Raw genomic sequence first — 461,373 nt, 5'->3', positions numbered from 1 at the left:
TTTTCGTGAGAAAGCAAGGAAACGCAGGTCAGGCAAAGTAATACCCATGGCTTGCGCCAGTTCCGTTTCATTGGAAAAAACAGGGAGTTGGTGCTTTTGTAAAGCAGCTACGTTGGCCTCGATATTATTTAAACCGACAGATACGTCTTCACCAAGGTAAATGATCTCTGTGGTCTTTCGTTTTTTCCAGGCCTCGGCTTTCTCCAGCCGTTGCAGTTCCCGCTTCTTCTTATTGGCTTCGCGTTTGGCTTTGGCATCGGCCATGCGCTTCATGCGCATTTCCTTCAGCACGGCTTCCTTATTCTGGTACCGGCGCTGCTGGTTGAGCAGTTGGTTAAACTCCTTATTGAGATCAGCTTCCTGTTTGATCAGCAATTCAGGTACAGAGGGAGATTGCTCCTCTTTGGGCCAGAAGCCAAGACGTTTCATTTCTTCCAGCACTACGGCATCTTTGGTGCTTTCGCGAATGCGATCATACAGTTGCTGGCGGGTGAGTTGCTTATCGGCCATGATGAGTGAAATGGAAATCATGTTCTGACAGAGGGAAATAATGCTGCCTTCGTGCAAGCCGGTGACCAGATTAATCAACGCAAGGCATACCGGGTACTAATTGCTTTTAGGGCACACCGGGCCTGTACTGCTAAAAGCAATTAGTACCCGGTATGCCATAGTAAAGATTACATTTGGTGATGCATGAGTAGTTCATGTTGCATGGACGACGAAACATCGCCCTTTCCTTTCGGAAGCAAGGTGCATATCTTTTTTCCCTCTGTCAAAGAACACGAAAAGCGGTTAACAAATATAGGTTGCTGTTACTTATTTTAATGATTATCCTTGTTATTATTTCAGGCCATTACCTGCAATTCTCGTTTTATTGAATGCCTGTCGTATGGTCAGCATATGCTCACAAGGTCCTTTATATAGTTTGTTCTCGATATAATAACTGCAGTCGCAATGGGCCGACCTGATCTTTTCATCCTGATCAATCACCAGTTTCGGGTTGAACGTCTTCCGGGCGCTCTTCACTGTTCCCGTCAGTTCAAGATAATTCTCCGGCAAGATGATTTTTGAACTCACTTTTACCTCCTGTGAGGCGAGTAATTGGGCTGCCAGTTCTTCGCGCGGGTTGTCAAAGCGCAGTTTGTCGAAAGGCAGAGGCTCCCGGCTCAGTTCCCGCAGGCGGTATACGTCACTGTTGAGATCATAGATCACACGTCCTGCCTGCGTATAGGCACTTAAAGCACCGGATACTTTCGCGGTATCGATGTTGAGTTTCTGCGCTATCTGTGCCGAAGTGGCCAGCCATTCCTTTTGCAGCGCAGCAAACACCTGTTGCTTGACGGCGTCCTCAACAGAGAGGCGTGGCGCCAGCAGATCGAAGTTGCCGGCATGGCTCCAGTCGTTGCTTGTCCAGCCGCTAAGGCCAAGTGTAAAGTTCATATCGCCCAGGTCGGCAATATAAAAAGCAGGCAAACCGGTACCCAGCAGGTGTACGGTAAACTTCTTCGCAACCGGTATCAACCTTTCCAGGATCAGCAGCCTTCTTCTGCCCCAGGTCCTGATCTCCTGGCTTACTGCACCGGTATATATACTGCGCGCGCAGATGATCTCTTTGCCCCAGGGTTCAAATACTACCTTCACCGGGTGACCGGGCTCCAATACATAGCGCAGTGAGCGTGGACCTCGTTTTTCTTTGAAGCGGCGCAGCACCGAGCAGATGCTGTAAATATCCATCGGGTGCAGCTCCAGCTGAATAGTGGGCATCGTCATGGCGCTGCTCACCTGCAAAAAGCCACGTACCCAGCTATCAGGCAGATCGATTTTTTTCTCTTTGAAAGATTCCTCATGTGTGGTTTGTACTGTAAAACCAGTAGGGTCTACCTTCAGTTCAGTCTCCTTATAATCCCGTATCTTCTGAAACTCTTCATACAACCCGGTGGAATAATCAACATTGGTAGTGCCACACTTGTAATCGTTCACTTCTTTGAACACATTATAGTTACAACCCAGCTTACCATAAGTGGATTCATCCTCACTGAAGCATTCAAAGAACAGTTCATCGGGGTGAATGGTGATCACCGGGTCCAGCACATACCAGGCTTCCCGGTTCTTTTCGTACAGATAACTGTAATATTTACTTCTTGCCTTGTAAAAAGGTGAGAGTAGTCTGTCCTTTTGTTTTACGATAGCTGCCAGTTCAGTTTTGATCTCCGCCATCCGGTTATTGACAGCCTGTGCATCGTAGCTCGCCATGAATTCCGCCAGGAGCATGGCTTCATTTTGCGCTGCCCACTCTTTATAATCAGTCTTGTCCCTGGGTTTGAAGCGGAGATCGCTGACCACTACATCATGCAGGGCAGAAATAGCTTCGCGGAAAGCCAGCTTTTTATGCAGCTTGCCTACAAACCACGCGCTTTCCCGCAACGTATCCGGCGCAAACGACAACCCTGTCATATGCGAAGTACTGGTTACGGTACTACTGCCTGCGAAACGGTAATTGAATAACATGCTGTCGGTTTATGATAACGGATTGGTTGTGTCGGTCACCATCCTTGTTTCGGTTGGCTTCACCTTTAATGGGGTTTCTACTTCATACAATGACCTCAGCTGCAGCAACACATCGATACATTTTGCCTTGTCGCCAATAGCGGCGGTAGCAGAGATGTCGGTGAGTATAGCACTCACTGTTCGTGCCGCAGCTTCCGATTTGCGCCCTTCCGTTAACAGGAAGTGGAATATCCTGTTCTTCGCGATCCGGCTTTTGTTTACACGGGTCAATACTGAACGGAAATAAAATTCCAGCGACTGTATCTTTTCGATATCATTAGCTGCGAAACGCTCGAGGTAATTAGTGGCAAACAACTGCATTTTTTCACTGGGATGCTGGCTCAGCTGCAGGAGGTATTGAACGCCGTTCTCACTTTCGAAGAACCGGGTGATCAACTCCCTGCCATATGCTTCTACATCCGGCTTCACGGAGTCGGCCAGTGTGATCAATGCTTCCGGCGACCAGTCGGCAGCCGTAAAATGTTCCCGGAAGAACTGCATGGCGAATTTGCGGGAGTCTTCCCATTTGCTTTCCAATAGCTTCACCGCTGCTTCCTTCTCATATTTGATGCGCGGAACCTGCTCGCTGTAAAACTTCCAGCTCCAGGTACGCACGGTAAGATTTTCATGACTGCCGAGCGCTACTACTTGCGGGATGGTTAACTGATCGGGATTGGTATACTTTTCCAATATCACCACACCCAGGTTCTGCCCCGCTTTGTAATTGCCGTATAGCAGGTTGAGCGCAGTTTCTTTATTCACGTTCTGCAGGTAACCACTTAATTCATTACACAGCAGCAAGCTAAGATCATCGTGCAAACCTTCGCTGGATTCTTTCCGCATCAGCCAGGGCATTAACAGCGTTGCTGCTTTATAACCAAATGCCTGATCATGCTGCGCCATGCGGGCGATAACAGGTCGCATACCTTGCCGTACATTCTGATAAACAGATAAACACGCAGCGATCATTTCATCCTGGTGCTTTAGCAATGTATCCGCATCCATATCAGCCAGCAGGCCCGTACCCGCTTCGCGTACCGGCGCATAAGGATGTTGCAATAGCGCAACCAGCAATGATTTGCTCAGCATGTCGGGCGTTATCTGCCGGCTGTTGGCTTTCAGCAGCCGCAGGCCAAATACCAGCACAGGCGGTGCAGGGTGTTGCAGCAGATCGGCTATGGCTGCGAAGGGAACTTCCTGCAATTCAGGTCCGAATAATTCAAACAGCGTATCGCTGGCTCCTTTGATGAGGGCTTCAGTGGAAGTATCGATCACCGTAAAGCCCATCATCGTGGCAATGGCTTTGCCTGCTACTGCTTTTTTAAGATCAGCACTCAGTTGGCTGTTCCGTATCAAGGTGGCGCCCCATTGCCTGATGTCCGCCTCACGGGCAAACAACAGTTCTTTAATAAAATCACTTTGCCCGAAGTAAGTAAATTGATTAGTAGTAGCCCACTCTTTGCCTTTTTCACGGGCCGGTGCATGAGAAGAGTTGAGCATAGCGATCACCAGGTCCCATTCCGGTTGTTGCAGCAGGTATTTGTCCTGCACCAGCTTGTAACCAAATTGGGCAGGTATGGGAAAGCGTGAGGTGAGCAATCCTTTATAAACAGGTACATCCAGTTTTTCTTTGATCTCGGCCCAGGAAGGATGAGCAGGCAGCGCTTCGGCTGCAAACTCATGTATCTCCTCCAGCTCTGCTTCTATCAGCAGTTGTATATACGATTGAGGAAGCCGGTTCCACAAATGCAGAAAAGGCGTACCATTCTCATTCTTTTTGGGGGCTGCAGGCTGTGCAGGTGCCGGCGTCGGGGTGCTGGCGGGTGTATAAGCCGGCTTCTTTTTACTAAACAAGCCAAGCAGTTTTTTCATGAAACCTCCGCCACCACTGCGGGCGCGCTCGATGGCTTCGCGTGCCTGCGCGGCAGCGCGGGCTGCAGCAGGCGTGAGCAGTTTCCAGAGCTGACCATTTACCAGTTGTAGTTCCGGATGCTCGCCGCTCAATATCTGGTGCATAAATACAGCATGGGCATTTTGCGGAAAGCGCGTTTCTACCTGTGCATAACGACCTCCTTGCAATGCATAGGAAGTAGTTGAATAAGGCTCTTTAAAATCTTTCTCTTTGCTGTAGGAGATCAATAAGCCGGTGGCCAGCTTCACGTAATCGGTATTGTCTGCATTGCCCAGCATTTGCAGGCGACGGCGCACGCGGCGGTGCAGGTACCAGCGCGTCCTTTGGGAATAAGCAAGGCGGCTGTTCTTTTTCAGCAACTCTTTGTGCGGACTTATATATTCATCTGCTTCGGGTATAAATACTTTTCGTTCCCTATTGCTGGAAGGAACATGGTGTTCGTACATTTCTTCCTCACGCTCGATGCGGATGGTCAGCAGACCCGTTATCTCGAAGTCGTCCAGCAACTCCGCCATCTTGAAAATGGCGCGCAGATGCTTGAAATGATTGGGCTTGAAAGGCACCTGTAGCAGCAATCGCTTTACCAATGGTCGTAACCATCTTTGCTCTGTCGATACCAGGTACAGGCTTTCCAGCCAGGCATATTGAGGTTGTAATTGAGTGCTTCTTTCTGTCAGTAAAGATTCCAACGCAACAGTGTTGTGTGCTGCAATCTCTGTTTGAATGGCTTCCGGCAACGTTTTCAGATAATGGGCCACATGCTGTTCACGGGCTTCGCCAGTGAGTATTTGCAGCAGACCAGCCCCTGCGATGCGGCTTACTATGGAGGAAGAATGGTCTTTATAAATGGCCTGCAGTGCTTCGGCGGCTGATCCGTCGCCGGTACGCACCAGTGCCCAGGTACAAACGTACTGATGTAGCGTATCGCCCTGCGTAAATAATTGCAGTATGAATGGAACGGTTTCTTTGATCCTGTACTCGCCTGCTTTCCAGATGACGCGGCTCAGCTTCCAGGGCTTTTGGCGGGGAGCTGCGCTGCCCTGGACTGCTTGTTGCAAGCGTTTCAGTATGGCTTTGTTGCGCCCTTCGGGCATCGATGACAAGTCGATGGCAGGTGCTGTAGCGGCGGTAGGGAGCGCAAAACTGCTGCGCCTGGGTGGGGCAGGGGCCTGTCCACTTTCGGAAGTAGTATATCCCTTGCTTATTTTTTCGTCGGCCAGCGCATCATAGATCTTTTCCGCCTCTTGCAGTGATACGGGCACGGGTGTTTTGCTACCCTCTTTCAGGGTGCCGCCCCGGCGTCCGTAACGAAAGTTCACCACATATTTATCATTGCCAACGTCGCACAGGTCTATTTCATAGACCTTATCGGAATTTCCTTCTTTAAAATAGAGAAAACATTGTTTTATCAGGCGCATGAATCAACCAGTAATTAGGGGAAGGGAAGGTAGAGAAAAAAGGTGTAAATTGGTTCTGTAGTTGAATAATAATCAATAATGTTACGCCACAAAGCAGCAGCACATCAATTCGTATAATTCGCCTGAAATTCGTGTTATCTTTACCTTAGTGTATTAATTACACAATAAGTCCTTATCTTTCCGCTGCCAAAATAAAATAACGATTGCTATGGAGCCTATCACCCCCCTCACGCTGGAAACGGAAGAAGCTATCAATGTCAAGCCCCGCGTCAACTTCTGGCAGATCTGGAACATGTGTTTCGGATTCTTCGGCATCCAGTTTGGCTGGACCCTCCAGATGAACAATATGAGCGCCATTTATGAGTACCTGGGCGCCAGTCCGGAAGCCATTCCCGGCCTGTGGCTGGCAGCTCCCATGACGGGCCTCATCGTTCAGCCTATCATTGGTTATTTAAGCGACCGTACCTGGCATCCCCGTTGGGGCCGCCGCCGGCCCTATTTCCTGGTAGGGGCCATCCTTAGTTCCCTGGCCCTGTTCATCATGCCCAATTCTCCCACGGTCTGGATTGCCGCGGGTACGCTCTGGATACTGGATTCCTGTATCAACATCAGCATGGAGCCCTTCCGCGCCTTTGTAGCCGACAACCTCAATGATAAGCAACGCGCTTTTGGCTATGCTATGCAAAGCATGTTCATTGGTGCGGCCTCCTGTATTGCCGGTTTTCTGCCGGGTGTACTGGCCAACTGGTTTGGCATTAGCCGCGATAAAGTAGCTGGTGGCATTCCGCAAAACATCATGTGGTCATTCTACATTGGCGGCATCATGTTTTTGGGTGCTGTATTATATACGGTGTTGCGCAGCCGGGAATACCCGCCGCGCGATCCTGATTGGAAAAAGAAACTCGATGCGCAGCATGGTAGTGGCCTTGGTGGCGCTGTGAAGGAGATCACACATTCTATCATGAACATGCCGCAGCAAATGAAAAGGCTGGCGCTGGTACAGTTCCTCACTTGGCCGGGCCTGTTCCTGATGTGGTTTTATTATGGACCTACTGTTGGACAAATCTTCTTCAAAGGCGATCCGCAGGCCGCTAATGGATCACCCGAGTTTAAATTATATACTCAGGGTATAGAACATGCAGGCGCTACTTCCGCGGTGTTGAACCTGGTTACTTGCCTCTTTTCCTTTTCCCTGCCTTTCTGGGTGGGCAAGTTTGGCCGTAAGATGACGCATACTTTTTGTCTGCTCATTGGCGGTGTAGGACTTGTCTCTGTCAGTTTTGTTTCCGATCCTGCTATGCTGTACCTGTCTATGAGTATGGTGGGCATTGCCTGGGCTTCCATCCTGTCTATGCCATATTCTATGCTGGCCGGTCACCTGCCCGAAAATAAGATCGGCATCTACATGGGTATCTTCAACTTCTTCATTGTATTGCCGGAGATCATTGCTTCTTTGTTCTTTGGCAAGATCATGGAAAACTACCTCGGTAATGATCGCCTGCTGGCTGTGCAAATAGGTGGCTGGCTGCTGATCCTGGCCGGCTTTATCTGTGCGGTGATTGTAAGGGATAAGATGAAAGAAGACCTGTTGTAGGCAACGAGTGAAAACAGATTACACGAATTGTAACGAATTACACGAATGATACGGATTTCAGTATTAACTATTGTATGCTGCCTGTTATTGGCTGTTGGTGTTCTTGCTCAAAACGAAGTGAAAGTATATCCTACGCATTGGTGGACGGGTATGAAAGAGGAGAAACTGCAATTGCTGATACATGCAAAAAATATCAGGAGAGGTACCAGGGTATCTATGAAATTGTATCCGGGTGTAAAACTATTGGAGACACATGGGTTTCGAAATCGGAACTACCTTGCGATTGATCTGCAGATCAGCCAAACCGCCAGACCGGGTAAACTACACCTTAAGTTTATGGATGTGGATATGCAGCTAAATGAGCTGGTGTACGAACTCAAAGCTCGCAGTACAGAGAATGGTAAAACAAGAATAAAAGGGATTACCAGCGAAGACCTGATCTATCTCATCATGCCTGATCGTTTCAGCAATGGCGATCTTTCCAATGATCGTGTTGCTGGCCTGAAAGACCAAAGCCTCAACCGCCAGGAAATATTCGACCGCCATGGTGGTGACCTGAAAGGCATAGAGAATCATCTGGATTACTTGCAAGACCTCGGTGTCACAGCGCTTTGGCTGAACCCCGTATTGCTGAATGACATGCCGCAGCGTACGGAGCATGGTTATGCTGCTACTGATCACTATACTATTGAACCGCGCATTGGCGGAGCGGCTGCTTATCATTCATTGAGCAATGCCCTGCACAAGCGTGGTATGAAGCTGATACAGGATGCTGTCTATAATCATGTAGGCATTGAACATTTCCTGTTTCGCGACCTGCCTGATAGCAGTTGGTTCCACTTCTGGCCCTCTTATACCAACACTACTTACAAGGACCAGGTATTGATGGACCCGTATGCCGCGGCAATCGATAAAAAGAAAATGAGTGATGGCTGGTTTGTACCCTCTATGCCTGATCTTAACCAGCACAATCCTTTTGTGGCCAACTTCCTCATCCAACATGCGATCTGGTGCACGGAAGAGTTTGGCCTCGACGGCTGGCGCATCGATACATATGCTTACAATGACCTCGCCTTCATGAACCGTTGCAACAAAGCCTTGCTGGATGAATATCCGCAGTTGCACATCTTCGGCGAGACCTGGGTGCATGGCGTTCCCAATCAAAGCTTCTTTACGCAAAACGTTTATCAGATACCATATAGCAGTAACCTGCCTGCCATCACCGACTTCCAGTTGAACCTCTATGGCATTGTGCCAGCGCTCAATCAGTCATTCGGCTGGACGGAAGGGGTGAACCGTCTTTACCTCACCGCTTCCAATGACTTTGTATATAAAGACCCGATGAAGCAGGTGATCTTCCTGGACAACCACGATCTTAGCCGGTTCCTGTCGGTAGTAGGAGAGGATGTACAGAAGTTGAAGATAGGACTGGCCTGGCTGCTTACTTTCCGGGGCGTGCCGCAATTGTATTATGGTACGGAAGTGATGATGAAAAATTTTGCTGATCCCGATGGTAAAGTACGGCTTGATTTTCCCGGCGGATGGGCAGGCGATAGCGCCAATAAGTTCACGGCTGCAGGCCGCACGCCACAGGAGGATAGCTTATTCAATTATACCCGTGCACTGGCGAAGTTTCGTAAAGGTTCATCGGCCATTAAGACCGGTAAAATGATGCAGTATGTGCCGGAAGATGGCGTGTATGTGTATTTCCGCTATGATGCGAAGCAAACCGTGATGTGCATCATGAACCCGGAGGATAAAGAAAAAGAAATTACCACCGCCCGCTTCGAAGAAAGGTTGAAAGGGTTTACCAAAGCAAAAGACGTGGTCACGGGACAAAGCGCTACAATAGGAGATAAAATGAAAATATCCGCTAAAACGCAACTGGTCCTTCTACTACAATAAGCAACAATAGACTGAACACAATTTTCTACCTCCCAACCTACGTTTTTTGATTATATTTGTAGTATGTCGCATTTGTCAGAAGTAAAATTTGCACTGCAAAGGTTAAAACCTTTCCTGGCTAACAAATACCATGTTAGCTCACTGGGATTGTTTGGCTCCATTGTGCGCGACGATTATTCCCCCACTTCAAGTGATATTGATATCATTGTAGACTTCAACCAACCGATAGGTATTGAGTTCATCGATCTTGCTGAATTAATTGAAAAAGAACTAAAGAAGAAAGTAGACCTTGTTTCTAAAAAAGGTATAAAAAGTAAATATCTTTCTCAAATAGAACCGGAAATCATCTATGTCTAAAAGACAACCCAATCTCCTGATTGAGGATATTATAGATAGCGGCCAAAAAATACTCACCTATACCGCTGATTTATCATTTGATGAGTTTGTTGCAGATTCTAAAACGATCGACGCTGTAGTAAGGAACTTTGAAATAATAGGAGAGGCGGCAAACAGACTACCTGAAGAAATCAAGGAAAAATACCCTGATATAGATTGGCATCGTATCAGAGGATTCAGAAACCGGATCGTGCATGATTACTTCGGTATTGATTATAATATCGTTTGGCAAATCAAAGAAACATTTCTGCCAGTATTATTGGATAAGCTGAAAAAGATTCTATTAGACTTGTAAACAAGTCATTAATCTTTCAGTCTGCTAAGTGGCATAAAAGCGACGAGCCGCAAGTTGTACAACTCGCGGCTCGCCGTTCAAAGCTCATAGCTTCTACAACAATATCTGCGGTATCAATCTTTTTCCTTCATCGCCCCAGTCCTTCATGATCTCTCTCAACTGCGTCTGAAAGGCGGTTGAAGTATACTTCTTACCTTTTTTAGGCGCCTGTATTTCTTTGTCAGGAATGTCGATCAGTTCCAACTTGGTAGCATACCAGGTGGTGTGCAGGCGGGGAATAGCGATGCCAAGGATCATGCCGGGCAGGCCACTGAATGATTCAGGACCACCGGAAGCCATGATCTCATCGGTATAAAAAGCGATCACAATGATGGAGTCCATGATCTTGCCTACGGCTTTGCGGCAGTCGAAATTGGCGATCTTGCGGATCTCTGTGCCGATCTTCCAATCGATCTTGCGCAGCGAATCGTTGATCAGGTACAGGTCGTTTTGTATATCCTTCAGGGTGATGGAGGTGTTGCTGTCGAGATTGGTTTGAATGGTATTCTCTGCTACAAACACGTTCCAAACTTTATTCTGGCGAACCTCTGACTCCCGGCCATTCTTGTACAGGGAGACGTTGCCTTTGAAGTACAGGTCATAATAAGAAGTGTAGAACTTCGGTGTGTTTTTCTTCATCATGTCATTCCAGATGCTCCCTTCTTCCAGCATGGAATGTTGGTTTACTTTCCGCTCAAATTCAATCTTTCCATGAGTGATGAACTGCTGCGCGCTGGAAAGAAGTGTGCTTGCCACCAGTAAAGCTGTTATTAAAAATGATTTAGATCGCATATAATAAGTTTAATAATTCGTCAATATTAATTTGTTCTTTATAACTCTGCACTCATCCTACCATCCCATTGGTTTCGCGCCGTTCTTGCTGAAGTTCCAGATTGCAGACAACATAAAGTAACGGCGGAAAGTGTCATAGGTCCGCTCATTGATAAAGTTGGTCTGCACGTTCCGGTTGAAACCGATATTTTGATCGAGGATATCGAAAGCTGAGAAACGGATACGGGCTGCATCTCCTTTCAATATCTTTCTTTCAATATTGGCATTCCAGCGGATAGAGTTCGTATTCCTGTCGAAGGCGCTTGTCTTCTGACGGAAGTTGAAACTGCAATCCGTGTTGATGTCGATCTTCCAGGGCAGGGATAAGTTGGCCCATACTTCATGGCTTTGTGTCCAGTATTTGGTTACCACATCCGGGCGCAGAGAGGATTTGGATTTAACGTAGCTGATGTCTGGACGGAGCGTAATAGAGAACTTCTTTTCTATTTCGTACCGGATACTCATGCCACCGCCTATGCTCTGGTTGTTGTTAGTGTTCTCCAGGGCGTCGATGAAGTTTACGTTGCGGCTGATGTTGAAGTTCACACTGGGTCCTACGTACAGCCTGATCTTTTTGAGGAGCTTCCGGTTGTAATCGAACCAGCCATTCATGTTGTAGTTGCCGTTTACGTTTACAGGCTTTGTGGTTCGTATCGCGTCTTTGATTGTAGTGATCGAACTGAAGTCATTTTGTACGGTAGAGAAACTAACGCTTGCCCAGATACCACTTTCAGATAATATCTTATAGCTATTGTAGCCCAGGTTGAAACGGCTCCGGAAGGCCTGTTTCAGGTCGGGATTACCGACGCGGAAATTCGATTGGTCAGAGTTATCGTTTACCGGCTGTATCTGGTCGATAGTAGGCGCCTGAGTACTGCCGAAATAACCAAAGCGTAAGTTGCCGCCCTGGCCCACTGTCCAGTTGATATTTGCCTGCGGGAAGAAGTTGGTAAAGCTATAACGGGTGTCTGCACCTGTCTTCAGGTCTTTGCGGGTAAAGTCGGCACGCGATACATTGGCGCCAAAGGAGAAGTTCATCTTCTTCGGCTTGGCATAACGATAGTTGATACCGCCTGAGTTGTTCAATACGTTGAAAGCATAATCGTTCGACAGAGAGTCCACTATTTGATCATACTTGCCTGGCGCAGTAGGATTTAATGTTGTCCTGCGCGACTGGCGGTGGCTATTGCTGAGGCTATAGTTGATTTCCAGCACCGCTCTTTTGGATAATGGCTCGGTATAAGATAAGCGGCCATTGACATTGGCGGTGATATTGTCGTTGATCTTCTTCTGGTCTACGAGCACATGTGTACTGCTACCGCTTTTGAAAAACTCGTTATCGGCATACAGGAATCCATCCGACGTGGTTTCGCGGTAATCCTGGTTGAAAGTAGCAGAGAGCGTTCTGCCGGGCTTTTTGAATTTCTTGCGATAGGCGAGGCTGGTCGTCAGCGCCTGGTTCTCGCCAATGGAAGTGGTACGTTGGTCGATCGTGCGCACCGGGTTGCCGTCTTCATCCAGCCACTCGGATTTATTTACATTGTAGTTGTTGGTTTTGCCTTTCCAGCCGCTGGCAGTGACCTTCAGGGTGGAAGAGGAGTCGAGCGTTATATCATAAATACCATCGATGCGGTGACGTTCTTTGCTGCTGTAGTTATTGCCATTCTCATTTACATAATATAAAGAGTCGGGTAATATATACTGGCTGGTAGTACTGCCGCTCGCTTCAGTATTGATCTTATTAAATTTATAGTTGCCGTTCAGGTGCAGCCTGTCGCCATTCCATTTATTGGAGTAATGCAGACCGCCGGCCCATCCTTTGGGGAAACCCTCGCCCCAGAAGTTGCCGCCACCAAATCCATCATCACCGCTGCCGCCCATTGATATATACATACCGCCGTCATCTGTCATGCCCATGTCCATGCCGCCGCCTGTGCCGCCATAGTTCATGTTCTCCTGGAAGTCGAGACCCGTTTTGCCGGTGCTGCTCATGATGCCAAAGGCAGAGAATTTACGTTTGCCTTTGAAAGCGTTCAGCATCGCATTGTTGTTCCAGTATTTATCGCCGTTGCTGCCCAGCTCCAGTTTACCGAAGTAGCCCTTTTTCTTATCTTCCTTTAATTTCAGGTCGATCGTTTTGATCTTTTGACCGTCGTCGATGCCGGTAAAGGCGGCCTGGTCACTCTTTTTGTCAAACACCTGCACTTTGTCTACCGCATCGGATAAAAGGCCGCGCGTGGCAATGGTGGGGTCATCACTAAAAAACTCTTCGCCATCTACCAACACCTTCTGCACGGCTTCGCCCTGGGCCGTAATTTTACCATTTCTGTCTACGGTAATACCGGGTAATACTTTCAACAGGTCTTCCACGCTGCTGCCCGCCTTCATATAAAAGCTGTCGGCTTTATATTCCGTCGTATCTCCTTTAATGCGGATAGCACCCAGCTTATGCGATACAACGACTTCCTGTAGTAATTGACTTTTCAGGATCATGGCTACCTTTCCCAGGTCTACAGGCGAAGCGTCCTTCACGTCCACTTCATCCATGTAATCTGCATAAGCCGGGTGGGTGATCAACATTACATATTTGCCTGGCACGAACTTGTTGAGTGTAAATTGTCCGGTTTTATCGGTACGTCCAAAGGTGACGAGAACGGAATCCGATTTACGGAGTAATGCGACGACACTATTGGTAAGATTTTTCTTCTCACTGGTATCAATTACTGTACCTTTAAGAGTAGCTTGTTGCGCAAATAGAGAAGAGGCTGATAAGATCAGGAACAAAAGGGTAAACGTTAGTTTTTGCATCGGTTCTTTGCTGGGTTAATAATGTTTTGGCTTAGTTTTCTTTCAGGTTAACTAATTATTATCTCTATACGCTGAAATCTTTGCAAAGCTACATGCAGGGGCACTGGGATCAAATCTTCATCTGCGAATCGGGGACGTACATCTGCAAACAAGTGAAGCAACTCAATAAAGACGTAACGCGCTGGGCAAAAGGTTGGAAAAAACCTAAAACCTCAGTTCTTAATCTTTGTGGTCGCAAAAGTCCGGATAATCAGGTTTAATACGATTAGGTTAAATTCGTTTTAACATTTTCAATTGATCACCGGTCAAACGAATGTTTCAACGGAATGAGTATGATGCAAGTCGTTAAAGATTCCATAAATAAGCTATAAAAAATATTACTGCGTGGCACAAGAGAAGAAGTATGAAGACATTCATTTTGTAGACAGTACCCGTCCTGTATGGAATTATTCACTGTTTACCGGAGAGGATATTGACAATTTTCAAAATGGAACCAATTACCGTCTGTATGAATTGTTCGGCTCCCGCGAAATAACAGTGCTGGATAAGACGGGATATTATTTTGCCGTGTGGGCGCCCAATGCCACCTGGGTTTCTGTGACCGGCAATTTTAATCACTGGAATACCCAGTCACATCCATTGTATGTGCGGTTAGATAATTCCGGTATCTGGGAAGGTTTCATCCCTCACATGCCTAAAGGAGAAGTTTACAAATATCATATACATGGTTTCCGGGGACGTAAGATGGACAAGGGCGATCCTTATGCTAATTTCTGGGAACGCCGTCCCGATACTGCTTCTATTACCTGGGATCTTGGGTTTAACTGGAACGACGGAAAGTGGATGAAGGAGCGTGCGTCGCACAACAGCACCAAAGCGCCCTATAGTGTTTATGAAGTGCACCTTGCCAGCTGGATGCGGCCCGATGCCAATGATGAAGAGCGCTATAACACCTATGATTTCTTCCGCGAGCGACTTGTAAATTATGTAAACGAGATGGGATTTACACATGTGGAGTTGATGCCAGTCAATGAACATCCCTTCGATGGAAGCTGGGGTTATCAGGGAACTGGGTATTTTGCTCCTACATCCCGTTATGGTGATCCGCAAGGGTTCATGGCGTTGGTAGATGCTTTTCACCAGGCGGGCATTGGAGTTATTCTCGACTGGGTGCCCTCTCATTTCCCGTATGACGCGCACGGTCTTTTTATGTTTGATGGTACCCATACGTATGAATATGCCGACATGCGCAAAGGTTTTCATCCGGATTGGAATAGTTACATTTTCAATTATAAGCGCGGAGAAGTAAAGTCTTTCCTCATCAGCAGCGCCCGCTTCTGGCTCGATAAATTCCACATCGATGGCCTGCGGGTAGATGCGGTAAGCTCTATGCTCAAGCTCAACTATTCGCGCGAAGAAGGGGAGTGGGAACCCAATGAACATGGTGGCGATGGTAATCTTGAAGCGATTGCTTTTATCAAAGATCTTAATGAAACCATTTACCGCGACTTCCCCGATACACAAACCATCGCTGAAGAGGCAACGGATTGGCCGGGTGTTTCCCGCCCAACTTATATGGACGGTCTCGGCTTTGGGATGAAGTGGATGATGGGATGGATGCACGATACGCTCGATTATTTCAAACTCGATCCTATCGAGCGGCAGTATCATCAAAATAAGTTTACGTTCAGCATGATGTACTATTATGATGAGAACTTCATGCTGCCACTGAGTCATGATGAAGTAGTACATGGCAAAAGCCCAATGTTGTATAAAATGCCGGGTGACGACTGGCAGAAGTTTGCCAACCTGCGCGCTTTATATGGGTACATGTTTACCCACCCGGGTGGTAAGTTGTTGTTCATGGGCAATGAGTTTGGCGCCAATACCGAATGGAATTACAAATCAGAATTGCCTTGGTTTCTGCTGAAATATGAAAGCCATAGGGGGCTGAAGGATTGTGTGCGTGATCTGAACTTCCTGCTGCGCAATGAACCGGCATTATATGAGAACCAGTTTAATGCGTATGGATTTGAGTGGATAGACCTGTCTCACCGTCCGGAATGCGTAATAGTATATCGCCGCAAAGGGAAAGATCCTGCCAACGACCTGCTGGTGATCCTGAACCTGACGCCTATGGTGCGGCGCGACTGGAAACTGTATGCCAACGGCAAGGAATCTTGGAAAGAAGTGTTCAATACTGACCTCGCAAAATATGGCGGAACAGGGGATGTTTACAACCCCGAAATTTTAACCTCTCTTGTGGATAAAAAGGAAAACCGCTATGAAATAAATATTCATTTGCCTCCGTTGGGATGTATAGTGCTCAAATAAGCTTCGTAAATTGTAAAGGGCCGGTTTAAGTAGCATAGACCGGCATCGAAACCTATATAATCCTTTTTTATGCGAACCACCCCATTGGTATGGCTCCTGGTTGCCTGTACATCTTCCACTGCTTTCGGTCAAAATGCCGATAGTGCCACTTTCTATCACGAGAAAGGAATGGTCGAGCAACAAGCCCGCCGCTTCCGCGAAGCAGAAAAACACTTTGCCAAATCAAACCAGTTTAGTGCCGATAATTCAGCAACCCTCATAGAGTGGGGGAATGCCCTGGTGGCTCAGAACCGTTATGCGGAAGCCCGCGAGAAGTTTGCGAAGGCAGAGGTCAAGGAGCCCAGCAATCCTGTGGTGGTGGAAAACCTGGCCACGCTGAACCTGAATCTAAGAAAGTGGGCCGATGCGATCAAGTATGCGCAGAAAATGCAGCAGATGAAGATCGGTACCAAGCCCATGAACTTCACCATCGCTAAAAGCTACTATGAGCTGGAGAATTATGGCGAAGCCCTCAAATACTGTGAAAAAGCCTGGCGTGATGACTCTACCAAGGGAGAGGTGCCTTATATCGCCGCTCGCTGTTTTGTGGAAATGAGTAATTATAAGAGAGCTGAAGGCTGCTTCCAGCAAGCCATCGCCCGCGAGCCCAATAATGCCAACTGGATGTTCGAAGCCGGCATGGTGGCCTACGCCATTCCGGATGATAAAAAAGCTGTGTACTGGTTTGAAATGGCGGGCGAAAAAGGCTACAAGCGCACGGACGTGTATCTCGAAAACCTGGCCAATGCCTACCTCAACCTGAAGGATTATGAAAAGGGATTACCCTTGTTGACGGCGGTGCTGGAACACCGGCCGCAGGATGGGGAGTTGCTATACAACGTTGGGGATGCGTATTACCGCAGCGGCAAATACCAGGAAGCCATCGATACCTGGGACCGGATCCTGGTGGTTGATAAAAAGAACGCCAACGCGCTCTATATGATCGGGATGGCCTATCAAAAGAAAGGAGATAAGGCTAAAGGCGAACAGCTTTGTAACCAGGCCATTGCGATGGACCCCTCGCTGCAAAGCCTGAAACAGGAGAAGAAAATGCCTGGCGGAAGGTAAGCCAGCAGCTTACATTGCCTAACTAAAATGACTATACAGCCCCCTTAAGGGGGCTTTTTCGTGCTTATAACCTTGTATACCTTTCATATCTCTCCCATATTCCCCCTATACCTCTCCCGTATCTCCTTCATAGCACTCCCATAGCTCCCCCATAGATACGCCATAGTAAAAGCAAGGTAATAGTAAGCCAATAGTAAGGCAATAGTAAGGGAATAGTAAGACAACAGGGCTCAAATGCAGGCGGGACGCTGAAATATGTTTTTGTCAGTTGGCAAACCCGCTACCATGGCGCGTTTGGACGAAAAACAGGTTATAAGATATTTATTCCCAAAAATGGAAATTAAAAAAGTAAGGCCCATACTGTAATATACGAAAAAAAGCAGGAAAGAGTGCTCAGACCTGTTCCGGTAAAGCAACAGGGAATATTTTCTTTTCCAATCAATTAACAGTCAAAATCTAAATTTCCACGCTGTAGAAAAATTCCGGTTTACCCCTTATCTTTGCCCCCGCCTTTTCCTTCCGGCTGTACCCGGGGCGAGGAAACGTTTTTGGGCAGATAACCTCAAATCAAGTTATAGTGGCCGCAACCAAATTCAGTAAAGAGACTTATTTGTACTGGTACGAACTGATGCAGTTGATCCGTCAGTTTGAGCTAATGGCAGAAGAAAAGTATAAAATGGACGGTAAGATCCGGGGCTTTTTCCACGCCTATATAGGGCAGGAAGCCATTGCCGCTGGTTGTATGACCGCCACCCGCCTCGAAGATCCTTTTGTAACGGCTTACCGCGACCACGGTCTGGCCCTCGCAAAAGGTGTTTCTCCCGACTCCTGTATGGCCGAACTGTACGGTAAGGTTACCGGTTGTGCAAAGGGTAAAGGTGGTTCTATGCACTTCTTTGGTAAAGACGTTTTCTTCTTCGGTGGTCACGGTATCGTAGGTGCTCAGATCGGCACCGGCGCCGGATTGGCCTTCGCTGAAAAATATAAAGGCACTGATAACGTAGCCCTCACTTTCTTTGGTGATGGCGCTGCCCGCCAGGGTATGCTCCATGAGACTTTCAACATGGCAATGACCTGGAAGCTCCCTGTTATCTTCATTTGCGAGAACAACAATTACGCGATGGGTACTTCTGTAGAGCGTACCAGTAACGTAACTGATATCTATAAACTGGCTGACGCATATGAAATGCCCGGCGACACAGTCGACGGTATGAGCGCTGAAGCTGTTCACGAAGCGATTTCCCGCGCCGTGAAGAGAGCCCGTGAAGGCGATGGTCCAACCCTGTTGGAAATCAAGACCTACCGTTACAAAGGTCACTCTATTTCTGATCCTCAGAAATACCGCACCAAGGAAGAAGTGGAAGAGTACAAACAACGTGACCCCATTCAACTGGTATTGAATACCATTCTGAAGAATAAATACGCTACAAAAGACGAGATCGCAGCTATCGACAAGCGTGTAAACGATGCGGTAGTAGCTTCTGTGAAATTCGCTGAAGAATCTCCCTGGCCTTCTGATGATGAAGTGCTGAAGGATGTTGCTATGGATGCGAATTATCCGTTCATTGTAGACTAAGCAATAACCCTAACAATCCAACATTAAAAACTAAACGACAACATGGCTACTGAGATTAAGCCAACCGGGACAGCTCCCGTGCAAACGAGTTCTGAAGAAAGAGTGGTGGCGGGCGCCCAACAATTCTGGAGCAAAAACAGCAAGTCTATATTGATTGTACTGGCTGTTGTGGTATTGGGTGTAGGTGGTTTCTTCGCCTATAACTATTTCGTTAAAGGGCCTGAAGAGTTGAAAGCTTCTGAAGCTGTATGGAAAGCTGAAGAATATTTCAGGAACGATTCTGCCAAGCTGGCGCTGAACGGCGACGGCATCAACCAGGGTTTCCTGAAAGTGATCTCCAAATACGGCGGTACTAAAACCGGCAACAGGGCTAAGTTCTATGCTGGTGCGTGCTACCTGCAACTGGGTGACTTCAACAACGCCATCAAATACCTGAAAGATTTCTCTTCTGATGAAGTGGTAGCAGAAATGCGCGCCAATGGTTTGTTGGGAGATGCTTACTCCGAATTGGGTAAGAAAGAAGATGCTATTTCTTATTATAAGAAAGCCGGTGCTGCTTTCCCTGAAGACGAGATCAACTCTCCCGAGTACCTGTTCCGTGCAGCCCTGCTGTTGGCGGATGCCGGTAAAACACAGGATGCAGTTGCATTGGCTCGTCAGATCAAGGATAAATATCCCCGTAGCGTAATGCCTGAAATGCAAGGTGGTCAGGACATCGACAAGTACCTGGGCAAGTGGGGTGATACAAAATAAGCTTCGAGCCGCGAGCTACGAGCATTCGTGAACTGGTTGTGCAGGCTTTGATTGAGATTAGAATTGTAAATGAATTATGGCTGAAGTAAGCAATAGTAAATTATTAGAAATCAATACAGGCATCCTTAAGAAGGATGCCTGTATCGTTATTGTGCGTACCGAGTGGAACGCAAGTATTATAGATGAACTGGAGAAAGGCTGCATCAAGGTATTGAAACAACAGGAGGTGAAACACATTCATGTAGTTAATGTGCCTGGCGCTTTTGAAATACCCTTTGGCGTAAAAAGCTATTGGGATGCCAACAAATACAGAGACGATCGTCCCGATGCTTTTATCGCCCTCGGCTGCGTGCTGCGTGGCGATACCCCGCATTTTGAATATGTATGCCAGGGCGTAACCCAGGGCATAACACAATTGAACTTAACCCTTCCTGTACCTACCATCTTTGGTATACTTACTGTAGATAATCAACAACAAGCCGATGAACGTATTGGCGGCAAACATGGCCACAAAGGTGAAGAAGCTGCCATCACTGCCATCAAGATGATTGCATTAGCTAACTCTTTTCATAAAAAGTAGTCTGGCCTCTGCGTCGCAAGCCGGTAGGTATATATGAACGTACAACTTTTTATACCTTGTTTTATTGATCAGCTGTATCCGCAAACCGCTTTCAACATGGTGAAGGTGTTGGAGAAAGTGGGCTGCACGGTAAATTATAATGCAGAGCAGACCTGCTGTGGCCAACCGGCTTTCAATGCCGGCTTTCAACGCGAAGCCAAAGAGGTGTGCACCAAATTCCTGCGCGATTTCAGTGGTCCCGATTATGTGGTAGCGCCGAGTGCTTCCTGCACAGGTTTTGTCCGTAATTATTATCCCCAGTTGTTCGACAACTCCTCACATCATAATGAAGTAAAAGAATTGCAGAAGCGGACGTTTGAATTTGCTGAATTTCTCGTCAATGTGATGAAGGTGGAAGATGTGGGCGCCTCCCTGCATACCAAAGCCACTTACCATGATTCTTGCGCTGCTTTGCGCGAATGTAAAATTAAAGCTGAGCCACGAGCGTTATTGTCGCACGTAAAAGGACTTGAGCTGACAGAGATGAATGATGTGGAAACCTGCTGTGGTTTTGGTGGCACCTTTGCCGTGAAGTTTGAGCCTATCTCGATCGGTATGGCCGATCAGAAGGTAACCAATGCAAAACAGACCGGTGCAGAATGCATCATCTCTACCGATCATTCCTGTCTCATGCACCTCGACGGCTACATACGCCATAAAGGCCTGCCTTTGCAAACCATGCACCTCGCTGATGTGCTGGCGAGTGGATGGTAAGGAAATGTGAGCCGTAAAAAAGCATTGCCAGGCAAAGGTCCTTTCAACTTATTAACCTATTAACCTTTCAACTACTCATGCGCGATCTTACCTGGAAAACCCTCAAATCGGAGTACTTATTCAAAGATCTTTGGTTCACTGTGCGGCAGGATACCTGCGAACGCCCCGATGGCAAAATAGTTACGCCTTATTATGTGTATGAATTCCCTACCTGGGTAACGGCGCTGGCACTGACAGAGGATGGGAAAGTGATCCTTGAACGGCAATACCGTCATGGCCTGGGTGAGTCACACCTGGAAATCCCCGGCGGTTGTGTGGATGACACAGATGCTAATTATGAAGAAGCCATTGCCCGTGAGCTGCTGGAAGAAACCGGTTATACTTTCGCCAAATATGAATACCTCGGTAAAACGAGTGCCAACCCTTCTACGAACAACAACCTCATGCACATGTTCCTGGCTACCGGTGGTAAACTGGTAAAGGAGCAATCGCTGGATGATAACGAGGACATCGAAATCCACCTCTGCACCATAGAGGAGCTGAAGCAGATGCTCGACAACAACGAGATCATTCAGGCCATGCACGTAACGGCCATTTATTATGGACTGAAGAAGCTGGGAGCTTTATAAATTCACTTCTCCTACAACAAACACACTGCCACACACAATGATCAGATCATCTTTGTGTGCCTTGTGTAGCGCTGCTTTGAGGGCGGTGTTCACATCGGGATAAGCATGGCCATACAAGTCGAGGGCGCCTGCCTTTGCTGCCAACTCTTCTTCCGGTAAGGCCCGTGGTATTTGTGCTTTGGTGAAGTAGTAATCTGCTTCTTTGGGCAGCTGCTGTAATACTTTATCTATTTCTTTATCCTTCACCATGCCGATCACGATGTGCAGGTGCTGGTGATTGGTCAATTCTATTTGTGATAATATCTGGCGTATACCATCTTCATTGTGGCCTACGTCCAGCACCACCGCAGGATTGCGGTGTATCACATCCCAGCGTCCGTGTAAGCCGGTAAGTTGCTTTACCTTTTGGACAGCCTTTTGCACTGCCTCCAGCGGAAGGCTCCAGCCTTTTTGCTGCAGTTGGTGTACTGACTCAAGTACGGTGATGAGATTCTTGGTCTGGTAATAGCCTGGCAGGTCGAGGTGATAAGGAATACGTTCATCATGTCCATTACGGGTTACCTGCACCATCAGTTCATGGTGTTCATATTTCCAGTCGGCCACATAGCGAAGCTGATCTGCAAAGAACAGTGGCGCCTGCTTTTCGGTGGCGACTTGTTCAAATACCTTTCTGGTGGCTACGGCGGTTTCGCCTACAACGACGGGTATACCTTGTTTGATGATGCCTGCTTTTTCAAAAGCGATCTTCTCCAATGTATCGCCCAGCAGGTTCATGTGGTCCCATCCAATATTGGTGATGATGGATAATTCGGGAGTAATAATATTGGTGCTGTCGAGTCTTCCGCCAAGGCCGGTTTCTATAACTGCTATATCGACGTTGTGTTGCGCAAAATAATCGAAGGCCATGGCTACTGTGATCTCGAAGAAGGAAGGCTCTATCTTGTCGATGGCTGGTTCTATGCGCCGGGTGAAGTCGATCACAAAGTCTTGTTCGATCATAGCGCCATCGATACGGAACCGCTCCCTGAAGTCGCGCAGGTGTGGAGAAGTATACAGGCCGGTTTTATAGCCGGCTGTTTGCAGGATAGCAGCAAGCATATGGCTGGTAGAGCCTTTGCCATTGGTCCCGGCAATATGGATCGTCTTGAACCGGTGTTGTGGATTACCTATGTAATCGCAAAGCGCTATCGTATTGGTAAGGTCTTTCTTATAGGCGGCTGCACCAATGCGGCTGAACACGGGCAGGCGTGTAAGCAGGTAATGGAGTGTTTCTTCGTAGTTCATCATCGTTGTTGGAGGGACAAAGCTATAAAAGCAACGCCACGGTTCCAAAACCGTGGCGTTGCATATATCCATGGATTAGTAAGTCGCTATTAATTGGTCAGTTTGAAGACCATGTTAAATACAACAATCTGCTCTTCTGCTGCATTGGGATCAGCATTGATGGTGATTTGGCGGGCCTTACGCAAGGCTATATCTTTTAATTGAGCACTGCTGGTGGTACTTCCTCTTACTACAACACTTACATCAATTGGCCGGCCATTGTTGCCAAACTTCACCGACACTACAACTGTACCTGCTTCGTCGAAATCATCGGTAAACTTGGGTAGACCAGTGATCTTACGATTTCCCAATCCGGACCTTACCGATATACCACCATTGCCTTTTCCACCACCGGTATAATTATCGGAGTTGGGATTACCACCAGGTCTTCCCTGATCGCCTTGTCCACCGGCAATACCCTGGTTGCCACCTTTCTTGTAAGTATCGGCTTCATTGCCGCCGGTACCGGTTCCGTTCACGCCTTTGAATACAGCTTTGGGCTTATTGACAGGAGGCGCTGGTGGAGCTTCTACTGGTTTCTTGACTGGTTTGCTTTTCACCACGTCTTTCTCCGGGATCTTGGTTGCTTCCGGTTTAGTTACTGTTGGCTTCTTGATCTCGGGCGCATCCGGTTCGTTATCATCTGGCGTTTCTTTAGCTGGTTCTTCCTGCACCGGTGTGGGAGCCGGGGGAGTATACGCTTGCTGCTCGGCGGGAGCAGGAGGACCGGGTTCAAATGGCTGGTCGGTACCAAAGCCTGCATCGCTGCTGCCAAGGTTCACTTCAATACCCTCTTCCAAAGGAGGTTCGGGTAAAGCAGGTAATGACCAACGTACAAAAAAGAAAATGATTAGCAACAGGCCACATACCAGTGCGGTATATCCACCTGCTTGCGCATTCTTCTTTGATTCGAAATTGTCTTGCATATCAAGCGTTTCTATTACACGAATTTACCAATTGTTATGGTAAAACGTAACAAAGAATATGCTAATTGCGGATGTAACTGTATTCAAACTGTTAAAATGCGCCGATAGGATGCTTAGCAGGGTTGTGCTTCGATTGGTTCGTGGCGCAAGCGCTCATTCCTGAATAGCAGGATGGCCATTACATAGTTGAGTATGACAACCAGGCCGCCGATAACGATAAAATTGACAGCACGTGTGGTATAGGCAGTGAGCTTTGCCAGGTCGCTTGCATAAGCCAATGTAAGATACAGGGCCAATACGAACATAATGACACCCAATATAAGATCGACGTGCCTGAAGGAGAAAATAAGTTGTACAGCAAAAGGTACTGCCAGTATCAGCATTTTAAGATCACCGATGCTGGCTGTTTCTTTGTCTGTCTGTACAAAGAACATGGCTACAGAAAGCGCTATGTAATATAAGTAGGGAAGAAATGGAATGAGATTGGATAAGTGAAAAGGGGCTTTGTTCATAACGGTTGTTTGTACTACCAATATACGAAAATCTCCTCAGTCGCCAGCGTCTCGCTGGTGACGGGTATTGGCAAGCCTCTGGCTTGCAGACTCATTTGAAAAAGATGTCATACGCAAAGCGCAGAATAGTACCGCATACTACTACCAGGAACAATATACGAATGAACGCATTGCCTTTCAGGATGGCGAGCCGGGCGCCACAGAAGCCACCCAGTGCATTGCAGGCCGCCATGGGTAGGGCAATTTTGTAAATGATCTTACCGCTGAGGGCAAAGAAAATGATCGACCCAAGGTTGGTAGCGAGGTTCACGAACTTGGCATGCGCACTGGCCTTCAGAAAGTCGAATCCCAATATGGCCACAAAGGCCAGTATTAGAAAACTCCCTGCACCCGGGCCAATGAAGCCGTCATAAAAACCGATCACGAGGCTGATGCCTGCCGCATACCACCATTGCTGTTTATCGCTGTGTGTTTTTTCTGTATGGGCGCCAAAGTTCTTTTTGGTGTAAGTGTATATGGCTACACCTATCAGGATCACCAATAGCAACGGCTTCATAAAGCTGCTGCTTACCAGCGTGAGTAGTTTGGAGCCGGTAAAGGCTGCACAGAAAGCGATGGTCGTCATAGCTGCCAGCCGCTTATAATCCAATTTTACGGTACGGGCATATTGTATGGCGGCAAAGCTGGTGCCACTAAAGGCGGGTATTTTCAGGGTGCCCAGCACCGTAGCTACGGGATATTGCGGAAGTAATACAAGTCCTACAGGTGTTTGGATCAATCCACCGCCACCAACGATCGCATCGATGAATCCGGCCAGAAAAGCTGCTATGCAAAGGAATATTAGTTCAGTTGTCATGTTTATTTCTTCAGGTTGGCAATGATCACGCCTGTAATTACGAGTATCCCACTGATCACATGTACCATCGTCATTTGTTCGTCCAGCAGCCATACTGCTTCCAGGATGCTGAATATCGGTATCAGGTTTCCGAACAGCGCAGTGCGCGCTGCACCCAGACGCGCTATGGCCAGGTTCCAGCAGAGGAAGGCGATCACGGAAGCGCCTGCGCCGAGGTACAGGATGATGAACACAAGGTTCATATTCCAGACGATGGGTTCGGTATAAGCCATTTCCAATATAAAGAATGGCAACAGGAGTAAAGTGCCTGTGAGGAATACGGTAAATAAAAAATTAAGTGGATGGATGCCTTCCGGCTTGCGACGTACCATAATGTTATAGATCGCAAATGCCAGGGCGCCCAGCAATACCCATCCATCGCCGGCTGAGAAGCGGAATGCTTTTAATTGTTCCCAACTGCCGCGCGACAATAAATACACAATGCCCGCGAGACAGAGCAGCAATCCTGCAATGCGCCAGGGTTTAATGGGCTCCCGCAAAAAGATGGCGGCAAGTATGATCGCAAACACAGGGGAGGAGGTGGTGCCGATGAGCGCAAGGTTGATGGCAGGGGAGTGATGGCCTGCGATGTACACCAACGTATTGAATAGCGAGACACCAGTAAGTCCCGTCCACAGAAAATAATTACAATGCTTGAAGTTGATGTGCTTTTCGCGCTGGAAATGTTTCCAGGCCAGGGGCAGCATGATGAGCGAAGCGGCGGCCCAGCGGTAGAAGGCCAGGCTGATGGGAGGGATCTGTTTGATGACACCCCTTGCCACCACAAAATTGCCCGACCAGATAATGGTGGCCAATACTGCCAGTCCGATCCCTATATACAGTTCCTTTTTGGTTATGCTCATTGAATAACGATGCGCAAAAGTAGTCCTTTCTGTTTAACCTCACCGTTCACCGATTGACCGGCGACAGGCCAATATTCCCAATAATGGCCCGATGGCCAACGTAGAGAATACAAGGGTTTGCGGGTATAGAGTAAAGAGATAGCTGATGATTTGTATGCTGATGATGGAGATGGTGAAGCCGATGCACACAACAGCTGTTACGGCGGTGCCTTTGTATGCGGGTGGAGCCGCAAGTGCTGTGAGGCTGGAGAACTGTGGAGAGTCGGGCGTCACGGTGATGCCCCATATGATGAGGTAGGGCAGGAAGATCCAGGGAGGCGTATTAATAAAGAAGAAAGAGCTGGCGGCGCAAATGCCCGAGCCAACCAATGCATACAGTGCTACCCGTGCACTGCCGATCTTTTGCGAGAGGTAGCCGCCTGCCATGCAGCTGATGCCGCCAATGCCAATGATGATGAATGACCAGAGCGGAACATTGTGTGTGATGCCGTATCGTTTCGCATTCATGGTCAGCATGACCGGCACAAACGCCCACAACGTATACAGTTCCCACATATGTCCGAAGTAGCCAAAGCTGGCTGCTCTGAATTCCTTTGAACGGAATACCTGTCCCAATATGCCGGGATGAAATCCGCTGCCTTGTTTTTTGAATGGCCCGTCAGATACAAAGGTGAGTATCAGCAAACCGCCGGTGAGGGCAAAGACAGAAGTAAACAGTACCACCTGCTGCCAGGAAAAATGCACAGATACACCTTTCAGGAAATGCGGGAAGGCAGTACCGAGTACCAGGGCGCCTACCAGGTAACCCAGTGCTTTACCCAGCCCTTTATCAAACCAGTCGGCAGCTATCTTCATGCCTACCGGGTAAATACCAGCCAGCATGAAACCGGTGAGGAAACGGAACAGCAGCATATAGCCATAATTATCCGCCACCCACAGCGTGCAGGTATTGAAGCCGGCAGCCAGCAGGGATGACACGAAGAATACTTTCACCGGAGAAAATCGATCGGCAATGGTGAGGATGGCAAAGACCAGGGTGCCGACAATAAAACCAATCTGGACGGCGGAGGTCATTTGTCCGATGGCATGGGGGCGTGTGGCGAGTGCCGGTATATCGGCCATGATGGCGTTGCCTGCAAACCAGAGGGAAGTGCCTGCGAACTGGGCCAGGACGATCAATGGCAAAATATGACGGGGCCGCTGAACGGTCAGCGTGAGCGTTGATTGCATCGGTTACTCAGTAAAAAGAACTGCGGGCCATGCCCGCAGTGTAATGATATCAATGTGCGAAATCTACTTCATAATTCCCCTTGATGCGTTCCATCGGAGGGTTGAAATAGCCGAACTTTACTTTTGGAAATTCATCTTTAATCAACTCTTGTAATTGTTTGACTCCCAATAATTCACCTGCGTCGTATAAATTCAATTTTCCGAGATACCAGTCGGGGTCGATGTTGAAATTCCGCCACTGGATCATGGTCAGGTCGGTGTCCAGGATCAGTTTGCGGAGGGCTTCATATTCGGCCTCGCTGTCGGTAACGCCGGGGAATACGAAGTAGTTGATACTGGCCCAGCCACCATGCCGGCGCATCACTTTCAGGCTTTCTACGATGTCCTCAAACTCGTAGTTGTTGGGGCGGTAGTAGGCCTCGTAAATATGTTTTTGGGCTGAGTTAGTACTCACCCGTATGGAATTCAGTCCCACCTTGCAGAGTGCTTCCACCGCTGCCGGCTTGGAACCGTTTGTATTGATGTTGATACTTCCTTTCGAGGTATGCTTGCGCATCTCGATGATCGATTGCCGGATGGTTTCCCACATCAACAACGGCTCACCTTCGCAACCCTGTCCAAAGCTTACGATGGGGAAAGGAGCTGATTCGAGGTGTGGCACGGTAAACTCTACGATCTCTTCCGCTGTAGGCTTGAAGGTGAGGCGGTCCTGTGTGGACACGATCTCTTCGTCGGCCGGTTGGAAGGAAATGCAACCAATACAGTTGGCATTGCAGGCCGGAGAGCTTGGTATGGGACATTCCCAACGGCCCATAAAGTAGTTGCGGGCGGCAGGGCAATGATAAGTAAGGGCGCAATTATTAGCCAGGTGCTTTACCAGCCGGTTGTGGGGATAGGCTTCCAGGAACTGCTCAACGCCGCCCTGTACTTTATCCTGGTCAAAGCCGGCACATTCCTGCCGTATATCCTGTTCGATGCGAACGGCAGGCACGTAAAACTGTTCGTTGTACCAGCCAGCGGCTGTATAACAAAACAGGGGCAGGGTGGGTGCGTCGTGGCCGGTTTCGTAAGCAGCCAGGTACAGCCCGGTATGGGCAGGAGGAATGAAGGCGGCTACGGCCCAGCCTTTTTCGCAAAGGCGCATTTCGCCGGTCTTTACATCTATTCCGATCCCGCGGCGGCCAGGCAGCTCATAAAGGTTGCCCCCATCGGGAAGCATGATCCACTCCTCTACAGGTACTTCAAAGGCGTCCCAGCCTGCACGCCCTGCGGCATACAGGGTAGTGTCTTCGAATATGTTTCCTTTCCCGTCAGAATAGAGAATGTACGGCGATTGCTTTAATACAGACATGTGTTCAATAATTCACGTTTCTTGTTTCGTTAAAAAGTTTAGTTGACCAGTTTAAATTACTGATAATCAATTTTTATTAATTATCAATAAGCCTCTTGATTTGGAAGCTGTATTAACCTTTTCAACCTGTTAACTTATTAACTTATCAACTTAGTTCCCCAAATAATGCCTGCAAAATTCGTGAATTTGATCGAGTTCTTCGAATGCAAGATTTTTACGGAGGTCGAACTGGTAACTTTTCTGGGTGGAGGTATTGATGGTAATGCAGTCGTAATGGGCATCTACTCCGTTAATATGTGTCCACAGGAAGAATTTACTTTCCGGCAGGGAAGGGATGCTGATGCCGGTATGGTGGATGGCAATTACTTCTTCTGAATTAATCTTTTTTTCGCAGTAAAATAGGTAACTGTATACGATACAAAGCGTTAGGTGCAGAATGCCCATGAGCCATTTAAGCTCTACGCAGAGCATGATGCCGATGCCGAGGAAGAAAAGGATCTCAGTAAGCCGGAAAAACAGGTTTACCTTGGGCATGTCGACCAGGATATTTTTGCCGGCCAGTACCAGGATAAAAATATCCAGCGCCATCAAAAGAAGGCATCCAAGGTAGATGGGGCTGCTTTGGGGTTGGTTGAAATGGGAGATCGCATGCGCCAGTATCAGGCCCCCTGCTGTTAAGTGCAGCAAACGGCCGGCATGTTTCAGTTTTTGGAAAGAGGGGTGTACGACGGGTAATGATAAGGAATTCATGCCGCAGTAGTTTTAGAGATAGATGCAGGGTCATGATAATTCCATAAACGTAAATAGAAAAATGTTGCCGGTAGTTTTATATTTTTACCGGCTATAATATGATGAAGATCTTATTGATCAAAACAGGGGCCGCTGGTGATGTGGTACGCACCACCACCTTGCTGCGGGTATTGAAAGGCGATATTACCTGGGTTATCGACAACCGGTACCGGGAAATTCTGCCCGATGGCCATCCGACATTGCAGCGTATCCTGGCGCTTGACGAGGCTTACGACATACTGAAAAACGAATCATTTGACCTTACTGTTTCATTGGAGGAAGATATAGCCTGTGCTCAACTGGCCAGCGCTATTCCTACCGGCCGGCTGGTAGGCATTTATTGGGCAGAAGAGGCCATCCGGTATACCGGTGAAGGGACTGGCTGGTTCGATATGAGCCTCATCTCCAAACTGGGCAAGAAAGCTGCCAATGCGATGAAGGCAGCCAATACGCACACTTTTCAGTACTGGCTTTTCCGGATGCTGGACCTTCCTTTTCAGGGCGAGCCGTACTGCATTTACCACAACGATACCATTATACGGGAAAAGGGATTGGTAGGTATTGAAACAAGAAGTGGCAACCGATGGCCCAATAAATCATGGACGGGTTATCAGGACCTGATCGATCAATTAACGGCCAATGGCTATCGTTGCCAGGTATTGACACAGCGGGAAAAGCTCCGTGATTACCTTGATGATATTGCCCGTTGTTCTTACCTCGTTTCGGGCGATACGCTGGCCATGCATGTAGCGCTGGCTTATCAGGTACCCGGTCTTGCGATCTTCAATTGTACCAGTCCCGTTGAGATCTATGATTACAACCTGTTGCAAAAAATAGTAAGCCCACTGCTGCAGCAATCTTATTACAGTCGTGCTTTTTCGCCCGAAGTGGTGGCATCTGTTTCTCCTCAATCGGTGCATGAGCTGATGGTAGCTCATATGGCTTCTATGAAGGAAGGGCAAAAAGTGTAGGATTCCTCGAACGTACTTTCTCTATCGTGTATTCTTTTGAATTGTTGAGTGCCTGTTGCTGCAAGGCTTCATAGCGGGCAGGCTCCTGCTGCAGTGTTTGCAGGAAAGGGATGATCTCGGTTACTGTCTCGTAGGTAATGCTACTGCTGGTTAATGAGGCCGGCACTTGCAGGGTTTGCGGGATGATGAATGGCTTGGCATGCTTGATCACATCGAAAATATTGCCCGATGATTTGGTTAGGCCGTATACTTCTGGTATGTCGTGACAGATAGCTGTATTGACTACCGAGGGTATAAATATAAAGTGTGCTTCGTTGAGCTGGCGGTCAAATTCTGCCTGGTCTACAACCCGGGTATTATAAAACTGGATACGGGTATAATAGGTAGGGAAGTGGTCGGCCTCTTTGATAATGTTCCTGCCATATTCATCCGAGTAGCCTCCCAGGATGGTGAGGTGGAGGGGAAATTGTTTTCTTTCTGCCTCCTGCACCAGGGCCCATAGCTGGGTGTAATCACGGCGTTTTTTGTCGATGGTGCCGGGAACAACAAGATGGACGTACTGGGTATTGGTGGCTGCCTGCTGCAGACCATCGAACACAGCGCCGGGCACATTGTGGATATGGGTGTGGCCACCGGATTGTTGAGACAGGTAAGGCACCATAGTGTCAGACACTACGTTGAACTCTTTCACCCAGCGGATCAACAGCCGCTTGCCGATGTGGTGGACCATCTTGCGGATGTTTGACGATGGGGTAGAGTGGAACAGGCAGTTGATGTCGTGCACGGTGATGACGATCCGTGATGATCGCAGCAGGCGGATCACTAGGGCAAACAGGATATGGTTGGAGCTGATGGTATTGATGTATAGAATATCCGGTTGCAGTTTTTTAGCGTGCCGGTAGAATTGCCAGAAGAAGGAGAGTCGTGAGATGCCTTTGCGTAGTACGACCCATTGAAAGCGGGAAGCGGCGGTGCCAAAGAGGTCGGCAAAGCGTTTGTGGGTAGGCGGGTCTGTATATACATAGATTTCGTTATCGGGGGTGTCGAATAGTTTGATAACAGGGTAGGCGCCTTCAAAATGTTCTGTCTCGAAAATTCCTATTTTCATGAATGTGTGTTGTGTGCTATGTTTGCAACCTGTGCTACGGCTTAAAAAGCACCCTTATTGGCAAACTTAAAGAAAAATCTGGCTTATAATTTCCTGCTGTCTATCAGCCAGGTGCTCATTCCCTTCGTTTCTATTCCTTATATCGCCCGGGTGCTGGACCCTGAAGGTATTGGCCGGGTCAGCTTTATCGATTCGTTCACTTATTACTTTCTCATTATTGCCGAGTTTGGTATTGTGGTGTATGGCGTCCGGGAAGTGGCGCGCACGCAGCACGACGCTTTGCAGCTGCGCAAAACGGTATCGGAGTTGCTGGCGCTGCACCTCATCAGTTCTTCGGGTGCGCTCTTATTGTATGGCATCACGGTATATGTGTGCTGGCAAAATATCAATGATGTAAGGTTGTTGTTGTTCTCTCTTTCTTTCCTGCTGGTCAACTTCTTTGCCTGTGAGTGGTACTTCTGGGGGCGGGAGCGGTTCAGGTATATCACTATCCGGTCATTGATCACCCGGTTGCTGGGGCTGGCTTCCATCTTTGTATTGATAAAGCAGCCGGATGACTATTACCTGTATTATGGCATTATGGTGGGCGCGGCTATTGCTAACCTGCTCTGGAATATGTATACTTTATTCCGGGAAGTACCGGTGAGTTTTAAAGGGCTGAACTGGAAACAACATGTACGTTTTAGCAGTGTGATCTTTATACTTAGCCTGTTTTCCGGCATCACGTTGCTGCTCGATAATGTGTTGCTGGGGCTGGTAAGCACAACGGCTGCTGTGGGACTATATGCCTATTCCATCAAGTTCGTGCGCATCGGGTCGGCGCTGCTTACAGATATGTTCCTCGTATTGTATCCGCGTACGGTGGCGTTGATGCAACAGCAGGATAAGGCTGCGGTGCAACGGGCGGTGCTAAAATCAGTACAGCTGGTCACGCTGCTGGCCATTCCTGCCGGCATGGGTATGTTTCTGCTGGCCGATCCGCTGGTGCAGTTGTTCCTGGGTGATAAATTTCTGGCAGTACGGGAGAATCTGAAGATCATAGCACTGCTACCATTTATAAAAGCTTACAGCGTGTTGCTCAGCAAGCAGGTGCTTATTGCCAATGACCGGGAAAAGCTTTTCCTGCGCAGTGTCATTGTGGGCGGGGTATTGTTTATAGTACTTACGCTGCTGCTGTCTTATTTTTATCAGGATAAAGGGGCTTGCATTGCTATTATGATAGCCGAAGGGGTGATCATGGGGTTCAATTATTATTATGCAAGGCAAACGGCGCCTTTCCTGTCGTTGTTTCACTGGCGCACTGCCGGTGAAGCGCTTACCGGTTCGCTCCTGTTTATTCCCATCGTATGGTTGGTTGAAAGGATCCATGCATCGCCTGCTGTAGTTTTAGGTGTTGCCGTTGCCAGCTGTATTACTGTATATTTTCTGTTTCTGTTGTTTATATTGCGCAATGCCTTCGTGCGATCGGTCGTCATGACAACACGCCGCCAATCAATCTATTTTCTGCAAGAGCATTTGCACAGGCAAGTGGTCCATGGTGGCATTGGCAATATCGATGCGGAAAAAGTATTGCTTTCCAAAGGTTACCAGCCGTTGAGTTTTCCCTGTATAGATGATTTCTCGCTGCTGGCGAAGTGGAAACGTTGTTGGTTTTTACTGGTCACCTGGCTCACGCTGCCTGCGGGTGCCTCAGTAGTATTTCAATTGCCATTGTACCCGCGCATGTCTCAATGGCTCCTTCGCTTACTGGCCCGCCGTAAAAGTATTAAGCTCATTGGTTTTGTTGCCGATATAGATGGCCTGAAAGATGGTGATGAAGGTGTACTGCAAAGCGAAAAGAAATTATTGCGCTTATGCTCTGCGTTCATCGTGCACAACCAGGCGATGGAAGATTGGTTAAAAAGTTTTATCCCTGGCAAAATGATCGAACAGATTGAATTTTTTGATTTCCTCGCTACGCCGGTTCGCAGGGATCGGCACAGTGAATATGAAGTAGTCTTTGCCGGTAATCTTGCCAAAAGCAAGTTTCTGTTACAGTTAGGGGAACTGCAAAACCAACAGCCGCCGGTACGTTTTGTATTGTATGGTGCAGGCATGGAGCAGGTGACGCATTGGCCCTCAAACGTTGTATACAAGGGTGTGTACGATCCTTATCAATTGCCGCATGCACTGGAAGGTACGTATGGATTGGTGTGGGATGGCGACAGTATCGATGGTTGTGCGGGAAGCCTGGGACATTATATGGCTTATATCAGTCACCATAAATTGTCATTGTACCTTGTAGCGGGCTTGCCCGTCATTACTGCTAAAAAAGCAGCATCGGCAGCCCTGGTAGAAAAATATGGGATCGGGTATGCAGTCGATAACCTGCATGAAATAGCAACGTTGATCAGCCAAACCGATGCAGCCACGTATCAACGTATGGCTCAAAATAGCCGCGCGCTGGCTGCGAAAATAACACAGGGAAAATGTCTCGGTGAGGCTTTAGATAAACTGGAAAGTCGTATGTCTCATAAGCAGTAGGACCTTCATTACCTTTTCAACCTATCAACCTATTAACTTTTCAACTTTCCTATCAGATCGATATAATCCTGCATGGCAGCTTCTTTGGTCTTGCCTTTCAGTCCTGACCATGCTTCGTATTTGGCTTTCGATACAAAATCAAATGGATTAGCAGGTGGGTCTACATTTACGTCGCCTTCTGTGGCTTGTTTGTACAGGGAGTACAGTTGCAGCAGTGTGTCGTTGCTTGGGCGATCGGATAAAGATTTACTTTCCTCAGCAGCTTGTTCAAAAAGGGTTTTCAGGTCCATATTCACATTATGTTTATCGCGAATGTAAGGAAAAGTTGTTAGGCAACATGATCAGTTTTTGACCAATATTTCGGTGTATTGTTTTTGGCCATCTGTCAACGTTGCCAGATAGGTGCCTTTGGGCAACTGGTATATATTAAAGGCTGTTTGCATACTTCCTCTTGCCGGCTTTTGTTGCAGCATCACCATGCCTTGCATACTGCGAATAGTCAGTTGCTCATTGCCGGTGGCCCGCTCATGTTTGATCGTGACGTGCTGACTGGCCGGATTAGGGTAGGCTTTTATATCCACGGTTTCATTGCTGCTTGTATTACGACCACTGGAAGGAGCAAGCGCAAGGGTAGATGCTACGTTAAAGGTTTTGTTGTTATAAGCTACAAAGGCAACATCGCTTTCCCCGCTCAACCGTATCCTGAAATACACCACACGGTTGATGTTGGAGGCATTGATGCCAAATGCGCTAAAGTCGGCGGCCCATAAGCGGAGATCTCTGTCTGTTGCTGTAAATCCACTGACGAGTGTCATGGGTGTTGTGCTGGCATCGTAAAAGTCAGCTGTCCATTTTCCCAACACAGGGAGTGTGTTTAAGTTGATGTCTACTTTATTGCCTACGCGGTTGCCGTTGGCATCTGTAAACTCATAACTGTCCTGGGCACTTGATGGGTCGGCAATCTGTGTGATCAGCAGGTCGGGTATACCATCACCGATCAATTGTGTTTGCATGTTGGTAACGGCAAACATGATCTCACCGGCTGGCAAGTTGGCTACGCCTGTTCCGAGGTTTAGTCCTTTGATGCCATCGGTGAGGTATAAAGGAATGTTATTGGCCGGCTTCGGGTTACTGGCGCCATTGGGTACGCCGTCATACGATGCGGCCAGGCCAATCTTCGTATTGGTGTTGGGAGCAGCAACACTGTGCACAGGCAATGCTTTGTAATCTCCTGCCACGAATGCATCACCACGTGAGGTGAGCAGCGCATCGTTTACACCAGTAGAATAACGCGTGCCATTGTATTTGAAAGCAACCAGGTTGTGGCTGTTCTGTGGCTTCACGGCATTGTTAGCCGAATGTTCACTTTTCCAGTAACCATTGTAGTCGGTCACGAGCTCTGTTACAGTTTGTGCAGTTAAGCTGTTGAATAAAGCAGTTAATGAAAGCAAAAGCATGGCGAGCAGTACGCGCCTGTACAGGAATTGTTCCTGGTAGGCGATACTCACAGTTTTCACGATCACACGTTTTTTGGTACGGAAGGGATTCATAAAGGGTACAAATTGTTCTGGCACTCCTTTTTCAATTGGCATACCTGTTTTATACGGCCTGATTTAAAGGTGGTTACATGATCGTGTTGGATGTAATGTTTCCCAAAAGCTATACGCTTTTCCCGTACCGGGACAAACGCCGGTGCAAAAATGGCTATAAACGGGCTAAAATTTAATTACCAATGGCGTAACAATTATTCCTTACCTTTCTTGTCATTAACACACTCAAAACCAGGTTTATGAAAAGCAGATTCGCAGCCATTGTAATGGGCGGTATTGCTATTATCGCTACCGCTGCTACTATTATCGTCAATGCAGATTTTAAAGGTGAATGGGCCTTTAATGAAGGCAAGAGCAAATTGAGCGAAGGCCGTTTCCGTATGAATGCACAAAAGATCAAGGTATCGGCTGATGGCGATGCACTCGTGATCGAGCGTACTTCCAACACTCCCAATGGTGAATCCATGACCAGTTCAGAGAAGATCACTACTGATGGCAAGCAAACAGAGAGCACAGTATTCGGCTCTGCCAAGAAGTTGTCTACAGCTGCCTGGAGCACCAGCGGTGAAGAGCTGACAATTACTTCCAACACTAAGTTCGAGCGTGATGGCAACGTGTTTGAGATCAAATCTGTAGAGATCTGGAAACTGCTTGATGGTGGCAAAGCTTTGTCACTCGACGTAACTACTACTTCTCAGCGTGGCGAAACGAAGAATACCTTCGTTTACGACAAGAAATAACGCATTCCGCAAGCAAGATAATCAGCAGTCTCCCCGCCCTGGCGTGGGGAGACTTTTTTATGCTTAGACTCCCCAAAATCAACTACTTTTGCACCTCCTAAACAGAGGAAGCAACGTACATGAAGAATATCCGCAATTTTTGTATTATCGCCCATATCGACCACGGCAAAAGTACCCTGGCAGACAGACTGTTACAAGCTACCAATACCATCAGTGAGCGTGAAATGATGGACCAGGTACTGGACGACATGGACCTGGAACGTGAGAAGGGAATTACCATCAAGAGCCACGCTATTCAGATCAATTACAAGCACAAAGACGGTCAGGAGTACATCCTGAACCTGATCGATACCCCCGGTCACGTTGACTTCAGCTATGAAGTGAGCCGTGCCCTTGCCGCCTGCGAAGGCGCCCTGCTGCTCGTTGATGCAACCCAGGGCATCCAGGCACAAACTATCAGCAACTTGTACCTCGCTATAGATAATGACCTGGAAATCATACCTGTTATCAATAAAATTGATATGGACGGGGCTATGATCGAAGAGGTAAAGGACCAGATCATTGAACTGATCGGCTGTAAACCCGAAGATATCCTGCTGGCCAGCGGCCGCACCGGTATTGGGGTAGACGGCATCCTGGAAGCTATCGTAGGGCGTATTCCTGCCCCTAAGGGCAATCCCACAGAGCCCTTGCAGGCCCTGATCTTCGACAGCGTTTTCAATAGTTTCCGCGGTATCATCGTATACTTCCGGGTATTGAATGGCACCATCCGCAAAGGTGATATTGTAAAATTCGTTTCTACCGACCAGGATTACGAAGCCTCTGAAGTAGGCATCCTGAAACTGAAGATGACGGAGAAGAAAGAAGTTGGAGCAGGTGATGTAGGCTATCTGATCACCGGTATCAAGAATGCGAAAGAGGTGAAAGTGGGTGATACCATCACTACGGCTGCTAATCCTACGCAGGAAATGATCAAAGGTTTCCAGGAAGTGAAGCCGATGGTATTTGCCGGTATCTTCCCGGTGAATACGGATGAGTTTGAAGAGTTGCGTGATTGTATGGACAAGCTGCAGCTGAATGATGCTTCGCTGACGTATGAGCTGGAAACCTCCCAGGCCCTTGGCTTCGGTTTCCGTTGCGGATTCCTCGGTATGCTGCACATGGAGATCATCCAGGAACGTCTCGAAAGAGAGTTCGACCAAACGGTGATCACGACAGTTCCCAACGTGAGCTTTATTGCCTACACCACCAAAGGTGAAAAGGTAATTGTAAATAACCCTACCGAGTTTCCCGATCCTGTAAAGACCGACCGGATCGAAGAGCCTTTTATCAAAGCACAGATCATTACCAAGCCTGAATACATTGGTAATATCATGACGCTTTGTCTTGGCAAACGTGGTATCCTCATCAACCAGAGTTACCTCACTACTACACGTGTGGAGCTGGTGTTTGAAATGCCTTTGACTGAGATCGTATTTGACTTCTATGATAAATTGAAGAGCCAGACCCGTGGCTATGCTTCTTTCGATTATCATCCTATCGGCTATCGCGATAGTGATATCGTAAAGATGGACATTCTCCTCAACAATGATAAAGTGGACGCTCTTAGCGCCCTCATTCACCGTGGCCGTGCACAGGATTTTGGCCGCAAGCTGTGTGAAAAGCTGAAAGAGTTGTTGCCTCGTCAACAATTCCAGATCGCTATCCAGGCAGCGGTAGGCGCCAAGATCATTGCCCGCGAAAATATCTCTGCGATGCGCAAGGACGTTACTGCCAAGTGTTATGGTGGTGACATCAGCCGTAAGCGTAAGCTGCTCGAAAAGCAGAAAGAGGGTAAAAAGCGGATGCGCCAGATCGGTAACGTAGAGGTGCCTCAGGAAGCTTTCCTGGCTGTACTGAAACTGGATGATTAATTTCCGGATTTAACATGGTGGATTCAGGATTAGGATGCTGCGTTTTACGGCTGGTTTCCTATATTGCTGTATGCTCAGAACGTTATTGCTGCTGATAACAGGTTTTTTACCATTCCATGTACTGTTAGCTCAGACTACCCGGGATATCCGGTTCAGGGATGAGCCTCCCGGCCAACGTATACAGCATTATTATGTCAATTCCGTTAAGGATGAGCGTACGGATACTTCCAATATCGGTGTGTTGAAGGCCGGTGTATTCAACAAGAAGGAAATTGCCGTGAACCTGGAACATGGTGCAGCAGCTGCTATCAGTTCGTATATTCAAAAAAACTTTCAGCAGGATACTACAGCTTCGGCTGCAGACCTTCGTATTACGGATTTGCAGGTCAAACAATTGCCTGGTGGCATCAGATCTAAAACTGAGCTCTCTCTTACGATTGCTTTTTTCATCAATGGCACAAAGCTGACTGAATACAAGGGGAGGGGAGAAATACAAACGATGGGAGATATGTTTAAGCATATCGAAGATCTGGCTCGTCAGAGCTTGCAGAACAGTTTACAGGAATTCGATACCTGGTGGGGGGCGAACAAGCTTTTATATGCAGCCGATGCTCCCGTAACCCTTAAGGTAGAGATCGATCCTGCTCCCAAAGACCCTAACCAGCTTGGTTATTCCAAAGCCCGACCATTGACGGCTAACGATTTTTTAGGTAAGCCCGATGATATGTCACGTGCGGCTGCAGCCACTGCCGGCGCCATCGGCGTTAAATATGCTTCTATTATTGAAAACGGACGGATTACGGTTCAAGTGGTGATCACTCCTTTTTTTGATAAGCTGAAATCCTGGTACCTGGATAAGCACCGTGATAATGCAAAAGTGCTGGCACATGAGCAACGGCACTTCGATATTGCTGCTATCAAAGCCTGTGAACTGGCGGAAACGATGCGTTTACAGAAGCTTACTAAAAGTAATTACTTCGGCGAGCTGGAATTGATCGCTGCGAAGAAACAACAAGAGACGAATGATCTGCAGTCGCAGTATGATGCAGAAACACGTCATGGCATGAATTCGGCTGCGCAGGAAAAATGGAATAAGCTGTTGCTGGATATGCTGGCGAAGTTGACGTGCTATCAATAAATGATTACATTTAATACCTAAATAATCTCCATGCGTACTCCCTTGCAGAAAGAAGAAAAGATCTTACTCGTCACCCACAGGAGTTGGTTGCAGCTGATCGTTCCAGTGCTGTTGATGCTTGTTGGTTTTGTGGCTTCTTATTTTATTGGCTTTATTCAATACTGGGGATGGATAGCTGCAGTGGCTGGTATCGTTTACTTTCTGTTTGCTTACTGGAGCTGGAAAGTAGATATCTGGGTGGTGACTAATTTCCGCGTGATCGATGAAACCGGACTGCTCAATCACTACGCCAAGGAAAGCCCGCTGGAGAAGATCAACAACGTTTCCTACGATCAGACTATATGGGGCCGCATCTTCAACTATGGCCATGTGGAAATCCAGACTGCTGCAGAAATTGGCGCTACGGATTATTATAATGTTCATCATCCCAAACGGCTGAAAGACACGATCACGCTTGCTCAATCTGAATACAAGAATCTGCAATTGTCCAGCCAGGCACGGCAAATGGCTGCTGCCATGGGCTGGCAATCTACGGCTACTGCCAGTAATGCTACCAGTGGGCATACACCGGGTCAGAACATTGCTTCTGAACTGGAAAAGCTGTTCCAACTCAAGCAGCAAGGTATTATAAGTGAAGATGAATATAATAAAGCCAAGAGTAAATTGCTGGGGTAAGATTAGTTATTGGGTTTCTTCTTAGGTGGTTTTGCAGGTTCGGGCTTTTTGTTGCCCTTCTCCAGGTTACGCCTGGATTGTTCTTCCAGCTGGCGTTCGTTTACGTTGCCGGCATCATCCATAATAATGGCGTCTTTGGGGAAATCACCATCTTTCAACATTTGATTGAATAACTTATCGACATGCACCCACTGGCCATTCTGCCATTTGAAGGCTTCATAGTCTCCATCGGGCACTAAGGTCCATCTCTTTTCGGGCTCGTCGCTTTCTGAAACGAGGTGATCCACCAGTATCACGTCCATTTCAGGATCGTAATTCAGGAAGGTCTTTGCTTCTTTTTTATACTCGATGCTGAACCTTGTTTGCACAGCTTTCTTCACCGAATCATTCTTGTAGGAGAAGAACGGGCCGCCAAATACAGGCTCACCGTTTTGATTAAAGGTCAATACCTCCATCCACTTCTTGTTGCTGTTCACACTGAAATCATCGAAGCCCAGCAGGGTGTAGTACTTCTTTCCATTGTATTCTTTCATAATGATACGGTAATAGAGTGCACCGATCCAGTTGCGAATGTTGCGAACGGAGTCCATCGGATTTTTGGTGAACATAGAGGCATCGAACAAGGGAAACAATTTCAATGATCCATCTTTGGTAGGCACCTGTATGGCTCCTTTTTGATGGTAGACATACTCGTCTTTCTTCATTTGCCAGGTGAAGATGCGGAAGCTGCTGTCCGGCGCGTATAGCCGGGATATATTCAAAGAATCGAATGGATAGTAAAAGGAGTTTTTGGTAACCAATGCCCGTACGAAGGTGCGCACAAACTGGCTATCGCTGCGGAAGCGGTTGGCTGTGATGGAGTCGAACACCATGCGGGCAGAGAATTCCTTCAAGGAATCTTCTTTCTTCTGCAGGATGGCCCTGTCGGCAGCGCTTATTTTTTGGGCCTGCAAGCTGCGGGGGCTTGCCAGGACGGCCAGTATCAGCAGGCTGGCAGACAGATATTTTATTATCCGGTTATTCATAATTATAGTACAATCAACGTGATAAGGAGTGTGGCAAAGGTATGCCAGTACCCCTCAAGGAACGCAAAAGCCGGGCTAAAATTTTATACCAACTGCAAAGCTTTTGCAAAATCGGCTAAATCCAAGACGGCCAAATCGATGGTGGGGTTGGGTAGTGGCTGGTTGGGGTGGGTAGTTTTTACAAATACGGTACGCATGCCGGCATTGCGGCCAAACTCCATATCGCTGATGTTGTTGCCAACGATGAGCGATTTGCGCAGGTCTATTTCGGGGTAATCTTTGGCTGCTTCCAGGGCCATGCCGGGGTTGGGTTTGCGGCAAGCTGCGTCATCGTTCAGCGCCGGGCAGTAATAGATCTTATCGATGCGCCCACCGGCAGCCTGTATGTCCTGGGTCATACGGTCGTGAATATCTTGCAGATCGGCATCTGTCATTAAGCCTTTTCCTATGCCTTTTTGGTTGGTAACAATGATAATAAGACCAAAGCGGCTGGCCAGTATTTTCAAGGCTTCGGGAATGCCATCGTAGAATTTGAACTCCTCATAGTTGTACACGTAGTCTTTGTGCTTCTCGTGATTGATGACGCCATCCCGGTCGAGGAATAATGTCCAGCTGTTGTCGATTTGTGTAAGATCAAGCATAATTAAAAACTCATGGTTCTGAACTCCTGGTTGGCTTTCTCATAGTCGGCTGGTATGCCGATGTCTATGAAGTAGGCGTCTTGTGCCAGGCCATACATGTTGCGTTGAGCGTATAGCTTTTCGAGATAATCTTTTTCAAAGGAGAACTTTGCGGGCAGTGTCTCCTGTAAAAAGGACGCCACGTTCAGGGCATATACGCCACCGTTGATATAGCCGGATTCGTAATATTGTTTTTCCCGGAAGTCGCTGATCCTGTGATCTGCTGCCAGTTCTACAACGCCATACCGGTCGAATTGCTGCATAGGCTTTAGTGAAAGCGTGCAATCAGCTGCATGGTTGTTGTGAAAGGTAGCTAATTGATCAAGTTGAATGGTGAAGATCGTATCTCCATTTAGTACCAATACTTCTTGCTGTTGGGCTTTGCTGCAGGCCAGTTTAATAGCGCCGCCGGTACCCAGGGGTTCTTCCTCAATGGTTGTTTGTATATCGAGGTGTGGGTATTGTTCCTGCAGGAATGCTTCTATCGCTTCATGCATGTAGCCCAGTGAAAAAATGAATCGTTCTATCCCTTGTCTGTGGAAATAATCGATCACGTAAGCCAGGAAAGGTTTACCGGCTACCGGAGCCATACATTTAGGCAGATCAGGCACAGCGCTCCGTAAGCGGGTACCTAATCCCCCGGCCAGTATGATACACTCTTTCATTATGCTCCGAAGTATTGTTCTTCTACCAGTTCACAAATGATATGGCCAAGCATGATGTGGCTTTCCTGGATACGGGGCGTATTTTTGGAAGGCACATTGATGAGGTAATCACTGAGGTCTTTCATCTTACCGCCAGTCTCTCCGGTAAATCCCACCGTAACGATGCCTTTTTCACGGGCCACTTCAAATGCTTTCATGATGTTGACAGAGTTGCCGGAAGTGGAAAGGCCTACCAGGAAATCCCCTTTTTTACCAATGCCTTTTATCAGGCGGGCAAAGATCACATCATAGCTGTAATCATTGGCCACGGCTGTCATATAGGATGTGTTACAGTGCAGGGCTTCTGCCGGCAATGCTTCCCGGTCTTTATAGAAACGACCGGAGAATTCAGCCGCGAGGTGTTGTGCATCGGCTGCGCTGCCGCCATTACCACAGAAGTAAATGTGGTTGCCATTTTTCAGAGCAGCTACCATCGCTGTTACCACTGCTTCTGTTGTTTTCAATAACGCTTCATTCTGCAGTACGCTGGTTTTAACAGCTATGGATTCGCTTACGATCTTTTTTATTCTGTCTTGCATATTTATAATGATAAAGGATTTACTATTAAATAGTCCAGGAGGTCATTCCATGTTGGATGAACTGGTAATGTTTTACTGCTCCCCCGAATTTGGACAAAGTTTCGATCACTGCATATTTTGTATTGCCGGGACAATAAAAGGTCATGAAGCCCCCGCCTCCGGCGCCTGATATCTTGCCCCCGGTGGCGCCTGCTTTTTTAGCCGACTCGTAAATGTCATCGATCAGGGTGTTGGAAATGCCTTCAGCCATTTGTTTCTTCTGGCGGAAACCAAAGTCGAGGATGTCCCCGATCTCATGTACTTTGCCTTTCAACAGGGCTTCTTTCATCAGCTGTGCCTGGTGTTTGAGCTGGTGCATGGCTTCGATACTCTTCTCCTGTTTGTTTACCACATTCAGGCTCTGCTTTTCAATGATCTTCGCAGACTCACGGCTGGTGGAGGTATAGTACAATACCAGGTTGTTTTCCAGTTCAAACAGGTATTGTTGTTTGATGCGCAAAGGGTTTACGATCACTTTATCATCGGCGTAGAACTCCATGTAGTTCACGCCGCCGAATGTGCAGGCATATTGGTCCTGCCGGCCACCTGCCATGTTCAGGTCTTTTCTTTCTATTTCATATGCCAGGTGAGCTACATCGTATTCACCGAGGGGTAAACGCAGCATCTCGGCAAAAGCGCCAAGAATAGCCACCACAAGGGTAGAGGAGGTGCCCAGGCCCGATCCTGCAGGCGCATCTACAAAGGTAGACAGCCTGAAACCGGTAAGCGGAAATGTATATTGTTCCTGCAGCCTGTTGTAAACTCCCTTCAGCAGGTCCAGCTTGCCATCGAGTGGCAGACGGTTGGTAAGCTCAAAACGTTGTTCTTCCTGCCTGTCCATCGCTTGCAGGATAATCACGTTTTCGCTCAGCGGTTCGATATTGGCATACGCATAGAGTGATATGGTGGCGTTGAGGATGGCCCCGCCATAAAGGTCGCAATAGGGGCTTACATCGGTACCGCCGCCAGCTAATCCAATTCTTAAAGGTGCTTTGCTCCTGTACATTGGTTTACTCCTGTTTTTTCCGCTGCGAAGATGCGAATAAAATGTATAATTCTGTCATGCCGGCGTTTTTGTTGCCGCCAGCCCGAGGATGGTCTCTACAAGGTTGTGCCAGGAGTATTTTTCTTTTTCCTGCTTCAGCTGTGGAATGAAGTGTTGTTCGCCTATTTCAAAATAACGTATGATGGCGGCAGCAAGTGATGCCGGCTCAGGCTCACATACAAGCCCTACCTGTTCATGCGGCACCAGCGCAGGCAATGCGCCTACATTGGTTACGATCATGGGCTTCTCGAAATGATAGGCCAGTGGCGTTACGCCGCTTTGGGTGGCGTTGCGGTATGGCTGTACGACGCAGTCGGCCGAGCACATATAATATTTTACTTCGCTATCAGCAATGAAATCTGTGCGCTGGATAAGCATATCCCCGATGCCCAGTTGCTTTATCTGTTCGTGGTAAGCTTTTGCATCGTCGTAAAACTCTCCGGCTATCAGAAGTTTGATGTTTGAAGTGGGCGCTTTTTCCTTCACGATCTTCATGGCATCCAGCAGCAGGTCGAGCCCCTTGTATTTGCGGATGAAACCAAAGAACAATAGTATTTTATCTTCCTGCGGCAGGCCAAGGTGCTGCCGTGCAGCTGCTTTGGGTACTGCTTCGCCAAAGTTGTCGTACAATGGATGGTTGACGAGCTGGGCGGGTTTGGTTTGTTCAAACTGACGCAGGTCTTTCATCACTTTTTCGCTCATGGTGATGAAGGCGTCGCAGGTCTTCAGGAAATAACGGGTGAAGGGAGTATCACCGGGCCGCTTTTCATGCGGAATGATGTTGTCTGTTAGTGCTATGACGCGGGTATGCTTGTTTTTTTTCACTTGGCGCAGAATGGTGCCAAGGGCTGGCCCCATCAACGGCAACCAATAGCGCACGAGTATAACGTCCGGCTTGATCTTTTTGAGGGTATTGCCTACCTGCCACCAATTGAACGGATGAATGGAATTGATGACTGAGTAGATCTCTATACCTGCAGGCGCCGGCTCAGATGAATATTGCGTGGTGCCCGGAAACATGAACGAAGGGTATTGCAGGGAGAAGGAGTAGATGGAACAGGTATGCCCTTCGTCTATGAACTGTTTACATAAACGCTGGTTGAAGGTGGCTAAGCCTCCCCGCAGGGGATGGCCGGGACCAATAATGACTACTTTTTTGTGCGCCATGCAATTATTCTATTCCTAATTTCTTTTCGATCAGGTAAGCATTCCGGCCAGGTGCATTCCGGGCGATCAGCTCACCCAAAAAGCCTGCCATGAATAGCTGTGTACCTATTACCATGCTGGTTAATGATATGTAGAAAGGTGGGCGATTGGTAAGGCCTTTCGTCGAGTCGACAATCTTGCCAATGACTAATATCGCAATCATGGCAAAACCGATGAGGAAGAAGATTGTTCCTATCAATCCGAAGAAGTGCATGGGGCGTTTACCATATTTGCTGACAAACATGATGGAGGCAAGATCGAGGAAGCCATTCACAAAACGCTCCCAGCCAAATTTGGTAGTACCGTATTTACGTTTGCGGTGCTCTACTACCTTTTCTCCTATTTTCCGGAAGCCAGCCCATTTGGCCAGTACGGGAATATACCGGTGCATCTCGCCATATACTTCGATGCTCTTGATCACCTTACGCCTGTAAGATTTAAGGCCACAGTTAAAGTCGTGCAAGTGTATTTTGGATATGCGGCGTGTGCTCCAGTTAAAGAAGCGGGAAGGGATATTCTTGGTCAGGGTATTGTCGTATCGCTTTTTCTTCCAGCCGCTGATCATATCGTATCCGTCTTCTACGATGAGGCGACGGAGCTCGGGTATTTCATCGGGGCTGTCCTGAAGATCAGCATCCATGGTGATCACCACATCGCCCAGCGCAGCTTTGAAGCCTTCGTTGAGCGCAGCTGATTTCCCATAGTTGCGTTGGAAACGGATGCCTTTGATATTGGGATTGCTGGTACGCAAAGATTCTATTACGTCCCAGGACTCATCCGTACTACCATCATCTATCAATATTACCTCATACGAAAGGTTATGTTCCTTCACCACCCTGTCTATCCAGGCACACAGTTCCGGCAGTGATTCTGCCTCGTTCAATAAGGGTACGACAATGGTGAGATCCATATTATTGGTTAAAGGAATTTTCGAATGGTGGCCTCTTTTTGGTAACTGCTGCGCCAATAAGGGCTGCGATAGCTCCGGAAATAACATACCAAAAGAGGAGAATGAATATCATGAACATGGTAAAGTTCTTTTCAAACCATTGTATGCCCTGTTCTATCTGATTGGGGTCTGCATTAGGGTTTTTGACCGCTTCGATCCTGGCTTGTTCAACGAACTTTTCTTTTATATCGGGGAATAAAAAGCCTTGAAGAATCGTATACCCAACCATCAAAACAGTGATAACGGCTACTATTTTAAATCCATATCCGAAAAGCCCTCCAAAGGTGGCCTGGTATCCGGTTTCTTTTCCATGGTTGAGGATACCCCAGATAATAGCACCTCCAAAAATGGCTATGCTAACGTATTGGATCCATCTTTCGGTATATAGATTGGCAAAGTATATAACTAATGCCAGCACAATGAGTACCAATGAGGCGAGTAGACCTATTGTAACTGCAGATGTAGTTTTCTTTTCCATATCAGGTTTGTTTTATTGGGTTAAATGTACGCGATCTCCATTAACAATACCCCTTACTGCTCCGGTTAATGTTTTACCGATGAATGCAGAGTTCTTAGACTTCGACTGGAAACGTTTTGCATCTACTGTAATTGTCCCGGCGGGATCATAAAGCGTGATAGTTGCTTTGGCACCCTTTTGTATGGAAGCTGCTTCAAGCCCAAATATTTTACGGGGATTGAGGCTGAGTAATTCCACCCACTTGCTTTCCGGTACTTCGGGCATCGCCGTTTTCAGGACAGCATAAGTGGTTTCCAGACCTATCATCCCATTTTTTGCATATTCAAACTCCAATACCTTGCTGTCGAACTCATGTGGCATGTGGTGTGTAGCAATACAATCGATGGTGCCATCGAGCACTGCTTTTTTCAATGCACTCACTTCTGTTGCTGTGCGCAAGGGCGGATATACTTTCAGGTTGGTATCGTATTGCAGTAGGTCGGCATCTGTAAAGAACAGGTGGTAGGGTGTTACGGAACAGGTAACGGCCAAACCGCCTTCTTTAGCTCTCCGGATATAATCGAGCGAACGGGGAGAGGTGACTCCTGTAAAATGCAGTTTGGAGTCGGCATAGCGGGCCAGTTTGATGTCTCTGGCCACCAGCAGTTCTTCTGCCATCATGGGTTTGCCGGGCAAGCCCAGTTGGGTAGATATGATGCCTTCGTGCACCAGTCCGTTGGCGCCTACGCTTTTGTCGTCGGGTATCTGGATCACTACACCGTCGAACGCTTTTACGTATTGCAGTGCTTTCACCAGTAGCCCGGCGCTTTGGATGGGATGGAGGCCATCGCTGAAGGCTATGGCTCCGCTGGCACGCATATCATACATTTCAGCCAGGTCTTTTCCTTCGGCTCCCCTGGATACGGCTCCGATGGGGTGCACGTTGACCGGCAGGCTCTTTGACTTTTGTTTGATGTATTCGGTCTGAGACTTGTTGTCTACTACCGGCTTGGTATTGGGTATCACCAACACGTCGGTATAGCCTCCGGCAGCCGCGGCGGCAGCGCCTGTTTCGAGGGTCTCTTTGTATTCGTATCCCGGGTCAGCAAACTGGGCAAAAATATCTACCCAGCCCGGCGACAGGGTCAGGCCCTGACCAGCAATTACCTGGTCCGCCTTTGCCTCTATGCGGGGTTGAATATCTTTAATAATGCCGGACTCAATAAGTATATCCTGCCTGGTTTCGTGAAAAGGAGAGGATGGATCGTTAATGTAAGCCTGTTGAATGAGCAACACCATTGTTCAAAAAATTGAGCGAAGTTAAGGTATTACTGCTAATGGGTTGGGTAGCGTTGAAAAAATGTTGATTATCAAGCCTAAGAAGCCAATTTCGCCCTTCTGCCTTATTCTTCTTCTTTTTGGGCTGAGGTAGGGCTTTTCTTAAAAATAGGTCCTTGCACATGGTTAAACACATTTTTCTATTCGTTATACCATACGGAGGACTAAGTCCAATTTAAGGAATACAAACCAGTACAGAGCGACAATTCCTCGCTCATGCAAGGAGGCAACTATTTTCAACGGAGGACGAGTAATCGTTCTCCGTTTCTCAAATCGGTTTAAAGCCCCGTCATTTATTCAATAGTGCCGAGAGGACTCCAGGGTTCTTATTTGTCATTTTTTCTTCATTTTGATTTTTGCTGCCGGGACAAACTGAACAACTGTTCGTTTGTTGTAATAGGGACATTATCCTGTTTCAACCAACTGCTGTTATGAGCAAAAACAACCTTCATCCTGTACAAGGGCCTAACGACCAATGGCTCATCGATATCTACAACGAAGAATTTACCAGCCTGAAAGGCTTCGCATTGAAACTTACCGGCGATGAACTGGAAGCCGAAGAAATTGTAGGCCATAGCTTAGCTAAGCTTGCCGAGAAAATAAATGATGCACCGGGCCATATTACCAGTTATACCCACGCTAAAGCTTACCTCGCCACCATCGTCCGCAATGCCTGTTATGATTATCTCGCAAAAAGGGGCAAGGTTACCCAGCTCGAAGCAGCGGAAGCCATTCCCGATGAAACTTTATTGTTGGAGCTCGAAAAACGGGATTTCCGGGAGCATCTGCTGACCCTCATCGAACAACTTCCCGACCAGCTGCGTGAGGTAATCAACCTGTTTTTTAGGGAAGGCTGTACGATCGAAGAAGTAGAGGAACGCCTGGGGCTCTCCAAAAGCGTCATTTATGTATATAAGACGAGAGCCATCAAACGGTTACGCGAAATAATGGATGGCCCACCCTCACCACCTTCCGATCCGCCTATTCCACCTGTTGCACCAACTTCTCCTGCATCGCCTGCCGGCGATCTGCTTCCTCCCTCTACTGGTGGGGTGTCTGCCCGATTCAGATCCCTGTTCAGTCACTCTGGAAAAAATATTTTGAGCAGCTTGTTAAGAAAGTGTTTCATGCGGAGTATTACCTATAAGAGCATCACGATCATTAAAACCTTATGATGAAAAACCTTCAGCCAAACCTGTTCTTGATTTACTATAAGCGTAAAGACAGCATGCCGCTCATGCAGGATGAGCAGCATGCCTGGGAACAGTATCGACTGGAACATCCGCAAGATAACACGATAGATGAAGAGGCTATAGAACGACAGGCGCGTGATGAGCAAAAAAAACTACCTGCGGAGCAATACTTAGCAAAATATAAAGTTCAACCGTTAAGCCTTCCTTTTCCTAAGCAGAAGCAAGATGCTACTGTCCTCGTACGCAACTTACGTCGCATGGCAGTAGCCGCTTCTTTTGCAGCAGCCCTCGTGGGCGCCTGGTGGTTCTCGCCCCTCCACAAAAGTGGAAGGGGTATTGAACCTGGTTTTGCACAGGCAACCCTGCAATTGGCCGATGGCAACACCCTCGCGCTGGACACTGTTACACAGGGACTGCTGGCACATCAGGGTAATGTCGATGCCCTCAATGAACAACCTGGCATACTACATTATCAATACATTCCCGGCAACACACAACCGGCAGCAGGCTGGAACCGTCTCGAAGCTCCGAAGGGAGGAGAATACCAACTGGTGCTGGCCGATGGCACTAAAGTGTGGCTCAACGCTGCTACAGTGCTCCGTTATCCCACTACCTTTGGTGCAGGAGCCAGGGAAGTCGTACTCGAAGAAGGAGAAGCCTTTTTTGAGGTCACCAAAAAAGCCGGTCAACCATTTGTCGTTATTATAAGCTCAGCGTCCCCCATCCCCCGTTCCTCCCTACCGGGAGGAAACGGCGGGAGCAATAACCCCCGCATTGAAGTATTGGGCACGCAATTCAATGTAAAAGCCTATAAAGCAGAAGCCATCACGACCTCCCTGGTGGAAGGATCTGTGCGGATAATGCAAGGCAATCAACAACAGGTACTCACACCCGGGCAGCAGGCGATCATCGATAACCAGGGAACGCTACGCATAGCGAATGCCAACCTCAAAGACGTGACTGCCTGGAAAAATAAATACTTCTCCTATACCAATACAAGGCTTTCGGAGATCATGGCGGCTGTGCAACGGTGGTATAATGTAGAGGTATCCTATAGTGATCCTTTAAGTGACGATCGTTTTTATGTTGATGATTTTCCGCGTAGTAAACCAGTCGATCAACTACTGGATAACCTCGCGGCATCACGTTTGGTCCATTTCGAAATTAAAGGTCGCAAGATCTATATCAGCAAAAAATCCAATGTCCCATAATCAAATTCAAGTAGTAACCATTATGGGAAATAGCTGAAAACTGGTTAAAGCTCATACACCGTTACCGGGTTCCTTAGCCCATCTTATTCTGCCAGTTGCAACGGTGGTTGTTTCCCCACATACCTGCATTAATGCCTGCAAAGGTGGCAACCGGTTATTTTATCTGGTTGCCTGTTAAACTTTATCCTTCGATGTGAATTGTATTACTATTGTACCATGTGCACAGGTAAGCGTACAGGCTTACCTGGCACACATGGTGATTGTTGACCTCTAAACTGCTTAGTGATGCTGAAAAAGCAACGTGTAATTGGGTGTTGTCTCATTGTATTGTTTTGCGGGCTGCTGACCAACCAATCACAGGCGCAATTGGATACTATGAAAACACTTTCTCCTCATTGGGAGGCTGCGCCCATTGATTCCTTAATCCGGTATGTAAGGCGACATGCTGGTTTTCGTTTCATCATTAGCTCGGAGGTAATACAAGGTCTTGGTTCCATTACCTACTACGGGCAAAACGTACCGCTCTACAAACTGCTCGATACTCATTAGGCAGGCTGGGCCTGGGACATTCCTTTGACAGCAGCCTGACCTATATCCGTTTGCATAAAGATGTGAGCCAATTACTCCTTTATAATCGGGCTGATACCCTGGTCGGCAGGATCACCGATGAAAATAATAAGCCACTGGATGGGGTATCTGTAAGAAATGCTGCGAGTAACAGTTTCGTTATCACTTCCTACGAAGGTATCTTTAAACTTCCCTGGCCACCAGGCAGTAAAGAGGTGGAATTTACCTATGTCTCCTACGAAAAAAAGTCGCTTCGTGTAACTGATCCAAATGCTTTTCTGGGTGTAACACTGAAACCTGCCTTTGGCGCCCAGGAGGAAGTCGTTACCATGTCCTATTACCAGGTTACACGGCGGGATAATACAGGATCCAATTTTAGGGTACGCGGGCAGGAGCTTACCAATGGTAGCAATAATCCGTTCAGTGAGCTATCAGGCAGAGTGCCAGGACTCACCAGCACACTGTCTGGTGGTGCACCCGGCGCAGCTTCCCGCTTACAGATCAGAGGAAGGCAAAGTATAGGTACTGTGCCGGGCAACGACAACCAACCTTACAATGATCCCCTTGTGGTGATCAATAAGATACCTTTCGCTGGCAGCAAACCTGTTTCTCTACTGCCTTCTGCAGCAGGCGATCCGCAGGGTGGTGGGCTTTCAGGAGGAGGCATTAGTGCACAGGCGGCCATCAATCCGGCAGATATTGAGACCGTCGATGTTTTGAAAGACGCCGATGCTACCGCTCTGTATGGTTCGGGAGGCGCCCATGGCGCCTTACTCATCGCTACCAGGATGGGCAGGATAAGCAAGCCGACACTTCGATTCAATATACAAAAAGGCGCTGTTGCCAGTACGTATGTACCCGAGTTGCTCGATAACCGGGAATATACCGCTATGCGCAAAGAAGCCCTCGCGGCAGCCAATCTGCCGATTAACCAGTCTACTGCGCCTGACCTGCTCCGGTTGGATACCAACAACTATATCAACATTCCACAATTGCTTGCAGGCAATACAGGACAGCTGATCAATGTAAATGCTTCTTTGCAGGGAGGAGACACTCTTTTGCGTTATTACCTGAATGCTGGTTATTACCGCGAATCTTCGGTTATGTCTAAATCCTTGCCACAACAGCGTTTTACCAGCCATGCCAATATCAGGTACATGTCGCCCGGGCGTCGCTTGCAGGTAGATGTTTCTTTGCTCTACAGTCATCTTAATTATAATTCGATCGCATCTGATCCGATACTATATGCAGGCAAGTTGGTGCCGTTGTTGCCGTCCCTGCGGGACGAAAATGGCCAACTCGTATGGATGTACAACAGCTTTGATTTCAGGAATCCATTGGGCCAGTTTGAAAACAGCAGCGATACCCGCATCAATACTTTCTCGGTCGGTTTGCAGGGGAGCTACCAGTTGGGAAAAGGCCTGTATTTTCGAACTACTTTGGGTTACCAGTCTTTGCCTGTAAAAGAAGAATTAACACTACGTATGGCAGCAGGCTACCCGAATAGTGAAAGAGCTGTTGCAAGCAACAAGTTGCAGAGTATCATTGCCGAGCCACGCTTGGAGTATGAGCATAAAACCGGCAGTTATTTTCAATGGGGAGGCTTGCTCGGCGGCACGGTTCAAAATGAGATCAGGAAGTGGATGGTAACGCGATATGATGGATATGCCAACGATTCCATGTTGGGTCTGCCCGGCATCCCGCCGTCCGAAAGAAGCTGGGGTGATAATACCTACCGGTTCCGCGCCCTGTATAGCCGCTGGCATGCAGATTGGGACAAACGCTATTTTATCAATGCCACCGGCCGCCTCGATGCTTCGTCCCGCTTAGGACCAAAGCGAAAGACGGCTTTGTTTTGGGCTCTTGGCGGGGCCTGGGTATTTTCTGATGAAAAATGGTTTCGTTCCTTCGAGCGGCTCGATTACGGTAAGCTCAGGGCGAGCTACGGCATTGCGGGCAACGATAACTACGCTAATTATGGTTTCGAAACCAGGGCTTATTGGTTGTCCCGTCAGCAGGATCCTGATAGTGTTGTAATGCTTTCCCCTTTTCAACAAGGCAAACCCCAACTTGAATGGGAAAAGAATTATAAACTGGAAGTAGCCCTTGAGCTGGCAGCTTTCCGGTCCTTGCAGTTCAATGTGGCCTGGTATCGCAATGTGACTTCCAATCAGTTGTTGACTATCCAACAGTCAGATACTCCTGCTATCGTTAACTGGCCCGCCAGGGTGTTGAATACCGGCTGGGAATTCTATTTGCGTTACAACATTGGTCAGGGCAAAAAAATAAGTTACACCAGTACATTGATGCTTACCCTTCCGCGCAACCGCTTACTATCTTTCCCTGGACTTGATACCAGCGGTTATAGGAACTCACTTATTGTGGGACAGCCATTGAGTGTACAACGTGGCTTTCAGTTCGAGGGAGTAAATCCCGCTACCGGTTTATTCATCGTGCCGGCGAATCCCGATACCATCATCACAGGTCATTGGGAGCCGCAAGCCTATGCCAGCTGGTCGCAGGAGTGGCGGTTAGGCCGGTTCTCTATTGGCTTGTTCATCGAGGCCAGAAAGCAGCAGACACTGCATCCGCTGTATTATGTGTATTCAAGTGGTGGCGGCCCCGGGCGATGGTCTGCGGCGCAACAACAGCAAACCAATCAACCCCGTACGGTATTACAACGTTGGCAGAAACCAGGTGATATGGCGCTCTTGCAGCGCTTTACGGCATCCAATAGTCCGGACGTACAAGCGGCCATCAAGTTTTTCCGGCAATCCTCCATGATGATGGCTGATGCCTCCTTTTGGCGCATCAGGAATTTATATTGTGCGTGGGAGTTACCAGAAAAATGGTTGAAGGCGGCGAAGCTTTGCGAAGGACGTATATACCTGCAAGGGCAAAATCTCTTTACAGGCACACATTTCCGGGATGGCGATCCCACGATTCAGTTTTCAGGGAGGCTATCGGCACAGCGGGTCATTACTGCAGGTGTGCAGGTCGCTTTCCAATAGCCTCCTGAAAACATGAGCGTTAACAATTAGGGCAGGTCACTGTAGATGATGGCGATCGGGAAAAACAGGAAAAAGCCATACTCGTACTCGTGGAGTCCCCAGGCCGGAGTGGCACTGAAGGTGTAGCCTGGGTGGGCATTGCGCAGGCGTTGCATTTCTCCGTTTACAGTGTTCGTGGTACCTACGGGATAATACGCATCGTAATCGTAGTACCAGGTGTAAATAAATAGGACTTTGGAAGTGGCTGGTGCGGCGGGTTGTGGGGTGGCGGTCATGGATTGGCCTGGACATAGCGCCAGCAGCAGGGTAATGATACCCAGGGAGAGTGCTTTTTTCATAATAAGGAGGTTTAATGAATGAATAATCCTCCATCATTGCGCTGTATACAATTTAAATCATTTATTTGGTGTATTCGGGGTAAAAAACATTGATAGAAGTCAAAAACCTAATACTTAATAGCCTGTTAATCTCGCCTGACGCTTTGCTTCTTTCTGTGCGGGGCTGAGGTTGCGCTCGTAATCGTACAGGGCGTTTTCCCATTCGCCGTAGATGGCATTGGGCAATACGATGAACTTGCGACCCCATTCGTCTTTTATCTTGTCTGCTTCTTCTCTTCTGATGTCGATCGATTTCTTTTCAAATGCTGTAGTAAAATCGGTGAGGTTGTCGCCTAATAGCATCACGATCTCATATTCCTCCATTACTTTCTGCCGCCTTGCTTCTTTGGATGAGGTGTTAAGGAGAAACAGCATGTGGGCGGTATCGGCGTCGGGTAATTGTAGTTGTTGAAGATTCAGTAAGGTGCTGGTAATCTCACTGGTGTCGCGGTTGCTGATGTAAAAGATGCTGAGACCTTTTTGTTTGGCCGCTTGCAAAAAAGCTACGGCACCCGGAAGGGCAGTAGCTGCAGAGCGGCTGGTCCATTGTTTCCATGCCTGGCTGCTGTATTCTTTTCCTTGTTTGATGAGCTGGGCTTCGCTGTAGCTGTTGTCGAGAATGGTTTCGTCGAGGTCGGTAACGATGGCCAGTTTCTTTTTGCGGAGTTTTCGTTTGGGTATTTCCTGCAGGCGCAGGTGTGCCAGGTTGAATGCCTGGTAGCATAAGGCCCTGTATTCGGCGGCTGTTTGCTGGAACAGCACAGGATATGACTTGATGCTGGTAGCCGGCACGGTGGTTTCCTGTGCAGACAATGCCTGAACGACTATCAGGCCAAATAGGAGTGGCACGAGTTGTTTCATAGCCCAAATGTAACTTGTTTGGACTATTGGAGGGGATGTAAAAAGAAACGGGGCACCTGATAACAAGTGCCCGTTTATTTATTCTACGGTAATAGGGAATACGCTTTTAAAAGGCTGCCTTATGCGTTTTCTCACTGAACACAGTGAGGAATATGATCTTGATGTCGAGTACAGGCGTCCAGTTCTCCACATACCAAAGGTCGTGAGCAGTACGGTTGTTCTTTTGCTCTTCCGTATCAGTGGGGCCTCTCCATCCATTTACCTGCGCCCATCCTGTAATGCCGGGCTTAAGATAATGACGGATCATATAATTGTCCACCTCGCGCTGCATCACTTCATTGAGGAAGATACGATGGGGGCGGGGACCTACCACGCTCATATCACCGATCAATACGTTGATGAATTGCGGCAATTCGTCAAGGCTGTATTTACGTATCACACGACCGATCTTCGTTACGCGGGGATCACCTTTTGTGGTAGATGCTTTTCCGGCAACAGCTGCATCGTTCTGATACATGCTCCTGAACTTATAGAGTTTGAACTGACGGCCACCTTGTCCCAAACGGATGGGGCAATAGAATACAGGGCCGGCAGATTCCCATTTGATAAGGATAGCCAATACCAGGAACAAAGGCGCCAGCATGATCAATGCCATGAATGAGAAGATCACATCACAAACACGCTTCAGTGTCGCGAACCGGAATCTGTCGAGTGATATCTCACGGATATTGATAATAGGCATATCGCCAAAACTGGTCGTCTTATAGTTGCGGCCTAAGAGACGAAAGTAGTCGGGAACAAGGCGTACCCGTATACCATGATAGTCGGCTTTGTCGGCTACAAATTGAATTTTCTCATCGAGGTGAGTAGGTAATGCAATGATCACTTCATCCACCTTTTTCTCTTTTAATACCTTGTCCATGTCCGATATGCGGCCAATGATCTGGTATTGGAGATCTGAGTCTTCAGGATTGTCATCGAGAAAGCCGATGATGCGGTATCCGAAATCTGGGTTCTGGTGAAAATAGTTTTCAATGTGTGCACCAACACGTCCAGCTCCTACTACCAATGCCTTGCGCACATTGCGTCCATCGATGCGCATGCTGCGAACGATGGTAAATAGTAAGTAGTTGACGATCATGTTAACTGCAGGGAAGCCCAACAGGAATGTCATGAACTGTGTTTTGGTATATCCTTGCGGTATACCCAGCACGAGGTATAACAAACAGAGCACCGCTATCAATTCGAAGTGTGTCTTCAAATGATTTTTAAAGCGATACCTCAAGCCATTATGCAAGTGTAAATAATAGACCTTGTTCTTGGAGGTAATAAATATCCAGGTAAAGATCAAGGTAATGAGGTACAGGTAATTCTGTTCACTCATTCCATGTCCGTAGAACATGTTGATGCCCGCAAAACATCCTATAAGGGTTAGAAAGTCTCCGGCACCATATAGCAACGTAAGTCGCCTGTCTGAACGAATCATAAAAGGATATGGGTTAAGTTTTCTAAAGGATAATTGATTAACCAGCTAAACTGATCACGTAGATTAGCCAATTAAGAAACGCAAAACTATAAGTTATATGATGCAGGTGAAAGTGGTGCGACATAATTTATTTGTATGTATATATAAGTAGAAGATGATTATCAGTGTGGGAATTATTTTCCAAAAGAGGGAAAGTTGAGAATCATCAAAGAGCTAATTATCACTATTGTATACAATAATAATGGCTGTTCTATTGCGTTAAAGAAAAGCGGTTTCTATATTGTGCCGCAATTGTAATTGTTCAAAACTCGTATCTTATGATGGCATCCCTACGCTCCCGTATCTATGGGCTTATTCTATTGTCGTGTATATCACTTCCTGGTTTTTCTCAGTGGAGTGACGGACCTTTTCTGAGTCTTGGTATACAAGGCGGTTTTCCTTTAAATAAACAAGTGAAAGCTTATTCATGGGCTTTCGGTGGCTTGGGTAAGTTCTCCCTTCCACTGGGCACCAATGATTATTTCACTTTTTCATTAAATGCTTTAAGTATTAATGGAAAGGGTAAGGGAGCTGTGCAGGAGACTGATAAAGGCTTGAAAGAACATGATATTCTTTCAGGATTTGTAGGTTACCGGTATGATTTCCGGAAGGAAGACGCTACTAACTATTTCTTTATGGAGCCTCAGATCGGTTGGACTGCCTCCGGTACTGACTATAATACTTTCTCTGTGTTGCCCATGGTCGGTTACTCGCTGAATGCAAAGATCGATTTTGGTCTCTGGTATCATGCGTCTACTACTACACAGCGCTTCTCGAAGATTGGAGTGCTAGGCGTTTTGGTGGCGTATAACTTCCACTTTGCGAGCAGGAATTCTGAGTAAGCAACAGACAACTCACTCAAACAACAACATAAAAAAAGCCAGGGTATAGCTACCGCTGGTTTTTTTATTATACTCCATTCTCTTTTGTCATTTCGAACGGAGCCATCAGGAATCTAAAAGTGTACGAGGTAACGGCGAAGTGAGAAATCTGTTAACGAAGCAAACGCGCACCTGCTTATTTAGTCGGTGCATGCGCTTTCATACGAAAGAGCAGCTTCAGGAAGAAGGCACTGTTCTGTACAAGAAAGCGAATGGTGGCATAGTATTTTGGCCATAGTCTTTTAGGCTCTTTGGCCAACCGGTATACCCATCTTAATCCCATCTTCTTAATCCATTCCGGACTTTTCAATGTTTCATCGGCCAGGTAGAGGAATACGCCTCCTACACCCATCATTAATGACTTATCCAACTGCTGATGGAAGTGGTGCATCAGGTAGTCTTGTTTGGGACTACTGATACCGATCCATACGATGTCGGGCTTAAGTGCATTGATAGCTGCTATATCAGCTGTCATAGCTGCATTGCCTGCAATAGCGGAAGCTGCCACAAAAGGCGGCGCTTTATAGCCAAGTATTTTTGCCTGGGGATATTGTTGTTGCAGGTTCTTCTGCAGGTTCACCAGCAATTCATCTGTGCCACCGTAGAAGTAATGCGTAAGTTCTGTTTGCAATAATGCTTTGCACAGGTGAAAGCCAGAAACAGTGCTTACTGATTTATTACCACGCAACCTGGCTACCAATTGTGATGGCTTACCATCGGGCATGGTAAGGTAGGCATTGTTCAATATGCTCAACAGTTGAGGGTCGCCATTCGCTTCTTTTACTACCGACGCATCCGGAAAACAAATGTAGGCCGGAGCATTAAACGGATAGCTGCGGACCTTTTTGATCGCTTCTTCAGGATTGATGACCGATATATGCACGCCTAAGAAATCAAACCGGCTGTTGTTCATCTTTTTTAAGTTTTTTGATAAAGCGGGCCGGGTTGCCTGCCCATATTTCATTGGGTGGTATATTACCTGATACTACACTGCCTGCTCCCACCACTGAATTATCGCCAATGGTAACACCTTTCAATATAATAGAAGCGCCGCCAATGAACACATTGTTACCAATATGGATCGCTGCTGTTCTGTAATTATCGTTGGGGGTAGCCAGACGTACATCTGGGTCGATGGGGTGGAAGTCGGAATCCCAGATCTTACAACTTCCGCCGATCATTACATTGTTGCCTAGGGTGATGGATTGGGCACAATAGATGGCAGAGTTGCTCATCCGCAGGTTCGTACCGATGGTCAATAACGCACCGGGCTTCACCACGATCGAGCTTCTCGTATCTCCTCCGATAGGATTTTTGTATTTACCCGAGTTGATCCTCGCATGATCGCCAATGGTCATCCTTCCCCGGTTGATGATCAATAAGGGACCGAAGATGGTGATCTTTCCATGTTTCACTTTGAACAGCCACAATTTGAACAGGTTCAAAGGCAGGAAAAGGAGCTGATATATCTTTTTAAAGATTCCCATATTTATCTAACTGCATTAGCCAGCAGACTATTGTATACTGAGCTCAATGATTTCATATAATAATCTGATGAGTATTCTTTTTCGATGGTAGCCCGGGCCTTTTTACCCACCTCAGCCTGCTTGGCAGGATTGGTAAGTACGGTGGAGAGGGAACGAGCCAGGTCTTCTGATGAACGCTGCTGCGCCAGGAAGCCATTCTCATTGTCTACGACCACTTTTTTGAAGGCGTCCACATCCGATACCACGACTGATTTTCCAAGTGCCATCGCCTCCAGGAGTGCCATGGGCATTCCTTCGCCATGGGAGGGCAGCAGGAAGATGTCGGAGTCGTTGAGTGAATGCCATTTCTGGGCGCCCCATACCACACCTTTGTATTCAAATGAGTTGCCGAGGTTATCAGCGAGTGCTTTCAGAAACCATTCCTGATCGGGACCGGAACCGTATACATCCAGTTTGAAAGGCACCTGCTGTGCTTTGATGGTTTTAAGTGCTTCCACGATTTCCTTCAATCCTTTGGGCATATGCAAACGACCAAAGTAGATGATCCTGTTATAGGTCGGCGCCTGGTTGTCGAGGGCCGGGATCTCATTCATGTCGATACAGTTTCGCAGGATCAATACTTTTTCCGGTGACACATTGTACAGGCGCTGGATAGATTCCTTTTCATCTTCATTGAGCACGATGAGCTGGCTGGCTGCTTTCAATATCCACTTTACCAGTGGCGAATTGCTTTTCTGATAAGCCAGCACGCCGCCGTGAAAATGTACGATGAGTGGTATATTCTTTTTCTTCGCGAGGTACAGGAACATGAAATCCCTGATCACCGATTTGTTATCGAATGAAAAATGAAAGTGTATAAGATCGTAGGTATTGTTCTTCAGGGTGCGCTTGAACTCTTTTATTTTCCGGAGATAAGTGCTCGTTTTGTTCTTGGTGCCAAGGTCCCTGTTGAAGAAATCTGTTGTATGCGGGGCGTTGTTCAGGATCATGTTGATCACTGTAACGATACCACCCAGTGATTGGGCTGGATCATTGTTGGGACCGGTCATCAGGATTTTCATCTGGTATTGGTTTTTCTGTGTTGCTTGGTTTCTGTCACTATCTATGGAACATTACTGAAATCAGTTATCACCTTTCCATACAGGCTCGTCTCATGTTTTATCAATTCGTCTTTGCTGCCTCTGTAACGGATATGTTTTGCAGGCACGCCGCCTGAGATGGAGTAGGGCATCACGTCTTTGTTGACTACTGCTCCTGCTGCAACGATGGCGCCGCGGCCAACGGTAACACCTTTAAGCAGCGTAGCGCCGGCGCCTATCCATACGTCCGATTCTATCTTTACCGGCATGTCTTCATGCGGTTGCTTTTCCCGGATATCGGCTATGTAACGACCGCGCAGGTCAACGGGGTGCTCACCGGTGATGATGGTAACGTTGGGTCCCATGATCACTTTGTCGGCTATTTCTATATGCGCCACGCCACAGATGAAACAGGCAAAGGGGCCAATGTATACATCGCTACCTACCTGCATGTTCCAATAATGTATATCTGAGTTGAAGGGAAAGAACCGCACGTTCTTGCCTGCTTTGGCAAAAAGGCGCGTGTAGAAGGCGCGGCCGGTATAGTTGGCTGCCTTCTTTCCGTATTGTCCTATTTTGAATAATGCTTTGATCATGGTGTCCTGTTTATGCTGCTATGCCGTCCCTTTCTCTTTCTCTTTGTTCCGCAGCCCTGGCGGCAGTGCCCGGCCTGTTGTATTGACCAAAGAAATCATTGATCTTCTTTTCCAGTACTTCCCAGGAAAAATTGTTGACCACGAAGTCATAGTTGGCTTGGCCCATGGCCTGGCGTTTTTCAGGCGAGGCCATCAGGGTGGTGATACCTTTCGTCAGTTCTTCTATGATCTTCTCTTCAGATTGTATGTTGATCTTGATAGCGCCTTCATCGGGAACCATGTATTTAGGGCCGCCGTTGTTGATGGTAAGCATGGGCAATCCATAAAGGCTGGCTTCCAGCAGCACGTTGCCGCTTGCCTCTGTTAAGGAAGGGAAACAGAAAATGTCGGCCTTCTGGTAATGCTCGAAAATATCAGTCCTTTGCATGTTGCCATGGAAGATGACCATATTCTCCAGACCGTTCTGTGCCACTATATTTTTGAGGTTATCTCTTTCGCCGCCATCACCAATAACGTTCAGCACCAAGTTGGCCTTTCCTTTCAGCGGTATAAGTGATTTGATAAGCAACTCTGCTCCTTTGTATCTCACCAGCTTACCTACATATAGTAAGTTGAGCTTGTCGTTTTGTTTAGGCGCCACAGCTATTTTCCGGTCGCCGATGTTGATGCCGGTGTCCAGTATGGTGATCATTTTGTGCACGTACTGCTGTGGTAACACCTCGCGCAGGTAGTCGAGCGTGATCAGCAATTTATGGCTGCTTTTCAGTTGTTTACTGAAAGGTGGAAAACGGAGTATCCAGCGATCAAGTACGCGCAGTTTATTGAGCTTGGGTTCTTTCTTGAAGTATGATTTGAGCTCCTTAGGTATTTGCAATCCGCCACCGATAGGGCCAACTACTAAAGGCTTGTTCAGCTTGTAGAGGGAAGTGTAATAGCGGAAGCTGGAAGGCGTTTTCTTCAGTATCACATCTGTCCAATCGAGTAGCTCCTTGTTTTGTTTTACGTATTTATAGCTTTTGCTATCGAAGCTGAAGTAGCCGGGGTACAACTGCATTTTCCTTTTCTTCTCCAACCAATTAGGAATATCAAAGCCAATAACCTCCAGGTTGTGGGGCATTGGGTTGAAGTATGATTCCAACGCTTCAGCGCAACTACGGTTAGTGAGCAATTTTACATTGTGCTCTTTCAATAACACTTCCAGCCATTTAACGGCCGTGTAGGATTCGGAACTTTCAAAAGGGTTACAGAAGTAAGCTGAGTATAAAATATTGGCCATGGTTGGGGAGATTATTATAGTTTGTTCAGGAAGTCGTTGGTCAACTGCCCGTAAGTGGTATAGTTAAAAGTTGTTTCGCCTAATTTTCTTCCTTCCAGGCCTACGTTGTTGGCCAGTTGTTTGTCGTTGGCTGCGAGGCTCATCAGGTCGGCATAGGCTGCTTCAGTATATTCTGTTGCTATAAGCGCATTCTTCTTGTGTTCGAAGTAGTGCTCTATTTCCCCGATGTTGCCGGTAATGATGGGCCTGCCGCTGGACAGGTATTCACCGATCTTATGAGAGAAGCGGGCTTTGTCCTGCTTGTCGGGACGCAACGGAATGAGCAGCGCCAGTGCGTACTGGTATCCTTCGAGCAGTTTTGCAAATGGCAGTTTCTGCTCGATGACCACTTTACCTTGCAATCCTTCCTGTGTAATAAGGTCCTCTACTTTCTGGATCATATGAGCCGATCCGCTCAATACGAGCTTCAGCTTTTGTTTATGGCCTCTGGCCGTAAAGATGGAAAAGCTTTTGATGATGAATTGTATTACGGTAAAGTAACCGGCGGTACCGCAATACATGAAGTATTCTGCACTTTCATCTTTAATATCATAATTCACCGGCTTCAGCATTTCGAAGTCGGCAAGGATGGGCACTTTAAGAACGGGTTTTTTGAAGCGTGCTACTTTTTCTTCGAGGAGCGTACTGATAGGGAAGATCCCCTTTACGAAGTAGCCAAAGGTATAATCGAAAACAAAGAAGTCGAACCGCTTCACCGGCGTTATCTCCGGGAAATATAAATGCCATTCGGTAATGGTAACTACAGTTTTATAATTCAGCCTTTTGGCGAAGAATACATAGAGCAGGAAGAAAGGGTAGTAGCTGTGCTCCATGATCAGCACGTTTTGCTGTGCCTTGCTCCGTTTTTCTTTCAGTAGTTTATAAATAGACTTGATATTCTTTATCAGGGACAGTTTGCCATTCTTGGGAAAGATATGGTACTCGATGCCTTCTCTGGTGCCCGTTTGGCCTGTTGCCGGCAGGCCCGACAAACCAAAAGGTGAATTAATGATCGACACTTTGTCTGTATGATTGAGCAATCCTCTTGCGATCAATTCATTTTTTGAATTGGTGGCGGTGAATTTTGCCGGATAGTTATCTGTTGCCCCTAAAAAGATTACGTTGCTACTCATTGTTACCTCTTTTACTGTTCTCTTATAGTTCCCGGATTACTTTACATGGGTTGCCGGCCGCAATAACATTGGCCGGTATGCTTTTGGTGACTACGCTATTAGCGCCGATAACGGTATTGGCGCCAATGGTAACCCCTTTCAATACTACACTGTTAACACCTAACCACACGTTGTCTTCTATCACTACTGCCGCCGGAGCGCCGCTCCTGGGATCATCGAGGTGCCAGTCGGAATCGGTGATCAGGGTATTGGCGCCACAGCGCACGTTGTTACCGAGTGTAATGCTTTTAAAAGCGCCGATCACGGTGCCGCTGAACCCGCAGCCATCGCCAATGCGTATGGCCGCTTTCTCTTCGCTTCCCAACGTGGATACCATGCAAGGGCGATTGATACCAATGAGGTTGGATGTGGGTGTAGAAAAGAAGGTGCAATTATTTCCTATAGAAATGCTTGTTCCCGGATAGCGCCTGAAATGACACTTGCCCTGAAACGCTGCATTGCTTCCTAATTGTATGCCCCACCACTGTGCACGCACATTGTTCCATTTCCCCGCCAGCTGTGCAAGGCGGATGCTGAAAACTTGAGTCGTATGGGCCAGGCTTCTAAACTTCATATTGTGGTACGGTTAATGGCGTCTCCGGTTCTTCTTCTTTTGTTTGTACTACTTTATACTGCTCGTAATATTTGTTATAGGCCAGGCATATCAATAGACCCGGTATATTCATATTCAGGTGTACAAGCGTAAGGTTGGCTACAAAGAATCCCATCATGCCCCAGTAGGGTCCCCAGTAGTCGAGTCTCTTGGCTGTGTTGTGCAATTTCTTCATGAGGCACCATACGAAGAAGATGAAGGGCAGTGTGCCCAGCATGCCATACCAGTAAAAGAGCGACAGGTAGCCTACGTGTATCTGTGAAGAACGGCCTTTGAGCAGGGCAGTGAGTTCTTTATCGCCAGTGGCGCCTTCTCCCCAGCTCAGGTTGCCTTTGCCCAACACTGGATTGTCGGGGTACACTTTCCCGAATATCTCGAATGCGAGGAGGCGGGTAGAGGCAGCTCCCTCTTTTAATCCACCGTGCTTGGTTTCCAGCAGCCTTTCAGCTACCAGCTCGTCGATGTTAAAGCCAAAATAACTTAGTACCCAGGATGTTGCAAAGCTCACTACAACGATCATCACTACGAGTCTGAATATCTGTACGAGGCTGGTTTTCCGCAGTGTAAATTTTGTAAATAAGGTAATGAACAAGTTGATAAGTATCCATCGTGATTTATTGATCAATGAAAAGATAGCGCCCGCTACATAATACACCATAGCTGGTTTGTTCCGCTTGATGTTTTCGGCGATGATAATGCTGAGTATCGGCACCACCGTAAGCCCTGCATAGATAGTACCGCCGAGGTAGGAATAGATGGAACTGAACCTGCGTTCCATCTCTTCGGTGGCTTCCACTTCTTCAAGCGAGTGGGGATTAAGCAGGAAGTTGTAATCGATCGTTTGTTGTATCAATATGACCACTACAGAAAGCCAGAACAGTATTTTGAGGTAGCTGGTCAGTTTTTTCATGTAGGGCTTGGAAAACCAGGTGTTCTCGATAACGAGTGCGGCCAGGAACCCAAACAGGATCTGGTTTTTGAAGAGATAAGTAAACGTGAAGCTTTTATTGGCTAAGAACAGATCGGAAAAGATGGTGTATAGTGCGAAAAGACCGAGGTAACGCAGATAGAACGGGAAGCGCAGTCCGCCGTTCTTGTGTGCTTCCAACATCAATACCAGCACCGTGGCGGCTATGAGCATGTTGAACACATAAGTGCCGCTTTTCACGGAGGTAAAGGTTACGATAAAGTAACTCAACAAGGGTGAAAATGCGATCGCCATCAACAGCAGCAGGTTGATGCTGTTGGCGGGTGTTTTTTTCAACGTGGTGGTATAGTATTGACGGGCTATCACGGGTGGTGCTTGATGATTTCGTGATAGATCGATACCAGGTCATTGGTGATATTGCCGGGATCATGCCGGTCGAGTGAACGCCGGCGGGCTTGCTCTCCGTATTGTTTTGACTGATGGAAGGTGCCTGCAACTTCCGTGATAGCGCCTGCGAGGGAGTAAGGATCGCCATCCTGTACCAGCACGCCTTCTTTACCGTTCTCCAGCAGGGAAGCGGTGCCGCCTGCATAACTGGCCACAACAGGCATGCCCATCAGTAATGCTTCGCACAGGCTATTAGGGCTATTCTCGATATGGCTTACCTGACAATAGACATCAGCTTCAGCCAGTAATTGTGCTATTTCTTTTTCTCCTTTCGATCCCAGCAACTGCAGGTGCAGTTGTGAGTAATCAGCCTTCAGCCATTGGCCGGCTGTTTTTACGATGATGCTTTGTGTATTCAGGCCTACCACCTGCCACTCGAAATGGATGACGCCTGCTTCGGTCAGCAGACGGGCGGTATTGACGATCGTCTCGAAACCTTTATACAAAGAATCGCTGGAGATGGTAACGATCTTCAGGGTGTCGGAGAACTGGTTTTTCGTCCAGGCTTTTTTATAGAAAGTATCTCTTAGTATCTCGTTGTTCTTGTAGTAGGCGCTTTGGGGAGCCAGCACGCGCGTAATGCGCCTGTCCCAATCCGTACGGCCGATGATGTGGCGGGCACGACGCAGTATTTTTTGTTCCCTGGCTGCCCTTGTGCGCATGTCTTTGTATTGACGGCCGGCAGAACGCAGCTTGATCTTCTCTTTAATGCCTTCGTACTTTTTAGCTACATCGAGTGGGATGCCTGCGAAATATTTTTCACTGTAGGGCAGGAGAGCACCTTGTATGGATATGACAACAGGGATATTGGTATGGTATTGCAGCAGGCCAAAGTTCTCTTCTGTGCCATGTATATGGATCAGGTCGGGCTGCACGGTTTGTATTACCTGCATTAGCTGCGACAGCTCCTGTTCGTCGTTGACGGGTTTGTTCAGCAGCTTATTGAAGTACCGGGTCGATTTGGAACCGGTGTTTTTTCTATGTAAAGGGTAGTAGTTCGTCTTGTTATGTACAAAAGGCGCCATCGGCTGGCCGGTATAGAATGCGATATGTAACTCTACACCTCCACGGTTGTGCACGGCATTCTCGAGTGAAGTCAGCCATCCGCCGCGGTGGCTTTCCAGTCCCATCTTCTCGGTTGCTGAACAAGGTGTATTTGTGAACCAAAGGATCTTCATGTTCGCTCTTGTTATTTCTTTTCTTCCTGTTTTATCTTTTCTGCAATGATCTTTGTGAAATACTGCGCTCCTTCATCGTTGAGGTGGACACGGTCGGCAAACCAATCCCTGTGCTGTTGGAGCGTGGTATCCCGGCTATAGTCCCAGAAGGCCACCCCATTGTTTTGGCAAATGGAGCGGGCAAGCTCGATGGTTTGTGATCTTTTATATTGGTAGTAGATAGGCGACACCACTACGTATACTTTGCTGCCGGCTGCTTTTGCTGAGGTGATAAAGCTGGTAAAGCTTTTTACCAGTTGGCTGTCTATCTTCTCTTCGATGTTATATTCCTGTATATCTTTTTTGTGCGTGGCGGTAAGCGCTACATAACCGTTGAGGCTTGCCTTCCTGGCTTTATTCATTTCTGTATTGCCAACCGCTATTTTAAATACCAATGAGTTGAACGGATATACGCCTGATTGGAGTTTTATTTTTTCAAAGGGGCTTTTCAACTCCACGATATCCCTTATCTCTTCGTGCGTTTTGTAATAGGGCAGGAGCGATGAAAGCCGGTCGTAATTCTCAGGCGATTCGTTGAAGGTGTAAACATCCAGGTCGAGCAGGATAACCTTTGGGGTATATCTCTTAAGGATGCTTTTGAGTACTGCCGTGTTGTAAAGGATAAAATTGCCATCTCTTCCTGTGTTGTACGTACTCATGCCCAACTGTTGTTCCATCACCGTAGGATGGTAATGGTGGTTGGCGCGGGATGAACCAAAGATGAGTGCATCACTATGAGTAACCTCCATGGCGTAGGTAGTGCGGTACAGCAGGCCCGATTCCTGTTTGAAGTAAAAGTAGCGTAGTACTTTTCCCAACAGGAAGTCGCCACCAACGATGATGACGGCCAGTAATCCCAGTTTGTACAGCAGGCGCCCTGTTTTATTGTTCAATGCTTGTTGCATATGATTAGAATTGGAAGTAAATGAATTGTCCGCCATCGAACACCCCCATGAGGAGTATCAACAGTACAATGGAAGCATAGGTTACATTCCTTATTACCACATTCCGGTTATTGATCAATATGTTTTTGTTGACAAAGAATTCGTTTTGCAGATCGTAAGCAAAAAGTACTGTTATGCCAATGAGGGAGAACAGTATTTGTGATGGATCCGACAGGTATGGCTTGCCACTGGTGGTGAATATCTTTTGCATAATGAGCAGGGAGTCGTGTATGCTATTGGCCCTGAAGAATATCCAGCCAAAGCTGATGAGTATTACGGTAATAAGTGTAGCTACCACGCGCGGCAGTTGGATGCGACTGATGATGCCGCCTTTCTTACGGGCCTCATTGATCAGTCTTTCTCCCGCCAGGTACAATCCGTTGAGCGCACCCCATATAATGTAGGTCCAGCTGGCCCCGTGCCAAAGTCCGCTGATCATGAAGGTGATGAAGAGATTGAAACAACTGCGGGATATTTTTACGCGGCTACCGCCTAATGGAATATACAGGTAATCCTGGAACCAGGTGGAAAGTGATATATGCCATCTTTTCCAGAATCCCGATGGTGAGGTGGCTAAGAAAGGACGTTTGAAGTTGGTCATCAGCTCGAAGCCGATCACTTTGGCGCATCCAAGGGCAATGGTCGAGTAGCCGGCGAAGTCGCAATAGATCTGGATGCCAAACAAGAAAGTGGCCAGCATGAGGCTGGTGCCGTTGTGCTCGCCCGGGTTGTTGTACACGGCGTCCACATAAATGGAAATGCGGTCGGCTACTACCACTTTCATGAAGAAACCCCACAGCATGAGTTTACAGCCTTCTACGAATTTGGTGTAGTCGAATTTGTGGTATTCACGGAACTGGTGCAATATGTTCTGGGGCCTTTCTATAGGGCCTGCCACCAATTGCGGGTAGAACATGACATAAAGGGAGTAGATACCGAAATGCCTTTCCGCTTTCTGGTTGCCGCGGTACACCTCGATGGTATAGCTCATGGCCTGGAAGGTGTGGAACGACAGGCCGATGGGCAACAGGATCGAGAGATAAGGAATGTTATTGACTACGCCCAGTGACTGGCATAGTACGGATATGTTCTCATTGATGAAGTTGTAATATTTGAAGACGGCCAATACGCCGATGTTGGCCACCAGGCTGCATACCAGGAAGAGTTTCCTTTTACGGCCACTTGCTTTTTCGATGAAAATACCTGCATAATAATCGACTACGATGGTGAATCCAAGAATAAGTATATAGATGGGCACGAAGGCCATGTAGAAATAGCAGCTGCTTGCTAGGAGCCAGAGCCACCTGAACCGGTGGGGTAGCAGGAAGTACAGCAGTGTGACTACCGGGAAGAAGATCAGGAATTCAAAGGAATTGAACAGCATTAATTTTTGTTTTGGCCAGGGGTTAAGAGAATCAGCTTTCGTTAGATCTTTTGGTTTAATGGCTTACTTATTCCATATTCCCGTTGCTTTTTCGTCAATAATTTTATTTACCTGAATATATTGTAATACAAATGTGAACGACTTGGTAATGATTGAAGCTACTATAACGCCATAAACACCCATTACGTATTTACTGAGCACAAAAGCCAGCAATATATAGGCGGCTATCTCGAAAAAGGTAAAGTACATGGCCAGTTTGATCTTCCCCGATCCGTTGATGAACATATTGTATACGGAGATGAACACGATCTGTATAAAGTACAGCGCCATGGTGATGGTGATGGCAATGGGTATTTTCACTTTATCCCCGATCCAAAGCTCGAATACCCAGGGAGAGATGGCCGTCATGAACAGGATGCCCAGGCTCAGCACCAGGGATATCTTGTTGATCTTTTTGATGGTGTTCCTGATCCAGCTGTAATCTTTCTTTACCAGCATTTCGGTGAAGCCCGACCAAAGGGGCGTTACCACGATAGCATTGAGAATGAGGATCACCTGGAAATACTTGAATACGATGTTGTAAATGGTCACCTGGTCGGGACCAAAAAGTTTGATCAGGATGATGCTGGCGCTCGAGTTCAGGATGATGGAAGCTATCTGTATAAACAGGAATTTGAACCCCAGCGCTGTAATATGCTTTGCATGGCTGAAGTCGATGTGTTTTATACCGGGCTTGATGTGTTTGAGCCAGGTATTGTACAGGATGATAGAGCCAACGATGAATGTAAAGAGCGGTACGACGCTCAATACAACGCCCGCGGTGAGCAAGGGGGGCAGGCTGGTCCTGGACAGGAAATAAATGGTGATAAAACTGATGAGGTTCGAGATCGTAGGGAAGGCCACACTGAGTGCAGACTTCTGTATGGCAAATAATATAGGTTGTATCAGCTGCGCTACGAAGGTGAGGCAGAGGCTGGTGAACACGATCAATGTCAACACCTGCAACTCATGGTTGCCGACGAGTTTTACATTGAGGAAACCTGCCCAGTTGATGTAAAACCCAATAGCACAATAGATCAGCGCAATAGCGCTGAAGATCAGGAATACCAATACATAAGAGGTGCTGATCAGGCTTTTGGCGGTGTCGTGGTCTTTGTTTACCAACGCCTGGGTCAGTTTATTGCGGAGGCCATTGCCGATGCCAATGTCGAAAAACTGGAACCAGGACAGGAAAGAGGTGAGGGCGATCCATACGCCATACCGCTCGCTATCGAGGTAGTGGATGAGCAAAGGAACATACAGCAGGTTGATGATGATGCTCAGTCCTTTGACGAGCAGCCCGCCGAAGATGTTCTTTTTGATGTTTTCTGACAATGCGTGGCCCTTACCGGTGCCGGGTAATATTTTCTTGTACAGTTTTAGGGTGGGTAGCATTGCTCTCATCGTACGGCTACTTTTTTAGCTGTTTTTCTCTCTTTTTTTACCTCACTGTCATACACGCCGTATCCATATCCGTAGCTATAGCCATAGCCGTAGCCACGTTTTTTGAGCAGTACGTCGTTGACGATGATGTTTATCTTCGGCATTACTTTCTTGCGGTTGAACTTCTCGATCAGCGTGATCTGCTGTTTGTAAGTAAGGCGGTGACGCACTACGTACAGGGTGGCATCGGCATGGCTTGCCATGATCTCTGCATCGGTAACCAGGCCTACGGGCGGGCTGTCGATGAGAATATAGTCGTAATGTTTTTTCAGCTCTTCGAACAGTTGCTGCGTTTTGGGCAGCATCAACAATTCTGTTGGGTTGGGCGGCAGAGGACCTGATGGCAGCACCGTAAAGTTGTCATCTACACCGGATGGCTGTGTCCATTGAAGCCAGTTGTCATCGTTGGAGATGATGTAGTTGGAAAAGCCTGTTTTACGCAGGTTCAGGTTTTCAGTGATCTTGGGTTTACGTAAGTCAAGTTCCAGGAGGATCACTTTTTTGCCGGCCAGTGCGAGTGCTGCCGACAGGTTGATCGACAGGAATGATTTTCCTTCACCACTCATACTGGAAGTAACAAGGATTGTTTTTTCATGTTCTCCCGGCAGCAGGTATTGCAGGTTGGTGCGGAGTGAACGGAGTTGCTCGGCAATCAGCTGACGCGACCTGAGCGAGATGGTCACTACGTCTTTCTCGTTGTTGTGTCCTATTTCAGCCAGCACCGGTGCGCTGGTAAGCGCATTGATGTCTTCTATCGAATTAACACGGTTATTGAAGTAGTCCTTTCCAAAGCTGATCACCAGTGGAATTAACACACCTATGAGGAAGGCCGTCATCATGATCATGCTCTTTTTAGGCTTGAAAGGAGATGATTCAGATTTGGCCATATCGATGATCCGGGCGTTGGCAAGTGTGGATGATTTGGATATCGCTGTTTCTTCCTGTTTCTTCAGCAGGAACAGGTAAAGCTCTTGTTTGATAGCTTGTTGTCTTGAGTAGTCGAGGAAGATGCGTTCTTTAGAGGGCACTTTGCTGATCATGCCTTCCACACCATTATTACGCTTTTTAAGTTCCGATATGCTTACGTAGAATCCTTGCTTTACGGAGTTGATACTGCTCAGCAGTTCGCCGCGCATATTGATCAGTTGTTCATCCAGGCTGAGGATAGAAGGGTGCTGGGGCGTGTGGCTCAACAGCATTTTATCTCTCTCCAGCTGCATCTCATTGTACCGCTGTACGAGGGCCACAAAGCTGGGGTCTTGCATCACCAGCGATGAGGGAACAATGCGCGCGTTGTTTTGAGTGCTTTTCAGGAACTGCTCCAGTGCTTCGATCACGGAGAGTTGTACTTCCTGGGTAGTTTGCTGCTTGGAAAACTCGCTGGTATTATCGAGCAGCATGCGTGATTGTTCGGTAAGGTCGGTGAGTTTGTTTTTTGTTTTAAATCCTTCAATATCTTTCTCTATGCCCGATAGCTCCCGTGATACGAGAGAAAGCCTTTCATCGATGAACTTCATCGTGCTATCGGCAATCCTGTTCTTATCGTTCACGTTGGCCTGCAGGTAGGTATTGATAAGTGCGTTCAGTATTTTCTGTCCCTTCTCAGGCAGGGTTTCTGTAAGCGTAAGGTAGATCACGCTGACCTCATCGTTGGGAATGTCTACCGTGAGCGATCCCATGTAGAATTGAGTAGTGCCATCGATCGAGCCGATAGTGATCTCGAGCGGTTGGTCTGCCGGCCATCTTCCAAATCCTTTGGATGGGTTGATGACGGCGGCGCCTTCACTCAGGTAGAGCGTATCGCCAAAATGTCCTTTGAGCTTGGAGTGTTCGTTGCTTAAGGTGAAGTTGGTGGGGTTTGTTTTGTCAAACTCCAGTTTATAACCCAGTGATTTGCCCGGGAATGAATCTGTTGCTTTGATAATGGTCAATACTACCGGGCTTTCGGTATAGATCTCTGTATTTTGCAGTTGACCAGGTATGAAGTAATGTACGTTGAGCTGCAGGTTCCTCACTACCAGCTCCATGAGCGTACGGCTCTTGAAGATCTCTGCCTCATTATCCACATTGCTTTTACCACCCAGCAGCCCGAAGTCCTGCAGTATGCTGGCGCCTCCCAGTTCAGAACTTTTTTTATCGTCTTGTACCAGTACCGAAGCACGTATTTTATATTGACGAGGGGAGGTCTTAAAATAAAAGACGGCAATGGCCAGACTGACGGACACGGAAAGGATCAGCCAGGGCCATAGGGATAAAAGCTTTGAAATGATCTTCTGGAAAGAGATCATTTCATGCGATGCTTCTGTATCGTCGAACGGGGTGATATCTGCCGGCGCTTTCTTTTGCATGGATAATCGGTCTATATTCTTGAGAAAATCACAATTAATAAAGAGATACCTGTGGCAATCAGGCTGATGTTTCTTGTTTTAACCGCATCTGTTGAAGCGATCTTTGATTTGCCCGGTTCTACATATATCATATCACCCTGCTTCAGATAGAAGTAGGGGGAGCTGAACATATCGGCTGAGTTGAGGTTGAACCTCACGTATTGTTTTTGTCCCAATGAATCGCGTATCAGCAGCACGTTCTCTCTCTTTCCGAAGATGGTAAGATCACCAGCCATGCCAATGGCATCGAGGATGCTTACTTTTTCATTGGGTACTACATAAGAGGCCGGGCGGGCTACTTCGCCCAGTATGGTGATGCTGAAGTTGGCAAAACGAACGTTGACTACAGGGCTGTTGTAGAACTGGGAGACCTTGTTGCGGATAGAATCTTTCGCTACGGAGGTAGTTAAGCCTGCTACTTTGATCCTGCCGATCACGGGCAATTCGATGGTGCCCTGGTTATCTACCAGCAATCCCGATATGGGCGTTGGTGCCACTGGTGAGGTAGAGGAGCCAGGCTGTATGGCAAAGGAAGTAGTGTTGCCCGCTGTCAATACTGTATTGACCTGTGGGTCGAGTGTAAGGATGGAAACCTGTAAGATGTCGTTGGGCTGGATGACCGGATCACTGAAGCCGAGGCTTGGGATATTCCTGGCACCCTGATAAACTGTATCGGGGATGTTTTTGAAGTAGGTGATCTTTTTATCTGTACCGCATGAACTGGCAAAGATGATAATGCATACGAATGCAGTGATAGTAATGGATAGACTTAACCGGCTCATGGGTTTCATCTGATATTAGATTTTTAACTAATGGTTTTTTCAATGGGCCTGCTCATGTATCGACTACCCGGGCAGGCAAATGATGCTAAATAAGTTGATGGCAAGTAACCGTCCAATTCCCAAAAGGGGATATAGAATCTAAAAACGGGACAAAATGGTGTTTATTATAAACCTACCTATTTAATTTTTAATTATTTAAGACCCTGCCTGAACATATATGAATGGGGTTGTATGTGATAACGGTAAATTAATATTACGTGTGTTGTATATAGCAAAAAAAAGTGATCCCAACCAACGGTTGGGATCACATAATGGGTTAGGATAAATAGAGTAGGGATGGTTGGGTCTTCATTATAATCTTACGGCATCTGATAATCTTACCTGTACTACGTAAGTGCCTTCCATCATCACCCGGAATTCGAATCGGGGGTTGGCTGATTCTGACCTGGCAGATTTGTTGTCTACATGTACAAAATTCGCGGGTATGCGATAATAAATGAGGTATCCCCAATCAGTAGCAGGTGTCACGTATTTGGCCATGGGGAAGGGAGCCACTTCAAAATCGCAGATCATAGCAGTATCTGTAACCTGAACTTTATTGAAGCGGGCATAGTTCTCGAAAGTGGGACGGTCACCTCTGCGGATGATCTCACCTGACTTTGGATTGAAAGGTATTCCGTTCTTGTCCACTATTTTGAGGATCACCCTGGCTCCTTCTCCTGAAACACGCGTACAGGTTACCTGTGGAGCCTTCATGTCAGTAAAAGCTTCGGTGGGTGTTGCTGAGGCAGCGCCAGAGCTGATGAAGGTGAAATAATCTTCATTATAAGGGTCCAGCACCTGTATCTGTCCGATGGAAGGGAACACTTTGGTGCCGCGTACGTTTTGCATTTCCACATCGAAGTCGTACTCTCCGAGCGGCAGGCGCGTTGAACCCCTGTTGAATACGATCTGCCCGCTCTTTTCATTAAAGTTCATGGGCTTTATCTTCTGCACTTCTCTTTTTAAGTTGAGGAGCGCAATCGTGGTGTCGGTTTCCGGATTGAAAGCCAGCCCATCTTTAAAAACGAGGAGCTCATATTCGGTATCGAATTCCTTCGGGGCTGGTTTACCATCTTTGGTACGCAGGTTCACCATTTTAAAGGTGTAAGGAGGCGTGGAGCCGTCACCTTCAATGGGAGCAGATTTCACGAGTGGCATACCTCTTTTACAGAGGATAACTTTATCCTTGTAACGTACCAGGTCACTCATAAACCCTTCCTGGATCTTTTCGCAGGCTGTTAAGATCACCAACAGGGCTGCTGCTATGTATATTATCTTTTTCATGAATTATTTATTTAGTAGGATTGGCCGGTTTAGTTCAACCTTTCGGTATTAAAGAATAATCGGTGGTTGCCGGACAGTACATGGATAATACCGGTCGTCGTAATGATCCCCGATGTCTGGCAGTCGAACGGCATGTCTTTTTCTGCAGCAGGAACGGAAGCCGGGTTGGGTTGCAGGTCATCCCGCGTGCCGATCACTTTCGTAAAACGTACATAGTCCACTTTGTTGAGGTAGTCGCCGTAGTCCTGCGTCCTCCTGAGATTGATGAGGAATTGTATATTGTTGATAGGACCCAGCACGCTGTTATATAGCTGCCCTGTTACCGTCATCTGGTCACGGTTGATCTTTCCTTCAAACATGTATGTTTTAAGAGAGTCCTTCATTTCATTTACAGGCAGGCTGTCGATGGAGTAGGGCAGGTTTTCATTGCCCAGTTGCACCCCACGTTTTATTTTCCTGGCCTGAACGAAGTCAGCAACTCCGTAGTTGGTGGTAGCAAAGAAAGTAATGTTGCCATTCACTGCATCCTTCATGCCGGCGCGGTCGATGATCTTGACCAGTGAGTCGAATACAGGCTGCGACTTCAGGAAGTCGTAGGTACTCATGTTCACGAATGCATTGCTCTTGCCCCCGTCGTTCTTATAACCATCCTTTTTACAGGATGTCATACAGGCAACGGCGATTATGATGATTGTAAGATTAATATACCTGTTCATAAGTTGTTTTTTTCCTTGATTAAACTTTACCGATCCAGTACGTGGTTTGCTTCAGCAGCGGGTTGTAGCGGAAGAGCAGGGGGTCGAGCGGCAGATAAAACCCTTCTCTTTTGAACCGTACCTCATCTACTGGCAGCCAGTCTACGTTGTTCTTGTACTCCCTGGTACGCAGCAGGTCGTAGAAAATATGTCCTTCGAGGAACAGTTCTTTTCCTCTTTCGATAACATATTGTTCCATCACTTGTGCTTTGGTAAGTCCATGCGCTACAATGAGGTCTTTATCATTTGGATCAGCAGGATTTTTGATGTGTGCACCATTCCGTTTTCTGAAGAAGTTGATGATGTCTGCTGCAGCATCCGGATTGTTCTTATACAGTGCGATCTCTGCTTTCAGCAGCATCATATCTGCCAGGCGGAATATGATCATATTGTTGCTGAGGTAGGGCTCGCGTTTGTTGGGGCTTCTGTAGTATACGTTTGCATACTTGATGCAGGAAGGTCTGTCTTGTTTTACGTAATCGAAATTCTTCCTGTACCGAACATCGGTAGTGTCGGAGATCGTTTTATTTTCATCAGGCAGCCAGATCCATTGTGTGCCACTCCACCACCAATGCGCTGGAATAAATTCACCGCTGATCTTAAAGTGCCTGCTCAGATAAGCCTGGGGCACAAAGAAGCGTGGGTTGGAGCCGAAGTTGTTTACGTAATCACCACGGAGGAAGGACATGCCGATATGGCCTACTGAACCTTCGAGATTGTCTTCGCTGGCTGCCAGCTCAAAGATGCCTTCGCCGCTCTTGCCGATAAAAGTATTGTAGTAGCGGCTGGTATCGGTAAGCATATAACCGCCGAGCGTCGTGATCTTATCGATAGCGGTATCTGCGCTGTTGATATCCTGCATATTGGGCTGGTCGCTGTTCACATTACTCATCGTACCGCGCCAGAGGTAGAAGTGGGTAAGCAGGGCATAGGCCGATCCTCTGTTGGCAATAACGCCCCACTCGCTGGAGTTCTCATAGCCCCAGCTAAGCAGGCTGGCAGCCATTCTTGCATCCTTCTCTATCTGGGTGTAAACATCTGCTTTGGGATTTCTTGGCAGTTGTGGAGCAGAGATAGGGTCTTCATAGGTAGAAGTGATCAAGGGCACATCACCCCACACGCGCGTCATGGCAAAGTAAGTAAGCGCCCGCAGGAAGTAGGCTTGTCCCAGGATGCTGTTCCTGAATTTTGCCGGCTCTTCTTCATCCGTGAAGAGGTCGGGCGATACAGCTGTTGCCTTTTCGATGATGAGGTTAGACATGGCGATGGACTTGAAATGCTTGCTCCAGTTGCCAAGTGAGTTGTAGTTATAGCTACCGGTGAAGTCGCCATTCTGAATGGCTTCAAGACCATCTGCTCCGCCGCGGTCACCCTGATACTGTACGGTGAAATAGTTTTTAGCCATGGCGTCTCCGTACATATAATAATAGATCTTTCCGCCATTGTAGCTCCAGCTATCACCTGGATCGGGACCGAAAAAGGCGGCACGTACCAGTGAATAGTTTCCTGCCATGGCCGACCTGTAATCTCTGGCGTTCTTCCAGAATGCATCAGCATAAGTTGAGTTCTTAGGCTCCTGGTTGAGGAGCTTTTTGCAGGAGCTGCCCGCCAATAAACATACTGCAGCTACCAGGCATATTGTATAGATATTTATTCTCTTCATAAAATTGTCTGTTACCATTAAAAATTAACTTCAAATCCTACTGTGAACTTTTTAGGAATAGGGTACCCGGCGCCGCTGTATTCACCATAGGGGCTTACTGCTTCTGCATCCGGGAGCTTTTTAGATTGCTGTATCATGAGCAGGTTGTCGATGATACCAAAAACGCGCAATCTGCTGATGCCGATCTTTTTCACTACCGCGTCGTTCAGGTTGTAACCCATGTTCACACTTTTCACCCTGAAGTAGCCACCTTTTTCGAGGAAGAAGGTTTGTGCACTGGTGTAGTATGCTCTCCAGGAACCGATGTCGTACTTGGCATAAGTTGCTTTGTCGCCTGGTTTCTTCCAGATATCGATCTTATCGAAGTCAGGAGTAGAGTAACGGGCAAATTCACGGGCATCTGCAAAGGAGGATGTGTTGAAGATATCCGATTCAAAGAGGTTGAGCACATCCCTGTCGAAAGTGAAGGTGCAGAACACACTCAGGTTAAATCCTTTCCAGGTAAGGTTGTTGATCCAGCCGCCGGTGAATTTAGGATTGGGGTCGCCTACAGGAAATTTGTCTGGGTTTACCCAATCGTTATAGATGTCGATGAAGCTATTGCCATCGAGATCGGCCAGGTAAAATTCTCCACCCTGGTAGGCGCCATTGCCGCCGAGGCGATCGCCTGTGTAGGGGTTGCCTGGTACATCATCATCCGTGGGGAATACACCCAATGTTTTGTACAGGTAGAATGAGTTGATCGGTCTGCCTATGGAAAGAATGTGCGCTTTGTCAAAGCGGTCACCACTCATCGGCAGGTCTCTGCCGCCATTGGGCAGACTCATGATGGTATTCTTATTATAAGAGATGTTGAAAGTTGATTGCCATTTCACCGGGCTGTTCCGGGAGAGCGGATTAGCAGTGAAGGTAAGTTCCACACCTGCATTCCTTACGCCGATAGAGTTGGTCATGGCCTGATCGTAACCAGTCGTTACGGGCAATAATACGCTGAACAGTTGCAGGGAACTCTCTTTGTTATACACATCGAAGGAGGCGGCATATTTTCCGTTCATCCATTCGAGGTCTGTACCGATGTTCCACTGCATTGATTTTTCCCAGCTCAGGTTCTTCTGCGCCACGCCACTGGCAAAGTTGGGTGTCACGGCAGCTTGTCCGTTGTAAGAAGCCGAGCCTGTGTTGCCGGCAAATGCACCAGCGTTTACATTGTAAAGGCTATACTGCAGGTAGTTAGAACCTGGCAGGCTTCCTGATGTACCAAGACTACCTCTTAATTTAACGAGGGTAAATGGCAGGTTGGAAGCTTTTAAGAAGTTTTCTTCTGAGAGTATCCAGCCTACGGATGCAGAGGGGAAGAAGCCCCATTTGTTGTTCTTACCGAAACGGGAAGATCCATCTCCACGCAAGCTACCAGATAACAGGTACTTGCTGTCGAAGTCATACGACAACCTGCCGTAGAATGACAACAGCCCGAATGCCTGGTAATCGGATGAAGCTCTTATACGATTCTGCATGAAGCCCTGTACCACTTGTATCTGGTCTGATACGCCGTTGGAGCCTGATGCTGCGATCGTTTGGTTCTCGTTGAACTGCACGTCTGAACCTACTACTGCACTGATATTGTGCTTGGAAAAGGACTGCGTATAGGTCAGGAAGTTAGACGTGAGCAGGTTCACGTTGTTGCTGGAATAGGCCGATGAATAGTTACCGTTGTTGTTTTCCAGTGCATTGGTGCGCGTATAATCTCTTCTCTGCAAGTTTAGCATGTAAGAAGACTGGGAGCTCAACCGCAGGTTCTTGGTAATCTCATAGGTCAGGTTGAGGTTGAACGAGAACATGTTGCCAACGTTCTTATCCAGGTTCTTATCATATTGTCCGAGGAGGAACTCCTTTTTTTCAGGATCGATGGCGAAAAGCGAAGAGGGCATATTACCTGCACTGAGGTCAATGGGGCTGGCTGAGCTACCGCTGCCACGGGCACGATCAGTGCGGGAGTAATAGATGATGGGGTTGATATCCAGTTTGCCCTTGAGTGATTTGGCGTTCATGTTCAGGCGCATGGCATAACGCTGGAAGCCGGTGGCCTTGATGATACCTTCTTCGTCAAAGTAGCTGGTGCTGAAGCGATAGGTCATTCCACCTTCGGAGCCACCGCTCAGGCTAAGATCGGCACTTTTGATAATCCCCGTCCGGTAAAACATATCCTGCCAGTCCGTATTGCCATTGAAGGCCGGGTTCAGACTGTCTGTTAACATCATGGGCAGATTGCGCTGATTGGCATAAGTAAGCTGGCGTTGGAGAATGGCCATCTTTTGCCTTCTTTCCGAAGTGCCTAATGTAGCATCGCGCAATTCAGGCCGCTGGGTGATGCCTGCATATACTACAAGCGCAACCCGGGGGGCGCCGGTCCTTCCTTTTTTGGTGGTGATGAGGATAACGCCGTTGGCCGCTCTTGAACCATAGATGGCAGAAGCAGATGCATCTTTCAATACATCTATCGACTCGATATCATTGGGGTTAATGCCTGCAAGGTAGTTGGTACCTGTACCTGTGTTGGGGCTGGTATAAGTTTCTGAAGGTTGAGGAACGCCATCCACTACATATAATGGCTGGTTGATAACGTTGTAACCATCTGTGTCGAATTCGCGGCTCACGAGTGAGTTGCCACGTACGGATACAGTGGGTGTAGCGCCGGGCTGCCCGGAGAAGTTCTGTACGTTTACACCCGACAGACGACCTTGCAATAACTGGTCGAAACTGGCTGCCGGCAGATTCTCTATTTCCTTACCCGAAATACTGGAAATAGCCGCAGTGGTTTTTTTACGGGTGATCTTTTGATAACCGATCACCACGACACCTTCCATGCGGGAATCTGATTCTTTCAGTGTGATAGTAATGCTTAGATCGTTACCGACTTTCACTTCCTGGCTGTTGAAGCCAACAGCGCTGAGCGCAAGTACATCACCGGCCTTTGCCTGGATGTTAAATATGCCTCTTGCATCTGTTTGTGCACCTACGTTGGTGCCTTTTAACATGACAGAAACTGCTTCGACAGGCTTCCCCTTGGAATCCTGCACGACCCCTTTAATGGGAATTTGAGCAGACAATGAAAGTACTGTGCATAGAATGGACAGCAGGAGAGTAAATTTTCTCATGCAGAGAGTTTGGTTTTTGATGTAAATAAAATGTCCTTAAAGTCGTGTTAAAATTATCTTAAATGGCAGGAGGCTTATTAATGTATCTTAATCAAGATTAACCAATTTTTACCCTGATGAGGATCGTAGCAAGATTACTTTACATATGGAGTGGAGTCATGATAATTTTGAGCGAAGAGTATTGCAAAGGGTATATAAGTGTATTATAGACACGATTATGATTAATCCCAAAACCATCCAAGTACTTCTACAGAGGTTTGAATTTGCACAATTTTCAGTGTTACTATGAATAGTATTATGCTTATAAAGAAAACCCCAACATGGCTTAGCCTGATATAATTTGGCTTTTGATACTTGTCCAGTAAATCTGCAATGCCCAGTACTAACCAAACGGGGATCACCAGTGTGCATAATAAAAATAAAGGATTCGTTATCTCTGTTAAGGTCTCGAGTCCTTTTATCTCATTGGCTGCGGTTGCTTGTGGGCTTTTGCTGTGTCCGTAGTAAAATACGATCAATAGCGATACTAGGAAGTACAGCGGACTAAGGCACAAAAACCACTGTATTATATTGACTGCTTTTTTGATCGTATGGGTTGTTATTCTTATTGAAAAGTAAGTAAGTGATAAATACCGGATTGCTCCGGGCAAACCAGTAAGTGTTTCAAGGGTAAAACGTGTGGTTTTAAGATATAAGTGTACAGGTGATCGTAAAGGTTCGGGATTCGGATTTCGTATTTTTACGACAGGTGTGTAAAATCCTGAAATTTGATAATCAAGCAGTTTTCCTCTTGTGTTAAAGGATTTGTAAAACTACTTTTACACTGTTGATAAATGATACGGTTTCCGAAAAAATCCAAACATCCTGAAAGACCGCAATATCCAGGAAAAACCAAACGTCCAGAGTCCAACGTCCAAAAAGAAACCAACCGGAACAATATCATTTAAACAACCATTTAAAATTCCAGTATCGATTATCCAATTATCCCGGAAAATCTTCATGGTTAATGTTCATCTGAATCACGTCCAAAAGATTTTAAGCCCCGCACCTGCGGGGCTTTTTTATGCCCATCCCTGGAGAAATAACAACAAGCTATCACGTATAAACGGCTGTCTGTGTAGAAGAGAGGTGGGGTGGGCAAGAGGGCGTATATTTATTGAAAGTACTTAGCCATGAACTTCCTGCGCCTTTCCGGCAGTGTTGTCTGCCTGGTATTCCGTCTCTGGCGCAAGCATGCCGCCGGGCTTGGTGTGTGGGCGTGCTTGTGCCTGACAGGTTGCGGTTCTAAACTATTTCACCCGGCGTCTGAAGAAATGGGTAATGCTGGTGTCTCATTATGATGGCTCAAAATGGAGCGCCTCTGAGCCTGCACCCTTTGCTGATACTGCCTATGCGGAAGCTGATGCTGCTTTTGCGCCGGATGGCTCCGTATATTTCATTTCCAACCGGCCACGTAATGCTGCAGATACGCTTCGTGATTATGATATCTGGCGCATGCACCCGTTGAATGGTGGCTGGAGTGAGCCCGAGAATGTTGCTGTTATCAATTCCGATAGTACAGAGTATTATATCTCTTTTGCTGAAAATGGCAATCTCTATTTCGCTTCCTTTCGCGCCGGTGGTTATGGTTCGGGTGATATTTATGTAAGTAAGCTGGTCAACGGTGAATATACCACACCGGTAAACCTGGGTCCGGCGATCAATGCTGCCGGCACGGAGCATGATCCCTGCATTTCCCCTAAAGAAGATTACCTGGTCTTCACCGCTGCCGAAAGAAAAGACACCATTGGCGAGGCCGACCTGTATGGTTCCAAACTGGTAGCCGGCAAATGGTGTCCTTCCGTTAACCTCGGCAAGCGGGTAAATACACCTACTTATGAGTATTGTTCTTACTTCTCTCAGGATGGTCAATACCTGTTCTTCAGCAGTGACTTCGATGTGAAATGGGTAAAAGCGAAGTATGTGCTGGCGGATATTGATCGGAAATGCAGGTAAATGTTTTGGATAAGAGTAGTAGCTTGATTATAAATTTCGCTTGTTACTTTCAATGGTAATGAACGCTGGCAAATAATCGGGTGTACAACCTTTTGATACCATTTCATCTTTATAAAGGCCTGTTTTCTCCCCAATGGTAATACACCGGTTCCGGTATTTTTTTTCATAAACTCCAATCCAGCCCGCTGTGAAATTCATCGCCCATTGCACTGCTGGTTGTTCCTTAGCAATATTAGCTTCTATTTTAGTTAATAGTTCTGGAGTATTTGCAGGCGGTGTTTGTCCCGTCCACCTTAAACGAGCCTGGTAATACCAGAATATCCGTCTCTGAAGAGTAGAAAGACTATTTTCCCATGATTCAATCAGTGCAATCGTTTTCTTGTTTTTCATGAGTTGATTCGCCATAAACCAGTCCATTAGCTGGTTTTGCTCGTCCAAAGGATGAATCTGCATGTCGCTATCAAGCACATTAATAAAGTCCTGTGAAACGCGCTTATTGTCCATAATCAGGATGGCCAATAGCCGGGGATAAAAGCGCCCGGTAGACCATAGCTCTGTAGCCAACTCGTGATCCATCTTGATATCCTTCGCAATCTTCCGTATGTCTCCCAGCTTGGTTTGGGTGTCGATCTGACCCAAAATGTTTTCAGCTTTTGAAGAGTATTTCATGACAATCATTTTTATTTTTCTCAGGGAATATCACGTCTTTTCCACAAACTTGCGGAGAGACTGGCCAAGTATGCTGTTCCAGCCTTCGTTGAAGCTCGATTGTGCAAAATCCGGATTGTCTTTCGGGAATGTGTCCAAACCGGCATGGGTTAACTTTAAACGTGTATTGTCCTTGCCTTCGCTGAATAATTCAAAAGTTACCAATGAGTGCCCCGCATAACCTTCATAACTCCAGGTGTAAGCAAGTTTTGTTATTGGGTTAGCTTCAACAACTTTACACTTATGCACATAGATTTTCCCATTGCCCTCCGCTGAAAATTGAAATTCAAATCCAACTTCCGCTTTGAAATCAGAAACTTCAAAGTACCACTGTTTCATTTGGTCTTTGTTGGTAATCGCTTCCCAAACTGTTTCTATGGGAGCTTCGTAAGTACGTTCGATTACTACTATTTTCTTGTCCATTATTTGGATTTTTTAGTGTTCTTAAGAAATTTGCCCAATGCGTCCAGTTTGGTCTCCCAAAATTGTTTGTACTGCGTTATCCATTCATTTACCTCGCTCAGCTTTTCCAGTTTCACTTCATAAATACGTTCGCGTCCCTGTTGCTTCATCGCCAGTAACTCACATTCTACCAATATTTTCAACTGCAGGGAAATGGCCTGTTGGCTGATGTCGAACTGTTGAGCAATGGAATTTACATTGGCAGGTCCTTTGGCAACAATACCAATAATGGCCCTTCGTGTAGGGTCTGCTATCGCTTGAAAAACGTCTCTTCTGGCTTCCATAAAAGCACAAGTATTTGCTTGTAAATATAAGTACAAGCATTTACTTGTGCAATTTTTATTTTTATAACAGGCTTATTGCATAGGCCGGATTTTCTGCAACTGCATCCACACGATGGCCAGCAGCATAATAATGATCCCGGCCCATTGTAGCGGAGCGATTGGCTCGTCCAGCACAATACCGGCACATATTACAGCTACCGGTAGCTCTGCTGTCATAATGATGGCGCTGATGCCTGCGCCTATGCGGGGTATGCCCTGTGCAAAAAGTACAGGAGGGATGATGGTGCCAAAGAGTGCAAGGAACAAGGTCCATTTGATCAATCCCACATCGAAGTGATGCCCAACGGTAAGCTGGTGAAAATTCACGACCGCTATTCCGATGGTTGAGCCGGTCATGATGATGGCGCTTTTTTTCAATGCTGGTATCGTAATGCCGATCCGGCTATTGGCTACTACGTAGATGGCATACAGAAATGCTGATGCAAGTGCGTATAGTGTCCCCTTTATGAAGGCGCCATCAACTTGTAGGTGTGTCATCCCGCTGGCCAACACTGTGCCCACCAGTATCACGGCAATAGTGATCAGCTGTATGGCATCCGCTTTCTTTTTGAAGATGATACGATCGAGCAATACACCCATCCAGGTAAACTGCATCAGCAGAATAATGGCCACCGATGCAGGGATGTATTTTACGGATACATAGTACACGAAAGTAGTAAGGCCAATGGCGGCACCTGTAATCAATACCGGCCAGTTGGCAGCGCCGCTGGCCTTTATTGCTGTCTTTTGTTGTTTACGTTTCAGCCAAACACACAGCCACAATACAAGCATGCCTGTGAAGGCTTGTGTAACAGATATACCGGCGGCCGTATAACCTTCACGATACGCCAGTTTTACGAACGTAGAGAGTATACCGAAGCTGCAGGCTCCGGCGAAAACCATCAATATGTATTTAGTCATTGTTTCCGGTTGTAATAATAAAAAGGCATTAATAGAGAATGCAATAACAACCGGGCTACGTGGTTACAAACCGCGAAGAATATAGAATGTTCCGGTCATTATGCAAATGCAACCGGAGGAGGAGGTGTGGAGGAAAGTATTCTGTGATTCATTTGTATCTTCAATTGTACTACAATAATAGCAAGAAATATCCAATCTCAGGCAATTCAGCATAGGGGTGTTTTCTTGCACGGGCGCCCGCCATAATACTCAGGCTGTATCTTTCCGGATCGAATTTTACCCGCATATAGGGTGGGGTACGCTTATTGGCTGCTATCAGTAGCTGAAGTCCGCTCATTCGATCCGTTCTTTTAGGTAGATAATAGACGTAATCCAGAAAAAGGTATTGCAGCAGGTACCTGTTGTAGTCGTCGAGTTGTTCATCGGCGATCATGGTGAGCAGCTTTTGCTCGAATGCAGCACGGTGTTTGGTTTCTGCAAAAGCCCTGCCCACCCTGCTGGCCGAGCTGAAGTAATGGTTTTTAGCGCCATTACTCACGTGCAGTGCTGTACCAATAAGCAGGTTGGTTACATCTATGTCAAGCTCTTCAAGTTCCCGGATATAAGTTTCGCGTTCCTGTTGGGCATAATTGGAGTTGAAACTCCGCTCCGCAAAGTCATTCATAATGTCAAGGTGTGCCCGGATAAAGACCGGCCAATCGGCTACTGCTGCCGCCATTTGTCCGATTTCCATGATGTGGCGGCGCGGTGAATTGTCTCTGCTGCACAGGCCCACCACGATCTTATTGCGTTTCATCAGGAGAGCCGCCTCTTTTGAATGGTAGGCTGTCGTAAAATACTCAAAATCTTCTCCCGTAATGTATTTCCCTTTTAATGCTTCTGCTATTGCATCGTTCAAAAGTGTTTTGAAAAACGGCCGGGTACTGAGGCTGTCCTGTATGTACCGGTGTCTTACGCTATCCCAATTATATTGGCCGGATTCCTCTTTGTGTGTACGTTGATATTTTTGCAGCACCTTACTGGTATGTTGCTTCACATATTTCATGAACCGGTCATACTTAGGACTGTTTTTACGTGGTTCTCCACCTTCATCCTCTTCGAGATAATAAAATCTCGATGATATGGCGTTTTCCAGGAACATGGTGCTGTTAGTATCTATTAGACAGTCGGTATATACAATGTTGCGAGCATAGGATTCAGGAAGGGGGTGGGTGGCAGGCGGCGTTAACAGATATATTGCGCGTATTTTTTCTTTAAAATACGTAGATGTTTCTTCAGGATCATCGTAATCGAAGATCCAATGGCCGAGCTTCCCTTTCAGCCTCTTGTGGCAGCTCTCGGTGACCCCTACGCAATTAGCAGTTACCCATAAAGGATCATCATATTCATCTGCGGTTATATTGGTGTATTCAAGCGTATTTTGTTTCCAAAAGTTTATTTCAGCACTTTCTGTGAAGAGGTTATTAGAATCGATTTTGGCAAGAGGGTATTTTTCTTTGAATGCCTGGTAAGAGATGCCATTTTGTATATCCCGGAAGGCAGCCTTTATATCACCGGTATCGAGTATTATATAGTGTCCTATGGCTTGTTTGACTGAGTAATAGGTGGTATTGAATGAACACTGCTTATACTTCAGGTTGAGCGAGTCGACGGCATACTTCAGGCGTGCCATGGTTGGCGGGTCGTATACGAGCCCGTTTTCATATACTGGCAAGTCTTTTACCTGGGCTATGCCTGTGGTAAACAGGACCATCCCTATAAGCAGGGCGTGCATTTGTTTGGCTAACATAATGTCGTGAAGGGTTATGCCTTCTCAAACGCATCGTTTACCCGGTAGCGTATAGCCATTTTCCTAAAGAAATGTAAATATGTGATAGAGCCTACCCCCGGCGGGAGCGCATGGCCCTTACGTGCTGGAGCGTTTTGTCTTTGGCCAGCTTTTTATACTCGGGTGAATCAACAGCATAGATAGCCACTTTGCCTTCGCCATCGCTATGCACACCCCAGCCATAACGTTTGGCCAGCGGAGAGGAGCGGAGGCAAGGTTGCCCTTTGGCAAAGAATTGTTCACGTGCGGCAGGTTGTTCGGTACGGCTGATCTGGTTTCTTTCGGCAAACACCTCGAACAGTACATCGTCGGATGTGTATTTGTAGGGATTGTTGGCAATGAGGTCAAACTGGCTATTGGCTACAGTTTTGTTATCTCCTTTTTGTGGAGGTACTTCTCCTATTCTCACCGGGCAATCGTCGGCTACCTCAATGAAAGTGTTTTGGTAGTTAGTGGTGTGCGTCCTGGAATCCTTCATGGCTTTCGATGTATGATAAACGGGTCAAGTGTACTCTCCCAAGTTAGCACAATTTCCGGTCAGTATGCCAGGGCTTTTGGCAGGCCTGAATGATTTTTAATTTGCCAGTTTATTGGGAATTATGACTTTTTTCTTACATTTGATGTAGCCTACTGTGATATCCTTTTTTGATTCCCCTGTTAGTCCAGGCTGCTATTTATAGCAGTGGACATTGATCCTGATACATATTTTCCTGTTTTGTTTACTGACTTATTTTTTCGAATGAAAAAGTATTTATTACCCATTTTCCTGTTGCTTGCCCTGCTGATCGCCACCGGTCTGGCATGGGCCCAGGGGATTTAATCGTTTCACATGTTTACCATCAAAGTACGCCCTAACCCGGTTGATGATGTTGTTACCGTTGCTGGCCTGGCTCCCGGAAGCCAGCTATGCCTCATCGACGCTTCAGGTAATGTTGTAGCCAATGTTGTTACCACCAAAACGACCCAGGAGATCGACATGCGAACCCTTTCCCGGGCTTCTTACATTTTGCAGGTGTTGTATGATAACAAAATGGTCAAGAGTGTTCAATTGACCAGGCAGTAGCTGGTTGCTTATTTCCACACAGGTATATCGAGGTAGCTGTTGTTGTACCATTGTACAAGCAGCGGCGCCCCGGCATTTTTAATGGTCTCGGTGCTCACGTCTTTGCCGGTACCGTAATTGATCTGCTCAAAGGGGCTTTTGTTGATGTTCACGATGGCTACTATCCTGCTTCCTTTACTAAGTTGCCTGCCGGTGATGTAGCTGTTGTCAAAAGGAATGATTTCTTTTTTCCCTGGTGTTAGCAGTTGCCTGTTGGTGTTGCTGCGCGCAAAACTCGCACGTCCCATATAGTACGATAAGTAAAAGTATCTTCCATCCGGCATTTGTTCAAACAAGGCAATGCTGTAGTCCATGTCTTTCTTATTGATGCTGGCTACGATCTCTCCCGTAAATCTTCCTGTTATTTGCAGGGGCTCTTGCAATGGAGCTGTCTTATACACCAGCCCGTTGGCAAACACGCTGTCGTAGATGATGCTATTGGCGTAGTAATAGCTGCGCCGGCTTGTGCGATCGGTAAAGTCTATCTGCTGACTTACCGCCTGTTGTTTTAACGGTCGTTGTGGACTGAGTGTATGATGGGCGCTTTTATTATCAGGGGTTAGATAAAGCCGCAGCGTATGATTACTCATTTGCTTTAGTGTGGGCACATGCTTCCATTCGTTGGCGCCCATCACCTGGAAGTTGATATAGTCTTTTAGCATAGCTGGTTTAGGACCACCCTTGAGTATATGATCGAACCATTGGTAAATGATAGCATGAATAGGAATGTTCGCTACTGGATCGATGCGATAGTTGTTGTATACCGAATCGGGATAACCTTGTGATCCGAAATGTCCATAGGGGCCAATCAATAAATAGTGTTGAGCGTTAGGGTTGTACTTGAGGTGCTCTCGGAGATAATAAGTGGCGCCTATTTGTCCGCCGTCGTAATAGCCGGTAGTAGTGAGCACAGGAATATTGATCCGCGCAAAATCCTGCTGATAAGGGATCATGCTTTGCCAATACTTATCATAGGTAGGATGATCGAGCCAGCGTTGAAAGATCGCATTGCCCGGACGTCCGGCCAGCGTGTCGAGTGCGCGGTAGGAGCGTCCTTCTTCAAACCATCGTTCGTATACATCGCCCCATTGACGACTATTATAATCTGCAGTGTCCAGCCATTTGTTATTGGTAGTATAATAGATCCACGGAAAGGGAAAGCTCATAAATACATTGTTGGTCATGGGCACATCGAGCCCTGGCGCAGCAGAAGCAGAGGGCACAATGGTTTTCAGCGCAGGGTGCAGGTGCTTGGCAGCAGCCCATTGCACAAAGCCACTATAGCTACCTCCATACATGCCTACCTTGCCATTACTCCAGGTTTGATGCGCAATCCAGTCGATGACATCGTAGGCGTCGGCGCCTTCATGTTCATAAGGCACTATCGCATCAGGACTGTATCTTTTCCCCCTTGTATAGGCTACTATCCCCACGTAGCCCTTATCCACTGCTGCTATCGCTTTTTTGATATCGGTTTTGCGTGCATAAATGGTAATGACGAGGATGGCAGGCTGTGGCATAGTAACGCCTGCTTTTCTTACTACCAATGCAGAAATATGAGCGCCATCCCTGGTTTTGATCAGTACGCTGTCGTCGATGATGTACTGTTGGTTCGTGCTGCTGTCTTTGATGGATGTTGATTGTGCAGTCAATCGAATGCTTGCTATCAGGCATAGAAGTGCCAGTGAGAAAAATGCTCTCATAATAGTGTCTTTAAAAATGAATGAGTTATTTACGCTATAGTCTGCTCTTGTTTTTGAATGCTGCCGATTGCCGGGTCGATAGAGTAAGTGCAGTACCTGTGTGCAGACTTACCTGTAGTCTTCCGTCGGGCAGCGGTTGTGCTTCCTTGATAAAGTTGGTATTGATGATGGCAGTTCTGCTGGTCCTGAAGAACGTTGCCTGGTCAAGCTGTTTTTCCAGTTGATTGAGCGATCGTTTGATGTATGCCTTTTTGTTGCCAAAGTACAGCCGGGCATAGTTACCGGTAGATTCAATGAGGTAGATGTCCTTTACCTGGATAAAGTGATATTGTTCCCCTTCTTTAATGAACAACGTATGCGTGCCGGGCAGTGTTTCAGTAGCATTGGTCCTGGCTGAGAGTTTTGTCCTGATCTTTTCTATCGCCTGTGCAAAGCGTTCTTCACGGATGGGTTTTACGAGATAATCGAGCGCGTTGGCATCGAACGCCTGTACGGCATATTGGTTGTAGGCCGTAGTGAAGATCACTTCGGGCAATTCATCGAGCGATTCCAACAGATCGAACCCGGTGCGTTCCGGCATTTGTATGTCGAGGAAGATAAGATCGGGTTGAAGCATATTGATCTGTTGCTCCGCCTCGTCGGCGTCTGCCGCTTCTGCCACCACTTCAAAATCGTTATAAGGCAGGAGGTGGCGCCTGATCTCTTCACGGGCCAGTCGTTCATCATCGATGATCACGGTGCGGTAGGGCTTCATGGGCGCGGCATTGTGATAGTGGCTAATACGGTTTCAGTAGTTGACTGTGTCAGGTGCAGACTGGCTTTGCCGCTAAACTGCAGTTGCAGGCGCTCCTGCAGGTTCTTTAATCCCAGCCCGCCATTGTGTTGCCCCTGTAATATGCCCGGGTTTTGCACGGTTGCCTGCAGGTGGCCATTGTGCTGTTCAACCTTGATGCTGATCGTTCCGCCACTTTTACGTTGAGCTATCCCATGCTTGATCGCATTTTCCACGAGGGTTTGTATGCTCAATGGTAGGATAGGAGTGTGCGCCAGCTGAACATCTATTGCTATCTCTGTATGCAATCGTTGTTCGAAGCGTAGCTTTTCCAGTTCAAGATAATCCTCCACCAATGCCATTTCCTGTTGCAGAGTAATGAGCGGCGTATCCCTGTTATATAGAGCTGTACGCAACACTTCAGAGAGCAGGTCGATGGCCCTGCGGGCTGCCTGTGGGTCTTCCATCACCAGCGCCTTTATATTGTTGAGCGAGTTGAAGAAGAAGTGCGGATTGAGCTGGGCCGCAAGATTATTGAGCTGCGCCTCTTTGGCAATGATGGCCAGCCGCGCGCTTTCTTTAGTGGCATTGATCTCGCGCTGGGCGTAATGATAACCATAATAAGCCAGCAGCCAGATGCTCATGAGGCGCATGCCGGTCATAAAGGTCGTAAGGGTTGCCGCCCGGAAGCTTTCTTCCAGTGTTCCGGTAAAACCATATTCGAACCAATACCGGATGAGGTGGTTTTTAACAACCGTCAGTATTACAAAAAGGCCTCCGAGGATCACCACGGCAGGTATGAGCCTGGTGAGAAGTTTACGTGGCGGGAGCTGATGCCATCCCTGGCGCACGGAGATCGTACGGTACAGGTGTGTCAAAGGAATATAGATAAGAAGATCACCTACAAAGTGGATAACTGCCAGCCAGGGGCTGAAATTGGTGCCTATAAACCCTATAAAGTTCCAATAAAGTGAAGCCACGGACCAGCCGGTAAGCTGACATTTCCAGTAAAGTGATAGGCTCCGTGTAGCTTTCATGGCTGTGTCGTCTGTTTGTATCGCAAACCAACAAAATCTATCCGTTATGATGAAAACAAAGTACAGGAGCGCGTTTCAGCGGGTGATGGGCGTTGTGCGATGAACCTGACTGGATAAGTTATTCAGTCTTATCAGGTTACAGGGGTTCGTAAATTTACGATTCGCTCCGTAGTTGATGCAGTTCAGAGATTGGGCAGTTTTGCTCTTGTATCCACAAGTGGGGATAAGTATTTTTGTATTGTTGATTAATTGATACGGTTTCCAAAAATCCAACGGCGCCCATGGCCAAATATCCAGAAAAACCAAGGCTCTGATAGCAACCAATATCCAAAAACCAGGAAACAATATCAGTTAACGGCCCTTCAAAATCCAATGTCGATATCCAATTATCCGGGAAAAGCTGTGTGATTTATTTTCCTGATGACCGTCCAAACGATTTAGAGGCCCTGATTTTTCAGGGCCTTATCTTTTTATGTACTTTGAAAGAAAAACCATGGAAAGCAATAACCACCCTACGTTTGGTCACGGTAAGATCTGCTATATAGAACTCCCAGCCACTGATATTGCTGTCTCTGCTTCCTTTTACGAGGCTGTTTTTGGCTGGACCATCCGCGAACGCGAAGACGGGTCTGTGTCGTTTGATGACGGCGTAAACGAGGTTAGCGGCGCCTGGGTCACCGGCCGGGAACCCGCCAACGGTTCGGGCCTGATGGTAAGCATCATGGTTACCGACATGCGGAAAACCCTCGAGGCAGTGGCTGCGCATGGCGGCACTATTACTTTACAGCCCGACTTCAATTCCTCAGCTATAGTAGCGCTATTCCGCGATCCCGGTGGTAACATACTGAGCCTTTACCAGCACTCGCGATAGATGATCCTGTCAGGATTCAAACCTGGGACCTTCGCGGCCACAGGTCGATATGCTTTACTCATTTAAGTTGCGTTTGTTTGTTAGTACGCTGTTATCACTGCGGGCATTTGATCAAAATGCTTTATTTTGATGCCTTTACTTATTCAACTGCCTGTATGTTTAAGACCCTGACGTTCTGCTCTGCCATCTTCCTCGTAATTAGTTGTTCTAATAAGCTGCATTCCGGTAAATCGCTCAGTAATGATGGCGTTGCCAATTGGTATGCTTATGTAAAAGATCATAAGTACGAAAAAGCGAGCGATGTCTATCAATTTACAGACAGCATGATCCGTCTGCATGGCGATAAGGCGGGCTACCTGATGTCTAACAAGTCCTACGGTGATTTCGAACTGACGCTGGAGTTCCGCTGGAATATGGAGCCGGCTTATCAACGGGGCAGTGGCAAGAAGAACAGCGGTGTAATGTACAATGTGCCGGATACTGCGCATGATATGTTGTGGCCTGCAGGTATCCAGTTCCAGGTAAAAGAGGGCGCTACCGGCGACTTAATATTGTTAGAGAATGTAACACTGACCGTGCGTGATACAACCCGTGCTCCCGGGAAAAGCGTAGCAGTGTCACGGCTTAGTGAGCAAGAGAAACCTTTAGGACAATGGAATACCATTCTTATCAGGAATATTCAAGGGAAATGTTCTCAATACTTAAACGGCATATTGGTCAACGAAGGCACGAATGCATCTTCTAAAACCGGCCGTATTTTACTGCAATACGAAGGCTCCCCGATTGACTTCAGGAACATTGCAGTGAAAACTTTAAAATGATACTATAAAAAAAGCCGCCATGATGATGGCGGCTCGATGTTATGTAACGATGTACATTACTGTACCCATTTAAGTTTGCTAACTACTTTATTTGCCTCTTTTAGTTTTTCAGGAAACAACACTTTCCCAGAGAGTTGGTCAAGAGACTTATCTCTCTTGAGTTTAACTCCTAATGAAGCAGCCCCCTTTAACTTTTTCTTTGCCTTCATATTACAAATTTAATTGTTTTTTCTCTTAACGACAAATCCGTAATATTCTTTACCTTTTTTAAACCCTTCTGCCCAGAAGATATTGTTGATGAGGTTTACACCATAAATCTCAAAGTCAAGGTTTAGTTCAATGTGATTGTTAGTTATGGCCATGCGATATAGCCTTGTCCGACTGGGGGTACTGCCTGTGAAGAAGATTGACTTATCAGGATAACGCGCTGAAAACTCATATACGGCTGCTGCAACAGTCGCTAAAATTTTATTTCTGTCGAGGTTGTCATTCTTAATATGATCATCAATATGTCCATCCGGTAGTTGGTTTCCAAAGGCGAGGTTATAAATTGCAGGATCATTGGTAGGTGCAAACTGTACAACTATTGATATATCTCCTTTAGGTCCTATACTATTAAACTTAAAATCAAGTGCATCTCCTGAAATCAACAGGGGCTCATATTTTTCATAGTTCATTGGCAAGCATAATTGGAGCGCAATATTATGTAATTATTTGTAATATATTGAATGCTGCGAACCTGCATATAGAACTTTCTCATAGCGAACATCGCGTGTGAACTCACTAAAGCCCGCGTCTTTATTGTCCTATACTCTTGCCCGTAATTTTACGAAATAGCCCGTAGATGGTGAAGTGATGCGAAAGGGCGGTTTTGCTCTTGTGCCCGCGGGCGCTGGATTGTAGCTTTGTATTGTTGATTAAATGATACGGTTTCCCAAGTCCAATGTATCCATGAAAAACCAGTCTTAAATAGGGATGCCAATATCCGAAAAACCAAAGGAAACAATATTATTTAATGAACAACCAAGCCTTATCCTGATCCAATATCCAGAAGAACTAAAGGTTAAGTTTTCCTGATCACGTCCAAAAGATTCTGTACAAGGGCGAGTTGTTTTTCCAAACGACTCGCCTTATTGTTTAAGCTCTTTTGTATAGCGGTTAACCTGTATACGAAGTTTATTTGGCTACCTGTAAGCAATAGGGTAAATTAGGTATCCTAAAACCTTATTGTATGAAATATTTTCTAACCTTGCTATTGGTTGTCTTTTCTGCAACCGTTTTTGCCCAATCTGCTACTGCTGAAAAGGAGGCCAAAGAAGAAATCCCCTCAACAACACCTTCCAATCAAGTAAACAAGACTATCGCCGGAACTGTAAGTGATATATGGGATAATTCCCGGATTCCTGGTGTAAATGTATTGGTATTAGGAACTACCCAGGGAACAATGACAGATAACCTGGGACATTTTTGGTTATATGTTCCTGAAGACAGCGAATTGGTATTGCTCTTTACATTTATAGGATATCAACCACAAGCTGTTCCTCTTACTTCAGCAACTGTTTATGATGTACAACTGACTCCAGACATTTTTTTATCGCTCGATGACCGCATGAAGCGATAGTATGATCAGTGCCCCGCATGATTATACTGTACATACAGTTTCTCCTCTTCAATATCCAGCAGCGACAGGTATTTACGAATGATCGCATCATCCACTTCTTTCTTCGTATTCAGGTGGTGTAATAGTTGCCTTTGTGCATTCAGTATTTCAAGGTACACCAGCCGGAAGTGCGGGTAAAAAGTGGCCGTCTCCTCGGGCAACGTAGTTGTCTGCGTCATTGTCTGCAGCATCGTCACTTCTGCTTCGAGCCGGTGCTCGAGGCTTTGCAAGAGTTTATTGGTTTGCAGCTTTTCTGCATGTTGTTGCTTCAACAACAGTAGTGCCGCCTGCGACATCTTCTTTCTCACAGCAGCATCCTGTTGTTCTTCTGGTATCGTTGCATCGGGGTCTTCCAGTTTCAGCCATTTGATCAGCAAAGGCAGTGTAAGCCCTTGCAATACCAGTGTCACGAGGATCACCGAGAAGGTGATGAAGAGTATGAGGTTACGCTCCGGGAAGTGAGCGCCATTATCGAGGTACACGGGTATCGACAAGGCAGCTGCCAGCGATACTACGCCCCGCATGCCTGCCCAGCCCAGCACCAATGGCCCTTTCCAGCCTGGTCTATTGTCGGCGGTAGTAATGTATTGACTTACCCACACGGTGAATACGGATGCGCCCAGTGTACAGAGTATACGCAACACGATAATCAATGCTGAGATCGCCAATCCATAACCAATGGCAGTGCCCAGACTTACACCACCAAGGTCTTTGATCACCACGGGCAGCTCAAGACCGATAAGCATAAATACCAGTCCGTTCAAAACAAAGCTGATCGTTTCCCACACATTCCAACCCTGTATGCGGCTGCGGTGGTCGAGGAACTGGTGACTGCGTATCGACAGGAAAAGGCCACCACTCACTACGGCCAGTACGCCGGAAAAATGAAATTCTTCCGCCACGATGTACATGGTATAGGGCGCAAGGAAGGAGAGTACAATGTTGATGGGCGGGGTGGTGGGCAACCAGCGGTGCAAAGCATAAAATACCAGTGCTATGAGTACGCCGATGAGGATACCCATGACGATAACGAGTAGGAAGTTGATGGCTGCATCCCGGAATACGAAGTTACCGGTGCCGACTGCTATAAGTGCAAACCGGAATACAATAAGGCTGGCCGCATCATTGAGCAGGCTTTCGCCCTCAACAATAGAAAGTAATCTCCTGGGGACTTTCACAGTCTGCATCACGGATGCGGCAGACACCGCATCAGGCGGGGAGATGATACCTCCCAGCAGAAAACCCAGCGCCAGCGTAAAGCCCGGAATAAGCCAATTGGAAAATACAGCTACCACGCAGGAGGTAAGGAGCACGATGAGAAAAGCAAAGCTGCCAATCACCCGCCGCCAGCGCCAGAGCTCTTTCCACGAGGTTTTCCACGCCGCTTCATATAGCAGTGGCGGCAGGAATATGACGAATATGAGCTCGGGATCTATTTCGATGGGCGGCAATCCGGGAATAAAGCTGATGGCCAATCCGGCTACTACCAGCAGGATAGGATAAGATACTTTGATCTTTTGCGCCAACATGACCAGCAACATGATAACGAGGACCAGGATGATATAGGCGATGAATGTATGGTGCATTACGCAGGTAGCTTTGTTTATTCAGGGTAAAAATAACGAAGTATTGAAGTTGTCGGATGGTGTTTAAAAAAATATGAGCTTTTTTATTGACATTTTTGGTGTTTGCGTCCATCCGCCCGGCAGAAAACCGCACCACTTTCAGTTGGTATACGCCGGGTAAAGGAAGGCGTTGAGAATGTTTCGTTTGTTAAGCCTGTGCGACCAATATATAATTTTGCCGGATGCTTCCCGAATGCCACATAACCGTATTTATTTAATTATAAATGCATGGTGTAACCGCACAATACGGCTACTTTCTGCATGCGTGTTTTCTGTAAGTTTATGGACCAACTAACAGTAGCTTCATGAGAAAAATAGTCGCATCGCTCCTGGTGGCATCCTTGTGCCTGCTGGGAACTTCTTCCTTTGCACAGCGTGATACGAGTCTTGTGGCACGCATCAATCATTTGATCGGTCAGGAAATCAATCTATCGCTAAGAGCAGACAGTGTTGCTACGCAGGCCGGTCTGTTGCAGGTTTATTTTAATACGGGCAGCACGCTGCGGAAAGGCGTCTTGTCTGAAACCGAATCTGAATTATTAACAGAGCTGTTGGTTCATCTTACTACCGAAACAAATACCAATAACGTCGTGCTGCTTGCCAGAGATGCAGCTTCTGGCAGGTGGCAATCCCTGGATTATTTTGTCGATCAGCCAGCGGTATCGAAGTTCATACCAGTGAAGAACCATGATGCGTATCCGGAAAAAGTGGGGCAGGCTCGCTCGTCCAACAGCAGGGTATTTCCTGGCGGCGGTATTCCGGGTGTCACAGGGGCACTGTCCGGAAAATCCGTTTGGTTAAGCCCGGGGCATGGCTGGCAAAATACCGGCAGCGGCTACACCACGCAGCGTGGCACCACCAACCAGGTGGTGGAGGATTTTACTACAGCTGAAACGGTAGATTATTACCTGCAACATTATCTGATGAATGCCGGCGGCAGTGTATGGAGTGTGCGCGAGCGGGATGTGAATCCGGAAGAGATTATTGTAGACAATGACCAGGGCGCGCCCGGTTATACAGAAACAGGCACCTGGGCCAATGGCACTATCGCCGGTTATAATGGTACATATCGAACCAGTTCGGCCGATGTTACAGAATCTGCTGCGGCCATTTTTACGCCGTCTGTTACGGTAAGCGGATATTATTGGGTCTCTGTGCGCTTCATCAGTGGTGTGAACCGTGCAGCTGATGTGAAGTATACTATTTTTCATGGAGGAGGTACTGCTACTTATACGGTGAACCAGGAAGTACATGGCGATACCTGGATTTACCTGGGCCAGTATTACTTTTTTGCCGGTGGTAACAACAAAGTAGTCATCAGCAATCAATCGGCAGATTTTGGACAGGCAGTGGTGGCCGATGCCGTGCGTTTGGGTGGTGGTGTTGGCATCGAGCCCGATTGTGCTACCGGTGGTGCTGCCAGTGGCAAGCCTCGCTTTGAAGAAGCGGCCCGTCAATATGCACGCTTCCAGGGGCACCCGGTATGCCGCGAAGATGTGACGGTGCGTCCAATCTATACAGAGTGGGAATTGTCGAAGGGAACACCCACTGAGATCAACAATGCAGTATATGTAGCTTTCCATACCAATGCGGGTGGCGGCACGGGTACGGAGACGTATCGTTACAATGGGTTGGGCGCTTCACAGCCAACTATTACGCCCGGCAGCACAGAGTTGCGCGATAGCATTCACCGCCAGATCATTGCCGACCTGCGCGCAGGATGGCGCAGCACCTGGACCGACCGTGGCGTAAAAGAAGCCAACTTTGGCGAGCTGCGGGAGCTGCGTACGATCCCGGGCACACTGATCGAACTGGCGTTTCATGACCTTGCGGCCGATGCTACCGACCTGCGGGCGCCTGAGTTTCGCCGCATGGCGGCAAGGGCTATTTATAAAGGCATTGTAAAGTTCTTCAATTACCGCGATGGCATTCCGCTGGTGTTCCTGCCCGAGCAACCTACAGGTGTACGTGCAAAGAATATCGGCGGTGGGCAGATCATGCTCAACTGGACGGCGCCGGTTACCGGTGGCATCTTTGGTCATGCAGCCACCAGTTATCGCGTATATGTAAGCGAAAATGGCCGTGGTTATGATAATCCGACAGAAGTATTGACGACGGATTATTCTTTTAGCGGCACAGCTGGCAATACTTATTTCTTCAAAATAACGGGAGTGAATGCCGGTGGCGAGTCATTCGCTTCAGGTGTGGTAGCTGCGCGTATTCCTTTACCAGGCGAAACGGTGAAGTTCTTGGTGGTAGATGGCTTCGACAGGCTGGATGCTTCTGCTATGTTGCTGAAGAATGAAGGGGCTGTGTTGGGCAATGTGCGCAGGATGATGCTGGATAAGATGAACAACTATCATTACATGGTGGAGCATGGCACTGGCCTCGCAAGTTGCAATCTGGCTTTTGATGGAGTACAGAATGAAGCGGTGGCAGCAGGCAGCGTGAACCTTGCTGATTACTTTGCTGTCGATTGGTTCGTAGGAGAAGAGAGTACGGCCGATAGAACGCTGGATGCTGCAGAAAAGCTCTTGCTGAAGAATTACCTCGATGGTGGCGGCCGTCTGCTGATATCGGGTGCGGAGATCGGCTGGGACCTGGGCAGGGCCGCATCTGCCAATGCAGACCTTAGCTTTTACAATAATTACCTTAAAGCACTATATGTAAGTGATGGCGCAGCCACCTATAATTTCACGGGCACGCCTGCTTTGTTGAATGGAGGTAATGGCGTGTTTGGTAATGGCGTGAATGGTTATTACAATGTCGATTTCCCCGATGTGATCAATGTGAATGGAGGTTCAGAGATTGTGTTGAACTACAGTGGTGGAACGGGCGGTGGTGCAGGCATTGGCTACAAAGGAGCCAACTTCAGGGTACTGTACCTCGGCTTTCCCATCGAAGCCATTACAGACGAAACAGTCAGGAACAATTTATTCTGTCAGTCGGCCAATTACCTGTCCGGTAGTACAACACTGCCGGTGCATGGGTTTATGCTTACCGGTCGCGCAGAGTCTGGCGCAAACAGGTTGCAGTGGACAACCCAATCCGAAATAAATACTGATCATTTTATCATAGAACGCAGTGTGGATGGCGTTCATTTCACGCCGGTGGGCAGACCGGTAAAAGCGCAGGGTTCTGTAGCTGCGGGACACACGTATTCCTGGATCGATCATGATGTGTTGCCCATGGCCCAATATCGGATCAAGGGCGTAGATGTGAATCTGTATGAAACACTTTCCAATATTGTGATCATCCGGAACACACCCGCGCGTATGTTCTATGTGTTGGAGAATCCTGCTGTATCAACCATCCGCATGCGGGTAAATCATGCCGGTGCTTTCCGGCTCCAGCTGGCCAATGCACAGGGGCAAGTGTTGTTCCGGTCAAGCCACGCAGCAACTGGTGGCGGGGAAGTGAAGGTGCCTGTCAACGGATTAAGTAAAGGCGTTTATTGGCTGTCTGTTTACCCGGATGGAGAAAATGTTCAAACGTTTAAAATAATGCTTCAATAGCTGGCAGAAGGGTAGGGACGCAATAGCCTTTTTATTAAAATGTAATAAATGTTGCGACAGGCTGTAACATTTGTTTTTCCCGGGCGTCTCTACTACATAAATCTGTTAACCAGCGCTTATGTTTAAAAGCTTTTTCAAAATAGCCTGGCGCAACTTACTGCGCAGTAAAGGATTTTCAGCCATCAATATTGCAGGTCTGGTCGTAGGCATGGCCAGTGCCATCCTCATCTTGTTGTGGATACAGAACGAGGTGAGCTATGAGCAGTTTCATGAAAAGAAAGACCGTATTTATGAAGCCTGGAACAAGGCCGAGTTTAGCGGTGAATTGAATTGCTGGAATACCACGCCCAAAGTATTGGCCAGAACATTGGAAAAAGACCTGCCCGAGGTAGAGAGTGCCGTGCGGGTAAACTGGACCAGCAGTTTCCTGTTCACCATAGGCGATAAGAAGATTAAGATACGGGGCAATATGGTGGACTCCAACTTCCTGCAGGTGTTCACTTTCCCACTGTTGAAAGGCAATCCTGCGCTGGTATTGAAAGACATGCACTCCATTGTGCTTACGGAGAAGTTGGCGAATAAACTGTTTGGCAAGGAAGACCCCATGGGCAAGGTCATTAAGATCGACAATAAAGAAAACTTTACCGTCACAGGCATTTTGAAAGACCTGCCCAATAACACACGCTTCAATTTCGAATACCTGCTGCCCTGGGCCTACAATCGTTTTATAGGCAATGATGATACACATTGGGGTAATAACAGTACCCGCACCTATGTATTGCTGAAGCCCAATGCTACGCTGGCTTCAGTAGCGCCCAAAGTAAAAGTGATGAAACAACGCTACGCCAAGGATGAACCCAAGTGGGAAATGTTCTTATATCCCATGAAAAAGTGGAGGCTGTATTCCAGCTTCACCAACGGCGTGGAAGACGGCGGTGGTCGCATCACATTCGTAAAGCTGTTTGGTATCGTGGCAGCTTTCATCCTGCTCATCGCCTGTATCAATTTCATGAACCTGAGTACCGCCCGCAGTGAGAAACGTGCCAAAGAAGTGGGTATCCGTAAAGTAGTAGGAGCGCAAAGGTTCTCATTGATAGGTCAGTTCATCAGCGAGTCGGTATTACTGGCGCTCATCGCGGGTTTCTTTGCCATCATTGTTGTGCAATGTAGCCTGGGGGGCTTCAATACCCTTACTGATAAAAGATTATATGTGCCTTATACCAACCCCTGGTTTTGGCTGATAGGGCTTGGGTTTATATTGTTCACTGGTCTGCTGGCTGGCAGCTATCCTGCCTTCTTCCTTTCTTCGTTTAAGCCGGTAAAAGTATTGAAAGGCACTTTCAAGAAAGCCCAGTCTGTAGTGACGCCGCGCAAAGTGCTGGTGGTGCTGCAATTCACCTTCGCCATTGTGCTGATCATTTGTACGATCATTGTCAAGCAACAGATCGATTACGCCCGCAGCCGCCAGACAGGCTACAACAAGGACAACCTGGTATACCATATTTTCACAGGAGATATCGAGAAGCATTTTGAGCTGATCAGAAATGAACTCGTTAGCACAGGAGTGGCCACTTCTGTTACCAAGACGAGTGCGCCCATTACAGAAAGCTGGAGCGATGGCTGGGGCCAGGAGTGGGAGGGCAAGGACCCTAACGATAAGACCGACTTCTACCGGTACAATGCTGATCAGGGCTTGGGCAAAACGGCGGGGCTGCAGTTTGTGCAGGGCCGTGACTTCGACCTGAAGAAGTTTCCTACCGATTCGACAGGTATGATCATCAATGAGTCGTCGCTGAAAGTGATGAAGTTCAAAGACCCCATCGGTAAGATTGTAAAGGATAATGGCACTGAGTGGCATATCGTGGGTGTGATCAAGGATTTTATCCTCACCGATCCTTATCAGCCTACACGGCCGATGTTGATTGCCGGCGGCAAAGCCTGGTTCAACGTGATCCTGATGCGGTTCAATGGCGATAACTCAACGGAGAAGAACCTGAAAACGGCAGAGAACATTTTCAGGAAGTTCAACCCCGAATACCCTTTCGAGTACCAGTTTGTGGATGAGGAATATGCCCGGAAGTTTGAAGATGAGAAGCGTATCGCCACCCTGGCGGGCTTGTTTGCCGGGCTCACGATCTTTATTTCCTGCCTTGGCCTGTTTGGTCTGGCGATCTATATGGCAGAAAGCCGGGTGAAAGAGATTGGCGTGCGTAAGGTGCTGGGCGCTTCAGTGACAGGATTGGCCACGCTGCTTTCAAAAGACTTCCTGAAACTGGTGTTGATCGCTTTCGCACTCGCTTCACCAGTGGCCTGGTGGGCCATGCACACCTGGCTCAAAGATTATCCCTACAGGATTTCCATTCAGTGGTGGGTGTTTGGTATGGCAGGTTTACTGTCTGTTATGATTGCGCTGGCCACAGTGAGCTACCAGGCAATCAGGGCTGCATTGGCAAACCCCGTGAAGAGCCTTAGGACGGAGTAATAATATCATTGTCAGGCTGAGCTTGTCGAAGCCTCATTCAACATGGCTATACATAGGCTCACATAAAAAGAACCACGGGTTGACCCCGGGGTTCTTTTTATGCACAGCAACAATAAATATGCTTATTTGATCATTTATAGAACAGTGGCTAAGTTGTCAATAATTTCGGCAGATTCTTTTTGATACTGGAATGGTGAGACGCCTGCAAACTCTTTAAAGGCGCGTATGAAGTGAGACTGGTCGGCATAATCGTTCTCGAAAGCAATATCAGATAGTTTTCCGTAGTCATTGTTCCTCAGTTGCTGTAAGGACGCCTGAAACCGACATATTCTTGAAAATAGTTTAGGAGAAATTCCAATATATTCTTTGAATTTACGTTCAAAGCTTCTTTCGGATAGTTGTAATTCAGTCTGTAACCCTTTCAAAGCTACATTTCCCTTAGACCTTGCTATGACAGAAATGGCGTATTGCATCATGTCATTTTTCCGGTTCTGATGCTTTTGCGCCTGCGCATTCAACCAGCCAGAGAGCAATTCTATTTTGCCCGGCATGGATGATGTATTCTGCAATTGTTCTGTAAATGATGTATTCCCTTTTATGATCAGGGTGCTCGCATCCATACAGGTATCGGTGAGTATGCCGGCATTGAGCCCGAAAACAGCTTTCAGTGCATTGGGACGAAGAAAGATACCTACAGCTGTGAGCGGCCCGGTAGAATGGATCTTAGCATGGGTGGTAGCCTGCCCATATAAGAAAAGATCAGGTAGTTGCTTATCGTTCTGGTAAAAAGAACCTTGCGCTACCTGGTGAAAGATGAGGCCCGGACAGCCGTCGGCAAATGTGCGGAATGATTGAGGTGCCTTGCTATCGGAAGGCGCTTCGAGTGTCCAGAAGCCGCGGACAAACTCCTTCAGGTGCGCTGGCGGTGGTATTTGTTCGTATTTCATGGCTGTGAAAGGCTGCTGCCTGGGATGAAGTTACTCAATTACGTTGTCATAACCTATACCCCTAAAATCAATAACTATGGACACCCTCGTTGCCATTTTCGCCAATTCACTCGTTTGTGCGCTGTTGTTTTCCCAATTGGTACGCCTCTACAAAGGAAGAAAAGCCCGCCATCTTTCCATCGGATTACTGGTACTCCTCCTGCCTGCTACACTTTGCTGGGCCGTTTTCGGTTACCTCGAAAGTAAGCAGCTGATGTTTTTATCCAGTGTTGGAACAGCTATGTTGACCGTTCTGACACTTGGTGTATATATCAGCACCTCAAGACATTTGCGCATAAACAACCACGCCAGCTAACTTGCAGCTTTGCTATTTTAAAGCCATCAGGAGCACCCTCTTCTGATGGCTTTTTTTATTTGTTCCAAGCGGTTACGATCACCTGCAGAACACCTTTCATCCCGGCACCGATCGGCACCCTTGACGTTAGTCAACAATCCGGCACTAAAAGTTTCCACTTCATATTTTGATAACAACTGAAAACAATCAATTCGGGAAATAACCTTATACTTTTGCGGTACCAGGTTATGAACCACCAGCTACCTATCCATGATGAAAAAGAAGCAGCTTTTAATAAGCTGTATCATACTTATTGGGAACTTCTGTTCAGATTGGCTTGCAAAAAAACAGGTTCCTCAGAAGATGCTTATGATATTGTACACGACCTTTTCGCAGATATCTGGAAAAACTTTCATTCCCTGCCACCGGAAGACTCCATCCGGTCCTATCTCATAGCAGCCCTCTACCATAAAGTGTTTAATTATTTCCGTTCTAAAGGATTACAGGAAAAACATTACAAAAGCTTCGAAGCTTTCCTTGCCCAGCAAACGCCGGCCAACGAATACCATATCAATGAAGAAGAAAAGCAGCGGTGGAATAATATCGATCAGGCTTTCTCTTCCGCTATTACCGGTATGCCCGGCAAGATGCGGGATATTTTTATCCGTAATGTATACAGGGAACAATCCATCGATGAAATAGCAGGCGATCTGTTATTGTCGAAGCAAACGGTTAAGAACCAGCTACATCTCGCCTCCAAGCGTTTACGGGTAGCCTTTAAGCGGGTATATATGCAACTCTTTATGTTCTTTCCTTAACATTTTGGTAATATAATTCGTCTGGTACTTTTTTTTCGCTGTGTTACTACTACTACATGCAGCCCTCCAGACAATCAATTGAAGCATTTATGCAGCGCCTTAAGAACGGCGACTGTACACAGGAAGAGATCGACCTGTTTAAAAAGTGGATCGCCACTGCCGGCTTCAATGATGTAGAAGAGGACTTGCAAGCCGAATGGCTCGAATCTGTTAAATCCCGTATGCATCGACAGCTCATGCAGGAGCTTAAAGGTGCTCCTGTTGTGCCAATAAAAAGGCATGGGTTGTTGCGGAAGTATGCCGCTGCTGCTGCTATCGTATTAACGGTTGGCGCAGGTATGCTGTTGTGGTACCTCAACCGTAAGCAGAGTGCTTCTGCACAACAAGCTGTTGCTGCCTTATCGATCATTGAGAACGATCGGAATGTGGTCCGCAAAGTAACTATGCCCGATGGTACAGTGGTGTGGCTCAACAGACATTCAAGACTGGAGTTTGACCATAAGCAGTACAACCATACACAACGGTTTGTGAAACTATCGGGTGAAGGTTTTTTTGAAGTAGCGAAAGATGCCACCAGGCCTTTCATTGTTGAAACAGGCAATATCCATACCCGTGTACTGGGTACAGCTTTCAATATCGAGGCTTACGTGCATGAGTCCGAGATCAGGGTATCACTGGTACATGGTAAAGTAGCGCTGGAAGATAAAGCAAGAGCAGTGGCTGCTGTACTGGCCCCCAACCAAACAATGCGTTATTCCAGGCAAACGAAGGATTGGCAATTGATGCCTATGGCCGTTAATAACATCAATGCGTGGACCAGCGGCGCATTGGTTTTTAATGAAGTGCCTCTTGAAGAAGCCGTTGAGCGTATTGGCGACAGGTATCATCTGTCAATTAATTACGACAAACACCTTTTAAACAATAAACGTATCACGGGCACTTTTACCGTGAACGACTGGCAATCGACCCTGCATAATATGCTGTTTGTGCATGGGCTAACCTTTACAACCAAAGAAGGAAGAGTGATGATCACTAAGTGATTTTACACGAAGCTGTTTTCCGGAAATGTAATATAAAATTCAAGGATGATTGATATGACCTCAACTAACCGTTTACGCGGCCGCGTTGTTATGCGATGGCTGTGCTGTACCCAATTAATTTTGCTATGTAGTTTTTTTGCCCATGCTCAATTGGGCGGTCTTACTGAAAAAATATCCGTTAAACTCAGAAACACCACCGCTTTAAAAGTCTTACAGGAGCTGGACCGCCAAAGCTCTTATGATTTTTCCTATGCACAAACCCAGTTAGAAAGAATTACAATCCCTGCCTTTAGTTATGAGAACATTACATTGGGTAAGGCTCTGGAAGCGTTAGGCATACAGGCCAATCTTGTTTACCAGGTAGCTGGAAAAGTTATTGCTGTTAAAGTGTCTGTACCCGTTGCCGTCCCGGCGGCAACGGGTGTAAAGCCCGGTCGGGTAACGGGGGTGATCCGTAACGAAAAAAATGAAGTAATGCCCGGCGTTAGCATTACCGTACAGGGTGTAGAAAAAGGGATTACTTCTTCGGTATCGGGTGATTATGTGGTATCACTGCCACCCGGTACCTATACTTTGCAAGTGTCTTTTATTGGATATACTACCAAACAGATAACTGATGTCATTGTGCGGGAAGGTGAGGTGACCGACTTGAGCGTAGTGCTTGATCAGGCGGATTCCAGGCAATTACAAACGGTGGTAGTGACCGGCGGCGCCCGCCGCGAGTCGGTGAAAGCACTACTAATGACCCAGAAGAACAATGCCAGCATGACCAATGGTATCAGTGCCGAACAGATCAGGGTAACGCCCGACAACAATACCGGACAGGTATTAAAACGTGTCAGTGGCATCACTGTACAGAATGATAAATTCGTAACCATCCGTGGCGTCAGCGACCGGTACAACAATGTACTGATCAATGGCGCTTCTTTGCCCAGTACAGAGCCCAACAGGAGGAACTTCAGTTTTGACATCGTTCCGAGCCAGCTGGTAGATAATATCATAGTCAATAAAACCGCTACGCCCGATCTGCCCGGTGAATTTACCGGTGGCTTGGTCCAGATAACCACAAAGGATGTACCGGTAGAGAACTTTTTAAGCGTAACGCTGGGAACCGGCTTCAACACGGCCAGTATGAACCAGGACTTGGTTTCTTACAAGCGGGATAACAATGCCTTTCTGGGGAAAGTAGATGAGAACCGTAAATATTTTGGTGATGGGAGAGTAATGGATCCCGTGCAGTACTATCATTACCGCAATGATGGCAATGCAGCTGCTATTAATGCTGTCGGGGCACAAATTCCCAACCGGTGGCAGTTCCACCGCTATGCCTACCAGCCCCAACAGAATTATCAATTGACAGGCGGGCTGAATAAGCGCTTCAATAAAAGCTCCCTTGGTTTCGTAGCCGCGCTCACTTATCTCAATGAGCAATTGGTGGAAAAAGGAGAGGCAGGTATTATCAATCAATACCAGTTCGACAGTGAGCGCTATCGTTACAATACTACCATTGGTGCTTTGTTCAATACGGCCTTCAAGACCGCCAATCATCGGATTTCTTTTAAAAATCTATACAATAAACGTTATAGCAACCAACTGGATTGGAGAACTGGTTACTACACTTCTCAGGGTTGGGACGCACGACGCACCGGAGAGGTAACACTCGACAGCCGGTTGTGCCAATCACGGCTCGAAGGAGAACATAAGCTCACCCAGGGCGGATTAAAAGCCGATTGGTTTGGAGATTATATCAGGATGCAGCGTGACCAGCCTGATACAAGATTCATCACCGCGAGGCAGGAAGCAGGGGCCGATACCGAAGGCAAATACTCTTATAACTTCAGTGATCTGTTGTTGCTGTTGGGAGGCATGTATTCTTCTTTACTGGAAGAAGACAGGAAAAATGCTGGCGCCAATATCTCCTTGCCATTTAATGTACTGGGAGAAAAACAATTGATAAAAGCAGGATATGCCTGGTCCCAACGTAAAGCTGATTTCGATGCTGCCAATTTCAGGATCATTGGTACAGCAGGGTACACGCTTGGTTTGCAGGGATCGCCTTATTACAAAATTGTTGTTCCGGAAGCATTTGCCAATGGCAGTCTGACCTATCATCCTACTTCTACAAGGGCCGAAAGTCTCGGCGATAGGTATACCGGCACCCAAACTTTACAGGCAGGCTATGTAATGCTCGATCTGAAACCTGTAAAGCAGTTACGTTTAACCGGCGGCCTCAGGTATGAAAGCAATGTAATGAATTTGTCTACGGTTTATTACGATTACAATACGGCGTTACCTTTTTTTTCAGACAGCTCCTATCATGAGAAAGACCTGCTGCCTTCTGTGAACATTATATATAGCCTGACCAACAAAATAAATCTGAGGCTGGCGTTCAGTAAAACCCTGGCACGCCCTGATTTCGTAGAACGTTCGCCCTATGTTTATTATGATTTTACAGAGCTGGCAGAGGTGATCGGACAAAAAGGATTACAGATCTCGCGTATCGACAATTATGATGTTCGTTTTGAGTATTACCCTTCCGGCGACGAGATTCTGTCTGCATCCTTTTTTCACAAGGATTTTTCCAATCCGGTAGAACGATTCTATCATATCCAAACCACTTCCAACCGCGTAGAATATCAAAACCTGTACAAGGCTACTGCCACAGGGTTCGAGATCGATATACGTAAATCCTTATCCTTTATTGACCCCGGTAGCCAATGGTTGCAGCGCTTCTACATCAGCGGCAACTACACACACCTCGAAGGAGAGATCAAATACATTGTTACGAAGAGCCCGGTTACCGAAAAGGATACGAATTATATCGCCAACGAAAAAAGACCTATCCAGGGATTGTCACCTTACATCGTCAATGCAGGCCTTAATTACCAAAGCAAAACATGGGGCTTCAATATCGGTTACAATCGCATTGGCCGCAGGATCGTGAATGGCGGTACCATTCCTTTCCTGATCCAGTGGGAGAATCCCCGGGATGTAGTAGACCTCCAACTAAGTACAAGACTCATGAAGCAAAAATTAGAGTTGAAAGTAAACTTGGCAGATATACTCAATCAACCCGTCATTATTTATTCCAATAGTGACTCCCGGGATGGAGCGTCTACCCCCTATGGAGCCAATAATGACCCGAAAGGAGATGGCTACAATGAAGAGCTGGACCGGATCAACTATAAAGTGAAAAAAGGCGCCAACATTAGTATGAGCCTCACCTGGCGCCTGTAAATGGTAAGGATAAAAATTACTTCCAGTTTAATTTGAGTAATATGAAAATTAAGTTACACTTTATTTATACTGTCTTGTTGTTAATCGTCCTGTATGCATTACAGGGCTGTTCGAAGAATGAGCAACCGATAGATGAACCTGTATTTACAGGGTTGCGTGTAAAGGTGCTGAGTGTCGACTCTTTTTTGCTGAAGATAACGGCCGATGAATCCGTATTGGCCAATGAAATAGTGGCGCCGGCCTACGATGATGTTCCCTTTTCGGTCCGTTACCTCAACCCCCGGCACAGGTTCCGGTTGTTTGACTATTACCGCAACACGGTCGTGGCAGATACCCTGATTACTTACAAACTGGGATTTATCAACCGGATCACTTTTTATCAGGCAGCGGCTGGTGCTCCGATGAAGCTGATGGGACCCCCGGCAAATGAAACACCTGCACCTGCCGGTTATGGAAAAGTTTCGATCAATTACACATTAGCATCCTTGCCAGACTCCCTGCTGGTAGTAGTAGAGAACTCACCCAATAATGATGGTAGATATGAGCCTACCGACAGCTTCGTGCTAAGAAAAGGACAGTTTTCTAAATTCTTCCAGGCAAGGACATCTGCCAATAAAGCACGGGCAAACCTGTATACAACAGACCCTGCCCGAAAACTGATGGCGCAGATCTTCGCTTTCCAGTTTGATAACATGAACCCCGATTTTACCAATTATATTTTCCGGGTGTCGATCAGTGGCGGTTTGCCTGCCAACCTGGATGGAGAGAAGCTTTACTAAACATTATAATCATTCAATACAATGCGATACGCAAAATTCTTCTTTACGCTGTTTGCAGGTTTATTGTTTTCTTATGTTTCATTTGCCCAAACAGCCACCGATGTATTCCTGCCCCAATACATGCAGGGCGTTGGTGCATTAAGTACAACACAGGAAAGACGGGTGCCCTTTGTTTGCCGGCTTACCGTTGGAGGACTTGCCGCGAATAAAACCTACCGCTATTATAATAAATTTATTAATGATCCTGCCAACACTTCACTGGCCGGTGAGGGCGGGTTTATTATTGTAACACAATCCGGCGCCTTTATTCGTACCACTGCTCCGGGATTCACGATTGCCGGCCGGTTTGGTACTTTCACTACAGATGCATCCGGTTCTTACACCGGCTGGTTCGCCGCTGAGCCCAACACGGCTACCATGTTTGCGCCAGGCAATCAGGTATATGTTCGTCTTACGCTCAACGATGGAAATGATGGAACAGTGATCGACAAATTTGTGACTTGTAACACGCCGATAACAACGGTCAACTTTGGAGCCACTGCTGCTGATGGAACTGCCTTAAGGAGCACTGCTGCAGCCCAGGGCGTCGCTAAGAACTTTGTAATGCTGTATGATAATACGGCCGGTACTGGCCGGCCCATTACCGGCACATTTGTGGAAGCAGATGGAACAGCCAATACGACGGCTGCTTTTTATGCTCCCTTTTATGCCAACGATGTAAATGAAAAAGATAAGAACTGGGGCACTATAATTCCTAATAACCTTGCCGGTGGCGTCAGGCGGATCGTACAATATGCACTATCGGATGCATCTCAGGTAGGCTTCAAGACGTCTGCAGATGGAACTTGGGCACAGAGTGGGGGAGGTACCCTCGCAACAGCCAACGCAACTGGCGGATTGACCACGGTGCTTGTATTGGATGGTGGCGTCATAGATCTCGGTCCTCCCGTACAACAGGCGCAAACGATCACTTTTAATGCTTTAACTGCCAAAATATATGGTGAGGCGGATTTCGATCCGGGCGCCACAGCCAGCTCCAACCTCACAGTCACTTATTCCAGCAATAACCACGCTGTAGCTACCATCGTAAATGGTAAGGTACATATTGTGGGAGCTGGTACTGTCGATATTACAGCCGATCAGGCTGGTAATGTCGATTATCAGGCTGCACCCTCAGTGCCTCAAACGCTCACCGTTAACAAAGCCAGCCTTACGATCACTGCCAACAATGCAGCGAAAGTACAAGGAGACCCGGTGCCAACTAATTTTGCTGTTACCTACACCGGATTTGTAAACGGGGAAAATGAATCAGTGTTTACTGCTCCGCTCACTGTTACCACTACTGCCACGCAAATATCGATTCCGGGAACTTATCCTATTACGCCCGGTGGCGCTGCAGCAGCCAACTACAACATTTCTTTTGTAGACGGTGTGTTAACCGTTACTGCTTCTAAACAAGCGCAAACCATTACTTTCGGCACATTACCGGTAAAAACATACGGCGATGCCAATTTTGCTACCGGCGCCACCATCTCCTCTAACTTAACGATCCAATATAACAGCAGTGATCCCGCAGTTGCTACCGTAGTCAATGGCTTTATCCAGATAAATGGGGTAGGTACTACTACCATCACAGCTGCTCACCCCGGCGATGCCAACTATGAAGCAGCAATAGATGTGCCCCAGGTGCTTACGGTTAACAAGGCGCCGCTTACCATCAAGGCCAACAATCAAACAAGACTTGTAGGACAGCCCAATCCTGCGCTGACAATTACCTATACCGGCTTTGTAAAAAATGAAACAAGTACGGTATTTACTACACAACCAGTAATCAGCACTACTGCTACTACGGCATCGCCTGTAGGCGACTATCCGATCAATGTTTCAGGAGCAGTTGCTGCCAATTATAACATTACTTATGTGGCGGGAACCCTTACCGTTACGCCGCTGCCTGCTCAAACGATTACTTTTGATGCATTGCCAGTTAGAAATTATGGAGATGCAGATGTACGGCCTGGTGCTACTGCCAGCTCTACGTTGAAAGTGCGCTACGTCAGCAGTAACACCAATGTAGCTACGATCGTAAATGATACCATGATACACATTGTAGGTGCCGGTACTACCGATATCACTGCTTCACAACCCGGCGACGCATCCAATGCCCCTGCGCCTAATGTAATAAGAACATTTACTGTACAAAAGGTGAACCTGGTGATTCGTGCAAAAGACACGATTAAGCTGGAAGGACAGGCAAATCCTGTTTTTGAATTGCTCTATACAGGATTTGTGAATGGCGACAATGTGAGCCGCCTTACAACACCGCCTGTTATAACCACCACTGCTACGACAGGTTCGTTGGCAGGACGCTACACGTTGAACGTTTCCGGTGCCACATCCAATAATTACAATATTGCCCAGGTGGCCGGCACGTTTAGCATATTACCTGCACAGGGCGCCAGCCAGGATAACCTGAGTACGTACGTCAGCAGTCCGGGCCAATTGCGGGTCAATATTCATGCTGTAGAAAGTGGCAAAGCCAGCATCCAGTTGTTTGACCAGTACGGTACCAGGCTCTTGCAGTTGAATGTAACCCTGGCTCAGGGAAATAATACATATCATTTACCCATAGGAAATATTACGGCCGGTGTATACCATATACGGGTAAATGGTGCTGGTTTTACACTCAAGTCAAAAGTTTCAATACGATAAAAACAACAGCAAAGATTTCATTTTAAATTCTCATACATGCAACAGTTACATATAGCCCGGAATAGTATTTTTGTTCTCCTGATCTTAATGATCAATGGAACACTGCTGGCGCAGGATGGCGGCAGCAATAAAACGATCAATATTAATACCACGGCGGTACCTTTTCTTCGTATATCGCCGGATGCACGTAGTGGTGGCATGGGAGATGTGGGCATTGCATTGTCTCCGGATGCCAATAGCAGTTTCTATAATCTTGCCAAAGTGCCTTTTGCAACTGGTAAGGCAGGACTGAGTGCCACTTATACACCTTGGCTGAAAGACATTGCAGAAGATGTATACCTGGCTACGTTGGCTGGTTACTACAAGCTGGATGAAAACCAGGCATTGTCTGCCTCGCTGCGTTACTTTAGCTTAGGCGATCTTGATCTCGTGGATTATAATGGTAATAAGCTGCAGACGAATAATCCCCGCGAAATGGCGATTGACTTTGGGTATAGCCGCAGACTGTCGGATAAGTTTGGCATAGCAGCAGCATTACGTTATATACATTCCAATTTATCTACAGGTAATATGAATGGCATTAGTTACAAGGCCGGCAATACTGTGGCAGGCGATCTTTCCTTTTACTACAATGGATTGAATGATAAACGTGCAGGATGGACAGCCGGCCTCTCTTTGTCTAATCTGGGTGGCAAGATCAGCTACGCCGACAATGCAGATGAAAAAGATTTTATACCTGCCAATCTTGGTATCGGCGCTGCCTATACGGAAGTGTGGGATGATAACAATAAGATGACGTTTGCAGCAGATATAAACAAGTTGTTGGTACCAGAATTGCCCGATAATACGGAAGGTATGAAAGAATACCGCGATCAGGGAGTTGTTGGAAGCTGGTTCGACTCCTTCGGCAACAAAGCATGGCAGTTTGGATTTGGCATGGAGTATACCTATAATGAACAGTTGCACCTGCGGCTCGGCTACAATAGCAAAACATATGCTGGCGGAAACTGGCAGAATATTACAGCAGGCGCTGGCATTCATTTCAGCTTTGCAACAGTTAACTTCTCCTACCTCGTGCCTACAGGAGATAAGATCAATAGAAATCCTTTAACCAACACGGTGCGATTCGGAATAGTTTTCGACTGGAAATAATAACGCCATTTGACCATTAAGCCATAAGAAATTACCTGTTTCATATTTTTTGTAATTGTATTGTTTTTTAATTGTTTAATTCCAAATTTCTTATCATCTATGAAAAAGAAGATTTTTCTTGGCGCAGCAGTAATAGCTGTAGCCGCAGTATCTATCGTTGCTTGTAAAAGAAGCTTCGACAACAAATTCGATGCCCGTGCCACTTCAGCCAGCGAGCGTATTCCCAGCTGCGAGGCTTGTGATAGCATAGGTACCCAAACCCTCAGTGGTGTAATTACTTCCAACACACAGTTGGATTGTAATATCGTTTACCGCATCGATGGTAAAGTATTCGTTAGCAATAATGCTACTTTGACCATTCCTGAGGGAACTGTATTGAAAGGCGTGAAATATGCCAACCCTGCTAATGCTTCTGCATTGGTGATCACCAAAGGCGCTAAGCTGGATGCCCGTGGTTCACAAACCTGCCCCATCATTTTCACTTCTGATGCAGCTAATCCTCAGCCTGGTGACTGGGGTGGTGTAGTGCTGTTGGGCGCTGCTCCTACCAACCAGCCTACTACAACGATCATCGAAGGTATCAATACACCTTCAGTTCCTGTCGGCGTGGATATCTCTTACGGTGGAAATACTGCTAACGACAATTCTGGCGTATTGACCTATGTGCGCATTGAGTATGCCGGTGCTTCTATTGCTCAGGACAATGAGCTGAATGGCTTGACCCTGGGTGGTGTAGGTAGCAATACCGTACTTGATTTTATCGAAGTATACAGAGGTAACGATGACGCTTTCGAATTTTTTGGTGGCACAGTAAATGCCAAACACCTGATCGCTTTCGAACCTGATGATGATGCTTTCGACTTTGATTTTGGTTATACAGGGTCTATTCAGTTTGCAGTATCTGTACTGTCAAACGATACTTCCCGTTACTCAGCCAACCCCAATGGTATCGAGTCTAACAATGATGCCGCTGGTGCCACTTCAGGTGGCTTGCCTATCACGCCAAGAACACACCCTTACATTTCCAATATGACGGTAGTGGGTGTTAACAGGGCCGACAGTGCTACTGCCAAAGGTTTATTGAATGGTGCTTTATTCCGTGTGAACTCAGGTTATACAGTCTATAACTCTGTTTTCTTCGGTTTCCCCACTGGCCTTCGTTTGCAGTCAACTCCTTCTATTAATGACAATGCGGAAATCAAGTATTCTGTCTTCCACGGTTATACCGATTCTCATTTACCTGTTCCTCCTGCTATTCCTTTAGCTACCTGCACAGAGTTTACCGGAGCCAATCCAAATAGCACAATATTGCTGGATGATCCGTTTAATGCAAGTGACAACGATTTCAGGCCGGTAACTGGTTCTCCACTGATCGGTACTGCCAACTTCACCGGTGCTCCTGGTGCTGCAGTATGGACTACAACTGGTATCACTTACCGTGGTGCATTTGCATCTGGTACCGGAAGCAACTGGATGTACGGCTGGGCTAAAATAACTACGCTCAATCCTTAAAAGCCTGCACGCAGGTAATGTGAAACAGGTATTTTCTTAACATACCAGGCATCCGTATTGCCGGATGCCTGGTATCATTAAAACTGCACACTGATTCAACAATTCTACCCTTTTAGCAACCGGTTCCATGGACTTTCATTACTAAAAGAAACTAAATTATGAAATCAAAAATATTCATAGTATTCCTGTTGCTGGCTTCGACCATGTCGTTTGCCCAGTCAATCTCCGAGGTATATTTCCCTAAATACATGCAAGGTGTAGGTTCTTTTGTATTTGCCGACGAGCGCAGGGTACCCTTTGCCTGCCGCCTCACCGTAAACGGTCTTTTGCCCAATGCAACCTATCGCTATTTTAATCGCTTCCTGCTCGATCCTGCCAACCCTGTCAGCATTGGAGAAGGTGGTTATATCCTGGTAAAAGATACCGGTAATTTCATACGCGTAACCTCCGCTTCATTAGGAACTCCCGGACGTTATGGCGAATTCACCACCGATACTGCTGGCTCCTATACGGGTTGGTTTATTGGTGAGCCCAGTGTCTCCACTACCTTCAAACCGGGTAACAATGTTTACTTCCGCCTTGTACTGAATAATGGCGCAGGTGATATAGTGCCTACTACCTTGATTACTGCTCCCAACCCTGTGCGCGTGATCAACTTTGGTACTACTGCCGATACCCTCAGCGGTACAGCAGTACGTGCAACACCTGTTACCGGTGCTATTCCCAAACAATTTGTGTTCCTGTACGACAATCCCCTGTCACAAGGCAGGCCCGTTGCTGGTACTTTTCTTGAAAGCGACGGTAGCAACAATAATGTGGCGGCAGGTTATGCACCTTTCTATGCCGACAGTGTAAATGCTATCAACAATGCCTGGGGAACAATCATTCCCAACGTACTACCCAATGGTATCAGGCGCATTGACCGATTTGCACTGGATGGTGATTTTAAAAAGTCTTATTACCCCATTGTTTTTGTACCCCACTTCCCCTTTATCGTTATCGACAAGTGGCCTTCTGTAAACAACACCGTGATCGATACCAAAAATCCAACCGGCGGCCTCGCCAGTGTATTGGTGATCGATGGCGCAAGATTGTTGGGTATCAGCCTGTGGTTGTCTACAGAACAAACTACCGATGACCTGATCACCCTGCAGTGGAATACTACCGACCAGGATGCGCAGGAGTTTGTAATTGAAAAATCTGTTGATGGTGGTAAAACTTTTGCTGCACTCCGCACTGTTAAGAAAGCTGGTCAGAAAGACTTGTATGAGCTGCAGGACAGCCGCACAGAAGCACCTGCTTACTACCGCGTAACTACCAGCAGCAAAGAAGGCAAGCTGGTGAGCGATGTGTTAAAAGTAGATGGTGTCATCAAGCTGGGTATTTTCCCCAACCCCGTAGCTGATCAACTGCTGGTACAACACCCGCAAGCGGAAAAAGGTGCTTCTCTGCAAGTGATCGGTGTTGACGGAAGACAACTGATGAACCAGAATGTAGCCGAAGGGGCTGTGCAAACGAAAGTGAGCGTTAAGCAGTTGGTAGCTGGTAATTATTTTGTGATCTACCAGGTAAACGGACAACGCCAAAGCAAGTTGTTTATTAAGAAATAAACCGCATAAGTAATTTGTCCTATGCATTTACTCAATTACCTGTGGAGGCAGCTTCACAGGTAATTGTCGCTTATACATGACAGCCTGGAGCTATAAGACAAAAGGGCAACCGCGAACGGTCACCCTAATGTTTTGTAATTGTTTAATTCCAGGACAAAATTACTTATCAAAAAGTAACAGAAAAATAAAAATTTCTTAAAACGGCCTGTTGTATGATAACCCTGTTTGGAAAACTTCGTCCCGGCTTTCGTGATTACAGAAAAGTCAAATGGCTGTATATCATTTTATTGGTGATAGTAACTGCGCAAAACCTCTTTTGCAGCAAGAAAACCCTGCCCTTTGAACCTACGGATGAACCGGGCATCAGTAACAAATGGGTATACGATAGCCTGAAGCGCTATTATTACTGGAGCGACCAGCTAACGGGTAAGCCTGACTATACTTTACCCACCCAGGAGTTTTTTGAACAGTTGCTGTCCCCCGAAGACCGTTTTTCCTGGATCAGTAACCGCCGGAGCATTGGTCCCGCTGGTTCAACACCTGATATCTTTGGATTTTATTATTCACTGATCGGGCATCCATTCGATGCACAGCAACTGGTGGGTGTGGTTACGCTCATCATTCCGGGCGGCGAAGCAGATAAAGCACACCTGCAAAGGTCCATGTTTTTCACCAGGGTCAATAATACAAATATCACCACTGCCAATATGAGCGATATTATTAGCATGTTGAGTGCCAGGCAGCCGGTATTGCTGCAGCTTGCAACACTCAATAATAATGGCACGGCACTGGTCGACTCTGCTCAGGTAGCTATTGCCAGTGGAAGCATCTCTTCCAAAAGCGTATATGCCACGCACGTCTTTGATAAGAATGGCACCCGCACCGGCTATCTTGCCTATTTTGAGTGTAACGAGTCGTTGGATTTTCAGCTGCTCGATGCTATGCAGAAGTTTAAAAATGCCGGCATTGCAGAATTGATACTTGACCTCCGTTTCAATCCCGGTGGCAGCGTAGCGTCCTCGGCCAAGCTGGCGGCCATGCTGATTCCTTCTTTTAACCCCGATCAGGTATATGTTACTTTTAAGGGCAACCGTTTTGGTGGCACGGTGAAACAAACATTTCGCCAAACCATTGCTTTTTCCGCCAGTAGCCCCGGTAAGAATATGCAGGACCTGCAGTCCCGCAATCCTGGTTTGCAAAGAGTGTTTATACTTACCTCTGGTGCCACCGTGTCGGCGGCAGAGATATTGTGCAATAACCTGAAACCCTATATGCAGGTAATACGCATTGGCACCAAAACAAAAGGTAAAGATGAAGCGTCATTCCGTATCGAAGACAAAAACAATCCGCGCAAAGTAGAGTGGGTGTTGATGCCTACCATTTATAAGATCTTTGACGCGAACGATAAAGGCGGATACAACAGCGGATTGCTACCCGATCATGAAGTGAATGAGTTCAGTAGCTTACCCTTGCAGCCAATGGGTTTCCCCGGCGATCAGTCTGTAGACAAAGCATTGGAGTTGATCTATGGAAGTACCATTGTCGGTATTACACCCTTGCGCAATAAAGTATTTCCCTTTCGGGATGTAAAAGAACAATACCAAAGCACAGGCGCTACAGAACGAGGCATTGAAGTGCAAAAACTGCCTTGAGCATCAGGGCACGATGGTCGTGAATAAATAAGTAGCCAGTATTACCAGCAGCACAATACCCTGCAGGATATTGGTACGCCCTGCACCAAATGAAATACTGATGGTAAACAACGACAAGATCAGCAGAAGCGTCGACTTGGTGTCGATACCCAGCGTAATATGAAAGCCGGTGAAATACCCCACGATAGCCACAGCAGGGATGGTGAGCCCAATACTGGCCAGCGCAGAGCCCAGTGCAAGGTTGAGACTGGTTTGTAAACGGTTGCGCCTCGCAGCCCTGATGGCAGCAAGCCCTTCGGGCAGCAATATCACCGTGGCGATGATGATCCCCACGAGACTTTTGGGAGCGCCCATGCTTACCACGATATTTTCAATAGCAGGAGATAAGTTTTTAGACAAGATGACTACTACTGCCAATGCCAACAGCAGAAACAACAGGCTGGTAACAGTGGTGGGGGTGGAGGGAGGTTCAGCATGCGTATCTTTTTCGCCGGTGGGCAGAAAATATTCCCGGTGACGAACGGCCTGCACAGCCACAAAGCCCAGGTACAGCACCAATGATACAATGGCAACAAATATCAACTGACTGGTAGTATACACAGGCCCCGGCGTACTGGTGGTATAATTGGGCAATACGAGGGTGAGGATAGTAATGGCGGTGAGGGCCACGAGAGAAGCGCTTACACCTTGTTTTACAAACACCTGCTCTTTGAAGCGATAACCGCCCACCAGCAGACACAAACCAATAATGCCGGTGAGGATGAGCATGATGGCAGCAAATACAGTATCCCGTGCCAGCGTAGAGCCCTGTTCCCCTTCAGTAAGCATGATGGTCACGATCAGTGATACTTCGATGATCGTGATCGCCAGCGCCAGTATCAATGTGCCATAAGGTTCACCCACTTTATGCGCCACCACCTCTGCATGATGCACAGCACTCAGCACCACGGAGATCAATACAATACCCAGCAATCCATTGACCCAGCCGCTATTTTCTTTCCCGGTCAGCAATAGCAATAGTAAACCAATCAGGGGACAGAGAATAGTCCACAGGGGCAAAGCAATCTTAAAACGCCGGAAGAGAAATCCTTTTTGCTGCATGATCATGGAATTAGCTGTTTAACAGGAGGATAAGGTGAAACGGTAAATATAAGAAAGTTGACGAAATAGCCCTTTTCACCTCTATCAGCGTGTATCGATTCTAATCATACATAAATTCTTGTTAAAAAATCCGTAACAATCCGGTAACACACGCGTGATATTAAGTTAATCTCAACACAGGACTTTTGCCGCCGAAAATACTACACAAATAATGGTTAAGGCGTTCCTCACAATGGTCATGTGTTGCATGGCCTGTTATCTTTTGGCTCAACAACCAGCTCCCGATCCGCGCTACAAGCTGGTAACCGGCGATCATATCGTACAGTATAAGAACTATTACCTGCTCACGCTCCTGAAGCAGGACAAGGAAGCACGCAAACTGGTAGAAGGAGATACAGCCTTGGCCAACATAGCGCAACGTAAACTGGCTGGCCTTGCCAATGCGCTAAAGACTTGTGGCAACAATGCTGCCTGCTATACTGAGCAGTTGAAACTGTCTGAGCAGGAAATACAAACAGTCAGCGCCCGTCTTACTGCTTTATACAATGAAAACAATGCGCTGGGTAAATTAGTAAAGCAACACCTTATACCTTCAGGCACATACATTCTCTTCCAAAAAGAAAGCGGCGCAGAACTGTTGCGCAAAGCCTGGGAGCAGGATGCTATGGGCATCAACTTTGCCATTGGTGTGTATGCCGAAGGTAAAAAAGCCAATTATCCCCTGATTGATTCCATCAGCTTCAATGTAAACAATCCCCGCTACGGCAGCATGCTCTATTCTCCTACCTATGTAGTGATGCAGGAGTGTGCCGCAAGCCGGCTCTTTTTCTTGCCTTCGCTCACCGCCTCTTTACTGTTCATTGAAATGAATGAGCGCGACCAGGCTGCTGATTATGAGCCAATGGAAACAACGGTAAACAAAGCAGCTTACGACAGAATAAAGACCCTCAAATGGACCAGCTATAAATATTCTGTGATCCTGGTGCCCGGTGCTGGCCCCGAAGATCCGGCCGTGCCCCTGAGCGCAGGCGGTATGCTCCGTTGCCGGCTGGCTGCTATACAATACCAGAAAGGACTGGCGCCATTTATAATGGTGTCTGGTGGCAAAGTACATCCCTATAAAACGAAGTACAACGAAGCGGAAGAAATGAAACGCTTCCTGATACAAAAGCTACACATTCCGGAGAACGCCGTGATCATGGAGCCTCATGCACGGCACACCACCACCAACATGCGCAACGCCGTACGCCTGATGTTCCGCTACGGAATGCCGATGGATAAGCCGGGCCTTACTTCCACCGAAAAAGGGCAGAGCACCTGGATATCCGGTACCCTGGTGGAAAGATGTAAGAAGAGCTGGATGAAGTACCCTACAAACCAGGCGAGCGCCTTTCTGAAACGGAAGTAGAATTTTATCCGTTGCTGGACGCCCTGCACATCGACCCGACAGAAATAATGGACCCTTAAGCCAGCCACGAGCTTTGAGCTATACGCTGTCGAATATAAAGTTTGGTGTTTCACATTGCCGATTGCCGACTGCCGATATTGCCGACAACTAAAACGATCTCGATGAAACTACTTACAACCTTACTTAGTTGCAGCCTCCTCGCTTTTACGTCACATCGCGCCGGCGTAGACATGCAGATCAGTCATGCCCTTTCTGTCGACTCACTGGGCGCTTGCCAGGGCGTGTCCTTTCAAAATGGCCGTCTGTTCTTATACGGAGATAGAGAAGTAGGCATGATCAGGGAATACAAACTGTCCGGCGATTCGATCGTGTACATCAATAAAGAATACAAGCTCACGCTGAACGATACCGATGTGATCAACCATCCCACCGGGCTGGCAGTACATGGTAAAATGCCGGTGTTCATTGGTAATAGTATCCGGTTGAATACGGAAGGCACTTTATGGAAAGCAGTGATCTACTCCGTGAATTGGGAAGGATTGCTGAAAACAGGTACGCTGGATGGTAACCTGCTCAACACGATAGAAGATGATGCCTGCGTACAAGGCACCCGCCCGGAGTATGTACAATATAAGAACAAATGGTACGTGGCTACTGCTGATTATGGCGGTAAGGCCAATGAAGTAAGATTATACGATCCAGCCTTACTGGCAAAAGCCAAAAAGACTTCCGAAAAAGGAGTAGTGGTGAAAAAGTTCACCTGCTCGCCCTGGGTACAAAACCTCCACTGGGTACCCGGTAAGAACATCCTGGTATTGATCCAAAACCAGATAGAAGGCCGCAAATGGCGCTTCACTTTCCTCGATTTCGAAAAGTCACTCGCTGCCGGAACGGAGCAGGTGATCAAAGTAGTAGACATTAATGAACGGCCCGATGAACTCGAAGGGTTTACGTTCCTCGATAATACCGGGAAAGGGATTGCTGTTAGTTCGTCCCGTAGAAACAACGCCAATATGATGGAGATACACTGGTAAAAGGGTGGGTCGCCCCGTGAAACGGGGCCGTCCGGCTTTGCGCCAGGCAAGGGCGGCTCACCCTGAAACAGACTGCTGTCACAGGTCTCATTTTCTTATTACAAATAATAACTAATGCAAAAGAAAGTTGCACAGGCTATTCCTTTGTCCAGGCACAAAGGAATACTACAGAAACTACTATTTCTGCTGGTGGCTGTTTGGGCCATCACTGCTTCATTACCGGTGCAGGCGCAAACGGGCACGGTAACCGGTACGGTAACTTCCGAGACAGGGGAGCCCCTGCCGGGCGCCAGTGTGGTAGCAAAGAAGTCGGGTAAAACAGTGGCTACCGACACGAAAGGACAGTTTACCATTGCTGTGGCGGCTAATGAAGTGCTCACAATAAGCTACGCTGGCTTTGCTGCACAGGAAGTAACAGTAGGGGGGAAGACAGTGATAGAGGTGAAACTGAAAGAAGATGCTAAAATGCTGGAAGAAGTATCCATCGGTTACCAGCGTTTGCGCAAGAGCGACCTCACGGGCGCTATATCGAGCGTAAAAGCAAAAGAACTGAGCCTTACCTCTCCAACCCTCAGCCAGGCGCTGGTAGGTAAAGTAGCAGGTGTACAGGTTGCGCAGGTGAGCGGTGCGCCCTATGGTGGCACCAAGATCCGTGTACGCGGCGTCGGTTCTGTGAATGCCAGCTCCGAGCCGTTGTATGTGATCGATGGCTATGCAGTGGGTGGCAACGTGAGCCAGGGGCCAGGTAACAGCACCAACGCTACCAATGGTTACAATCCCGGCACATCAGGTAATGACGTGTTCATCAACCCTGATGATATCGAGTCCATCGAGATATTGAAAGATGCTGCTTCTGCTGCTATCTATGGTTCACGTGCTGCCGCTGGTGTGATACTCATCACTACCAAGCGTGGTAAAGAAGGCAAGGGCAAGCTGAACTATGATTATATGGCAGGCATCAACCAACTGGCGAAGAAAGTCGATATGCTGGACAGCTATGAGTTTGCCCAACTGTTTGTTGATGGCCGTAACGGTGCCTATAAAGACCAGATCATCGCGAAAGGCATTACTTGGAACGATGCTTTCTTCTCGGATGACAACGCAGCACGTATTGCACGCCTGGGTTCTAACCCCGGCAATATCACCATCATCAAAGCTTTGTATGATTTTCCTACCCAAACCGTGTTGAGGCCTCAATACAATACCGATTGGCAAGATGAGCTGTACCGCAATGCCCTGATGCAACGCCACAACGTGTCTTTCACCGGCGGCAACAATACTACCCGCTACCTCATCAGCGGTGGTTACCAAAATCAGGATGGTATTCTCAAATTCACCAACCAGAAACGTATCAACCTGCGTGCTAATATCGATGCAGATATCTCTCCGAAGCTGAAGGTAAGCTCCAGCATGTTCATTACTGATATCAACAACCGTGAAGTACAGGAAGGACGTTTCAATCAGGGACCCATCCTAGGAGCATTGGTCTACATGCCCATCTTCCCGGTACGTAACCCCGATGGTTCTTATGCCTTGGGCAATGCTTCCATTCCCATCGATACTTACAACTACTCTTTCCAGGGCATTGAAAACCCGGTGGCATTTGCTGATCGTGTAAAGATCACCCGTAAAGGAACACGTGGCACCTACAATGCCAATGCTACGTATGAGTTCTTTCCCGGTTTCTCTGGCAAAGTGAACATCGGTGCGCAAACCTATAACGAGAAATACGAGTACTATTATCCCACCAACCTGAGCAGCGGTGCCAACCCTCCGGGTTCCCCAACAGCTATCAGGGCTGCCAATGCTTCCTCGCAAACCCTCTCCACGCTCGATAAGCTGGCTGAGTTTACATTGAACTATAAAAAGTCCATGGGTAAAAAAGGTGACCTGAATGTATTGGCAGGTTATTCTGCACAGGAAACAACGACCGATATCGTGAGTGTAGGCGCCAACGGTCTTTCCAATGACCTGGTACCCGAGATCACTGCACGTGGTGCAGATGCAACCAACTTTTACCTGAACGGTGGCACTGGTAAATCGGTAACCACCCTCGTATCGTACCTTGCACGCGCTATCTATAGCTATGATAACAAATACTACCTCACGGGCTCTTTCCGGGCAGATGCTTCTTCCCGCTTTGGCCCCGAAAACCGCTGGGGTAAATTCCCATCAGTGTCCGCCGGCTGGAACCTCTCCAATGAAAGTTTCTATGGCGACTGGCTGGGTGCCGGTTCTACAGTGAAGCTGCGTGCCAGCTGGGGCCTCACCGGTAACAACAACATTGGTAACTACCGCTATGAGCAAACCATGGCTGGTTCCAGTGGCGTAGTATTCGGTAACACGGTATATACTTCCACTGCTGCCGGCAACGTGGCCGATGCCAAACTGGGTTGGGAATCCACTTCTCAGTACAACTTCGGTGCAGACCTCGGTTTGCTGAACAACCGCCTGAATGTGATCGTAAACTATTACATCAGTAAGTCGTACGACCTGTTGTTCCAACAGAACATCACTGCCGGTTCAGGCTCTACCAGCATCCTCACCAACCTGCGTGATGCGGAAGTAAGGAATACCGGTATCGATGCACAGATCGATGCACGTATCGTGAATGGCAAGGACTTCACCTTCAGCGTAAGTGGCAACATTACCCACAACAACAACAAAGTAATGAGCCTGGGTGGCGCTGCGCCCATCTACTCAGTAGGTGCCGAAAGGCAATATGTAACCCACGTTACACAAGTAGGTCAGCCTATCGGTATGTTCTATGGCCTGAAAGTGAAAGGCATGGTGCGTCAGTCGGATATGGCCAATATCGCTGCTGATAATGCAGCCCTGCTGCCCAACAACACTTTCCCCGCAGGTTATAAATTACAAGGACCTCCCCGTTCTTCTTATTCTGCTACACCCCTCAATCCCGGCGACCTGTATTTTGAGGACGTCAACGGTGATGGTATCGTAAACGAGTCCGACAAACAGGTGATCGGCTCTCCCTATCCTGATTTCACATATGGTCTTAGCCTGTATGCTACTTACAAGAACCTCGACCTGTCAGCTTCTTTCAATGGTTCTAAAGGCAACGAGATACTCGACGGACAGGATTATTACATCAACAATATGGAAGGCTCTGGCAACAACTATTCCATCGTGAAGAACAGGTACCGCTCTGAAGCGGAGCCTGGCAATGGTAAGGTATACCGCGCTTCACGTGGTGGTACGCAAAGCAACAGTACCCGCCTCAGCAGCTACTACCTGCAGAATGGTTCATTCTTCCGTTGTACCAACATCACGCTGGGTTACAGCCTGAATGATCTTGCATTCGTGAAAAAAGCAGGATTGAGCAACCTGCGTTTATATGCCAGTGTAGACAACGCCTTTACCATCACCAAATACCTGGGCTATAATCCTGAAGTGGATTACAACAACGGCGCCAACACTACACCGGGTGTAGACTATGGTAAGTATCCATTGATGCGCGCCTTCAACCTCGGTGTGAAATTGCAATTCTAACTTTTATCAGGGTGGGTCTTTCTTAAAGGGCGGCTCACCCTGAGATCATAATCTAAACAATATTTTATGCGTACTATAATAGCAATGACGATCGGATTGGGTATTACGCTCACATTGGGCTCCTGCAGCAAGGAGTTCCTGGAGCAGTCTAACCCCAACTCGGTGAATGTGGACAATAACTTCCAGACAGAAAATGATATTGCCCTGGGCGTAAATGGTGTATACCAGGCGCTGCGCAGTGGCAACTGTATCGGAGAAGGAGCTTCTACCTGGACCGATGACCGCTCCGACGATGTAAACACCACCGATAACCAATCCAACAACGGCGAACCCTTCCAGTTTACGGCCTTTGCACTGGTGCCCAGCAACACCTACCTGCAAAGCCATTGGACAGCCTTGTACCTGCCTATTGCAAGAGCCAACGTGGTATTGTCGAAGATCGACAACATCACTTTCGCCAATGATGCTACCAAAAATCAGTACAAAGCCGAAGTAAAGTTCATCCGTGCGTTGATGTACTACAACCTGGTACAGGAATTTGGCGGTGTGCCCCTGATCACGGAGAGACTGACTGGCCTGGATCAGATCACCCAGAAAACATTCCGTGAAAGCAAAGAAAATGTATATGCACAGATCGTGGCCGACCTGAAGGATGCGGTGGCCAGCCAATTGCCCAACATACAGGGCGCCGACAATAAAGGCCGTGTTTCCCTGCAGGCAGCCAATGGCCTGCTGGGTCAGGTGTACCTGAAAATGGCTACCGACCTGAGCGGCGATAAAACGGCTAACCTCAACAATGCAAAGACTTCCCTGTTGGCCTGCTACAACATGCGTGGCTTTGGCAAGTTGTCTGAGATACCTTTTGCCGATGTATTCGACGTGACGAAGAAAAGCTCCAACAAAGAGATCATCTGGCAGATTGCTTACAAGCAAGGTGATGCCAACTACAGCTCACGCATTGCTGCCAACAACCAGGCCCGTGGCGAAACGATCAACTCCCTGTTTGCTTCTACCGGTGCGGGTGGCACGCTGACTGCCGACTTGCAGAAAGAATTTGAAGTAGGCGACCTGCGCACTGATTATTCTATCAAGTTTGCTAACCACGCTTCTGTACAGGCCTATTTCATTACCAAGTTCAGGGATGCGAGCGCCGGCGCCACCAACCTCGGTTATGGAGGTAATGATTGGATCGTATTGCGCTATGCGGATATCATCCTGAACCTGGCAGAAGTGCACATGCTCCTGAATGATGAAGCTTCCGCTATCCAATACCTGGACATGGTGCGTGAGCGTGCACAGCGTCCTCTGTACGCTGCGATGAAAGCTACGCCTGCTTATGCTGCCAAATACCCCACGCTGAAACTGGCCATCCTGCATGAGCGTAGAATAGAGCTGGCCTTCGAGCACCACCGCTGGCACGACCTCACTCGTTTTTTTACCAAAGAAGAGCTGGTGACCTATTTCAGGGCCAAGGCCCAGGCTGATTACAACAATTCGCCGTTGACAAACATAACAACGAAGGACATTTATTTCCCGATCCCGTTGAATGAGTATAAGCTGAACCCTGAGAAGATGCCCCAAAACCCCGGATACGAGCAGTAGTAAACAAAACCCAACCAAACCCAAACCTTTGCAAAAACAAGGTCACTCACCCCGCACCCGGCCACATAGCCGGGAGGCGGGGTGAGCCTTTTTATATTATCAGGAATATGGAAATATTCAACAGCTGCATCTTAGGCGATATTCTAACGCATGAGATATATCAACCGGGCGCTGCTTGTACACCTTATCTGTCTATCATTTCTACTGTTTTCCACAGGAGCTTTGGGACAATCCAACATATACTTCCTCAATAAGACCGGGCGTGAGATCCTGGTACAGAAAAGAACGATACTCGAGGCGGGCTTTTATCCTTACAGCCTGGACACCCTTTCCGGTAAATACCAGCACATCCCCTTTCAGATCAATACCCCCGCTATTTTAAACATTATTGCCGTACCGCCTAAAGGACCTTATGGTTCTGCTGATGGTATCTATCCTTTGCTGAAAGCGCAAGACACATTGGTAATAACCCTCGACAAAAGCAACAAACCCGTCCTTTCCCATATCAGCAATCCGGAAAGAACAGAAGAACTGAATTTTTTCCAGCGACATACAGCCAGTGTAGGCATGCCATTACCCTATAGGGCAAATCCTGCATTCCTCCGGCGGATATGGGGCTCAACAGACCTGCGGAGCAGAGACAGGTTGTTGGATAGCCTGTACCAACCCTATATCAACAGTGCTGAATCATTTTGTGCAGCGAACAAAATGGACATCAGTATCGGAAGGTTTTACCGGTACTTTTATACAGGCTTTAAGATCGCAGATAAGCTATTCGCAGACCGGGGTATCAACAATGAATTAAAAGAGTCATTGCGCGCCTTTTACAAAGACTCATTAATAAAATGGGTCCAGGAATTGAATTGTACCGATTGTAATAATATACCCTTTTATAACTATGCCCTTAGAGAAGTGATTGCACTTCGCTTGCAGCATACGCCCGAGCAGGCTTTCATGGATTCAGTAGCTGCTCTGACAAATGGCAGTAACAAAAGCTTCCTGTTGTCAAGATATATGGTGGATAGGATAGAGCTGACCAGGAACACAGAGCAGTTGCTGAAAAGGTATGATGCGCTGTGCGATGATTCATTATATGCCAACATCGTCCATCGCAATTACCAGCTCCAGCGCGACCGGTCAAAGGTTGATAGCAATGAATTGGCGATCTTGATGAAAGCGGATAAGTCGGAGATTGGGTTTAACCGTTTAATGGCGCGGCTGAAAGGGAAAGTCGTCTATGTTGATTTTTGGGCAAGCTGGTGTAAGCCCTGTGTTCAGGAGATACCTTATTCTCATACATTGAATAAGAAAGTGAAGGATAAAGACATTGTGATGATGTACATATCCATCGATACTGATTTTAATAGCTGGCTCGAAGCAAGAAGCAGGCATAAGGTCGATACAGAATATAGCTTTATCCTGACGAACCCTGCTAACAATGGGTTGAGTAAAAAGATACAATTGGGACCTATTCCAAGATATATTGTTTTCGATAAGAATGGTAAAATAGTACGATTCGATGCAGACAGGCCATCCGATCCTGGTATGTACAATACTTTACTGGATATTTTAAAACAATAGTTTGCCCATATGAACTATCTACTTCCATTGCTCTGCATATTGATCCTGGTTCAGTTTTCCTGTAACCAACCCCGTAATAACAGCAGTTGTATGGAAAACCCCGGTAAGAGTAAGTTGTTTGTATTTGTTGGTAAAAAGATATCGGTAAACTTCATGAAGTCTGAAGGCATGGATGGCGCCTACAAAGCCAGGTATAAGATCGAAGAAGTCGTTTGTGGAGATTACCAAAAAGATACGATTGAATTTATAGCATACGATCATTACGGTGACCCTGGATTTTCAGAGTATGACCATGTGCTGCTGTATGTGTCGTTATATGATGATACGTTTTACCATCAAAAATACATATTCGACCCGGTGTTTAAGACCAAAAGCGGCCGGTGGGCGGGGTATTATCGCGGTGATATTGATAGTAACCTTAAGCCTGTGCCGATAGAATTTGCAGAAGAATTATCATTCGATATCTCCAGCCTCAAATACAAAAGAAGGACATTAAAGAGTACCTATCCTGAACCCTATTTTCAAATAGTAGGCAGCAAAGCGATCGCCCGGCAGGGATATTATGTGCCGGAATTATTTGAATTGCAAAAGAGAGGAGTTTTAACGGCCAGGGGCCTATTCGGAAAATCTGATCCGGAAATAGTGACACCGGACGTGGAATTGGAGGACATTCCCGCAGAGCCTTCTTATTCATTCAGCAAGCGTGATTCGATGGCATTGATCAGGACCTGGCGTTCGTTTTTCAAGGCTATCGAAGAAAAGGATACGCAAAAAATAAGGGCTATGTCATTGGATAGTGTCATTTGCTCCATTTGTGAAGGGCTGACAGAAGACTATTATGAAAACAATATGGAAAGTATCGACGGCTTCATAGCTGGCTGCAACCGTAACTTGCCGGATACAGCTTTGTATGTAAAAATGAAGCGTAATGACTATAAGATCAGCGTTGATAGTTACCTGAACAAACAGCCCGTCGGCCTTCAAATCTATGAAGTTAGATTCTCCATAATTGTTAATGTTGGTAATTCCCGCCGGGGATACACGCACACATTTCAATTTGTGAAAATTGATAACCAGTTCCGTTTTTCTGGGGTGCATTCGTATTAAACGATCATGTTCATTAGCTACATCAAACCCAAGCTCCGGTGCCTTTCACCCAATACAGCAATGTATTTATTTTTCGCAGCAGAGCTTAAGAAGCTGCGCTTCACCAATTCAATGGAAGGCCGTATCCCCTGCATGATATCGTCCACTACGTCCGCCGCAAGGGAATGGTTAATACCTGCAAGTTCAGCGAAAGCGAGAAAGGAAGAACGCGTGTAAGTGCCAAATGCCTGGTATCCTCTTTCGTCAATGTCACCTTCATAGAGGCCATCATGTAAAGCCAGCCGGCTGTCATTGATGTGCAAAGCCGTACACAGCAAGTCATAAGCAGGAGAGAAGATAAGATCCCCTTGCGCCGTCTCCATGAGCGAGAAGTTCTTCAGGTGTGCGTCGCCATTACCGATTAAATAATTGAAAACCACAAGCCGGAAAAATTCCAGTAATGCTACCGGTGCTGCTGCCACATACCGGGGAATTAGCCGCGCAATATCGAGGTAAGAAGCATTGTACTTATAATCGTTGCCTGCTGCTTCAGGTGATTTTCCCAGCAGAGAGGCAAAGTCCTCTATCTGGTATTTACCATCACCTTCCGGTTTATAGTCGAAACGGCGGGTAATATAAGCAGGAGAACCATCGTTAAAAAAGATCATACCGCAGGCCGCTGTTTTTATGCCATATACTTGTCGGGCTATCTGCATACTCACGTGCTCATTGGCCGGCATATCAGCCACCAGTTCCAATCGCTCAGTCGATACTGGCTTCAAAATATGCGTTCCTCTTGCAGCTGTGAGCGACAGGCTATTCCTGGTCAGTAGTAAACTGTACTTCTCCTGCACCCCGCTGATGCTCATCCGCTTTCTCTTCTCATTATATTCATGCGTCAGCTCACTGCTCTTTCCGGGAGGTCCAAATGAAAGAATAGGCGACACCTTTTTGGCACGGCCGCCGAAGAGCGCCTGTTGACCAGCCCCACTGTAAGTAGTAAACCCAGGCTGCAAGGTCGAAGGGCAATATTCAAGTAGGGGAAGACTCATCGATCGCTTTAAAAGTGATGGGGCCAATGCTATCAGCCTCGGCGGTAGCAAGTAGCAAACTGAAGTAATCATTCTCATCGATACTCAACAGCCTCGTTTGCATCTGTTTATTGGAGCCCTCGCTCAACATATTAACAAAAGCCGGAAACAGGATAGCGCTATCAAAAGGCGCTTTGCGCAAAGGAAGGGTTACACTCACAGGGCGGCTGTCGGGCAAAGCCAGGTAAGATGCATCATAAACAAAGCGATAGCCATCCTTAGTTTGTGACAACACACCGGCCCGCTGACCATTATATAACACTTCAGCAGATCTCACAGCTCACTATTTTTTAAAAGATCCTTCACAACCAATTGTAGCTCCAGGCCAAGCGGGTTTGCCAACTGCAGCAAAGTATCCAGAGATGGATTACCCTTTCCCTGCTCGATAAGCTGGATAGTCCTGGTGTTGATACCGGAAAACCCCGTAAGCTGTGATTGCGACAGACCAAGCAATTCACGCCTTACCCGGATCGTTTCACCTATTTGAGCTGCGAAATTGCGCATTTTAGTTCGCTTTTGACTGTAAATATAAGTCGATAATGTCTAAAAGTCAAATAAAGCGAATTATAGTTCGTTTTTTAGATCAAGAGGCAAAAGCTCAAAAGCAATGAAATAAGCCACTGCGTCTGTCTCCTTTTATTTAGATAATAACCTCGTAAGCGTGTTAATCTACGGCCAACAGAAATGTCAGCTTGTGCATCAGTACCGCTATGCACAGGTATTACTGCTGTTGCCGGTGGATCAGCCTGCTCAACATACCGATCACTGCCGCAGGTATGCAGTATGGCAGCGTGCGCTGGCGTACCTGTGCCTGAAGTTATTACTACTTGCTCCTTCCTCGCTACTTGCACAATCTTCAATGCCCCGCCACGCAGCAGCGTAGCCTCGCCATCTTCTACTTTATAAAACACAATACCAACCGTATGAAGCATCACTTGCCCCGGTTCCGCCTGCAAGGAATGCTTCAGGCGCAGCTCAGGCATTTTTTTACTCAACGGCAGCAGTTCACTTTGAGCTATATCGGAAGCAAAACGTTGCCGGTTGAAATCCACTGCCCCCGCGCAGGAAACGATCTTGAAATGCGTAGCCGCTGCAGGAAATAGTGCTTTTTTACGTCGTACGATGCAACCCGGCACGGTCAGCTGTACAGCACCCGTCGTTGCATCCAGTGAATGTCCCAATGGCACCGGCAGCGCCATATCCACACCCAGCAAATGATTATAATCAAAACCCGCCAGCAGTTGAAGATTGCCTGCATCCGCATGGCGCGAGCCAAATTCACTCACCTTGTCCGACTTGGCTATCCTGTGCAGCACCTTGTTCATATGACTGCTCAGCCTGGCATGCTTCACAGCGCGCACCACATAGCCTAATGAATGTCTCAATAACATGGCATCTTTGGTGGCTCTGCCAAATTCGCTGGCATTTCGCCTTGTTAAATCGAAGTTTTTACCCGTCCGTACCTGTTCAGCTGTTGGACCAGGTTTACTTTGTACTATCACACCGTCCTCGGTTAAGCGGTAACACACATCGTCAACCGTGCCGCGGATTTTAAGAGGACTTATTAATTTTCCCATATAGAATTAGATTTTAATCAAACTTACAATAACACATACCCGGTTTCCAAATCTATATCACAAAAACCATTCAAAGACTTATCAAATGATATGAAATGTCTGCTCAGTTTCGGTAATACACATCGTCCGGCTATATCATTTTAAGAGCTCTCCTACATCAGTCCCATAGTTCCGCCATAGCGCTCTCAGAGCTGCTCCATAGCAGAAGCATGGCTATACTAAGCCAATAGTAAGGCAATAGTAAGAGAATAGTAAGACAGAAGGGTTCAAATGCAGCAGGGACGCGGAAATGCAGTTGCAGAGAGTGTGCAACTTATTCTGTACGAAGATAATGCGCGTGAATATGATTGATTGAAGTACATCTATGATACAATATACAAAAAAAGCAGCAAACAATTGATCTCTATATCCTCCTAATCCAATAAATCCAACAAATCAAGGTTCAGACAAAACAGGGCTGTCCTTTTTCAGAACAGCCCTGCTTCTCGATTGCCTGCCTTAAGTTTTAACCTGCCGCTGATATAATTCCGGTCCCGGAGTGCTTGCTGCTCACACGAAGCTAACCGGGGTATTTCTTGAGTGATGCTAAACGATGATTGGTAGCGTAATCGGTAATGCAACACAAAAGTAGTGCGGTAGGGCGGGAGCTTCAATAGACAAACCACGGGAGTAGTTGTATATTTTACCAGTTCTCGCATTTTGAGGAAAGAACGCTTCAAAATGGGGCTTTATTAACCTGTTTCAGCTGCAGCTCACTGGCAGTGGATTTGTGACGACAACCAAAACATTATTCACTCAAATCATTATAATATGACAATCCAGCCACAGGAATTCCCGGTGGTGATACAGGCGTATCAGCCTTCGGGCAATGATGATCTTTTTGTTGCTGAGCAGGTTGTGTACAACCAGGCTGAAGCCGATACATTTACTTCCCGGCACACCGGCCTCCTTATCAAAGCACGGAAACCCAATGCCAGCGAATTACATACAACATCCAATTATGCACCAGTCCGTCCCCGCAAAAGAGGTGTTGGCGCAGGTTTTGTAATAGTACTATTATTGATAGCCCTGATAGTAACCGGTTTTGCTACAGGGTGGATACAGAGAAATCTTGACATATCCATATAAGAACTTAGATCCATATAGCTAAACGGAAAAGCGCTGTGCGAGGCTAGCCTGCACAGCGCTTCGGTTTTATACCCATCAGCTTAATACCCGTTCAACGTGGCATTGGCGCCAATGCCATAAAAAGCAAGCGTGGCATTGTCATCTAATACCTGCCCTTTATAAGACAGATAGTTGAGCGGAAAACCAACAATACTTTCTACACTACTCTTTACATCACCAACCGTATCACCAGGGAAAGCCAGTACCCAGATGATCGTTGTTTGCCCGTTGATCTTCAGCTTCACATAAATGTTGTTGGGATGAGGTTCCGGTTCGCCGGAAATAACAGGACCGGTAAAAGAAGTGGTAGATGCCGGAGTGGCAAAGCCCGTCATCAGCAACAGGCAGGTAGCGATTAATGGAAGTAATTTTTTCATGGAAAAGATAATTTAACCATGAATATAGTTTAAAACAGGTACTACATGCCGTTATATGATACGAACTACTGTATTCGACAGCCAAACAACACATTCAGTTAGTACAAACAGGCCAGTCCTAAAGGTTACCCCTTACAGGTAGTTGACAGAGGTGGTAATATTTCCTTAATAACTTCATGATGGTTGAATGGAAATTTATTCCGATATTAGTGACCCGGTTTTTTGCCGGCACTAAAACCTTATCTAAATGAATCGAATGCTCACCAGGCATTTGCCTGTACACTATTTTCCTGTTATACAACCGCACAGGTTCTCCATCTCAACAACAAACAACTTCTCAGCAATAAGCACCTTGGTTTGCTCACCACGGGCTACATTGGCTTGCTTATAGCTGAAGGACAATAAATATACTTTGTTCAGGCGCTTCGCAATATAGCCCGGGTAATGCGACTGCAGGGGAGGAGACTGCATGCTCTTCCGCTGATATTAACATTGCAACTGTGTCGGGAAGTAACCCTGTAACTTTTTTTAGTAAGTAGTAGTAGTGTTTGAATAGTAAAGCAGCAAATGGTGCGTAGTGGGTGTACCACTGCCACCATTTGTCTTTTAAAACCCAGGCTTCGTATCTTGCGGCCTATATGGTCAAAAAGGTATTTCAGTTTTTAGCACGTTTTGGGTTAGATTGGTTTATACTTTCGCTGATAGGCGCTATTATCCTGGCCTCACAGTTTCCCGGTCCGGGTGTTGCCGATGGACCATTCTCCATATCTTCTATTGCCAACATCGGCATTTCATTTATCTTCTTTTTCTATGGATTAAAACTTAATAAGAGTAAGCTGGTAGCTGGCCTCAGCAACTGGCGGCTCCATATCCTGGTGCAGGTAAGTACCTTTATTATATTCCCGCTGCTTATTCTTGTCCTCAGGCCATGGCTGGATAAGGGAGATACGCAGGTCCTGTGGTTGGGCACCTTCTTCCTGGCGGCCTTACCTTCTACAGTTTCTTCTTCGGTAGTAATGGTGTCGATTGCCAACGGCAATATCCCGGCAGCCATTTTCAATGCCAGTATTTCCAGCCTGATGGGCATTTTCATTACGCCGGTTTGGATGAGCGTGATCACAGGTGGCAACCACAACAATATGGACATGGGCGATATTGTACAAAAACTGTTGTTGCAGATCCTCGCGCCGGTGGTACTGGGATTATTGTTGAACCCCACGAAGCTGGGACGTATCGCAGAAAAGTACAACAAGCAATTAAAATACTTCGATCAGCTTACCATCCTCGCTATTGTATATACCGCCTTTAGCGAATCGTTCGATCAACACATGTTTAGTAACCTCGGCATAGGAGAGCTATTCCTATTGGGCGCCTGTATGGCATTACTGTTCTTCGCTGCTTATTTTCTCACGGGTTATATTGCCCGGCTCCTGCATTTTAGCCGGGAAGACAGGATCACGGCCACTTTTTGCGGTTCCAAGAAATCTCTGATACACGGCACGGTCATGGCAAAAGTGATCTTTATGAACAGCCCCCTCATGGGTATCCTCCTGCTACCCATCATGCTCTACCATGCCCTCCAGTTGATAGCCGTGAGCATCATAGCGCAGCGCATGGCCAAGAAGCACCGCCAGGCGCCATAGCTTTAACATTTTGATGGCACCAGTCCGGGAAATAAAACGGTGGCCCCTCCGTTTCAGAGCCAACCCACACCGTTAACCATGCAAAAACTGCTGCCGGGCTGTATGCTCGTCCTCTTTTTCGTAACAGCCTGTAAAGACCGGCTCAATCCGGAAGCCATCAGCGCTATTAACCATTCTTTAAACAAAGCCAATGAGATCATTATTGAGGATAATGAGGTAGTCTACCGTGCCTTGGATAAGAAAGCCAAAGATCCATGTACGAAGGCAAAGATGGAGTTATGGCATCGCAAAGCGCTTTCGGTAAAAGCATTGTCAGATGAAGTGTGCCAGTACATTATAAGCCTGAAAGAACAATTGGCTGTGATAAAAAAAGATGATGAGGCAGGTGTTCGGGTATTGTTGCGGAAAGAAGGAGATAGCTTGTGCAATAAGTTGGTCAGGTATAATAGTGTTGTTGTAAGAGCTATCAATCCGGAAGAATTAAATGATAATCCCTTCTTTAAAGCACATCTGATAAAGGATGTTGAATCTTTTAAAAAGAATATAGCAAGCCGATCAGGGATACGGACTGATAGTTTAATACAGTACCCTGCTGATAATGAGCATTGGAAAGAAATTTACTTGAATACGTCCTCATTGCAGCTCGGCATGGCTGTCCTGAATAAAATACAGCATGACGTTTTAGTGACAGAAAATGAGCTGATTACTTATATGAATAACCTGGTAGGCTGTCACATCAACTCCTACGATGTATTCCAGGCTATAGCTGTACTAAACAGCAGCTACGTCAAAGCAGGCCAGCCAATTGAGGTTACTGCAGGAGTGGGAGCTTTCAGCGCTGCGAGTAAGACGAATATCACGATTAATGGATCGGTGGTGCAACTCGATGACGATGGAACCGCAACCTATAAGCTGGCAACCAATCAGAAACCTGGTAAATACCGCGTGCCTGTCCGGATAGAATACACAAAGCAAGATGGATCAACAGATGTCATTACCAAATACCTCGAATACATCATCGCTGAATAGGTTTTATTTTTTTGAATACACTACGCCTTCTTTTGTCATTTCGAACGAAGCGATAGCGAAGTGAGAAATCTGCTTCCCCAACAAGGCAGGCCCGCTTTTTGCCGTATTTCCGGCAAATAACAAGCTATGACTACACAAGAAATTGCCAACCGCCTGGTAGAAATATGCCGGTCAGGAGAATGGGAGAAAGCCCAGCGCGAATTATATGCAGAAGATGCAGTAAGCAAAGAGCCTTACGCTACTCCCGCGTTTGAAAAAGAAACCAAAGGCCTGCAAGCCATCTTCGATAAAGGCAGGAAGTTCGATTCCATGATCGATACGCTGCATAGTCTCTCCGTTTCCGATCCTATCGTAGCGGAAAATTCTTTCGCCTGCATTCTCGACATGGACATCACCATGAAACAACAGGGACGTATGCACATGAAAGAATTGTGCATTTACAAAGTAAAAGATGGTAAGATCATTGAAGAAGAGTTCGTTATGTAACGTCCTCACACTTCTTCCTTCGACAATACCCTGTTGGCCACTTTGCCAATGGTGAGCCCCTGCACGATGATAGAGAAGACCACCACAAAGTAAGTAATGGCCAGAATGGCCTGTTTGTGTGGGCCATTGTCGATCGACAACGCCAGCGCGATGGATACGCCACCGCGTAGGCCTCCCCATACCAGTATCTTAATGGTGCCGCTGCTGAACTTATTCCGGAAGGGAATAAGCTTAACGGGTATCCAGATAGAGATATAGCGGGCCAGCAATACTACCAGGATCGCTATACAGCCCATGACCCAGTAATGATTGAGGTCGGGGATCAGCAACAATTCAAAACCTATGAAGAGGAATAGGATCGCGTTCATGATCTCATCGATCAGCTCCCAGAATTTATTGAGGTAATCTTTCGTGGTGGGCGACATGGCTGTTCGTTTGCCATAATTCCCGATCACGATGCCCGCAGCCACCATGGTCAGCGGCCCCGACATATGGAGCGTATGAGCAATGAGATAACCACCCATCACGACGGACAAAGTAATCAGTACTGTTACATTATAGTCGTCGATCTTGCGAATAGCATTGGAAGCGCCCCATCCAAGCAAAGTACCCAGCATAAAACCGCCCACGGCTTCCTTCACCAATAACCAGCTTACATTGCCCAGCGAAAGATCGATCTCACTGCCCTGCGCCAGCTGCAGGATCACAGAAAAGACAACTACCGCCACGCCATCATTGAAGAGTGATTCTCCGGCTACTTTGGTTTCCAGCGACTTTCTCACATTGGCTTTCTTAAGTATGCCCAATACAGCAATAGGGTCTGTAGGTGATATAAGAGAGCCAAAGAGCAGGCAATACAGGAAAGGCAGGTCTATGTGAGAAAGATGGAAAACGTAGTACAGGATACCCCCAATAGCGAAGGTGGAGATCAGCACACTGATAGTAGAGAATACAATGATCGGCGCTTTTTGCTCATTGAGTGCGCGCAAATTGATATGGATAGCGCCCGCAAAAAGCAGGAAGTTGAGCATAGCACCCATCAGCACCTCGGTAAAGTCCACATCCATGAGCAGCGTGGAAAAGTGCGTAAAGAATTTAGGAAACAAGCTGCCACCAATTACCAACAGGATCGAAGAGATCATGGCAATGATCATGACGCCGATGGTAGAAGGCAGCTTTAACACCCGCAGGTTGATGTAAGAGAAAAAAGAAGCCAGTACGATCAATACAGAAAAGGAATAATACAGTTCCATAAGCACACACAATTAACAATTAAGGTGGGCCTTCCCGCAATACTGCGGGACCGTCTGGCGTGGTAGCGCTGGCGGGAGGCTCACCTTTAATTCAGTGAACTAAGCACACAGGGTGATAAATGCCGCAAAAGTAGCTTGCGGCATTCTAAGAGAACCTTAGAATTAGATTAGAATTGAGTTAAGGAGTCATGCCCGGAAATTCCTGCAATAACTTTTCCAGTTTGGTTACGATATCGGGATTATTGCTGGCAATGTTATGATTCTCACCGGGATCTGCTTCCATATCAAACAGCTCTGTTAATTTCTCTGCACCTGTGCCGGTAATGCGCAATTTCCACTTTCCATCCCGTACCGCCTGCGCCTGGTTATGCACATAATAAATGGGGCGATGGGAGAGATGTGCCTGCTTGCCCGATAACAAGGGCATAACAGATTGTCCGTCGAGCGTCCTGCCTGCAGGCAATGGTAAGTTCAGCCAATTGGCGAGACTGGGCAATATATCCAGTGATGAAACAGGATCAGTGATAGTTTGATTAATAGGGCTGTGGCCTTTCCAGTAGAAAATGAAAGGCACACGATGACCGCCTTCATAAGTATTGGCTTTCTGTCCCCTGAAGATACCGGTGGTGCCTACATGCCAGGGCTTGGTATAGCCATCGGCGATCATCCTGTCCGGGAAACCTATCCAGGGACCATTATCACTGGTGAAGATGAAGATCGTATTATCGGCCATACCTTTTGCTTCCAGCGCCTGCCAGATGCGTTGCAGGCTTTCATCCAGTTGCTCCACCACGTCGCCATACAATCCACCGGCTGAGTGACCTTGCCATTTGGCTGGCACAGCTAATGGCAGGTGAGGCATGTTTTGCGCGAGGTATAAAAAGAAGGGTTGTTGCTTCGATTGTGATTGGATATACTTGATGGCCTCTTGTGCATACAGGTCAGTGAGTATAGTATCTGCCGGACGTACAATCGCAGTTGTACGATTACGGAATATCTTCATCACGGTATCTGTCTTTACATAGGGATGCCTGTAATCATGACTATACAAAGTGCCGAAGAATTGATCGAAACCCTGTGCAGTAGGATGATAATACGATTTGGTGTCACCAAGGTGCCATTTGCCGATCAAAGCAGTGCGATAGCCTGCTTGCTTTAGCATTTCAGCGATGGTCATTTCTTCATCAGGCAATCCATTGGGCGCACCCGGTCCGAGTGGCACGGGGATTTTCATGCGCGTGGCATAGCGGCCGGTAAGTAAAGATGCGCGCGAAGGTGAACAGGTAGGAGAAGGGACAAGAAAGTTAGTGGCTTTGATACCCTTGGTAGCCATCTTATCGAGGAAAGGTGTTTTGATCAAAGGACTGCCAAAGCAGCTCAGGTCACTATAACCCATATCGTCGGCAAACACAAGAATAATATTGGGACGTTGTTGTGCAAACAGCATGCTTTGGAGCAACAGTAAACCTGAAACCAGGATCATTTTCATCTTCATGCCGCAATATAAAAACTTACCACGCTATGTGCAGAGAAATGTTGCCAACTTCCTGGCGGGAGAATCCTTTGAAGAGTGCAGAGGAACTTTTTTGAGTGAAGGAGATGCCGACATTGCCTTTGGAAAGCACAGCGCCAAAATCTAAACGGGTGATCACACGCTGTTTTTCCTGTTCGGCAAATTCACGTTGCACTTCATAACCATCATCCGGTAGCTTGGCGTTGTGGTTGAATACGCCTCCTTCCAGTAAGGCATTCCTGATGATAAACTCTGCTCCAGGTTGTATAGTGAAATAAAACTGCCAACGGTTGGTGTGGCTTTTATCAGTAGAGAATTGTTGAATAAAACCATTAAAGAAAGGATTCATCCTGCCGAGGCGGATGGTGGCGTAAGCAGCGGCGCCATTCAGCATAGTGCCGGCATATACTTGTCCGCTGCCAATAACCTCGGCCCATTGTCTGTGTTGCCAAAGCTGTTTGCTGATCGTCAGGTTGTAATTGAGCAACAGGTCGGCAGGCTTCTGGTAATCCCATCCCCGTGGTTGTTGAGCACCGATGATGCGGTGCATGAGTTTTTGTGTTTCCTCTCCAAGGGCAGGAGGGCCCATCACGCCCAATACCAGTTCCGATTGTAGGGACAGCTTTTTGACGGGGTTGGCTGAGTGTAAGCTACGGGTGGCAAACAAGGCGCCAACATAAGGATAATCTGCCGGGTCCGGCCGGCGGCGGACAATATTGTCGGGCGTTATCATTACCTGCATCACTCCCCAGCCGTGTGTGTTGATGCTGTTGGGGCCTGCGGCGGGTAACAACTTGCTGAGAAAAGACCTTTTTTGTTGTTGCCAGAAGAAATCGAGGCGGGTGCCGTTGGTGTAGCCTTTGTCGCTACCTATGTCGTAAAGGTTGATGGCGTCATTGTCCTCATATATGCGAATCATGTGTCTGTTGCCCCCAGGTTCCTGGGCAAAGACCGTTCTACATGGCAAGCCTATGAGGCAGACAATTAAACACCAGCAACTTCCCTTCTTCATGCTATAAACATAAGTACATTAAAAACCAGGCGTTTCGACGCTGTTTTTCAAAGGTGTAGGCTTACAACGGTTTTTAGACTGATTTTGTTTTTATATTTCTATGAAGTTCCCGGTTTTATTTGGGGTAGCCTATAAAAGACCACCTGAATTGTCATTATTGGTCAATGAAAAGGCCGCCCAGGCGGGCGGCCGTAAACCTTGGTACACCTTTCTTACTTATTTAGACAATGTCTCAAATTCTTTATCAGTCAGTACGATGTCGGCGCCATCCAGGTTTTCCTGTAAATGGTTCAGTGAACTGGTGCCGGGAATCAGCAGAATGTTGTCGGCGCGTTTCAACAACCAGGCCAGCGCTATTTGTGCGGTGGTGGCATTGTGAGCGGCAGCTATCGCATTGATCTTGCCGGCCAGCGCTTCAGGGCCTGATGCCAGTGGGTACCAGGGAATGAATGCCATATTACGCTCGATGGTGTAATCCAATACATCTTCCCATTTGCGGTTGCCCAGGTTGTACAGGTTTTGGACCGATACGATGGGAACCACTTTCTCTGCTCTTTGTATTTGTTCTACAGTTACTTCCGACAATCCCACATGGCGGATCTTGCCGGCTTTTACAGCTTCCACCACAGGCGCCAGTGTTTCTTCAACCGGTACATTGGGGTCGAAACGGTGCAGCTGCCAGAGATCGATGGTGTCCACTTTCAGCCTTTTTAAGCTGCCCTCGATGTTTTCGCGGATGAAGGCCGGGCTGCCATCAGGAACCCATTGTCCGGGGCCGGGTCGGCTAAAACCGCCCTTCGTGGCTATGACAAGTCCCTTCTTGTAGGGGTGTAATGCGTCAGCGATCAGCGATTCGTTGTACTGGGGACCATACGCCTCGGCAGTGTCGATGAAGTTCACACCGCCTGCCACGGCTGCCTGCAGCACCTTGATCGCCCCGGCGCGGTCTCTGGCGTCTCCCCAAACGCCTGTGCCTGTCAGTTGCATGCCGCCATAACCCAATCGGTTGATGGTAAGATCGCCGCCCAGTTGCCATGTCAGTGGAATGGCTTGTGTAGTATTTGCGCTCATAGTAGTATGATTTAAGTGAGAGTGTTTATAAAACAACAGCCTTTTACAGGAATATGTTCAGACGGGGGCTAACACAATTCAAAGCAATTCTTACAAAATTCAAACAATAGGTCCTGGATCGGGCTGGTCAGGGAAGGTTGTCCGGTGGCCTGCTGCTGTCACGAATGGTGACTTGCATACCATGTACGACAGCTTATTGCAGATGAGCAACAAGTCGCATATCACCCTAATCGCAGGATGATAGTTATATAAATCACGTGCAGGCACATTGGATGTTATCATGTATCAGAAATTTTATACACACGCGTAGATAAGTAATAGTTCGTGTGTTGATTTTCGTTAAATTGAATATTCGTTTTTGTTAACCTTAAATTTTTATCAGTATGAAACAAAATGAACTGAAGAGTCCATTCTTCGCTCAGTTCCTGGAGTCACAGCAAACCAAAGTGCAACAGCCAGGCGAAGCAAACCTGCTGGTATGGCCTCCTGTATCGCTGCCCATTATGGACTACGATCAAACGCACAAGTACCCTTCTGATGGTGATGATGATCTGCCAACACATTAATTGGACACAACCGGGTATAGCCGGTTAAACATTACTTCATTATTTAAACGGTACTATTATGCAACAACAAGATGCAGGAAAGAAACCATTCTTTGCGCAGTTCCTCGAAATGCAGCAACGTACACAGGAAGCTACCGGGCAGTTTGCCGGGGATAGTCCTTTTCCTGAGATCACCAAGCCTATTCTGGATATGGAGCACACGCTGAAGTATCCTTCAGATGGTGATGAGGTGTAGATTTTCCTATTATCTATTTAATTTCTTCAAAGCAAACAAGCAATAGTCATCCGGCTATTGCTTGTTTTTACTATTGCCATGGTCTTGTGCATTACCCATTCCAATGACTTTTATACCATCGATATCGTTCAGCAGCATCTTGAAAAGATGGGTGTCCCTTCTTATCGTTTAAATACTGATGAGTTTGCTACAGGCTATAAACTCCATTATTCTCTGCAGCAATATGGCTTATCGGGCAATGGACACACCATTACCGATACGCAGATATCCGCCGTATGGTACCGGAAGTTGTGGGAGATGAAAACACCTGACGATCTTGATCCGGCATATCAATCCGTCTTTATCCGTGAGTATAAAACATTCCGGGACCTCTTTCTGCATGCATTGCAACGGGTGCCGTGGATGAATCCTCTGCAGGCCGATCATGCGGTGTGCAACGATAAGCTGCAACAGTTGCGCGTGGCCTATGCGGTAGGGCTTACAGTGCCGGCCAGCATTTTTACTAATGATGCAGCTGCGATTCGTGAATTCTTCACGCACTGTAAAGGAGAGGTAGTGATGAAGCTGCACAATGCTTTATCCAAAACCATGAAAGGCGATGGTGCTTTTTTCCCTACTACACGGTTGACGGCCGGCATGCTTGAGCAGCTGGACCTGCTGGCTTATTGTCCCATGATCTTTCAGGAGTACATTCCCAAGGCATATGAGCTACGCATCGCCTATATAGACGGCGTTTGTTTTGCAGGTAAGATACCGCACACGGAAGGGACAGCGCCTACCGACTGGCGCGCCCAAACAGGTGGACCGGTACAATGGCAGTTGTATGAATTACCGGCAGCAGTACAACAGAAACTCCATCAACTAATGAAGGGATTGGGCCTTCTTTTCGGCGCCATCGACATGATCAGGCATAACAATGGCGATTATGTTTTCCTTGAAGTGAACCCGCAGGGAGAATGGGGGATGCTGCAAAAATACCTGGGTTATCCTATTGGAGAAACCATTGCTGAAAAACTGATAACACGTATTAAAAATGGCTAAACAAAAGATATTGATTGTTACACATAGTGCTGATAATACCAGCACCCAAATTGTTATTGATAATATTGTAAAAGCTGGAGGTGTGGCTGTCCGGTTCGATGTGGATCGTTATCCGCTGGAAGCCTCCCTTTCCACTTCATTTGAAAAGGGGCGCTGGCGTATTCTGCTGGATACAGGCAGTGGCATCCATGACCTCGAAGATGTGACCGCTGTCTGGTACCGCAGGAGTTATAACCTGGGTAAAGGATTGCAAACGGTGATCGACCCTGAATACCTGCCAGCCACCATTGGTGAAGTGAAGCGTACATTGATGGGCATGCTCGAAGGATTGAATTGCTTTCAGTTGGCCCGTAACAGCGTTTACCGTCGGCTCGATAGCAAAGAAGAACAACTAAAAGTGGCTGTACGCAATGGGTTACTGATTCCCGATACTTGCATCAGTAACGATCCTGCGGTAGTAGGCCGGTTTATAGAAGAGCAGGGGGGCAGTGTGATCAGTAAAATGCAAAGCTCCTTTGCTGTGTACCGCGAAGCGGAAGAACATGTGGTGTTTACAAATGCCGTCACCACCGGTCATTTGCAGGAATTGGATACGCTACGTTATTGCCCCATGGTATTTCAACAGCAGGTGGAGAAGAAGCTGGAGTTGCGGGTAACGATCGTAGGACAGGAAGTGTTTGCTTTCAGTATCGATTCACAACGCATAGATAATGCCCGGGTAGATTGGCGCAAGGAAGGCGCCAACATGGTGCACGACTGGCAGCTTTATCAATTACCAGGTGACGTAAAGGAAAATCTGTTGTCCTTCATGGATGAATATGGCCTCAATTACGGCGCCATCGACCTGATCCTTACACCAGATGATCAATATTATTTCCTCGAAGTAAATGCCGCCGGAGAGTTCTTCTGGCTCGACCGCCTCTGCGATCACGCCATTTCCCGGCAAATAGCTGCTGTGTTAATGGGAGCGGCGCCACGTAGGGAAGGTTAGCAAAGAAAAGGTTAATTTACGGTACGTTTCATTCAATAGCCACCCCAGGATGGCAGTGGCTCACGTACTTTCTTTTAACCTAAACAAACAACAATTATGAAAAAATTCTTCAAGGTCCTTGGGATAATCATTTTGGTATTGATCATTATTGTGTTGGTGGCGGGTTTGATTGCGCCCAGGAAGTATCATCTTGAAAGAGAGATTACCATCAATGCACCGCGCGAAAAAGTGTGGCCGCAGGTGAGCTCGCTGGTCAATATGAATAAATGGAGCCCTTTTGCAGAACAAGATCCCAATATAAAAGTAAGTTTTGAAGGGCAGGACGGAACAGTAGGTTCCGGCTATAAATGGGAAAGCGAAAAGGTAGGTGCCGGTGAACAAAAGATCACCAAACTCGATCAACCCAACAGGGCAGATTCCCATCTTCATTTTATTAAACCTTTCGAAGGAGAAGCCGAAGCTTTTATTGACCTGAAAGAAGCAGGTAGCGCTACTAAAGTTACCTGGGGATTCAGCACTGAATACGCTTACCCAATGAATGCCATGTTGCTGGTGATGAACATGGACAAAGTCATGGGTGAGACTTTTGACAAAGGACTGTCCAATCTTAAACGCACTGTCGAATCTAATTAATAGCAGGTAGCCCTGGCATTTATCTTGCAGCAACTGCTGAAAGCAGTATTGTTATGCAGGAAAATGATCTCTTTCCGGGTAATCCGATCATCAGGCACAAATACACAGCCGATCCTACGGTGATCACTTATCGTGATACGGTATACCTGTATACAGGTCATGATGAGGCGCCTCCCGGTGAAGAACGTTATGTGATGAATGATTGGCTTTGCTTTTCTTCTGATAATATGATTACCTGGAAGGAGCATCCTGTTTCGCTGAAAGCTACCAGCTTTGCCTGGGCCAGTGGCGATGCCTATGCTTCCAAAGTAATACATCACAACGGTCGATTTTATTGGTTTGTCGCTGTATCACACGCCACGATAAAAGGCAAGGCCATCGGGGTAGCTGTTTCTGATCATCCTACTGGTCCATTTGTTGATGCAAAAGGGAAAGCCCTGATCACTCAACACATGGTGCCCGACCCCCATATTGAAAAAGTTAATCTCGACCCTACGGTATTGATCGATGATGATGGTTCTGCACACATTTTCTGGGGTAATAGTGTTTGTTATTATGCTACATTAAAACCCAATCTGCTGGAGCTGGATTCTCCTGTACAACGTATCTCCCTGCCAGGGTTTGCAGAAGGCGCCCATATTCACAAGCGCAATGGATGGTATTACCTGTCTTATGGTTATGGTTTCCCGGAAAAGGTAGCTTATGCCATGAGCAGAAGCATTCATGGTCCCTGGACTTTTAAAGGCATCCTCAATGAAATTGCCGGTAACTGTCAAACCAACCGGCCGGCAATCCTCGACTTCAAAGGACAATCTTATTTCTTCTACCACAATGGCGCACTCAGGGAGGGCGGCAGCCACCGGCGCTCTGTATGCGTCGATCATTTATACTACAACGACGACGACACTATCAAACGCGTGATCATGACCTCGGAAGGTGCGCTTGGTGAATAGAAGGTTACCTGATCGTAGAGAAGGAGAGCGGTTTCATCATGATCGATTCCACTTTCTCCACGATCTTGCCATCTTTCTCAGAGGCGTCGCGGGCGGCTATCCACACGAGGTCAGCGCGGAAGGTTTCGAAGGACTTTTTCCCTGCCTCTTCACTTTTGTGGGCCAGTATGTAAACCAACTTAGACTGAGCAGTATCCGTTGCCACAGTGGTCCAATAAGCAATATTGGTCATGCCGTGCTTTTCAAACAGCTTTTGGGTATGGTCCCTGAACCGGGCAATCAGGTTTGGCAATTTGCCGGGCAGACAGGTATAAGTGCGTAACTCGAAGGTGCGGTCAGCGCCCTGGCGTGATGCTTTGATGATAGGGGAGATGCTGGCAGCATTCATAAACACAGAGGTGATTTTCGCAATGATCTTACCATTCTCTTCCGATTTAGCGGCCACCTGTTTCCATTCCGGGTCGTTGACAAAGTTTTTCCAGGAACTGTCGCGGGCTGCTTTGTTGGGGAAGGCCAGCACGTAATACAGGGCACTGTCGGGATTATTGATGGGCAGCCAGTAGCCGATATTGGTCATGCCATGCTTTTCAAAAATACGGGTGGTGTGATTGGTGAAGCGCTCAACCAGGGTATTTAGCTTACCCGGATTGCAGTAGTATATGCGCAATTCAAAATAACGGGTATCAGCCTGTTGGGCAAAGGATAGCTGAATGAACAGCAGCATGGGTATAAGGCAACGCAATGTTTTCATACAGATAAAGCTACAATACTGCAGGAAATTTTGTACAAGAATTATTGACATTGCCTGATCAACTCTACTACTTCCTCTCCATACGTTTCTGTAAACCCGTACCTGAGCGCCAACTGAAACTGTTCCAGCGCAAGCGGTTTGTTGCCCTGGTCCAGGTATATCCTTCCTTTGAACATGTATGCATAGGAGTTGCCTTTGTCCAACTCCAGCGATTGATCGATCAGAGTGAATGCTTCTGCTGTTTGTCCCAGCTTGTGCTTGACAAAGCCAAGGTTATCATATGGATAAGCAAAGGAAGGGTTGGCCTGAATGGCTTTTTCGTAATAAGGTACTGCTTCTGTATACCTGCCTTGACGGTAAAGATTAAATCCCATACTGTTCAGCAACTCATCGTTGTCGGGCTCTTTAGTGAGTGACTTTTGCAGGATTTCTTCCACTTTCTGGTATTCGCCAATCTCGTCATACATAAAGGATAGCCACAGGTAATTGGAAGCATGAGGATAGAATTCAATGATTTCAAGAAAGAGGTTAATAGCCTTATGGTAGTCTCTTTTCTTTAACCAACAATTGATCAGTAAAAACTTAAAACCGCTGAATCCCGGGTTTATTGCAAGGCCTGTGTGGCAGGTGGCAATGCACTCCTCATATTGTTGGTAATGGTATAAGTCATCTGCATGCTTGTGGATCTTGTTCGTCTGCTCCTGCATAGTGGGAGCCAGGTCAAAGAGCCGGGCGAGGAAGGAAGGCTTACGGAGTTGCTGCCATGGTATGGTAAGCGGCTGTTTAGGCAACCCGTCGGCAATGTCCTCATAAATAATCCCTGCTTTTTTTATCTTTTGCGATACCTCATTGTCGTAGCTGAGCATGGCCATTAACAGGTGTACGGAATCGACGGAGTGGCTTTTCCCCTGTTGCTGGGCTATATGTACTGTATGGCTTACAATCCTTTCCATGCGCAATGTCAGTGCTATGGTGTCTTCCATTGTTTTACTTCCGGTAGCCGGATATTGCTTTTGCAGCCAGTCAAGGCATTCGGCCGGGTCCAGGGCCGTCAGGCGTTTTTGGGCCAGGCAGGGGACATGGAGCATGGCCACAAAGCAGTGGTCATAATGGATGAAATCATGCTTACACCTGATAGCCAGCACTCTCGATTCAGCCCAGACCTGATTCAGGTCGGGATTATCCAGGTTGTTCATTGGTGAAAATCTGACGTTTAGGGTCTAAATTATTGAGTTACATTTGCATAAGGAACTTAAATATAATAAAGCTGCTGGAATATCCTATTAGCAGTGACTAATGAAATGGGGTGGAAAGCATCTGCCGGGTTGTCAGATAATTTTAATTGTTTTATGATTTAGGTTAGAAAAAAGGGGAGTAAAAACCTGATTATCCGGATATATTTTAAGAAATTCGCAATTCTCTTTTAAATTATACAAAATGAGTACGACGTCTGCTACGCTGTTCGACAAAGTATGGGATGCCCATGTGGTCAGGAAAATTGACGACGGCCCCGATGTGTTTTTTATCGATCGCCATTTTATTCACGAAGTGACGAGCCCGGTGGCCTTCCTCGGCCTGGAAAGCCGGGGACTGAAAGTGATCTTCCCGGAAAAGACTTTCGCTACTGCCGACCACAATACGCCTACCATCAACCAGCACCTGCCGGTGCAGGATCCGCTTTCTGCCAACCAGCTGAAAGCGCTGGAGACCAACTCCGCCAAATATGGTATTTCTCACTGGGGGCTCAACAACCCCAAGAATGGTATTGTGCACGTAGTAGGTCCGGAAAATGGTATTACCCTGCCGGGTATGACCATCGTGTGCGGTGATTCACATACTTCTACGCATGGCGCTTTTGGCGCTATCGCCTTCGGTATCGGTACGTCGGAAGTGGAAATGGTGCTTTCTTCTCAGTGCATCATGCAGCCCAAGCCTAAGAAAATGCGCCTCAATGTGCATGGTAAACTGGGCAAAGGCATTACGCCGAAAGATGTTGTGCTCTATATTATTTCCAAACTCACGGCTGCCGGCGCTACTGGCTACTTTGTAGAGTTTGCCGGTGAGGTGTTTGAGAATATGACCATGGAAGGCCGGATGACGGTTTGTAACATGAGCATCGAGATGGGCGCCCGTGGTGGTATGATCGCTCCCGACGAAACTACTTTTGCTTATATCAAGGGCCGTGAAAAGGCCCCCAAAGGTGAAGCCTGGGATAAAGCACTGGCTTACTGGAAGACGTTGAAAACTGAACCTGGTGCTACATTCGACGCAGAGCATAATTTCCAGGCCGCCGATATCGAGCCTATGATTACCTATGGTACCAACCCTGGTATGGGCATGGGTATCACCAAACATATCCCTACTGCCAAAGAAATTGGTGGCAGCAAAGCCAGCTATGATAAGTCACTCGACTATATGGGCTTCCATGAAGACGAGGCCATGCTGGGTAAAAAGGTGGATTATGTATTCATCGGCAGTTGCACCAACGGCCGTATTGAAGACTTCCGCGCTTTTGCCTCTGTAGTAAAAGGCCGTAAGAAAGCTGATCACATTACTGCGTGGATCGTGCCCGGTTCTCATATCGTAGAACAGCAGATCAAAGAAGAAGGTATCCTCGATATCCTTACTGAAGCAGGTTTCCAATTGCGTCAGCCCGGCTGCTCTGCTTGTCTGGCTATGAACGACGACAAGATCCCTGCCGGTAAATATGCCGTGAGCACCAGCAACCGCAACTTCGAAGGAAGACAAGGCCCTGGCGCAAGAACACTGCTGGCAAGTCCGCTGGTAGCTGCTGCTGCCGCCGTAACGGGCGTAGTAACAGATCCGCGGGAGTTGATTTAGGTATTGGTGTTTTGCCAACAGCTAAAGCCTAACAGCTAATAGCTTCAAAACAATTATTAATTATTACAACCATCATCTAAAAATGGCTTACGATAAATTCACGGTATTGAAGAGTTCAGCGGTTCCCATGCCCATCGAGAATGTGGACACTGACCAGATCATCCCTGCCCGTTTCTTAAAGGCTACTGAACGGAAAGGTTTCGGTGATAACCTGTTTCGCGACTGGCGCTTCAATGGCGACGATACACCCAAGCAGGATTTTGTATTGAACAACCCTATTTACTCCGGTAAGATACTGGTGGGCGGCCGCAACTTTGGTAGCGGTAGCAGCCGTGAGCACGCTGCCTGGGCTATTTACGATTACGGTTTCCGTTGTGTGGTATCCAGTTTCTTTGCAGATATCTTCAAGAACAACTCTTTGAACATCGGTATCCTCCCTGTAACCGTAAGTCCTGCCTTCCTGGACAAGATCTTTAAGGGTATCGAGGCTGATCCCAATGCGCAGCTGGAAGTGAACCTGCCTGAACAAACCATTACCATCCTCGCCACCGGCGAGAAGGAATCTTTCGATATCAATGGTTACAAGAAGCACAATATGATGAATGGGTATGATGATATTGATTATCTGCAATCCTTGAAAACCGAAATTCAATCTTTTGCTGCTAAAAGCATGTATTAAACAGCCCTAACGATTTTATGTCTTCTGCCCCGCGTTATCTCGAGATAATGGATACAACGCTCCGTGATGGTGAGCAAACCAGCGGTGTATCTTTTTCTGCTTCTGAGAAGCTGACGATTGCCCAGCTACTATTGACTGATGTAAAAGTGGACAGGATCGAGATCGCTTCTGCCCGCGTTTCCGATGGTGAATTTGCCGCGGTAAAGGCCATTACCAAATGGGCCAAAGCCAATGGCTTCCTCAATAAAGTAGAAGTGCTCACTTTTGTGGATGGCGATGTGTCTGTTCAATGGATGCAAAAAGCCGGCGCCAAAGTGATGAACCTGCTCACCAAGGGTTCGCTCAATCACCTCACACACCAGTTGAAGAAAAAGCCTGAGCAGCACTTCGCAGAAATAGCTGCGGTCATTGCGCTGGCAAAGAAGAAGGGGCTGGAATGTAATGTGTACCTCGAAGATTGGAGTAATGGTATGCGGCATTCCAGAGAGTATGTGTTCCAGTATCTTGACTTCATCACTACACAGCCCGTAAAACGGGTCATGTTGCCCGATACATTGGGGGTACTCATTCCTTCTGAAGTGTATGAGTTCATCTCCTCCATTGTAGAACGGTATCCTGATACGCATTTCGATTTCCACGCGCACAATGATTATGACCTTGGTACAGCCAACGTGCTGGAAGGTGTAAAGGCAGGCGCTCATGGCATTCACCTTACCATCAATGGTATGGGCGAGCGGGCAGGTAATGCACCGCTGGCCAGTGCTATCGCCGTGCTGAATGATTTTATGCCCGAGGTTAAAACGGCCGTAACAGAGAAGTCTTTGTATACGGTCAGTAAACTGGTGGAATCGTTTTCCGGTTTCCGCATTCCGGTGAACAAACCGGTAGTAGGGGAGAATGTGTTTACGCAAACAGCAGGCATCCATGCGGATGGCGACAAGAAAAACAAATTATACTTCAGCGACCTGATGCCTGAGCGTTTCGGTCGTCAACGTAAATATGCACTGGGCAAAACCAGTGGAAAGGCCAATATCGAGAATAACCTGCATCAGCTGGGTATTCAGTTGGCCGACCCTGACCTGAAGAAAGTAACGCAGCGCATCATCGAGCTGGGCGATCGCAAGGAAGTGGTAACGCAGGCCGACCTGCCTTATATCATTGCCGACGTGTTGAACAGCAACGCAATCGAGGAGAAAGTGATCATCGAGAACTATGTGCTGACGCACTCCAAAAACCTCAATCCTTCTGTGACGTTACGTATCTCTGTAGAAGGAGAGTTGTATGAAGAGCATGCACAGGGCGATGGTCAGTATGACGCCTTTATGAATGCACTGAAAAAAGTGTACAAGAAAAGAAAGCAGGAACTGCCTTCACTGGCCGATTACGCAGTACGCATTCCGCCGGGCGGTAAGAGTGACGCCTTGTGTGAAACCATCATTACCTGGACGCATAATAACAAAGAGTTCATCACCCGCGGGCTTGATAGTGACCAGACTGTTTCTGCGATCAAAGCAACGCAGAAAATGCTAAACCTGATTTAATAGTTCACCTCATAAATATCTCTACATGGCAAATAAGCATGTTCTCATTGTTCCGGGCGATGGAATAGGACAGGAAGTTACGGCAGTTGGTAAGCAAGTATTGGATAAGATCGCTGCTAAGTTTGGACACACGTTTACGTATGATGAAGCTTTGATCGGGCACGTGGCCATTGAAGCAACCGGCAATCCTTTACCCGATGAGTCGCTGGAAAAGATGCGTAAGTCGGATGCCGTTCTCTTTGGTGCTGTTGGTCATCCTAAATATGACAACGATCCTTCTGCCAAGGTAAGACCCGAGCAAGGATTGCTGAAGATGCGCAAGGAACTGGGCCTGTATGCCAACCTGCGTCCTATCAAATTGTTTGATGAACTGCTCGGTGCTTCCAGCATCAAGCCTGAAATATTGAAAGGTGCTGATATCCTGTTCTTCCGTGAGCTGACGGGTGACATCTATTTTGGAGAGAAGGGTAGAAAGAACAATGGTGACACGGCTTATGATATTGCCGAATACAGTCGCTTTGAAGTGGAGCGCATCGCCCGCAAGGCTTTCGATGCTGCCCGCACGCGCAGAAAGAAATTATGCTCGGTAGATAAAGCCAACGTTATTGAAACTTCCAGGCTGTGGAGAGAAGTGGTACAGAAAGTGGCATTGGAATATCCTGATGTAGAAGTAGAGCACCAGTTTGTGGATGCTGCTGCTATGTTGCTCATCAAAGATCCGCGCCGTTTCGATGTGGTAGTGACCGCCAACCTGTTTGGTGATATCCTTACGGATGAAGCTTCCCAGATCGCTGGTTCTATGGGTATGCTGGCCTCTGCCTCTATTGGTGATGGTACCGGTGTTTATGAGCCGATCCACGGTTCTGCACATGATATTACCGGTAAGGGTGTTGCCAACCCGCTGGCTTCTGTATTGTCTGCAGCCTTGTTGCTGGATATCTCTTTTGGCCTGAAGGCTGAGGCTGACCTCGTGATCAGTGCGGTTGATAAAGTGCTGAAAGCTGGTTTCCGTACAAGAGACATTGCCGATTCAACTACACCTGCCGATAAGATACTGGGCACGGAAGCAATTGGCGCTGAAGTATTGAAGCATATCTGATCTCGACTTCATTGATAAAGAGAAACGCCCTCCGTTGATCAACGGAGGGCGTTTCTCTTTATATCCTGTCGCTATGTTTATTATTGTTTTACGACGAGTATATCTCTGACATCATTGTCGGTGATGAGTTTTAGGTAATAGACCCCGCGGGGGATCGTGCCGGTGTTGTCCATGCTGATCGTTTCTGTTACTTCCCGGGTAGCTTCCCAGCGCTTATAATAGACCAAAGTACCGGTCACGGTTCTCAGGTATGCCTGCAATGGTTGTTTACGCGATAGCTGTACTTTCAGCGTGAATTGGCCTCTGTTGGGGTTGGGTGTGACGATTGCAGCGTCGAAGATGTTATGCTGTTGCTTTATTTTAAACTCCTTTTCCACGGGCAGGTTGCAACTGCCAAAGTAAGGGATCATTTTGATCTTGAAAGTCCCATCATTGTTGAACCTAAGCCTGGGTGCAAACTGGTTATTGTCTACAACGATTGCGCCGGCCGGAAATTCCCACTTTACAGAATCTGGCTGGGGCAGGCATTTCTGGGTCATTTGTACCGTATCCGATACGTTCTGATTGCCTGTTATAACAAAATCGACATAAGTATTGACGCGGTTCCTTTCGGGGACCGTTACTTTGAAAGAGTCGATGCAGGTGTTGGCGTCTTTTGTTTTTAGCGTATACGTGCCGGTGGTGAGCCCTGTAAAGCTGGTGGGTGTTTGCCAGGCAGCATCATTGTTAATATTATAAGTATAAGGCGCTACACCGCCTGCGGCTTTTAAAGCGATCTGTCCATTGGTAGCTCCTATACAGATGGTGCCCGTTTCGAAAGTTGTTTTTAAGGGCTCAGGCTGAGTGATCGTTATGGTGGAATCCCTGTAGCAGCCAAGCGAATCAGCTACACGTACTGTGTAATCGCCTGCCGCGAGGGCAGGAGCTGTTGGTGTATTGGAAGGCACGCCTGTCCATGCATAAGTATAAGGTGTTGCTCTGTTGATGCCTGTTATGGTAGTAATGTAAATGAAGCCTGTCTGACTGTTGTGGCAAATTGCATCCTGTTTTAGAAAGGCGGCAATGGTAGGACCGGTACTTTTATAGGTAAGTAGCCTGGTACTAAGCCGTGTGCAGCCGTTCGCATCCCTGGTGGTGATAATATACTGGCCCCAGGGCAGGTTGTTATAGGTATTCGAACTTTGGTAATTCTCCCATACAAGGCCGGATGAGCCGGTTCTTAATATCCTGTATTCATAGGGTGCTGTTCCGCCGGAAGCTTCAATGACCAGTCTTCCTGTACTATCGTCTCTGCAAACAACATTGGTGGCGGCAACGGTAACAGCAATAGTTGGACATTGTGCCTGAGATGGTAATCTCATGAGCATGGCCAATGACAGCAATGCTAAACAAAATATTCTTCGTACACACAGGCGTGGTAGCCTAACGTAACGCTTCATAGCAGTAGTTGGTTTTGGGGCAGCGTTTATTCAGTTACTACCTGGTGTAAACGCTGTGATGAAAAGGTAGCATTTTCCCGGAATAAATCCAACCAGTGTGTGCAGGACATATTGTGAGTTCGGGGGCATTAACCAACCGGGGATTGGCCCGCCGGGGAGGGCGGTCAGAAAATACCGTGTTTATACTGATGGTAATAGCCGGAGAATGTTATACTTTCATATCTGCAATAATCATCAATTGACTCCATATGACTAAGCCTCCTCCCTTCCGTAAGCTAAGGGGTTACGCTTTTGACCCCTCTTTGTCATTGAAAATTGATACCGCCGCGATCAATGAGATCGTCTACAAAGTTCCTTGGGAAACAGTCACGCCAGGCCCTTGTGGTGAATACGTGGAGATAATTGATTATGACCCCACTGTTCAGAAGTATTACAAGCCGGTGGACCTTGATAATCACTATATTCTTGCGCAGGATGGTATCGAGCCAGGCGAGGGCAATCCGCAATTCCACCAGCAAATGGTGTATGCGGTAGTGATGACGACCATTAATAATTTTGAAAAGGCGCTTGGGCGTCAGATATTATGGGCGCCCCAAAGAGTAAAGGATCGCGGCGTTTACGAAAAATATGTTGCTCAGCTACGGATCTACCCGCATGCCCTCAGGGAGGCCAATGCCTATTATAGCCCACTGAAAAAAGCCCTGCTGTTTGGCTATTTCTCCTCCAATCCCGCCGATGAAACGCTGCACATGCCCGATTCATTGGTGTTTACTGCATTGAGCCATGATATTGTTGCTCATGAAACCACGCATGCCATTCTCGATGGTATGCACTCCAGCTATAATGATCCTACCAATCCTGACGTGCTGGCCTTTCACGAGGCTTTTGCTGATATCGTAGCACTGTTCCAGCATTTTACTTTCCCCGATGTGCTAAAACACCAGATAGCCCGCACGAGGGGTGACCTCGCATCGCAGAACCTGTTAGGGCAACTGGCCCAGGAGTTTGGTTCTGCCATTGGTGATTATGGCAGCTTACGCGATGCGATCGGTAAGGTAAATGAAACGACAAAGAAGTGGGAAGCTGCCGTACCCAATCCTTCGGCCTACCGCACGGAAATGGAACCGCATGCCCGCGGCAGTATCCTGGTGGCGGCAGTTTTTGAAGCCTTCCTGAGTATCTATAAAAGCCGCGTGGCCGACCTGCTGCGTATTGCTTCCAATGGTTCGGGCATTCTGCCACAGGGCGACCTGCATCCCGATCTCGTCAACCGGCTGGCGGAAGAAGCATCCAAGTCGGCAGCACATGTGCTCACGATGTGTATCCGTGCCTTGGATTATTGCCCGCCTGTCGACATCACATTTGGTGATTACCTGCGAGCCATCATTACTGCCGACAGTGACCTGGTGAAGGAAGACACACGCAACTACCGGCTCGCTTTTATCGATGCTTTCCGGCGGAGGGGTATCTATCCGGAAGATATTAAAACGCTGAGTGAAGAAAGTTTACGCTACAAAGATTGGGATATAGGCTATGCTACTTATGAATCGGGCGAGGCAATGCCCTACGATAGCGAAAATGCCAGCGATATCGAAGGCAATATTGATTGGAATACCAGGTACCTGGTTGGTGTCATCAATGGCTTTTTAAGAGATTACAGCAATGCTATCAAATATGTAAAGAAGCGGGAGAAGATCTATTCCATGACCAAAGATTATATCGGAGGGAAGTTTAATCCTACAACAAAAAAATGGGATATCCAGGGATTACACAGACGTATTGGTAATAAATTTGGCGAGTCGCCTACTTTCAGTCATATCACTGGTTTGGTCTTTGTCCGTAATTTTTTGGAATTAGGTATTCGTCCTACTGATAGTTATGATGGCCCTAATTTTCAGATACAAAACCTTCGATTGGTATCCCGTGTCGGTCCTGGCAATGCTCAGGTGAACCAGGTAATATTTTCTATTCTTCAATCCAGTGCAGTAAAGATCGAAAAGGATAAAGATGAACTGGTATTTCACCGCTTCAAACCTATTCAACGTAATGCAAAAGACCAGGTCCGGGAACCTATGCCCGACGGGTTTGAGCAACTAAAAGGTGGGTGTACCCTGATCTTTGACCTGGATAGCCTGAAGTTGAGGTATGCGGTATCCAAGCCCTTGATCGATACAGATCAGTCGCGTGGTGTTACCATTAACATGGCCAGATTTAAAAGACTGCTCGACTTCAGGCAGAAGAGCGGCGAAAGTGCTTTTGCTGCCTATTTCAGTGATCCTTCTCAACGTATCATGGAACCCTTTGCATTTTTACACCAGCATTAAACTCCTGATCCATGGCAACTAAAGCTGTAAAGAAGAAAGCTGCTTCCAAATCGAAAACAGCACTAAAGAAAAAGGCAGCGCCTAAGAAAGCGGCGAAGAAGAAAGCTGCCAAAAAGAAGACGGCAGTGAAGAAAAATGCAGTCAAGAAAAAGGCGGCAAAGAAGACTGCCCCAAAGAAAGTTGCACCGAAAAAGACTGCACCTAAAAAGACTACGCCGAAAAAGTCTGTATCTAAGCAACTGCTTGACGAAGACGGTCCTGCAAATGTCAGTTGGGAACAGGAACGGGGAAAACCGGGTACTGTATCTATTCGCATGTATTGTATTGGTACCGGCGATTGCTTTGTGATCAAATTCTTCGACCGGGAGGGCAGCCCTTTCAATATCGTCATTGATTGTGGATGTTGTATGGGTGATCCGGACTGGTTCCTGCCATATGTGAAGGACCTGCGTAAATATATTGGGAATACGGTCGACTTGCTGGTGGTTACGCATGAACACCAGGATCATGTGAATGGCTTTCAAAAATGTGGCGATCTGTTCGAGCGTATGGTTATTAAGACCGCGTGGTTTGCCTGGACCGAACATCCCGATGATCCCGGTGGAGAAGCTGCTGAATTGCTCAAAAAAAGAACTGCCATGAAAGCGGCATTGGGAAGTGCCATGCAGGAGATCGAAAAACAGGAGCCTGCTATCCAGCAGGCTATTGCCGATAGCGCTTTTGCCTTTGAGTTGAAAGCTGCGCGGGAAGCATTTCTTAATGGTATGAACTCGCTGGCCGAGATCAATCTTGAAGCAACAACCGAGACCGGTGGAAAACCACTGGCCGGCATGAAGCGGATAAAAGATATTCTGAGCGATAAAAAGACCAGGGTAAAATACCTGAATCCGGGAAGTTCCATTAGCGTCGATGGGCTGGCCGGCGTAAAGTTCCATGTACTGGGGCCTCCTAAGAACCGTGATCTTATTTTTAAAGAGGGTAAGCAGGGCACGGATGTTTTCCGCAAGAATATGGCATTGAATGAGAGTGCGCTCGCCGCAAGGGCGTTTTCAAGATTTTCCAATCCCACCGACAAGCCCGACCTGCCTTTTACGGATGAATATGTAGTTGATGACCGGGTAACAGGCCCGAATACAAAAAGCAAATACACAGGTGCGAATGATAACTGGCGCCGGATCGATAGTGAATGGCTGATGAGTGCCGGTTCTCTTGCCCTACGCCTTACCAGCCATATCAATAATACCAGTCTTGCGCTGGCAATCGAGTGTGAAGCTAATGGTAAGGTTATTCTTATGCCGGGCGATGCTGAGTATGGCAGTTGGGAAAGCTGGCACCTTATTCAGTCCTGGAACAAGAAGGGACGTAATCAAAAGCACCTGGTGGAAGACCTGCTGAACCGGACTGTTTTTTACAAGGTAGGCCATCACCTCAGCTATAATGGTACGGCACTCGAAAAGGGCATCAATATGATGCCGGAGAGTAATATGGTGGCCATGGCTACCCTCGACAGGAACCGGATATCAAAGGGATGGAAGTCAACCATGCCCAACAAGCATCTGCTGGCCGAACTGATCCGGAAAACCGGTGGCCGTTTTTTCATTATGGATGAAACAGAAGTGGATGGAGCGCCTTCGTTGACACTCGATCCTGGTACGCTGGATGAAGCTGTTTATAAAGCAAAGCGGCGGGATGATGACCTCGCCGCTTTGTACAAGCAATATACTTTTGAGTTTGGGCATGTTGCCCCATAAACTATTGTTCGCAGAGGCTTAATGAAGTGGTTTCCCGGGTGCTGAACTGGATCAGTCGTACTTTATTGGCTTTGTTGTAATGTAGTACGAGTGTGCCGTAGGATGTTTGATACGCATCCCAGGTATCGTCCTTCATTTTCGGATGACCAAGGGTTTTGAATAAGCTGCCCCGTACGGCGCCGATCAACGGAACGCTCATCTTTCCTTTAAATTTTTCCCCGATCTCGATGTAGTCCCGGTTTGTAAAGAAGGTAATGTCTTTGTCTTTAAAGTAGATGGCTTCGCCACATTTGGCAGTGTCGCCGGTGATGCTGGTGTAGCAAGGGAATATGCCTTTTAATTCCCCCAAACCTGCATTGGCCTTGAATCTGTTGTTTACCCTTCCTTCAAGAATATCTATATCAAAGTCGGGACAAACGGCTTTGGCTTTCAATTGGGCCATGGAAACACTGGTCAGGGCGAGGCAGGTAATGACGAGGGCGATCTTTTTCATAAGTGATTGATTTTAAAGAGGGGCTATGCGTTAAGCGTTAGCTATGGGCTATTATGCAAATTCCTTGCTAAAAATGCTTTTTGCCGGTTTTATTGGTAAGTTCGCTGCCTATACTTTATATCTAACCTTACGATGAATAAGCATCAACCGGCTGAAAAAATATCGCTATCCAGGCTCAAAGCTATTATAGGTGGGGCTGTTGGCAATTTAGTGGAATGGTACGACTGGTATGCTTATTCGGCTTTTGCCCTGTATTTCTCCGCTTCTTTTTTCCCCGCCAGCAATGCTACTGCTCAACTGTTGAATACGGCCGGTGTTTTTGCACTTGGTTTCCTGATGCGCCCGATAGGCGGATGGCTGTTTGGATATATTGCCGACAAAACAGGGCGGAAGAAGGCAATGACCTGGTCGGTACTGCTGATGTCGTTTGGGTCTTTGCTGATCGCGTTTACACCTACGTATGCTTCTATCGGTATCATGGCGCCCATCACTTTATTGGTAGCGCGTTTATTGCAGGGGTTAAGTGTGGGTGGTGAATATGGTGTGTCGGCTACTTACCTTAGTGAGATGGCTACGCCCAACCGTCGGGGTTTTTATTCCAGTTTTCAATATGTGACGTTGATCGGTGGCCAGCTGATTGCTTTGGGCATCCAGCTGGTGTTGCAAAAGCTGTTGTTGACAGAGGCGCAACTGCATGCCTGGGGCTGGCGTATTCCTTTTGTGATCGGCGCTATCTTGTCGGTAATTGCACTTTACCTGCGCAGCACCCTGCAGGAAACACCTTCTTTTGAACAACAGCAATCAAAGCAGGAAGTAAAGAAGGGCACCATGCGTGAACTGCTCAATCATCCTAAAGCCATTCTTACGGTGGTGGGATTGACATTGGGCGGAACGCTGGCTTTTTATACGTATACCACCTACATGCAAAAGTTCCTGGTAAATACGGTCAAGCTATCAAAGGAGCAATCGACATTGTTGTCATTCGTGTCTTTGCTATTGTTTGCTTTGCTGCAACCGGTGCTGGGCGCCTTGTCCGACAGGATCGGTCGCAGGCCGCTGCTGATCGGTTTTGGTGTGTTGGGGGTGCTATGTACCGTTCCGTTACTTACGGCGCTGAGCCATACCACTTCCTTGAGTATCGCCTTTTTACTATTGATGGCTGCACTGGTAATTGTGAGCGGCTACACCAGCATCAATGCCGTGGTGAAGGCGGAGTTGTTTCCTGCCGAAGTACGGGCGCTGGGGGTAGGGTTGCCGTATGCGCTTACGGTGGCCATCTTTGGTGGCAGTGCCGAATACGTGGCGCTGTGGATGAAGAAAGCCGGTCATGAATCCTGGTTCTACTGGTATATAACCGGCTGTATCCTGGTCTCTTTGTTGGTATACCTGTTCATGAAGGATACCAAACATACTTCCCGCCTGAACGAAGAGTTGGCGAAACATTAACTATGAGCTTTCTTGCTGAATGTATATTTTAGGAGAAGCTATGAAACTAATCCCTTTCCTCTGTATGGCCATCCTTGCGGTGGCCTGTAAGTATAAACAACAACCAACAATTCCACCAACCAATAAGGATACCGCCCTTGCGGCTGTAGATACTGTCATTAATTATAATCCTTATACTGATGCTGACCGTATCAGGGATTCATTGGAAAGGAAGCACCTGCTCGATAGTTTTTATTCAATAAAGCCCTTAGCTGTTTTCAAGCCCGCCGGCAATAAAGAAGCGATTGATATGCTGGTTGCGAATTTTATCGATACCACTGGCGTCGTAAGAATACCGGTTGCGTTCTCAGATACGACTATATATAAGTATAATAAGCAGCAAGAACCTATTGCTGAAAGACAGATCTGCAGGAGCAAACGGTATGTGATAGAAATTTTCGACACATATGAAGATTATACTATTCCCAATAAACTTTTCATCAATGGGCGCGAACTAAGAGCAGGTCTTGAAATCGATACTTCTCTTTCCGGGCCATTTTACCTCCACAGCCTCACAATAGATGCTGACAAAAGCTGCGTGATGAAATTCGGGGCCAAAGAATACCTGTTTATTTCCGGATACGTTCGCGGTTGTAGCGGTCTGGCCTGCAGTGTTAGCTTTTACATCTTATATGATCCTGCTACCCGCAAAGCAACCTTGATTGAAGAGTTCCAGTCTGATTTTTTCGCAGGGTATGATAAGAAAAGCAACAGCCCTGTTTTTATTAATACTGCTAATGGGAATAACGGTCTTTTTGAATGTTATTTCTTTTCAGGAAAGGCATATTTACTTGATAAGACCAACCGGATCAAACCTTTTATCGGCAAAGATGGTAAACAGGTTGAATATGATGCGTACTCCAATGATGGTATCAATTCATTGATCCTTACAAGCGCCACTTTCCCGATGAACTAAAAAAAGTTTCTGTTCGCTTACCGGTCAGGCCGCTCCAGGCGGCCAGACTGATGGTATTTATTGCCCCGTCTTTCCTTTAAATACAGACGGTGAAATACCTTCGTGGTTCTTGAATACAGTAGAGAAATAAGCGGGAGAAGCGAACCCCGTTTGGTAAGCGACTTCTGCTACGGATACATCTTCATGCTGCAATAAGTATTTGGCGCGCTGCAGGCGTACCTGCAGGATGTATTCATTGATGTTGCAATGTAATAATGCCTTCACCTTGCGGTATAGCTGCACTTTGCTCACGCCCATCTGCCGGCATATTTCATCCACCCCGAACTGTTCATTGGCTATGTTCTGCATCACCAATGCTTTGAATTCACTGAGGAAGCGGAGGTCATTTTTGCGGGAGGCGGGTACGCGCAGATCGGCTGGAATGGGTGTTTCCACATGTTGTTTGAGTTGGCGGCGGTTGGCCAGCAGGCTGCTCACCGTAGAGTCCAGTACATCCATATCGAATGGCTTTACGATGTAGGCATCGGCTTGGTTGCGGAAGCCTTCCACCTGCTGCTCCTTGCTGGCTTTGGCCGTGAGCAGCACGACCGGGATATGGGCCGTACGTACATCAGCTTTCACCAACTTCAGGAAAGCATGGCCATCTTTTACCGGCATCATTAGGTCGCAGATCACCAGATCGGGCAGGTAGTCGAATACCAGTTGTATGCCTTGCTGGCCGTCTTCTGCTTCCAGTATATCGTAGGTGGTTTGTAAACGGCGTTTGAGGAAGCCGCGCAATTCCTGGTTATCATCTACGATCACCAGTAATGGTTTGCTGTTACGGCGGTGGTCTGTCTCGTTTTCTTTTTCCGTGTCTTCGTCCAGCGGCATCAGGTCGGCAGTATAGTAGTTACTAAACCGTTCGAGGGGCTCGTCGATGGAGATGACGGATAGTTCTTCCTCACTGAAATGTTCTTTGCCTTGCAACAGTTGCATCTCGAAGGCAGTGCCTTTGTTGATGGTACTTTTGGCATCGATGGTGCCGCGGTGCAGGTGTATCAGTTCTTTGCAAAGCGCCAGTCCCAATCCGGAGCCTTTGTGCGTGTCGATGCTTCCCTGGTAAAAGAGGTCGAAGGCGTGTGCCAGTGTTTCATCGCTCATGCCCACGCCATTGTCTTCTACCACGAGGGTAACGTGTGTGGCATTGCGGCCAACACGCACGAGGATAGAACCATGATCGGCCGTGAACTTGAAGGCGTTGGACAGCAGGTTGAACAACACTTTATCGAGCATGCCGGCATCAGCCCACACCATTACGCTTGTTTCATGTGTGATCAGCCGGCAATCGATGTGCCGTTTGCGAGCCATTTGCTGAAAGGTGGCCACCACTTCTTTGGCCAATGCTACCATGTCCAGTTCAGATGCTTTTACCTGCATCTTGTTAAACTCCAGTTTCCGGAAGTCGATCAGCTGGTTGACGAGGCGCAAAAGCCTGAAGGCGTTTTTCTTTACGAGGGTGAGTTGTTGCTTGGCGTGGTGTTGCAGGCGTGCCTGCTCCAGCATTTCTTCGATAGGAGCTATGATGAGAGTGAGGGGCGTGCGAAACTCGTGAGATATCTTGGTAAAGAAGTTGATCCGTGACTCATGAGCTGCTTCTGCGGCGGCGCTCATTTCCTGCAGTTGCTGTGTTTGCCGCGATATCTCTTCGTTCTTCAGGGCCAGCTTGTGGTTGATGCGGCGGTTGAGCTGGCGTGAGTAGAACAGCAGTCCGGCAAAGAAGATGGCAATCAGCAGGGTGATCGTTAATATATATAAGAGCGTGCGTTGGCTGTTGTAGATGCGTTTCTGTTCGGCCAGCATCTGTTGTTGTTGGCGGATGTCGCGCTGCTGGCTGCCGATCTTTTCGGCCTGCAGCTGCATGATGCGGACGTTGGAGGAATCTACTACCAATGTTTGCAGGAGCGTTTCTTTGGGCACCTGTTCTTTGTGGAGGATGGCGATAGCATTGCGGATGGCTTCGCTGCCACCGGTGGGGTAGAGCAAGGAGGCTGTGAGTTTCTTTTCGCTTACCATATCCAATCCGGCTCCGGCAGTGGGCAAAGCATCCACGCCTATTACTTTCACCTGAGCTGCGCCGGCTGTAATGGCTGTTTCCTTGGCGCCCATCGCCATTACATCGTTGTGGGCAAAGATCAGGTCGGCCTGTTGCAGGGCCGCTTCTTGCCCGTTCAATTGTTTTTTGGCTTTCTGTTTCACCCAATCGCCCTGTACTTCTTTGATCACTTCCAATGCAGGAAATGCAGCCAGGGCATCTCTGAAGCCTCGTTTGCGCTCCATGGCAGGTGAAGAGGCCGGTAAACCCGTTACCTCGATGATCGATCCTTTGCCTTTAAGCAGGTGAGCCGTGTACTGGCCGGCCATGCGGCCGATCTCATAGTTGTCTGCTCCTATATAATTGGTGTAATGCGTGGAGGCGATCTTTCTGTCAACCACGATCACCGGTATTCCTTTTTGCCAGGCTTCTTCCACCACAGGCGTGAGGGGACTGGCTTCGTTTGGAGAAATGATCAGCAGGTTGATGCCCTTGTTTAGCAGCTCGCGTACCTGTTTTATTTGAGTTTCACTGTTATCATCCGCTTGGCGGTAGAGGAAGGTGACTTCCGGATGAAAGGCCAGCTCTCTTTGCATGTCCGACAACATGCTCTTACGCCAGAGGTCGGCGTCGCCGCACTGGGAAAATCCTACTATATATTGTTGTTGCTTATCGGTGGGGTGGCAGCCAATGAGCACGACTGCTGCCAGCAGACAGGTGAGGACGAAGCAACGTGTAAGCAGCGGGTGGCGCCTTTTCATAGCAAGCATTCGGTTCGATGTTTTGTATACTGGATACAATCTCAGGGTGGGTCGCCCTCCGAGGGCGGCTCACCCTGAGATTGACATAATGCTAACTTACCAATAATGTGTTTTCTATGTACAGGATGCGTTTTCAAAGCTGGCTCTTTTGGCAATAAAAACAAAAAAACAGGATACAAATTTGAAAGTGGAGCTGGTTGCTGTGTTTTCATTAAATGCCAAGTTGTTTGATTGTCAGTGTGTTGAGATAATTAATAGACATGGAACTATTTTGAAAGGATTTGATCGGGCTGGTACAGGTGAGGATGGGGTATGCCGCCTACTTTGGCTGGAAATTGCTTGACATATGGGAAACAAGGTTCTGCTTTGGAGCATCGTTGTGGCTATCGGTGGCTTTCTTTTTGGGTTCGATACAGCTGTTATTTCTGGTGCCGAACAATCTATTCAACAATACTGGTCGCTCAATTCTTTCCAACACGGACTTACTGTTTCCATGGCGCTCATCGGTACCATCTTCGGTGCACTGATGGGCAGCATGCCGGCTGAAAAATGGGGCCGGCGACGCACACTTCAACTGATCGCTATTCTTTACCTGCTTTCTTCTATCGGTACGGCCGTGGCGCAAGAGTGGTGGATATTCCTCGTGTTCCGCTTCATTGGTGGCTGGGGGGTAGGAGCTTCTTCCGTGACGGTGCCCGTATACATTGCCGAAATATCGCCGGCCAAACGGCGCGGGCAACTGGTGGCCATGTTCCAGTTCAACATCGTTTTCGGTATTCTCGTTTCTTATTTATCCAACTACTTAATCGGTCAGGAATCCGCCAATGCCTGGCGCTGGATGCTGGGAGTGCAGGCGGCTCCTTCGCTGGTGTTTTGGGTGCTGTTGTATTTTATACCAGAGAGCCCGCGGTGGTTGTTGTTGCATACCAACCGGGTGCATGAGGCCATGGCCACGCTCCGCGTGATCAACCCCGTAGGGTATGAAGCCGATAAGGAAGCTATTCTTGCTCCACAGGTAGCCACTGGCAATACAACAGGCCATGACCGCCTCTTCAGTAAAAAGCACCGTTTCCCCATATTTCTCGCTATCAGCTTCGCGCTATTCAACCAGGTATCGGGTATCAATGCTATCATCTATTATGCGCCGCGCATTTTTGAAATGACAGGATTGGGCAAGCATGCCTCGCTGTTGTCGAGTGTTGGCATCGGCTCTGTCAATTTCCTGTTTACGTTATTAGCGTTGCAGGTGATCGACCGGTTTGGCCGGAAGACGCTCATGCTGATTGGATCTATTGGATTGATCGCTACGCTGGCGCTCGTGTCACGTGCTTTTTTCCTCAATGAGTTTGGCGGCAACACCATCACGGTATTATTGCTGATCTACATCGCTTTTTTTGCTTTCTCGCAGGGGGCGGTGATCTGGGTGTTCATTGCTGAGATATTTCCCAATACCGTGCGCGCGAAAGGACAAACGCTGGGCAGCCTCACACATTGGGTGATGGCGGCTGTGATCGCTTTTGTGTTCCCCTTGCTGGCTGAACGTATTGGCGGAGGCACCACTTTTCTCTTCTTCGCCATCATGATGGTACTCCAGTTACTTTTTGTGTGGAAGCTGATGCCGGAAACCAAAGGTAAATCGCTTGAACAGATGGATAAATCTTTCGCCATTCATTAATACGATTGTATGTCTTTATTATCGATTGCTTCTGTTGCCTGTTTTGGTGAGATCTTATGGGATGTGCTGCCAACGGGCCGCCGTCTTGGCGGTGCGCCTTTCAATGTATGTTATCACCTCGGTCGTCTTGGCGTGCGTGCAAGTATGATCTCCTGTATTGGCGCCGATGAAGCAGGCATTGCTATTCAAAAAATATTTGAGGAGCAACAGGTGGATAACGCTTTTGTGCAGGTTACTGCCAATGCTCCTACGGGCTATGTGTTTGCTACTGAGGTACGCCCCAATGAAATGGAATATGAGATCGTGGAAGATGTGGCCTGGGATGGTATTGTAACTACGCCGGACAACCTGGCGCTGGTGGCCGAAGCGCCTTTCTTCGTGTTTGGCTCATTGGCTGCGCGCGCAACTACGAGCCACGATACGTTGTTTACCTTGCTCGATAATGCCACATGCGCTGTATTCGATATCAACCTGCGTCATCCTTTTTACTCTCCCGGTCTGATCTCTTCCTTACTGGAAAAGACGCATATCCTCAAGATCAATGAAAATGAACTAGACATATTATCCGGTTGGTTTGGCTTTGCAGGCGATGTGCTGCAAAAGCTGCAGGCACTCGTTCGCCGCTTTTCGCTCAATGAGATCTTACTGACGCGTGGTGCTGATGGTGCGTTGGTATTCAAGGATGGCATGCACTGGAGCCGCGCCGGTATCGCTACTAAAGTGGCCGATACCGTGGGTAGTGGTGATGCTTTCCTCGCTGGTTATCTATATTCAAGGCTTTCCGGTGCTGCGATGGATCAGCGCATCGACTTTGCCAATCAACTGGCTGCCTGGGTCACTCAATTCTATGGAGCCTGTCCGCCTTATGATAACACCGTTCCCGAACTCATTAACCATTCTCTCACTTAAAAAACAACTCTGCCATGAGACTTTTTCTAACGGTTCTTGCTTTCATGCTGTTGTCTGTCGTACACGGTCAGCAGCAGCCCGTTACCGGTAAGGTAACGGATAAAGCCACGCAACTGCCACTGGCCGGCGTTACCGTCCAGGCACGTAATCAATCCACGCAAACCGACAGTGCTGGTGTGTTCAGTATTCTGGCAACGCCCGGCGAAATGATCCGCTTCAGTTTTGTAGGTATGGCTGTAATCAACATGCCTGCACCTTCCAATGGCCAACTCAATATTGCTATGGGGGCGCTGGAGCAAGACCTCAGCACCGTAGTGGTGACCGGCTATTCTACGCAAAAGAAAGCTGACCTCACTGGGGCTGTGTCTGTTGTAGACGTCAACGCCATTAAAGACATTCCATTGGGCAACCCTGTGAAGAGTTTGCAGGGCAGGGTGCCCGGTGTATTCATCACTACTGATGGATCACCCGGTGGTGGCGCCACCGTGCGCATCCGTGGTGTGGGCACGCTGGGTAATAATGATCCACTGTATGTGATCGATGGCATCCCCACCAAGCGTGGTTTGCAGGAGCTGAACCAGGATGATATCGAATCCATCCAGGTATTGAAAGATGCTTCTTCAGCTACGATCTATGGTTCCCGCGCGGCCAATGGGGTGATCATCGTGACCACTAAGAAGGCACGCAAAGGTTATTCACGTATCGACTTCGATGCGTCTACTTCCTTGCAGTATTATGGTTCCAAGCAAAAGACACTCGATGCTGATGGCCGTGGCCGTGCTTACTGGCAGGCTGCTGTGAATGATCGTTCTAATCCCAACAATAACCAGATATACCAGTTCGACTGGAATGGCAATTATGATAATCCTGTTCTCAATAAGATCATCTATCCTGAGTTTATCGATGCTGCCAAAACCATGCGTCCCGCCAATACGTATTGGTACGACGAGATCGGTCAAACTTCGCTGATCCAGCAATACAACCTTAGTTTCAGTAATGGCGGTGAAAAGGGTAATACGTTGTTCTCGCTGGGCTATTATGACAACAAGGGTATTGTGAAATCATCGCACAGCAGCCGGGTTACGGCACGGTTCAATTCTGATTATAATTTCTTCAATGGTAAGTTGAAAGTAGGGGAGAACCTGAATCTTACGTATATCAAGAATCGTTTGTTGCCCATTGGTGATATTCTCTTCACTTCATTGGTACAACAGCCTGTGGTGCCTGTGCATACGGTGAGTGGAGGCTGGGGTGGCCCTGCACCGGGCATGACCGATCGTCACAATCCCGTTCGCCTCATCGAGGACAACCGCCAAAACAACAATTACTTCTACCGGGTGTTCGGTAATGTATTTGCCGACCTCGCTATTATTCCCGACCTGCATTTGCGTACCAGCTTTGGTATAGATTACAACGGCAACTACCAGCGCACACTGCGCAAATCTTATGTATCCGGCTTCCTTTCTGATCCCTCCAACCAATCTTCCACCAATCAGGGTTATGATGGCAACTGGATATGGCAGAATACGCTTACCTGGAATAAATCTTTTGGCAGGCATAAGGTAGATGTGTTGCTGGGACAGGAGACGATTAAATACATGTCGCAGGGTTTCTTTGCTTCGCGCCAGGGATATGCATTGGAGAATATCGATTATGCATACCTCGATGCCGGCTCTTCCAATAAGGACAATGGCGGCGGCGGATCAGGTTATGCACTGCTGAGCTACTTCGGTAAAGTCAACTATGTGTACGATAACCGCTACCTCGCTTCCGTAACGTTGCGCCGCGATGGCTCGTCCAGGTTTGGTAGTGAATACCGCTATGGTACGTTCCCTGCTTTTTCTCTGGGCTGGCGCATCAGTGAGGAGTCTTTCATGAAAGACCAGGACATTATCTCCGACCTGAAGCTGCGTTATGGCTGGGGTAAATCCGGCAACCAGGAAATTGCCAACAATGCTACGTATGCGCTGTATGCTGCTATTTATGGTATCGATCCCACCTGGGATTTCGACCGTGGCAGTGCTTATGATATTTATGGTGCTGGCGCCGGCCAGCTGCCTTCCGGTTTTACACTTATTCAGCAGGGCAATGATTCACTGCGCTGGGAAGGCACACGTGAATCCAACTTCGGTCTCGACTTCGGATTATTCAACAACAAGATCACCGGTTCGGTGGATTACTTTGTTAAGAAAACTTCCGACATCCTCATCAGCCCGGGTTATCTCGCAGTACAAGGCGAAGGTGGTAACTATTGGTTCAACGGTGCTTCCATGGAAAATAAGGGTGTTGAAATATTGTTGAGCTATAATACCACCATTGGTAAGGATTGGGGTCTGACCGTTACCGGCAACTATTCTTCTTATAGGAACAAGGTGACGCACCTGCCTGAGCAAGTGCTTACGTCTTATCCCGGTAATGGTACCGATAAAACGATCCTTGGCCGTTCTATCAACTCTGCTTTTGGTTATATAGCTGATGGTATTTTCAAGTCGCAGCAGGAAGTGGATGCCGCCCCTGCGCAAGTGGGTAAGGGGGTTGGCCGCATCCGCTATCGCGACCTCGATGGTAATAAAGTGATCGACGACCGCGACCGTGATTTTATTGCCGATGGCAATCCTGATTTCCTGTATGGTTTGAATGTGGAAGTGAGCTACAAGAATTTTGACCTTGCTTTCTTCCTGCAAGGGGTACAGGGCATCGATGTATACAACGACTTCAAGACGTTTACTGATTTCTCTTCCCTGTGGGTAGGCAGCAACTGGGGGCAAAGAACGTTGCAGGGCTGGACACCATCCAATCCTAATTCAACGATCCCGGCGCTTACGCTCGTGAACCGCAACAACGAAGGCCGTGCCAGTACTTACTTCTACGAGAATGGCTCTTACCTGAAGTTGCGCAATATTCAGCTTGGGTATAACCTGAAGTCTTTGCTGTCGCGCTGGAAGGTGAATAGTGCGCGGGTATTCATCCAGGGCAGCAACCTGTTAACCATCAAGAGTAAAGGGTTCACGGCTGCTGACCCGGAAATTCCCAATCAGTCTTTCCCTATTCCTTCCATTACCAGTATTGGTTTCAATGTTTCCTTCTAAACGATTTACCATGAAAAAAATATTGCTTTCGATTGCTATAATATGCGCGCTGGCTTCCTGTAAAAAGGTGCTGGATGAAACGCCGCAGGGTGTCGTCTCCGATGAAGACCTCAACACGCCTGAAAACATCGAGAAGATGGCTATTGCTGCCTATTCTGCATTAGGTAATGATCATTATACTTCTCCTTACACCAGCTTGTGGCCATATGGCAGTGTGCGTGGTGGCGATACGTATAAGGGCGGCGATGGTCCCGGTGATCTCAGTGAGTTCCATTTGTTTGAAACATTCTCACTCAACCGGGTTGACAATGGGTTGACGGATCAGCTTTGGTTCCGTATTTATGTAGGTATCGGCCGGGTGAATGATGCGCTGCGCCGCCTCGATGCTGTGGAGGATAATGTATTCCCAAACAAAGCTGTGCGTATTGCTGAAATGCGTTTTCTGCGCGGGCATTTCTATTTCCTGAACAAGATACTGTTCAAGTATGTGCCTTACATCGATGAGACGATGTCGAAGACCAGTTATGCTTCGATCTCAAATCGTGTGCTGACGAATGATGCGTTGTGGGGCAAGATCGTTGATGACTTCCGGGCTGCGGCCAATGGGTTACCGCCCAATCAGAATGATAAGGGCAGGGTTACGAAGACGGCTGCTCAGTCGTACCTGGCTAAAGCCTTGTTGTACCAGGCGTATGTGCAGAATGAGCAGAATGATGTGACATCGATCGATGCTGCGAAATTGAATGAAGTGGTGGCGCTCACCGGCGACGTGATCGGTACGCATAAGTATACGTTGAATGCAGATTATGCCAATAACTTTCTTTCACAAACGGAGAACAGTGCCGAGTCGGTTTTTGCTATCCAGTATTCCAAAGATGATGGTACGCCCAAAGGTCGGCTCGATTATGGGCATGCGCTCAACTATCCCATGAACCAGGAGTTTGGTTGCTGTGGTTTTCATGTGCCCAGTCATGACCTCATCAATGCTTTCAAGACTACCACTGCAGGCTTACCGGATTTCACCAATTACAGTACGCCTGACGTGGCAGCCAGTGGCGATTATTTCACCAGTTCTTTCGATCCGCGTTTGAATCATACGGTGGCGATCCCCGGCAATCCTTATAAGTACAACAGCAAGTATATCTTTCAGCGTTCCTGGGCAAGGGCCCCGGAAGTGTATGGCGCTTTTGCCAGCCTGAAGGAGGCTGTAACACCTGATGATCCTACTTTCCAGAAGGTGCCGCCATTCATGAGCAGCTCCAAGAACTGGGATATCATCCGGTTCGACGATGTGATGTTGTTCCGTGCCGAGGCGCTGATCGAACTGGGACGGCAGGATGAGGCTTTGCCCTTGATCAATGACCTGCGTACGCGCGCTGGCAACAGTACTGCCCGTTTGAAGCAGGCCAATGGCCAGCCTTCTGCTAATTATAAAGTGTCTACTTATCAACCTGGCGTAAATTGCACCTGGACGCAGGATTATGCACGCCAGGCGTTAAGGTGGGAGCGGAGATTGGAGTTTGCTACGGAAGGATATCGCTTTTTCGACCTCGTGCGTTGGGGCGTTGCTGCCACCGCCATGAATGCTTATTTTGCTGTAGAGAAGAACAGGTCGGCGCATTTGTCCGATGCCACTTTCAAGAAGAACAGGGATGAATATTTGCCCATTCCTTTGAATCAAATCAATTATAGCCGCGATCTTTATAAACAGAATACCGGATGGTAAAAACTAATAGTATGATGAGAATACAACGATTAGCCTGTAGTGCTGCTTTGTTTATGATGGGTAGTGCCGCACTTGCCCAGGGATCTTTCAACCAGTATTTCACGCCTGATAAAAAGTTTCTTCAGTTGCCCGTGAAGAACGGAGCGCCGAAGCGCAACCTCGAGATATGGGAGGATGGCGTCAAGGTACGGTTCTTCGATATGGAGCTGGCGGAAGGTGCACCCGACTGGTATGCTTATCTCGACATCAGCGAGTGGAAGGGTAAGTCTATCGAGCTGCGGGTGGATAAGCTCGCTAAGAATGCACAGGCTTTTCATCCTATTAAGCAGAGTGATCTCGACAGCAATGCAGGTAAGCCGTATGCTGAATCGTTGCGTGGGCAGTTTCACTTTTCGCCGAAACATGGCTGGACCAATGATCCCAATGGACTTGTTTATTACAAAGGACAATATCACCTCTTTTTCCAACACAATCCTTATGGCAGAGGCTGGGGCAATATGACCTGGGGCCATGCCGTGAGCAAGGACATGATCCATTGGAAAGAAGTGGGAGATGCTATTCACCCGGACGGTTATGGACCTATGTTCAGCGGCTCGGCGGTGGTAGATAGCGCCAATACCAGCGGGTTCGGCAAGCCCGGTGATCCGGCAATGGTAATGTTCTTTACCGGCGCCACCTGTTGGTGTCAGGGACTTGCCTGGACCAACGACGGTGTTCACTTCAATAAACTCGATCGTGCAGCTGTGCCACGCATCAACCGTGATAACCGGGATCCTAAAGTGTTTTGGTATGCGCCGGGCAAACATTGGGTGATGCTGTTTTGGGTTGAGCGGGAAGGCGGCGTGCATACACAGCAGTTCCTGCGCTCGGATAACCTGAAGGACTGGACGCCTACCAGCATTGTAAAAGGTGGTACGGGTGACGACCGGTATTTATTTGAATGTCCAGACTTCTTCGAGTTGCCGGTGGATGGCAACCCGGCTAATAAAAAGTGGGTGTTGTCGGCTGCGAATACTATGTATGCGATCGGTCGTTTCGATGGCACTACATTTACGCCCGAAGCTGAACGTTTGCAAGGGCAGTTTGGCCGGGATTATTATGCTGCGCAAACCATCAACAATGAACCAACGGGCCGTCGTATCGAGATCGGCTGGTGGCGCACGCATACTGATAAAGGAGCTATGACCTTCAACCAAAGCATGAGTATTCCCCAGGAGTTGAAACTGGTAACCACCCCTGAAGGCATTCGCATGGTGAGAATCCCCGTGAAGGAATTGGAAGTGTTGCGTGGTAAGAAGCTACTTACTGGCGCGCGTTCACTGGACGATAAAGCTGCCAATCCATTACAGGGTGTGCAGGAGCAGTTGTTGGAGATACAGGCAGTGGTAGAGATTGGTAAATCAAAGGAGCTTCACTTTAATCTCAATGGGCTGGACATTATGTACGATGTGGCAGCGCAGGAGATCAGTGCCGATGGTGTGAAGGCCAAACTGCCATTAGTGAAAGGAAGCCTTCAATTGACCATCTATGTTGACAGGATTGGTGTAGAGATCTTTGCGAATAACGGGCTCGTGTTTATGCCGGTCAATAAGAACCTTGAAGGCAAGGAGTTGTCGGTTACCGCAAAGGGTGGCAAGGCGCGTTTTACGCAATTGGATGTGTATGCCTTGAAATCGGCCTGGGAGTAACCTGAAAAATAGTTGTTATCGAAAGGCAGGCTGTCGTAAGACGGCCTGCTTTTTTGTTGACACTCCTTTCATTAGGCGCAACTGACTGTTCGTAGTCTGCATACTGCTATTAAAGTGTAAATCGTTTTTCATGGCGGTGGAATAGTACATTTAAGTAGTACCAAAACTACTCAAGCCATGAAAAAGTATTCGGTGGTGATCCTGATGATCACGTTGTCTACAATAACTGCCGGTTTTATTATTCATCCTTCAGATGATGTGGTCCCTTATCCTGAAGGATACCGCAAATGGGTACACATCAGAACGGGTCTGATCGGCCCTGCTCATCCCGGTTTTCAATTCAGCGGCGGTTTCCATCATATTTATGGGAACGACAAAGCGATGGAAGGCTATGTCTCCGGGAAATTCCCCGAAGGAGCTGTTCTTGTTTTTGATGTGATAGAGGCTAGTGAAAAAGATGGAAGTACTACGGAGGGGCAAAGGAGGCATGTGGATGTGATGGTTAAAGACAGTGCACGATATCGTAGTACCGGTGGGTGGGGGTACGAGGAGTTTAAAGGAAATAGTAAAACTGAACGCGTGCTCACAGAACCTGTACGGGCGCAATGCTTTAAATGCCACACTTCACAAAAGGATTTTGTGTTCAGCGAATGGAAGGAGCAGTAATGGCTTTTTAAACAAAGTAACTTCGGCCTGCTAAACAAAGTGGCCCAGCTCACGGCGTTCTAATTTTGTCTCAACAAAAACAAATTCAAATGAGACAAAGTAATTATCAGGGCGCCTTGCAACAACCGCTTGGTTCAGGTTTTAATGCCACTTCTACTACAGACGATGTAATTAAGGGTATCGACCTTTCGGGCAAAATAGCTATCGTGACCGGTGGCTATGCCGGTATTGGTTTAGAAACGGTACGTGTGCTGGCTGCTGCCGGGGCTACTGTGATCGTTCCTGCCAGGGATATTGAAAAAGCAAAGAAGAATATCAATGGTATTCCCAATGTTGAGCTGGAACAACTGGACCTGATGGATCCCGCTTCCATCGACAGGTTTGCTGCCAAATTCATTGTTTCGGGCAGACCGCTGCATTTACTAATTAATAATGCCGGTATTATGTGGGTGCCATTGCGCCGCGACCGTCGCGGGTATGAATCTCAACTGGCTACCAATCACCTCGGTCATTTCCAACTAACTGCCCGCTTGTGGCCGATGCTTACCATTGCGCATGGCGCCAGGGTGATCAATGTATCTTCTTTTGGGCATCAAATGGCTCCTTTCAACTTCGAAGATCCTCACTTCGAGCACCGGGACTATGAAACTTTACAAGGATATGGTCAATCTAAAACGGCCAACAACTTATTTACTGTTGAGCTCGATAATCGTGGTAAGGCGAGTGGCGTACGTGCGTTCTCCCTGCATCCGGGCTCTGTAAATGGTACAGACCTGGGAAGGGAAGCGCCGATGGAGTTGTTCAAACAAATGGGTACGCACGATGCAGATGGCAATATCAAACCTGAAGTGGCCAGGACGTTGAAAACTGTTTCGCAAGGAGCTGCGACAACCGTATGGTGTGCTACCAGCCCGCTGCTCGATGATATGGGTGGTGTGTATTGTGAGAATGCCGATGTGGCGGAACTGGATCTGGGGAATATCGAACATAAATATGATGATCCGGGTTCGCTGCGTGGTGTGCAACCTTACTCTTTGGATGAAAGCAATGCCAAACGTTTGTGGCAGCTGAGTGAAAAAATGACTGGCTTTGCTTTCCACGCAAATTGATGGTGATTTTTTGCTCCTGATGATTTAATTTCCGACCCAAATTGTAGTTGCTTATGCATACTGGCAAACGGTATTCGATCAAGGAGTTTATTATGTGGAGCCGCCGGGATATTTACAAGTGTTTTTTCCTGGCGTTGGGACCCACGATCATATTCTATTTGGGCTGGACTTTTATTGGGATGTCGTGGCTGCCGGTGGCGATGTTAGGTACGGCTGTAGCTTTCATTGTGGGGTTTAAGAACAATGCCAGCTACAACCGCTTGTGGGAGGCCCGGCAGATCTATGGGAGTATTATTAATGATAGCCGGAGTTTTGGTGTGAAGGCACGTGATTTCCTGGGAGGCAAAAAAGATCCGCAGACAAGGTTGCTGTTTGATCGGCATTTTGCATGGCTTACTTTCCTGCGTTATCAACTGCGTGAGCCACGCAAATGGGAGATCATGGATGAGGTGCGCTATAAGGAATACATGTCTCATGTATACACGATCCCTGAGCGTGATGAGCCGCTGGAAAAGGCTATCGATGGTTTTCTTTCTCCGGAGGAATTAACTTATATACTAGGCAAGAAGAATCGCGCTTCACAAATGCTGGCGTTGCAATCGCAGTCCATTAATCAATTGCACAAAGAAGGTGTCATTAATGACTTTCAGCAGATGCAATTGCAAAGAAGTGTTGAAGGTTTTTATGACCATCAGGGTAGGGCTGAGCGGATCAAGAACTTTCCCTATCCCCGCAACTTTGCTTCTATTACCAAGTACTTGCTTCATCTGTTCGTGATCCTGTTGCCATTTGGTTTATTGAAAGAGTTCAATACGCTGGGCGCCGGGACTTTTCTGGAAGGATGGACCATTTTTTTCAATATACCTTTTTGTACGATCGTAGGCTGGGCTTTCGTTACGCTTGATGCGGTAGGTGAGAGCTCCATCAATCCTTTCGAGGGCAGTGCCAATGACGTGCCCATTACGCAGATCAGCAAGATGATCGAGACAGACATGAAGGAAATGCTGGATGATCCGAATCTACCTGCGGCTATGACACCGGTGAATAATATTCTAATGTAGTTGTACAGAAAGAAATGTAAAAGGGGCAGATACATGGTGTATTTGCCCCTTTTTGTATTGTTACATATTGTTGTTATTGTACAACAACCAACTGCTGTTTTTGCTTTTGTGCAAGTGCCGGCGCCTTTTTCTTCTTTTTACTTTTCTTTCCCCACCATATGTAAAACCCTGTTATGGGGAGAGAAGCTGCAATAAGCCCCGTGAAGAAAACGAGTATACGTCCGGGCAATCCGGCAATACTGCCGGTATGTATGTCATAGGTCATGCGCGTTGCTTTTTCTCCGCCATTGGCATCTGCATACAACCCCATTGCCTTGGGTTGAAAGCGCTCTGCTGTATACTGGTTGAAATACAGATTGTCTGCTTTGGCGAATTTATTAGCTGCCTGGAGGTACATGGTCACCTGGTAGAAGCCGGTATCTGTTGCCGGTAAACGGAGTTGGTAGCGTTCATAACCGGGATAGGCTGCTCTTGCAGTTTCATGTATTTTATCAAGCACATTGGTAAGCTTATTGGCGGTGTCTGCCTTTTTGGAAACGAAGGCAGGTGCCTTGGGACGTGTCTTGCCGCCGCTGAACAGCCAATACTCGGCATTCATGACGCCCTCGAAACTCCAGGCAAGCCCTGTTGCAACAATAAATATCAGCACCCAGCTTGCATAGAAGCCTAATATATTATGCAGGTCATAGTTGAGCCGTTTTGGAGAAGCGCCCCATTTGATCTTGAAGCTGTTTTTGCGGGCTGCTTTGTTGCGTGGCCACCACAGGATAATACCGCTTATGACGATAATCGTGAAGATGATCATGCAGGTGGAAACAACTACATGGCCAATCTCCTGAGGCAACCACAGATACATGTGCCCTCTGAGTATAAAACGGAAGAACTCTGTATCCATGTCCTGCACCTTCAGCACTTCGCCTGTGTAAGGGTTCAGGAAAGCAGCCCAGTAATAATCATTTTTCTTGATGAAATGGACGATTACCGACTCCTCGCGGCTTCTGAACAGCATGCGCGTTGCCTTTTTATCAGGTAGCTGCCGGGCTGCTATTGCACGCAATTGTGATGCGGGCAGATAAGGCTTACTCTCATCTTTTACCGTGATGTAGGGCTGGGTGAGTTTGGATAGCTCTGGCTGAAAGCTATAGATAGCTCCTGTGAGCCCCATGATAAAAAACACCAGCCCGGATGCTAATCCGAGCCAGAGGTGGAACCATCCCACTATTTTTTTGAAGCGTTGCTTCTTAGAGTTTGAACGAGACACTGGTGACAAAGTTTGCTCTTTTTTGAGGTGTACCATTATTGTTCCAATAGCGCTCATCGGACAGGTTGTTTCCTTTCAACGATATCCTGAATTTAGGTGCATCGTAGAAAAGCGTTCCGCTCAGTAACGTGTAACCGGGAACTTTGAATAAGTTGGCTGCGTCAAACCAGGAGTCGCCTACGTAGTTGGCGCCGGCCCCAAAGCCCAATCCTTTTGCTTTTCCTTCAGGAAGGGTATAGCTTACCCAAATGTTGCCGATATTATTAGGGCTGAACGTAACGTTTTTGTCTTTTATCGCAGGGGCTGATTTGGTATATACGTTCTCGTTGTAACCATATCCGGCGATGACGGCCATGCCTTTTACCGGGCTGGCGATCACTTCTACTTCTATACCACGACTGCGTTGTGTGCCATCCTGGAAGGTGAAATTGGCGCCATTGATCAATTCTGTTCTTGTTGAATTGGTAACGTCGATATTATAATAACTGATGCTACCATTCAGTTTCGTATTGAACAGGTCGAACTTAACACCGCCTTCCCACTGGTTGCCGTATTGAGGTTTCAGTACAAGAATAGTATTGTCGGGCTGTGTCACGGGCGCCAGGTTGACAAACCCGTTCATGTAGTTTCCGAAGACGGAGATTTGATTTTTTATCAGCTGGTAAACAAGTCCCAGTTTAGGCGACACAGATGTTTGCTCATACGCGCCTGTATATATACCTGTTGCAGGAGCGTAAGTGCCTTTTGTAGAGAAGCGGTCAACGCGCAAGCTCAGCATTGCCATCAGCTCGGAGGTGATGTTTATCACGTCTGATGCGTAGATGCTGGCATTTTTAGAAACAGTGCTGGTGGCGGAAAAGCGGGTTGCTGAGGCTGCTTCGAGGGCTGGCAGGCTCATGACCCTGGTGGGAGAGCGGCGGATGTTGATGGTGTCGAAATTGACAGTTGCCCTGTAGAGATCATTCCAGTTGTGGTTATAATCTATACCGACCACCATGCGGTTGCGTATCCCGGCAATTTTGAAATCGCCAATAAAGTTCTGTTGTACCTCGATATTGCCAAAGGTTTCGGGAGTCTGGTTTCTTACCACGCGGGCATACATCGAATCGTTGATCATGTTCAGGGCGGTCCAGTACAGGTTTTTGTAGAAGCCTACAGAATACAGGTAGTTGGTTTGCGACTTCCACTGTTCGGATATCTTGTACTCTATCTGCGCCTGGATATTGTTGATGCCGTTATTTACATCGATGCTGTTGTTGATGTAAGATTTGTTGTAATCCAGTGGCAGGTCTTTGAAATTGCGCGCGGTGATGTTGTTCAGGTTGCCGAGGGCAAAGGATACCACGGTATAGTTGCCACGTGTAGCTTCTACATCGAGGGTAAACTTCAGGCGGTCATTGATCAGGTAAGTGAATGTTGGTGCGAAAGTATAGTTCTTATTGAATCCCTGGTCCTGGAAAGTACCTTCGGATTGTCCGGCAGCATTCACGCGCAGCAACATTGTTTTCTCCTTGTTGAGCGGAGTGTTGATGTCTGCAGTGATCCTGGCAAACTCATAGCTGCCTGCCGCGAAGCTGATCTCGCCGCCAAACTTTTCATAAGGACGCTTGGTTACATAGTTGTATACACCGCCGAAAGTTACGTTGCGGTTGCTGCCAAACAAGGTGCCTGACGGGCCTTTGATCGATTCCACTCTTTCGAGGATGGCAGGGTTGAGAGGTACGATAGCGCTTGTAGCCATACCGTTGCGCATGCCGATCGTCGTAGAAAAGCCGCGCATGCTTAAGCCCATAGAGCCACCGGCTGAAAAGTTGGGCACAGCCCCCGGGATATTGCGATACAGGTCTGTGCGCTCGATGATCACCTGCTCCTGCATCAACGGCCGGCCCACGACATTATATACCTGTGGGTTTTCGAGGTTGCGCAATTGCATGCGGGCAACGTATTCGCTGGATTTGAATACAAATTTGCTTTTGGAGTTGGTAACGATCACTTCCTGCAGCTGGCTGTTGGAGATGGTGATCTGGAGGTTGACAGCCGTTGTTTTGCCGTCTTCCACTGTTACTTTCTGGCGGAGGGTCTCATAACCAATGAGGGTTACTTCCAGTTCTTGTTCGCCGGCCGGCACTTTGGTGATGTTGAAATACCCTTCTTCATCACTCACTACGTTGCGGTCTGTTCCTATTACTGTTATGGAAACAAAAGGGGCGGCTTGGTTATCGCTTGTCGTCACCTTGCCTTTGACGGTGCCTGCGGGGGCATTGTTATTGAACGCTGAACATATTAACGGAAAAATAAATGAGATCAGGTACAGGACTTTCTTCATAACAGTGCGTGAAATTTCGCGCGAAATTGGCACTAAAGAGGCGTAATCGGGGTACGGATCGGGAAAAGCCATTTACCATATCCGGAAAAAGGCTGTCCAATTAAGGAATTTTTTATATATGAAGGTGGTTGGTGATGATCAGTTGAACGACTGGCGGTATTGCAAGGGAGTGAGGTTGGTTTTGTTTTTAAAGAGTTTATTGAAAGACTGCGGAAATTCAAAGCCCAACTGAAATGCGATCTCGCCTACGGTCATATTAGTACGGGTGAGCATTTCTTTGGCTTTCTCTATGACGTATTGATGAATATGTTGTTGTGTGTTTTGTCCTGTCAGGCTTTTCAGCAGGTCACTCAAATAACTGTCTGAGAAGTTTAGCTCGCTGGCTATGTAGGATACGGTGGGCAAACCTTGGGTCAGTAATTTATCATTATTGAAATAATCCGATAGTAAGGTTTCCAGCTTTTGCAGAACATCATTACTGACCGGTTTCCTGGTAATGAATTGACGGTTGTAAAACCGCTCGGAATAGCTTAACAAGAGGTCCAGGTGGGCGATTATCACATCTTCGCTGTAAGAATCGATATTGGTGTTGAGCTCCTGGTACAGCATTTTCATGACTGAAATTACCAGCTCTTCTTCTTTTTCGGAGAGGTGGAGTGCTTCATTGACCATGTAGCTGAAAAATCCATACCCTTTTATCTTTTGGCTTAGCGGATGCCGGCGGATAAAATCGGGATGGAATACGACACACCAACCGCTCGGCCTGTGCCCTTCAGAGATATTGCTCACTACTTGCCCGGGCGCGGTAAATATCATAACTCCCTCGTCGAAGTCGTAATAGCCCTGACCATACCGGATCTTGCCGGTCAGGTTTCTTTTAAGAGATATGCAATACATGTCGAGGATAAGGGTTTCCTTGCTGAGGTCGGCGTTGTGATGATTGATATCAGCGAAGTCGAAAGCACTGACAAGAGGGTGACGCGGTTTGGGGAGCGAAAGTATACGGTGTTGTTCCGAAATGGAATGGACGATATAAGGCGCCTCCTTTTTCATATATACAAAAATACTAAAACAGGCAGACTAAGTAATTAGCCGCCTGTTTTGAATGTTATTGATTCACAAACTGCATGCCTGCCTGATCATAGCGATCGCCTGTAATAGTACCTAATGGTAGTATGGATTCCAATTGGTCCATGTCGGCTTTGGTTAACTCAATGGCGGCGGCTGCTATGTTTTCTTCGAGATACTTTCTGCGCTTGGTGCCCGGTATAGGTACGAATCCTTTTGCCAATACCCAGGCTATGGCAAGCTGTGAAGTGGTGATCTGTTTTTCCGTAGCCAGCTTTTGCATGGCTGCCAGCAGGTCCAGGTTTTTATAGAATTGCGCTCCCTGGAAACGCGGCATGCTGCGCCGGAAGTCATCTGCAGGAAGATCGTCAGGGCTTTTCAGCTCACCGGTAATAAAGCCGCGCCCCAAAGGTGAATAAGCTACGAAACCGATTCCCAGTTCTTCAAGTGTTTGCAATATACCTGCTTCTTCTGCGGTACGTTCAAACAGGGAGTATTCCGTTTGTATGGCTGTAAGCGGATGGATGGCATGTGCACGCTTAATGGTTTCTGAAGATACTTCCGATAAACCTATATAGCGCACTTTTCCTTCTTTCACAAGTTGCGCCATTGCTTCTACAGTTTCTTCAATGGGCGTTTTGGGGTCTACACGATGCAGGTAATAGAGGTCTATATGATCTGTTGCCAGGTTTTTCAGAGAGCGTTCTGCTGCTTTTTTTACATAGGCTTTACTGCCATCGAATGCCCAGGTAAGTTGACCTGCATCATCGATCTCATAGCCAAACTTGGTGGCAATGATATAGTCGTTGCGTTTGCCTTTAATCGCTTTGGCAATCAGCTGTTCGTTTACCAGCGGACCATACAGGTCGGCAGTGTCGAGGAAATTGCCGCCCAGCTCTTGTGAACGGTGAATGGTGGCAATGGCTTCTGCTTCGTTTGGCTTACCATAAATATCAAAATGTGCCAGGCCTGTCATGCCCATGCAGCCCAGTCCAAGTTGAGGGACTACTAATCCCTGACTACCTAATTTTACTTGTTTAATACTACCCATGATCTTTGTTTTTCTACTGCAAAAGTAGACCGGCGCTGGCGGCCAGGTGTATCCATATTCCGGGTAGTTGTATCCAAAAGCCGGGAAGGTTAGTTCGTAGTCAACCGGATGTTACTTATATAGGAAGCCACTTCGCTTTGGTTGGCTTTCCAATAGATGTGATTGAACCTGAGATTGGATGGAATGTTGCAGTCGATGCACTTGCCACCGTAGAGCAACAGCCAGTCTTTTGATGCGAGCATCTCCTCATTGTTGATCAATATGCGGGTGGTACCATTATTAACCTGGAGGGTGACATGTATCTTATCTTTTTTGTTAGTAAAAGCTTTTAAGGGCGTTTTACCGACAGCGCCGGGATTGTGGTGCTCTTCGTTTACTTCGGGTGCTTTGCGTAGCTTGACCCGTATCTCGCCGGAGTAGTTGCTGGTATAATCTGCTTCGTTGCCTGCATTGAGGTTGATGTCGAGAGTGGCGTAGGGAGCAACGCTTTTTTCGTTACCGCTGGGATGTAGCTGGTTGGTGGTGAGGTATAATTGTACGCCTCCACCATAGCGTCCGCTGAAATCGGCCGTGACGACATCGAATTCGAGGGTAAAGTTTTGAGGCAACGGCCTTTTGATAAGCGTAGGATAGGTGTTGTTGCTATAGCCCAGCTTCAACCATTTGCCTGCGTGATTGGGTAAGGTAACCACTTGTTGATGGTCGCCTGTTCTTCTAAAATACCAGTTCACGGGTTCTGCTCCATCGGCTGCAGTGGAGAAATCATCCTGGAAATGTACATTGGTTGCCCATCCTTTTGTGTCGGCAACAGCGTTGATGCTCTTGTTATTCTTTTGACGGTAACTATCCAGTCTTGCTTTTAACTGGCTTTCGTTGGCCGGTGCGTAGGTCTTTCCTTTTATTTTCTCCGGATCAAAGAAGTAATTGTAGATGTAGTCATAGTTCAGGTTTTGAGTCATGGCTGTATACAATTCATAATCGGCATTCCCATCGTTTTTAGTGGCATAAGGAATGGCCACTGCCAGCCAGAGCGGTTGTGGACCTTTCATTTTTTCGAGCGTGGCTGCGTCAAACTTGTATATGGGGTAATAGTTGGCATTGGGCGCTCCTTTGAAAATATCCCAACTGCCGGCACTGAAGCTGCGCCAGGTTGGCTGCATATCTACCACTTGTGCGGGCTCATCCAAACTGCTTTTGTACTTTTCTTTCAGTTGGCGGATATTATCGCGGTAGCGGTCAATCTCTTTCCGGTTGTATTCAATAGCTGTACTTGCATTCTGTACATTGCCTTGCGCGCGTTGTATTTCCTCTTTCTTCATGGTTTCGAATACGCCATCCATGGCTGCAGCTGCTTTGTCCAACAGTTCGCCCCTTGTCACGGCTTTCATGGGCAATTGGTTGTTAGGTGCCAGGTAGATGGTGACCCACTCATTGACCCACGTGATATACTTTGATACATTGGGGTCAACTTTATTTTCTATAGCCTGTCTCTTCTTTTGCTCTGTTGAGTTGGGGGAATAACCATTCGGCTGCATAGCGATGAAGTGCTCACCACTTTTATTCAGGAAGTCAATGGACCAGGTGCCAAACACTTTGTTGGCTACGAAGTAGTAGGGAACGTTCTCTTCTGGTATTGGCCGGAAATGTTTTTGTTCGTCGAGGTAATCATAGCCTACATTCCAGGTCGTCAGGTTTAGTCCAAAACCATTGTCATTGACATACCGGATGTATTCGCCCAGACTGCCCACGGGTGTGTAGCTCCGGGTAACCCATTCCACCATTTTATCGACGTAAGCCAGTTTCTGTTTGCCGGCTGGCGTTGTTTGAGGCTTCAGGTAATGATCGTACTTCTTCTTCGGGTCCCAGCCGATCACACTATCCTGTATCCGTTGTTCTTTGGTAAGCTGGCCCCGGGTACAGAGAGCACCCAAAATTAAAAATGGCAACAGTACAATAGATTTCCTCCTCATAATGGAATGGGTTTTCTATTGTAAAAGTGTTGGAAAACATTGACGGCCTGCCTCCTCTAAAAACAGGATATTACTTCCCGTACATATAGTGAGGGTATTGCCACTGCATATTCTTTACAACCTTTATAGTGTCGACTTCCTGCGTAAGCCTGTTTAAGTTTTCCGGAAATCTGAAGGGGTCATCGGTATCTTTTTGCCACTGGAAAATAGCTTTGAGCAATCGTTCCTTTATAGCAGCGTATTGAGGATTGGCCGACAGGTCATTGAATTCCCAGGGATCATTTTCAAGATCGTACAACTGGATCTTGTTGGGATAAAGCCAGTCTTTATATATCCTTTTGGCTAAAGGTGATGCGGTTGTTTCAAGCTCTTGTAATGTTGGGCTGGCAGCTAATGGGGATGTAGGGACGGCAGATAAATAACGGTAGGCAACAATGTTTTTGGGAGTATCCAGCAGAGAATAGATAAGTTTATATTTTTTGTCCCGTACAGCCCTGCGGGGATAGTACAAGTCTACCTGGTCAACATTTTTTTCGGTATACAGGTATTGCCTGAACGGCTGGGCTGGTTTTTTAAACAAGGGCATAAGGCTTTTGCCAGGCAGTTCTTTGGCTGTGGGCAAACCTGCTACATCCAATAGGGTAGGCACAATATCGATGGTTGATATCAGCGCTTCGCTTACCACACTTTTATTGATCTTGCCGGGCCAGCTTACTAAAAAAGGTACTTTGTTGCTGGCTTCATAGATATCGAATTTGCCCCTGGCCATTTCATCGCCATGATCGGATAAATAGATAACAAGCGTATTGCGTTCTTTGCCGGAATGATTGAGGCTTTGCATCAATTCGCCCACACATTCATCGAGTCGTGCTATGCAATTATACATCGCTGTTGTATAAGCTCGTATGATCTTGTTATCATGGGCCAGGTAAGGCCAGGGCTTCACCTGTTCTTCTGTGATGAGCTGTCTTGGCCGGCCATTTATCTCGTTCACAAAAGGCCAATGAGCATCGGGGAAATTGACCATGAGAAAAAACGGTTCATCGCTCTCGCTCATGAACTTGCCGGCGTCTCCGGCATAACGTTCCAACTCTTTTCTTTCATAATTGGCGCTGGGAATAGAGCGATAGTCTATTGGGAATGCCGACGCAGGGTCTACATGCAGTTTACCGATCATGCCGGTTCGGTAGCCTGCTGCTTTTAGCCGGGAGTAGATTGTATTTACCGGCACTACATAGCGGAATCCAAATACTGTCAATCCGAAATGTCCGGTTTGGTGTGGATACATGCCCGAAAGGATGGAGCTGCGTGAAGGACTGCACACTGCCTGGGTTACATAGGCGTTCTTAAACCGGAAACCATTGCTGGCAATCTGATCGAGGTTAGGCGTTTTAATTACTTCATCGTCATAACAGGATAAATGCTGACCATGATCTTCAGACACAATGAGCAGGATATTGGGCCGCTCCGTTTTTTGCTGCCCACTGGCGGTATGTAGAAGCAGGCATATGAGTAACGTCAAAAAAACCTGTAGCCAATAAATTGTCCGTTTCATCCCCGAATTTACCCGGTGAACGGACGGGATTATGGTACTTTCTTTTTGAATGCTGGTACTATCTGCTGGTAGCAACCCGGCAGATGTTATTTTTTCCGGGGCTTATACTCCATGATCAGCTTATGGAAGAGAAACGAGTAAAGCAGGCAAACGAAAATAGAAGCCAGTATATCGGAGAGAAAATGATCGTTCACCATAATCCGCGAAACACTGATCAATGTCGGTATGATCAGTAACCATTTCCATCTGGGAAACAAGATGACTACTGGGAGAATAAAACCCCAGAAGTGGGCTGTGTGTCCGGAGGGAAAAGAGCTGCCGCCTACAAAAAACATATTGTTGACTTGCTGTGCATGTAACATTTCATCTGGTCGTGGTCGGCCAAAGAGATTCTTCAGCAGACCTGTGCTAAATCGGGAAAAGAAAAAAGTGAGACCAATGAAATAAAATGGTTTGGCTAAAAAGATGTTTGTTTTGAACAGATGTACCACCAGTCCAATGCCAACAAATACAAATGCAACCAGGTATTTTGAAATAGTAAACCCGCTTAGCTTTTCTGCGATCGAAGTGACCCCATGAAAAATTTCCTCATTGTCTGCGAAATGTTTATTGACACAGACTGCTAACGGCACATCGATAAACAATATGGAAAGGATTGTCAATAAAAAAAGTGCAGACAAGGCATAAAACGTTTTCCTTAAACTCATGTTTTTTGTCTTTAAATGATAAGTTACTATATAGTCATAGTGATGCTGCATCAAATGAATGACGTCAGGATGCTTGCTATGAAAATGGAGGCTTAACCGGTATTGTATAGACTTATAAGAACCTCGGTTAAGGAAGTTGGAAAGGGTGGTTGAAGAATGGATAATACAATATAAGGAAATTGATTCAAATAGGGATAACTTTTATATCATTGCGTAAACGAGGCAAGATGCAGGAAGTATTAAGACAGCATATCGAAAAAATAGTACATCTGTCCGATGAGGAATTTGCATTCGTGCTCTCCCATTTCTCCACCCAAAGCTTTAAAAAGCGTGATTATATTATTCAGCAGGGCGAGCGTGTTCGGTATAATTACTTTGTAGTCTCGGGGCTTTTGAAGCTGGGGTATACAGATAATGAAGGCAAGGATCATGTCGTTTCTTTTGCGATGGAGGATTGGTGGGAAACAGATTATCTGGCTTATCATACGCAAACGCAGGCCACGCAATCATTGCAATGTCTTGAAGACACGGAGATGTTCTGTTTGTTGCTGGAGGATTATAAAAAGCTGTGTGCGGGCCTTCAAAAGATGGAACACTTTTTCCTTGCCAAGGCCAATGCCGGGCATATTGGATCACAGCGGCGTATTATGTCATTTCTTACTTCTAATGCCAAAGAGCGTTACGAACAACTGCTGGAGCGTTATCCTTCCTTGTTTCAGAGAGTACCCAGAACATTACTTGCTTCTTACCTCGGCGTCTCCCGCGAAACCCTTAGCCGGTTATCTTCTTAGTCCTGTTACCGCCTGTTTTGTAATTGTGATATTTGTCACACAAAAGGTCGTATGTACAGCCCACCTTTGCTTGTACAATTTTTAGTAATACTTGTGCCTGCAGCGCTACAAATTAAACTGTTAAACAAATGGAAACACGTATTGTAAATCCCTGGCAATGGCAGGATAAGCTCAGTTATGTGCAAGCAGTGGAAGTGAAACAGCCCGCAGGCACGCTCTACGTTGCCGGACAGGCAGCTGTACATGCAGACGGTACTTCAAGCACTGATGATATGAAAACCCAGTTGGTACTGGCCTTGGCAAACCTTGAAAAGGTTATTACAGAGGCAGGGTATGAACCTAAAAACATTGTCCGGCTAAGTATTTATACCACGGCAGAAGATGAGTTTATGGCCAACTTTGATATTTTCCAGGCTTGGATAGCCAAACACGGCAGTAAACAGGCAACAACTTTGATGGAAGTGAAAACCCTTTTTGAAACGTTAAAGATTGAATTTGAGGCTACAGTAGTGAAATAGGGAGCAGATAAGTTGAAGACGGATGCTATTGCAGCATCCGTTTTTCTTAAATTATTTGGGTAACTCAAAAGTTACATATACATTCGTGTAACTTAAAAGTTACTTATTATGGCAAACGTTATAAATCTTGATTTCTTCTATCCGCATCCGCCTGAGACAGTTTGGGAATACCTGACAAATCCTGAGCTGATAGAGTTATGGCTGATGAAAAATGATTTCCGCCCAATAGTGGAGGCAGACTTCCAGTTACGGACGGACGCCATACCGAGCCTCAATTTCGATGGTATTTTTTATTGTAAGGTATTGGAGATCGCGCCTTTCAGGAAGCTGGTTTACTCTATGAGCGGCGGCCCCGGCGAAGGAAAGATCACACTCGACTCTTTGGTTGTATGGACATTAGAGCCTACGGATAAAGGTACCAAACTGATCCTTGCGCATAGTGGTTTTGACAAGGAAGAGGACCTGAACTTCTTCAAAGGCTTTGCGCAGGGCTGGGTGGAGAAATTCAATAATATCGATAAACTTTTAAAAGCTGCAACGCATGGCCACGCCAACGCTTGATGTATTCCAGGTTATTGGTGATCCCAGCAGACGGAAGATGTTGATGCTGCTTTCTACGGATAGTATGACGATCAACAGCCTGGCTGATAATTTCGACATGAGCCGTCCGGCTGTTTCGAAGCATATAAAAATTCTGCAAAGTGCAGGGTTCATTTCTATCACAGATATTGGCCGGGAACGGTATTGTACATTGAAGAAGGATGGTTTTAAGGAACTGCAAGAATGGATCTCTTACTTTGACAAGTTCTGGACATCGAAACTGAAAAAGTTGGAAGCGCTGTTAAATAACAAGTTGTCTGATTAATAAATGGAGGCATTAAAAAAACTTCTTGAACATTAGATTGTACCTTCCGTGCTTAACGGAAATGAATTATGGATAAGGAGCTGTATATTATCAGACACGGGGAAACCGATTATAATAAATTGGGCATTGTACAAGGACGAGGTGTAAATACTGATCTTAATGTGCTGGGCAGGAAACAGGGAGAAGCATTTTACCAGTATTATAAGCATGTACCTTTTGATAAGGTATATACGTCTGCCCTGAAGCGTACCCACCAGACCGTAGAAAAATTTATAGAAGATAGTATTCCCTGGGAGCAATTGCCAGGGCTTGATGAATTGTCTTTTGGTATTTGGGAAGGCAAGGACAGTAAGGAAGACTGGGTGAGTGCATTCCGCGAAATGAATGATTGTTGGCAGCGCGGACAATGTGATCTGTCTTTTGAAAAAGGTGAAAGTCCAAATCAGGTTTCCAGGCGCCTGCAGGAAGCGCTGAACACTATACTTTCCCGGCCGGCAGAAAAGCGGGTGCTCATCTGTATGCACGGTCGCTCCTTGCTGGTATTATTGTGCATGCTCAATCAATTACCTATTAGTAGTATGGCAAATTTTGGCCATAGCAATACGTGCCTTTATCGCGTGTCTTTTGTTAATGGACAGTTCACTATACTCGAAGCAAATGATATCCGTCACCTGACCGATTCCGCAGGAGCATAACGGTAGCAGCAATGCTGCCTTACTGATCTTGTTGGTTGGTAATGTGTTGGCTGGCGGAGGTAAGATATCGCTCTACTGTACGAGGAGAAACACCTAAGAACTCCCCGATTTCCTGGTTGTTTTTTTGATCGCGGTGCCGCATGAAAAAAGCGGTCCGGAGTTTGGCCGGCATTTGCTGAAGGCTTTCCTGTATCCCCATTTTATCTTCTATAACCCTATCGGGGGCAGATGTTTGACTGCCATTAGCTGGTATCGCGGTGAGATGACGCGCACGTAGCCGGATATCCCGGAGCCGGTTGAGACAACGGTTCTTGATGCTTACATTCAGATAAGCGCCGGCATTGGTGTCTTCAGCCAGCTCATGCCGCTTGAGGTAAAGATTTAAAAAAACTTCCTGCACAATGTCCTTCACCACTTCTTCATCCTGCAAAACCCGGTAAGCCTGATTCGACAATACAACAACGTATCGCCGGTATAATTCGGCGAATTGCTCGTGGTCATTTAGCTTGATCCCCTGCCACAGTTGTTGGTCGCTATATTGACTCAGGTCCTGAATATGGGAGGTTTTGCACAAAGGTATTTTTTGTGCAGGTGCACTATGTTAACTTAAAATGAACTCTTCCTTATTTCTGAAAACGACTGCGGAAAATACTTCTCTGCCGTGTTAGATAACATAGAGAGATATTATGGATACAGATCGGTTGAATTATTTATTGGAGCGTCATGTGGATCATGAACTCTCGCCTGAAGAACAGGTAGAGTTGGATGCCTGGTATGAAGAGCAGCAGCAATCGGGAACAGACATGATAAGCAGCACCGCTGCGCCAAGCTATATAGAAGACATGTCGCGGGATATATTGCACCGTATTCAACAGGGACAGAAGAAAAAACGAGGGCGTCTCATCCACTGGTTGGGCTGGGTGGCTGCCGCATCAGTCGTGGGGCTTGCAACCTTGCTCTATGTATTGAACCCGGCAGAGCGCAGGCAAACATCCCAAGAACTGGCAGAAGTAAAGGTGACAACCAATGATACATATACTGTCAGTGCTGTATCGGCTGATACAAGTTTCTACCTGCCGGATAGCAGCTTTGTTACACTGTCTCCCGGAACAATGATCGCGTGGGGAGCACACTTCAACGACAGCACCAGGACGATCAGCCTGACAAAGGGCAACGGCTATTTCAAAGTGCGCAAAGACAAGTCCAGGCCTTTCATCGTCATAAGCCAGGACATATCCACCACCGCGTTGGGCACGGCTTTCACGGTATCATCGCCTGAATCAGGAAAAGTCGATATCACCCTGCATGAAGGAAAAGTGGTGGTACACACAAAAACACAGCGGTTCAAACCTGTTTACATGATGGCGGGAGAAAACCTTGCAGTGAATGTTACCACACAAATTGCAGTCAGGTCAACAGCGCAAAAGAAACCGTTGACAGTAGTTAAGAACACGAACACTATTCAATCAGCTAAAACACGGGCGCCTGAAGTACTGGAATTCCGCCAGGATACATTAAGCTATGTGTTGAACTCAATAGCAGCCTTTTACAATATCCATATCAGCTTTGATCACGAGGTGGTAGCCATGTCCGACTTTTCCGGAAAAGTCAGACGTAGCGATAAACCTTCAGTGATCCTCCGGAAGATCGCGCTGCTCTATCATCTCGAATTGGTGGAGACAAACGGAAGTTTCCAGTTTCGGAAACAATAATTGAAACATCGTCATTTTTAAAAGCCCTCAAAAAGGGACAGGCATCACCATGCCTAAAACCAACCGTATGTATCAAAGAAATCAATACCGGTATTGCCGGCAAAGGTCTGGCATCCTGCGTAGCGGATTGCTGGCAGTGATCTGCCTGTTTTTCTGCCTGCAGCTCACGGCCCAGTCAACAGCATCTGTGAAAGGGCTCGTCGAAAACCAGCAGGGCGAACCCTTGCAAGGGGTAACTGTACTGCTACAGGTAGGTAACCCGGCAAAAGAAAGCAGCACCTTTACAGATTCAGCAGGTGTATTTATATTCCCGGGCATTCCGTCAGGGCAGCCGGTCATCATCCGCATCAGTTTTGTCGGTTATGAATCACAGGTCATCCGGCGAACATCGCTGAGTGCGGGTAAAGAAGAAGCCATCATCGTTAGCCTTGTACCTAATCAGGCATCCATGCAGGGAGTAGTCGTTGTAGGGTATGGTACCCAGAAGCGGAAAGATGTAACAGGGGCGGTCAGTTCAGTGTCGCAGGACCGGCTGGAAAAAGTACCCAACCTCAACATCGGTCAGGTATTGCAGGGTTCTATCGCTGGTGTCATGGTGCAGCAGACAGGCGCCGGTGCTGCCTCTTCCGAAGAACTGATGGTACGTGGACGAAAGTCCATTCTCGCCAACAATAGTCCCCTCATAGTGGTAGATGGGATACCTTATGGAGGACAACTCAGGGATATCAATGTGAATGATGTACAGTCCATTGATGTACTGAAAGACGCTTCTGCTGCAGCCATCTATGGCTCACGCGGAGCCAATGGAGTAGTACTTATTACCACCAAAACCGGCGCCAAAGGAAAACCGGTGGTCTCCTACGATGGACGATTGTCTACCCAGAAAGCGATCAATGTACCTTACTTCATGAGCGCAGAGGAATTTTATGCCTTTAAAAATATACGCGAACCGGGAAAGATCACGGCTTCCGAACAGAAAGTGTATGATGCAGGACTCACGGAAAACTGGGCAGATCACGTCTTGCAGACGGGCATCGCGCAACAGCACGTAGTATCCGTTTCGGGAGGCTTCCAGCAAACTAAATATTTCATAGGAGGCAGCTACTTCGATGTAAAAGGCGTAACCCTCAACGATAAATACCGGCGTTTCACCACAAGGATTAATCTTGATACCAGGGTCACATCCTGGCTTACACTGGGCACAAGGACACAATTGTCTTTTGATGACCGCAGTGGAATGAGTCCCGATTGGGAAGATGTATTGCGGACCAATCCGCTCACCCGCGCTTACAATGACGCAGGAGAGTTTAATATCTATCCATGGCCGGAATACACCGATATTGGCAATCCGCTCGAACAGGTACGTTATATCAATTCTGATAAAACCAACCAGGTAATCACCAATAACTATGCACTTGTGGAAGCGCCATTCCTGAAAGGCCTGAGCTATCGTATCAACACAGGGGTGCGCAAAACTACATCGGATATCGATACTTATAGAGGACGCAACACCCGTACAGGATTGGAAGCACGTGGCGTAGCCAATACAGAGCGCACATTGCACGACAACCTCGTAATTGAGAACCTGCTGTCCTATGAGCAAAAATTCGGTATCCATCAGATAGGATTTACCGGCCTCTACAGCTATGAAAAAAATATAGGTTCATCCAACATAGTAGATGGTCGTGGTTTCCCGAACGACTTTCTTACTTACTTCGCCATGGCCCAGGCAAACCAGGTCACACCGCTGTATCTCTATAACCGTACCGACCTGATATCACAAATGGCCAGGTTGAACTATAGTTACGACAGTCGCTATCTTATAACCATCACCGGTCGTCGCGATGGTTACTCCGGATTTGGTGCCAATAATAAATGGGGACTGTTTCCATCGGTGGCTATCGGCTGGAATATTTCCGACGAACGTTTTTTCCCGCTGCGGAATGTGTTCGACCGGCTAAAACTTAGGGCATCCCTGGGCAGAAATGGTAACCAGGCCGTCACGGCTTATGAAACCATATCGCGCCTCGCAGAATTGAACATGGTCAGCCTCGATCAGTCCCTCCCTGGATATGTACCTTCCAAACTCGGACAGGATAACCTGGGTTGGGAATCCACAGCATCCGCCAACATCGGGCTCGACTTCAGCATAGCCAAAGGAAGGATAACCGGTGATTTGAATTTCTACCAAACACGTACAAGCGATCTGCTGCTGAACCGCACCATCTCGCTCGTACATGGCATTGGCTCCATAACCCAGAATATCGGCAAAACGGAAAACAAGGGGTTTGAGCTCACCCTGCATTCGGAGAATGTGGTGAAAAAAGATTTTAAGTGGAGCACCTCCGTTAATTTCTCCATGAATAAAAACAAGATCGTATCACTCTATGGGGTGAAAGGAGCAGACGGAAAAGAGATCGACGATGTTGCCAACAGCTGGTTTATAGGAAAACCCATCCTTGTCAATTATGGATATGTATTCGATGGTGTATGGCAACTATCTGAAGCCGATGCCGCCGCAGTATGGGGCTCACAGCCCGGCAATGCAAAGCTGAAAGATGTAACCGGCGATAAAGTGCTCACGGCGGAGGATCGCGAAACGCAGGGACAGCTCGATCCAAAATGGCTCTGGGGCATCACAAACACGTTCAGCTACAAAGGCTTCAACCTGCAGGTATTTCTGCATGGAGTACATGGCATCACCCGGCAAAACAGTTTGCTGCAGGATGCCTCTGCCAGTTCGGAAGTGCGCAGGAATGTATTGAAGAAGAATTGGTGGACACCGGAAAATCCAACCAACGAATTTTACCGGAATGCCGTGAATGCCGAACGAATGAGTGGTATTGCAGCAGTCATCTATGAAGATGCAAGTTTCATTCGTATTAAGGACATCTCACTGTCGTACGACTTCGGAGGCAGGATACTGACCAATGCCGGGCTCAGCCGTCTTCGCCTGTATGCAACTGCCAGAAACCTTTTTACCATCACAAAGTGGACTGCCAGCGATCCGGAGCTCAATGTTGGTCGCGGTGCATTGCCCCTCCAGCGCGAGTTGCTGTTGGGTGTTAATATCTCGCTTTAAAAAATTACAAAATGAAACTGATCAATAAGCTAACAGTCACCCTTATTACCGTTTTGCTGCTCGGCGCCGGTTGTTCTAAAAACTTACTGGAAGAGCGTCCTCCACATATTATCGCCACTGAGACTTTGTACATCAACCTGTCTGGTTTTGAAGCCGGCTTGAATGGACTGTATGCACTCGTACGCAGTGAGCGTGAAGGACTGAATGGAAGTACATCCCTCGTCTGTAACCTCTTCATGAATGGGGTCGATAATATGGTTACCAACCACACGGTAAGTGGGTTTTCGCAAATTGCAGAGAGCTGGGGTGCCATGAACAATCCGGCCAACGCATTTTACTCCGATGTATTTGCCTGGCTATACCAGGTGATCAATTCGGCCAATACGATCATCAACCAGGCCGAAACAAAAGCAGGAGTCGATTGGTCAGGTCCCGGCGGCACGCCGGCATCCAACCGGCTCCGGATCATTGCAGAGGCCAGAGCTGTCAGGGCATGGGCTTACCGCCATCTCAGCTATAGTTGGGGCGATGTTCCTTTAAGCCTCACGGAATCGCTCGGTTCCACCATCCGTACCGACTGGCAGCGCGCATCTGTGGCCGAAGTACGCCGCCAGGTGATCGACGACCTGCTGTTTGCTGAACAGCAGGTGCCGGTAGAACCATCACTCGCCGGTCGAATTACCAAAGGGGCCATCCAGCACTACCTCGCCGAAATGTATCTCGCGGTAAACAAGTCTGACAGTGCCCTCATCTGGGCCGAAAAGGCAATTGCCAATCCCGCCTATAAATTGGTTACACAACGATATGGTGTCAGAGCAGCTCAGCCCGGCGTGGCTTTCATGGATATGTTTTATGATGGCAATGCCAACCGCGAACAAGGCAATAGCGAAGCATTATGGGTGTTCCAGTTCCAGCAGGAAACCAACGGTGGTGGCGCCAATGCCATCCTTCGCCGCGACCACCACAGTCGCTACACCAACATCCGGGTTGGCACAGTGTCGCCACTGATGGTGACGGCCGGTCGCGGAGGTCAGGGATATGGAAGGATGTCGCTCACCAAATGGGCAATCGACAATTATGAACCAAACGATGAACGCGGATCACATTTCGCCATCCGGAAATTTTTTATACTCAATGATGCCGCCGCCAATGCCCCGGTGGGTGCCGACCGTTTACCAGCCGGGTATGCTTACGGAGATACGATCAAGCTGAGCTGGACCAATGATATCACCGCGGCTTCCCGCTCACGCGTCGACTGGCCATTCTCCCGCAAAGCCGATTGGGGTGATCCGCTGACGCCCGGCGGTTCACCTGCCTACAACGATCAGGTATACCTGCGGTTGGCAGAAACGTATCTGCTGAAAGCCGAAGCACAACTGAAACTGGGCCGCCCGGCTGATGCCGCCACTACCATCAATGTTTTGCGCACAAGGGCTAAAGCATCGCCTGTAACAGCTTCAAACATTACGATCGATTTTATCCTCGATGAACGTTCAAGGGAGTTGTTGCTGGAAGAACATCGCCGGTACACACTCTTGCGCACCGGTAAGTGGCTCGAACGGACAAAGCTCCACAACCGCAATGGAGGCCAGTTGATCGCGGCAAGAGATACACTGTTGCCGATACCGCAGACGGTCATCGATGCTAACCTCACCCAGGAAATGAAACAAAATCCAGGATATTAATTTACTACCCGGGACACACCGTCCCGGGTTATTAATTTCATTATGCGAAAACTTTTATACCTCTTTTTACTTTGCTCTTATTCGGCTGCCGCACAACAGGGTGCCCGGTCCGATAGTAGTTTCAGTTTTATCCTGATGTCGGATATACATATACGCCCGGACGTGGCGCCAAAATTCCGGAAGATGATCGATTCGGTCAACCGGATGAAAGATATAGAATTTGTAGTAGCCGCCGGCGATCTCGTCTTCGATGTGATGCGTGGAAACCGGAAGCAGGCAGATTCCTTGTACTCACTATTCCAATCCATGAGCCGGGAATTCAAAGTACCCGTACGACTCGCTATCGGCAATCATGAACTCTTTGGTATCTATCCCGAAAGCCCGGAAGGAACTTCAGATACGGATTATCGATACGGTATGTTCGAACGATATTTTGGCAAAACATACTATTCATTCCGGCACAAAGGCTGGCGCTTCCTCGTCCTCAATTCCATTGATGTAACCCCCGAAAAAAAATACTATGCGGTTATTGGGCAGCAGCAGGTGGATTGGATTAAAAAGGAGCTGCAGGCCATGGATACGACAGCCCCAATAGCCATAGTAACACATATTCCACTGCTGGGCACTTACCAGCAACGATATGCAGAGCCCAATGGCCCCAATGCAAAAGAACCCAATGGCGTGCTGGTATATAACCGGAAAGAAGTGCTCGACCTCTTCGACCGGTATAATCTAAGATTGGTGCTCCAGGGACATATCCACTGGATCGAAGACTTGCAGATCAATAACAAAACCCGTTTCCTCACGGCTGGTTCAGTGGCCGGAAGACCGAGTTGGCGGGGTACCAGCAATGGTAAACGCGGCTTTATGAAGATCACGATAAAAGGAGAAAAAGTTAGCAGCGAGTATATTAGTTTTGACTAAAATACCATATGCCTTCACCTTACCAAACGCTGATCCGCTCACTTTCCGGCTTATACATCTTATCGCCCGGTTGCACATTAAACGCCTTGTAGAACGGCGTAAAGTTCATCAACGGTCCGTTCACCCTCCACATAGCCGGTGAGTGTGCATTCGTATTCACATACATCCGCATGAATGCATCCGTTGTTTTAACCCGCCAGATTCGCGCAATGGAAATAAAAAAACGTTGATCCGGTGTAAATCCATCCAGCTTCGTGACATCCTTCCCCTGTTCCGTCATCTTAAAGGCGTCATAGGCAATGGCGATGCCCGCAAGATCTGCCGTATTTTCTCCCAGCGTCAGAGCGCCTTTCACATGGATGGAATCCAGTACGGTGAATAAGTTGTATTGCTCAAGCACCTGTTGGGTACGCGCCTTGAACTTTTCATAGTCTGCTTTTGTCCACCAATCCGTCACGTTCCCCAGCTTATCATACTGCGCTCCCTGGTCATCAAATGAATGCGTGATCTCATGGCCGATGACCATACCGATGCCTCCATAGTTGAGTGCATCGTCTGCATTCATGTCGAAGTAAGGAGGCTGCAATATGCCTGCCGGGAAAACGATCTCATTCAACGGGGGATTGTTGTACGCGGTAACGGTTGGCGGTGTTGTTTGCCACTCTGTCCTGTCAACCTGCTTTCCAAGCTTTGCCAGCATATACGCGTAATCATTTTTGTTGGCCGACAACCTGTTCTCAAAATAAGTATCTCGTTTTACCTCAACGTTGGAGTAGTCTCTCCATTTGTCGGGATAGCCGATTTTCTCCGTAAAAGCCTGCAGTTTCTCTCTTGCTTTTGCCTTGGTAGAATCGCTCATCCAATCGAGCCTGGTGATCCGGGCTTCAAAGGCTTTTTTCAGGTTATCTACCAGCACGCGCATCCGCTTCTTGGCCTCGTCGGGGAAATATTTCTTCACATACAATTGTGCGAGGGCATGACCCAGTGAGCGATCAACGGCCCTTGTCATTTCTTCCGCACGCGGCTTCATAACTGCCTGCCCGGTGAGCACTTTTGTATAGTTGAAGTTCACATCATTGAAAGGTTTGCTTAAAAGATCCGAATAATTGAAAAGCAGCGAGGCTTTTAAATAGAGTTTCCAATCATTGATGGGCACCGTTGACAGCATACCGTTGAGTTTGTCATAATAAGCAGGCTGGCCCATATTCACCGAGTCTACGGTAGCGCCATAATCAGCCAGTAAAGCAGGCCAGCTAAGATTCGGTTGTTTCTTTGCCAGGTCGGCAACAGCGAGCTTATTGTAGTTCGCTTTTACATCTCTCAATTCAATATTGGTCCTGTGCGCGCCGGCCAGTTGCTTTTCGATCTCATAAACGCGTGCGGCATTTTTTTCCGCCGTAGCAGCATCCGTCCCTGCCAGTTGAAAGTAGGAACTGAGTGCCGTTCGATACGCTTGCTGAATGCCGGCTGTTGAAGGATCTGATTTGAAATAATAATCCCTGTCCGGCAGGCCCAACCCGGCTTGTCCCAGTTGCACAATATTCACCGAACTCTGTTTGTCGTCGGGTCCTACATAAAAACCAATTAGGGACGCATTACCGGCTTTTTGTTCCTCCGCCACCAGCCTGAGTAAGGAAGGCAGGTCCGATATGGCGTCTATCTTTGCCAGGATAGGCTTGATGGGTTCATACCCACGTTTATCAATGGCCACGGTATCCATTCCTGCTGCATAGAAGTCCCCTATTTTCTGTTCGAGGCTGCCGGCAAGGTTGTCGGCGGTGGCTACGCTGTCCAGGATTCCCTGCAACCGGATACGCTGTGGATAGTTCAAAAAAGAATAAGACCCCACGCCCGACTGGCTGGCTGGTATGGCTGCGCTGTCATACCAGGTTTTGTTGACGTACATAAAAAAGTTGTCTCCCGGCTTTAACGCAGTATCGATACCGGTGATCACTACGTGGCCGGGCGCCTTGTCGGCTGTTTGATCACAGCTTACAGCCATTGCCACGACGAGGAACAACAAAAGCAGTCTTGTCATATAGATTGGTTTTAAGAAATGAAGGAATGGGTTAAATGTACGAAAGTGCTGAATCTTTAAGTCGTTATGCCTCACAGCTATTTTCAGAAACTATTATGAAGACTTATTATTAAACGAAAAGGCCATCTCCCTGCATTCTGCAAACACAGGAGATGGCCTCTTCGTTTTCTTATTGTGATATAAGCTACTTAAGCAGGTTCGGATTATTCTGCTCCTCCGCCTGTGGAACAGCGAAAATATACAAAGGACTGTTGGCTACGAAGTTGGTGCCATCTGCAAATTTCAGCGCTGTATGGTACCGGGCTGGCACTTGTTTCACCGTACCATCAGGAGTGGTGATGGTAACCTTGCGATCATTACCACTGCCATCTACATAAGGCTTGCGCACCACGGGCAATTGGTTGCGGATAATATCAGCCAGCGCAAAACCTTCACCCCACAATTCCTTCCGGCGTTCGATCAGAATGGCCTCGATCAGCTGCTCTTTGGTAGCGCCCACCGCGTTGAAAGCCGTGGCGCCACGGGCAGCGCGTAAGGTATTGAGTGCAGCAGCACCATCGGTGATGTTATTCTCGCGCGCATAGCCTTCCGCTTTGATCAGGTGCGCTTCGGCACTTCTCATCAGTACCAGGTCACCGGTTTGGTCGGCACGGAACTTGAACTTCTTGTATTGCAGGTGTCCTTCGCGACCGGGATTGCCATCCCAGGAGAAAAGCGTCTTGCGGATATCGCCAGCTTCAAAAAGGTCGCCAAAGAATGGATCAGCCATGAAGCTGTAATAGTAAGATGATGCGGATGACACATCGAGGAAGTGGAAGCTGTAGCTGCCATCACTCTGACTGGGAATTTCCGGATGTCCCCAGATCCACTCTGAATTATTCACGTCATTGAACCCTTTGCTGTAATCAGCAGCCGGCATCAGTGGATAATTCTTCAAAGCTTCATTGGCGGCTTCTGCAGCTTGTACCCATTTGCCTGTATGCAGGTAAGCACGGGCCAGCAAACCATTCACCACATCTAAGTTGATTTTGTATTTGGCCGGACGCTGGTAGGTGCCCAGCAAACCTTTTGCTTCCTGCAGGTCGGCAATGATCAGCGTGTAGATATCCTGCAACGTCGCTTTAGGATTACCACGTGTAGTATCGGTAGTCGGTGTGGTATAGATAGGCGCAGTTTTGGCCAGAGGATCTTTCAGGTAAGAAAACTGGTAAAAGGAGGCAATGGTGAGGTACGTGTTCGCACGCAATGCCAGGGCTTGCGCTTTCAAAACCTGTTTGGCAGTTGCATCACCGGTCACCTTGTCTACATTGGCAATGATGATATTGTTGTTGTTGATGATCCTGTACAGCTGGTTCCAGATAGCACTGAGGCGACTTTGTGTTTTGTCGTTCATTTGAGTGAACCGGTACACGGGTGCAAAACTGTACTTCGTTGTGATCAAGGCTACATCATTGCCCATGGCCTCGCTGACCAGGGTGAGGGTTTTGTAGCCCGGATTGCCAAACGTGCCGCCATAAAAATCGTCCATCATGGATGCCCAGGTACCTTCCGATAAAGCAGTAAGGTTGGCAACAGTTTTTAAAACGATGTCCTCGGGAACTGCGTTAGAAGGAGAAGTATCTAATTCCTTATTGCAGGCTGACAAACTGATCAGCAGCCCCGCAATCACTATATATAATTTATATGCTTTCATGTAATGATAATTTGAGGTGAACATTATAGGCCTACCTGCAGGCCTACTGAAATAGTTTTCATTTGTGGGTACTGATAATAAGTAGTGCCATCGATTGCCTGCTCGGGGTCCATGCCTTTGTGGCCATAGAAAGTCAGCAGATTTTCTGCAAGGCCATACACTTTGGCTGTTTTTAAACCAATCTTCGACAGCAATTCTGTAGGAAGATTATAACCTAATGACACTTGTTTCAGACGTGCATAAGTAGCGTCATACAGGAAGCGGGTAGAGGTAGAAGTCCAGGCCAGGTCATCAGTTGTGAAACGAGGCACGTTGGTATTCCTGTTGTCGGGCGTCCAGCGGTTAAGTAATTCTGTAGACCAGTTACGGCCTGGTGATACAGCGCCGGAGAGCAACTGAATGTAATCCGCGTCCAACACTTTACCGCCGAGGCTATAAGCAAATACAAATGATAATTCCACTTGTTTATAACTGAGTGAGTTCGTAACACCACCAGTTACATCGGGCAGAGCAGAGCCTGCATAATATTGTGTGCCCTGTGCATAGGTAGTGGTAGTTTCTTTTTTACCATCAGCTGTAGTGCGGTACCACATTGGGTTACCAGTAGCAGGATCAACACCGGCCCACTCGCGCAGGAAGAAGTCATAAACAGATGTGCCTACCATTAGTTTCTTGGTGCCGCTGATGATCTCCTTCTGTGGCAGAGAAGTGATCTCGTTTTTGTTGTGCGCCACATTGATGCCTACTGTCCATCTCCAATCTTTGGTGCTGACAGGCACCACGTTCAATTCCAGTTCTACGCCGGTATTGCGCAGTTCGCCGATGTTGGCGTTCACAGAAGTGAAACCGGTAGAACCTGCGAGCGGCCGGGAGTAGAGCAGGTCTTTGCTCGTTCTTCTGTAATAATTGATAGTTCCGTAGATGCGGTTCTTCAATACACCGAAGTCAACGCCTGCGTTGAAGTTCAGGTTGGTTTCCCATTTCAGCCCGGGTGTTGGCAGGCGCGAAGTGATCACACCTCCATTGCCCAGGTTGTTCTTGATGCTATACAGTGCGAGGTAAGCATAATAGCCGGAAAGGTTATCATTACCGGAAGCGCCATAGCTGGCTTTGATCGTCAATGCACTCAGCCAGTTCACTGATTTCAGGAACTCTTCTTCTGAAATGCGCCAGGAAGCACCGGTAGACCAGAACGTTCCCCAACGTGAATCAGGTGAGAAACGGGAAGAGCCATCGCGACGGGCAGACGCCGTGAAAAAGTATCTGCCGAGGTAATTGTATTGTCCCTGTCCAAAGAAGCTGAGCTTGGCATAGCTGTCAGCATTGCCGGTAAAGTCTATTAACTGCGATGCAGCTACAGGTTCATACAGATCAGGCAGCGCAAATTTTTGACGGCTACCATTTAGTCCGCTGGAGTTCAGTTTGTAAAACTCCTGGCCTGCCAGCAGGTTGATATGGTGCCCTGTACCGAAGTCGAGATCATAGGTAGCAATATTGTTGTAAGTATAAGCGATGAAGCGATTGCTGCTTTTACTTACCGTGCCACCAATGGCAGCGTCTTCTCCCACCAGCGGGTTCGTATAGTACAACGAGTTGCTGTTGATATAATCGAGGTTGAAGCTGGTTTTTACTTTCAGCGCTTTGGTAATAGCTACTTCAAGGAAAGTACGTGTAGAAAGGTTCTCATTCGTATTCCTTGATTTATTCAATGGTAAAGAGCCAATCAGGTTATAGCGTGTCAATGCAGCATTGGGTCTGTAAGCGCCATAGTCGAATTGTTTTTGGCCATTGGCATCAAGCCTGAAGCTGCCATCCGCATTGCGTTGATAGATAGGGTAGAAGCTGGGAATCGTGCGCCCAAACAATACCACATTGGTTTGCCTTGAATCCGCAGAAGTAGGATAGTCCTGCGAAGTGCTGGCGCCGCTGAGGTTGAGGCCCACTTTCAGCCAGGGCTTGGCTTGCAGTGTAAGGTTGCTTCTGAAGTTATAGCGCTTGAAACCGGATGCGAGATAAGCACCCTGGTTATTGGTGTAACCGCCTCCTATATAATAAGTAGATTTTTCACCGCCGCCAGAAAAGCTGAGTTGCGCTTGTGTGTATTTGGCATCCTGTAGCATCCCATCTTCCCAGTCGTCATTCCACAATGGCCGGGCGCCGGCAACGATCTTGCCATCTTCGCCTACCGGTCTTGGAAATGCCGTGCCATAAGGATTGATGCCCAGGTTGGCAACGATATTATTGCTGGCCGTGACGGCGGCCTGCGCAGGCGTTTGACCATTCGTGATCGCTTTGTTGCGTAAAGCTTCCCAGTATAATTCCCAATATTGATCGGTGCCGATCTTTTCGTAATCTTTCACCGCACGGCTGCTCCATCCCTGGTTGATGGTAGCGCTGATGGTTGTCTCGGTACCCTTTCTTCCCTGCTTGGTGGTGATAATGATCACGCCATTGGCAGCGCGGGAGCCGTATAAATTAGCAGCAGTGGCATCTTTCAGGATGCTGATGGTGGCAATGTCTGCGGGATCGAGCGCATTGATATCGCCTTCATAAGGTGCCCCGTCTACCACAAACAGCGGTGCGCTGGAAGCGTTGATACTTCCCACGCCACGGATGCGGATGGCGGAACTATTACCTGGTTGTCCGTTGGCCGAAGTGGTTTGAATGCCTGGTGCCAGACCTTGCAGTGCATTAGTGATATTGGGCGTAAGGCGATTGTTGACCTTATCGGCTGAGATAGAAGTAACAGCACCCGGATAGCCCGATCGTTTTACGGTGGTGTAGGCTACCGCCACCACTTCATCCAATGTATTATTGGCATTTTTGAGTAAGATGGTAATTTCTCCCTGACCTGCTTTTGCTTCTATTTCCGTTGTTTCTCTTCCAACAAAGGAAACCGTCAGCACTGCTTTATCATCTGTTAATGACAGTTCAAATCTTCCCTGGGCATTGGTGGTCGTAGAGCGGGTTGATTTGTTGATGGTAATGGTGGCTCCTTCAAGGGGTTGTTTGTTTTCCGCGGTAAGGACCACCCCGCGGACTTGTTTTGATTGTGCGAAAAGCCCGGCGCTGAATAGTAGCATCAGCGCGAGCATACTTTGTTTTTGTAGCATATACTTGTTAATTAATAAGCAATAGTTTCCCCCTTCACCATCATGACATGATCGTGAACGGCAAAGCAAATCCTGCACAGCCCATAGCAAGGACCGGCCAGCAACTTTAGTAGGTGTTAATAAGGATTGTCAACCTGTACAGCAGTAGCAAACTCACAGCACATACAAGTCTCACAGCTATCATAGGGGGTGTTATGATATAGCTGTTGTCTTTTCGTATTCGTTGAGGCGGCAAATATAATAGAAAAATAAACCCCACTAATGTAGTGGACTTAAAATGTGCAAAAGGAATGGGTAAGTGGTGGATGAAAAGGATGATTGACGTGAACTTGATAATTTTTTATCACGATTTGTGTACATGATAAGAAAGGTTGTCCGTCTCTCATGAGCGGATAACACGATAAAACTCATCACGGTATTTGTCACCGATCGGTATAACGGTATCGCCAATGAAGATGCGGCTTCTTTCTACTGCGGTTATGTGGCGTATGTTGACGATATAAGAACGGTGTACCCTGCAAAAAGCCGCAGCTGGCAACTGATCTTCGATCGATTTAAGCGTTTGCAAAGTCATCACCCGCCCATCTGCGGTTTGCAGCGATACATAATTTTGAAGACTCTCTGCGTACAATAATTCTTTTAATAAGATCCGCTGGATGCGGTGTTCCGTTTTTACAAACAGATAATCGATGGTGTCTACAGCAGGAGCCGTAGCAGCAACCTGGGCTGGCAATGATGCATGTTGAGAAAGTTTCAGCGCTTTTTCGGCCGAACGGTAAAACCTGTCAAATGAAATAGGCTTCAGCAGGTAATCTACTACATCGTGCTCATAACCTTCCAGTGCATAATCCGGATAAGCTGTAGTGAGTATGAACAGTCGCTGCTTACCGGCAATCTTCATCAGTTGCAGGCCACTTAGTTCAGGCATCTGGATATCGAGAAAAACGAGATCGATCTGCTTTTGGCGTAACATGTCAAGCCCTTCAATGGGGCTGGTAGTGCTGCCCACCAGCTCCAGGAACGACGTTTTATATACGTAGTCGGCCAGTATGTCAACAGCCAGCGGTTTATCGTCGATGATCAAACAACGCAATATCATGCAGCCAATTGAAGTGTTAAATGGATCGTATAATCTGTTCCTTCGGTGATCTGCAGTTGGTGCCTGCCGGGATATAATAGTTCGAGCCTGCGTTTTACATTAGCGAGGCCAATGCCAGGTGTCTTGTCTTTCTGGCTGTTGTTGTATTTGTTGCGTACCGTAAAGTCGATACGGTCATTCGATGCCTGCAAGTGAATGTGAATCGGGTGTGCCGGATCATTCAATATACCATGTTTAAAGGCATTTTCCACAAAAGCAACAAACAGCAATGAAGCCACCTGCTGTGAACCTACATATCCTTCGATCTCAAATTGAATATACGCATTTCCCTTGGCGCCGATCCGTTGTAACTCTACGAGGTTGTTGAGGTAGTCGATCTCGCTTTGCAGGGCAACGAAATCACCGGCTCCTTCCCGGAGCATGTAGCGTAATAATTCTGATAGCTTCAACAGGGCTTCCGGCGCCTGATCTGATTTCTGGTAAGTAAGCGCATAAATATCGTTGATGGTATTGAACAGAAAATGAGGGTTGATCTGTGAGCGCAGGAAGGCTAATTCTGTAGTCAGTTTTTCACGCTGCAGCGCTTCCTGCCGGTTGCGGTTGCGTACCCAGCTTTCGGCAAAGAAGTATACCAACCCATACACGAAATACTTGGGGAAATAATACCAGAATATATTCATGAAGTAATACGATATGGGCACCTTCCTGCCAAAGTAGTTGTCGAAACCAAACACCGGTTTGAAGATCCCATACTCCATCAGATAGCGCCAGCCAACCACTGCAACCCACAGCGATAAAAACAACAATAAGCCCTGTAAATAACGTTTCTTGATGAATAAGTAAGGCATCACCACCAGGCAGCTGCCGTAAAAACACAAAGCGCTGATGGAATAATAGCCGATAGTGATCGTCACTCGCTGAATAAAAGCGTGGAAGCTCTTGAATTCTCCTTGGGCAGAAGGGTAGGCATTCAGCCCAAAGTTGGGAAGGATATCGTTTAGGATCAGCAGCAGCCATACCGCCACATGCAGCAACACGATATATTTTCGCTTCATCCCCTAAATATATTGACTGGCAGGCTATAACCTCCATTCCTGCTGCACTTATTGACCAAATGGCTATTATCAGGGATGAATCGGTTACCCGGTTTTCGTCAATACTCTTTTCTGGTTTGTCAATCGCTTCCGGACAGTTTGTTCTTTCCCGGCCATCTTTGGTGCAAATCAAACCAGCAATGAAAAAATTAGGGCTCTTTTTATTGATCGTGATGAGTTATCGTACCCATGCACAGGTACAGGATCAGCTCAAGGTTGATGTTCATCCGGGCATCGAGTTGTTCACCATTGTACAGATACTGGCAGATAAATATCCCAAACCTTATGCGTCGGCTTATACTACCGAAGCGATGGAATATTTTGGCCGCTACAAGGATCACCCGGCAGTGAAAAAGGTGGCAACATTTGGAAATACATATACCGATCTGGTGGAGCTGGGCTGGTGTATGAGCGGCTTTCCTGATATTAAGATCTATGAGCCGGCCGCCGATCTTAACTGGTACCGGCATTACGGCAAGGAAAACGTATTGGAATACATGCGTCTTTGCCGAGACTTTTTCAATGACACGCATTTCTGGGACTTTTTCCAGCAGCATGCTGCCCGTTATGCTGCGTGGGGCGCTGCGCTGAAAGCCAAAGTGGACTCTGCCGGGCTGGTGCAAAAACTGCAAGGCTTTTATCGTTATCAGGCCGATGTGCATTGGTGGGTATGTATCGATCCGCTCAACAGCTGGGGCTCTCATGCGATCATGACTAAAAAATTGAACCCGGATTATGCAGACTGGGTGGTGTACAATACTGGCTTTTTTAATGCCAACATGGACCCCAAAAAAGACCCTTATTTCGAATTCGCCAACTTCGACAACCTCGTATTCCATGAAGGAAGTCATGTTTATATCAACGGACTGTTGAAACAGTACGAGCGGCAGATTGATGAATTGAGTTACCTGTTCAATAAAGATGATGAAGGCATGAAGCGTAATAATATTACTACCTGGCGGTATTGTTTGGATGAGAACATTGTGCGGGCTGTCACAGCAGTGCTTTACCGGAAATACCGGGATGAACGTGCATTCAAAAAACAGCTGGCGAAGGAACTGCTCAGCGATTTTATTTATGTAGAGGAACTGGAACCGTTTATTAATAAGCAGTATGTGAACAGCAAAAAGTACAAAGATTTCGGAACATTCTTCCCGGAGCTATTAAAATTCCTCAAACAGAAACACCCTAAAAAAGTGTAGCGAATGCTCAATACCTCGTTGCCTTCTTATTGCCTCGTTGCCTTGCTTCCCCAAACCAGGACGCCGGAAAGCAGAAAAAATAAAATATTGATTTTATCCTTCCTGGCTTCCCGTCTTCCCGGCACAGTCTAAACCCGGCAACGGAGTTCCTGCTGAAACGGGGCCCTGGCAAAACCACCGGGATTGCAGGAAGCATCCAGGTTGGCTGTTGTTCGGAAAGCTGTCGAAAGTTTGATACCCGCATAGGGTCACTACTTTAAAAACAACCACTGAACAACGATTGCCAGGGTAAGGGCGAGGTAGCAGTATACTGCCGTTGCCGGTGCTGCTATTGAATCATCATTATGTGAAACGATATATTGAGTTGACCGTGGCCGGAGGAAGCAACTGAAGATAAACGCCGCACATTGTTCATCACGCTTTAGATGAATTCCAGACAGGTATTGATCAGTTACCTGTTTGTAAATGCAACATCAGCGCAAATGAATCTTTTGAAAGAAAGTTGGTCATGACTTACTGTTCAAAACAAACGTACAACATCGCGATACCCGTTTCCAAATTTATTTTATCAGCTTTTGGAAGAAATGGGAATATTGGGAATTTTAGTAACTATTTTTTCCGAATCTTCCGAAAATTACCAAAATGCGAAAGAAAAATTTGGAAACCGCTATTTCAAAATCGTATACTTGTCAGGAGCTGTTAGTGACAAAAACGGACTAAGAGAGGTCAAAAAGGCAGGAAAAGGAGATTTTAGAGTGAGGATACAGGATAGATAGTCCATGGATACTCCATAGATGGACCATAGATCGACCATAGATAGTCCATACTAATAGCACAAACCCTAAAAACAGGTGCAATTTGCAAAAAAGGGCAGGGCAGAACGCGCCTGTATGGAAGGGGTTTAGTACGGATGCCGGTGAGCCCGGCGAAAAGCGTATCTTGGAAAAAACTTTCCCATGAAAAGGATAACCCCCTTGATGATCGTCCTCAGCCTCATCATCACCCAGACCAAAGCACAGACCCCGAATACCGCTGAAGCTAAAGCTGGTCGTTTGCTTGTTGAACTCGCTGAACATATCAAGCCTGAAAGTTTTATCGACACCTGGATGCTCAAACGCAAATCCTGGACAGAAACAGCTGCGAAGTCGCCCACTGCTAAGGTCCTTGCGCAAAATACTTTAGCGCTGAGTTCATACATTAGCCCGGCATCATTTAAAAACTCGTTCAGTCAAAAGGACTTTGCGAAAGCAGTGAATAAAGCCAAAACATACCCGGAAGCCTTCAAAGTTTTGCAAAGCCTCGAAGAAGGATTTAAGCCCGGCACAATGGGGCCATTATGGAGCAACCGGCGCGGGCGCTGGCTGCACGACCTGTCGGTTCTCAAATAAGTTGGCTATTGCGCACGTGCTTTCTATTTAATCGAGAATAATACTGTATTGAACGTTCGCAACAAAACTTCTTGTAAGTCCGTCGGCCCTCACATCTCTTACTATAAAAGGTGTAGCAGCAATAAATTCAAGACTTGTTTTGTTGTTGAATTGTTTGCCGACTGTAATTGTTCCGTTAAGCGTCAGCCCCTTGGAACCGTTAATACTTGCCCGCTTTCCAAACTGGTCTTCATAAGTGTCATTGCCAACGTGGTAAATTGCCAACAAACCTGGTTTTATGGTAAAACCCTTTCCGGTATTGAGGTAGTAGCCGGTACGCAACAACAGGTCAAACTTCCTTTTGAAAAAGTTGGTAGGAGCAAAGCTTTCAGCCCGTTTGTCAGAATACTCATAGGGGAAAAAGGTGTTCTTGTTGTTGTGAATTACCGGGACCTGGAGACCTGTATTAAATTCCCAATGCTTATGCAGGATATAATTGATGCCCAATATAGCATCATAAGTGCCGAGACTTGATTGATAATCGAGCGGCAATGCGCTGCCTGCATTATTTTTTTGATTGGAAGAATTGAATGGGATCTTTATTCCTGCCAATATCCGGAAGTTACTGGCGGCATTATCGTCATTTGTTTTATAAGTAACTGTGCCATAAAAATCACCGATGCCAAAGTTGTTTCCCAGGAAGCCATTAGCGTAGGTGGCAGTAACTTTACCTGAAATAGAAAAGTGCCTGCCAAGTTCCTGGGTGTATTGCAGGTAAGGATTGATGGTAAGCGTACCTTCTTCACCCGTTCCGATATTACTTCCAATATCGATCCTTCGTTTTTCTGCTGCATGTGTGTTAACACCCTTCAACGCTCCGAGGCTGCAAAAGCCGGCATCACTGCACCCTTGCGCAAAAGAATTGTCGGCAAAGACACTTAATAATAAAAGAAAAATAAGCTGCTTCATGTGCTATTTTAAAAATTTGCAAAGGATGCCTGGAGCAAAAGAGAGCTTATCGTTTGACATCTGCTCCAGGCATACCATTATTACCTTTTATTGCAGCGTTACCTTGATGATATTGGTAAGAGCAGGCAGCGTTGTATAAGGATTTGGATTAGGAACTGCAGCGATAGGCTTGCTTTCTGTAAGCGGTGTTCCTGCAAGATTGAACTGCGTAATGCCGGCTCCGGGAAACTGATCGAGCGCCGTGCCATTATCGTAGAGCCCAATGGAAGACGATACATCTCCTTTTTTCGTAGCGTCAATATCACTTCCTGAAGTAGCAAAGAACCAGTCGTTGGAGAAGCCATACATCGTTGCAATAGCGATCTTGTCGCCGGGAACTACATTGAGCAGTTGAGATACCTTGCCGCCGTTACCTTCACCGATTTTGGGAAGCAACACTGTATTCGTGGCATCTTTTAATACATATACATTCTTTACGCCCGGTTTATTTTTCAGGGCTGCAGCGAGGATATCTGCATTGCCCTTCTGTGCCAGGTCTTTCAACCCTTCTCCGCGGTCATTCTCCCCGCTTTTGAAGAATGGGTTTTGATTGCCACTATATACAACCACCAGTACGGGCGATAAGGGAGTAAAAATGCCTGTCTGTCCTGTCAGATAAGTACTCAATACAGTATTGTCGCCTGCTTCTGAAAGATTCGTAAGGCCATTAGCTGTCGGCTTACCGGATGAATAAATGGGCTCTGCCAGTAGAAGATTTCCGCCAGCGACATAGGAGATAGCCCATACGCCGGGACTGAATGGAGTCTCATTGGCCGTGCCTCCGGTGTTATTCATGATCGTAACAGTGAATGTAGAATTACCATTATAGGCAAGAGACACTTTCATCAGTTGGGAAGCTGCGAGGTAAGTATTGCCGTAATCATCCATGCCGGCAACCTCCTTGATATTTTTAGCAGTAGTTTCCGCAGTTCCCGGATGCACCACAGCCATGCCGGGCTTTTGATTCACACGCGTACCATTGTCCCATAATTTGATCTGAGCAGAAACATCTCCGGTAATGGGCGTACCGTCATCATTATATAACTTGATACCTGGGTTGGCAGGTGCAAAGAACAGGTCATTACTCCATCCGTACATGGTGGCAAAAGTGAGCCGTTGATTTTTGGCGGCAGAGAAGGAAAAAGATACAGATTGGCCGGGAAAAACAACCGGCGGTGTGCCCGACCCCTTGAAAGTGCCGGATTCTACCAGCGGTCTGCTATTCAATACATTCTCGATGGTAATGGTGTTGGGTTGCGGCATAACGTCGTTGTCCTTTTTGCAGGAGGACAGAAATAGGCCGGCAGAGATTATCGCTAACGCTTTTAAGTTGCTGTGTTTCATCTTTTTGTTTTTAGATAAGGCAAAGGAACACAGACGATATCCCAAAGCGGTCGCAGAAGTATAACAAAAGTATCACAGCGCTGACGGGATGGTTTTTTTGCTGAATTTTGAGAAAATTTCAAACCAACACGGAGATATGAATAAAGTATTGCTGTTGGAAGATGATCCGAATATTGTAGAGTTGTTGACTATCCACCTGAGTGACCTGGGTTGTGAAACAGTTCCGGTAATGAATGGGCACGATGGCCTTGCGGCTGCTACCACACAGCCATTCGACCTCATTATCCTCGATATTATGCTGCCGGGAATGAATGGCATGGACGTGTGCCGGAGGATCAGGCAAACGGACCGGCGTACTCCGATACTCATACTGTCTGCCAAATCGGAGGAGATCGATAAAGTAGTAGGATTGGAAACGGGTGCAGACGACTATCTCACCAAGCCCTTCAGCGTGCGGGAGTTTATTGCCAGGGTCAAAGTGATCTTTCGTAGAAAAGAAGACCATGTCCCCGCGCAGGATATGCCCCCCGTATCATCTGTCATTCGGTTTGCGGGATTAGAGATCGATACGGACAAACGAAAGGTGATGCTGAATGAAAATAGGGTAGACTTGTCTCCGCGCGAATTCGACCTGATAACCCTGTTGGCCTCCAACCCGGGGAAAAGCTATAGCCGCAAGCGCCTGCTCAACTTGGTATGGGGCTATGATTTCGAAGGCTACGAACATACTGTTAACTCTCACATCAACCGGCTGCGGGGAAAGATAGAACAAGACATCTCGAATCCCAAGTTCATATTAACCACCTGGGGCATTGGATACCGGTTTAATGAAGAATTATAAAGCCATTATATGTCTGTAAAAACGATAAGAGGAAACCTGCTGTTCTGGAAAATAGCTGCCGTATTTTCTATACTGTTGGTCATATTGGGAGTCGTATACATATTGATAGCTTCCAGGCTGTCCCGGTCTTATTATACAACGGCGCATCAGGAACTCTACGGAAATGTTGCTGCTCACCTGGCTAATTTTACACATCCACTCAGGAACGGACAACCTGATACGACAGTAACACATGATATCATTCACTCCATCATGGTGGCCAACCCAAGTGTGGAAGTATACCTGCTGGACACTACCGGAAAGATCACAGACTATGTAGTGCCGGATAAATCGGTGCGGCAACGACATGTAAATATTGCCACGGTAAAGCAGTGGCTGGCGGTAAAAAACGGGGAGCGGCCTTTGGGCGACAATCCCAAACAGCCCGATGAACCCAGCATCTTTTCTGCGGCGCCCGTATATGAGAACAACAGGCTGACGGGCTATGTGTATGCTGTCTTGGCCAGTGAGAAACAGCGGGAGATATTGAGTACGCTCAACAGCGACCTGTCTTTCCGGCTGGGTAAATACATTTTTCTATCCGCTTTGCTGATTGCACTTGTCGTGGGGACCATTACTTTCTTCCTGATCACTGATAGCATTTGCCAGATAGCTGGTGTTGTCCGAAGGTTTAAAGAAGGTGATTATGCAGCCCGTATAGAAGGCTATGCCAAAGGCAACCTGGGAATGCTCACATCTACCTTTAATGAAATGGCTGATGTGATCGTGGACAATTTCGATAAGATCAGTGCAACAGATAGATTTCGCCAGGAACTAATAGCCAATGTTTCTCATGACCTGCGTACACCCTTGTCTATTATGCAAGGATATGTTGAGACATTGATGATCAAAAAAGACAGCCTGACGGAACAGGAAAAAAACAAGTACCTGTCGGTGGTGCTGGAAAGCACCAAAAAACTATCAGTACTGGTAGAGCAATTATTCCAGTATGCCAAGTTGGAAGCCAACCAGGTAAGCCCCGAGAAAGAGCAGTTCCTGCTGAATGAACTTGTTTCAGATATATTGATGGCTTACCAACTGAAAGCAAAGGAAAGGAATATCACCCTTAGCCTTGATGCAACTGGTACACTGTCTCCGGTCTTTGCCGATATCGCACTTACAGAAAGAGTCTTGCAAAACCTGATTGATAATGCTTTCAAGTTTACACCCAACGGAGGCGAGATCACAATCCAGTTAAAACAAACGAACACTGGTATTCAGGTGCAGGTAGCTGATACGGGCATTGGTATTGCGCCGGAAGATCAGGCATATATTTTTGAACGATATAAACAACTGCACAAGGATGAATTACCTAAAAAAGGAATGGGCATAGGGCTGGCGATTGTGAAGAAGATCTTGGAACTGCACCAATCATCCATACAGGTCACAAGCACACCGGGAAACGGTGCGGCATTCTGGTTCGTATTGCCGGTGCTTTCACGAAGCAATTAGCATTATATTGGTTACAGGTCGCAAATAACCCTTTAAAAAGCCGTATATACCCACCGCCTCAAAAAGATCTTCTCTCCATCTTTGTGGTGTCGAAAGGAATTAAACAAACGACAACATAAAGCAAGTGGAGCAGCAACCACCTGAAAAAACGGGCGGAACCGAAAAGCCAAAAGAGTAGGGGATAAATTATAGCATATGTCAAACAATTCAGTTTCATTACACCGGGTGTTGAAAACATCACCGGAAAAAGTATTCCGCGCATTCACGGAACCAACCGCTATCGCGTCATGGTTGCCTCCTTATGGATTTCTTTGCACCGTTCACGAAATGAAAGTAGAAGTAGGGGGTATCCATAAGATGTCTTTCCAAAACTTTTCAACTGGCAATAGCCATTCATTTGGTGGAAAATACCTCGAGATCAAGCCCAACGAATTATTGAAATACACGGATCAGTTCGACGATCCAAAACTGCCGGGAGGGATGACGACCACTGTTACACTCCAAAAGAACATGGCAGGTACAGAAATAAAGATTCTGCAGGAAGGTATCCCTGCTGCTATCCCTGCAGAGTTTTGCTATTTAGGTTGGCAGGAATCATTGGAAAAGCTGGCTAAATTGGTAGAGCCCGAAATCCCAGATGCTTAATCAGATATCAATCACGATAGTGTTGCAAGGAGCCATGTAAATCAATTTTATATGGCTCCTTGTATTATTTAGTGGAATGAGTCGGTGAATAACCGAACCGCTTTTTGAAGGCAAAGGAAAAATGGGACAGGTCTTCGAAGCCCAGCTCTATATAGATATCTGACGGGCGCTGCTTCTTTTCCTCGATGAGGAAGTGGGCTTCCTCCAGCCGCCTTTGGATGAGCCAATGATTGGGCGTGTCATTGAATATTTCTTTGAAATCCCTTTTGAAAGCAGACAGACTGCGCCCGGTGAGGAAGGCAAATCGCTCCATGCTTACATTGAACTTGTAGTTCTTTTGCATAAAAGCTTCCAGGTCCAGGCGGCCCGGCACACCGAAGTCGAACAGAATGCCAGACAGCTCGGGATGTAGCTGCAGCAGGATGAGTAGCAACTCTTCGCGCTTCAGATCGGCAAAGGCAGCATTGATGCTGCCAGTACCGGTGTAGTAAGGCTCCAGCGAGAAGAGGAAGCTATTGATAAGGTTATCTTTTTTGAGCCTGATGAACGCTTCCTTAGATCGGTAGTTGTGATAAACGATGTTGTGTCTGCTCTGGAATTGTTTTAAAAATGCTTCATCAAAAAAGATGACGACCTTTTCAAATTCGTTCTGATCTCTTACTTTATTATACCGCGCCAGGCTGTTCTTGCGCACAAGACAGCTTTCGCCCGGCTTTAGGCTGCTATGCTTCTTGCCATCATAGCCATTCATAGTTCCTTTAGCTACAAACAAAAAGAAGTGCTCTGCTATGAATTGTTCAGGCGATACTGCAGGGCCTACAAAGCATGATTTGATCTCCGTTATCTTCATCGTTTTGCCTGCTGATTTACGATGCCAAATTTAAGTAAACTATTGGCAGTAGCTCCAATGGCCTCACCAGTAGTGCGTGGTTGCCAGCCCAACTGCCTGATGGCCTTCTCGCTGCTGGCTCTTTTTACCATGCCTAAATAAGGTGCCACGGCTTTGAGTTTGGGAATGAATACAGACAGTAATTTAATAAACCAGTTAGGCAATTCCTTCGTGGGCACATGAGCAGCTTTTGCTCCCAGATGTTTCTTCAGCACCTTCGCAATGTCCAACAGAGAAAGCCCTTCTCCTGACACGGCTATGAAACGTTGCCCATTGGCCTGTGGCATGGTCATGGCCTTATAATGCAGGTCTGCAACATCGCGCACATCCACGTAGCCCGATATGAGCTTGGGCAACACTTTCATATCCCCATTCAGCATCTGTTTGATATTCTGTATCGAGTGCGAGAAATCATCCGACAGTATAGGCCCTAAAACACCCGTAGGATTCACCACGGCCAGTTCCATGCCTTTACCCTCATTATTGATAAAATCCCAGGCAGCCCTTTCTGAGATGGTCTTAGAACGCTGGTAGGGATACACAGTGTCGTTCAATACCGTCCAGTCTTCCTCCGTATAAGGAGTGGTTTTTACAGTGCCGAAACCTACAGCGCCAAAAGCGGAAGTGAGCACCACTCTTTTAACGCCGGCATTTTTGGCAGCACGAAGCACAAAGAGCACTCCATTCCGGGCTGGTATCACAAAATCATCTTCGGTCTTGGCATCTGTATGCGGCGTGGGTGAAGCCACATGGATAACATACTGGCATCCTTCTACCGCCTTCACCCAGCTCGCCTCATCCTGTAGATCAGCCTCAGCAAAAGATAGGTCATCGAAAGAACGGATGCCACCTTCCTGCAGCATTTGTTTTACCAATTCGGCTTTATTTAATGAGCGAAGCGTAGCCCTTACCTTATAACCATTATTGAGCAGTGCAATGATGCAATAGGAGGCGATGAACCCCGACCCACCCGTTACCAATACTGTTGCTTTGCTTTCCATCCTGAATAATTTATGCAAAGCAACGAACGATAGTGTAAGGCGACTTTGTTGTCAGGTCCAAAGTTTTTTGTTGTGAGGTCCGGGAATGATGGGCACTTCGTTACCCAAGCTTTTTTCTCAGCCATTTGCGAACCGGCTCATCATACCATTTCAAAGTAACATACGCCAGAATAACAGACCCTATCAATATCAACAATGCATAAGGCCAGGCGTCTGCGATGGTTGTGCCTTTATGATTGCTGATCCAGGCTACATAGAAATACAACAGCGGATAATGTACGAGGTAAAGAGGGTAGGATATATCACCTAAGAATTTGCATATCCTGCGTTCTGTCTCGCTATGTACCATGCCGCTGGCGCCCAGGTAAACAATGAGCGGAAAAATAAGGATGATACATACGGACTCATAAATCCCATTCATCCAAAGATGTTCAGCACCACCTATGCGTGGCATATATAGCACGAGAGCGACCAGGAGGCTGCACCATAAAAAAGCATGCTTAATGCGGGTGGGTTTGGCTATCCGTGAAAGCAGCAGACCCGCAAAGAAGGGATACATAACGCGGGTAATACCTATGCGCATATGTTCCGCGTTGAGTGTCCAGCCGCCACTCACATCTCCATTGGGACTGGTAATGGCCAAATGCGCAAGCGTTGCGGCCGAGATCAACACCAGAATGCCCAATGCTGTTTTGGAGAGCTTCCTGATGCCGATAGCATACAGGATATTGGCAATGTATTCAAAGAACAATGACCAGGCTACACTATTGAGTGGGTGCATTTCTTGCCAGCCACGTATATCCATTGATAACGGAATAGGTAAAACAGTATAACCGATGAACAGCACCAGCAGCATTTTCCAGAGCGGAACAGAATGAATGTCCGGCCATATCGTCGAGTCGGTAAAATAGAATCCGATTGCCCCGAGCGTCATCCCCAACACGATCATCGGTTGAAGCCGTTCGATCCGCCGCTTGAAGAAAGTGCCGACGGTCATTGTATGCCAGCGATCGTCATAAGCATAGCCAATCACGTAGCCAGACAGCAGAAAGAAAAAGTCAACAGCCAGGTAGCCGTGGTTTACGAGTATATCCAGGTGCCCGGTTCCTAATGGCTCGGCCAGATGAAAGGTGACAACGATGATGGCGGCAACACCGCGTAATCCGTCCAATATGAGGTAATGCGGCTTTGTGGCAAGGCTGTTATTATTCATTCGTCTGTAGGTATGGAACCGCAAGATTAAATAAATAACTTATCCGAACCTGCATACATCGTATCAAAACATTGACGAATAGTCTCATTGTCATTCGGTACGCAACGATTTCACCGGATTAGCCATGGCCGCTCTCGTTGCCTGAAAACCTACAGTAAGCAGCGCTATGCCGATAGCCGCTGCGCCTGCTGCCACAAATAGCCAGCCGTTAAGCGCCGTCCGGTACACAAAGCCCTGTAGCCAGTCATGCAGAAAGTACCAGGCCAGTGGACTGGCAATCAGCAAAGCGATCCCGATCAGCACGACGATGTCTTTGCAAAGCATCACCACAATGCCCGACACTGTAGCACCCAATACCTTCCGGATGCCGATCTCCCTCGTTCTTTTTTGCGTTGAAAAAATGGCCAGACCGAGCAGGCCCAAACAAGAAATAAAGACAGTGATCCCCATCGCCACATTGATCAACACCCCGGTCCGCAGATCGGCCTCATACAATTGGCCTATGCTCTCGTCCAGGAAATAACGCTCAAACGGTACGCCGGGAAACACAGCCTTCCAGTCTTTCTCTATATGATCGATGAGCGCCTTCACCTCACCGGCGGTCATATTCTTCGCAGCGATCTTGAACGCAATGATGTTCTCGTCCATAGGATCATGTTTGATAATGACCGGCCAGGTCGCCTGACGAAAAGAACTCTCATAAAAATCGGCCACCACGCCAACAACAGGATAAGCCTCGCCTGGGCCAACGACCACCTCATGGCCAATGGCCTTGTTCACATCGGTAAAACCCAGCGCACGCGCACAAGTCTCGCTGATCAGCAATTCCCGGGTACTATCGCCGGGATGCATATTGCGCCCGGCCACCAGCTTCATACCATAAAAAGGAACGTAATCTGCGTCTCCACAATGAATGGATATTTCGATCGGCTTCTCATCACTGCCTTTCAACTGACCACCACCGAATCCCCAATGCATACGGCCGATTGGTGGCCTTCCTTCCTTGATCACCTGCTCTACGCCGGTCATTTGCCGGATCTGATTCATCAGTACGGCTACCTTGCCAGGCTTCCGGTCCCGCGGATGACCAAGGTTCACGATCGCATCCGTCTTGAAACCGAGGTCCGCCTGCAACGCGTACCGCAGTTGAGAGCCAACGACGAGAGACGCTATAATAAACAACAGTGAAATGGTAAACTGGAAAACGATCAACCCTCTGCGCAGCGTCCCTTTTCCCCCGCCCGGCGTTGCCGTGATCCCTTTCAGGATCACCGTGGGCTGGTAGCCCCCCAGCACCTTGGCCGGATAAAAACCCGCCAGCAGGGTAGTAGCCACGATCACCAACAACAAAAACAACAGCGTAGCACCATCCAGCCGGAAATAAACACCGGCTGGTATCAGATCACTGAACACGCTGAACAATGGCTTTATCATCAGCATGGCAAAGCCTACTGCAGCCACCGTCACCACCAGGGTTTCTATAAAAAATTGCACAATGATGGCCGACCTGCCACTTCCCAACACCTTCCGGACACCTATCTCTCTCGCTCTTCGCATGGATTGCGCCGTAGATAAATTGACAAAATTGACAATGGCCAGCAAAAGGATAAAGCCAGCCGCAGCCATGAGGGTATACAAGACCGATAGGCTGGCTTTTCTGCCTTCACCGCCATATTCAGGGTGAAAATGGATGCCCGACAGCGGTTTCAAATGGGCGGCAAACGCTGTTTTCGCACCGAAATGCCGTTCCAGAAAAGGCATGAATTGCGCATCGATCTGCGATGGCCGGACGTCCTTTGGCAGTTTGATCATCACCTGGCTGGCACGATTTATTTTGCCCCAATTGTCCAGCGTGATTCTATTCTTGAGAAAACTAACAGGGATCGTAGCAAAAGAGATCCATTGACTAAACTTAAAATCGCTGTTGCCCGTCCAATCGGCAACAACCCCTGTTACCGACACCGCCAGCGAATCCTGGTAATAGAGGGTTTGCCCAATAACCTTATCGGGATCGAGATCACCAAAGTATTCCCGGGCTTTTCCCTCAGTAAGCACCACCGAGTGAGGCATAGACAGGGCCGTGGTGGCATTGCCGCTCAACCACTGGTAGCGAAAGATGTCGAAGTATTGTGGCTCTGCAATAATAAGGCTGCCCGCATCGTCGAAGCGTTGAGCCTTTACGTCGGAACTACCTGGTATCGTCACGTTGGCGGTATAACGATGAAAGGCCGCCACGGTCTGTAAACCCGTCATTTCCTGACGCATAGCGGCCGGCATGGGGCCAGGCACGAGGTTCAAATGATTATCCTTTATCTGAAAGTCTACACAAAAGAGGCGGTCACGGTCTGGATGGAAAGTATCAAAGCTGAATTCGTGCCGGGTGATCAGGTAAATGAACAAACAGGCACTGACACCCAATGCTAAGCCCAGCACGTTGACAAGGCTATAAATTTTATTGCGGGCGAGGCTGCGCCAGGCCACGATCCAATAGGTTTTAAGCATAAGAGTAGTTTTGGGGAAAGCACCTAAGATGCCTGACAGCTAAAATAGCATAAAAAAAGAGGTCATCTTTTTGATGACCTCTCTCGGTGAAACCCGCTGGGACTATCACTGGGGCTCCAGCACCAATATTATCTTGTTGAAGTCAGCTGCGGCATTAATGATCTTCTGGAAATCGGGATATAGTGACATTGGATACAGCAGGTTACAGTACTGTTCCCTCACCGTAACCTTCAATACATTACCTTCCAGCTTATAGGAAGATTCGAATCCCATGGTTACCTGACCATTGTCCTCGACAACCTTTTTGATATTGAGGTCATCCGGGTTTTTGATCTTATAGCCTTTGGGGATCACAAATTCGATGGTCCTGTTCAGTGCGTGCGGGTAATTGACATCCATATCGAACTGCCGTGGTTTCTCCTGGTACATTTCAGCCTGGGGACCGATGATCTCACCGATCTTTACCAGGATCTTATTGCCCGCCCGGTCCACCAGCTCACTGGCATTCACCACCAGGTCCAGTACAAAAGGCTTATTATCCGGGAAGTGTTCCATTTCCTTGTTTTCGATCTTGGAGTTGATTACACGTTCAGAGTTGGTTCCAAACTTTGCCATTTCTTTGATCATCAGTCGCTGCTCGTCATCCGTGCCATAATTGAAACTGGCCCTGTAGTAGATCGATGAATAGCCGGTATAGGATTGCCGGGTGTTTACCAGCAGGCTATCGAGGCTGGCATTGAGGCTGATTTTGGCGTCGATATTATTGTTCGACCAGCTGCAATCTTCACCATTGATACGACGGATGTCGGCAATAGCGGTGGTAAAAGTGCCGATCGTCGTGCCTTTGCAGAATATGCCATTCGTGCCGATCCATTCAGGGTGAATGAGTGGATAGCGCATTTCCAGCAGCGTGGGTGCTATGAACTTCTTGAGTTTTGGAAAGTAGATCACCTGGTTGTCACAATTGTTCCAGTTCTCGAATGCCCGGTCGATCGCATAATCCTGCCTTGACCCGCAAAGCACAAATTCATGTTCTACATTCAATTGTTTGAAGATGGCGCCATACAATCGCAGGATGCCCCGGTGGTTGGAGATCTTATTCTTAATGATCATCTCGATATCCTCGGCCGATTCGTCAGTATTATTTTCTGATGTGCCAATATTCTTCTTCAGGTAGTTCTCTACAGCCGTTACAACGGCTACCTCATTGCCCGTGATCTTTTGCCATTCATTTTTCTTGACTACGTCAGCAACCCGTTTTATTTCTTTTTCCGTATAGCTGCCATAAATACTATAGGCGCGCTTCGCCAGCTCATTCCAGGTAAATACCCTTTCGGTTTTGCTACGCGAGGCATTGTAAGAAAGCTTATACTCCACTCGTTTCAGGTTGGCATTATAAGCAGCATATTTTTCTTTTTCCGCACCAACTATGTCCTGCTGCCGGATAACGATCATGCGTTTGGTAGTAAGGGCAGTGTCTACGGCTGCATTGACCTGATTATACCCCTTGGTTTCAAAGATCAGCCTTTCAGGAGATATGATAGCCACTTCTGCTTCCAGCACAGGAATGCTATTCTGAATAACCTCACGACCAAAAAACGATACATTCGTCTTATAGGTATAATAGAATTCCACATCACATCCCTTTTCAAGCCCTTCCATGGCGAAGATTTTATAATGTTGATCATCCTCCTTCAGGTCTCGGATGTTCTTGCTGTCGACGGTAATCACCTTCCCGCTGGAGAGAATGGTACGGGCCATGATATCTACGATCTCATTGTTCGAGTTGACGGGGAGGTAGACCTTATTGAATTGCTCGATACCCTTGTCGTCGATAATGTGAATACGCCTGTGTAAAGTCCTGTAAGAGGCAACCTCTTCCTTCTCATCTATGTATTCTACCCGGCGCTTGTCCAGCAGGATAACGGCCGATTCATTCTTATACTTATCACCTGGTTTTTGAACCGTAGCACTACTGGTCCATTTTTCCCGTTCGATCGCTGGAGCCGTTTGCGTAAAAGCTTTCAGCTGACCGATCACCAGGCCGAGGGTTAATACTTTCTTCAGAGGGGTCAACATGGGTTACTATATTTTTGAAATACTGATAGATTCTTTGTATTGCGGAAAGAGGTTTTCCAATACTTCATTCCATTCCTTAAACTCCGTGGGTTGCAACAACAGATGATTGTTGTAAAACTCCTGGGTCAGGATAATCGTGTTGTTTTTCTGTTCATAGTGAATAACAAATCCCCAGACATTATTCTTGAATGATTTGCCTTTGGGCAGATAAGAAACCTTATATCCCTCCGGAATGGTCAGGACCGTTACAAACCGTTTTATAAAGCGGAAATCGAATTCCATCGGAATGGTGCGCTTCGGATAATCGATCTCCTCATGCTCGTAAAGTTTGAGCAGGTTCAGGTTTATATACCACTCATCGGCCAGTTTACGGGCGTAGTTCTGGAGCTCGAATTTAGCAGTGAGCGTAACGTGCTCCTTTTCTGCTTTGCCGGCGATCTGATAATTGCCAAGTTGAAACTTATTGGAGCCCCGGGTGAAGCGGCTCTTCATATAATCCTCTTTATCCTTCTCACTATAATAATTTAAGATGTCGCGTGTATTCATCGAAAAGTAGCCGCTCATATGCTGCGTAATGGAGCCTGAAATGCCTTTGTCGGTGAATTGTAGAAAGCACGTGTCCGTCAGCATGCTGACTGATTGGGCAGGAGAAGGAACGGTTACGATCTTGTATTGATCCGGACTGAGGCCGATCATCGCCTCTTTTCCCTGAATGTGCGATGCGGGTATGCCAAAAATACAGGTGGCGTCGGTGCCATCCAGGAAAATGAACTCATCCTTTTTTAACTGGATAGCGCAGATCATATGGTTGGCAACCATCGGCAACGGCGTCTCCCGGTATGAATAGGGGAGGGTGCGGGTACCGATCCAGGTGTAGTAAGCGGGTACGCCGGCAGTATTGAGCATTACCGTAAGGATACTACTCATGTCCTTGCAATCCCCAAAACGGCGGGAGCAAACGAGGTTGGCCTCGCGGGGAATAAAACCTTCCATGCCTGCTTCAAAGGCAATATATTTGATGTGCTCCTGCACCCATTGATAGATTCGCCGCGCTTTATCCTCAGGTGAATTGATGCCGTGGGTAATCGAATCAACTACTCTTTTCAATTCCGGACTCACTTCCTTATTGATATCTTTAACAAAGCTGTAGTTGAGCTTGTACATGGTATTCGTGTCGGCCAGATAAGCTACTTCTGTACCTTGCGCGTTCTTATATTTTTCAATATAGAACACAACGTGCGGTGTATAATACGCGCTTCCGGGAGCATCCGGGTAATTTTGGAGCGGGGCCAGGTCTTTCACCTGGAACTTGTAGGTGATCTCGTTTCCGCGCTTTGACTCCGTAAAAACGATCTTATCCGTATTCAATCCCTTCAGTATATATTTTACCGACATGTCCTTAGGGAAAGTGACAGTCATTTCATTATTCACGACCGGTATTCTACGGCCGAAATAATGAGCGGGTAGCAGGTAAGGCTTATTATGGGTAATCTTCAGGTCCAGGACGCCAATCGCGCCCGGGCCAATGGCCGGAAAATCGAACATGGTTTGTTTTACATCGTCATAAAACACGCTGCCGGATTTTCCGTCACCCGTTTTGAAGTTGGTAACCTTTATCTTTTTATTGTCTGCAGTTTTCGTGTACGCCTCGTACTCTGTCACATTGTGAAAGCCACTTTGGCTAAAGCCATACCGGCTCATATAAGTGGCGGCGTTTGTTGAGAGGTACATCATCTGCTCGTTTTCCCTGCTCTCTACAGAAGGCTCACCATCCTTGAGCGTTATCTTGTATTGAGTAGTACTATTCAGCAGTACTGCTTCCTGCCCGGGATACTTGCTTATCAATTCTTCCGCCTTCTGTGCGGAAACCCAGGTTGGCAGCGCAAGCGCGGTAGCCAATATAATGGATGAAGATGCTAATTTTTTCATTTGATCTCGAGTAATTGTCCGTAATAATAAAACCTCACCTGCTTGAGTTTCCCGTTGTCATCGTAGAAGCGTTGCTCGCCATGCAGGCCGTCGTCATAATAATTGCCTTCTTGTGTCACAATTCCTTTGGCATTGTATTCCTTGTAGGGACCATGCAGATTGTCGTGTACATAGCTGTACGTATTGCGCACCTTTCCATCGGAAAAGTATTGAGTGCGGACGCCTTCGGCATCGTCATATATTTCCTGCTCGGTCACTGCTACTTTGCCATTGGGGTGATACAAGGTGTAAGTACCATGTAACGTACCATCTACATATTCCATGGTGCCAGAAGGATTGCCATTTTGGTAGAAAGCCTTGAATTTGCCATTACCCCGGATAAGCGGGATTTCAGGCACCAGTTGCCCGTTCTTGTCCAGGTAGCTGTAACCTGCCTCCAAACCCTGGTCGTAGCGGAGTTGATACATAAAGGTGCCATCTTCGGCATACCGCTTGTACAGGCCATGACGCTCGTTATCCTTGGTGTCGATTTCCGTATCGATTTTTCCATTCGGATAATAGAATATCATTTTTCCCTGCAATTTGTCAGATTTGTATTCTTCTGTAGAGTACAGTACGCCCTCGGGAGTATAGTATTTCCAGGTACCTTCTTTTGCATTCATTTTATACCTGCCGTCGATGCGCACCTTGCCTCCATAGCTATATGTGGTATAGTTGCTGTCAAGCATGCCGTGTACATAATGCTGTACAAGCATCAATGATCCATCAGGATAATAGAACTTGTGTGGCCCTTCGATCTCATTGTTCACATAATTGCATTCTATGTACAATTTACCATTGGGGTAACGTGAGGTGAATTTCCCGTTGCCATTGTTTAGCTTCACCACATTGATCACCTTGCCCGTTGTGTCGTATTCTGTGAGCGACACAATATTGTCCATTTGGTATATATAGGTGCTATGAGGCTTGCCGTTGGGCCAGAAATCAGTCTTGCTGCCGTTGCGGACGTTATTCAAATACGAGGATCTTGAAGTTAGTGCGCCATATTTATCATAGTTCAACCATTCGCCCTGCAACTGGTCTTCACCATACCAGCCTTCCTCCCGCATACCGCCGGCGGGATACCAGGATGTGTAATAGCCGTTTTTCTGATTTTCAGCATATTCCACGACGTAGCTTTTTTTACCGCTTTGGTGATAGCCAGTGGTAGCACCATTCAGATCGCCATTCTTGTAAGCTTCCAAAAGATTCTCTTTGCCCGAACCGTAGTAGTATATTTTGGTTCCATCCAGGGCGCCTTTTTCTCCATAAGGAGTGAGCGTTTGTTTGCTGCCATCCGGACTATAGGTGGTGAGGTCAAGTCTGCCTTTCTTCAATTCAGAAATGCTGATCTGTTTGCCGGTTTTATCAAAGTAACGGCCGCTTTTCAGCCTGTCATCATCAAATGTCAATGTAGAATAAAGCTTACCATCTTCAGCATAGTAGTTGATATCGCCGGAGGTTTTTCCCTTCTTATTCATATAACGATAAGCTACCTTCCCGTCTTCATGATACGACACATATTCTCCTTCCAGTACACCCTTGTCATAAGTTTCTACAGATTGAATTTTGCCATTATCATGATATCGCTTCACGGGGCCCATCAACTTTCCTTGCGTATAAGTGCCTTCTACACTCAATAGCCCATTACTGTTCCAGCCCTTAAAGACGCCACTTAATTCGTCGTCAACATAAGTGCCTTCAGTATCGGGCCGGCCATTGATATAATAGGTTTTGGCAGGTCCCTGGCGTTTGCCATTTACATAGGCCTCTTCCATTTGAAGATGACCTGACTTGTAAAATGATTTCTTTACACCACTGAGTTGGCCGTTGCTGTAAGGTTCGATGGTCTTGACGACTCCATTTGAGTAATAGGAGGTGTATGTACCGTCGGCTTGCCCATCTTTATAGGTTGAGTTGGATTCAATAGCCCCTTGCTCGGAATAGTAAATTTGCTTACCGTCCTGCTTGTTATTGCGAAAAGCTTCGTTGGCTTTAAGCTTACCAGTGAAATAGTAATAGGAAAAAGTGCCTTCCTTTTCACCTTTGTCACTGAAAAGCCCTTCCGACCTTTTATTGCCTGAAGCAAAATAGAAAGTCCAGGGGCCCGTAAGCATGTCTTTTCCTTTAACAGTGCCTTTCCCATACAGCTTTCCTTCGGAAAACTGATAACAGGGGCCATTGTAATTGCGTTTTGCATATTGCAATTCACGGGTAGCCCTGACGAGGTTGAAATATTCAACCACATCCGCTTTCAAAGCTTCAATATCCTTTTTCTTCTTTTTATTAAAATCCTGGATTACTGGCAGGTCTACACCCGCAAAGGCATAATTGACGAAATATTCGAATTTCTTATCCTCAAATATCTTCTTAAACAAGGGAACATAATACTGCATGTAGAAATCCTTGTCGCTATCGTCAAATGCGAGCTTTTCGAGGACCACCTGCATTTGCCGCGAAATGTTATCGTCGAGATCAATGATGATCTTATAGCTTTTATCCAGGGCTATCTTGGACAGCACGATTTGCTCTATCAGCCTGAAATTATCGGAAGGGTCCTCGGTGCGTTTATTGAGTACCTCCGTAATATTATCCGTGCTTTTAGATATCTCACTCAGTAGATTGATCGCGTTTTTAGAATACCTGCTGCCAGGCTCTACCGTCAGACTGGCCAGCATACACAAAAAGCCCGGTACAACCTTACCCTGGTTGATCGCACTAATACCCAGTTTATGATGTACACCGGGAGAATAGGGGCTTATGAGTGCTGCCTGCTGAAGCACTTGTTCGGCCTCCTTGTATTTTTTCTGCCGGATCAGGGTAGTGCCTTTATTGAGATATAAATTGACGAAGGCGGGATAGACACGCAGTGCCGAATCAAATACCTGCAGCGCACGGTCCTGTTCATTGTTATAGTCATACAGTGCCCCATAGAGCACCAACAGTTCCGGGTCACGCTCAGGGTCCGATCTGTCGGCAAGCCCTTTTGCGCAGTAAGCGATACCGCGGGCAAATTGGCTGTCTGCGGAACAGGTCAGTGCGCTTTCGTATAATGCTAATACATAATTGGTATCGCCCACCGGAACTTTATCAAATTCTTTCAGGGCTTCCTTGTATTTGCCTTCATCGTATAGCTTGATACCGGTTTCGATGATTTCACCGGAATTAATACGCAAGGCTTTTTGCTGGGCAACAGAAAAGAGGGAGGACGTACAGAGTACAGTCAACAGGGTTAATCGGGCAATCATTACTACAACGGTCTTTATTAGGTGAATGTTAACAGTAATTAGGATAAAAACGAAGTTGCTGCAGGTATTATTTTATGGATAAGTAGTATATATCTGTGAGGGATAAGGGCCGGGCACATAGTGAAATATCCAAAGCAACTGGCCAGGACAAAAAGAGAACAGACGCGCAATTTTTGCGAACCTGTCCGGCTTGTAATCCCGGTCGGACGTGGTAGTAGCGTTGGTTATTGGGCCAAAGATAACCGGAAGAGATATGTAGGGTAGTACAAACCGATAAGCGTGTCGAAATAGGGCATAACCGTGCAGTTTTAGGCAATAAGTGTGCAAAGGGGATAAGCCAATGCCTTGGTCCCCCATCTTGCAATTAGGTCAGGCAGCAGTTATGGCAAACGCTGTTATTCCGCTTTGGAGTAATTTATCAACCCTTTAACGAGCTGTACACCGCCAAACAGGATGGCCCCCCAGAAGATAAAGCCGATATTGGCCATCGTGGCAATAGTACCGCCAACACACCATACGGCACCCCACAAAATGTCCTTTTGTGCCTGTTGTTTTATGACGTTCGTGATCTGACCACGCAGGTCTTCCACAGTTGCCCTGGCTTGATCTTCCGGAATGCCATTGGCAACCATCGTATCAATAGCTTGCGCTGGACTCATCTGCTGCTCGACTAGCAGATTGGCAGCCTGGTTGTAAATTGTATTAGTATCCACTGGTTGCGGAGCGAGGGTATTCTCCATGTAGTAAGGGGTGTTTAGGTTACTGCGATGTTACAACAATTTTCAACGGTAACCAATAGGTATAGTTGTTACCAGGCAGATAGCAGGTCCTAAATCCAGCCCTTGCAGGCATTAATTGATATCCGTCAAACAGCCTGAGCTACCAAACAAAAAAGCAATCCTTTCGACTTGCTTTGTGAACCCGGTTAGAACAATTATCGAACACGTTTTTGGAGCAGTCTTAAAGGATTTTATAATCTTAAGGTGTTGTTGTTCAATTCATTGTTGATATTTCTTTTAACTTTTGAGTACTTCAATATGGGATCTTTAGCTAATGCCAACCTTGCTTAGCAGTAAATACCGTTAAAACACTGTATGGGACAAAATCAAAAAGCATTATTTTAATCGTTAAACGATAAATCTTTAATAATCAATGCTGCCAGAAGAACAGATCTATCCGTACAGCATATTCCTTATAGAAAAAGGTAATGTACTGTCATTGAAAACGGCCTTGAAGACAAAAATGAAAATTACTTCTAAGAAGAAAATCGCACAAAACACTTTTACATTCTTTTTTTCCGAGAAGCCACCTGATACACCCGTACACTGGATGGATATCTACAAACCATTTCTTCCTAAGTTAAAGCAGCGCTATAATCAAGTTTATTTTGGTGTCTTACTTGTTGAAGTAAAAGGAGGAAGAGCATTCGCGGTATCATTAGGCAAAGCACATTTTTACGTAGAGCCATATTGCGATACAGAATTTGGGCTAGACTTAGCTGAGAGAATCGCAGATCCAACAGAGATTAAAGAAAAAGGATCAAAACATCTTTTTAATATTAAGAACCAGTCTATAGTTAGCTATCGCAAAAGCAGTGAGGTTAGTGACTATGAATCCGGAGAATTTTATCGCCGGTTGGTAGCTTCCACTATTTCCGAAGCTCAATGGGGAAAGCGAGTAGCATTTGGAGAAAATATCCACTTCAATTTAGCAATAAAACCGATAGACCTTTCCCCTTTTTTGATATGTATACAAAAAACATTAGCAAAACGAATAAAAGTTGAAATACCTAGGGTTAAACAGATAAAAGAAGTTACTATAATTAAAAAATTAGAGAGAGCCTTAATAAAAGCTCTAAATCAATTAAGCACTAAAAAAGATGATGAAGATTTGGTATTGACATGGAAAGATAAATTTTTCAATGATGATAGTCAATTTTATGTCTATGCCAGAGGGAACAAGAAAGACAAACAAAAGCTTACAGCTTTTGATATTCAATCCTTGAAATTTTTTGCAAAGTCAAATAATATTTTAATCGGTGACGAGCTGAATAACCTGCAGATTGAAATTGTTGATGCGGATGGCTATAGTGCAGCAAGGTCTTTAAAGTTTTTTGTTGATTACACTGATGATAAAGGTAACTGCTTTCTTGACGGAAAATGGCAACACTTCAATCAGTCATATATAGACTACCTTAAAAAGTTCGTAGATTCAGTAGAGGTGGAATACAATCCAAAGCAAAATTTATCTAAGAAAAAGCTGGCTGCTTTTTTGGCTAAGAACAAAGAATTTTATGCAGAACAATATTTCAATTTGCTTAGAGAAAAAGAAGGTTATATAAATAAAGATAGGGATATAATTCTTCTTGATAAAAAGTACAGAGTAGAGTGCATGGATCTTTATAAAGGTAGATGTCTATTTTTTGTGAAAATAGGTACGCTTCAAAAATTATCCTACGTAATTGATCAAGCCAAAAACACACTTCTACTTTTTAAGTCAAAGCAGGTCAAGATTCAAGTCAAACAATCAAACATTCGGCCTAAACAAATCTGCTTGTGGCTTATTCTGGACCGTAGGACGGAGGTCGAAAAACTATCAGACCTCGATTCCTTGATCTTTCACACTAAATTGACCGAGTGGATTCATTTGTCTAAAAGCATGAATATGACCCCAATCGTAAAAGTGAATTATAAAATAGATTAATATTGAATTGCTAGATCATGTATTTAAGATGATATATAGAATTTTCCTTAGTACTAATGTCGATACCGTTTTCATCCTCTGGTTTGTCATTGTAAACAGAAACTAATTGAAGTCAAAAAACTAAATGAAATTTAAATTAGTATGATACCTTTAGAAATTACGGCAGAGGATATATTGAAAGCAATTCGCAAAATCGACTCTGATGATTATTCCCCAGATCGGAAATCAGACGACTACGATCTTTATTATGAAGGAAGGTTTTATCCGCCAAAGGTAGTTATCTCGTATGCGAATATTTTTGCAAAAGGTGAAGAATGGCCATCGGATAAATTCAGTGGTGGAGAAGAATCTAATAACTTTCTCATTCATCGTGGATTTCCAATCCTTACAAAAACTGCACGTAGTGCTGATTACCCCTTTACAAAAGAGGAAATTACCTTCTTTGATAAGTATGCTAATCAACCCTATAATAGCAAAGACCCTATTCATAAAAATGCTGGTGTATTTATCAATAAGTATATCTGGGGACGATCAAGATACTGGGCCGATCAGATTCATGAAGTTTCGCCGTACATTCGTAAGGGATCGATTCATTGGAATGAAAAGAGGAATAATAAGACAGGACAGGCATTCAAATATTACTCGTGGTATCAATTGCACCATGCCGATCACTACCATGATAAAGTATTTTTCACTGTAGGTATTGAGGGGCCTAGATCTCCTGATTATTTGAAGTCCCACCTTGTGATAAAATTAGATTGCCGGCGATCAGGTATTGATAAGAATTTAGAATCAAGGTTTGATAAATTACTGCTTGAAAATAGAATAGGATGGAAATTCATCCACATACAGGCCGATGATACAGGTGATTGGCAATACATAATAAACGATTCGCTTACCTATTTGAAGGAAACTCTTCCTATATATCTTGAAGCAATCAGATTGTTTGATAATAGATCCCTTGAAATGGCGGCCCGGATAGTATGGAACGACAACAATTGGATAAGTCCTTCGGGACGTAGCGGAAAATCTCGAAGTCATGCAAAAAGCCAAGAGAAAGAATACGGATTCACTCCGGAAGAATGGTTATTAGACTTAGACAAAACCATTGACGGTTTTCATTATGCCTGCATGGAGGCTTTGAATACGAAGGATCATGTCGGGAAATCTTATAACCTAACCCTATTTGCTAGTAACTGGGACATTCGACAATGGTATTGGGTAGGTAAGATTACCGGCGCAGAAGTGATTACGGATAATCAATCAGAACTCATTACTAAGGAGTATCTACGTCGAGGCTGGTTGAACGAGCAGATTTGGCAGCTTGGCGAGTTGGAGAATGTTAATGTACAGCGATACATTGATTGGCACAACTACAAACGTTTCAATGTTCGATTCAGGCCCGAGGATTTTCGCTCTTATGAGTTGGCGCCATTTTCGGAAAATGAGGTACCTCCTTCTGGCCATTATAATCTGCCGACATTGAAAAAGCTTCCAGGATTTCTTACAAGACAAGAGGCTGAAGGCGAAGTTGATGATCTTGTTTTCGGTAGCGAAAATGAAGAGGGCCCAAAGAAGAAAATAAAGCGAGAACATCGACCGCAGGTAAGAGAGTTAGAAAATGTGCATCGGCATGTTCAAACCGGATACGCGAACTATTTACGCCGTCATAAGTCCGATGGACACAAAATCTACACTGAAAGCTATAAAAGGAAAAGTAAGGTCCGTGTGGACATCCTTGAAGTAACTCCGACGAATGAGAAAATTTTTTTTGAAGTAAAAACCTATCCAAGCAGTAGATATTCTATACGGGCAGCACTTGGACAATTGTTCGAATATGCATACTTCCCCCTCCAGAAATTGGCTGATGAATTTGTGATCGTGTCACATTTGCCCGCCTCTGCTGATGAATTAGCATACTTACAACATCTGGGAAAGGAACTTGGTATCAAAGTGAGGTATGTTTGCTTTGATTGGAAGAAAGGCGTTGTAGTAGAAACATAGCAATTAGGTTACGGATGGAATTTCATAAGCTATACTCTCATTCCGATATTCATGGATTTCAAGTGCGATGGGGATTCGGCTTGGTGCTGCTAACTTTAAGCGAGAAATCGTTATTTCATGGTGACCTCTGTAAGAGAGGTTAGGGACATCAATCTTTTCCTGTTCAAGCTTTATAATTATATGCTTAATTTCTCCTCGCCTCGAAATTTAACTTGATCCCCATAAGTTCGGCATCAAATGATAATATTGAATTCGAACACGAAAAAGCCTTCAAAATCAATGATCTTGAAGGCTTCTGTTTTTGTAAGTGAACCCGCTGGGACTCGAACCCAGGGCCCCAACATTAAAAGTGTTGTGCTCTACCAACTGAGCTACGAGTTCTAACCTCCCTTGCTACTCAATAACTGTCTCATTTTCAGGACCGTTATATCGTTTTTGGGAGTGCAAAAATACGTAGAAATCACATCGCACCAAATTTATTTCTGATTTTATTTTCACACCCTGTGGATTGAAATCATTTGGTTTTTTGGAATTCCCGCAAACCCACGGCCAGCCTGCGATGCAGGAGTACAATTTCATAGTAGGAACTAAAAATAAATATGCAAACCAATGAGTTACAGAAATTTAAAACGACTTACAACTCGCTTTCCAACAAAACAGGGTGTAATTTAGTTATGATTACACACTATGGATTATACCAGGGAATTCAGGAAGTTTATCAGTAGTCAGTATTTGTATGCAGGTGTGCGCATCACCGCCGGCGCCATCATTCCCGCGGTAGTATTGAACCATTATGATCTCCTCACCACTATGATGGCGATCCCGCTGGGCGCCCTGGTGGTCAGCATTACCGATATGCCCGGCCCCCTCCAGCACCGCCGCAACGGAATGCTGGTGAGTATCCTGCTCAACTGTATCGTGGTGCTCATCGTAGGTTTCACCCGGCAGTTTCCCTGGATGATTGGCCTTGAGATCATTCTTTTCGGTATGCTCTTTTCCCTGGCTGGGGTCTATGGCAACCGGGCCAACTCGATCGGCCTTATCGCCTTGCTGGTATTCATTTTCAACGTCGATAGCCACCTGGCCTCCACCAATATCTGGCGCGATGCTGCCTGGTTTACAGTGGGCGGTGCCTGGTATGCCCTGTTGAGCTTCTTCCTGCACACCTTACGCCCATATAGGCCTATCCAGCAATTGTTGGGCGAAAGCCTGATGGAAATTGCCGGCTACCTCCGCGTCAAAGCAGCCTTTTATGATGTAGAGCGCGATAATGAACACCTCTATAAAGAATTGATGCGCCATCAGGTGGCCATCCACCTGCACCATGAAGAACTGCATGAAATGCTCTTCAAAGCGAGGCGGGTTATTTCCGAGTCCACCAGCAAGAGCCGCATCCTCATGATGATGTACCTCGATAGTATAGACCTGTTCGAGCGCATCATGACCACCCAACAGGAGTATGAAACCCTGCACGAAGAGTTTGACGATACAGAAATATTGAAGACATATCACCGGATGATCCTGCTGGCATCGGATGAATTACAAAAAATAGGTTTGGCGGTACAGGAAGGACTACCCTATAGAGATGACCATTCCCTCGAAGAGGTGTACAAAGAAACCAGCGATGCCTATTTTGCCCTGCGCGATAAAGAATTGGGGCCCCATACCATTGAAGGATTCATCAAGCTGCGTCATATTCTGTACAGCATTGAAGACCTGGTGGAGCGCATCGCTGTGCTGGCGCATTATTCCACCTACGATCGCAACATCAGCAAGAACAAAGAAGTAGGGGAGAAGCTCCTGAAAGAACAGGCGCCTGCCAACCAGGAATACAGCATCAAGCTGCTGGTCGATAACCTCTCACTGCAGTCGTCCCATTTTAGACATGCTGTCCGCGTCACATTGGCGATGATGATCGGATACATCATTTCGTTGCTGTATCCGTTGGGACATGGATACTGGATATTGCTTACGATCGTCACGATCCTGAAACCTGCCTACAGCATCACCCGCCAGCGTAATATTCATCGTTTGGCAGGCACATTGATCGGTGCTGCTTTTTCTTTTGGCGTGCTATTCTTTATTAAAGACAACACTGCCATTTTCGTGCTGCTGCTGGTATCCATGATCGTTTCTTATACCTACATCAAGCTCAACTACCTGGTAGGGTCGATAGGCATTACGGCCTATGTGATCCTTAGCTTCCATTTTATGAATCCCGGTGGGTTAGCTACTGTATTGCAGGATAGGATCATTGATACAGGCATTGGCTCGCTCATTGCCTATCTGGTGTCCAAATTTGTGTTGCCATTATGGGAGCATGAGCAAATCGATCCCTTCATTATTAAGTTCATTCAAACCAGCCGGCACTACTTCAATGTGGTATCCGCTGCCTTTACCAATCAGTCGACAGACAAAGCCGGTTACAGAGGAGCGCGCAAAGAAGCGTTTGTGGCCCTGGCCAATATGTCCGATCACTTCCATCGTATGCTGTCGGAGCCCAAGAACAAGCAGCCCGGTCTTTCACATTACCACCAGTTTGTAGCTACCAGCCACCTCCTGGCCTCACACATAGCTTCACTTGCCTATTATGCAGAGCGGTCAGCGCCGCAATATGCTTCCCCTGATTTTCTGCCACTGATTAAACAGGTAGACGATCAGTTTAGGGTTTCTCAAAACTTAATGGAGCATCAGGCACTTCCCTTGGTTGAGCAAAAGACCGGAGACTATCCCATTCGCGCCCGCTTGCAGCAGCTCTTTGAGCAAAGGCGACAGGAGATACAGGCAGGTCCGGGCAATGTGCAGCAATCCGTACGCAAAACACTGTCTGACCTGAAGGCCATCACCGATCAGTTCCAGTTGATCTATTCCATCACAGCCGAACACGTAAGGATATTGGGTAAGCTGAAGAAAGAAGAAAACTGATGCAGTGCTGACTGATACGTGATCTTATTATATCTTTGTCCTTCAGTTCTGCATGAAAATATACTCCGCACTACAAATCGGCGATTACCACACCAATCATTGCGAAGACTACCTGTTTATCGACAGCTTGGGCAAAAACAAATACATAGCAGCCGTTATGGATGGCTGTACCATGGGCACAGATAGTTACCTCGCTTCTACCTTGACAGGCAAGTTGCTCCGTAAAATAATCAAGAGCAGAAATTACCAGGATTTGTATACCATGACTCCGGCTTCCGATACTCCGGAAGTGGTCGTGAAATCTATATTGGCCGAACTCTTCCGTGAACTGGTGGCAGTTAAAAACCAGCTTTTGCTCAATCAGGATGAATTGCTGACTACATTAATCCTGCTCCTTGCAGATAAAGAAAAGAATGAAGGATTCGTCCTCGTTATTGGCGATGGTGTGGTCTGTATTAATGGCCAGTTAACTGTGTTCGATCACGATAATAAGCCGGATTATATTGGATTCCATCTGGGGAAAGATTTTGAAGAATGGTACGCAAGCCATTCTCAGAAACTACATTTCCATAATATTGCAGATATATCTATCGCCACGGATGGCATTGAGCTATTTACCAGAGTGACTGAACAGCAGCTGGATGTCGTTGATCCTATAGATTTTCTTGTCAGAGATACAGAAGACGCTGCAAAGGACGATATGCTGGAATCAAAATTGAAAAAGCTGGAACATCAATTCGGAATGAGACCGGGCGATGATCTGTCAGTTATTCGAATTATCAATAATATATCATGAAACAATCCTTAGCCCGCATAGCACTGGTAGTAAGCGATTATGATGAAGCCATTGCTTTCTATACACAGAAATTGCATTTTACATTAATAGAAGACACCGTATTGTCGCCCACCAAAAGATGGGTAGTCGTATCGCCTCCCGGTTCTGATGGCTGCTGTCTGCTGCTGGCCAAAGCTGCCAATGAAGAACAGCAAAGCAGGGTAGGCAACCAAACCGGCGGCCGGGTATTCCTGTTCCTGTATACCGACAACTTCGACCGCGATTATAAAAACCTGCAACAACACAACATCACTATTGTGCGCGAGCCCGTTATGGAAACCTGGGGTAAAGTAGCAGTATTTGCCGACCTGTATGGCAACCTGTGGGACCTGATCGAAGCACCCGGGCAATAGCCGATTTAACAAAATAGTAGAAAGGAGTTTTGTACATTCAAAACATAACCCCTTGCTATGCGTAAGTTGCTCCTTGCTCTATGTTGCTTTTCTGCTACAACTACTATTGCCCGTGATACCACCTATCTGAAAGTGCATTTCCTCTATGGCTCACGGCCATTGAAAGAATACAAAGACACAGAAGAAAAATGGTTTGGCGGTGTATTGGGTGGCCATGTGGGCATTGAAGCCGATAGCAACCGGATCGTCAACTTCCTTCCGCAAGGCTCCTTCCATGTATTTAAAAAAGAAAACGACCGGCACAGCACTTACGCGGTGCACAATGAAAGTGCATTCTATGGTATCCTGGGCGGTGACCCCGACAGTGTGAAGAAAGTTATTGTCTACATTCCCGTTACTGCTCGGCAAAAGCAACAGTTCGATAGCATTGCAGCTACCTACCTGGTGCAAACACCCTATGATTATGCGCTATTCGGCATGCGCTGCGGAGCAGCATCGTATGAAATATTGGGACAGTTGAACATCGTCAAAAAATACCCACGCAAAAAGACTGCTAAGAAGATATTCTACCCTAAGAAGCTGCGGAAAAGGTTGCTCAAAAAAGCAGCGCCCAATGGCTGGACCGTAGTACGGCAGGAAGGCACACCAAAAAGACGCTGGGAAAAAGATTGAGTACGTAACTTTAAGGGGGAACTAAATCCCGCTCCATGATACATTGCAAAGCCGTTAAAACAGAGCTGGAACAGATCATGACCTTCCGCCGGTTATTCCTGCAGGAGAACAACTGCCAGATCCGTTACAACGCTGTACACGAGCGAGGTTGGTCCGATTCTTACCTGCTTTTCCTGGATGAAGTAGCAGTGGGGCATGGATCAGTGAATGGACAGGACATACACGGCGTCCGCGAAACCATTTTCGAATTTTACCTGGTGCCCCATGCCCGGCATTACGCCAACCTGCTCTTCCGTGAATTACTGAATACGTCAAGGGCCACCCTGATCGAATCACAAAGCAACGTATTGCTCCTTACTTCCATGTTGCATGAGTTTTCTGGCAATATCGACGCGCCGGTGGTGCTATTTAAAGATTATGCAGTAACAGATTATACGATACCCAATGCAATCTTCAGAATATTGAAAGACGGTGAACAGGTATATACAAAAGAACCTGGTACCTATGTGTTGGAGCTGAAAGGAGAAGTCGTTGCCACGGGTGGCTTCCTGCTACATTATAATATGCCCTTTGCCGATCTATACATGGAAGTAAAAGAAGACTGCCGCAAACAAGGGTATGGCAGTTACTTGCTACAGGAAGTAAAAAAGCAATGCTACCTCGCAGGGCGTATACCCGCTGCCCGTTGCAATGTTTCCAATCCGGCATCTAAAGCCACTTTGCTGAAAGCAGGTTTACAAGTAGCCGGTCACATGCTCATAGGGAAGGTAAAATAAACTATACGACAAGGTTATAAATTGGCTATCTTCAAGGCCTAACCATTAGCCATGCTTATGCCCCTTCGTACAACCCGCATTCCTTATCTATCCATTGTTGTATTATTCCTTTTCATTGCTTGTAAAGCCACCCAATCTTCCGGAACATCCGGTACAGCAAAAGGAACAGTCACCACAACAATTCCAGCTTGCCAGCAGATAATCAGGTATTATTCACAAAAGTTCCGGGATGTGCAAAATGCCCGCGATATGACAATGAACGCAGTGATCACCATTGACCCATTGGCCAAAAACATCAATACATCCGCAGAAATGGAAGGAGGTGAGAAGGCGGGTTTTGATATGACCATCGAACATTTTGACTGCACCTTGAATGCAGACCTTACTGCAGGAGAGGCATTGTATACAGGCCATATCCGGCAACAGGACGGAAGCTCCACCAAAGCTTATCTTAAGCTCGAAGCAAAAGATGGCGGTCTGGTCATGTCCAATGGAGATCCGGAAAAAACTTCCGACATGCTGATGTATATATCCAAATGGGAAATCGTTAAGCCACAACCATGATCATCGCCCAAACAGAACGCCTGCTGATTCGTCAACTTACTGTTGATGATGCTCCCTTTATACTGAAGCTCGTCAATGAGCCGGCCTGGCTGGCTTACATTGGCGATAAAGGCGTGCGATCTGTTGAAGATGCAGTGAATTATATCCTTTCCGGGCCAATGAAAAGTTATGAGATGAATGGCTTTGGCCTTTGGCTGGTGCAGTTATTGCAGAGCAATGAGCCGATTGGTATGTGTGGACTCATTAAAAGAGATACCCTGCCGATTCCGGATATTGGCTTTGCATTTATGGCGGCGCACAACGGTAAAGGATATGCCCATGAAGCAGCAACGGCCGTACTGGACTATGCAAGAAACAAAGTGGGATTACTGCACCTGTTGGCCATCGTGAACCAGGACAATGTCCGCTCGATACACCTGTTGGAAAAGCTGGGATTCAGATTCGAGCGGTTGATCACCATGCCGGGAGAACAAAGATCCATCAACGTGATGGGGGTAAGTCTGGAACCCATATGACCCGAAGCTAATGGCTAAAAGCTAACACCTAATACCTTTCTATTCCATAATTACTTATTTTTGTTTGACTTAACCGGTTATTATGCAGGATGCGATCATAGAATTAAAGCACGTAAATATATATCAGGGCAGTAATCTCGTATTGCAGGATGTGAACCTCCGGGTGCAGAAAGGCGAGTTTGTTTACCTGGTGGGTAAAACGGGGACCGGCAAATCCAGTCTGTTGAAAACACTTTACGGCGACCTCCCAATGAAAGAAGGAGATTGCACCGTAGTAGGCTTCAACCTGCGCGAAATGGATTGGAAGAAAGTGCCCTTCCTGCGTCGCAACCTCGGCGTGGTTTTCCAGGATTTCCAATTGCTCACCGACCGCAATGTCAACGATAACCTCAAGTTTGTGCTGCGCGCTACAGGCTGGAAAGATGAAAAACTCATGGACGAGAAGATCGTCGATGTGCTGGATAAAGTGGGTCTGAAAGCCAAAGGCTTTAAAATGCCTTTTGAGTTGAGTGGTGGCGAGCAGCAACGCGTGGACATTGCCAGGGCGCTGCTTAACTCTCCCAAGCTTATCCTGGCCGATGAGCCTACCGGTAACCTCGATCCGGAGACTTCCGATGAGATCATGCAGCTGCTGTTCCATATCTCCCGCGATTATGGCACCGCCATCGTGATGGCTACCCACGACTATATCGTGATCAACAAATTCCCCGCACGTATGGTGCGCACAGAACGGGGCAGGGTCATCGACAATGCAAGCATAGACATAGTATGATCTCCATACTAATACCCGTATACAATCAGGATATAAATAATTTGGTAGCCCGGCTAAGCGCCGGGCTTTCCCATTTACAGGGGAGCGGTGAGATCATTGTGATGGACGATGGTTCAACGCAGGCATTTCGGCTGATCAATGAAGCCATTACAAAACTGCCTTTCGTTCGCTACATGCCATTAGAGAAGAACCACGGTCGTGCACGTATCCGTCAGCTATTGGCGGCCGCAGCAGCTGGAGAGTGGTTACTCTTCCTCGATGGGGACAGCGAAATACCTTCAGATAATTTCCTGGCTAACTATTACCAGGCAATAACCACAAATACTGGAGTAATAGTGGGCGGCAGGATCTACACGCACAATCCTCCACAGGATTGCAATACTGCATTACACTGGAAATACGGTACCCACCGCGAAAGCAGGCTGCCCGGCAAAAAACACCAGCCGGCATTTATGACCAACAACTTCATGATACAGGCCCGCTATTTTAAGCAATTGACATTCGATACCGGTGGAGAAGGCTACGGGCATGAAGACACCTGGATTGGCATCCAGTTGGAGCAAAACAACATACCAGTAAGCTACATTGATAATCCGGTATTACATGCTGGGCTGGAGACTAACACCATATTCATTGCCAAGTCGGAAAATGCGCTGATAAACCTGCAAAAGTTGAGTGGTATGATTCCGGAGGAGCTGCTTGTCAGGCATGTTAAACTCTTTCGTGTGTATCGTAGACTTGCAAAATGGCAAGCCCACTGGATACCAATAGTGGGCTATAAGTTAATGAAAGGATACATTCATCGCAACCTTCAATCCTGCAATCCTTCCTTAAGACTCTTCGATCTTTACAGATTACAATACTTTATACGCTTGCAGGAGCACTATCCCATATCAAAGAAGTAAGCTGCTTGGTCAATTGGCCATGATTCAGGAAAGGAGCCAATATCTCTTTGCGCAGCAACAACTCGTGCTCATCGAAAGGCTGGTGATACAATTGAATGATGATAGATTGAAAAGCTTCTGCAGTGGTAGCCACATGACAGGCCGTGTCGAGACCTGAAGCCGCTACCATCGTAGGATTCACTACGCAATGCCTGCCGGAGAACAAGGCATTCAATAATTTTACTGAACGGCTTTTGCGGCAGAAAGAAGGCAGTACATTGATCTGCGCCTTCCTGATCAGGTCATGCATTTGCTCCTGTGGAGGATTGGATACAAGACACGCATGGCCATGCAGGTTTACTTCACGTTCGAGGCGGGCAGTAGGATTCTTACCCGCTATAATGAAAGGAACATCGATCTTGTTGAAAATATTATTCAGTAGCCAGATAGCAGCCTCTTCATTTTCCTCTACCGAAAGATTACCATGATACAGACAAAAACAACCGATACCTGTTTCCGATTCCACGGCTGTATAAGGCAGGAGGGGAGGCACGGTCACCACCTGCTTGGCATGCAGCTTTTGCCGGTACACAGCAGCGTCTTGCTCAGACAGCGCAAGAAACAGCGCTTTGTCGGCAATGGTCTTTTCATAATTCTTCAGCAGCCTGCTCTCATGATGATAATAGATCTTTTTCAGCGGCTGCAACACAGTAGTGGTTTTGCACAACTGCTCATAATACTCATGCTCCACATTCATCAACCGCACAAGTATCTTTCGGTTGTCGAAACGTTCATCATTGAGCAGGTAAGTGCAATGAATACCTTGTAATAATATTGGATGATCGTCTTTCAATAATCTTTCCCGTAATTGATTACAGGAGCGTGAAGCAACTATATAAGGAAGCTTGGGAGTAATACATTTGTGGCCGGTCAACTTTTGATAATAATGTAACTCCGTACAATACTGAGCCAGTTCAGGTTGAGGACCACGTCCATCGTCGAAGCAGTGCAGATGCACCTTAACGCCTGCATTATGAAGATTCTTAATAGTGCAAAAGACATCGATTACACCACCATAATCTACCGGAAATGGAATGTCCGACGAAACAATATGTAAATGCTTTTCCAAAATGCTGAGCTCAGGTATTCTTTGAATAAGTTGAATAAAAAGCAACCAGTTTCTTTTCTTCCTGTTGCCAGTTAAAGATCGTTCTCGCGGTTAGACAGTTTTGTTGTAATTCCCGGTACAATTGTTCATCATTTAACAATCTATTAAGCTGAGCAGCAATGCTGTCAGCACTCAGGTCGTTAATAAGAACAGCAATTGGACACTGATTGTTTATTTCCCGGTAAACCGGATAATCCACACCCAGTTGTGGAATACCTGCCTGCATATAATCGAAAAAACGATTTGCAAGCGAATAATAGTTACTTAGACCCTTATTTTCAAATAAAGTAACCCCAATCCACGCATTAACGGTATAATTACGTAATTCGTGTGGTAATATCCTGCCTTTGAATATTACCTTTTCTTCCAGCCCATGATCGGTTACCAGTTGCCGGGCCTGCTCCATAAAATTACCATCGCCACATATGATCAAGGGAGCCGACACCTGTTTCATGGCAGGGATCAGCGTTTCAAAACTGCGCCCTTCATTCACTGTCCCCTGATATAAGATATAGCGCTCCTTTTTTTCAGGGATATTGAGCGTTAGAAGCACTGGCACATTGCGGACCACGCCATAATCCACGCCATACATCTCCTTAAACGCATCAGCGATCGGCTGGTTCACTGTATAACCAGTTTTAAACCGCGGCACGGCGAAACGTTCGATACGCTTCCAGAAACGGTAAATAGCCGGCCGCGTAACGACCTCCTTCATCTCACAAAACAGTTCATGCGCATCGTAGATCCGGGGAATACGCCTGATCACCGAAACCCCATAGCAGGGTAGGATAGTATCCAGGTCGATGGCGCAAATAACGTCTATCCTGTTGAATATCAGGTAAAAAAATAGCCGGAGGTTGTATTCGATATAGAAACTCTTGCCCTTGGAAAAGAAACAGGGCAGCCTTTTTTGCCGGAAAGATTCCTCCCTGAGCGGTACGGAATTACCCATTTTCCTGCCCACCAACGTAACCTGATAACCCGCCTGGCTTAGCGACGTGCAGATCCGGATCATACGTTGATCGAAACTGAGGTCGTTGGTAACAGTAAATACAAGATGCTTCATGCAAGCGGGGAAAGTTAGGGAATAAGCGGTGAGGCAGCATAAATCTTTTCGATGATCTCGACCGTTTTTAGCGCTTCGCCAGCCTCCACAAAACGATAGCCGGGATTGTCGAGCGCTTTGATCAGGTGATAATATACCCTGTCATGATTGCTCATACTGCCTTCATAAAATCCATACTGGTTCGAGGGTTTACCTGCAGGCAGGGTAGGAGCCGTTTCCCCTTCCACAGAAAAGAAATCAATATTATTGAGGTATTGCCCACCGATCTTCACAGTGCCCTTCTCGCCAAAAATGGTCACAGAGCCTTCCATATTACGTTGGTAACTATTGATAGTATATTGTAAAGTGCCAATGGCGCCGTTCTGCATTGTCAGCAAGGCAACACCGGTATCTTCAAAAGCAATAGACGTGCCGTGTGTAAAATTGCTGCGGCTACCCTGAACATCCGCTACATCACCCAGCAGCCAGTACAGCAGGTCGATAAAATGACTGAATTGCGTATAAAGAATGCCACCATCGAGATCGCGGGTACCGTGCCAGCTATCCTTGTAATAAGCCAGCGGCCGGTTCCAGAAACAGTTCACCTGGAAGCTATGGATGGCGCCCAGCTTTCCTGCATCCAGCAGTTGCTTCACAGCCTCTACGGGCGGGTTATACCGGTTTTGCTTTACAACAAACAGCCTTTTGCCGGCTTTTTCAGCAGCTGCGATCATCCGCAGTCCGCTTTCCCGGGAAATACACATGGGTTTTTCACACAGTACATGACTGCCGGCTTCCAGGGCCATAATCGCATGCTCGGCATGCAGGCCGTTTGGGGTACACACACTTACAATGTCAGGGCGCTCAGCCTTGAAGAGCCCGGCAGCAGAAGAATAAGCCCGGGCGCCGTACTGATCGGCCAACTCCTGCGCCCGTCCGGGAACAGTGTCACAAACAGCATCCAGCGTGCCATGAGCAACAAGGTGGCCGGCGTGACGCCGCGCAATATGACCGCAACCGATAATCGCAAAGTGATAGCTCATGCCTGGTTTTAATCTTATTTTTGTGGCAGAGAAGGTAATAATACTGGCTAAAAACCAATATTTTCCGTCTTCATGCCTTCCCGGCAGTCTTCTTCAGAAAAAAACGGGCAGGCAAGATATTAAAATCACGATTAATTCCATACCTTTGCCGCCAAATTATAGAAGAAGTAAAAATTTGGATGTTTTTTAAAAAAAATTGAGATGTCGTATTTATCTAAAGAAAAAGTATCAGATATTTTCACACAGTATGGTGGAAAAGCTACCAACACAGGTTCTATTGAAGGACAAATCGCTTTGATGACAGAGCGTATCAATGGAATTTCCCAACACCTCAAGCAAAACAAGCAGGACTTTTCAACTCAGCGTGGATTGATGAGACTGGTAGGTCAGCGCAAACGCTTACTGAACTATCTGAGCAAGCATAACCTCCAGGGTTATCGCCAACTGATCGAGAAACTCGGAATCAGAAAATAATCAGCATTATGCTGTAAAAATATACTATTCCCAACTGAACAAATCCAGTTGGGAATACTTGTTTTACCGGCATGCTGATTAATGACACGTAAAATTGTATTTTAAACCGGTTGCGCGCACAAACCACACCTTCCCGCCTTTCTGTTTGTGACTGCCAACCTCAAATTGAGACTCTATGCTCTCTCAACCTATTAGTGTAACATTCGACATCGGTGGTGGCCGTATGGTAACCATCGAAACCGGTAAACTGGCACGCCAGGCTCATGGCTCCATTACCGTTCGCCAGGGAAACAGCATCATGCTTGCAACAGTTGTTGCCAACAAAGAACCCAAAGAAGGACAAGAGTTTTTTCCGCTGGTTGTAGATTATAACGAAAAATTCGCCTCTGCCGGTCGTATTCCCGGTTCATTCTTCAAACGTGAAGGCAAACTGAACGATTATGAGGTACTTGTAAGCCGCCTGATCGACCGTTCATTACGTCCCTTATTCCCCGAAGATTATTTCTGCGATGTACAGGTACTGGTTACCCTCGTATCCAGCGACAAAGAAGTAATGCCCGATGCATTAGCATGTCTCGCTGCTTCTGCCGCACTCGCAGTATCAGATATTCCCATTAAAGAAGTTATTTCACAAGTGCGTGTAGCACGTGTGGAAGGCAACTTTATCGTGAACCCCACCCGTACAGAGCTGGCCACTGCCGATATGGACTTCCTGATCGCCGCTACAGAAAAGAACCTGATGATGGTGGAAGGTGAATCAGAAGAGTGCAGCGAAGAAGACCTCGTGAAAGCATTGGAAATTGCACACGACGCTATCCGCATCCAGATCAAAGCACAGCATGAACTGCGCGAAAAAGCAGGTGTACAAGGCAAGCGCGAGTACACAAAACCTGAAGTAAACGAAGAACTGCGTGAAAAAGTAGCAGCCTTCACAAAAGATAAGATCTACGCGATCGCCAAGAGCGCTTCTGCCAAGCACGACCGCAGCGATGCATTCGATGCACTGAAGAAGGAGTTGATCACAAGCCTCGGCGAAGATGTAGATGACAAAACAAAGAAGCAAGCGAAGAAATATTACGAAGACCTCCAGTGGGAAATCGTTCGTGATATGATCCTCAACGATCGCGTTCGCCTCGATGGTCGTCAATTAGATCAGGTTCGTGGCCTCGCTATGGAAGTAGACGCACTGCCTTCTCCACACGGCTCTGCACTGTTTACCCGTGGTGAAACACAATCACTCACTACCGTTACACTCGGTACGCCATTGGACGAGCTGCTGGTAGAAAGCGCTGCCAACTCAGAATACACCAAGTTCATCCTGCATTATAACTTCCCGCCATTCTCAACCGGTGAAGTGAAAATGATGCGCGGCCCCGGCCGTCGCGAAGTAGGACACGGTAACCTGGCCATGCGTTCACTGAAACAAATGATGCCTGGCAACGAGTATCCTTACACCGTACGTGTGGTGAGCGATGTGCTGGAATCAAACGGTTCATCATCTATGGCAACTGTTTGCGCCGGTTCACTGGCGTTGATGGATGCAGGTGTTCCCTTCCCCAAACACGTTGGTGGAGTTGCGATGGGATTGATCACACGCGCTTCCGATAACAAATACGCGATCCTTACTGATATCCTTGGTGATGAAGATCACCTCGGTGATATGGACTTCAAAGTAACCGGTACACGTGAAGGCATCTGCGGTGTTCAGATGGACATCAAGATCGATGGCCTTAGCATGGACACGATGCGCGAAGCATTGGAGCAAGCCCGCAAAGGCCGTCTCCACATCCTCGAAGCCATGTATGCTTGCATACCAGCTGCCCGTGAGGAAGTGAAGCCACATGCACCACGTATGGAAAAACTGTTCATCGACAAGGAATTCATTGGAGCTGTGATCGGACCACAAGGAAAGATCATCCAGGAGATCCAGCGCGAAACAGGTACTACCATCAATATCGAAGAAGTTGGTAACTATGGTGAAGTAAGCATCTTCAGCCCTGCCAAAGAAGGACTGGACAAAGCAGTATCCTGGGTTAAGGGAATCACTGCGATGCCGGAAGTTGGATCAGTGTATGAAGCTACCGTTAAAGGCATCAAGGAATTTGGCGCCTTCGTAGAGTTCCTGCCTGGCAAACAAGGCTTGCTCCACATCAGCGAAATTTCACACAAGCGCCTTGAGTCTATGGAAGGTGTGTTGAAAGAAGGCGAGAAAGTGAAAGTGAAACTGATTGGTATCGACCACAAGACTGGCAAATTCAAACTGAGCCGTAAAGTATTAATGCCTAAACCCGAAGGAGCACCAAGGCCCCAGGGCAACGGAGCTGCGCCACAGCAGTAATCGTTGGCATTAACGCTATCATATTCAAAGGGTGAACCACCTTCAAAAGTGGTTCACCCTTGTCATTTCGAACATACTCTCTTTTGTCATTTCGAACGGAGCGACAGCGAAGTGAGAAATCTGCTATCGAAGCAAACGCATTGCCGACTGCCGATTGTCGACTGCCGAAAAAAAATACTATGAGCAACTACATCCAACTAAAGCTTGCCCACCCCGAGAAAGAAATACTCGAGATCTTCATCGCCCTCCTGAGCGAACAAGGCTTTGAAGGATTTGAAGAAAGCCCGCAGCAACTCTCCGCATTCATTCCCGAAGAACAATGGGATGAGGAAGCCATAAAAGAATTGGTCAACACCTACCAGGCAACCTATACCACCGAAACCATTGCCCAGCGCAACTGGAATGAAGAATGGGAAAAGAACTTCGAGCCGGTGGTAGTAGGGGAGTTCTGCGCCGTGCGGGCACATTTTCATGCACCCATTAAAGACGTAGCCTATGAGATCATCATCACGCCCAAAATGAGTTTTGGTACCGGGCATCATGCCACCACCTACATGATGATCGAATACATGGAACAGCTCGACTTTACGGGCAAAACAGTACTCGACTTCGGCACAGGCACAGGAATTTTGGCCATACTAGCAGCCATGAAAGGTGCTAAACATATAGTTGCTATCGACAACGATGATTGGAGCGTGGAAAATGCTGCAGAGAATATTGAGGTCAATCGCAAACGCGAAGAGGCCACGTCAGCCACAAACATCGTGCTGGAAAAAGCAGACAGTTTAGAAAAATTTGCAGTATTTAACATCATACTGGCCAATATAAATAAACACGTATTGCTCGCAAATATGGGAGCCATACAACAACATTTAACACCAGGGGGCGTTATAATCATGAGTGGCTTACTGGCTGGTGATCGTGAGGATATAGAAAAGTCCGCAAACAACAACGGGTTGAAAATTGTGGACCAAAAACAACAGCAGGCATGGATCGCCCTTCAGTTAACTACTAGGTAACATATAATAATCCGTATGTTATCAGAATATTAACTCGTTTTTCCTTAAATTTGAATTTTCCAACATTCAACCAACTATTCAATGAAAGAAGTGCTCATCATTGCAATAGCATATTTGATCGGCTCTGTTCCTACAGCTGTTTGGGTCAGCAAGGGATTCTTCGGCATCGATATCCGTGAATACGGTAGCGGCAACGCCGGCGCTACCAATACCTTCCGCGTGCTCGGCTCCCGTTGGGGCACCTTCGTAATGATCATGGACGTCCTCAAAGGCGTAGCAGCTACCAGTCTGTATTTACTATTACCTTTTTACGCAGATACCACCAATGAATGGGACCGCACCAACCTCATGGTAGGACTTGGTTTGGCCGCCGTATTGGGGCATATATTTCCCATCTGGGCTGATTTCAGAGGCGGTAAAGGTGTCGCCACATTATTTGGAATGATCATCGCTATACAGCCCCTGGTAGCCCTCTGCTGTGTAGGTGTATTCCTCTCGGTATTGTACCTCACCCGCTTTGTATCCCTTAGTTCCATTTTAGCGAGCATCGCCTTTGCAGTGCTCATCCTCTTCATATTTAATGAAAGAGAACCACTCTACAGAGCATTTGCCATTGCTGTGGCATTGCTGGTGGTACTCACACACCAGAAAAACATTTCCCGTCTTTTGCGCGGCAGCGAAAGCAAGGTACCCATCCTGAAGTACCGCGACCGCAAGCGCGAACGCCGTCGTTTAGCTAAAGAAGATTAATCAAACTTATTATAGATTGTTAGCAAGGCGGTAGTAATACCGCCTTTTATATTTTATTGATTGACAACAATCAACGACAACTATTGTTATTACCATCGCAGCTACGTTGTAGAGGCTGGTATTATTTTAGTACTATATTTGATAAAATAATCTTCATGAAACGAATCCTCGTTGCAGCCACCGTTATAGCCCTTATGGCCGGTTGCAGCCGTAACGCTATCACAGGCAGAAATCAATTGTCGCTGTTTAATGAATCGGATATCCAAAGCATGGCGGCTACCGAATACGCACAATTCCTTTCCCAGAATAAAGTAGTAGCCACTTCTGGCAGCAAAGACGCTGAAATGGTACGTAGGGTAGGCCAGCGCCTGACAAATGCGATCAATAGCTTTTATGCCAATCAGCCCGAAATTGCACAGGAACTCCAGCAATACAAATGGGAATACAACCTCGTAGATTCAAAAGAAGTAAACGCCTGGTGTATGCCTGGTGGAAAGATCGTTGTATATACAGGATTGCTCCCCATCACGCAGAATGAAGCAGCCCTGGCAGCAGTAATGGGCCATGAAATTGCCCACGCCCTGGCAAAACATGGTAATGAACGCATGAGCCAGCAGGCAGGTCAGCAATTGGCCGGACAAGCCCTTCAGGTAGCCATTGCCAATAAAACACCGGCAGCGCAGAACCTTTTCATGGGCGCTTTTGGTATCGGTTCACAAGTAGGCCTGCTGTTGCCTTTTTCACGCAAACAGGAGCTCGAAGCAGACCGTTACGGCCTGATTTATTCTGCCATGGCAGGATACAATCCCCAGGAAGCAGTCGCCCTGTGGGAGCGTATGGCGCAAGCCAGCGGCGGCCAGAAACCACCGGAAATACTGAGCACACACCCGGCTGAAGCTACCCGTATTCAAAAGCTCCAGGAGATGATGCCGGAGGCTCTTAAGTACTATAAACCAATAGGTAAATAGATATAGGGGAATAAACTAATAAAATATTTTCTATACCCGTCAAGGCGACAATTAAAGCCATGACGGGTTTTTTAATGCAAAAAGTACTGATTCGTACCGGTTTTGCCTTACCTTTGCAATCCCGTCGAATAACCTAAATCACTTACTAAAAAAACTTCTCAGGCATGTCGCAAAACTTGTTAGATAAGCTTCAGCTTCAGGAAGAAAAAAATGTACTGATTCAGGGACTTCCTTCTTCAATCGAAAAACAGTTTGTAAAATTAGCTTTCGCCAAAAATGTAACTCCTTTATTGAAGTCGCGCAAAATCGACTTTGCACTGGTGTTTGCAGTAAATGAAAGCCAATTGACAGGCATCATGAAGGATGTACTACCTGCATTACAGGAAGAAGGTAAAATCTGGATCGCGTATCCAAAAACCACTTCCAAGATCGTTACAGACCTTAATCGCCAATGCAGCTGGGATTGCATCCGCAATGCCGGTTTCGAAGGTGGCGATGAAGTAGCACTTGATCACGTTTGGACCGCTACACGCTTCAACAAAGTTGCAGCCATAGCGCCAGCCAAACCTGCTCGCAGAGCACCCGTGCCAGGCAAACGCGTTCCAGCCATGGCCGATTAACCATCCAGCGTCACACACAACTTATTATCGACAGACCCATCGTACCGTGGGTCTGTTTTTTGTTTATGCCATTCATCAACATCGAAATAAAAGCAAGAACAGCCAACGCCGATAAGATAAGGCAATACCTGCTCAACAGAGGCGCTGACTTCAAAGGCATCGATCACCAGACAGATACTTACTTCAATGTGCCCAACGGCCGGCTAAAACTGCGGCAGGGCAATATCGAAACCAACCTCATCTGGTACCAGCGCAATAACCAGCCCGGCCCCAAGCAATCCGATTTCATATTGACACCAGTAGCAGATGCCAACACATTGAAGCAAACCTTGACCAATGCCCTGGGCGTTAAAATAGCAGTAGTTAAAAAGCGCGAAATATACTTCATCGGTAATGTGAAGTTCCACATTGACGAACTGGAAAGCTTAGGCACATTTGTAGAAATAGAAGCCAGCAATAAAACAGAAGACCTGCCAGTAGAGAAATTGCAGGAACAATGCGAATACTACCGCAAAGCTTTTGAAATAAGAGACGAAGACCTGCTCCAATATTCCTACAGCGACATGCTGCTGGTAAAAGAGCAGTAGGCAAAAGAGCAGTAGGTAAAAGGTATTTTCCTCCCAATCCCTAAAATCCAATAAATCCTGGTTCAGATAATAGGCTTTCTTAACGGCACCAGCACAATGAAGTCGTCCTCCGTAGCCTCAATCTGGATGCCGTGCTGGTTCAGCAGCCGGAACTTATTATTGATATTGGCCAGGCCCACACCACTCGGCATTACCTGAATATGTTTTTTACGGATCTTGTTTTCCACGATCAGCATATCATCCTCCCCGCTATGAATGATCACCTCCAAAGGTTGGTCCCGTGCCACAACATTGTGCTTCACCGCATTCTCCACCAGCAGTTGCAAAGTCAGTGAAGGGATAAGGTAATTTTCATATTGCTTTTCTACAGCAATACGAAGCCTGAAACCCTCGCCATGTCGGGTCTTTAACAAAAGCGCATAAGAAATGATGAACTCCAGTTCTGCCGACAGACTGGTCATTTCCTGGCTGCTACTGTGTAGCAGGTACCGGTACACCTTACTCAACTCGTTTGTGAATTGCTCCGCTTTCTCAGGATCTTCATTGATTAGCGAACCAAGCGCATTTAAACTATTGAACAGAAAATGCGGGTTGATCTGGCTCTTGAGCAGGTCAAACTTGGCCTGCCATTCCGATTGGATCAGCCGTTCCTTTTCTGCAGAAGCCTCCCGCCATTGCTGCCACAAATAACCACCCTCATAAATAGTAAGCGTTACTGTAGCATAATAGATCAATACCCCCAATCCTGAAGAATATTCCATCATTTTGGGCCACTGCAGTGGAAAAGTACCGATGAGGCCATGAACCACTACACGCAACGTAAAACCGAAGTGGGAAAGCAGGATGATAGCCAGCACCAGGAAAAACAACCGTTGCCGGACACGTTCAAGGCCAGGTAGCCTGAACTGGATGAACAAAGCAGTAAGACGGGCCAGTTCCCAGCCAATATAACCACTGGACATACCCACACAAAAGATAAAAGGCCATTTGGAATAGGGACTATCGATATAAAGTCGCAGCCGGAAGAAAACCGCTCCAATAAAAAACAATACGACAGGGCCCACCAGCCGTAACCGGAGGTCACTGGAAAAACTAAAAGGGGAGCGTAATACTGCCATTGGGAAGAGATGCTGCTGCCAAAAATACTCGATTGCCTGCACATCCCCGGTTAGTCCGGTTTTAAGTACGTACGAACTGTTAAAAATGAAGCATGAATTGCGAAGGATGTAGCTTTGTTCGAGGCGTATAGTGCCCCCGTAAGGAAAAATGAATACCTTACAGCACACACAACATAGAAAATAAAACGGCCATGAGTGCTACGCCCAAGCCAAAAGCAGCTAAAAAAGCTGCTCCCAAACGTACCACAAAGAGTACAACAGCCAAATCGAAACCGGTGCCAGCTGGAAAAGTACAATCCCTCACAGCCAAAGACTTCCTCGAAGCACTGGAATTACTCGTATCCGACGAAGAACTCAAAAAGATCCAGCGCTACTTTAAGTCCGGCGAAGGACAGTATGGCGAAGGCGATGTATTCATAGGAGTACGCATGGGAGAGGTGTTTACCCTGGCCAAAGCCTATATCCAAATGCCCCTGAAAGAAATAGAGAAACTGCTGGAAAGCAAGATACATGAAGCAAGGGCAGGAGCAGTGAGCATTATGGATTTCCAGGCAAGAGATAAGAAAACCACGGAGACACAGAAGAAAGAACTATTCGATCTCTACATCAGGCGGCATGACAGGATCAACAATTGGGACCTGGTCGATAGGAGCGCCCAGTTTGTAGTAGGAGCTTATCTTTTCGACAAGCCCCGCACGATCCTGTACAAACTGGCCAAATCGAAAAACGTATGGGAGCGCCGCACAGCTATTGTAAGCACTGGCTATTTTATCAGAAAGCGGCAACTGGAAGACACGTTTAAGATCGCAGAAACGCTGCTCAAAGACCAGCACGATCTCATCCATAAAGCCACCGGCGGCTGGATACGCGAGGCCGGTAAACAAAACAAGCAATTATTACTGAGTTTCCTCGATAAACATGCCGCCACCATGCCCCGCACCATGCTGCGCTATGCCATCGAACACCTCGATACCAAACTGAAGAAAAACTACATGGACAAATGAAGCTGCTATTACTTATCACAGCCTTGACCATCACTTGTTGTGCAATAGGGCAATCCAAGGTTGCTCCAACTGCTACAAATAAAGCACAAGTACGCACCTCTATACAAAAGTGTTTTAGAAGAATAGATAGTGTCCGGTTTAAAGATCCCGATAACCTGGAAGTGGAAAACAAAAAACTGATCCAGCTCCTGGCCAAACATAAAGAGGAACTCTTTAAATGGGTGAATGAACAGGATTTTGACTTCCTGTACATAGCAAAGTCAGCCGATAACAAATTATGCCTAATATCGTGGGATACACGCATGGGAGGCACCATGATTGATTTTGCCAGCATGGCATTATATAAAGCAACAGGACAATCTGTAAAACATACATTGTTGAAAGGCGATGGAGACCGAAGTGGTGATGAGAACACCCTGATGCATTATGATACAGTACATACAATAATTACCGGAAAAGGAAATGTGTATCTCGCACATGGTTTCGGCCAGGGCTCAACCGCTTACCCCTGGCAGGAAGTAAGAGCGTTTCGGATCGAGGACAACCAGCTAAAGATGCCTGCCGTATTTCCGGAGAAAGAAAACAAGTTATTCGTTGCGTTTGATACCCATCAGTTCGGAGACGATGAATTGGTGCCAACCATAAAAGTCAGGAACCAAGGGAAAACAATACTATATCCCATAGCTACAGAAAACGAAGGCTTTTCAGGTAAATACCAGACTTTTATACTCTCAGGGACCCGTTATATAGAGAAAAAGTAACCCTGACAGTCAGTAAGAGACAACGACCGCAGGACTGCTTTGTAATCAATACGTTCCAAAAACTATACAATAAAAAGGAGTAAATGGAGCATCAATGCTAACAACGGTCACGCTCTCTTGGGTAGACTGCAGGTATCCCGTACGTTTGTCTTGTCGCTATCGATGACAGCAGTGTAGAAAAGGGTAGAAGGCTTTTACACCAATGTGGAGGAGTAAGCAGAAGAAGCAGGTAAACAGGAAATGATTACAGTGAGTATCGAATAGGAGCAGGGGAGCAACTAAGTGTAGATAGAGTATGGATGGTGTATAGATACTGTATAGATGGTGTATACATAGAGTATCAAAATAGTAGTGCAAAGAAAAGTAGCAGTTTTAACCAAAAACAGCAGGGCTCACTATTTATTTGAAGATCACCGTACCATTACTCTTGATCATATCCTGCTCCATTTGCTTCAGGTGCACATGCGTTTGTAGCAATACGAGTAATTCCTCAGAAGTATGAGGTCGCTGCATATCCTGCTGGTTCTCATCCATCAGGCGACGGATCTTGCGGATTTTTAGATAGGTCACGGCCGACTTCACATCAGCCCGGTATATATCATCTGTAGTGGGAAGCTTTCCATCAAAATGCTCATTCCATTTCGGGCTCAGCTCATAAGCAAAATCCATGACAGATACCACGGTAGCACTCAGTTGCTGGTCTTCGTGATACAGGAAATTCTTAGGGCCGGGCTCGATCCCTTCATCATACCACACTTTGTAGATCTCCATGATGCGCACCAGTTCCTTATTGTCGATCATGTTCTGGTCCACACTCTCTTCAAGAATATAATCCGCTACCCGGCGGTTCTCATCCCAGGACTTCAGACCATAATCCAGCAGGCAACGCACCATCCCGCGCTCATTCATCTCATCCTTGTTGAATAAGGTGGAGGCATCCTCTTCAGGAACGAACACCGGAGGCTGGTCATCATAAAACTGCCCGTCATCCACCGGCATTTTACTTTCCTGCTTCTGAAGCTTATCCCGGATGAACTTGTTCACCAGCGTATTCAGGCCCACCTCATCGATGCGCAGCAGCGCAGAGCACCGGCGTATATAATCCTGCTGTTTGGTAAAATCTTCAGCCTTGTTCAGCTTGGCAATCGTCTCGGCGATCTGGTTCACCAGCGCCGCCTTCTTATTGGTATCATCGCCGGCATCCTTCAGCAGGATCTCCACCTGAAATAAGATGAAGTCCTTCTTATTCGCCTTTACAAAATCCTGGAATTGCGCAGCCCCGATCTTATTCACGTAACTGTCCGGGTCTTCATTATCCGGGATCAACACAAGTTTTACATTGAGTCCTTCTTCAATAGCCAGGTCAAGCCCGCGCAACGCAGCCTTTACACCGGCCGAATCACCATCATAAATGATGGTCAGATTCTTGGTGTACTTCTTCACCAGCCGCAGTTGATCAGGAGTAAGTGAAGTACCACCCGAAGCCACTACGTTCTCGATACCCGCCTGGTGCAGCGATACCACATCGGTATAACCTTCCACCAGCAAACATTCATCGTTCTTGTCAATAGCCTGACGGGCAAAATAAGAACCGTAAAGAATTTTACTCTTATGATAGATCTCATTCTCCGGCGTGTTGATGTATTTGGGCGCACGATCTACTTTACCGATTACCCGCGCACCAAATCCCAACACCTTGCCACTCTGATTATGAATCGGGAAAATGATACGCCCACGATAGTTGTCATAAGCCCGGTCATCACGCACCACGATCAATCCCGACTTTTGAAGGTATTCCTGGTTGTATTGACCTGCGATAGCCGCTTTGGCAAAAGCATCCCTTTCCTGCAGACAATAACCGATCTGGAATTTCCGGATGATCTCTTCCCGGAAGCCCCGCTCCTTGAGGTAGCTCATGGCAATATCCTCGCCTTCCTCGGAGTTGAACAATTTATCAGCAAAATACTGTTGGGCAAACTGGTTGATGATATACAAACTGTCAGCTACCTGGTACTGCTGTTTCAGCTCAGGACTGATCTCCGTTTCCTCGATCTCGACATTGTACTTATTGGCCAGCCACCGAAGCGCCTCCACATAAGAGTACTTCTCGGCCTCCATCAGGAAGCTGATCGAATTGCCGCTTTTGCCGCAGCCAAAACACTTATAGATCTCTTTAGTAGGGGATACCGAAAAAGAAGGCGACTTCTCGTTGTGAAAAGGACACAGCCCGATATAATTCACGCCCCGCTTCTTCAGCTTTACAAAGCTGCCCACTACCTCCACTACGTCCACCCGGTTTAAGATCTGTTGTATGGTCTGTTGGCTTATCAAGTTGATTTACAATTGTTTGAAATTTGAGAAGGGTTGCAAAAATAAGGCATTCATTGTTGACGTTCAAAAGTTACATAAAAACAAGAATATCGGACACAGAATATAGAACACCAAAGAAGGGCCAGTAGACTAAGCCTTTAATCCGGAACCCTGTTCCTGTAACTTGTCACCTGCAACTTCTGACCGGTACTGGCAACTGCAACCGGCATCTGTTAAACCTGCATGGACGGTGAATAATTTTAATGTAAATCTCCCGGCGCTTTCCCCAAATCTTCCTAATTTAGAAGTAGAACCATAAGCAATCAGTCTACCGCGTTCTAATCAGTTCTTTTATTTCTTCACCTAAATTTTTCTCCCATGGTTATTACAGATGTCGCACAGCTCTCAAGAGAATGCAATGCCTGGAGGGAGACATTGCGTTCCTGGCGGGATGAGTTTGGCCAACTGAAACAACGGCTCATAGACGTAGCTGCCCGCCAAACAACAAGAGAAGACCTCGTAGAAGTGGATCACCTCGACAACCAGCTCCACATTCAGCTTATCAACATCCACGACCTCAAGCACGCCATCAAATCCCACACCCGTAAGATTGAAGCGGAAACTGCCCGGGGGCAGATCAATGAAGACACCGCTGCCAGCCACGAAAACCTCTTTGACGAGTACCAACATCTTGAACACACATTACAGGAAGTAAAACAGGAATACAGCGATTTCGTTATCCGATCGTGATGCTGCCCATCATATAGGGCCACATTTATAAATTAGTTCTGAGTACAGCGTTCTGAGTGCAGAGTCTGGACAGGAAATTTCTGTCTTTTACTCTATACTCTCGACTCCAGACTCGTGACTCATATTTACGTCTCAAAGACGTAACAACTTACTATCCCCTTAATTCTCCGCAGCACTATACAAAAACATTAAAAAACCTTTGCTATGCCGGAGTTTGATACATCACACGTAAAAAACATAGTCTTGCTGGGCCATGCCGGTACCGGTAAGACCACATTGGCGGAATGCATGCTCTTTGAAGCAGGACTCATTACCCGCCGCGGTTCCGTTCAGGAACGTAACACCGTCTCTGACTACCATGAGCTGGAACAGGAAAGAGGCAATTCTATCTTCTCTACCTTACTCCACACCAAATGGCGTGGCTATAAGATCAACATCATCGATACGCCCGGGTACGACGATTTTGTCGGAGAAGTGGTATCTGCCCTGCGCGTGGCCGACACAGGCGTTATGTTACTCAACGCCGTAATGGGCGTAGAAGTAGGTACAGATATCATATGGGATTATACCGAGCAGTTCAAAACACCCATGATCTTTGCCGTTAATAAACTGGACGATGACAATGCCGATTTCGACAACACCGTACAGGAAGCCAAAAACCACTTTGGCAATAAAGTGGTAGTAGTACAATACCCGCAACAACAAGGCGCGGGCTTTCATGCCATCATCGATGTGCTGCGTATGACCATGTACAAATTCCGCGATGCAGGAGGCAAACCGGAAAAACTACCCATTCCCGATGAAGAAAAAGCAAGAGCAGAAGAGCTGCACCGCGAGTTGGTAGAAGCAGTGGCAGGCAATGATGAATTGCTGATGGAAAAATATTTCGAGAAAGGAGAGCTCGATGAGGATGAAATGAAAGAAGGGCTGAAAAAAGCCATGATCAGGCACGAACTGTTTCCTTTATTCTGTCTCTCCGCCGAACGCAATATGGGTAGCGGCCGCCTGATGGGATTCATCGACAACGTTTGTCCCAGTGCCAATGAAATGCTGCGTTCGAAGCAAAATGCGGATAACCCGCCCTGCGAAGCTTCCGGACCTGCCTGCCTCTTCGTCTATAAAACAGTATCAGAACCCCACGTGGGAGAACTTTCCTTCTTCAAGGTCTATTCCGGCACCATTAAGAGCGGGATGGAACTGGTGAATGAAAATACGGGCGTCTCAGAAAAACTCAACCAGTTATTTGTGGTCGAAGGCAACAAGCGCGTCAATGTGCCGGAGCTGGTGGCTGGTGATATCGGGGCCACGCTCAAACTAAAAAATACACACGTCAATAACACCCTGCATGAAAAAGGGAAGAACCTGGAAATAGAACCCATCGTATTCCCGGCGGCCAATATGAGTATGGCCATCGAGTCGGTGAAGAAAGGGGAGGAGGAGAAGTTAAGCCAGGCACTTCACCAGTTGCCGGAAGAAGACCCCACCATACGCGTGGAGTTTTCACAGGAGCTGAAGCAGACGATCATCCATTGCATGGGAGAACTGCACCTTTCCGTCATCCGCTGGCGTATAGAACATATCCACGGTGTAGAAGTTAAATTCACCCGGCCGCGCATACCATATCGTGAAACCATTCGCCGCATGGCAGAGTCGAACTATCGCCACAAAAAACAATCAGGTGGCAACGGCCAGTTTGGAGAAGTATTCATGCGCATAGAGCCCTGGTATGAAGGCATGCCCGATCCCAAGGGACTAAACGTGCGTGGACGCGAAGAGCACCCCCTCGATTGGGGTGGCAAACTTGTCTACTACAACTGCATTGTGGGTGGCGCCATCGATAACCGCTTCCTGCCTTCGATCCTGAAAGGCGTGATGGAGAAAATGCACGAAGGACCCCAAACAGGCTCCTTTGTGCGTGATGTGCGCGTATCGGTCTATGATGGAAAAATGCACCCGGTCGACTCCAATGATATCTCCTTCAAAATAGCCGGATTGATGGCCTTTAAGCAGGCCTTTGCACAGGCCGATCCACAGATACTGGAGCCTGTTTATCATGTAGACATACTATGCCCCGATGACCTGACGGGTGCTGTGATCGGCGATCTGCAAACGCGGCGTGGCCTCGTGGAAGGAATGGACAGCGAAGGACATTTTACCAGGATCATGGCCAAGGTACCGCTGGCCGAAATGCACGACTATTCGTCCTCCCTGCGCTCCATCACACAAGGCAGGGCTAAGTTCAGTATGCATTTCGAAGACTATGCCGCTGTGCCCGGCGAAATACAGAAAAAACTACAGGACGACTACCACAGACTTGCCAAAGAGGAAGTATAAGGAGCTTCCGCCAATGTTTCATTCAGTGTCCCTCAACCCGGCGACAATTACTGAATGAGTGCTTACCAGTGTTTTAAAATGCAGGTTATTTGCCAACAGCAAGTAATCTGCATTTTCTTTTTAGAAAGGGTGGGTCGCCCTCAAAGGGCGGCTCACCCTTTTCTCGTTGCCTTGCTGCCTTATTGCCTCGATGCCTTTCCTAAATGTTAAAGCAAAGCCAAAATAATATCCACGCAAGAATGCCGGCTGTCGGGCGTCTAATCTGTACGCTACACATTGTCAACCAATTATTGAAGATAATTTCTACCTGGTAATGAAAAAGATAGGGAGCCTGATAGCCATCGTATGTTTGTTTGTGAATGCTTACGCACAGGAAAATAATGCGCCTGGAGGAGAACCCAGAGGTCAGTCAACTGGCCGTCTGTATGGAAGGATCGTAGATGGTAAAAGCAACAAAGGCGTAGAAGCCGCTTCAGTGCGCCTCTACATCATCATCAAAGACATTACCGGGGAAAACAAAGATAGCCTCGCCGGCGGTATGCTCTCCAAGCCCAACGGCGATTTCAGCATCGAAAACCTACCCATCAAAGGCAATTACCGCCTCAGCATAACAGCCATCGGGTTCAAAGGCGTTGATCAAACCGTCAGCTTCCGCAAAACTGGCGAAGGCGCGGCAGAGCAGGACCTCGGCAACATCAAGCTGGAACAGGACGCCAATACCCTCGATGTAGTGACGGTGACTGGCCAGAGGCCGGCCCTGCAGATGGGCATCGACCGCAAATTCTTTGATGTAGATAAAAGCCTCACAGCCTCCGGCGGTACCGCAGTGGATGTGATGAAGAATATCCCCTCTGTGGGAGTAGACGTAGATGGCAACGTTACCCTGCGCAACAGCACACCCCAGATATTTGTAGATGGTCGCCCCACGATCCTGACCCTCGATCAAATCCCTGCTGATAATATTGAAAGAGTGGAGCTGATCACCAACCCCTCTGCCAAGTTCGATGCAGCCAGCACAGGAGGCGTGATCAATGTGATCCTGAAGAAGAATAAAAAACTGGGACTAAATGGACTGGCTTCCGTTGGCGCCGGTTATCCCGATATCCTCAACGGCAACCTCACGCTCAACCTGCGCCAGAATAAGTTCAACTTCTTTGTCAGTGGCAACTACAACCAGTCAGGAGGCATTGCCAAAAGCGAATCATTCCGCCAGAACAAAGTAGGCGGTAGCCTGCAGGATTATTTCAACCAGCGCTCCTCATCAGACCGTTTCCGTAAGTTTGGTTCCGTTCGTTTTGGAGTGGATTACTTCATGGACAACCGCAACACCTTTACGATCTCCCAAAACTTTGTAAGCGGCAACAATACGAATGACGAAACACAGGATCAGCAATACCGGGACCTCGGCCATAACTTAACCCAATACGGTGACCGCATTACCAATAGCATTGGTAACAACCAAAGAAGCAGTACACAGTTATTGTACAAACATAAATTTGCTGAAGCAGGTAAAGAACTGAATGCTGATATCAATTACAACAGAGGCAGTGGTAACGACCGTTCCAATATCATCAACTCCTATTACAATCCCGATGGCACACCTGCTGCCAATCCCAATGTAGTGCGCAACGATGGTAACAACGATAATGACCAGGTTACTATACAAGTCGATTATACAGATCCAAGCGGCGAGCATACCAAATTCGAGACCGGTGTACGTACTTATATCAATAATTACCGCAGCGTCTTCAATGCATTTTCAGTAGCCAATGGAGCAGAGACAAAACTGTCGTTGAGCAATAACTACAAATACCGCGAGATTGTCAATGCTGCTTATGTGACCTATAGCAGTAAATTGGGTGACATTGGATACCAACTCGGTCTGCGCGCAGAACAATCACAGTTCGACGGAGAGTTGATAGACAGCGCTAAAAAGTTTGGATACAAATATCCTGAGAAGCTGGATAATATATTCGATGCCTTATTCCCCAGCATCTTCATTACAAAAACATTGAATGAAGGAGAAGATATCCAGGTAAACTATACCCGCCGGATACGCCGTCCCAACTTTTGGCAACTGAATCCCTTTGTGGATATCAACGATCCTTTGAACCTGCGCCAGGGAAACCCCGGACTGAAACCCCAGTTCACCAGCTCATTTGAATTCAATTACAATAAATCGTACGGATCTGGCAGTTTCCTTGGTGTGGTATACTATCGCAACACACAAGGGCAGATCACCCAGTTCAGCGACACACTTTCCCAGCAGCAATATGAGCAGTTGAACAACGCGGCGGTTGACCCCAATGCGATTCTCAATACGTTCATCAATGCCAATACCGAAAACGTATGGGGCAGTGAGTTGACCCTTCAACAGAAGATCGGCAAGAACTTCGACTTTACGCCTACCTTCAACCTCCAGTATACCAAAGTAAATGCGAAACTGGACAAAGTGGACCTCAGCAATGAAGGGTTCAACTGGGAAAGCAAATTGATCGTTAACTACCGGATAAACAGCAAGTCTAAAATATTCGACAAGCTCAGCCTGCAAACCATTGGCGAATACGAATCACCACAGGTATTGCCACAGGGCAAGCGGAAAGCACAATACAGTGTAGACGCCGCCTTTAGGAAAGACTTCCTGAAAGGCAACAAAGGCACCCTTACCTTCAGCGTGAACGACGTGTTCAATACCAACCGCTGGGGTACTATTTACGACACGGAAAACTTCTACCAGGATTCTTACCGCCGTCGTAACGTGCGCAACTTCCGTATCACCTTTACCTACAAGTTCGGTAAAGCCGACCTCAACCTCTTCAAGCGCAACAACCGCAACAACAACGAAGAAGGTGGTGATGGCGGAGGAGATCGCGGTTAATACATAGCTGTATTAGTATTGCCCGGTCCCTTTAGGGCCGGGGTAAAATCTACTAAGTGATTCCGGGCTTTAGCCCAATTACTCATTTCATGCTTGCATTTCTGCATTTCACACTTCCTTAACTAATAAAAGGTTGAAGATTGCTACTACTTTGCAACTTCAACCTTTATTTATGAGAGTATTCATAGTAGCAGTGGTATTATTGGTCACCTTTACCCTGCACGCCGCGCCCCGAACTTCTCTTGACAGCCTGCTGGAGCAGCGTCACTTCTTCGAGCTGCGCGAAGCACTGGCCAATCCACAGGAAGAACAGTTGCCCGAACACCGTAAACTATACTTCCAGGCCTTCGTCCATAACTTCTTTCATGAGCTGTCCGCTTCCAATAAAGACATAGACCTGTTGCTGAAGAAATATTCCAACAAGCTTACCGATAAAGAACTGGGCAGGCTCCTGGGCAAAAAGATCGACAACCATGTCAAGCTCTATGAATATAAGCAGGCCCATATTGCCAGTGAATTACTCCTGTCCAAATATGGACATACGCTCACAGAGGAAGACAAGAAAGATATCGTCAATTCAGATATCATCTGGAAAGGGCTGGAAAAAGTACCCGCCCAGCGTACAACCATCCGTAAAGGCAGCCGCGTTGCCTGGAAGCGCGACCTGGCGAAACTGATCAATGTGCCGGTACAGTTCAGGGACAGTACCTTCGACTTTGTATTCGACACCGGCGCCAACCTGTCGGTGATCACGGAAAGCTATGCTGCAAAAGCCGGACTGGATGTGATGAATGTGATATTCAAAGTAAAGGCCATTACCGGCATTGACGTAGATGCAAAACTGGGTGTTGCCAAATCCATGCGCATCGGAGAGGTGGAAGTGGAGAACGTAGTATTCATTGTATTCCCCGATAGCGTGTTGACCTTTGCAGGCGGTGCTTACAAGATCAATGGCATCATCGGTTTTCCGGTGATCGAACAATTACAGGAAGTGCGCATCGATAAAACAGGCTTCATCACCATACCAGCGGAAGCAACCAATAAACCACTCCACAATTTTGGAATGGATGAATTGACACCAGTTATTCAGATCGCGGTAAACAAAGATAAGCTGGCATTCACCTTCGACACAGGCGCACAATCCACCGACCTTAACCAGCCATTCTATAATCAATACAAAGCCACCATAGAAGCCACCGGAAAAATGTATGATATGCAGCAGGGTGGGGCAGGAGGATACACTACTTCCAAAGCATGGCGGGTCCCCACCACAGTATTCGCCATCGGCGGTCAGTCCCTTTCCATTCCTGACCTGGGCGTAAAAACAACCAATAGCAACAGCAAAGACCGCTACTATTACGGCAACCTCGGACAGGATGTAATGTCACAGTTCAAAGAGCTGGTCATCAACTTCCGCTACATGTATGTAGACTTTGTGCAGTAACGGGAATTGCCCGGCCCTTTAGGGCCGGGATAAAAAGCGCTGTTTTATTGGGCTTTAGCCCAAAGTGGTCTTTCCTTAATTCGTAATCTTCCAAGAGATTCGTATTCTATATTTGCTGCTGGCGCAAGTATGCAGCACGGCTTTGTGCGTAGGGTACTTGTGCCCTAAAACAAATACTAATGATCGAATCAATAACATCCACACCGGCCCTGATCAACCAGGTGATCCGTACCCGTCGCAGCGTATTTACCCAGCAATTTGAGCCCGGTAAAGTCATCCCCGATGAAATCATCTGGCAGATACTGGAAAACGCCAACTGGGCGCCTACCCACAAATTCACCGAGCCCTGGCGCTTTACCGTGTTTAGCGGAGAAGGGTTGAAAACACTGGCCACACAACAAGCCGCTATCTACAAAGAATTTGCAGGCGCTAAGTTCAAGCAACCGAAGTACGAGCAAATGCTCAACATGCCCTTGCTGGCTTCACACATCATTGCCATTGGCATGAAGCGCCATGAAGGCATCCCGGAAATGGAAGAAATAGCAGCCGTGAGTTGCGCCGTACAGAACATATACCTCACTGCAAATGCCTATGGTGTTGGTGGCTACTGGAGCACAGGGGGCATCACCTTTATAGAAGAAGCCAAGACACTCTTCAACCTTGGCCCTGATGATCTGTTCATGGGCTTCTTTTACCTCGGGTACATAAAAGTTCCCTCCACCGATGGAAAGCGCGGAAGTATACAAGACAAAGTAACTTGGGTAAAATAGCCGATAAAAGACTAAAACGAAAAGACCTGAGCAGTGTCAACTGCTCAGGTCTTTTTATTATATGGAATATAGTTTTATATCCAATAAATCATGATCATCATGGTTCAGATGCTATTATATACTGTGGCCCCTCATTAACAGAAGGCACTACTACCTCTCCGTTTTTCACCGGCAACTCTGTCTGTGTTCCCTCTTCTTTTCCAATGGTCATGGTAACGAGCGTAGCTTTCGTAGCCTTGCCTACACTCACTTTGTAGTTGGCGGAGGTAGTACCATTATAAGTACCGCGCACTATATAGTATACTTTCAGTTTGGGATTGCTCTTATGATCATACTTCGTTACAGTTACACCAGTGCTGTCGCCATCCTTCACCATGGTCGACCAGCCTTTGTAATCGTGCAGCACATTCATACGCGTGGCATACCACCACCAGATGGGCATCCTGTGTGAGCCTGTATAAGCATACGTTTTTGCCTCAAACTGTTCAACTACCATAAACATGGAAGCGAATACACCTGAGCCGTCAGAGGTATGGAAGTAATTATAAACAGCTTCCAGACCATTGGGCACAGCGGCCGCACGTTCCAGCGTACGTACCATGAAGTTGGCGGTCACTACTGTATCATCAAAACCGGGAACAGAACGAACATTATAATCACTGTTACCAACTGCATAGCCGATCTCCGTCCAGCGCAAACCTTTACCGGGGAAATAGTGATCCCGGAAAGTTTTATATGCCTTTATCTTTTCAGTGACCTTGAACTGCTCAGGGCTCACAGCATCTGCATTGGTATGGTGGCTTTGTCCGCCATACATATTATTAATGTACTGGTTGTAGCAAAAACCATCAGCCGGGAAAGGCTGACCGGGATACATCCAGTAATTAAGGAAGTACATGGCTTTCCAGCGAACGGTATCGGGACTGAGGCAGGCGCCGAGGTATACTTTCGCTTTCGGGTCTACTGACTTAATAGAATCCCAGGCAGCTTTGAGCTTTTGGAATTGCACCAACGGCGAGTGATAAGCCGTAAGCCCCATCCAGGTTTTATCATCCTCATTACCGATCTCAAATACTTTGATCTTATCCTGGCCGGGTGTAAGATTAGGATTGGTACTACCATACACTCGGTAACCTTTTAATTGGGAATTGGGATTGCTGGCCCACAGGTGCGCTACCATCTTCCACATCCGCGCATGGCTCTTGGTCCAGGGTTCATAAGCGGTACTGTCAGCGCCGGGAGGCATATCCTTAAACCCATTACTTTGCGTGAAAGTATTATAATCATCGGTAGCCTTCAGGCTGTTCACCGTTTTCACATTGGCGCCATTGATATACAACATCACCGGCGTACCATTCTTCTTATGAAAACTCAATGTGTTCTTATCGAAATCGCCCCACTTGTCGATCTCAAACTCCTGCTTGTCTACAGAAGATTTCAAATCATGCGCCCAATAGAATACGTTGGAAGGAGAGCGGAAAGAACCATACAAAGGCAGGCCATTGCTTAGCTTCATATAGTTCACATCCTTGCCGGCGATGGCTGAACCACCCTGGAAGGTGATGCCGGGATCGGCGAGCTGTACGGGCGCTACTACAGGCGCTATGGGTGAGCAGCGTGCCACGGCATTACCGTAAATACGGATCTCACGCACATCGGAAGATGGATCACCAGTCTCGAACCGGAGAAAGCGGATAGGGGAGGCAATCGCATTTAGCCCTTCCTGTAAAAGACTCCAGGTTTTATGGCCACCGCCAAAGCTGTATTCACCCTTCTGTACCCGGTTACTATCGTAGGCAGTAATCTTCCATTTGCTATCGCCATAACCATTGTAATAATCGAGCGACAGTTTAGTATAGCAGCTATCACCCAGGGAAATAAAGAATACCATGGGCCTGGCCAGGTCATTACCAATGTATTGTTCCTGGTCCATCCGGCTTTGCTCATCGATGCTGTTGTCAAATATCAGCTCAGGGTTTTTCCGGGCAGTGATGTTCCAAAGGTCACGACCCGACAAAATATTGATCTTGTGGGTACCGGCGGGAGGAGTACGTTCGTCGGGAGATTCGGCGCTGCAGGCCGTGGTGCAAACCAAAAGAATAAGGTAATAATGCTTGAGCTTCATTAGTTGATATTAATAATATGTTCGATGTGTCTAATGGGAGGCAGGGCAAATATATCCTACTTTCTGTTGGTTGTCAATAACCCAGACCCGCTTCATTTGTTACCATAAAGCAAAAAATTGCCTGGCTGTCCACCGTTTCGTCGGCACAAAAGGTCATGTTGTCGCAACAATGCCCCACATGGTCATCCCGCCCTTGTTACTCCTCCGAAAAGGGTACTTTTGTAACAAGCTATGCAAATATCCCGCAAACGGTTGGTGAACATCTTGCTGCACGTACTCTTTACCACATTGATAGTACTGGTGCCCACCTTTCTCATGCCCCTGAAAGAGTCTCATAACCCCAATACCCAGCACACTTTTTACAATATTCCCATCTTCATTATGACGGGTATGGCCACCATTGCCTGTTATACCAGTGCTTATTGGTTATACAAATATTTAATCAGGAGGCAAATAGTTACTTATCTGTCGCTCACGATCGGCATCTGTATATTCATCGCCCTGGTTTCCGGCTGGACTACGCACTTGTTTGCAGTCACGCCTACACCCTTCATCTGGGCCCACATGGTCACCAAGTTCTTTATCGTGCTGTTTGTAATGGGTTCCGGCACTGCCTACCGGTTTATTCTGGAAGTAATGAAGCAGGAGAGCCAGCAAAAAGAAAGCATGTCGATGGAGCTGTCCTTCCTGCGTTCGCAGGTGAGCCCCCACTTCATGTTCAATACCCTCAACAGCATGGTGGCCCTGGCCCGCAAGAAAAGCGACAAGCTGGAACCGGCATTGATTGAGTTGAGCAATCTTATGCACTACATGCTCTATGAGTCGGACGAAGAAAAGGTAAACCTCTCCAAAGAGATCGATTATATACAGAGCTATATCGACCTGCAAACCCTCCGCTTTGGGCACAACGTGAAGATCATGTTCACAGTGAACAAGCCACTGCCCACTGATCCTTGTATAGAGCCCATGCTGCTGATACCCCTGATTGAAAACGCCTTCAAACATGGCATTGGCATGATCAATGATCCAGAGATCGATATTAAACTGCAGGTGGAGAAAGATGCGTTGGAGCTATTTGTAAAGAATAAATACAATGATGTCACTACAGAAACAAAGGACAAAACTTCCGGTATCGGGCTGGTGAACCTGGAGCGGCGGCTGAAACTGCTGTATCCACAAAAGCATACGTTGCACGCCATGAAAAATGGTACATACTTCAAGGCTTCACTTAAACTAAACATGCATGATCAGGTGCCTGGCTGTTGATGATGAGATGTTGTCGCTGGAATTGCTGGAAGATAATATCCGCCGCATTCCTTTCCTGCAGTTGGTGGGCCGCTGCTACAATGCCTATGAGGCCATGGATATTATGCTGCGTGAGCCGGTTGATCTTATCTTCCTCGACATACAAATGGGGGGCATCACCGGCACCCAGTTCCTGCAAAGCCTTTCGGGCATGGCTTCCCGGCCCATGGTCATCTTTGTAACAGCCTATAAGAAATATGCGTTGGATGGCTTTGAGCTGGATGTATTGGATTACCTCGTAAAGCCGGTAGCCTTCGACCGTTTTCTGAAAGCAGTAAATAAAGCGGCCGAATACCATGCGCTCAGGAACAGTGCGCCAACATCATCAGCAGTCCCTGCCACAGCCGATTACTTCTTTGTCAATGTGGAATATAACCTGGTAAAGATCGAGGTCAACCATATCTATCTCATCGAAGGATTGAAAGACTACATCAAGATCTACCTCCAGGGTGCCGACAGACCGGTGATCACGCGCCTGCCCATGAAAGCATTGGCGGAGAAGCTACCGGTCAACAGGTTCATACGCATTCACAAATCCTACATCATCTCCGTCGACAAGATAACTTCCATTCGTAAGAACCGCATTTACATACAACAGCACATTATACCCATCAGTGATTCCTACCGTGATGATCTCTTCCGCATCATCGATCCACAGAAACTCATTTGAATGCAGGCATTAGCTGTTAGGCGTTAGCATTTAGCTAAAAGCTAATGACTAATAGCTAACACCTAAAAGCTAATACCTTTTCCTCCCATAGGGGTATTGCATTTTTGCGTTGTCTACACATACACGAGTTACGTCGCATAGTTGTTGAAACTGGTATACTTCGTTTTTACACGCAAGGGTTACGCGGCAATTTTATACCAGTAACACAACCTAATTATGAAATATTCACTTGTCGCCCTGCTGTTGCTGACAGGCATCATCAGCAGCTTGAACACCCTTGCACAAAACACACAAACAGTGACTGGTACTGTGATAGACAAAGCATCAGAACGTCCGCTGCCCAATGTATCCATCAGCATTGTGGGCATCCGCATCGGGGCTACCACCGATTCGCTCGGACGCTTCGTGCTGGCGTCTGTGCCACTGGGCCGTCACCAGGTATCCTTCACCTATGTGGGATACAAAACCGTCACCATCCCTGAAGTACTGGTCACCGCCGGTAAGCAGGTGATCCTTGATATTCCGCTCGACCAGCAGATCGCTGCACTGAATACGGTAACGGTTACCGCCGGCAGAACAAGAAAAGGAGCCGCTTCCAATGAATTTGCCGGCAGCAGTTCCCGCTCCTTTAGTATGGATGATGTGACCCGGTATGCCGGTGGACGTAATGACCCGGCTAAACTGGCGAGCAACTTTGCCGGTGTAGCCAACACCAATGATTCGCGCAACGACATTGTGGTACGGGGCAATTCACCCACCGCCGTTCTGTGGCGCATGGAAGGTATCCCCATTCCCAACCCTAATCACTTTTCAACGTTGGGTACAACAGGCGGTCCGGTAAGCGCATTGAACACCAACGCCCTGAAGAACTCCGATTTCTATACCGGTGCATTCCCGGCAGAATATGGCAATGCTACCGGCGCCGTGTTCGATATCGGCCTGCGTACCGGTAACAAGGATAAGTTTGAAAAGACGATCCAGCTCAACATGTTCAGTGGCCTGGAAGCGATGCTGGAAGGCCCTTTAAGTAAAAAGAAAAATGGCTCATCCTTTCTTATAGGTTACCGTTATTCATTTGCACAGATCGGCAATTCACTTGGTTTCGACATCGGAACTGAAGCCGTTCCTAAATACCAGGATGTGATCTTCCACCTCAACTTTGCCAAATCCAAACTGGGCAAGTTCAGTCTCTTCGGTATGGGTGGCACCAGCTCCATCGACATGATTGGCGCCGATCTCGACTCCACCGATATCTTTGGCAATAAAGATGAAGATACCTATTACAAATCCCGCATTGGTGTCGTGGGGTTGAAGCATACGCTTGATATTGGCAGCAATAGTTACCTGCGTACGCTGGTGTCTTATTCCTATACCAGCAACGATGGAGAAGTATATAAATATAATGAAGGAGACCCTGTCAGGCGGCTTAATACCAATGCCTCTAACGTTAACACAGGCTTTCGTTTATCCTCTTTCATCAACTCCAAGATAAATACCCGCTTCACGATGCGTGGAGGCGTATTGGCCGAATTGATCGGGCTGGATACAAAAGTAGAAACCCGGGAAGACAGACCTGATTGGGAAACTATCCGGGATTATGATGGCAGTGCCTGGCTGGTGCAGCCTTATGTACAGGGCAAATACCGCTTTACGGAAAAACTGTCACTCAATGCCGGCTTGCATGGCATCTGGTATGGCTTGAATGAAACATCGGCCATAGAGCCCCGTGCTTCTTTGAGCTATGCATTGGCCAACAACCAGACGCTCACATTGAGTTATGGTATGCACCACCAGCAACAGCCTTTGCCGGTATACATGTACCAGGAAAGAAAACCGGATGGTACGTATGATCAGTCAAACAGGGACCTCGATTTCACACGGGCGAACCACTACGTGCTGGGTTATGATTGGGCCTTTGCCCGCGACTGGCGCCTGAAAGCAGAAGCGTATCATCAGTCCATTTCCAATGCACCGGTAGAGCGCACGCCCAGTGGCTTCTCTGTACTGAACAGTGGCGCTGACTTTACTTTCCCCGAAAAGGCAGGACTGGTGAATGGCGGTACGGGTACCAATACTGGTATCGAGTTGACGGTAGAGAAGTTTTTCAGCAGAGGTTTCTACCTGCTTACTACCGCGTCGATCTTTGATGCGAAATACAAAGGCAGTGATGGTATCGAGCGGAACACCACTTTCAACAACAAGGCTGTGTTCAACATACTGGCAGGCCGGGAATGGAAGATGGGACGCGATGGTCGCAATGCTTTTACCATCGATATCAAGCTTACGCAGTCCGGCGGACGTTATTATACACCCATCGATATCGCCCGTTCAAATTCCACCGGCTATGAGCAGTTGGATGAGAGCCGGTACAATGATCAGCAGTTTTCCAATTACATGCGGTTCGACACCCGTTTCGGTATCCGGCTCAACAGTCCGAAACGTAAGCTGTCGCACACCTTTTACTTAGACATTCAGAACGTGACCAATAGAGAAAATGTTTTTGTGCAGCGCTACAACCGTGTACTCAAACAGGTAGGCATTGTAAACCAGGTAGGCTTTTTCCCGGACATACTGTATCGACTACAGTTTTAAGAAGAGCAGAACCATCCGGCCCGGGTACGACCGTCAAGTCCGTTGATTCAAAGGTTAGGGTTAATAGGTCTGCGGTCCCCGGGCTTTTTTTCATCTCACATCTCACGTATGAAAAAGATCCCTTTTTATATCGGCGTACTCCTGGTGATACCCCTCGCCGTAGAAGCTGAGCGACAAAAACGCACATCGTTATACAATGGATATGGAGTAGGCTCCATCATGGCGGCAGATATGGCTATCCTGCACGAATCCATCAAAGAAAATATCCAGCAACAGGCTTTACTGGTGTGGATGGATGCGCAGGGAAAGAGAGCCTCCCTCCAGGCTGCGCAAGCCATCGACGCACTCATCAACAACATCCGGTACGTATCTATTGAAAATACATGGTACAAGATCATTCGTGAAGTAAGCAGAACCAGCCTGCTTCGCAAAGCTATTGCCGGCGCAGGCGCCATCATGGTGAGACAGAACGAGGTAAGGTCTGCCGCGGCTACGCAAAGACAAGGGGCGTATCCCGGACATTTACCGGTGCCTGCTGCCGGCGCCGAATTACCACTGGCGGTATCAGATGAACAGCAGAAAGTGGTGGTAACAGCATTTGCCTGTGAAGACGAGCTAAACACAGACCTCAATGATCCGTTGCCTGTTGACAGAGAGATGGCAATGGTTATCGAGCGTTACCAGTCCATGTCATCCTAAGCTTGTCAAAGGTTTCAATCGGTTCATATGCATTTTTTGTTTATTGCCGCCCCGTTTCCACGGGGCGATTTTCTTATCAGTTTCTAATGTGGTCCCAGTAAAATAGGACCTATTTTTGTGCCTCCTAAAAAGGCTTGCATGAAAGTGTTATTGATTGAAGATGAAGCAGCAGTAGCCGCTATGATAAGAAAAGGCTTAAGCGAAAGCGGTTATACGGTTACTGTGGCCCCCGACGGCAAAGCCGGGCTCGATATGGGTACCGGGCATAGCTTCGATATCATGATCCTCGATATCATGTTGCCAGGTATCAACGGCCTGGAACTGTGCAAGCGCCTACGCAAAGAAGGGATCGACACCCCGATTCTCATGCTTACCGCTTTAGGAACTACCGAAAACATTGTCACCGGCCTCGACAGTGGCGCCGATGACTACCTTGTAAAGCCTTTCAAGTTTGCCGAACTGGAAGCACGTATTCGCTCATTGGGCCGCCGCAAGATCGGTTCTACCAGTCCCGCCGACCTCATCCAGATTGGAGATATAACTGTAAACACCGCCGCCCGCAATGTTGTCCGCAACGGACAGGAGATCACCCTTACTTCCACCGAATACCGCCTGCTCGAATTTATGGTCCGCAACCGTGGCCGGGTGCTCTCTCGCGTCGAGTTGCTGGAAAACGTGTGGGGCATCGACTTCAACATGGGCACCAATGTGGTTGATGTATATGTAAATTACCTCCGCAAGAAACTCGGTAATGACCACGACCGCAAACTGATCCATACCGTCATTGGTATGGGCTATATCATTAAAGATTAATTGCAGCCTTAAGCCATATGAAAATCCAGGTTAAAACAGCCTTGCTATTTACGGTGCTCACAGCCGGTCTTATCCTTTTCTTAAGTGTGGGTGTCTATTACTTTGCCAGCCGGTTTACCTTTAATGACTTCCTCAAGCGGCTGGAGCTACGCGCCCGTATTGCTGCCCGTATACATTTTGAAGAAGATGAAACATCATCCTCTGCCTTTAGCGAACTGCGTCGGGAATACCTTTCCGCGTTGCCACAGGAAAAGGTCTACATACTCCAATACGATACTATAACCGGTAAGATCAAAAACGATAGTGGTCCTAAACTAAAGGAGCACTTTTATAAGTCGATTGTCGAGAAGAACGGAGCTACCGCTTTCACGTCTGTCAAGCATTATCAATATGCCGGTATCGTGTACAAAACCAAGAATAATGATCATTACCTGGTGATCAGCTCGGCTATTAATGAGTATGGCGAAAAGGTTATTCAGAATCTTGGTGAAGTATTGATAGTCACATGTGTATTGTCGGTTATTGCCATTTTTACAATAAGCGTTTTCTTCTCCCGGAAGATCTTCGCACCTGTAAGAAACATCACCCACCGGGTAAAGGATATCAGCGCCCATAACCTGCACCTGCGGTTGCACGAGGGAGGCGGTAAGGACGAAATGACCGAGCTGGCCCAGACCTTTAATAATATGCTCGACAGGCTGGAGACCTCCTTCGAGACCCAGAATAACTTCGTGAGTAATGCCTCCCACGAGTTGCGCACACCACTTACCACCATCATAGGCGAAGCAGACATTGCCCTTTCTAAAGCACGTACCGAGCAGGAGTATAAGCAAACGCTCCAGGTGATCGTGAAGGAAGCAGCCCGGCTGCAGCACCTCACCACCAGTTTGCTAAAGTTGGCCCAGGCCGGTTTCGATGGTCAGAAGCAGGAGTGGGGGATGCAGCGGATGGATGAATTGCTCATGAATGTGAAGCGGACGGTCGATGAAATAGAGCCCAACAACCGGGTCAAGATCTCCCTCCAAATGCCCGATGACGAATGGGCGATATCAGTCCGCGGCAACGATCACCTGCTCCATCTTGCTTTAACTAATATTGTATTAAACGCTTGTAAGTATTCTGATAATAAATCAGTAATGTTATCGTTGGTGACGTCTGATGGCTACATTGTGATCGCCGTAGTAGACGAGGGGATAGGTATCCCTGCCAACGAGGTCAAGTACATTTTCGACCCGTTCTTCCGGGCTTCCAATACCAATCATTATGAAGGGTATGGCATCGGACTCCCTTTGACTCATACCATCATCCGCTTGCACAAAGGCGATATTAAGATACAATCCCAAGTGGGCAAGGGGACTACCGTAGTCGTTACGTTTCCTGCGGTTGGGTGAGGTTGATAAGTTTAAAGAGTGGACAAGTTAATAAGGATTCCGGCTTTGAAGTTCCTGCCTAAACTTAAAATCGTTATTAAATTATGTTAAGTAGAGTTTCCCAATTATAGATTTTACTATCTTAGCAACCTCAACGTATCTATCTCTCCACACTTTCTCATCCCGTTCTAATTTCATTTATCGTATTCTAATCATCTTCTCATCATCTTCTCATTTGAGTCTTAAGCCATGCTAATGGCCGCGATGCAATTTTGTACTCATAAACATTATTGATACAAAATTCGAAACCAATGAGAAATGTATTGATCCCAACAGATTTTTCAGTGGCCTCACTCGAACTGGCCGATAAAACAGCTCAATCGCTGGAAGGTGAGACCATCAACATCATCCTGTTCCATGCATTCGAGATGCCTTCTTTTGAAAGTGATTTGTATGACATCCGTGGCAAGCTGCCTTATGCTGACCTGGTAACCGAGGCTTTCCGTAATGGTTGCAAGCGTGTAAAGCTGCAGCATTCCAAAACCATCCGCAGCATTGTGATCCGGCATATGTACGGCAACACGGCAGCAGTGTTCAGGAATTTCGCAGATGCCAACGATATCGATCTCATCGTGTGCCCGGATTTCTATGTATTCCAGGCCGTGCATCCCGGCAGTGTCAATCCGATCACCATGTTCCAGAAAGGCGGCGTTCCTTTAATGAAGGAATTCAAGTCTAAGAAGAAAGTAGCCGAAGAACCTGTACAACAGCCTAAGGCAATTGAAAGAACTGTAGTAGAAACATTACTTACCAAAGAAAATCATTATGCTGTTAAAGAAGAACATCCCATTCCGGTACATATTCGGCAAAATACAGTATGAGCTACTGATCATACTGATCTATACGACCATCATTGCATTATTGCATGAGTTTGATAAAGTGTTACCCATATCGATCCCCTTGGCCATTCCGGCTTTGCTGGGTACGGTAATCTCGCTGCTACTGGGTTTCCGTAGCAACCAGGCGTATGACCGCTGGTGGGAAGCCCGCCATATCTGGGGCGCCATCGTGAATGAATCGCGCACACTGGCCCGGCAGATATTGACCTTTACAGACGTGATCGAAGAGGGCGATGACGTACATCGTTTCCGTGAGCGTATTATCCGCCGGCAGATGGGCTGGAATTATAGTCTGGGGCAAAGCCTGCGCCGTACCTCGGCAACAGACGGATTGGAGAAATACATCAGTAAACGTGAGCTGGAAGCCGTGAGCCAGTACAGCAATGTACCGTCAGCTATGCTGGAGCAGCATGGCCGCGACCTGCGCAGGGCGCTGGAAAACGGCTGGATCAACCGCTACCAGCAGGTGGAGTTGGACCGTACCATTACCAGGCTTTGTGATGCCATGGGCAAGTGTGAGCGTATCAAGAATACCGTATTTCCAAGCACGTATAGCCTGTACATACATTTTTCGCTCTTGTTGTTTATCAGCTTATTGCCGTTTGGCGTGATCGAGTATTTCGGGTTCCTGGAAATACCACTGGTAATGGCCGTATCTGCGTCGTTCCTGTTGATCGAGAAAATGGCTATTCATCTGCAGGATCCGTTTGAAAACAAACCTACAGATACGCCCATGACGACGATCGCCCGGAACATTGAAAGAGACCTGCGTCAAATGCTCCGCGACCAGGAAATGCCGGAAATGGAATTTGACAGGGGAGGCGAAAAGAATAAAAAAGTGTTTTACGTGCTGTAATTTAAAATCCCTATGGTTTTGATCATAGGGATTTTTATCCTTCTGAAGCGATTCGTAGATGTTTTCCAATATATCCAATATAGACTTTTTGTGTATTGTCGTCTGGATAGAAATGAAATCTTAAAATGCCAGTTTTAATATGTAAATCAAAAATCTTTTTGCCTTGACTTGGAATTGTAAATTTTCTTAGAGTCCCAAATTTATTTAATGTTAATTCCGATTCTGGAGAAATACGAAGGTTTGTTTTTTTGTTCACATCATCGTAATTGAATGCGCCATCTTTCCAATTCTTTACGTAATTATTCAGTGTGTTTAAGCGATCAATAACTTGATAAAGTATTTTAGAAGCACCCAGTTTTTTTAATTGGCTTTCTACCTCCTCACAAAATTCAAGATTAGGGAAAATTTCCTTTCTTTTTGTCCACAATTCTTCGCTTTTTTCTAAATTATCAAGCTGGTACTGTTCCCACCATGCAAGATGATCGTTGATATGGTCTATAGAGGAAAAATGCTTGACTGTTATAGGTTTTATTTTCTCTTCTAAATTGTTGTCTAAAAAGTAATGCTCAATTTCTATTTCGCTCTTATACCACTCTTCATGCGTTGGCAAACTCAAGGAAAATGTACCGAAGATATAGGCTGCGCCTAATCCCCAAACCTGAAATCTTCGGCCATCTAATTTCTTGTAAAATTCAGAGATTTTGTATTGGTTACTTTGGTCTATTTCGGACTCATGTATTAGAGGATATGATGTAAGTATTTCTTTAAATCTATTCCTTAAATCCTCGTTAACTCTATTATCTTTTAACCAAATGTCGACGTTATAGTTGTCGTGAATGGGAATATTATAAAGATTAGATAAATAATTCTCGTGTAATCGCAAATCTCCTAATCCAATTTCATTGGCCCGAATACATGACTTCGCAAATTGTTCTAAAATAGTTAATGCACCTTCAATTGTAGCTGCTTTGTGAAGTAAAGACAGTTCGTTAAACATGTATACCATGTTAACCTATTAATTTGTCTAATTGTTTTGAAAATTCATCAAAAAAACCATTGGGTTTTTGGCTTACACGACCATTTTGGTCTATATGAGGTTGGGTAATAATAGTTGTATGTTCTTTAGTGCTAGGGTCGTGTTCAAAGTAAAAGATAGAAACATTATCTGTATGTATTAAATCATCTTTAACTGCGACTCTAATGCCATTAAACAAATGATCGGAATGTGATTCAACAATTATTTGTACTCCTTCATTTGCTGCTCTAGCCAATAGCTCTCCAACTTTAGATTGCCCTTGTGGGTGTAAGTGCGCTTCTGGATTTTCTATGATTATTAGATCCCCTTTTTGTGCTGCTAAAATAGCAGTAATTACTGGCAGTAGATAGGTGATTCCGTATCCTACGTTCACTGGACTAAATTCAGGGGTAAAATCATTACCATTATCAAACTGATATCCGACTTTTACTATATCAAGTTCATTATAATAAGTCGATATTACGTGAGTTCCTGGTGTTATTTCGTTAAGCCAGGCATCGATATTTGAAATAAGATTAGGTGCTTTAGCAGCCTTATGTCTTACGCCTTCTAATAACACTGTATCTAATTTATGTAATGCGATGTAAAGAGGTACATTTTCTCCTTTGTATCCTAAGAATTGGTTTTGTTTAACTGCTGCGAGGTTAGCCTTATAATTATGTTCAGGTGATATTCGCTCTGCCTTTAAATATGTAAATCGATTATTGAATAAAGCGGGATTCCCTGGATTGTTATAACTATGAGAATGAGATGTACTTAATGGAAGTACATCATTTTCTGCTTCATATGTGTAGGTTACGTTAAGATAGCTCTTATAATCAATATCTATTTCAAAACTTATAAAATCATTATCGGCATGAATATTATAAATATCCTTTCCCTTGCCTAAATCTATTATGCCGCTTTCTCCTCCTTTTAAAATAAGGCCTTTTATATCTGGAATAAAGCTTGCGTCAGATTGTCTTAACAATAATAATGACTGGATAAAGGTCGACTTACCCATTCCATTCAATCCTGTAAAAAGATTAAGGGATGAAAGATTAACCTCGGCTTCACGGAAAGCCTTGAAATTCCGTATGCCTACTCGACTAATCATTTTGTAAATTTATGTATTAAGTTGATAATGCCTTCAAAACGCGTCTTTACTGCTCCTTTTCCTGAAGTAGATGTTGCAACAGCTCTTACAAAGTCATCTTCTTTCAAAAGATTTTTATATTCACTTATTAACTGCTCTCTATTTTTTAAAAGAGCAATTCGCTGCGCTTCATTTAATTTGTACACTAAGGAAACCCATACTTCAAATAAAGCGCTATTTAATTTTACACGATAGGGGATACCTGAAATCGATCTACTAAAAATGTGTTTGCCGAACAGCTCTCCCTGAAAGAATACTGCATCAATGATGCCTCTAGATAATTTATCTAGTTCATTAGGAGTCTTCTGCCCTAAGCTCTCCATGGCTTTGTCTAAAAAAGTGGAAAGAGGCTTTTGGTATTTTGTATAATCTTTATTTATAAAAGCGTATGCTCTCAGGAACAATTCACGGTCCTCCATCCTTTTATCCTGCAGTCTCAATATTGCTTTAATATCTGTGTCTTCTGAAAGATCCCTTAAAAAGTCAGATGGTTTACCTTGATTTAATGCGTTTCTGATTTCCATCGAATTTAATCCTAATCCACCTGTATTAATTCTTCGAAATACATTATATTTTACTTCTTTTGGTGTTCCTGGTTGAATTAAGTAAGTTGTAATTGGGGTTTCCAAAATTCGTCTTTGCATTGTCCTATTCAACTTATCATATGTGATATTCTTACCACTGAAATCTGTTAGAATTTCAAGTCCATTCAACTCTAATGGAGAGCTTTTTTTTTCAGCATTAATAATAAAATTTTTGATACTCCATAATCTTTGTAATCCATCTACTACAAGCCATTTATTATCGTCTGATGCGTCAAAATAGAAAGGGGGTAAGGGGAGGCGAAGTAAAATTGACTCGATAAGGCGACTTTGTACTTCTGGCTTCCAAAGATTTCCCTTTCTTTGGAATTCTGTATTCATGTCAATTTCGTCATATCTTAAACGCGTTACTAAATGATCAATCGTTTTGGGTTCAACAACTATTTTAATGTCCTTTGGTGCAAAGGGACTAATTATGTCTTCATAATCATCTTTTTTCTCATCCTCTACATCATCTTCGTCATTAATTTCAACTTCAATCGTCTCATTATCCTCTAACGTTTCATCTTCTTCTATTTCATAAATCCCACCTCTAGCCTCCTTTAAAGATTTTCTGACTTCTTCTTTGTCAACAAAACTAACCTCTTTGCCAGCTTCGGTCAAGCTCCATATTCCTCGCTCAACATTTTCCAATAATCCAAATCTTTTCAAATAATTTCTCGACCAAGCCAATCTATATGATAATTTGGTTCTTTTCCCTCTATGAATTTCTTTCAAATCTATATCTGACAAATTTATATTTTCTGCAACTTTTTCATCTAAATCCTTAATATTTGCTTTACCTCCAAGCTGCTTGAGCGCTTGAATTGTAGGATTCATTAAATCATCGTATTTGGGGACAGCCATATTCCTCTTCTTATTTTCAAGTGTAACAAAACTAAATTATTATTTAGCGTGCACGAAATACAAATTATTAGATTTTATCCATAACTCAGGTACTGACTGATTATATACTGAATGCAAGGGCATGTAAAGGTTGTTCCTAAAGTTTTATCAGGTTTTTAATAGGAGGGATAAAACAATGCAATCGTGGAACTATAGCGATTGCTTTTAGCATCACCAGCTTTGTGGTAACAACATTCTCGTCAGTTAGGGTAATAATATTATACTAAAATCTGTCCGTTCATATTTCATTTCAGCGTTTTCCTTCAAATCAGATGCCGGAGTGGAACGTTTTTTTTGGCAAAATTTAATGCGAAATGCGTCCAGCGATATGATCAGGATTATTGTCTGTAATGCAGGCGCCGGCTGGTTTTCAAGGTTGAAACCAGTCGGCGCTTTGTTCTTATAATTAATGTTATGTTAAATAGAGTATTGGCTTGTTTTCACCACTTCTCTCCGTTGTCCAAATCGCTCAATTTTCCTCGAACACTCTTAGACCATTCTCAGGCAATACCCAGACAAGTCTGGTAGCACTCCCGCCCATTTTCCAGCTGTAGCCTTCCTGTATAGGCATGAAAAAAGGCAAAACCGGGGTTTTGCCTTCTGTAATGAGTTTTTCGGTGTAGTTAGCGGTTGGGGCTGGTAAACGCAATCAGGAGCGCCTCAGGCCGGTGAATCTGATAAGGACGGCGTGGCTTCCAGTTCTATGTGGTTCTTGTTGTCCTGAGAGCCTTTAAGGGCCCTTAATTCGCCTGATTTCTCGCCGCTGCGGTAACCCATCCAATATGTAAAGCATGGCACCGTGACGAGAATAAATACAATTAGCAGCAAATCGTTGTAGGCAGACATAAGACACGTTGATTTAAAGGTTGGGAATCTATCTCCTTAAAAATATAAAAAACCCTCGTATAAAACGAGGGTTCATTAATTTATTATTAACAACGAGTGCCTTTTTGCAGCCTTGTTTCAGGTGCTATAAGCTTTTGCTTAGTGCTTACGGTCTACGTTGTTGAATTTCTCTGTGTAGGCAGTTGTCTTGTCCTGCAGCTTCTTGATGTCTGCCTCATACTGTTTAACTTCTGCTGCTTTCTTAGCGGTTTCAGCAGCGTTTCTCTTGGTTTCCAGTTGAGCGGTCTTTTCTTCGTTGATGGTGATCAGCAGGTCGAGTGCATTTTTCAGGATTTCCTTGTCCTCCATTTTCAGCTTGGCTTGCTTGTCGAGCAGCTCGTCTACTTTCTCGAAATATGGAGTGGCTTCGTCGAACTTCTTTACTACTTCCTGGCGCAGTTCTTCTTTCTTCTTCAACTGATCAGGTGTCAACTTGGCTCCTCCTTGTGGACGGATAGCTTTGTTCTCGGTGTTGATATCCACGCCCTGGTTGTACAGGATCTGGCCCATTACCATGTTGGCATTGGCATAGTCAGGTTTCTTTTCCAGTGTGCGTTTCATCATTTCGCCAGCCTTGTTGATCAGCTCTTTTGAGTTGGCCGGACGCTTGGTCACATCTTCCTGATAACCTTCTTTGTACAGCTCTACTGCATAGTTGAACAGGAAGATATGGTTGTCGGGGTTTTCCTTGATCACATCTTCGTATTTCTTGAACAGGTCGGCCTTTGTGCCTTTATCGCTCAGCATTTCGAGGTCGAAGCCAGTCCAGAATTGATCTTCGGGGTATACTGACTTACCCAGCGCAGAGAACTTTTGTGCGGTAGCGATATCGTTCTTCTGGCGGTAGTGATCGGCCAACCATTTGTAGATCTCAACGAAACCTTCACTCTTGGCTTTGGCTTCTGCTATCTTGGAATAGTATATGGCTGCTTCATCGGGCTTGCTGGCTTTTTCAGCAGAGATACCGGCATACAGTGTTGTAGTGGTATCGAGCTTCATGGGAACGATGCCTCTTTCTGCCAACACATCGAATACGCCGAGTGTCTTTTTGAAGTTAGCGAGGGCGTCGTTATAGTTGCCGGCATTGTAGAAAGATGCGCCATTCTTGGAATAACCGGAATAGACGTCGATCAGGGGCTGGTTGCCATCGAAGGTGAGCAACAGGTACCTTTTCTTTTCATCTTTTTCCTTGGATTCCAGTTCCAGGTATTTCTTTATAGCTTCAAAAGATACATCGCGTGCATCGGGTACAGAAGCCTTGAGGGTCGAATCGTTGGCGATGGCGCCATAGATCTTGGCTTTTTGATACCAGGCTTCGGAGCTGTTGGCGAACTTCTCAGAAGCTACTACTGCATCGATCTCAGTCTTTGCTTCAGTGTACTTCTTCTTTGAGAGGAGATCTTTTGCTTTGTCGATCTTCTGGGCATACAGGCCAAAACCAGCACCGGCCAGCAATACGGTCAGCAATACCTTTTTCATTGTTTGCTTATTAGTTTTAAAGTGATAGTTGGTTTACTATGGGTTGTCAACATTGTCTTCAGATGCGGTTTCTGTATCCCCGGTTGCCTGTTCATCACTATTTAATCCTTCTTCCGGGGTTTCTGTACCTTCTGCACCATTCTCAGGAGCTGATGCTACGACTACATTCTCAGCGTTTTCCTCATCGTCCTCGTCCAGTTTGGTGATGGCTGCAATTTCGTCGCCATCGTTGAGGCGGATGAGTTTTACACCTTGTGTAGCACGTCCCTGCTCGCTTACGCCCTTGATCGGCATGCGGATGGTAACGCCGCTCTTACAGGTGATCATCAGGTCTTCTTTCTCCGTTACGTCCAGGATACCTACCAGCGGGCCGGTTTTGTCGGTAACGCTGATGGTTTTAACACCCTTTCCGCCGCGGTTGGTGATGCGGTACTCGTCTATCTGGGTACGCTTGCCGTATCCTTTCTCGCTCACTACCAGTACTGTACGGGATTTGTCGTCCTTGTTGACACATATCATGCCAATAACTTCGTCGGTGGCGTCATCCAATTCAACACCTGTTACGCCTGTGGCGCCACGGCCGGTGGCTCTTACTTTGTCTTCGGGGAAACGGATAGCACGGCCGCTCTTTATAGCCAGCATGATCTCACAATTGCCATCGGTCATTCTTGCTTCCAACAGTTCATCGCCTTCGAGGATGTTGATGGCATTTACACCAGTTTTGCGGGGGTTGCTGAAGTCTTCCAGCTCGGTTTTCTTCAGGATACCTTTCTTGGTGCAAAGTACAATATTATGGCTCTTGACAAAGTCTTTGTCTTCGAGGTCTCTGACGTCGATAATAGCGCGCACCTTGTCGTCGGGCGGCAGTTGGATCATATTCTGGATGGCTCTTCCCTTGCCGGTCTTTTCGCCTTCGGGGATTTGGTATACGTTGAGCCAGAAGCAACGGCCCTTTTCGGTGAAGAATAACATCGTGTGGTGAGTGGATGCCACAAACAGGTGCTCGATGTAATCTTCATCGCGGGTACGTCCGCCGATCACGCCACGTCCACCACGTTTTTGGGCGCGGTATTCGTTGGCTGAAGTGCGCTTGATATAGCCGAGGTGTGAGATCGTGATCACCACGTCTTCTTCTTTGATCAGGTCCTTGATGCTTACTTCGTCGTCGAGGTAAGTGATCTCACTTTTGCGGGTATCACCGTATTTTTCTTTGATCTCCAATAATTCCTTTTTGATCAAATCGTAGCGCATGCCTTCGTTGGCCAGCAGTTCCTGCAGGTGGGCGATCAGCTTCATCAGTTCTTCGTATTCTTCCTTGATCTTCTCGCGCTCCATGCCTGTCAACCTTTGGAGACGCAGTTCGAGGATGGCCTTAGCCTGTATCTCGTCCAGTCCCCAGCCTGCATTGACCAAGTTGTCTTTCGCCTGCTCGGGTGTTGAAGAAGCGCGGATCATAGCGATCACTTCGTCGAGGTGATCCAGCGCGATCAGATAGCCTTGCAGGATATGTGCTTTCTTCTTTGCTTCTCTCAGTTCAAACTCTGTACGGCGTACCACCACTTCGTGACGGAATTCCACGAACTCGGTGATCATTTCCCGGATGTTCAGGATACGTGGGCGGCCTTTTACAAGGGCCACGTTGTTGATACCGTAAGAGGTTTGTAACTCGGTGAATTTATAGAGCTGGTTGATCACCACGTTGGCGATAGCATCTCTTTTCAGGTCTACTACGATACGGGTGCCTTCTTTTTCGTTTGATTCGTTGTTGACGTGGGCGATGCCTTCAATCGTCTTATCGTTGACCAGTTGGCCGATGCGATCGCAAAGTGCGTCGCGGTTTACCTGGTAAGGTACTTCGGTGATGATGATCTGCTCACGTCCGCTGGGCTTTGAGTCGAGCATTACGCGTCCGCGCAACACTACGCGTCCGCGTCCTGTAGCCATACCAGCTTTCACACCTTCCATACCGTAGATGATACCACCGGTAGGGAAATCGGGTGCTTTCACGTAACCCATCATTTCTTCCACCGTGATATCGCGGTGGTCGATGTAAGCCACGCAGCCGTCGATCACTTCCGAAAGGTTGTGGGGCATGATGTTCGTGGCCATACCTACCGCGATACCGCTGGAGCCGTTGAGCAACAAGTTGGGAATGCGGGAAGGTAATACAGTGGGTTCTTTGAGGGAGTCGTCGAAGTTGAGCTGGAAGTCTACCGTGTCTTTGTCGATATCTTCCAACATCGTTTCGGCGATCTTTTCGAGGCGCACCTCGGTATAACGCATGGCCGCCGGGCCGTCACCGTCCTGGCTACCGAAGTTACCCTGGCTGTCGACAAGGGTGTAGCGCATGCTCCACTCCTGTGCCATACGCACCATGGCGTCGTATACAGAGCTGTCGCCGTGTGGGTGGTATTTACCCAACACGTCTCCTACGATACGGGCTGACTTTTTAAACGGCTTGTTGTGAGTAACACCCATTTCGTTCATAGCGTACAGGATGCGCCGGTGTACCGGCTTAAGACCATCCCGCACATCGGGTAATGCACGACCTACGATGACCGACATGGAGTAGTCGATGTAGGCGGTTTTCATCTGCTCTTCAATGTTCACCGGAACGATCCGGTTCTGATCATTCGTCTCTGATGGTGTGAGGTTCTCTTCCATAGCTGTATTTAGCTGATTTTATCCATTTTAGGCCCGTCGGGAATGACGGAACAGGATGGGTGGCAAATCTACCCTATTTAAAGCGGATATCACGTTAAAAATACAGTGTTTTTTGACCTCACTTTTCCACGTTTGTGGAGAATAATAATGCCCTGAATACGAAAGCCTTCGCGGTTATTTTACCGGGATGATTTTAACCTTCCAGTCTGGCCCGCTGCTCACGTGAAAGGAGTCTGCAAAATTACGCATGTTGAGGGCGAGGGAAAAGTTCATGAGGCTGTTCATGTAGCCCAGGGCCTGCCCTTCCGGAACAGCGCCAAAGGTGTTGACCATCGGCACTTCCCGGTTGAAGACCTCCCGGTCGTTGAAGGTGATAATTGCTTTTACTTTTTTATGAGATGAAAGTTTCAACTGATTGAAAATCGAATCGTTAATGTTTGTCCAAATGTTTCCATACTGAACATCCAAAACAGGGATATTTCCCATGAGGGTATCCCCTTTCAGTAGCGGTTTTTGATAAGGAATCCGTACTACTGAGTCGCTCAACAGGCTCCCTACTTCCTCAAATGTGATCACACCGGCTGCCAGGCGGGCGCCTGTGTAAGCATACACGTCGCGACCGTGAAAAGTATAAGATTTCCGGCTGTCCTTTCTTCTATTTAATTCTTCATTGATCTCTCTTATTGATTCTATGCCAATTGATTCAGCTATAAGTGTGAGTGTTCCATTGTCGGGTGTTACGAAGTATTGCCCATTGCGTGTTTTTGCCACTACCGACTTCCGGTTGGTGCCTACGCCGGGGTCTACCACGGATACGAACACCGTTCCTGCCGGCCAATAAGGGGCCGTCTGCTGCAGCCGGTAAGCCGCCTCCCAGATGTTATAAGCGGGTATTTCGTGGGTTAGGTCATAGAGTTTCAGGTCGGGGTCTACTCCTGTTGCTACGCCTTTCATGGCGCTTACAGCGCCGTCCTTTACACCGAAGTCGGTTTGGAATACCACAGCGGGTTTAGCAGCTGAGGCGGACGGTTTCGACTGGCAGGCCAGGAATCCTGTTAATAGCAGCAATACTGAGGTGCATTGTACAACTCCCACAATGTTTTCTATCTTGTAAGGCATAGACTGAAAATTACCTTGTTTTCTGATAAACCCTGCTCCCCACTTGTGAGGAGGAACCATAAATGTACTAAAGATGACCCCACAAAAGCTCCTGCGCCGCATCCGCCGTATGATCATATTGTTTGTCGTGTTGCTGATGTTGAGTGGTATTACGGCCTTTCCTGTTTATACGGAGTTGAAATGGATCCACGACCACCAGGTATTATCGCCGGATTCCGCATTGGGGATGTTCCTGGAAAAGATATGGCTGGCGGTGCAGGCTGTCAATGATCAATATCCTTTTCTGTTTTACGGGTACGACTGGCTGGCTTTTGCCCACATTGTGATCGGGTTAGCTTTTATCGGTCCTTACAGAGATCCTGTGCGTAATATCTGGGTAATAGAATGGGCTATGCTGGCTTGTGTAGCAGTGTTCCCGCTGGCTGCGATCGCAGGGCCGATCCGCGGCATTCCCTGGTTCCATATCCTGATCGATTGCTCCTTTGGTGTGTTTGGACTGATACCTTTATGGTATACCCGCAAGTGGATACGCCAGCTGGAAGTTTTACGCAATGCTTCGTAATTAATCTTTGGGCTGCTTTTTTTCGTATCTTTTGATGAGCAGGATTGTCTGCCTGAATCGGTGCAGCATGTTTTATTAATTTGTTATTATTCCATGTTTGGGAATGTCTATCATACTATCTTCATTTTCGGCCAAAGCACCATGGTAGCTGGTTTGCGAGCTGGTATAAACACATTTCCGCGTCCAGCCTGCATTTGAGCCCTGTTGTCTTACTATTCTCTTACTATTGCCTTACTATCACCTTACTATTGTCTTACTATTACCATGCTTCTGATAGGGAGCAACTATGGGGGAGCTATGGAGTTGCTATGGGGGAACTATGGCAGCGATATAGGTACGGTATAATAGGATTATGGGTGTGGCAGGACTAAGTTGCGTACTTTCCACTAACTACCTATCAATTTAAATATTAATTTCACGCCCAAAGCACGTTCACTTGAAGTTGTTGAAATCATCCTTTTGGTTACATTCTATCTTTTATACCCTATTACAACGTTTTTCGATCTTCTTTTTTGGGGCCGTTTCCTACATGGTATTGGTGCGGGGATTGAGTAAAGAAAACTTTGCGGTATGGGCGCTGTACCTCATGATCATGACGCTGTTTGAAATGATCAAGCAGGGATTGCTTCGTAATCCTACTATTAAGTTCCTGGGACTTTCTGAATATGCCGATAAGAAAAAGGAAGTGCAGTCTGCTGCACTGGTGATGAATATTACATTCTCCATACTGGCGATGTTGATCTTTTCATTGGGTGGTGGGCTGATCGCTCACCTGCTCAAATCGGAGGAACTGGTTCCTTTACTCTTGTGGAGTTTACTATTTGTGGTCTTGCTGATCCCTTACAATCACTATGAAGTGTTGCTGCAGGCGCATTATATGTTCAACCGGATATTCTGGGCCTATTTCATCCGGCAGGGAATATTCTTTACAGGTACGCTGGCGATGTTTTTCTTCGTGCCTGCCTGGTTTACTTTGCTCAACCTGGTATTGCTGCAGATCGTCGCCTTGATGGCGGGCGTCATTGTTTTATACAGGGCAACTTCCGAATACCGGATCGGAGGTTTTCACAACGATAAGGCTATTATACGCCATATGTTCAATTTTGGTAAATACATATTTGGCACCAACCTGTTCTCCAGTGTTGCGCGCAGTTTCGACCACTTTGTAACGGCGAACATGCTGGGATCTGCAGAGGGTAAAGGGTATGTATCGAATTATAATACGGTGGCCCGTATCAATAATATGATCGATGTGCCTTCGCTGGCAGCGGCGGATGTATTGTTTCCTAAAAATGTGCAGACGCTGGAAACGGATGGCCTTGGCAAGGTGAAGTATTACTTTGAGCGTATGATGGGTACCATCCTGGCATTGGTGGTGCCGCTGTCGCTGTTTATTTTCATATTCCCCAAGTTCATTATTTATGTACTGGCCGGTACCAAGTATTATGATGCTATTCCTATTTTACAGCTTACTATCCTGTTTAGCCTGGTAAGGCCATTCAGCTATCAGTTTGGCAGTACGCTCGATGCCATTGGCAAGCCGCAGGCTAACTTTTACGTCAACCTCTGTCTGATGGTCTTTAACCTGGGGGCTACTTACCTCGGGCTACATTTCTTTGGTGGTATGGGTGCGGCGTATGCTACCGTTATCTTTAGCGTTGTGTCGTACGTGGTGATGGTGGCCATGCTGAAGAAACATATTCACCTGGAAGTAAAGAATATTTTCCACTATATGATCCAGTTTTATAAAGACATGTTGGGGTTTGCACGTAAAAAATTGGCAAGGACCAGTGGATCTTAAAAAGGCCATAGCAGAAAAACACTCCAAAGCGCAAACCGACCGGATTGTGCAGTATGTAGGCCATGATAAGAAGCGGTTTGACGAACTCGTAAAAGTATTCCTGGAAGGCGATGAGCTTATATTGCAAAGGGCCGGCTGGCCATTGAGTTATTGTGTCCAGGACAATCCCTCGCTGATACTACCCCACCTTGGCAAGCTGCTGAAGTTATTGGAGAGAACGGATGTGCACAATGCCGTGACCCGGAATATTGTGCGGATGTTGCAGGATGTAACTATTCCCAAGCGCTATCAGGGTCAGGTCATGAATATCTGTTTTGAGTTTATTGCTGCTCCACAACAGCCTGCTGCCGTTAAAGCGTTTTCCCTTACCATCCTGGAAAACCTGGCGGCTCACTATCCTGAAATTGTTCCCGAGTTAAAACTGATCATTGCTGAACGCTGGCCGCATGAAACGGCTGCTTTTCATTCAAGGGCGAGGAAGATATTGAAGAAATACCCGTAAAAAGCTATTAGCCTTTAGCTGTCAGGTTTTAGCTAACAACTAAAGGCTAATATTATATTGAATTGCTTTTACTTCTTGGGTAATACGTAAGTCTGCACGTCCTCTTTAATAATAGTCTTACCAGAGAGGATGATCAATCTTTCTACGACGTTGCGCAGTTCGCGGATATTACCGGTCCAGTTGTGTTCTTTCAAAGCTTCGAGTGCATCCGGCTCGATGCCTTTCTTGGCAATGCCGTAGTCGGCGCAGATATCGCCCAGGAATTTATCGACCAGTAAGGGGATATCGTCACGGCGGTCGTTGAGTGATGGAACGTGTATGATGATCACGCTTAAGCGGTGATACAAGTCGAGGCGGAAATTCTTGTCATCTACTTCCTGTAGCAGGTCTTTGTTGGTCGCGGCAATAACACGTACGTCAACGCTGATATCTTTGTCGCCGCCTACCCGGGTAATCTTTCCTTCCTGCAGGGCGCGCAATACCTTGGCTTGTGCGCTGAGGCTCATGTCGCCTATCTCATCAAGGAAGAGTGTACCGCCGTGGGCCTGTTCAAACTTACCAATGCGTTGTTTTACGGCAGAGGTGAATGATCCTTTTTCGTGACCGAACAATTCACTTTCGATCAGCTCGCTTGGAATGGCGGCGCAGTTCACTTCTACCAGTGGGCCTGTTACGCGGTTGCTTTTTTCATGTACCCAACGGGCCACCAGCTCCTTTCCTACTCCATTTTCTCCTGTTACCAGAATCCGGGCATCGGTAGGCGCCACTTTTTCGATCGTTTCTTTAATACGACCAATGGGGCCAGATTCGCCGATCATTTCTTCTACTTTGCTCACCTTGCGCTTGAGTACCTTGGTTTCCGCTACCAGGTTGGTTTTGTCCATGGCGTTGCGGATGGTGATGAGCAGGCGGTTGAGATCGGGTGGTTTGGAGATATAATCGTAAGCCCCTTTCTTAACAGCTTCTACCGCTGTCTCGATGGTGCCGTGGCCCGAGATCATGATCACCGGAACGTCGGGATTGGCTTCCCGGGCTTTGTCCAGGAATTCGATGCCGTCGAGCTTGGGCATCTTGATATCGCATAATACTACATCGTAGCTTTTGTCTTTGAACTTCTTTAAACCTTCTTCCCCATCTCCTGCTTCGTCGATCTTATAGCCTTCATAGGAAAGAATCTCACTCAGTGTTTTGCGGATAGCCTTTTCGTCGTCGATTATTAATATGTTTGACATATGCTTAACTGTCTTTTTCTATGGAATAATAAAGCCCATTCATCTTACGCAAAATAAACCCAAAAATAATGATCTGTTCTGACCGCGGGGCGTCAAATTTTCATATTCTCCTTATTTCAATTATCCTGCCGTTTTTAGGTGGTTGTCAGGAAATTGCAGGCAGGGAGGCAATACCTGTAACCGGACATGTTGCAAAAGAATCTGCGATTCCTGAGCTAAAACAGGTATCGGATATTGCGCTGCCGGCTGGTTATACCCGCGTGGATGGTAATGATACGGCTTTTGCCCGGTGGCTGCGGCGGTTGCCACTAAAGGCTGATAATAAAGTGTATTTGTATAATGGACGTTTGAAGGGTAATCAATCCGCTCAATATGCAGTATTGGATATACCAGTTGGTAAGAAAGACCTGCAGCAATGTGCCGATGCCGTGATGCGTTTGCGGGCCGAGTTCTTTTATCGTCGCGGATTGTATAGCCGCATCTGGTTTGCGGATAATAATGGAAAGAAATATATATGTCCGGCCGGTGCCGATCAGAACAGGTTTGAAAAGTACCTGGAGAATGTATATGCCTGGTGTGGTACGCTTTCGCTGGAAAAGCAACTGAAGCCGGTTCCGGTGTTTGGAGATATACAATCAGGCGATGTATTAATAAAAGGAGGATCGCCGGGCCATGCGGTGATCGTGATGGATGTGGCTGTGAATAAGGCCGGTGAAAAACTCTATTTGCTGGCTCAAAGTTATATGCCTGCTCAAAGTATACATATCTTGAAAAATCCTATGGATGACAGATTGAGTCCGTGGTACAAAGCTGGCAATGAACGTATCATAGAGACGCCGGAGTGGACTTTCAACCAGCAGCAGTTGCGGCGGTGGTGATAATTAAGGGTTACTATTTACGGGATAATGGCTCGTAAAAATCCTATTGCAAGAGTTGGGCTCGCTTATTACTTTAGTACCAGCATCATCCTTTGGAAAAACTATTTACTAATCTAAAAATGTCCCTATGAAGGCTCAACTCAGCGTTCAGAATCCGTCTGTCAGCAAAACTATTATGCGTTTGACCCTCGTTGGAGGTGTCCTCTTAGCCGCCGTTTACGCTTTTTTAATGCTTTGTTCTTCCGCAATCAAAATTATTGAATAGGTCGGATGACCGTATAGCAAGCAAAATGCTGGAAGGCATCTCATTGTTGAGACGCCTTCTTTGCTTTGTTATTACCTTTTAAAAGACGTTTATTCTCTTATCACGTTGAAGTGACCTTTGATCACGTGTGTGCCTACCAGTTCTCCGCCACCGCTGTTGGAATCATACCGTCCGGCTGTATTGATCAGGAACTCTCCAACGATCGGTTCTCCTCTCCTTCCCCATTCCGTGATTTTTATGTAGCCGGAACTGGGAACGGCACGGGTACCTTCTTCAAAAAAAGAAGTTACTGTGTGATCGCTAAAACGGAGCGGCTCCTCATACCAGAGCTGGATATCGTTGGACCATGAATAAGAGCCCACTCCATTGATCGGCCCGGAAAGGGCTCCCTGCCAATCTCCATTTCTATCGGCTCTCCACTCCAGCCCAAAATCACCTGCGGTAGGATTCATAATATAGTGTAGGTAACCAAGCACCCGGTCCTGGTCTGACTGGATCCATACGCCTACAGGAGCAATCCTGATATTGGATATCAGCAACAGGGTTGCGGAATTGGTATTTAGTTGCAGAGATACTGCTACCGGATTACGATCTGGCACAAGGTCGGGGGCTGTGTATTCCGCACTGCTACCCTTTGGTTCCAGTTTTCCCTCACCAGCTAATTTCCACTCTTTGATAAATTTCTCCGGCAAGGGTTTTTTATCGGCAACGGGTATATGCGGCGGCGCCAGATCGTCTCCCCAGTCAGGTTGCATCTGGTCATCGAGCTTCACACAGGTATAAGCTTGTAAAGTACGTTTAGCACCTGGTTTGAGGATGGAAAATTGCGGTAGTAAGAACAGGTATTTCATCATACTCCAATCGCTGAAGTGGGTAGTCTGCAAGCTCATTGTCTTGTTGGTTTTATCCAGCGTATAACCCTTGGGGATTTTCCAAACGCGATCAGCATCCTGAAAGGCAATAGCCAGTGCCTCTGGCATGGGTATGCTGTCCAAATATCCGGCATAGGAGAATTTAATGGTCACGGGCTTTGAAAAAGTAATGCCATGTGGCAGCAGGCGATAGTTAAGCCCAAAACCTCCGGGATTGGTATTTTCTACCGGTTGAATACTGATGGTCGTATTGGCTGTTAGCGCACCCGATGGAATAGTGATCTGCACCTCTCCATTGGAGGTGGCAACTGTTCCCCCCTGTGCACCAATGGTAGCTGTTGTGGCCTGGCCGTATGTATTACCTACCGGAGTGGGTAGCGGTGTAAAAGTTTCCTGGACTTCCTTTTTTTCTTTTTTGCAGGCAGTAATTAATACACCACCCATTATTGCTATCATGGCAAGATAGCGCATACGCTTTTTTGTATTCATGGCTTTGTTTTGTGCAAAAAAGCTATCAGGAGATGGATATTAACCGTTAAAATCGATTAAGCGAGGATGGGGCCGATAAAACATCATTAATCTGCTTTGGAAGTATTTTCGTATATTTAATTTTGAAAGCCAAAAGCTTATCATAATCAAAATGTCTTCGGCTGAACTTAAAAATAAGATATCTCAGAGTCTTAATGAACTGGATAGCCAGCAACTAAAATCTGCCTATCTGGTAGTGAAAGAGCTGGTTAATCAGAACAAAATGGTTGTAGAGCAACCTGACAAAAAGGCTTTAGGAAAAAAGCTGGCCAAAGGAATCCAACAACTGGATAATGGAAAAGGAAGTGATTTCGGCCCTTTTCTCCAACGCATGAAGCAACGCTATGGGGCAAAAAAGTAAACCCAAGCCTGTTGTTATTTCTCCTCAAGCGCAAAAGGACATCATAAATATTCTTGACTACCTCCAGGAAAATTGGAATCAGAAAGTAATAGATACTTTTCTTGGAAAACTAGAAGCCTTCTACACAATTGTAAGCATTAACCCTCGCATGTTCAGATATTATGACAAGCGTAGAAACATCCGGGTTTATATACTTACCAAACAAAACAGTATATACTACCGGAACAAGCGAGCGTCTATTGAAGTAATTACAGTTTTTGATACACGACAAGACCCTCTTAAGCTTAAATATATTACAGGCAATTCAAAGTAATAGGTATTTAGCAATGCTATATTGCCCTATTTTACTTTATTATTTCCATTTCTAAAATGGTATCGTATTCTTCTTTTGGCACTGCTTTGATGTCTATTACTACATAGTTATCGGCCAGTACCTGGTATTTGACGGCTGTTTTGCCTGTGAAGGTTTTTATCGTTTTGATCTTGTAAGGGATCTTCAGGAACAGTTTTTCTTCCTGAGCGTCCAACAGGTGTAAGTACACTTTGTTGCCTTTCTCTGTTACAGCTCCCCAGCTTTGTGGTGGGGTAAATCCTCCTTTTGTACCATAGATGGTTTCGCCGTATGTCTTCAACCACGCTCCCATTTGACCCAGCCGTTCTGTAAACTCGGGTTGTATGACTCCATTGGGCATTGGGCCGATGTTCAATAAGAAGTTGGCATTGTAGCCAGCTGCTTTCACGAGGTACTGTACCAGTTTCTTTGTGGATTTGTAGTTGCGATCGGTGATGTTGAAGCCCCAGGAGTCGTTGATCGTTTCACAGGTTTCCAATGACAGTTGGGATACAGATGCTCCGCCAAAACCACTGGTGTTAGCACCGGGCAGGTCTTTTTCAAAAGCCTGGAAGTCCTCGCCAGGTATGGGTGTAAGATGGTGGTTATTGCTGATCAGGCACTGTGGCTGCAGCCGGTGAATGAGGGTGTAGATATCTTCGTACTTCCAGTCTACTTTGGAAACGGCAGCCTTGTTGTGATCGTTCTCTAATTGATCCCAATGGCCATCGAACCAGATGCCTGCTACTTCTCCGTAGTTGGTGAGCAGTTCTGTCAACTGGGCTTTCATGAAGTTGATATAGCTGGGCCAGTTGCTTTTCTCGGTACGGCCGGTGCCTTTACCGGTGCGGCCTGTTTCGTATTGGTAATCGGTGCGGTACCAGTCGAGCAGGGAATAATAGAAGAACAGCTTAATACCCTGGCGGTGGCATTCATCGGCAATCTGCTTTACAATGTCTTTTTTGTAAGGCGTATTCATGATGTTCCAGTCAGACTGTTTGGTATCCCACAGGCTGAAGCCGTCGTGGTGACGGGTGATCAGGGTGATGTACTGCATGCCGGCATTTTTGGCCGTGCTTACCCAGGCTTTTGCATCGAAGCTAATGGGGTTGAAAATGTCTATGAGTCGACGGTATTCTTTAACCTGGATATTGCGCTGGTTCATCACCCACTCGCCGTGGCCCAATACGCTGGAGGCTCCCCAATGGATGAACATGCCGAAGCGGGCGCTGTCGAACCACTTGCGCGATTCGAGGTTTTGCGGGGAGGGTGTATAGTTGGATTGACTGAACGTGTGGATAGTAGTTGCAATTAGCAGAATGGCAAACGTTATTGATCGCATAGCGGGTGATTTGGATATTGGAAATTAGGTATTAATTGGTTTACTATTCTTTCCTTGCCAAATTAGCGCAATGGATTGCGTAAGGGTATCAATGAATGGCATTCTCGCGCAAAAAAAATCCCGGAGTTGAAGCTCCGGGATCTCTATTATTAAGTTGTATGTGTTACTTCTTCTGGTACATTACCTCTTTCACCAGTTTTATGGTGCGGGGCACATCGGGCAGTGCAGCAGCAACCAGGTTGGGTGCATAGTGCAGCGGTGCGTCGGCAGCCGTGATGCGGCGGATAGGCGCATCGAGGTAATCGAAGGCTTCTTTCTGGATGCGGTAAGCAATTTCAGAAGATACTGAGCACATTGGCCACTGCTCTTCCACGATCACCAGACGGTTTGTCTTTTTAACGCTTTCCACGATGGTATGCCAGTCGAGGGGACGGATAGAGCGCAGGTCGATCACTTCGGCGCTGATGCCTTCTTTTTCCAACTCTGCGGCAGCACCGAGGGCTACCTTCATCATTTTATTGTAGGAAACGATGGTCACGTCGCGACCTTGTCTCTTAACGTCTGCTTTACCGATTGGAATGATGTACTCTTCTTCGGGTACTTCGCCCTTGTCGCCATACATCACCTCACTTTCCATGAACATCACCGGATCGTTGTCGCGGATGGCCGCTTTCATCAATCCTTTGGCATCGTATGGGTTGGAGGGAGAAATCACCTTGATACCGGGGATATTGGCATAATAGCTTTCAAATGCGGTAGAGTGCTGGGCACCCAACTGACCGGCTGAACCGTTTGGTCCGCGGAATACGATGGGGCAGCTAACTTGTCCACCGCTCATTGCCAGCATTTTAGAAGCTGTATTTAAAATTTGATCTAAGGCCAGTACAGCAAAGTTCCAGGTCATGAACTCAACAATGGGGCGCAGACCGTTCTGGGCAGCACCTACTGCGATACCAGTAAAACCCAACTCGGCGATGGGGGTATCGATTACTCTTTTGGGGCCAAATTCGTCGAGCATACCCTGGCTAACTTTATAGGCGCCATTGTATTCTGCTACTTCTTCACCCATCAGGAATACATTAGGATCTCTTCTCATTTCTTCGCTCATTGCTTCGCGGAGCGCTTCACGAAATGCTATTAATCTTGCCATCCGGTTATTTGGTTTTATTGTTCTATGTTCCGACTACACAAATGTTTCATCGGGCGACGCAAAATTATTGGTTGCGAGGCAGATAAACAAATCGGAAGTCGGAAGCCGGAGCTAAGCCGTAGGATTGCTTTGTATGGCAAGTCTTGTGTACAGATTATTTCTTATTATCATACGGATAATAGCCCTGCCATTTCCAGGGAATGCAGGAATCTCCAAGCAATGTATCAATAAGTGCTTTAAATACTTTTTCTCCGTTTTCGCTGTTGGTCATAATAATGATGGAAATGCCTTTATCGATGAAGTTGATATTATAGTTTCTCCAGGAGCCTCCATTGCCTTCTTTGAAAAATGCCTTACCATATTGGCATTGCAGGGTTCCCCACCCCAGTCCATAGGATAAATGAATGTCATCATTTTCGGTCGTTGTCTCTGTCGTTACGGGCGGGAACTGTATTTTGGAATGTATGGCAATTTGCGGGGCGATCATTTCTCCGAATGTTTCCTTGCGCAATCCTTTCCGTTGCATAACGCATTCTATGAACCGTGCGTAATCGGCAATGGTGGTTACCAAAGAGCCACCCGAAACGGGTTCGGTGCGTTTTCTTTTTTTGTCGATGCCTCCATCGTTCATGTGCCCTACTGCTACGTTGTCATCGCCAAATGATTCGTGCCATATAAAGCCGGTCCTTGTCATTCCCAGCGGGATGAATATTTTTTCACTGGCCAGTTCATCCGTGTTTTTTTGCGTGATCTCTTCTATTGCCAGCTGCAGCAATTTGAATCCTTCGCCGGAATAAGCATATTTCTCGCCTGGTGTAAAATAAAGCTTGATGACGCCCAGTGAATCGAATGCCGGTTCCCATTCTGTTGGGTTGAACCATCTTACATTGGGTAAACCTGTTGTGTGGCTTAAGCACATTCTTGCTGTAATGAGTTTCCAACGGGGATCGTTCTTCAGGTCGGCAAAGTATTCGTAATCGGGAATAGGCTTTTTCAGGTATTGGTATAAGGGCTTGTCTAAATCGATTGTTTTTTCCTCTACCAGCTTCATGATGAGGTAACCGAAAACTGCTTTGCTGAAGGATGCTCCGTACACAATGGTAGATGTGTCTAACAGAGTATTGGCGGGCTTGTTGCTGAAGCCGTAGGATTTAATGAATGTCGTTTTTTGATTGTTGATGATGGCGAGGTTCAGTCCCTGTACATTCATCGTATCCATCAAGCGCTGAACTGTTTTATCAATTTCCACCGTGGAAATCTTGCTGCCATCCAGCCTGGTAACTGGTTTGTTCTGCGCGGCTATTGTGCCGCCTATGATCAACAGTAATGCTATAAGAGGGTTCATAGTATTCGTGTTTACAATGATTTGGTTGATTGGTGATCCCGTAGTTGAAGCCTGCAGTGCTTTTGTACGGTATCGATCTATGTGTTTGAAAAAGCGTGCCATTCTGTAAGTTGTTGATTGTCATTTTGTAAAATATATGGGTATGTTCGGTTTTGATACAATAGACCGGTTGACATTGATACAATGTTGTCCTCAGACCGCTGTTTTCTGTCCATACGTCAAACGGATTTCTATACACCTGTGCTGTCTGATAGGTTTGTAGAAAATAAATAACCATGCAAACATCCTCCTCCCGCCAGGCTTATCTCGACTGGCTACGTATTATGGCCATTGTTGGCGTTCTGTTCTTTCATTCGGCTATGGCTTTTGTGGCCGAATGGGAATGGCATATCAAGAATAAGGAGACGAGCAACCTGATGATGGAGGTATGTTTATGGCTCAGTAAGTTCCGGATGCCGCTGTTGTTCTTTATCTCCGGTACGGTGGCGTATTTCATGCTGAAGAGCAAATCGGGTCTTGCTTTCGTGGGACTGCGGTTCAGAAGGTTGTTTCTGCCGCTGCTGTTTGGCATACTCGTGATCGTGCCACCGCAGGTATACCTGGAGCGGGTGACGCAAGGTTATCAAGGTAATTACTTCAGCTTTTACAATAAAGTTTTTGAATTCGAGCCTTACCCCAAAGGCAATTTCAGTTGGCATCACCTGTGGTTCATCCTGTATCTGTTCATATACGATGTATCGTTCACGCCCCTGTTTAAATGGTGTCTTAGTGAAAAGGGGAGTAAAGCCATGAGTAAGCTGTATGGGTTAGCGAAAGGCGCATGGGTATATGTGTTGACCATTCCTGGTATTATCATCTATACCTGTTTGCGTCTTTCTTTTCCCAGCACGCATGATTTTATTCACGACTGGTGTGATAATTTCTACTGGCTTCAATTCCTGCTGGTCGGCTTTTTCTGTATCGCCAATCCGGTATTCATGGACAGTATTGAAAGAAACCGGCGGATATCTTTTACGATTGCGCTCCTGGCTTTGTTGCTGTTTAATTATATCCGCTGGAATGATCACGAGCCCTGGGATAATATTGTCAACTGGCGGTCCGACTGGCGCACGTATGGCTTCCTGGCACTCAGTCCTATCCTTGCCTGGAGCTGGTTGCTTACCGCTGTGGGTTATGGTAAAAGGTACCTGAACAAACAACACCGGGTATTGGATTATGTGAACCAGGCGGTGTATCCTTTCTATATCCTGCACCAGACTGTCATTATCATCCTGGTGTATTATGTGGTGCAGACTACCGATACCATCCTGATGAAATACCTGTTTACCGTAGTAGGTACTTTGGTGATCTGTATGGGGATCTATCATGTGCTTATCAAACCGTTTGGCGTAATGCGGTTTTTGTTTGGGATGAAGCCGAAGAAGGAGTCGGGAGTGAAGAGTAGCGAGTCGCGAGTCAGGAGTTCAGAGTCGGGAGTGGAAAGCTCAGATCCGGGAGTCGGTAAGGCGTCAATAATTGAGAATCGTGAACCGGTAGTAATATCTTAACTTTCTATTCATGAAGTGGTTTTGGAAATACTTGTTCCCGCCTTTGTATGGTTTGCTCAATTACTTTACCATACGGCTGATCAATGATACGTTGGCCCACGATCCTTTTTGGGAGCGTTCCTGGAAGTTGAATGCGTTTGAGATGACGGTGTGCCTGCTCACCGGGTACATTGAAATATTTTGTCTGCGTTGGCTTTTCCGGTGGTTCGACAGGTCGCTGCCGGTGCAGATCGGTTATAAAACCATCTTGCTTGAAATGTGGTGGGTGTTTGTGGTATCGACGGTTATTATCAATATTACTGTGACACCAATGGCTGCCTTTACGGATGATGGTTTGAGTCAGGGTGATTTTGCCATTATCAATGTGATCCCCCTACTCTACAATTTTCTGTATTATACCGTGGTGCGCAGTAACAAACTACTGAAGGCTTATGTGGACAGTAAGGTGCAATTGGAAAAGATCACCAACGACCATTTGCAAACGGAGCTGAAATTCCTGAAGGCGCAATATCATCCGCATTTCCTGTTCAATGCGCTCAATACGATCTATTTTCAGATGGATGATGATGTGCAGGCCGCCAAGAGAAGTATTGAGAAGTTTTCAGGTCTGCTGCGCTACCAACTATACGACCAGCAGCAAACGGTGCCTCTGAGCCAGGAAATACAATATCTTACCAACTTTATAGAGTTGCAACAGGTGCGTACTTCGGATAAGTTGCAATTGTCTGTTCATTTTGACCCGGGCCTCAATGGTCAGCAGGTGTATCCCCTGCTTTTGCTGCCACTGGTGGAGAACGCCTTTAAATATGTAGGTGGAAACTACCGGATCGATATCAATGCCAAACTGGAGCAGGATAACCTGTTGTTTACAGTTGTCAATTCTGTGCCGGTAAATATTCCCGTAAAGGCGAATAGTGGTATTGGATTGGAGAACCTGAAACGGCGGCTGGAGTTGTTGTATCCGGGCAAAAGCACTTTAACGACTGTGAAGCAGACTGATGAATACCAGGCTGCGTTACAAATAAAACTGGATTGATGGCGCGTAAAATAACCTGTATTATCACAGATGATGAACCCATGGCCCGTAAAGGGCTGCAAGGGTATGTAGAAAAGATCGACTTCCTGGAACTGGCGGGCGTTTGTGAAGATGCTGTTCAATTGAACTCCCTGCTGAAGCAGGGTCCTGTCGATCTGCTGTTCCTGGATATCGAGATGCCCTATATCACAGGGATCGATTTCCTGCAGCAGGCTACCAATCCTCCCAAAGTAGTATTTACTACAGCTTATGAGCAATATGCCATCAAAGGGTATGAGCTCGATGTGCTGGATTACCTGTTGAAGCCTATTTCTTTTGAGCGCTTCCTGAAGGCCGCCAATAAAGCTTATGACTATTTTGCCGATACGCCTGCTACTGATCAGCGTTACCTGTTCATTAAAACTGATACCCGGCTGGAGAAGATCTACTTCCAGGATATCCTGTTTGTAGAGGCTATGGAGAATTATGTAGCGGTGTATACGGCGGAAAAGAAGCATATCACCCACTCTACCTTAAAGGGGCTGCAGGAGCGCTTGCCGGCTGCCGGCTTTATACAGCCGCACAAATCGTACCTGGTGAATGTGGAAGCTATTGGCGCCGTGGAGGGCAATATCCTGCACCTCGGGCGATACCAGGTGCCGGTATCGAAGTACCTGCGGGAGGAAGTGATGGAGCGGATTGGGTACAAGAAGTGAGGACTTCCTGCTATTCATAGGGTTCAGCCTGCATTTGATACAATTTTGCCGGTATTCACGCTGCTTTTTACGATTTTTAGGGGGTGAAGAACAGACTGCGCTTGCACATTTTCTTTTGGGTGGCTTATATGCTGCATGAATCGGCCCTTGAATACGCCTGGTTCAACTCTTATTTTCCGAATGTTACGGTGGCTGAAAGGCTGTGGCTGGCGGTACGTACCGTATGGTTAATTATCCCCTTCAAAATACTGTTTGCGTATTTCCTGATATGGGTTATTATAGATCGTGGGCTCAACAGGAATAAGCCAATCCCCTTATTGATATTTAAGGCTATTCCGGCATTGTTAGTTGCTATTCTGCTATACCGTGTTACGCTGCGTTATTACGTAGTGCCCATATTTCTAAAGAATGCCTGGGTTGATAATCAACTGTTGAAATTACGCCCGGTTTTGTCGGCCTTCCTCGATATTGGTTTTGCTGCGGCTTGTGCTGTGGCGATGAAGCTGTTGCGGATGAACTGGCTGAGCCGGGTGCGTGAAAAGAAACTGGTGCAGGAAAAGCTGGAAACGGAGCTCAAGTTCCTGCGCACGCAAACCAATCCGCACTTTCTGTTCAATACGCTGAATAATATATATGCGCTGGCGCGTAAAAAATCGGATGATACGGCTGATGTGGTGATGAAATTGTCCAAGCTGTTGCGTTTCATGTTGTATGAATCGCGTAAGGAGCGGATTCCCCTGAGTACTGAGATCCGGATGATCGAGGACTACATCGAGCTGGAGAAGATACGGTATAATGAACGGCTCTCTATTAGCCTGGAAAAGGATATCGACGATTGTGGTCAGCTTATAGCTCCCTTGTTGCTGCTGCCTTTCATTGAAAATGCTTTTAAGCATGGGGCGAGTGAGACCAGGTTTGACTCATATATTCATATCAGGGTGGAATTGAAAGGTGGCTGGCTGAAGTTCTGTATTGAAAATTCAAAGGAAGAGACGGGCGATACTACGGTTACCGACAATATTGGGCTGAGTAATGTGCGGCGTCAGCTGGAGCTGATGTACCAGGAGCATACTTTGCAGGTCGATAACCAGAAAGACCGTTTTGCCGTTCACCTCACTATTAATCTAAACAACGATGCAACGCTATCATTGTCTTATCATTGAAGATGAGCCGCTGGCGGCTGAAGTGATACAGGATTATATCCGGCAGGTGCCTTTCCTGGAACTGAAAGGGGTTGCCAGTGATGCGATTTTTGCTATGGAGTTGCTGCAGCAGCAAAAGATCGACCTTATTTTCCTGGATATACACCTGCCCAAGTTGAAGGGGTTCGACTTCATCCGCACGCTGAAACAGCCGCCTCATATTATCATTACTTCTGCCTATCATGAATATGCTTTGCAGGGTTATGAATATAATGTGGTGGACTACCTGCTGAAGCCTATTGAGTTCAGCCGTTTCCTGATGGCCGTCAACAAGCTAAAGCAAAGTCCCGTACCAGCTGTGAACATCACTTCCCTGATGCCTTCTGTGGAAAGACCTTACCTGTTCTTCAACGTAAGCAAGAAGAAGGTAAAAGTGTACCTCGACGATATCTTGTATATCGAAAGCCTGAAAGAATACATCCGTATCTATACCAGGACAAAGAATATCCTGACGAAGTTCCAACTGGGGCAGATCGAAGAGCTGCTGGCGAAGAATAATTTCCTGCGGGTACATCGTTCATTCATTGTAGCCAAGGATAAGATCGATGCTTTTACAGCTACCGATGTGGAGGTAAGCGGCAAACTCATCCCTATAGGTCGCAGTTATAAAGAGCTGGTGCAATCTATACTTGAGAAGAGCGCCGGGTAGTGAAGGGATATTTCTGTACTACGAAATGCGCTTTCTGCCATACCAATGCGATACTATTGCTGGTATGATGGACTCGTAGGACTTATTCCTCCCCTCGTTGAATAGGGGATTCTATGGTGCAGCGAAATGGTTTGTGAACTTATCTACTATACATATAGCATCTTCATATACAAGTAAAGCCATGAAAACACTTCTTTTATCTGTAACTGTCACAAGAAAGGGTATGTAGGTGTTACGGTAAATGCAGGTCGGTTTGACCTGCCGAATGGCCGGCTTTCTTTTTAAGAGAGAGCCGGTTTTTATTTTGTGGTATCGTCAGGAAGGCATGTTGATTGTTACCTTGACGATGGCATTTTTGTGGTCGTTCAGTTCCTCCAGCCTGTTAATGATAAAGTAGTGCCACCAGCGTTGTAGCTGCTCGTTGGTGCCATGAGTGGTTTCCTGATCATATTGGTATTGCATGGAGGATAGGTCTTTACGGAACTGTTTGATCAGTTTCTCCATCTTTTTGGGATAGCTTTTCCCGGTGAATGTCGTTTCACTCAAGGCCTTCCGCAATTTCCGGGCAAATAGCTCTGTGATCTCGAAATGGTCTTGTTCATGGGCCAATACTTTGCCGTTGCCTACGGCTCGTTTGCGTACCCAGGAGCGGTATGGGTGCATAACAGCATATATCCCTACCGTTATTTGGCTGTTGCTGATCGTATCATAACGCCGTACACGGATGCCGGAATTTATTCTGGCGGCTGCTTTCTTATAATACTTCTCGTCTGTGTTGTCTTCCCTGAAGTCCTCCCAGGTTAGTTTTTTCTCTGACCACAAGATTGTGGTGGCAGTATCCTGTGCTGCCAGGGAAAAGGCATAACTGCATGCCAGGAACAATAAGATTGCTTTCATGAATTCTACGGTAATGGATAGCACAATATAAAACATTGCCAGATAAATTGGCGCTGTTAATCTCTGTTACCGATACCCGCCAGCTTTTGGGTCTTATTGCGTACGATGATGCATTTGTCGAACGCTACTTCCTTAAGGCCATATTCATAGCAGTAGTAATACGTCTCATTTTCTTTGTTGGTAAAGATGCTGGTGAAGTAATCGAAGCGGTATCCTTTTTTGGCCAGCTCTGTTTTGGTTCTTGATGTGGCTTTCTCCACGCCTTCCATTGTTTCTTCCAGTATACGCCGGTTGCGCCGAAGGATGTTGTTTACGTTGCGTACATAGTTGCTGCCGTCACTGTTCAGCTGGTTGTTGTAGTTATTGCGGCAGTAATCGTCACAAAACTTCTTATCGGCCCGGCCTTTCACGGTTTTACCGCAGGTTGGGCAGTTTCTGGTTTCCTGGTTCATAGTCAATGAATTATCTATAGTCTTTGATCGAAAAAAGCCATTTGTAAGCGCTTACAAGCGTTTACAAACACTTACATCCGAGTATAAACGACTAATAACCGACTATGGATTTCCGGGAGGTGCATTTTTGTGGTGACAGGCAGCGATTGAGATGCCGGTCCGGAATAAAAAATCATCATCATTAAAACTTAGCAGTATGTACGCACTTAGAAACAAGGTTCAGTTGATCGGACGTTTGGGTAATGTACCGGATGTAAAGCTTACAGAAAAGGGAAAGAAATGGGCGCGTTTTTCCATTGCTACGCATGAAACGTACAGGAATACCCTTGGGGCGAAGGTGACAGAAACCCAATGGCATTTGCTGGTAGCCTGGGGCAGGCTGGCTGAGGTGGCTGAGAAGTACCTTGACAAAGGTAGGGAGATGGCTATCGAGGGTAAACTGGTCAATCGCAGTTATGTAGATAAGGATGGCATCAAGCGGTATACTACAGAAATACTGGTTAGTGAGATACTGTTGTTGGGCGGCAAGTTGCAGCCTGCCGGGGATGTTGTTGAACATGCCGTATAAATTATATCAGCTGCTTGCAAAGTGCGCAGCCTGCGCTCCGGGTAATTGTGCATCGTCTGCGTACTTTGCTCTTTGGGGGTATTTCAGTATGTTGCGGCCGCCAAACTGAATACTTATGCGATTAGGCCGTGTATTTATCGGAGGGTTCCTCTTCATTGCCTTATTGGTTATTGGGTTCTTCTTACTGATACGTGGCTGCCTGGCACGTTATGACGAACGTTCTGCGTTGGCGCCGGTATTGTATTTTGAGAAAGGCAGGAAGGCTGTGCTCTTCAGCCTCGTGCAATATGATAATACCACGAGTTATTCCCAGAGCGGCAGTATGGTGAGGAAATCTGTCAGTACCAGTTATTATGTGCAACAGAATGATGCGGTGAGTGGTGTTAGAACAGCTCAGCAAAAAGTAAAGCACCACAGTGATATCAAGTATCATCCGATAGAAACCATGGGGGCGTCGCAAGACCTTGCATGGGTGTTCCTGGGGGAACTGATGGCTTTTGACCCTTTTACGCTGGAAAAGAAAGCTGACATTGCTATACTGGAAAGCAAAAATCCTTCTCTGAAAGGGCTCTTTCCTGGAGAAAAAAGGTTTTACCAGTTCAATAATGAGGATAAGCAACTTTACTTTACAGCCAGTGATGGTACCAAGTGGCAATTGAACACTTCTACCCTGCTGGCCACTGCTACTACCACTCCTTACGATCCCAATAGAACACCTGCTGATGCTGATTCGCACCAGGTACGGAGGTTGTCTGCCTGGCGTAGTTTGCAGCGCCTGAATCCTTCTTATACTCAGATCAAGACTAACCAGGATACTATGGGTGGCAAATGGTACGGCTTATATGCTGCTGATGAATGGGCGCAGTTGTATGGACGTGTACAGCAACAGAGTACTTATGATGAAACAGCGCGCGGTCAGTTGTATATGACTTCTTATTCGCCTGCCAGCAATGGTGATATGATCATTGAAAAGACAACAGCTAGCCGGCCTTCTCCATCGGCTTATTTTCTGCATGGTGGTTTCCTGCTTGATAAATCAACCGGGCTGCCGATGCAACTTGCAGGCTTGCGTGGTTACCTGATCGTTCACAAGGATAAGATCGGGCAGGAAGGTAAGATTCTGTTGAGCAGGCTGAATGAGCAGGGACAAGTAAGCTGGACGTATGCTACGGGTCTTTCTTCGTGGGTAGACTGGCTGTACAATGGCAAGCAATTGTTCGTGATGGGTGTGGACAATCCTGAGTTAAGCAGCAGCCAGTGTAATGTATTGTTGTGTATAGATCTTGCCACTGGTAAAGCCAATAAGCATGATTATTTCGCAGACAAAAAATAGGAAGATGGTCCTTTGTTGTTAAGTCCGGGGAGTCAGCTACTTTACTCTTTATAATTCCTTTTTGATCAGCCAGTCGGTTTGCGGGTCATCGCCGACAACAAATATGTGCTCACTGAACTTATGGAATCCCCATTTAGTATAAAAGTCTATTGCGCGTTTATTATGTTCCCATACACCCAGCCATATTACTGATCGTTGTTTTTCCTGTGCAATGGCTAAGCATCGTTGCATTAAAGCGCTGCCCACTCCTTTTCCAATGGTCGTTGTAACGGCATATATCCTGGCGATTTCTATGGAGGTCAGATCGCGCAGTTCCGGTGGATTGGCTGAGTCCCGCAGACGGGCATAACCGGCAATGTCATTGCCTATGGTGGCCAGCAAGAAGATGCTGGCCGGGTCTGATACTTCTGCGATGAGTTTTTCCCGGGTGAACTGTTCGTTCATGAACTTGTCCATATTCTCCGGGGTATTGTCGGCTGCAAAGGCGTCGTAAAAGGTTTGCCGGCTGAGGTCGGCAATCATTGCTGCATCGGCCTGTGTGGCTATGCGTATGGTGACGGCGCTCATATGCTGATCACCATGGCGCTGGCGCCTCCGCCTCCATTACAAATGCCTGCAGCGCCGTACTGGCCTTTGTTGTGCTTCAGCACATTGATCAGCGTAACGATGATTCGGGCACCGCTGGCGCCAAGGGGGTGACCGATACTCACTGCTCCACCGTGTACGTTTACTTTGGCGGGGTCCAGTTTCATGCGGCGTGTATTTTCAATGCCTACTACAGAGAAGGCTTCATTGAGCTCGAAGTAATTGATCTGGTCTATGCTAAGACCTGCTTTGGCTACTGCTTTCGGTAAGGCAATCGCTGGTGTGGTCGTAAACCATTCCGGCGCCTGTTCAGCATCTGCATAGGAAACAACTTTGGCAAGTGGTTTCAGTCCCAACTCTTCGGCTTTTTCTTTGCTCATCAATACCAGTGCTGCTGCGCCATCATTCATGGTGGAGGCGTTGGCTGCTGTCACCGTACCGTCTTTTTGGAAGGCAGGTTTCAGTTCGGGGATCTTATCGAACTTAACGTTGAATGGTTCTTCGTCTTTGCTGAATAAAATGGGATCGCCCTTGCGTTGTGGGATGGATATGGGAACTATCTCATCATTGAACTTACCAGCAGCCCAGGCGGCCTGACTACGTTTGTAGCTTTCAACTGCGAAGGTATCCTGGTCTTCGCGGCTGATGCCACACTCTTTTGCACACAGCTCTGCAGCATTGCCCATCGCTTTACCATCGTATACATCGGTGAGGCCGTCTTTGGCCAGACCATCGATCAAACTCGTGTTGCCATATTTATTACCCCAACGCATCTGGTCTACATAAAAGGGTACGTTGCTCATGCTTTCCATGCCACCGGCTACCACGATATCTGCGTCGCCGAGTGCAATACTTTGCGCGGCCTGTGCAATGGCTTTCATGCCGCTGGCGCATACTTTATTGATAGTAGTACAATTCACTTCATTGGGTAGTCCCGCAAACTTGGCTGCCTGACGTGCGGGCGCCTGGCCGAGGTTGGCCTGGATCACGCAGCCCATGTATACATCCTGTACTTGTTCGGGCTTGATGCCTGCTTTCTCTACCGCTCCTTTAATGGCAAAGGCGCCCAACTGGGTGGCGCTGAATTCTTTAAGGCTTCCTCCAAAACTTCCTATCGGGGTACGAACTGCCGAGATAATATATACTTCACGTTTGTTCATATAGCTGATCTTTAGAATGTTATAAGGTTTTTAACAATGGGATGCCTGCAAAGATAACGATTGTTAGTTTAGAATGGAAGAGGCTGCTGCAAACCTTAAAGGAAAGAAAAACCCACATGCTGGTGACATGTGGGTTGGTAATATGGTGACTTGGAATTTCTATCTCTTTTCTAAGAGTTCTTTGGGGAAGCCGTGTTTTTCCAGGAATTCCTTTGATTCTTTGGCTTTTTTGATAAAAAAAGGCTCATTACCATAATCCTTGATCTTGTCAGAGATGGTAGTATTACCTAATTTTTTCTGTTTTTTTCGTTCATTATAATTCATAAGTATTATTTGATACTATAATATAAAGTTACGATTTTTTATGTTTAACTAAAAAAGCTTCATAGTTAATATTCTTTTTAAATGGTTGCCACTCCCCGTTGATAAATCCATAAACATGTAGTACAGATTGAACTTCATCTAAATTGGCGGAAATACCCATTTGATATAAACGTGTTCTTGCAGGAGTGCTGCCCTTCGCATGTATCATAACATCAGTAAAATAACTTGTAAATTCTAATACAGCATACGCAACAGTAGCGAGGATTTTCGTTCTATCCTGGTTTTTGCTAATTGATTGGTCATCAATTCGATTAGCTTCTTCATTCACGTCGCCAAAGCCAAGGCTGAAATATGTAATACCGTTGGCGTTTTGTGGGGTAAAACGGATAACTTTTATAATTTTACCTTTCGGGCCTTCGCTGCAAAACTCAAAATCAAGGAAATTTCTTCCAACTGAAAATTCATACCGGTCAAGATTCATGCATCGTTAGATTTGGTAACCAATAAACGAATTGCTGAAGCTTTTAGATTTTAATTTCGGGTATAAGTTGACTTTATATTGAGAGGCTATGCATTATCCTATTTTTAGCTCATACTTCTGTTCGATAACAGGTTTACCGAAGGGCGTGGTGGCGGGTTTTTCTTCTGCTAATACAAAGCCAAACTTCTTGTATAGTGATGCGGCGGCGGGAAGTTCGCTGGTGGTCCACAGGTAGGAAGAGGTATAACTTGCTTCATGTAGAAATTCCATATATAGCTGCATTAGCTTTTTGCCGAGGCCAATACCACGGTAGTCAGGGTGAAGTATGAAGTATCGTAGCTGGGCTGATGCACCGCGGTGCATTAATAAGAGGAAGCCTACTATTTGTTCGTTGTGTTCACACACCCATATACGATCTTTTGCCGTATCGTATTGTTTGCAGAACTCAGCTAATCCTTCGGCTACATAGGCTTCAAACGTTACTCCATAGTTGTATTCCCGGCTGTACAGGGAGCCGTGCAGGTAGGTTATATAGCCAATGTCTCCGGGCTGTAAAGTGGTGCGTATGTGAATATCGTCAAGGTGCAATGCGGGCGTCATCGTCATAAAAATTATGCCTAAAGGTAATATTAGCCTGCAGCATCTCCCACCCGATACTTGCGGTATTTAAATTGCCCCTAAAGGTGTACAATGTAGCATCGATTCGTGGCACAGGAATTATGATCTTGTTGTAAACACAATTAATATGAAAACAAAAGTTTGTATTCCTCTTTTTATGGCGATTACGGTTATGGCCGCCTGTGGTGATGGCAGTACTGAATCTGTTGATAAGGCAGCCGACAGTTCTACAGTAAGTCAGACTCCTGCAGATTCTTCTCAACAATCTACAAGTAGTAATATCGATGCAACACCGCTTGATGAAAAGACTGGTAAATGGGCCACTGAAACAGCTAATGGTGGCATGATGGAGGTAACCTTGGGACAGACAGCACAACAGCAGGCTGTGAGCCAGCGGGTGAAAGATTTTGGCTCCATGATGGTAAGGGATCATACAAAGGCAGGTGATGAGCTAAAGGCTATTGCCAATGCCAAGAGCTTTACGCTTCCTGCTATGTTGCCTGAAAAGCATCAAAAAGACGTAGATGACCTGAGCAAGAAAACAGGCAGTGATTTCGATAAGGCTTATATGAAGACAATGGTGAAGGATCATGAGGATAATGTAAAGAAGTTTGAGAAAGCAGCTACTGATGCTACCGATCCGGCTATCAGGGATTTTGCTGCCCGGACGCTGCCCACTTTGCGTGTTCACCTGGATTCAGCGAAAGCTATCCATAAAGACCTAAAATAAGTATCAACAGCTACTTTTTCCCATCCGTCCCTTTCCTAATATAAAAAGCTGATCGCACAAGCGACCAGCTTTTTTGTTATACGGTACGGATGAAAAACTAACGCGTTTGCAGGGACGAATATTCGGCAGGTGTAATGCCTTCAATATATTCTTTGAACTGGTGAATGTCTCTTTCCACGATCTTTGAAAACGCCGGGTTTATCAGCTTTGCAATCGCTACGCCGATATCTCCTGCCGGTGGGCGGTATGTGATGGTTACCTGAACTTCTGTGCCTCCTTCCGGTGCATCTCTGAATTCTACTTTACCAGCATTTTCGATCGCCGATCCTGAAATGGATTGCCAGCCGATCAATACGCCGTACTCATCTTTTACGATCTGTGCATTCCAGCGAACCCTGCCCAGGTTGGCAGGAATAATTGCTTCCCAACGGGAGTGCAGCGGGTCTACCTCACGTACGCTGGCGAGGTGGTTCATAAAGGATGGCAGGTTCTCCAGTTTGCGCCAGAAGCGGTATACTTCATGGCGGGGTTTATTTACGACCATGGTGGTGCGAACGTTGATAGCAGACGTACGCCTTACATTTTTTGTTTTGCCCATGGCTGCGTAGGCCGGACAGCTACCTGATGCACCACGGTAAAGCAGAAAACCGCCTACCATGCTTTGCAGGAAGCTTTTTACCGGGTGTTTGGTAAAATGGCGCACGCCATGTCCTATGAGGGCTACGCCGGCCGTGGCGGAAAGCAATCTTTCCGGCCAACTCACATTGATCACATTGCTTCCTTTGATATTATTGGGTAAAACCGGATCGTCCATCCAGGTTTCCGTTGCATTATAGTCTTTCATATACACTTTTTGGGTAAAAGCTTACCAAAACCCTGCCTATGCGAACAGTGGTTATTTACAATCAGTTATGGGGAATATGGGCAACAGTTTTCTCCCGCTGTACCTCTTGGTTAATAGCCGGAATTTGTGGAAATTGGGAAGAATTGAGTCTTAGTTCATTTTAGTGCCCATTTATCACCTACCTGTTTGCTTATGCACCGATTGTTAGTCCTGTTGCTTTTCTTTATCGCATTCGCTGGCTATGGCCAGTCTGGCAGCCGTCAGGTGGCAGCTATGACCACTACTACCCTGGTGTCGGCACAGGATAGTGCCTTTGCTTTGTTTGAACAGGCGCTGGAACTGATGCAAAAGAATCCTTTTAATAAAAGGGAAGTTTCCTGGGATTCATTGGTGTCATCGGCACGGGAGCAACTGTCGGACGCTACTACACTTAAAGAGGCACATACTGTCATTAATCAATGCCTGAAGCAGGTGCAAGGACCGCACAGTTTTGTGATGCCTGCCCGTCATGCAGCTTTATACCATAATGATACGGCCCGGCTTAAACGTGCTCCTGCATTGCGGGAGTTGATGGGCTCCATCGACTATGAAATGGTGGATGATGGTATCGGCTATATTGCTGTTCCCTGGATCAGTTCTACCGACCCTGTTGTTTGTATGCAGGTAGCAGATAGCCTGCAATCGCTCATTGGGAGGCTGGCTGCTCAGGGAGCCAAGCGCTGGATCATCGATCTGCGCAAGAACAGTGGAGGCAATTGCTGGCCTATGCTGGCTGGTATGGGGCCGTTGCTTGGTAATGGTACCTGTGGCTATTTCGTGCGTAAAGCCCGTGTAACCAGCATCCGCTACCAGGATGGCGTGGCGCTGCATAATAGTACCGTGATGTGTAAGGTCAGCAATCCTGTAACGCTTACCGACGAACAGCGACAACAGATCGTAGTGCTCACGGGGCCTAAAACTTCCAGTTCCGGCGAGATACTGGCGCTGGCTTTTAAAGGTATGCCGCGTGCCCGATTGATGGGAGAACCTACTGCTGGTCTCACTACCGCTAATACTACTTATGATCTTTTAGATGGCTCTACCCTGGTGCTCACCATTTGCCAGGAGGCCGACCGGCATGGCCGGATATGCGAGGGTAAAATTGTTCCGGATGATCTTGTAAAGTCCGATCCTTTGCAGAAGGAAGAGGATGTTGTGAAAGACAGCGCCCGCATGTGGCTGCAAATGCAGTGAATTCTTCGTAACTTTTAGGGAAATCTACCGTATGGCGCAAAGCAGGCATCGTCACAAGCATGCGCACCATCATGCGCATCCTCCTCATCCTGGCGTGGGCAGCCGGCATCAGGCTCAACGCAAGGCTATCAGCATCATGATGATCTTTATGGGTGTATTGGGGTTGTTTGTAGCATATGTGTCGGCAGGGCCTGACTTGTTATGGCTTGCCGTAGGATTGATCATTGGGGCGGCGACTGGTTTCCTGGTGGGGCGAAGTATGGATAAGGCTGCCAGTAAATAAAAAAGTGACGCCCCCTTCACAAGGCATCACCTTTAGCTTTTAAAAAGCAGGGCAAGCAAGCGTTAATTATCAAGCGCAGCGAAAAAGAATCCTTCTTCGCTAAGAACGTGTTCATTTGGTATAAAGCGTAACAGCGATTCCCTTACCATGTCTTCAGCAGCCTGCTGATAGCGGGTACCTACTTCCGGTGTTTTCAAAGCAAACTTCCAGCTTTGTATCTTCAGGATCGCAATTTTACTGGCATGGATGGTATGGTTCTCCAACAACTTATACTTCTCTGCCAGGTAATCCTGGTCGTTTTGGATATTTGGGTTCATAGGGATTGAATGTGTTAATCAAAAGCCTTACCGTTATTTAACGTGGCTTTAATGTAGAAATTGTGTGTCTTTAACAGAAAAAGTACGATGTAGAAAACGCTGGTAATCAGCTCAACCATGGCACCGGATTTATTGTTAATAGAAACCTCTTATTATGAACAAAACTTCCACAGCCTGGTATAACCAATCTATAGAAGAAACTGCTTCACAAAATACTGCTGCTCCCGATGGTTTGTCGGCCACAGAAGCAGCCGAACGGTTGAAGCAGCATGGTCCTAATGCCCTCCCTCCTCCCAAAGCGAAAAGTATCTGGCGTATTTTTCTTATGCAATTCTTAAGTCCGCTCATATACGTGTTGATCGGCGCGGGTATTTTATCTGCTATAGCACGCGAGGTCAGTGATGCTATTTTTATCACTGCTATTATCGTGATCAATGCTGTATTGGGCACCTGGCAGGAATGGCAGGCGGAGAACAGCGCAGCTGCTTTGAAAAGCCTGGTGACTATTAAAGCTCATATTAAACGTGATGGTCAAGTGCTGGAAGTGGATGCAGAGCAGATTGTGCCGGGTGATGTGGTTCTGTTGGAGTCGGGTGTAAAAGTGCCTGCCGATCTTCGTCTGGCAGAGGCGCGTGAGCTAAGTGTGGAAGAAGCATTGCTTACCGGAGAATCGCAGGCTGTCACCAAAACAACAGAGCCATTAACTGATAAAGAGCTGGCCCTTGGTGATCAAACCAATATGGCTTTTACGGCAACCACCGTGGTGAAAGGACGTGGATGGGGTTATGCAGTGGCTACTGGTACTAATACAGAGATCGGTCGTATTGCTGGCTCGTTATCGGAAGGCAAAGCGGAGAAGCCGCCGTTGATACAACGTATGGATGCTTTTTCGCGAAAGATCAGTATTGCGGTACTGGTAGTGTGTGTGTTGCTGGGATTCATCGGCTGGTATCGTGGTATGCCGATCATGGAGATCTTTTTCCTGATGATTGCTGTGGGTGTATCTGCTATTCCTGAAGGGTTGCCTGTGGCATTGACAGTGGCTTTGTCCATCGGTACGCGCAGGATGGCAAAACGAAACGTGATCGTGCGCAGGCTGCCTGCGGTGGAAGGACTCGGCAGTTGTACCATGATCGCTTCTGATAAAACAGGTACGCTTACCATGGATCAGCAATCGGTAAAAAAGATTGTACTGCCGGATGCAGGTTCGTTTATAGTAACCGGTGAGGGATATGATGGAGATGGAAGTATTCAGGATGACAAAGAGCAAGACGTCAAAGAATTGCCGGAGTCATTGCATGCTTTTGTTCAGGCTGCTGTGTTGTCTAATGAAGGTGTATTGCGCAAAAAGCAGGATGGCTGGGAGCATACGGGTGATGCGATGGACGTGGCATTGTTGGCCATGGCTTACAAGGCTGGTAAATCTCCGGACGATTTTAAAAAGGATGTGGAGATTGTGCAGATGGTCCCTTATGAATCGGAGAATAAATTCTCCGGTGTTTATTATAAGCAAGGTGGTGAGTTGTGGTTTGCTATGAAGGGTGCATTGGAGATAGTCATCAAAAAGCTGCCGGAAGAAGAACAAAAGAAGGCGCATGAAGAGTCTGAGCAAATGGCGGCGGATGGCTACCGGGTATTGGCTTTTGCCAGGGGCAAGGTAACGGATACAAAGCTGGAATCGCTGCCGGTATTGCAATGGGCGGGGTTGACCGGATTGATCGACCCGCTGAGACCAGAAGCAATACAGGCAGTGAAAGAGTGTAAGGAAGCAGGTGTATCGGTTGTAATGATCACCGGCGACCACCCTGCTACTGCATTGTTTATTGCCAAAGAGCTGGGACTTGCTGATAATAAGGAGCAGGTGATCACCGGTAAAGAATTGGGCACGTTGGAGCAACAGGATGCGCAGGCGATCGATCAGCAGCTCAAAGATAAAAAGGTGTATGCGCGCGTGGCGCCGCTGCAGAAGAAGCGTATTGTGGAAAGCATGAAAAACCAGGGGCATTTTGTTGCCGTGACTGGTGATGGGGCTAATGATGCGCCGGCGCTGAAATCAGCGCATATTGGTATTGCTATGGGCAGCGGTACCGACCTTGCCAAGGAAACTGCTTCGATCATCGTTACGGATAACAATTTTGCTTCTATCGCTGCCGGTGTGGAGGAAGGGCGCTTTACGTATGACAACCTGCGCAAGATCATTTACCTGCTGATCTCTACAGGCGTGGCGGAAATTCTGTTAGTGGCCATTCCGTTGATTATGGGATTACCTATTCCCCTGTTGGCGGTGCAGCTGTTGTGGCTGAACCTGGTGACCAACGGCATTCAGGAAATAGCGCTGGCTTTTGAAAAGGGCGATATGGCGGTGATGAAAAAGCCACCGCGCAAGCCCGGTGAAAGTATTTTCGATGCGCTGATGTTGCAGGAGGTATTTATTTCCGCCGCTGTGATGACTGTCATTGCTTTCGGCACCTGGTATTATTTGGTGGAGTTTCAGGGGATGGAAGCAAAGCATGCGCGGACTGATGTGATGATGCTGATGGTGCTGCTGCAAAATTTTCATGTGCTGAATTGCCGCTCCGAAACCCGCTCTTTGTTCCGCATTCCATTTTCCAATAATAAGCTTATTGTGGTCGGCGTGTTGCTGGCGCAGGGGGTACATATCCTGGCGGCTTATATTCCGGGGCTGAATACCACGCTTCAATTGGAGCCTGTTCGCCTCAATGAATGGCTCATTTTACTGGCACTTGCCTGCAGTATTGTAGTCGTGATGGAACTATTCAAGTTGATCAGGAAACCCCGGTCAAATTAGTCAATAAAGCGGGTTAAAAAAGCATTAGTATAAGAAGTTGGTTCTTTGCTAAATGGTTTTAGATAGCTATCTTCAGCCTTTGGTGGTGAAAACTGAATAGAAAGTTAAGAAAGGTTGCCCTTTTATAAAAAAGTGTCCCCGTTTTTGCTTTTAAACACCTAAAACCAATACATTTACGCCACCTTTTTACACTAATCCTTTAAACTTGCTGTATGGGCGATCTGCAGATTAAAAAAAGTGCAAAGCAGTATGATGTGGTGATCGTGGGTTCCGGCGCCGGCGGTGGTATGGCCGCGTATATCCTGGCTAATGCCGGATTGAAAATTTGTCTCCTCGAGGCGGGACCCAATTATGATCCTAAGACGAATATTACGCAATTCAAGAATCCCTGGGAGTCTCCCCGTCGTGGTGCAAGTACGAAATACCGTCCTTTCGGTGATTTTGACGCTTGCTATTGGGGCTGGGAAATCGATGGTGAGCCTTATACCAAGGAAAGTGGTACGCAATGGGACTGGTGGCGCGCGCGCATGTTGGGTGGCCGTACCAATCACTGGGGCCGTATCTCTCTCCGTTTTGGACCTAAAGATTTCAAGCGTCGTAGCATCGATGGTCTGGGTGAAAACTGGCCTATTGGTTATGAGGATATCAAACCTTTCTACGACCGTGTCGATAAACTGATTGGTGTATTTGGCACTAACGAAGGTCTGGAGAATGATCCTGATGGTATCTTCCTCCCTCCTCCCAAGCCACGTTTGCACGAATTGATGATCAAGAAAGCAGGGATTGCTGCTGGTGTACCTGTGATCCCCTCTCGTCTGTCGATCCTTACCAAGGCATTGCCCGGTAATAAAGATCGTGGTGAATGTATGTTCTGTGCGCAGTGTGGTCGTGCGTGTTCTTATGCTTACGCAGATTTCTCTTCTTCCTCCGTATTGGTGAAGCCAGCGCTGGCCACAGGTAATGTTGACCTCGTGGTAAATGCTATGGCGCGTGAGGTATTAACTAATAAAGAAGGTAAAGCTACCGGCGTTTCTTATGTAAATAAGGACGACCTGATGGAATACCAGGTGAATGGCCGCGTAGTGATCCTCGCTGCCAGTGCTTGTGAAAGTGCCCGCCTGTTGTTGAACTCCAAATCTCAACGTCATCCCAATGGCCTGGCCAATAGCAGCAACGTGGTAGGTAAATACCTGCACGACTCTACCGGTACGGCGATGGGTGGTGTGCTGCCGCAGCTCTTCGGCCGCAAGCGCTATAATGAAGATGGTGTTGGTGGTATGCACGTTTATTCTCCATGGTGGGGTGATAACAAGAAGCTCGACTTCCCCCGTGGTTACCACATTGAATATTGGGGTGGCATGGGTCAGCCTGCTTATGGCGTTGGCTGGGGTACTGAAGGCATGAATGGCAAATATGCCGTGAATGGCCAGAAGAAAGAGGCTGGTGGTTATGGTAAATCGCTGAAAGAGGACGTTCGTTTCTTCTATGGTGCCAGCGTAGGTATGGCCGGTCGTGGTGAAGCGTTGTCGCTGGAAAGCAACTATTGCGCAATCGATCCCAATGTGGTTGATAAATATGGTATCCCTGTATTGAAGTTCAATGTGAAGTGGTCTGAGCATGAGATCAACCAGGCGAAGCATATGAAGGAAACCTTCCGGGAGATCATGCACAACATGGGTGCGATCATTACCTGGGGTGATGATGGTACGAAGGAGAACAACTATGGCATCGATACGCCGGGTAAAATCATCCATGAAGCAGGAACCATCCGTATGGGTGATGATGCCAAACGTTCTGCTCTTAATAAGTGGAGCCAGGCACACGATTGTCCCAACCTGTTTAATGTTGACGGCGGTCAGTTTGTATCGCAAGCCGATAAGAACATCACGTGGACCATCCTGGCGCTTTCTATGAGAGCGAGTGAATATATCATCGATGAGATGAAGAAACAGAATCTTTAATTACTAAGAATCCAGAATTCAGTATTCTGAATCCAGAATAAATGCAATAAGTTATGGATAGAAGAAAATCCCTCAAAGCATTAGCGTTAGGAACGCTTTCTGCCGGTGTGTTGCTGGAAGCCTGTGGTGATGGCGATAAAAAGCCTGCAGATGATAAAGCTGCCTCCTCCCAGCCTGCTTCCGCCATCGACCGTATGAAGGAAGAGGAAGCGCATTATAAGGCTGTTACCTCCTCTACTTTCTTTACACCAGCTGAGCTGGCTACCATCACAATCCTGGGCGATATCATTATCCCCAAGGATGAGGTAAGTGGCAGCGCCTCCGATGCCAAGGTGCCTGAATGGATCGAGTTTATCGTAAAGGATATGCCCGAGCATCAGATTCCTATGCGCGGCGGCTTGCGCTGGCTCGATATGCAGTGCCTGAAACGCTATGAGAAGGCTTTCAAGGATTGCGATCAAAAGCAGCAAATGGAAATGGTGGATGAGATCGCCTGGCCCGCCAAGGCCAAGCCTGAAATGGCGCAAGGTGTTGCTTTCTTCAACCTGATCCGCAACCTCACTGTTACCGGCTTTTATACTTCCGAGATCGGCGTGAAGGATATTGGCTATGCTGGTAACAAACCCAATAAATGGAATGGGGTGCCTGATGATGTATTGAAGCAATACAACCTGGCGTATACAGAAAAGGAGATAAAGGAGTGCGCCAGCTACACCTAAACTGCGACAACTACCTTTAACAAAATACTCAAAGATCCCGGTACACTGCTTTTGCGCAGTTGCCGGGATCTTTGTATTTTAACCGGGCAACATTAAGAAAAACCTGATAAGATGATTTTACCCATTGTGGCATATGGAAATGACATCCTGCGCCAGCCCTGTACGCCGGTGGATGCCCAATATCCTGCGCTGGATGCACTGATTGGCAATATGTGGCAGACTTTATATGTGGCCAATGGTTGTGGGCTGGCTGCTCCGCAGGTGAATCATGCGATACGGTTGTTTATTGTAGATAGTGTGCAAACGTTTGAGAACATGGAACAGCGTAGCCGTAAAAAGTATTTCGATACGCATGGTGGTATTCAGGAGACTTTTATCAACGCGAAGATCATCGAGCGTTCTTTTGATACGTGGACAGATGAAGAGGGTTGTCTTAGCATCCCTTCGCTGGCCGGAGAAGTGGAAAGGCCCTGGGCTGTGACTGTTGAATATCTTGACAGGAACTTTCAATCGCACATTCGCACCTTCAGTGGTTCTACTGCCCGTATGATACAGCACGAGTATGATCATACAGAAGGTATTCTTTATCTCGATTACCTGAAGCCGCTACGACGTACGCTGCTAAAGTCAAAATTGCAAAAAGTTAAAGAAGGAAAGGTTAAAGCTAATTATCCAATGAAGTTTCAGTGATCTTCATAATCACTGCTTCATGTTTTTATACTAAGTAATTCTTCTTATTCGATTGTTAATAATTCTCTCATCTTTTTAGAAAATAAGAGCCACGTCGTACATTTGCACCACAGAATAAAGGATTTACGTGTAGCATATATCTTAGGTCATAGTTATGAAGATCAGTGTGGCAACATATATCATCGGTTATTTCTTTTTCCTGGCATTCCTCTTCCATAGTGTGGTACCGGATGCAATGATCTTGTCGGGCCATCTTTCTACTAAAGTAGTAAAGGCCGCGCTGGAAGAACAGGAGGAAGCGAAGAACGCTGAGCGTGGTGCTGAAGAAACAAAAGCTGATCCACGTACTGAATACCTGCCCGGTGCGCATGCATCTTTTTATATTCATCCGGTACAGTTGTTTGTCATCTCTGATAAGAATATTCCCAGGAATACAGACTTTCTGCAGGCAGTGGTGTTACCCGTGCCTACTCCCCCACCCAATGTAACTATTGTTTAATCTGTTTCCGTCAGCGCAAGGCTGATGCTTTGTTACTTGTCGATAGTTAAAATTATCGTCATAGAAATTTTTCTACCCGTTTAAAAATTAAATCATGCGTTATAAAACTCAATATATTATTGCATCACTATTCTTTTCTTTCCTATTATTGTCAACTGCAACTGTGATTGGTCAAGATGCGAAGAATGGTGTTACTCACAAGAAAGTTGCTACTATCGATAACCCGGTGCAAAACCTGGTACAACTGGAGCCCGGCGTTTTTGAATATGATCAGCTGCAATCAAAGCAATTGAAACTGCCTGCAGGTAAGCATTATGGTTTTACTGTGGCAGAAATTGAAGCTGTTTTTCCGGAGTTGATAAAGACTACGACCCACACTTATATGTATGGCAAGAATACTTACCGTACTGCTACTGTAAAAACAGTGGATATGGAAAGTCTGATACCGGTGTTGGTAGCTTCTATGAAGCAGCAACAACAGGAAATAGAGCAATTGAAAAAGGAGCTGCAGGAGCTGAAGAAGCCGGTAGCCGCCCTTTCTAAATAGTGGCAGACGGTTTGGCGACCAATAAAAACAGGTCTGCTTTTTTACGAGTCCCCCTTGTACTGCTGCATCAGTGCCTGGGGGCTCGTTCTTTTGCGGCAGTCGTGAATCGGCAATCGGCAATACCGGCTCTTTCGAGCTTATTCTCAATTACTTATTTAACCATCCCGGTTTAGCTGTTTCGGCTTATCTTTGCGCGCCTAAAAGGCAGGTTGCAGGTAGCACCTGATCACAGAAAACTAAACAAATATGGCTTTACAAGCAGGCGTCGTAGGACTTCCGAACGTAGGAAAATCAACTTTGTTCAACGCGGTGAGCAACAGCGCCAAGGCGCAGGCGAGCAATTACCGCTTTTGTACCATCGAACCCAATGTGGGCCTGGTGGATGTACCGGATGCCCGCCTCAGCAAACTGGCCGAACTGGTAGTCCCTAATCGTATCGTGCCTACTCAGATAGAGATCGTAGATATCGCTGGTCTGGTGCGTGGCGCCAGCAAGGGTGAAGGTCTGGGCAACCAGTTCCTGGGTAATATCCGCGAAGTGGATGCGATCATCCACGTGATCCGCTGTTTCGAGGATGAAAACATCCTGCGTGATGAAGGCGCCATCAATCCTGTAAGTGATAAAGAGATCATCGATACTGAATTGCAGTTGAAAGACCTGGACAGCGTGGAGCGTAAGATTGGCCGCGTGGAGAAAGCTGCCCGTGTTGATCCCAAGATGAAAGCCGAACTGGAGATACTGGTGCGCTGCAAAGAGCATTTGCAACAAGGTAAGAGCATCCGCGGACTCAATCTTTCCAAAGAAGAGCGCGCAGCTATTGCCGATCTGTTCCTGCTGACAGAAAAGCCCGTGTTGTATGTAGCCAATGTGGATGAGGCGTCTATGCATACTGGTAATAAGTATTCTGAAGTGCTGGCAAAGGCTGCTAAAGAGGAAGGTGCAGAGATCATCGTGATGAGTAATAACATCGAAGCGCAGATCGCAGAAATGGAAGATCCGGCCGACCGCCAGTTGTTTATGGAAGAATATAAGATGACAGAGCCTGCGCTGAACCGTCTTATTACTTCAGCTTATAAGTTGCTCAACTTGTTCACCTATTTCACCGCGGGTGTACAGGAAGTGCGTGCATGGACTATTCACCAGGGCTGGAAAGCGCCGCAAGCTGCGGGTGTGATCCATACCGACTTTGAAAAGGGCTTTATTAAAGCGGAAGTGATTGCTTACAGCGACTTCGTGCACTATGGTTCTGAAGCTGCTGCCCGTGAAGTGGGTAAGCTGCGTATTGAAGGGAAGGAATATGTGGTGAAGGATGGTGATGTGATGCACTTCAGGTTCAACGTATAATCTGTCTGAACCACGATTTTGCGGATTGAGAGGATATTAGATAGAAAAAATATAAAAGGGCTCAAACTTGTTGATAGCAACAGTTTGAGCCTTTTTCGTTTTGAGTGCTGGCGCGAAGCCTAAAATGATGTAATTATTGATTGATCTGATGTGCGTCTTTTCTGCTTAACTCTCCTCTTCTGGCTTATCTAATTTCATCACAATCCGTGGAATATGTGTGAAAAAAAAGAAAGGATGTTGTGATGTTCCACGGGGAACCACAATACTGGCGTGGTTTTCACGTTGAGGGCAAAAATCCTCAAAAAGAAGTAATCCACAATGATTGATTTGATATTAGTCAAATGAAAGGCCTGTTTTTGTTTGTCAAATGTCAAAGTCCGGGCGGATAAAGCGGCTTGCGATAAAGCGTTTCGATCTACTTTAGCCATGCTTCCTTAGGTTTTATCATCGTCTGGGAGATTAATATTTATGCAGGCAGTGTCTCTTTTTCATTTTACCAATGATCTCTCCAATCTCTACGAAATGATGCGGCATCCGGATGACTATGTGCTGGAGGGCGATACCTTGCATATGAAGTTTTCTTTGTTGATCCCATTTGCCTTTTTCCTGCTGCTTATTGTTGTATTGATCGTGCAGGTGCTCCGAAAGGAGCCAAGGGTTATTACTTATAAGCCGGGTTTAAACAGGAAATGGTTGTTAATCTTGTCGGCTATGCTGCCTGTTCAATTCGTGGTGCTCCGTTTAGGAAAAGAAAATTTGCTTGATGTAGCAGGTGTGCTACTCACCGTTGCTCAATGTCTGTTGTTGCCCCGCATATTCATTACCCGAAAAGCCAGGGCGTCGAATGGTAATTAAGTAAAGGCTATTGCAGACTGCGGTGCATAAGGGTTATAAAGTGGAACGCCGTGTGAAACCAAGAAAAATGTGGTGTTCCACGGGGAACCACAATATGGGCGTGGTTTTCACGTTAATGGGCTGCTTTGTTTCACTCCGGAATTTATTGTGTATACGTATATCTTTTTTTCTATAACATCGGTGCTACCAACCGTGCCGTCTTTTCGGTGAGCTCATAATACCAGGGGCGCGCCTCCCATCGTATCGGATCTATCTGTTCTGCATCTTTCAGGTCTTCGTAAAAGATGTTGGTTAACTCTGTAGCCACTGCTTCATCATAGACAATGGCATTTACTTCAAAGTTGAGGTCGAAGCTGCGGTAGTCCATGTTTGCCGTACCTACGATGGCTACCTTTCTATCGGTGACCATTGTTTTGGCATGTACAAACCCTTTTTGGTACCGGTATATCTCTACGCCTGATTTCAGTAGCTCACTGTAATAGGAACGCGCAGCGGCATTCACAAATACGGAATCTGAAATACCGGGCACCAGCAGTTTTACTTTCAATCCACTCAGTGCTGCTACGATCAATGCCTCGACGATGCTTTCGCCTGGTATGAAATATGGAGTAGTGATCAGGATTTCTTCCTGCGCCAGGAAAATGGCTTGTAACAGCGAATATAGAATCGTTGGCCGGTCAGAGTCCGGACCGCTGGCTGCTATCTGTACCAGCTTATCGCTTTTGGAGGATAGTATATGGGCTTTGGGAAACAAGATGCTGTCGGGCTCGAGATGATCATCGGCGCAAAAGTTCCAATCGGCCAGGAATAGGTATTGCAGGTACAATACGCCCGGTCCTTCGATGCGCAGGTGGGTATCGCGCCAGAACAGGTCGTTGGGTTCATTGGACTTGTTGACGTAGCGGTTGCTCACATTGATACCACCTACAAAGCCTACCTTACCATCCACGACGATAATCTTGCGGTGGTTACGGTAGTTGATACGGTTGGCCAGGAAAATAAAGAGTATCCTGTAGAAGGGATATACTTTAACGCCGGCGTTGCGCAGTCGGCTCACCATTTTCTTGCGAATGGAGCGGCTGCCGAAATCGTCATAGATGAAACGCACCTCTACCCCACTCTTCGCTTTGCGGATCAGCACTTCTTCAATGGCGCGTCCTGTTTCATCATCTTCATAGATGTAGTATTCAATATGAATATGATAGCGTGCCCGCTCCAGGGCTTTCAGTACTTCGGGAAACTTCTGTTCACCATTTACCAGTATCTGCACGTGGTTGTTGGCAGTGAGGGGGCTGGAACCGTCTTTCAACAGCAGCCGTGCCAGTTCTTTATTATCGGCAATGGCCGGGTTTTTCCTTTCAAGATTGTGCAGGGTATAATGGACAATGGCATCCTGTATTTTCTTTTCGAGGTTGTTGTCCTTGACCAGTTTCTTATTGTAGATCTTCCTTTTCCGGTAGTTAATACCAAAGGAGAAATAGACCAGGATGCCAACGATGGGAACAAAGATGGCCAGCAGCATGTAGGCTACTGTTTTAGTGGTGCTGCGGGTGTCGTAGATGATGCGCAGGCATACCAGGGCTACGATGACAACATAGATGGTCTCATAAATGGGCAATGATCTCATGGGCGGTGCGCTGGTGATTTATAGTCAGGCTGTTGAATACATGCTAAGGTAATCGAAAAGGTTTACGTGGTCGCAATTACCCCTCTAAAATGACAGAGCCACACCCCTTCTGTGATAAATGCGATTTATAGCTTTGTTCTACGAAAAACAAAAAACTATTAGTCATGAAAACAACAAACATTCTCTACTGGATCTTCACCATTATTTTTGCCGCCTTTATGGCCATGGGTGCATTTTACGACATTATCAGTCACCCAATCGCTATTCAAGGTATGCATACCGAACTGGGCTACCCGCTCTATTTTATTCCTTTCATTGGTGTGTTGAAAATGCTCGGGGCTATTGTTATCCTGTTGCCTGGTTTTCACCGTATCAAGGAATGGGCGTATGCCGGCTTTGCTTTCGACCTGATTGGCGCCACTTACTCCGTATACTCGATCGGTAAGCCTGATTGGATGTATATGCTCGTTATGATCGCATTTATGTTCTTTGTATATTTCCTGTATGTGAAGAGAAAGAAATTGCTGGAGCAGAAAGCAGACGTTTCCCGCAGCAATAGCAGCTTGGTGACCAGCGCTATCGCATAAAAAGTATGGCATTGCGTATAGAAGAATGGCGCTGCAGAACAATTGTTCCGGCAGCGCCTTTTCTATGGTATGGATCGCCTTTCTACAGTACGATATCCAGGTTGGATGCATATTTGAGGTTATCTACCACTTTTTGTACACTGGTGCCATCTGTTTTAGAGCGCATGACAGTACTCTTATCGAAGTATGAAGTGATCCAGTACACAAAATGGTTTACGGGATCTATCTCTATATCGCCTGATCCGATAATATCGGTATTCGGTATGGGTAGTTTTTCCAAAGTACCTGTACCATCCAATGCTCCTTTATAGATAGCACCGTTGCCGTTATCTATAACATATATATGACCATTGGCAGGATCTAAAGCTAAATTAGCAGGTGATGCAAGTCCATCTGATCCGTCGAATAACACTTTTGCAGGCTGGACCGACTGGCCATCTATGCTGCCTTCGAATACCGACACTGTTATATATTCCGCCCAGTATAGCTTGCCGGCAGCCGCATCTAATTTGAATCCTCCGGCCATCGGGTCACCCGGAAGCTGGTATAATTCTTCTACGGGGCCTGTGCCATCGCCTTTGATCCTTTTAATGCTATGGTGACCGGGCTGGGTACTACTCCAACTGGTAAAATAGAGTCTTCCATTTTTGTCGAGGTCCATATCTGCAATGAAATTCCCGGCCGGATCTGTATAAACAAGGGCCATGGGGGCTGTACCGTCTGTTGACCCGCGATAAATAACATTGTTGTCTGCCCAGTAGATAAATCCATTTGCCGCATCGGCTTTTAAGCCAAACATTGTAAAGGCTACTCCATCGGCGGGGCCATATAATTCCTGTACGGTGGCATTGCCAAATTCGTCTACAACTGCTTTGTAGATGTGGCCTTCGCTGCCATCGGAAGCATTAAAGTATATGTCTTTTACACCGGCAGGTGTTTCTTCTACTATGAAGTTGCCAGCGGGTACGGTATGTGTACCTTGTTTTATGATCAGCGATACTGTGCCGGGCGTGGTCTTCGGAATTTTCACCTTCAGTTGTGTAGGTGTGCTTTGGGTGATGAGGCCTTCGTCGGTACCAAACAACACTTTGCAATTACCTTCTTCAAAATTATAGCCTTTGATGGTGATGGTGTCGCCTGCTTTGCCTTGCCCGGGTATTATCTGTTCGATAATTGGCGCAGGTATGATCGATTCATTGATGGTGTAGCTGGGACCATCTGCCACAGAATCCATCTGTCCTGTGTAGTTGTAGTGATCGTTGATAGGGTTTTGCCTGCTGAAGGTGAAACGCAGCTTACCGCTTGTTGTTCCTTCGGGAATGTAGAGCATCATGCGGCGGGGCGACATTTGCACTATCTGTACTTTGGTGTTGTTGATGTGTGCTGTTGCTTCTCCAGGATGGTAGGAAAAGTTGTTGCCATATACCATAATGTATATACCTGAAGGGCCAGTGCCGGGTGAGATACTGTCGATGGTTATTTTGCCAAAATCGCGCACATCGACCACTTCTTTGTGGCAGGCTGCCAGCAAAGTGAGGGCGGTGGCTATAAGCAGGAATATCTGTTTTTTCATTGTTTCTTTTTTTAGCTGGTTTTTTACAGGCTGAACTGGAAGCCAAGTGTATAGTATACACCGGGCTTGTAATCACGCACGTAGTAATCGCCCTGGATGTATTTCTCTGTAACAGGCCCGAGCCGGCCTTGTACGTGCCACTCGAAATACGTAGGTGTGGTATTGAATTTTTTATTGAAATCATTGTCTACGTACTGCCGTAACGGTGCATTGAGCAGGTTCTGTGCTGCCACCCGTACACTGATCCATTTGTTGATCTTTTGCAGGATGGACAGATCAAGCAGGTGTCTGCTGCGCTCCCACACCCAGGGTTCGAGATCCCATATATTGGCTCCTGATGTGTTGGTGATGATGTGGTCGGCAATGACATTGTATTGGACTGATATTCTGCTGCCACTGGCTTTGTGGTCATAAAATAAACCGGCATTCACGATCCAGGGTGCTGCTCCTATGAAGGGCCGGGTTTTTCCTCCCGGATAATAGTTGTCCTTATCGAGTGCGGTAATTAACATGGCCTTGTTGCTTGCTTCTGTAAAGTTGTAGCAGGCATTGACGATAAGGCCCATGTGGCGGAAAATATTGCCACCGAGAAAAGCCAATTGCTTGCGTACTTCTATTTCTGTTCCAACAATACGGGCAAAAGGGAAATTGGCGTGCGTAAAGCCGGGAATGCCTGTATTGGTAGTGGCCATGGTTTCTTCGATAGGCTCTTTGAGGCGCTTGTGGTAGATGCCTGCCGATACCATTTCTCCGGCTGAAGGGTACCATTCGAGGCGCAGGTCGTAGTTGTCGATGCGGGCATCGTGCAGAGTAGGTTTTCCGAGGTAGGTAAATCCTTCGGAGGGATTATAGGTAATGAAAGGTGATAGCTCACGCAGCTCAGGGCGATTGAGCGTTTTGCCATAGCTCATTCTTAGCTGCCAGTCTTCAGCGAGGTGCAGGTTGGCGGAAACGGAGGGCAACCAGAAATACTGGTTGGTGGGAGGCGCCGTTCCAACCAGCACCTGCTGGCCGTTGCCATCGGGCAGGTATTCGTGCAATATTTGTTCTCCTTTGGTAGTGAGTACGCGGCGTTTGGAATATTCAAATCTTGCGCCACCATATATATCGAGTTTCATCACGGGTTTGTTGCCAAATGGCCACTGGAAACTGAGTGGCAGATTGGTGGCGAGGTAACCAGCCACGTTATCAAAAATGGCTTTGTAGCCGTTGGTTTCAGCACCGCCTACGCCTACCTGCTGTATGGCTGTGTGCATGCGCACAGCGCCGTTGTTGAGCTTGTCCCGTATGGAGTCGCCCAGGTTGGTCCATGGGTCCTTGCTAAAGGACAAGGGGGGGAAATCGCGATAGGCCAGCGAACTGAAGTAGTAGTCTTTGCGGCGGCTTTCAAAGTAAACGCCGGTCCGGATAAGAAACCCTTTATGTTTTGAAAGTGGTTTGAGGGTATAGTCGAGGCTGCCCTGCCAGCGTTTTTCATTGCCTTCTCCATCATAGAAACGACCCACCACGGTGTTTCTGCGGGTACCAGTATACAGTTGCCAGGTGGTGGAATCTGTAATATTCAGTTTGCCAAAGCCTGCCCGGTCTCCAACGATCGATGCGTCATCGGGAATAAATACATTGGAAAACTGGTTGGGATCTTTCGACTGTGCTTCGGAATAACTGGTGGTCCACTCGATGTGGTGTTTATTGTTTGTTGTTTTATGATTACCGCTGAGCATACCCAGGTATAGATCCTGTGTGTTGTAAGCGTTTTCCATGCGACGCAAAAACAGGGAGCCGGCTTCGGAAGCAAACCACTCCTGCAGTGTATTGATCTGCAATATTTGTTTGGTGCTGTGATTGAGCAAGCCCATGGCAGAGATCTCGTTTCTTGCATCGATGATCAGCGAAAGGTGTTGCATGCCTGCGAGCCGTACATTGGTGGCATATACCGAGTCGTAGCTAATGCGGTAGTTGTAATCCTGTAAAAGCTGGAGTGGCACACCTGGCGCGGGGAATACAGTATCTCTATAGCTGTTGGCGTGACGGGACGTGTTGGTACGATAGTAAGTGCGCTGGTTCTCATAACGGGCTACTGTAACGCTGTTGAGCTTCATCTTGCCAAGGTTGACGTACGTGTAATATGTTGCGTCTCCTTGTATGTCGGTGGGATGATAGACCTGCTGCAGGTTCCAGGCTTTGGTACTGCGTGTGAGGAGCGCCCTGGTGATGTTTTCGTTGGTAAGGGTATAGTTGTTAGGAGCGTTCGGAATGTCCGGCAGCATAACCTGACCAAAAGGATTGCGCGGCATGTTGATGGGCATGGTGCGGGAGCCATCATCATAGCCCAGCCAGTCGTATTTGCCGGTGCCTGCCTGGGTGTGGTTGTCGAAGAATTTATTGCCGGTACGGTATTGTGCATTGAGGCTTATTTCGAATCTGCGAATGGGCACCGATCTTTTGGTATATACTTTTACCACCCCTCCGGCAAAATCTGCCGGTAGTTCAGGTGCTGGTGATTTGTATACGATCATTCGGTCGATCACCGATGAAGGTAGTAGATCGAAGTTGAAGGCTCTCTTGTTGGGGTCGGTAGAGGGCAGGAAAGCATTGTTGAGGTATACGGGGTTGTAGCGGGGCGTCATGCCACGGATACTGATGAACCCATCTTGCAGGGTGACGCCGGCCACACGGCGGGCCACTTCCGAGGCTGACCTGTCTACGCTGATGGTGATCTGCTCCGAAGAGATGCCGGATACCACGCCGGTGGCCATTCTGATCTCATTCACCAGTTTCTTGTCGGTGGTCGTGATCATGCGGTCGGCCTGCACGGTTACTTCTCCCAGTTGACGGCTATCTTTTTGCAGGGCAATGCTCAATGTGATCGTAGAATCATCCTGCACGGTAATGTTGGGGATTTCCTTCCAGGCATATCCTACATAGCTGATGGTAGCGGTATAAGTGCCGGGTGATAATGTGAGGGTGAATTGTCCATTGTCGTCAGTTACAGCTCCCCTGTTACCAATGCGGATGCTGGCGCCGGCTACCGGTTGCTTCGTTTCTCCATCTGTCACTTTACCCGATACCTTGCCGGGATCTTTGGTGGGAGAAGTCTTTACAGGTTTTGCTCCTGCTTCTTTGTTGATGATGATGTATCCGTTTACTTCTTTGAATGCGAGTGGCGTATTCTGCAACAGACCTTTCAACACCTGCTCCAGCGTTTTATCATTATAGGATATAACCGGGGCTTTGTAGCCTGCTGTGTTTTCTGCATTGAAGGCCAGCTTCAGGTTGGCGCTTTTTTCGATCTTCTGCAAAGCGGCTGCCATGTTCTCCCCGGAAAAGCTGATGGTGATCTTTTTTAATAAAGGGGATGCCGGTTGTTGTGCGTGCAGCAGACTGCATAGCATTAGTGATGCAAATAATAGGAACCATCTCCATAAATGCTGTCGTGGTTTTGTACGGTGTAAAAAATCCATACCTTCGTTTTAGTTTATATTATTAGGAATGCCGGTACTTCCAATACCGGGGTTTCTGCGGCGCCTGCTTCCAACAGGCGCTTTTTATTTTAGTGAATAGTTACGCGGGTGCTATCGCCGGGCTGCCATTTGGCGCGGTTGCCGTTGATGGCGCTGATGACTTCTATCAGATTATTGGGATCAGTACCATATTTTATTGGCAGACTGTACAGGTTGCGGCCTATGGCAGGATTGCCGGCTACGACCTTAATGCCATACAGTTGTTGCATAAGGGACGCCATTTCTTTAAAGCTGGCTTGTGAAAGCCTGATCTCTCCTGTTGTCCATAAGCCTATTGCATCGACAGGTGTTTTACTAAGCTGAGTTGTGTTGCTGCTGATAGTATAATTGACTGCATCGCCGGGCAGCAAGGTGGCGATGGTTGTCTGCTGCCGCCCTACTCTTACTTTACCCGTCTTAACGGCCACCTGCACGTGGCGCGCCAGACTGTCGGTAGTAACTGTAAAGGAAGTACCCAATACAGTGGTTTGCATGCCTTCACTGCTTTGTACAATGAAGGGTTGTTGTGCGTTGTGGGTGACCTGGAAGAATGCTTCGCCCTGCTGCAGGAATACTTTGCGCTCGTTGCCGGTAAAGGCTGCAGGATAGCTGATGACCGAGCGGGCATTGAGCCAGACGTGCGAACTATCGGGCAGTATGATCTCTTTCAACTCTCCATTGCCTGTATGCTTTGTGAGCATTGCCACAGTTGTCTGTGCTGATTTATTGCCTGTGTAACGGAATAGCAATCCTGCACCTGCTATGATCACTACTATGGCGGCCGCTACGCCTGCCACCCATTTGCGCCAGGGCAAGCGGTGTTGCTGTGGCACCTGTTCTATCTTTTGCCATAGCTGTTGATAACGCAGTTCCTGATCAGCGGCGGGCTGATCGTTGGCCTCCGGCATATCTGCAAAGTCGATCGTTGCCAACGCTTCTTCTGCCTCGGGCGTGGAGAGGTAAAGTTGTAGCAAAACCATTTCACGGGCGGTGATGGTTTGCTCTTTTTGTTTGCGCAGCAGTTGTTTTAATAGTTCCGGCGTGATGGACATTACGGGTGGATTTTGTAAGAAGTACCCAGGGATGTAGCGTGAGTAGTACCCGTAACATTAAGTTAATATTCGGAGAAAAGCAGCAGGGCCAGTGAGTAAGCGTAAGGGGTAACTTGCGTGCGCAGGTAAGCCAGTGCGAGGCTCATCTGCTTTTTGACGGTGAGCACGGAGATGCCCAGTTCATCGGCTATCTGTTGGTAACTTTTGTCTTCTTCCCGGCTCATGAGGAATATTTTCCTGCGTACCGGTGGCAGTGATTGGATGACAGTCTGGATGTGTTTTTCGATCTCTTCGAAGTAGAGTTGCTCCAGTGGGTTGAGCTGGTGGGTAGGCATTTCGGGCAGGGTGCCGATATCTGTATGGAGTACCTGCCTGCGTAGGGATTTCAGTGCTTTGTGGCGGCAAACTGTAATGAGCCAGCCGGTAATGTCATCTCCTTCCATGGTGGTCCTGTTTTCCCACAGGCTGGCAAAGACATCCTGGACTACTTCTTCGGCATCCTGCCGGGTGATGCATATTTTGGCGGCGTAGGCCATCAGGCGGGCGTCGTAGGTCATGAATATTTCCCTGAATGCAGGTTCTGACCCGTTTTTGAAAGCGGAGAGTACAGCGGCTGTAATTGTGAGATGTTGAGAATGGGCAATGTGCATGCAGGCGATTGAAGCGCCGCAAAAGTAATAAGGGCATGTTACCAAACTATTAAGTGGAAGGATTATGCTATTGTGCAGATATTGTTGGGGGGGATCAGTACTTGTCCGGCTCATACCATTGTTGCCGGGAGATGTGTGTTACTTGTTCATTTTTTACATCCCACCTTACGACTCCCGTGTTTTTTGCCAACCATACAGTACCAGTCTTTCTCGAGTCGTAGAATGTTTCAAACACATCCATTTTGATGCAATCTTTGTACTGTATGCCGTTTACTGTTGTTGGTTCTTTACCGATGTAGACAAACGTTCTATGATAATCACCGTTGCGGTATTTGTAGTGGATGCCCGGTTTTAGTTTTTTTGGAAATAGCAACCATGCACGCTGTGCCATCGTTTGCAGGTCTTTGCTCCAGGACTCAACCTTATATACTTTTTTGCCCTGAAAGCAATACAGGAGGCGGGTAAAGGAATTGTCGCGGAAATCGGTACTATCTGGTGCTGGGGTGGGTTTTTGAAAGTAATACAACTGTACGACTTTTTTAAACTTAGGGTTCGTGTTTTCAGGTTCCACGAGGCTAAACGTGTGCCTGTCTCCCGGCCATACCCGGGCGTTTGTTTCCCGGCAGATCAATGTTTCTGTAAATGATTGATTAGTAGAATCGATGTGCTTGAGAAATGTATAGGTCTTGTCCTTTTGTACAGGAAAGTAGCTGGTAAACGAAGGGGATTTACAGGATGCGAATGCGATCATGGAAAGGATGAAGATACGGCTGGGGTGCATGTTGATGGTTAATGTTGGCGTAAGTTCTGAATTGCCGGTCAAATTGCCAAGGGTACTCCCGAATGTTTAGTCGAGCAGCCATTCAAACTGTGGACCCCGGAAAACTACGAAGCAAATAGCAATTCCGATCAAACCGCTGGTGACGCTTGTCCGGCTGATGATCTTAAGGTCGGATACGATACTGATCAGTGTCAGGAATCCCCAAATGCAAAACGCGATAAAAGCAGTTATGAGGGCGTAGTTGACCAATTGCCTGTCCAGCCCATTGAAAGATACTACTTCAGGGTCGCCGTATACGGGCAGGTGGTCTACTCTAAGGTAGCCTTTGAAGATGAAGAAGGACCAGGTGAGGCCGGACAAGATCATGTTGATACCTGCGAGAAGGTGGAGTATGGAGAAGGCTTTGAGGAGGTATTTGTCGGCTTTGGTGTGATTCATGGGGTTTGTTTCGATGGTTCTACGTTTGTCTGGATATCAGGCATCTGCTTTACCTTGTACAATTCGTTCCAGTAGTTTTAATACATCTTTGGGCAGTGCCTGGCTGGTATAGAAGTCTTCACCTGTTGGGTGCAAATCTTTTTCGATCATGAGGCGGAGACATTCCTGGATGATATACCAGGCCATGTTCTGGTTTTTGAAATCCATCACTGGCTTGGCTGTATAAGGTAAGGCTGTAAACAGTCCCAAGTTATTATTATTGGTTGTCCATTTGCAAAAATCGAGGATGATGGGAACTATTTTAAATTTCGGGTCTTTAGTTTGGCGTTCGAATGCCTTTTTGATTTCGTGCTCATGGATGTACTTGGTGCGCATGAAATTAGGGCTTACCATGAAGCACACTATGTCTGATTGATCGAAGTGCTCCTGTATTTCATAATGCCAATCTATGCCGGCTGTTAGCTCAGTGCAGTACCAATGAGATATTTTGCCATCAAGTTGTAGGGCGGAGAGGTGTTCGATGAATTTGTTAATGAGAAGTAGATCGTCTTTCGAATAAGAGATAAATACTTTTTTCGGATTATCCTGTTGAGTACGAATTGGTTGTTTTTTTTCTTTTGAAAATACTCCATCCATTAGTTGATTGATATTTAATGTAGCGAAGGGCTTTTTCTTACATTCAATGGTTTCCTTGCCATAGTCTTTTCTTTCCAAAAGCTCTCTGTAGTCATAAAAATGTTTATCATCAATGTCTTTACAGGTTATACAACTACATGGGATCATTTTATACCATCTGCTTTTCGGCTGTTTGTCTATTTGTTTGAAATAGTTCTTATTTAGCTCGTCTATTTCGTATGATATTATATTCATCAGCTCTTTTGAAAATCGTCCTTGTGTTCGTATGTTCAATTGTTTATTGTCCCATGATTCAGTGATCTCGGCGTAAGTCTTGAGATAGTCCATTTGGCTGCTATCTATTTTGACTCCGGTTTTCCATACCCATTGCTGGTTGTCTTCAGTATAAATATGCCTATGCAAACGAACGATTAGTCTGGTGAGGAGCCCCTTTGGCATGAAGTCATATCGGTATTGTAAAGGGAGGTCATTGACTGGTTGCCAACTATAGCCTTCTGGCGGAGTATCTGGCAACATCTCAGGTACGATATAAGAAGATTGTTTAGGTGATTTATCAATTTGGTAACATAGCTCGAATTGCATCATTAAGCCAAGTAGCTTTTTATGTACGAATTTGTTATAGCCTTTGGGCTCCCATATTCCTGCTAAGTCATTATCTGTAAAGTGCCCATTGTTCTGTTTCACGGTTTGATTATCTAGGACAGCAAAAACAGCATCTGTTGCCCAGGTATTTTGTAATACAATGAAATCATCTAATATACCATAATCCTGGAAGTGCAGGAATACGCCTAGGTCATGAAAAATACTACTAAGTTCTAGTTGTCTTTCGTATTCGTTCACATCATAGCGTATACAAATCGATCTATATCTGTCTATATTTATATATGGGTAATTTACTGATAGATTTTGTAATTCTTCTCTTATCTGAATCCAGTTGGAAGGCATAGGGAAACCAACCAAGGGCAGACGGATAAGCTCTGTTTCAATGTCTTTTTTTAAGTGTTCGAACTCTTCTTGCTTTTTTATATTAAAAGTCTTTGTATCTGGAACTAGAGCATTAAGATCAATGTTGTATTCTCTTGTCAAAAAATCAAATCGGGCCTTTTTCTGAGGAACGTCAATACTTATTTTTCTTTCATTTTTTTCATTAAGTATCAATAATAATGGGCTGTTGCCTCCCAGCAATTCAACGACTTGCAACCAGTAATTTACTGTAGTCTCATCATTGCCGGTGCTATCTTTTCCAGTATCCATGACTAATGCATACAACGATCGGTGTGTGAGGAAAAATTGATGAGTGGTTTGATATATATGTTGTCCTCCAAAATCCCATATATTGTAATAAAACTTTCGTTTCTCACCATCTTTGTCTTTGATATCGAAGCTTAGCCTCTTAATATCAATGCCTCTTGTTGTTTCATCTTCTCCTGGCAAAGGAGCATGAGTATCAAATAGCTTATATCTAAGAGATGTCTTACCTGCTCTTGGCTGACCAATGATTAACATTTTAGCTTCGTACAAAAAATCTCTTCCTTGCTTTTCTAATTCCTTGAAATAGTTTGCGATGGCTGGATATCCTCGCCTAACAATTTCTATTGGTGGTCTAACAAGAGGGTTTCTTGAGATATCAATTCCTTTAAAATCTGATTCGGATAGTTTATCTGTTGTTAATTTGATTGCAATGCGTTTTTGTAGTATTGCAAGAAGAGGGAAAATGTCTTTTATTGCATTTCCGCTAATGTCCAGTTCTTCTAACTGAACTAGTGTATTTATTGGTTTAATTTTAGATATACCATTATCATTAAGAAATAATATTTTTAAGTTCGTTAAGCTTTCTAGGCCTTCGATTATCTTTATTTGATTATTACCGAGATAAAGTTCCTGTAGTTTTACTAAGCTTTTTAAACCTTCGATTTCTTGAATTTCATTCGCACTGAGATATAACTCCTGTAATTCGATTAACTTTTCTAAGCCTTCGATTATCTTTATTTTATTAAAACTTAAGCGTAATTGCTTTAAATGAACTAGGTTCTCTAATCCTTTAAGATCATCAATTGCATTGCTAGTTAAATCTATTAACTGTAGACTAGTTAAACTAGAAAGTGGAGATAAGCAAGTAATCCCCCATGGTTTATTGGCGTCTCCGGCACAAAGAAATTCCGAAAGGTTAATTAATTCAGTAATTGCCGGTGGGATAGCTGTTAATTGGTTACTAATGGAATTGTTCTCATTTATTGCGAGCATTGTTGGCTTACGACCTTCCACTGCGTTACTTAATGTAAGACGTTTAATGTGGATGCAGCTTCTCAACGCTTTATCGATTGGGCTTCCTGTAATAAAATCAATATCCTTCAATCCACATCTCCCTAAATCTAAATACAGATTCTTTGCACTAAAACACTTATTAATTCGCTTAAGTGCCATTTCACTCATTGCAATACGGTTTTATGTTGATTATACATCAGGTATCCCTTGAAGATATAAGTTATTCCACTCCACACAAAATGCCAAATTCCTGTTTGATATACGTCAAGGAAGCCGACAACCCTAACCTTGCTCATACAGCTACAGTATGCATGACCTGATACGAGTATTCTTCCGTGAAAGTGTCTCCCAAACAATTCTTGCCACACGGAATTGACAGCATTGCAGGGTACCCCTTCGAATAACCCTTCAACAAGCTCAGGATGACAGAGATTCTGGACTGGCACCCCCCCCTTCGCATAAGCATCTCTAATATATGTTCATATGGTTCTTTTGCTATAATTTACCTGCCACACACTCATTCAGTTATGCAAATAAGTAAGGTTATAGCAACCACCCTCCTATCGACAGGCTTTTTGCTGGTTCATGCCCAAAACGATAATTCATTTGTATTGAAAGGCACTATCGAGGGCACGAGCGAAGGGCTGATGTATTTGCGTTACATCGATGGGAAAAGTGGCCTTCCCGACAGTGCGGTCATTTCCAATGGCCGCTTTGAGTTCAAAGGCAAAATGGGCATACCTTATCTTACATCCCTGTGGTTGAAAGAAGAGAAACATAACGAGGCGAACATGACCCGTTTTTTTATGCAGCCTGGCGCGATGGAAGTTAAATTGGTGACCGGGGCATTTGAGAAAATAGCCGTTACAGGCTCTGCTGTACAGGACGAATACCGGCAAGCATTGCAATCCAAGGCTAAGGCAGACAAGAAATACAAGTCATTGCTTGATTCCCTGAATGCCACTAAGGATAAGGCCCAAATGGCAAAGCTACGTGAACGACTGCCCCCTTATTTTCAGGAGTGGTACCAGGGGGAGTATGATTTTATCAATGCTCATCCCCAATCACCAGTATCGCTTTTCCTTTTAAATTCTCATTCGATAGACCTTCCTCTTGATACGTTGGCATTTCACTATAATAGGCTGGGTACTGTATTGCAACAGTCATCACAGGCGGCCGGTCTACGGGAGTCTATGGCAAAATTGCTCGCCGGCTCGCCTGGTAGTATAGCCAAAACGTTTTCCTCCAGTGATATCAATGGCGCTAAGCTGAGCCTGGAAGATTATAAAGGCAGGTATGTGCTGCTCGATTTTTGGGGGAGCTGGTGTGCACCTTGCCGAAAAGGCAATCCGCATCTGATAAGCCTGTATAAGAAATATAAAAGTAAGGGTATTGAGTTTATTGGGATTGCTGATGATGATAAAACTGTCGATGCCTGGAAACAAGCAGTGGCAAAGGATAAGATTGGGTTATGGAAGCATATCCTAAATGGTAAAACACCTTTGGCCGATGGAGGTTACGATTCACGTAATGCCTTGTCAACACATTATGGTGTTCATTATTTTCCTACCAAGATATTGATCGATCCATCTGGTAAAATTATCGGCCGTTATGGTGAAGAGCAAGAGCCACTGGATAAACAGCTGGCAGAAATATTTGATTCCCGCAAGTAAAAAGCCCGTATGCTTAAATTGGCATTCATTCTCCTTTTATGTTTACCCCTGTCTTTAGCGGCACGGCAATATGAGAAGCGGCCGCTAACAAAGCAGGATGAGGAAAAGGGAATATATGGCATTTATATACTTCCACATTTTGAGGTGTTTGTTCGACTCACCTTGTACAAGAACCACCGGTTTGAATATCTCAATGAACATATTGGCAGGAGTATCAGTGTAGGAAAATGGACCATGAGTGGCAATGTTATTGTTTTGAATAGTGATATCGACAGTAATAATATTCCTGTTAAGGTTTATTATTTCGATACGGATTCTGCAAAGGCTGCATTTTTACAGCTGCGTGGCTATGTAGCCGACTATCCACCAGTTAACCGTACAAAGTTTCTGATGCTTTTCAACTTAAAGAATGAATCGATTCCGGATGGTATGGCCCGTATCAATAATGACAGCACTTATTGCTTTCCCTATTTTGATACCTGTATAGGTAGTTATAACAGAATTGAAAGAGTCAGGTTTACTTTTGGTGGTAATAATAAAAGTAAATGGATACCAATAGTCCGCCAGGACTTTATGTATATGCTTTGTATAGCACAAGTCGACTTTTTGTTGAGTGAATACATTCCGATCAGAAATTACAGGCTTAAGATATCCGGTAGTAAGTTGAATCAATTAACTAAAATGCGATAAAAAATGCCCACTACTCAGTGGGCATTTTTAGTTAGTTATAAAGGCTTCGTCAACCCTTCGACAAGCTCAGGGCGACATATGAGATTTAGAATACGTTATAAGCAAACGACACATAGTACACACCACCGATATAAGGATTACCCAATGAACTGTAATAGTACTTATTCAACAGGTTGGAAGCGCCAAGCTTCACGATGCTGCGGATCTTTTGGAGCTTATAGCTAACCTGTCCATCGAGTGTGCCGTAAGATGGAACCTTGCCGGCGGCAAATGTACCTTCCCAGTCCATATCATCCTGCCAGCGATATACAAAGTTGAAACCCCAGGGACCTTTGGCAATGCCATCATTGCTCAGGCCGATGTTGAAACGTACTTTGGGTGTGTTGAAGAAGGTGATGAACCCTGCAGGCACATCACGGAGCTGATCGCCCGATACGTTGACCCTGATGTTATAGCCACCTCTTATCTGGTATTCTCCACCTATACCCCAACCATAGGCTTTTACAGCTTCGGTTGAGTTTTCGGCGTAAGAGTAGTTCTCTGTGAGCAGCGGGTTGGCTAAGTTGGTTACCGGTGGAATTGTGGGTCTACCTACAGCCCGGCGGCCAATGAAGTTTTTGTATTCGCAATAATATACATAAGCATCTACCAACAACTTTTTGGTGGGCAGACCGCGATAGCCAAACTCATAAGAGTTGGCTGTTTCCGGCTTCAATGGTTTGAAGGTTGCCTGCTGCAACAATCCGGGATTGGGTGTTCCTGCTGCTACTGATGACCGGAATGCGCCAATGCTTTCGGCGGTATATACCGGATTGGTAGCAAAGTTATAAGCGGCCTGGAACTGTGGTAATGCACCAATCAGTTTAGCACCCGGCACGTTCAGGTTGATGTATTGGTCTTGTGTAGTGGGAAAACGGTAAGCTGTTTGATAAGACAAACGAAGGTTATTGTCATTGGCCACTTTGATCAGGGCCGTTACCCGGGGGGTAAACCTGCCGTCAAAGTTCTCGTTCTTATCGTAACGGCCGGAGGCTGTCAGCTTCAACACATCATTGAACAGTCGCTTCTGCAATTGGACATAGCCACCGTATTCACTGATGTCGATTGGGCTGCTGCTATCCGAGAAGATGGTGCCCTTGGAGTTGAGGTGATAGATGCGGTAGTTGGCGCCCACCATTACTTCCACCACTTTCACATACTCGCTCAGGTTTAGCTGGCCCTCGAAGTGATACAGGGCCGATTTGTCGGCAAATTTGGCGCCGCCTGCTGCCGTTTTATCGTTGATATTGGTGTTCGTGGCAGTTTTGAGGGCGGCATCAAAAGCTGCTGTACCCGGTAATAGCCTTCCCTGTTCGGCTGTAGTCCTTGCTAATCCATGGGCCTGTGCATCAGGAAATATGGGTAAAAAACTGCCTGGAGTAGCTCCTGGAATAATACCGAGCCTGCCTGCTCCGTATGTTCCTGCATATTGCTGGAACCAGGCAGTATTGCCTTTCCAGAGGTTGTTGACCGCAAAGGCTGCTGTGGTAGCAGTATAGGAGTCGCCAGAGTTTTCCTGGGTGGTATAGGCGCGCAGGAACCAGTTTTTAGCTTTTACTTCGGCCTGGTACTGGCCCAGCTTAAAGTTTTTCAGCGAATAGCGGTCGGCCCCGGTGTAAACCGTGGTGCCTGTTCCCCAATAAGCGAGCAAAGAGGCTTCAATACTGGGCGCGATCTTATAATACAGGCCAGCATTCAGTTTAATACTATAGGCGTCATAGTTTACGAGGTCTTTTTCGTCGTAACCAGTACGGCTCACCAGTTGACTACCAAATGTGTTCCTGTAAGGGTTATTGGCCACCGGGCTGGTAGGGATCAAAAATGGAAGTGCTGATGCATAAGGTGCCAAAGCAGGGTTGATGGCAAAGTTAATGGCAATTTGCTGCGGCGACATGTTTGCAGCCAGCATTCCATCTACTGCCGTAAGTATAGCGCCACCGCCGCCGGCAGCCAACTGGCCTCTTGCTACCTGCGCCAGGCTGTTCATGCTTACGCTGGCTTCATCACCATATACATTGATACCATCGTAGTTATTATCAGTGGCACGGGTGCCATCTTTAATAGAGCTCAATACGTTGTTGCGGGCCAGATTGCGGGTGTCGTTGGCCTGCCAGTCTTTGGCAGAGATGAACTGTCCGCCGATCTTGAAGGCCAGCTTATCGCTGATCTTTTTGCCCCAGCGCATGGCCCAGTCATAATAAGGAGCGGCATTGCCCCGTGGACTGTTGATGTGCATGATGCCCTGTTTTACCTGAAAGCTAAGCCCCTGGTATTTGAAAGGATTTTTGCTGGTCATCAGTAAAGTGCCTGTCATCCCACCTGAGCCATACAGAGCCGAAGAAGCGCCTTGCAGCAGCTCCACGTTGTCGATGTCCAGCTCAGTGGGGCCTGTGATGATGCCTACAGAGAAGTTGAGGGCGGGCGCCTGGTTGTCCATTCCATCCACGAGTTGGTTGAAGCGGAGGTTACCACTGCCGTTGAAACCCCGCGTGCTGAGGGTGTTGAAAGTGATACTGGAAGTAACCATGTCCACACCTTTGAAATTGGCTATGCCCTGGTAAAAACTGGGCGCAGCAGAAGCGCGCACGTTGGCAGCGCTCATACGCTCGATGGATACGGGCGATTCCAGTATTCTTTCAGCCACGCGGCTGGCAGATACTACTACTTCAAGACCGAGTACTGAAGCAGGCACAAAGTTTACTTCCACTGCTTCGGTAGCAGTGTTGACGGTTACTTCCTGTGATTCGAACCCGATGGAAGTAAAAACTAGGGTTAAGGGTGGGCGCTGAGTGGTGACGAGTTTAAAGTTGCCCTTTTCATCTGAAAATGTTCCGATCGAAGATCCTTTGATGGCAACAGAGACGGCCGGAACGACATCTTTGTTGGTACTGTTCCGGATCGTTCCGGTAATTGTGTAAGATTGAATTTGAGCAAAAGAGGTGGCAGCAAGCATTAATAAAAAACATAGGATGCCCGCCAGTGATCGGAAGCTTCTCATGATGGCAGTTTTTGTTTATTGATTACTAATCTACGTATTGTAAACATCAACTTAAAATTTAATTTTTAAACAGGTGCTGCTGATATGTTAATATCTCAACCATTCTTTTTTTCTGCCATTTGACGGGCTGCTCTATATTCGCGCCATGAATGCCTATCAATTCCCCGGACAAACAAGGTTTTACAAAGGAAAAGTGAGAGATGTGTACACCATACAGGACGAATGGCTGGTGATGATCGCGTCTGACCGTATATCTGCATTTGATGTAATATTACCCCGACCCATACCCTATAAAGGTCAGGTGTTGAATCAGATTGCTGCTTATATGTTGGAGTCTACCCGTGACATCTGCCCGAATTGGCTGTTGGATGTGCCGGCACCGAATGTATCAATCGGTCAGCGTTGCGAACCTTTCAAGATTGAAATGGTGGTGCGTGGTAACCTCACAGGCCATGCCTGGCGCACTTATTCCAGCGGCAAAAGAACGCTGTGTGGTGTTGCGCTGCCGGAAGGAATGAAGGAGAATGATTATTTCCCCACCCCCATTATTACGCCTTCTACCAAGGCTGAAGCGGGTCACGATGAAGATATTTCCAAAGAAGAGATCATTGCGCAGGGATTGGCTTCAGAAGCTGATTGGAAAATACTGGAGCAATATGCATTGGCATTATTTGCCCGTGGTAAGGAAATTGCTGCCCGTCAGGGATTGATCCTGGTGGATACCAAATATGAGTTTGGCAAATACAAAGGTGCCGTGTACCTGATGGATGAAGTGCATACGCCCGATTCTTCCCGTTATTTTTATGCCGATGGGTTTGAAGAACGTCAGGCCAACGGTGAAAAGCAACAGCAATTGAGCAAAGAGTTTGTGCGCGAATGGCTCATTGCAAACAACTTCATGGGCAAAGAAGGCCAAACGGTGCCTGAAATGAGCGATAGCTGGATCAATACGATCAGCGGCCGCTACATCGAGCTGTATGAAAAAGTGATCGGGCAAAAGTTTGTACCCGAGTTCTGGGATCAGCAAAAGACGAATGATGTTATTGTGAAGGCACTGGAAAAATTGAAATAGACTTATAAAGCTTCAATTCATACAACTTACTCTTTGTGGCGTTGAGGTGCCGGAGTACCTTCGCGCAAATTCATCGCATGCAAAAGATATTGGTGGTAGGCGGTACCGGTATGATTGGTAAGCCAGTGACCTGGGCGCTGATCAATGCTGGGTTTAAGGTGACGATGCTGGCGCGCAATCCGCAAAAGGCGCAGCAGTTGTTTCCTGATGCCACCGTGGTGCCGGGTGATGTATTCGATCCGCTCAGCCTGCTCAAAGCATTCGAGGGACAAGAGGCGGTGTACATTAGTTTAAGTCCACCACGTACTGCGCGCCGCAAAGACCGCCTGCCTGAAAGAGAGGGTATCGAGAACATTATTGCCGCAGCGCAAAAGACGGGCATCAACAGGCTGGTGCTCCTCTCCTCTCTGGTGCAGCATTACAACGGCATGAATGGCTTTCACTGGTGGGTTTTTGATGTGAAGCAGGCTGCCGTGGAGAAGGTGAAAAGGAGCGGCATACCTTACACCATCTTTTATCCGTCTACTTTTATGGAGTGCTTCGATCAATTGCTGATGAAGGGCAACCGGATCATGCTCGCTGGCGATTCCAAAGCGCCCATGCACTTTATAGCGGCTGATGATTATGCACAGCAGGTAGTACGTTCTTTTCAGCAACCGGCTACCATCAATAAAGAGTATCCCGTTCAGGGTCCTGCCGCCTACACCTGGGTGCAAGGCGCCCGCATTTTTATAGAGCATTATGCCAAAGCACCACTAAAGATCTTGAAAGCGCCGCTGGGCGTGTTTAAAGTAATGGGCACACTTGTGCCATTGGTCGATTATGGCGCGAAGATCTCCGAAGCGCTGAATAAATATCCCGAGCAATTTGAAAGCACCGCTACCTGGGATGAGCTGGGGAAACCGCAAGTGACGATTGATGCTTATGCCGACAGGCTGAGCAACCGCGAAGAAGAATAGTTTATTTGTGGATTGTATGGCCAGAACCATGCTGCCCGGCGACCAGATTTCCGTGGCATGATTATATCATGTAATTTCCGGGCATGAAAAAGATGCTCTTCAATCTTCTGATCATGACATTACCGGCTCTTGCCATCAGCCAGGACCATTACCTGCTCATTGGAACTTATACTTCGGGTAAAAGCGAGGGTATCTATGTGTACAAATTCAACAGTGCTACCGGGGAGGCAACCTTCGTCAGTAAGGCGCCTGCCAGTAACCCGAGCTACCTCGTAGTATCAAAAAATAATAAATATGTGTATTCTGTGTTTGAGGATGGTGAAGACAAAGGCAGTGTAGCGGCTTTTTCCTTCGATAAGAAGGCCGGCACCTTGCAATTCCTCAATAAGCAGTCAAGCGGTGGTGACCACCCCTGCTATGTAGACATCGATAAAAGTGGCAAATGGGTAGCCGTGGCCAACTATAGCGGTGGTAATTTCTCCCTGCTGGGCATCAGTCCCGATGGCTGGCTGCGGGCGGCAGAGCGCACCATCAACCATTCCGGCAGCGGTCCCAATAAGGACAGGCAGGAAAAGCCCCATGTGCATTCCACCGTATTCGATCCAAATGACAGCCACCTGCTGGTACAGGACCTGGGCATCGATAAGATCATGGTATATGATTTCGACGCCAAACTGGGCGAGCTGAAAGCGGCTAAGATCCCCTCCTATTCTACTTTGCCCGGCGCTGGTCCACGTCATATCGACTTTCATCCCAACGGCGATTATGTGTACCTCATGGATGAAATGGGCGGTAATGTAACAGCTTATAGTTATAAGAAAGGCAAATTGCAATTCCTGCAAACCATCTCGGCTATCAAGGAAGGCTACAAAGGAGCTGTTGGCAGCGCCGACATCCATGTATCACCCGATGGCAAATTCGTATATGCCTCCAATCGTGGCGATGAAAATGATATCGCCATCTTCGCAGTCGATAAATCAACTGGTAAACTTACACTCAAAGGTCATCAGTCTGTGTTGGGTAAAACACCCCGCAACTTCAGCATCGATCCTACTGGCAAGTTCCTGCTGTCGGCTAATCAGAACAGTGGCGACATCGTGATCTTCAAGCGCGATGCTGCTACCGGTTTACTTACCGAAACTGGTAAGAAGATCGAGCTGGACAAGCCGGTGTGCCTGAAATGGATCCCTGTTAAGTAATGACATGAACTTGTGTTATTGTAGTAGTAGCAAAGTACTATTGTATTGGCCTCGCATAAAGGGGAAGTTTGCAAGTAAAAAGAGACATGCAAACTTCGGGAGAACCGGTGAGGGGCGCGCGCAAAAGACTCGTTTTTACTACCTGGCATTTTATCGTATTCAATGCACTCGCTTTTTATACACTGGGAGCTGGTTTCCTGGAAGCGTTTGTGAATTATCCGCTTTGGCGTATCATCGGAAAGGCCGATGAGTGGCAGGCTTATCACCAGGCTTTGGGGCCTAAGATAGTTGCTGTACTGGTAATTCCCGTTCTGGGGTTATCGCTTGTTTCCAACATTTTATTGCTTTTTTTCAGGCCACCTGCCATTGCCCGATGGCTGGTATGGAGCACGTTATTATTGTTACTGGTAGGCACCTTGTCCAGCTTCTTCATACAGATACCCATTCAAATGCAATTGAGTGAATCGTATAATGAGGTGCTGGTTGACAAGTTAATCGTGTCCAGCTTCTGGTTACGCGAGTTGATGGGCATCATCAGGTGTGGCCTGGTAGCTTATATGGTTTATTGTATCATTAAAAACAGAACGATCGTATGAAAAGATTTGTCATTGCTGCTTTATTGCTGATCACTGCAGGCAGCAGTTTTGCTCAGACTAAAATGGTTGTTATCGGACAGGGAAGTACATTGGATTATACTGTGCATGCACCCAATGGTGACGTGATTGTTAGTACAGTATTGTCTAAAGTGAGTGATGAGGAAGTGCGATTCGACTGGCTCATGCACCAGCTTGCAGGAACGTTCCGGGTACAAAGAGCATCGCTCGACAGTGCCCGCCACGGCTACTGGAACCCACCGGTGGATGGCGAAGATGTAATACTCGACCCCTCTCAAAGTTTATTGCAATTATCGAAAGCCTGCTGGAAGGATATCCAGTTGAACAAGCCTATGGTGTTTGGGTCGACACGCTATCATGTGATCAAAAAGTTTGACCGGTATGAGGTTGGAGGCATCGCTATCGATTGTCTGTATCTCGAATCGACAGATAAGCAAAGCGGTTTATGGATTGCCAACAATGAAAAACTCCCTATGATACTAAAGATCGGTGGTAACCCCGATGGCGTAAGTGTTGAACTGGTCGCAGTACGCTGATGAAGACGAGCAGGGCTGCAACAGTGCCCTCTCCTACCCTGTGAGGCGTTTCTATTTTCCCAGCGGAGTCTCCTGAAAGGGGGGCTCCCGCTTTGGCGGAATAAGCGCTTAATGTTCAACCAGACTTTTGGGATTGAACGACATGGTCCTGTTTAGCAACTCCACTACATTGTTGACCTGGTATTTCTCAAACATCTTGCTGCGGATATTGCGTACGGTGTTGTGGCTGATATGGAGGTGGTGGGCAATTTCTTTGGTGGTAAGGCCTTGTCTGATCAATACGATCAGGTCCTGCTCACGGGGAGATAGCTTCTGCTCCGTTCTGGCCGGATGGCATTCGCCGAGCTTAGTGGTGGTGGTCCCGTTTTGCTTGAATACTTCTACCCGCACGCCTGCAAAGGGCTTTTCATGGGTGATGTCGCGCATCATGCAGAAGTAGACCATGCTGCCATTGGAAAGTAGAAATGCCGCCTTTTCATCATGCATATGAAGATAGTGCCCATTGGCATGTTGCAGGCGGTAGTTGAAAGTGCAGCGTATATGCTGGTGGCCTTTGGGCTCATTTTTCACGATGGACTCGCAATAGCTGAAGCAGGTTTGCAGATGCGCCATGTCGGCGTGGTGGATCAATTCTATCAAGCCTTCGGGCCGGAGGCGCTGTAGTTGTTCCGACATGTGGCCAATGATATCGGAGCAGTTGTTACTTACATAGAAGAAGCTGTTGTGTTGTACCGGGCAGGTCATGATGAGCCACTGCGGGAATATCTTGTGCAGGCTGTACATGGCCGAAACGATCTCATCGTTGTAATCCGGATCTACCTCAAACACCCGCTGGTCAAGGAATGATATGATGCGGTGTGAAACCCTCGACAATAAGGATGACTGCGACATGCTACTGTATATTGATGAAGGTCAAATATCCGCTTTGGCGGCAGCGTAGCCTATCACCGAATGAGGGGATTACTCCAGCCTTGGCCTGAGCCTCGCCCTCGATTTATTGAAGATATTGCTGCCTTTGTCCACGCCCTTGCGCAGTTCTTTTTGTTCTTCCTCAGGCAGATGGATGAAGTCAAGGCAGGCAGTGCTGCAGGTGCCTTCGTATTGTTTGGCACATTCCTCACACTGGATGAAGAGCAGGTGACAGCCTTCGTTGGCGCAGTTGGTGTGGGTATCGGCAGGCTTGCCACACTGGTGGCATTTGGCGATCACATCTTCTGTGATGCGCTCTCCCAGCCTGTCGTCGAATACAAAGTTCTTACCGATGAATTGGCTATCCATGCCCTGCTCCTTCACCTGGCGGGCATAGTTGATGATGCCGCCTTCCAGGTGGAAGACGTTCTTGAAACCATTGTGCAGCATATAGGCACTGGCCTTCTCACAACGAATGCCGCCGGTGCAATACATGATGATGTTCTTATCACGCTGGTCTTGCAGCATGTCTACCGCCATGGGCAGTTGTTCGCGGAAAGTATCGCTGGGCACTTCAATGGCTTTGTCGAAATGCCCTACTTCGTATTCATAGTGATTGCGCATGTCCACCACGATGGTGTCGGGATCTTTCAGCAGCTCGTTCATCTGCTGTGCATTCACATACTTGCCTTTGTTGGCCATATCGAAAGTAGGATCGGTGATGCCGTCGGCCACGATCTTGTCGCGCACTTTTATTTTAAGCACCCAGAATGATTTGCCATCATCGTCTACCGCAATGTTCAGGCGCAGGCCATTCAATGCCGGGATGGAATACAGGTATTGTTGCAGCGCTTCGAAGTTGCCGGCCGGCACGCTGATCTGTGCGTTGATGCCTTCATGGGCCACATAGATGCGGCCAAACACCTTCAGGGTGTGCAATGCTGCATATAGTGTATCGCGAAAAACCTGGGGCTCCGGAATGGGGAAATATTGGTAGAAGGAAATGGTAGTGCGGGGTTCTGTCTCCTGGTATAAACGTTCCTTCAGCTCCTTTTGGGAGACTCTGTTGTGTAATAGTGCCATGGGTAAAATTTTGTGACCGTATGCCTGACAGTCAAAATTTTGAAACGCCGCAAAGATACCACTTTTCCCCCTTATTTTTAAGCTCCCAAACCAACACCCTGTTGCATGAGTATTACCTGTAAGAACTGTCTGCACGACTTCGATGGCAAATATTGTCCCCACTGCGGCCAAAAGGCAGACACGGAGCGGATCACCTACCACTCGCTGGCGCATGAAATACCGCACAGTATTTTCCATGTAGACAAAGGTATCTTCTTTACGATGAAGGAGTTGTTCGTGAGACCGGCAGCCAGCATGCGGGAGTATATGGCTGGCAGACGGGTAAAGCACTTCAAGCCCCTGGCTTATGTATTTATCCTTACCGCAGTGAGCACTTTCGCGGCGCACCTGGTAGATGGCTACCTGCTTAAAAAGGGTGTGGAAAGCACGATCTCTGTCGAACCTTCGCTGCTCAACAAGGTGTTGATCAATACAGGGCATTTCTTCGATAAATACCCCAGCTTCTTCTATTTCTTCATGATTCCCATCATCAGCCTGATCACCTGGCTTTTCTTTCGCAAAAGTGGGTACAACTATTGGGAGAATGTGATCCTGAATACGTACCTCACCGCACAGTTCAATCTGCTATTGCTGGTAGCTTCCTTACTACGCATCTTCAATACCGATAAGGTATCTTATACCCCTTTCCTGATCATTTATTTCACGTATCTCGCATTGGTGTATAGCTTCTTCTTCCGGACAACGTATTCACGCCGCTGGCAACATACGTTTACGATTATCGCCCTGATCGTGGTGGTGTGCTTTGTGTATATCACCGGTCTTTCGTTTGCCGGTATGATGACGCCGTGGTGGTGGTGAGAAAACCGGCGGTCAGAGGTAAGACTTCAGCAGTATGTAAAAAAAAAGGGCCCGAATAGAAATCCAGCCCCGTTTTCAAAATCCAATATCCTATGAAAAACCGATTAGTCTATTTCAATCCGCGTGCCAATCCAGTTTTAAACGGGAAAGGCCGTGCCAGACCCGCCAATCGCTCCCACCCTGGGAACGATTTTCTGAATATGGGAAAATAGCTACTGCGGCAGCTGTATCGCTCCGCCTATTAACCCTCCCAATCCAAGGCGTATGCCCACCTGGCCTTTGTTGCCATTGAGGTAAGAGGCTACCACATCTACCCGCACCAGTTTGAAGATGTTCTCGATACCGCCAAACACTTCCACGTAGTTGTTATTCTTGTTTACAAAGAAGGCATTGCTGCCGCCCACAAGGTGCCAGTTGAGCCTTTTGAACAGCGGGATCTTATTGGTCAGGAATCCATTGAAATGATGTTCGAGGTGCCCCACTGCATAAAATGCGGCAGTAGTGCTATTGTCGTAATAAGGCGCCAGCTGAAAGCTGTTGAGGTACTTGCTGGCAAAGAGCAGCTGGTTGCCGTTGAAGTGACGGTAGTCCTGTATCGGCACTTTATTGTCGTTGATGAAGCCACCAATGCTGAGGCGGTATTTCAGGGCGCCGCGCAGTTTGAAGTTCATATCGTCCCAAACGGAGAAAGACCATTTATCGAAATCCACATCACTGCCCAATGCTTCTATCCCCTTCTTATAGGAAGCCGAGAAAGTGGGATATTTTGAGCCGATGGCCTGTTTGGAGTTCGGATATTGGATGTATCGCTGACCGGGCTGGTATTGCACGGTAACGCCTGCTATCAACGCCTGGTGGCGGATGAACTGGGAACCGATCTTTTCCCAGGGGTAGTTGGGGGTAAATATCTTGTCCTTATCCTTGAAAATGGAATAGTCGGTGGTGTTGTCGATAGGTATCCGGTCTTCATACAGCACATCGCCTGTGATGCGCAGGTCACTGTCGAAACGTTTATTGAAGGTCATCTGACCGAAATAGTTTTCATAGGTCTTCATGTAATTGCGCCTGTTGAACAACGTGTATAAGCTGTTGATGAGCGGTGTAATAGGATTGTCGGGGTTGAACTGGCTCACTCTTTTACCGCCTGATACAGACCATACAGACCGGCTGGTGGTGCCACCGTCTTCTGCCCAGGTAAAGCTGCGTTTCCACCATTGCAAGGTGGCCCAGGCATTGAGGTGCTGGTTGCTGAACCCGTAGCGTATGTTCGGCGTAAAGCTGATCTGTTGTTTCAGCTTGGGGAAAGAACGTTGTATGGTAGCCTGCGCACCTACCACAAGGCCCTCTGCGGTATTGTACTGCACCAGTTGCAGCAAGGGCTTCCAGGTAAACCAGGTAGGTGCTTTGGGGTTGTAGTTATAGCGGGAGAAACCATTGTACAATACTTTCATAGGCGTGATCTTGCCTTGTCTCCTGCGCATGGAGTCGATATGCGCCTTGGTCCACACAGAGTCACGGCGGTATTGGTTCATGCTATCCTTGATCTTGTAATCTTTCGCTTCCTCCAGCTCCAACTGCACCGGACGTATAGAATCCCAATAAGCTTTTGACTTTTTGTTGATAGCCGTATCGTATTTGATCACCACGTTGTTGAAATACTTCTTGTTGAAAGTGGGCGTAGTCTCGTACTTGTTGTACACGTTCAGGAAGTTGCCTACCGCATCGAAGCCAAACAGGTTGAAGGTGAAGTATACTACCTGGTCTTTCGTTTGCCACACATCTTTGGTCACCGGCACATGTATTTGTTTGATGCGCATGGTATCCAGCAATTCCAGTTGCGACTTCTTGGTGAGCGTAAGCTCCAGGCTGTGTATGCGCCAGTCACCTTCGGTGATGTTGATGGTGCCGTTGAACAATGGTTCGAAGTTGCGACGCGCTGTCACCTGTATCTGATTGATCTCTTTGCCATCTTCCCAGAAAGAACCTAAATATTTATAAGCGTAATAGCTGAGTGCTGCATCCGCAATGGGCGATACAAAGCCACGCGGATTCAGCTGGGATGTCAACACATTGACATTGTTGTTGTAGAAGTTGATAAACGTGGGAAAGTTGAAACCATAACCACTGGAGGAGCCACTCTCACGTCCCGACAGCACTTCCAGCTTTACCTTATCGGGCTTTTTGTAAGCGATCTTCGTGAGCGATTCCGACAGGTGTATAATGCCTTTGCCGGTAGAATCTACCCCCATCTCCTGCTTGTCATTGTCTTCGATCTTTTTGCCCAACACCTTTTTGGGCATCTTGCGTGTTTTGACAAGCGTTTTGATATAAGCTTCGCAGGTAAAGGAGTCCAGCGGCGCCAGGTAATCCTTTCGTTTGCGGATGGCATTGCGGATGATCTCATACGCCGGATCTTCGGCATTGGCCTTCACCACCACTTCTTTCATGGTAGTTTGCTGCACATCCAGCTCAAAGTTCAGGGTGAGGTTACCGGCAGTGACGGTAACAGTCTTTTCTGCTTTGGTATAACCTACATACTGACAGGTGATGGTATAAGTGCCGGGAACAAGGTCGAGGAAATAGTTGCCCTGGCTATTGGTGGTGGTACCGAGCGTACTTCCTTTTACAAACACGGAGGCATACGGTAATATTTCGCCTTTTTGGTTTTTTACGGTGCCGGTTATACGGCCGGCCTGCGAACAAATAGAGGATAATAGTAATACGGTTAAAGCGAGTAAGGTTTTGCTCATAGCTGTAGTTGTGTGGCGAAAATAATGGCTTTGTTTACAGACGATGCCCCGCAAGGCATATTTTAGTTAGATTTAACAACCTTTGTCTGCCTATTTGTAATTGGCGATATCGATTAGCGCCACTACGTTTTGTACGATGATCTTCCTGCCTTTTGTTTCGAGGATGCCTGCTTCTTTAAACTCACTAAGTATGCGTACAATGTTTTCGCGCGTGGAGCCTACAAGGTTGGCCAGGTCTTCGCGAGACAGGTTGATCTCAACCGGCATGCCCGGTTGAAAGTCTACTTTGTATTTTTCACGGAGCACTACCAGTTGAAGCGCCAGTCTTTCCCGTACAGTACGTTGGGTAAACAGGGTGAGACTGTTGACCATGACGGCAAATTCATGACTGAGTGTTTTCAACAACCTGCTGCTCAATACAGGGGAACGTTGCAATACTTCGAGGAAGTCTTCTTTGGGGATAAAAACAATAGTGCTGTTTTCAAGCGAGGCGGCAGAGTCAGGATAACGGTCTCCTTCCAATACAGCGTGATAGCCGAGCAACTCGCCGGGGTTGGCTACATAAATGATCTGTTCTCCTCCATCTTTGGTCACTTTATATTTCTTGGCTTTCCCCTTTTTCACATAAAAGATGCCGGAAGGATAAGCGCCTTCCCGGAAGATCACTTCCCCTTTGCCATAGACCTGTTCACTTTGATGGGCTGTGAGTATAGCCAGATCTTCTGCCGGTAAATTGGCCAGGACCGACTGGCTTTTAAAGTTCCATTTATCGATGGGAAAGATGCCACTGATACTCATACTATGTTCGAAGTTACCATATAAAAAATTGACAAATGTCACTTTTTGAGTTGATAAAGATGTATAGCAGCCCTTTGGCATAGCAGGTAATTTTGCAATATGAAGACACCGGCTACTGATTTGCGCGTACGCAGGGCGGTCTGGTTCAGTTCGGATGAGCAGTTTCATCATCTGTATCCATTGGCCATGCAACAATTGGCGCGCAGGCATTGGACCTCTCTGGTCATTGCTGAAATGGTGACTAACTTCCTCTCTCCTTCCCCGGGCGCAAAGGTGTTGGATATTGGCAGTGGCGTGGGCAAGTGCTGCCTTTCCGGCGGCTACCATCATCCTGCCGCTCATTTTTATGGTATCGAGCAGCGCAAGGACCTGGTAGATCATGCCAATGCCGCTAAGAGTATATTGGGACTGACCAACGTACATTTTATACACGGCAATTTTACGCAGCTTGATTTTGCACAGTATGACCATTTTTATTTCTACAATTCCTTTTATGAACATCTTACCGATACGGATAAGATAGATGAGAACATTACTTTTTCTACAGCTCTTTATAATTATTACAACCGTTATCTCTATAAAAAGCTGGATGCAATGCCTGCCGGCACACGGCTGGCCACTTTTCACACGCTGGAAGACAGGGTGCCACCCCGTTATTGCCTGGCCGAATCACATGTAGGTACTTTGCTGAAGTTCTGGATAAAGACGTAAAAACCGTCCGCAGGAGTTGGGTACAAAGGATACAGATTTTTAAAAACAACTACTTACCAATGTCGAAGAAAGACAATAAGCCCGGTTATATAAGGAGCCTCTTATTGCACAAATGTGCCCGTTGCAGAAAGGGCGATATGTTCCAAACGAAAAATTCTTATGACCTGAAGCAGTTCATGAAGATGAATACGCATTGCCCTGTTTGTAGTCAGCACATGGAAATTGAAGTAGGATTTTACTATGGCACCAGCTATGTGAGCTATGCGGTTACCGTAGCCATTTCTGTTGCCACCTTTGTAGCGTGGTGGGTATTGATAGGGTTTTCCGTCCATGACAACCGTTTTTTCTGGTGGCTGGGCATCAATACAGCAGCGCTCATCCTGCTGCAACCCTACCTGATGCGCCTGTCGCGCGCTATATGGTTGTCGTTTTTCGTTAAGTATGATCCTGCCTGGGAAACGACTTCATGATGTTGATGTCTATGCATCTTACTTTTTCCGCACATAGCTTCCGGTAAGTGCGCCAAAACCAGCTACGATAGCGGCCACCAGGGCCGTTACGATAATGAGCAGAATATAAGAACCGCCAACAGGAAATATTTGTGCCATCTTTTGCGAAAGGATATGCTGGTTCTTCATGTCGATCCAGGCAGCCAGTATGCCCCATAAAAGGAATAAACCAAGGAAACCGGAAAGAAAAGACTTCCAGGGCTTTTGGGGAATGAGGGCAGCGACAATGAAGGCTGCCACAGCCAGGCTCCACCAGCCCAGGTACATGCCGGCTGCGAAGCTTAATAAGGCAATCAATAGGATGGAAACAATGAATTTCATTGGTAGTATTTGAGCATTACTTATTAAAGGTCATGGTATATTTTACCTGTGGTGCTTTCGTATCTCCTTCCTCCATTACCCACAAAGCATGGTATTCACCAGCTGCCCACTTGGTTATAAAATTGTCGTAGTATTTGCTGCCGGGATTGCCCTGCTGGCCGCCGGGATAGATGCCCCATGCTTCAGTTTTATCAGTCAGGTGAACGATCATGCGCCAGCTCGGACCATGGAATTGTTTGGTAGCATTGATCACATTGTCGCCGCCACCTGTATTCAGGTGCAGGCGGCCCAGCGGACCCTGGCGCAGCAGGTGACGGATACCGGTATCCTTGAATTTACCCCAGGCCAGTCTGCCTTCTCCGTCGGCCTTTTTCAGTACCGGTATTGCTTTTTTAAAGGCGGTCGTCACTGCATCGGCAATGGTTTCCTTATTAGGCGTTTTGATATTATCGGCTTGTGCAAAAGCGGAAGAATCCCTCAGGACAGCCTCCACCAGCGTATACGATTCAGGGAAGATGACCGGCTTGGGCGCTGCTTCCAGCTCATCGCTCCATACTTCGGCTTCCAGGTTGCTCCACCAGGTAACGAAGATGGGCGCGCCTTTTTCTTCCGTATCCATGCGCAGGTTCCAGGAGCGCAGCACGGCTAAGAAGTTCTTCTCTTCGTTGGTGAGCATGTGTTCCTTGATGTATCGAAGAAGTATGGGCCGGGCTGATTCTGCAAACACATTGTAGTTATCGGTTTGCAGCTGTTTCATATCGTCTACCGTAATGCCGTTCATAGAACGCAGCTGACGATTGATGATAAGACCGCGGTACAGATCATAAGCGCCGCCCATGTAGTAAGGATAGGCCGTATCGGCAGGCAATTGATTGGCGCTGCTTACAAACTCGCTGCCGGGCGCCACGTGTGGGTTTTCAGATTGTGGTATGTTATCCTGCCACATGTAGCTGCTGTCGGTGCCAGGCATGATGAAATCGCCCTGGCGTTGCCATTTGGCGGGGAACTGCCCCTGGTGCCAGATGGCCACTTCGTTATCCTTGCTGGCAAACACAAAGTTTTGCCCGGGACAGCTGAACCCTTTGATAGCCTCCAGGTAATCGGTATATCCTTTGGCCCGGTTGAGCAGGTAAAAAGTATTGAACTCGTTGGAGCCGTCATGTGCTTTCCAGCGCAGGGCAAAGTTGGTAGAGGCAGTGGCGCGTCCAAAGCCATCAAAAGAAGCATCGTATTGCACGGGGCCGAAGATGGTATAGGACACGGTGTCGAAAATACTCGGACTGCCTTTCACTTTGATCTCTTCCACTTTCATGTCTGCCGGTTTCCAGGCGCTATCGAACCAGTATTCGTTGCGGGATTCATCTTTAAAGCGGATGGCATAATAGTCTTTCACGTCGCGGGTGCCATTGGTAACGCCCCAGGCAATATGATCATTGAAGCCAATGATGATAGCCGGAGAACCGGGGAAGCTAACGCCATAGGCATTACTTTCCGGGGTATGCAGTTGCATTTCGTACCAGAGGGATGGTAATGACAATCCAAGGTGAGGGTCATTACACAAAATGGGGCGTCCGCTCTGTGTCTTTTGTCCACTCACCGCCCAGTTATTACTGCCATTGTCTTTATCCGGTTTTTGAAGCAGCGTGATGGCGGCACTGTCTTTCCATTGGAAATACAGGGAGTCGGCAGAAGCAGGCGCTACGGGGTGAACGGTTGGTGGAGCAAATGCAGTGCCCCTGGGAACAATAGGACTCAGCGAATCCTGTGTAAAGGGATAGAACTTATTGAAGAGCTCTTTGCTCAGTACCGCTTTGGCGTTGGTATATTCAATATCGTTCTCTGAGCCGGTGAGGTCATAGCTCATGTATTTCAGGAACAGCGCTGTTTTGAGGTTGCTCCAATGCTCGGGCCGGTAATTCAGCAGGCGGTATTCCAATGGAAGGCTGCTGGCAGTGAGTTGATCGATGTAAGCGTTTACACCTGCCGTGTAGGCATCCAGTGCTTTTTTAGTGGAGGTGTCGCTTTCCATCACCTGCAGAGAGTTGTTAGCAGCGTATACCATGCCGAGGCGGCGCATATTGCGGTCGAAGCTAAGGATCAGATTGTCTTCCCCCTTCCCTATTATTTCGCTCAACCTGCCTGCTGCTGCATGCGTTTGAAATTCCATCTGCCACAACCTGAACTTTGCATGCAGGTAACCCTGTATCCTATACAGGTCTTCATCATTCTGGGCAAAAACGTGGGGCACCAGCCGGTCGTCGAAGTAAACCGACGCTTTCTCTTTCAGTTGCGGCAGGCGCAAGGTGGTATTGTAGTCCAGGTCGGTGGGCTCGGCATTCTGCCAGAAGCCTTCCTGGGGACTCAGGAAACTGCCCAATGGGGGGATGCTTCCCAAGGACATACTTAAGACAACGACCAATCCTATGGTCACTGCAGCGGATATCAGAAAGGGGACAATTCTCATACTACCGGAAGGGGTTTAAAGAAATCGATTTAAAAGTAACACGAACTGGTAATACCACAAAATTGTATTGTGCGGCAAGCATTTAGCGCGCAATTTTACACCAGAGTTTGAGGGAACATTTAAACAGTCGTCGTTTTTAACCGAACGCCTTTATGAAACTGGGTGGCTCATCTGTCATCGAAAACCGGTCCTTCGGGACCGGTTTTTAAAACAACACTTTCCAACGTTTTTTACTCAAATCGGTCATAGGTTGCTAAATCCGTCGTTAAATTGAACCGGCCCCGTAAGGCCGGTTTTTTGTTCTTCAGTCGTCAGCGTTCCCGCCGCATGGCGGGATGACGCCTATTTACAAGCCTCTGGCTTGTGACTGCAAATCGCTCACTCCGAGCTGTATAGCCCCCACACTTGTTATTATAATTTATACGTTTTAGTGTTTGCATTATTAATGTTGGTATTTTATCTTGCATATAAATCCAATTTTCCAATCCTAAATCCGCTTTTGTATGAAGAAGAAATCTACCGCCATCAACATGTTCCGTCTTAAAAAATTAGCTGGTGTAACACTCGTATGCTGCCTCTTCGTGGTAGGCCTCGTGATGTAAGACCGGTCTTTACTACAACATTTACTGTCCGTGCAATGTCCGGCTTTTGATCATAAAGCCGGGATGTGATTTCTTTTGCTGCCCTTCATCCCGGGGCAGTTTATAGCAAGCTTTTCTACAGCACCCAACTTGAGTGATGTGCCTTAATTGGCAGCGTGTGGAGTATTGCCTGAAATGTCGTAACTTTTAGGTAGTTCTTTCCATATTCCTCACCTCAAATTGTTTTGCTATGAAAAGATCAGCTTGTCATGCCATGGCATTGTTACTGATTCCATGGCTGGCCTGTAAAGATCAGGCCGAACCAGAACATGCAAAACTATCTGCTCCCCCTCCCGCCGATGTAGCAGCGATGATCCTTCCGCCTGCCCTGGATACCACTTTGCCCAGCGGGCGCCGGAATGTTTACCTGGCCGGTATGCGCAACCAGCACGGTTTCTTTGTAGAGCGCAGCACTTTTCCTCCGGGCTATAAAGGCCTGCCCCACATTCACAACGGCGATATCTATGTAACCATCATCAGTGGATCTGTTCGTATTGGCATGAGCGACAGGTATGATACCACAGCCAAAGTACCGGTGTATGGCCCCGGCAGCTTTATCATCATCAAAGCCGACCAGCCACACTATGAGTGGTTCACGGAAGAATGCACGATGCAGATCGAGGGCATAGGGCCCAATGAAACGTTTTATGTGAAGTGAGGTTCTTTCGAGAGCACTTCCTGGAGTTTCTTTATTTCTTCCATCGTATTGAACGCATGCACCACGATCCTTAACCTTTCACTCCCCTTTGGCACCGTAGGATATAAGATGGGACGTACATCGAGTTGCGCCGACTGTAGCCGGCGGGCGATCTCTTTTACCTTGTCGTTGCCGGGAATGATGACCACTTGTATGGGAGTAATAGAGGGCAGTTTCTCAAATACCAGCGGCGTTTGCTGAAAATACTGTATCAGTTGATGCAGGTGATCCCTTTCGGCCCGCATGGAAGGAAAAAGATGATAGGCTGCCTGTATGGCGGCCACACTGCTTTCGGGCAGAGCCGTTGTATAAATGAATGCCCGGGAAAAGTTGATGAGATAGTTGCGCAGGGTTTCGCTGCCGAGTATCACTGCGCCGTGACAACCTACTGCTTTGCCAAAAGTATGGATACGGGCAAAGCAGGCATCCTGCAATCCCAGCTGTTGCACCAGCCCCTCTCCCCGGTCCCCTACCACGCCGGTGGCGTGCGCTTCATCTACGATGAGGTGTGCCTCATATTGCCGGCACAGTTGCACCATCGCTTCGAGCGGCGCCATATCCCCATCCATCGAGAATACCGATTCTGTGACCACGAATATAGTGCCGGTAGCAGTCTGTAGTCTTTTTTCCAGCGCATCGAGGTCGTTGTGAGCAAATGCGAAGGATTGGGCAAAGCTGAGGCGGATGCCATCGCGCAGGGAGGCATGACTGAGGGAGTCATAGATAATAGTATCGCCCCGCTGCGGCACGCTGCTCAGCAGGCCAAGGTTGGCATCGTAGCCCGAATTGAACAACAGGGCGGCCGGTGCCGCATGGAAGGCGGCCAGCGCTTGTTCTGCCTGTTCTGCCCGGCCATAATTGCCAGCCAGCAGGCGCGAGCCGCCGGAACCGTGTTTAAAGGATAGCTTCGAGAGCGCTATATACTGCTCGATCAGTCCGTGGTGTATCAATCCTAGGTAGTCATTGGAGCAGAAATCTGTTTTACTATCCGGCAGCCGCAGCTCCCGGAAAGCCTGGGCCGCTTTGCGCTCATCGAGTTTTTTATGGAGGAAGTCGTCGTTCATCGGTAGCGCCTGTATTCGTTTGGGAAGGGCTATTTGAGCCGGTAAAGATAAAGGCTTCCTGTTGTTGGGCAGCTCATGGCTCATCGCTTTTTTCCTAACTTGCGGCCTATGGAAACGAATGACGTAAAGAATATCCTCGGTCTCCACCTGCCTACGGATCCGCGCTGGGTAAACCTGGCGGAGATTTCCCTGGAGGATATCCTGACCGACCATGCATATTGTGAGCAAAAAGCGGCCACCAGCTGCATCTCCCTGATCCAGCGATACAGTGAAAAGGAGAAACTGGTACGTGAGCTTTCGCCCATTGTCACCGAGGAATGGGGACACTTCAGGCTGGTGCTGGCCGAACTGGATAAGCGCAAGCTGAAACTCGGCAGACAGCGGAAGGATGCATATGTGAACGCGTTGATGGACTTTCAAAAGAAAGACGGCCATCAGGATGACCGTTTCCTTGACAAACTACTCATATTTGCCCTCATAGAAGCCCGCAGCTGCGAACGCTTCAAACGGTTGAGTGAAGGATTGGATGATGCCTACCTGCGCAATTTCTACCGCCGTTTCATGGAAAGCGAAGCAGGGCATTATCACCTGTTCATCGAATTGGCTGAAACCTATATCGACAAAGCGCTGGTGCGTAAACGCTGGCAGGAATGGCTGACGTACGAAGCAGATGTCATGAACAAATTGGAAGTACGCGGCGACCGCATGCATTGATGCAGGCAAAGAAGAAGGCCGTCTTCCCGTCAAGACGACCTCCTTGTGTTATCATGCTGCCAACTGGCGTACCATGTAAGAGAGTAATTATTGCTGCACGATGATCCTTTCTGTTTGAATAAGTTTATTCTCTTTGTCATAGATCGAAACAAGGTAAGCGCCATTCGCAATATGGCCCAGGGTAACACGGGCTGTATGCTGGAAGGCTATCTTGTCCAATACAATTTTGCCACTCAGGTCCCGCACTACAGCACTTTTGGTTTCGGTTGATTTGCCCGCATTAGGCGTAATGGTTAGTTCTCTGCCCGCAGGATTGGGGAAAACCGAATAAGGTTTGCTGGCAGTTCCTGTTACGGTCATCGCGTTGACCAGCGTGCGCAATTCATTAAGTTGTTGTTCCAGTGTACTTACTTTCGCTTCCAATTGAGCAATCGTGCTATGGGGTTTACCGGCTACTTTTTCACCCGGTTGGTCGCAGGGGCTCACAAATACGTTACCGAGCGCATCTATTACCAGCGGACAGCCATCACCTGCCGGCAGGTTCTCAAAACGTACGGTGCCATTTACGTGCAGGTTGGCCGTGGGTGGCACAGGTGGGTTGCCATTAAAAAGATTGATCCCTACCCTGCCGCTATCGTCCAGCAGCAATACATTGGCATAAGAATCATAGACCTGGCCTCCCAAACCCCTGGACAACGCATTGAAGCGGAGAAAATAAGAAGTGTTGCCCGGAAATATGCCATACTGCATTTCATAGCCTGGATGCATCATGGTATGCGGGTCGATATATTTAGAATATCCAAGTGCTACGGATGCCCCGCCAGCCGTAGACATATCGTTGGTTGATGCTGTGGAATAGATGCCAAACTTATGATCGCCATCTCTTTCAAACACTTCACCTTCATAGGGAAATCCCATCGAGCCAGGATTATTGTCGCTGATCACATGCAATCGTACCTGGGGAGTGGAAGTGCCTATGCCTGTGAAACCATTGGGCAATATGGTAGCCTGTTCCACATTGTTGGTCCTCAATACAAGCCTATTGTAATCAGTAGTGCCCAGGAAATGGGTAGATGGATTGGTGCCTGCATTGCCAGTGAGCAACCAACTGTTCCCTCCGCCCAGCGTGGCTGCGTTTCGCCAGAATAATACCCCATTGCTATCCTGCGTAAGCACCCTGTTGAAAGTATTGTTGTTGGTAATGCCAGCCAGCCGCACACTGCCGGTGGTGTGAAACTGGGCGCTGGGTGCATTGGTCCCGATACCAACGTTGAGGGGCGTAAGTTGTAGGGAATCGTTGAGGGCATACAAAGAGGGGCGCTTGCCCATCCAACCCTGCCCATAACCGGCTGTTGCGTACAGCAAAAAAATGAAGACGATCTTTTTCATATTAATGAAGGTTTGTTGAGGCGGTAAGTACGCATTAAGTTGAAGCATGAGCAATGATGAGTTTATAAGTGCAACGATTTGGCTGGTAAGTGTATCGATTTGGGCAATAAGTGTGATGGCTGTCTTATCTTGCAGCCTTGCTAAAGCTGGATTCCATATCGCTGGTTCAATTCAAGAATTACCCACAGGCCTCATTCTCTTTCAATGACCGCGTTGTAGGTATTGCCGGCAATAACGGGATTGGCAAAACCAACCTGCTCGACGCTATCTATTACTGCTGTTTTACCAAGAGCTATTTCGCCCGTTCCGATGGACAGAATGTATTGAAGGGCGCCGCTGGTTTCCGCATCGAAGCACACTTTACCCTACATGGCGAGCCGTTGAAAGTGGTTTGCATACTACGCGAAACCGGTAAGAAAGAATTTCTCCTCAACGATGAGCCTTACGAAAAGTTTGCCCACCATATCGGCAAATTCCCCTGCGTGATCATTGCGCCCGATGATATACAGATCATCACCGGTGGCAGCGAAGAGCGGCGGCGTTTCCTGGATGCGCTGTTGTGTCAGCTGGACGCTACCTACCTGCTACACCTGATAGATTACAACAGGGTACTGCAACAACGCAACAGCTTTCTGAAATCGCTGGCCGAAAGAAGGCTCTCCGATACCAGTCTGCTCGATGTGTATGATCAGCAGTTGGTACATTATGGTAGCTATGTGCATGAGAAAAGGAAAACATTTCTGCACAGCTTTATTCCGGCAGTAAGAAAATTCTACCGGCAGATTGCTGGAGTAGACGAGCAGTTGGATATTATCTATGAAAGCCAGCTATTGCAATATTCCTTCCCTGATCTGTTTTTCCGATTTCGGGAAAAAGACATCCTGCTGCAAAGAACGACCAGTGGTATTCACAAAGATGATCTCGATATCCAATTGCAGCAACAAACTTTTAAAAGCATCGCTTCCCAAGGGCAACGGAAAAGTCTCTTGTTTGCCCTCAAACTCGCTGAGTTTGAAGCATTAAAGACGGCCAAAGGATTTGCGCCACTTTTACTCCTCGATGATGTGTTCGAGAAGCTGGACGAACAGCGCATGCACAATTTGCTCCGGGAAGTTTGCGTCGAAAATGCCGGGCAATTATTTATCACCGACACGCATGAAGAACGTATTCGCAAACATTTTGGCCAGCTCATCGGCACCTACCAGGTTATTTGCCTTTAATCAATTGCACTTACCGAAATGAAAAAGTAGTTTTACCCATCCAACAATGATGATTAAAACGTATATTACAACAGGAGAAGGCGATTGCTTATGATTAATTCTATTGAATCTGTTATTGCGTTTCTGGAAGAAACGAACGACCCCCACGTAGCATTTTTTTCTTACACTACTGATGAGGCTGGAGAAGCAGGTGCGATCAGCGCCAACAAAGAAGGTTTACGACTCTATGCACTCGAACTGTTGAAAAAATCACTCGAAATGGAAAAGGGACCTGCACAACGCAGTTTGATGCTGTGCCCGCGTGAGTGGATGATCAGCGAAACAGGTTACCACCTGATCAGTTGTGTACGTCCACAATATCATCCTCGCGATGTGATCATGTCATCCTTCGAGCCCCCGCGACGATACATTAATGTGTAATAGTTCCCCATTCTTACAAGTTCACGTGTTGGCAAGCATGCATATAGGCCTTGTCAACTTTTAAACCGTTCAACTTGTAAACTTCTTCTTAACTTGCACCCATGGGAGAATATTCAATGAGCGATGCGTTGAAGCATTTCATGCGCAACCCCCGTTACAAAGGGCCAATGCAGGCATTGCAAATAGAGGATGTATGGGAACAGATCATGGGCAAGACCATTGCCAAATACACAGACAAGATACAGATCTACGGCACTACGTTATACATTACTACCACAGTAGCTCCACTCAAACAGGAATTGCTTTACCAGAAAGAACAGATCATTCAACGCGTCAATGAACGCCTTGGAGAAAATTCCGTTAAAGAAGTTGTCATTAAATAATCACTGCAGTCTTACCCGCGGGTCCACCACGCCGTAGAGAATATCTGCGAGCATGTTCACGACGATAAAGAAGAAAGAGGTGATCAATACCGACCCCATCACTACGGGGAAGTCGAGCTTTTCAAGCGCATCTACTGTCAGCTTGCCAATGCCATTCCAGCCAAAGATATATTCTACGAAGAAAGCACCAGCCAGCAGTTCGGCGAACCAGCCTGTGATAGCCGTGATCACGGGGTTGAGCGCGTTGCGCAATGCATGCTTCCAGATCACAGTGCGACGGCTGAGCCCCTTGGCATAAGCAGTACGTATATAATCCTGGTTCAGCACATCGAGCATAGAGCCACGCGTAAGCTGAGTAATGATGGCGAGCGGACGTATGCCCAATGTAAAGGCGGGCAGTATGAGGTTCTTTAATTGTAGCTCTTTGTGATCGAAGGGATAGTTGGTATCGAACAAACTACCGGTCATGTTCAGGCCCGTGTAGCTGCTCAATACAAAACCAAACAGGTAAGCGATCACGATGCCCATAAAAAACGACGGCGCTGAAATACCCAATACGCTGGTGAAGATAGCCGAGGTATCCATCCAGGTATCTTTCTTCACCGCAGCGATCACGCCCAATGGTATGCCCAGTACAATGGCGATCAGGATAGCAGCCAGTGCGAGGATGATGGTACGGGGTAAAGCTGCCATCAGCATTTCCCACACGTCCTTCTTCGTTTGGTACGAGCGGCGCAGGTAAGGCACCTTCACCCCCACTTTCGTTTCATCACCGGCAAACCAGCCGTTCAGCTTTTTCTTGTCTATTTCCTGCTGGCTGTGTACACCCACAGGCGAAACATCATTGAGGTACAATACAAATTGTTTCCACACCGGCTGATCGAGGTACAGCTCCTTGCGGATATTGTCGCGCGTGGCAGCATCGGCGCTTTGTCCCAGCATTAGCCTCGACGGGTCGCCAAAGCCCTGAAACAGGAAGAACACCAATACCACTACACCCAGCATAACCAGGAGACCATACAACACCCGTTTGGTAAAGAACTTAATCAATGAATGAGGTATTAGCTGTTAGGTATTAGCTTTTAGTTGTTGAGCATTGGCTGTTAGCTAATCGCTAAAGGCTAACAGCTAATGCCTTTTATTGCGCCGGTAACGTGACCATCACGGGCAGCGCTTTTTGCAGATCGGCATAGCTCCACTTGTTAAGCACAGTGCCATTTTTGATCAGATACAGCGCCGGGTTGGTACGGGCTATTGTTTTGATGACCACCGGATCACACTGTAGCGGCAGCATCATATTGAACACAGGAGGCACCGATTTAGTGTATAGGTCGTCAATGGAAATGCTCGTGACCAGGAAGGTCTTTACATTTTTTAGTGCAGCCGATTTTATCACCTCTTCCAGTTGCTCAGGCCAGTTGCCTGAATTGTAATCATTTCTCAGGAACAGGTAAAGCTGGTATTTGTCCTCCTGCATCAACGTCTTGGTAGTGTCATTCTTGTAATAAGTTTGTAGGGCGAAATCTTTGATCTTGGGCTCTGCATTGCCTTTGCGCACCAGCTTATCATACCGTTTTACAAACTTGTATAAAGAGTCATCAAAGTCTTCCGGGAACTGCGCGGCGGTGAACTCTACTTCCTTGCCCTCTTTCAGGTACACGAAGCTGATCACGGTGCTATCGGGAATAGCGCCTGCAGGTATCTGCATCTTCTCGTTGATGTTGTTACCAATTTTATAAGGAAGACAATCAACAACGGGCAGGTGCAGCAATACAAACCATTGCAAAGCGAAAGAGAAAACTGCAGAGAAGAAGAGTACGGCAATGCTGCCGGTAAAAGGCATGATGGGCTTTATCTTATTGCGGTAAATGAATATAAAACCGATCAGCACCAGCAGTATCAGGTCTTTCAGGAACGATTGGTGAGCCGTAAGCGGTATACAATCACCAAAGCAGCCACATTCGCGCACCTTGCCAGATAAGGCAGCATAGCCGGTCAGGAACGTGAAGAATATGATCAGTAGTAATAACAGCCAGCTGAACAGGCGCATCCGCCAGCCTACCAGTACCGCCACACCGGCAATGATCTCGAAAGCATTCATGCCAATAGACATGGCCAGCGTATAGTTGTCGAGAAATCCCATGCCCCATATCTCGAAAAACTCCTGCATTTTATAGCTGAGTCCGAGGGGGTCATTGGCTTTTACCAGACCGGAGAAAATAAACAGTACTCCTACGAAGATGCGGGCGAAGGTTAGCAGATATTTCATGATTACCGGATACTTGAATAAAGCATGCAAGATAAGGGTTATGAGGCAACGAGGTGACACCTTTTCGAAAGGTGTCACCTCGTTGCCGCTTCAATTCTCAATCGTTATGCCTCTATTCACAACAGGCCGGAAAAGTACCGGCCGGCGAAGGAGATTTGCTACCGGTAATAACAATTATTCAACCCCAAAGAGCATCTATGATGATACATTACAGGAATATTATTATTGTAACCACTTTATTGCTGGGGCCATTGCTGCTGATGGCCCGGCAGGATGAACAGAAAGGTTTTGGCGCCTATGCCGAAGAACAAAACAAAGTGTTTGTAAGCCTGTACGAAAAAAGAGACGTGAAAAACTTTGCTACCCTGCTGGATACCTGGCTAAACCGGTACCAGGAGCTGCCCGACACGGTTCGTAAACAGTACACACGCTACCTGGCCAGTGCCCAATACAACCTTTCCTGCGCGTATGCGCTGGTGGGCCAGCCGGAGCAATCCCTCAACCACTTGTCGCTGGCAGTAAAAGCCGGGTTTACCAATTACACGCACATCATGCAGGATGCCGACCTGGTAAGCATTCGCCAAAAGCCCTCCTTCAAAGCAATCGTGCAACCTTTACGTGCTACGGGCGATTATCTTTACATATTGCAACGGGCCAAAACATACAATGAACAGGATAAACGTCCCCTGCCGGCCTTTACTTATCAGCCAGCCAGCGATACCAACCTCGTTGCCTTGCGCAAAGGCTTTAAGCTGGACTCCATTGCCGGACAAGGCAATGATGTATCGAAAGTGCTGAACCTGCTGCACTGGATACATGAGCTGATACCGCATGACGGCAACCATGAAAATCCGGCAGTGAAAAATGCGCTGTCGATGATCGACGTTTGCCGGAAAGAAGGCCGGGGTTTAAATTGCAGGGGGCTGGCTACGGTGTTGAATGAATGTTACCTGGCCATGGGGTTTGCATCGCGCATGGTGACCTGCCTCCCCAAAGACAGCCTGAAAGTAGACCCCGATTGTCACGTCATCAATATGGTGTTTGTGCCTTCCCTGAAGAAATGGATATGGGCCGATCCTACCCACGATGCCTATGTGATGAATGAAAAAGGAGAATTGCTGGATATAAGAGAAGTAAGGGAAAGACTGATCAACAACCAGCCCCTGCTATTGAACCCAACGGCCAACTGGAACCACCGGTCCACCACCACAAAAGAGCATTACCTATACAACTATATGGCTAAAAACCTGTACATGTTGCAATGCGCTGTAAACAGTACCTATAATTATGAAACACCCGAACGGGGGAAGCTCATTCAGTACATTCAACTGCTGCCACTGGACTATTTCAAACAAGGACCGGATAAGAAAGAATCCACCGGTCCAAAGAGTGGCGCCACGTATCAATATTACAATACCAATAACTCTACCAGCTTCTGGCAAATACCCTGATATGAAAAAACTATTAACGATCCTGTGCTGCTGCTTTTGCTGTTTGCCCAGCCTGGTAGCACAGATAAACCTCAAGGGTATCAGTCAGCAGACGGCCGATATTGCCTGGCAAAATTATTCTACTACCTACCTTGGCAAAGACAGCGACACGCTGCCCATGATTGTATCAGCGATCCCTTACAATGGCGTGTATGACCACAATGACGATAAGGTTGGTGATCTGGGCAACACACCGATGGATATGTCATTCGGCGATTACCGGTTCCGTTCTCATCTTAGTCATGGCTTGCAGAAATTATATACCTATGATTCAGGTATGGTATATTTTCTGACGCCGGGTATTTATAGGCATAATACACATTTGTACGAATGCCGTGTGCTGGAAGATTCAACGGTCATCCAGCCCTGGGGAGAGGTGTCCTCCTTTATGGACGCTACTTTTCAACTCAATGCATTTCGTGCACAGTTTGCCTTTATAGGCGGTTTTTCAACCACCTGGGGCCACCGCATTGTGGTAGAACTGCGCCGGAAAAAAGATACTGGCCTTATTGCTGTCTCTTCGGTGTACTGGCAGCCTACCCGGCCTTCCCTGCAAGCAGTGTTCACAACCGGCGAGTTAACAGCCACCATGTTGAGTCTTACCAATGATTACCGGTTTGATGCAACGTTGACGAAAGAACTGATGAGTAAGTATGCTCCCGAAAAGCTGGACTCGGTGACGGGGCTTCCCAAACACTGGATGGTAGGATCGGGACAGAATGGTCTGATATTTCAGGTCGCAGCAAGAGTATACAAGAAAGGAACGATAGAATACAGGGTCACCAACAATGGCCGCGTTGTTTCAGACTGGACGGGCAATAAAGCGAACAACAGTTACATCTGGCTCGACAACCCCGGTCCCGGCGATTATGTGCTGGAAATGCGTTACCGCAAACAACGGCATAACGTTACCAGTTATCCTTTTACAGTGAAACCCGCCTGGTACCAGACCTGGACTTTCCGGCTGATCGTTATTGTATTGCTGTTAGCGTCTATTGGTTTCCTGGTATTGTTGTTCAAGCTCAGAAGGCAACGGGAAAAAACGGCTGCCGAGCAGGCCAAAAAAGAACGCTTTGAACAGGGGTTGAGATCAGTGTATGCACAGCTAAACCCGCATTTTACGTTCAATGCACTCTCTTCTATACAGGGCCTCATCAACAGCGGCGATATCAGGGGCGCTAATAACTACCTGTCTGAATTTGGTAGCTTGTTGCGGCATTCGCTGGCAGATAGTGAAAACCCTTCTATTCCTTTACAGCGTGAATTACAAACGCTGGATACCTATCTTAAGCTGGAGAAATTACGGTTTAACTTTACGTACGATATTCAGGTAGCAGCAGCTATGCCGGTAGCCGAAACAGAAGTACCTTCCCTCCTGCTGCAGCCATTGGCCGAAAATGCGGTAAAGCATGGTGTAAGCACTTTGAAGGAAAACGGACTGATCCGGGTAGAGGTATTGCAGGTACAAAAAGATATGGTCATCCGTATCGGTGATAACGGGCCGGGATTTGAGTCAGGAAAAGAAACCACCGGTTATGGACTGAAGCTCACAAGAGACCGCATAGCTTTGTTGAATGAAATGGCTGGCACGGAACAAATACAGATGCAGGTGAACAGTGTATCCGGCAAAGGGACCACTATAGAATTGTTGTTTAAAAACTGGCTGGCATGAACACGATGAAGGCAATACTGGTAGATGATGAACAGAACAACCTGGTAAACCTGGAGCAGTTGTTGAAAACATACTGCCCCGGCGTGGAGGTAGTCGCTATGGCTGCTGATGCAGCAGCAGGTAGAAGCGCCATTTTGCAACACCATCCCGACCTGATATTCCTCGATATCCAAATGCCGGGCAAAAGTGGCTTTGACCTCTTGCGCGAGTTGCACCAGTACGATTTTGAAGTGATCTTTGTGACAGCTTTTGATCAATATGCTATTCAGGCGGTTCGCTTTGCTGCCGTGGATTACCTGCTGAAACCGGTGAGCATCGATGAGCTACAGGCGGCCGTAAGCAGGGCATTGGACAAAAGAAGTGAGAAAAAGAAAAACCTGCAACTGGAGAACCTGTTGCAATTGTTGCAGGAGCAAAAAGAAGACCACCGCATTGCACTGGCCACCATCAAAGAAACCCGCTTCATCCGCACTACAGACATTGTGCGGTGTGAATCATCCAATAACTACACGATCTTTTTTCTCTCCAATGGCGAAAAGCTCACGGCTTCCCGTCCTATCTTCGAATATGAGGAGCTGTTAAAAAGCTACGGCTTCATTCGTTGCCACCAATCACATTTGGTGAACCGGAAGTACGTTAAAAGCTGGGTGAAAGAAGACGGCGGTTACCTGTTGCTGGATAACGGCCACCAGGTACCGGTGTCGAAGAATAAGAAGGACGTAGTAACATGGGCGTTGAAATAACTAAACGATCAAAGGTGACACCTTTCGCTTGCGTTGCAAAAGAAGGTGTCACCTTTGATCATTTATCCTTTATGCTTGCCTTCCTCAATAAGAATAAGCGCAAACACAGAGTAATTAATGATATCAACATAATTGGCGTCGATGCCTTCGCTGATAAGCGTTTTACCTTCATTGGCCAGTATCTGGCGAATGCGCATGAGCTTCATGAGGATCAGGTCGGCAAAACTTTCCTGGCTCATATCGCGCCACGCCTCGCCATAATCATGGTTCTTATCGAGCATAGTCGCCTTGGTAAAAGCGATCTTTTCGGTATACAGTCTTTCCACTTCAGCTACGGGCAACTCTTCAGAAGCGCTGTTGTTTAGCTCCAGTTGTATCAGGCCGATCACACTGTAGTTCAACATGCCTTTAAATTCTCCCGCAATATCATCCCCTACCCGCTGTGTCTTCTTCTCCTGGATGGTGCGGATGCGCTGCGCTTTGATGAATATCTGGTCTACGATGGAAATAGGCCGCAGCACGCGCCAGGCAGTACCGTAGTCCTTGGTCTTCTTAATAAAAATATCCCTGCACGATTGAACGGCCGCGTCGTATTGTTGATTTGTATTGCTCATGATGATCAAAAACTGTTACAGAAGGGTGTTAAACGATATGAGTCTGAATCTTCAGACTTCTTACCTCAGACTTCTTACTTCTGTATATCTTTAAGCCGCGAAAATAATGAACAAAGGTTAAATGTATACACTCAATTGTAAAGGCAGGCTGTTGGTGGTGGATAAACCACTGGTTATGGGCATTATGAACGTGACGCCGGACTCTTTTTACGCCGGCAGCCGCTATCAGGAGTCCGATATACTGCGGCAGGCGGAGAAGATGATCGCCGACGGGGCCTCCATCCTCGACATTGGAGGCCAGAGCACCCGTCCCGGCAGCGAAAGGATAACCGTGGAAGAAGAGTTGAAACGGGTGGTAGAACCCATCCGTGCCATTCATGAGCGTTTTCCGGATATGGTTATTTCAATTGATACTTTCCATGCAAAGGTGGCGGCAGAAGCGGTGGCCGCCGGTGCTTCCATTGTCAACGATGTCAGTGCGGGCAGCATCGACGAGGCGATGATCAGTACGGTAGCTGGCCTGGGAGTGCCTTATGTGTTGATGCACATGAAGGGCACGCTCGAAACGATCAAACAGCCAGCTGTATATGAAAACATGATTCGCGAAGTGCTGGACTTCTTCATCTTGCAAACAGCCCGTTGTCGCAAGGCAGGCATCAAAGATATCACCCTCGATCCCGGCTTTGGGTTTGGTAAGAACGCCACACAAAACCTCGAACTGCTGAAAAAACTACCGGCACTGCATATACTCTCCCTCCCTATCCTGGTAGGGCTCTCCCGCAAAACAACCATTTGGAAAACGCTCGGCATTACAGCCGATGAAGCGCTGAATGGCACTACGGTATTAAACACACTCAGCCTGCAAAACGGTGCAAACATTCTGCGCGTACACGATGTAAAAGAAGCGATGGAGGCAGTGAAATTGTGGGAGGCGTACCAGAACGCCTGATAGTCTCAAAGGGTGGGTCGCCCTTCCCGTCCGTAGACGGGACGGCTCCCCCTGGTCTTAGGAGCTGTTTTTAACAAAACGCTAAAGCGCCCTATGGGTTGTTTTACCTAAATTGGATCAACCAAACCCCTGCAGTCATCCCATGAATAAATTAAAGTTCAGTAAAGATGAAGGCTCTGCGTTTTACAAAGAACTAACCCTACGGATCGACCAGTACTTCGCCGAAAACAGCGCTCAGAAGTATGGTAATCGCAAGATGATCTTCAAGATATGCCTGTATTTCTTCCTCGATGTATTATTTTATGCACTCATGATTACCAGCACATCAGTGTTGGCGTTTTATAGTTTTTACCTGCTCATGGGCCTGTCTGTATTGTTGACAGCATTCAATATCTCGCATGATGCGGCACATGGCGTGGCAGTAAGAAGTAAGTTCTGGAACAAAGTCTTGTTTTCTGTCAGCTTCAACCTTCAGGGCAACAATGCCTATGTATGGGGAAAGAACCACAACGAATCACACCACCTGTATACCAATGTAGAAGGTAGTGATATCGATGTATTGAATAATCCGTTGTTTCGTATGACGGAGTCGCAACCGCTGAAAGGGTACCACCGCTACCAATTCTTGTATGCCCCTTTTCTGTACCTACTATATTCACTCAACTGGTTCTTTTTCCGCGAAACACTGATGTTATTCAATTACTCAAGCAGAACCATTAAAATATCCATTCCCCGGAATGAAGTAATAAAGCTGATCATCTATAAGATATTGTACATCGGTTATATGATTGTGCTGCCGGCTATGTTATTACCTTTTGGATGGGGAACGGTACTGCTGGCTTTCGTGGCCAACCACTTTATGATCTCCTGGATATTTGTGGGCGTGCTCGGCGTATCACATGTGTCGGATTATGTATCCCATCCCGTAGGCGATGCCGACAACAAACTGGATATAAGCTGGCCCAAGTTGCAACTGATGACATCGGTAGATTATCACCCGGGCAGTGTGTTCTTCAACTGGACACTGGGCGGCTTCAATGCCCATGCGTTGCATCACTTATTGCCCAATGTATCGCATGTTCATTACCTGAAAATATTGCCCATCTTCCGGGAACTGTGCAGCAAGTATGGATTGACCTACATGGAAATGTCTTACCCCGAAGCCCTGGCATCACATTTCCGGTTCCTGAAAGCCATGGGCCGTCATGAACACATCAAACCACTCCCCTTTGCGCGATAAACATATTCATATTCCGCAGGACAGTGAACTGCTGAAAGTCATTTACCGGCAGGTAGAAGATCAACTGGCTATCGACAAGCGGTCTGCCAGACGGTTGATCCTGTTGAAGTTCATCGTATACTTCTCTTTATCGGCATTGAGTTACGCCACGCTGTATGTGATTACACAGCCCTTGCTCTTCATTGCGTGCTTTATGGTGTATGGTTTTGTATTGCTGCTGTTCGCGTTCAATTTCTCGCACGACTTTTCCCATAATACCGTCTTTAAAAGCAAGCCACTGAACAACCTTTGCTTCACGATCATATACACGCTGGTGGGCGCACATGCTGAAGCCTGGAAGCAACGGCATATCCACTCCCACCATTATGCTCCCAATGTAGAGGATTATGATTCAGACTTGCAGATCACCAAGCTGATACGGGTAATACCACACAGCGAATACAAGTGGTATCACCGGTACCAGCATTTTTATGCGCCTATCGCTTACATGAGTTATTCGCTGTTCTGGGTGTTCATTAAAGACTTTGTTATCCTGTTTTCAAAAGATGCCTATAATGCCAGGAAAGGTTTTGCGTACCATTTATCGTTCTGGATACAAAAAACGGTTTACCTGCTGATCGCATTGGTATTGCCCGTCCTGTTTGCTCCTCAACCCTGGTATGTGGTGATGATTGGCTTTTTGTGCATGCACCTGTTTCAGTCATTGTTCCTCTTGTTCACCTTCTTCATGACACACCATGTGGAAAGCACGGCCTACCCGGTAACGGATGATCATGGGTTCATCAACACCTCCTGGCTCATGAACCAGGTGAAAAGCTCCAACGACATGCATCCTTTCAGTACATCCGCCAATTTCCTGCTGGGAGGTTTCAACAACCACATTGCCCATCACCTCTTCCCGCATATACACCATATCCATTATCCACGATTGAGCAGGATTCTGTACAAGGTGTTATCCCAGCACAACATTACACCAAATCAAACATCGTATTGGGGTGGTGTTGTTTCTCACCTGCGCCTGCTGAAGAAAATGAGCTATTGCTGACCTCTACGGGGATGATAAAAGCGCCCCGCTCAGGACCAGCTCCTACTACGGAGATGCATATTTTATCTCCTGGCTCCAACAAGCCTGCGTTCAGGTCATCATCCAGCAGCTTGATGGTACTGGTGCTCACGAGGTTGCCATACTTCACCACGTTGATGCCCATCTTATCGCGGCTGATGCCATAATCTTTGATCAACGTATCGAGGAAAGCATTGGTGAGCATTGGGCTCGCCTGATGCGTATAGAGTTTCTTTACTTCTTTCAGGTAATTAGGTTGTAAAGCCAGCATCTGCTGATGGTTTAGCGTCATACCCTTGATGTAGTATTCTTTGATCTTGGGACCGGCCATGGCAAAGCAGGAAAGCTCTTCACAGCCTTCGGTGCCGGGAGGTGCCCAGGCGCCGCTGCCGGTATAGTGAATAAGTGGGTCATCGAAACCGCCCTCCTGTCCAAACTGCAGGGAGTCGCGCGAGTAAAAAGAATAACCCGTAGGTCCATCTTTCTTTTCCAGTACTACGGCCGATACGCCATCGGAAAACAACGCTGCCGACATCCACAATGATTTGCCATAAGGATGCGTGGAGTTTTGTTTGTAAACACCGGTCTGCGTATAAAGACTGCTGAGGCTATAAGAAATAACCAATATCTTCTTGGCAGTCATCTTCGCTGCCAGTGCCATCGCGCGGGCAAAGCCTGCACAACCTGCTCCTAATAGTACAGGTACAATATCATCATTCAATCCGATCTCTTTGTACAAAAGAAAAGCATCCTGGTCCAGCTGCACCATGAAGGGTGAACACGTAACAATGATCGCAGCATCGATATCGCCGGGCTCTACACCCGCTTTGTTCAGTGCTTCTCTGGTCGTGTTCACCACCACCTGTGGATCTTTGAATACATCCGGCGCCCAGCTCTTGGATTTAATGCCCAATATCTTTTCCACCATCTTGCCATCTAAGAACTTGCCTTCAGCTTGCCTGTCGGGCACTTTGTAAGCAGCTGCCCATTCGTCAATGCTGATCGGGTCAGCAACAAAAGAAGAAACCCCGGTAATAGCCAGGTCGATCTGATACATAAAACAGATTTGATGTTAACGAAAATGATTAATTAGGTGTATAACACGATAGCCAGGCAAGGAGTGGCTAAATGGCAGGGCGTCGTTAGACGATACAATAAAACGAAATATTGGAGGCGCAGACAATCCCTGTTTTACAGGAATTTCAGAAGGGGGTGTTCTCCTGCGGCTGCAAGTTGCAGAACAAGGATGTATACTGAACGCAGCAATCTATCAATGACCAATTATGTCGACGAGTATAGCATATAGCTCGCTCAATTAGTCAGGCCGCTCAAGCGGCCAGACTGCTGTAGTTATTATTTTCTCTTTAGCCATGCTTCAGGCACTGGTACAATGCAAATGTTCATCGAACGTCCATCTGCAGATAACATCGCAGATTGTATTTGAATACGCGTACCATCAGGACTGAAAGTAGGATGCGGGTGATCGGCCGCGGTGGTTTTATGTCCTGTGGTGAGCAACAGCATCTCGCTGGTACGCCGGTCGATGAGGTACAGGCTGCGCGAGAAATCATCACCCACAGCAAAGCGGCCATCGGAAGAACCGCTTACATGCCAAAGGCCACTACCCTGTTTCGTTTGACCGGCTATGAGCATTTCTCTGGTGCGAATGTTCACGATACCCAGACCGGTAGGCTTTTCACGGGTACCCGAAGGACCCCAGTCAGCTTCCTGACCGGGATTGGCGCCACCTACGCCTGTGGGCGGAGCTACATCGCCGGTGGTACCTGCAATTTTGCGATGCCCCATGATGGCAATGGCCACTTCTTCGGGACCGATTACGGCTTCATGCGTTACCCATTCATAAGGAGATTCAGGGTACAAAGGACGCAAACCGGTTCCATCGGCATTGACGATCCAGGTACGTTGAGGCGATTTACCACCCGTTTCCCAGCAGAAAACAATTTGTCCCGGCACCCAGGGGTTCGTTTGTATATGCCCCACCTGGAAAGGAACAGATACCACATACTTTATTTCGCCGGTGCGGATATTCATCGAGGCAATACCCGAAGGGCCAGCGCCCATATTACGGGGACCAAAGTTCTTTTCCAGCTTCGCATCGGCAGGCAGGTGCCTCGCCGCTTCTTCCCGCCCCACGCGGAAGTACACCCGTTCCTCATCGCCATCCAGTGCCATATCACCACCTGCCTTTATTTCGGGTGGTGTTGTGCCGCAGATGCGCTGATAAGTACTTGCTGGTTTAAGAGTGCCTGCTTTGCTGTCTGCTAATAACTTACCAAGGTCTACTTCGATTATTTGTAGAGGTTTGCCGGTAGTATCTCTGCCTGTAGTAGATGTTTCTCTTTTTATATCGCGCATGAAATACAACTTCATCGACTTGCGGGCGATGTTCAGCATACCCGTATAACCACCTTCAGATACCTGTACCATTTCACCGGTAGTTTCATGGACGGCCATTGCTTCACCCTTTACGCGTGATGACCGGAAAATGAGCCACTGTCCATCCGAGGTCCACTGGTTATGCGTTTGGTATATCTTGGAATCGCCACCTGGCGTACTGGTCAGAAAAGTGAGCATGGTGCCCGTTACCGGGTCTTTTACCTGTTTACGTTCCGAAGGAAAGCGGCGGCCAATCTGGGCTTGTATAACGGCTGGCAGCAGCAGCAGGAAACAAAAAAATAATATGAGCAATAAGTGGGAAATAGCAGGTATATGCAGGCGGCGGAAGGCAAAAAACATACAGGCAATCGTTGAAGGATGAGCAATAATTGAAGTTAACATAGTTGTAACGTCAACTATCCTGCATCATCCTGAACATTTATTTTATAGCTGTAAAAGACAAAAGATGAGCAAGGTCAATATTAGTTTTTAGTAAAATATTTTTTATATCTTCACTATCACGTCAAATACCAGTTATCCCAACGTAACCCCTTTTTATTTCTGATTAGTCCTATTAAGAACTGGATTCAGCTATCCATTACATCACGAAATGAAAACAATGAAAGCTTTTCCGAAAGCAATTGTTGGCCCTGGCATCAATAATTCATTTAGACAGCGTATTGTCAGCAAGCGGGTAAATGGCTTGTTGGTAGGTCTCATCCTCTTTAGCCTGATGCTTGGCCCATGGTTATACTACATGACCGCCAACCCCACTGTGCTCATTGTCATTTTCAACATACTGGCCTCGCTCTTCTTCTGCGTTTACTGGTACAGCAACCAGCAGCAGCAACGCAAGCTGGAAGTAGAAAAAGAAGAACTGGAGCAACAGCTGCTCAAAGCACTCCATGCCAACGACAGCAAGAAAAACTTCATCCGCGAAGTAGTGCATGAAATAAAAAGCGGCTTCAATCCCATTGAAGGCATGGTGTCCTATCTCTCGGAAAACGAGCGGCTGCAAAAAGCAAAAGTGTCTGCCGACCAACTGGTGGCCCACATCAAAGGCGGCTGCTTTAGCTACCGGCGTTTGCTCTCAAATCTGTTAGAATACTCCAAGCTGGAATACGGCAAGAATGATGATCCCATTGTAGAGCCATTAGTGATCAGGTCATTCATGCAGCAGGTCGTAGATGAGTTTCAGTATACGGCCCATGCAGAACAGACATTGATCCTGTTGCAGGTGGAAGAAACTGTGCCGCCTGTAGTGCAATGCGATCCCATTAAGTTGCGGCAGATTGCCAATAACCTCATCCATAATGCGATCAAGTTTGTACGCGTGGGATGCGATATCATTGTGAAGGTCGACCTGAGTGGGCCGAATACCTGGCAACTGGCCGTTATCCATGAAGGAGAAAATATTTCAGACGAGAAACTCCAAAAGATATTCTATCCCTACCAACACGTACGCACAGGCATCAACATGGAAGGCAACGGCCTTGGCCTGTTCATCACCCGCAACCTCGTCGAAACACTCCACGGCCAGATCGGTGTGGTCAGAGGCAAAGTACTTACCGTTTTTGAAGTAAAATTCCCTTTACAACAGCGGCAGCCAATGGAGCAACCTGCGTTGGTTGATTAGAAAGTATTGACAAGCCGATGAAGACTTTCCTTTGTGTCGAACATTTAATGCTCAGGGCGGGCGCTATTCTGGCGTTGCTCTTTTTCGCTAAATACTTAAACACTTCGCCGCTTCACGCCAATTGCCCGGCCCTTTAGGGCCGGGATAAAGATCTCCAACCTTACTGGGCTTTAGCCCATCCTCGTTAATGTGCTAAAGATTGTTGTCTCTTAAATATTTCCTGAACTTTCTCACTTTTAATGCGGCAGCACCGGTTAGCATGATCCCAAATATGGAGATGTAAATGCCATAGACGGAGGATGAGTTGGTGCCGAATTTATAAAGCGATATACCAGCCGCCAATATGAGTAAGCCTGCAATAAAAGGGATTAATAAGTTTCTCCAGGTTCGTTTTATTTCATCTTGGGTCATGCTGTAATGATAGTAAAAATCTCATTCGCTGGCAAATAAAGGGCCTTGCCTGTTGCGCTTTGCGCAAACAGACTTAAATGCATGATGACAAGCACATAGTGAAATGGTGCTACGGAGACTCCCGGTCCTGAACTCATTTACTCGTAGCATCCATATAAGTGTTGAACGACCAGCGTCCATTACCTGCTACTAGAAAGTAACACAACAGTAGCAACACTACAATGGCGAGCAACACTTCCGCAAATGGAGTCCACAAGCCGGAAGCCGAACCGCCAAAGAGGATCGCGCCAATAAGAATAGGTATGTTGATGAGGCACGCAAAACGCGTAAGAATGCCTAATACCAACAATACGCCACCCAGTAAATGCGCAAAAACAATGAAATGACCCAGGGAAAGCAGGAAGAAAGCACCCCAGGATACATGGTTGGAGATACGTCCAAGCTCGTCACTCATATTCTCCAGAAAAACAATTCCGCGGTAGCAAAGGAAAGCTCCTAATGCTATCCGTACAATATCCACCCATTTTGGATGATGCGTATCACCCCAATGCTCGATGCGTTGCAGGAGATTCATATTGTAAGATTTTGGTGTTGAGAGAAAGAACTGTCTTAAAGTTAGGAAGAATTTGTGAGTTGCGATTGTCTTTTAGCTATGCGAGGCTTGCAGCCTCGCATCCCTATTTCCGGGCCTTTGGCCCGATAACTCCTCATTCTTATATACGGAAAAAAACTGACAATTCCTATACCCCTTCCCCTCATAAAAGTTTGAATTATTCAAGTTTAGCTTTGAATTTTGTAAGCGATCGGGTTCGCTATCCCCCTACCTTTACTGAAGCTTCCCCCTTATCACTTTACCGCCACATCTTAACTACCTACCATGATAAAGTTACAAGTCAACAGTAAAAGCTATTCCGTTGATGCAAGTCCGCAAATGCCCTTACTGTGGGTACTGCGCGATATGCTCGGTCTCACAGGAACTAAGTTTGGTTGCGGCATGGCGCAATGCGGCGCCTGCACCGTTCACCTGAATGGTGAAGCCGTTCGTTCTTGTGTAACGCCTGTGGCGCGTGCTGCCAATCAGCAGGTCACGACGATCGAAGGGCTTTCTCCTGATCTTACCCATCCCCTGCAAAAAGCCTGGCTGGCGGAAGATGTGCTACAATGCGGCTATTGCCAAAGCGGACAGCTGATGTCGGCGGCAGTATTGTTGCGCGAAAATCCCAACCCGACAGATGATGATATCGATAAAGCCATGAGTGGTAACATCTGTCGCTGCGGCACTTATCCGCGCGTGCGCAAAGCCATTCACCTGGCAGCTCAAATGCAAAAAGAAGGAGGTAAATCATGAGTACTATTGATATGAACCGCCGTAAGTTCTTACGCACTACTACTGTTTTTGCGGGTGGATTACTCATCCCCTTCATGGTGCCGGCAAGTGCCAGACGCATGGCAAAGTTGGGCACTGGCGCCGTTGATGACAGCGCCGTTGTTTTTGCACCCAACGCCTACCTCGGCATTGGAAGAGATAATACGGTTCACATCATCCTGGCCCATGTGGAAATGGGACAGGGAGCATGGACTACATTACCCATGTTGATTGCCGATGAACTCGATTGCGACTGGAAAAAGATCAGGGTAGAACATGCACCACCGGATGTTCCTTATTTCCATACAGCATTTGGTTTACAGATAACAGGCGGCTCCTCTACCACCTGGTCTGAGTTTGATCGCTACCGCCAGGCAGGCGCCACAGCACGCGCCCTGTTGGTAACAGCCGCTGCACAACGGCTGGGTGTTGCCCCTGAAGCATGCAGCACAGCCGATGGTTATGTGATCGCTGGCGATAAAAAACTGAGCTATGGTGAACTGGCCGATGCAGCAGCGAAACAACCACCGCCTGCCAATGTACCACTAAAGCCTGCGAGTGAATGGAAATACATTGGCAAAGGAGCCAAGCGGCTCGATACACCTGAAAAGATAAACGGACAGGCGAAGTTTGGCATGGACGTACAATTTCCCGGATTGCTCACCGCATTGGTATTGCGCTCTCCGGTGTTTGGCGGCAAGGTAAAGTCATTCGATGCTAGCAAAACAAAAGCGATACCCGGTGTAAAACAAGTAGTAAAAGTGCCATCGGGTGTGGCGGTGATCGCCGATCACTTCTGGGCTGCCAAACAAGGACGGGAAGCATTGAAAGTAGAATGGGACATCGATCCTGCACTCGTAATAGATTCCAAAGGCATGTGGGATGATTACCGCCAGGTAGCTAACACCAAAGGATCAGTCGCTGCAAAAGCTGGTGATGTGGCCGGTACATTGCCCAAAGCAGCCAGTGTGATCGATGCAGAATATCTATTGCCCTACCTCGCGCATGCTCCTATGGAACCATTGAATTGTACAGTTAAGATCACGGGCGATAAATGTGAAATATGGACAGGCACACAGTGGCCCGGCGTTGACCAAAACAATGCTGCCAAAATACTGGGCTTTAAACCAGAGCAGATAACGGTGAATACGGTATTCTTGGGCGGTGGCTTTGGTCGTCGTGCCACCGGCAGCTCCGATTTTGTAACCGAAGCAGTAGAAGTAGCCAAAGCCAGCGGCAAGGCGGTGAAAACCGTGTGGACTCGCGAAGATGATATCCGCGGCGGTTATTACCGGCCCGCCTTTATGCACCGCGTACACATTGGCCTCGACGCTGATAAGAAACCCATTGCGTGGCAGCATAGCATCGTGGGACAATCCATTATGGCGGGCACGCCGTTTGAAGGAGGAGTAAAAGATGGCATCGATCCGGCATCTGTGGAAGGTGTGAATGATTCACCCTATATGGCGGTTGTTCCCAATCACCTGGTTGAATTGCATTCACCAAAAAACAAAGTGCCGGTATTGTGGTGGCGATCCGTGGGGCACACGCACACAGCCTTTGTAATGGAAACACTGATTGATGAGCTGGCACATACTGCCGGGCAGGATCCGGTGGCTTACCGCCGCTCTTTATTACAGAAGCATCCACGCCACCTGTCGGCATTGAACCTCGCAGTGGAGAAATCCGGATGGGGTACGCCATTGCCTGCAGGTCGTTACAGAGGGGTGGCAGTACATGAGTCTTTTGGCAGCACGGTGGCGCAGGTAGCGGAAATATCGATCGATAAAGGCAACTTACGTGTACACCGTATCACTTGCGCAATAGATTGTGGACTGGCAGTAAACCCCGATGGTGTGGCAGCGCAAATGGAAAGCGGTATCATATTCGGATTGACTGCCTTACTGTATGGTGAGATCACACTGGAGAAAGGACGCGTACAGCAACGCAACTTCCATGACTATCGAATCCTGCGTATGCATGAAACGCCTGTTATTAGTGTACATATAGCGCCAAGCACAGAGAAGATGGGCGGCGCTGGCGAACCGGGTGTACCACCTGTAGCACCAGCCATTGTAAACGCCATCTTTTCGGCCACCGGCAAGCGCATACGCAGTTTGCCCATACAGCCCAGCGACCTGGCAGGAAATGCATAAGGCAAAAGGTGGGTCGCTCTGCCGTCCGGCTTTTGCAGCGTTGCGGGAGCGGCTCACCTTTGCCGGGTAAGAAAAAAATGTAATAACATATCTGATAGAATATGCAACAAGCTATTTATACAGTGGTCATAGTAGCGGCACTGTCAGTGGCTGCAGCAAGCATTAAACCTGCAGATGAATCTTCTTTCCCGTCAAAACCTCACGAAGAAGGCTTGATGGAAAAGTTGAAAATGAATGCGGGCACTGCAGAAAGCAGTGCGCTACGTGACAGCCTTGCCTCCGCATCGGCCTTCCTCGAAGTATACAAAGTATTGATGAGCCCGCGTTGTATGAACTGCCATCCCAAAGGCGATCAGCCATTGCAGGGCGACGACAACCACCTGCATGTAATGGATGTGCAGCGCGGTGAAGATGGTAAAGGAATGTATGCCATGAAATGCGCCAATTGCCACCAGCCGCAGAATGTACCCGGAGCGAACATGCCACCAGGCAATCCCAACTGGCACCTCCCTCCTGCCGATATGCCGATGGTATTCGAAGGAAAATCACCGAGGGAATTGGCTTTACAGCTAAAAGACCCAAAACAGAACGGCCATAAAACAATGCAGCAATTAATTCACCACGTATCCAAAGATTCATTGGTGTTGTGGGGCTGGAACCCCGGCGAAGGACGTACACTCCCACCACTGAAACATGCCGAGTTCGTAAAACAATTCAAAGCATGGGTGGCAAAGGGTGCAGTTGCACCAGCAGAATAACTCCCTTTTCTGTCATTTCGAACGAAGCCATTAGAGACCTTAAAAAACAGGCTGTGGCGGCGCAGTGAGAAATCTGCTATCGAAGCAAAAGAACCACGAAGCAAACGCACAACCTTACAACTTCAACATCTTTGCATGAAATTTCCTGCCCCGTGCAGACTCTTTCAAACTAAGTATATACATGCCATTCTTTAAACCGGTAAAGTATAAGTATTCGGTATGAACGCCTGGCGTCAGTTCACGCGTACGGGCAAACACCTGCTGCCCTGCCGCATTGTGCAGCGCAAACGTGATAGTAGTCCTTTCTTCTACATAGATGTTCATTTGCGCAGTAGTATATACCGGGTTGGGAAACACCTTCACAAACCCATCATCGATGGAGAAATCCACTTTAAGCGAATTGGGTTGATGAATCCCCTGCGTGCATATCGGTCCGCTACCAGCTGTAGCAATGATCACCTCCCCTACAGTACTTTCAATGGTATAACTGCCACTGGTCACGGTCCCCGTACCACCACTGGCAATCACGGCCTGTTTGGCCTCCTGCGCAGACAACCGCATGGTAAATAGTACGATGAGTACCATACAAGCCAGGCCCCTGTTGAAGATGCGTTGCATAACGTGAAGTGTTTGGTAAGCAAACATGATTATTGTTTTACAGGAACCACTTCGCCACGTTCACGCTGCGGCGCTTTACGTGTATTGTCATTTAACAAAGTTCCCTGCTCTGCTGCTGGTTTTACTTCCTCTACAACGATCGGATGTTCTTTCGCGTAAGCATCGTGACGGATACCGGTCACCTGCCATGATATTTTACCATTGGGTGTGCCGCCAGCAATGCTGAACCGGTTGCCCGTAATCTCTTGTGATACATAGATGCCGGGAGAAGGTTTACCCATAGCGGTAAGCTGGTAGCGGAATTCCATATTGAGCGCTTCGAAGTAATCGGGCAATTGGATCGTGGCTTCTCCCCTGCTATCCAACACCACATTGCCATTGTAGATGTTCATCATGTCAGGCGATTCTACAAACGAGTGCGAAAGATATTTACGCTGTGGATCGAGCGGGTGGTCTATCTTAAAGCTGCCGGCCGATTTGGAGAGCGTACCATTTACATGCACCCTGCCCTGAAAATAACCCGCCCAGGAATTGGCTCCAACAGCCTGCCCATAAATACCATACGTATTGGCTCCTCGCGCATAACCCCACACTCCTTTGGCTGAGCCGTTGCTGCTGGCCTGGCCCCAGATTCCTGCTGCATTACCGTCATTAGAACTCGTACCAGCGAATATGCCTACAGCTGATCCGGTAGTAGCTAAAGCCTGAGCGTATATCGTGCCGCCGTTATAGTCTGTTGCGTAACTGGTAGTACGTAGTGTAACAACATAAGGGTCGCTGGCACTCGCCAGGGTCAATATAGTACCAGTGGGATTTGACCAGGTATGCCCTATATGGTTGTGATCTGTACGCGATACTGTGTTGGCGCCGCCGCTGCCACCAAAAGCAGCACTCAGCGTTGGGGCGCCGCTGGTGCCGCCACCTTGCAATCCAGGGCCGGCAGTGACGGCTGTAATATCCGCCTCACTGCTAATGGCAACAGTATTGCCGGTAACGTTCAGTGTTGTACCACCACCACCGGTAAGCACGATGTCATCCTTTAAACCATTAAGGCTTTTTACCAACTGGCCCGCCGCCACTTTCGGTGTGGTGACGGCATTGTTGGCCAGCTTTCCCGTAACCACTGCATTATCGGCCAGCTTCGCTGTACTCACCACTGCATCGGCAAGCTTGGGCGTCGTGACCGCATTGTCAGATAGTTTAGGAGTGGTAATCGACCCGTCCGTTATTTTATTCACAGTAACAGCATTGTCAGCCAGCTTCACATTGCTGATTGCTGCATCTGCGATCTTGGTAGTTGTAATAGCCCCATCTGTTACTTTGATTGTTCCAACAGCATTGTCCGCGAGCTTTGCAGTATTCACGGCCGCGTCAGCAATCTTAGATGTCGTAACGGCATTATCAGCCACTTTAACTGTACTAATTACATTATCAGGCAACTTGGCAGTAGTTACTGCTCCATCAGCAATTTTATTCGTAGTAACTGCATTGGCGCCGATCAGTGTAGCACTTTGAGGTCCGCTCACATCACCGATGAGTGAACCGGTGAAAGTGCCAGCTCTTTCTGCCTGTATAGCATAAGGCACGGCAATGAGTTCCATGGTCGCCAGTGCGGTATAATTGGTGCCGCCGCTCAGATCCACCTCCACTTGCAGAAACTTGGCGCCCACTCCCCATGGCACGTCAGCCATCACACCCGAGAGCACAGTGCCTCCACCTACCTGCAGGTTCACCAGACCAAAAGCATTGGTCGTCACTGCATGCCGCTCACTGTACACCACGGTGCCGGTAGCAGTAGTATTACGGACGCTGAAACGCAGTCCGATATTTTGGTTGGCTACAATAGTGCCATTGGCATTCCTCACAACAGCCTGGTAATTGAATTTACGGGGCGACTGTGCTTGCACACAATAGCAGACCAGCAGCAGAAAGAAACATGATAATGACCGTTTCATATCAGGTTAGTTTGGGTGGTTAAAAGAGCGATACCGCTAAACTACTCTGACAGAAACCGGAGGTGGGAATGTTGTATGCGAACGACACAGGATTGTATGTGAAAAGCGAAGACTGAAGTGCGAATGACACAAATCATTTCGGAAAGCTCTAAACGAATTTGCAGGATTATCCCCCGAATATGGGATACAAAAAAGAGGCAGCACTTTCGCCTGCGTTGCAAACGAAAATACCACCTCTGAGAAAACTCCAGATATAGGAAAACGATTAAATGATCGAACGTACAAGACCTCCATCAGCACGCAGCGCTGCACCATTGGTAGCAGCAGCCAGTGGACTGACAGTATACGTCACAAGATTGGCGATCTCTTGCACGGTAGCGAAGCGTTGTAATAATGAGGAAGGTCTGTCGGATTGGAAGAAGTCTGCTTCTGCTTCTTCCGGAGTCATGCCTTTGGAGGCGCCCAGTTGTTTGATGAACTCATCAACCCCTTCCGAGCGGGTAGGCCCAGGCAATACAGAGTTGACGGTTACGCCGGTGCCCACAGTAAGTTCGGCGAGCCCACGGCTTACCGACAGTTGCGCTGTTTTGGTAAAACCATAATGGATCATTTCTTTGGGTATCATGATGGCCGACTCACTGGCGATGAATATGATCCGGCCCCAGTTCTTCGCCAGCATCTTGGGGAAATAATGACGGGAGAGACGGATGCCGCTCATCACGTTGATCTCGAAAAAGCGGAACCATTCTTCATCAGGAATATCGACAAAAGCCTTGGGCTCAAAAATACCGGCATTGTTGATGAGTATATCCACATCAGGCACAGCTTTCAAGAGTGCTTCCACTTCTGCTGCTTTCGAAAAGTCTGCCGGTACGCCCGAAACCTTTGCACCCGGCACTTCTTTTTTCAGACGGGCAATCGCCTCATCGATCCGGGCCGTCGTACGGCCATTGATAATCACAGTAGCGCCTTCCTGTAATAGCTGTTGCGCAATGGCAAACCCGATCCCTTGCGTAGAACCGGTCACCAGCGCCGTTTTTCCTTTAAGTTGTAAGTCCATCCTTGTAAAATTTGACAGCAAAGGTCCATGCTTTACTAGTATAAATAAAATAATATGATTTATAGACATCTATAAATAAATTTATAGATTTGGACATGGTAAACTTCGAATGGTACAGAACTTTTAAGGCGATCTACCAGACCGGCACACTGACCGGAGCGGCACAGGAACTGCTGATATCCCAACCCAATGTAAGCCAGCACCTCTCTTCGCTGGAAGCCTACATCGGCAAGCAGTTGTTTGAGCGCAAGCCGCGCAAGATGGTGCCTACAGAGTATGGTAAGTTGTTTTATACGCAGATCATTGGTGCGGTGGAAAGGCTGGAGAAGGTGGAAACAGATTTCAGGCATACTACCCTGCAGAGTACGCCCCCACTCGTTTGTATTGGCGCCCCCCGTGAATATTTCCATAAGATACTGGCGCCGCGCGTTAGCGCATCGGGCCTCCACATGGCAGTTAAGTTTGGGGTTACCAAAGACCTGATGCAACAACTATCGGAGGGCGAGCTTAACTATGTATTTGCCACTTCTAAGATGGATGAAAAGAGCATAGTGTATGAACCGGCCCTGCACGAAACCTTTCACCTCGTCGGCAGTCCTGAGCTGGATACTTCCGGCCTCAAAAAAGCGCTGGCGCAAAAAGATATGGACAAGGTAGAACATTGGCTGTGCACCCGCCAGTGGTTTGCCTATAGCAGCGACCTGATGATCATCCGCCGCTTCTGGCTCAAGAACTTTAAAAAACGCCCGCCTATCAAGCCCACCTATATTATTCCCGACTTCGATTCCATCATCAGCGCCATCCGTCAGGGCAATGGGGTCACCGTAGTCTCGGATTACCTGGTGAAAGAATTGCTGAAAAAGAAGGAGCTGAAAGAGATATGGAAGGGGCTGGCTCCTACCACCAATACCATTTACCTCGCCTATGATAAAACACGGGTGGATGAGACACAGTTAAAGCAGGTACGAAGATTATTTGCATAGAAAATTATTGGGGAGGCCTCGGCGTCTCAGACTTGTTCGGGTAAATATGTTCAAATAGGAAACTGATTAACAATTAGAATCAATAATAAAATTTACAAGGCGCTTCAAGTCAAAAGGCTGTCCAGCCTTTCAAAAGCAGCCCCCCAGCCGTTGTAAAAACCCATTTGCTCTTGTTGCCTTGCATATTCTTCTGTTGGATGAATAACACTGAAAGTAAAGTTGGTTTTGTCTCCATTTTCTTCAAACAGTACGTGTATTGTTACACCTTCAGTCATTGGTTTGAAGTCTGCGGTAGTTACAATTTTTTCGGGGACAATAATTTCAGAATAGATACCCTCAGAAATAAATTCACTGCCATCAGGCATCGGCATAGTATATTTCCATTTGCCACCCACTTTAAATTCATGGTGAACTACTGTAACCCTCATTCCTTTAGGCGACCACCATTGAACAATATGTTCAGGACTGGTCCACGCTTCCCAAACAGTTTGCCTGGATGCATTGAACGTTTTTTTTATTGTCAGTATCCTTTTGCTAATTTCATTTAGATTTTCCATTTTGTTTGTTTTTTTTAGCGTGCAACTTGTTTACGTATGCTTCAAAAGAGTCAATTTTTTCTTCCCACAATACTGAATATTGGCTTGCCCAATCTGCAATCTTTTTCAATTGCTTAGGTTGAATTGCGCAAAATGTTTCTCTGCCCTCTCTTTTTATTTCCACCAACCCGCATTCATCCAGAATTTTAATTTGCTGAGAAATAGCGGGGCGACTGATATCAAAATATTCTGCCAACGTTTTAAGGTTCATGGGTTGCTTCGAGATAATATCTATTATCTTTCTCCTGGTTGGATCGGCAATTGCCTGAAATATGTCTCTTCTGGACTCAGTAGTCATAATTGATAAGCGTACGCTTACGCAAATATATAGGTAAGCGTTCACTTACCAAAACTTTTATTGTTAAGGTAGATAAATGCTTTTAAAGGTCAATAAAAGGCCATCTGGTTGACCGATTCTGCCTGATTGAAATGTAAACCACTAATGTAAATCGGTTTTAAAAAGAATTTACATTGGTTTACAACCTTTTTACATGCCGCAAGGCTGCGTTGACAGTAAAACGGATAGGTTTGTCAACTATGAAAAAGATCATTTTAGCGGCCCTTTTGTTCCATTGTCTTACAACAGTCACCGCACAGCAGCAGTATGCTAAAGCCGTAAACGAGCAGATCGCCCGGGTGGAAGCCCACCTATCGGGTGCCCTGATCATCGACGGTAAACTATACAGCCTTGCTGAAAGAATGAAACATTACAATGTGGCGGGATTGAGTGTTGCCGTTATCGACAATTACCAGATTGTGTGGGCCAAAGGCTATGGTTATGCTGACAAAAAAGAAGGCAGGAAAGTAACTACCAATACCATGTTCGAACCCGGCTCGATCAGCAAGTCACTAAATGCTGTTGGTATCTTACTGTTGGCACAGCAGGGAAAGCTCGATCTCTACCAGGACATCAACCAGTACCTCGTCAACTGGAAATTTCCTTATGACACCGTATCCCACGGCAAGAAAATCACCACCGCCCAGTTGCTCAGCCACACCGCAGGCCTCACGGTTCACGGTTTCCCCGGTTACCAGCGGGATAGTACAATTGCATCAGTCATCGATATTTTAGACGGCCGGGCTCCTTCCAACACGGAAGCTGTACGATCGCTGGCTGAGCCGGGTACGGGACCCCGCTATTCCGGGGGAGGCACCCTTATAACGCAACAAATGCTTACCGATCTTACAAAACAACAATATGAGCAATACATGAATGAACAGGTGTTCCGGCCACTGGGAATGAACAACAGTTCTTACAATCAGCCACCTGCAGTTAGCCAACGAAAAGATCTCGCAACAGGGTACAAAAGCAACGGCAATGAAGTCCCGGGAAAGTATCATGTGTACCCGGAAAAAGCAGCCGCAGGATTATGGACCACACCAACAGATATCTGCAAGTACATTGTTGAAATGCAGCAGGCTTATCAGGGAAGATCATCAAAAGTCTTAAACCAGGAAATGGTTAAACTGCATACTACGCCTTACAAATATGATGTCGCTCTGGGTACGTTCGTATGGAACTGGAATGGCGAGAAATACTTCAATCACTCGGCGAGTAACGAAGGGTTTACAGGCATATTCGTTGGTGGACTAACCAATGGAAAAGGAGTAGCGATATTTGTAAATGCTGACAATAGTGATCTCATGATGGAGTTATTCAACAGCGTAGCACAGGTATATAATTGGGAAGGGTTTCAAAAGCTTGAGCAAATAACCACCGTGCCGGTCAGCGACAGCCTCAGCGATAAATACATCGGCCAATACATAACAAACGGAATATTTTCAGAAGTAAGAAAAGAAAAAGACGGGTTCTACTATTGGCTGAATGGCAACACCGGCAAAATGTATTTCACGTCCACCACCGGTTTTCGCATCGTTGAATATCCGGGCGTAGAGACTTTTCTTTTCGATCAGGCAGGTACAGTAACCGGTTTTTCGAGAACATTTAATGGTCAGCCCCGCCCAACTGCACAAAGGATAACCACCTTGGATACGTTGAAGCCAAGACCCGGGCAATGGTCTTTTTTTGGTCGTCATTTGCTGGAAACAAAAAATTACGACAAGGCGATCGCCTTTTTATCGAAGGGGTTGGCCAGCGAACCTTCCGACTCGTCGCTGGTAAAAAACTTAGCTCACTCCTATCTCTTTAAGGGGGATCCTACCAAAGCGATTGAGCTATATCGACAATATTTAAAATCAGCGCACACTGGGAACGGGTTAAGCAAAAGTTTGAAAGATGATTTTGAATATTTCCGTAATGCAGGGTTTGACCATTCAGTGATAAAAAAGGCAGGAGAGGTACTTTCTCTATAGGATCGATATTCTTGCTTATCTTTAGTCACATGAAGCCATTCCTTTTTATTGCCCTTGGTATAACGATTGCGTTCGCCGGCTGCAAATCTTCTAAAACGACCACTGCCGGCGACGGTAAATGGATACCCCTCTTCAACGGAAAAGACCTCAACGACTGGTTTGTAAAGATCCAGCACCACGACGTGGGCGTCAACTTCGGTAACACCTTTCGCATCGAAGACAGTATGATCAGGGTAAACTATGACCAGTATGGCGAGTTCAATGACCAGTTTGGCCATCTCTATTATAAGACACCCTTCTCTTATTATCACCTGAAGTTGGAGTACCGTTTTGTGGGTGAGCTGCAGCGCGGCGCGCCCAGCTATACATTGCGCAATAGTGGCGTAATGTACCATTCACAGGACCCACGCACCATGCCCAAAGAACAGGACTGGCCCATCTCCATCGAAATGCAGTTCCTGGGAGGACTGAGCGATGGCAAACCACGCACCACAGGCAATATGTGCTCTCCCGGCACACACATCGTGTACGAAGGCAAGCTGGATACACGCCATTGCATCAACTCTACTTCCAAAACCTACGACGGCGACCAGTGGGTGAAAGCCGAATTGATCGTACTGGGCGATTCGTTGATCACACATATCATCAATGGCGATACAGTCATGCAATACTCCAAACCGCAGATCGGTGGCCCTGTTGTAAATCGCTACGATCCTGCTATCAAGCAGGATGGTAAAATGCTCAACACAGGGTTTATTGCACTCCAAAGCGAAGGGCAGCCGGTCGACTTCAGGCGTATATACCTGAAAGATCTGTCTCCGAAGAAATAGTAGGTAGATTGATGATGGAAGCACCGTTAGGTGCTAAAGCTTTGTAGCAAAGTCTTACCTTGTTCGATCCGGCGCCGTAGGTGACGGTAGGTACGTAAGCACCGTTACCCCACAGTCGAATGACCGGGCATCAGTTAGCGTAAGCTTAAACTTATGTGCGGGGTTGTTGAATAGAGACAGTCCGTTGCCCAATGCCACAGGATTGATGAACAAATGATATTCATCGATGAGCCGGGCTTCTATCAATGAGGCGGCAAATGATGCACCACCATACACGATCATATCTTTTCCGGGTTCCTTTTTCAGCTTATTGACCTCTTCAATCAGATTGCCTTTGGCGAGGTGGGTGTTTTCCCATACTGCCTCGTGAAGTGTTTTCGTGAACACCACTTTGCGCGCCTGCGCAATCGAACGGGCAAACAAATGTTGCGGTCCGGTAGTGTCGGCCGCTACCCTTGCCCAATGATTGATAAAACCTTCTTCCGCCATTTTACGGCTCAGTAATACAGTATCGATAATGGCGGTAAGGTCAATAAAATGTTGTCGCAGCGCTTCGTCCCAGGTCCACAAGGGCCCCCAGTTCCATACCATCCAATCAGAATTACCTTGCGCATCTGCCATATAGCCATCCAATGAGAGCTGCACCTGTAGTTTTAGTTTTTTCATGGTCACGGGTAGTTTGTTATATAAGCTTCAAAATTAGCAGGTTGACAATAGGTTATAGTGGTGTCAATGCGACATATATAGGGGTATTTGCGGCAGCTCAAAAGTTGTAAAGGGATTTGTTTTTAAAATAAACTTTCAGAAATATTTGAAAGTTTGGAATGATTAAGTAGTTTTGTGTCAGCAAACGTTCCAATGCCAATCACCTAAAACCTGCTGGTATGAACACCATCGCCTACATCCTTTACCTGTTTATTACTTACATCATTACTGTTCGGGTGGGGTTCATTTTTTACCGCAATGGTCATGTTTTCATACTGGAACTGCTGCACAACGACGTCCAGCTTACCCTGTTTATCAATCGTGTGTTGCTTATCGGCTATTACCTGCTCAACCTGGGTTATGCAGCGATGATGTTGCGAAGCTGGGATACGATCCACACCTGGACAGAGCTGGTATCGAGCATTGTGACTATGACGGGTCAGATCATCCTGACACTTGCGGTGATACATTTCTGCAACATGGCAGTCATTTACTTGATCGGAAAAAGAAACAATCATTTTATAAACCCCAAAATATAGTTGTATGAACACCTCCTATAATTTTATCGCCTACCTCATCTATCTGCCTGTTGTAATTATACTTACCTGGTATGTGGCGCATACCCTGTTCAAAAACAGCAAAGCATTTATGCTCGACATATTCAACGGCAAGGCGGAGATTGCCATCGCTACCAATAAGATGTTCGAGACCGGTTTCTACCTGCTCAATCTTGGTTTTGCTTTCTGGGTGATGGAGATCGTCGAAGATATTGCCGCTACCCGCGGCATGCTGGAAGTGTTGAGCGCCAAGATAGGCGGTTATTGCATCTACCTCGGCATCAGCTTGTTCTTCAACCTCTACTTGTTCTTCCGGGGTCGAAGAATATCAAAAGAGCGCGCACGAAAAGCAGCCGCTGTGTTTACCAGCGCACAATAAGGATCAAATAAGGTGCTTACCTCAAACGGGACGATGAATGATATACATGAAAGGCTTTAGTTTTTGATCGGGCTTTTTCCTTACCAGCCAAAGACCGTGCGGCGCAATGCCCACGGTCTTTTTGTACTATCGGTTAAGTACACTTGATTCATATCAAAAAAGCGGCAATAACAAGCAGTAGCCGGCAATTAACACAGGCTGCCGATAATAGCAGATTGAAGTATTTCGTTTGTATATAAGCGAAGCATGGTGCAGCATGTAAAATTTCGCCAGCCTTATACCTTAACCTTTTTGTCCTATGAAAAAGTACTACCTGTACAATGGCACCTGCCAATTCGGGCCTTTTACCTTGGCCCAGTTAAAACACCAAAACCTGCATCGTGATACACATGTTTGGTACGAAGGACTCAACGAATGGGTGAAAGCAGGGACGGTCCAGGAACTACAGGAACTATTACCCCCGGCAACACCCCCGCCCTTCATGATTTCCAACAACAGTTCGCAACCTCCGGCAACTTCATTCAATTCCCCGGCAGCCTCCCGGCTACAGACCCGGTTTGTAAATAAGGTAATATTTATTGTAAGCATCCTCCTGCTCATCCTTCTCGTCCTCGTCATCGTGGCAGTTCGACTGCACTGAGTCGACAAATAAAGATTTTACTCCATATTTTGTGGCCCCGCCTGGCAGCCAACCGCAGCCGCTAAAATTGCGTATATGAACCCACAGAAAGCACTACCCGGCCGGGTATGTGCCGTTTTTATATGTTTATTTTCTTAATTTTTAGGCCATTATCGTTCTCGCTAACCGGTAAGTGAGTAAAATAAGTTATGAATATTGCGCGAACGTTTCTATATTAGCACTGTCGAATATCCTCCCCAATTTCCAATTCATAGAATCCATTCTCCTTAGCAGGAACCCGTTTCTTCCGAACCACTAAAATCAAATTATGACAAAACTCTACAAGAGCCTATCGAGGTTATCTGTCCTCCTGCTTGCTACTTTCTCCGGATTATCCACTTTGGCAGCTACTTTTCCTGTTACCAACACCAACAACAGCGGTGCAGGTTCCCTGGCGCAAGCCATTCTCGATGCCAACGGTACCGGCGGGGCGGATGTAATTACCTTCAACTTACCAACAGGCCTGGCCACCATCACACTTACCAGCGCATTACCTGTCATTACAGATGCTGTATTTATTGATGGTTATTCGAAGTCAGATGCGGTAGCAGGTACCATTGCCGGTCGCACGATAATGATAAACATCAATGCAGCGGCTATTGGCGCAGGTAATAGCGCCTTTACTGTCAATGCAAGCAACGTTTCGATTGCCGGTCTGGCCATTTACAGCGCGCCGGAATTTGGTATCAAACTGGTATCCAATACCACTCCCAACAGCAACCTGCACGTATGGGGTAATTATATCGGTACAGACAATACAGGTCTTACTGGCGGCCTGGGCAATAATGCCGGCAACATCGAAGTAAACTTTGGTGCAGGTAACGTCTCTACAGGTATTTATATAGGTATCGATGACAATGACGTAGTGACAGATGCTAATGAAGGCAACTTGATCACTGGCAGCCCCAGCACCAGCGCCAACAACGGCGATGGTATCCTCTTATGGCGTTGTTCCAACTCAACCATAGCAGGAAACATCATCGGTTTTGATAAGAACGGCGCCAGCGCAGCTGGTATTCAGCACAACCGTGATGGTATCGTGGTAACGGTATCATGTACGGGTATCGTGATCGGTACTGATGGAGATGGCGTTGCTGATGCCATCGAAGGAAACCTGATCGGCAATAGCGTCCGCAACGGTATTCAGCTGGCAGGTATCTCTACCAGCAACATCATAGCCGGTAACACGGTGGGCCTCGATGCTTCAGGTGGCACAGCCGGCAACGCGGGCACTGGCATCTACCTGCTCAACGCTTCTACCAACCGCATCGGTACAAACGGCGACGGTGTGAGCGATCTGCTCGAAAGAAATATTATCAGCGCCAACGGTGGTGCCGGTCTGAAGATCTCTGCGGAAAGCTTTTTCGGTGCTGCTTTCGAATCTTCTTCCGATTTCAATGTCATCAAAGGAAATATCATCGGTGCCGATGCTGCACTGAACCCCCTCGGCAACGTGGGCAACGGTGTTGAGCTGCAAGCCTCGCTTTCCGGTCTCAATGTGAACAACAACTTCTTTGGCACCGACCACGATGGTGTTAGCGATGGCATAGAAAGAAATATCATTGTCAACAACGCTGGTTATGGTATCCGGGTGTTGACACCTGGTGCTGGTACAAGCGTTTCCGGCAATAAATTCTCTGGCAACCTTATTTATGATAATGCACAGGCAGGTATCGATCTGCAAGGTGGCACAGAGTTTCCTCCCGGCATCACCATCAATGACGACGGCGATGCGGATGGCGGAGCCAACGACCTGATGAACGCACCCGTGATCACTTCAGTAAGTATTGACGGCAGCGACCTGGTGATCTCAGGTTTTACACGCCCCAACAGCATGGTAGAGTTCTATATCCCTGATGGAACAACTGTCCCCGGCGGTGGCTTTACCAAGAGTTTCGGACAAGGACAGACATTCCTCTTCCGTGCACAGGAAGGAGCAACCTTGAGCACCATCAATGATGACGACAACACTACAGGAACATATACAGGAACAGAAGAAGGATCAGGCGCTGGCGGCACCCGTACAGAAAATAGGTTCACGTTCCGCGTTGCCCTGTCTTCCCTGCCCGCAACAGTTACTGCTGGCACCGGCATCACTTCACTGGCCTATCAGAACGCTACCGGACCAGGCAACACTTCTGAGTTCGGCGGCACCCAGGCTGCAACCAACCTGCCTGTACACTTTGTATCATTCAACGGACGCATCAGAGATGGTAAAGCTTACCTGACCTGGTCTACAGCCGAAGAACAAAACAACGATCACTTCGAAATACAACGCAGCACCACAGGTGGTAGCTATACGACCATTGGCAGAGTAAATCCGAAGAGCGGCGTTATCAACCAGTATGACTTTGTTGATGCGGCGCCTGCTGCCGGCATTAGCTATTATCGCCTGAAGCAAGTGGACCTCGACGGACGGTTCATGTACAGCAAAATATTGATCCTGAGAAGCGACCTGGATAAATTTGTTGTGAAGACAGGTCCGAATCCGTTCAGCAGCAACATCAATATCTATTACCAGCTGGAAAAAGATGAGGCGGTAGTAGTTCGTATGTACGATCAGTCAGGCCGCACCGTTAAGCAATACACTACACGTGGCGGAACTGGCGTTAACACCTACACGATCAACGACCTGAACAACCTGCCGAAGGGTAACTACACCCTGGAACTTTCCGGTGAAACCGTGAAATACAGGCAGCAGGTAGTAAAGCAATAAGATAATTTAACAGTTTTTCGCATACCCAAAAGGCTCCCAATACGGGAGCCTTTTGTATATTAGTCCCCTTAACCCCTAAAAACACATATGAAAACCCTGACTACATTGCTTGGTATTGGCCTTGCCATTGCCATCTTCCCGGGCTGCGCTTCCATTGTAAGTAAAAGCAACTGGCCGGTAACGTTTCACTCCAACCCTACCGGCGCAGATATTTCCATCACCAACAAAAAAGGTGTAGAAGTATACAGCGGTAAAACACCTGCTACCATGAAACTGAAATCTGGTGCCGGCTTTTTCAGCAAAGAGTCGTATACAGTAACATTTAAGATGGATGGCTATGACACGAAGAAAATAACACTGGAATGTAAGCTCAACGGCTGGTATTTCGGTAACCTGGTATTCGGTGGCTTGATAGGTTTCCTGGTCATAGACCCTGCTACAGGAGCCATGTTTAAATTAGAGAAAGATTTCATTGAAGAACAACTGACCAAAGGCACAGGAACGACCTTCATGCCGACAAACAATCAACCCTCTTTACAGATACTGAACAAAGATCAGTTGCCTGCTGAATGGGCGAAGCATTTGGTGATGATACAATAGCGAATAGTACTAACAACACAAGAGGCTGATTAAACTGTTAAGTTTAATCAGCCTCTTGCTATATCAACGACTTATTGCCGATTCACGATTGCCGGCTGCCGACTAAACCAAGCCATCAATCCTCCTCATCAACTCCATACAGGCACGGCCGTTGTGGTAGGGACATTTCCAAAGCCCCGCTTTATCTTCCCATGACATGACGGTCTTGTCTGTGCCGGTGGCTTCATTGAGCACGCCCCAGCGCCATTCACCAAGCTCATTATCTATGATACTTTCCCGGATAAAAGCCCAGTTGTTGAAGGTATGCTGCAGAAAGGCGTGGTCATTGCTCATTTGCCAGGCATGAAAGAAGCCTACAAGCGCTTCAGCTTGTGGCCACCAGTGCTTTTCTTTTACCCACAGGTTCGTAGCACTGTCCTGTTCATACCACATGCCGCCATCATAATCCAGCCCGCGGGCTGCAGCATAAGCCATCTGCAGGGCAGACTTCTTAACACGGATCACAAGCTCTCCGTCGGAGATGATATTGGCTGCTTCCACCAATAACCAGGAAGCCTCAATATCGTGGCCAAAAGAAATCAGTGTACTCTTGGTATGCCAGCGTTCATCAAAAAACAGCGCCTGGTGGTGCGTAACTGGATGAATGATATGATTCAGGAAATTATTGATGAGCCGGGTGATCTGCCTGCGCAGACCCTCCTCAGGCCAAATGCTGTATAAATTAGTATAAGCTTCCAGTACATGCAGGTGCGTGTTCATGGACTTCTTCTCATTCGCGTCTCTGGCGCTCAGGCGCAGATCTGCCAGTGGGCCCCATTCCCGGGCGAACGCCTCGAAATAACCTTCCTGCTCCCGGTCATAACTATACCGCTCGATAAGCGTATACAATTCGATGGCACGGTCTTTTACCATCGCCTGACCAGTAGCTTTGAAGTACTCACAAAAAGCATAGAGCGTAAATGCCTGCGCATAGATCTGCTTTTTGGTGTCGAAGGGGTGACCCGAATGGTCTACCGTCCAGAAAACGCCACCCAGCGCGTCATCGGCAAAATGAGTAACGATATATTCGTAGGCCCTCGTTGCAATGATCAGGTAAGAAGTTTGGTGAGTCAGGTTATAGGCAGCCGAAAAGGTCCAGAGAATGCGGCTGTTCAACACTATCCCCTTCGGCGCCAGGATATCGATGGTATTTTGGTGATCGATACTTCCATAAAAACCGCCATATTGCTCATCAACGGCGTGTTTTGTCCACCACGACAGGATGGAACGGAATTCAGTGTCAATTTCATGGCGAAACAGCAATAACTTGTGACGTACAGGCTCATCCTGTATAACAGGGGTTGTCATGCGTAAATATAAGTAATGAACAATAAAACCAATAAGTACAAGTACGGAGAAGGATTGACTATTGTTAAATTTGATTTATATCAGTTCCCGGAAACGGGTGCAAGTTAATCTATTACAATGACTATTGATTATCAATGTACTCAGGAGAAAGAGTTTTGTTGGCAGCAGGTGCCCTTTCGGCAGTTTCGTCATAATTTTAATACATTACAAGTAAATATACTGCATTTGCATGAGCAAAGCAATCAGGCATAACATCCTCCGGGAAATTACACCACTCACACAAAGTGACTGCTTTACCCTATTCAGCCGGGTAAAAACGGAGTTCGACTTTCCCCTCCATAGCCATGAAGAATTTGAACTGAACTTCATTCAGTATGCCAAAGGAGCGCAGCGCGTAATTGGCGATCATATGGAAGAGATCGATGATATCGAATTGGTACTGGTGGGGCCCAACCTGCAACATGCCTGGTTCACCCATAAAAGTAAGGGGCAGGAGATTCATGAGGTCACCATTCAATTTCACAAAGACCTCTTCGATGAGAAATTCCTGCGTCGGAACCAGTTGAGTTTCATCCGTACGATGTTCGGGATGTCGGTACGCGGCATTTTATTCTCCCGTGAAACAACCAAGCAGGTAGCCCCACGGATCATTGAGCTCACCCGCAGGCAGGGTTTTGATTCCGTACTGGAGTTGATGTCCATTCTACACGACCTCTCCACATCGCGCAACATGCGCACCCTCTCCGACCCGTCCTTCAATGCCGCTGAATCATTCAGCTACAATTCCAGGCGCATAGAAAAGACTATAGAATACATGAACCAGCACTTCGATAAGCCCATTGCATTAAGTGAGGTATCCAGGCTGGCCAATATGTCGGAAGTAGCCTTTAGCCGTTTTTTCAAACAGCGTACAGGAAACACATTTATAGATAGCCTTACAGAAATAAGATTGGGTCATGCGTCCCGCATGTTGATCGACACCACACAGTCGGTAGCAGAGATTGCTTACCACTGCGGCTTCAACAACATTTCCAACTTTAACCGCATCTTCCGGAAAAAGAAAGGCTGCACGCCGAGGGAGTTCCGGGAAAGCTTTTCAGGAAAGAGAATATTTATATAAAAAAGAATATTTTTGTTCCTACCCTAATCCCTTAAGCGCTGTATGCCCCCTGTTCGCCCGTTATTCTTACTGACCGTCCTGCTATTACTGTATTCAATTCAGCATTGTGTTGGCCAATCCGTTAGTTATAAAGCGAGGTATGCTACCTCGATGCGATATTTTTATATAAAAGATCAGGTCCAATCCCATGATCAGGGAATGGTATTGGTCGGCAAGGCAGGAGCTCCCGAAGATTCTGCAGATTTAGTAGTCATGAAGCTGGATGAATTTGGCAGCGTGGTGTGGAATAAAATATATCCCTCTACGGGTCGACTGGAGAATATGGCCATTACGGAGATGAGCGATGGCACTATCGTTGTCGCATCGGACCTATGGTACGCAACTGCCACTACCTCTGGGTCAGATATTTTGACCATGAAGATCGATTGCCAGGGAAATGTGTTGTGGAGCAACAAGCTTAGCCTCGATCCTGCATTAGGCCGGAAATACCTGACTTCCGGTGGATTGAAAGAAGGAAAAAATGGGGATATTATTCTGTCATTATTTGCCCATCAACAGGGAAGCAATCCTTCATCCACGATCTGCCGGCTCAACAATACAGGCGGCCTTGTATGGAATAAAACATTCTATGGCGTCAACAGTGATTATTATTATGCTATCGAGGCTTTTTATAAAAACAATAAGATTGTTGTAATGGGCCATGAGAAATACGTTGGTAATTTCATTACTCCCGTCAAGCGGTTGTTTAGCATGATCCTTAACTATGACAACGGCAACATAGAAAAAGAACAGGCCTATAACCTTACAGAATTCGTTGCCGGACAAACAGTATTGTTCACACAGGCAAAGATCCATTTTGATGCAGAACAACTGATTGATAACACCTATGCCTTGTTTGGTATATTTGCAGGCTCCACCCAGCAAACATTCTACTATTATAAACTGATCGTCAATGAGGACCTGTCGATCAAACAGTCGCAGGCTTATTCCACCTCCACTTCGATTGGCCAGAAGTTCTCAAAGATCACAGTATTCCGTAATGGGCAGACCCACATTACAGGCCCGCAATATGAGTCGGCTACTTATTATGCTTATGCAGCCGATAAAAATGGTACCCTTCTACGACAAAAAAAGACACCCTATACAGGAAGCATCCTGTTTAATGGTGACCGCGTGTTCCAGATGGGTTCGGACAATTACGGATACTTTACAAGTCACTTCCTGGTCTTCAACTACCAGGTAGATATTGCACAGGTGAGAAATGGCGACAATAATATTTCCTCCTGTATGGGCATAGATACCGCTTTTATTACGCCATTGCCCTGGCAAAGCAGCAATACAACATGGAGTTGGGCCAGCACCAGAGACAATCAGGTGGTGTCCAATCCTTATCCATTTTCGCCGGCAGACCTTCCTGTTACCGTCACGGACATTTGTGCACCTGTAAGGCCGGTCAAAACATTTACTATTACCGGTAGTGATAATATATGTACAGCCACCTCAACGCCTTTCAGCTACCAGGTAAAGACCAGTAAGAAAGAAAACAAACCTGTGCAGTGGCGCATGGATGCTGCCGCCTACCAATCACTGGTAACAGTCAATGATTCTACCGTTTCCATTGTGTTCAATAATCCCACCACTGGCCCATATAAAGTGAAGCTGTATGCTTATGGCGGCACCTGCCAACCGGTACAGGACTCTTTGGAGATATCTGTATACCCTGCTTCGCGGCTGCCCCGTTTTGTAAACATTTGTACTAATAATATACAGGTAGACCCTGGTAATTGGTTTAAATCCTATCGCTGGCAGGATGGTTCCACCAATCCGGTTTATACCATTACACAACCGGGCCGGTACATCGTAGAACTCACCACTCATTGCAATGAGGTCATTACCGATACAGTGGATGCCTTTGGCGACAGAACTGGTCTGTTGAATCGTGAGAGGACGATCTGTGAAAATGATACACTGTTACTGCAGGCGCCGGCAGGATTTATCAACTACAGGTGGGAGCCCGACTATCGGATAGAACATGTGTCCAACGAAGTAGCACGGGTATATCCTGATAAAAACACTTTTTATGTTCTTTTCTCCGAAACCACCGACGGCTGCCAGTTGAAAGATACCGTGGATATAAAGGTTAAAGCTAAACCCCGCGTGAGCCTGGGCAACGATACAACAGTCTGTACAGAAGGTGAGCTCACACTCAAAACAGGGACAGGATTCGCCAAATACCTGTGGAGTACGGGAGAAAGTACAGCTGCGATCACCATCACACAGCCCGGTATATATTCAATTGCAGTAACAGACGCCGGTGGTTGCAAAGCCAGCGATACAATTACCATTACGGCTAAAGTATGCCCCCGCAGAATACGGATACCTACCGGCTTTAGTCCTAATGGCGATAGAGTCAACGATATCTTTAAAGCCGTGGTACAGGGACAACTGGAATCATTTGAATTGATGATATACAATCGATGGGGAGGCGTTGTATTCAGATCAACCAATCCACAATCCGGTTGGGATGGTACTATCAAAGGCATACAACAACATAGCGGCACTTATGTATGGATGTGCAGATATAAATTCCGCAATGAGGCGACACAAATAGAAAAAGGAACATTGCAACTCATCAAATAGAGCACAATGTTCCTTTATATTATAATTCAAATATCAACTGATCCTCCCGGTTTTCAACCGGTATCTTCCGGAGGAAGTTGTCATACCCCTCCTCGTCATCATGGCTGCTGGCAGCACCATAAGCATCGAGCGTATAACCCACCAGTCCGTCATTCGCTTCTATGAGATACAGGACCGATGAGTCAGCCGGGTTCGATTCCCCTTCAAAACGGAAGGTCTTGATGATCTTCAGGTCTTCCGGTTGGTAATGCTTTCCGCGTCCGATGGTAAAACCTTCAGGTGTCCAGCGGAACTCATTATCTTTTTTATCCTTGCGCAGTTTTTCCATTACCTGCACCAGGGTGGTCATTTGATCTGATCTGTTCATGGCGTTTTATATGAATTTTCTCAAAACCTATGCCTACCAGAATGATAGTGAAGACATAAACAATAGCTTGATTACCGGATAGAAGGAAAGAAAGTCAAGGAAAAATTGTGCAAATAAATCCCCGTATTGGGGAATAAAAAGTAGCAGATAAAAAAATAACCAGGACGCCGGAAAGCAGGAAAAATAAAACGTCGATTTTATTCATCCTTACTTCCCGTCTCCCCGGCACAGTCTATACCCGGCAACGGAGTTCCTGCTGAAACGAGGCCCCGGCAAAACCATCAGAGATTGCAGGAAGCATCTCGGTTGGCTGTTGTTCTGGGCGCTGTCAAAAGTATGATACCTGTATAGGGTCATTACTTTAAAACAACTACTGAACAACGATTGCCGGAGTAAGGGCGAGGTAGCAGTGTACTACCGTTGCCGGTGCTGCTTGCGTCATCCTGATGAGTTGAAAAATGTGGAAGACGGAGGATAACGCCTTCCCGTCTTCCCGGCTAAAATGCGCAACGATATATTGAGTTGGCCGTGGCCAGAGGAAACAACTGAAGATAAATGCTGCACATCGTTCATCACGCTTTTACTGAACCCCAAACAGGCATTGATCAGTTACCAGTTTATGAATTACAGCATCAGCACGAATGAACTTTTTTAAAGAAAGTGAGTCATGACTTACTGCTCCAGACAAACGTACAACTTCGCGATACCCGTTTCCAAATTTATTTTACCAGCTTTTGGGAAAAATGGGAATATTGGGAATTTTAGTAACTATTTTTTTCATTTTGTTCAAAATGCCCAAATAGGGCCAATAAAAATTTGGAAACCGCATTACCGGTATTGTATATTCGACGCTTGCTGTTAGAAACGAACGATAGAATAGAAATGGGAAAAATTCCGGAAAAGGGAAGAAACGAGGAGTCGGAACGGAAAATGAGGAGAGGATGGTACGGGGATAGTCCATGGATACTCCATAGATACTCCTGGGATACTCCATAGATAGTCCATGCTAATAGCACAAACCCCTAAAACAGGTGCAATTTACAAAAAAGGGCAGGGCAACTTGTGTCCGTGAAAAGCGAAGGCTCAATCACCTTTCACGTTAAACACAAACCCAACCCCATACACATTGTTGATGCTGATGTAGTCAGAGTGATTGAGATGCTTGCGCAGGCGCGAGATGAAGACGTCGAGACTTCTGCCAAGGAAGTAATCATTCTCACCCCACAAGCGCGTCAATATCTCTTCCCGCTTCAGGATCTTGTTCTCGTTATTGAACAGGAATTCCAGTAATTCAGATTCCCTCGGAGTAAGTATTATTTCGGGACGGTTGCCAATAAGTAGTTTTAGTGAATCCTTGTAGAACTTCACATCGCCCCGTTCAATAATGGAGCGGTTGAGAGGCTCTGCATGATGAAAATTACGTTTGATGATATTCCTGATGCGGAGTACGAGTTCGTCGATGTCGAACGGCTTGGTGATATAATCATCTGCGCCGATCTTTAAACCATACAACCGGTCAGCCCGTTCATTGCGCGCTGTCAAAAAAAGAAAAGGCACCAGCGGGTTGATCTTCATGATGCGGTTAGCCAGCTCAAAGCCATCGATGCCCGGCATAGACACGTCGATCAGCAAAATATCATACTTACCCTGACTGCTTTGAAATTGCACCAAAGCCGACTGGCCATCCTTGCTCCAGTCAACAGTAAAATCCATGAGCTCCAGGTATTGCTTCACCACATTACCCAGGTCCGCTTCGTCTTCTACAAGTAATATTTTTGACTTTGCACTCATGATTACATCAATGGGATAGTTATAGTAAACACACTACCCGCCCCTTCCCTGCTCTCGATATCGATTTTCCAGTGATGAGCGTCGATAGCCTGCTTCACATAATACAAACCAAGCCCCAACCCTTTCACCTGTCCATCCAACACTTCCGCATCCCGGTAAAACTTGTCGAATAAATGCTCTTTCGTTTGCGCTGTCATGCCAATACCATTATCTGCTATCCGAATGAGCAAATTCCTTTTATCATTCTCAGTAGTGACAGTCACTTCCTTTTGCTCCTGCCGGTTGTACTTGATGGCATTATCCAAAATATTCAGCAACGCAGTGGTAAACCAGAATGCATCGAGTTGCACTTCATCACGGGAGGCATTCTTTTCCAGTGTAAGCGCTACCGGAGCGCCATTGAGTTTTATCTTGTAATCCAGCAGTATTTCATCGAGCAAAGCATGCAGCGATTGTGGTTGCTTGTTGACAGGTACCTGGCTCATAGCAGTGATGTCCAGCACTTGGCTGATGAGCGTTTTCAACCTGTCCGATTGCCGCTCGATCACATCGGTGAGCGGCTTCACGGTTTCCCGGCTCACAGTCACCTTATTGTTCTGTAGCGTTTTATTGGCAACAATAATAGCAGCCAGCGGGGTGTGCAGTTCATGCGTAATACTGTTGATGAAATCCGATTTCATCTCCGACAACTTCTTTTGCCGTATCCAGTTGCGCAAAGTGATAAAGAACAACAACACCACCACCAGTATCGAAAACACCGACAGCGCAAAAGTAGGTATCATGCTACGCAGAATGGTCATCTTACGATGCTTGGTATCAACATAAAAACTATAAGCAATACGGTAAGTTTGTTCGGAAGTGCCACCAACAGAAACAGTCACGATCTTGTTATTCTCATTCACCGCTTTCAAGCCGCCGCCCAGCCACAAACCCGATGGCTGTTGCAGCGAATCGGCAATGCGCGCATAATGTGTCTCTTTATTATAGATATTGATGAACTGTCGCTTGCCAAAACTTACTTCGAGCACATCGATACACAAACCATAATCCAGGTCGGTGCGGATATTGTGCTTCTCCCGTATATAAGCCATCACACTATCGATGTTCTCTGCCTGGCGCAAAACAGGCACCGTCTTGTTCAATAAGTACTCAGCAAACGCATGAAACTCCAGTTCACTCGAACGGTACAGCCGCTCCATTTCTGCCATGTTTTTATACATAGCCGAGTCCAGGATCTTACCGCCGCCCGGGAAGATGAGGTCCGATTGAATACTGGTCCCATAATCCTTCTTGATGATCTCCTTTTCCTGAATGTAGTATTGCCGGTTCTTCAATTCATAAGTATTGTACACCAGGAAAAACTGCACGGCAGTAAGGATCACGAAGCTGACAATAGCGATAGTCTTATGAGCAGTTATAGTGTACTTCATTAAATGTACTTCATTAGTAATGGTTTTCCCCGCGTCTAAGACGCTCTTCACTCGCTCGCCTCTGGCGAGTGAGGGTATTTTGTAGCCTCTGGCTACACCTTCCGCAGCGTCACCTTTCAGGTGACACTACAGTCAAAGCAAGCATTAAAGATAATGTGTATCTACTTGTTTTGCCGCCCCGTTTAATATCCGTTAACAATTCGTTTGAACTCTATTGACAAGCAGGGGATTAATTCACTGTTAATTTTAATCCGGCCTTCATCCTGCACAATTACACCTTCCACATACCAATTTATATGCACAAACAGATTTCAATCCGTAGCCTGTTATTGTTGATGATATTCCTGCCGGTGTGCCTTGTACAGGCACAACCCAGTCAGGATGCCCCTAACGCCTATTCCAGCCAGGCAGCCAGCGACCACGATAAGAAGATGGACTGGTGGCGCAAGGCGCGCCTCGGCATGTTCATCCACTGGGGCGTGTACGCTGTACCAGCAGGTGCCTACAAAGGCCAGGAGATCGGTGGACTGGGCGAATGGATCATGCACGACGCCAGCATCCCGCGCAAAGAGTACGAACAATTTGCCCGCCAGTTCAACCCCGTGAAATACAACCCCGAAGCCTGGGTACGCATGGCCAAAGACGCCGGCATGAAATACATCGTCATCACCTCCAAACACCACGATGGCTTTGCCCTGTTCGATTCAAAAGCCAGCGACTGGAACGTGGTAAAAGCCACACCATATGGCAAAGACCTGCTGAAACCCCTGGTAGAAGCCTGCCGCAAACAAGGCATGAAACTCGGCTTCTATTATTCACAGGCTAATGACTGGTACAATCCTGGTGGCGCTGCTGCGCGCGGACATTGGGACAAAACCCAGGAAGGAAGCATGGATGAGTACATTGATAAAGTAGCCATCCCGCAGGTGCGTGAGATCCTCACCCTCTATGGCGACGTAGTAGAACTCTGGTGGGATGTGCCAACAGATATGAATCGTGAACGCGCCGATAAGCTGGCAGCCCTGATGTCATTGCAGCCTGGCATCATCACCAACGACCGCCTCGGAGGCCATCATGATGGCGACATTACCACACCCGAGCAATATATTCCAGCCACCGGCATTCCAGGACGCGATTGGGAAACCTGCATGACGATGAACGATACCTGGGGCTTCAAAACTTATGACGACAATTGGAAAAGCAGCACTACGCTGATCCGAAACCTGATAGACATCGCATCGAAAGGCGGCAACTACCTGCTGAATGTGGGGCCTACTGCCGAAGGTGAATTCCCCGCTCCCATCGTTGAGCGGCTACAGGCCATTGGCAAATGGACCAAAGCAAATGGAGAAGCCATTTATGGCACCACGGCCAGCCCCTTTACGATACTCCCCTGGGGCCGCGCTACCAAAAAAGTAGAAGGCAATACCACCACGTTGTACCTCCATGTATTCGCCTGGCCTAAAGACGGTAAACTATTGGTGCCGGGCTTAACCAGTAAAATACAAACAGCAAAACTGTTGGCCAATCGCAAATCCCTGAAAACAGCCACTACAACAGAAGGACTGGTGATCGATGTACCTGCCAAGGCACCAGATCCGGTTGCTTCAGTCATTGTCCTTACCACACAAGAGCCATTGACCATACAACCTTATGTTATACAACAAAAGCAGGATGGTACACTCATACTGGACGCGGAACTGGCAAATATTAAGAGCTACCGCAACGAGGGCTTAGCTATGACAGAGGGCGATTGGGATGCCCGCAACATTGGCTATTGGACCAATCCTCGCTGCTGGGTTTCCTGGAAAGTAAACATTCACAAGCCCGGTACTTATACCATCAAAGCCATTGCAGCAACACCGGCAGCCTCCAGCAAGTTCAGGATAGAAACAGGCGATCAGGCGCTGGAAGCCACCCTCAACAGTACAGGCGATTACAACGAATACCAGGAAGTAACACTCGGAAAGATCACGATCGATAAAGCAGGACAACATACCATCGCCATCTATCCCGGCGAAGGCTGGAATCCGATCAATTTACGACAGATAAAACTGTTACCCTAACAAGCCCGTAACCCTATCGAAGAGCTATCGAAGTATTTTTTCCCATCAGTCGCCAGCCTCTGGCTGGTGACGCCTATTCCCTCGCCTCTGGCGAGATTCGAAAGAACACGATTGTCAACTGTATGACTACTTATAAAACCAAAACTCAAGACTGCTTATGAACACGTATTGCTACGTATTCAAAAGGATCAAGCCAATCCTTTTGTTTTGTTTACTCCTGGGCGTGGCGGCCGGTTCGGATGCCCAGACCAGTGAGATCATCGTAAAAGGCTCCGTTCGCTCCGACACGACAGTGCTCGATGGTGTGACCGTTACCTTAAAAGCCGATCCCAAAGTGGCCACCCGCACAGATGCCAAAGGCAATTACTTTATCAAAGTACCATCCAATGGCACATTGCTATTCTCCTATGTAGGCTTTGCCACACAGGAAATAGACGTAAAGGGAGAACCCATCGTCAATGTGGTACTGAAGGCCGGCGACAAAGCCATGGAAGAAGTGGCAGTAGTAGCCTACGGTACGCAAAAGAAGAAGAGTATGGTCAGTGCGGTAACGACGATCAATCCTAAAGAATTGAAAGGCCCTACGAGTAACCTCACCACCATGCTGGCCGGTAAAATATCGGGCATCATCGCTTACCAGCGTAGCGGTGAGCCGGGAAGAGACAATGCCAGCTTTTTCATCCGTGGCGTCACCACCTTTGGTGCTGGTAAAGTAGACCCGCTGATCCTCATCGATAACATGGAGTCTACTTCCAATGACCTCGCCCGTCTGCAGCCCGATGATATCTCAGGGTTCTCCGTGTTGAAAGATGCCACCGCTTCATCCCTCTACGGCGCACGCGGCGCCAATGGCGTTATACTTGTAACAACCAAACTGGGCGTGGAAGGAAAGACCAAATTTGGTCTGCGTGCAGAGAACTCTACTTCCAGCAATACGAAGAACTTCCGCTTTGCCGACAACATCACCTACATGAAGTTGGCCAATGAAGCATTGGTAACCCGCTATCCTTTGCGCGCACCATTGTATTCACAGGAGAAGATCGCACAAACAGAAGCCGGTGCCAACCCGCTGCTGTACCCTAACAATAACTGGTTGAAGATGCTGATCAAAGACTACACAAACAACCAGCGCTACAACCTCAACATGAGCGGTGGCGGCAAGATCGCCCAGTACTACGTATCCGGCACGTACAATATCGACAACGGTGTACTGAAAGAAAATGGCCTTAACAATTTCAACAGCAATATCAAGCTCCGCAGCTATCAGATCAGGTCGAATGTTACCATCAACGTAACACCCACCACCCTGGCCAATATCCGGGTGTCAGGACAGTTCGATGATTACAACGGCCCTGTTGGTGGCGGTGGCAATATCTTCAACCAGGCATTGAAGAGCAACCCGGTCCAGTTTCCGGCAGTTTATCCTGCTTCCTTCCTGCCACGGTTGAACCACCCGCTATTTGGAAGTGCTCTCGATGCCAATGCCATCCGGTACAATAATCCCTATGCCAACATGGTATCAGGCTACGAGCAATCCAATACCTCTACCATGGTGGCCCAGCTCGACCTGCGGCAAAACCTGAGCTTCATCACCAGCGGTCTTTCTGCCCGCCTGATGACCTTTACACAGCGCTACGCATCATTCAGCCTTACAAGAGCCTATACTCCGTTTTATTATTCACTATCCTACTCGCCCGATGGCAAAGAACCGCAGCTTTCACCCATCAACACCGATGGCACCGAGTACCTGAGCTACATACCCGGCGCCAAAATATTGAACACAGTTTCTTATCTCGAAGCTGCCGTGAACTATAACCGTGGATTTGGCGATCATGACGTATCAGGCATGCTGATCACCACCATGAGAAATTACCTGACGGCCAACTCGGCCATCGGCGATCTGCAACAATCACTGCCCTATCGCAACCAGGGCGTGTCGGGCAGATTTACCTATGGATATGACAACCGTTACCTCGCCGAGTTCAACTTCGGCTACAATGGTTCCGAACGATTCTCAAAGAACAACCGCTTTGGTTTCTTCCCCTCGGCAGGATTAGCGTGGAATGTGCACAATGAAAAATTCTTCGATAAACTGTCCAATACTATATCCTTGTTGAAAGTACGCGGCACGTATGGATTGGTGGGCAATGACCAGATCGGCAGAGCCGAAGACCGTTTCTTCTACCTGTCGAGCGTTGCGATGAACGATCCCAACAAAGGCGCTGTATTTGGTGAGAACTTTGGCACGGGGCTCAACGGCGTTACCGTACAACGCTATTCCAACACCTCCATCACCTGGGAAAAAGCATTCAAGACCAATATCGGCCTGGATGTACAGTTCACCAATGGTTTCAACCTCACGGTCGACGTGTACCGGGAGCACCGCAAGAACATCCTCATGAGCAGAGCCTATATCCCCGTTTCTATGGGCCTCAGCGCCCCCATCCAGGCCAATGTAGGAGAAGCAGAAGGCAAAGGCATCGACCTGCAAATGGATTACAACAAATCATTCAGCAATGGCATGTGGCTCCAGCTGCGCGGCAACTTCACCTATGCTGCCAGCAAACTGCTGGTGAATGAAGAACCCATATACCCTTCTTCCTGGACCAGCAAAGTAGGCTACCCCCTTTCCCAACGTTGGGGATTGATCGCAGAACGCCTTTTTGTAGATGATTATGAAGTAAAGAATTCACCCCTGCAGGATTTTGGCATCGTAAGCGGTGGCGATCTCAAATACCTCGACATAGATGGCAACAACATCATCGATGGCAATGGCGATCAGGTGCCCATCGGTTATCCTGAAACTCCTGAGATCGTATACGGAGGAGGTTTCTCCTTTGGTTACAAGAACCTTGACGTTAGCGCCTTTGTACAAGGCTCTGCACGCTCTTCCATCTTCATCGACAACAATGCCATCCAGCCCTTTAAAAGAGACGATGAAGGCAGAGGTTATGAAAGCGGCCTCCTGAAGATCATTGCCGATGACCACTGGTCCGAAAGCAACCGCAACATCTATGCCTTCTGGCCACGCCTCAGCGACAGAACGATCCTCAACAATAGCTGGACCTCTACCTGGTGGATGCGCAACGGCGCTTTCCTCCGCCTCAAATCGATAGAGTTGGGCTACACATTACCAAAGACCCTGATGAAGAAGCTGGGACTGACCAATGCCCGTTTTTACCTGAATGGTAATAACCTGTTTGTCATCAGCAGCTTTAAGCTATGGGATCCCGAAATGGGCAACAATGGCCTGGCCTATCCCCTGCAGCGCGTGTACAACGTAGGCGTCAACCTTAGTTTTTAATTCATTATTGAAACAGTATGCGACACTATTATAAACAACGTTTTTTCTTACTGCTATACTTCGTGGCAGGCATCCTGGGCCTCTCCTCCTGTGAGAAGTTCATCGATGTGGTGCCCGACAATGTACCAACCATAGATAATGCTTTCAGCATTCGCACAGAAGCCGAAAAGTACTTATTCACCTGCTATTCCTACCTCCCCGATGAAGGCCAGTACGGTGGCAACCCCGCCTTTGGCGCCGGCGATGAAACCTGGCAGGACCTTAGCTTCCATACCATCAGCACCGATCCCTTACAGATCGCCATGGGACTGCAAACAGCTGGCAATCCCCTCATGGAAAGCTGGGCTACCATGTATGCAGGTATACGCGACTGTAACATCTTCTTGGAGAATGTAGACAAAGTAGTAGACCTCGAGCCCTATATGAAAACAAGGTGGATCGGCGAAGTGATTTTCCTCAAAGCCTATTACCACTGGCACCTGCTGAAGATGTACGGTCCCATTCACATTGTCGATAAGAACCTGCCAACCGATGTAAGTGCTGAAGCTGCAAAAATATCCCGTGTGCCGGTCGATTCAGCAGTCAATTACATCACTACTCTGTTGGATTCAGCAGCAAAGTTGTTGCCGCCTACTATACAGGCAAGAACTACCGAACTGGGTCGCATTACAGCCCCCATTGCATTGGCCGTGAAAGCCCGTGTACTGGTCACTGCCGCCAGCCCCTTGTACAACGGCAACGCCGATTACACAGGGTTCAAGAACAGTGATGGTAAGTTACTCTTCAATACGACCTACGACAAACAAAAATGGGTAAAGGCCGCCGCTGCCTGCAAAGCAGCCATCGATGCCTGCCATGCTGCCGGCATACAACTGTACAAGTTTGATGACAACATCACCAACCTCACCGATTACATGAAGATCGAGATGAGCATCCGCAACAGCGTTTGTGAAAAATGGAACGAAGAGCTGATCTGGGGTTCATCCAACAGCCCGTCAGACCATTACATGCAAAGACTCGCATGTCCCAGGCTCGATCCCTCACGCATCGGCAACCAGGACCCCATGGGCCAGTTGGCGCCAACCCTCAAAATTGCCGAGCAATTCTATACAAAGAATGGCGTGCCCATCGAAGAAGATAAAGACTATGATTATGCCAATCGCTATGCCCTGCGCACAGTATCCGCAGCTGAATCAGAGAAAATGCAGGTAGGTTATGAAACAGCCCTATTGCACTTCGACCGCGAGCCCCGTTTCTATGCCGACCTATCATTCGACGGCGCCAAATGGTATATGCAAAACGGTACCTGGAATATCCAGGCCCGCTGGGGACAGGTTCAGGCACAAAAGAACGTGTATGGCTATTCCGTTACTGGGTACTTTACTAAAAAGACGGTAAGCTGGAAGTTTGTAATACAGGACGGACAAAGCTCATCTACCGAAACATATCCCTTCCCGCTTTTCCGTCTGGCCGATCTGTACATGCTGTATGCCGAAGCATTGAATGAAGCAGAAGGACCTACGAATCCCGATGTATACAAATACGTAAATCTGGTGCGCGAAAGAGCCGGCCTGAAAAGCGTGCAGGACTCCTGGAGCCAGTATGCAAAGAACCCTTCCAAATACACTACGCAGGATGGTATGCGTGCCATCATCCAACAGGAAAGGCTGATCGAAATGAGTTGTGAGGCCAGCCGCTTCTGGGACCTCCGCCGCTGGAAACGCGCCATTGAAGAACAGAACAAGTTGGTCCTCGGTTGGGATGTGTCACAATCCTCACCCGCTGGATATTACCGCACCCGCCCCCTCTGGAGCCAAACCTTCCAGGTAAAAGATTACCTGTGGCCCATCAGGAGCAGCAATATCCTGGTAAACCCCAAACTGGTACAGAACCCAGGTTGGTAAGGAACAACACTAACGCACTTAAAAGAGAAAACATGAATCGAGTATATATAATACTAATAACGACACTCATCATGAGTGCCTGCAAAAAAGAAGAGCATGCATCGCTATACGGTGAAGGCAACACACCCGGTGCACTCACCAGCGCCACGGTAAAGAACCTGCCCGGCGCTGCAGAGATCACCTATTCCCTTCCACACGATAACAACATCCTGTACGTAAAAGCAGAATACGAGAACCAACCCGGTGTAAAAAGAGAAGTAAAGACCTCTTACTACACCAATCAACTCACTGTTGATGGTTTCGGCGATACATTGGAACATGAAATAAAACTGTTCGTTGTAAACAGGAGCGAACAGGTCAGCGTCGCCACAACAGTGAAAGTGAAACCTCTGACACCACCCGTAGTATCTGTGTTCAGAAGCCTCGCCATTACGCCCGATTTCGGTGGCCTGCGCATTTCCTATACCAACGACGCCAGAGCCGACGTCGCGATCTATACACTGGCCGACGATGGCAAGGGTAAAATGGAACAAGCCAACGTTAATTACACCACCCTGCCAGCCAGCGTGTATACCATGCGTGGCTTCGACAGCTCCGCCCGTAAATTCTCCTTCTACGTAAAAGACAGGTTTGGCAATACCTCTGATACCCTCAGAGGTACCTGGAAGCCTTTATATGAGAAGGCGCTCGATAAAGCCCTCTTCAGGAAGATGCAGCTGAACACCGATGTGGGCGACGACTGGGGACTCCCGATGGAAAACCTGTGGAATGGCTCCTATGTAGGTTTCTGGGACATGTTCCATACACAGGCAAAGCCCTTCCCCATGTGGTTCACCTTCGATATGGGCGTAACGGTAAAGCTGAGCCGCATCACAGTATGGCAGCGCCAGACACCCGCGCAGGACTGGATCTACAATGCCAACAACCCAAGGAAGTTCGAGATATATGGCACCAATAATCCCAACGCCGATGGTAGCTGGGGCAACTGGACATTACTGCTAAGCCACGAGATTGTGAAACCTTCAGGATTGCCCCTGGGACAAGTAACACAAGATGACATTGCAGCCGCTGCAAAAGGCGAAGAGCTGATGGTGCCCCTCGACAAACAACCCGTGCGTTACATCCGCATCAAAGTCCTGGAAACATTTACCAACTCAGCCATCAACATTGCAGAAATGTCGATCTGGGGACAACCATAGGTAATTAACCAAAACATCAACTTATCAGAACATGAAACATGTTAAACTAATAATAGCCCTGATAATGACAGGAACCCTGATTTGGGTGTCCTGCTCCAAACAGGACGACTGGAAAAAATACCTGCCGGCTTCACCCAAAGTGTACCCCGGCATGGCAGAAGACATCACCACGTATCCAGGCAACAACAGACTAAAAATATCCTGGCTGCTGGTATCTGATCCAACCATCACAAGCGCAAAAGTATTCTGGAACAATGGCCACGATTCAGCCGGTGTAGCGATAGCCCGCAAACAAGGCGTCGACACAGTGAACATCATTGTCAGCAACCTGCAGGAAACCTCTTACACGTTCCAGATATTTACCTACGATAAAGAAGGCAACAAGAGTGTGCCGGCCTATGTATCAGGCCGCGTGTATGGCGCCAAATACCATGGCACATTACTCAATCGTGCCGTACAAAGCGTCAACTATTCAGGTGATACAAAGCTTATCACCATCACCTGGGGCAGACCGGATACGGTGAATGTAGGCACACAGTTGTGGTATACCGATGAGCAGGGAGCCGCTAAAGAAATGACGGTGGATGTGGCTGCCAATGTAACATCCTTCCCTTGGAAGGTAGGCACTAAGATCTATTACCAATCGAAATACAAACCTTCAGCCCACGCCATCGACTCCTTCAGCGTATTGACCAAAGACTCCATTACCGTAAAAGATGTGCCGGTTTCCAAAGCAGCCTGGACAAAAGTGAACCTCCCCAACGATGTGGCAGGCGATGCCTGGGGCACCGACCTGGCTTGGATCTGGGATGGCAAAGGAGGCGATTACCCCGAGATCTACCACACAGGCGGAGAAGGAATGCCCCATCACTTTACGATAGACCTGGGAGCAGCTTACAACCTCACGAAGTTTGAGAACATCGGCAGAACGAACGCCAATCCCTACCATAATCCCACAAAATTTGAAGTATGGGGCATTGCGGACATTACCAATGCCGCCACTACCCTGCCTGGCAGTGATCCGGGCTGGAAAAATGAAGCCATTGCCAAAGGATGGACACTGCTGAAAGAAGTGGCTCGGCCCGACAATGGAACCGCCCCCTATAAAGTAGACCTGTTACCCGGCATTCCCCCCGTACGCTACATTCGCATCCGCGTATTGGAGACCATCGACCACGATATCGACAGCCACATGAGTGAGATTTCGTTCTGGTATAATCCATAAATTTAAATCATAATAAAGCAAAAATGAGGCACACAAGGACCACCAGGTATTTTCTACTGTTTGTATTGATCTGTACCACTATGTTACGGCCTGCTGCAGCAAGCGCACAGGCAACCAAAGCGAAGACCGGACAAAGCCTTGCAACATTACAGCAAGGATTCGTAGACCTCCGTTTCGGCATGTTTATCCATTTCAATATCCCTACGTTCATGAACCAGGACTGGGCCGATCCGGAAGCCAGCCCGGCTATCTTCAATCCCACTAAGCTGGATTGCGACCAGTGGGCCAAAGCCGCCAAATCGGCCAACATGACCTATGGCTGCCTCACCACCAAGCACCACAGCGGGTTTTCCATCTGGGATACGAAAACAACCGATTACAATGTCATGAACAGCCCGTATAAAAAAGACGTCGTGCGGGAGTATGTGAACGCCTTCCGGGCCAACGGATTGAAGGTAATGCTGTACTATTCCATCCTCGATACCCACCACAAACTGCGTCCGGGCCACATCACACCCCAGCATATTGCCATGGTCAAAGCCCAGCTTACGGAGCTGTTGACGAATTATGGTGAGATCGCAGCCCTGATCATCGACGGATGGGATGCACCCTGGTCGAGGATATCCTACGATGACATTCCCTTCGAAGAAGTGTATTCACTCATAAAATCCCTGCAGCCCAACTGCCTGGTGATGGACCTGAATGCCGCAAAATACCCGGCCGAGGCATTGTATTACACTGATATCAAGTCCTACGAGCAGGGAGCTGGCCAGCACATTTCCAAAGAAAGCAACAAGCTGCCGGCCCTTTCCTGCCTGCCGATCAACGATGCGTGGTTCTGGAAGACATCCTTCCCCACCTCACCGGTAAAAGACCCGGCAAAGCTGGTGAACGACAACCTCGTACCTTTCAACAATGCCTATTGCAATTTCATCCTCAACGTAGCTCCCAACCGCGAGGGGCTGATCGATGACAATGCACTGGCAGCCCTGAAGCAGATTGGCCAAAGCTGGAAACACCAGGGCCCGACCGCCAAGTTGCCTGCCGCTGAGGTGCCCATCATTTCCCACAACCTCGCAAAGTTCCAGCCCACCAACGCCAGTTGGAGCGATGACATGTGGATTATGGACTTTGGGAACGACGACGACTTTGGCAAGTCCTGGATATCCAACCCTACCGTGAAACAGCCCTGGTATGAAATAACCTTTAAAGGCGATCAGGCATTTAATATGATCGTTATTGCCGAGTCGAGAAGGCCACGCATCAAGAAATACAGGCTGGAATATTACCAGAACGGCGTGTGGAAGCCCATCCTTGCCGGCGAGAATACCGGCCGCATCAAAGTACACCGTTTCAGTCGGATATATGGTGAGCGTGTAAGAATACTGATCGATGGATTCGACGCACCGCCACAGATAGCTGAGTTTGGCGTGTTCAACGAGCGCACAGAAATGGCGCAGTAGTTATATGTATATGCATGTTGAGCGGTGACACACCCTACGTCGCAAGGGAAAGTGTCGCCGCTTTCTTTTATATCGATATTGGCACACCCAGCTTCTCCAGCGCCTGGCTTATCTCATACAAAGTTTCGCCCTTGAAGCCATCACTTTTGATATCCAGTTTTAATGCTTCACGGTGATCTTTATACAACTTTAGCGCTTTAACATCTGCAGCAGAGATGTTCGAAGATGATGTATGAGTGATAACATAAAGCCGCACCTTACTTAAGGTAAACATCTTTTCCCCTTCGCCCGAGAGCGGACAGCGATGATATTGAGTAAGCGTCCTGCTATCTTCATCGATAACAACTTTGTAGTTCCTTGGCGTGTCCATCAGGTCTACAAGTTTCATCAATGAGAGCGTCCCAAAGACCCAATAAGTGACTCCTTTTACAGTGATAAAAAAGCTCAATATGATAATGATCAGAAGAATTGGTATTGATAGTATAGCCCATCGTTGTAGAATGTGAGGCCAATAGCTTTTACGGGCAGTAGTATAAGTGGTCATGGGGGTTGGGAAGGAAAATTGAATCCTGTAGGTGAATTTACGCGCTAATGAGAACAATAGAAAGTAAATACTATCCACCATTGTGGATAGTCATATACAATCTTACCCTCATGAGTAGGCCCATTTTGGGAGAATGTTACCGATTGCATTACCATTTTAACAGTTTTATTTTAAAATACTACGAAGGGGGTATTGGTAGAACGCATGAAACCCTTATTTTTGTCTCGGTTTTTCATAGGATATTGGATTTTAAAACGGGGCTGTATTTTTATGCTGGCCCTTTTTTATTGTGTATACCATACGTAGTTCTACGTCACATATAAAAAAAGTAAAGGGTAATGCAAACTGCACTACCCTTTTTTCATGGCTATACGCGGCTTATAAACGATCACCGCTGCTTATTATTGCTGCTGAACGAATCCCTGTACATTTTCCAACCCTTTTTTGTCTTCTTCCACAACACCAGGAACTTTCCATTGTCAAACTGAGCACCATTGGCATCGAACGATTGCCATAAACCCTCTTCAGTTACATACTCCGCTCCATCACCATACACCGCAGTGGTAGTGAACTTTCCATTTCTGAGACCAAGACCATAATACGCTACGCGGAAAAACTCAAGTGGCGCAATAGGTCCACACAATGCCGGTCCGTCGGGCGCCATGATACAACAGTCTTCTGCATAGCGGTCGATGAAGATCGAAGAGTCACCCTTTTCAAAAGCCTGGAAATAGATAGCATTGCTGGCCGCAATAGCTTGCTTTGCTTCTTCCAGCGCTGCTGATGACTGCGATGAGCTGGCGCCGCAGCTGAATAATAAAAAAGAAAAGATTACAAGAGGAATGCATGTGACTACATGGTACTGTTTCATAATTAACTGTTTTGTTTTTCATGCTATGCATCATAGCATGCACAAAAATAGAAGCAGTCACAATGATGGAATTGTACAAAACGGAACTGAAGACGTGTATACAATATCGTTGAATTAACCAACGACTGTCAGAGTTTATCCCGCTCTGCGGGACTGAGCTTGTCGAAGCCTCCCAGCCCTGGTTCGTGTCTCCACGACACCAGCATCACGGCGTTTCCCGCGAAATACGCGTAGTCCTTCTTCTGAGATGGTCCAAAACAGCAGACCTTGCCTTTAGCCACGCGGCCAGCACTTCCTTTTGCGGGTCCCAGGAATCCAATTCAGATTTGCCATGACCCAATGTTACATAGTGAATGAGCGAACCCTGTTGAAAATAAAAGGTGCCGCCCCACATTATGCTATCCCGGCCATAATAAGAAGTTTCATACTCTGTAGCGAATAAGAGAGCCCCCTGATGCTGGTACCAGATTTGTTTCACCTGCCCCGGCCCGCGCTGCGATACGAGAATAACTTTCACCACTGAATCATCGATCATTTTATACTCATATTGCTGAAACCGGATGCCCCTGAACTTTTGCGTGGTACCGGTAGCCTTTTCAATACCTGCAACGATAGAATCCGTTTGCTTTTTGACGAGCGCAGAATCCTGTGCCAGGCTGGACTGGAAGAAGCAAGTAAAAAGGATAAGAAGCCGGGCAGTCATAAAGGGGCGGTTTTGTCTACCTGAATTTACGAAATTACCGGCTCAGTTGGGCATTATGTTTTGCGGAATGACAAACCTTCCTGCTTTAGCGCTTCACGCAGTTTCGGCAGGGAAGCAGGACCCATACCGTGAAGTTGAAGGATCTCTTTTTCAGTATACTGAGCCAGTTGCTGCAAAGTGGTAGCGCCAATACCTTCCAGCGCCCGCCGCGCAGGTGCCGAAAGCTGTGACAGGAAGCCCGATGACGGTTTCTTTTCCGCTTCGCAGATGGGACAGGTAGGGCAATCACTACTCTTATAGTATTGATGCCCCTTTGCACATGTCCGCAGGTTTTTCTTGGTAGCTGTCATGAATTAAGCCTTTTCGTAATGCAGGCAAATAACGCCGGAGTCAAAAGTATGTGAGGTATCGAGCTTAAGAGGCGCCCTTTCTTTGATCCCCGCAAACACAGGAATACCTTCACCCAGTAGGATCGGGTTTACAAACAACCACAAGCCATCCACAAGTCCTTCCGCTACAAGCAAATGACCTACAGAAGGACTGCCGAAGATGATGATCTCCCTGCCATCACCTTGCTTCAGTTTCCGGATGGCAGAAACTACGTTATCGCTGATGACAGTGGTACGGGGCAATTGCTTACCCTGCATCGTTTTCGACACGACAACTTTATGCACAGTACTGTACCAGGCAGAATGTTCTTTGTCGTGCTTGCTGGCATTAGGTTTATCAGCGGCTGTAGGCCAATAAGCCTCCATCATGTCAAACGTCTTCCTGCCATACAAAGCAGTATCCGTTCCTTGAATACGTTTACCAACATAATCGAAGATATCGGCATCCACTTTTATCCAATTCATTTCTCCATTAGGGCCGGCTACAAATCCATCCAATGAGACGTGTAAGAACAATACGATCTTTTTCATTTGTTATACTTTACACGTGCAAATTAATGAGCCCGGTTCATTTACAAGGGGTGTGAGAACGACAGAATGAGGGGGAATTACGGCACGCTATTGAGCAGGACTCTTTCTCAACTTCCAAAAACTGATCGTCCTTCTTTTGACAAACCCTATATATTCATACAAACCGATAGCGCGCTGGTTAGTTTCCAACACATGCAGAAAAGGAATATTACCAGCTTCCAGGTTGGTATTACACAAGTGAGCGATCAGGTGTTGTGCATATTGCCGGCCGCTGTAAGCAGGATCAGTACAGATCGCGCTGATCTCTGTGAGTTCTTCAAGACGTATACGTTCACCGGCAACGGCCACCAATCTCCCCTCCTGCCGGATACCATAATAATTGCCCAACTGGTAAGTGTCCAGCTCATAATAACCCGGTTGCACTTTCTGAATGAGATTATATAGTTCTGTACGATCGTCAATGGTAAGACGGGAGATAGTCACATCGCCATCCGACGGTGTCACTGCAGACTGATTGATCATCTGCGCACAAGGCAGTTCATTAAGCAATGTCCAGTTAGCTGGTAAAGCAGGCAACTCGCCAATCAGGAAGAACACCTCGCCCGGCTCCAGTAATTCGTCCAACGCAGCAATGTCTCCCTTAGCTTCATGATCATAAGCAGTAAAAGGCAGAATGCCACGCTGGTATCTTGTAACATGTGTAGTGACAGTGGCGAAGGATTGCTGCACACCGTTTAGTGCCCACCAGGCAGGATTATCCAGCTTTGCAAAAGGATCATGGCTCATATCGGCCAAAGATCGTTAAAACCTATGTAACTGGCTCATCCCCGGGAGTTTTCCCAATCGCTGCGTGTTAGTTGGTAAACAGCACAATGATCTTCATCGAACATCCTGTTCTCTACAAATTTAAACCCAAGCCGTTGGTAGAAACGCTGGGCACGTACATTGCTTACCAGCGGGTCGATGATCACCGCCGTAACGTCGGCAGGTGCAAAACAGCGTTCCAGTGCCAGCTGCATCATTACGGTGCCATAACCCTTGCCAAGGTCGTCCGCCTCCCCTATCCAGATGTCGATAGCACGCAGGTGAAGCGGTACATCACCCCAATAGTGGGTTTCCTCGAGCGCCGGATCGATGATCTGCATAAAACCGATGGGGCGGCCATCCAGTTCGGCAATCAGTTGTTCCCGCCAGGAGGGGTTGTGGTGCAACTCTGTCGCCCAGTTCCAGTCATTGTCGGGGTCTGAGGCTACCGTATGCGGCTGGGCATCCCAATGCCGCAATAAAGCGAGGTCGTCTGGTGTAGCGTCCCGTAGATGGATGAGGCGGTTTGTTTGCATGATATACTAAGCTATTCATTAATGTACTTTATAGCAAAGTCTATCCAGTCTTTAATTGATTCATCTAAATAAATATCAGGCTGTATGCCAATATTGTCAAGGGGGTAATTGGGAAGTCGTGTTGATCTGTAAGTAGGTAAATACAGCTCATAATTATCGCAGTCAAACTTGAATTCCCTGATAGAGCCATAATCCAACACACCCATACTCGGTGTTCCCATGATCTTGACTTTTTTGCTTTGGCGGGCAGAAAATAAGAAGTTTTCTCCTGCACTGCCAACCCTCCTGTCGGATAGAACGATCACTTGAGAAGGCCCTTTTTTGCTGATTTTTATACTATCGATAAGCACTTTGCTGTCACCATACAAAACAAATTTCCCCATATTGTCCCTGTACTCTTTTAAACCACTATCTATTTTCTTGACCTCATTCAAAGAGTCTGTTTTGATTTGTTGAATAGCATAGTCCCTGAGCCCTTTGATAAGCGTATGAGTAGAGAAAAACTCAACACTCATTATGCGTAACGGATTAGTTAGAATATAGGGTAATAAAGGTTGATAAACATCGTCCGTTCCTCCCCCATTGCCCCTGATGTCGATGATCATTCCCTTGCATTGCTCGATACTTTTCTTATTATGCTGAACCAGTTCCTGTAAGGGAATTACATTGGCATATTGGAAACTGGAAAGCCGGATATAAAATATATTGCCATTGATTATTTTACTGTCAACCTCTTTTTCAATACGCGCCTGCTTGCCTGGGGTATCTTCTTGCTTGGCAGTTGTCTTCACACGTGGCTGTAAAAAAATATGTTCGTCTTTAAAAAAGGAAATATAATCCTGTAACACAAAAATGCAGCTATCGGTAATGACAGTATTACTCTTGTTTAGTAAAATACCCTTTTTACTGTCATAGAAGCTTTTGTCTTGCTTCACTTTTTCTTCAAAGCCAGGGTATTCTGTCTCGATTTTTTGGATAAGCTTCTCTAACGAGGTCTTACAATTACAATCAGTTTGAGCGTAAATAGAGTTGATAACTAAAATGCACAGGAAGAATGCAACAATTTTTGGGTACGACATTCCGCAAATATATGCAAGAACTATAAATTATGTGTTTAGTTTGCTATGGGCGGTCTTCGGAGAAACTGTTGTTATTCAATTATTTTATCATTAAGATAAACGTCAATCCTACCGTATGCACCGGGCGAATCTGGAAATAATTGAACAGCTTTTGTGTCATCGTCTACCCTACATGCCCGCAAGTGTCTCTAAGAATGTACCGTAATTGCCCAAATATATTAAGTCTTTATTTGGAGATTTACTTGCAAGTCCCAACGTGTGTTCTTCTTCGTCATAAAAGATCCTGTATCCGTCGTCACTCTCAATTAAAACCGTCCAAAGTTCGAATGTTTGTGAATTGTCTAACGCGTTAACATATTTCTGTTTGACTGGCTTTATGAGACATGCTGACAAGTTGATTCCATGCAAATTTGATGTATATGTTTTATCCTCGATTTCTACTTTGATTAATTGTTCTACGTCTTCACTTGTCATAACTGCATTGTATATGGAATTTAAATAATGCTGCCTCTGTACTGGCGAAAATAGGCAATCAGCGACTTCGGTCAGTTTGCTTATGCCTCATTGATTACTTTGTCATACAGATGCTTTAACTGAGTATCGCCGAAACCATAAATACTTTCCCTTTTCCAAAACTCGCGGAATACTTTATCAAATCCCGTAGTACCATGCTGAATGATATCTTCAATGACCCTTTCAGGCCTCCCCTTTGTTCCGTCTTTGGGGAAACGGTCAATGTGAGCTTTAATTACCTCTTGCAGATAGGGAAACGCAGGAGATGGATGCTCCGCAAGACGGGTCAACTCCTCAAAATTCCCATGCTGATAAGCTGTCCATAGGTCTTGCCCCAATTGTAAGTCACTACTACTTAAAGGCGTTCTGTTGGCAAAACATATGGCAAGTTCATTGGAGGTTGCCGGCCCAAAGCCATTCCAAAACAGGTTGCTGTTCCTGTCCAAATGAGAGGTGTAAACAGCATAAACCTTTTTCTTTATTGCCAACCCATTGATGATAGAAATAACAAACCACATATTGACCTGGCAAAATAGATCATACTCAAACCAAAGATTGAACTCGGAATCGTCAGGAGCATTCAGTATCTTTTCAAATTCACTCACAACCCTATCCTGGTATTCAGTTCCCGGTAATTCCATGTAGTTGGCCCGTGAGCGCCAGAATGCTGGCAGATCATTACCTGATAAGTCTCCGTCAATAAGCCCCTCCCTGACAACGATTATATCACCTTCAATCTTAGCTTCAGGAAAACTGTAGGCAAGAGAATCCCCGTTTAAAATATTGTAGATCATGGCTGGTTTATTTATAAAATTAAGAGTTCAATGCTTTATACTGGCGCAAGTATGCCGCCAGGGCCTGTGCCCCGCGTACTTGTGCCTCGTTAAGGTCCTCACAGGCTATTGATCTCCTTTTTATAATGCGTAGGCTGCTGCCCCACCACATCCTTGAACTGCTTATTGAAATTAGAAAGCGTGTTGAAGCCACACTCATAACAAATATGCTCCATGGAAAGATCCGTCTCGGCAATCAGTTTACACGCATGCTTTATCCTGATCTCTGAAATGAACTTGGAGAAAGGCTTATTATTCTTCATGGTGAAATACCGGCTGAAAGAAGTAGGCGTCATATACAGCAGGTCTGCCACTTCATCCAATAGTATCTTCTGCTTGAAGTTCTTCATCACAAACTCATACACAATATTGATACGGTCAGTTTCATCCTCATTGAAAATATCTTCATACGCCACCGAAGAGATATAATGATAATGCTTGGAGGCGGCCAGCAGATCGAGTATCTGCAGCAGGGATACTACACTGGCAATGCCATGCTGTGTGGTGAGTGCTTCCATCATTTGAATTACCTTGTCCCTTGTTTCCCCATAAAACTCCAGGCCTCGCATCGATTTGGCAAACAACTTGGTCAGCACGGCCAGCTCTTCCTTTTCCATAAGATGCTCGCCCAAAAAATGCTCATTGAAGTAAATTACAATGCCATCAATGGTCTGGAGACTTTTCTTTTCAAAATAAGAATCGTCACTTCGCCACAGGTGAGGCAAATGGGGACCAGTAAAGATCAGTTCACCCGGGCGGAAGCTCTTGATGCTGTCGCCAATAAAGCGGGTGCCTGTTCCCTCCAGCACCACAAAAAGCTGGAATTCTGAATGCGCATGCCATATCGGATCAAAATGTTTATCCCGCAAACGTTTGCTCACGAAAATATGCGAGGGGGGAATGCCAGACTTGTGTAATGCTTGCTTCAAAGTAAATATTGCCTTTTATTTTGATGAATTTAGGAAAAAGATGATAAAATACAGTCGGAAATTGATATTATTTGGCCAGCACTTCGAAAAAAAAAGACGGACTTTTATATTGAACAACGATTCAAACGTTTGCCATGCTCAAAAATCATCGCTTGCTGCTTAACAGCTTACTGCTGCTATCTTTCCTTTTTATCGCCGCCTCAGACAACCAGGTCAGGCAGGCCCCACGCAGGTTAGAGATCCTGTTTCTGGGCCACAAAAGTAAACACCACGACTCCGAAAGACTGGCCGACATCCTGACTGCTGAATACTTTAAGAACGGTATCAACATCACCTATACCACCGATCCCAACGACCTTAACGAAGAAAACCTCAAGCCATACGACGGACTCATTGTATATGCCAATCATGATACGATCAGCCGTTCACAGGAAAAAGCGTTACTCAACTTCGTAAAAGACGGCAAAGGATTCATTCCTTTACACAGCGCTTCCTTCTGCTTCCGCAATTCACCCGAAGTAGTGGAGATGATCGGCGGACAGTTCAAGAGTCACCGCTACGATTCATTCCCTGCGGTGATCACCAAGCCTGAGCACCCGGTAATGGCGAACGTGCCATCCTTTACTACACTGGATGAAACCTACGTGCACGATAAGATAAGCAAGAACATACAGGTACTTTCAGAAAGAGTCGAAGGCAGTCACCACGAGCCCTACACCTGGGTACGGCCTTTCGGCGCGGGTAGAGTTTTCTACACTGCCTATGGACATGATGAAAAGACCTTTTTGAATCCCGGCTTCCTGAAGCTGGTATACAATGGTATATTGTGGGCTGTGAGCGATGACGCCAGGAATAACCTTTCCAACTTCAAACTGGCCGATCCTTCCTATTCCGACGGCCCGGTTCCCAACTACGAGAAAAAAGATCCTGCTCCCAAAGTACAGGCATCCCTCACTCCCGAACAGTCGATGTCATTGATACAGGTGCCCGTTGGCTTCGAACTGCAGTTGTTTGCTGCCGAGCCAATGGTGGTGAATCCCATTTACATGAACTGGGATGAGCGTGGAAGACTGTGGGTAATAGAAACAGTAGACTACCCCAACGAAATAAAAGACGAAGACAAAGGAGATGACCGCATCAAGATCCTGGAAGATACCGATGGCGATGGTAAGGCCGACAAGACGACGATCTTTGCCGATAAACTGAACATTCCTACGAGCTTTGTATTTACCAATGGTGGCATCATAGTGAGCATGGCCCCCAATTTCCTGTTCCTGAAAGATACCAATGGCGATGACAAAGCCGATATCCGTCAGCCACTCCTGAAAGGCTGGGGCAAGCGCGACACCCACGCACAGGCATCCAACCTGCGCTACGGACTCGACAACATGCTCTGGGGTGTTGTAGGTTATTCTGGCTTCGAAGGAAAAGTGGGCAAAGACACCCTCCGTTTCGGACAAGGCGTTTACCGCTTTACACCCGATGGCAAACAACTCGAATACCTCTCTACTACGAGTAACAACACTTGGGGCCTCGGCTTCTCAGAAGAGTTCGATGTATTCATTTCTACTGCCAATAATACTCACACGGGCTTTTTAGGATTACCTAAGAGATACTTCGATAAAGTAGGTATCAAAAACGAAACAGGCGTAGAAAAACTGGATGCCCACTACGGTATGCACGTAGCCACTAAAAACCTGCGCCAGGTAGATGTACATGGCGGATTCACAGCTGCCGCTGGTCATAGCCTTTACACAGCAAGAAATTTCCCCAAAGAATACTGGAACCGCATTGCTTTCGTAACAGAACCTACCGGACGTTTGATTCACAGAACAGTCCTGGAGAAAAATGGCGCAGGCTTCAAAGAAGTGGGCGACGGTTGGAACATGCTCGCCAGCGCCGACGAGTGGGCTGCCCCCATCCAGGCAGAAGTTGGTCCCGATGGCGCTTTGTGGGTTACCGATTGGTACGATTTCATCATTCAGCACAACCCTACCCCCAGCATCGCTTCATCTGGTTTGGATGCGAAGAACGGAGCTGGCAACGCCTACATTAATCCATTACGCGATCATGAGCGTGGACGCATATACCGCCTTACTTACAAAGGCAATGACCAGAAGAATACCTTGTCATTAAGCAAGAATGACTCGAAAGCCTTGGTAAGCGCCCTGTCAGATAAGAACATGTTCTGGCGCCTTACTGCCCAGCGCCTGCTGGTTGAAAAAGGAGATAAAACAGTTTTACCTGCATTATATAAATTGGTAGAAGAAAGCAAAGCAGATGAAATAGGTGTTAACGCACCAGCTGTTCATGCCCTGTGGACGATACATGGCCTGAACGCATTGAACGGAACAAACAAAGAAGCGCTGGCAGTAGCCACAAAAGCACTGAGCAGTCCATCCACTGGTGTGCGCAAAGCAGCCATAGAAGTGCTGCCTAAGAATGCTACCACATTGGCGGCCCTTGCAAAAGCAAAAGTATTTGATGATGCCGATTATCGCATCAGAATGGCAGCCCTGTTGGCCACCATCGATATGAAGCCTTCACAGGAAGCTGGCAACGTACTGGTAAGCATGGCAGCAAAAGAGGAGAACCTAGCAGACGCCTGGCTGAAACAGGCATTGACGATTGCCAGCAAAGTACATGAACAAGGATTCCGCACAGCTTCAAAGAGCCGTGGCCTTAAAGATAATGACCCTTTATCAAAAGCATCCATTGTACAACGCCTCGTTGTTGGTTCAAGACTTAATACAGTTACCCTGCGCAGAACATTTGGCAGGCAGCAGCAAACAGATGCTGTATCACCGGAGGTAAGCAATAAAGAAATACTCTTGTCCGGAGAACTCGAGCGCATGCAACCACGCCCCGGTGGTGGAGGCAACAATCAGCAAGGCCAGGGTGGCAACCGCCTGTTGTCGGGTGTTATCGCTACACAAGGTGACAGGAAAAACGGCTATACCCTGTACGTCCAGGATAATAAAATGTACTTCCAGGTCAACCAGGATGGAAAGCCATATAGCATTGTTACACCCAAAGAGCTCCCCGCAAAATTTGCTTTCAGAGCAGGCCTCGATAAAGATGGCGCCATAAGACTGTATATCGACAGCAGCGAAGTTGCCACTACCAAAGTAGCTGGCCTGTTCAAAGCAGAATTAGCACAGCCTGTTCGCGTTGGAATGGACAATAAGAAAGGAGACGAAAGAGTAGTCGATTATCCCGACACTATATTTATCCTGCGCGCCAATGTAACCAAACAAAAACTGGAAACACTCGGCAAAGAAACCGCTGCCACAGCTGCTACCGCTGCAGGCGCAGTCGATAAAACCATCACGCTGAACGTAGTCAAGGATATCATGAAATACGATAAGCAGTTGCTCACAGCAAAAGCCGGTACTACGATCCGCATCGTGCTGAACAACCCCGATTTCATGCAACACAACTTTGTGTTGATCAAGCCCGGCACAAGCAACAAAGTAGGCGCAGCAGCCGATCTGCTGGCCCGTGATGGTGATGGTGCAAAATCCCAATACGTTCCTAAAATGCCCGAAGTACTGGCCGCTACACCACTGGTGAACCCGGCTGGAAAATATACACTCACGATCAAGTTGCCGGATGTACCGGGAGACTATCCTTTCCTCTGTACATTCCCCGGTCACTGGAGGATCATGAATGGAATACTCCGGGTAACGAAATAACCAACGATTGCTAACTAACGATTGCCGTATGAGAGAACCAAACTTGCCAGCTAACAGTACACAAAACCAATTATCCGAAGGACCACCCGACATGAAGCTGTTCTACGCTTGCTTCGTGGCGTTGGTTACCACCTCCTTCGGGTTCATACTTCGGGCAGTAATACTGCCACAATGGGGACAAGAGTTCAACCTGTCGCAAACCCAGTTGGGAGAGATCGCCGGCGTAGGCCTTTGGCCATTCGCCATCAGCATTGTGCTGTTCAGTCTTGTCATCGACAAGATTGGTTATAAGACAGCCCTGTACTTCGCCTTCTTTTGCCACGTCACCTCTGCCATCCTTACCATCTTTGCCAATGGCTATTGGATGCTCTATGTAGGAACGTTCATCGTTGCCATCGGCAATGGAACAGTCGAAGCAGTGGTGAACCCGGTAGTAGCCACGATGTTCCGGAAAGAAAAAACCAAATGGTTGAACATCCTGCACGCTGCATGGCCGGGTGGATTGGTACTGGGCGGCATCATTGCCATATTGATGGGAGCCGATACCCGCTGGGAATACAAGATCGCCCTCATCCTGTTGCCAACCATAGCTTATGGCATCATGATCATATCCCGTCGCTTCCCGCTCAACGAAAGAGTACAGGCCGGTGTTTCTTACAGAGAAATGCTGCAGGAAGTAGGCGCCATCGGAGCATTGATCATCACGTCACTCATCGTATTTCAATTGGGCGCCGTATTCGGATGGCCTACAGTAGCCAATATCATTATCATCGCCATCATCACCCTCCTGTTTGGCTGGTACACGCGCAGCTTCGGACAGCCACTATTTATAGTCCTGCTGCTGATCATGATACCGCTGGCCACTACGGAGTTGGGCACGGATAGCTGGATCACCGATTTGATGACACCAGTTATGAGCGACCTGGGATTCCATCCGGGCTGGGTACTGGTATACACTTCAGCCATCATGTTTGTACTGCGGTTCTTCGCAGGTCCTATCATACACAAAATTTCTCCCCTCGGATTATTGGCCATCTGCTCATTGATCGCAGGCGTAGGATTATACCTGCTGTCCATGTCGGTGGGCGTAGGCATATTGGTTGCCGCAACAGTATACGGCCTGGGCAAGACCTTCTTCTGGCCAACGATGCTGGGCGTAGTAGCAGAGCGTTTCCCCAAAGGCGGCGCATTGACGCTGAACATTACGGGCGGCCTCGGCATGATCGCGGCAGGCGTTATCGGAGCAGGCATACTTGGATTTATACAAGACAAATCCATCGACTCCAATATCCTGGCCTACGACAAATCCAATAACACCGCTATCCACGAAACATATGTTACCGAAGCCAAAGAAAGCCTCTTCGGCACCTACCAGGCACTGGACCAGGCAAAACTATCCACTGCCAGTCCGCAGGAAATAGCCACGGTCAACACGATCAGGGATGGCGCTAAGAAAGAAGCCCTCCGCAACATCGTTATATTCCCCATCATCATGCTGGTGAGCTACCTGCTCCTCATAGCATACTTCAGATGGAAAGGAGGATATAAAGTGGTTCTGTTGAAACAGGAACAGGCAGCAACAACATCCGTATACGAAAGCATATAGAAAATGGCATTGAACATACAATACGGAGTGAGCACCTGGCTTTGGACTTCTCCGTTCAAAACAGCATCCATCGAAGAACTTTTCCCAAAGATTGCCCAAATGGGATACGATGTAGTGGAGATAGCAGTAGAAGATCCCACATTGATCGACGTAAAGACAGTAAAAGAAGCATTGAAGAAATACGGATTGAAAGCATCTATCTGTGGAGCCTTCGGCCCTTCGAGAGATTTGACAAATGAAGACCCGGCAGTACACCGCAACTGCTTTGCTTATATACAAGCCTGCTTCGACATCTGCGTGGCATTGGGCGCTGGCTTTTTCGGAGGCCCCATGTATTCGGCTGTAGGCAAAGCAAGGATGGTGCCCGATGAGCAACGCAAAAGAGAATGGGACCTCGCAGTAAAGAACCTCCGCATCGTGAGCGACATGGCAGCACAGAGCGGATTGCAGATCGCCATCGAACCATTGAACCGCTTTGAATCCGACCTGGTCAACACGGCAGAAGATGCATTGCGCATGGTACACGATATCAATCATTCCGCTGCACGCATCATGTTGGACGGCTTTCACATGAACATCGAAGAAAAAGATGTAGAAAAAGCGATAAAGACAGTAGCCGATAAGCTCATACACCTGCAGGTGGCGGAGAATTACCGCGGAACACCGGGCACAGGACAAACGAACTGGGACGCTTACAGGCGAGGGCTCGAAGCCATCGGCTACAAAGGAATAGTCACCATCGAAAGCTTTACGCCACAGAATATTGAACTGGCCGGGGCCGTTTGCTTCTGGCATCCCATGGCCGAAAGCCAGGACGGCTTTGCACAGGAAGGCCTGCAGTTCTTAAAACATTGGGCCACCACCACAGAAACGATTGTTAACCGAAGTCTATTCGATAAAATAGTTGAAAATGGAAAATAAAAAGATAAAAGTTGCCATCATCGGCCTCGGATTCGGAGCAGAGTTTATTCCCATTTATCAGCGGCATCCCCATGCCGAACTGGTTGCCATTTGCCAGCGCAATGAACAAAAGCTGAACGAAATTGGCGACGCCTTCAACATTAAGAAACGCTACACGGATTATGATGAGTTACTGCAAGATCCCGATATCGACGCAGTACATATCAACACCCCCATCCCCGACCACGCAATACAATCCATCAAAGCCCTGAAAGCAGGTAAGCACGTAGCTTGCACGGTACCAATGGCTACTTCGGTAGAAGAATGCCGCCAGATTGTAGAGCTCGTAAACCAAACGGGCCTCACTTACATGATGATGGAAACCGTGGTATACGCACGCGAGTTCCTGTACATGAAAGAACTGTACACCACAGGCGAACTCGGTAAAGTGCAGTTCCTGAAAGCAAGCCATCAGCAGGATATGGATGGATGGCCCAACTATTGGCCCGGCCTGCCACCCATGTATTATGCCACCCATTGCGTAGGACCTGTCCTTGCCCTCACCAATGCGGATGCAGAAACAGTTTCCTGCTTTGGATCAGGCACCATCAGAAAAGAATTACACCAGCATTACAATTCACCCTTTGCAGTAGAAAGCACCCACATCAAATTCAGCAATTCAGATCTCAGCGCACACATCTACCGCTCTCTGTTCGATACGGCCCGCCAATACCGCGAAAGCTTTGAAGTATACGGATCAAAGAAATCCGTAGAATGGCCACTGATCGAAGGAGAACCACTGATCGTGCACACCGCCAAAAAGCCGGAGCCCGAAATACCATCGGAAGTACACAGCCCTGATTATGCACACCTTCTCCCAGAGCCTATACAAAGATTTACAACGAAAGGAGTTTACGATACAGACGATAACCAGCATCTATCATTTACACAAGGTGCAGGACATGGAGGTTCACATCCGCACCTGGTACATGAATTTGTAAGCGCACTGTACGATAAGCGCGATCCGTTTCCCAATGCACGACAGTCAGCGAACATAACCTGCGTGGGCATATTGGCCCATGAATCGGCCCTGCAAGGCGGAAAAGTTATACCGCTGCCAGCATTTACACTAAAAAAACAAACAGAGAAAGCCCCATTACCTTAATCCTGAGTAGCCTGTCACCCTGAGCCTGTTGAAGAACTTATGAAGGACGGCTCATTCTGATCTAAAAAAGCTTAAATGGTTATGAACCGGAAATACCGGTAAGGGCTCTCTTATGTTTAAAAAATAGTACCGGCAATTGCCGGAAAAGAAAAGTATTGGTCTGAGAAAATGCATTTCAAGGCCAATACTGATCTATTTCATTCACAAAACCTAACTGTCATGAAACGATTCTTGCTACAATGGAAAATCTATTGTTTGCGGAAAGATCGGTTGCAAGGACCTTACCTGCATGCAAGGTTCCTGTGCTTCCTGGTCTTTCTTTTAATTAGCTCGGGCCTGTTCGCTCAGTCCTCTGTCACTGGTAGGGTGACATCCGGAGAACTGCCGCTCGCAGGAGTTACCGTAACGGTGAAAGGAACTGCTACTTCCACTACCACCGATTCTTCAGGCGTCTTCACTATCAGCGCATCGCCTACCGCCACGCTGGTGTTTAGTTTCATAGGACACCAACCACGCGAGGTAGCTGTGAACAATCGTGCAGCATTGAATGTAACGATGGAGTTACAGAACACGCAGCTCAATGATGTGGTAGTCGTAGGTTACAGCACCCAGAGAAAAGCTACCGTAACCGGCGCTGTCAGCAGCATCAATTCGGCAGGCCTTACCACAACACCTGCGGGTACTACCTCAGGAGCGTTGGTAGGTAAAGTGCCCGGCATCACTACACGTGCCCCGGACTCACGCCCCGGCCGTGGTCTCAACCTGCAGATCAGGAACATGGGAGCCCCCTTGTTTGTGATCGATGGAGTACCCTACACAGGAGGAAATACGGCTACTACCGGATTTGGATTCAACCAGGGTTCCGGACAGGATGTGTTCAATACCCTCGGCCTGGAAGATATTGAGAACATTACGATTCTGAAAGATGCCTCCGCATCCATCTATGGATTGCGTGCCGCCAACGGTGTGGTATTGGTAACAACCAAAAAAGGTCGTCGGGAAACACCCTCCATCAATGTTTCCGGCTACTACGGTTTCCAGGACTTTACCCGCTATCCCAAACCACCATCTGCCTATGTGCACCAGCGTGCAGTAGTAGAAGCAGAGCAGAACGCGGGTCGTGATCCATCACCCACACTCAGCAAAACAGAACTGGAAAAATGGAGACTGGGAACTGACAGTGGCTATCAGAGCTATGATTATTACGATATGGTCACACGGAGAAACGTGCCTCAACGCTACATCAGCGCCAGCGCCTCCGGAGGCTCACAACGGTCAACCTATCACCTATCGATATCACACCTCGACCAGGATGCCCTCCTCAAAGATTTTAACTACCAGCGTACCAACGTACAGGCCAACCTGAACACACAGCTGGCCAACAGGCTGCAATTGGGCGCACAGATAGGATTACGCCTGGAGAAGAACTACCAGATAGGCGTTCCGGGATTAGATGACTACTTCAACCCCTTCCTGAGTATCTTCAGCATGTGGCCCACCGAAGCACCCTATGCCAATAACAATCCTAACTACATTAACCAGACCCACAACGTAAACGTAAACCCGGCCACCTACAAAGCCGATGTTACGGGCTGGATCCAGAACAACTGGCATGCCATGGATCTTAAGGTCAATGCCCAATACGACCTGCCATTTGGACTATCGGCAAAAGCAACATTGGCCTATAACTACATGAACGAGGATTTCGATGGTATGGAGTACACTTATGCTGCTTATATCTACAATCCTACCACAGGTAAATATGAAGACAGAGCGCCCAACGGAGCCCTGTATGGCAACCAGAACCCCTGGCGCGAAAAGCACAAACGCAACGTGATAAACCGTTACGTACAAGCCACCTTGAACTATTCAAAACAATTTGGCGATCACTCCGTCACTGCAGTAGCGGGCTATGAAAGATCCGATTATGAGAACGCATATGTGGCGATACATACCATCCCTTCCAACAACTATATCCCCTTGATGTCATTCTCAGAACAGGATTTCCTGGCCGATGAATGGAGGATAGAAGCCCGTGCAGGATACATTGGCAGGTTGAACTACAACTATCAGCAGAAGTACCTGTTGGAGTTGCTCGGCCGCTATGATGGATCATACCTGTACAATCCTGATAGTCGCTGGGGCTTTTTCTCAGGCGTGTCAGCAGGATGGCGCATCTCACAGGAAAACTTTTTCTCACGCGTACGCTTTGTAGATGAGTTGAAACTGAGAGCATCCTACGGAGAAACAGGTAGCGAAGCCAGCATCAATGCCTTCGATTACCTGCCAGGCTACACCTATCCCGCCGGCAATGCAGTATTGGATGGCGCCTACATCATAGGTTCCGACCCAAGAGGCGTGCCTATTACCAACCTGTCCTGGATCACCAACAGAACAATGAACGTCGGCGTCGACTTCTCGCTGTTCAATAGTAAGATCACCGGTCAGATCGATGTTTTTGAACGCAGACGCTCCGGTGTGCCCGCAGTAAGGCGCGATGTGCTGCTGCCCAACGAAGCAGGCTATGGATTGCCACTGGAGAACCTGAACAAAGATGCTACACGCGGCGTCGAAATGTTGATCACCTACAACAACAACAAAGGACAGCTCAACTATTCGATCGGAGTCAATGGAACATTGGCGCGTAACAGGTCGATCCTCGATTACAAACAACCCTTCGGTAACGCATACAACGAATACCGTACTACCAACCAGGATCGTTGGGCAGGTGCAGGCGCCACCTTCATGTACAAAGTGATCGGACGCTTCCAGTCACAGGCTGAGATCGACAAATACCCTGTCAACATTGACGGACAAGGTAACAGAACGATGTTGCCCGGCGACTTTATCTACGAAGATTTCAACAACGATGGCCTCATCAATGACCTCGACAGGCAGTCCCTCGGTTGGGCACGTGGTGAAAACCCACTCCTCCAGTTTGGTGCTACCATCAATGCCGAATACAAAGGCTTCAGCCTGAATATGGTGTTGGCCGGAGCTTCCATGATGTCGTTCGAGCGCGCAGTAGAGTTGAAGATCATGTTCCAGAACAACGGTACCTCACCCCATTACATGTTTGAGGACCGCTGGCATCGTGAAGACCCCTACGATCCCAACAGCAAATGGGTCGCAGGAACCTATCCCGCCATTCGCAGAGGCAACAGCCACATCAACTACCAGAACAATACCTTCTGGACAACCAATATCACCTACCTGCGTTTGCGCAACATCGAGTTGGGATATGATCTGCCCAAAAGCATCATCAGCCGCATAGGAGCCAAAAAACTGCGCTTCTATGTGAATGCAACCAACCTGATCACCCTCGACAATGTGAACAAATTGGAAATCGATCCGGAGATCACTTCTGGCGGTGGCCTCGTGTACCCACCACAAAAGCTGCTCACCTTTGGATTTAACCTGTCATTCTAAAAGATTCCGATCATGAAAAAAATACATATAGCATTATATGCAGTCATAGTGAGTACGATGCTGCTTTCCTGCAAAAAAGACTGGTTGGAACGGCAGCCGAAAAATATCCTGACCGACGCCCAGGTGTGGAACGACCCCAAACAATTACTCGCATTGCTGGCCAACTATTACAACCGCATACCCAGCGATATGAGTATCGATGGCAACTGGCGCAACATGGCCGATTACGACGACGCCATGTGGTCGGGCAACTCCAACGATGAAGGACGCAACAACATCGCATCCTATGCAGCCGACAGATGGTCCTATTGGGATTATGACCTCATCAGGGATATCAACCTGTCGCTGGAAAAAATAGACGAGCTGGGCGTTAACCTCAATGCAGAAGTGAAAACACAAACAAAGGCAGAACTGAGGTTCATCAGGACCTGGATCTATTTTGAAATGGTGCGCCGCATGGGCGGAGTACCCATCGTTACCAAACAGTTGATCTATGACTACAGTGGCGATGTAACCCCATTGCGTCAGCCAAGAGCTAAAGAAGCCGAAGTATATGACTTCATCGCAAAAGAGTTGGATGAGATCAAAGGACTGCTGGGCAACATAACCAATAATATCCCAAGCGCCAGCAGAGCTAATAAGTATACAGCGATGGCCCTGAAAAGCCGCGCCATGCTTTATGCTGGTTCACTGGCCAAATACAACAACCTGCGCCCCGTTCCCATTACTACTGCCGGTGGCGAAGTAGGTATCCCTGCCAACAGGGCCAATGAGTATTACCAGAAAGCTTACGACGCAGCTATGGAAGTGATCAATAGCAATGCCTACTTCCTGAAAACGAATCCTGCCAACCCGGCAACGGCATTCTATGAAGCTGTGACCAAAAAAGCCAGCAACCGCGAAGCCATCTTCGTGAAAGACTACCTCTCGGCAAAAAACAAACGCCACGGCTTCACCTATGAGAACATTGCACGTGGCATCCGTGAAGACAACCTGTCCTCCTCACAGGTAGTGCCTTCACTCAACCTCGTAGAAGCGTCTGATTACCTCGACGGCTCACCTGGCGTACTCAAGAACATGAACGCAGGCAACACAGATTACATATACTACGACAGGCCACAGGACATCTTTGCCAACAAAGACGGTCGCCTCCTTGGCACCATCCTTTATCCCGGTAGTGCATTCAAAGGATACACCATCGAAATGCAGGCAGGCGTAAAAGTTTGGAATGGTTCCGCCTACCAAACCGTGGAAGGTAGCCAACTGGGTTCACTCCACACAGATGGAAAAACGCTGGTAGCAGCATCAGGTCCACACCGCTCCATCCAGGACGTATCCAATACCGGCTTTTACATGCGTAAGTACATTGACGATGGCGGCGGTACCAGCACCCGTGGTATCCTCAGCGACGTATGGTTCGTATGGATGAGGCTGGGAGAAGTTTACCTCAATGCAGCAGAAGCAGCCCTTGAGTTGAACAACACAGCCGATGCCCTGAAATATGTGAACCTGTTGAGAGAAAGAGCAGGCTTCCCCGCGAACAGTCTGGCCACCATCAACATCGATAAGATCAGGAACGAGCGAAGGGTAGAACTGGCCTTTGAAGACCATCGCGTATGGGATCTCAAGCGTTGGAGAATAGCCGACCAGGTATGGAATGGTAACACCACCAACCCCTCGTCTGTTGTCTATGCCCTGTACCCTTATCGTGTAGTGCGCCCCGGCCATCCTGCTGATGGTAAATTCGTATTCGATAAAATACAGGCGCCACGATTCATCGGGCCAAGGTTCTTCCAGGTGAGGAACTACTATACATTCATACCACAGGCTGTACTGGACAACAATCCGCTCATTGTGCGTAATCCATTACAATAAAGCATAAAACTCATTATATGAAAGGTCTTAATCTATTATACATCACCCTCCTGCTGTTTGTTATCGGCTGCAAAAAAGATAACAAAGAGCCGCCATCTGCCGTCATCAGTGGCAAGATAGTTTACCAGAACCAGGCGTTGAGCGTAAGGTCGGGAGGCGTTGAACTGGAGCTATGGCAATATGGCTATCAGCTCCGCAATAAAATAGCAGTGTACGTAAAACAGGACGGTACCTTTTCCGCAAAAGTGTTTGGCGGAAACTACAAACTCACGTTGCTGAGAGGCAACGGCCCCTGGGCAGACAAAACTGATTCCATCGACGTACAGGGAGGAACATCAGATATCAATGTAACAGTAGATCCCTTCTTCATCATCAGCAATGCCACCTACACAAGAAGCAACAACGTAGTAACAGCTACGTTCAACCTGCAACGTGTAAACCAGACGAGGACACTGGAAGCAGCAAGGTTGTACATTGGACAAACCACCATCGTTGACCAAAACAACAACGCGGCCAACGTATCAAAACCCGCAGCGCAGATCACAGATCTGACGCAGCCGGTAACGATAACGGCCAATGTACCCGCAGCCCTGCAGACAAAAGCCTCCATTTTTGTGCGTGTGGGGGTAAAGACGAACGGTGTAGCCGAATTAATCTATACCATTCCATTCGAGTTGACAACAAAGTAACGGCAGTTATAGTTAGTTCACAAGTAGCATACGCCCGGTGTTTCTACACCGGGCGTTCCTTTATCCCCAGTAAATGGTATTGGTTGAGAAAAAAAGAAGCCTTAAATTGCAATTATATCTGAATATCCCCGCGCACCCGCCTATAATTCAATCCTCCATCAATTCTTGCTTACCGCCCCTGGCAAACTATTTCCAATAGCCATCATCTCTACCCGCCCTTCCTTTTAACACACGTAAACCTTATTGCCATGCGCATGATGATGACCCCGCTATTGTCATTGCTGATCGCTTTCCTGTATCAGCCTGCCACTACTCCCGTTCTTATCCGTTATGACCAATCGGTGCCACCGGCACAAACAGATTGGTACAACGCCGCTTTGCAGCACATCGGGCAACAGGACGCTGCCAGCAACAGGATAAGTTCTTACGACCTTTCCTTCGCCAACCTGTTCAATGATAGCGTGCTGCCGGGGCCAGGCAAAGCAGAAGCGACATTTGGCGCTTCCGTAGCCAGTGCAGGAGACTTGAACGGTGATGGCTATTCCGATGTAGTGATAGGCGCACCCATATACGATAGCATCGATTGGTTTAACAATGAAGGACGAGTCTATGTATATTATGGTGCCGCTACAGGATTGCCGGTAATACCCAGTCTCACATTGGAGTATCACTGCAATATAGATCAAGGAGAACGCTTTGGCTCGTCTGTAGCCAGTGCAGGAGATGTTAATGGAGATGGATATGGCGACCTCGTTGTAGGCGCCATGTATGCCAGCGATGATGGATACAATGCGGCAAGAGGACAAGCCCTGGTATACTTTGGTTCACCCACCGGTATCGCATCCGAAGCCGACACCATACTGAAAGAGGACTTTGGATTTTCTATGTTTGGAGAGTCGGTAGCAGGAGCCGGAGATGTGAACGGCGATGGCTATTCAGATATCATTGTGGGCGCCCCGGGATATGGGTACTCGGGAGGATTTCCCAATGGAATGACAGGGCGCACGTACGTTTTTTATGGATCGCCTACAGGGTTTTCAGGAAATGATTATGTGGAAGGCGATCAATACATGGGTCACTTTGGTGCACTTGTCACAGGTATGGGCGATGTCAACGGCGACGGCTATTCCGACATTGCCGTGAGCGCGCCCGATTACGACATATTCGTTCCCCAGGATGATGGCGCTGTGTTTGTGTACTACGGCTCCGCTACAGGACTTACCCTCACCCCTGCTTACATGTACACCAACACACAACCCATTGAATCTACACACTTCGGTCGGTCGATGGCAGGCGGTGGCGACCTCAATGGAGACGGCTATACAGATCTGGTAGTGGGGCAATCCAGGTACCATGATGATATGTTTGGTCCCAATCCCTTCCATAGCATTGGCCGCGTATTGATATATTATGGATCCCCGACAGGATTGCCGGCCGATCCCGTTATCATTGACAGCACCACGCGTGTAGGCCTTGCCTTCAGCGGGCCTGTAGGTAGCGCAGGCGATATAAACGGAGATGGGTATGCAGATATCGTAGTGAGCGGCAAGGACACTATCAACAACGTACCGCGCCTGTTGATCATGCATGGCTCCGCCACAGGACTGCAGGATACAGCTTATTATATCGTAGATTCTCCCCACAGTGTTGCCGTTACGGCGCTGGCCGCCGCCGGCGACATTGATGGGGATGGCTACACCGATATTGTTGCAGGAGATGCAGACTATGATGCCGGAGATAGCCTCAATGCCGGAAGAGCGTATATATTCCATGGCGAACCCGACAGCCTGAACAATGTGCTGCCCGCGGTAGTGATGAACCACCAGGGCCTTACGTTGATCAGCTTTGGTAAATCGATGCAACACGTGGGCGACATCAACGGCGATGGCTTTTCGGATGTAGTGATTGGAGACCACAACTTCATAAAAGGAACAACCAATTTCGAAGGCAGGGCCTATGTGTATTATGGCTCGGCGAATGGATTACCGGAAATACCCGATATCACCCTTGATGTCAATCAACCCGGTTGCAAACTGGGCTATTCCGTATCCGGTGGCGATGTGAATGGCGACGGCTATGCAGATGTCATCGTGAGCGCACCTCGCTACAACGGTACACAAGGCGGTGTATTCATCTACTATGGCTCATCAGCCGGATTGATAATGACACCGGCAACGATCACAGGTGCGCCGGACCAACGCATTGGATATGCTGTTGCCGGTGCGGGCGACCTGAATGGCGACGGATACGGAGATGTGTTGATAAGCGCTTACAATGAAGTAGTCACCATCGATACAGGAAAAGTGTTTGTGTATTATGGATCAGCTTCAGGACTACCGGCTACACCTGATCATATTATACAAGGAACCAATGAACCCGATATGGCAGGCTTTGGCCGTTCACTGGCCAGCGCTGGCGATGTAAATGGAGATGGCTACGGCGATGTGATTATCGGCGCGTTCGCGTCTACTGATGGCAGCCATGCAAGAGAAGGCAGGGCCTACATATTCATGGGCTCAGATACCGGATTGGTGTCTGCCAACCCGGTGATCCTCGATAATGCCAACCAGGAGTTAGCATTCTTTGGAATATCCGTAGCTGGCGCCGGAGATATCAATGCGGATGGATATGCAGATGTAATGGTCGGTGCAGTAGAATATGCAGGCGGCTACGACGAAGGGCGGGTATATATATACCTGGGATCTACGGGAGGTATCAGTACCACGCCTTCCGATACATTGATCAAAGTACAGCCCCCAAGTACCCTGTTTGGGTACATAATAGCTGGCGCCGGAGATATCGATGCTGATGGCTATGCAGACGTGTTGATCGGCGATCCACATTATGGAGGAGGTAATGGAGGAATAACCTACATCTACAAAGGAACACCGACAGGATTAGCAGCGGTGCCCGACAGTCTCCATGCCTGGCAATTGGGCAGTGGCATTGGAACTTCAGCCAGTACTGCCGGAGATGTTAATGGCGACGGCTTTTCAGATATACTCGTGAGCAACCTGGACTATGAAACCATGGGCAACGTGTACCTGTATTATGGCGGTGGCAACCACACCGGCCAGCGCAACAACCTGCGCCTGTACAATGCCAACCTCACAACACCATTAGGCGTATCCAATGTACCGGAAGGAACCCTTGGTGCCGGATTATTGGTGCGCTCTTCACAAGGCTTGCAAAAAGCCCGGTTGGTATGGGAAACCCGCACAACAGGAAACTCCTTCAGTGGCAACCCGGTTACCAACAGCACGGCTTACACGGGCAGACAGGCAGCCTTTACAAACATCGGGTTGACAGGTACTGAACTGAAAAGCCAGATAACGAAGACCGGCAAGTCCACCCTGCTGCGTGCACGGGTAGAATACAGCCCAACCACATCATTGACCGGACAGCGGTTTGGCCCTTGGCGTTACCCATTAACCGTTGGCCGTTCCGAAGGTGTTTTATTACCATTAGACATACTCACATTCACAGGAGTAAAACAACAAAAGACGGTCTTGATCAGGTGGACAGTGGCTTCCTATGAAGAAGGTGCACAATTTACATTGGAGCGTAGCAGCAATGGCCGCGATTATACACCGGTCTATAGCACCCCTGCCCTGCCCAACGTCACACAATACCAATGGCGCGATGAGCATCCGATGCGCGGCAAGAATTACTTCCGCCTGGTAGCAGTTGACCGCGACCGCAAGAAATATTCAAAGACAGCACTGGTAGTATTTGATGAAACAAGAGATTGGTTGGTATTCCCCAACCCCGTGCGCGCAGGACAACCATTGACAGTACAATTGCCCGGCATCACCGGCATTGTAACAGCAAAGTTGACAACCGCCGACGGCCGCATCATACAACAAAAACAATACACCGCCATCAACGGCCTGATTCAAATGAGCACAGTTCGCTTGCCGGCAGGACAGTATACATTATCTCTTACCGCGGAGAGAAATACAATAACAAATATTATAGTATTGGTGCAGTAGTAGAGCACGGAGATTGTCAATCTGTTTTGATCCTGTTTTCTTCGTCAACACTTTGTCGCTGGCGATTGACCTTATCTTTGGAGCCAAAGTTGTAGCTAAATGATATATTCACTACCCTGCTATCAAAATAGTTTTTGAAGCTGGCTCTTGTTTTTGGAATGAAATTTATGGTGCCTTTGGGTTGCCAGGTATAGAAAATGTCCGTAAAATTAAGCCTGATGCTTCCTTTGCCTTTCAGGATTTTCTTGCCGCCCCCCATCTGTACAAACAACAGTGGATCGTTAAGGAACTGTCCCTGGATATTTTTAGTATTGTAATTAACACTCATACTTACATTCCATTGTTTGCCTAAATCGAATTGATTATCCAGATAGACTCTCCAATAGGTGCGATTGATGTCTATGGGGATATTGCTTATCACTGCATCGAAACGGGTATTGGCTACTTCTGTATAAAAGTTAGTGATCAACCATCTTACTGGTTGCCAATAAGCACTAAGGTTAACTCCGACTGTAACTCTTTTGCCAATGTTGCCGAAAGTACTAATGAAAATGTTGCCATCTTGCCTGATGACTTCATCCCTTATGTCTTTTGTTGTATTGTAAAATACTGTCGTAGTTAGCGTGTTGTTGTAAATGTGTGATAATTCCACTTTGTCACTGAATTGTGGACGTAAATAGGGGTTTCCGGCAAAATAAGTAAACCTGTCAACTATGGTAATAAAAGGATTCATATCCTGATAATATGGCCTGTCAATTCTTCTGCCGTAAGAAAAGGAGAGTTGGTGTTTGCTTGAAGAATCCAGTTTGTAGAGCATATAGATTGTTGGGAATAGGTTGCTGTAGTTTCTTTTAAAAGAAGAATCAGGACGCTGTATGTTCCCTGTCTGGTCTCCTTTGCTAATAGTGTTTTCAAAACGCAAACCTGTCTGAAAAGTAAACTGTTTTAGGGTTTTATTAAAGTTAATATATGCGGCGTTGATATACTCTTCGTATTTAAACTGATTACTACGATTATAATCCGGAATCGGTATGTTGTTTTTTATGTTGAAAAAACTTGCTATGTTATCCGAATTTACATAGCTAAACTTAAAACCTCCATCCAGCGATGTTTCATTTTCCATGATAATGCTGTTGTCTGCTTTAAATGAGTAGATATTGATCTTGCTTGGCAGATTGGCTATTATTTCTTCCGGCTCACCTGGCGGCTTGTTGGGATAGTAGGTTGTATTCATAAAGAACTGATCGTTCTTGTAATCATAACCAATATAATCAAGGTTAAGGTTCAAGGATGAACCTTTTTCATCCCAAGTATGTGAGTAATTTATATTAAGACCAGGGTTTTTAGATTTGCTGTCCTGTAGGTTGTTAGCCAGTACTGTTGAGTCTATTTGTCTTTCTGCATTCATTAAATAGTTGGAGTTGTATATGTCTTGTTCGAATGGGCTGACATTGTAATTGAATACCAGTCCTAAGACATTTTTTTTATTTAGGAAATAATCGAAACCGGTGCGCAAATTCCATGCTTCTCTTTTTAGCCTAAACTTAGAATCCTGCTCAAAAATAGACTCAATAGATTGGTCGCTTTTTTCGAATTGTCGGGCAATGTTTATCTTTCGGTAATTACGATTGGCGATATAACTTATATTAAGGAAAGTATTTATTTTACCTTGTTTATAACTAAGGTTCAAGCTATTGGTATTTTTCCAATAGATGCCCTGTCCGTAACTGGTAGAAAAACTTCCGGTCCATCCCTGACCCTTGCTTCTTTTGGTGCGGATATTTATGATGCCAGCCGTACCTTCTGCTTCATAGCGGGCGGGTGGATTGGTCATTAACTCTATCTTCGAAATAGTACTTGCTGGGATAGATTTAAGATAACTGGCTAATTCATCACCGGACAGATTGACTGGCTTATCATCAATATAAACCTGCACGCCCGCTTTACTTTTCAAAAGTAGATTCTCATTCTGGTCTACTGTTACGCCTGGTGCGTTTTTCAATGCATCCAGGGCTGTTACTCCTGCGTTGGCCAAATTTTCCTCAACATTGACGATAGTACGATCTATTCTCTGTTCAATATATCTCTTCCGCGAAGTTACTACTACTTCCTGCATCTTATCTCCTGATGGATTTAATGTCTGGTTGATGACAACGATCCGGTTATTATTATCAATAATGATGCTGTCTATCCGGTAAGTGTCATAGCCAGTATAGCTGATGGTGATGGAAAAAATGCCATTCTTGAGGCCGGAAAAAAGAAAATAACCGGTACTGTCAGTCGATTTTACCTGCAAAGGTTCTGAAGCAATGGTGAATAGGGAAATAGTAGCTCCAATTAGCGCTCCTCCTTTTTGTGAGTTTATTTTGCCCTCTATTTTGCCTTCTGACTGTGCATTGGAAATAAAAGAAAAGAATAATAAAAATGAAAATAATATGGGATACGATAAGTACTTGGAGCTTATTTGCATAGGAGAAAGGCTGGTTGTTTTTATGCTAATCTGGTAATTCAATGTTTATTCCTACAGACTTGGCCTGTTCAACATAGTGAGTTGCCACTGCTATATCGAAAATAGCCATTCCCATAGGGCTGAACATGATGCTTTGATTCAAAGTTAAGGAAATGTCATGTATACACGAATTATTAATTTCCCATACATTTTCTTTTTGAAGGATGCCATGTTTGTAGGCCAGTTCTATATCTGTATGCTCTCGGCATACTTCTTCCCAATTATCTACAATATGCTGATCAATAGTTTGCATAAAACTATCTGCAAAATCTCTTAGTGATACATTTAAGTAGATATTTCCTTTTTTGGCAGGCGCAGAAATATATCTCTCTTTAGATACTGTGCAGGTTATAAAAATATCGGTATTGTTGTGTACTGCTTCCCATGACCCTGTCAGCACAATTTTTACTTTATCATTATAGCGCTGTATAGTCAATGGGTCAATGGGAGCCAGATCATATATTAAAACAGTTTCAATACGCGTTCCGAATATCTCTAATAACATGTCAAGATGTAATTGTCCTATTGGCCCAAATCCAATTATGCCAACGTTAAATGTTGACATCTTACTTTGAGTATTATTGAGCAATGCATCTAATATGTAACAGGATACACCACTTGTCCTGATTCCACTGATCAGAGCTGTGTTAATAATGGCTACGGGAATCCCGGTTTCTGCATCATTCAATATTGTCACAGAGTTCGCCCTGGCCTTACCCATGGCAATGTTCCCGGGAAAACTAGCGATCCATTTAATACCTGACATATTAAATCTTCCTCCTATGTAGGCTGGCATGGCAATGATACGGTTTGCCGGATTCTTATAGCGTAGATACGGCTTGATTGGTTGACTAAAATCATTGTTGCTTAGAAGATCGATGGCGTTTTCAATTACGTTTTTAATATCCAGCCAGTTAATTCCGATCTGCTTAATGTGCTCACTGTTTAGGTAAATCATTATTGGTCTTTTAGTATTTTTTCTTTGATCCAGTTGTCTGAAAAAATAGTGTCGAGATACGAGTCTCCGCTGTCGGGAGAAATAAATACAGCATTGTCATAGGTGTGGCAATGATATTTCAGGTAGTTCCTTGCTGCTATATATGCAGCACCGGAAGATGCTCCGGAGAAAATGGCATGTCGGTTGAGCAACTCATGTGCGCCGTTTATAATATCAAGATGGGATAAAATGATAACATCATCTATCAACGCATTATCCATTAATGGGGAACGCATGCTGGCGCCGATACCAGAGAGATGCCTGAATTTTTTATTATCGGAGAATATCATTGAACCTTCAATGTCTACTGCTATGATCTTTATTTTAGGGAATAGTTGCTTTAGCCTGGTAGACAGTCCAATTATTGTACCTCCGGAACTGACACTGATAAATGCATAATCAAGTCTTGTAAAACTGCTGCCTATCTCATTGCCCAATGTGTGGTAGTAAGAGAGATAATTGTCCGGATTTTGATATTGATTGGGATTATAGGCGTTGCTGTTGGCGGTAAGGAATTCTTTTACAACTTTTATTCTGTTTAATAGAAACCCACCTGTTTCATCTCTGTCTTTCACTTTGATCACATCATGAGCAACGAAACGTAGGAGCTGCTCTTTTTGCATTGAAATTGCGGGATCTATCACAGCAATGAATTTAATGCCCAGCAATTTGCAGATATTTGCGAGCGCTATACCGAAATTCCCTGAGGTGGATTCAATCACTATACTATTATAATCGATAATTTTATTGGTGAGGGCATTTTGCAGTATGTAAAAAGCAGGTCTGTCCTTAATGCTCCCGAAAGGATTATGGCATTCCAGCTTTGCAAACAAATTGCAGTACTCAAAGTCTAGTTTTACAAGGGGAGTATGTCCAATACGAGCACTGATAAACTCGAGCTTGTTGCCTATTGTTTTTTTAGAGGAGATCATTTCTGATAAGTTAAGGTTAATGGTATTATTTTATGGTTCAGCGGGCTTATTAAAAGGTTGCTGAATGATTGAGGCGAGGAGCTTACCGTTGCGCTTCTCTAACATGCTGAAGTGATCACCTGGTGAATAAGCAATTAGCCCTGAAGGGGCAAATATGTCCCATCCTGTTGCCATATCTTCAGATTTGCTGTCTTGGGCCATGATCAATAATGCAGGAAGCTGGATCAGGTCGGTTGGATGATAATGCATATTACGATTGGTAAACTCGAGTTTGAATAGTCTGCATGCTGATTGTAGTTGTTCAGTGTCTATATCAAAAGGGGATATTTTATCTTCAATAAACTTCCAGGCATCTTCAATAGCGCTAATGGATTCTATTTCATGCGGAGGGATGATTAATGCATTTCCAGAAAGTGTTGTGATTGCTTCTGATATCATCCAGGAACTGAGCGCTGATTTAGATTCCTTGTTAAATAACTCTATGGACGTGTCTATAATTACTATTTGCTCAACTTCAAGTTCCAGCTTGATTAGTTGTCTTACAATTTCATAAGCTACTATTCCTCCAAACGAATGACCTATGAGGCGGTATGGACCGGATGATTGTTTGCTTCTGATATACCCTACAATAAAATGGGCAATTTTTTCTATAGTAGTAGGTAACAGATCTTCACCAGGTAAAATCCCAAAGTATTGAACGCCAAATACCGGCTGGTCATTACCAAGTGATGCTCCAAGGTCTGAGTAAAATTCGCTTCTGCCCCGGATGCCGGGGATGATAAATATAGGTGTGCCTGTACCTTTTGTATTGAATTCAATGATGTGAGAATTTTGTTTGGTCGATTTTCCTTCCTTATTGCGCAAGTATTCTGCCAATTCAGTAATGGTAGGATGCTTGAATAATTCGCTTATTTCAATATCCAGAGTTTCCTTTTTTGCATACGCACCAAATTGGATTGCATTGATTGAATCTCCACCTAGCTCGAAGAAATTGTCAGTGATGCTGATTGCTTCAGTTTTTAGGATTTTTTTCCAGATGGTAAGTAGTTGCCTTTGCGTTTCATTTACTGGTGGTTCATAATTTCTTTCGTAGGATGATTTGGCAGTACGGTTGGTTGGTCGTGGCAATGCCTGGCGGTCGATTTTGGCGTGTTTGTTCAATGGGAAACTTGGAAGGGAAACAAAGTAATCAGGAACCATATAGCCTGGTAGTTGTTGTTCAAGCTGTGTCCTTATCTCAATTTCACTGATATTACCATGAGCCTGGTAATAAGCACAAAGTGAAAGTGTTTCTTCCTGTTGAATTGCCGTTACTACAGCTTCCTCTACGTATGGAAGCGACTTCAATTCACTTTCGATTTCGAAAAGACTGATACGATGTCCTCTAATCTTTACTTGATCATCGACGCGGCCGAGAAATTCAAGGTTGCCATCCTCCCTTACCCTTGCATAATCCCCGGTTCTATATATTTTTTGGCCAGGTGTAAAAGGGTCTGGCATAAAATTTTGGTCTGTTAGTTGCTGATCGTTTAAATAACCTCTTGCCAACCCATCGCCAAATACATACAGTTCTCCGGGTAGTCCGGGTGATTGAAGTCCGCCTTTTTCATCTACTATGTATACGCCGGAATTAGAGAAAGGTTTGCCTATTGGCACCTGAAGCAAATCTCCTTCTGCATGAAATATTGTAGATACAACAGCGTTTTCTGTTGGACCATAAGCATTCAGTATTTTTACGGCAGGGGCTATCGCTTTGATTTTATTCACTGCCCTGGCCGATAAAACTGATCCTCCTATCACTACTTTCTCTGGTATCTGAAATAGCGGCGGACATACATCTGCATATTCGTGGAATAAAGGGGTTATTAATAGCAGAATGGATATTTTGTTCTTTTCAACATACGGTTTTAATTTGTTTATGTCTAGTAGCAATTCTGTAGAAATGATGCAAAGAGTTGCCCCATTCAGTAATGATGAGAATATCTCCATCGTTGATGGATCGAACGATAATTCCACCGTTTGTGACCACACATCGCCTGAATGAGTTAAAATATGCTTTGCATTGACGGCTGTTCTTACGATGGCTCGATGTTCAATCATTACTCCTTTGGGAACCCCTGTGGTTCCCGAGGTGAATATTACATTGGACAAGGCCGAAGGTTTTATTGTTAGTGGCGAAAAGTCAGCAGAGAATTTTTCGATTATAGACCGGTCGAATTGCCATTTGTTTTTGCCATCTCCTTTCCTTGGTTGAATAGATTTGTCAATAAAGAGTAACACATCATACCTGAACTCTGTAAGTTCATTACTGATACTATATCTTTTTCTTGAAATTTGAACATCGGCAATCCCGGCTATGTCAAATCGTAGATCTTCCCAGAAGCCAGTCGGTACGAAAAGTTCCTGCTGGAAACTCATCTTGGACTTGGCTGCAGGGTTCCTGCTCTTATAGTCCTGTACTGATTTGATCAACTCTTCTCTTTTTGCTAGATCCATAACATCTCCAATAAATATCTGCCCTTTATCTTTCAATAAAGTGATGGATAAGTTAATGATATGCCGTAGATAGTTTAAACCATTGAATGCTTGAATAACACTATTGATGATCACAAGGTCAAGACCGCTTTCTCCAATTGTCAAAATATTTTCAGCTTCAACACATCTCAGTTTTATATTTTTAAAGGCTTTAGTCCGGCATATTTCTTTATTATAGTCTATGATAGACTTTGATAAGTCCGTTCCTATGTATTCGTTCACTTTTGCCGCGACTTTGTACATAGTCAATCCTGAAGCGCAACCGATCTCCAAAACTTTTGTGCCTGTATTGAGATATGGATCTAACTTAAATAATGTATTATCGCTGTACTCGTCCATTTCCTGAGGCGTAAATTTTTCTCCTGTGTAACTGCTATACCATCCCCCGGCAGCTATTTCATCTTCACTGGAACTGCCAATAAATTCCCATAGAGATTGATCCATCAGATCGTTTCTTTTCTCCTGGTCATCAAAAATAGTAGTGCTGTCAATATGCAATATCGAATGCAAAGCAGGGCAAAGCCATTGAATCTCTATATTACTTTTTGCAAACTCTGACGATGAGATTAGTATACAGGCTGCTGCCTCATTTAAGATATACCTGATCCGCTCAGTGGGCGTGTCGGTATGAATAGGCAGATAGGCTGCGCCGGCTTTTAAGATGCCCATAATGCAAACAATCGCATCGCAGGATTTTTTAAGACGAATGGCTACAATCGATTCAGGGACTACCTGTTGATGCAGCAGCCAGTTGGCCAACTTATTGGAAGATATGTCCAGCTCTCTGTAGGACATATTAACTTCTTGATCTATGATCGCTGTTTTGTTAGGGTATTTTGTTACCATTTCATGGAAAATATCCACAATGCTTTTATCTCTTGGATATGCTGTGGCAGTTTCGTTCAGCCGGTCAAAAAATGAACGGTTATCTTTTTTTTGAAAATTTCCGAGGGATATATCCGCCAATTTCATAGTTCAGCTCTTATTTAAAAGTTTACCTTTTAATGATTTGTCACACTTTCTATAATTTGTAAGAGAAAATGCTGTAGCTTGTCGATCGTGTTTTCGGAAAATAAGTCTGCATTGTACTCCAGCCTGATATGGATGTCTTTGCCCCGGTTTGATGCAAATAATGTCAGATCAAACTTAGCAATTGGGAACTTTACATCCATTTCGTATAATCGTTGCTCTGTTGTGGCGTCATGTTTTAGGAATTGTTCTTCTTTGTCATGGAATACAATGTCTTCATAGGTTGCATAATCAAACATTACATTGAGTGGCATTTGTTCAGTGCGTTGTTTGATCGTTTTTTCTACCAATAGATCAAATGGATAGTCTACATATTCGAGCGCTCTTGATAGGCTGACGCTGGCTTTGTTCACCAATTCCTCAAAAGTTATATCCTCTTCGAGGTCTATAGCGATGACAAGGATATTGACAAAGAATCCAATCAGATTTTCAATGTCGGCATTAGTTCGATTCGAATGGCCGATACCCAAACTTATCGTTCTTTGATTACCTAGTTTATGTAGAAAAACAATGTAAATAGCCAGTATCACATTGGAGATATTGGAATTCAGTTTTCGGGCGATGCCCCATAATGCTGTTGTGTGTGCTGTGCTCAATTCAAGAACACTGGTTTTTCCGCGAAAACTGATCTGATTGATGTTTAGTGTGTCGTAAGGAAGATTGACCTTCTGTATTTTTCCTTGCAAACTATCGATATAAGCGCTTACCTGAAGAGAGTTGAGTTTGTTAAGCTGCCAGTAAGTATAGTCTTTGTACTGGATCTGTAACGGAGAAAGTGAAGGTATTTCATTTCGCGAATAAGCAAGATATATCTTGGTCAGGTCATCTATCAATATTCTTGCCGACCAGCCATCACAAATAATATGATGTAATGTTAGTAGCAAGATATGCTTTTGCTCAGACAATCTTATCGATTTCGATCTGATCAATGCTCCGCCTTCTAATTGGAAAGGCATAATGGCATACTGATCAGCCATCGATTTGCTAAGTATTTCTTTAGCAGGATCGTTCTCAAGTTTTACTATTTCGAGGTTAAAACCTAATTCTTGAGTGGTGTTGATTCTTTGTCTGGGAATGCCATCTATTGTGATGAAAGTAGTACGAAGACTTTCATGCCTGTCGAGGAGTGCATCCAATGAGTTTTTTAGAATCTCAATATTCAACTCGCCCTCTATAACAAAGGCATACGGCATATTATAAGAGTAACCCTTTGTGTCGAGGCTGCAATGGATCCATATTCTTTTTTGAGCATTGGATATTTCATAATACGACCTTTCTGCTATTTTAGTAATTGGATTGTACCCAACTTTCTCTTTTGAGGTTATAACAGCAGTCAGCTCAAGGATCGTTGGATACTTGAAAAGCTCTTGCAGGGATACCTCTACGTGGAGTATTTTATGAATGCGGGAGGTTAATTGCATTGCTTTAAGCGAGTGGCCTCCTATAGTGAAGAAGTTTTCATTGATGCCAATTCGATCCAACCCCAAAACCCGCCTCCAGATTTCCGTTATCTGCTTTTCCAATTCTGTACGTGGTGCTACGTAGCCTGCTTTCGGGATAGAAACGTCTGGTTTAGGTAGCGAACGTTTATCTACTTTACCATTAGAAGTAAGTTGTATATTGTCAAGTTCCATAAGCACTGCCGGTATCATATAGTCGGGTAGCTTGCTCCGTAATTGGTCCAACACTGTTGAGCGATCGTATGTTGCCAGCGGTACTATATAACCTATCAGGCGTATGCTTCCTGTGCCATCGGTATCGGCAATTACAACACACTGCCCTACTCCATGACACGATTGCAAAGCGCTTTCTACTTCTCCTGGTTCTATTCGATATCCTCTGATTTTTACTTGTTCATCGCGGCGTCCGAGGAACTCTATATTGCCGTCCGCTAACCACCGGCTCCTATCGCCTGTTTTGTAGAGCCGGGCGCCCGGTTTTTGGGTGAAACTATCTGGAATGAACTTTTCAGCTGATAGCTCCGGCAGGTTTTGGTATCCCTTTGCTACAGAGATTCCTCCTATATATAATTCTCCTGGTACTCCTATGGGGCAGGGTTGTTGATTTTTATCGAGAATATATAGTTGTGTATTGCTGATAGGACGCCCAATAGGTGGCAATTGGCGATAGAGATAATCTTCTGATTGTATCCTGTATGAGGAGACCACATGAGCTTCTGTCGGTCCATATTGATTGATTAATGTTGCCCCTGTAGTTTCGGTAAGTAACCTGATTTCAGGAGTTAGCTTCAGTTGTTCGCCTGCTGTAATGATCGATTTAAGAGTCTGCGGATAATATCCTGTTTCACTGCAATATTCGGCTACACCCTGTAACACAATATAAGGAACAAATAGATGAGTGACTGCGGTCTGGTTGACCTTGGCTACCAGCTTACCAAAGTCTTTTCTGTCATTGTCAGTGATAAGTTCAAGGGTGCTTCCTGTGCTAAGGGCGGTAAAGATCTCCTGAAAGCTTACATCAAAATTGATGCTGGCAAATTGCAGTATCCGGTTATTGGAAGAAGTAAACTCCTGTCTTTGCCATTGCAGTAGGTTGACAAGTGCTGCATTTGACATTCGTACACCTTTAGGTTTACCGGTAGTTCCTGATGTGTAAATTATGTAACAAATATCGTCAGGGTGTCGTGTGTATTTTATCCGGCCTTTAGATTGTGTAGATAATTCTATGTCTTTGTATGGGTTTATTTCTATTATGTTTTCAGGCAGATATTTTATGCTTCCATCAGTTAATATAATGCCAGCATCGACATCACTGAGTATATATTGTATCCTTTCATCAGGATAGCTGATGTCGATAGGCACATATGCTGCACCGGACTTTAATATACCTATAATGCTTGTGAGCATTATTATAGACCGATCCATATAGACCGGTACCAGGGTTCCTACGCCAATCCCCTTAGTGTGGAGGTAATGTGCAAGCTGATTACTTTTTTCTTCTAATTCCCTGTAGTTGATGTGAGTGTCATTAAGTGTCACCGCAATAGCATCAGGAGTCATTGCCGCTTGCTCTTCAAACAGGTCTGCTACTGTTGCTACAATGCCATGATTGGTATATGTGTTGTTAAATTCCTTTACTACCTGTTGCTTTTCTCTGGCGTTTAATAAGCGAAGAGCTGATATCTTTTGATTACGATTTGCTACGATATTGTTTAGTAACTCCTCATAATGCTGTCCCATTCGTTCAATGCTGGCCTGCTCAAATAGGTCAGTTGAGTACTCAATTTCAAAATATAGCTGTTCCCTTCCTTCTATGGCCATGACATTAAGATCGAACTTGGAAGTCCCGTTTTGGTTTCCTTCAAAATGTAATGCCAGTTGCCCAAGTTGTAACTCCGGAGCATTAGGAATATTCTGAAGTACAAACATCACTTGAAATAGTGGAGAACGACTCAGGTCTCGTTCTATGCCTACAGCATCTACTATCTTTTCAAATGGAGCATCCTGGTGCTCATAAGCTTCGAGTAGATTGTCTTTTACCTGTTTGAGCAATTCCTTGAAGGATAATTCACTCTTTATTTCACTGCGGACCACGAGTGTATTGACAAAAAAACCTACCAGTGATTCTGTTTCCTGTTGGCGTCTGTTGGCAATAGGTGTACCTATGGCGATATCCTCGGAATCGCTATAATGGTATAGTAGTATCTTAAATGCGCTAAGCAGGGTCATATAGAGTGTGACCCCTTCTTGAATGCTGAGCTCTTTAAGGGCCTTGGATAGTTCTTTATTCAGCGCCATGCCAATACTATTACCTTTGCCGCTCTGCACAGCAGGTCGAAGATGGTCGAGTGGCAGATCGAGGGGCTGGATGGCTTCAAGCTTATTTTTCCAATACTGCAGCTGTTGCTCTAGTGCCGCTCCTTCCAGGAAAGTGCGCTGCCAGATGGCATAGTCGCTATATTGCACTTCGAGTTCAGGCAAAGTTGGTTGTCTCTCTTCACTGCCGGCGGCATACAGTTCTACAAGTTCCTTTACAAGTATCGCTAAGCTCCAACCATCAGCAGCGATGTGGTGCATGACCGCAATGAGGATGTATTCCTCTGAAGAAAGTTCCAACAGTTCAACTCGTAGCATGTAGTCTGTCGAAAGATCAAAGGGACTACTGGTGCTTTGTGTAATGTAATGATTGATGGCTGTCTCAGTACTATTTTTGAAGGGTTTTACAGTCAATGTCCACTGGGCTGCAGTTTTGATCTGTTGAAAACATGTGCCATCCTGATCGACCAGGACGGTTCTGAGTACTTCGTGCCTGGCTACGATGGTGCGTAAACTTTGTTCAAGAACGTCAACTCGAATCTTTCCTTTCAGCCTCATTACTGTCGGCATATGGTATTGTATGCTGCCCTGCAGACGATCGATGAACCACAAGCGTTCCTGGCTGAACGATACAGGTAATAGATCGCCGGGTCGTTTGGTGACTGCTATCACGCCTGGCAATATGGCTTTAGGTGTTTTTGTGGTCAGGTAGGAAGCCAGTACTTCAATGGTAGGATACAAGAATAAGTCTCTGACTTCTGCTTCCATGCTCAGACGGCGACGGATGAGTGACAATACCCGTGTGGCAAGCAACGAATGTCCTCCCAACGCAAAGAAGTTGTCTTTAATACCTATACGCTCCAGTCTAAGCAATTCGCCCCATATTTCGGCTAATTGCTTTTCCAGTTCTGATCGTGGTGCTGCATAGCCGGGTTTCAATGAGATATCTGGCTTTGGAAGCGCACGTTTATCTGTTTTGCCATTCGCGGTGAGAGGAATGCTATCCAGCTCCAGGAGAACTGTCGGGATCATATAATCCGGCAATCGGCTGCGTAACTGATCATATACTGTTGAATGATCATAATCTGCCAAGGGCACCAAATAGCCAATCAGCCTTTTACTTCCTGAACCATTATCGTCTGCAATAACTACACACTGACTTATCCCATCACAGGATTGCAGCGCATTTTCCACTTCTCCCAATTCGATACGAAACCCTCTTATCTTTACTTGGTCATCATAGCGACCCAGGAATTCTACATTTCCGTCCGGATGCCAGCGCGCTATATCTCCTGTTTTGTAAAGGAGGGTTTTGTCATGGGCACTAAATAAATTACTAATAAAGCGTTCTTTAGTCAGTTCCGGGCGATTTAGATATCCACGTGATATGCCATCACCGCCAATATGTAATTCACCTGCAATGCCTATAGGGCATAATCCGCCATGCGTATCTAATATGTATAACTGTGTATTGCTTACTGGACGACCAATTGGTATAAGTTCATCCTCTTCCCTAAATCTGTAATAGCTACTATAAGTAGTCGCTTCTGTTGGGCCGTAGAGGTTGCGTACTTCTATTCTTTTATAATCGATTTTTTCTTTGAGAGGATAAGGGATCGGTTCTCCTGCAATATTTAATATTGTAATAGAACTCAGATCGATGCCATCCCTCAAAAGCATGTCAACTACAGAAGGTACCGTATTGAGTAAGTGCCTATCTGTGTTGTCGGCAGTTGATGACAGCTGTTCTTTTATAGCTAATGCGGACTCCAGTATTTTTATACATTTACCTGTCGATAGCGTATAAAAAAACTCGTATATCGATAAGTCAAAGCATATTGAAGTAACGGCTAGTAAACTATCAAATTTGTTCGCATCGAACTCGTTTCGTGCCCAACTGATGAATGCCATTGCATTGCTATGTGTAATCTCCACGCCCTTCGGTTGGCCCGTTGATCCAGATGTGTAGATCACATACGCAACATCCTTTGGGTTTGACTGGTTGAGAGGTGTATTGTCTACTGAGGCTGAAAGGCAATCTTCCATAGTAACAATAGTTGCTGCTCTTTCCTGTATAGACTGTGTATTTTTTGAATCGCACACTACAATGGCTGATTGACTGTCTGATAACATGTAGTTTATCCGTTCTGTAGGATAAGCAGGATCTATTGGGACGTATGACGCTCCTGTTTTCAATATACCCAGTATAGCTATTATCATGTTTGCTGAACGGTTCAGCATAATACCCACTTTTATTCCCGAAGCGACACCATGTTTTTTTGTAAGGTAATGTGCCAAATGAGTGCTTTGATCACTCAGTTTCTTGTAGTTTAAGACTTCTGGACCGGCTATGACTGCTATATTGTTGGGTGTAACAATTGCCTGATTCTCGAAGAGATCGATGACTGTTTGGCTTTTATCGTAATACAGCTCAGTTTTATTGAATTCATACAATATTTTGTTTCGTTCTGCTTCAGTAAGCAATGAAAGCGACCATAATGGCTGATGACGATCTTTTGTTACTGCTTTCAATAATTGTTCGTAATGGTTAAGTAACCGTTCCATTGTTGATCGTTTAAACAAGTCGGTAGCATACTCCAAATTCAGCAATAGCTCGTCTTCCCATTCGCTTATTGTAATATCTATTTCAAACTTAACCCACTCGTTATCAAAGTTTTCCCATTTCAGTTCTACGCCCTGTAGCTCTAGCGAAGCATTTTCGTCTATAGATGCGTTGGTTTGATAAGTGAACATTACTTGGAATAAAGGAGACCTGCTCAGGTCACGTTCTGTACCCACTGTATCTACTACTTTTTCGAACGGTGCATCTTGATGCTCATATGCCTCCAGTAATGTTGCCTTTAGCTGTCTGAGCAACTCTTGGAAGGATAACTCACCTTTCAATTCGCTGCGGACTACAAGTGTATTGACAAAGAATCCTACGAGAGATTCAGTCTCCTGTTGACGTCTATTGGCAATGGAAGTGCCTACGGCAATATCCTCAGACCCGCTATATCGATAGAGGAGTGCCTTGAAGGCGCTGAGCAACACCATGTAAAGGGTAGCCCCTTCCTGTGTGCTGAGCTCCCTGAGTCCTTTTACAAGCCCCTTGTCTAGGGCCTTCGAGATACTGGCTCCTTTTCCGCTCTGCAGGGCAGGCCTTGCATGATCGAGTGGCAGATTAAGTGGCTGAATACCTTCCAGCTTATTTTTCCAGTACAGTAACTGTTGTTGCAATACAGCTCCTTCTAGGTAGGTGCGCTGCCAGATGGCATAATCACTGTATTGGACTTCCAGCTCAGGTAATCCTGGCTCTCCGACTGTGATACCTGCACTGTATATTGCAGACAGCTCTTTTATCAATATAGGCAGACTCCATCCATCGGAAGCAATGTGATGCATGATCACAATAAGGATGTATTCTTGGCTGGATATTTTCAGTAGTTCAGCTCTTAGCATGTAGTCGGCCGACAGATTAAAGGGGCGGCTGATATTTTGTGCAATGTATTGTCTGATGGCAGTATCATCGCTATCTTCAAAAGCAACGATAGGAAGCATCCATTGTTCTTGATTTTTGACCTGTTGATAACAAACTCCATGCTGTTCAATCAGCACAGTCCTGAGTACTTCATGCCTGGTGATGATGGTGCGTAGCCCCTGCTCAAGCATTTGTACGTTTATATTACCTTTCAATCGCATCACAGCTGGCATATGGTACTGCACACTCCCCTGTAGCCGGTCGATGAACCACAGTCGTTCCTGACTAAAGGATACAGGCAGCAGGCCACCCGGTCGTTTGGGCACTGCTACTACGGGTGGCAACAATGCTACCGGTGCTTTCGCGGTCAGATATTGGGCCAGCTCTTCAACGGTAGGATATAAGAACAGGTCCTTTACCCCTGCTTCGATGCTTAGGCGTCGTCGGATGACTGATAATACTCTTGTGGCAAGCAGGGAGTGTCCGCCGAGCTCAAAGAAGTTATCCTGAATGCCAACGCGTTCAACTTTCAATAACTCACTCCATATTTCTATAAGTACTTTTTCCAGCTCAGTTCGCGGCGCTATGTATCCTTTTCTTCCCCACTGGTCCTGTTGCTGCTGTCTTGCGAACAGCTTTCTATTGGCTTTTCCATTGGAGGTAAGCGGCACAGCTCCTATGATCACGTATTGGTAAGGAACCATATACTCCGGGAGTTTTTGCAAAAGTGCATTTCGAAACAGTTCCTGCAATGCAGTACTGATGTCTCGCAATAATGGACGATTACTGAGCTTTTGATTGGCAAACGCCTGGGCAGTTGTAATCCGTGCCACAACAGGCCCCTGTTGTGTGGGATGTTTTTCAAGGAGGATATCAACAAGCAATGGATCTTGGTTGAGGAACCAGCGGCAGGAATATCCGAGTGCTGCTGCCTGATGAAGGAGTTGACTGACGCCGGTATTATCCTGTTCGGTGGCTTGGAGTTGTTGCTGTATTTCTGGTAGAGAAGTGTGAGCAGCGTGCAGCATGCTGCTGAGTTTTGCTTCCCTAAATAGCCGTGGATTAGGGACTTCCTGCATAGCAATCTGTTGTTGTCCCTGCTGTAAATAACGAAGCAGTCTGGCTGCATCCCACTGCTGCCAGTCAGGCATATGAATAGGTAGGGTATTACCTATATGAAGGGTAACAGTATATCTGTAACGGGATAGTTCATTATCATAGTCTGCCTGTTTCCATTCAAGCTCTGCGTAGCTGATTTCTGGTATGGTATCTGTGAGGGATATAAAATAAAGCGGGTCTATGCATAGTTCTTCTTCCCGTAGGAGTTCTTGCTCCACCTTCCACATGAAGTCTTCTGTAGTTGTAAGTGCCTGTTTGTCCAGTAGTAATCTTGTTTTGAACCACCTGAGTGACCTGTAATCCCGTACGTCGCCTATGATAATACGGCCGCCATTGTGGTCAAGTAATCGTTGGACACATTGCGAGATGACCTGAGACAGATAGGTAAGCCCCGGGAAATACTGTACAACGGAGTTGATGAGGATGGTATCAACAGGCCCTGTATCAATATCTGCAACCAGATGAGCGGGATAGCAATATAGTTTTGTGAGTGGCTGGTGTACTCCTGTTTGTTTTATTGCCTGTCTGAGCTGATTGATGGAAACGTTTGAAAGATCGGTACCTGTGTAGGACTGAATATGTGGGGCAAGAGGGAAGTAGAGTAATCCTGTACCGCTACCTATCTCAAGAATATGTTGTGGTTGATATGATAATATTTTTTGCACAATATCGTGCTGCCACTGTCTCATATCTGCTGCCGGTATTGGTAATCCGGTAAAGCTGTCATTCCATATACCTATATTAAACTGAATATTTTCTGCATCAAAAGTGTCTTCATATTTTCTATCGTAAACTTCCAGCCAGCTTTCTATTTGCTTTGTATACAATATTTTTTCCTGGCTGCTCAGATAAAGTTCGTCGGTCACGCAATAAGCAGTCAGCCTGTTTTCGCCTGCAACTACACAACAATCTTGCACGCCTTCTACCTCCTGTAAAGCGCTTTCTACTTCATTCAATTCAATACGGTAACCGCGGATTTTTACTTGGTCGTCGAGTCGGCCTAAAAACTCTATGTTGCCGTCAGCCTGCCACCTTGCTCTGTCTCCTGTTTTGTATAGCCGATTTCCTTCTTTACTGTCAAAGGGATTTATTACAAAACGTTCTGCTGTCAGTTCTGGTCGATTCAGATATCCTCTGGCCAATTGGACTCCTCCGATATACAATTCACCACTTACGCCAACCGGACACGGCGAAAGTTGCGCATCAAGGATGTAGAGTTGTGTATTTCCAATAGGAGTTCCAATGGAAACATTCTTGCCTGCAGTATGTTGAAGTGCCGGATAATGAGTAACTATTATAGCTGCCTCTGTAGGACCGTACATATTATGTAAACGGGTGTGCGGTAGTTTACTTTTAAAGGCAGTTACGTGCGATGGAAGTAGTGCTTCTCCAATACAAATAACATGTTTCAATAAATTGATCTCTCCGGTATTGATATCTTTCAAAAAAACTTCGAGCATGGATGGTGCAAAGTGGACCATGGTGACCGAATACCGGTTAATGATCTCCTTCAAGTAAAAACTGTCTTTATGTTTTTCTGGCTCAGTTATTACCAGTTTGGCGCCTGTTAATAAAGGCCAGATCAATTCCATTACTGACACGTCGAAACAGAAAGTGGTCTTTTGCAACACAGTATCTTGCGCTCCCAACTTATATAATTGTTGTGACCATTGTAGACAGTTTACAACGGCTCTATGCTCCAGTAAAACACCTTTAGGTTTTCCTGTAGATCCGGATGTGTACAATACATAACAAAGGTCTCCGGCGTCAGCAAGTTTATCCGGATCCGTTACTGGGTGGTGTGATATTGTTTCCCATGCTGTAGCTATATTGATGCATTCAATTTCATCCGGGATTCCTTTTGCACTGCTATCGATGATTATAAATTTTGCGTCGATATCTTCTAAAATAAAGCGTACGCGATCTGCCGGATAATCCGGATCAATAGGTACATATGCCCCCCCTGATTTAAGAACGCCGAAAATGCTAATTATTAGTTCAAGTGACCGTTCCATGCATAGTGCAACTAAACTGTTTCGGGTAACTCCTTTATTTCTGAGATAATGTGCTATTTGGTTACTCTTTTCATGTACTTCGTAGTAGCTCAATTGCTGTTGCTTAAATATCAGTGCAATTCCCCTTGGCGTACTACTAACTTGTTTTGCAAATAAGTCGACTATGGTTTGATCTTCTTCAATGTCAAAAGATGTATTGTTGAAGTCAATCAGAATCTGCTTCTTTTCGCTATCATTAAGGATATTATTTAAAGGGAGATTGCCTGCCAGTAACCGTAATATTTGACAGTAGTAGTTGAAAAGTCGTGTTAGGTCGTCGGTAGAAAAAAAAGCAGAGTTATAGGCGATTGTTACTTCTTCCTGCCCCTTTGTACCATTTACATTAAAGTCGAAGAACGTATTCGTACGGAAATAGCCCTCAATAATACCATGCTGTGGCCTCGATTCTTCGTGCACACTTTCATAAACATAATAGTCTATGTAGTTATATATGACGTCAAAGAAAGGATTGAATGCACTCTTTTCAAGCTGCGTAATATTGCATATTTCAGATAATGAAAGGCGGTCGAAGGATTTTAATTCGGTTGAGTTCTTGGCAGTCGTTAGAATTAACTCTTCAGCTGTAATATTGTCGGGTATTGAAATCCTAAATGGCACTGTGTTCAGGAAACATCCTACCAGTTTTTCACCATCTTCAATTTGTGGTCTTGTATTGGTAACGAGTCCGATAGTAAGGTCGTTGGTGTTAGTTGTAAATTTTATAAGATATAGGAACGCAGAAAGATAAATTTCCTTTACTGATGTATTTAATCTTCTTGATAGTTCTGTGATACTACTTACTAGTGATCTGTCGAGTCTTTCAAAGAATAGCTTATCTTCTTTGCCTTTAAAGTTCTCGATGCTTTTTTGGAGCGGAAGCTGGGTGCGCTGAAAGTTGTCAAGCGTTTTTCTCCAATATGCCTTTATTTCTGGATTAATCCTTGCCAGATATTGATCAACGATCAGGTCCTTATAGGTGTTTTTTAGTGGTTGAACTCCAAGTCCTGGGTTTTTCTTTGTTCCGTAATATACTTGAGTAAGCTCTGTCATCAATAATGCATTGCTAAGGCCGTCGAGGATAGCATGATGAAACATCCAAAAAAATCCATAACTATTGGAGGATAGTTTTATGATCTTGGCTCGCCATAGCCCGGGTTTTTTAAAATCAAACGGTTTGTCTCTAAGCTGTAGTGAATGCCGAAAGAGAAACTCTTGTTGCCTCGCAGACTCCCATTCCGAAAGATCATTGTATTCAATAGAGGTATCGATGTCTCGCATAACTACCTGAGCCGGGACTTCGAATTCATCCAATAGAAAGCAGGTTCTTAAAATTTCATGTTTGTCTACAAGTAATCGAAGTGCATTTCTGAATAATGGTAACTCGAACGAGTCATCTTCAAACTGGTAAAAAAACTGGTCGATATAATAATGTTGTTCCGGAAATGAAACACTATAAAAGACCATGCCTTTCTCAATGTCACTCATGGGGTAAAAATCCTCCCACCCTACGGGTAATCTGCTTGCCTGAACCGCATTTGTTAGTATTGCTTCTTTCCATTCTTCAAGATATGCGTATGCACTTTCTAACTGCTCATTTCTCTTATTGTCTTCCAGCCTTGATTCTAATGCATAAGCAAGTTGAGCGATAGTTGGATACAAGAATATGTCTTGAATCTCTACTGCCAGGTCTATTTTTTTTCTGATCTTATTAACGACCGGAATGGCTTTTAGTGAGTCCCCGCCAATAAGAAAAAAATTTTCGGATAAGCTGACATTGCCCGACGCAAGCACTTCTTGAAAAATATTTTTTAAGTTTTTTTGTAATTCACTAATAGATGTACCGGTTTCTGCAGTAGATATTTCTGTTCGATTTATTGGAGATAATGACTTGATATCTATTTTTCCGTTTTCAGTAAGTGGTATATTCTTCAATTGAATAAAAAAAGAAGGAATCATATAAACTGGTAGCGACGATTCAAGTTGTGTGCGCAATTCAATAGGTGAAAAGGCTCTTGTTCCTACAAAATAAGAGACAATCTGTTGTATGCTTTCATCAACCTTTGCTACAGCTATTTCAATCCCTTCAATTTTCATTAACTGACTTTCTATCTCTCCCAATTCAATCCTATAGCCATTGATTTTAACCTGGTGATCTATTCGTCCGAAGAAGTAAATATTGCCATCTGGATGATAACTCCCGATATCGCCTGTTTTGTACATTTTTCTTGAAGGAATATATGGATCAGGCAGAAAACTGGCCTTGGTTTGTACTTCATTTCCCAGGTAGCCTCTTCCTACTCCATCCCCTGAAACATAAATCTCCCCTTTTATTCCAGGAGGGCAAAGATGACCTATCGGGTCTATTATATATATACATGTATTCTGAATTGGATGGCCGATGGGTAGCAGATCTTCAACTGGTGAGGCAGCCATAATGTGATGTGTAATGTCATCAGAGGCTTCTGTCGGTCCATAAGCATTCACCACATAGATTTTATCAAAGGTCTTGTAGAACCTTTTTACAAGCTCACCTTTTAGCTCTTCTCCTGTTACAATAAGGTATTTGAGTGAAATTTCAGGCCGCTCCTGCAGTTGCTGTATGACCTGCAATAACATGGATAAATAAGAAGGAACTACTTCAAGGATTGTGGTTTTGTGTCTGGTCAACAGTTCGATAAAGCGTTCTGGTTGAAGAATATCTTTTCTGGGATAAACAACAGTCGATCCTCCTACCAATAAAGCTGCAAGGAATTGCCAGATTGATATATCAAAAGTGTGTGTAGCATTTTGAGCGATAATACTATTTTTATCAAGGTGCAACTCGTTTATTTTGGCATACAGGTGATTCAGCATTCCTTTATGCTCGATCATAGCTCCTTTGGGGGCGCCCGTAGAACCAGAAGTATATATTACATAGGCAAGATCACATGGATTGATTGAAATGTAGTGGAGAGGCTGCCCGTCAGATAAATGCTCAGACTGTAATGCTTGCAGGTCAAAGATTGTAATTTGACTATTACTTTCCCTATAGGACTGCGCATCCAGACCAGCAATTACCAGCACACTTGCTTTCGAGTTTTCCAGTATTCCTTGTATCCTTTTGACTGGATAGGCTGTGTCTAATGGTAAATAGGCGGCGCCAACTTTCCAGATTGCCAGCAGCAATGCTAACATATCGTCAGAACGTTCCATTAATACTGCAACAATATCTTCTTTTTTTACTGCTGCTTGTTGCAAATGCCTGGCAAATCTGTCAGATTTTATATTAAGCTCTGAATAGGTTAATGCACGATTCTCAAATACGACTGCGGTTTTATACGGCTGAACTTGGACATTTTTTTGAAATATTTCTATTATTGATCCGCTGGATTGCTCGATATATCCTGTTCGGCTAAACTTTTTTAATAAGCCGTTTTTCTGATCTTTAGTTAGTAACTCTAAGTCGTCGATTCGATTTATAGTTGTCTCATCTAACTGATCTATGATCTGGTTGAAATGGCTACTGACCGATTCGATGAACCATTTCTCGTAGGAGTTGATATTGAAGTCCAATGCTATTGCGATCGTATTGCCTGGGAATACTTCAATAGTAAGGTCGTATTGAGTGCTTTCTACGCCTTGTACATCTGATATCAATACAGAGGATTGATCACGCTCTGCCGTTGCTTGCGGTTCTTGATCAAGAGGGTAATTGTTGAAAATGAATATATGATCGAACAGGTCTCGCTTAAGTGCCGACTGCGATTGTACTTCTGCCAGCGAGCAATATTGGTATTCCTCAGATTGAATATTCTGATGTTTAATGATCTGTACCAGGTCTTTCCAGGTAGTTTGCTGATTGTATTGGATTCTTATTGGCAACGTGTTAATGAACAACCCTATCATTCTTTCTATTTCCGCGATTTGTGGGGGACGCCCGGATACCACGATTCCAAACACGACCTCCCTTACTCCATTGTATTTACTTAAAAGAATTGACCAGATACATTGGATGATCATATTCAACGTAGCTTTAGAGGAAATTGCAAGCGAGTGAAGCTTTCTGGTCCGTTCAGGAGATATTCTAAAAAGATGTCGCTTTATTTCAATGCCCGATTGTATGCTTGCCGCGGAGCTCTTCTTTGGCAGTCCACTGCTTTGAGTATACCCTGATAAGTTTTCCTTCCAATAAGCAAGCCCTTTATTCCGATCGTAGGTCTCAAGCCAATTTATATAATCACTATATGGTCGGGCAGGAGGTAAATGAGTAACATTGCCGTTTAGTAGATTTGTATATATCTTGCTGAACTCATCCCGCAGAATAGTCATACACCAACCATCCATCAGTATATGATGATAAGTCCAAATGAACTCGTAGCTATTATGAGCAAGTTGCAATACAGTTACCCTCATTAATACATCTCGGGTGAGGTCGAATATTTTATTTCGATCATTTTGTTTGTATTGTAATGCTGCTGCTTCTCCATTTGGATTGTTCGTTAGTTCGATGAATGTGAAGTCGCAATTTCTGTCTTTCAAAACCACCTGTAGTAATTTGTCAGACTTTTTATGTACAAAAACAGTTCTCAGAATATCATATCTTTTAAAAAGATGATCCAGGCTTCTTTTTACGATTGATATATCAAGCCTGCCTTGTACGCGGTAGGTAATTTGGACATGATAAGCTGTAGAATCCTTAAGAAACAAGGAGTGAAAAAATAAACCTTCCTGCATTGGGGAAAGCCTGTATATCTGTTGAATATTCTCTTTTGTTAGCATAAAAACTTTTTAATCAAACATTGAATCAAGATCTTCCATGGTCAAACCTTTGTAGTTGAAGTCGCTTGGGGTTAACTCCATGCTTATTTTTTCTATGCAATGCTGAATTATTCTTTCAAGATTTTGTTTCATGTCTTTAATTAATAAATCGATCTCTGTTTCTTCAAACTGCAAAGGGGAGTAAATAATGGCAATGTTTAATTGTTGCAGTACTGTCATGCCAACTATTTCCATGTCATATTTTCTTGGCCTTGCAAGGCTTTCTGTGTTACCTGTATAGTAATTAAATACTTCAAATAGGTGGCCGGAAACATCTGCGTCAAACTGACCAAGGTAATTAAAGCTAATGTTTGGATCGGGTAAGTTTAGTTTGTGTTCTTCCTCTGCTATATAATTAAGTAGGCCAAATCCGATTCCATTGTTTGGTATTGCGCGTAATTTTTCCTTCACTTCTTTTATCTGTCTGGATAGGTCTTCTGTGTATTGCATATCGAGTAAGGCTGGAAATATGGTCGTAAACCATCCAATTGTTCTGCTGATATTAGTAGTAGGTGTAATATTCTCTCTTCCATGTCCTTCCAATCCAATCAATACCTTCTGGGTTCCAAAGCAGTTACTAAGAGCGAGACCGAGGCCCGTGAGTAAGAGGTCGTTTATTTGTGTGTTGTATGCCTGATGAACAGAAGTGAGCAGTTGTTTTGTTTGATCCGATGATAATGTAAATGAAGTTGTTTTTGTCTGCTCCCTGGTGGTAGGTGTATTGTCTGCTTTGTTGATCTTGATATGCATGTTTTCTTGAATGTCCATCCAATATTTTTTCTCGTCTTGTAATTGTTTGCTTGTAGCATATTCAGATAGACGTTCGGCCCATAGCTTAAAGGATGCTGTTTTAGGAGGTAAAACAAGCTTAGCATGCTCAAGGGATAGTTTGTACAACCTGTCTATGTCTTCGAAAAGAATACGCCATGAAATACCGTCTATTACAAGATGGTGAATGACAATTAATAAAAAATCTCCGGCATTTGTGTGAAATAATCCCAGCTTCATCAGCGGACCTGTCTCTATGTTAATGCTTGCTTGGATTTTGCTGGCTTCAGATAATATACTGTCTGTATATTCTTCCTTATCTGATAGATTGATAGAGGTTAATGACAACTCAAGGTAAAGATCTTGGTTGGTTTGGATAATTGTTCTATCTCCTTGAGTAAATGTCATTCTTAATGCATCGTGATGAGTTTGTATGAATTCGAATACTTTTCTGATAATATTTTCATCAAATCCTTCTTTCCGGAAAAGCATCGCAGACTGATTGAAATGATGCCTGTCTATGTTGGTAAATTGAAAGAATTCTTTTTGGATTGGTGTTAATGGAATTGCGCCTGTTATTGTTGATTGATCAATATCAGTATGTGCCTGTTTGACCCTTGGGCTCAATTCTGCTATTGTGGCAAATTGAAGTATGTCTTTTACTTCTAGTTGCAACCCTTTATGATATAGCCGTGAAATGATTTGTATAGCTTTGATTGAATCGCCTCCTAGTTCGAAGAAGTTATCATTTATTCCTATTGTATCATTTTTAAGTAATT

368 protein-coding genes and 1 tRNA gene (1 of these 369 only partly in view) are annotated in these 461,373 nt (G+C 46.7%); 193 read left to right on the top strand and 176 right to left on the bottom strand.

From position 1 onward, the window contains the following. From AC5JBY_RS19130 to AC5JBY_RS19120, 3 genes are all read right to left on the bottom strand, one after another. Positions 1–531 carry the beginning of a reverse transcriptase family protein gene (locus AC5JBY_RS19130; RefSeq protein ID WP_495906245.1) on the bottom strand. It extends 1,008 nt beyond the left edge of the window, so 531 of the gene's 1,539 nt are visible here — the first part of the coding sequence; it begins with the start codon at positions 529–531; its stop codon lies beyond the left edge, outside the window. A 309-nt stretch (positions 532–840) separates the two neighbouring features. After that, complete coding sequence (locus AC5JBY_RS19125) at positions 841–2,508, bottom strand: SWIM zinc finger family protein (RefSeq protein WP_495906244.1); 1,668 nt, start codon at positions 2,506–2,508, stop codon at positions 841–843. A 9-nt stretch (positions 2,509–2,517) separates the two neighbouring features. Beyond that, positions 2,518–5,877 (bottom strand): WGR domain-containing protein, encoded by a 3,360-nt coding sequence (locus tag AC5JBY_RS19120; protein WP_495906243.1) that lies wholly within the window; start codon positions 5,875–5,877, stop codon positions 2,518–2,520. Positions 5,878–6,085: 208 nt separating this feature from the next. Between AC5JBY_RS19120 and AC5JBY_RS19115 the strand changes: the two genes are divergently transcribed. The 4 genes from AC5JBY_RS19115 (at position 6,086) to AC5JBY_RS19100 (ending at position 10,067) form a co-directional block, all read left to right on the top strand. Next, complete coding sequence (locus AC5JBY_RS19115; RefSeq protein WP_495906242.1) at positions 6,086–7,471, top strand: MFS transporter; 1,386 nt, start codon at positions 6,086–6,088, stop codon at positions 7,469–7,471. Positions 7,472–7,516: 45 nt separating this feature from the next. Beyond that, positions 7,517–9,376 (top strand): glycoside hydrolase family 13 protein, encoded by a 1,860-nt coding sequence (locus AC5JBY_RS19110; protein WP_495906241.1) that lies wholly within the window; start codon positions 7,517–7,519, stop codon positions 9,374–9,376. A 63-nt stretch (positions 9,377–9,439) separates the two neighbouring features. Then, entirely contained in the window at positions 9,440–9,733 is a 294-nt protein-coding gene (locus AC5JBY_RS19105) for a nucleotidyltransferase family protein (RefSeq protein WP_495906240.1), read from the top strand. Further along, a complete protein-coding gene (locus tag AC5JBY_RS19100) occupies positions 9,726–10,067 on the top strand; it encodes a HepT-like ribonuclease domain-containing protein (RefSeq protein ID WP_495906239.1) in 342 nt (113 codons plus the stop codon). The genes AC5JBY_RS19105 and AC5JBY_RS19100 overlap by 8 nt, the downstream gene beginning before the upstream one ends. Before the next feature lie 93 nt (positions 10,068–10,160). Here the strand turns inward: AC5JBY_RS19100 and AC5JBY_RS19095 are convergent, their stop codons facing one another. Together AC5JBY_RS19095 and AC5JBY_RS19090 are read right to left on the bottom strand one after the other, a co-directional pair. After that, entirely contained in the window at positions 10,161–10,898 is a 738-nt protein-coding gene (locus tag AC5JBY_RS19095; protein WP_495906238.1) for a GLPGLI family protein, read from the bottom strand. A gap of 57 nt (positions 10,899–10,955) precedes the next feature. Then, on the bottom strand, positions 10,956–13,745 hold the full coding sequence (locus AC5JBY_RS19090) for a TonB-dependent receptor (RefSeq protein ID WP_495906237.1): 2,790 nt from the start codon (positions 13,743–13,745) through the stop codon (positions 10,956–10,958). Positions 13,746–14,129: 384 nt separating this feature from the next. Here AC5JBY_RS19090 and glgB point away from each other — a divergent pair, with 384 nt between their 5' ends. The 7 genes from glgB (at position 14,130) to AC5JBY_RS19055 (ending at position 21,477) form a co-directional block, all read left to right on the top strand. Next, positions 14,130–16,079, top strand: a complete 1,950-nt coding sequence (gene glgB / locus AC5JBY_RS19085; protein WP_495906236.1) for a 1,4-alpha-glucan branching protein GlgB — start codon at positions 14,130–14,132, stop codon at positions 16,077–16,079. A 69-nt stretch (positions 16,080–16,148) separates the two neighbouring features. Then, positions 16,149–17,186, top strand: a complete 1,038-nt coding sequence (locus AC5JBY_RS19080; protein WP_495906235.1) for a tetratricopeptide repeat protein — start codon at positions 16,149–16,151, stop codon at positions 17,184–17,186. A 628-nt stretch (positions 17,187–17,814) separates the two neighbouring features. Beyond that, the gene (pdhA, locus tag AC5JBY_RS19075) at positions 17,815–18,762 is read left to right on the top strand and encodes a pyruvate dehydrogenase (acetyl-transferring) E1 component subunit alpha (protein ID WP_495907968.1); all 948 of its coding nucleotides are present in this window, start codon (positions 17,815–17,817) and stop codon (positions 18,760–18,762) included. A 42-nt stretch (positions 18,763–18,804) separates the two neighbouring features. After that, positions 18,805–19,515, top strand: a complete 711-nt coding sequence (locus AC5JBY_RS19070) for a tetratricopeptide repeat protein (protein ID WP_495906234.1) — start codon at positions 18,805–18,807, stop codon at positions 19,513–19,515. A 76-nt stretch (positions 19,516–19,591) separates the two neighbouring features. Beyond that, a complete protein-coding gene (ribH, locus tag AC5JBY_RS19065) occupies positions 19,592–20,095 on the top strand; it encodes a 6,7-dimethyl-8-ribityllumazine synthase (protein WP_495906233.1) in 504 nt (167 codons plus the stop codon). Positions 20,096–20,128: 33 nt separating this feature from the next. Then, on the top strand, positions 20,129–20,848 hold the full coding sequence (locus tag AC5JBY_RS19060) for a (Fe-S)-binding protein (RefSeq protein WP_495906232.1): 720 nt from the start codon (positions 20,129–20,131) through the stop codon (positions 20,846–20,848). Positions 20,849–20,925: 77 nt separating this feature from the next. Further along, on the top strand, positions 20,926–21,477 hold the full coding sequence (locus AC5JBY_RS19055; protein ID WP_495906231.1) for an NUDIX hydrolase: 552 nt from the start codon (positions 20,926–20,928) through the stop codon (positions 21,475–21,477). On the opposite strand, the gene AC5JBY_RS19050 is transcribed toward AC5JBY_RS19055, so the two are convergent. The 8 genes from AC5JBY_RS19050 to AC5JBY_RS19015 form a co-directional block, all read right to left on the bottom strand. Continuing rightward, on the bottom strand, positions 21,472–22,764 hold the full coding sequence (locus tag AC5JBY_RS19050; protein ID WP_495906230.1) for a bifunctional folylpolyglutamate synthase/dihydrofolate synthase: 1,293 nt from the start codon (positions 22,762–22,764) through the stop codon (positions 21,472–21,474). The genes AC5JBY_RS19055 and AC5JBY_RS19050 overlap by 6 nt on opposite strands. A gap of 86 nt (positions 22,765–22,850) precedes the next feature. Continuing rightward, positions 22,851–23,726, bottom strand: coding sequence for a hypothetical protein (locus AC5JBY_RS19045; RefSeq protein WP_495906229.1), 876 nt, complete (start codon positions 23,724–23,726; stop codon positions 22,851–22,853). A 113-nt stretch (positions 23,727–23,839) separates the two neighbouring features. Next, a complete protein-coding gene (locus AC5JBY_RS19040; RefSeq protein ID WP_495906228.1) occupies positions 23,840–24,238 on the bottom strand; it encodes a hypothetical protein in 399 nt (132 codons plus the stop codon). Between the two features lie 91 nt (positions 24,239–24,329). Beyond that, positions 24,330–25,094 (bottom strand): sulfite exporter TauE/SafE family protein, encoded by a 765-nt coding sequence (locus AC5JBY_RS19035; RefSeq protein WP_495906227.1) that lies wholly within the window; start codon positions 25,092–25,094, stop codon positions 24,330–24,332. Between the two features lie 2 nt (positions 25,095–25,096). After that, positions 25,097–25,996, bottom strand: coding sequence for a DMT family transporter (locus tag AC5JBY_RS19030; protein WP_495906226.1), 900 nt, complete (start codon positions 25,994–25,996; stop codon positions 25,097–25,099). A gap of 39 nt (positions 25,997–26,035) precedes the next feature. Continuing rightward, positions 26,036–27,226, bottom strand: a complete 1,191-nt coding sequence (locus AC5JBY_RS19025; protein WP_495906225.1) for an MFS transporter — start codon at positions 27,224–27,226, stop codon at positions 26,036–26,038. A gap of 49 nt (positions 27,227–27,275) precedes the next feature. Beyond that, entirely contained in the window at positions 27,276–28,577 is a 1,302-nt protein-coding gene (locus tag AC5JBY_RS19020; protein WP_495906224.1) for a radical SAM family protein, read from the bottom strand. 150 nt (positions 28,578–28,727) lie between these two features. After that, positions 28,728–29,327, bottom strand: a complete 600-nt coding sequence (locus AC5JBY_RS19015) for a hypothetical protein (protein WP_495906223.1) — start codon at positions 29,325–29,327, stop codon at positions 28,728–28,730. 98 nt (positions 29,328–29,425) lie between these two features. Here AC5JBY_RS19015 and AC5JBY_RS19010 point away from each other — a divergent pair, with 98 nt between their 5' ends. Beyond that, positions 29,426–30,337, top strand: a complete 912-nt coding sequence (locus tag AC5JBY_RS19010; protein ID WP_495906222.1) for a glycosyltransferase family 9 protein — start codon at positions 29,426–29,428, stop codon at positions 30,335–30,337. On the opposite strand, the gene AC5JBY_RS19005 is transcribed toward AC5JBY_RS19010, so the two are convergent. Continuing rightward, the gene (locus tag AC5JBY_RS19005) at positions 30,312–31,445 is read right to left on the bottom strand and encodes a glycosyltransferase family 4 protein (protein ID WP_495906221.1); all 1,134 of its coding nucleotides are present in this window, start codon (positions 31,443–31,445) and stop codon (positions 30,312–30,314) included. The two genes, AC5JBY_RS19010 and AC5JBY_RS19005, sit on opposite strands and share 26 nt — an antisense overlap. Before the next feature lie 57 nt (positions 31,446–31,502). Here AC5JBY_RS19005 and AC5JBY_RS19000 point away from each other — a divergent pair, with 57 nt between their 5' ends. Beyond that, on the top strand, positions 31,503–33,968 hold the full coding sequence (locus AC5JBY_RS19000; protein ID WP_495906220.1) for a glycosyltransferase: 2,466 nt from the start codon (positions 31,503–31,505) through the stop codon (positions 33,966–33,968). Between the two features lie 32 nt (positions 33,969–34,000). Here the strand turns inward: AC5JBY_RS19000 and AC5JBY_RS18995 are convergent, their stop codons facing one another. Further along, positions 34,001–34,258, bottom strand: a complete 258-nt coding sequence (locus AC5JBY_RS18995) for an acyl-CoA-binding protein (protein WP_495906219.1) — start codon at positions 34,256–34,258, stop codon at positions 34,001–34,003. A gap of 51 nt (positions 34,259–34,309) precedes the next feature. Continuing rightward, positions 34,310–35,518 (bottom strand): T9SS type A sorting domain-containing protein, encoded by a 1,209-nt coding sequence (locus AC5JBY_RS18990; protein ID WP_495906218.1) that lies wholly within the window; start codon positions 35,516–35,518, stop codon positions 34,310–34,312. Positions 35,519–35,757: 239 nt separating this feature from the next. Here AC5JBY_RS18990 and AC5JBY_RS18985 point away from each other — a divergent pair, with 239 nt between their 5' ends. The 4 genes from AC5JBY_RS18985 (at position 35,758) to AC5JBY_RS18970 (ending at position 39,984) form a co-directional block, all read left to right on the top strand. Continuing rightward, positions 35,758–36,258: a hypothetical protein gene (locus tag AC5JBY_RS18985; protein WP_495906217.1), complete on the top strand. Its 501-nt coding sequence runs from the start codon at positions 35,758–35,760 to the stop codon at positions 36,256–36,258. Positions 36,259–36,377: 119 nt separating this feature from the next. After that, on the top strand, positions 36,378–38,171 hold the full coding sequence (gene lepA, locus AC5JBY_RS18980; RefSeq protein WP_495906216.1) for a translation elongation factor 4: 1,794 nt from the start codon (positions 36,378–36,380) through the stop codon (positions 38,169–38,171). 70 nt (positions 38,172–38,241) lie between these two features. After that, entirely contained in the window at positions 38,242–39,309 is a 1,068-nt protein-coding gene (locus tag AC5JBY_RS18975) for a hypothetical protein (RefSeq protein ID WP_495906215.1), read from the top strand. A gap of 30 nt (positions 39,310–39,339) precedes the next feature. Continuing rightward, positions 39,340–39,984: an SHOCT domain-containing protein gene (locus tag AC5JBY_RS18970; RefSeq protein ID WP_495906214.1), complete on the top strand. Its 645-nt coding sequence runs from the start codon at positions 39,340–39,342 to the stop codon at positions 39,982–39,984. A 2-nt stretch (positions 39,985–39,986) separates the two neighbouring features. On the opposite strand, the gene AC5JBY_RS18965 is transcribed toward AC5JBY_RS18970, so the two are convergent. From AC5JBY_RS18965 to AC5JBY_RS18925, 9 genes are all read right to left on the bottom strand, one after another. Continuing rightward, complete coding sequence (locus tag AC5JBY_RS18965) at positions 39,987–41,009, bottom strand: hypothetical protein (RefSeq protein ID WP_495906213.1); 1,023 nt, start codon at positions 41,007–41,009, stop codon at positions 39,987–39,989. An 83-nt stretch (positions 41,010–41,092) separates the two neighbouring features. Further along, positions 41,093–41,650, bottom strand: coding sequence for a D-glycero-alpha-D-manno-heptose-1,7-bisphosphate 7-phosphatase (locus AC5JBY_RS18960; RefSeq protein ID WP_495906212.1), 558 nt, complete (start codon positions 41,648–41,650; stop codon positions 41,093–41,095). A gap of 2 nt (positions 41,651–41,652) precedes the next feature. Continuing rightward, complete coding sequence (locus tag AC5JBY_RS18955) at positions 41,653–42,354, bottom strand: nucleotidyltransferase family protein (RefSeq protein WP_495906211.1); 702 nt, start codon at positions 42,352–42,354, stop codon at positions 41,653–41,655. Further along, positions 42,354–42,932: a D-sedoheptulose-7-phosphate isomerase gene (locus AC5JBY_RS18950; RefSeq protein ID WP_495906210.1), complete on the bottom strand. Its 579-nt coding sequence runs from the start codon at positions 42,930–42,932 to the stop codon at positions 42,354–42,356. Before AC5JBY_RS18950 ends, AC5JBY_RS18955 begins: the two co-directional genes overlap by 1 nt. 25 nt (positions 42,933–42,957) lie before the next feature. Then, complete coding sequence (locus AC5JBY_RS18945; protein WP_495906209.1) at positions 42,958–43,977, bottom strand: GHMP family kinase ATP-binding protein; 1,020 nt, start codon at positions 43,975–43,977, stop codon at positions 42,958–42,960. A 54-nt stretch (positions 43,978–44,031) separates the two neighbouring features. Beyond that, positions 44,032–45,183, bottom strand: a complete 1,152-nt coding sequence (locus tag AC5JBY_RS18940) for a glycosyltransferase (RefSeq protein ID WP_495906208.1) — start codon at positions 45,181–45,183, stop codon at positions 44,032–44,034. A 4-nt stretch (positions 45,184–45,187) separates the two neighbouring features. After that, positions 45,188–46,132: a glycosyltransferase family 2 protein gene (locus AC5JBY_RS18935; protein ID WP_495906207.1), complete on the bottom strand. Its 945-nt coding sequence runs from the start codon at positions 46,130–46,132 to the stop codon at positions 45,188–45,190. Position 46,133: 1 nt separating this feature from the next. Beyond that, positions 46,134–46,649, bottom strand: coding sequence for a DUF4199 family protein (locus AC5JBY_RS18930; protein WP_495906206.1), 516 nt, complete (start codon positions 46,647–46,649; stop codon positions 46,134–46,136). Between the two features lie 12 nt (positions 46,650–46,661). Further along, positions 46,662–47,927 carry a dihydroorotase gene (locus AC5JBY_RS18925; protein ID WP_495906205.1) on the bottom strand — a complete coding sequence of 422 codons (1,266 nt, stop codon included), beginning with the start codon at positions 47,925–47,927 and terminating at the stop codon, positions 46,662–46,664. Positions 47,928–48,397: 470 nt separating this feature from the next. Between AC5JBY_RS18925 and AC5JBY_RS18920 the strand changes: the two genes are divergently transcribed. From AC5JBY_RS18920 to AC5JBY_RS18905, 4 genes are all read left to right on the top strand, one after another. Beyond that, positions 48,398–49,141, top strand: coding sequence for an RNA polymerase sigma factor (locus AC5JBY_RS18920; RefSeq protein ID WP_495906204.1), 744 nt, complete (start codon positions 48,398–48,400; stop codon positions 49,139–49,141). Further along, a complete protein-coding gene (locus AC5JBY_RS18915; RefSeq protein ID WP_495906203.1) occupies positions 49,138–50,370 on the top strand; it encodes a FecR family protein in 1,233 nt (410 codons plus the stop codon). Before AC5JBY_RS18920 ends, AC5JBY_RS18915 begins: the two co-directional genes overlap by 4 nt. Before the next feature lie 285 nt (positions 50,371–50,655). Next, a complete protein-coding gene (locus AC5JBY_RS18910; protein WP_495906202.1) occupies positions 50,656–50,919 on the top strand; it encodes a hypothetical protein in 264 nt (87 codons plus the stop codon). Between the two features lie 62 nt (positions 50,920–50,981). After that, entirely contained in the window at positions 50,982–53,948 is a 2,967-nt protein-coding gene (locus tag AC5JBY_RS18905) for a SusC/RagA family TonB-linked outer membrane protein (RefSeq protein ID WP_495906201.1), read from the top strand. 26 nt (positions 53,949–53,974) lie between these two features. Here the strand turns inward: AC5JBY_RS18905 and AC5JBY_RS18900 are convergent, their stop codons facing one another. The 3 genes from AC5JBY_RS18900 to AC5JBY_RS18890 all read right to left on the bottom strand — a co-directional run bounded on the left by AC5JBY_RS18900 (position 53,975) and on the right by AC5JBY_RS18890 (position 56,672). Beyond that, on the bottom strand, positions 53,975–54,286 hold the full coding sequence (locus AC5JBY_RS18900) for a hypothetical protein (RefSeq protein WP_495906200.1): 312 nt from the start codon (positions 54,284–54,286) through the stop codon (positions 53,975–53,977). A gap of 114 nt (positions 54,287–54,400) precedes the next feature. Next, entirely contained in the window at positions 54,401–55,186 is a 786-nt protein-coding gene (locus AC5JBY_RS18895) for a 5'-nucleotidase, lipoprotein e(P4) family (RefSeq protein ID WP_495906199.1), read from the bottom strand. Positions 55,187–55,292: 106 nt separating this feature from the next. Continuing rightward, the gene (locus AC5JBY_RS18890) at positions 55,293–56,672 is read right to left on the bottom strand and encodes an undecaprenyl-phosphate glucose phosphotransferase (RefSeq protein ID WP_495906198.1); all 1,380 of its coding nucleotides are present in this window, start codon (positions 56,670–56,672) and stop codon (positions 55,293–55,295) included. A gap of 317 nt (positions 56,673–56,989) precedes the next feature. Here AC5JBY_RS18890 and AC5JBY_RS18885 point away from each other — a divergent pair, with 317 nt between their 5' ends. Further along, positions 56,990–57,553 (top strand): hypothetical protein, encoded by a 564-nt coding sequence (locus AC5JBY_RS18885; RefSeq protein ID WP_495906197.1) that lies wholly within the window; start codon positions 56,990–56,992, stop codon positions 57,551–57,553. 175 nt (positions 57,554–57,728) lie between these two features. Here AC5JBY_RS18885 and AC5JBY_RS18880 read toward each other — a convergent pair whose 3' ends face one another. The 18 genes from AC5JBY_RS18880 to AC5JBY_RS18795 form a co-directional block, all read right to left on the bottom strand. Beyond that, positions 57,729–58,505, bottom strand: a complete 777-nt coding sequence (locus AC5JBY_RS18880; RefSeq protein ID WP_495906196.1) for a WecB/TagA/CpsF family glycosyltransferase — start codon at positions 58,503–58,505, stop codon at positions 57,729–57,731. Next, on the bottom strand, positions 58,486–59,079 hold the full coding sequence (locus tag AC5JBY_RS18875; protein ID WP_495906195.1) for an acyltransferase: 594 nt from the start codon (positions 59,077–59,079) through the stop codon (positions 58,486–58,488). Before AC5JBY_RS18875 ends, AC5JBY_RS18880 begins: the two co-directional genes overlap by 20 nt. A gap of 2 nt (positions 59,080–59,081) precedes the next feature. Continuing rightward, a complete protein-coding gene (locus AC5JBY_RS18870) occupies positions 59,082–60,140 on the bottom strand; it encodes a glycosyltransferase family 4 protein (protein ID WP_495906194.1) in 1,059 nt (352 codons plus the stop codon). 41 nt (positions 60,141–60,181) lie between these two features. Beyond that, positions 60,182–60,754, bottom strand: coding sequence for an acyltransferase (locus AC5JBY_RS18865; protein WP_495906193.1), 573 nt, complete (start codon positions 60,752–60,754; stop codon positions 60,182–60,184). A 10-nt stretch (positions 60,755–60,764) separates the two neighbouring features. Beyond that, on the bottom strand, positions 60,765–62,030 hold the full coding sequence (locus AC5JBY_RS18860) for a glycosyltransferase family 4 protein (protein WP_495906192.1): 1,266 nt from the start codon (positions 62,028–62,030) through the stop codon (positions 60,765–60,767). Positions 62,031–62,044: 14 nt separating this feature from the next. Beyond that, the gene (locus AC5JBY_RS18855; RefSeq protein ID WP_495906191.1) at positions 62,045–63,202 is read right to left on the bottom strand and encodes a glycosyltransferase; all 1,158 of its coding nucleotides are present in this window, start codon (positions 63,200–63,202) and stop codon (positions 62,045–62,047) included. Positions 63,203–63,224: 22 nt separating this feature from the next. Continuing rightward, the gene (locus AC5JBY_RS18850; protein WP_495906190.1) at positions 63,225–63,815 is read right to left on the bottom strand and encodes an acyltransferase; all 591 of its coding nucleotides are present in this window, start codon (positions 63,813–63,815) and stop codon (positions 63,225–63,227) included. Further along, a complete protein-coding gene (locus tag AC5JBY_RS18845) occupies positions 63,805–65,148 on the bottom strand; it encodes a hypothetical protein (protein ID WP_495906189.1) in 1,344 nt (447 codons plus the stop codon). The genes AC5JBY_RS18850 and AC5JBY_RS18845 overlap by 11 nt, the downstream gene beginning before the upstream one ends. Next, positions 65,145–66,407, bottom strand: a complete 1,263-nt coding sequence (locus tag AC5JBY_RS18840; protein ID WP_495906188.1) for a glycosyltransferase family 4 protein — start codon at positions 66,405–66,407, stop codon at positions 65,145–65,147. The genes AC5JBY_RS18845 and AC5JBY_RS18840 overlap by 4 nt, the downstream gene beginning before the upstream one ends. An 11-nt stretch (positions 66,408–66,418) precedes the next feature. Continuing rightward, positions 66,419–67,351 carry an SGNH/GDSL hydrolase family protein gene (locus AC5JBY_RS18835; RefSeq protein ID WP_495906187.1) on the bottom strand — a complete coding sequence of 311 codons (933 nt, stop codon included), beginning with the start codon at positions 67,349–67,351 and terminating at the stop codon, positions 66,419–66,421. Positions 67,352–67,355: 4 nt separating this feature from the next. Further along, the gene (locus AC5JBY_RS18830) at positions 67,356–68,774 is read right to left on the bottom strand and encodes an MBOAT family O-acyltransferase (RefSeq protein WP_495906186.1); all 1,419 of its coding nucleotides are present in this window, start codon (positions 68,772–68,774) and stop codon (positions 67,356–67,358) included. A gap of 63 nt (positions 68,775–68,837) precedes the next feature. Further along, positions 68,838–70,217 carry a lipopolysaccharide biosynthesis protein gene (locus AC5JBY_RS18825; protein WP_495906185.1) on the bottom strand — a complete coding sequence of 460 codons (1,380 nt, stop codon included), beginning with the start codon at positions 70,215–70,217 and terminating at the stop codon, positions 68,838–68,840. After that, entirely contained in the window at positions 70,214–72,604 is a 2,391-nt protein-coding gene (locus AC5JBY_RS18820; RefSeq protein ID WP_495906184.1) for a GumC family protein, read from the bottom strand. Before AC5JBY_RS18820 ends, AC5JBY_RS18825 begins: the two co-directional genes overlap by 4 nt. 11 nt (positions 72,605–72,615) lie before the next feature. Continuing rightward, a complete protein-coding gene (locus AC5JBY_RS18815; protein ID WP_495906183.1) occupies positions 72,616–73,434 on the bottom strand; it encodes a polysaccharide biosynthesis/export family protein in 819 nt (272 codons plus the stop codon). Between the two features lie 342 nt (positions 73,435–73,776). Further along, positions 73,777–74,751, bottom strand: a complete 975-nt coding sequence (locus AC5JBY_RS18810) for a hypothetical protein (protein WP_495906182.1) — start codon at positions 74,749–74,751, stop codon at positions 73,777–73,779. Positions 74,752–74,780: 29 nt separating this feature from the next. Further along, positions 74,781–75,467, bottom strand: a complete 687-nt coding sequence (locus tag AC5JBY_RS18805) for a hypothetical protein (protein WP_495906181.1) — start codon at positions 75,465–75,467, stop codon at positions 74,781–74,783. Positions 75,468–75,486: 19 nt separating this feature from the next. Then, complete coding sequence (locus AC5JBY_RS18800; RefSeq protein ID WP_495906180.1) at positions 75,487–77,169, bottom strand: RagB/SusD family nutrient uptake outer membrane protein; 1,683 nt, start codon at positions 77,167–77,169, stop codon at positions 75,487–75,489. A 17-nt stretch (positions 77,170–77,186) separates the two neighbouring features. After that, the gene (locus AC5JBY_RS18795) at positions 77,187–80,324 is read right to left on the bottom strand and encodes a SusC/RagA family TonB-linked outer membrane protein (protein WP_495906179.1); all 3,138 of its coding nucleotides are present in this window, start codon (positions 80,322–80,324) and stop codon (positions 77,187–77,189) included. Positions 80,325–81,644: 1,320 nt separating this feature from the next. Here AC5JBY_RS18795 and AC5JBY_RS18790 point away from each other — a divergent pair. Then, complete coding sequence (locus tag AC5JBY_RS18790) at positions 81,645–82,319, top strand: TolB family protein (protein WP_495906178.1); 675 nt, start codon at positions 81,645–81,647, stop codon at positions 82,317–82,319. 27 nt (positions 82,320–82,346) lie between these two features. On the opposite strand, the gene AC5JBY_RS18785 is transcribed toward AC5JBY_RS18790, so the two are convergent. The 6 genes from AC5JBY_RS18785 to AC5JBY_RS18760 all read right to left on the bottom strand — a co-directional run bounded on the left by AC5JBY_RS18785 (position 82,347) and on the right by AC5JBY_RS18760 (position 87,039). After that, positions 82,347–82,988: a DNA alkylation repair protein gene (locus tag AC5JBY_RS18785; protein WP_495906177.1), complete on the bottom strand. Its 642-nt coding sequence runs from the start codon at positions 82,986–82,988 to the stop codon at positions 82,347–82,349. Between the two features lie 30 nt (positions 82,989–83,018). After that, positions 83,019–83,450 carry an SRPBCC family protein gene (locus tag AC5JBY_RS18780; RefSeq protein WP_495906176.1) on the bottom strand — a complete coding sequence of 144 codons (432 nt, stop codon included), beginning with the start codon at positions 83,448–83,450 and terminating at the stop codon, positions 83,019–83,021. Continuing rightward, positions 83,450–83,773: an ArsR/SmtB family transcription factor gene (locus AC5JBY_RS18775; protein WP_495906175.1), complete on the bottom strand. Its 324-nt coding sequence runs from the start codon at positions 83,771–83,773 to the stop codon at positions 83,450–83,452. Before AC5JBY_RS18775 ends, AC5JBY_RS18780 begins: the two co-directional genes overlap by 1 nt. Positions 83,774–83,845: 72 nt before the next feature. Continuing rightward, a complete protein-coding gene (locus tag AC5JBY_RS18770) occupies positions 83,846–84,733 on the bottom strand; it encodes an EamA family transporter (RefSeq protein WP_495906174.1) in 888 nt (295 codons plus the stop codon). A 169-nt stretch (positions 84,734–84,902) separates the two neighbouring features. Next, complete coding sequence (locus AC5JBY_RS18765; RefSeq protein ID WP_495906173.1) at positions 84,903–86,522, bottom strand: hypothetical protein; 1,620 nt, start codon at positions 86,520–86,522, stop codon at positions 84,903–84,905. Between the two features lie 91 nt (positions 86,523–86,613). Beyond that, positions 86,614–87,039 carry a DUF6157 family protein gene (locus AC5JBY_RS18760; protein WP_495906172.1) on the bottom strand — a complete coding sequence of 142 codons (426 nt, stop codon included), beginning with the start codon at positions 87,037–87,039 and terminating at the stop codon, positions 86,614–86,616. Positions 87,040–87,390: 351 nt separating this feature from the next. Between AC5JBY_RS18760 and AC5JBY_RS18755 the strand changes: the two genes are divergently transcribed. After that, positions 87,391–87,624, top strand: coding sequence for a T9SS type A sorting domain-containing protein (locus AC5JBY_RS18755; protein ID WP_495906171.1), 234 nt, complete (start codon positions 87,391–87,393; stop codon positions 87,622–87,624). A gap of 8 nt (positions 87,625–87,632) precedes the next feature. On the opposite strand, the gene AC5JBY_RS18750 is transcribed toward AC5JBY_RS18755, so the two are convergent. The 3 genes from AC5JBY_RS18750 to AC5JBY_RS18740 are packed head-to-tail and all read right to left on the bottom strand — an operon-like array spanning position 87,633 to position 91,175. Continuing rightward, on the bottom strand, positions 87,633–89,366 hold the full coding sequence (locus AC5JBY_RS18750) for a CocE/NonD family hydrolase (RefSeq protein WP_495906170.1): 1,734 nt from the start codon (positions 89,364–89,366) through the stop codon (positions 87,633–87,635). Positions 89,367–89,400: 34 nt separating this feature from the next. Continuing rightward, positions 89,401–90,120, bottom strand: a complete 720-nt coding sequence (locus AC5JBY_RS18745; RefSeq protein ID WP_495906169.1) for a LytR/AlgR family response regulator transcription factor — start codon at positions 90,118–90,120, stop codon at positions 89,401–89,403. Beyond that, the gene (locus AC5JBY_RS18740) at positions 90,117–91,175 is read right to left on the bottom strand and encodes a sensor histidine kinase (RefSeq protein ID WP_495906168.1); all 1,059 of its coding nucleotides are present in this window, start codon (positions 91,173–91,175) and stop codon (positions 90,117–90,119) included. The genes AC5JBY_RS18745 and AC5JBY_RS18740 overlap by 4 nt, the downstream gene beginning before the upstream one ends. A gap of 493 nt (positions 91,176–91,668) precedes the next feature. On the opposite strand from AC5JBY_RS18740, the gene AC5JBY_RS18735 reads away from it, so the two are divergent. Continuing rightward, positions 91,669–92,046 carry a VOC family protein gene (locus AC5JBY_RS18735; RefSeq protein ID WP_495906167.1) on the top strand — a complete coding sequence of 126 codons (378 nt, stop codon included), beginning with the start codon at positions 91,669–91,671 and terminating at the stop codon, positions 92,044–92,046. A gap of 155 nt (positions 92,047–92,201) precedes the next feature. Beyond that, positions 92,202–92,867 carry a 3-keto-disaccharide hydrolase gene (locus AC5JBY_RS18730; RefSeq protein WP_495906166.1) on the top strand — a complete coding sequence of 222 codons (666 nt, stop codon included), beginning with the start codon at positions 92,202–92,204 and terminating at the stop codon, positions 92,865–92,867. Positions 92,868–92,923: 56 nt separating this feature from the next. Here AC5JBY_RS18730 and AC5JBY_RS18725 read toward each other — a convergent pair whose 3' ends face one another. Both AC5JBY_RS18725 and AC5JBY_RS18720 read right to left on the bottom strand, forming a co-directional pair. Then, complete coding sequence (locus tag AC5JBY_RS18725) at positions 92,924–93,076, bottom strand: hypothetical protein (protein WP_495906165.1); 153 nt, start codon at positions 93,074–93,076, stop codon at positions 92,924–92,926. Positions 93,077–93,085: 9 nt separating this feature from the next. After that, positions 93,086–93,544, bottom strand: coding sequence for a DUF6934 family protein (locus AC5JBY_RS18720; RefSeq protein ID WP_495906164.1), 459 nt, complete (start codon positions 93,542–93,544; stop codon positions 93,086–93,088). 554 nt (positions 93,545–94,098) lie between these two features. Here AC5JBY_RS18720 and AC5JBY_RS18715 point away from each other — a divergent pair. After that, complete coding sequence (locus AC5JBY_RS18715) at positions 94,099–94,488, top strand: carboxypeptidase-like regulatory domain-containing protein (RefSeq protein WP_495906163.1); 390 nt, start codon at positions 94,099–94,101, stop codon at positions 94,486–94,488. Positions 94,489–94,493: 5 nt separating this feature from the next. Here AC5JBY_RS18715 and AC5JBY_RS18710 read toward each other — a convergent pair whose 3' ends face one another. After that, positions 94,494–96,113 carry a Na+/H+ antiporter gene (locus AC5JBY_RS18710; protein WP_495906162.1) on the bottom strand — a complete coding sequence of 540 codons (1,620 nt, stop codon included), beginning with the start codon at positions 96,111–96,113 and terminating at the stop codon, positions 94,494–94,496. 344 nt (positions 96,114–96,457) lie between these two features. Between AC5JBY_RS18710 and AC5JBY_RS18705 the strand changes: the two genes are divergently transcribed. Further along, a complete protein-coding gene (locus AC5JBY_RS18705) occupies positions 96,458–99,667 on the top strand; it encodes a golvesin C-terminal-like domain-containing protein (protein ID WP_495906161.1) in 3,210 nt (1,069 codons plus the stop codon). Positions 99,668–99,785: 118 nt separating this feature from the next. Then, complete coding sequence (locus AC5JBY_RS18700) at positions 99,786–102,149, top strand: ABC transporter permease (RefSeq protein WP_495906160.1); 2,364 nt, start codon at positions 99,786–99,788, stop codon at positions 102,147–102,149. Between the two features lie 134 nt (positions 102,150–102,283). On the opposite strand, the gene AC5JBY_RS18695 is transcribed toward AC5JBY_RS18700, so the two are convergent. Continuing rightward, positions 102,284–103,096, bottom strand: a complete 813-nt coding sequence (locus AC5JBY_RS18695) for a DUF6597 domain-containing transcriptional factor (protein WP_495906159.1) — start codon at positions 103,094–103,096, stop codon at positions 102,284–102,286. Positions 103,097–103,172: 76 nt separating this feature from the next. Between AC5JBY_RS18695 and AC5JBY_RS18690 the strand changes: the two genes are divergently transcribed. The 10 genes from AC5JBY_RS18690 to AC5JBY_RS18645 all read left to right on the top strand — a co-directional run bounded on the left by AC5JBY_RS18690 (position 103,173) and on the right by AC5JBY_RS18645 (position 117,939). Next, entirely contained in the window at positions 103,173–103,451 is a 279-nt protein-coding gene (locus AC5JBY_RS18690; protein ID WP_495906158.1) for a hypothetical protein, read from the top strand. Between the two features lie 212 nt (positions 103,452–103,663). Then, positions 103,664–104,248: a sigma-70 family RNA polymerase sigma factor gene (locus AC5JBY_RS18685; RefSeq protein WP_495906157.1), complete on the top strand. Its 585-nt coding sequence runs from the start codon at positions 103,664–103,666 to the stop codon at positions 104,246–104,248. An 89-nt stretch (positions 104,249–104,337) separates the two neighbouring features. Next, a complete protein-coding gene (locus tag AC5JBY_RS18680) occupies positions 104,338–105,288 on the top strand; it encodes a FecR family protein (protein WP_495906156.1) in 951 nt (316 codons plus the stop codon). A gap of 120 nt (positions 105,289–105,408) precedes the next feature. Further along, on the top strand, positions 105,409–108,525 hold the full coding sequence (locus AC5JBY_RS18675; protein WP_495906155.1) for a TonB-dependent receptor: 3,117 nt from the start codon (positions 105,409–105,411) through the stop codon (positions 108,523–108,525). A 41-nt stretch (positions 108,526–108,566) separates the two neighbouring features. After that, on the top strand, positions 108,567–109,304 hold the full coding sequence (locus AC5JBY_RS18670) for a hypothetical protein (protein WP_495906154.1): 738 nt from the start codon (positions 108,567–108,569) through the stop codon (positions 109,302–109,304). A gap of 21 nt (positions 109,305–109,325) precedes the next feature. Next, positions 109,326–112,013, top strand: coding sequence for an MBG domain-containing protein (locus AC5JBY_RS18665; RefSeq protein ID WP_495906153.1), 2,688 nt, complete (start codon positions 109,326–109,328; stop codon positions 112,011–112,013). Between the two features lie 36 nt (positions 112,014–112,049). Beyond that, positions 112,050–113,165, top strand: a complete 1,116-nt coding sequence (gene porV / locus AC5JBY_RS18660; RefSeq protein WP_495906152.1) for a type IX secretion system outer membrane channel protein PorV — start codon at positions 112,050–112,052, stop codon at positions 113,163–113,165. A gap of 99 nt (positions 113,166–113,264) precedes the next feature. Then, entirely contained in the window at positions 113,265–114,677 is a 1,413-nt protein-coding gene (locus tag AC5JBY_RS18655; RefSeq protein WP_495906151.1) for a beta-helix domain-containing protein, read from the top strand. A gap of 158 nt (positions 114,678–114,835) precedes the next feature. Next, positions 114,836–116,287, top strand: a complete 1,452-nt coding sequence (locus AC5JBY_RS18650) for a T9SS type A sorting domain-containing protein (protein WP_495906150.1) — start codon at positions 114,836–114,838, stop codon at positions 116,285–116,287. Positions 116,288–116,499: 212 nt separating this feature from the next. Further along, positions 116,500–117,939 carry a S41 family peptidase gene (locus AC5JBY_RS18645; protein WP_495906149.1) on the top strand — a complete coding sequence of 480 codons (1,440 nt, stop codon included), beginning with the start codon at positions 116,500–116,502 and terminating at the stop codon, positions 117,937–117,939. A gap of 3 nt (positions 117,940–117,942) precedes the next feature. On the opposite strand, the gene AC5JBY_RS18640 is transcribed toward AC5JBY_RS18645, so the two are convergent. Further along, on the bottom strand, positions 117,943–119,046 hold the full coding sequence (locus tag AC5JBY_RS18640) for a calcium:cation antiporter (protein WP_495906148.1): 1,104 nt from the start codon (positions 119,044–119,046) through the stop codon (positions 117,943–117,945). Between the two features lie 241 nt (positions 119,047–119,287). On the opposite strand from AC5JBY_RS18640, the gene AC5JBY_RS18635 reads away from it, so the two are divergent. The 6 genes from AC5JBY_RS18635 (at position 119,288) to AC5JBY_RS18610 (ending at position 129,282) form a co-directional block, all read left to right on the top strand. Then, positions 119,288–120,448 carry a YdcF family protein gene (locus AC5JBY_RS18635; protein WP_495906147.1) on the top strand — a complete coding sequence of 387 codons (1,161 nt, stop codon included), beginning with the start codon at positions 119,288–119,290 and terminating at the stop codon, positions 120,446–120,448. A 161-nt stretch (positions 120,449–120,609) separates the two neighbouring features. Beyond that, a complete protein-coding gene (locus AC5JBY_RS18630) occupies positions 120,610–121,482 on the top strand; it encodes a hypothetical protein (RefSeq protein WP_495906146.1) in 873 nt (290 codons plus the stop codon). A 114-nt stretch (positions 121,483–121,596) separates the two neighbouring features. After that, on the top strand, positions 121,597–124,992 hold the full coding sequence (locus AC5JBY_RS18625; RefSeq protein ID WP_495906145.1) for a SusC/RagA family TonB-linked outer membrane protein: 3,396 nt from the start codon (positions 121,597–121,599) through the stop codon (positions 124,990–124,992). A gap of 66 nt (positions 124,993–125,058) precedes the next feature. Next, complete coding sequence (locus tag AC5JBY_RS18620) at positions 125,059–126,594, top strand: RagB/SusD family nutrient uptake outer membrane protein (RefSeq protein WP_495906144.1); 1,536 nt, start codon at positions 125,059–125,061, stop codon at positions 126,592–126,594. 150 nt (positions 126,595–126,744) lie between these two features. Next, the gene (locus AC5JBY_RS18615) at positions 126,745–128,175 is read left to right on the top strand and encodes a TlpA family protein disulfide reductase (RefSeq protein WP_495906143.1); all 1,431 of its coding nucleotides are present in this window, start codon (positions 126,745–126,747) and stop codon (positions 128,173–128,175) included. Positions 128,176–128,184: 9 nt separating this feature from the next. Next, the gene (locus AC5JBY_RS18610; RefSeq protein ID WP_495906142.1) at positions 128,185–129,282 is read left to right on the top strand and encodes a hypothetical protein; all 1,098 of its coding nucleotides are present in this window, start codon (positions 128,185–128,187) and stop codon (positions 129,280–129,282) included. Positions 129,283–129,299: 17 nt separating this feature from the next. Here AC5JBY_RS18610 and AC5JBY_RS18605 read toward each other — a convergent pair whose 3' ends face one another. The 4 genes from AC5JBY_RS18605 to AC5JBY_RS18590 all read right to left on the bottom strand — a co-directional run bounded on the left by AC5JBY_RS18605 (position 129,300) and on the right by AC5JBY_RS18590 (position 131,929). Continuing rightward, positions 129,300–130,313, bottom strand: coding sequence for a type II toxin-antitoxin system HipA family toxin (locus AC5JBY_RS18605; protein WP_495906141.1), 1,014 nt, complete (start codon positions 130,311–130,313; stop codon positions 129,300–129,302). Continuing rightward, on the bottom strand, positions 130,294–130,629 hold the full coding sequence (locus AC5JBY_RS18600) for a HipA N-terminal domain-containing protein (RefSeq protein WP_495906140.1): 336 nt from the start codon (positions 130,627–130,629) through the stop codon (positions 130,294–130,296). Before AC5JBY_RS18600 ends, AC5JBY_RS18605 begins: the two co-directional genes overlap by 20 nt. Beyond that, positions 130,626–130,856, bottom strand: coding sequence for a helix-turn-helix domain-containing protein (locus AC5JBY_RS18595; protein ID WP_495906139.1), 231 nt, complete (start codon positions 130,854–130,856; stop codon positions 130,626–130,628). The genes AC5JBY_RS18600 and AC5JBY_RS18595 overlap by 4 nt, the downstream gene beginning before the upstream one ends. Before the next feature lie 74 nt (positions 130,857–130,930). Beyond that, positions 130,931–131,929 carry a hypothetical protein gene (locus tag AC5JBY_RS18590; RefSeq protein ID WP_495906138.1) on the bottom strand — a complete coding sequence of 333 codons (999 nt, stop codon included), beginning with the start codon at positions 131,927–131,929 and terminating at the stop codon, positions 130,931–130,933. Between the two features lie 810 nt (positions 131,930–132,739). Here AC5JBY_RS18590 and AC5JBY_RS18585 point away from each other — a divergent pair. Next, positions 132,740–133,057, top strand: a complete 318-nt coding sequence (locus AC5JBY_RS18585) for a hypothetical protein (protein WP_495906137.1) — start codon at positions 132,740–132,742, stop codon at positions 133,055–133,057. An 80-nt stretch (positions 133,058–133,137) separates the two neighbouring features. Here AC5JBY_RS18585 and AC5JBY_RS18580 read toward each other — a convergent pair whose 3' ends face one another. After that, the gene (locus AC5JBY_RS18580) at positions 133,138–133,473 is read right to left on the bottom strand and encodes a ubiquitin-like domain-containing protein (protein WP_495906136.1); all 336 of its coding nucleotides are present in this window, start codon (positions 133,471–133,473) and stop codon (positions 133,138–133,140) included. A gap of 282 nt (positions 133,474–133,755) precedes the next feature. Next, positions 133,756–133,944 carry a hypothetical protein gene (locus AC5JBY_RS18575; RefSeq protein ID WP_495906135.1) on the bottom strand — a complete coding sequence of 63 codons (189 nt, stop codon included), beginning with the start codon at positions 133,942–133,944 and terminating at the stop codon, positions 133,756–133,758. A gap of 167 nt (positions 133,945–134,111) precedes the next feature. Between AC5JBY_RS18575 and AC5JBY_RS18570 the strand changes: the two genes are divergently transcribed. From AC5JBY_RS18570 to AC5JBY_RS18560, 3 genes are all read left to right on the top strand, one after another. Continuing rightward, positions 134,112–135,116 (top strand): bile acid:sodium symporter family protein, encoded by a 1,005-nt coding sequence (locus AC5JBY_RS18570; protein ID WP_495906134.1) that lies wholly within the window; start codon positions 134,112–134,114, stop codon positions 135,114–135,116. A gap of 78 nt (positions 135,117–135,194) precedes the next feature. After that, on the top strand, positions 135,195–136,145 hold the full coding sequence (locus tag AC5JBY_RS18565) for a hypothetical protein (protein ID WP_495906133.1): 951 nt from the start codon (positions 135,195–135,197) through the stop codon (positions 136,143–136,145). A gap of 126 nt (positions 136,146–136,271) precedes the next feature. After that, positions 136,272–136,631 carry a SnoaL-like domain-containing protein gene (locus tag AC5JBY_RS18560; RefSeq protein WP_495906132.1) on the top strand — a complete coding sequence of 120 codons (360 nt, stop codon included), beginning with the start codon at positions 136,272–136,274 and terminating at the stop codon, positions 136,629–136,631. A 5-nt stretch (positions 136,632–136,636) separates the two neighbouring features. Here AC5JBY_RS18560 and AC5JBY_RS18555 read toward each other — a convergent pair whose 3' ends face one another. From AC5JBY_RS18555 to AC5JBY_RS18540, 4 genes are all read right to left on the bottom strand, one after another. Further along, entirely contained in the window at positions 136,637–137,884 is a 1,248-nt protein-coding gene (locus AC5JBY_RS18555) for a cation:proton antiporter (RefSeq protein ID WP_495906131.1), read from the bottom strand. A gap of 178 nt (positions 137,885–138,062) precedes the next feature. Further along, positions 138,063–139,379: a sulfatase family protein gene (locus AC5JBY_RS18550; protein ID WP_495906130.1), complete on the bottom strand. Its 1,317-nt coding sequence runs from the start codon at positions 139,377–139,379 to the stop codon at positions 138,063–138,065. A gap of 16 nt (positions 139,380–139,395) precedes the next feature. Beyond that, positions 139,396–140,409 (bottom strand): lipid A deacylase LpxR family protein, encoded by a 1,014-nt coding sequence (locus AC5JBY_RS18545; RefSeq protein WP_495906129.1) that lies wholly within the window; start codon positions 140,407–140,409, stop codon positions 139,396–139,398. Positions 140,410–140,625: 216 nt separating this feature from the next. Then, positions 140,626–141,480: an aldo/keto reductase gene (locus AC5JBY_RS18540; RefSeq protein ID WP_495906128.1), complete on the bottom strand. Its 855-nt coding sequence runs from the start codon at positions 141,478–141,480 to the stop codon at positions 140,626–140,628. Positions 141,481–141,863: 383 nt separating this feature from the next. On the opposite strand from AC5JBY_RS18540, the gene AC5JBY_RS18535 reads away from it, so the two are divergent. From AC5JBY_RS18535 to AC5JBY_RS18510, 6 genes are all read left to right on the top strand, one after another. Further along, positions 141,864–142,046, top strand: a complete 183-nt coding sequence (locus AC5JBY_RS18535; protein WP_495906127.1) for a microviridin/marinostatin family tricyclic proteinase inhibitor — start codon at positions 141,864–141,866, stop codon at positions 142,044–142,046. Between the two features lie 58 nt (positions 142,047–142,104). Further along, positions 142,105–142,281 carry a microviridin/marinostatin family tricyclic proteinase inhibitor gene (locus tag AC5JBY_RS18530; protein ID WP_495906126.1) on the top strand — a complete coding sequence of 59 codons (177 nt, stop codon included), beginning with the start codon at positions 142,105–142,107 and terminating at the stop codon, positions 142,279–142,281. 78 nt (positions 142,282–142,359) lie between these two features. Continuing rightward, the gene (locus tag AC5JBY_RS18525; RefSeq protein ID WP_495906125.1) at positions 142,360–143,322 is read left to right on the top strand and encodes an MvdC/MvdD family ATP grasp protein; all 963 of its coding nucleotides are present in this window, start codon (positions 142,360–142,362) and stop codon (positions 143,320–143,322) included. Continuing rightward, a complete protein-coding gene (locus tag AC5JBY_RS18520) occupies positions 143,315–144,313 on the top strand; it encodes an MvdC/MvdD family ATP grasp protein (RefSeq protein ID WP_495906124.1) in 999 nt (332 codons plus the stop codon). Before AC5JBY_RS18525 ends, AC5JBY_RS18520 begins: the two co-directional genes overlap by 8 nt. A 96-nt stretch (positions 144,314–144,409) precedes the next feature. After that, on the top strand, positions 144,410–144,946 hold the full coding sequence (locus AC5JBY_RS18515; protein WP_495906123.1) for an SRPBCC family protein: 537 nt from the start codon (positions 144,410–144,412) through the stop codon (positions 144,944–144,946). Positions 144,947–144,999: 53 nt separating this feature from the next. Continuing rightward, positions 145,000–145,899 (top strand): glycoside hydrolase family 43 protein, encoded by a 900-nt coding sequence (locus tag AC5JBY_RS18510; RefSeq protein ID WP_495906122.1) that lies wholly within the window; start codon positions 145,000–145,002, stop codon positions 145,897–145,899. 4 nt (positions 145,900–145,903) lie between these two features. On the opposite strand, the gene AC5JBY_RS18505 is transcribed toward AC5JBY_RS18510, so the two are convergent. Next, positions 145,904–146,650, bottom strand: coding sequence for an NIPSNAP family protein (locus tag AC5JBY_RS18505; protein ID WP_495906121.1), 747 nt, complete (start codon positions 146,648–146,650; stop codon positions 145,904–145,906). Between the two features lie 41 nt (positions 146,651–146,691). Further along, positions 146,692–147,846 carry a tetratricopeptide repeat protein gene (locus AC5JBY_RS18500; protein ID WP_495906120.1) on the bottom strand — a complete coding sequence of 385 codons (1,155 nt, stop codon included), beginning with the start codon at positions 147,844–147,846 and terminating at the stop codon, positions 146,692–146,694. Positions 147,847–148,087: 241 nt separating this feature from the next. Here AC5JBY_RS18500 and leuC point away from each other — a divergent pair, with 241 nt between their 5' ends. The 4 genes from leuC (at position 148,088) to leuB (ending at position 152,810) form a co-directional block, all read left to right on the top strand. Then, positions 148,088–149,491: a 3-isopropylmalate dehydratase large subunit gene (gene leuC / locus AC5JBY_RS18495; protein WP_495906119.1), complete on the top strand. Its 1,404-nt coding sequence runs from the start codon at positions 148,088–148,090 to the stop codon at positions 149,489–149,491. 82 nt (positions 149,492–149,573) lie between these two features. Continuing rightward, positions 149,574–150,170 (top strand): 3-isopropylmalate dehydratase small subunit, encoded by a 597-nt coding sequence (leuD, locus tag AC5JBY_RS18490; RefSeq protein WP_495906118.1) that lies wholly within the window; start codon positions 149,574–149,576, stop codon positions 150,168–150,170. Positions 150,171–150,217: 47 nt separating this feature from the next. Continuing rightward, positions 150,218–151,711, top strand: a complete 1,494-nt coding sequence (locus AC5JBY_RS18485; protein ID WP_495906117.1) for a hydroxymethylglutaryl-CoA lyase-like TIM-barrel protein — start codon at positions 150,218–150,220, stop codon at positions 151,709–151,711. Between the two features lie 25 nt (positions 151,712–151,736). Beyond that, positions 151,737–152,810, top strand: coding sequence for a 3-isopropylmalate dehydrogenase (gene leuB / locus AC5JBY_RS18480; RefSeq protein ID WP_495906116.1), 1,074 nt, complete (start codon positions 151,737–151,739; stop codon positions 152,808–152,810). 80 nt (positions 152,811–152,890) lie between these two features. Here leuB and AC5JBY_RS18475 read toward each other — a convergent pair whose 3' ends face one another. Next, positions 152,891–154,171 carry a SprB repeat-containing protein gene (locus AC5JBY_RS18475; protein WP_495906115.1) on the bottom strand — a complete coding sequence of 427 codons (1,281 nt, stop codon included), beginning with the start codon at positions 154,169–154,171 and terminating at the stop codon, positions 152,891–152,893. Positions 154,172–154,497: 326 nt separating this feature from the next. Here AC5JBY_RS18475 and AC5JBY_RS18470 point away from each other — a divergent pair, with 326 nt between their 5' ends. Both AC5JBY_RS18470 and AC5JBY_RS18465 read left to right on the top strand, forming a co-directional pair. Beyond that, a complete protein-coding gene (locus AC5JBY_RS18470) occupies positions 154,498–156,573 on the top strand; it encodes a hypothetical protein (RefSeq protein WP_495906114.1) in 2,076 nt (691 codons plus the stop codon). An 11-nt stretch (positions 156,574–156,584) separates the two neighbouring features. Next, positions 156,585–158,324 (top strand): ComEC/Rec2 family competence protein, encoded by a 1,740-nt coding sequence (locus tag AC5JBY_RS18465; protein ID WP_495906113.1) that lies wholly within the window; start codon positions 156,585–156,587, stop codon positions 158,322–158,324. Between the two features lies 1 nt (position 158,325). On the opposite strand, the gene AC5JBY_RS18460 is transcribed toward AC5JBY_RS18465, so the two are convergent. Further along, positions 158,326–158,817 (bottom strand): hypothetical protein, encoded by a 492-nt coding sequence (locus AC5JBY_RS18460; RefSeq protein WP_495906112.1) that lies wholly within the window; start codon positions 158,815–158,817, stop codon positions 158,326–158,328. A 132-nt stretch (positions 158,818–158,949) separates the two neighbouring features. Between AC5JBY_RS18460 and AC5JBY_RS18455 the strand changes: the two genes are divergently transcribed. Continuing rightward, the gene (locus tag AC5JBY_RS18455; protein WP_495906111.1) at positions 158,950–160,263 is read left to right on the top strand and encodes an MFS transporter; all 1,314 of its coding nucleotides are present in this window, start codon (positions 158,950–158,952) and stop codon (positions 160,261–160,263) included. A gap of 40 nt (positions 160,264–160,303) precedes the next feature. Next, positions 160,304–161,218, top strand: coding sequence for a hypothetical protein (locus AC5JBY_RS18450; RefSeq protein WP_495906110.1), 915 nt, complete (start codon positions 160,304–160,306; stop codon positions 161,216–161,218). A gap of 57 nt (positions 161,219–161,275) precedes the next feature. Here AC5JBY_RS18450 and AC5JBY_RS18445 read toward each other — a convergent pair whose 3' ends face one another. Next, positions 161,276–164,062 (bottom strand): hybrid sensor histidine kinase/response regulator transcription factor, encoded by a 2,787-nt coding sequence (locus AC5JBY_RS18445; RefSeq protein WP_495906109.1) that lies wholly within the window; start codon positions 164,060–164,062, stop codon positions 161,276–161,278. Positions 164,063–164,201: 139 nt separating this feature from the next. On the opposite strand from AC5JBY_RS18445, the gene AC5JBY_RS18440 reads away from it, so the two are divergent. The 9 genes from AC5JBY_RS18440 (at position 164,202) to AC5JBY_RS18400 (ending at position 175,976) form a co-directional block, all read left to right on the top strand. Then, entirely contained in the window at positions 164,202–164,396 is a 195-nt protein-coding gene (locus tag AC5JBY_RS18440; protein WP_495906108.1) for a hypothetical protein, read from the top strand. A gap of 3 nt (positions 164,397–164,399) precedes the next feature. After that, a complete protein-coding gene (locus AC5JBY_RS18435; RefSeq protein WP_495906107.1) occupies positions 164,400–165,728 on the top strand; it encodes a sugar porter family MFS transporter in 1,329 nt (442 codons plus the stop codon). A 9-nt stretch (positions 165,729–165,737) separates the two neighbouring features. Beyond that, positions 165,738–166,637, top strand: coding sequence for a carbohydrate kinase family protein (locus tag AC5JBY_RS18430; protein ID WP_495906106.1), 900 nt, complete (start codon positions 165,738–165,740; stop codon positions 166,635–166,637). 14 nt (positions 166,638–166,651) lie between these two features. After that, complete coding sequence (locus AC5JBY_RS18425) at positions 166,652–169,726, top strand: SusC/RagA family TonB-linked outer membrane protein (RefSeq protein ID WP_495906105.1); 3,075 nt, start codon at positions 166,652–166,654, stop codon at positions 169,724–169,726. Between the two features lie 10 nt (positions 169,727–169,736). Further along, the gene (locus AC5JBY_RS18420) at positions 169,737–171,452 is read left to right on the top strand and encodes a RagB/SusD family nutrient uptake outer membrane protein (protein WP_495906104.1); all 1,716 of its coding nucleotides are present in this window, start codon (positions 169,737–169,739) and stop codon (positions 171,450–171,452) included. Between the two features lie 11 nt (positions 171,453–171,463). Then, complete coding sequence (locus tag AC5JBY_RS18415) at positions 171,464–173,140, top strand: glycoside hydrolase family 32 protein (RefSeq protein WP_495906103.1); 1,677 nt, start codon at positions 171,464–171,466, stop codon at positions 173,138–173,140. Between the two features lie 177 nt (positions 173,141–173,317). Further along, positions 173,318–173,806: a cytochrome P460 family protein gene (locus AC5JBY_RS18410; RefSeq protein WP_495906102.1), complete on the top strand. Its 489-nt coding sequence runs from the start codon at positions 173,318–173,320 to the stop codon at positions 173,804–173,806. An 89-nt stretch (positions 173,807–173,895) separates the two neighbouring features. Further along, entirely contained in the window at positions 173,896–174,915 is a 1,020-nt protein-coding gene (locus AC5JBY_RS18405) for an SDR family NAD(P)-dependent oxidoreductase (protein WP_495906101.1), read from the top strand. A 53-nt stretch (positions 174,916–174,968) separates the two neighbouring features. Beyond that, on the top strand, positions 174,969–175,976 hold the full coding sequence (locus AC5JBY_RS18400; protein ID WP_495906100.1) for a bestrophin family protein: 1,008 nt from the start codon (positions 174,969–174,971) through the stop codon (positions 175,974–175,976). Positions 175,977–176,049: 73 nt separating this feature from the next. On the opposite strand, the gene AC5JBY_RS18395 is transcribed toward AC5JBY_RS18400, so the two are convergent. From AC5JBY_RS18395 to AC5JBY_RS18365, 7 genes are all read right to left on the bottom strand, one after another. Next, positions 176,050–177,237, bottom strand: coding sequence for a PepSY-associated TM helix domain-containing protein (locus AC5JBY_RS18395; protein ID WP_495906099.1), 1,188 nt, complete (start codon positions 177,235–177,237; stop codon positions 176,050–176,052). Beyond that, positions 177,218–179,563, bottom strand: a complete 2,346-nt coding sequence (locus AC5JBY_RS18390) for a TonB-dependent siderophore receptor (protein ID WP_495906098.1) — start codon at positions 179,561–179,563, stop codon at positions 177,218–177,220. Before AC5JBY_RS18390 ends, AC5JBY_RS18395 begins: the two co-directional genes overlap by 20 nt. Positions 179,564–179,701: 138 nt before the next feature. After that, positions 179,702–180,616 carry a helix-turn-helix domain-containing protein gene (locus tag AC5JBY_RS18385; RefSeq protein ID WP_495906097.1) on the bottom strand — a complete coding sequence of 305 codons (915 nt, stop codon included), beginning with the start codon at positions 180,614–180,616 and terminating at the stop codon, positions 179,702–179,704. A 55-nt stretch (positions 180,617–180,671) separates the two neighbouring features. Beyond that, the gene (locus AC5JBY_RS18380) at positions 180,672–181,682 is read right to left on the bottom strand and encodes an aldo/keto reductase (protein ID WP_495906096.1); all 1,011 of its coding nucleotides are present in this window, start codon (positions 181,680–181,682) and stop codon (positions 180,672–180,674) included. A gap of 89 nt (positions 181,683–181,771) precedes the next feature. Further along, positions 181,772–183,652 (bottom strand): hypothetical protein, encoded by a 1,881-nt coding sequence (locus AC5JBY_RS18375; protein ID WP_495906095.1) that lies wholly within the window; start codon positions 183,650–183,652, stop codon positions 181,772–181,774. Positions 183,653–183,722: 70 nt separating this feature from the next. Then, positions 183,723–185,207: a sulfatase family protein gene (locus AC5JBY_RS18370; protein WP_495906094.1), complete on the bottom strand. Its 1,485-nt coding sequence runs from the start codon at positions 185,205–185,207 to the stop codon at positions 183,723–183,725. An 86-nt stretch (positions 185,208–185,293) separates the two neighbouring features. After that, positions 185,294–185,914 carry a phosphatase PAP2 family protein gene (locus tag AC5JBY_RS18365; protein ID WP_495906093.1) on the bottom strand — a complete coding sequence of 207 codons (621 nt, stop codon included), beginning with the start codon at positions 185,912–185,914 and terminating at the stop codon, positions 185,294–185,296. Positions 185,915–186,141: 227 nt separating this feature from the next. On the opposite strand from AC5JBY_RS18365, the gene AC5JBY_RS18360 reads away from it, so the two are divergent. The 5 genes from AC5JBY_RS18360 (at position 186,142) to AC5JBY_RS18340 (ending at position 188,783) form a co-directional block, all read left to right on the top strand. Further along, entirely contained in the window at positions 186,142–186,705 is a 564-nt protein-coding gene (locus AC5JBY_RS18360) for a Crp/Fnr family transcriptional regulator (protein ID WP_495906092.1), read from the top strand. A gap of 128 nt (positions 186,706–186,833) precedes the next feature. Next, a complete protein-coding gene (locus tag AC5JBY_RS18355) occupies positions 186,834–187,223 on the top strand; it encodes a RidA family protein (protein ID WP_495906091.1) in 390 nt (129 codons plus the stop codon). A 108-nt stretch (positions 187,224–187,331) separates the two neighbouring features. Then, on the top strand, positions 187,332–187,784 hold the full coding sequence (locus tag AC5JBY_RS18350; protein ID WP_495906090.1) for an SRPBCC family protein: 453 nt from the start codon (positions 187,332–187,334) through the stop codon (positions 187,782–187,784). Next, positions 187,765–188,088 (top strand): ArsR/SmtB family transcription factor, encoded by a 324-nt coding sequence (locus AC5JBY_RS18345; protein WP_495906089.1) that lies wholly within the window; start codon positions 187,765–187,767, stop codon positions 188,086–188,088. The genes AC5JBY_RS18350 and AC5JBY_RS18345 overlap by 20 nt, the downstream gene beginning before the upstream one ends. A 68-nt stretch (positions 188,089–188,156) precedes the next feature. Then, on the top strand, positions 188,157–188,783 hold the full coding sequence (locus tag AC5JBY_RS18340) for a histidine phosphatase family protein (protein ID WP_495906088.1): 627 nt from the start codon (positions 188,157–188,159) through the stop codon (positions 188,781–188,783). Between the two features lie 19 nt (positions 188,784–188,802). Here the strand turns inward: AC5JBY_RS18340 and AC5JBY_RS18335 are convergent, their stop codons facing one another. Next, positions 188,803–189,357 (bottom strand): RNA polymerase sigma factor, encoded by a 555-nt coding sequence (locus AC5JBY_RS18335; protein WP_495906087.1) that lies wholly within the window; start codon positions 189,355–189,357, stop codon positions 188,803–188,805. Positions 189,358–189,469: 112 nt separating this feature from the next. On the opposite strand from AC5JBY_RS18335, the gene AC5JBY_RS18330 reads away from it, so the two are divergent. The 4 genes from AC5JBY_RS18330 (at position 189,470) to AC5JBY_RS18315 (ending at position 196,186) form a co-directional block, all read left to right on the top strand. Further along, complete coding sequence (locus AC5JBY_RS18330; protein ID WP_495906086.1) at positions 189,470–190,495, top strand: FecR family protein; 1,026 nt, start codon at positions 189,470–189,472, stop codon at positions 190,493–190,495. A gap of 67 nt (positions 190,496–190,562) precedes the next feature. Then, positions 190,563–193,577, top strand: coding sequence for a SusC/RagA family TonB-linked outer membrane protein (locus AC5JBY_RS18325; RefSeq protein WP_495906085.1), 3,015 nt, complete (start codon positions 190,563–190,565; stop codon positions 193,575–193,577). 11 nt (positions 193,578–193,588) lie between these two features. Then, complete coding sequence (locus tag AC5JBY_RS18320) at positions 193,589–195,262, top strand: RagB/SusD family nutrient uptake outer membrane protein (RefSeq protein ID WP_495906084.1); 1,674 nt, start codon at positions 193,589–193,591, stop codon at positions 195,260–195,262. Between the two features lie 42 nt (positions 195,263–195,304). Beyond that, on the top strand, positions 195,305–196,186 hold the full coding sequence (locus tag AC5JBY_RS18315) for a metallophosphoesterase family protein (protein ID WP_495906083.1): 882 nt from the start codon (positions 195,305–195,307) through the stop codon (positions 196,184–196,186). Between the two features lie 19 nt (positions 196,187–196,205). Here the strand turns inward: AC5JBY_RS18315 and AC5JBY_RS18310 are convergent, their stop codons facing one another. The 5 genes from AC5JBY_RS18310 to AC5JBY_RS18290 all read right to left on the bottom strand — a co-directional run bounded on the left by AC5JBY_RS18310 (position 196,206) and on the right by AC5JBY_RS18290 (position 205,184). After that, positions 196,206–198,224, bottom strand: coding sequence for a M13 family metallopeptidase (locus AC5JBY_RS18310; RefSeq protein ID WP_495906082.1), 2,019 nt, complete (start codon positions 198,222–198,224; stop codon positions 196,206–196,208). A gap of 184 nt (positions 198,225–198,408) precedes the next feature. After that, the gene (locus AC5JBY_RS18305; RefSeq protein ID WP_495906081.1) at positions 198,409–199,917 is read right to left on the bottom strand and encodes a RagB/SusD family nutrient uptake outer membrane protein; all 1,509 of its coding nucleotides are present in this window, start codon (positions 199,915–199,917) and stop codon (positions 198,409–198,411) included. Positions 199,918–199,940: 23 nt separating this feature from the next. Continuing rightward, positions 199,941–203,030 carry a SusC/RagA family TonB-linked outer membrane protein gene (locus AC5JBY_RS18300; protein ID WP_495906080.1) on the bottom strand — a complete coding sequence of 1,030 codons (3,090 nt, stop codon included), beginning with the start codon at positions 203,028–203,030 and terminating at the stop codon, positions 199,941–199,943. A 382-nt stretch (positions 203,031–203,412) separates the two neighbouring features. After that, entirely contained in the window at positions 203,413–204,129 is a 717-nt protein-coding gene (locus AC5JBY_RS18295; protein WP_495906079.1) for a LytR/AlgR family response regulator transcription factor, read from the bottom strand. Next, a complete protein-coding gene (locus AC5JBY_RS18290) occupies positions 204,126–205,184 on the bottom strand; it encodes a sensor histidine kinase (RefSeq protein ID WP_495906078.1) in 1,059 nt (352 codons plus the stop codon). Before AC5JBY_RS18290 ends, AC5JBY_RS18295 begins: the two co-directional genes overlap by 4 nt. 179 nt (positions 205,185–205,363) lie before the next feature. On the opposite strand from AC5JBY_RS18290, the gene AC5JBY_RS18285 reads away from it, so the two are divergent. Beyond that, positions 205,364–206,425 (top strand): DUF4932 domain-containing protein, encoded by a 1,062-nt coding sequence (locus AC5JBY_RS18285; RefSeq protein WP_495906077.1) that lies wholly within the window; start codon positions 205,364–205,366, stop codon positions 206,423–206,425. Positions 206,426–207,381: 956 nt separating this feature from the next. Continuing rightward, the gene (locus AC5JBY_RS18280; protein ID WP_495906076.1) at positions 207,382–207,813 is read left to right on the top strand and encodes a hypothetical protein; all 432 of its coding nucleotides are present in this window, start codon (positions 207,382–207,384) and stop codon (positions 207,811–207,813) included. Positions 207,814–207,840: 27 nt separating this feature from the next. Here AC5JBY_RS18280 and AC5JBY_RS18275 read toward each other — a convergent pair whose 3' ends face one another. Both AC5JBY_RS18275 and AC5JBY_RS18270 read right to left on the bottom strand, forming a co-directional pair. After that, positions 207,841–208,761 carry a hypothetical protein gene (locus tag AC5JBY_RS18275; RefSeq protein WP_495906075.1) on the bottom strand — a complete coding sequence of 307 codons (921 nt, stop codon included), beginning with the start codon at positions 208,759–208,761 and terminating at the stop codon, positions 207,841–207,843. An 87-nt stretch (positions 208,762–208,848) separates the two neighbouring features. Then, positions 208,849–210,144 (bottom strand): spondin domain-containing protein, encoded by a 1,296-nt coding sequence (locus AC5JBY_RS18270; protein ID WP_495906074.1) that lies wholly within the window; start codon positions 210,142–210,144, stop codon positions 208,849–208,851. 136 nt (positions 210,145–210,280) lie between these two features. Here AC5JBY_RS18270 and AC5JBY_RS18265 point away from each other — a divergent pair, with 136 nt between their 5' ends. The 3 genes from AC5JBY_RS18265 (at position 210,281) to AC5JBY_RS18255 (ending at position 213,121) form a co-directional block, all read left to right on the top strand. Continuing rightward, positions 210,281–210,985 carry a response regulator transcription factor gene (locus AC5JBY_RS18265; RefSeq protein ID WP_495906073.1) on the top strand — a complete coding sequence of 235 codons (705 nt, stop codon included), beginning with the start codon at positions 210,281–210,283 and terminating at the stop codon, positions 210,983–210,985. Positions 210,986–210,994: 9 nt separating this feature from the next. Then, positions 210,995–212,476, top strand: a complete 1,482-nt coding sequence (locus tag AC5JBY_RS18260) for an ATP-binding protein (RefSeq protein WP_495906072.1) — start codon at positions 210,995–210,997, stop codon at positions 212,474–212,476. Between the two features lie 195 nt (positions 212,477–212,671). After that, a complete protein-coding gene (locus AC5JBY_RS18255; protein ID WP_495906071.1) occupies positions 212,672–213,121 on the top strand; it encodes an SRPBCC family protein in 450 nt (149 codons plus the stop codon). 64 nt (positions 213,122–213,185) lie between these two features. Here AC5JBY_RS18255 and AC5JBY_RS18250 read toward each other — a convergent pair whose 3' ends face one another. The 8 genes from AC5JBY_RS18250 to AC5JBY_RS18215 form a co-directional block, all read right to left on the bottom strand. Continuing rightward, a complete protein-coding gene (locus tag AC5JBY_RS18250; RefSeq protein ID WP_495906070.1) occupies positions 213,186–213,971 on the bottom strand; it encodes a helix-turn-helix domain-containing protein in 786 nt (261 codons plus the stop codon). Next, positions 213,968–215,011, bottom strand: coding sequence for an SDR family oxidoreductase (locus AC5JBY_RS18245; protein WP_495906069.1), 1,044 nt, complete (start codon positions 215,009–215,011; stop codon positions 213,968–213,970). The genes AC5JBY_RS18250 and AC5JBY_RS18245 overlap by 4 nt, the downstream gene beginning before the upstream one ends. Before the next feature lie 100 nt (positions 215,012–215,111). Beyond that, entirely contained in the window at positions 215,112–216,224 is a 1,113-nt protein-coding gene (locus AC5JBY_RS18240) for an acyltransferase family protein (RefSeq protein ID WP_495906068.1), read from the bottom strand. A gap of 90 nt (positions 216,225–216,314) precedes the next feature. Then, positions 216,315–218,726: an ABC transporter permease gene (locus AC5JBY_RS18235; protein WP_495906067.1), complete on the bottom strand. Its 2,412-nt coding sequence runs from the start codon at positions 218,724–218,726 to the stop codon at positions 216,315–216,317. Positions 218,727–218,831: 105 nt separating this feature from the next. Then, on the bottom strand, positions 218,832–220,805 hold the full coding sequence (locus tag AC5JBY_RS18230; RefSeq protein ID WP_495906066.1) for a DUF3857 domain-containing protein: 1,974 nt from the start codon (positions 220,803–220,805) through the stop codon (positions 218,832–218,834). A 6-nt stretch (positions 220,806–220,811) separates the two neighbouring features. After that, complete coding sequence (locus tag AC5JBY_RS18225; RefSeq protein ID WP_495906065.1) at positions 220,812–222,734, bottom strand: DUF3858 domain-containing protein; 1,923 nt, start codon at positions 222,732–222,734, stop codon at positions 220,812–220,814. Then, complete coding sequence (locus tag AC5JBY_RS18220) at positions 222,731–226,021, bottom strand: hypothetical protein (RefSeq protein WP_495906064.1); 3,291 nt, start codon at positions 226,019–226,021, stop codon at positions 222,731–222,733. Before AC5JBY_RS18220 ends, AC5JBY_RS18225 begins: the two co-directional genes overlap by 4 nt. A 395-nt stretch (positions 226,022–226,416) precedes the next feature. Next, positions 226,417–226,761 (bottom strand): hypothetical protein, encoded by a 345-nt coding sequence (locus AC5JBY_RS18215; protein ID WP_495906063.1) that lies wholly within the window; start codon positions 226,759–226,761, stop codon positions 226,417–226,419. A gap of 412 nt (positions 226,762–227,173) precedes the next feature. On the opposite strand from AC5JBY_RS18215, the gene AC5JBY_RS18210 reads away from it, so the two are divergent. Continuing rightward, positions 227,174–228,724: a DUF6119 family protein gene (locus AC5JBY_RS18210; RefSeq protein ID WP_495906062.1), complete on the top strand. Its 1,551-nt coding sequence runs from the start codon at positions 227,174–227,176 to the stop codon at positions 228,722–228,724. Between the two features lie 141 nt (positions 228,725–228,865). Further along, positions 228,866–230,728 (top strand): ScoMcrA-related endonuclease, encoded by a 1,863-nt coding sequence (locus AC5JBY_RS18205; protein ID WP_495906061.1) that lies wholly within the window; start codon positions 228,866–228,868, stop codon positions 230,726–230,728. Between the two features lie 308 nt (positions 230,729–231,036). Here the strand turns inward: AC5JBY_RS18205 and AC5JBY_RS18200 are convergent. Next, a tRNA-Lys gene (locus AC5JBY_RS18200) sits at positions 231,037–231,109 on the bottom strand. 306 nt (positions 231,110–231,415) lie between these two features. Here AC5JBY_RS18200 and AC5JBY_RS18195 point away from each other — a divergent pair. The 9 genes from AC5JBY_RS18195 to AC5JBY_RS18155 all read left to right on the top strand — a co-directional run bounded on the left by AC5JBY_RS18195 (position 231,416) and on the right by AC5JBY_RS18155 (position 239,045). Further along, entirely contained in the window at positions 231,416–233,653 is a 2,238-nt protein-coding gene (locus AC5JBY_RS18195; protein ID WP_495906060.1) for an FUSC family protein, read from the top strand. A 52-nt stretch (positions 233,654–233,705) separates the two neighbouring features. Next, positions 233,706–234,449: a protein phosphatase 2C domain-containing protein gene (locus AC5JBY_RS18190; RefSeq protein ID WP_495906059.1), complete on the top strand. Its 744-nt coding sequence runs from the start codon at positions 233,706–233,708 to the stop codon at positions 234,447–234,449. Continuing rightward, positions 234,446–234,841 (top strand): VOC family protein, encoded by a 396-nt coding sequence (locus AC5JBY_RS18185; protein WP_495906058.1) that lies wholly within the window; start codon positions 234,446–234,448, stop codon positions 234,839–234,841. The genes AC5JBY_RS18190 and AC5JBY_RS18185 overlap by 4 nt, the downstream gene beginning before the upstream one ends. A gap of 57 nt (positions 234,842–234,898) precedes the next feature. After that, entirely contained in the window at positions 234,899–235,513 is a 615-nt protein-coding gene (locus tag AC5JBY_RS18180) for a hypothetical protein (RefSeq protein ID WP_495906057.1), read from the top strand. A gap of 35 nt (positions 235,514–235,548) precedes the next feature. Next, positions 235,549–236,289 carry a GNAT family N-acetyltransferase gene (locus AC5JBY_RS18175; RefSeq protein WP_495906056.1) on the top strand — a complete coding sequence of 247 codons (741 nt, stop codon included), beginning with the start codon at positions 235,549–235,551 and terminating at the stop codon, positions 236,287–236,289. Positions 236,290–236,340: 51 nt separating this feature from the next. Then, on the top strand, positions 236,341–236,853 hold the full coding sequence (locus AC5JBY_RS18170; RefSeq protein WP_495906055.1) for a hypothetical protein: 513 nt from the start codon (positions 236,341–236,343) through the stop codon (positions 236,851–236,853). Beyond that, a complete protein-coding gene (locus AC5JBY_RS18165; protein WP_495906054.1) occupies positions 236,850–237,368 on the top strand; it encodes a GNAT family N-acetyltransferase in 519 nt (172 codons plus the stop codon). The genes AC5JBY_RS18170 and AC5JBY_RS18165 overlap by 4 nt, the downstream gene beginning before the upstream one ends. 82 nt (positions 237,369–237,450) lie before the next feature. Then, the gene (locus AC5JBY_RS18160) at positions 237,451–238,140 is read left to right on the top strand and encodes a cell division ATP-binding protein FtsE (protein ID WP_495906053.1); all 690 of its coding nucleotides are present in this window, start codon (positions 237,451–237,453) and stop codon (positions 238,138–238,140) included. Beyond that, a complete protein-coding gene (locus tag AC5JBY_RS18155) occupies positions 238,137–239,045 on the top strand; it encodes a glycosyltransferase family 2 protein (RefSeq protein WP_495906052.1) in 909 nt (302 codons plus the stop codon). The genes AC5JBY_RS18160 and AC5JBY_RS18155 overlap by 4 nt, the downstream gene beginning before the upstream one ends. Here the strand turns inward: AC5JBY_RS18155 and AC5JBY_RS18150 are convergent. The 3 genes from AC5JBY_RS18150 to AC5JBY_RS18140 are packed head-to-tail and all read right to left on the bottom strand — an operon-like array spanning position 239,005 to position 242,280. Beyond that, entirely contained in the window at positions 239,005–240,153 is a 1,149-nt protein-coding gene (locus AC5JBY_RS18150; protein WP_495906051.1) for a glycosyltransferase, read from the bottom strand. The two genes, AC5JBY_RS18155 and AC5JBY_RS18150, sit on opposite strands and share 41 nt — an antisense overlap. Positions 240,154–240,163: 10 nt before the next feature. Next, the gene (locus AC5JBY_RS18145; RefSeq protein WP_495906050.1) at positions 240,164–241,258 is read right to left on the bottom strand and encodes a glycosyltransferase; all 1,095 of its coding nucleotides are present in this window, start codon (positions 241,256–241,258) and stop codon (positions 240,164–240,166) included. Between the two features lie 14 nt (positions 241,259–241,272). Continuing rightward, positions 241,273–242,280 carry a Gfo/Idh/MocA family protein gene (locus tag AC5JBY_RS18140; RefSeq protein WP_495906049.1) on the bottom strand — a complete coding sequence of 336 codons (1,008 nt, stop codon included), beginning with the start codon at positions 242,278–242,280 and terminating at the stop codon, positions 241,273–241,275. 201 nt (positions 242,281–242,481) lie between these two features. Here AC5JBY_RS18140 and rpsO point away from each other — a divergent pair, with 201 nt between their 5' ends. The 7 genes from rpsO (at position 242,482) to AC5JBY_RS18105 (ending at position 249,036) form a co-directional block, all read left to right on the top strand. Then, entirely contained in the window at positions 242,482–242,754 is a 273-nt protein-coding gene (gene rpsO, locus AC5JBY_RS18135) for a 30S ribosomal protein S15 (protein WP_495906048.1), read from the top strand. A gap of 175 nt (positions 242,755–242,929) precedes the next feature. Next, the gene (gene pnp, locus AC5JBY_RS18130; protein WP_495906047.1) at positions 242,930–245,092 is read left to right on the top strand and encodes a polyribonucleotide nucleotidyltransferase; all 2,163 of its coding nucleotides are present in this window, start codon (positions 242,930–242,932) and stop codon (positions 245,090–245,092) included. Positions 245,093–245,271: 179 nt separating this feature from the next. Further along, positions 245,272–246,111 carry a 50S ribosomal protein L11 methyltransferase gene (prmA, locus tag AC5JBY_RS18125; protein WP_495906046.1) on the top strand — a complete coding sequence of 280 codons (840 nt, stop codon included), beginning with the start codon at positions 245,272–245,274 and terminating at the stop codon, positions 246,109–246,111. A gap of 81 nt (positions 246,112–246,192) precedes the next feature. Next, the gene (gene plsY / locus AC5JBY_RS18120) at positions 246,193–246,861 is read left to right on the top strand and encodes a glycerol-3-phosphate 1-O-acyltransferase PlsY (protein ID WP_495906045.1); all 669 of its coding nucleotides are present in this window, start codon (positions 246,193–246,195) and stop codon (positions 246,859–246,861) included. A 155-nt stretch (positions 246,862–247,016) separates the two neighbouring features. Beyond that, positions 247,017–247,829, top strand: a complete 813-nt coding sequence (locus AC5JBY_RS18115; RefSeq protein WP_495906044.1) for a M48 family metallopeptidase — start codon at positions 247,017–247,019, stop codon at positions 247,827–247,829. Positions 247,830–247,993: 164 nt separating this feature from the next. After that, positions 247,994–248,449 (top strand): hypothetical protein, encoded by a 456-nt coding sequence (locus AC5JBY_RS18110; RefSeq protein ID WP_495906043.1) that lies wholly within the window; start codon positions 247,994–247,996, stop codon positions 248,447–248,449. 65 nt (positions 248,450–248,514) lie between these two features. Further along, positions 248,515–249,036 (top strand): class IV adenylate cyclase, encoded by a 522-nt coding sequence (locus AC5JBY_RS18105; protein ID WP_495906042.1) that lies wholly within the window; start codon positions 248,515–248,517, stop codon positions 249,034–249,036. 62 nt (positions 249,037–249,098) lie between these two features. Here AC5JBY_RS18105 and AC5JBY_RS18100 read toward each other — a convergent pair whose 3' ends face one another. After that, the gene (locus tag AC5JBY_RS18100) at positions 249,099–250,154 is read right to left on the bottom strand and encodes a sensor histidine kinase (protein ID WP_495906041.1); all 1,056 of its coding nucleotides are present in this window, start codon (positions 250,152–250,154) and stop codon (positions 249,099–249,101) included. Positions 250,155–250,345: 191 nt separating this feature from the next. Here AC5JBY_RS18100 and AC5JBY_RS18095 point away from each other — a divergent pair, with 191 nt between their 5' ends. Both AC5JBY_RS18095 and AC5JBY_RS18090 read left to right on the top strand, forming a co-directional pair. Next, positions 250,346–251,158: a DNA alkylation repair protein gene (locus AC5JBY_RS18095; protein ID WP_495906040.1), complete on the top strand. Its 813-nt coding sequence runs from the start codon at positions 250,346–250,348 to the stop codon at positions 251,156–251,158. Beyond that, the gene (locus AC5JBY_RS18090) at positions 251,155–251,919 is read left to right on the top strand and encodes a hypothetical protein (protein ID WP_495906039.1); all 765 of its coding nucleotides are present in this window, start codon (positions 251,155–251,157) and stop codon (positions 251,917–251,919) included. The genes AC5JBY_RS18095 and AC5JBY_RS18090 overlap by 4 nt, the downstream gene beginning before the upstream one ends. Positions 251,920–252,318: 399 nt before the next feature. Here AC5JBY_RS18090 and dnaG read toward each other — a convergent pair whose 3' ends face one another. Continuing rightward, positions 252,319–254,250 (bottom strand): DNA primase, encoded by a 1,932-nt coding sequence (dnaG, locus tag AC5JBY_RS18085; protein ID WP_495906038.1) that lies wholly within the window; start codon positions 254,248–254,250, stop codon positions 252,319–252,321. 357 nt (positions 254,251–254,607) lie between these two features. On the opposite strand from dnaG, the gene AC5JBY_RS18080 reads away from it, so the two are divergent. The 5 genes from AC5JBY_RS18080 to AC5JBY_RS18060 all read left to right on the top strand — a co-directional run bounded on the left by AC5JBY_RS18080 (position 254,608) and on the right by AC5JBY_RS18060 (position 262,405). Further along, positions 254,608–254,979 carry a hypothetical protein gene (locus AC5JBY_RS18080; protein WP_495906037.1) on the top strand — a complete coding sequence of 124 codons (372 nt, stop codon included), beginning with the start codon at positions 254,608–254,610 and terminating at the stop codon, positions 254,977–254,979. Positions 254,980–255,183: 204 nt separating this feature from the next. Next, a complete protein-coding gene (gene fusA2, locus AC5JBY_RS18075) occupies positions 255,184–257,313 on the top strand; it encodes an elongation factor G2 (protein WP_495906036.1) in 2,130 nt (709 codons plus the stop codon). 313 nt (positions 257,314–257,626) lie between these two features. Then, on the top strand, positions 257,627–260,191 hold the full coding sequence (locus tag AC5JBY_RS18070) for a TonB-dependent receptor (protein WP_495906035.1): 2,565 nt from the start codon (positions 257,627–257,629) through the stop codon (positions 260,189–260,191). Between the two features lie 172 nt (positions 260,192–260,363). Beyond that, the gene (locus AC5JBY_RS18065) at positions 260,364–261,635 is read left to right on the top strand and encodes a retropepsin-like aspartic protease family protein (protein WP_495906034.1); all 1,272 of its coding nucleotides are present in this window, start codon (positions 260,364–260,366) and stop codon (positions 261,633–261,635) included. A gap of 179 nt (positions 261,636–261,814) precedes the next feature. Next, positions 261,815–262,405, top strand: coding sequence for a nitroreductase family protein (locus AC5JBY_RS18060; RefSeq protein ID WP_495906033.1), 591 nt, complete (start codon positions 261,815–261,817; stop codon positions 262,403–262,405). A gap of 97 nt (positions 262,406–262,502) precedes the next feature. Here AC5JBY_RS18060 and AC5JBY_RS18055 read toward each other — a convergent pair whose 3' ends face one another. Continuing rightward, complete coding sequence (locus tag AC5JBY_RS18055) at positions 262,503–264,530, bottom strand: hypothetical protein (RefSeq protein ID WP_495906032.1); 2,028 nt, start codon at positions 264,528–264,530, stop codon at positions 262,503–262,505. A gap of 231 nt (positions 264,531–264,761) precedes the next feature. Here AC5JBY_RS18055 and AC5JBY_RS18050 point away from each other — a divergent pair, with 231 nt between their 5' ends. The 8 genes from AC5JBY_RS18050 to AC5JBY_RS18015 all read left to right on the top strand — a co-directional run bounded on the left by AC5JBY_RS18050 (position 264,762) and on the right by AC5JBY_RS18015 (position 273,734). Further along, positions 264,762–265,796, top strand: a complete 1,035-nt coding sequence (locus AC5JBY_RS18050; RefSeq protein ID WP_495906031.1) for a sensor histidine kinase — start codon at positions 264,762–264,764, stop codon at positions 265,794–265,796. Then, a complete protein-coding gene (locus tag AC5JBY_RS18045) occupies positions 265,774–266,505 on the top strand; it encodes a LytR/AlgR family response regulator transcription factor (RefSeq protein WP_495906030.1) in 732 nt (243 codons plus the stop codon). Before AC5JBY_RS18050 ends, AC5JBY_RS18045 begins: the two co-directional genes overlap by 23 nt. A gap of 216 nt (positions 266,506–266,721) precedes the next feature. Next, a complete protein-coding gene (locus tag AC5JBY_RS18040; protein WP_495906029.1) occupies positions 266,722–269,097 on the top strand; it encodes a TonB-dependent receptor in 2,376 nt (791 codons plus the stop codon). A gap of 108 nt (positions 269,098–269,205) precedes the next feature. Continuing rightward, positions 269,206–269,796 (top strand): hypothetical protein, encoded by a 591-nt coding sequence (locus AC5JBY_RS18035; RefSeq protein ID WP_495906028.1) that lies wholly within the window; start codon positions 269,206–269,208, stop codon positions 269,794–269,796. A gap of 138 nt (positions 269,797–269,934) precedes the next feature. Continuing rightward, positions 269,935–270,609 (top strand): response regulator transcription factor, encoded by a 675-nt coding sequence (locus AC5JBY_RS18030; RefSeq protein WP_495906027.1) that lies wholly within the window; start codon positions 269,935–269,937, stop codon positions 270,607–270,609. Positions 270,610–270,626: 17 nt separating this feature from the next. After that, positions 270,627–272,000: a HAMP domain-containing sensor histidine kinase gene (locus AC5JBY_RS18025; RefSeq protein WP_495906026.1), complete on the top strand. Its 1,374-nt coding sequence runs from the start codon at positions 270,627–270,629 to the stop codon at positions 271,998–272,000. A 290-nt stretch (positions 272,001–272,290) separates the two neighbouring features. Next, on the top strand, positions 272,291–272,860 hold the full coding sequence (locus tag AC5JBY_RS18020; RefSeq protein ID WP_495906025.1) for a universal stress protein: 570 nt from the start codon (positions 272,291–272,293) through the stop codon (positions 272,858–272,860). Then, entirely contained in the window at positions 272,805–273,734 is a 930-nt protein-coding gene (locus AC5JBY_RS18015) for a bestrophin family protein (RefSeq protein WP_495906024.1), read from the top strand. Before AC5JBY_RS18020 ends, AC5JBY_RS18015 begins: the two co-directional genes overlap by 56 nt. Positions 273,735–273,768: 34 nt before the next feature. On the opposite strand, the gene AC5JBY_RS18010 is transcribed toward AC5JBY_RS18015, so the two are convergent. The 6 genes from AC5JBY_RS18010 to AC5JBY_RS17985 form a co-directional block, all read right to left on the bottom strand. Beyond that, positions 273,769–274,731: a hypothetical protein gene (locus AC5JBY_RS18010; RefSeq protein WP_495906023.1), complete on the bottom strand. Its 963-nt coding sequence runs from the start codon at positions 274,729–274,731 to the stop codon at positions 273,769–273,771. Positions 274,732–274,741: 10 nt separating this feature from the next. After that, positions 274,742–275,866: a DUF3696 domain-containing protein gene (locus tag AC5JBY_RS18005; RefSeq protein ID WP_495906022.1), complete on the bottom strand. Its 1,125-nt coding sequence runs from the start codon at positions 275,864–275,866 to the stop codon at positions 274,742–274,744. Next, positions 275,863–277,353 (bottom strand): winged helix-turn-helix domain-containing protein, encoded by a 1,491-nt coding sequence (locus AC5JBY_RS18000; protein WP_495906021.1) that lies wholly within the window; start codon positions 277,351–277,353, stop codon positions 275,863–275,865. The genes AC5JBY_RS18005 and AC5JBY_RS18000 overlap by 4 nt, the downstream gene beginning before the upstream one ends. Positions 277,354–278,376: 1,023 nt before the next feature. Next, positions 278,377–279,756 carry a hypothetical protein gene (locus tag AC5JBY_RS17995; protein ID WP_495906020.1) on the bottom strand — a complete coding sequence of 460 codons (1,380 nt, stop codon included), beginning with the start codon at positions 279,754–279,756 and terminating at the stop codon, positions 278,377–278,379. A 36-nt stretch (positions 279,757–279,792) separates the two neighbouring features. Beyond that, complete coding sequence (gene gyrA / locus AC5JBY_RS17990; protein WP_495906019.1) at positions 279,793–282,420, bottom strand: DNA gyrase subunit A; 2,628 nt, start codon at positions 282,418–282,420, stop codon at positions 279,793–279,795. Positions 282,421–282,594: 174 nt separating this feature from the next. Beyond that, complete coding sequence (locus tag AC5JBY_RS17985; protein ID WP_495906018.1) at positions 282,595–283,539, bottom strand: SAM hydrolase/SAM-dependent halogenase family protein; 945 nt, start codon at positions 283,537–283,539, stop codon at positions 282,595–282,597. Positions 283,540–283,612: 73 nt separating this feature from the next. Between AC5JBY_RS17985 and AC5JBY_RS17980 the strand changes: the two genes are divergently transcribed. From AC5JBY_RS17980 to AC5JBY_RS17970, 3 genes are all read left to right on the top strand, one after another. Further along, a complete protein-coding gene (locus AC5JBY_RS17980; RefSeq protein WP_495906017.1) occupies positions 283,613–284,101 on the top strand; it encodes a hypothetical protein in 489 nt (162 codons plus the stop codon). A gap of 436 nt (positions 284,102–284,537) precedes the next feature. Further along, complete coding sequence (locus AC5JBY_RS17975) at positions 284,538–285,902, top strand: oligosaccharide flippase family protein (RefSeq protein ID WP_495906016.1); 1,365 nt, start codon at positions 284,538–284,540, stop codon at positions 285,900–285,902. Then, positions 285,892–286,404 (top strand): HEAT-like fold family protein, encoded by a 513-nt coding sequence (locus AC5JBY_RS17970; protein ID WP_495906015.1) that lies wholly within the window; start codon positions 285,892–285,894, stop codon positions 286,402–286,404. Before AC5JBY_RS17975 ends, AC5JBY_RS17970 begins: the two co-directional genes overlap by 11 nt. Before the next feature lie 68 nt (positions 286,405–286,472). Here the strand turns inward: AC5JBY_RS17970 and AC5JBY_RS17965 are convergent, their stop codons facing one another. After that, positions 286,473–287,636, bottom strand: coding sequence for a sigma-54-dependent transcriptional regulator (locus tag AC5JBY_RS17965; RefSeq protein ID WP_495906014.1), 1,164 nt, complete (start codon positions 287,634–287,636; stop codon positions 286,473–286,475). A gap of 68 nt (positions 287,637–287,704) precedes the next feature. Between AC5JBY_RS17965 and AC5JBY_RS17960 the strand changes: the two genes are divergently transcribed. Continuing rightward, complete coding sequence (locus AC5JBY_RS17960) at positions 287,705–288,514, top strand: DUF4846 domain-containing protein (protein ID WP_495906013.1); 810 nt, start codon at positions 287,705–287,707, stop codon at positions 288,512–288,514. A gap of 354 nt (positions 288,515–288,868) precedes the next feature. Here the strand turns inward: AC5JBY_RS17960 and AC5JBY_RS17955 are convergent, their stop codons facing one another. Continuing rightward, positions 288,869–290,140: a hypothetical protein gene (locus AC5JBY_RS17955; RefSeq protein WP_495906012.1), complete on the bottom strand. Its 1,272-nt coding sequence runs from the start codon at positions 290,138–290,140 to the stop codon at positions 288,869–288,871. A gap of 151 nt (positions 290,141–290,291) precedes the next feature. Here AC5JBY_RS17955 and AC5JBY_RS17950 point away from each other — a divergent pair, with 151 nt between their 5' ends. Together AC5JBY_RS17950 and AC5JBY_RS17945 are read left to right on the top strand one after the other, a co-directional pair. Further along, positions 290,292–290,540 carry a hypothetical protein gene (locus tag AC5JBY_RS17950; RefSeq protein WP_495906011.1) on the top strand — a complete coding sequence of 83 codons (249 nt, stop codon included), beginning with the start codon at positions 290,292–290,294 and terminating at the stop codon, positions 290,538–290,540. Further along, positions 290,524–290,853 (top strand): type II toxin-antitoxin system RelE/ParE family toxin, encoded by a 330-nt coding sequence (locus AC5JBY_RS17945; protein WP_495906010.1) that lies wholly within the window; start codon positions 290,524–290,526, stop codon positions 290,851–290,853. Before AC5JBY_RS17950 ends, AC5JBY_RS17945 begins: the two co-directional genes overlap by 17 nt. 31 nt (positions 290,854–290,884) lie before the next feature. Here the strand turns inward: AC5JBY_RS17945 and AC5JBY_RS17940 are convergent, their stop codons facing one another. The 3 genes from AC5JBY_RS17940 to AC5JBY_RS17930 all read right to left on the bottom strand — a co-directional run bounded on the left by AC5JBY_RS17940 (position 290,885) and on the right by AC5JBY_RS17930 (position 294,708). Further along, positions 290,885–292,213, bottom strand: a complete 1,329-nt coding sequence (locus tag AC5JBY_RS17940) for an alpha-L-fucosidase (RefSeq protein ID WP_495906009.1) — start codon at positions 292,211–292,213, stop codon at positions 290,885–290,887. Between the two features lie 163 nt (positions 292,214–292,376). Then, positions 292,377–293,363 (bottom strand): pyruvate dehydrogenase complex E1 component subunit beta, encoded by a 987-nt coding sequence (locus AC5JBY_RS17935; protein ID WP_495906008.1) that lies wholly within the window; start codon positions 293,361–293,363, stop codon positions 292,377–292,379. 154 nt (positions 293,364–293,517) lie between these two features. After that, positions 293,518–294,708, bottom strand: coding sequence for a serine hydrolase domain-containing protein (locus tag AC5JBY_RS17930; protein ID WP_495906007.1), 1,191 nt, complete (start codon positions 294,706–294,708; stop codon positions 293,518–293,520). Between the two features lie 275 nt (positions 294,709–294,983). On the opposite strand from AC5JBY_RS17930, the gene AC5JBY_RS17925 reads away from it, so the two are divergent. From AC5JBY_RS17925 to AC5JBY_RS17905, 5 genes are all read left to right on the top strand, one after another. Continuing rightward, a complete protein-coding gene (locus AC5JBY_RS17925; protein ID WP_495906006.1) occupies positions 294,984–296,255 on the top strand; it encodes an acyltransferase family protein in 1,272 nt (423 codons plus the stop codon). Positions 296,256–296,265: 10 nt separating this feature from the next. Then, positions 296,266–297,291, top strand: coding sequence for a sensor histidine kinase (locus AC5JBY_RS17920; RefSeq protein ID WP_495906005.1), 1,026 nt, complete (start codon positions 296,266–296,268; stop codon positions 297,289–297,291). After that, positions 297,291–297,986, top strand: a complete 696-nt coding sequence (locus AC5JBY_RS17915) for a LytR/AlgR family response regulator transcription factor (protein ID WP_495906004.1) — start codon at positions 297,291–297,293, stop codon at positions 297,984–297,986. The genes AC5JBY_RS17920 and AC5JBY_RS17915 overlap by 1 nt, the downstream gene beginning before the upstream one ends. Positions 297,987–298,069: 83 nt before the next feature. Then, complete coding sequence (locus tag AC5JBY_RS17910) at positions 298,070–299,149, top strand: sensor histidine kinase (RefSeq protein WP_495906003.1); 1,080 nt, start codon at positions 298,070–298,072, stop codon at positions 299,147–299,149. Further along, positions 299,121–299,837, top strand: coding sequence for a LytR/AlgR family response regulator transcription factor (locus AC5JBY_RS17905; RefSeq protein WP_495906002.1), 717 nt, complete (start codon positions 299,121–299,123; stop codon positions 299,835–299,837). The genes AC5JBY_RS17910 and AC5JBY_RS17905 overlap by 29 nt, the downstream gene beginning before the upstream one ends. A 315-nt stretch (positions 299,838–300,152) precedes the next feature. On the opposite strand, the gene AC5JBY_RS17900 is transcribed toward AC5JBY_RS17905, so the two are convergent. Both AC5JBY_RS17900 and AC5JBY_RS17895 read right to left on the bottom strand, forming a co-directional pair. Continuing rightward, positions 300,153–300,734 (bottom strand): DUF922 domain-containing protein, encoded by a 582-nt coding sequence (locus AC5JBY_RS17900; protein ID WP_495906001.1) that lies wholly within the window; start codon positions 300,732–300,734, stop codon positions 300,153–300,155. Positions 300,735–300,790: 56 nt separating this feature from the next. Further along, a complete protein-coding gene (locus AC5JBY_RS17895) occupies positions 300,791–301,186 on the bottom strand; it encodes a DNA gyrase inhibitor YacG (protein WP_495906000.1) in 396 nt (131 codons plus the stop codon). A 196-nt stretch (positions 301,187–301,382) separates the two neighbouring features. On the opposite strand from AC5JBY_RS17895, the gene AC5JBY_RS17890 reads away from it, so the two are divergent. Continuing rightward, positions 301,383–301,754 carry a single-stranded DNA-binding protein gene (locus AC5JBY_RS17890; protein ID WP_495905999.1) on the top strand — a complete coding sequence of 124 codons (372 nt, stop codon included), beginning with the start codon at positions 301,383–301,385 and terminating at the stop codon, positions 301,752–301,754. Between the two features lie 115 nt (positions 301,755–301,869). Continuing rightward, on the top strand, positions 301,870–303,087 hold the full coding sequence (locus tag AC5JBY_RS17885; protein WP_495905998.1) for a PA2928 family protein: 1,218 nt from the start codon (positions 301,870–301,872) through the stop codon (positions 303,085–303,087). Between the two features lie 48 nt (positions 303,088–303,135). Here AC5JBY_RS17885 and AC5JBY_RS17880 read toward each other — a convergent pair whose 3' ends face one another. From AC5JBY_RS17880 to AC5JBY_RS17860, 5 genes are all read right to left on the bottom strand, one after another. Beyond that, positions 303,136–303,654: a GNAT family N-acetyltransferase gene (locus AC5JBY_RS17880; protein ID WP_495905997.1), complete on the bottom strand. Its 519-nt coding sequence runs from the start codon at positions 303,652–303,654 to the stop codon at positions 303,136–303,138. Beyond that, entirely contained in the window at positions 303,651–304,832 is a 1,182-nt protein-coding gene (locus AC5JBY_RS17875) for an acetyl-CoA C-acyltransferase (RefSeq protein ID WP_495905996.1), read from the bottom strand. The genes AC5JBY_RS17880 and AC5JBY_RS17875 overlap by 4 nt, the downstream gene beginning before the upstream one ends. Before the next feature lie 159 nt (positions 304,833–304,991). Continuing rightward, on the bottom strand, positions 304,992–305,156 hold the full coding sequence (locus tag AC5JBY_RS17870; protein ID WP_495905995.1) for a hypothetical protein: 165 nt from the start codon (positions 305,154–305,156) through the stop codon (positions 304,992–304,994). Between the two features lie 28 nt (positions 305,157–305,184). After that, positions 305,185–305,637 (bottom strand): DUF6934 family protein, encoded by a 453-nt coding sequence (locus AC5JBY_RS17865; protein ID WP_495905994.1) that lies wholly within the window; start codon positions 305,635–305,637, stop codon positions 305,185–305,187. Between the two features lie 93 nt (positions 305,638–305,730). After that, positions 305,731–306,237, bottom strand: a complete 507-nt coding sequence (locus AC5JBY_RS17860; protein WP_495905993.1) for a GNAT family N-acetyltransferase — start codon at positions 306,235–306,237, stop codon at positions 305,731–305,733. A 145-nt stretch (positions 306,238–306,382) separates the two neighbouring features. Between AC5JBY_RS17860 and AC5JBY_RS17855 the strand changes: the two genes are divergently transcribed. Beyond that, complete coding sequence (locus AC5JBY_RS17855) at positions 306,383–306,985, top strand: DUF4142 domain-containing protein (protein WP_495905992.1); 603 nt, start codon at positions 306,383–306,385, stop codon at positions 306,983–306,985. A 97-nt stretch (positions 306,986–307,082) separates the two neighbouring features. Here AC5JBY_RS17855 and AC5JBY_RS17850 read toward each other — a convergent pair whose 3' ends face one another. Continuing rightward, the gene (locus AC5JBY_RS17850) at positions 307,083–307,829 is read right to left on the bottom strand and encodes an SRPBCC family protein (protein WP_495905991.1); all 747 of its coding nucleotides are present in this window, start codon (positions 307,827–307,829) and stop codon (positions 307,083–307,085) included. A gap of 192 nt (positions 307,830–308,021) precedes the next feature. Here AC5JBY_RS17850 and AC5JBY_RS17845 point away from each other — a divergent pair, with 192 nt between their 5' ends. Next, positions 308,022–309,062: a S41 family peptidase gene (locus AC5JBY_RS17845; RefSeq protein ID WP_495905990.1), complete on the top strand. Its 1,041-nt coding sequence runs from the start codon at positions 308,022–308,024 to the stop codon at positions 309,060–309,062. A 31-nt stretch (positions 309,063–309,093) separates the two neighbouring features. Continuing rightward, positions 309,094–309,345 carry a hypothetical protein gene (locus AC5JBY_RS17840; protein WP_495905989.1) on the top strand — a complete coding sequence of 84 codons (252 nt, stop codon included), beginning with the start codon at positions 309,094–309,096 and terminating at the stop codon, positions 309,343–309,345. A gap of 62 nt (positions 309,346–309,407) precedes the next feature. On the opposite strand, the gene AC5JBY_RS17835 is transcribed toward AC5JBY_RS17840, so the two are convergent. Then, positions 309,408–309,662 carry a hypothetical protein gene (locus AC5JBY_RS17835; RefSeq protein WP_495905988.1) on the bottom strand — a complete coding sequence of 85 codons (255 nt, stop codon included), beginning with the start codon at positions 309,660–309,662 and terminating at the stop codon, positions 309,408–309,410. Positions 309,663–309,816: 154 nt separating this feature from the next. Here AC5JBY_RS17835 and AC5JBY_RS17830 point away from each other — a divergent pair, with 154 nt between their 5' ends. The 8 genes from AC5JBY_RS17830 to AC5JBY_RS17795 all read left to right on the top strand — a co-directional run bounded on the left by AC5JBY_RS17830 (position 309,817) and on the right by AC5JBY_RS17795 (position 319,086). After that, on the top strand, positions 309,817–312,471 hold the full coding sequence (locus tag AC5JBY_RS17830; RefSeq protein ID WP_495905987.1) for a cation-translocating P-type ATPase: 2,655 nt from the start codon (positions 309,817–309,819) through the stop codon (positions 312,469–312,471). Positions 312,472–312,683: 212 nt separating this feature from the next. Continuing rightward, on the top strand, positions 312,684–314,432 hold the full coding sequence (locus AC5JBY_RS17825; protein ID WP_495905986.1) for a GMC oxidoreductase: 1,749 nt from the start codon (positions 312,684–312,686) through the stop codon (positions 314,430–314,432). Positions 314,433–314,485: 53 nt separating this feature from the next. Beyond that, complete coding sequence (locus AC5JBY_RS17820; RefSeq protein WP_495905985.1) at positions 314,486–315,151, top strand: gluconate 2-dehydrogenase subunit 3 family protein; 666 nt, start codon at positions 314,486–314,488, stop codon at positions 315,149–315,151. A 111-nt stretch (positions 315,152–315,262) separates the two neighbouring features. Next, complete coding sequence (def, locus tag AC5JBY_RS17815) at positions 315,263–315,841, top strand: peptide deformylase (RefSeq protein WP_495905984.1); 579 nt, start codon at positions 315,263–315,265, stop codon at positions 315,839–315,841. Between the two features lie 154 nt (positions 315,842–315,995). Next, on the top strand, positions 315,996–316,340 hold the full coding sequence (locus AC5JBY_RS17810) for a hypothetical protein (protein WP_495905983.1): 345 nt from the start codon (positions 315,996–315,998) through the stop codon (positions 316,338–316,340). A gap of 94 nt (positions 316,341–316,434) precedes the next feature. Next, positions 316,435–316,887 (top strand): tail fiber domain-containing protein, encoded by a 453-nt coding sequence (locus AC5JBY_RS17805; protein ID WP_495905982.1) that lies wholly within the window; start codon positions 316,435–316,437, stop codon positions 316,885–316,887. A 246-nt stretch (positions 316,888–317,133) separates the two neighbouring features. Continuing rightward, positions 317,134–318,231, top strand: a complete 1,098-nt coding sequence (gene ychF, locus AC5JBY_RS17800; protein WP_495905981.1) for a redox-regulated ATPase YchF — start codon at positions 317,134–317,136, stop codon at positions 318,229–318,231. 468 nt (positions 318,232–318,699) lie between these two features. Then, positions 318,700–319,086 carry a hypothetical protein gene (locus AC5JBY_RS17795; RefSeq protein WP_495905980.1) on the top strand — a complete coding sequence of 129 codons (387 nt, stop codon included), beginning with the start codon at positions 318,700–318,702 and terminating at the stop codon, positions 319,084–319,086. 169 nt (positions 319,087–319,255) lie between these two features. Here AC5JBY_RS17795 and cls read toward each other — a convergent pair whose 3' ends face one another. Further along, positions 319,256–320,713, bottom strand: a complete 1,458-nt coding sequence (cls, locus tag AC5JBY_RS17790; RefSeq protein ID WP_495905979.1) for a cardiolipin synthase — start codon at positions 320,711–320,713, stop codon at positions 319,256–319,258. Positions 320,714–320,877: 164 nt separating this feature from the next. On the opposite strand from cls, the gene AC5JBY_RS17785 reads away from it, so the two are divergent. Continuing rightward, positions 320,878–321,300 carry a DoxX family protein gene (locus AC5JBY_RS17785; RefSeq protein WP_495905978.1) on the top strand — a complete coding sequence of 141 codons (423 nt, stop codon included), beginning with the start codon at positions 320,878–320,880 and terminating at the stop codon, positions 321,298–321,300. An 82-nt stretch (positions 321,301–321,382) separates the two neighbouring features. Here the strand turns inward: AC5JBY_RS17785 and AC5JBY_RS17780 are convergent, their stop codons facing one another. From AC5JBY_RS17780 to AC5JBY_RS17750, 7 genes are all read right to left on the bottom strand, one after another. Further along, the gene (locus tag AC5JBY_RS17780; protein ID WP_495905977.1) at positions 321,383–322,873 is read right to left on the bottom strand and encodes an IPT/TIG domain-containing protein; all 1,491 of its coding nucleotides are present in this window, start codon (positions 322,871–322,873) and stop codon (positions 321,383–321,385) included. 23 nt (positions 322,874–322,896) lie between these two features. Beyond that, positions 322,897–326,334 (bottom strand): TonB-dependent receptor, encoded by a 3,438-nt coding sequence (locus tag AC5JBY_RS17775; protein WP_495905976.1) that lies wholly within the window; start codon positions 326,332–326,334, stop codon positions 322,897–322,899. An 89-nt stretch (positions 326,335–326,423) separates the two neighbouring features. Then, positions 326,424–327,425: a FecR family protein gene (locus AC5JBY_RS17770; protein ID WP_495905975.1), complete on the bottom strand. Its 1,002-nt coding sequence runs from the start codon at positions 327,423–327,425 to the stop codon at positions 326,424–326,426. Positions 327,426–327,487: 62 nt separating this feature from the next. Further along, positions 327,488–328,075 carry an RNA polymerase sigma-70 factor gene (locus tag AC5JBY_RS17765; RefSeq protein ID WP_495905974.1) on the bottom strand — a complete coding sequence of 196 codons (588 nt, stop codon included), beginning with the start codon at positions 328,073–328,075 and terminating at the stop codon, positions 327,488–327,490. Positions 328,076–328,169: 94 nt separating this feature from the next. Beyond that, the gene (locus AC5JBY_RS17760) at positions 328,170–328,856 is read right to left on the bottom strand and encodes a hypothetical protein (RefSeq protein ID WP_495905973.1); all 687 of its coding nucleotides are present in this window, start codon (positions 328,854–328,856) and stop codon (positions 328,170–328,172) included. A 66-nt stretch (positions 328,857–328,922) separates the two neighbouring features. Then, a complete protein-coding gene (locus AC5JBY_RS17755; RefSeq protein WP_495905972.1) occupies positions 328,923–329,294 on the bottom strand; it encodes a hypothetical protein in 372 nt (123 codons plus the stop codon). A gap of 36 nt (positions 329,295–329,330) precedes the next feature. Then, positions 329,331–332,363, bottom strand: a complete 3,033-nt coding sequence (locus tag AC5JBY_RS17750; protein WP_495905971.1) for a COR domain-containing protein — start codon at positions 332,361–332,363, stop codon at positions 329,331–329,333. Positions 332,364–332,722: 359 nt separating this feature from the next. Here AC5JBY_RS17750 and AC5JBY_RS17745 point away from each other — a divergent pair, with 359 nt between their 5' ends. Both AC5JBY_RS17745 and AC5JBY_RS17740 read left to right on the top strand, forming a co-directional pair. Further along, positions 332,723–333,868, top strand: coding sequence for a TlpA disulfide reductase family protein (locus tag AC5JBY_RS17745; RefSeq protein ID WP_495905970.1), 1,146 nt, complete (start codon positions 332,723–332,725; stop codon positions 333,866–333,868). A 9-nt stretch (positions 333,869–333,877) separates the two neighbouring features. Next, positions 333,878–334,558 (top strand): hypothetical protein, encoded by a 681-nt coding sequence (locus AC5JBY_RS17740; protein WP_495905969.1) that lies wholly within the window; start codon positions 333,878–333,880, stop codon positions 334,556–334,558. An 85-nt stretch (positions 334,559–334,643) separates the two neighbouring features. On the opposite strand, the gene AC5JBY_RS17735 is transcribed toward AC5JBY_RS17740, so the two are convergent. Further along, on the bottom strand, positions 334,644–337,595 hold the full coding sequence (locus tag AC5JBY_RS17735; RefSeq protein ID WP_495905968.1) for a TonB-dependent receptor domain-containing protein: 2,952 nt from the start codon (positions 337,593–337,595) through the stop codon (positions 334,644–334,646). A gap of 145 nt (positions 337,596–337,740) precedes the next feature. Between AC5JBY_RS17735 and AC5JBY_RS17730 the strand changes: the two genes are divergently transcribed. The 5 genes from AC5JBY_RS17730 to AC5JBY_RS17710 all read left to right on the top strand — a co-directional run bounded on the left by AC5JBY_RS17730 (position 337,741) and on the right by AC5JBY_RS17710 (position 341,975). Then, the gene (locus AC5JBY_RS17730) at positions 337,741–338,667 is read left to right on the top strand and encodes a phosphoribosylaminoimidazolesuccinocarboxamide synthase (RefSeq protein WP_495905967.1); all 927 of its coding nucleotides are present in this window, start codon (positions 337,741–337,743) and stop codon (positions 338,665–338,667) included. 77 nt (positions 338,668–338,744) lie between these two features. Then, positions 338,745–339,626, top strand: a complete 882-nt coding sequence (locus tag AC5JBY_RS17725) for an SDR family oxidoreductase (RefSeq protein ID WP_495905966.1) — start codon at positions 338,745–338,747, stop codon at positions 339,624–339,626. A gap of 83 nt (positions 339,627–339,709) precedes the next feature. After that, positions 339,710–340,825 carry a lactonase family protein gene (locus AC5JBY_RS17720; protein WP_495905965.1) on the top strand — a complete coding sequence of 372 codons (1,116 nt, stop codon included), beginning with the start codon at positions 339,710–339,712 and terminating at the stop codon, positions 340,823–340,825. 86 nt (positions 340,826–340,911) lie between these two features. Beyond that, positions 340,912–341,421, top strand: coding sequence for a hypothetical protein (locus tag AC5JBY_RS17715; RefSeq protein WP_495905964.1), 510 nt, complete (start codon positions 340,912–340,914; stop codon positions 341,419–341,421). Next, positions 341,418–341,975 (top strand): hypothetical protein, encoded by a 558-nt coding sequence (locus AC5JBY_RS17710; RefSeq protein WP_495905963.1) that lies wholly within the window; start codon positions 341,418–341,420, stop codon positions 341,973–341,975. The genes AC5JBY_RS17715 and AC5JBY_RS17710 overlap by 4 nt, the downstream gene beginning before the upstream one ends. Positions 341,976–342,083: 108 nt before the next feature. Here AC5JBY_RS17710 and AC5JBY_RS17705 read toward each other — a convergent pair whose 3' ends face one another. Both AC5JBY_RS17705 and trhO read right to left on the bottom strand, forming a co-directional pair. Continuing rightward, positions 342,084–342,866: a LuxR C-terminal-related transcriptional regulator gene (locus tag AC5JBY_RS17705; RefSeq protein ID WP_495905962.1), complete on the bottom strand. Its 783-nt coding sequence runs from the start codon at positions 342,864–342,866 to the stop codon at positions 342,084–342,086. A gap of 69 nt (positions 342,867–342,935) precedes the next feature. Next, positions 342,936–343,967 (bottom strand): oxygen-dependent tRNA uridine(34) hydroxylase TrhO, encoded by a 1,032-nt coding sequence (gene trhO / locus AC5JBY_RS17700; RefSeq protein ID WP_495905961.1) that lies wholly within the window; start codon positions 343,965–343,967, stop codon positions 342,936–342,938. Positions 343,968–344,072: 105 nt separating this feature from the next. Here trhO and AC5JBY_RS17695 point away from each other — a divergent pair, with 105 nt between their 5' ends. Continuing rightward, on the top strand, positions 344,073–344,825 hold the full coding sequence (locus tag AC5JBY_RS17695) for a DUF3667 domain-containing protein (protein ID WP_495905960.1): 753 nt from the start codon (positions 344,073–344,075) through the stop codon (positions 344,823–344,825). 212 nt (positions 344,826–345,037) lie between these two features. Here the strand turns inward: AC5JBY_RS17695 and AC5JBY_RS17690 are convergent, their stop codons facing one another. Both AC5JBY_RS17690 and AC5JBY_RS17685 read right to left on the bottom strand, forming a co-directional pair. Further along, the gene (locus AC5JBY_RS17690; protein ID WP_495905959.1) at positions 345,038–347,575 is read right to left on the bottom strand and encodes a DUF5686 and carboxypeptidase regulatory-like domain-containing protein; all 2,538 of its coding nucleotides are present in this window, start codon (positions 347,573–347,575) and stop codon (positions 345,038–345,040) included. Between the two features lie 90 nt (positions 347,576–347,665). Continuing rightward, positions 347,666–348,373, bottom strand: coding sequence for a Crp/Fnr family transcriptional regulator (locus tag AC5JBY_RS17685; RefSeq protein ID WP_495905958.1), 708 nt, complete (start codon positions 348,371–348,373; stop codon positions 347,666–347,668). A gap of 99 nt (positions 348,374–348,472) precedes the next feature. Here AC5JBY_RS17685 and AC5JBY_RS17680 point away from each other — a divergent pair, with 99 nt between their 5' ends. Together AC5JBY_RS17680 and AC5JBY_RS17675 are read left to right on the top strand one after the other, a co-directional pair. Continuing rightward, positions 348,473–349,084, top strand: coding sequence for a class I SAM-dependent methyltransferase (locus AC5JBY_RS17680; RefSeq protein WP_495905957.1), 612 nt, complete (start codon positions 348,473–348,475; stop codon positions 349,082–349,084). A gap of 137 nt (positions 349,085–349,221) precedes the next feature. After that, positions 349,222–349,554, top strand: coding sequence for a DUF983 domain-containing protein (locus tag AC5JBY_RS17675; RefSeq protein WP_495905956.1), 333 nt, complete (start codon positions 349,222–349,224; stop codon positions 349,552–349,554). A gap of 18 nt (positions 349,555–349,572) precedes the next feature. On the opposite strand, the gene AC5JBY_RS17670 is transcribed toward AC5JBY_RS17675, so the two are convergent. Further along, positions 349,573–349,914 (bottom strand): hypothetical protein, encoded by a 342-nt coding sequence (locus AC5JBY_RS17670; protein WP_495905955.1) that lies wholly within the window; start codon positions 349,912–349,914, stop codon positions 349,573–349,575. Positions 349,915–349,930: 16 nt separating this feature from the next. Continuing rightward, positions 349,931–352,378: a penicillin acylase family protein gene (locus AC5JBY_RS17665; protein ID WP_495905954.1), complete on the bottom strand. Its 2,448-nt coding sequence runs from the start codon at positions 352,376–352,378 to the stop codon at positions 349,931–349,933. 831 nt (positions 352,379–353,209) lie between these two features. On the opposite strand from AC5JBY_RS17665, the gene AC5JBY_RS17660 reads away from it, so the two are divergent. Next, positions 353,210–353,677 carry a cupin domain-containing protein gene (locus tag AC5JBY_RS17660; protein WP_495905953.1) on the top strand — a complete coding sequence of 156 codons (468 nt, stop codon included), beginning with the start codon at positions 353,210–353,212 and terminating at the stop codon, positions 353,675–353,677. Here AC5JBY_RS17660 and AC5JBY_RS17655 read toward each other — a convergent pair. Further along, positions 353,665–354,864 carry an aminotransferase class I/II-fold pyridoxal phosphate-dependent enzyme gene (locus AC5JBY_RS17655; protein WP_495905952.1) on the bottom strand — a complete coding sequence of 400 codons (1,200 nt, stop codon included), beginning with the start codon at positions 354,862–354,864 and terminating at the stop codon, positions 353,665–353,667. The two genes, AC5JBY_RS17660 and AC5JBY_RS17655, sit on opposite strands and share 13 nt — an antisense overlap. Positions 354,865–354,888: 24 nt before the next feature. On the opposite strand from AC5JBY_RS17655, the gene AC5JBY_RS17650 reads away from it, so the two are divergent. Then, complete coding sequence (locus AC5JBY_RS17650; protein WP_495905951.1) at positions 354,889–355,494, top strand: MiaE family protein; 606 nt, start codon at positions 354,889–354,891, stop codon at positions 355,492–355,494. Positions 355,495–355,581: 87 nt separating this feature from the next. Here AC5JBY_RS17650 and AC5JBY_RS17645 read toward each other — a convergent pair whose 3' ends face one another. After that, positions 355,582–356,883: a T9SS type A sorting domain-containing protein gene (locus tag AC5JBY_RS17645; protein WP_495905950.1), complete on the bottom strand. Its 1,302-nt coding sequence runs from the start codon at positions 356,881–356,883 to the stop codon at positions 355,582–355,584. A 137-nt stretch (positions 356,884–357,020) separates the two neighbouring features. Between AC5JBY_RS17645 and recF the strand changes: the two genes are divergently transcribed. The 3 genes from recF (at position 357,021) to AC5JBY_RS17630 (ending at position 358,906) form a co-directional block, all read left to right on the top strand. After that, positions 357,021–358,103: a DNA replication/repair protein RecF gene (gene recF / locus AC5JBY_RS17640; protein ID WP_495905949.1), complete on the top strand. Its 1,083-nt coding sequence runs from the start codon at positions 357,021–357,023 to the stop codon at positions 358,101–358,103. A gap of 90 nt (positions 358,104–358,193) precedes the next feature. Further along, positions 358,194–358,523, top strand: a complete 330-nt coding sequence (locus AC5JBY_RS17635; protein ID WP_495905948.1) for a hypothetical protein — start codon at positions 358,194–358,196, stop codon at positions 358,521–358,523. A 101-nt stretch (positions 358,524–358,624) separates the two neighbouring features. After that, complete coding sequence (locus AC5JBY_RS17630) at positions 358,625–358,906, top strand: DciA family protein (protein ID WP_495905947.1); 282 nt, start codon at positions 358,625–358,627, stop codon at positions 358,904–358,906. Here AC5JBY_RS17630 and AC5JBY_RS17625 read toward each other — a convergent pair whose 3' ends face one another. Both AC5JBY_RS17625 and AC5JBY_RS17620 read right to left on the bottom strand, forming a co-directional pair. Next, positions 358,907–359,956, bottom strand: coding sequence for an ABC transporter permease (locus AC5JBY_RS17625; RefSeq protein WP_495905946.1), 1,050 nt, complete (start codon positions 359,954–359,956; stop codon positions 358,907–358,909). An 88-nt stretch (positions 359,957–360,044) separates the two neighbouring features. Beyond that, on the bottom strand, positions 360,045–361,175 hold the full coding sequence (locus AC5JBY_RS17620; protein WP_495905945.1) for a BT_3928 family protein: 1,131 nt from the start codon (positions 361,173–361,175) through the stop codon (positions 360,045–360,047). Positions 361,176–361,372: 197 nt separating this feature from the next. On the opposite strand from AC5JBY_RS17620, the gene AC5JBY_RS17615 reads away from it, so the two are divergent. Genes AC5JBY_RS17615 through AC5JBY_RS17605 form a run of 3 tightly spaced genes read left to right on the top strand, consistent with a single transcriptional unit; the run spans position 361,373 to position 365,080 of the window. After that, positions 361,373–362,626 carry a TPR end-of-group domain-containing protein gene (locus AC5JBY_RS17615; protein WP_495905944.1) on the top strand — a complete coding sequence of 418 codons (1,254 nt, stop codon included), beginning with the start codon at positions 361,373–361,375 and terminating at the stop codon, positions 362,624–362,626. Position 362,627: 1 nt separating this feature from the next. After that, entirely contained in the window at positions 362,628–364,337 is a 1,710-nt protein-coding gene (locus tag AC5JBY_RS17610; RefSeq protein WP_495905943.1) for a sensor histidine kinase, read from the top strand. Next, positions 364,334–365,080 carry a LytR/AlgR family response regulator transcription factor gene (locus tag AC5JBY_RS17605; RefSeq protein ID WP_495905942.1) on the top strand — a complete coding sequence of 249 codons (747 nt, stop codon included), beginning with the start codon at positions 364,334–364,336 and terminating at the stop codon, positions 365,078–365,080. The genes AC5JBY_RS17610 and AC5JBY_RS17605 overlap by 4 nt, the downstream gene beginning before the upstream one ends. 62 nt (positions 365,081–365,142) lie before the next feature. Here AC5JBY_RS17605 and AC5JBY_RS17600 read toward each other — a convergent pair whose 3' ends face one another. Continuing rightward, on the bottom strand, positions 365,143–365,694 hold the full coding sequence (locus tag AC5JBY_RS17600) for a DUF1599 domain-containing protein (RefSeq protein ID WP_495905941.1): 552 nt from the start codon (positions 365,692–365,694) through the stop codon (positions 365,143–365,145). 121 nt (positions 365,695–365,815) lie between these two features. On the opposite strand from AC5JBY_RS17600, the gene folP reads away from it, so the two are divergent. The 3 genes from folP to AC5JBY_RS17585 all read left to right on the top strand — a co-directional run bounded on the left by folP (position 365,816) and on the right by AC5JBY_RS17585 (position 368,928). Further along, entirely contained in the window at positions 365,816–366,643 is an 828-nt protein-coding gene (gene folP, locus AC5JBY_RS17595; protein ID WP_495905940.1) for a dihydropteroate synthase, read from the top strand. Positions 366,644–366,785: 142 nt separating this feature from the next. Further along, the gene (locus tag AC5JBY_RS17590) at positions 366,786–367,883 is read left to right on the top strand and encodes a fatty acid desaturase family protein (protein ID WP_495905939.1); all 1,098 of its coding nucleotides are present in this window, start codon (positions 366,786–366,788) and stop codon (positions 367,881–367,883) included. Then, complete coding sequence (locus AC5JBY_RS17585; protein WP_495905938.1) at positions 367,849–368,928, top strand: fatty acid desaturase family protein; 1,080 nt, start codon at positions 367,849–367,851, stop codon at positions 368,926–368,928. Before AC5JBY_RS17590 ends, AC5JBY_RS17585 begins: the two co-directional genes overlap by 35 nt. On the opposite strand, the gene AC5JBY_RS17580 is transcribed toward AC5JBY_RS17585, so the two are convergent. After that, complete coding sequence (locus AC5JBY_RS17580; protein ID WP_495905937.1) at positions 368,852–370,003, bottom strand: 3-oxoacyl-[acyl-carrier-protein] synthase III C-terminal domain-containing protein; 1,152 nt, start codon at positions 370,001–370,003, stop codon at positions 368,852–368,854. The genes AC5JBY_RS17585 and AC5JBY_RS17580 overlap by 77 nt on opposite strands. Positions 370,004–370,299: 296 nt before the next feature. Further along, a complete protein-coding gene (locus AC5JBY_RS17575) occupies positions 370,300–371,745 on the bottom strand; it encodes a hypothetical protein (protein WP_495905936.1) in 1,446 nt (481 codons plus the stop codon). A gap of 208 nt (positions 371,746–371,953) precedes the next feature. On the opposite strand from AC5JBY_RS17575, the gene AC5JBY_RS17570 reads away from it, so the two are divergent. After that, complete coding sequence (locus AC5JBY_RS17570; RefSeq protein WP_495905935.1) at positions 371,954–372,979, top strand: sensor histidine kinase; 1,026 nt, start codon at positions 371,954–371,956, stop codon at positions 372,977–372,979. Positions 372,980–373,171: 192 nt separating this feature from the next. On the opposite strand, the gene AC5JBY_RS17565 is transcribed toward AC5JBY_RS17570, so the two are convergent. Together AC5JBY_RS17565 and AC5JBY_RS17560 are read right to left on the bottom strand one after the other, a co-directional pair. Next, positions 373,172–373,390 carry a hypothetical protein gene (locus AC5JBY_RS17565; RefSeq protein WP_495905934.1) on the bottom strand — a complete coding sequence of 73 codons (219 nt, stop codon included), beginning with the start codon at positions 373,388–373,390 and terminating at the stop codon, positions 373,172–373,174. A gap of 133 nt (positions 373,391–373,523) precedes the next feature. Further along, positions 373,524–373,964 carry a DoxX family membrane protein gene (locus AC5JBY_RS17560; protein WP_495905933.1) on the bottom strand — a complete coding sequence of 147 codons (441 nt, stop codon included), beginning with the start codon at positions 373,962–373,964 and terminating at the stop codon, positions 373,524–373,526. Positions 373,965–374,267: 303 nt separating this feature from the next. Here AC5JBY_RS17560 and AC5JBY_RS17555 point away from each other — a divergent pair, with 303 nt between their 5' ends. The 3 genes from AC5JBY_RS17555 to AC5JBY_RS17545 all read left to right on the top strand — a co-directional run bounded on the left by AC5JBY_RS17555 (position 374,268) and on the right by AC5JBY_RS17545 (position 377,670). Then, complete coding sequence (locus tag AC5JBY_RS17555) at positions 374,268–374,738, top strand: (2Fe-2S)-binding protein (protein ID WP_495905932.1); 471 nt, start codon at positions 374,268–374,270, stop codon at positions 374,736–374,738. Further along, the gene (locus AC5JBY_RS17550) at positions 374,735–376,912 is read left to right on the top strand and encodes a xanthine dehydrogenase family protein molybdopterin-binding subunit (RefSeq protein WP_495905931.1); all 2,178 of its coding nucleotides are present in this window, start codon (positions 374,735–374,737) and stop codon (positions 376,910–376,912) included. Before AC5JBY_RS17555 ends, AC5JBY_RS17550 begins: the two co-directional genes overlap by 4 nt. 101 nt (positions 376,913–377,013) lie before the next feature. Then, the gene (locus tag AC5JBY_RS17545) at positions 377,014–377,670 is read left to right on the top strand and encodes a hypothetical protein (RefSeq protein WP_495905930.1); all 657 of its coding nucleotides are present in this window, start codon (positions 377,014–377,016) and stop codon (positions 377,668–377,670) included. A 114-nt stretch (positions 377,671–377,784) separates the two neighbouring features. Here the strand turns inward: AC5JBY_RS17545 and AC5JBY_RS17540 are convergent, their stop codons facing one another. The 3 genes from AC5JBY_RS17540 to AC5JBY_RS17530 all read right to left on the bottom strand — a co-directional run bounded on the left by AC5JBY_RS17540 (position 377,785) and on the right by AC5JBY_RS17530 (position 381,303). After that, a complete protein-coding gene (locus tag AC5JBY_RS17540) occupies positions 377,785–378,288 on the bottom strand; it encodes a T9SS type A sorting domain-containing protein (protein WP_495905929.1) in 504 nt (167 codons plus the stop codon). A gap of 29 nt (positions 378,289–378,317) precedes the next feature. Further along, positions 378,318–380,243: a DUF8740 domain-containing protein gene (locus AC5JBY_RS17535; protein WP_495905928.1), complete on the bottom strand. Its 1,926-nt coding sequence runs from the start codon at positions 380,241–380,243 to the stop codon at positions 378,318–378,320. Between the two features lie 265 nt (positions 380,244–380,508). Further along, positions 380,509–381,303 carry an SDR family NAD(P)-dependent oxidoreductase gene (locus AC5JBY_RS17530; RefSeq protein WP_495905927.1) on the bottom strand — a complete coding sequence of 265 codons (795 nt, stop codon included), beginning with the start codon at positions 381,301–381,303 and terminating at the stop codon, positions 380,509–380,511. Positions 381,304–381,398: 95 nt separating this feature from the next. Here AC5JBY_RS17530 and AC5JBY_RS17525 point away from each other — a divergent pair, with 95 nt between their 5' ends. Beyond that, complete coding sequence (locus AC5JBY_RS17525) at positions 381,399–382,286, top strand: LysR family transcriptional regulator (protein WP_495905926.1); 888 nt, start codon at positions 381,399–381,401, stop codon at positions 382,284–382,286. A 104-nt stretch (positions 382,287–382,390) separates the two neighbouring features. Here AC5JBY_RS17525 and AC5JBY_RS17520 read toward each other — a convergent pair whose 3' ends face one another. Both AC5JBY_RS17520 and AC5JBY_RS17515 read right to left on the bottom strand, forming a co-directional pair. Beyond that, positions 382,391–382,843 carry an SRPBCC domain-containing protein gene (locus AC5JBY_RS17520; protein ID WP_495905925.1) on the bottom strand — a complete coding sequence of 151 codons (453 nt, stop codon included), beginning with the start codon at positions 382,841–382,843 and terminating at the stop codon, positions 382,391–382,393. After that, on the bottom strand, positions 382,827–383,180 hold the full coding sequence (locus AC5JBY_RS17515; protein WP_495905924.1) for an ArsR/SmtB family transcription factor: 354 nt from the start codon (positions 383,178–383,180) through the stop codon (positions 382,827–382,829). The genes AC5JBY_RS17520 and AC5JBY_RS17515 overlap by 17 nt, the downstream gene beginning before the upstream one ends. Positions 383,181–383,419: 239 nt before the next feature. Between AC5JBY_RS17515 and AC5JBY_RS17510 the strand changes: the two genes are divergently transcribed. Together AC5JBY_RS17510 and AC5JBY_RS17505 are read left to right on the top strand one after the other, a co-directional pair. Then, positions 383,420–385,195 (top strand): serine hydrolase, encoded by a 1,776-nt coding sequence (locus AC5JBY_RS17510; protein WP_495905923.1) that lies wholly within the window; start codon positions 383,420–383,422, stop codon positions 385,193–385,195. 29 nt (positions 385,196–385,224) lie between these two features. Beyond that, entirely contained in the window at positions 385,225–386,025 is an 801-nt protein-coding gene (locus tag AC5JBY_RS17505) for a 3-keto-disaccharide hydrolase (RefSeq protein ID WP_495905922.1), read from the top strand. Between the two features lie 54 nt (positions 386,026–386,079). Here AC5JBY_RS17505 and AC5JBY_RS17500 read toward each other — a convergent pair whose 3' ends face one another. Beyond that, positions 386,080–386,691: a dihydrofolate reductase family protein gene (locus AC5JBY_RS17500; RefSeq protein ID WP_495905921.1), complete on the bottom strand. Its 612-nt coding sequence runs from the start codon at positions 386,689–386,691 to the stop codon at positions 386,080–386,082. Positions 386,692–386,909: 218 nt separating this feature from the next. On the opposite strand from AC5JBY_RS17500, the gene AC5JBY_RS17495 reads away from it, so the two are divergent. From AC5JBY_RS17495 to AC5JBY_RS17475, 5 genes are all read left to right on the top strand, one after another. Continuing rightward, a complete protein-coding gene (locus AC5JBY_RS17495) occupies positions 386,910–387,269 on the top strand; it encodes a hypothetical protein (protein ID WP_495905920.1) in 360 nt (119 codons plus the stop codon). A 4-nt stretch (positions 387,270–387,273) separates the two neighbouring features. Next, positions 387,274–387,666, top strand: a complete 393-nt coding sequence (locus tag AC5JBY_RS17490) for a hypothetical protein (RefSeq protein ID WP_495905919.1) — start codon at positions 387,274–387,276, stop codon at positions 387,664–387,666. A 298-nt stretch (positions 387,667–387,964) separates the two neighbouring features. Then, positions 387,965–388,306, top strand: a complete 342-nt coding sequence (locus tag AC5JBY_RS17485; RefSeq protein ID WP_495905918.1) for a DUF4339 domain-containing protein — start codon at positions 387,965–387,967, stop codon at positions 388,304–388,306. A gap of 307 nt (positions 388,307–388,613) precedes the next feature. Then, on the top strand, positions 388,614–391,061 hold the full coding sequence (locus AC5JBY_RS17480) for a T9SS type A sorting domain-containing protein (protein WP_495905917.1): 2,448 nt from the start codon (positions 388,614–388,616) through the stop codon (positions 391,059–391,061). An 87-nt stretch (positions 391,062–391,148) separates the two neighbouring features. Beyond that, positions 391,149–391,661 (top strand): hypothetical protein, encoded by a 513-nt coding sequence (locus tag AC5JBY_RS17475; RefSeq protein ID WP_495905916.1) that lies wholly within the window; start codon positions 391,149–391,151, stop codon positions 391,659–391,661. Between the two features lie 102 nt (positions 391,662–391,763). Here the strand turns inward: AC5JBY_RS17475 and AC5JBY_RS17470 are convergent, their stop codons facing one another. Further along, positions 391,764–393,008 (bottom strand): AGE family epimerase/isomerase, encoded by a 1,245-nt coding sequence (locus AC5JBY_RS17470; protein ID WP_495905915.1) that lies wholly within the window; start codon positions 393,006–393,008, stop codon positions 391,764–391,766. A 229-nt stretch (positions 393,009–393,237) separates the two neighbouring features. Between AC5JBY_RS17470 and AC5JBY_RS17465 the strand changes: the two genes are divergently transcribed. Then, positions 393,238–394,128, top strand: a complete 891-nt coding sequence (locus AC5JBY_RS17465) for a helix-turn-helix domain-containing protein (protein ID WP_495905914.1) — start codon at positions 393,238–393,240, stop codon at positions 394,126–394,128. Between the two features lie 150 nt (positions 394,129–394,278). Next, positions 394,279–396,768, top strand: a complete 2,490-nt coding sequence (locus tag AC5JBY_RS17460) for a T9SS type B sorting domain-containing protein (protein ID WP_495905913.1) — start codon at positions 394,279–394,281, stop codon at positions 396,766–396,768. A 19-nt stretch (positions 396,769–396,787) separates the two neighbouring features. Here the strand turns inward: AC5JBY_RS17460 and AC5JBY_RS17455 are convergent, their stop codons facing one another. The 3 genes from AC5JBY_RS17455 to AC5JBY_RS17445 all read right to left on the bottom strand — a co-directional run bounded on the left by AC5JBY_RS17455 (position 396,788) and on the right by AC5JBY_RS17445 (position 400,356). Further along, positions 396,788–397,135, bottom strand: coding sequence for a hypothetical protein (locus AC5JBY_RS17455; RefSeq protein ID WP_495905912.1), 348 nt, complete (start codon positions 397,133–397,135; stop codon positions 396,788–396,790). A 1,083-nt stretch (positions 397,136–398,218) separates the two neighbouring features. After that, a complete protein-coding gene (locus AC5JBY_RS17450; protein ID WP_495905911.1) occupies positions 398,219–398,926 on the bottom strand; it encodes a response regulator transcription factor in 708 nt (235 codons plus the stop codon). Positions 398,927–398,928: 2 nt separating this feature from the next. After that, complete coding sequence (locus AC5JBY_RS17445) at positions 398,929–400,356, bottom strand: sensor histidine kinase (RefSeq protein ID WP_495905910.1); 1,428 nt, start codon at positions 400,354–400,356, stop codon at positions 398,929–398,931. 296 nt (positions 400,357–400,652) lie between these two features. Here AC5JBY_RS17445 and AC5JBY_RS17440 point away from each other — a divergent pair, with 296 nt between their 5' ends. The 6 genes from AC5JBY_RS17440 (at position 400,653) to AC5JBY_RS17415 (ending at position 411,517) form a co-directional block, all read left to right on the top strand. Then, positions 400,653–402,422, top strand: coding sequence for an alpha-L-fucosidase (locus AC5JBY_RS17440; protein ID WP_495905909.1), 1,770 nt, complete (start codon positions 400,653–400,655; stop codon positions 402,420–402,422). Positions 402,423–402,579: 157 nt separating this feature from the next. Beyond that, positions 402,580–405,726 (top strand): SusC/RagA family TonB-linked outer membrane protein, encoded by a 3,147-nt coding sequence (locus tag AC5JBY_RS17435; RefSeq protein WP_495905908.1) that lies wholly within the window; start codon positions 402,580–402,582, stop codon positions 405,724–405,726. 17 nt (positions 405,727–405,743) lie between these two features. Next, complete coding sequence (locus AC5JBY_RS17430; RefSeq protein WP_495905907.1) at positions 405,744–407,630, top strand: RagB/SusD family nutrient uptake outer membrane protein; 1,887 nt, start codon at positions 405,744–405,746, stop codon at positions 407,628–407,630. A gap of 32 nt (positions 407,631–407,662) precedes the next feature. Next, positions 407,663–408,829, top strand: a complete 1,167-nt coding sequence (locus AC5JBY_RS17425; protein ID WP_495905906.1) for a DUF5000 domain-containing lipoprotein — start codon at positions 407,663–407,665, stop codon at positions 408,827–408,829. Between the two features lie 31 nt (positions 408,830–408,860). Then, positions 408,861–410,054, top strand: a complete 1,194-nt coding sequence (locus AC5JBY_RS17420; protein WP_495905905.1) for a DUF4998 domain-containing protein — start codon at positions 408,861–408,863, stop codon at positions 410,052–410,054. Positions 410,055–410,077: 23 nt separating this feature from the next. Next, positions 410,078–411,517 (top strand): alpha-L-fucosidase, encoded by a 1,440-nt coding sequence (locus tag AC5JBY_RS17415; protein WP_495905904.1) that lies wholly within the window; start codon positions 410,078–410,080, stop codon positions 411,515–411,517. Between the two features lie 67 nt (positions 411,518–411,584). Here AC5JBY_RS17415 and AC5JBY_RS17410 read toward each other — a convergent pair whose 3' ends face one another. From AC5JBY_RS17410 to AC5JBY_RS17360, 11 genes are all read right to left on the bottom strand, one after another. Then, a complete protein-coding gene (locus tag AC5JBY_RS17410) occupies positions 411,585–412,061 on the bottom strand; it encodes a hypothetical protein (RefSeq protein WP_495905903.1) in 477 nt (158 codons plus the stop codon). A gap of 388 nt (positions 412,062–412,449) precedes the next feature. Continuing rightward, positions 412,450–412,932, bottom strand: a complete 483-nt coding sequence (locus AC5JBY_RS17405; protein ID WP_495905902.1) for a YybH family protein — start codon at positions 412,930–412,932, stop codon at positions 412,450–412,452. A 205-nt stretch (positions 412,933–413,137) separates the two neighbouring features. Then, complete coding sequence (locus AC5JBY_RS17400; RefSeq protein WP_495905901.1) at positions 413,138–413,635, bottom strand: hypothetical protein; 498 nt, start codon at positions 413,633–413,635, stop codon at positions 413,138–413,140. Positions 413,636–413,688: 53 nt separating this feature from the next. Then, positions 413,689–413,985, bottom strand: coding sequence for an RNA polymerase alpha subunit C-terminal domain-containing protein (locus AC5JBY_RS17395; protein WP_495905900.1), 297 nt, complete (start codon positions 413,983–413,985; stop codon positions 413,689–413,691). A gap of 3 nt (positions 413,986–413,988) precedes the next feature. Beyond that, positions 413,989–414,555 carry a dihydrofolate reductase family protein gene (locus tag AC5JBY_RS17390; RefSeq protein ID WP_495905899.1) on the bottom strand — a complete coding sequence of 189 codons (567 nt, stop codon included), beginning with the start codon at positions 414,553–414,555 and terminating at the stop codon, positions 413,989–413,991. Between the two features lie 87 nt (positions 414,556–414,642). After that, complete coding sequence (locus AC5JBY_RS17385; RefSeq protein ID WP_495905898.1) at positions 414,643–415,341, bottom strand: GNAT family N-acetyltransferase; 699 nt, start codon at positions 415,339–415,341, stop codon at positions 414,643–414,645. Positions 415,342–415,376: 35 nt separating this feature from the next. After that, the gene (locus AC5JBY_RS17380) at positions 415,377–415,895 is read right to left on the bottom strand and encodes a GNAT family N-acetyltransferase (protein ID WP_495905897.1); all 519 of its coding nucleotides are present in this window, start codon (positions 415,893–415,895) and stop codon (positions 415,377–415,379) included. Positions 415,896–415,906: 11 nt separating this feature from the next. Continuing rightward, positions 415,907–416,974 (bottom strand): S41 family peptidase, encoded by a 1,068-nt coding sequence (locus AC5JBY_RS17375; RefSeq protein WP_495905896.1) that lies wholly within the window; start codon positions 416,972–416,974, stop codon positions 415,907–415,909. A gap of 168 nt (positions 416,975–417,142) precedes the next feature. After that, positions 417,143–417,448 carry a hypothetical protein gene (locus AC5JBY_RS17370; RefSeq protein WP_495905895.1) on the bottom strand — a complete coding sequence of 102 codons (306 nt, stop codon included), beginning with the start codon at positions 417,446–417,448 and terminating at the stop codon, positions 417,143–417,145. A gap of 80 nt (positions 417,449–417,528) precedes the next feature. Next, positions 417,529–418,281, bottom strand: a complete 753-nt coding sequence (locus AC5JBY_RS17365) for a hypothetical protein (protein WP_495905894.1) — start codon at positions 418,279–418,281, stop codon at positions 417,529–417,531. Between the two features lie 98 nt (positions 418,282–418,379). Next, the gene (locus AC5JBY_RS17360) at positions 418,380–419,249 is read right to left on the bottom strand and encodes an AraC family transcriptional regulator (RefSeq protein WP_495905893.1); all 870 of its coding nucleotides are present in this window, start codon (positions 419,247–419,249) and stop codon (positions 418,380–418,382) included. A 134-nt stretch (positions 419,250–419,383) separates the two neighbouring features. On the opposite strand from AC5JBY_RS17360, the gene AC5JBY_RS17355 reads away from it, so the two are divergent. From AC5JBY_RS17355 to AC5JBY_RS17320, 8 genes are all read left to right on the top strand, one after another. Then, entirely contained in the window at positions 419,384–422,944 is a 3,561-nt protein-coding gene (locus AC5JBY_RS17355; protein WP_495905892.1) for a PVC-type heme-binding CxxCH protein, read from the top strand. Between the two features lie 28 nt (positions 422,945–422,972). Then, complete coding sequence (locus AC5JBY_RS17350) at positions 422,973–424,550, top strand: MFS transporter (RefSeq protein ID WP_495905891.1); 1,578 nt, start codon at positions 422,973–422,975, stop codon at positions 424,548–424,550. Between the two features lie 3 nt (positions 424,551–424,553). Further along, positions 424,554–425,471, top strand: coding sequence for a sugar phosphate isomerase/epimerase family protein (locus AC5JBY_RS17345; RefSeq protein ID WP_495905890.1), 918 nt, complete (start codon positions 424,554–424,556; stop codon positions 425,469–425,471). Further along, positions 425,461–426,615, top strand: a complete 1,155-nt coding sequence (locus AC5JBY_RS17340) for a Gfo/Idh/MocA family oxidoreductase (RefSeq protein WP_495905889.1) — start codon at positions 425,461–425,463, stop codon at positions 426,613–426,615. The genes AC5JBY_RS17345 and AC5JBY_RS17340 overlap by 11 nt, the downstream gene beginning before the upstream one ends. Positions 426,616–426,834: 219 nt before the next feature. Then, a complete protein-coding gene (locus tag AC5JBY_RS17335) occupies positions 426,835–430,044 on the top strand; it encodes a SusC/RagA family TonB-linked outer membrane protein (protein ID WP_495905888.1) in 3,210 nt (1,069 codons plus the stop codon). Positions 430,045–430,056: 12 nt separating this feature from the next. Continuing rightward, the gene (locus AC5JBY_RS17330; RefSeq protein ID WP_495905887.1) at positions 430,057–431,919 is read left to right on the top strand and encodes a RagB/SusD family nutrient uptake outer membrane protein; all 1,863 of its coding nucleotides are present in this window, start codon (positions 430,057–430,059) and stop codon (positions 431,917–431,919) included. A gap of 17 nt (positions 431,920–431,936) precedes the next feature. Beyond that, complete coding sequence (locus tag AC5JBY_RS17325) at positions 431,937–432,608, top strand: DUF3823 domain-containing protein (protein ID WP_495905886.1); 672 nt, start codon at positions 431,937–431,939, stop codon at positions 432,606–432,608. 248 nt (positions 432,609–432,856) lie between these two features. Then, entirely contained in the window at positions 432,857–436,600 is a 3,744-nt protein-coding gene (locus AC5JBY_RS17320) for an FG-GAP-like repeat-containing protein (RefSeq protein WP_495905885.1), read from the top strand. Between the two features lie 16 nt (positions 436,601–436,616). Here AC5JBY_RS17320 and AC5JBY_RS17315 read toward each other — a convergent pair whose 3' ends face one another. The 6 genes from AC5JBY_RS17315 to AC5JBY_RS17290 all read right to left on the bottom strand — a co-directional run. Beyond that, positions 436,617–439,070, bottom strand: a complete 2,454-nt coding sequence (locus AC5JBY_RS17315; RefSeq protein WP_495905884.1) for an outer membrane beta-barrel protein — start codon at positions 439,068–439,070, stop codon at positions 436,617–436,619. A gap of 25 nt (positions 439,071–439,095) precedes the next feature. Further along, a complete protein-coding gene (locus AC5JBY_RS17310) occupies positions 439,096–440,067 on the bottom strand; it encodes a 2,3-diaminopropionate biosynthesis protein SbnB (protein ID WP_495905883.1) in 972 nt (323 codons plus the stop codon). Then, positions 440,067–441,038, bottom strand: a complete 972-nt coding sequence (locus AC5JBY_RS17305) for a pyridoxal-phosphate dependent enzyme (protein WP_495905882.1) — start codon at positions 441,036–441,038, stop codon at positions 440,067–440,069. Before AC5JBY_RS17305 ends, AC5JBY_RS17310 begins: the two co-directional genes overlap by 1 nt. 30 nt (positions 441,039–441,068) lie before the next feature. Next, a complete protein-coding gene (locus AC5JBY_RS17300) occupies positions 441,069–444,545 on the bottom strand; it encodes an AMP-binding protein (protein WP_495905881.1) in 3,477 nt (1,158 codons plus the stop codon). Between the two features lie 29 nt (positions 444,546–444,574). Then, the gene (locus AC5JBY_RS17295) at positions 444,575–459,787 is read right to left on the bottom strand and encodes an amino acid adenylation domain-containing protein (RefSeq protein WP_495905880.1); all 15,213 of its coding nucleotides are present in this window, start codon (positions 459,785–459,787) and stop codon (positions 444,575–444,577) included. Positions 459,788–459,796: 9 nt separating this feature from the next. Further along, positions 459,797–461,373: condensation domain-containing protein (locus tag AC5JBY_RS17290; RefSeq protein ID WP_495905879.1), on the bottom strand; the 1,577-nt coding region annotated here is incomplete at its 5' end.

The organism is Paraflavitalea sp., from assembly GCF_059502485.1.
Note: the sequence above shows the minus strand (reverse complement) of the source record. Positions and strands in the feature narration are given on the sequence as shown.

Excerpts from the sequence above, each read along its gene's own strand:
- AC5JBY_RS19125 (WP_495906244.1), bottom strand. The coding sequence starts at position 2,508 with ATGTTATTCAATTACCGTTTCGCAGGCAGTAGTACCGTAACCAGTACT.
- AC5JBY_RS19120 (WP_495906243.1), bottom strand. The coding sequence starts at position 5,877 with ATGCGCCTGATAAAACAATGTTTTCTCTATTTTAAAGAAGGAAATTCC.
- AC5JBY_RS19115 (WP_495906242.1), top strand. The coding sequence starts at position 6,086 with ATGGAGCCTATCACCCCCCTCACGCTGGAAACGGAAGAAGCTATCAAT.
- AC5JBY_RS19110 (WP_495906241.1), top strand. The coding sequence starts at position 7,517 with ATGATACGGATTTCAGTATTAACTATTGTATGCTGCCTGTTATTGGCT.
- AC5JBY_RS19105 (WP_495906240.1), top strand. The coding sequence starts at position 9,440 with ATGTCGCATTTGTCAGAAGTAAAATTTGCACTGCAAAGGTTAAAACCT.
- AC5JBY_RS19100 (WP_495906239.1), top strand. The coding sequence starts at position 9,726 with ATGTCTAAAAGACAACCCAATCTCCTGATTGAGGATATTATAGATAGC.
- AC5JBY_RS19095 (WP_495906238.1), bottom strand. The coding sequence starts at position 10,898 with ATGCGATCTAAATCATTTTTAATAACAGCTTTACTGGTGGCAAGCACA.
- AC5JBY_RS19090 (WP_495906237.1), bottom strand. The coding sequence starts at position 13,745 with ATGCAAAAACTAACGTTTACCCTTTTGTTCCTGATCTTATCAGCCTCT.
- AC5JBY_RS19080 (WP_495906235.1), top strand. The coding sequence starts at position 16,149 with ATGCGAACCACCCCATTGGTATGGCTCCTGGTTGCCTGTACATCTTCC.
- pdhA (WP_495907968.1), top strand. The coding sequence starts at position 17,815 with ATGCAGTTGATCCGTCAGTTTGAGCTAATGGCAGAAGAAAAGTATAAA.
- AC5JBY_RS19070 (WP_495906234.1), top strand. The coding sequence starts at position 18,805 with ATGGCTACTGAGATTAAGCCAACCGGGACAGCTCCCGTGCAAACGAGT.
- ribH (WP_495906233.1), top strand. The coding sequence starts at position 19,592 with ATGGCTGAAGTAAGCAATAGTAAATTATTAGAAATCAATACAGGCATC.
- AC5JBY_RS19060 (WP_495906232.1), top strand. The coding sequence starts at position 20,129 with ATGAACGTACAACTTTTTATACCTTGTTTTATTGATCAGCTGTATCCG.
- AC5JBY_RS19055 (WP_495906231.1), top strand. The coding sequence starts at position 20,926 with ATGCGCGATCTTACCTGGAAAACCCTCAAATCGGAGTACTTATTCAAA.
- AC5JBY_RS19050 (WP_495906230.1), bottom strand. The coding sequence starts at position 22,764 with ATGATGAACTACGAAGAAACACTCCATTACCTGCTTACACGCCTGCCC.
- AC5JBY_RS19045 (WP_495906229.1), bottom strand. The coding sequence starts at position 23,726 with ATGCAAGACAATTTCGAATCAAAGAAGAATGCGCAAGCAGGTGGATAT.
- AC5JBY_RS19040 (WP_495906228.1), bottom strand. The coding sequence starts at position 24,238 with ATGAACAAAGCCCCTTTTCACTTATCCAATCTCATTCCATTTCTTCCC.
- AC5JBY_RS19035 (WP_495906227.1), bottom strand. The coding sequence starts at position 25,094 with ATGACAACTGAACTAATATTCCTTTGCATAGCAGCTTTTCTGGCCGGA.
- AC5JBY_RS19030 (WP_495906226.1), bottom strand. The coding sequence starts at position 25,996 with ATGAGCATAACCAAAAAGGAACTGTATATAGGGATCGGACTGGCAGTA.
- AC5JBY_RS19025 (WP_495906225.1), bottom strand. The coding sequence starts at position 27,226 with ATGCAATCAACGCTCACGCTGACCGTTCAGCGGCCCCGTCATATTTTG.
- AC5JBY_RS19020 (WP_495906224.1), bottom strand. The coding sequence starts at position 28,577 with ATGTCTGTATTAAAGCAATCGCCGTACATTCTCTATTCTGACGGGAAA.
- AC5JBY_RS19015 (WP_495906223.1), bottom strand. The coding sequence starts at position 29,327 with ATGAATTCCTTATCATTACCCGTCGTACACCCCTCTTTCCAAAAACTG.
- AC5JBY_RS19010 (WP_495906222.1), top strand. The coding sequence starts at position 29,426 with ATGATGAAGATCTTATTGATCAAAACAGGGGCCGCTGGTGATGTGGTA.
- AC5JBY_RS19005 (WP_495906221.1), bottom strand. The coding sequence starts at position 31,445 with ATGAAAATAGGAATTTTCGAGACAGAACATTTTGAAGGCGCCTACCCT.
- AC5JBY_RS18995 (WP_495906219.1), bottom strand. The coding sequence starts at position 34,258 with ATGGACCTGAAAACCCTTTTTGAACAAGCTGCTGAGGAAAGTAAATCT.
- AC5JBY_RS18990 (WP_495906218.1), bottom strand. The coding sequence starts at position 35,518 with ATGAATCCCTTCCGTACCAAAAAACGTGTGATCGTGAAAACTGTGAGT.
- AC5JBY_RS18985 (WP_495906217.1), top strand. The coding sequence starts at position 35,758 with ATGAAAAGCAGATTCGCAGCCATTGTAATGGGCGGTATTGCTATTATC.
- lepA (WP_495906216.1), top strand. The coding sequence starts at position 36,378 with ATGAAGAATATCCGCAATTTTTGTATTATCGCCCATATCGACCACGGC.
- AC5JBY_RS18975 (WP_495906215.1), top strand. The coding sequence starts at position 38,242 with ATGCTCAGAACGTTATTGCTGCTGATAACAGGTTTTTTACCATTCCAT.
- AC5JBY_RS18970 (WP_495906214.1), top strand. The coding sequence starts at position 39,340 with ATGCGTACTCCCTTGCAGAAAGAAGAAAAGATCTTACTCGTCACCCAC.
- AC5JBY_RS18965 (WP_495906213.1), bottom strand. The coding sequence starts at position 41,009 with ATGAATAACCGGATAATAAAATATCTGTCTGCCAGCCTGCTGATACTG.
- AC5JBY_RS18960 (WP_495906212.1), bottom strand. The coding sequence starts at position 41,650 with ATGCTTGATCTTACACAAATCGACAACAGCTGGACATTATTCCTCGAC.
- AC5JBY_RS18955 (WP_495906211.1), bottom strand. The coding sequence starts at position 42,354 with ATGAAAGAGTGTATCATACTGGCCGGGGGATTAGGTACCCGCTTACGG.
- AC5JBY_RS18950 (WP_495906210.1), bottom strand. The coding sequence starts at position 42,932 with ATGCAAGACAGAATAAAAAAGATCGTAAGCGAATCCATAGCTGTTAAA.
- AC5JBY_RS18945 (WP_495906209.1), bottom strand. The coding sequence starts at position 43,977 with ATGTACAGGAGCAAAGCACCTTTAAGAATTGGATTAGCTGGCGGCGGT.
- AC5JBY_RS18940 (WP_495906208.1), bottom strand. The coding sequence starts at position 45,183 with ATGGCGCACAAAAAAGTAGTCATTATTGGTCCCGGCCATCCCCTGCGG.
- AC5JBY_RS18935 (WP_495906207.1), bottom strand. The coding sequence starts at position 46,132 with ATGGATCTCACCATTGTCGTACCCTTATTGAACGAGGCAGAATCACTG.
- AC5JBY_RS18930 (WP_495906206.1), bottom strand. The coding sequence starts at position 46,649 with ATGGAAAAGAAAACTACATCTGCAGTTACAATAGGTCTACTCGCCTCA.
- AC5JBY_RS18925 (WP_495906205.1), bottom strand. The coding sequence starts at position 47,927 with ATGGTGTTGCTCATTCAACAGGCTTACATTAACGATCCATCCTCTCCT.
- AC5JBY_RS18920 (WP_495906204.1), top strand. The coding sequence starts at position 48,398 with ATGAGCAAAAACAACCTTCATCCTGTACAAGGGCCTAACGACCAATGG.
- AC5JBY_RS18915 (WP_495906203.1), top strand. The coding sequence starts at position 49,138 with ATGATGAAAAACCTTCAGCCAAACCTGTTCTTGATTTACTATAAGCGT.
- AC5JBY_RS18910 (WP_495906202.1), top strand. The coding sequence starts at position 50,656 with ATGCTGAAAAAGCAACGTGTAATTGGGTGTTGTCTCATTGTATTGTTT.
- AC5JBY_RS18900 (WP_495906200.1), bottom strand. The coding sequence starts at position 54,286 with ATGAAAAAAGCACTCTCCCTGGGTATCATTACCCTGCTGCTGGCGCTA.
- AC5JBY_RS18895 (WP_495906199.1), bottom strand. The coding sequence starts at position 55,186 with ATGAAACAACTCGTGCCACTCCTATTTGGCCTGATAGTCGTTCAGGCA.
- AC5JBY_RS18890 (WP_495906198.1), bottom strand. The coding sequence starts at position 56,672 with ATGATTCGTTCAGACAGGCGACTTACGTTGCTATATGGTGCCGGAGAC.
- AC5JBY_RS18885 (WP_495906197.1), top strand. The coding sequence starts at position 56,990 with ATGATGGCATCCCTACGCTCCCGTATCTATGGGCTTATTCTATTGTCG.
- AC5JBY_RS18880 (WP_495906196.1), bottom strand. The coding sequence starts at position 58,505 with ATGAACAACAGCCGGTTTGATTTCTTAGGCGTGCATATATCGGTCATC.
- AC5JBY_RS18875 (WP_495906195.1), bottom strand. The coding sequence starts at position 59,079 with ATGGGAATCTTTAAAAAGATATATCAGCTCCTTTTCCTGCCTTTGAAC.
- AC5JBY_RS18870 (WP_495906194.1), bottom strand. The coding sequence starts at position 60,140 with ATGAAAATCCTGATGACCGGTCCCAACAATGATCCAGCCCAATCACTG.
- AC5JBY_RS18865 (WP_495906193.1), bottom strand. The coding sequence starts at position 60,754 with ATGATCAAAGCATTATTCAAAATAGGACAATACGGAAAGAAGGCAGCC.
- AC5JBY_RS18860 (WP_495906192.1), bottom strand. The coding sequence starts at position 62,030 with ATGGCCAATATTTTATACTCAGCTTACTTCTGTAACCCTTTTGAAAGT.
- AC5JBY_RS18855 (WP_495906191.1), bottom strand. The coding sequence starts at position 63,202 with ATGAGTAGCAACGTAATCTTTTTAGGGGCAACAGATAACTATCCGGCA.
- AC5JBY_RS18850 (WP_495906190.1), bottom strand. The coding sequence starts at position 63,815 with ATGAAGTTTAGAAGCCTGGCCCATACGACTCAAGTTTTCAGCATCCGC.
- AC5JBY_RS18840 (WP_495906188.1), bottom strand. The coding sequence starts at position 66,407 with ATGAAGATCCTTTGGTTCACAAATACACCTTGTTCAGCAACCGAGAAG.
- AC5JBY_RS18835 (WP_495906187.1), bottom strand. The coding sequence starts at position 67,351 with ATGCAACAAGCATTGAACAATAAAACAGGGCGCCTGCTGTACAAACTG.
- AC5JBY_RS18830 (WP_495906186.1), bottom strand. The coding sequence starts at position 68,774 with ATGCTGTTCAATTCCTTTGAATTCCTGATCTTCTTCCCGGTAGTCACA.
- AC5JBY_RS18825 (WP_495906185.1), bottom strand. The coding sequence starts at position 70,217 with ATGAGAGCAATGCTACCCACCCTAAAACTGTACAAGAAAATATTACCC.
- AC5JBY_RS18820 (WP_495906184.1), bottom strand. The coding sequence starts at position 72,604 with ATGCAAAAGAAAGCGCCGGCAGATATCACCCCGTTCGACGATACAGAA.
- AC5JBY_RS18815 (WP_495906183.1), bottom strand. The coding sequence starts at position 73,434 with ATGAAACCCATGAGCCGGTTAAGTCTATCCATTACTATCACTGCATTC.
- AC5JBY_RS18810 (WP_495906182.1), bottom strand. The coding sequence starts at position 74,751 with ATGAAAAAGATAATATACATAGCAGCAGCCCTGTTGGTGATCTTAACA.
- AC5JBY_RS18805 (WP_495906181.1), bottom strand. The coding sequence starts at position 75,467 with ATGAACAGGTATATTAATCTTACAATCATCATAATCGCCGTTGCCTGT.
- AC5JBY_RS18800 (WP_495906180.1), bottom strand. The coding sequence starts at position 77,169 with ATGAAGAGAATAAATATCTATACAATATGCCTGGTAGCTGCAGTATGT.
- AC5JBY_RS18795 (WP_495906179.1), bottom strand. The coding sequence starts at position 80,324 with ATGAGAAAATTTACTCTCCTGCTGTCCATTCTATGCACAGTACTTTCA.
- AC5JBY_RS18790 (WP_495906178.1), top strand. The coding sequence starts at position 81,645 with ATGCTGGTGTCTCATTATGATGGCTCAAAATGGAGCGCCTCTGAGCCT.
- AC5JBY_RS18785 (WP_495906177.1), bottom strand. The coding sequence starts at position 82,988 with ATGAAATACTCTTCAAAAGCTGAAAACATTTTGGGTCAGATCGACACC.
- AC5JBY_RS18780 (WP_495906176.1), bottom strand. The coding sequence starts at position 83,450 with ATGGACAAGAAAATAGTAGTAATCGAACGTACTTACGAAGCTCCCATA.
- AC5JBY_RS18775 (WP_495906175.1), bottom strand. The coding sequence starts at position 83,773 with ATGGAAGCCAGAAGAGACGTTTTTCAAGCGATAGCAGACCCTACACGA.
- AC5JBY_RS18770 (WP_495906174.1), bottom strand. The coding sequence starts at position 84,733 with ATGACTAAATACATATTGATGGTTTTCGCCGGAGCCTGCAGCTTCGGT.
- AC5JBY_RS18765 (WP_495906173.1), bottom strand. The coding sequence starts at position 86,522 with ATGTTAGCCAAACAAATGCACGCCCTGCTTATAGGGATGGTCCTGTTT.
- AC5JBY_RS18760 (WP_495906172.1), bottom strand. The coding sequence starts at position 87,039 with ATGAAGGATTCCAGGACGCACACCACTAACTACCAAAACACTTTCATT.
- AC5JBY_RS18755 (WP_495906171.1), top strand. The coding sequence starts at position 87,391 with ATGTTTACCATCAAAGTACGCCCTAACCCGGTTGATGATGTTGTTACC.
- AC5JBY_RS18750 (WP_495906170.1), bottom strand. The coding sequence starts at position 89,366 with ATGAGAGCATTTTTCTCACTGGCACTTCTATGCCTGATAGCAAGCATT.
- AC5JBY_RS18745 (WP_495906169.1), bottom strand. The coding sequence starts at position 90,120 with ATGAAGCCCTACCGCACCGTGATCATCGATGATGAACGACTGGCCCGT.
- AC5JBY_RS18740 (WP_495906168.1), bottom strand. The coding sequence starts at position 91,175 with ATGAAAGCTACACGGAGCCTATCACTTTACTGGAAATGTCAGCTTACC.
- AC5JBY_RS18735 (WP_495906167.1), top strand. The coding sequence starts at position 91,669 with ATGGAAAGCAATAACCACCCTACGTTTGGTCACGGTAAGATCTGCTAT.
- AC5JBY_RS18730 (WP_495906166.1), top strand. The coding sequence starts at position 92,202 with ATGTTTAAGACCCTGACGTTCTGCTCTGCCATCTTCCTCGTAATTAGT.
- AC5JBY_RS18725 (WP_495906165.1), bottom strand. The coding sequence starts at position 93,076 with ATGAAGGCAAAGAAAAAGTTAAAGGGGGCTGCTTCATTAGGAGTTAAA.
- AC5JBY_RS18720 (WP_495906164.1), bottom strand. The coding sequence starts at position 93,544 with ATGAACTATGAAAAATATGAGCCCCTGTTGATTTCAGGAGATGCACTT.
- AC5JBY_RS18715 (WP_495906163.1), top strand. The coding sequence starts at position 94,099 with ATGAAATATTTTCTAACCTTGCTATTGGTTGTCTTTTCTGCAACCGTT.
- AC5JBY_RS18710 (WP_495906162.1), bottom strand. The coding sequence starts at position 96,113 with ATGCACCATACATTCATCGCCTATATCATCCTGGTCCTCGTTATCATG.
- AC5JBY_RS18705 (WP_495906161.1), top strand. The coding sequence starts at position 96,458 with ATGAGAAAAATAGTCGCATCGCTCCTGGTGGCATCCTTGTGCCTGCTG.
- AC5JBY_RS18700 (WP_495906160.1), top strand. The coding sequence starts at position 99,786 with ATGTTTAAAAGCTTTTTCAAAATAGCCTGGCGCAACTTACTGCGCAGT.
- AC5JBY_RS18695 (WP_495906159.1), bottom strand. The coding sequence starts at position 103,096 with ATGAAATACGAACAAATACCACCGCCAGCGCACCTGAAGGAGTTTGTC.
- AC5JBY_RS18690 (WP_495906158.1), top strand. The coding sequence starts at position 103,173 with ATGGACACCCTCGTTGCCATTTTCGCCAATTCACTCGTTTGTGCGCTG.
- AC5JBY_RS18680 (WP_495906156.1), top strand. The coding sequence starts at position 104,338 with ATGCAGCGCCTTAAGAACGGCGACTGTACACAGGAAGAGATCGACCTG.
- AC5JBY_RS18670 (WP_495906154.1), top strand. The coding sequence starts at position 108,567 with ATGAAAATTAAGTTACACTTTATTTATACTGTCTTGTTGTTAATCGTC.
- AC5JBY_RS18665 (WP_495906153.1), top strand. The coding sequence starts at position 109,326 with ATGCGATACGCAAAATTCTTCTTTACGCTGTTTGCAGGTTTATTGTTT.
- porV (WP_495906152.1), top strand. The coding sequence starts at position 112,050 with ATGCAACAGTTACATATAGCCCGGAATAGTATTTTTGTTCTCCTGATC.
- AC5JBY_RS18655 (WP_495906151.1), top strand. The coding sequence starts at position 113,265 with ATGAAAAAGAAGATTTTTCTTGGCGCAGCAGTAATAGCTGTAGCCGCA.
- AC5JBY_RS18650 (WP_495906150.1), top strand. The coding sequence starts at position 114,836 with ATGAAATCAAAAATATTCATAGTATTCCTGTTGCTGGCTTCGACCATG.
- AC5JBY_RS18645 (WP_495906149.1), top strand. The coding sequence starts at position 116,500 with ATGATAACCCTGTTTGGAAAACTTCGTCCCGGCTTTCGTGATTACAGA.
- AC5JBY_RS18640 (WP_495906148.1), bottom strand. The coding sequence starts at position 119,046 with ATGATCATGCAGCAAAAAGGATTTCTCTTCCGGCGTTTTAAGATTGCT.
- AC5JBY_RS18635 (WP_495906147.1), top strand. The coding sequence starts at position 119,288 with ATGGCCTGTTATCTTTTGGCTCAACAACCAGCTCCCGATCCGCGCTAC.
- AC5JBY_RS18630 (WP_495906146.1), top strand. The coding sequence starts at position 120,610 with ATGAAACTACTTACAACCTTACTTAGTTGCAGCCTCCTCGCTTTTACG.
- AC5JBY_RS18625 (WP_495906145.1), top strand. The coding sequence starts at position 121,597 with ATGCAAAAGAAAGTTGCACAGGCTATTCCTTTGTCCAGGCACAAAGGA.
- AC5JBY_RS18620 (WP_495906144.1), top strand. The coding sequence starts at position 125,059 with ATGCGTACTATAATAGCAATGACGATCGGATTGGGTATTACGCTCACA.
- AC5JBY_RS18615 (WP_495906143.1), top strand. The coding sequence starts at position 126,745 with ATGAGATATATCAACCGGGCGCTGCTTGTACACCTTATCTGTCTATCA.
- AC5JBY_RS18610 (WP_495906142.1), top strand. The coding sequence starts at position 128,185 with ATGAACTATCTACTTCCATTGCTCTGCATATTGATCCTGGTTCAGTTT.
- AC5JBY_RS18605 (WP_495906141.1), bottom strand. The coding sequence starts at position 130,313 with ATGAGTCTTCCCCTACTTGAATATTGCCCTTCGACCTTGCAGCCTGGG.
- AC5JBY_RS18595 (WP_495906139.1), bottom strand. The coding sequence starts at position 130,856 with ATGCGCAATTTCGCAGCTCAAATAGGTGAAACGATCCGGGTAAGGCGT.
- AC5JBY_RS18590 (WP_495906138.1), bottom strand. The coding sequence starts at position 131,929 with ATGGGAAAATTAATAAGTCCTCTTAAAATCCGCGGCACGGTTGACGAT.
- AC5JBY_RS18585 (WP_495906137.1), top strand. The coding sequence starts at position 132,740 with ATGACAATCCAGCCACAGGAATTCCCGGTGGTGATACAGGCGTATCAG.
- AC5JBY_RS18580 (WP_495906136.1), bottom strand. The coding sequence starts at position 133,473 with ATGAAAAAATTACTTCCATTAATCGCTACCTGCCTGTTGCTGATGACG.
- AC5JBY_RS18575 (WP_495906135.1), bottom strand. The coding sequence starts at position 133,944 with ATGCAGTCTCCTCCCCTGCAGTCGCATTACCCGGGCTATATTGCGAAG.
- AC5JBY_RS18570 (WP_495906134.1), top strand. The coding sequence starts at position 134,112 with ATGGTCAAAAAGGTATTTCAGTTTTTAGCACGTTTTGGGTTAGATTGG.
- AC5JBY_RS18565 (WP_495906133.1), top strand. The coding sequence starts at position 135,195 with ATGCAAAAACTGCTGCCGGGCTGTATGCTCGTCCTCTTTTTCGTAACA.
- AC5JBY_RS18560 (WP_495906132.1), top strand. The coding sequence starts at position 136,272 with ATGACTACACAAGAAATTGCCAACCGCCTGGTAGAAATATGCCGGTCA.
- AC5JBY_RS18555 (WP_495906131.1), bottom strand. The coding sequence starts at position 137,884 with ATGGAACTGTATTATTCCTTTTCTGTATTGATCGTACTGGCTTCTTTT.
- AC5JBY_RS18550 (WP_495906130.1), bottom strand. The coding sequence starts at position 139,379 with ATGAAGATGAAAATGATCCTGGTTTCAGGTTTACTGTTGCTCCAAAGC.
- AC5JBY_RS18545 (WP_495906129.1), bottom strand. The coding sequence starts at position 140,409 with ATGAAGAAGGGAAGTTGCTGGTGTTTAATTGTCTGCCTCATAGGCTTG.
- AC5JBY_RS18540 (WP_495906128.1), bottom strand. The coding sequence starts at position 141,480 with ATGAGCGCAAATACTACACAAGCCATTCCACTGACATGGCAACTGGGC.
- AC5JBY_RS18535 (WP_495906127.1), top strand. The coding sequence starts at position 141,864 with ATGAAACAAAATGAACTGAAGAGTCCATTCTTCGCTCAGTTCCTGGAG.
- AC5JBY_RS18530 (WP_495906126.1), top strand. The coding sequence starts at position 142,105 with ATGCAACAACAAGATGCAGGAAAGAAACCATTCTTTGCGCAGTTCCTC.
- AC5JBY_RS18525 (WP_495906125.1), top strand. The coding sequence starts at position 142,360 with ATGGTCTTGTGCATTACCCATTCCAATGACTTTTATACCATCGATATC.
- AC5JBY_RS18520 (WP_495906124.1), top strand. The coding sequence starts at position 143,315 with ATGGCTAAACAAAAGATATTGATTGTTACACATAGTGCTGATAATACC.
- AC5JBY_RS18515 (WP_495906123.1), top strand. The coding sequence starts at position 144,410 with ATGAAAAAATTCTTCAAGGTCCTTGGGATAATCATTTTGGTATTGATC.
- AC5JBY_RS18510 (WP_495906122.1), top strand. The coding sequence starts at position 145,000 with ATGCAGGAAAATGATCTCTTTCCGGGTAATCCGATCATCAGGCACAAA.
- AC5JBY_RS18505 (WP_495906121.1), bottom strand. The coding sequence starts at position 146,650 with ATGAAAACATTGCGTTGCCTTATACCCATGCTGCTGTTCATTCAGCTA.
- AC5JBY_RS18500 (WP_495906120.1), bottom strand. The coding sequence starts at position 147,846 with ATGAACAACCTGGATAATCCCGACCTGAATCAGGTCTGGGCTGAATCG.
- leuC (WP_495906119.1), top strand. The coding sequence starts at position 148,088 with ATGAGTACGACGTCTGCTACGCTGTTCGACAAAGTATGGGATGCCCAT.
- leuD (WP_495906118.1), top strand. The coding sequence starts at position 149,574 with ATGGCTTACGATAAATTCACGGTATTGAAGAGTTCAGCGGTTCCCATG.
- AC5JBY_RS18485 (WP_495906117.1), top strand. The coding sequence starts at position 150,218 with ATGGATACAACGCTCCGTGATGGTGAGCAAACCAGCGGTGTATCTTTT.
- leuB (WP_495906116.1), top strand. The coding sequence starts at position 151,737 with ATGGCAAATAAGCATGTTCTCATTGTTCCGGGCGATGGAATAGGACAG.
- AC5JBY_RS18475 (WP_495906115.1), bottom strand. The coding sequence starts at position 154,171 with ATGAGATTACCATCTCAGGCACAATGTCCAACTATTGCTGTTACCGTT.
- AC5JBY_RS18470 (WP_495906114.1), top strand. The coding sequence starts at position 154,498 with ATGACTAAGCCTCCTCCCTTCCGTAAGCTAAGGGGTTACGCTTTTGAC.
- AC5JBY_RS18465 (WP_495906113.1), top strand. The coding sequence starts at position 156,585 with ATGGCAACTAAAGCTGTAAAGAAGAAAGCTGCTTCCAAATCGAAAACA.
- AC5JBY_RS18460 (WP_495906112.1), bottom strand. The coding sequence starts at position 158,817 with ATGAAAAAGATCGCCCTCGTCATTACCTGCCTCGCCCTGACCAGTGTT.
- AC5JBY_RS18455 (WP_495906111.1), top strand. The coding sequence starts at position 158,950 with ATGAATAAGCATCAACCGGCTGAAAAAATATCGCTATCCAGGCTCAAA.
- AC5JBY_RS18450 (WP_495906110.1), top strand. The coding sequence starts at position 160,304 with ATGAAACTAATCCCTTTCCTCTGTATGGCCATCCTTGCGGTGGCCTGT.
- AC5JBY_RS18445 (WP_495906109.1), bottom strand. The coding sequence starts at position 164,062 with ATGCTTGCTATGAAAAGGCGCCACCCGCTGCTTACACGTTGCTTCGTC.
- AC5JBY_RS18435 (WP_495906107.1), top strand. The coding sequence starts at position 164,400 with ATGGGAAACAAGGTTCTGCTTTGGAGCATCGTTGTGGCTATCGGTGGC.
- AC5JBY_RS18430 (WP_495906106.1), top strand. The coding sequence starts at position 165,738 with ATGTCTTTATTATCGATTGCTTCTGTTGCCTGTTTTGGTGAGATCTTA.
- AC5JBY_RS18425 (WP_495906105.1), top strand. The coding sequence starts at position 166,652 with ATGAGACTTTTTCTAACGGTTCTTGCTTTCATGCTGTTGTCTGTCGTA.
- AC5JBY_RS18420 (WP_495906104.1), top strand. The coding sequence starts at position 169,737 with ATGAAAAAAATATTGCTTTCGATTGCTATAATATGCGCGCTGGCTTCC.
- AC5JBY_RS18415 (WP_495906103.1), top strand. The coding sequence starts at position 171,464 with ATGATGAGAATACAACGATTAGCCTGTAGTGCTGCTTTGTTTATGATG.
- AC5JBY_RS18410 (WP_495906102.1), top strand. The coding sequence starts at position 173,318 with ATGAAAAAGTATTCGGTGGTGATCCTGATGATCACGTTGTCTACAATA.
- AC5JBY_RS18405 (WP_495906101.1), top strand. The coding sequence starts at position 173,896 with ATGAGACAAAGTAATTATCAGGGCGCCTTGCAACAACCGCTTGGTTCA.
- AC5JBY_RS18400 (WP_495906100.1), top strand. The coding sequence starts at position 174,969 with ATGCATACTGGCAAACGGTATTCGATCAAGGAGTTTATTATGTGGAGC.
- AC5JBY_RS18390 (WP_495906098.1), bottom strand. The coding sequence starts at position 179,563 with ATGAAGAAAGTCCTGTACCTGATCTCATTTATTTTTCCGTTAATATGT.
- AC5JBY_RS18385 (WP_495906097.1), bottom strand. The coding sequence starts at position 180,616 with ATGAAAAAGGAGGCGCCTTATATCGTCCATTCCATTTCGGAACAACAC.
- AC5JBY_RS18380 (WP_495906096.1), bottom strand. The coding sequence starts at position 181,682 with ATGGGTAGTATTAAACAAGTAAAATTAGGTAGTCAGGGATTAGTAGTC.
- AC5JBY_RS18375 (WP_495906095.1), bottom strand. The coding sequence starts at position 183,652 with ATGAGGAGGAAATCTATTGTACTGTTGCCATTTTTAATTTTGGGTGCT.
- AC5JBY_RS18370 (WP_495906094.1), bottom strand. The coding sequence starts at position 185,207 with ATGAAACGGACAATTTATTGGCTACAGGTTTTTTTGACGTTACTCATA.
- AC5JBY_RS18365 (WP_495906093.1), bottom strand. The coding sequence starts at position 185,914 with ATGAGTTTAAGGAAAACGTTTTATGCCTTGTCTGCACTTTTTTTATTG.
- AC5JBY_RS18360 (WP_495906092.1), top strand. The coding sequence starts at position 186,142 with ATGCAGGAAGTATTAAGACAGCATATCGAAAAAATAGTACATCTGTCC.
- AC5JBY_RS18355 (WP_495906091.1), top strand. The coding sequence starts at position 186,834 with ATGGAAACACGTATTGTAAATCCCTGGCAATGGCAGGATAAGCTCAGT.
- AC5JBY_RS18350 (WP_495906090.1), top strand. The coding sequence starts at position 187,332 with ATGGCAAACGTTATAAATCTTGATTTCTTCTATCCGCATCCGCCTGAG.
- AC5JBY_RS18345 (WP_495906089.1), top strand. The coding sequence starts at position 187,765 with ATGGCCACGCCAACGCTTGATGTATTCCAGGTTATTGGTGATCCCAGC.
- AC5JBY_RS18340 (WP_495906088.1), top strand. The coding sequence starts at position 188,157 with ATGGATAAGGAGCTGTATATTATCAGACACGGGGAAACCGATTATAAT.
- AC5JBY_RS18330 (WP_495906086.1), top strand. The coding sequence starts at position 189,470 with ATGGATACAGATCGGTTGAATTATTTATTGGAGCGTCATGTGGATCAT.
- AC5JBY_RS18325 (WP_495906085.1), top strand. The coding sequence starts at position 190,563 with ATGTATCAAAGAAATCAATACCGGTATTGCCGGCAAAGGTCTGGCATC.
- AC5JBY_RS18320 (WP_495906084.1), top strand. The coding sequence starts at position 193,589 with ATGAAACTGATCAATAAGCTAACAGTCACCCTTATTACCGTTTTGCTG.
- AC5JBY_RS18315 (WP_495906083.1), top strand. The coding sequence starts at position 195,305 with ATGCGAAAACTTTTATACCTCTTTTTACTTTGCTCTTATTCGGCTGCC.
- AC5JBY_RS18310 (WP_495906082.1), bottom strand. The coding sequence starts at position 198,224 with ATGACAAGACTGCTTTTGTTGTTCCTCGTCGTGGCAATGGCTGTAAGC.
- AC5JBY_RS18305 (WP_495906081.1), bottom strand. The coding sequence starts at position 199,917 with ATGAAAGCATATAAATTATATATAGTGATTGCGGGGCTGCTGATCAGT.
- AC5JBY_RS18300 (WP_495906080.1), bottom strand. The coding sequence starts at position 203,030 with ATGCTACAAAAACAAAGTATGCTCGCGCTGATGCTACTATTCAGCGCC.
- AC5JBY_RS18295 (WP_495906079.1), bottom strand. The coding sequence starts at position 204,129 with ATGATATTGCGTTGTTTGATCATCGACGATAAACCGCTGGCTGTTGAC.
- AC5JBY_RS18290 (WP_495906078.1), bottom strand. The coding sequence starts at position 205,184 with ATGAAGCGAAAATATATCGTGTTGCTGCATGTGGCGGTATGGCTGCTG.
- AC5JBY_RS18285 (WP_495906077.1), top strand. The coding sequence starts at position 205,364 with ATGAAAAAATTAGGGCTCTTTTTATTGATCGTGATGAGTTATCGTACC.
- AC5JBY_RS18280 (WP_495906076.1), top strand. The coding sequence starts at position 207,382 with ATGAAAAGGATAACCCCCTTGATGATCGTCCTCAGCCTCATCATCACC.
- AC5JBY_RS18275 (WP_495906075.1), bottom strand. The coding sequence starts at position 208,761 with ATGAAGCAGCTTATTTTTCTTTTATTATTAAGTGTCTTTGCCGACAAT.
- AC5JBY_RS18270 (WP_495906074.1), bottom strand. The coding sequence starts at position 210,144 with ATGAAACACAGCAACTTAAAAGCGTTAGCGATAATCTCTGCCGGCCTA.
- AC5JBY_RS18265 (WP_495906073.1), top strand. The coding sequence starts at position 210,281 with ATGAATAAAGTATTGCTGTTGGAAGATGATCCGAATATTGTAGAGTTG.
- AC5JBY_RS18260 (WP_495906072.1), top strand. The coding sequence starts at position 210,995 with ATGTCTGTAAAAACGATAAGAGGAAACCTGCTGTTCTGGAAAATAGCT.
- AC5JBY_RS18255 (WP_495906071.1), top strand. The coding sequence starts at position 212,672 with ATGTCAAACAATTCAGTTTCATTACACCGGGTGTTGAAAACATCACCG.
- AC5JBY_RS18250 (WP_495906070.1), bottom strand. The coding sequence starts at position 213,971 with ATGAAGATAACGGAGATCAAATCATGCTTTGTAGGCCCTGCAGTATCG.
- AC5JBY_RS18245 (WP_495906069.1), bottom strand. The coding sequence starts at position 215,011 with ATGGAAAGCAAAGCAACAGTATTGGTAACGGGTGGGTCGGGGTTCATC.
- AC5JBY_RS18240 (WP_495906068.1), bottom strand. The coding sequence starts at position 216,224 with ATGAATAATAACAGCCTTGCCACAAAGCCGCATTACCTCATATTGGAC.
- AC5JBY_RS18235 (WP_495906067.1), bottom strand. The coding sequence starts at position 218,726 with ATGCTTAAAACCTATTGGATCGTGGCCTGGCGCAGCCTCGCCCGCAAT.
- AC5JBY_RS18230 (WP_495906066.1), bottom strand. The coding sequence starts at position 220,805 with ATGTTGACCCCTCTGAAGAAAGTATTAACCCTCGGCCTGGTGATCGGT.
- AC5JBY_RS18225 (WP_495906065.1), bottom strand. The coding sequence starts at position 222,734 with ATGAAAAAATTAGCATCTTCATCCATTATATTGGCTACCGCGCTTGCG.
- AC5JBY_RS18220 (WP_495906064.1), bottom strand. The coding sequence starts at position 226,021 with ATGATTGCCCGATTAACCCTGTTGACTGTACTCTGTACGTCCTCCCTC.
- AC5JBY_RS18215 (WP_495906063.1), bottom strand. The coding sequence starts at position 226,761 with ATGGAGAATACCCTCGCTCCGCAACCAGTGGATACTAATACAATTTAC.
- AC5JBY_RS18210 (WP_495906062.1), top strand. The coding sequence starts at position 227,174 with ATGCTGCCAGAAGAACAGATCTATCCGTACAGCATATTCCTTATAGAA.
- AC5JBY_RS18205 (WP_495906061.1), top strand. The coding sequence starts at position 228,866 with ATGATACCTTTAGAAATTACGGCAGAGGATATATTGAAAGCAATTCGC.
- AC5JBY_RS18195 (WP_495906060.1), top strand. The coding sequence starts at position 231,416 with ATGGATTATACCAGGGAATTCAGGAAGTTTATCAGTAGTCAGTATTTG.
- AC5JBY_RS18190 (WP_495906059.1), top strand. The coding sequence starts at position 233,706 with ATGAAAATATACTCCGCACTACAAATCGGCGATTACCACACCAATCAT.
- AC5JBY_RS18185 (WP_495906058.1), top strand. The coding sequence starts at position 234,446 with ATGAAACAATCCTTAGCCCGCATAGCACTGGTAGTAAGCGATTATGAT.
- AC5JBY_RS18180 (WP_495906057.1), top strand. The coding sequence starts at position 234,899 with ATGCGTAAGTTGCTCCTTGCTCTATGTTGCTTTTCTGCTACAACTACT.
- AC5JBY_RS18175 (WP_495906056.1), top strand. The coding sequence starts at position 235,549 with ATGATACATTGCAAAGCCGTTAAAACAGAGCTGGAACAGATCATGACC.
- AC5JBY_RS18170 (WP_495906055.1), top strand. The coding sequence starts at position 236,341 with ATGCTTATGCCCCTTCGTACAACCCGCATTCCTTATCTATCCATTGTT.
- AC5JBY_RS18165 (WP_495906054.1), top strand. The coding sequence starts at position 236,850 with ATGATCATCGCCCAAACAGAACGCCTGCTGATTCGTCAACTTACTGTT.
- AC5JBY_RS18160 (WP_495906053.1), top strand. The coding sequence starts at position 237,451 with ATGCAGGATGCGATCATAGAATTAAAGCACGTAAATATATATCAGGGC.
- AC5JBY_RS18155 (WP_495906052.1), top strand. The coding sequence starts at position 238,137 with ATGATCTCCATACTAATACCCGTATACAATCAGGATATAAATAATTTG.
- AC5JBY_RS18145 (WP_495906050.1), bottom strand. The coding sequence starts at position 241,258 with ATGAAGCATCTTGTATTTACTGTTACCAACGACCTCAGTTTCGATCAA.
- AC5JBY_RS18140 (WP_495906049.1), bottom strand. The coding sequence starts at position 242,280 with ATGAGCTATCACTTTGCGATTATCGGTTGCGGTCATATTGCGCGGCGT.
- rpsO (WP_495906048.1), top strand. The coding sequence starts at position 242,482 with ATGTCGTATTTATCTAAAGAAAAAGTATCAGATATTTTCACACAGTAT.
- pnp (WP_495906047.1), top strand. The coding sequence starts at position 242,930 with ATGCTCTCTCAACCTATTAGTGTAACATTCGACATCGGTGGTGGCCGT.
- prmA (WP_495906046.1), top strand. The coding sequence starts at position 245,272 with ATGAGCAACTACATCCAACTAAAGCTTGCCCACCCCGAGAAAGAAATA.
- plsY (WP_495906045.1), top strand. The coding sequence starts at position 246,193 with ATGAAAGAAGTGCTCATCATTGCAATAGCATATTTGATCGGCTCTGTT.
- AC5JBY_RS18115 (WP_495906044.1), top strand. The coding sequence starts at position 247,017 with ATGAAACGAATCCTCGTTGCAGCCACCGTTATAGCCCTTATGGCCGGT.
- AC5JBY_RS18110 (WP_495906043.1), top strand. The coding sequence starts at position 247,994 with ATGTCGCAAAACTTGTTAGATAAGCTTCAGCTTCAGGAAGAAAAAAAT.
- AC5JBY_RS18105 (WP_495906042.1), top strand. The coding sequence starts at position 248,515 with ATGCCATTCATCAACATCGAAATAAAAGCAAGAACAGCCAACGCCGAT.
- AC5JBY_RS18100 (WP_495906041.1), bottom strand. The coding sequence starts at position 250,154 with ATGGCAGTATTACGCTCCCCTTTTAGTTTTTCCAGTGACCTCCGGTTA.
- AC5JBY_RS18095 (WP_495906040.1), top strand. The coding sequence starts at position 250,346 with ATGAGTGCTACGCCCAAGCCAAAAGCAGCTAAAAAAGCTGCTCCCAAA.
- AC5JBY_RS18090 (WP_495906039.1), top strand. The coding sequence starts at position 251,155 with ATGAAGCTGCTATTACTTATCACAGCCTTGACCATCACTTGTTGTGCA.
- AC5JBY_RS18080 (WP_495906037.1), top strand. The coding sequence starts at position 254,608 with ATGGTTATTACAGATGTCGCACAGCTCTCAAGAGAATGCAATGCCTGG.
- fusA2 (WP_495906036.1), top strand. The coding sequence starts at position 255,184 with ATGCCGGAGTTTGATACATCACACGTAAAAAACATAGTCTTGCTGGGC.
- AC5JBY_RS18070 (WP_495906035.1), top strand. The coding sequence starts at position 257,627 with ATGAAAAAGATAGGGAGCCTGATAGCCATCGTATGTTTGTTTGTGAAT.
- AC5JBY_RS18065 (WP_495906034.1), top strand. The coding sequence starts at position 260,364 with ATGAGAGTATTCATAGTAGCAGTGGTATTATTGGTCACCTTTACCCTG.
- AC5JBY_RS18060 (WP_495906033.1), top strand. The coding sequence starts at position 261,815 with ATGATCGAATCAATAACATCCACACCGGCCCTGATCAACCAGGTGATC.
- AC5JBY_RS18055 (WP_495906032.1), bottom strand. The coding sequence starts at position 264,530 with ATGAAGCTCAAGCATTATTACCTTATTCTTTTGGTTTGCACCACGGCC.
- AC5JBY_RS18050 (WP_495906031.1), top strand. The coding sequence starts at position 264,762 with ATGCAAATATCCCGCAAACGGTTGGTGAACATCTTGCTGCACGTACTC.
- AC5JBY_RS18045 (WP_495906030.1), top strand. The coding sequence starts at position 265,774 with ATGATCAGGTGCCTGGCTGTTGATGATGAGATGTTGTCGCTGGAATTG.
- AC5JBY_RS18040 (WP_495906029.1), top strand. The coding sequence starts at position 266,722 with ATGAAATATTCACTTGTCGCCCTGCTGTTGCTGACAGGCATCATCAGC.
- AC5JBY_RS18035 (WP_495906028.1), top strand. The coding sequence starts at position 269,206 with ATGAAAAAGATCCCTTTTTATATCGGCGTACTCCTGGTGATACCCCTC.
- AC5JBY_RS18030 (WP_495906027.1), top strand. The coding sequence starts at position 269,935 with ATGAAAGTGTTATTGATTGAAGATGAAGCAGCAGTAGCCGCTATGATA.
- AC5JBY_RS18025 (WP_495906026.1), top strand. The coding sequence starts at position 270,627 with ATGAAAATCCAGGTTAAAACAGCCTTGCTATTTACGGTGCTCACAGCC.
- AC5JBY_RS18020 (WP_495906025.1), top strand. The coding sequence starts at position 272,291 with ATGAGAAATGTATTGATCCCAACAGATTTTTCAGTGGCCTCACTCGAA.
- AC5JBY_RS18015 (WP_495906024.1), top strand. The coding sequence starts at position 272,805 with ATGCTGTTAAAGAAGAACATCCCATTCCGGTACATATTCGGCAAAATA.
- AC5JBY_RS18010 (WP_495906023.1), bottom strand. The coding sequence starts at position 274,731 with ATGTTTAACGAACTGTCTTTACTTCACAAAGCAGCTACAATTGAAGGT.
- AC5JBY_RS18005 (WP_495906022.1), bottom strand. The coding sequence starts at position 275,866 with ATGATTAGTCGAGTAGGCATACGGAATTTCAAGGCTTTCCGTGAAGCC.
- AC5JBY_RS18000 (WP_495906021.1), bottom strand. The coding sequence starts at position 277,353 with ATGGCTGTCCCCAAATACGATGATTTAATGAATCCTACAATTCAAGCG.
- AC5JBY_RS17995 (WP_495906020.1), bottom strand. The coding sequence starts at position 279,756 with ATGAAAAAGGTATTGCTGACCGTATTGCTGGCCGGTGCTGGTTTTGGC.
- gyrA (WP_495906019.1), bottom strand. The coding sequence starts at position 282,420 with ATGGAAGAGAACCTCACACCATCAGAGACGAATGATCAGAACCGGATC.
- AC5JBY_RS17985 (WP_495906018.1), bottom strand. The coding sequence starts at position 283,539 with ATGCCTTACAAGATAGAAAACATTGTGGGAGTTGTACAATGCACCTCA.
- AC5JBY_RS17980 (WP_495906017.1), top strand. The coding sequence starts at position 283,613 with ATGACCCCACAAAAGCTCCTGCGCCGCATCCGCCGTATGATCATATTG.
- AC5JBY_RS17965 (WP_495906014.1), bottom strand. The coding sequence starts at position 287,636 with ATGTCAAACATATTAATAATCGACGACGAAAAGGCTATCCGCAAAACA.
- AC5JBY_RS17960 (WP_495906013.1), top strand. The coding sequence starts at position 287,705 with ATGATCTGTTCTGACCGCGGGGCGTCAAATTTTCATATTCTCCTTATT.
- AC5JBY_RS17955 (WP_495906012.1), bottom strand. The coding sequence starts at position 290,140 with ATGAATACAAAAAAGCGTATGCGCTATCTTGCCATGATAGCAATAATG.
- AC5JBY_RS17950 (WP_495906011.1), top strand. The coding sequence starts at position 290,292 with ATGTCTTCGGCTGAACTTAAAAATAAGATATCTCAGAGTCTTAATGAA.
- AC5JBY_RS17945 (WP_495906010.1), top strand. The coding sequence starts at position 290,524 with ATGGGGCAAAAAAGTAAACCCAAGCCTGTTGTTATTTCTCCTCAAGCG.
- AC5JBY_RS17940 (WP_495906009.1), bottom strand. The coding sequence starts at position 292,213 with ATGCGATCAATAACGTTTGCCATTCTGCTAATTGCAACTACTATCCAC.
- AC5JBY_RS17935 (WP_495906008.1), bottom strand. The coding sequence starts at position 293,363 with ATGGCAAGATTAATAGCATTTCGTGAAGCGCTCCGCGAAGCAATGAGC.
- AC5JBY_RS17930 (WP_495906007.1), bottom strand. The coding sequence starts at position 294,708 with ATGAACCCTCTTATAGCATTACTGTTGATCATAGGCGGCACAATAGCC.
- AC5JBY_RS17925 (WP_495906006.1), top strand. The coding sequence starts at position 294,984 with ATGCAAACATCCTCCTCCCGCCAGGCTTATCTCGACTGGCTACGTATT.
- AC5JBY_RS17920 (WP_495906005.1), top strand. The coding sequence starts at position 296,266 with ATGAAGTGGTTTTGGAAATACTTGTTCCCGCCTTTGTATGGTTTGCTC.
- AC5JBY_RS17915 (WP_495906004.1), top strand. The coding sequence starts at position 297,291 with ATGGCGCGTAAAATAACCTGTATTATCACAGATGATGAACCCATGGCC.
- AC5JBY_RS17905 (WP_495906002.1), top strand. The coding sequence starts at position 299,121 with ATGCAACGCTATCATTGTCTTATCATTGAAGATGAGCCGCTGGCGGCT.
- AC5JBY_RS17900 (WP_495906001.1), bottom strand. The coding sequence starts at position 300,734 with ATGAAAGCAATCTTATTGTTCCTGGCATGCAGTTATGCCTTTTCCCTG.
- AC5JBY_RS17895 (WP_495906000.1), bottom strand. The coding sequence starts at position 301,186 with ATGAACCAGGAAACCAGAAACTGCCCAACCTGCGGTAAAACCGTGAAA.
- AC5JBY_RS17890 (WP_495905999.1), top strand. The coding sequence starts at position 301,383 with ATGTACGCACTTAGAAACAAGGTTCAGTTGATCGGACGTTTGGGTAAT.
- AC5JBY_RS17885 (WP_495905998.1), top strand. The coding sequence starts at position 301,870 with ATGCGATTAGGCCGTGTATTTATCGGAGGGTTCCTCTTCATTGCCTTA.
- AC5JBY_RS17880 (WP_495905997.1), bottom strand. The coding sequence starts at position 303,654 with ATGAGCGCCGTCACCATACGCATAGCCACACAGGCCGATGCAGCAATG.
- AC5JBY_RS17875 (WP_495905996.1), bottom strand. The coding sequence starts at position 304,832 with ATGAACAAACGTGAAGTATATATTATCTCGGCAGTTCGTACCCCGATA.
- AC5JBY_RS17870 (WP_495905995.1), bottom strand. The coding sequence starts at position 305,156 with ATGAATTATAATGAACGAAAAAAACAGAAAAAATTAGGTAATACTACC.
- AC5JBY_RS17865 (WP_495905994.1), bottom strand. The coding sequence starts at position 305,637 with ATGAATCTTGACCGGTATGAATTTTCAGTTGGAAGAAATTTCCTTGAT.
- AC5JBY_RS17860 (WP_495905993.1), bottom strand. The coding sequence starts at position 306,237 with ATGACGCCCGCATTGCACCTTGACGATATTCACATACGCACCACTTTA.
- AC5JBY_RS17855 (WP_495905992.1), top strand. The coding sequence starts at position 306,383 with ATGAAAACAAAAGTTTGTATTCCTCTTTTTATGGCGATTACGGTTATG.
- AC5JBY_RS17850 (WP_495905991.1), bottom strand. The coding sequence starts at position 307,829 with ATGAAAGACTATAATGCAACGGAAACCTGGATGGACGATCCGGTTTTA.
- AC5JBY_RS17845 (WP_495905990.1), top strand. The coding sequence starts at position 308,022 with ATGCACCGATTGTTAGTCCTGTTGCTTTTCTTTATCGCATTCGCTGGC.
- AC5JBY_RS17840 (WP_495905989.1), top strand. The coding sequence starts at position 309,094 with ATGGCGCAAAGCAGGCATCGTCACAAGCATGCGCACCATCATGCGCAT.
- AC5JBY_RS17835 (WP_495905988.1), bottom strand. The coding sequence starts at position 309,662 with ATGAACCCAAATATCCAAAACGACCAGGATTACCTGGCAGAGAAGTAT.
- AC5JBY_RS17830 (WP_495905987.1), top strand. The coding sequence starts at position 309,817 with ATGAACAAAACTTCCACAGCCTGGTATAACCAATCTATAGAAGAAACT.
- AC5JBY_RS17825 (WP_495905986.1), top strand. The coding sequence starts at position 312,684 with ATGGGCGATCTGCAGATTAAAAAAAGTGCAAAGCAGTATGATGTGGTG.
- AC5JBY_RS17820 (WP_495905985.1), top strand. The coding sequence starts at position 314,486 with ATGGATAGAAGAAAATCCCTCAAAGCATTAGCGTTAGGAACGCTTTCT.
- def (WP_495905984.1), top strand. The coding sequence starts at position 315,263 with ATGATTTTACCCATTGTGGCATATGGAAATGACATCCTGCGCCAGCCC.
- AC5JBY_RS17810 (WP_495905983.1), top strand. The coding sequence starts at position 315,996 with ATGAAGATCAGTGTGGCAACATATATCATCGGTTATTTCTTTTTCCTG.
- AC5JBY_RS17805 (WP_495905982.1), top strand. The coding sequence starts at position 316,435 with ATGCGTTATAAAACTCAATATATTATTGCATCACTATTCTTTTCTTTC.
- ychF (WP_495905981.1), top strand. The coding sequence starts at position 317,134 with ATGGCTTTACAAGCAGGCGTCGTAGGACTTCCGAACGTAGGAAAATCA.
- AC5JBY_RS17795 (WP_495905980.1), top strand. The coding sequence starts at position 318,700 with ATGCAGGCAGTGTCTCTTTTTCATTTTACCAATGATCTCTCCAATCTC.
- cls (WP_495905979.1), bottom strand. The coding sequence starts at position 320,713 with ATGAGATCATTGCCCATTTATGAGACCATCTATGTTGTCATCGTAGCC.
- AC5JBY_RS17785 (WP_495905978.1), top strand. The coding sequence starts at position 320,878 with ATGAAAACAACAAACATTCTCTACTGGATCTTCACCATTATTTTTGCC.
- AC5JBY_RS17780 (WP_495905977.1), bottom strand. The coding sequence starts at position 322,873 with ATGAAAAAACAGATATTCCTGCTTATAGCCACCGCCCTCACTTTGCTG.
- AC5JBY_RS17775 (WP_495905976.1), bottom strand. The coding sequence starts at position 326,334 with ATGGATTTTTTACACCGTACAAAACCACGACAGCATTTATGGAGATGG.
- AC5JBY_RS17770 (WP_495905975.1), bottom strand. The coding sequence starts at position 327,425 with ATGTCCATCACGCCGGAACTATTAAAACAACTGCTGCGCAAACAAAAA.
- AC5JBY_RS17765 (WP_495905974.1), bottom strand. The coding sequence starts at position 328,075 with ATGCACATTGCCCATTCTCAACATCTCACAATTACAGCCGCTGTACTC.
- AC5JBY_RS17760 (WP_495905973.1), bottom strand. The coding sequence starts at position 328,856 with ATGCACCCCAGCCGTATCTTCATCCTTTCCATGATCGCATTCGCATCC.
- AC5JBY_RS17755 (WP_495905972.1), bottom strand. The coding sequence starts at position 329,294 with ATGAATCACACCAAAGCCGACAAATACCTCCTCAAAGCCTTCTCCATA.
- AC5JBY_RS17750 (WP_495905971.1), bottom strand. The coding sequence starts at position 332,363 with ATGAGTGAAATGGCACTTAAGCGAATTAATAAGTGTTTTAGTGCAAAG.
- AC5JBY_RS17745 (WP_495905970.1), top strand. The coding sequence starts at position 332,723 with ATGCAAATAAGTAAGGTTATAGCAACCACCCTCCTATCGACAGGCTTT.
- AC5JBY_RS17740 (WP_495905969.1), top strand. The coding sequence starts at position 333,878 with ATGCTTAAATTGGCATTCATTCTCCTTTTATGTTTACCCCTGTCTTTA.
- AC5JBY_RS17735 (WP_495905968.1), bottom strand. The coding sequence starts at position 337,595 with ATGAGAAGCTTCCGATCACTGGCGGGCATCCTATGTTTTTTATTAATG.
- AC5JBY_RS17730 (WP_495905967.1), top strand. The coding sequence starts at position 337,741 with ATGAATGCCTATCAATTCCCCGGACAAACAAGGTTTTACAAAGGAAAA.
- AC5JBY_RS17725 (WP_495905966.1), top strand. The coding sequence starts at position 338,745 with ATGCAAAAGATATTGGTGGTAGGCGGTACCGGTATGATTGGTAAGCCA.
- AC5JBY_RS17720 (WP_495905965.1), top strand. The coding sequence starts at position 339,710 with ATGAAAAAGATGCTCTTCAATCTTCTGATCATGACATTACCGGCTCTT.
- AC5JBY_RS17715 (WP_495905964.1), top strand. The coding sequence starts at position 340,912 with ATGCAAACTTCGGGAGAACCGGTGAGGGGCGCGCGCAAAAGACTCGTT.
- AC5JBY_RS17710 (WP_495905963.1), top strand. The coding sequence starts at position 341,418 with ATGAAAAGATTTGTCATTGCTGCTTTATTGCTGATCACTGCAGGCAGC.
- AC5JBY_RS17705 (WP_495905962.1), bottom strand. The coding sequence starts at position 342,866 with ATGTCGCAGTCATCCTTATTGTCGAGGGTTTCACACCGCATCATATCA.
- trhO (WP_495905961.1), bottom strand. The coding sequence starts at position 343,967 with ATGGCACTATTACACAACAGAGTCTCCCAAAAGGAGCTGAAGGAACGT.
- AC5JBY_RS17695 (WP_495905960.1), top strand. The coding sequence starts at position 344,073 with ATGAGTATTACCTGTAAGAACTGTCTGCACGACTTCGATGGCAAATAT.
- AC5JBY_RS17690 (WP_495905959.1), bottom strand. The coding sequence starts at position 347,575 with ATGAGCAAAACCTTACTCGCTTTAACCGTATTACTATTATCCTCTATT.
- AC5JBY_RS17685 (WP_495905958.1), bottom strand. The coding sequence starts at position 348,373 with ATGAGTATCAGTGGCATCTTTCCCATCGATAAATGGAACTTTAAAAGC.
- AC5JBY_RS17680 (WP_495905957.1), top strand. The coding sequence starts at position 348,473 with ATGAAGACACCGGCTACTGATTTGCGCGTACGCAGGGCGGTCTGGTTC.
- AC5JBY_RS17675 (WP_495905956.1), top strand. The coding sequence starts at position 349,222 with ATGTTCCAAACGAAAAATTCTTATGACCTGAAGCAGTTCATGAAGATG.
- AC5JBY_RS17670 (WP_495905955.1), bottom strand. The coding sequence starts at position 349,914 with ATGAAATTCATTGTTTCCATCCTATTGATTGCCTTATTAAGCTTCGCA.
- AC5JBY_RS17665 (WP_495905954.1), bottom strand. The coding sequence starts at position 352,378 with ATGAGAATTGTCCCCTTTCTGATATCCGCTGCAGTGACCATAGGATTG.
- AC5JBY_RS17660 (WP_495905953.1), top strand. The coding sequence starts at position 353,210 with ATGAAAAGATCAGCTTGTCATGCCATGGCATTGTTACTGATTCCATGG.
- AC5JBY_RS17655 (WP_495905952.1), bottom strand. The coding sequence starts at position 354,864 with ATGAGCCATGAGCTGCCCAACAACAGGAAGCCTTTATCTTTACCGGCT.
- AC5JBY_RS17650 (WP_495905951.1), top strand. The coding sequence starts at position 354,889 with ATGGAAACGAATGACGTAAAGAATATCCTCGGTCTCCACCTGCCTACG.
- AC5JBY_RS17645 (WP_495905950.1), bottom strand. The coding sequence starts at position 356,883 with ATGAAAAAGATCGTCTTCATTTTTTTGCTGTACGCAACAGCCGGTTAT.
- AC5JBY_RS17635 (WP_495905948.1), top strand. The coding sequence starts at position 358,194 with ATGATTAATTCTATTGAATCTGTTATTGCGTTTCTGGAAGAAACGAAC.
- AC5JBY_RS17630 (WP_495905947.1), top strand. The coding sequence starts at position 358,625 with ATGGGAGAATATTCAATGAGCGATGCGTTGAAGCATTTCATGCGCAAC.
- AC5JBY_RS17620 (WP_495905945.1), bottom strand. The coding sequence starts at position 361,175 with ATGAAATATCTGCTAACCTTCGCCCGCATCTTCGTAGGAGTACTGTTT.
- AC5JBY_RS17615 (WP_495905944.1), top strand. The coding sequence starts at position 361,373 with ATGATGATACATTACAGGAATATTATTATTGTAACCACTTTATTGCTG.
- AC5JBY_RS17610 (WP_495905943.1), top strand. The coding sequence starts at position 362,628 with ATGAAAAAACTATTAACGATCCTGTGCTGCTGCTTTTGCTGTTTGCCC.
- AC5JBY_RS17605 (WP_495905942.1), top strand. The coding sequence starts at position 364,334 with ATGAACACGATGAAGGCAATACTGGTAGATGATGAACAGAACAACCTG.
- AC5JBY_RS17600 (WP_495905941.1), bottom strand. The coding sequence starts at position 365,694 with ATGAGCAATACAAATCAACAATACGACGCGGCCGTTCAATCGTGCAGG.
- folP (WP_495905940.1), top strand. The coding sequence starts at position 365,816 with ATGTATACACTCAATTGTAAAGGCAGGCTGTTGGTGGTGGATAAACCA.
- AC5JBY_RS17590 (WP_495905939.1), top strand. The coding sequence starts at position 366,786 with ATGAATAAATTAAAGTTCAGTAAAGATGAAGGCTCTGCGTTTTACAAA.
- AC5JBY_RS17585 (WP_495905938.1), top strand. The coding sequence starts at position 367,849 with ATGAACACATCAAACCACTCCCCTTTGCGCGATAAACATATTCATATT.
- AC5JBY_RS17580 (WP_495905937.1), bottom strand. The coding sequence starts at position 370,003 with ATGTATCAGATCGACCTGGCTATTACCGGGGTTTCTTCTTTTGTTGCT.
- AC5JBY_RS17575 (WP_495905936.1), bottom strand. The coding sequence starts at position 371,745 with ATGTTAACTTCAATTATTGCTCATCCTTCAACGATTGCCTGTATGTTT.
- AC5JBY_RS17570 (WP_495905935.1), top strand. The coding sequence starts at position 371,954 with ATGAAAACAATGAAAGCTTTTCCGAAAGCAATTGTTGGCCCTGGCATC.
- AC5JBY_RS17565 (WP_495905934.1), bottom strand. The coding sequence starts at position 373,390 with ATGACCCAAGATGAAATAAAACGAACCTGGAGAAACTTATTAATCCCT.
- AC5JBY_RS17560 (WP_495905933.1), bottom strand. The coding sequence starts at position 373,964 with ATGAATCTCCTGCAACGCATCGAGCATTGGGGTGATACGCATCATCCA.
- AC5JBY_RS17555 (WP_495905932.1), top strand. The coding sequence starts at position 374,268 with ATGATAAAGTTACAAGTCAACAGTAAAAGCTATTCCGTTGATGCAAGT.
- AC5JBY_RS17550 (WP_495905931.1), top strand. The coding sequence starts at position 374,735 with ATGAGTACTATTGATATGAACCGCCGTAAGTTCTTACGCACTACTACT.
- AC5JBY_RS17545 (WP_495905930.1), top strand. The coding sequence starts at position 377,014 with ATGCAACAAGCTATTTATACAGTGGTCATAGTAGCGGCACTGTCAGTG.
- AC5JBY_RS17540 (WP_495905929.1), bottom strand. The coding sequence starts at position 378,288 with ATGCAACGCATCTTCAACAGGGGCCTGGCTTGTATGGTACTCATCGTA.
- AC5JBY_RS17535 (WP_495905928.1), bottom strand. The coding sequence starts at position 380,243 with ATGAAACGGTCATTATCATGTTTCTTTCTGCTGCTGGTCTGCTATTGT.
- AC5JBY_RS17530 (WP_495905927.1), bottom strand. The coding sequence starts at position 381,303 with ATGGACTTACAACTTAAAGGAAAAACGGCGCTGGTGACCGGTTCTACG.
- AC5JBY_RS17525 (WP_495905926.1), top strand. The coding sequence starts at position 381,399 with ATGGTAAACTTCGAATGGTACAGAACTTTTAAGGCGATCTACCAGACC.
- AC5JBY_RS17520 (WP_495905925.1), bottom strand. The coding sequence starts at position 382,843 with ATGGAAAATCTAAATGAAATTAGCAAAAGGATACTGACAATAAAAAAA.
- AC5JBY_RS17515 (WP_495905924.1), bottom strand. The coding sequence starts at position 383,180 with ATGACTACTGAGTCCAGAAGAGACATATTTCAGGCAATTGCCGATCCA.
- AC5JBY_RS17510 (WP_495905923.1), top strand. The coding sequence starts at position 383,420 with ATGAAAAAGATCATTTTAGCGGCCCTTTTGTTCCATTGTCTTACAACA.
- AC5JBY_RS17505 (WP_495905922.1), top strand. The coding sequence starts at position 385,225 with ATGAAGCCATTCCTTTTTATTGCCCTTGGTATAACGATTGCGTTCGCC.
- AC5JBY_RS17500 (WP_495905921.1), bottom strand. The coding sequence starts at position 386,691 with ATGAAAAAACTAAAACTACAGGTGCAGCTCTCATTGGATGGCTATATG.
- AC5JBY_RS17495 (WP_495905920.1), top strand. The coding sequence starts at position 386,910 with ATGAACACCATCGCCTACATCCTTTACCTGTTTATTACTTACATCATT.
- AC5JBY_RS17490 (WP_495905919.1), top strand. The coding sequence starts at position 387,274 with ATGAACACCTCCTATAATTTTATCGCCTACCTCATCTATCTGCCTGTT.
- AC5JBY_RS17485 (WP_495905918.1), top strand. The coding sequence starts at position 387,965 with ATGAAAAAGTACTACCTGTACAATGGCACCTGCCAATTCGGGCCTTTT.
- AC5JBY_RS17480 (WP_495905917.1), top strand. The coding sequence starts at position 388,614 with ATGACAAAACTCTACAAGAGCCTATCGAGGTTATCTGTCCTCCTGCTT.
- AC5JBY_RS17475 (WP_495905916.1), top strand. The coding sequence starts at position 391,149 with ATGAAAACCCTGACTACATTGCTTGGTATTGGCCTTGCCATTGCCATC.
- AC5JBY_RS17470 (WP_495905915.1), bottom strand. The coding sequence starts at position 393,008 with ATGACAACCCCTGTTATACAGGATGAGCCTGTACGTCACAAGTTATTG.
- AC5JBY_RS17465 (WP_495905914.1), top strand. The coding sequence starts at position 393,238 with ATGAGCAAAGCAATCAGGCATAACATCCTCCGGGAAATTACACCACTC.
- AC5JBY_RS17460 (WP_495905913.1), top strand. The coding sequence starts at position 394,279 with ATGCGATATTTTTATATAAAAGATCAGGTCCAATCCCATGATCAGGGA.
- AC5JBY_RS17455 (WP_495905912.1), bottom strand. The coding sequence starts at position 397,135 with ATGAACAGATCAGATCAAATGACCACCCTGGTGCAGGTAATGGAAAAA.
- AC5JBY_RS17450 (WP_495905911.1), bottom strand. The coding sequence starts at position 398,926 with ATGAGTGCAAAGTCAAAAATATTACTTGTAGAAGACGAAGCGGACCTG.
- AC5JBY_RS17445 (WP_495905910.1), bottom strand. The coding sequence starts at position 400,356 with ATGAAGTACACTATAACTGCTCATAAGACTATCGCTATTGTCAGCTTC.
- AC5JBY_RS17440 (WP_495905909.1), top strand. The coding sequence starts at position 400,653 with ATGCACAAACAGATTTCAATCCGTAGCCTGTTATTGTTGATGATATTC.
- AC5JBY_RS17435 (WP_495905908.1), top strand. The coding sequence starts at position 402,580 with ATGAACACGTATTGCTACGTATTCAAAAGGATCAAGCCAATCCTTTTG.
- AC5JBY_RS17430 (WP_495905907.1), top strand. The coding sequence starts at position 405,744 with ATGCGACACTATTATAAACAACGTTTTTTCTTACTGCTATACTTCGTG.
- AC5JBY_RS17425 (WP_495905906.1), top strand. The coding sequence starts at position 407,663 with ATGAATCGAGTATATATAATACTAATAACGACACTCATCATGAGTGCC.
- AC5JBY_RS17420 (WP_495905905.1), top strand. The coding sequence starts at position 408,861 with ATGAAACATGTTAAACTAATAATAGCCCTGATAATGACAGGAACCCTG.
- AC5JBY_RS17415 (WP_495905904.1), top strand. The coding sequence starts at position 410,078 with ATGAGGCACACAAGGACCACCAGGTATTTTCTACTGTTTGTATTGATC.
- AC5JBY_RS17410 (WP_495905903.1), bottom strand. The coding sequence starts at position 412,061 with ATGACCACTTATACTACTGCCCGTAAAAGCTATTGGCCTCACATTCTA.
- AC5JBY_RS17405 (WP_495905902.1), bottom strand. The coding sequence starts at position 412,932 with ATGAAACAGTACCATGTAGTCACATGCATTCCTCTTGTAATCTTTTCT.
- AC5JBY_RS17400 (WP_495905901.1), bottom strand. The coding sequence starts at position 413,635 with ATGACTGCCCGGCTTCTTATCCTTTTTACTTGCTTCTTCCAGTCCAGC.
- AC5JBY_RS17395 (WP_495905900.1), bottom strand. The coding sequence starts at position 413,985 with ATGACAGCTACCAAGAAAAACCTGCGGACATGTGCAAAGGGGCATCAA.
- AC5JBY_RS17390 (WP_495905899.1), bottom strand. The coding sequence starts at position 414,555 with ATGAAAAAGATCGTATTGTTCTTACACGTCTCATTGGATGGATTTGTA.
- AC5JBY_RS17385 (WP_495905898.1), bottom strand. The coding sequence starts at position 415,341 with ATGAGCCATGATCCTTTTGCAAAGCTGGATAATCCTGCCTGGTGGGCA.
- AC5JBY_RS17380 (WP_495905897.1), bottom strand. The coding sequence starts at position 415,895 with ATGCAAACAAACCGCCTCATCCATCTACGGGACGCTACACCAGACGAC.
- AC5JBY_RS17375 (WP_495905896.1), bottom strand. The coding sequence starts at position 416,974 with ATGTCGTACCCAAAAATTGTTGCATTCTTCCTGTGCATTTTAGTTATC.
- AC5JBY_RS17370 (WP_495905895.1), bottom strand. The coding sequence starts at position 417,448 with ATGACAAGTGAAGACGTAGAACAATTAATCAAAGTAGAAATCGAGGAT.
- AC5JBY_RS17365 (WP_495905894.1), bottom strand. The coding sequence starts at position 418,281 with ATGATCTACAATATTTTAAACGGGGATTCTCTTGCCTACAGTTTTCCT.
- AC5JBY_RS17355 (WP_495905892.1), top strand. The coding sequence starts at position 419,384 with ATGCTCAAAAATCATCGCTTGCTGCTTAACAGCTTACTGCTGCTATCT.
- AC5JBY_RS17350 (WP_495905891.1), top strand. The coding sequence starts at position 422,973 with ATGAGAGAACCAAACTTGCCAGCTAACAGTACACAAAACCAATTATCC.
- AC5JBY_RS17345 (WP_495905890.1), top strand. The coding sequence starts at position 424,554 with ATGGCATTGAACATACAATACGGAGTGAGCACCTGGCTTTGGACTTCT.
- AC5JBY_RS17340 (WP_495905889.1), top strand. The coding sequence starts at position 425,461 with ATGGAAAATAAAAAGATAAAAGTTGCCATCATCGGCCTCGGATTCGGA.
- AC5JBY_RS17335 (WP_495905888.1), top strand. The coding sequence starts at position 426,835 with ATGAAACGATTCTTGCTACAATGGAAAATCTATTGTTTGCGGAAAGAT.
- AC5JBY_RS17330 (WP_495905887.1), top strand. The coding sequence starts at position 430,057 with ATGAAAAAAATACATATAGCATTATATGCAGTCATAGTGAGTACGATG.
- AC5JBY_RS17325 (WP_495905886.1), top strand. The coding sequence starts at position 431,937 with ATGAAAGGTCTTAATCTATTATACATCACCCTCCTGCTGTTTGTTATC.
- AC5JBY_RS17320 (WP_495905885.1), top strand. The coding sequence starts at position 432,857 with ATGCGCATGATGATGACCCCGCTATTGTCATTGCTGATCGCTTTCCTG.
- AC5JBY_RS17315 (WP_495905884.1), bottom strand. The coding sequence starts at position 439,070 with ATGCAAATAAGCTCCAAGTACTTATCGTATCCCATATTATTTTCATTT.
- AC5JBY_RS17310 (WP_495905883.1), bottom strand. The coding sequence starts at position 440,067 with ATGATTTACCTAAACAGTGAGCACATTAAGCAGATCGGAATTAACTGG.
- AC5JBY_RS17305 (WP_495905882.1), bottom strand. The coding sequence starts at position 441,038 with ATGATCTCCTCTAAAAAAACAATAGGCAACAAGCTCGAGTTTATCAGT.
- AC5JBY_RS17300 (WP_495905881.1), bottom strand. The coding sequence starts at position 444,545 with ATGAAATTGGCGGATATATCCCTCGGAAATTTTCAAAAAAAAGATAAC.
- AC5JBY_RS17295 (WP_495905880.1), bottom strand. The coding sequence starts at position 459,787 with ATGCTAACAAAAGAGAATATTCAACAGATATACAGGCTTTCCCCAATG.